Raw genomic sequence first — 461,373 nt, 5'->3', positions numbered from 1 at the left:
GGCGGCGGTGCGAGCACGCAGCTCACGGACGCCGGCCAACTCGGCGGCGGCGTCGGGGACGACGCGCTTGGCGGCATCGGTCGGAGTGGCCGCGCGGAGATCGGCCACGAAGTCGCTGAGCGGGTTGTCGGGTTCGTGGCCGATCGCGCTCACAACAGGGGTGGTCGCGGCCACGATGGCGCGGCACAGCGCCTCGTCGGAGAACGGCAGCAGGTCCTCGACGCTGCCGCCGCCACGCGCGAGCACGATTACGTCGACGGCCGGATCGCGATCCAGCTCGGCCAGTGCGGCGAGCATCTGCGGTACCGCGGTCGGACCTTGCACCGCGGTATTGCGAATCTCGAAACGCACTGCGGGCCAACGATTTCGCGCGACAGTCAGGACGTCGCGCTCGGCGGCGCTCGCGCGCCCTGTGATCAGGCCGATCGTCGCGGGCAGGAACGGAATCGGACGCTTGAGCCGGGGATCGAACAGACCCTCGGCGGCCAGCAGCGCCTTGAGCCGCTCGACGCGGGCCAGCAACTCGCCGATGCCGATGGGGCGAATCTCGATTATGCGCAACGAGATCGTGCCGCGACCGGTGAAGAACGAGAGCTTGCCGTAGACCACCACCCTGCTGCCCTCCTGCAGCGGGACCGCGGAATTGCGGAGGAGATCCGGGTCGCACGTCACGGAAAGAGACATGTCGGCAGACGGGTCGCGCAGCACCAAGAACGCGGTGCGCGTGCCGGGGCGCATATTGATCTGGGTGATCTGCCCCTCGACCCAGATGCTGCCGAGCCGGTCGATCCATTGGGCAACCTTGATGGCCACCGAACGCACCGGCCACGGTTGTTCGGCGGAATTGGCCCGCGTCCCTGCCCCAGTCTGTGGGCCGTCCTGGGCCGTCCGGTCAGGCATACGCGGAATCTGTCATAGGGAGCCGTCCTGATATGAAGAACCGTCCTGTAGTCATGCGGTCAGGCGTACACGCATGTCATGGGGAGCCGTCCTGTTTCGAGTGGTCGGGTATACGCGAAGGGGCAGGCATACACGCATGTCATGCGGTCAGGGGGCATACGCCGAGGAGACTGCCCGGAGCTTATCTCGGCCAACACGGTGGAGGAGGGTGTTTCGGTTCGGTCACTGGGCCTGCACAGTGGCGATTCGATTCGTCAGCATGGTCACGAATGGCGCCCTGGCGCCAGTGCGCTGTTCGTACTCCAGCAACGCGGTGAGGTCCTCGACCGTCAGCATGCGCAGGCGGGCGCGCAGCTGGGCCAGCGTCATCGTGGCGTAGCCGTAGCGGATGGCGACATCCGGCTCGACGACCCCGGCAGCGGCGGGGGCGGTTTCCGGCTCAGCGGTTTCCGGCTCGGAGGTTTCCGGCTCGGCGGTCTCTGGCTCGAAGATCGACGCCGAGGAGGTGTGTCCGTTGGTCTCGGTGGCACGGGAGACGGTTTCCGCGGGGAACGGTTCGGGTGCGCCGAATGGGGACGGCGCGGGCTCGTCGGCGGCGTACAGGTCGAAACGGCTGGTGCGAGTGGGCCCTGGGTTCGGGTCATCGGTGAGGTCCTCATCGAAAGTGGCCCACTCCGGCTGCTCCACCGGGTTGTTGGACAACCGGTCGAAAACCGCGTCGCCCTTCAGCGCCAGGCTGGTCACGAACTGCTGGACGTGCATCGTCGTCTGCAGCATCTGACTGATGGCCGTGATCGGGAAATTCATTGCCGCCGTGGGTAGCCTGCGGGATTCCTCGAGGGCGTATACGGCGGCACCGGCGGCGACCCGGGCCAGAAACGGTGGTCGGAACATGGTTCTAGCCTGCCCGAAATGGTGTGTTATTCAAAGGATGGGGCGCGCGCGGTTCGCGTATTCGTCTATCCAGGCGCGACGGATCGGCCGGCATTGCGAGATGTGGCCTGCGGAGGCGGAGAACGAACGTCGATCCCGGCACGAGTCGCCATCGGGTCCTGCGCCGCCGGACTTCGCTCGCGACCGCCTTCCGCCCCATTTCGCAGCCCTTGACCGGTCGATACCGCACGACGAGCGGTGATTGTGACGGACAACTCCCGGACGTGGCGGGGATGGGGCCCGCACGTATCCTGTGGGCATGTCCTCGGCCATTTCCTTGAACGTCGGAATCGCCCGCTCGGCAGGCGCCGGAAACGCCGATGCCGACGGCGGTAAGCGAGTGCTGCTCGCCGAGCCACGCGGGTACTGCGCCGGTGTCGATCGTGCGGTCGAAACCGTCGAAAAGACGCTGGAGAAGCATGGCGCGCCGATCTATGTGCGCAAGGAGATCGTGCACAACCGGCACGTGGTGGAAACGCTGCGCGAGCGCGGCGTCGTCTTCGTCGACGAGACCGACGAGGTGCCCGAGGGTGCGGTGGTCGTGTTTTCCGCGCACGGTGTCTCGCCCGCGGTGCACGAATCCGCCGCCGCGCGCAATCTGCACACCATCGACGCGACCTGCCCGCTGGTGACGAAGGTGCACCAGGAGGCGAAGCGGTTCGCCCGCGACGACTACGACATCCTGCTGATCGGCCACGAGGGCCATGAGGAGGTCGAGGGCACCGCCGGTGAGGCACCCGACCATGTGCAGCTGGTCGATGGCCCCGACGCGGTCGACAGGGTCAGTGTGCGCGACGAGTCGAAAGTGATCTGGCTCTCGCAGACCACCCTGAGCGTGGACGAGACGATGGAGACGGTGCAGCGGCTGCGCGACCGGTTCCCCGGCCTGCAAGACCCGCCGAGCGACGACATCTGCTACGCCACGCAGAACCGCCAGGTCGCGGTGAAGGCGATGGCGCCGGAATGCGATCTCGTGATCGTGGTCGGCTCCCGCAACTCCTCGAACTCGGTGCGCTTGGTCGAGGTCGCGCTCGGTGCCGGCGCCAAGGCGGCCCACCTGGTGGACTTCGCCCGCGAGGTCGACCAGGCCTGGCTCGACGGCGTGCGCACGATCGGCATCACCTCCGGCGCGTCGGTCCCGGAAATCCTGGTCCGCGGCGTCCTGGACATGCTGGCCGAGCACGGTTACAGCGATGTTCAGCCGGTCACCACCGCGAACGAGACCCTGGTCTTCGCGCTGCCCCGAGAATTGCGCACCGCGCGCCGCTGAGCGAATCGCATCCGGCGACGCCGCGGAAGGGATCCGATGACGAGCTTCACGAGCGGCTGAGGCAGCGGGCTGAGAGTTTTTCCCCAGACGCGACGACGAGGCAGCTGCCGCTATAGGTTTTCCGGTCTGCGCCGCTCGGTGCGGCTCGAATCGCGTTCGCGGTAGCGGACATTGGGCTGGGGATGCGGGGGCACATCGCGGCGGCGGCCCGCGGCCCGCGGCGGTTCGCCCTCCGCGCGGGGCATGGCCGCCGTCGGGCGGGAGATGCCGCGGGCGGGGGTTCGGCCCTCCCGTGGACGGGACGGCGCGACCCGGGGCGGGGCGTCGGCGACCTGTGTTGCGGGGCGGCGGGCCGGGCGGGGAGCTTCCTCGTCCAAGCCGGGCGCGTCGGCATCATCTTTCGGGCGGCGTGTCCTGCGGCGTTCCGCGAGCGAGCCGGAGGGGCGGCCGGGCCGTGGCCGCTTGGCCGCGGGCCTGCCCCGGCTCTCGCCACGACGCGACGCCGGTGACCGGGCCTCCGCCTCCTCGCGGCGGTGCATCATGATTCGGCCGCCGCTGATCAGCAGAACGATGACGGTGGCCAGCACCATGGTCGGAAACCGGTTCACCAGTGGAATCGCAAGGTTCAGCAAGATGTCCTTCAGGGAGGTCGAGCCTCGCCCGGAGAGTTGCTGGTAGGCCAGCGGCACCGCGACGAACAGCAGCAGCGGCGGCAACACCATCGTGCTGAACAACCCGCGGTAGCGCACGGCAGCGACGGCGGCCACACACCCGACGATGTACAGCGCGGTGAACGAGCCGGTCAATTCGCCGCCGTCGCCGCCGGCATCGATCAGAAATCCCACAAACGTGCAGGCAACCGCGATCAGGACCACCGCGCCGACCGGGAGGCCCGGCACCGACGGCAGGATCGAACGTTGCGGCGCGGGCACCCGGGATCGCACACGTTGGGAAGCAGCCACGATATGCACACTAACCGCCGCAGTGATCAGCGGCGTGACGGCAGGGCCGTTGCCCGGCTACTCGTCGGTGTCGGCGAAGCCCACCGGACGTGGCCAGGAACCCGCCCGTGGGATCGTGGGCACCTTCTGTCCAGCTATTTTCAGGTCGTGCAGTGTGCGTACGGTGACCATAACCCGCGACTCCACGGGAGCGACGATGTCGTTGAAAGCACGCCATGCCCAGCTGCGCGCCGACCCGGCCCAGGCGCCTGCCGGTCATGCCGTTCATTGGCAGAGCTCGCGGCCCAGGTGCCGCATCGTCTTCATGCCCGTGAAGAACATTCCTGACGCCAGCCGAACACGACCGTGCGCAGCAACGCGATCGGGGTGGGGCGAGGATCACGTTCCGGCCGAACAGATACTCCAGCAACCCCGAGTCGGTGGTCAGCGCCGCATCCAGGAAACGGATCGCCGGCACGAACGGCACGAACTCCGGCGCCGGATCGAAAACTGCCCAGTACGCCTTCTCGGCCAGCGATGTGCGCCCAATATGTTGGGACGTGCCTGGTGAGCAGCTCCCCCGCGGGTCCGGGGTCGTCGGGTCGCGCTGGCGTCCAGATAGGCGGCTGCCTCGAGCCTTCGCTCGGCCCGGTGCATAAGCGGTTGCCTCGCTGTTGTTCGGCCCGGTGCATAAGCGGCTGCCTCGAGCCTTCGCTCGGCTCGGTGCGTAAGCGGTTGCCTCGCTGTTGTTCGGCCCGGCGCATAGGCGGCTGCCTCGAGCCTTCGCTCGGCTCGGCGCATGTCGAACTCGCTGGCCTGGACACGCCATAACACGCCGTGCGGCGGCACGGCAAATCCGCTGAGGCGGCGCGGCAATTGGAGTCTGTCGGTGGGTTGGCCTACGGTTTCGCGGCATGCGGATGCTGCACACCTCGGACTGGCATATCGGGCGCACGTTCCACGGCGTGGATCTGCTTGCCGACCAGGCCCGTTCACTGGCCGCGATCGCGGAGCTGGTGGTCGAGGAGTCGGTCGAGGTCGTCGTGCTGCCGGGGGACGTGTATGACCGGTCCATCCCCAGCGCCGACGCGATCGCGGTGTGCAACCGGGGATTCGAGGCCATCCGCGCGGCCGGGGCACATATCGTCGCGACGTCGGGCAACCACGATTCGCCCGCGCGGCTCGGGGCGGGCGCGAGTTTCGCCGCGGCGGGTGGGCTGCATCTGCGCACCACCGTTGCCGATGCCGACCGACCGGTTCTGCTCGAGGACGAGCACGGACCGGTGGCGTTCTATGGCATCCCCTACCTGGAGCCGGAGATTACCCGCACCGAACTCGATGTGCCGCAGGCGCATTCGCATGCCGAGGTCCTCTACGCCGCGATGGGCCGGATCCGCGCGGACATCGCCGGCCGCGACAACGTGCGGACGGTCGTGCTTGCGCACGCCTTCGTCGTCGGCGGGGAGGCCACGGGATCGGAACGGTCGATCTCGGTGGGCGGAGTCGAAACGGTGCCGCTGACCGCCTTCGAGGGCATCGACTACGTGGCGCTGGGCCACCTGCATTCGCCGCAGGCGCTGTCGGAGTCGGTGCGCTACTCAGGCTCGCCGCTGCCGTATTCCTTCGCGGAGAACTCGCATAGCAAGGCGGTGTGGATCGCCGAACTGGACAAGACCGGATTGCACTCGGTCCGGCGCCGGGATCTGCCGGTGGTACGTGGACTGAGCAAAATCACCGGCACCCTCGACGAGTTGCTGACCGACGCGGACTACACCACTGCCGAGCAGCACTACGTCTCGGCGGTGCTCACCGACATCGCCCGTCCCGTCGACGCCATGCGCAAGCTGCGGGAACGATTCCCGTTCGCGGTACACGTGGAATGGATGCGGCCCGATGGCAACCCGGAATTGCGCTACCGTGAGCGGGTGCACGGCCGCCGCGACACCGAAGTCGCCCACAGCTTCCTCACAGACGTCCGCGGCGCCCCGAGCGGTGGCGAAATGGCATGGCTGGAACGCGCGCTCTCCGCCGCCGTCGCGGAACGGGAGCCGGAAGCGGCAGTCGCCGCCACGAGCGGGGAATTGTCCGCATGACCGTGCCGTATCCGGGTATCGGCATGGGCGCGGCGGCATGAGGCTGCACAAGCTGGAGATGACCGCTTTCGGCCCGTTCGCCGAGGCCACGGTCGTCGACTTCGACGTGCTCGGCGCCGACGGGCTGTTTTTGCTACACGGCCAGACCGGCGCGGGCAAAACGACCGTGCTGGACGCGATCGCCTTCGCGCTCTACGGCCGAGTTCCGGGTGCGCGCGGCGAGAGCAAGCGGCTGCACTCCGATCACGCGCCGGAGCAGACGCCGCCGCAGGTCGTGCTCGAGGCGACACTTGGCGGGCGGCGGCTGCGCGTGACCCGCATCCCCGAATTCGAGCGGCCCAAACGGCGCGGCACCGGCATGCGCACCGAACCCCCCAAGGCGACGCTGACCTGGTTGGACGGCCGCGGCGAAAACCTCTCCCGAATCGGCGATATCGGTGACGAAATCCTTCGCCTGCTCGGCATGAGCGCCGACCAGTTCTTCCAGGTGGTGTTGCTGCCACAGGGCGATTTCGCCCGATTTCTGCGGGCGGAGAACGAAGACCGGGAGAAGCTGCTCGAAAAGCTCTTCGACACCCGGCGTTTCGGTACCGCCGAGCAGTGGCTGGCGGATAAACGCCGTGCCGCGGAAGTCGAATTGGAATCGCGTAAGCAGGGTATCGATCGGCTGATCACCCAGATCGGTATGGCGGCCGGGGCCGCAGTGGCGGAGTCGGTCGACACGCTGGAAGCCGTCGGGTGGTCGCAGGATCTGCTGTCCACCGCGCGCGCCGATCTGACCACGTCCGCCAGGGAAACCGAACACTGCCACCAGGATTCGGCACGGACGCGCGCGAGAGCCGAGGAACAGCGCCGGCTGCACGAGCTGCACCGCCGCATGGCCGCGGCCCGTCGGCAGCTCGACGACTACGCTGCGAGAGCCGACCAGCGCGCCGCCTTGCGAACAGAACTCGAGCTCGCGCGCCGCGCCGAACCGGTCGCCGCCGCGATCGGCGATGCGCGCTCGTCGGTGCTGGCGTTGCGCCGCAAGGATGGCGAAAACCGCAGCGCAGCAGAGAAATTGGCGGTCCGACTGCTCGAGCCGGCGGGCGGCGATCTCGGTGGCACCGAGCTGGTCCGATTCGCAGGTACCGCGAGCGAGGGTGCGCCGGAGGTACGGGAGGACGCCGACCTCGACGTGGCCATCCGGCGTTGGAGCGGGCAGATCGGCGCGTTGGACGAAGTGCGCACCGATGCCGCGACCGCCACCCGTCTCAGTGGCGAGCTGAACGCGCTGCGCGACGAGGACGCGGCGCTGGCCACGAGGATCACGAAGCTCACCGAGCTGCGCGACGTGCTTCCGGCCGCGCTCGCCACCGCCGAGGACAGGCTGCGCGAGGCGGCCGAAGCGGTCGCGGCGCTGCCGGGGTTCACCGCGGAAACCGAACGACTGCAGACCGCCGCGACGGCCGCCGTCGAACTGGCCACTCGCCGAACGGCACTCGACCACGCCAGGGTCGAGTTGGAGACCGCCCGCACGGCCCACCTCGATGCCAAGGAGCTTGTGCTCGACCTGCGCGAGCGCAGGCTGACCGGCATGGCCGCCGAACTTGCCGGCGAGTTGGTCGACGGCCGACCGTGCGCGGTCTGCGGGTCAGCCGACCATCCCGTGCCGGCCCAGCCCACCGGCACCGCGGTGTCCAAGCCCGAAGAGGACGCCGCCGTGGCGGCCGAGCGCTCGGCGGAAGACACCCGAGACCGGGTGCTTGCCCACATCACCGGGCTCGAACGGGAAATCGAAGCGCTCATCGCGCGCGGCGGCGACACCGACCGCGTCGAGCTCGCCGCCGCGCTGCGCGCCGCCACCGACCGCTACGAGGACACCGCCGAGCTGGCGGCGCGCACCGACGACCGCGCTGCCGAACTGGCGAGGCTGCGCGGCGAAGAAGCTCGCCTGCACAACGAGCTGCGCGAGGCCACCGCCCGCCGCAGCGCCGTCGCCGCCACCATCGCCTCCGCCGACGTGCGCCTCGCCGAACTCATCGACCGCCTGCGCACAGCGGCGGGCTCCGACGAGACCATCGACCGCCGTCGTGCCAGGTTCAGTGCCCTCGTCGCGGACGCCACCGCTCTGCGCGATGCCCGGGTAGCGGCGGCGGCGGCCCGTGATCAGGTGTCGATTATCGCCAACCGGGTCGAGAATCTTGCCTGCGCAGCAGGTTTCGTACCAGAAGTGCCGATCGGTGATCTGGGGCCCGGCAGCGGCGGCTGCGCGGCAGCGGCACATCGTTCGGCCGCCGCGGACGCGACGGCGGGCAATGTGCTCCGGTCCGGCGAAGCCTTTGCCTTGTCCGCGGAATCGTCCGCCGCTGACAGCGATGCCGCGGCGGCCGACGTCGGCACTGCTTCCGCCGCCGACGGCGCTGCCGCGCCCGACGCCGCTGCTGACGCCGAAGTCGACTCGGTACGCGATACCCGCGAGGTTTCGGTCCGCGCCGCGACCAGTGCTCCGCGCAATGACGTCGCGGTGCTGACCGCCTACGCGAAGGTGGTCACCGCTGCCTCCCGTACCCCAGAGCGGCAGGCCGAGCTCGAGGCGGAACTCGTGGCAGCCGACCGTGCCCGTGCCCATGCGGAAGCGGTTCTGGCGGAGCCGGAGATCGAGGCGGCGGCGGCGCTGGAGCCTGGCGACCTTGCTGAACTCGACGCACAGGTCGCTGCCGCGCAGGACAGGTTGAACGCCGCGGTCGCTACCCACGCCGAAGCGAGCAAGCGGGTGAGCCTGCTCGAGGATCTCGGCGGCCAGCTCTGGGCCGCCGTCGACCGAATCGCCCCTGCACAGCAGGCCTATGCGGAACTGGCCGGTCTCGCGGAGGTCGTCGCAGGGCGGGGCGAGAACAATCGGCGCATGTCGCTGCGCTCCTATGTCCTTGCCGCCCGCCTGGAAGAGGTGGCGCAGGCCGGGTCGCTGCGGCTGCGCAGAATGTCCGGTGGCCGCTATGAATTCGTCCACTCCGACAAAGCGGGGCCGCGCGGTCGTCGAGGCGGGCTCGGGCTCGACATCCGCGACGACTACACCGGCGTCGTCCGACCGGCCAAGACACTCTCCGGCGGTGAAACATTCATGGCCTCGCTGTCGTTGGCGCTCGGCCTGGCCGACACCGTCGCGGCCGAATCCGGCGGCCTCGTACTGGACACCCTCTTCATCGACGAGGGGTTCGGCGGTCTCGACGCGGACACCCTCGATGCCGTGATGGGTGTGCTCGACGAACTCCGTGCCGGTGGGCGGGTAGTCGGTGTGGTCAGCCACGTGGACGAGATGCGCCAGCGCATCCCCAGCCGCCTACACGTCCTGCGCGGCCGCACCGGCTCCCACCTGGAAGCTACCGTTACCTGACGAGCGAGCGGCTTGTCGGCGATCGTCCGGATGGGTCACTGCGGATATGGTGACGAGATTCTCCAGGCCCGCGAAATCCTTCGGGTTGACAGTGAAAAGAGGCAGACGATTGGTCGATGCGATCGCCGCGATCAGCAGATCAATGCGGCGAGGCTTGGGACTACGCCCGGCGGCCAGCACGGCAGCGACAATGTGCCCGTAGCGGCGTGCGGCCCAGGTATCAAAGGGGAGCGGCTCGAACAGCGCCTCGGCGTTCTGCAGCCGTTCGATGCGTCGGGCACGTTCCCCGGAATCATCGGTGTAGTGCGGTCCTGCCGCGAGTTCGGCCATCGTCACCGAGCTGATCAGTATCTCGGGAGGCAGTTCGCCCGAGTCGAGATCATCGAGAAGAATCACGACATTGGTGTCGACCAAGCCGCGCTCCGGGGAGAGCGTCACTCGCCGTCCTCCACCGCGAATTCGCCTCGGCGGTGCGCGCGATCGTAAGGATCGTAGAGCGCATCATCGACGTACCGGTCGGCATCGTCGCGGCAAGTCTTCCCAACGGACGACAATCCGGCGAAGGCGGCGAATACTTCGTCGCGTGGCACTGCTGTCCGCCGCCTCGCATTACGGTGCGGAATCAGATCCGCGATCGGCGTTCCGTCGACGGTAATGGTGTACGAGCGCCCGGCCCCGACCTCGCGCAGCACGCGGCTCGCGTGATTGCGGAGTTCGCGTTGCGGGATCTCGGGGAGTTCGGCAGGAGCGGTCATGTTTCCAGGCTAGCCACAGGGCGAGGGCTGGGCTACGCAATTACTACGGACTGCTACAGGCGTCGTAGCATGCTTGGCTGCCCGGCGGCCGAACATTCGATCTTCGTGCGGATCGGTGGCGCCCGACAGTGGATGCGCACTGGCGGATCGTGCATCCTCACGCCTCGTGGCTCAGCAGCCAGCGCTTCACGTCGAGGCCCCAGCGGAACCCGCCGAGTGCTCCGCCGATGCGGAGGACCCGGTGGCAGGGCACGAACAGCGCGGCGGCATTGCGGGCACACGCATTGGCCGCCGCGCGGGTGGCCTCGGGGCGGCCGGCGCGGGCGGCGAATTCGGTGTAGGTGAGCGGGCTACCCGGCTGGGCCGTGCGCAGCACGGCCCAGGCGTGCACCAGGAACTGTCCGGATTGCTGGCGAACGGGAATCGAATCGATCGCTGTGAGGTCGCCTTCGTGGTATGCGGTGACCGCGCTGGTCACCTCGCCCAGTGACTCCCGTTGCCGCAGCGCGGCCGGGCGCAGCGTGGGATGGACCAGGCCGCGTAGGTTCTCCGCGTCGGCGGTCCATCCGGAGGCGAGAACGGCTCCGTCCGCATCCACGAGTGTGGTGAACGGTCCGATCGGGGTGGCGACGACGGCGAAGTCGGCGGTGCGGTTGCGCGTTTCGTCAATGCTGGAGCGAATTGTGGTGGGGGCGTTCATGTTTCGACACTGCCTTTCGTCGTGGCGCGCGGGGAAGTTCTCGGTTGTGTGGCCCGTTCCGCCAACGCTGCCTTCCATAGGTGCATTGATAGATACGACCTCCACGGCGCCCAGCGTGCGGTGTCCTTCAGGTCGATGCCGAGCAGGTTCGCGCCCTGGCGGACAACCAGGTCGGTGCCGAGGAGGACGTCCGGCTCGGCGAGCAGGCGCATGGTCACATAGTCGGCCGTCCACGGCCCCACGCCATCCAGCGCGAGCAGTTCGCGGCGCAGATCGACGGCGGTGCGACCTTGGTGCAGCACCAGTTCACCCGAGGCGAGCGCCTCCGCCGCGGCGACGATCGACCGGACCCGCCGCGCAGGACCGGTCAACACCTCGGCGCCGCGTTCGGCGATCACATCCGGGGCTGGGAACAGCAGGGGGAGCGGCCCGTCCACTCGCTCGCCGAGCGTTTCCACCAGCCGGGCGGTGTGCGTGGCGGCAGCGGACACCGAGATCTGCTGTCCGATCATGGTGCGGAGCAACAGCTCGGCTGCGTCGAGGCAGCCGGGCACCCGAATGCCCGGCGTGAACGAGGGCCGCCGCGTGCCGGAACGGCTGACCTCGGGCATCGCCTCGGCATCCGGTGGCGAACCCGCACCCGCGTCCGGCAGCTGCTCGGTGTGGTTGTCCGACAGCCGTTGGGCAGACGGCCCGGGCTGAGCGGGCCCGACGCCGAGCGCCTCGTCGATGCCGATCGGATCGGCGTCCAGATCCAGCAGATGCCGCAACCGCGCCACCGTCGGTGCCAGGTCGCGCATGTCATGCAGGGACAACTCTGCACGCACGTGGTCGCGCTGGAAGCTCAGCCGTGTTGTGGCGTGCCCGTGCGGGGTGCGCAGGTTTCTGGTGTAGGCGCGGTTCTCCCACAGCTCCACACCGGGGGCGGCGTGCGCCGAGAAGAACCACTCCAGCCAGGCGCGGTCCAGCGGCTCCCGGTAGGGCAGCCGCAGGGTGAGCGATCCGTTGGTGGCGGGCGCCTGGCGTGCCGCGGACCCGTTTCTCGCGCGTTGAGCCTCGGTCCGCATAGTGGTCGGGCTGACCGCGAACACCTCGCGCACCGTGTCGTTGAACTGGCGGATGGAGGCGAACCCGGCAGCGAACGCGATGTCCGACATGGGCATCGCCGTGGTCTGGATCAGCAGCCGCGCGGTGTGCGCACGGTGCGCACGGGCCAGCGCCAACGGTCCGGCGCCCAACTCGGTGGTCAGCACGCGGGTGAGCTGCCGCTGCGAATAGCCCAGCGTGGCGGCCAGCGCGGGCACCCCGCCGCGTTCGATGACGCCGTCGCCGATCAACCGCATCGCCCGCGCGGCCAGATCCGCCCTGGTGTTCCACAACGGCGAGCCGGGCGCTGCGTCCGGCAGACAGCGGCGGCAAGCGCGGTAGCCCGCCTGCTGCGCCGCGGCGGCGGTCGGCAGGAACGACACGTTGGCGCGCTTCGGCGTAATAGCCGGACACGAAGGACGGCAATAGATTCCGGTGGTGCGCACCGCGGTGAAGAATTGCCCGTCGAAGCGGGAGTCTCTGGTCGACACCGCCCGATAGCAGCGCTCGAAATCCAATGCCGTGATCGTCACGCCAACCACAATGTCAGCTACGGCCGACCTGTGCTCGCGGAAATCGGCCACCATCCCGCGCTGAGGTCCGTGCTTCGCACGACCGCCGTGACATCGCACAACGATCAAGCGGCCAAGTGCTGTGTGAACTACCAACTCGACATGCGGCGGCGCGCACTGAAAAATCAGTGCCCTCGGTCGGACTCAGCAGCAGCGATTGGTGGGATTGTTGTCCGCGTCGGCATGGCGCTGCCGCCAGTACTCCCGTTCGGTCGGAATCTCGCAACCTGGATGATTGCGCCGCAGATGATCGACATACCGCTGGTAATCCTGCCCGCCCAGGATCGAGTTGAACCACCAGACGCCGGCGCGAGCGCCGCCGACGCAGGCATGTGCCGCGGCGCGCAGCCGCGTGCCGGCCGGTCGCGTGGACCGGCCGGCACGCGGCGACATGGCGCCGCTCATCGCGCGTGCGCGTGCGCCGCGCCGGGCGCGCGAACCTTTCCGGCCGCGATCAGCTCGTCCCACTGCTTCTGGACTTCCTTCTCCGCCGAGGTGGCGACGAAACCGCTGGGCGCGAAGATCTTCGACGGCTCCTCCGGAGTTTCGGTGGTCGTGGTCCGGCCGGAGCGCCAGGCGCGGAACGCCACCACCGCGCCGACGACCGCGACGATCAGCACCAGCGCCGCGAACAGAACCGACAGCGTGCCTTGGATGAAGGTGTTGCGCACGATCGCGTTCATATCGTCCTGGGTCTTCGCCGTCAGGCACAACTTCCCGGCGTCCTGCGCCGTCTGGCAGATGCTGTGCTGCTTCCAGTATCCGAGTTTCGGATCGTCGGAGAAAATCTTCTGCCAGGACGCGCTCATGGTCACCGCGAGGTCCCAGACCAGCGGAATGGCCGGAATCCATGCCCACTTGGCCAGGCCCTTCTTTACCACGATCACCAGAACCACGGTCAGCGCCATCGCCGCGAGCAGCTGGTTGGCGATGCCGAACAGTGGGAACAGCGTGTTGATGCCGCCCAGCGGGTCGGTGACGCCCATCAGCAGGATCGAACCCCACGCCGCGACCACGACGGCCGAGCACAGCCACGCGCCGACCCGCCAGGACGGGTCACGGAACTTCTTCGCCGCACCGCCGAAGTTGCCCAGCGCGTCCGACAGCATGAAGCGGGCGACGCGAGTTCCCGCGTCGATCGTGGTGAGGATGAACAGCGCCTCGAACATGATCGCGAAGTGGTACCAGAACGACTTCATGCTCGTGCCACCGAGGAACTGGTGAAACACCTCGGAGATGCCGATGGCCAGCGTCGGCGCGCCGCCCGTGCGGGAGATGATGCTTGTCTCGCCGACATCGCTCGCGGCTTGGCTCAGTTCGGCCGGTGTCGCGGGTGGACCGCTCAGCCCCAGGCTGTTGGTGTAGGCCGCGGCCTTCTCCGCCGTGCCGCCGGTGAGTCCGAGCGGTGCGTTCATCGCGAAATACAGGTGCTGGTCGATGATCGAGGCGGTGATGATGGCCATGACCGCGACGAACGACTCCATCAGCATGCCGCCGTAGCCGATCATCTTCGCGTGCGATTCCTTCTCCAGCAGCTTCGGCGTGGTGCCGGAGGAGACCAGCGCGTGGAAACCGCTCAGCGCGCCGCAGGCGATGGTGATGAACAGGAACGGGAACAGTGAGCCCGCGAAGGCGGGGCCGGTGCCGGATGCCGCGAAATCCGAGACGGCGGGCGCCTTCAGCACCGGAAGCGTGACCAGGATGCCGACCGCGAGCAGGATAATGGTGCCGACCTTCATAAAGGTGGACAGATAGTCACGCGGCGCGAGCAGCAGCCACACCGGAAGCACCGAGGCGACGAAGCCGTAGGCGATCAGCAGCCAGGAGATGGTGACCGGCGAGAGCGTGAACCAGTCGGTGCCCCAGTCCGTTTCCGACACCCAGCCACCGCCGAGGATGGCCAGGATCAGCAGTGCGAACCCGATGGCGGAAACTTCGCCGACCTTGCCCGGTCGCAGGAATCGTAGGTACACACCCATGAACAGCGCGATCGGAATGGTCATGCCGATCGAAAAGACGCCCCACGGGCTGTGGGCGAGCGCGTTGACCACTACCAGCGCGAGCACCGCGAGCAGGATCATCATGATCACGAGTACGCCGACGATGGCCGACCAGCCGCCGATCACGCCGAGTTCGTCGCGGGCCATCTGCCCGAGGCTGCGTCCGCGCCGCTTCATCGAGACCCACAGCACCAAGTAGTCCTGCACCGCACCGGCCAGCACAACGCCGACCACGATCCAGATCGTGCCTGGCAGGTAGCCCATCTGCGCGGCGAGGACCGGGCCGACCAGCGGGCCTGCGCCCGCGATGGCGGCGAAATGGTGCCCGTAGAGCACCCGCCGGTCCATCGGCATGTAATCCTTGCCGTTCTCCAGGATCTCGGCGGGCGTGGCCAGGTCGTCACGCGGTTTGGTGATCTTGCGTTCGATGAACCTGGCGTAGAACCGGTACGCGATGATGTAGGTGCTGACCGCGGCGATCACGATCCACACGGCGTTGACCGATTCGCCACGCGAGATGGCAAGCACCGCCCATGCGATGGCGCCGAGTACGGCGATCCCGGCGAAGATCGCTTTCTTGGCCGGAGTGATCGGTGACTTGTCGACCACGCCGACAGGCGGCAGATCGGGATCGGTCCGCAGATATTCGATTGTCGCCATCTATTTACTCTCCTGTAAAACGCGCAGGACCCTGCCGAAACATGTGACAACGTATCCGATCGGTGTCCCCCGTGTGCCGATTCCGCATCCGGGCTGACCGTCGTGAAATATTGTTCATGTGTCGGCCGTCACGCTGATGTAGCCGAAAGTATGCTGCCATGCGGTTCGAGAAGCTCCACATCCGCCCCCGAGGAGGGTTGTGTCGCGTCCTACCCCCGCTGCCCCGGTCCGTCGTCGGACGCTGCTCGGGTCGGCGCTGGCCGCGCCGCTGGCCGCCGGCGCCGGGTGCGGATCTCCCGACGACGCGCTGACTTTTTTCTTCCAGGCCAGGCCGGAGGAGGCGCGGGTGCGGCTGAAGATCATCGACGAGTTCCGGAAACGGCACCCGGACATCAGGATTCGCACCATCATGTCCGGCCCGGACCCGCTGCAGCAGATGCTCACCTACTGCGCGGGCGGTAAGTGCCCGGACGTGATGATGGCCTGGGAACTGCTGTATTCCGGCTTGGCCGAGCGTGGCGTACTGCTGGATCTGAACACGCTGCTCGACCGCGATCCGGCCTACGCCGCCGCGCTGCGGGCCGACAGCTATCCGGCGCTGTACGACACCTTCACCTACGCGGGTGGTCAGTACGCCTTGCCCGAACAATGGTCAGGGGTGTTCCTCTATTACAACCGCGAGCTGTTCGCCGACGCGGGGCTCACCCCGCCCGCCCGCTGGCGCGATGCCTGGCCGTTCGACGAATTCCTCGCTGCCGCCCGCGCGTTGACCAGTCACGAGTCCTCCGGGCGGACCAGGTGGGGCTTCGCCGACGCCTGGGTGCCGTACTTCTCGGCGGCCTGCTTCGGCAGGAACAACGGTGCCGAGTGGTTCACGCCGCCGGTGCGTCCGACCAGGACGAACCTCGGTGATCCCAAGTTCGCTGAAGGGTTCCAGTTCTACGCCGATCTCGCGGTGCGCCACCGCGTAGCACCGAAAGTGGCGGATACGCAGTCGGTTTCGGCGCCGGACCTGTTCCGGCGCGGCCGGGCGGCCATGGTTATGGGTGGGCACTGGCTGTACTCCGAATTCGCCGGGCACGACGATCTCGCCATCGACGTCACGGTGCTGCCGGTCGGCCCGCACGGCGGCCCCGGCGCGATCACCGATGTCGGCAGCACGGGCTTGTCCATCGCGGCGGACAGCCCGCATATCGAACAGGCTTGGGAGTTCGTCAAATTCGCGACCGGACCGGTGGGGCAGGCGATTATCGCTGCGTCCGGCCTGTTCGTGCCGGTGCTGAGATCCGCCATGGGCGCGCCGGGTTTCGCCGCCGCACATCGCGAGATCCGCAACCTCGAGGTGTTCACCGATGGCCCGGCCAACTCCCGCCCGCTGCCGGTGACTCCTGCGTGGGGCAAGGTCTCCGCGCTGCTGGAGCGCGGCTCCAACCGGGTCCTGCGCGGCGCCGCCACTGCAGCCTCCCTGAACGGCAGCTTCGCCTCCGACGTCGACGCGCTCCTGGCTGTGCCATGAAGAGAGCACAGTGGTCGCAAACCGTCGGCAAAGTCCTCCGCCAGGCCCCGGCCGGCGCGCCCTCCCATTTGGCCAGGCGGCGGGAACGGGCAGGTTGGGCATTTATCGCGCCCAATATGGGCGCCGTCGCCGTTTTCTTGTTGTTACCGTTGGTTTTCTCGCTCTATCTGAGTTTTCATTCGTGGGACTTGTTCAGCCCCATGCGGTTTGTCGGTGTGGACAACTATCACCGGTTGTTCGGTTCGGACCCGTTGTTTCTCATCGCGTTGCGCAACACGGCCGTTTTCACCGTGCTGACGTTGGTGCCCACCGTGGCGATCGGCCTCGGGGTCGCCACGGTTCTGAATCGGAAGTTGCGCGGTATCGGAATATTTCGGACGATCGCGTTCCTGCCGTTGGTCGCCTCCACCGTCGCGATGGCGGTGGTGTGGCGGTTCATCTTCACCGAGGACGGGCTGCTGAACCTCGCGCTCGGCTGGGTCGGGATCGACGCGGTGCCGTGGCTGATCGATCCGGACTGGGCGCTGGTCTCGCTCAGCCTGGTCACCGTGTGGAAGAGTGTCCCGTTCGCGACGGTCATCCTGCTCGCCGCCATGCAGGGCGTGCCCGAGACGCTCTACGAGGCGGCGCAAATCGACGGCGCCGGAACGCTGCGCCGGTTCACCTCGATCACCCTGCCGCTGATCCGAGGGCCGCTGTCGTTCGTCTTCATCATCACGATCATCAACTCGGTGCAGGCATTCGACCAGGCCTACGCACTGACCGGCGGTAACGGCGGGCCGGAGACGGGCACCTACCTGCTCGGGATCATGTTGTTCCAGAACGCGTTCGGCTTCTATGAGGTCGGCTACGCGTCCGCGCTGGCCTGGGTGATTTTCGCGATCCTCTTCCTGCTGACGCTGCTGCAGCTGCGGATGGCCCGGCGGGCGGAGGTCGAACAATGAACGCCTGCGAGGCGGTGCGGCGCTCGCTGCCGGTCCGGCGCGATAGCGCGCTTCTCGTCCGCAGCCGGGTAGAGCGGGCGATCATGCGGCGGATGGTGCGCGGCGCCGCGGTATACGCCACGCTCGTCGGCGTCGCGTGGTGTGCGCTCGCACCGATCCTGTGGGCGGTGTCCGGGTCACTGAAGCAGGACGGCGAGATCGCCGACGCCACGTTGCTTCCGGAGCGTCCGCGGTGGTCGAACTACGGCAAAGTATTCGACCTGCTGCCGCTGGGCCGGATGCTGCTCAACACCACGGTCTATGCGCTGTGCGTCACGGCGGGACAGGTCTTCTTCTGCTCTTTGGCTGGATATGCCTTTGCCCGCTTGCGTTTCCGGGGACGAGACGTATTGTTCCTCGCTTACCTCGCGACGCTGATGGTGCCACTGACCGTGACGGTGATTCCGCAGTTCCTGCTGATGCGCGGATTCGGCTGGGTGGATACTCCGTGGGCGATGATCGTGCCCGGCCTGTTCGGCAGCGCTTTCGGCACCTACCTGATGCGCCAGTTCTTCCGTACGCTACCGGCGGAACTGGAGGAGGCGGCCATCCTGGACGGCTGCTCCACCTGGCAGGTCTACTGGCGGGTCCTGCTGCCGCACACCCGGCCCGCTCTCATGGTGCTCGCCGTGCTCACGTGGATCACCGTGTGGAACGACTTCCTCTGGCCGCTGGTCATGATCCAGCGCAACGATATCGCCACCGCCACACTGGGTCTGGTCCGGCTGCAAGGCCAGTACCATACCCAGTGGCCCATCCTCATGGCCGCCGCGGTCGTCATCCTGCTTCCGCTGCTAGTGATCTATGCGATCGGCCAGCGCGCGTTCATTCGCGGCATCGCCATGTCGGGACTCGGCGGTCGTTAGGAACCCCAGTAGGTGCCGAAGCTCCAGAGGTTGCCCTCCGGGTCACGAACGGTGAAGCCGCGCGAGCCGTAGTCCTCGTCGCGCAGGCCGCGGACCAGCTCGGCGCCCGCGGCGGTGGCCCGGGAGAACAGGGCGTCGGGGTCCTCGCAGACGATGTAGACCGAGTCGTGGCCGGGCGGGCGGGTGCCGAACGCGCTGTCGTCCTTGCCCGCCGAGCCGAACATGATGCCGCCGCCCAGGGGCCAGCGCAGTTCACCGTGTTCGACGATCGATGGGTCGTCCGCACTGGCGTAGAGCGCGGTCTGCTGGAAGCCGAACGCCTCGACGAGGAAGGTGGCCATGGCGTGGGCGTCGCGGAAGATCAGGGTTGGCCAGACGGCGGTTCGGGTGCTGGTTTCAGTAGTCATGTCGCTCATCGTCATCCCGCGGACCCCTCGGAGTCTTGGACGGATGGAATCTCCTCGGCCAGCCATCTCGTCGGGCTGGTCCCGGCCAATTCGGCGAAGTCGCGATCGAGATGAGCCTGGTCGTAGTAGCCGCAGGCAGCGGCAACCTGTGCGATGGTGACGAACGACGGCGGGTGCTCGAGCATCCGCCGCGTCCGCTCGAACCGGGTGATCCTGGCCGCCAGCTTCGGGCTCAGGCCGAATTCCCGGCTGAAGCGGCGGGTGAGATGCTGCCTGCTCCACCCGATCTCCTCGGCCAGCGGGCCGACCGAGATGCCGCCGCGGGAACGGACCATGGTGCGCCATGCCCACGTCAGCTCGGGGCCGACGGTGCGGTCCGGGTCGGCGAGTGCCGAGAGGACCCGGTCGCACGCCGCGAAGCGTTCCGGCCACGTCGGCGCATGCTGCACACGCTCCCAGAGTTCCAGACCCGCGGGCCCGGCCAGGTCGGCGAATTCGATCGACGTGTCCCACAACGCCGCCGCGGGCATGCCGAACAGAGTGCGGCAGCCCAGCGGTGTCAGCTCAACGGCCACGCCTTCCTGGTGTCCGTTGTGCGCGATGAGCGCAGTGCTCGCCTGTAGACCGCTCACCACGCAGCGGTAGTCCTGCGGGGACTGACGCGGATCGGTCTGCTCGACGACATCGATGGTGGGACCGACGGCGACGATGAAAGTCATGTGCCGCGAGGGCAACCCGCGATGCACCGCCGCGGCGAACCCGAACATGCGGTAGCCGACGTAGCGGTCGATGAACGCCGCCAGCATTGGTGCCGGACGCGCCGTCACCACTTCTGTGGTCGGCTCCATACCGGTCACGCTACGCCGCACCTCGCCTACCGCAAGATGAACTCGGCGAAGGTCTCCGATGCGACGGCGATGAGTTCGCGCCGTCGGCGTGCTTGCGGATCGCCGCCTCATCGGTGGCCGGATCGAGCAGGTAGGTGGCGAAGTCGTCGCGGGTGATGTCGATGACGCACACCACGTGGGCAGGTTCTGCGCGGGTGCCGGCCAACGGTGAGATCGAGCACTCCCGCACGTAATGGGGCGTGGCTGCGCGCTGTGATCCGGTTACCGTTGCGCCTTCTAACGATTTCTGGAGGTGCGATGCGGCGGGTGCAATACGAGCGCAGCGGTAGTCCCGAAGTGCTCGAACTCGTCTCGGTCGAGCTGCCGACGCCCGGGCCGGGGGAACTCCTGGTACGCGTCGACGCGGTCGGGGTGACCTTGCCGGTGGTGCGGAAGGTGCGCGAGCAGCGCGAACCGATCGCGTTGGGTGGCGAGATCGCCGGTGAGGTGGTCGCGGTCGGCGAGGGCGTCGACGGGTACGCGCCTGGATATCGGGTCACCGGCTTGGTGTTCGGGCACGGCTACGCCGACTATGCGCTGCTTTCGGCGGCCATGGCCTCGCCGATTCCGGACGGAGCTTCGGCGGTCGACGCTGTCGCGCTGGTACGTAGTGGCCTGGTCGCGCTCGGTGCGCTCGACGCCGCGTCCCCGAAGGAGGGGGAGTCGGCACTCATCACCGCCGCCGCGAGCGGAGTCGGACACCTCGCGGTCCAGTTGGCGCGGGTGCGCGGCGCCGCACGGGTAGTCGGTGCGGTGTCGAATCTCGCCAAGGCGGAGTTCGTGCAGAACCTCGGCGCCGACGAGGTGGTCGAGTACAGCCAGGAGTCCTGGGGCGCTCCGACCGACTACGTGTTGGACGCCGTCGGCGGTGACCTGCTCACACCGGCTATCGCGGCCATGGCTCCCGGTGGACGTCTGGTCGCCTACAGCTCCGGTGGCGGAACCATCCAGGCATACGACCTGCTCGTCGGCGCCAAATCGGTGATCGGCTTCCAGATGGCCCGCATCGCTCGGGGGCGGCCCGATGTGTATGAGCAGTGGCGTCAGGAGCTGTGGCAGTACTACGCGTCGAGCCAGTTGCGCCCCGCCGTGCACGCAGAGTTCGCGTTGGAAGACGCGGCCGAGGCGCACGCCGTTATCGAGGGGCGGCGCAACCTCGGCAAGGTTGTTCTGATCCCCGGATAGCGTCGTTTCGTCGGCGGCTCGCGGGCCGGAGCTCTCATGGGCGTGGTCCGTCGGGTTGGTCCGGCGAATGTTGGTCGGCGGGTTCGCGTCGGATTGGTACGGAGTGGTGGGGGTGTCGCAGCCTGTCGAGTTCGTGTGCCTGTCGTGTCGGGTTGACGCCGCAGATGGTCAGTTGGTGCTGTGTCGCTTCGCATCGGCAGGTGATCGCTTCGGGTGGGCGCAGGGTGGAGCGGTCCGTGTGCCGCGTAGACTCTGTTCCTCGTGAGTCTCACCCTCGGAATCGTCGGCCTGCCCAACGTCGGAAAGTCGACGCTGTTCAACGCGTTGACCAAGAACGACGTGCTCGCCGCGAACTACCCGTTCGCGACCATCGAGCCGAACGTCGGCGTGGTCCCGCTGCCCGATCCGCGGCTGAACCGACTGGCCGAGATCTTCGGTTCCGAGCGTATCGTGCCCGCCACCGTGTCGTTCGTCGATATCGCGGGCATTGTGAAGGGTGCTTCCGAGGGTGCGGGACTCGGTAACAAGTTCCTTGCCAACATCCGTGAGGCCGACGCCATCTGTCAGGTGGTGCGAGTCTTCGCCGATGATGACGTGGTGCACGTCGACGGCCGTGTCGACCCGGCCGCCGACATCGAAGTGATCGAGACCGAGCTCATCCTCGCCGACCTGCAGACCTTGGAGAAGGCGGTCGTGCGGCTGGAGAAGGAAGCCAGGGTCAAGAAGGAACGCAAGCCCGTCGCCGACGCTGCCAAGGCGGCGCAGGAGATCCTCGACAGCGGCACCACCTTGTTCGCGGCGAGCGATAAGGTGGATACCGAACTCCTGAAAGAACTTTCGCTGCTCACCACCAAGCCGTTCCTTTACGTCTTCAACGCCGATGAGTCGGTGCTCACCGACGAGGCGAAGGTCGCGGCGCTGACAGCTTCTGTGGCTCCGGCTGATTCGGTGTTTCTCGATGCGAAGGTGGAAGCCGAACTGCTCGAGTTGGACGAGGAGTCGGCTATCGAACTGCTGGAGTCCATCGGCCAAGCCGAGCCTGGTCTGCATGCTCTGGCCCGTGCGGGTTTCCACACCCTCGGCTTGCAGACCTACCTCACCGCGGGCCCGAAAGAGTCGCGCGCCTGGACAATTCACCAGGGTGACACCGCACCCAAGGCGGCTGGCGTCATTCACACCGATTTCGAACGCGGATTCATCAAGGCCGAAGTCGTGGCATTCGACGATTTGGTCGCGGCCGGGTCCATGGCTGCCGCCAAGGCTGCGGGCAAGGTGCGGATGGAAGGCAAGGACTACGTCATGGCGGATGGCGACGTGGTCGAGTTTCGCTTCAACGTGTAGTCGCGTTTCGGTTCGAGCTTGCTGGTTCGGGCGCGTCGCTGCCACTGGACCATGCCCCCGCTCTCTCTGTGGCGGCCTCGAACGCGTGCTGCAGTCGTTCGGACGCAAGGGGGCGTTCGGGGGCAGGTCGCGGAATGCCGAGGTGAATCTCGCGGAGCTCGTCCATGAGGTCGTCGACTAGGTCGGGGGACTCGGCCAGGATGCGAGCGCGCACGCTCAATGCGTGTGACGTGGCTCGATGATGCATGCCCCAGGTCCCGAGGGCCACCATCACCGGAACCGTCTGAATCCCTGCCTCGGTGAGTGAATACGCCGCCCGCTGCCCCCGCGTCGCATCGTCACGAGACAGCAGGCCCTCCTCGACCAGATTTCGGAGGCGGTTGGCGAGGATGTTCGACGCGATGCCTTCGTCGTTGCGCGTCAGGAGCTCGCGGAAGTGTCGGCGACCGCCGAAAACGATGTCGCGAAGCACGATGAGGCTCCAGGCGTCGCCCAGCACCTCGACCGCCGCATTGATCGCGCACCCTGATCGGGGTTGTTCTCTCACCATCCGACCTCCAAAGTGATTGCAGATAGAAATCACTCTACGCTAGGATGCGAGTGATTTCATTTTGCAACCACCTGTCTTGGAGCCATTATGTCCCGTACGCGAGTCCACAACCTCTTCGTCTCCTCGGACGGGTATGCCGCCGGTGATCACGTGACGCTCGAAGCGCCGATCGGCGGAGCGGGGGCGCTCTTCGGCAAGTTCGACGGACGTGTCATCCACGGCATTCACGGAATCGACGAACCGGTGACCGTGGACCGCGCCATGTTCAGCATGTGGGGCCAGGGTGTCGGGGCGGAGATCATGGGTCGTCGCAAGTTCGGCCCGCAGGCGGGCGAATGGCCGGACGACGGCTGGACGGGATGGTGGGGAGATGCGCCGCCCTTCCGCACCCCGGTCTTCGTTCTGACCCATTTCCCGCACGAAGCACTCGAGTTCGACAACGGCACCAGTTTCCACTTCGTGGATGCCTCGCCGCAGGAGGCGCTTCGCTTGGCGCAAGATGCAGCCGCCGGGTTGGACGTCCGGATCGGCGGCGGGCCGTCCACCGTGAGTGAGTTCCTCCAGGCCGATCTCATTGATTTTCTGCACGTGTCGATCATTCCGATCGTGCTCGGTGCTGGTGTTCGGATCTGGGATCACCTCACTGGCTTGGAAGAGCGATTCAGTGTTGAGTCCATCAGCACATCCAGCGGTCTGACGCATCAGCTGTGGAACAGAAACCGCAGCGAGTGAGAGCGCGGTGGCTCGGGTCGGTGGCTTTGGTTCCCACGCTCGAGCCGGAGTCCCGGTACGGCTGGGGCGGCCCCGTGACGCCGCCCGATATATAATCATGGCAGTCACCAGCGTCGACCTGGATCCGCAGCTCATCGAGCGTGCCCGAGCGCTCACGGGCGAGCGATCGAACCGAGCCGTCCTCGTCGAGTTCTGCTTCAACGTCTAGCTCACAATCTACGTTGATGCCTGCCAGATCATCAAGCTCAGACGTTTCAGAAGCCGGATGATATCGCTATGGTTGGAGTGAGAAGAATGTGGTCTGCGGCATTCGGCACTGCCGCAAACTCAAAAAAAGACGGCTCTAAGTGTCGTCGTTCAGCGTAGAAACATGATCGTCCACAGGTGTGATGTCGATCCAACGGATACGAGTCTCGTATTATCATTGAATTCGGGCGACGCAATAGTTGGGATCGACTCGATAGAAGGTGTCGTTACCGGTTTCGAAAGGATCTTGTGAGCTATATAGAGGGGATAGATTAACGGAGGTCAGTAAGAACATGCGGGCCGGGAAGGGGCCTCTGGCAAGGAACGAGCGTTTCGGACGAAGCTTGCGGAGCGAGATGTGAACTTCGATGAGATGCGGAGGACTTGTGCCTTCCTTACTCCTCGGCAAGCGTTGTGCCGGTCGGTCTTCGATGCAGTGCACGCACGGCAGTGGCCGTAGGTCGATCTGGTCGAGTTCCATTTCGACGGACCTCAACACTGAAGGTATGAGGCCCGATGTATTCCGGACCGTGCCTTGGCTTTGTCGCGATTCTCCAGTTTCGCACCAGGGGTGCCCTGCGATGCCTGTGCGAGGCTTGTACAAACGAGCCGAAAATCTTACTCGCCAACGGGTTCGGCATCAGCGGGAAACGGCGGTCATTCCCGATCAGAATAATGGTGCCGGTCGATATCCCGGGCTACCTGTGCATGTCGGGCGCGGACGCTCGTAACAGTCCCTTCCATGAGCCTGTGGCTGGACGGTACCTCGACCAGGGGATCGGACCGGCTGCTGCGACGTCGGAACCTGAGTGGGAGGTCAGACCGTGCGGATGACGGGGGCAGGCTTGATGTCCTGGGCGTCGATGAGGGCCCGGATGTCGTCCGGGTCGGAGGTCCAGATGATGCCGCCGAGACGGGCCGCCATGGTGACGACGGTGGCGTCGACGATATCTGCGGTGCCTGCCTTGCCGCAAAGAATGCCTGCCGCTTTGGCGGTTTCGAGATCGACGGGCACGACGTGGCACCCGGCAAGAAACTTGCCGAGCCTGACCTGGCGACGAGAATCCCGCCATGCCTGGCCGACGACGACGGAGGGGACATGGATGTCGCGCCCGTCCTCGAGAGCCAGGCTGTGGCGAGCCCACATGCGCCGGTCGTCGTTGTCGATGGCGATCAATGTCCCGGCGTCGTACAGGTAGGGGATGTTCACGCGGCCGAGGTCCCGGAGCTGCTGAGATACTCGGCGTCGGCGTCGGCCAGGTCGACGCGGGCGGCGGCGAGTTCCTCCGGCGTGAACGCGCCGTGCTCTGCCTGCCACTCCTGCACCACGGCCCGGCCGGCTCGCCACCGCAGCTCCCGTTCGGCTGCCCCGGCGACAAGTCGGGAGAGCGGGATGCCTTCCTCCTCGGCGGCTCCGGCCAGCGCTTCGACCAGCGATTCATCTAGGGTGATAGTAACCTTCTTGGTGGCCATACAATCACCATAGCGCAGTATGGCCTCGCTGCCCATTTATCGGCATCGGGAGGTCGGCCCAGTCGCACTGAAGTCAGTCGTTGCCGGGCTTGCCGAATTCTTCGATCAGCACGGGGTACTGCTCTCCACCGTGTCCGGCCGCGATCGCGCGGTCGGCCATCGCCTTGATCAGCCTGGGCAATTCGGCGTTGATCGCCAATGCCTCGCTCTCCTCGATCAGGTGTTCCATTGCCCGTGCGTCGGTCTCCAGGGCTGACACCTCTGCTGGAAAGGAGCCGTGGTCGATCTGTTCGGCATATCCGGGCAGCCATTCGGCCACCCCGGCGGCGATCCGCTGAGCGAACGGCGCATACGTCGCGGCGTCGACGCCGGCGGTCCTGAGCAGGGCGGTGCCCTGGAGCCAGGCGTTGAGAACACTCCACATCATGGCCAGCCCGGCCACGTCGTACAGGGACGCCAGCCCGTGGTCCGCACCGAGGTAGGTGACGGTGCCGAGCGATGTGAGAGCTTCCTTGTGCACCTCGAAATCCGATTGCGGCCCGCTGTGCAGAATCACGGCCTCGTCGGTTCCGATCGCCGAGGGAATTGCCATGATGGCGCCGTCCAGATAGCGGGCTCCGCGCTGTTCGGCCCATCGGGCGGCCTCCCGTGCCTGGGGCGAATTGCCCGAGGTCAGGTTGATCAATTGCATACCGTCCAGCCCGATTTCGTTCGCGCCGAAGAGCTCTCGCATGGCCTGGTAGTCGGTGACGCAGATGATCGCCGGCGATCCTGCTGCGAGCGCGTCGCCGACCGTCGGCGCGAGCCGTGCACCCTCTGCCACCAAACGGGCGGCCTTGGAAGTCGTACGGTTCCACACGGTGGTGGGATGCCCGGCTTTCAGGAACGCGCGAGCGAGTGCTCGGCCCATCAGTCCGAGGCCGATGACTGTCACGGGTGTATCGGTTTTGTTCATGGCAGTATCGTCAACGTTGATACCGGTGTGAAGGTCAAGTGAGGTTTCGATGCGGATCGGAGAACTGGGTCGTCGGACGGGCGTCAACACCCATCAACTGCGCTACTACGAGGCTCAAGGCCTGCTGGTGGCCGACCGCCGGGCCAATGGCTACCGCGACTATGACGACAACGCCGTGTTGCGGGTGAAGCAGATCCGGCACTTGCTCGGTGCTGGGCTTTCCTCCGAGGACATCGCGTACTTGCTGCCCTGCGCGGTAGGAGAAGCGCCGAAGCTGCCCGGGTGTCCAGAGTTGCTGACGGCTATGCGATCCCGGCTACGGCGATTGGACGACCAGATCGACAGGCTCGCGCAATCGCGCGACGCTCTCGCCGACTACATCGATGCGGCCGAGCGGAGGGGCAGCGAAAGCTATCCGCCCTTCGATGATTCTGATCTGGCGACCGTCCCCGCTTGACCTCTCGGGGTGCTGGCCGAGCCGTGCCAACTATCGCTCACTCCGACGTCGGGACCTGATCTACCGCCGACGAGGCCAGTGGGACGCGATGCTGCCCAAGGGGACTGCTTGTGGTTGTGGCGGCCCCGCGGGCAGCGAGGATCACCCGTGTAGGTGCACAGCGGATACGTCCACACCTAGTCCGTTCTCTCCCGGCGGCGAGCCCGCCAACGGCGAGTTGTCGAGGTATCGGATCTCGTAGACCCGTTCGGTGAACCTCCAGCCCTCGGCTGTTCGCCGGTAGCGATCGTGGTAGATCGCGTAGTTCAAATGTGAACTACCGTTTCGCAACCGGCCGAACTCACAGATGTGGGCGCGGCCGGAGGCGGTGTCGCCGTCGATTTCGATCACGCCGGGATGGGTGTGCTGAACGAAGTAGTCCCAGGCGTCTTGCATTCGCCGCATTCCGGTCTGGAATTCGGCGCGGCCGGCGAGTTCGATACCCGCGTCGGGGATGCGTAGCACCCCATCGTCGGCGAACAGTGCCGCCAGGCGGTCGAAGTCGCGCATCATCACCGCATCGGTGAATTCACCGCCGAGCGCTTCGATCTCGATACGGTCGGCGAGTGACCGAAAGTCGTGTGTTGTCAGCATGATCGGCTCCTCAGGAATTGATGAGAGTGGTTTCGGCGCCGGCCCGCCGTAACGGCGCGAGCGCGGCGCTCCATGCGAGGACCTGATCCAGCAGCGTGTTCAGAGCTGTGGTGTGGTGGTCGCCCGGTGTGAAGACGGTGTAGTTCTCGAAATCGGTGAGGACCGAGATCGCGACCTGGTGGCTCACATCGGCCATGCGCAGCGCGCTGCAGACCAGTCGCAGATGCTCCACCGCCCGGACGCCGCCACCCGCGCCGTAGGAGACGAATCCGACCGCCTTGTCGGCCCACTGCGCGAACAAGTGGTCGATGGCGTTCTTCAACACTCCGGGGGCCGAGTGGTTGTACTCAGGGGTCACCATCACGAACCCGTCGAACGGGGCGATCCGCTCGGCCCAGGCGCGGGTGTGCTCATGTACGGAGGGGCCGAACATCGGCGCCACCGGCTCGTCCAGATGCGGTAGCGGGTGGTCGCGCAGGTCGATCAGTTCGAACTCGGCGTCGCCGCGCCGCGATGCCGTGTCCAGAACCCACCGGGCGACCTGCGGACCGTTGCGGTTAGGCCGGGTGCTGCCGAGAATGATGCCGATTCTGATCATGTCCGGAACTCCTGCTCTGCTGAAAGTGTCACGACCTTCCGACGACGCAGACGGCTGGAATGTCAGGCGGTCTCACAATTCGGGTCGCTGTTTCGTCAATTAGGTGAGGGCCGCATCGACCGAAGGAGCCGACACCATGACCGATCCGAACCTGCGCTCGGTGATCAGCGAACGCCGTCAGCTGATCAATCTCGCCTACCGGCTGCTCGGCTCGCTGGCCGAGGCCGAGGACGTGGTGCAGGAGACCTACGCGCGCTGGTACGCGTTGTCCGAGCGGCAGCGGCAGGATGTGGCGGCGCCCGGCGCTTGGCTGACGACGGTCGCCGGCCGCATCTGCCTCGATCTGCTCGGTTCGGCGCGAGCCAGGCGGGAGCGGTACGTGGGCGAATGGATTCCGGAGCCGGTACCCGACCGTTCCGAATGGCTCGGTGGTCCCGCCCCCTGCGACCCCGCCGACCAGGTCACCCTCGACGAGTCGATCAGTATGGCCTTCCTCGTCGTGCTGGATTCCATGACGCCGGCCGAGCGGGTGGCGTTTGTCCTGCACGACGTCTTCCGCTACTCCTTCGCCGAGGTCGCCGACATCGTTGGGCGCACCCCCGCGGCCTGCCGCCAGCTCGCCTTCTGCGCCCGCCGCCGCATCCGTACGTCGCAGGGCCCGTCGAGCACCCAGCGTGCCGAGGTGGTCAGGGACTTCAAAAGAGCCTGGGAGACGAGGGATATCGAGACCCTGATCAATTTGCTCGATCCGCAGGCGACCGCGACTGCCGACAGCGGCGGCCTGGCCCCGGCTTTCCGCCACCCGATTACCGGCGGCGAGCAGATCGCCCGCGCCTGGATCGAAATCGCCGCCCTGGGCCCCGAGGTGACGCTGCTCGAGCGCACGGTGAACGGCCAACCCGGCCTGGTGGCGCAGCTCGCCGACACCATCGTGTCGGTCTACGCCTTCGACATCGCCGACGGCAGGATCACTCGCCTCTGGGCGATCCGCAATCCGGAGAAACTACGGCCATGGAAAGCGGGCTGAACTGCGGTGATCACGCGACGGCGAGGAACGACGATAATGTTTCGTCGGACCACAGCCGAGTGTGGAGGTCGGCCTGCTACCACACGGCCCGGGCGACTGGCGCCGCCTCGCACTTCGATCCCGCTACGACCGCGAGCCGCCACCGGCGAAGTCATCGGATCCATCAGTGGAGAAGCCGATCCACTGAATTCGGCGAGATCGAGCACAGACCGGCAGGGTGGAGTCTGCCTTGAACGAAATGCAGTGGGATGCTTGCCGTTCCGTGTGTGTCTGTGCGTGCCGCTAGTCTGCTGGCATGGTCGGACCGGACTCGGCGCTGCGCCGACTGATGCGTGAGACTGGGAAGCTGCTGCAGCCGTACGGCTTTCACGGCTCGGAGGCAATGTGGGTGCGAGTCATGCCGGGGGGTGTGGCGGCGGTCGGCCGCACCCGGACACTGCGCACCTGGACTGGCGGGCAGCAGGTACTCGGATTCGGCCTGTGCCTGAGCGCTACACCGACTGCCTGGTGGGAATTTCGGAACTGGTGCAACGCGCAGCGGGGTCTTCCGCTCACGCCGCTCGAGCAGGCGACCGGCCCAGGCCTGATCAGCGACCACGGCATGCCGGATGATCTGACCGAGTTGTGGTCCCTGCGGCTCGATCCGACACAACCGGGCCGGCACGTGCTGCAGACAGACGTCGATGCCATCCGCGCCGAGCTGCCCCGGCGCGTGCACGCCTACGCGCGCCGGGCGCTGCGGCTGTTGGAACCGGACCGGTACCTCGACGAACTGTTGGCCGACCCGGAACCGCGGATCGCGACCTGGGAGGCGATCGTCGTCCTGCTCGCCGACCGCGGACCAGGACCGCAACTGGACGACGCATTCATCCAACTCCGGGCGTGCCTCTCGGACCGGGACGAGTCGGCCTACGCGGAGAACATCATCGCGTACGCACGAGCCCGTACCGGCCTGGTTTGAGCAGGTACGGGCACGTGCCGTTCAGCCGCAGTGCACTTTGAATACCTGCCACTCGTCGTCACCGATGAGGCCGCCCCAGTCGATGCATTCGCCCTTTGCCTCGACCTTCACCGGACCCGCGAACTCGGTGTATTTGGCGTCGTCGACGACTACGGCGCGACGATCCCCTGACCGCCGGAGCCCGGCGCCCATCCGCACGGGTTTCCCCGGCTGGTCCCGGACGGTGACAACGCAATTGTTCTTACCGTTAAAGGTCAGAAAGGCGGTGCCACCGACGAGGTCGTGCGAATCGATCACGTCATATCCCTTACCGCACTGACCACCGTAGGTTGCCGCGGATGCCGTCGCGGGGAGGAATACCGCCATCCCGGCAGTGATTCCGACTACGCTCGCACACACGGCAATTGTCTTCTTGGCGTTGATCACGTAGAAACCTCTTCTTCTTGACGTGCAGTCTCGCGTACGCGGGTAGCGCAAGATCTCCGAACGGCGCTCGACGCTATTGACACACCGTCGAGGGCTTACCAGAAGAAACGCTGTGCACCACATGATGGTTCACTCTGTTTCGAAATTTCCCGTTCCCCCGTGGAAGTCTCGGACGACCGCAACCGACTCGCACCGCCCGAGAGTGATTCCATCTGCGTCAGTAGTTTGTCGTCGCGATCTGCGATCCCAGCAGGGATGCTGTCACCATCGGCCGTGCGGGCCGACCGACGATCTGTCTCGGCGCGGGTCTGACCAAGGAGAGGTTGGGCAGGGCTGGAGGAGTGGGCAGGCGCGGAAGCCCGATACTTTTCGGGCAATGGCGCTACAGCCGCACCAGCCGATGACTAGTAGCGAAGTAGTCACTCGCGCCCGAACGCGGTATCGCCGGCGAGCATCGCTTGACCTCAATGCTTGTTGAGGTTATAGCGTTGCGCTCGGAAAGGAGCTCACTGTGACGATATTGGTAACGGGCGCAACGGGAAACACCGGACGGCAGGTGGTGGCCGAGCTGCTGCGGAGGGGTCGAGCAGTGCGTGCGCTGACCCGCGATCCACAGCGCGCCGCGAATTTACTGCCTGCGGGTGTGGAATTGGTGGCGGGCACCCACACCGAGCCGGGCACACTCGACGCCGCGCTGGACGGTGTCACCGGGCTGCACATCACCGTGACCGCCGGAGTGGCCGAGACCGGACCCGAGTTGGTCCGCCGGGCGGTGTCCGCCGGCGTCGAGCGCATCACCATCCTGTGGGGCGGGTACGTCGGCGCCGCGGAAACCGCGGTCGCGGACTCGGGTGTGGCCTGGACGAGGCTCGAGCCGCAGGAGTTCATGTCCAACGCACTCACCTGGGTCGACTCGATCCGAGCAGAGGCCGTGGTGCGTGAGCCTTTCGACTTCCCCAGTGCGATTGTGCACGAGGCCGATATCGGCGCGGTGGCCGCGACCGCCTTGATCGAAGACGGGCACGCGGGCCGGGCGTACAACCTCAACGGACCTCAGGCGCTGACCACGAGTGAGCGCGTCGCGATGGTCGCCGACGCGCTAGACCGGGACCTCGCGTTCGAACAGATCGGCAATGAGCAGGCGATCGAGCGGTTACAGCAGAAAGGGGTGTCGCGGGCCGACGCCGAGTACGTCGTCGGCTGGTACGCCGATCCGCCGGAGTCGGCGCGGACTCCGGATGGCACCGTCGAGCGGATACTCGGTCGGCCCGCCCGCACTTTCGCGGAATGGGTGACGGAACACAAAGATCGTTTCTGAGCGCCGAGCGATCTGCTTGCTCGGCTCGGAGAGAAACCCCTAGCCCAGCACATGCGTACCACTTGTGATCGGTCGCGCCGCCGTGGGAACTACCTTCCGGCAGAGAAGGTTTCCAGCGGGCCGCAACGAACATCGAACCTGTCACGGACGGTGTCCAGGGTGCGGCGATGATGGTCGCGGTGTATCCGGTGCCGCCCAAGCGCGTGCCGCGCAATGTTCGCCGCCTGGCGCGGCAGCGGGTACCGGCGGTCTTGGTCGAGTCCGAAGTCCAGGAGTACCCGAGCTGGCACACCGTCGGCGATGAGGCCCGCGTTGTAGTGGGAGAGCGATATCGCCGTAGGGTGGAATGCCGTAGTCGACTTCTTCGCCAGATCCACCATGTCGAGTTCGTATAGCGGGATTTCGCCTACCTGGATGGTGAGCGTCGCCGACCGCGTATGTATCGACAGGACGGCGCCACCAGGGGAAAGATACGGCTCGTAGGGGTGGTGGTCGTGCAGGATGTAGCCGGTGCAGTTCACGATCCAACTGCCCGGCGCGATCGGCTTCGTTGCGCCGCTGCGGAATACCAGCTCGGTCGCACCGTTGCGGTCGACGGCATCCACCACGTAGTCCATCACCACCTGATTCAGGCCGGCGGCAATCCTGTCGTTCTCGAATTCGGACAGGACGGCAAACCTGAAGTTGCTTGCGTGGGGCGTCAGCCATCAGTCACCAGAATCATTGCAGGACAGGTCATCCGAAAATCTACGGCCCGAGTGCATCCGTTTTCGACTCGGGCAACAACACCGATGTCATCGCGCCGGATCAGCGGCCGGCGTGCTCTTCCCCGACGCCGCTGTTCTAATTGAGCGGCATCCTCGTTGCGGCCGAGGTGGCTCGTCGCGCTCGACGGAGGGACATCGACGGCCGGATGTCGTTCTGGCTCGCTAAATCTGGAACACTCCATCATCGGAAAGGTTCTTGCTGATGATCCGTCGTTTCACGACCCTCTCGTCCGCCGCGGCGCCGCCAGTGGACGATTTGGTGGCCGGCGCGCTGCCGGACCGGGTGCAGATTGCGCATGAGCGGTTGGCGCACCAGGACGATCCGGCTCTGCTGGAAGCATTGTCGGAGCGTGAGCTCGCCGCCTCCCGCGAGTTGGCCGAGCTCGTGCGTGACCACGAACGTTACGAGCACCGTGCACGTATCCAGGCGGCCGCCGATGCCGCGGAGCGGGTACGCCGCACGGCGGCCGCCTTGGCCGAACGCGAAGCCGCGGACCTGCTGCGCGCCGCGGAGGCGATCGGGGAGCAGCGACGCAGCAGCAGCCCGCACGCGAAAGTGGCCCGTCTGCACCAGCGCAAGCCGCGTGTGCTCGGGCTGCTCGCCGGTGTCGTGGCGTTCTCGATGCTGTTCTCCGCGGTCACCGTGCAGCAGAACATCGCGCCGACCGGCGGCATAGCCAACCCGATGTGGTGGTTGTCCTACGGCTTGGAAGCCTTGATCAGCGCGGTACTTGTCGCGCTGATGCTGTCCACCGGCGATACCGCCGAGTGGGGTGTGATCGACAGACTGTGGCAGATCTACACCGTCGAGGGCGTTCTGCTGACAGCGAGCATCGCGCTGAATACCTTCCCCTACATCAAGGTAGGCGACGTGACCGGTATCGGGATCCACGCGATCGCGCCGATCATGATCGGCGTCGCGCTCGTCACCCACCGGCTCGTCGCCGAGCGGTACGGACGTGCGATCGAGCAGGCGACTGCTGCCGTGCCCGACCATGAAGACCTCCAGGCCCGGCTCGCGGCGCTCACCCAGGTCGGCGGCGCCGGGAACCAGATCCTGCCGAGCATCCTCACCGCGCAGCCCACGACCGCTGGCCGCGCTTCGGAGCACTCCGCTGGTGCTACAGAGCAACCGGCCGACGCTGAGAAGGTCTCCGCGGAGCAGGCTCTCCCGGTGTGGCATCGTGCCGATACCGTCGAGCGCGAACGGAGCACTCCAGCTGCCACCGCGCAGCGCGCCACCGCCGGGACGCAGATCGCGGCGTCCACCGCGGATCCCGCTGCCGCGATGTCCGAGCAGATGATCACTGAACTGGTGCTGGCCACAACGCCGACCCCAGCGGCCGAGCCGACCTTCGGAGGGACCCCGAGCGGCCGGGAAGAGTCTGCCGAGGCCGATGCGGGTGAGGCTCACCTGGATGCGAGGCTGGAGGCGGCGTTGCGGCAGACGCTCGCCCATATACAGATCAGCGGGCAGTCGCCGCCTGTGCCGCCGGCGGAGCGCTCCGATTCTGTCGAGCACGAGTGGAGCGCCCCTGCTTCCTCAGCGGCGGAAGACAAACATGTCACGCGTGCGGAGACAGCCGAGGTACACCCCGAATCGATCGCGCGCGCCACGCGTGAGCCGATCTCCGCGCGCGCGGACGACGACCCCGCACTGATCGCGCGCGAAACCGATCGCGCGCCGCGCGCCGTCCAGAATGCACCGATCGCGGCCGAAGACACGTCACCGATCGCCCGCGAAACCGGAGACACCACCCCTGCCGCGACGGCACCACACGCCGACGAGCCGGAATCAGCGCAAGTGACCGCGCATCCGATCGCCGATCACAAACCGTCTGAGCGAGGAACCGATCGCGCGCGGATCGCCGCGCACGACTTGGACTACATCGGCGACGATCAGGTACCGATCACGGATGACGAGCCTGCCGCGCCCTCCGCGGTCTCTCCCGTCTGGCTCACCAACCGCTCGGCGATCGCGCGCGGAAGCGCTGTGCGCCGCGTGTGAACGAGACAGCCGTGAGGAGTTCGTTCGCGCACTGTAGGCGGGAGCCCGAACTCGACGAACCGAGTTGGCGCTCCGAGACTGATGCTTGCGTCGTTCGCGCCGAATCAGACCGCCGGCCCGGTGGCCGGCTGCGCTTGGAGTCAGCACTCGAAGCGTCTGCGACAGCCCGCGCGCATTCGGCCGCGCGTAGACTCCTTTGGTGAAACAACTAACGATCGGCGTCGTAGCAACCTCTCGCAAAGAGGACGAGCACCGGCTGGCGATCCACCCGGCGCACTTCAACCGGATCGCCCCGGGGCTTCGCGGCGGTGTTTTCCTCGAAAACGGCTACGGGGACCGATTCGGCTACTCCGATGAGCGGCTGGCGCCGCTGATTGCCGGACACCGTACGCGCGAGGAGTTGTTCGCCGAGTGCGACGTGCTGCTGTTGCCGAAGCCGCTGGCTGAGGACCTCGAGAACCTGCGCCCCGGGCAGGTCGTGTGGGGGTGGCCGCACTGCGTACAGGACGCGCGGATGACCCAGCTGGCAGTCGATCGCGGCCTGACCCTGATCGCCTGGGAGGCGATGAACCACTGGACCAAGGAGGGCAACTTCAGCCTCCACGTCTTCCACAAGAACAACGAGCTGGCCGGCTACTGCTCGGTCCTGCACGCCCTGCAGCTGCGGGGGTCCACCGGGGACTACGGTCGACGGTTGCGAGCGGCCGTTATCAGCTTCGGTTCCACCGCCCGCGGCGCTGTCCGCGCGCTCTCGGCGCTCGGGATCAGTGACGTGACGGTACTGACGCAGCGCAGCGTCTCGGCGGTTGCCTCGCCGTTCGCGTCGGTGCGGATGCGGCAGTTCGAGCGCGACCCACGGAACCCGAGCCGAACCCTTGCCCTGAAGGCACCCGAACCGGGGCCGCTGGCGGAGATGCTGGCCCAATACGACGTGGTCGTCAACTGCATTCTGCAGGACACCGAGGAGCCGCTGCTGTTCGTGCTGGACGAGGATCTACACCTGTTCCCGCGCGGAACACTGTTCGTCGATGTCTCCTGTGACGAGGGAATGGGCTTCGAGTGGGCTCGTCCGACGTCGTTCGCGGACCCGATGTTCACCGTCGGCGATGACCTGTACTACTACGGCGTCGACCACAGCCCCTCATACCTGTGGAACTCCGCCACTTGGGAGAATTCCGAGGCGCTGCTGGATTACCTGCCGATCGTGATGGCCGGCCCCGACGCCTGGGACGGCAGTGCGACGGTCCGGCGCGCGATCGAGATCCGTGCGGGCCACGTCCAAAACCCACGGATCCTTTCGTTCCAGGGCCGTGCCGCGGCCTACCCGTACGCAGTCGTCTGATCGGACGCGTAGGACTGCGGTCACCCGGCGCGCCGACCGCCATCATGGCGTGCTTCTACCGCCAACGCCTTCGTAGTACTCATGGTTTTCGACGTGGGCGAAGTCCGACGGCAGTGCGAACTTGTATTCGGCTTCAGGTCAGTCGGTTGACGGATTGCCGGGCAGCGCCGGGTTTGCCTGCAGTGCGGGTAGAACGTAACGCCGCACATAGCGCAGGACTGCCGCGGTGTCGTCGGGATCGATCGTCTCGCCCGGCACCGTGCCCACGCTGATCAGGAACCGAGCCACCCACTCGGAGACCTCGGCGAGGTCATGGCCGGGGTGGATCTCACCGCGGGCCGCCGCGGTTTCGACGTAGGGTCGCCAGAAGGCGGCGAGATCAGGCACGAGGCCGGAGACACCGGCGCCCGCGCACGCCGCGAATTCCTCCGGTTCGGAGATGCGGAGCCGCATCAGCAGTGCGCCGGGGTCGTCGTAGGCGCCGCGCCCGATGCGGACCCCTGCGGCGACTTGCTCGGCGAACGTGCCGATGGTGTCCAGTTCGGCCCTCGCGTCGTTCCAGAATGTGTCGGTCAGCCGCACGATCGCCGCACCCAGCAGTGACACCTTGTCCGGGAAGTGCCGGTACAGCCATGCGCGCGAGACGCCCGCCTCCTCGGCGACCTCGATGACGGTGGTGGCGCGGATTCCCTTGTTTGCCAGTAGCTTCTGGGCGGCGTCGAGTAGTCGATCCACCACTGTGGCTGTTGGTGCCTCGGTCACGCGCCTCGCTTTCGGTAGAGCGTCGGAACCACCGGGTTTTGCGAAAACCGTAGCAAAGAGTGGACAGATCTGAGAATCTGACTACTGGTAGACAGAATGTGCAATCTGTCTACACCCGGCGTGAAGGGATTGAGGATGTATCAACCGCGGACAGCGGTCATCGGGGCCGGCATCAGCGGTTTGACCGCGGGCAAGATGCTCAACGACTACGGCGTGCCATATGTGTGCTTCGAATCGTCCGACCGAATCGGCGGTAACTGGGCATTCGGTAACCCGAATGGGCGCAGCAGCGCCTACCGTTCGCTGCACATCGACACCTCCAAGCATCAGTTGTCTTTCCGCGACTTCCCGATGCCAGAGGACTATCCGGACTTCCCGCACCATACGCAGATAAAGCAGTACCTCGACGACTATTGCGCGGCGTTCGATCTCACGAGGGCCATCGAATTCCAGAACAGTGTCGAGCACGCCCGCCGTCTTTCCGGCGGCGGGTGGGAACTCGAGACCGAGCGCGGCGAGGTCCGGCACTTCGACCTGCTGGTGGTTGCCAACGGCCACCACTGGGATCCGCGCTATCCCGACTTCCCGGGTGAGTTCACCGGCGAGACGCTCCACGCGCACCACTACATCGATCCTCGGACTCCGCTGGACTTCACCGACCAGCGAATCCTCGTGGTGGGACTCGGTAACAGCGCCGCCGATATCGCGGTCGAACTCTCGTCGAAGGCGCTCGGTACCAAGCTGACGCTATCGACCAGGTCCGGCGCCTGGATCGTACCGAAGTACATCGCGGGTCGCCCGGCCGACAAGTATTACCGCACAAGTCCCTACATTCCGTTCTCCTGGCAGCGCAAGATCGCGCAATGGGGTCAACCATTCACCGCGGGCCGGCCGGAGATGTACGGGCTACCCACGCCCAACCACAAGTTTTTCGAGGCGCATCCGACGCAATCGGTGGAACTGCCGCTACGGCTCGGCTCGGGCGACGTGGTCCCCAAGCCCGATATTGTCCGGCTGGACGGAAAAACCGTGCACTTCGCAGACGGGACCTCCGACGACTTCGACGTCATCATCTACGCCACCGGATACAACATCAGCTTCCCGTTCTTCGATCCCGACTTCGTCAGCGCCCCGAACAACCGAATCGACTTGTATAAGCGGATGTTCGCACCCGGTATCGATGATCTGGTCTTCGCCGGCTTCGCTCAGGCGACGCCGACCCTGTTCCCGTTCGTGGAATGTCAGGCCCGCCTCATCGGCGCCTACGCCGTAGGCCGGTACCGGTTGCCGTCACCGGACGAAATGCACCGCGTCATAGTCGCAGACCAGCAGCGCTACACCGGGCACATGCTGGATCGGCCCCGGCACACGCAACAGGTCGACTACTTCCTCTATGAACACGACATGCGGGTGCGTGAGATACCGGCCGGGGCCCGCCGTGCCCGCACCCAAGGTCCACCGCGGTGGGCGCGGGTGGCTGAAGCGCTCGACGTGCCGACGGGGGTTCGGAAGTGAACACGAGTTATCAGCAGGTGAGCTTCGATTCGAACGGAGTCGTCTGTGACGCGTGGAGTTTCATTTCAGACCAGGCGAGCCTTTTCGATCGGGCCACGGGCCGACCGGTGGTGGTCATGGCCCACGGTTTCGGCGGCACAAAGGATTCCGGGCTCGAGGCCTTCGCGCAGCGCTTCTCCGATGCCGGACTGGCCGTCTTCGCCTTCGACTACCGTGGCTTCGGCACCTCGGCGGGGGAGCCGCGGCAGAAGGTGTCGATGTCCGGACAGATCGAGGACTATCGTGCCGCCGTCGCAGCGGCCGCGCGGCAGCCGGGAGTCGACCCGAATCGCATCGTGCTATGGGGTATTTCCCAATCCGGCGGGCACGCCATGATGGTCGCCACCGACCGCGTGGATGTGTGCGCGGTCATCGCCGTTGTCCCGCTCGTCAACGGTTTGGCGGCTGGGCGATACGCGCTGACGCAGGTCGGTGTGGGTGCGGTCGCGAGGTCGACGGTCGCGAGTGTGCGCAGTGCGCTTGCCGGTCGTGCCGGTCGACCTCGGACCACGATGCCGCTGGTCGGTCTGCCGGGTGAACGGGCCGCGCTGACGGCCGACGGTTACTACGAGAGCTACCTCTCGCTGGCCGGTCCGTCCTGGCGCAACGAGGTCGATGCCTCCGTCGGCGTCGAACTCGGCAGTTACCGCGCCGACCGGTGGGTGGACCGTATCGGCGCACCGGTACTGGTCCAGATCGCCGACTTCGATCGCGCGGCGCCACCGCGGGCGGCGGCAAAGGCGGCGTTCAAGGCGCGCGCCGAAGTCCGTCATTATCCGTGCGACCACTTCGATGTTTTCGACGGTAAAGAATTCTTCGAACCGGCCGTGGAGCACCAACTGCATTTCCTGCGGAGAAAACTGCTCGGCGGTGCGGCGGTAAAGGACACGGTTCGAGTGGACGGGGAGTCGGCATGACCGCCCATGTCCGGTGGTCCGTGTATGGGTGCGGCGGGCATCGCTCTGGCCGCCGTGCACAGCCTGGTAGCCGTGGGCTGCGAGTGATCCTCGCCGACATCGACGCGGTCGCGGATAGGCAGTAACAGATCACGCGCCTGTCGGTGAACTCGCTCGAGCGCTGGAGCGGGATCAACCCGGCGCTGGGAAGGTGCGGATCGGCCATCTCCACGGTGATCAGCGCAAACGAGGTGAAGATCGGGCCGTCGGCAGGTCATCGGTCGCGGCACCGAGTATGGCGAGAAAGGTCTGATTTGTCCGTGGCGCAATGATTTTCGATATTCTGACTGCACCGGTTCCTGGGACGAGAGGGAGCTCATGACGATTCCCGTTGGTGCACCCGGCTGGTACGAGGCGTGGTCACCTGAGCAACGTCGAGCGACCCTCTCCCTCGCGCAGTCCAAGCTGCGATGGTTGGTGTTCTGGTTCGGTGCGGCGTTGGTCGGGGTGGTGCTGGCCGTCGGCTTGGCCACTACCGACAACCCGATGATGCCCGATCCGTCGTTACTCGCTCCGCCTGCGCCCATGGTGATCGCGCTTGTCTCTTTGGGTTTCGACATCGTCGCACTGCTACTGAATTGGTCGGGCTGGCGTCGGGTGTGCGCGGTGTTCGCGGGTAGCGTGCCGGCGGCCACACTGCAAGGGATACGAGCACGGACGGCGCTGCCGGTTCTGCTCGCACAACTTGTTGGCATGTTCGCGGGGGTATGGGTGGCCATGTACCCCTGGTTGACGTTCACCGAGGAAGGGACCGAGTCGAACACACCCGCGGTGGTGGCATCCGCCGCGGTGGTGGCAATTCTCCTTCTGGCCTGCGGCTTGGCGCCGTCATGGTTGCGGGTCGAGCTCTACCGGGTGCGGTCGACCGCCTGAGTCCGCTACACCAGCCCCATGTCAGCGCAGATCCGGTGGGCGCGGCCAGGGGTTGTCCTCGATGTGCTCGACTGACTGGTTGAATCGCGCTATGAGCCTGCTCAATTGATCGATGTCCGCGTCGGCCCAGTCGGCCACAACCGAGCCGATGCCCTGGCGGCTCTGTACTCGATCGGCGGCCAGCAGTTCCAGACCCTTGGCGCTGGCGCGGATCTTGCGGGCGATGCCGCCGTCGGGGTCGGGCACTCGGTCGACCAGTCCTTGTTTGAGCATTGCCCCGACCTGGCGGTTGATCGTGGAGATGTCGAGCTGAAACGCCTCGGACAGCTCGCGCAGGCTCAGCGGGGCGTCGAGCTCGAGCCGGGTCAGGATCAGATAGGCCGAGCGGTCCAGCTGGAAGCCGGGGCGGCGCAGCAGGGCGGCGGGGAAGTGTCTGGCCAGCAGCGACAGCTCGAAGGCGAGGCGAGTGAGCGGTGTGCTGTCGGCGGGACCGGAATCGGACATGTCGACACTATGTCGCGTGCCTCACGTCGATATCAAATTGTGCACGATACATGCCATATGTGCCGTACACATGTGAGTGTTGTCGCCTACGCGTCCTCGACCGTGTCTGGGTTCGGCGACCGGCGTCGTCCCACGCCGGCCCTGTTCACGTTCCACTAGCTGGTCCCTGAGGGCTCACGTCCTGCGTGGCCGCCACTACCGTCGGTGCTGCTTCCGCTATGGCGCGTCGGCGACCGCGTCGGTGTACCGGTGGGCAAGGGTGCGGATGTGGGCGACGAGTTCCGGCGGACTGTCCACGCGGAAGTCCATCATCAGCATGGATAGGTAGATGGCGACGGTTTCCAGTGCGTCCGCGCCGGTGTAGAGGACGCAGGTGTCGGCATCCGCTGCTTCGACGACACCGACCGCGGGATTGATGCGGGCGATCACGGTCTCGGCCGGAGCCAGCACGGTGACCCGCGCCTGCACCCGCCAGCCGGCGGTGGCGATGTGGCGCATGACGAAGGCGACCAGATCGTCGTTCGGAAGCGAGCGTGCGGCGAAGCGGCGGGAGCCCTGCGCGGCCTGGGGAATCCGAGCGACGGGAATCGCACGCCAGGAATGGCTTTCGAGGCTGTAGGCGACCAGGTACCAGCGGCGCTGCCAGTTGATGAGGCGATAAGGCTCAACCTCCGATACGGGCTGGCTCGCGGCGGCCTCCTCGATGCGGACAGTGGCGCCGTCGCGGATGGCGTCCGCCAGGGCGGTGAGCACCCCGGCGGGCACCGGGGCGTCGGGTTCGCGGGAACCGGTGGTCGCCGGGCCGATCGCCGTGGCGTCGCGTAGAGCGGTCACCTTGCGCTGCAAGCGTTTCGGCAGAATTTTGTCCAGTTTGGCCAGTGCTCTGGTGGCGTGGTCCGCAATGTCCGCGATGCCGGTGGAACCATCCTCGGCCAACCCGACCGCTACCGCGACGGCCACTGCTTCGTCGTCGTCCAGCAGCAGGGGTGGCATGGTCGTGCCGCGGCCGAGCCGGTAGCCGCCGATCGCGCCGCGCTCCGCCTGCACCGGGTAGCCCAGCTCGCGCAGCCGCTGGATGTCATAGCGCAGTGTGCGGTCGGTGACGCCGAGTCGAGCGGCAAGGTCGCGTCCGGTGTGCGCGCGATCCTGGAGCAGCGCGAGCAAACGAAGGACACGTGTGGTGGATGCTGCCACTTTGCCTCCAAAATTAGGAACGAAATTAGCCTAATTGGCCCATAGGCTCGTGTCAGCCCAAGGAAACAACGCGAAAGGCCCTGATATGAACGCCACAGCCACCACCGCCGTCGCCACACTGCGGCCCGTCTGGCGGGACGTCCTCGCCTCCTCCTACCGCGCGCTCGAAACAGTCGTCGCGGGTGTCGGAGACGATCAGTGGCAGCTGCCCACCCCGTGCTCGGAATGGGATGTGACGCAGGTTGTTCAGCACGCCGCGGGCGATCAGCTCGCGTACGCCGAATGCCTCGGCATAGGCGATGGTCCGGCCGACAACCCGTTCGCGCCGTCGGGTGACGTCGACGGCTCTCCGTCGGACCTCGTGCGCGAAGCGATCGAACAGGTCTCCGCCGCCTGGGCAACGGTCGCCGACGACTCCGAAACCGTGCCGACTCCGCTGCCGCACGGCGCGCTCGCCACGCCGGTCGCCGCCGTCATGTGTGCGCTGGATGCCGCCGTGCACGCCTGGGATATCGCGATCGCCACGCGCCAGCCCTCGCCCCTGACCGACGACCTCGCCGCCCACTTGCTCACCGCGGCCCGCACCGTCCACCCAGCCCCCGGCAGCGGTGAGCAAGCCGAAATGGTCGAGCCCCTGCGCCAATGGGGCGCCTACGCCCCGATCGTCGAAGGCCCGGCCGACGACACAGCCATCGCCGCGCTCCTGCGTTACTTGGGCCGCGACCCCCTCGCCTGATCGTGACGCTGGGCCGCGACTCGAGCGCTTGACCGCGTCGCCTTGGTCGCGGCCTGCGGGACCGTGCTGTCCGGATTGGGACCTGGGTGTGGGACCGTGCTGTACGGGTTTGCGATTCGCACGTTGTACCGCGCTGCTGAGCCACGAACCCGCGCGGGGGCCGCGTCCCCCTGGCGACGATTCCGCGGGCCTGGTCGCCGTACCTGAGGACGCGTCGACTCAGCGCGCGGTGACGAATCCTTGGGTGATCATCCAGTCCCGCGCCACCTCGGCGGGCTCGCGTCCGTCGACGTCTACCTGCCGGTTGAGTTCGGTGATGGCTTCGTTGGTGAGGCGCCGGGAGATCGGCGCCATGACGGTGGCTACCTCCGGATGCGCGTCGGCGAACGCCTTGCGTATCACCAGTGCCGCGTTGTACTTCGGAAAGAAGCCGCGATCATCTTGCAGCAGAATGAGATTCAAAGCGAGAATCCGGCCGTCGGTGGCGGCGACGGAACCGAAGTGGCACTGCTTGCCGTCGGCGGTGGCCTGGTACACCACAGCGTCCTGGACGATCTGCTTGCGCACCTTGCCGGGGTCGATCGCGTACTCGCGGGTCAGGCCGGGGAAACCGTCCTGCCGGACGTTGAATTCGGTGCCCACACAGAGGGCGGCCGCGGCGGGGTCGGAGTCGACCAGCCTGACGTAGTCCGACAGCGTGCGCACCCCGGTCTCCTGCGCGGTCCGGGAACTCATGGCCAGCGCGTAGGTATTGTTCATCGGCGCCATACCCGCCCACACCATGCCGTGCGCGGCGAGGTCGGCGTCGCGGACCGCCTCGAACTGGCCGACCTCGTCGGGTATCGGCTCCTCGTTGCCGAGGTAGTTGACCCAGCCGGTGCCGGTGTAGTCGTAGACGACGTCGATCTGCCCGTGCAGCTGGGCGTCCCGCATGCTGTTGGAACCTTGGATGTTCGTCAGGTCGCGCACGTCCGCGCCCGCCGCCGACAGGGCGAACTCGATGAGATATCCGAGGATGTTCTGCTCGGTGAAGTCCTTGGAACCGACGATGACGCGCACGCCCGCGAGTTCGGGCACCGGCTGGATACTGCCCGGGCCGACCCGCAGCGGCACCGCACCGCCGGATTGCAGCCCGCAGGCGCCGACCAGTGCCAGACCGAACGCGAGCACGAAGGTGCGCCAGGCCCGGCTCATCTCAGCCCCCTCGGTCCGAGAAACTCTTCGGCGAGCGCGCCGAGCCAGTCGACCAGCAGCGCCAGCGATACCGCGAGCACCGCCCCGACCACCAGGGTGACGTTGTCGCGCAGCTTGTAGCCGGTATCGATCAGGATGCCGAGACCACCCGCGCTCACCAGGAACGACAGCGTCGCGGTGCCGACCGCGAGCACCAGCGAGGTGCGCAATCCGGCCAGGATGTAGGGCACGGCGAGCGGGAATTCGATGCGGCGCAGCACCGTGGCCGCCGACATCCCCTGCCCGCGCCCCGCATCGATCAGGGTCCGGTCCACCTGGTGGTAGCCCAGGATCGTGTTGCGCAGCACCGGAAGCAGTGAATAGAACGCGATCGGCGCGACACCGATCCAGAAGCCGGTCGTACGGGTGGCGAGGTAACACAGCACGATCAGGCCGATGGCGGGCGCGGCCGCACCGATATTGGCGATGCCGACGAAAAGTGGTGCGAGACGGCGAAATCCCGGCCTCGTGAGCAGGGTGCCGAGTGGAACCGCCACCGCGATGACGATCAGCATCACGGTCGCGGTGATCGACACGTGCTGCCACGTGGCGGTCGCGACATCGGCGCCGTTGAGGCTGGCCTGCTGGGTAGTGGTGAGGTCGCGGGCGAACGCCCACACCAGCACGCCCGCGGTGAGCACAAGAACGAGTACGGGTTGGACGAACAACCGGATGCGCTCGGCCCGGCGCTGGGTGGCGGGTGACGTCGTGGCGGCGGTGGACGTCATGGTCTGCCGTCCGTTGCGACGCGGTCCGCTCCGTGTTCCGCGCGCAGGGCCGACAGGTGTGCGACGAGGGTGTCGATCGTGATCAGCCCGACGTACTCGCCGCGTGTTCCGGTCACCACCGCGGTCGCGGTCTGTTCGGCGAGCAGCGCTTCGAGAGCATCCTGCAGGGTTGACTGCGGCGACAACGTCGCGCCGATCGGCGATCCGATGTCGCGCAACGAGTTCGCGTGTGCCAGCTGCTGGGACGACACCCAGCGCCGTGGGCGGTGGTGGCCGTCGAGCACCAGAGCCCACGGCCAGTCCCGGTTGGCGAGCGTGCTGCGCAGATCGTCGACAGGGTCTTGCTCGGCGGCGGTAGGGCACTGGCCGAGTTCGACATCTCGGACGCGGGTCAGCGTGAGCTGCTTGAGCGAGGCGTCCGCGCCGACGAAACCGGCGACCGTCTCGCCGGCGGGGTCGGCCAGGATCGCGGCAGGCGTGTCGTACTGCAGAATCCGGGACTGGTTGCCCAGCACCGCTATTCGATCGCCGAGCTTGACCGCCTCGGTGAAATCGTGTGTCACGAACACGATGGTCTTGCCCAGTTCACCTTGGAGGCGCAGCAACTCGTCCTGCAGCAGGCCTCGGGTGATCGGGTCGACAGCGCCGAACGGCTCGTCCATCAGCAGCACCGGCGGATCGGCCGCCAGCGCCCGTGCTACCCCGACACGCTGCTGTTGGCCCCCGGACAGCTGGCGCGGGTAGCGTCCGCGGTAGGTATCCGGGTCGAGGCCGACCAGCTCGAGCATTTCGTCGACCCGTGCCCCGATCCGCTGGCGGTCCCAGCCGATCAGACCGGGAACGGTCGCCACGTTCTTCGCCACGGTCAAGTGCGGGAAGAGCCCGGCTTGCTGGATCGAATAGCCGATGCCACGCCGCAGCCGGTCGGGATTCATCGAGGATGCGTCGCGTCCGCCGATCGTTATGGTGCCCGAGGTGGGCTCGATCAGCCGGTTGATCATCCGCATGGTGGTCGTCTTGCCGCAGCCGGAAGGCCCGACCAGGACCACGATCTCACCCGCCGGAATGGTCAGCGAGACGCGGTCGACGGCTGGGTCGCATTGGCCAGGATAGTGTTTGGTGACCGAGTCGAGCACGATCTCGACGCCGGACACAGCCGATGCGGCGACGCCGGTGTGGGTTTCGGTGTCAGTCACGGATTCCCCTCGAGGTGGTGAGCCGTCCGACCAGGACGTAGATCCCGTCTAGAACGAGTGCCAGCAAGACGATGAGGATCGTTCCGACCAAGGCCTGAGGCATCGCGTTCGGGCTGCCGAGCCGTGCGAGACCGGAGAAGATCAGGTTGCCGAGACCGGGGCCCTTGGCGTACGCGGCGATCGCGAGGATGCCCATGATCATCTGCGTGCTCACCCGCATGCCGGCCAGGATCGCGGGCCAGGCGAGCGGCAGTTCGATGCTGATGAGCATGCGGAGCCGATTCATCCCGACGCCGCGTGCCGCGTCGGTGACGGCGGGGTCCACCGAGGCCAGTCCGAGGATGGTGTTGCGCATGATCGGAAGCAACGCGTAGACCACGAGTGCGGTGATGGTCGGCGCGACGCCGAGGCCGAGGAACGGGATCAGCAGGCCGAGTAGCGCGAACGACGGAACGGTGAGAACCGCGCTGGCCACCGCGGTCGCTATCGAGGAACCGAGCGGGCTGCGGTAGACCAGAATTCCGATCAGCACCGACACGGCCGTAGCCAGCAGGACCGATTGCACCACCGCCGAGACATGCAGATAGGAGTCGACGAGCAGCTGGTGTCGTCGGTGCACCACGAATGTCCACAGCGTGTCCAGGGCCGGACCTTTCCCTCGCCTGGTTTCCTCGGAGACTATCGCGATTTCCGCGCGGCCGGACGGGATCCCAGCTCGCAGTGGTTGCCCCGCAAGACGGTGATCGAAACCACTCGGTCTGGCGCGGAACCATCGACTCCGTTCTATCGTCGAACTCCATAAGGCCCGAAAGTCGGCGATATGAGAACGAATTCGAGGAAGCGATGTCTCGAGAGCAGCTCGGCCCGCGCCGAATACGTCGGTGGATCTTGCTCGGCCTGGTGCTGTTCGCGCTCGCCGCCTCCGGGATCGCAGGCGTCCGCTGGTGGGAGGACCGATCGAACCGCCAGGCCATTGTCGGCGAGCGCCGCACCGAGTTCCCGGCCCTCGATCGCGCGGCGCTCGATCCGAAACAGGCCAGGATCGTCGCGGTGGCCGAGCGCGAGTTCGGCAGTCCGGGCGCGGGCACGAAATACGCCGAGGGGATCGACGAGGCGTGGTGCGCCGACTTCGTCAGCTGGGTGCTGCGCGAGGCGGGCACTCCGCTGGTCAATCCCCATTCGGGCTCATGGCGGATCCCGGGTGTGTACACGCTGCAGGAGTACTACGAAGGCGCAGACCGGTTCGCCCCGATCGGGTCCGGCTACCACCCGCGCACCGGTGACGTGCTGCTGTACCGGCAATCCAGTCCGTTCGGCCAGCACACGAACATCGTGCTGCGTGCTGATGGCGGCGAGGTGACCACAATAGGCGGCAACGAATTCGGCGACGTCCGCATCCACCGATTCACCCTGGCCGATGTGCCCGGTGTGGTGGGGTTCGGGCGACTGTGACAATTGTTGCTCCGCAAAGGCGGATCCCCCCGGTACGCACGTGAAATCGCCTGGCGGATAGTCCTACGATGTGTTCGGCAGCGCCGTCGCCGATCCCCGCCCTGCTTCCCCCTCATCGGCAGGACGGGGATTTCGGCCTCAGGGCGTCCCGAATTCGACGCCATGTCAGGCGCAACCGGATGTGTCGGTCCGCAGCCCGCGCCGGGCCGAGTGAAGGCGAGGCAGCCGCATTTCGGGTGCAGCCGGGCGAAGTCCGCCCGTAGCCCGCGCCGGGCCGAGCGAAGGCGAGGCAGCCGCATTTCGGGTGCAGCCGGGCGAAGTCCGCCCGTAGCCCGCGCCGGGCCGAGCGAAGGCGAGGCAGCCGCATATCTGTCGCGTACCGTGTCGGTTGTCCATCGAGAGGTGAGGGGTTTCGGAACTACTGATGCAGCCGACCGACGAATCGAGTAGTGAGCCGGCCTGGATCGACTATGCCGAGTTCGGCGAGCGTTTCGTCAGGCATGCCGTGGCCGCCGCCCGAATCGAGGCCGCGGTGTCCGGCATGACAGGCCGTGGCATGACGATCGGTCCGGTCTCGATCGGTCCGGCCGGACTCGCCGGTTTCGTCGCCGAGGGCAAGGTGGGCACACCGGTCGTCCTGCACAGTGGACCGCATCTGACGTTCGAGGTCACCATTCCGGTGTCGCTCGTGGTGAAGGTGCTGCTCGGCGGCAAGAAGCTGCGGCTGGAGGCCAGGGTCGAGATCGATCTGACGCTGCACGCCCACACCGCCGATCCGCTGCTCATCGTCATCGACATTCCGCCGATCACCCAGCGCGATATCAGCTTTGTGCTGCGCGCGCAGGCGGTGGAGTCGGCCTGGGAGTGGCTGCTCGACCCGATCGCGGGCGTGGTGCAGCGCGAGGTCGCGTCCCGGGTGAACGCCATGCTCGCCGATCCGCAGACTCGTCGCGGCTTGGTGTTCGACGTCGAAGCCATGGTCGACGGAACCCGTTCGCAGCATCGGGACAAGGCCGAATTCGACTGGATCGGCTACGCCGAGTTCGGCGACCGGTTCTTCTCGCGCGTCGTGAGGCGGGACCGCGTGTTCGAGGTGGTGGAGCGGCTGGCGGGGCGGTCCATCGAGGTCGGTCCGTTGTCGACCGGGCCGCGCAACGCCGCGACGGTGACGGTCCGCGGATCCGTCCGGATGCCGCGGCTGGTGGACAGATCGGCGAAACCGGTGGCGTTCGACCTGACGCTTCCGGTGTGTCTGGACATCACCGTCGACGTACTGAAGGCCAACCACTACCGCGCCGATGTCGAGGTGCCGTTGGTGCTGACCGCGCGGGCCGCCGACCCGCTGCTGCTCGTGATCGACGTGCCGCCGCCGGACCTCGGCGACATCCGGATGGATTTCACGGCGCATGGCATACGCGCGGCGACCCTCGGTGCGCTCGCGGGTATCAAGAAGCAGATCGTGGCGCAGGTGGCCAGGGTGGTCGGCAACGAACTCGCCGATCCTAGTGGCCGGACCATCGACGTCGCCGCGCGCATCGACGGTGTGGCCTAGCAGTTGTGGCGAATGTGAACTGTGTGTCCTGTGGGTCTAGCGGTTCCAATGTGAATATGGTGAAATGAGTCCACGTTCGAGGCTCCCGGCGCGCATTGGATAGGGGAAGGTGCGCCGGGCACGCTGCCATCCATGTCGGGTTGCGCGAAGGAGTCCACGATGCGTTCCAATTCGGTGTCCCGGCGTGAGCTTTTCGCTTTCGCGGCCGCGGCGGCCGCGGTCGGCGTGACCGCGGCGGCAATCCCGGCTTCCGCCACCAGAACCTCGCTCGGCACCCTGATCGATTACGCGGGCGGGGTTCCCTCCGCCGCGGCGATCAAGGACGCCGGCCACCTCGGTGTGCTCCGCTACGTCTCCGATCGCAGGCCTGGCGCCGAGTGGATGGCGGGCAAGCCGCTGCACGCCAGGGAGGTCGAGCAGTTGAACGCGGCGGGCCTGAAGATCGTCTCCTGCTACCAGTTCGGCAAGGGGCCGACCGCGGACTGGCGCGGCGGACTGGAGGCGGGGAAGAGGCACGCGGCGCGCGGGCTCGAACTGCACCGTGCGGCGGGCGGCCCGGACGACGCGCCGATCTACGCCTCCATCGATGACAACCCGTCGCCGGTCGACTTCGCCACCATGATCGCGCCATACCTACTGGGTTGGCAGTCGGTGCTCGGCCGGGAGAACACCGGCGTCTACGCGAACGCGCCGACCATCGAGCTTGCCACCGCGGCGGGTCTGTGTTCTTGGTACTGGCAGCATGACTGGGGCACGCCGACGGGTTTCGTGCACCCTGCGGCGCACCTGCACCAGTTCGAAATCGACGAACGATCCATCGACGGGGTAGCCATCGACCTGAACAACGTGCTCGCCGCCGAGTACGGACAGTGGTGAGCGGCCCGGCCGACTGAGCGGCTGGGCCGGGTGGTCGATCGGTCAGGTCTGGCAGTGGCTCGCCGGTGTCACGCGCAGGTCGGGCTCGTCGTCCGGAACAACCCGCAGCGTCGGACGGCTGTCCGGCGCTTCGTGGTCACCGAGCCACGAGAACAGCGACCACCGGGACAGGCCGGAGAACGCCGAACCGAGGCTGGTGAACGAAAACGACGAGATAGCCGACCCGAGCGACCCGACAGAACCGATCGACAGGATCGAGCCGACGCTGCCGACGGACAGGATCGAGTAGGCCGAGCCGATCGACAGGATCGAACCCTCCGAGCGGATCGACAATATCGAGCGGTGCGAACGCCTGCTCCGGATCGAGTGACCCGGCCGTGTCGAACGATCGATGGTCGCCATAGTTAGCGGTCTACCACAGTCTGGAAGACTCATGCGACATCGCGGCAGGTCCTTTCGAGAGTGTCACGGAGCCCGCAAGCCACCGAAAATACGGAGGACCGCAGTCGGCGAACCCTCTGTTGTTCGTGAGAGAAGGCGAGGCCAGGAATTCCCCCGTTCGCCGCGCCACAGGCGCGTCCGACAAAGCGCTCACCTGCTAGCCGCAACCACTCGGCCCGACTCCCGTTTCCGAGCGCAGCGAGACCGACCATTGCCCGTTCGCGGCCCGGCTCGCGTCCGAGCGGCCGCCGCGTCCGCGACGAAGTCGCTAGCGGCGGTCGCTCGGACGCGAGCCAGAAGGGGGCCGCGAACACGCCGCGCCCGCGCGGCAGAAAACACAGAAATTACACGACGAAGAAACCGAGCGTCGGCAGGAACGAGCAGGTCCGCGGGTCGGCGTCGTCGGCCTTGGTGGTCAGTGAGCCGCCGATGACCGCGACGACGCGGCCCGAGCCGGTGTCGGCGATCGCGGACAGCGTGGCCGGGCCGCCCGGGTTGATCCTGGCCTCGTCGGTCAGCGGCAGGGCGCCGCCCTGGCGGGTGTCCAGGTTCAGCCACTGCACCGTCATGGGCGGGTTCTGTACCGGCGTCGGCGACTTGGTGCCGAGCGCAGTGAACACGAATCCGGTCTGACCGGCCTTCGGTCCCGGTGGCGGCAGGGTGGCCGGGCCGGGCACGGCCAGCGCGGTGCCGACCGAGTCGGCGGTCGGACCGATGCAGCCCTTGCCAATGGTGGGGTACAGGAACTGCGCGATCGTCGGACCGTCCTGTGGTACCTCGGGGCCGCCGCCGCCGCTGCCGTCGAGGAAGGTGATGATCCGCTCGAGCGTCGACTTGATCTGCGGCGGCAGATTCAGCGTGGCGAGCAGCCTGCGCGCCTGGTCGAGAATCGCCGACTGCGGGCCGGCGATATCGGCGGGACCGGCGATGGACCCCACGATGGCGGGGGCGAGTGCGGCCAGCACATCCACTGGAACGCCCTCGGGGACCATCGGAACGCTGTTCGTAGTCGCCGCGGATGCGGGCGCGGGGGCCGCGACTGCCGTCGTCGGCGCGGCGAGCGTGGCACTCGCCGCGATGGCGAGTGCGGACAATGCGATCCGCGATCCTCGGGTGCGAAGCACTGGTCTAGCCGTCCTTACCTCGGGTACATCTGGGTCCGATTGCTAAAAGCCATCGTTTCGGGGTCACTCTAGGGACATCACGGCTGTGTGTACAGCTGGGCGCCGGAAAGGTGCTGTGGACGATCAGTGTTAGCAGAACGTAGCGCGCCGAGGTGTTGCTGGTGTGAAAGTTGATGCAAATGTTATCAATGGCTCGCGGGTGGAATGGATGATGTGCGCTGCGGTTAATCTAATCCTGCCGTCCGCCCTGTCGCCGGACCCCCGGAACTCCGGGCGTGCCGAACCGACGTACCGCACCCTAGCCGAAAGCCAGCGCTTTGAATCGTCACCTTCGATGGGCTGTGTCGGTGCTCGGACTTTCCGTGCTGGCGCGGTTGCTCTGGATGTTGCTGTCCGAGAATGGAATGAACCTCGTCGACCTGCACGTCTACGTCGGTGGGTCGGCCGCGCTGCTGACCGATCACCTCTACGACTTCACCTATGCGGAGAAGACCCCGGACTTCCCACTGCCGTTCACCTACCCGCCGTTCGCGGCGCTGGTGTTCTTTCCGCTGCACTATCTGCCGTTCACCGTGGTGGCGGTGGCGTGGCTGCTGGCCATCGCCGCAGCGCTGTATGCGGTGGTGCACATCAGTTTCGAGCTGATGCTGGGCACGGAGGCGTTGCGCGCGCCGCGGTGGCAGGCCGCGACGGTCGCCTGGACCGCGGTGGGGATGTGGCTGGAACCGGTGCGGACCACGATCGACTACGGCCAGGTCAACGTGTTCCTGGTACTCGGCGGAATGCTCGCGGTGCGCAGTTCGCGATGGTGGGTCTCCGGCGGGCTGGTCGGCATCGTCGCCGGGATCAAGCTGACACCCGCGATCACCGGGCTGTATTTCGTCGCACGGCGGCGCTGGACGACCGTCCTCGCGTCGGCGCTCGTTTTCGGTGCGACGGTGGGACTGAGCTTCTTGATCGCGCCCAACGAAGCGCGGCAGTACTTCGGCACGCTACTCGGGGACGCCGACCGGATCGGGCCGGTGGGTTCGGTGTGGAACCAGTCACTGCGCGGCGCACTGAGCCGGATCCTCGGTGACGACGTCGAATCCGGACCGTGGTGGATCGCGGCGGTGGTGGTGGTCGCGGTCCTGGCTTTTCTGGCATGGCGTGCGCTCGGAACCGACGACCGGCTCGGCACGCTGATCGTGGTGCAGCTGTTCGGGCTGATGGTCTCGCCCATCTCGTGGTCGCACCACTGGGTGTGGCTACTGCCGATGGTGCTGTGGCTGGTCTACGGGCCGCTGCGTACCGCGCCAGGCGCGCGGATCATGGCGGGGTACTGGTTGGTGACCATGCTCGTCGGCGTGCCGTGGGTGCTGTCGTTCTTCCAGGATTCGATCTGGACGATCTCCCGCCCTGGCGCGCTCGCCTGGCTGGGCGCCGTCGACGTGCTCGGTGTCGTGGTGTTCTATCTGTGGGTGATTCGGTCGGGGCGCCAGCGTGTGCGGTCAGGCCCGGAGGAGCGGGCGCGCGTGACTGCGGAGGGCGCCACACGCGGCGTATAGACATAGCTGAATGCGGTCAGCCGACATGAGCTTCAGGGGCCGCGAACCGGGTTCGCAGCTCAAACGTAACTTCCAGGCTCAACCCCCGTTTTCGAGCGCAGCGAGACCGACCATTACCCGTTCGCGGCGCAGTAGGGGCGGCCGAACAACACGGCTCAGCCGGATTGCGCCGTAAGGCGATCTATCTCGCGAGCCAGCGCGACGTCCAGGGCGGTGAGCCCGCCGGCCGAGTGGGTGGACAGCGTGAACGTGACCTTGCGCCAACGGATATCGATGTCCGGGTGATGGTTCGCCTCCTCGGCGACCTCGGCGACCTGCCGCACCAGTTCGATGCCCGCCGGAAAAGTGGACGCCTCGACGGTGCGGGTCAGGCTGTCTCCCGATCGAGCCCAGCCCGTCAGCTCGGTGAGCGCGTCGGCGATTTCGATGTCGGAGAGCAGTGTCTGCTGCGCCATATCTCCTTACTACCCGCTTCCGGCCGCATCGGAAAGGGCGGCGGGATGTGGTCAGGCGGCGCGGGCCTGCTTGAGTGCCTTCTTCAGATCTTTACCGCAGATACCAGCGGCTTCGCACTTTTTCATACGCATGATGACGACCGGGCACTTCAAGCAGCGCGTCTTCTTGCGACAGCACTTCTTCTTCGGTTTCAGACTCGAAACCTTCTTGGCTTTGACCTTGCCCACGGCGGTTAGCTTACCCTAAGTACAAAGCCTGAAACGTTGCGGCAACCGGGCTGCCGGTAGGGTGGAGCTGGCCGCAATGCCCGGTGAGTTTCGATTCTCCACCTGTTTGCAGGGGTCGGCCGGCACCAACACCTAACAGCAGGAGGATTCAGCGTGTCGTCTGCGCGCGATTTTCGCAACGTCGCCATCGTGGCCCACGTCGACCACGGCAAGACGACCCTGGTCGACGCCATGTTGCGCCAGTCGGGCGCCTTCGCCGAGCGGGCCGAGCCCGTCGATCGTGTGATGGACTCCGGCGACCTGGAACGCGAGAAGGGCATCACCATTCTCGCCAAGAACACGGCGGTACACCGCCACCACCCGGACGGCTCGGTCACCGTGATCAACGTGATCGACACCCCGGGCCACGCCGACTTCGGTGGTGAGGTGGAGCGCGGCCTGTCCATGGTCGACGGCGTCGTGCTCCTCGTCGACGCGTCCGAAGGCCCGCTGCCGCAGACCCGGTTCGTCTTGCGTAAGGCACTGGCCGCGTCGTTGCCGGTGATCCTGGTCGTGAACAAGACCGACCGTCCCGATGCCCGCATCGAGGAGGTCGTCGAAGAAAGCCATGACCTGCTCCTCGACTTGGCCTCCGATCTGGACGACGCCGCCGCCGAGGCCGCCGAGCTCGCGCTCGACCTGCCGGTGCTGTACGCGTCCGGCCGCGAGGGCAAGGCGTCCAAGGAGCGCCCGGAGAACGGCAACGCGCCGGACGCGGAGAACCTCGACGCGCTGTTCGAGGTGCTGCTGGAGAACATCCCGGCGCCGAAGGGCGATCCGGCCGCGCCGCTGCAGGCGCACGTCACCAACCTGGACGCCTCCGCGTTCCTCGGCCGCCTCGCGCTGGTCCGCATTCACAACGGCGAGCTGCGCAAAGGCCAGAATGTCGCCTGGATGCACGCAGACGGCGTCAAGCAGGTGAAGATCACCGAGCTGCTGCAGACCATCGGCGTCGAGCGACAGCCGGGCGAGATCGCGGTGGCAGGCGACATCGTCGCCATCGCGGGCATCCCCGACATCATGATCGGTGACACCCTCGCGGACATCGACGAGCCCGTCGCACTGCCGCGCATCACGGTCGACGAGCCCGCCATCTCGGTCACCATCGGCACCAACACCTCGCCGTTGGTCGGCAGGGTGCAGGGCCACAAGCTGACCGCACGCATGGTGAAGGCGCGGCTGGACCAGGAACTGGTCGGCAACGTGTCGCTGCGCGTGCTCGACATCGGACGACCGGATGCCTGGGAGGTGCAGGGCCGTGGCGAGCTGGCGCTGGCCATCCTGGTCGAGACCATGCGCCGCGAGGGCTTCGAGCTGACTGTCGGCAAGCCGCAGGTGGTCACCAAGCAGGTTGATGGCAAGGTGCACGAGCCGTACGAAGAGCTGACCATCGACTGCCCCGACGAGTACCTCGGCGCTATCACCCAGCTGCTCGCCGCCCGCAAGGGCAAGATGGTGCAGATGAGCAACCACGCCGCGGGCTGGGTGCGGATGGAGTTCATCGTCCCCTCGCGCGGTCTGATCGGCTTTCGCACCGACTTCCTCACCGAGACCCGAGGCACGGGCATCGCCAACGCGGTCTCGCACGGCTACGCGCCGTGGGCCGGTGAGATCCGGGCCAGGCACACCGGCTCGCTGGTTTCCGACCGCGCGGGCTCGGTGACCCCGTTCGCGATGATCCAGCTGTCCGACCGCGGCCAGTTCTTCGTCGAGCCGGGCGCGGACACCTACGAGGGCATGGTCGTCGGGATCAACCCGCGTGCCGAGGATCTCGACATCAACGTCACCCGCGAGAAGAAGCTGACCAACATGCGAAGCTCCACTGCCGACGTGATGGAGACCCTGGCCAAGCCGCTGCAGCTGGATCTGGAGGGCGCGATGGAGTTCTGCGCCGCCGACGAATGTGTGGAGGTCACCCCGGAGGTGATCCGGGTGCGCAAGGTGATTCTCGGTCAGAACGAGCGTGCGCGGGAAACGTCTCGGCGCAAGGCGAGAGATCGCGCGGCGCTGTAATTTTTTGTCGCAGAAGGGAATCCGGCGTCACTGTGCGGCGCCGGATTTTTTCTGCCCGGATCACGGATGGTGGCCGCGCGGGGATCACCAGGATCGGAGGTTGGTGAGACCTGGTCTCGGGCGGTCTCGAATCGATCGTATGGGTTGGCGGGTCGGAATTCGTTGCGGCCCGAGAATTCCTCTCGTACGTTATCGAAAAGGTGCTGGACAGAGCGATCCGGTATCAGAGATCGGAACATCAGTGATGGATAGTCCCGTTCATGGCATACGAATACGGACGCGTTCGGTTGGTGAGGCAATTCAGGAGGGGGTCTGGATGCTCCGGAGCGCGGGCATGATTCTGAAATATGCTGCGCAATAGCTTTAGGTGGACGTAGTCGAGCTCTCTGTGCGCGGCCAAAATTTGTTTTCACGAAGAGTTATCGGACGCTCTCATCCGTGAGTATCATTGGGAAATCGAGTTCCTGAGAGCGACTACAGCGTGTGCGCTGTCTTCGGGATGAAGGATCGCCGTTTGTATTGTGCGATCCCTGTGGTGTGGTGCCATGCTGCGGCCAGGAAATACTGTGCTCATACAGGGGATTTGATTGCGGCAAGGGCCGCGGTGATGATCACGGAGGGGTCGACCTGCGCGAGTGTGCACACTTTCTTGCCGGGCCGGTAAATCAGGACGCTCTCCGCCCGAGTCTGAATGCCATCGTGCGGCGATGTTCGGGCGCGCGCCGTTCCATCATTGCGCCGTTGCCCCTGCGATTGGTGGGGCGTCGATATCGCATAAGGCACTGGATCTGTGAGCCGAAAGTTTGCCCGAGTATTAAATGTGCAATAGTTTCCGGGCGGAACGACCTCTTCGGTGCGTTCCGCAGGACATATATGGGAGGCGGTATCGCGGTTGATCGGCTGCGATGCCGTGATTCTGCGCGCGGACTCGAACGTGCGGTAGAGTTCCCGAGCGTGAAAGTGGGCGCAGGAAAACGCACAGCGTGGCGCACGTTGTTGCCGACCGTGGCAGTGCTGATGCTGATCAGCAGCTGCGCGGCGAACCCGCCGCCGCCCATCGAGAGCACCGACAGCCCGAAGACCACGCCGGTGAAACCCGCGGAGACGACGGTGGTCGTCGCGCTGGACACCATCGGAACGGCCTTCAATCCGCATCTGCGGTCCGACCAGTCGGCCGCCACCTCCGCGATCGCCTCGCTGGTGCTGCCGAGTCCGTTCCGGCCGGTCCCGAGCCCGACCACGCCGGGGACGACGGCGTGGGTGCCGGACTCGTCTTTGCTGGTTTCCGCCGATGTCACCGCGCAGGAACCTTTCACGATCACCTATCGGCTGCGCAACGAAGCGTCCTGGTCCGACGGGGCGCCGATCGCGGCCGAGGACTTCCGATATCTGTGGCAGGAGATGATCTCGGAACCGGGGGTCGTCGATCCGGCGGCCTATCGGCTCATCTCGGATGTGAACTCGTCGGCTGGTGGCAAGACGGTGACCGTCGTGATGTCGCAGCCCTATCCCGGCTGGCGGGAGCTGTTTACGGATCTGCTGCCCTCGCATCTGTTGAAGGACGCTCCGGGCGGGTTCGCCCGTGGGATGAACGGCCAGGTGAGCGGTGTTCGAGTATCCGGAGGACCGTTCGGGATCCGATCGGCCGACCCAGGACGGGACGAGATGTTGCTGGAACGCAACGACCGCTTCTGGGGTACCCCGGCCATGCCCGGCCAGATTCTGCTGCGCCGCGGCGGCACGACCGCTCAGCTGGCGGGTTCGCTCCGCACCGGCGATGTCCAGATGGCGCTTGTCCACGGCGCCGTGGCGACCCAAGCTCAACTCGGTGCGATTCCCTCGGTGCGGACCGCCATCATGCCGCAGTCGCGGGTGCTGCAACTGGTGCTCAACGGACGCAGAGGCGAACTCGGTGATCCGCGGGTTCGGTCCGGGGTGCTCGCGTTGCTGGACCCAGCGTTGCTGGCGGCGGTCGGTGCGCAGACCGGTAACTGGGTGGAACCGGCGCGCGCCCAAGTGCTCGCACCGTCCGACCCCGGCTATGTCCCGACCGCTCCGCCGAGGCCGTCCGCGGACGAGGCTTTCGCTTTGCTCGCCGCCGCGGGTTTCGGTCGCGCGCCGGAGCCACCGCCGGTGACGTCGCCGACCTCGCCCGCGCCGCAGCCGAGAACGATCGGCAAGGACGGTAAGCCGCTCGCCGTGCGGATCGGCGCGGCCGACAAGGACGCCACCGCGCTCGCCGTGGCCAACACCGCCGCCGACCAATTGCGTAGCGCCGGAATCGACGCGACGGTGCGCAGCGTCGCCGCCGACGAGCTGTACGGCAAGGAATTGATCGACGGCACGGTCGACGCGATCGTCGGCTGGGAGGTGGCCGGTTCCGATCCGGCGACCGTCCTGGCGTCCCGCTACGGCTGTCCACCGCCCGCGCTGCCGGAACTCACCGGAATCGCGCAGGCCATCGCCGAGGCCGCCGCGCGCGCGCCCAGCAACCTCTCCGGTGTATGCGATCCGACCCTGCAGCCCGCGTTCGACGAAGCGCTGCGCGGTGTCGAGGTGGGCCGGGTGCTCGCCGATGCCGAACCCAAGCTGTGGGCCATGGCCACGGTGCTGCCGATCGTGCAGGACAACGCCGTCGCGGTGTCCGGGCCACGGGTGGACGGCGCCTCGCTCAGCGGCGCCATCCAGGTCGGCATCTTCGGCGACGCCTCCATGTGGCGCAGAATTCCGTGACCGCCGCGGCGACGGGCGGACTGCTGCTGGTGCATGCCCACCCCGACGACGAATCCATCACCACCGGAGGCACGATCGCGCACTATCGCCGACTTGGTGTGCCGGTCACCGTGGTGACCTGCACCCTCGGTGAAGAGGGCGAGGTGATCGGCGACGAGTGGGCGCAACTGGTCGCCGATCACGCCGACCAACTCGGCGGATATCGGATCCAGGAGCTGACCCATGCGCTGTCCGCCCTGGGCGCGGCGCCTCCACTGTTCCTCGGCGGTGCAGGGCGCTGGCGCGATTCCGGCATGGCGGGCACCCCCGCGGCGAACAAACCGAGGGTGTTTGTGCGGTCCGGCGACGAGGCGGTGTCGGCCCTCACGGAGCTGGTGCTGGAAGTGCGGCCGCGTGTGGTGGTCGGTTACGACCCGAACGGCGGCTATGGCCATCCCGACCACATACGGGCCCATGAGATCACCACGGCCGCCGTGCACGCCGCTGCGGCCGCGGGCTGGAACACCCCGAAGTTCTACTGGACCGTCACCGACGCCGACATGCTGCGCGTGCACACCGGCGCCCTGGCCAAGCGCACCGTCGACGGGTTGCCCGGCGGGCTGCCGCCGGGCTGGCGGCTGCCCGCGGACGGGGAACTCGCGAGCGTGCCGAGCCACACCGTGACCACGACGATCGACGTCTCCGACGCGCTCGCAGCCAAGCGCGCCGCGCTGCGGGCGCACGCCACCCAGGTCACCGTCGCGCCGTCCGGGCGCGAGTTCGCACTGTCCAACAATGTCGCTCAGCCGGTACTGCCGGAAGAGCACTTCATCCTCGTGCACGGCCGGCGTGGTCCGGTCGGGCCCGACGGCCGTGAGCACGATCTGTTCGCGGGCTTGGACTGACCCAATCACGCCGAGTGAGCAGCGTGCGTTTCAGCTTGTCCGGACAATTCGCGCAGTAACCCCCGCTTTCCGAAGTACCGCCGACCTGCGCGGATTCACACGCTCCGGGTTGCTGTCGCGACGGATCCGCGCGACGGGTACCGTTCCCGTGATCTCGCGATATCGATGTGGAAGGTTCAACTTCATGACAGCGGTCGGCGACAAGGCTCACCTCAGCATCGAGGACCACGGATACCACAAGAGTCTCAAGCCGCGGCAGCTACAGATGATCGCGATCGGCGGCGCCATCGGCACCGGCTTGTTCCTCGGCGCGGGTGGACGGCTCGCCAATGCCGGACCAGGACTGTTCCTGGTCTACGGAGTGTGCGGATTATTCGCCTTCCTCATTCTGCGGGCGCTCGGTGAGCTGGTGTTGCACCGGCCCTCGTCCGGCTCGTTCGTCTCCTACGCACGCGAATTCTTCGGCGAGAAGGCCGCGTTCGTGGCTGGCTGGATGTACTTCTTGAATTGGTCGATGACCGGTATCGCCGACACCACCGCGATCGCGCAGTACTTCCACTACTGGTCCGGGTTCGGCCACATCCCGCAGTGGGTGCTCGCGCTGATCGCGCTGGTCCTCGTGCTCGGCGTCAACCTGATCTCGGTGAAGTGGTTCGGCGAGATGGAGTTCTGGGCCGCGCTGGTGAAGGTGTTCGCGCTCAGCGCGTTCCTGATCGTCGGCACGGTCTTCCTGCTCGGCCGGTTCACCGTGCAGGGCGACTCGACCGGCCCCAGTGTGATCACCGACCACGGCGGCCTGCTACCGACCGGCATCATGCCGCTGGTCGTGGTGGTCTCCGGTGTCGTGTTCGCCTATGCCGCCGTCGAACTGGTCGGGACCGCGGCGGGTGAGACGGAGAACCCGGCCAAGATCATGCCCCGTGCCATCAACTCGGTGATCGCCCGGATCGCGGTCTTCTACGTCGGCTCGCTGGTGCTGCTCGCGCTGCTGCTGCCGTACACGAAGTACACCGCCAAGGAGAGCCCGTTCGTCACCTTCTTCACCATGCTCGGCGTGCCTGGTATCGGCAGCGTGATGAATCTCGTCGTCTTGACCGCCGCGTTCTCCAGTCTGAACGCCGGCCTGTACTCGACCGGACGCATCCTGCGCTCGATGTCGATGAACGGCAGCGCGCCGAAGTTCACCGGCGTGATGGGCCGTAACGGGGTTCCCTATGGCGGCATCCTGCTCACCAGTCTGATCGCGTTGGTCGGCATCGCACTCAACGGCGTCGTCCCGGACAGTGCGTTCGAGATCGTGCTCAACATGGCCTCGCTGGGCATCGTCGCCTCCTGGGCCACCATCGTGCTGTGCCAGCTGCAGCTCTGGCGCTGGTCCACGCAGGGACGCATCGAGCGGCCCGCGTTCCGGATGTTCGGCGCGCCCTACACCGGCCTGCTCACCCTGCTGTTCTTGTTCCTCGTCGTCGTGCTCACCGGATTGGACTATCCGGTGGGGACCTGGACAGTCGCGAGCCTCGCGCTGATCATCCCGGCGCTGATCGTCGGCTGGTTCGCTACCCGTAAACGGGTGCTGGCAATTGCTGAGCAGCGCACGGGATACACCGGCGAGTTCCCGGTCGTCGCGAACATCCCAGTGGACGGAGAGAACTGATCGTGCGCGTGGAAACGCCGGAATAGACTCGGGCCTATGTACAACTGGCAGCTCCAGGACGCGATCGTGGCGTTCGTCGACAGCATGAAGCCGCACTGGCCGGCGCAGCACGACCTGTACATGACAGTGCTGTACGGCTTCGTCGACATGCAAAGCCACCTGCTGACCCTCCTCGGCTATCCGCCGGCACCGTGACAACGAAGGTCGACGATTACGCGGGCGATAGCGCCGCCGTGGAATCCGGTGCGGGTCGAATCCTGGACGCGCTGGCACCGGTGGTCCTCGTTCTCCTGGTCCTGAACGGCCTGATCACCCTGTTTCTCGAGGTCTTGTACCTGCCGACGTATCTCGGAGCGATCGCCTTTCCGCTCTCCGGCGTCCTAGCCGGGGGGGTCAACCTCCTGCTCGTCCTGGGGGCACGTTCGGTTTCCCCTCGCACCGCGGCCATGTTCCTTCCGCTGCTCGCATGGACGCTCGGCTTCCTGATCTGCGCGAGCACCGGCCCGGGTGGCGACATCATGCTCGGCAGTGATTGGCGCACCGTGCTTCTGCTGTTCTGCGGGCTGGTGCCGCCCCTGGCGTACATCTACTTCCGGATCAACTCCGGTCTGTTCCGTAGGAGCTGAGCAGCGGGTTCCTGGAATTCAGGCGAGCTCCACCCCACCGGAGGGCTACGCCGGCGTGGGTGCGCGGGCGTAGGGCGGCGGTCACCACCGGTCCCCGCGTGGAGTGTGCGGGAGGCGATGGCGGCGATACCAGGTTGCCCTGGTGGTCGGCGGTGCTCATGGCCCGGATACCGAGCCGTCCCGGTGGGTCAGCGCGTGCCGAGCTGTCCCGGCGCGACGGCTTCGATGAGTTCCCATGCCGCGTCGAACGGAATATCGACCACCGAATAGCGCTTCTTGCCCGCGGCGGTCGCCGCGACCACCGTGGCGAGTCCGGCACGCCGCTGGAAGAAGGTCTGCCGTACGGTCCAGCCGATCACACCGGGCGCCTCCAAACAGTCCCGCTCTCGATCGAGCGATCCGGAGCGGGTGATCAACCAGGTGGGGGTGGTCGCAGTGGCGGGCAGCACGGTGTGCCCGAGACCGCGGTAGCGGTCCTCCGCCAGCGCGATGGCGATCGGAATGGGCAGGCCGGGTACCAGCCACCACCACGGCGAATAGTCGATTCCCGCAAGGGAAGAGCCGATCAGCACCACCGCCGCTACGACGACCGGAAGGAGCGCGCGGGTATATCGGCGGCGCCGGGCCGCAGGGCCGTGCGACGTCAGCGGCGCGCTACCGGGTGCGCTGTACGATTGTGCGTCGCGGGTGGTGATAGGGCGTTGTGCGGGGGTGCTCAGTGCCGCCTCGAAGAGCGCTTCCGTGCCGACTGCCGGGTTGTTCGGTACCGCATCCGATTGCGTTTCTCGGCCGGTTGTCGGGCCGTTGGGTGCCTTGTCTGATCGCGTTTCTCGGCCGGTTGCCGGGACGTTCGGCGCCGCATCCGACCGTGCCCCCGCGTCGGTGCCCGGACACGACGCGGGCGAGCCGAACTGCCGTGTACCGCTTGCCGCTACTTTCGATGTAGTCGAAAATCCGTTGTCCCGCAGCGCTTTCGGCGCGAGCAGGTGGCTCAGGGTGTGCTCGATGGCGCCGCGCGGGGCCTGGGGCAGGATCTTCTGACGCGGGTTCTCGCCGGTCATGATCGCCTCCAGCTGGGCGGCCGCGGCCAAGCGCAGCAGCAGCGGCTCCTTCACTGTCGCACCGCGCAGCCGGGCCAGGTCGAGCGTGATTTGCCGGGTGGTGAACAGACCGTGGCGTAGTTGCATGGTCTTCCCGTTGTCGGTGACGCGGAGTCCGAAATAGGTGGCCAGGTAGTGCGCGCAGGACGAGACGCTGACCACGATGACGACAGTGAGCAACAGTGCGGCACCGGCAATCGCCAGCACGACGGCGCTGCCGTTCTCGACGTTCCGCACCGCGTCCGACCGGAACACTATTTCGCCGAGCCCGTACTGGAACGCTACGCCCACGATCGGCGCGATGATCGCGAATCCGGTCAGCGACAGCGGCGCGTACCGCACCCACCCCGGCTTCCAGTGTCCGATCTCGTGCGCAGGGGTCCTTGCTGTCGCGAAACCGCCGTCCGCGTTCTCCGGCAGTTCGGTTCGTTCCTCGTCCTGCACCGCCGGCCCCGCGGTGTGCGCGAGCAAGGCCGTGCGCAGCTGCGGCACCACCCGGGCGTTCAGTGCGTCGAGCTTGAACTTCTCCCCCGAATCCGCCTGCTGACCGGTCCCGATCGCCAGCACGGCCAGCCCGAGCACCCGGTGCAGCAGATCCGCCTCGATGTCCACCGACCGGATCCGCGACCTCGGCACGGATAGCTTCTTGCGCTGCACCAACCCGGTCCGCAGCTCGACGTGGGTCGGTCCGACCCGATACGTCGTGGTGAACCAGCGGGTGAGCGCGAATCCCACGATCAGTGTTATCGGGATGATGCTCCACACGTGATTGCCGCTGCTGGTGCCGAGGATCACCGAGCCGATCAGCACCGGGATGAACTTCACCACCTCGGTGATCGGATGGACCAGCAGCATCCGTTTGTCCAGCCGCAGCCATGGCTGGTCGGTCCGCGCGGTTTCGGTCACGACCGTGCCTCGCAGCCACTCGGCTCCGTCGTGCGCGACCGCGCACCGTGTCCTCGGTTCGCTCGCTGACGCTCACTCACGTCGCATCCCCGCGGTGCTGGGCGGCGATCCGGGTCAGGCGCGTCACGGTCTCCTCGGCCAGGGCGAGGTCGAGGGCGCTGATCTGCACGGCGCCGGCGGAGGAGGCCGTGGTCACGGTGACCGTCGCCAGCCCGAGCAGGCGTTCCAGCGGGCCGCGTTCGGTGTCGACGGTCTGCACCCGGGAAATCGGCGCAACCCGGTTCTCCTGGGTGAGCCAGCCGACCCGGGTGTACACCGCATCGTCGGTGACCTCCCAGCGGTGCACCGCGTACCGCCACCACGGCACCACGGCGACGTTCAGCGCGGCCGGCACAAAGGTCACCAGCAAGATCCCGAGTTGCCAACCCCGATGCCCGGAGTCGACCAAGGCCCAGATGATCTGCGCCGCGAACGGGACCGCCCAAGCCAGCGCGGCCTGCACTGTCCACAGGAGCTTCGCCTTCGGGCTGGGGCGCCAGGCCGGATCGGCCATGATTGTGCGCGGCTGCGGCATAACTGCCATGGTTGCACGACCACGCGCCGGTTGGCGCCCGCAAACATCGACAGGTCAGCGTGACGCTGTGCGTCCGCGGGAACAGCCTCTCGGCGAGGGAGCGGCGCCCGTCGTCGCCGATGTCTGTTCCGCTGTACGGCAAAGGATTCGCCTGACAGGTGGGCTCGTCGCAGGGATTGATCACCCCGGACGGCACCAACGACCGACTCCACAGTCGTGGAACGGTCCGTGGAGCAGTGCTCGCCGGGTCCGAGTCGAGGGCTGGCGCGCCGCGCGCTTCGAACACCCGGTGCGGGTCCTCGGAATAGCCGTCGGTGCCGCACAGTTGTCAACGCTCAACGGTGCCGCGCGTCCCGCTCGGGTTCCGTTGTGAGCGGATCCGTCGACCAAGTGGATCGTCGACTTCGCGTCACTCACAAGCACTGGAGGGAGACAGTTCCGGATGTGTAGCGCATGATCGAGGGCGTGACCGACCTACCGAACCCGAGCGTCCCATCCGCACCGCCCAGTACGTCGGCCATGCGCCGGGCGCTGCGCCGGGCCCGCGACGGTGTCACATTGAACGTGGACGAGGCAGCGGTGCTGCTGCACGCGACCGCCGATGACCTGCTGGACCTGTGCCGCAGCGCCGCGCGGGTGCGTGATGCCGGGCTGGCGTCGGCGGGTCGTCCGAAGACGATCAGCTATTCGCGCAACGTCTTCATCCCGCTGACCCGCCTCTGCCGCGACAAGTGTCACTACTGCACTTTCGTCACCGTGCCCGGCAAGCTGCGTGCCGAGGGCAAGGGCATGTTCCTCGAGCCCGAGGAGGTTCTCGATATCGCACGCCGAGGCGCGGCCCTGGGTTGCAAGGAGGCGCTGTTCACGCTCGGTGACCGGCCCGAGGATCGCTGGCCGGAAGCCGCGCAGTGGCTGGATGAGCGCGGGTACGACTCGACGCTGGACTACCTGCGCGCCGTGTCGATCATGGTGCTGGAGGAGACCGGCCTGCTGCCGCACCTGAACCCGGGCGTGATGTCGTGGGAGGAGATCTCGCGGCTCAAGCCGGTGGCGCAGTCGATGGGCATGATGCTGGAGACCACCGCCACCCGGCTGTTCACCGAGAAGGGCAACTGCCATTACGGCAGCCCGGACAAGGATCCCGCGGTGCGGCTGCGCGCCATCACCGATGCGGGTCGGCTTTCCGTGCCCTACACCACCGGCATCCTCGTCGGCATCGGCGAGACGATGGCGGAGCGGGCCGAGTCCATCATGGCGATCCGTAAGCAGCACAAGGCTTTCGGGCACATCCAGGAAGTCATCATCCAGAACTTCCGTGCCAAGGACGACACCGTGATGCGGGATGTGCCGGACGCCGGCATCGACGAGTTCTTGGCCACCGTCGCCGTCACTCGAATCCTGCTGGGTCCGGACGTGCCGGTGCAGGCGCCGCCGAATCTGGTGTCGCACGCCGAGTGCCGTGCGCTGATCGATGCGGGCATCGATGACTGGGGTGGCGTGTCGCCCGTGACGCCGGACCACGTGAACCCGGAGCGGCCGTGGCCGAATCTGGACACGCTGCGGGAGATCACCGAGGCAGCGGGCTATCAGCTGGTCGAGCGGACCTCCGCGCATCCGAAGTATGTGCGCGCGGGCAACCCATGGGTCGATCCACGCATCGGCGCACACGTCGCGGCTCTGACCGATCCGACGACCGGGCTGGCGAACCCGGCCGCGACGCCGGTGGGCCTGCCCTGGCAGGAGCCGGACGAGTCCTGGGAATCCGCCGGACGCGTCGACCTGAACACCTCGATCGACACCGAGGGACGCAACACCGAAAGCCGCAGCGATTCCGCGCTCGGTCCCCGCGGTGTGAGCGACGGGCCCGGAGGCGGGAGCCTGCGTAACCACGAAGGGCCCGCGAACACCGCTGATCAACACAGCGGTGTGAGCGACGGGCCCGGAGGCGGCAGCCTGCATAACCACGAAGAGATCCGTGCAGGCCGCCGATCGGACACGGACATCGTCGGCGCTTTCGGTGACTGGGACACGATCCGCGAGCAGGCGCGTGATCTCGCGGCCGCGACGCCGCAGCGGCTGGACGCCGACGTGCTCGCCGCGCTGCGTGCGGCAGAGCGGGATCCGGCGGGACTGACCGACGCCGAGTATTTGGCTTTGGCCACGGCCGAGGGCCGTGAACTCGACGCGGTGGCCGCGCTGGCAGATCAGCTGCGCCGCGACACCGTGGGTGACGAGGTCACCTACGTGGTGAACCGGAATATCAACTTCACCAACATCTGCTACACCGGCTGCCGGTTCTGCGCGTTCGCCCAGCGCAAGGGCGATGCGGACGCATTCACCCTCAGCGTGGACGATGTCGCCGATCGAGCATGGGAGGCGCACGTCGACGGCGCCACCGAGGTATGCATGCAGGGTGGCATCGACCCGGATCTGCCGGTCACCGGGTATGCCGATCTGGTGCGGGCGGTCAAACGGCGGGTGCCGTCGATGCATGTGCACGCGTTCAGCCCGATGGAAATCGTGAACGGCGCTTCCCGCGGCGGGCAAAGCATCCGAGACTGGTTGGTCGCGCTGAAGGAGGCCGGCCTGGACACCATCCCCGGTACCGCCGCGGAGATCCTGGACGACGAGGTTCGCTGGGTGCTCACCAAGGGCAAACTGCCCTCCTCGGCCTGGATCGAGGTGATCACCACCGCCCACCAGGTGGGTCTGCGTTCCAGCTCCACGATGATGTACGGCCACGTGGACAATCCGAAGCACTGGGTCGGCCACCTGCGTGTACTGCGCGGAATCCAGGACGAGACCGGCGGGTTCACCGAGTTCGTGCTGCTGCCGTTCGTGCACCAGAGTGCGCCGCTATACCTGGCGGGCGCCGCGCGGCCGGGGCCGACGAACCGGGACAATCGGGCCGCGCACGCACTCTCGCGGATCATGCTGCATGGTCGAATCCCCAATATCCAGACCAGCTGGGTCAAACTCGGCACCACCGGCACCAGGGTCATGCTCAACAGCGGCGCCAATGATCTCGGCGGTACGTTGATGGAGGAAACCATCTCCAGAATGGCCGGCTCACAGCATGGGTCCGCCAAGACCGTCGCCGACCTGGTCGAGATCGCCTCGGGTATCGGGCGTCCGGCCCGCGAGCGGACCACCACCTACGGTGTGCCGAAGCACAAGATGTCGGCGCTACCATTGACGGTGGGATAATGCCGACGGGCCGTGCTCCGTCGTGATTGCGTTGCTCGGCCACCCGGTCATCGCGCCGGTCACCCGGCCCTGGACCTACGGTTGCTGGCACGCCGTCGTATGGGGTGGCCCCATCAACGCGGGCCGCCCGGGATTCCGAACGCAACAAGTGGTTTCGTGAGCACATGGGTAACTCACCGGGTACGCCCAGAACTGAGGCGGTACCGAACACGGGACCTGAACGAAAATCCCGTGTCGTCCCACTGGTACGGCCTGAAGATCCGGAGAGGCGGGGGCACATGGGTAACTCACCGGGAACGCCCGGAACTCGAACGGCGCTCAACGCAGGACCTGAACGCAAATCCCGCGCTACCCAACTGGTACCGCCTGAAGACCCGGAGAGGCGGAACAGGCTGCCGCTATTAGGGCAGACTTACCAGTAGTAGCGTGGGGTGCCGGGATAGGGTTTCGCCGGGCGGACTATCCCGCAGGGCGAGGACAGACTAGGAGAGCGGCAGTGCCGTACATCATCGCTGAACCGTGCGTTGACGTGAAGGACAAGGCATGCATCGAGGAATGCCCCGTGGATTGCATCTACGAGGGTGGTCGCATGCTGTACATCCATCCCGACGAGTGCGTGGACTGTGGTGCATGTGAGCCGGTGTGCCCGGTGGAGGCGATCTTCTACGAAGACGACACCCCGGACCAGTGGAGCGGATACGTGAACGCCAACGTCGACTTCTTCGACGAGCTGGGCTCGCCGGGCGGCGCGACGAAGGTCGGCAAGGTCGATTACGATCCACCGTTCATCAAGGAACTGCCTCCGATGGCGAGTGAATGAGATCTGACGTGTCACCGCGTGGCCGGGTCAGCAGTCTGCTGCCCGATTTTCCCTGGGACACCATCGCTTCGGTGAAGGCGAAGGCGGCGGCCCATCCCGACGGGATCGTCGATCTGTCCGTCGGTACCCCCGTCGACCCTGTCGACCCGGTGATTCGGACGGCATTGAGTTCGGTCGCCGAGGTGCCCGGGTATCCGACCACGCACGGCACACCCGAACTCCGCACGGCCGCGGTCGACGCGCTGAAGCGGCGTTACGGGATCACCGGTCTCGACCCGGCGGCGGTGCTGCCCGCGATCGGCACCAAGGAGCTGATCGCGGGAATGCCCCGCCTGCTCGGTTTCGGCGTGGGTGACCTGGTGGTCATCCCCGAGGTCGCCTACCCCACCTACGAGGTGGGCGCGCTGCTGGCGGGCGCGCTGGTGCTGCGTGCCGACGGACTGACCCGGCTCGGACCGCAGACGCCCGCGCTGATCTTCGTAAACTCCCCGTCCAACCCGACCGGCCGCGTGCTCGGCGTCGACCACTTGCGCAAAGTAGTGGCCTTCGCCCGTGAGCGCGGAGCGATCGTGGCGTCCGACGAGTGCTACCTGGGCCTGTCCTGGGAGGGCCGTGCCGTATCGCTCCTGGACCCCGAGGTGTCCGAGGGTGACCACACCAACCTGCTCGCGGTGCATTCGCTGTCCAAGACCTCCAATCTCGCCAGCTACCGCGCCGGTTTCGTGGCGGGGGATCCCGCCCTCGTCGCCGAGCTGCTCGAGGTGCGCAAACACGCGGGCATGATGGTGCCGTTCCCGATCCAGGCGGCGATGACGGCCGCGCTCAGCGACGACGCGCACGAGGCGCGGCAGCGTGAGCGGTATCGGGCACGTCGTGACGTATTGCGGAAGGCACTTGTGGAGGCGGGTTTCCGGATCGATCACTCGGAGGCGGGCCTGTATCTGTGGTCGACCCGCGGCGAACCGTGCCGGACCACATTGGATTGGCTGGCCGACCGCGGCATCCTCGCCGCGCCGGGCGACTTCTACGGCCCCAGCTCAGGTGCGCACGTGCGGATCGCGCTGACCGCGACCGACGAGCGCGTCGCCACGGCTGCCGAACGGCTCAGCGCGGGCTGAAAGGCCTGGTACGCGAACCGCCACTGACGCAACGCACGCGCTGCGTCGGGCGAGCTAGCCTGAAGTGTATGGACGCTGTCACGGTTGTCCCCACGCCCGGCAACGAGCCGGTGCACTCCTACGCGCCGAGGAGCCCCGAGCGGGAGCTACTGCTCGGCAAACTTGCCGAGTTGTACGCCGAACCCGTCGACGTGCCGCTGGTGATCGGCGGCAAGCACCGGCCGGGGATCGGCGAACGGCACGACATCGTCGCGCCGCATCGCCGCAGGCACGTGCTGGGGACCTACACCGACACCACTCACTCGGAAGCACATGGAGCCATCGATGCCGCGATGGCGGCCGCGCCTGGTTGGCGGGCGATGCCCTTCGAGGAACGCGCCGCGGTCCTGTTGCGCGCGGCCGACCTGCTGGCCGGGCCGTGGCGGGAGACCGTCGCCGCGGCCACCATGCTCGGCCAGTCGAAATCGGTTCAGCAGGCCGAGATCGACGCGCCCTGTGAGCTGGTCGACTTCTGGCGGTTCAATGTCGCTTTCGCGCGCGGAATCCTGGAGCAGCAGCCACAGTCCAGCGCCGGGGTGTGGAACCGCATGGACTATCGGCCGCTCGAGGGGTTCGTCTACGCCATCACGCCGTTCAACTTCACCGCGATCGCAGGGAACCTGCCGACCGCACCCGCGCTGATGGGTAACACCGTGGTGTGGAAACCTTCGCCCACACAGACGTTGTCGGCCTTCTACACGATGCGGTTGCTGGAGGCGGCGGGCCTGCCTCCGGGTGTGATCAACATGGTGACCGGCGACGGCGTGCAGCTGTCCGAGGTGGCGCTGGCCGATCCCCGGCTGGCAGGCATCCACTTCACCGGTTCCACGAAGACATTCCAGTACCTGTGGCAGCAGGTCGGCGCGAATATCCGCCGCTACCATGGCTATCCGCGCCTGGTCGGGGAGACCGGCGGCAAGGACTTCATCGTCGCCCACTCCTCCGCCGAGCCGGATGCGTTGCGCACCGCCTTGATTCGCGGGGCTTACGAGTACCAGGGCCAGAAATGTTCGGCGGCCTCGCGCGCCTACATCGCCCGTTCGGTGTGGCGCGAGATCGGCGACGACTTCCTGCACCAGACCGACCAGCTGAGCTACGGCGACGTCGCGGATCTGTCCAATTTCGGCGGGGCCCTGATCGATCGGCGCGCGTTCGACAAGAGTGCGGCGGCGATCCGGCGGGCGAGGGAAGCGGGCATCACCATCCCGATCGGCGGCACCTACGACGACAGCGAAGGCTGGTTCGTCCGGCCGACCGTGTTGGTGGTGGACAATCCGCACGACGAGTCGTTCGCCACCGAGTACTTCGGACCCATCCTCGCGGTGTACGTCTACGACGACGCCGAACCCGGCTCCTACAGCGCGATTCTCGCCGAGGTCGAGTCGGCGGCGCCGTACGCGCTGACCGGCGCGGTGTTCGCGCAGGACCGCTACGCGATCGAACAGGCCGACGCCGCACTGCGATTCGCGGCGGGCAATTTCTACGTCAACGACAAGCCGACCGGCGCGGTGGTGGGTCAGCAGCCGTTCGGCGGTGCGCGCGCCTCCGGCACCGACGACAAGGCCGGCTCGCCGCTGAACCTGCTGCGCTGGGTCGCGCCGCGCACGATCAAGGAAACCTTCGTTCCGCCGGTGGACTACCGCTACCCGCATATGGGGGCATGATGCGCGGCGCGTCGGCGGACGGGAAGGTGGTGCGGTGAATCCGCTGCGGCCCATGATCCTGGCCGCGTCGTCATCGCCGCGGATGAAACGGCTGCTCACCAGGTTCCCGATCACCGCGGAGATCGTGCGCCGCTTCGTTGCGGGTGAGACGAGGAGCGAGCTTCTCGGTGTCGCTGCCGGATTGCTGGCCGGTGGCCGGATGGTCAGCGTGGACTTTCTCGGCGAGAACACCACCGACCGGGCACAGGCGGAGGCCACGGTCGCCGAATACCGTGCGCTGATCCGAGATCTGGCCGCGCTGGACCGGCCTGCGCTGCCCGGCATCATGGCTACACCTGTGGAGGTCTCGGTGAAGCTGTCGGCGCTCGGTCAGGCGCTCCCCGCCGACGGACCCGCCGTCGCGACCGAAAACCTGCGCGTCCTGTCTACCGAGGCCGAGCGTGCAGGGGTGTGGGTGACCGTCGACGCGGAGGACCGCTCGACCACCGACGCCACATTGGCGGCGGTGCGCGAACTGCGTGCCGAGTTCCCCTGGCTCGGCGCGGTGCTCCAGTCCTATCTGCACCGCACCGAGGCGGACTGCCGCGGGTTCACGCGCGCAGGATCGCGAATCCGACTGTGCAAGGGTGCTTATCGGGAGCCGCGGGAGGTGGCGTTCCAGCGTGCGGGCGAGGTGACGGAATCCTTCCTGCGCTGTCTGGATATCCTGATGCGGGGGGAAGGCTATCCGATGGTGGCCTCGCACGATCCGATATCGATCGCCGCTACCGAGCGGATGGTCGCCGAATATCGCCGTGGCCCAAGCCGATTCGAGTATCAGATGTTGTACGGGATACGGAACGGCGAGCAGCTGCGGCTGGCGTGCGAGGGCCGGGCGGTGCGGGTCTACGTGCCCTACGGCCGCCAGTGGTACGGCTATCTGACCCGACGGCTGGCGGAACGGCCCGCGAATCTCACATTCTTCCTGCGCGCTGTGACTCATAATTCGTGACAGCACCGGAAAGTGGGCAGGGCAGATGCCCTGCCCACCTACCCTCTGGTGTAACGTATCCGACTTTTCTACACCAGTGGTCTACCCAGGCGAAGACGCCTTCTCAGGTCGAAAAGATACGCGTTCAGCGGGAACATCCGTGCTTGTTTGGGCAAACAGGTGTGTATCGCAGTGATGGCCCGCAGCACTCGATCGAATCGGTGCTGGTCGCGTTCAGTCCAGGACATGGCCATCTCGTCGCGCAAGTGTTGTGGGAGAAGGCCGGTAACGAAGAAGCGCTGCAGCCTCGCGAAGGCGAACCGGACCGGGCGCGGCACCATCTTCAGATCGATCAGATCGTCGAAGTAGTCCCGGAGCTCGGGCTCGATGCTGCGCTGTGCCAGGTGTTCGTCCCAATACCGCTGGAACTCCGCACGATTCGCGGGCCACATCTCGGGCCGCATCTGCAGTGTTGTCCCGAACCGCGCGCCGTAGCGGTAGAAGGCGTCGGCGGTGGCGGGGTCCATCGGGCCGTGCATTCGGGTGTAGAGGTCTTCGATGCCCCAGTACAGGCAGGCGGCGACCCATAGTTGCAAGTTCGGGTCGAAGGCGTTGTATTGCACCGGGCTCGCCGGAGTGGAGTGCACCGGGCGGTGCGACACGTTGACCGCGTCGCGGTAGGCGGCGCGTTCCTCGTCCGAACCCATCAGTGCGACCGCGATGTAGGTCAGCGTGGTGCGCAGCCGCTTGATCGGGTGCAGGGTGACCTTGCCGCTGTCGACGGTGCTCTCCAGGACGCCGCGTCCGACCGGCCGCAAGCTCAGCTGCATGATCACATTGGCGGTGCCGCCGAGGAAAGGGGCGATTCCGTCCACATACTCTCGAGCGGTTTCCGGGGTGAGGGTCTGACTCGAGTCCGGCTCGTTCTCGGACGCGGGCAGCGGGGCGGTCATCGTCGACCTCGTCTTTCTGTGTCCGCCCGCTCGCCGCGGAGTGGACGGTGAGAAGATTGCTACGCCACTCTCTCATTGCTTCTAGGGGGTGTCAACCGCGATGATGGTATGCGATGCTGGCAATATCATCGTTTCGCCGATGCGGATAGGGTGGAGGCATGGCGAGGCTGACCAGACTGCTGCCGCTGGTCCGCGGCGCGGCTCCGGAGGACCGCAACCAGGCGCGGGTGCTGGACGCGGCGTTGCTGGCATTTCTGGATTTCGGTATCAAGCGCACCAGCATGGTCGAGGTCGCGCGCCGCTGCGGGTTGTCGCTGGCCACGCTGTACCGGCGTTTCGCGAGCAAGTCCGATCTGATCAAGGCCGTCGGGCTGCGACAGACCCGCGAGTTCATCGGGGAGGTCGATGCCGCGCTGCAACGGCAGCTCGATCGGGACGCCGGCGCGGAGGATCAAATCGTCGAGCTGTTCGCCGCGTTCATCACCGGCCTGCGCGGCAACCAGCTGATCCACCGGCTACTGGCGACCGAGCCGGAACTCGTGTTGCCCTACTTGACCACCGAGGGCGCCCCGGTCATCGAACTCGGCCGGGACTATCTCGCCGAGTTCATCACGCGGCTGCAGCAGGAAGGCAAACTGCCGGAATACGATCCGGAGCCCTTGGCGGAAATGATCGCCCGAACGGCGCTTTCCCTGGCGTTGACGCCGCAGACCGTGATCCCACTCGGTGACGACGCGGCCATCCGGCAGTTCGCTCGGGACCATGTGGTGGTGTCATTCCGGGTGCGGTAGCGGTCCCGAGGGGCGGACTGCCGCGTGAACCGCTCAGCGTAAGGACATCAGACCAGCGGCGATCGCCGGAAGTGCGGCGAGGACGTCGGCGGTCTGCTCGGCAGCGGTGCCGCGAGTGTGCGCGGTGACCGCGAAACCTGGACCGTAGGACGCTGACGCGACCTCGGACGCACCGAAATCGGACCAGCCCCATTTCGTCCCGAGCACCAAAGGCAATTGCGCGGTGCCCCAATCCTGTCCGGTGCCGCGGGCGGTCGATCCCGCGGAGGCCATCCAATCGAAGATCGGCGACCCTGGATCGGTGCGCAGTTTGCTCGCGAGAAAATCGGACACATCCGCTGCGCTTGTCGTCCCGGCGCCCCAGTCCGCGCCGGGACGGGTCTCGGTGAGGCCGTATTCGTTCGCGACGGCGCCGACGGCCTCCGGATACTTGGCCGCCATCAGGCTCGCCGCGCCGTCGTCGGAATAGCGGATCATCCGTTCGGCGAGATCGCGGTCGCTCGCCGAGCCGTCGCCGTGCCGCAACGCGTAGTCGGCCAGATAGAGCTTGATCAGCGACAGGGCCGAGCGCTGCTCGTGTTCGTTCGCGCTGCCCCATCCGATGCCGACGACGGTGCGTATGGAGATTGCCGTGCGGGGCGGTGCGGCGGCTTCGCTGGGCTCCGCGTTCGCGACCGGCGCGACCAATGCGAGGCAAGTGCCTACCGCCAAGAGCGTGATCGCCGTCATTCGATAGCCCATAGTTCTCTCCTGGCTCGTTTTGGTGCGGCATCAGTTGGTGTTCTTCGAGATAACACTGGTGCAGGCATCATAGTGCGGTACGGCACGTGGATGCTGAATGATTGCCGGTAGGTCGCGCGCTCCTCGTCGCTGCCGAGCATCGCCACGGAAAGGTGGGTGAGTGTGGTCCGCAGCCGTTTGATCGGGTGCAGCATGACCTTGCCGCCGGCGACCGTGCTCTCCACTACGCCGTAGCCGACCGGTGGGGCGCTGAGCTGCATGATGACGTTCGCGGTGCCACCGAGGAAACCGGCGATGCCATCGGGTGTCAACCGTCACAGCCGTAGGTCGCGCGCGGCGCTCGGCCGGATGTCGTGACAGTGCGCGGGGTCGGCGCAGTAGCGTGGTCGAATGTCGTTCGGTCCGCCCCTGCTGCTCAGTTCCCTTGATCCGCTCGCCGTCGCAGGCGGAGCGGACATTCCGAATGCCGTGACGATCGACGGTGCGGCACTGTCGCGCAGCGACCTGCTCGGCGCGGCGACCTCGGTGGCCGAGCGTGTCGCCAGGGCGGAGCGCGTCGCGGTGCTGGCCGAGCCGACCGTCACCACCGTGCTCGCGGTGGTCGGCTGCCTGATCGCGGGCGTGACGGTGGTACCAGTGCCGCCGGACTCGGGCACCGCCGAGCTGGCGCACATTCTCGCCGACTCAGGCGCGCAGGCCTGGCTCGGAAAGGCGCCGGAGAACACCGCGCTGCCCGTGGTCCCGGTGCGGCGGCATGCCAGGTCCTGGCACACATACCCCGAACCCGATCCCGCGACATCGGCTTTCGTGCTCTACACCTCGGGAACCACCGGCCTTCCCAAGGGGGTCGTGCTCAATCGCGGCGCCGTGGCGGCGGGTCTGGACGCGCTCGCCGACGCCTGGGCATGGACCGCGAAAGACGTTCTGGTGCATGGTCTTCCGTTGTTCCACGTGCACGGGTTGATTCTCGGTGTGCTCGGCCCGCTGCGCGTGGGCAGCCCGCTGGTGCACACCGGCAAACCGACCCCGGCCGCGTACGCCTCGGCCAAGGGCTCGCTCTACTTCGGCGTGCCCACCGTATGGTCGCGAATGGTCGACGACCCGGACGCGGCAAAGCAATTGGCCGGCGCCAGGCTGTTGATCTCCGGCAGCGCGCCGCTGCCGGTGCCGGTCTTCGAAAAGCTGCGCGAACTCACCGGGCATGCGCCGATCGAGCGCTACGGCATGAGTGAAACCATGATCACCCTGTCCACCCGGGCCGACGGCGAGCGCAGGCCCGGCTGGGTCGGCACGCCGGTGCGCGGCGTGCGGACCCGGCTCAGAGACGAGGACGGCGCCACGGTGCCGCACGACGGCCAGAGTATCGGCGGCCTCCAAGTGAGCGGCCGTATGCTGTTCGACGGCTATTTGAACCGGCCGGAGGTGACCGCCGAGAGTTGGACCAACGACGGCTGGTTCAAAACCGGTGACGTCGCCGCCATCGATCCGGACGGCTTCCATCGCATTGTCGGCCGGGAATCGGTGGACCTCATCAAGTCCGGCGGCTATCGCGTCGGGGCGGGCGAGGTGGAAACCGTGCTGCTCGGGCACCCCGCGGTCGCGGAGGTCGCGGTGGTAGGGCTGCCCGACGATGATCTCGGCCAGCGCATCACCGCCTTCGTCGTGCTGCGCGACAGCGCAACAGAGCGCGCACTGATCGACCATGTCGCCGAGCAGCTTTCGGTGCACAAGCGCCCGCGCGAGATTCGGGTGGTGGACACGCTGCCGCGCAACGCGATGGGCAAGGTGCAGAAGAAGCTGCTCGGCTGAGCGCGCACCGCGGGGTTGACCTCGAGTTAGGTAGAGGTTCTACGGTCGCGGGTATGACATCGACCTTCACGCCCGAACAGATCGACTACCTGCGCACCCAGCGCCTCGGCCGCCTGGCCACTGTCCGGCCCGACGGCACGCCGCAGAACAACCCGGTCGGTTTTCACTACAACGCCGAGTTCGGCACCATCGATATCGCCGGCTGGAACATGGGCGCCTCGTATAAATTCCGCAATCTCGCCACCAACGACCATGTCGCCTTCGTCGTCGACGACGTCGCCTCGATCCAACCCTGGCGCGTCCGCTGCCTCGAAATCCGCGGCAGCGCCGAAGCGCTGACCGACATAGACCCCTACATCTCCGGCGTCTCCCGCCAAATGATCCGCATCCACCCCCACCGCATCATCGCCTTCGGCCTCGCCGCCGACGCCGCCTAGTGGGCACAGTCGGACGAAGCTGTCTCAAGCCCCGCGCCGGCCGGGTGAAGGCGAGGCAGCCGCCCCGAATCACCCGGCGCCGTCGCGCGGTTGGTGCGGATCTGGGCTCGAGAACCGTCCCGCGCGGATCGATCCGCAATCCCAACGCACCAACTGATTTCGCAAGCACATGGGTAACTCCATGTACTCACATCGGCTTAGCTTACGGCTGGTGCTGTTGTCAAGAACAAACAGGGTTGGGTGCGCTTGACGCCGTGAACCCCTGACCTGTGGATATGCCGTGCGTTCGCCTCTTCGTGTACCGATAGTGATCGGTAGCGTTGGGGTCCGCGAACGTGGTTGGGCGACGTCAGCCATTAAATGGCAGGTTTGATGACAAGCTACAACGGTTGGGCAGCAACCACACCGCGCGCCGGTCGGAGGACTGGGACTATCTCGTGGCCACCCTGTCGCAGGCACGCCTCCGGAGGCGCGCCCTGGACGGGCTGGAGCCCATGTGCCCTCACGCGGGTTTGGGAGGGTTGAGGCTGGCGAGTCCAGCGATCACCTTGGCCAGAGTTGCCGCGTCTCGCTTGTACGTGGAACTCGGCGCCAACTCGATGGGCGGACCGGTGAAGGGGTCACGCTTGGGCAGCAGCGATTGCTCGTGGGGAATGTTCATAGGATCGTCCTGCTGGGGGTGCGGCGGTTGTTGGCGGTGAGGACATACATCGCAACCGTCTTGGCTGGGCACAGCCAGGGCGGGCACGCGACGTGTATCTGCTGGACCCGATGGGCATCAGCGACTGACATCGGTTCATCCGGCGCGGAGTGGTCGAGTGGCGCAAGCTCGGCCAGCTGAAAGTTCCGGCGACGGCGGCGGACGACGCGAAGACAGCTGGGCTCCAGATTGTGGGGGGAAACGGGCAGGATGCTGGCAAGCAGCGCGACGGTGCCGCCCGCGAGCGCGAGGATGCAGATAGATGCCCAGAACATCTCATTTTCCTTCCGTCGGATCATCGGTGATCGTCAAGAGGCCGCAGTCGGCCAGGTCCTGAATGGCGTGGTAGAGGTCAAACAGCGGCAGCAGGTCCATGGGTTCGGTGTCGGCTCGATGTGGGTCGGGCAGGTTTGTCGGATCCATCCCGTCATTCCCCTGTCCGGTGACGGCCGGAGGGGATAGAGGCGTTCATTCGGCGGTAGCCGGTGCGGTGCCCTTCTGGTATGCGCGCGTCGCGGCGGCCGAGGCTGGCCGCCTCCCAGACGGTGGCCACGGCACGGACGTGTTCCGGGGTGCTGCGGGGCAATATCCGCAGCTGGCTACTGCGCTTGTAGCGCGTTGGTTGGGTCGTCATTGGGACTCCGGGTGCGATATGCGTCGGGCGCATAGTCATTTGGTGGTGATTGGCCTACGGTCGGCCTCGCGCTCAGGTCGGGCGCATCGAGAGAACGGGGTTGGAGATGGCTGTGGCCAGCGTCGAGCGGCACAAACTGATCGGGGACGTGCACCTGCTGCTCACCGACGAACAGGGACGGATCTTGTTCGGTCGGCGCGCCAATACGGGTTTCGCAGACGGTGCCTACCACCCGCCGTCGGGGCATCTCGAGGCCGATGAGTCCGTGGTCGACGCGCTGGTGCGGGAAGCGGCCGAGGAGATCGGTGTCGAGATCGCGCCGGGTGATGTCGAGTTCGTGCACGTCATGCACAACTCCTCATCTGGTGGCCGGGTGGCGTTCTTCTTCCGGGTCGCTCGATGGCAGGGTGTGCCGGACAACCGTGAGCCGGACAAGTGCGACTCGTTGGAGTGGTTCGCGGTCGACGCGTTGCCGGACGAGATGATTCCGTACTGCCGAGAAGCGTTGGATCGCATCGCTTCCGGGGACACCATCTCGCTGTACGGCTGGTAGTGGTCACGGTGGGGGCGCCGCCTCTCACGGTTGTCTCGACGACTCCACCGTTCCCGGCCTTGCTCAGATGAGGTTCCATTCACCGAGCAAGGCAGTCAGCTCCTCGAGGCGTTGCGGCGACATACGCTTCTTCGCGGCGTCTTCGAGGGATTCTTGGGTCGCGCCGTACTGCCACCACGACTGGCCGGTCTTGGCGTCCATCACGAGGAACCGGTCGTTGATCGCAGGACCTCGCAGCACCAGAGACACGGTTCCCGGTTCCGCGACGACGGCGTGAATGGCGCTGTGGTGCAGCGCGTAGCTGGCGCCGACTTGTTCGTGGCGGACATGCACGGCGCGCAACATCGAGACGTCGATGCTGGTGTTGAGCTTGGCCTCACCGTAGATGCGGTGGCGGTATTCACCGCGCAGGATGTTGCTGGCGTAGGTCCACCGGTGGTTGTGAGGACGGTCGATATAGTCGGGTCCGAAGATGTGTAGCCGCAACCGGATTCCGGATTCCGGATCGTCGTGCAGCACGATCTTGTCGAGGATGTCGTAGTGCTCGCACAGCGGAGTGAGGTCGGGATTGTGCGGCAGCGCATTCAGTGCCCGGCGCAGCAGATACTTGTTTCCTGCCAGGTGGTCGAAGGCCTTTCGGGTGGCCGAGTCGACGGCTTCGACGTCATTCCAATCCAGGGTGCGAAGGGGCTCGACAATTGTACCCATGGTGTGCATGGGGGTCTCCTACTCAGGCTTGGCGCTGGACTTCCACAGTCGACAGACGGGCACGATGTCGGGGTAGGCAGAGCAGGACGATTCCCCCATGACGACCTTCTCGGCGGGGCACCCACCCAGGCAGGCCGTGGCCTTGCAGCCGCTGCATGCGCTGTTGGTCAGAGGCAGGGTGAACAGGTCGAACTCATTGCCGGATGTCTCTCTGTTGATGAGGACCTGGCCGTCCTGCATCTTCGCGAAGTACATATCTGTGTCGAAGAGGTAGGAACAGATGTAGGCGCGGCCATCCGGGAACACCGAGATCCGGTCCAGCGTCCGGCCGATGCATCCCTGGTATCCCTCGTCGGCGTATCGACCCATCTGGTCGATTCGGGCGTAGGTGGGCTGGAACCAGACCCGCGACTTGTACTCGGGCGCGACTTGTTCGAGCCGTGCGCAGAAGTCGACCCACTCGGGCGGCGTCATCGCCATGTCGGCGTTGCCGTGTCCGGTGCCGATCGTGGAGAAGACGTGGAACTTCACCAGGCTGGCGCCGATCTCATCGGCAATTTCGAGCAGCCTCAGGACGTCGCCCTCGTTGGCCTTGTTGACCGTGCAGATGATGCGTGTGTCGAATCCGCGCGCGCACAGCTCGGCGCTGGTTTCCATCGCCTGGTCGAAGGTGCCCTCCCCGCGCACGGTGTCGTGGGTCGTCGCGCTACCGCCGTCCATGCTGACCTGCACGTAGGCGAAGTCGTCCGGGGTAAGCTTGGCGAACTTTCTTCTGCGCGATCTTCTGTGCATTGGTGGTGGTGATGACGTGTTGGTAGCCGATGGCCCGAGAGGCCTTGATCGCGTCGACGTACCACGGGTGCAGGGTCGCTTCTCCGCCGAGAATGGTGAGCTTGTCGCTGCCGAGCTGCCGCCAGGTGGTCAAGGTGTCCACGATCTGCTGTGGAGTCATCTTCAATGCCCGCTCGAGACGTTCACCCATGTAGCAGTGATCGCATCGGAGCTGGCACGCTTCGGTTATGTAGAGGTAGAGGTTCCGGAAACGCCCGTAGGCGACCTTGTCGATGCGGTTCGGTTCCGGCTGGGTGGTGTTGCGGGGCATCCGGGCGTGCCCGTAGCTGTTCTTGCCGTAGGTTTCGGGGCGGAAGGGCCGCGCGATCGGGAATGGCAGCGGCGTGGTGCTCGAGGTGGTCACGCGGTGGTGCTCCTAGCGATCAGCAGTGGTTCGACGCGATTCGCGATCGTGGGGGCCGCAGCTGCGGCGTCGAGGGTTGTGGTGGCGATGCCTGCCTTGGTGAATGCGGCGCGCACGTGATTGACGGTGTCGTGGTGGCGTTGGCTGCGGGCGGCGAACAGAGTCGGTGAGTCGCCGCGGCGAGGGTGCAGCAGGGCGTTGCAGTTCGCGCAGATCCATCCGCCGATCTTGGAGGCGGCCGCCGGGATGCGCGGGTCGGCGGCAGGGTCGTGCTCGCATCTGTGGCAGACGCGGCGGGCCTGCGCTCGCTTGCGCCGAACCTTGGGATCGAGAACGAGTTCGACCGGTTCGATAGCGCACCGGGGTGTGAGGGATTCGATGATGCCCAGGAGCGTGTGAACCTGCTCTGCGGTACCGGGGTAGTTGTCCATCAACACCGTGTGGATCTGAGGATCTTCGACCACCGTCTCCATGTAGGCGCGAACAGCAGGGGCCACAACGGATTCATCGATCCAGCCGAGATCTCGCGGACCGTTGCTCGCGGTGGCCATGACGACTTCTGGTGGCACATGTTCCCGGAGGCGGAACACGTGCCGATCTGGATCCCTGCCGAGTGTGAGGGTCAATGTGGTCTTGCCGGACGCCGGTGGCCCGAGGATCGGCACCACGAGGGATAGCGCCATGTCGCCCCTTCCGGAGATTTCGTAACGGACACCACGACGATCGCTGGGCAAGGCACCAAAGGGCTATACAGGCAACGAATATCGGACATCTGCGGATATACGCCGGTCGTATATCCGCTGGGTATCCCAGGTGGTACCGTCTGGCAAATCGTTGGGGACGGCGAGATCGCTGGAGCGGGGCGGATGACGCGGACGAGCGAAGGTGAGCGGAACTGCACGGCGTGCGGTAACCGTTTGAGTCGATACAACACCGGCAAGACATGCAGCAGCTGCGCAAGAACAGCTCCCGCCACCGGGGCACCCGTAATGCCAGCGGAGTTTTGGGCCAGCGATCATATGCGCGATGCCCTCGCATCCTGGCACATGGGCCGGGTGATCTATGCCTGGCGCACGCACCCGATGCACGAGGCCACGATCACCCAGCTCGATGTCGCGAACTGGCTTGACATTTCGCAGGCCACGCTGAGTCGCATCGAAACCGGCGACGCACCCGAGATCATGTCCAAGCTGATCAGGTGGGCAACCATTCTGCATATCCCGGAGGAGCTGCTGTGGTTCAGGCTTCCGAAGAGGGATACCGTGGACGACGTGGACCGCCAAGGATTCCTGCGCGTGGCCGCCGCCACCGCCGCCACCGCCGTGGTCTCGCCGGGCAGCATGATGCGTTTGCTGGACGAGACCAGAGCCACGCCCATGCCTTCACGAGTGGGCGCGGTCGAAATAGCTCAAATCCGGGAAGCCGCACAGCTATTCGCGAAATGGGACGCCGTTTACGGAGGCGAACTGGTCCGCGACGTCGTCAAAACACAGCTACGCATCGCGCAGGGGTACCTGGGCGCCGAATGCTCCTCAGGTGAGCGCGCCGACCTCTTTTCTGCCGTTGGATCCCTCGCTCACACCGCAGCGTTCATGGCCTTCGACGCCTGCGCACACAGCGATGCCACGGAGATGTTCACGCTCGCCCACGACTGCGCCGAGCAGGCCGGCGCGGTGCATCTGCACGCGAAAGTCCTCTTCTCGATGGCTCGCCACGCTATCTGGATCGGCAACAACTACGACGGCCTCTCCCATGTCCAGAAGGCCTTCGACCTGGCTCCTCACCTGACCGCAACCGAGCGGGCGATGCTCTACACCACCGAGGCCCGTGTCCGAGCCAAGCTCGGTGAGGTCCAGGCCGTTCTCACCGCAGTTGGACACGCCGACGAGCAGTTCAGCAACGCCTCGCCTGCCAACGATCCGGTATGGATGCACTACTACGACCGAGCCCAACACGCAGGCGATACAGGGCACGCGTTGTTCGATATCGCGGTGAAGGGCAGTTTCGCTGGCGAGGCACGGGACCGCCTGTCTACCGCAGTGCGTGGTCACTCCGATCAGGCTGCACGATCGCGCACGATGTCGTCTATCAAGCTCGCCTCATTGGTGATGGCCACGGGAGATCCTGACGAAGCGTGCTCGATCGGGTCAGCCGCGCTGACCCGTGCCAACGCACTGAGGTCGCGCCGCGCAGCCGAAGACGTCAGCGAATTGCGCCGATACGCTCGCCGGGCCGGTGTCGACGTCATGGCAGCGTCGTCGTGAGCGATGCGGATATCGCGCAGATCGCGCAGAAAGCCTGTGCAGCAGCGGGAATTGCCGCACCTCACCTGGTCCCGATCAAGGTGGCCGAGAACGGTATCTATCGACTGCCTGAGCATCAACTGGTGGTCCGTGTGGCCCGCGCCGGGCAATCAGCCGCAGCGCGTCGTGAACTCGAGGTGGCCGGATGGCTCCAGGACAACGCCGTCGCGGCTGTTCGGCCTGCGGGCACCGGATCGGATCTCGTTGTCATCGACGAGCGCCCGGTCACCTTTTGGCGCGAATTGGGCCCGCACCGGCCAGGCACCGAACGAGAAATCGCTACAGCGCTGCGAGCCCTTCACTCGCTGCCAGCACCCGGTTTCTTGAACGAAGTGAAGCCTTTTGTGCGCCTGACCGAGCGGATTGACGCCGCCGCCACCATTTCGCCGGACGACCGGCAGTGGCTGCGGGACCGCCTATCCGAGCTGCACGCGGAGTGGGCAGGCTTGGATCCAGGTCGGCCCTGGGGGCCGATCCACGGCGATGCATGGGAGGGCAATGTCGTCACCACCGTCGACCTGGGTGTGACGACGTTCCTGGACCTGGAGCGCGCCTCGATCGGGCCGCCGGAATGGGACCTGACCTCGACCGCGATCAAACACAGTTCATTCGGTTGGATTTCCACCTCGCGCTATGAGGCATTCTGGCGCGAATATGGCTACGACGTGACCACGTGGTCGGGCTTCTCACTATTGCGCGGAATCCGCGAGTTGCGCATGACGTGCATGGCGGCCCAAGCCGCTGGATCGAACCCTGCGCATACGGCGCAGGCCCAGCACCGTGTCGATTGCCTGCGAGGTCGAGTCGGGCCCCGGCCGTGGAGTGGCTGGGAGCCGATCCCGTGACCTACTCCGCTGATCTGCGACCTGTGAGGGTGCGGGAGATGGTTTCGACCGGCGTCCGGTCGGTCTGGCACAACTGGGCTGGCTGAGTGAGGTCCCGAGTTTGGCAATCCGACAGCCCCTCGAAATTGTTCGCCAGGCTGTAAAATCGATAGAGCGCATTAAGGTGATCCGCATTTCGCATCATTATCGATTAGTGTGCAGGTAGGGGTTTCACCGCTTCTGAGAATGGTGGGGTTACATCCACCGTGGTGGTTCGGAAACTTTCCCGGGAATTCCGAAGCAGCCCGGTCGTCTGCGCAGGAGAATTCGACCTATTCTCGGGGTTGTAGATTCTGGCTGCCTGGGTGGCTCGATGACAGTCGATCCGTGGGTCGTTCGGTGGTGAGGTTCCGTGCGTGACTCGGTGCGAGGATCAAAACCACCCACCCCAACACCCGGAATGCGCAGGTAGCAGGCCATATATCCGGTTGGATAGGAGCGGGGATTGTCTATACACAATGATGTATAGACATGCTCGTCCGGTGCCTGACCGGCACATTCGGCAACGTCCTGCGCTGCGCCTATTGCTCACGACTTCCGTACTGATTCGCCATTCCTTCCCTCTTACTGTCATTTCTTCTGCTCTGCCGGTCATTGTTGGACCGCGCTGTCGCAGGCACCGGGAAGGGTTCGCGCGAATCGCATCTTCATATTGCACTGTCGGACTCGTGCTTGTCCGGAAAAATTCCGGGAAATTCGTGCGCTTTTCGGGTTGTGAGCTCGTTCGAGGTCGAGCTAGCGTCGAGCCGTTCCCGGAATTCGCCGGGGAATTCGCATCAAATCCGAATGGCGGCCCCGCTGCACGTGTGCCGGAAACGGCGCACAAATTCGGAACGGATTTTCAGGAGCCGCAATGTCCACCACATCCACCACCGCTACCGCTGCCGCCGCTGGTCGCCTGCCGAACGGGGAATTGCGGCGGTTGGTAGCCGCCGCGCTGGCCGCCGAGCCGGTCCGCGAACAGTCGCCCCGGGAGATCGCCGCAGGGCTCGGTCGGTCGTCCGGTGCGGTCGGCAACGCCCTCGAGGCGTTGGTCAAGAGCGGGCACGCCGACCTCACCTCGGCGGCCCCGCGTCGCTACCGGGTCACCGCCACCACTGCCACCGCCGCCGCCCGGCCGCTACTGCCCCCGCCCCGGCGGCCCCTGCCCCCCGCAAGGCGAAACCGGCCCGCCCGACCAAGAACACCACCCCCGCCCCGGCCGCCTCCCCGGCGGTCCCGGCCCGCACCGGCAATGTGGTGGCCCGCCCCAACGGGCAGGACTACCACACGCAACCTCAAATCCATGAGCCGCCGGTGGCGGCGGCTGGCCGCCGCCCTGGGCCTGCCGGACGGGGTGACACCGCACAGTCTGCGTAAACACGTCGGTACCGAAGCGGTCGAGGCCAGACTCGACGCCACCAAAGTCGCCGACCAACTAGGCAACACCGCACGCGTCCTGCGCAACGCCTACGTCCGACGGCACCAACCACACGCCGACGTCACCGAACTGATCGGGAACCGACTCGCATCAGCGCTGGACGAAGTAGCCCGCCGCCGGGCCAGCTGAGACCACGCCGCGCCGTGCCCGGCGCGGCATTACGCAGAAGGGGCTGGCACCACCGTGAACAACGGTGGTGCCAGCCCCTTCGCCTCGGCCCATATCCGACTTCTCTCGCCACGCTGCGGCATGGAACCGCGCACACCCCGCCCGGGGCCGCCGGGGGAACCGGACCGCCCGGGACGGCGGCTGGCGTGCCGGACGGTGGCATCATGGCGGTAGAATGCCGGATCGTCGGTGAAACCGGATCGGGTACCGGGCGGGGTAGTTTGTGCCCGGTACGGTACGTGAACGGATTTCTTGACGACTAAGTGTCAACCGGACACCGGTAGGCCGATAGGTTAGGTGCCATGACCAGCGGGGGCACAACCAGTGAGCACATGGGTAACTCACCGGGAACGCCCAAAACACGAGCGGCACCCAACGCAGGACCTGAACGAAAATCCCGTGCCACCCAACTGGTACGGCCTGAATACCCGGAGAGGCGGAACAGCGCTCAGTCGTTGGCGTGCAAATCGGCGTTGAGTTCGATGCCGGTGCCCTTGCGGGGAACGACCTCGACCGCGCCGGTGGTGGAGTTGCGGCGGAACAGCAGGTTGGCGCGGCCGCTGAGTTCGGCGGCTTTGACCAAGGTGCCGTCGGGGGTGGTGACCTTGGTGCCCGAGGTCAGGTAGAGGCCGGCCTCCACGACGCAGTCGTCGCCGAGTGGGATGCCGAGGCCGGAGTTGGCGCCGAGCAGCGACCGCTCGCCGATCGAGACCACCGTCGTGCCGCCGCCGGACAGCGTGCCCATGATGGACGCGCCGCCGCCGATGTCGGAGCCGTCGCCGACCACGACACCCGCGGACACGCGGCCCTCGACCATGGACGAGCCGAGAGTGCCCGCGTTGAAGTTGACGAAGCCCTCGTGCATGACCGTGGTGCCCGAGGCCAGGTGCGCACCGAGGCGAACCCGGCCGGCGTCGCCGATGCGCACACCCGAGGGAATCACGTAGTCGACCATGCGCGGGAACTTGTCGATGCTGTACACCGTGACGGGGCCGCGGGCGCGCAGCTTGGTTCGGGTGATCTCGAACCCCTCCACCGCGGCGGGCCCGTGGTTGGTCCATACGACATTGCTCAGCAACCCGAACTGGCCCTCCAGGCTCACTTCGTGTGGCTTGACCAAACGGTGCGACAGCAGGTGCAGGCGCAGGTAGACGTCGTGCGCGTCGACCGGGGCGGCGGACAGGTCGGCGATCGTCGTGCGCACAGCGACCACGTCGACCCCGCGCGCCTCGTCGAACCCGAGCAGTGCCGCGTACTCGACGGGCGCCTCGTCCAGCCGCTTGGTGCCGGTCTCGGCGAACTCGCCCAGCCGCGGGTTCGGGTACCACGTGTCCAGTACGGTCCCGTCCGCGGTCACGTTGGCGATACCGACTGCTGCTGCTCCCTCGATGCTCACGTCACAAGAGATTACTGTGCTTGTTTTGCCGCGCCTTCGAGCGGTGTGCTCGCGGCCCTCTATGCCGCAAACCGGTAGCTGCGATACCAGTCAGTGACCTTGCTTGCACCGTCCTCCGCGCCGCGTCTCATGGGAACCAGTGCGGTCGGTAGGCGGCGCGTGGGTGGGTTTGGCAGCTATTGCCGGGCACCATCGGCAGGTATCCGGTGGCATAGGCGGCGGAGATCTCCTCCTCGGTAAGCGGGCGGTCGTCAACAGCGCGGAACTGCCATTTTCCGTTCTCGGAGCGGATCCAGCTGTCGGCGTCGATCTCGTAGACGCGCTGCACGGTGCCGTTGACACCGACGACGGCGTACCGGGCTCGAGCGCGCACTTCCTTGCCGATCAGCCACCACCCTCGGTCACCGTCGTATTGGTCGGGGACCCCGACCTCGCCGAAGGATCGGCCTGAGTCGTCGAATTCGTAGCTACTGTCGGGTCGGAAGATGACGACCGCGGCCTTCATCCAACCTCTCGCCCGTCGGCCCCAGCGCTTCTGCACCCCTTGGCGGGTGATGCCCATCGCGGACGCCACGTCTGCTATCTGGGCGCCGCATATCATGGCGGCGTCGCCGGTATCACTGATGATTCCGTCGATGTAAGTGGAGACGGCTTTTTGCACGGTTAGGCACTTCAGGTAAAAGGTTCTCTTCTCATCTCCCGTGAGGTTTCCGCTGTGGAGTCGCTCGGTGAAGTCGCTGGGGTCGTTCGGATCGACGAGCCGGATGGCCCAGTCCTGGAGAAGAAGGTTCACTGCATCCCCCAAACCGTCGTTGTCGTCGAAGAACAATTCGGAGTCGAGTTGATCCTTTGGCAGCCAGTGACCGCCCAGCACCCGAACCCGTCCCGCCGCCGCTGCGTCCATCGCCGCCCGCCTCAGTGGCGTCACTTCGGTGTCAGTCAGATCGGTCATCAACCGCCCCTTTCCGCCGTTCGGCTCCGACGCTTTCGCTACCGCTGCTGGACTGCGGAGTCACTCCGTACGGGTACGGTGTGGCAACATCGCGACCGACGTACTGCGGATGATGGTCAACTTGTCTGCGGTAGCTTGCCAGCGCCGGATTTATTGTGACGACTTCGTTATCGACCCTGGTGACGCCGTCGGCACGGCAAGGTCGTCCGGGGACACCGTTCTCCCCCGGGGCTTCGTTTCCCTGCACGACAACTAGCGTGGCGTGGAAGCAGGCACCCCACATCGGTAACCAATAGGTAGCGCGTGTGCGAACCCCGCCCCGGCGCGGCGGCTCGCACCGATCACGGCGCGGGTGCCATAGGCCGAGGCGCCGCGAACGAGTATCTCGCCAGTGATCCCGGCCGCCCGCGCGGTAGCGATTGCTTGGGCGACCATGCGGCCAACCCCCTTTAATCGAGCCGGTCTTGCCGGCACGCAACCGTCTTCCGGCGATCACCGGCGCTGCGTGCTCGGTACTGATGACCGCCGCCAGCAGCGTCGATGCTGTCCGCGCCCGTCCCCGCGATCTGCGTCGCGAGCTTCGGCGTCGGGTTCGCCGAGCCGGACCTGATCTGCGGAACGGCGATCGACACGTGATCCAGGCGGCGGCGATGGTGCTGGTCGGACGGACCTATTCGGTGGCGGTGCGGTCGGCGGACCGTGCGACGGATGCGCGGAGCGAACCCTGCTGGATGCGTCGACCTGAAGTTAGTTCGATGCGGTGGGGTGCGCGGGTGCGGGTGCGGGCGGTCGTAGGGTGAAGGGCGTGACCATCGACCTGCATGCCGACCCGATCACGCTGACCGCCGCGCTCGTCGACATCCCGAGCGTCTCCCAGGGTGAGGCGGCGATAACCGACAGGATCGAGCGGGCACTGCGGGAGCAGACGACCGGGTTCGAGGTGCTGCGGCACGGGAACGTGGTGCTGGCCCGGACGAATCGCGGATTGCCGACCCGGGTGATCCTGGCCGGGCACCTGGACACCGTTCCCATCGCCGACAACGTGCCGGGTCACTTCGCCGTCGGTCCGGCGGGCGAGCGAGTGCTCTACGGGTGCGGCTCGGTCGACATGAAATCCGGCAACGCGGTGTTCCTGCACCTAGCCGCGACCGTCGCCGAGCCGATGCACGATCTGACGTTGATTTTCTATGACTGCGAGGAGATCGCCGCGGAGTTCAACGGGCTGGGCCACATCGAACGCGACCACCCCAGCTGGCTGGCCGGTGATCTCGCGGTGCTCGGCGAACCGTCCGGCGGCTGGATCGAGGCGGGTTGCCAAGGAACGCTGCGGGTTCGGTTGAGCACATCCGGCGTCCGCGCGCACTCGGCGCGAGCGTGGCTCGGCGACAACGCGATTCACCGGCTTGCCCCGATTCTGCAGCGGCTGGCGGATTACCGGGCGCGTGAGGTCGACATCGACGGCTGTGTCTATCGCGAGGGGCTGTCCGGCGTCCGCGTCTCCGGTGGCGTTGCGGGCAATGTGGTACCGGACCTGGCCGAGATCGACGTCAACTTCCGCTTCGCCCCGGACCGCACGGTGGACCAGGCCGTCGATCACGTCCGCGAGGTCTTCGCCGGCCTCGACATCTCCTTCGAGGTATTCGACTTCGCGCCCGGCGCGCTCCCCGGACTGACCGCCCCCGCCGCCAAGGACCTCGTCGCCTCGGTGCACCGCCACGGCGGCGGCGGTGTGCGTGCCAAGTTCGGCTGGACCGACGTCTCCCGTTTCGCCGCCCGCGGCATCCCCGCTGTCAACTTCGGTCCCGGCGACCCCAACCTCGCCCACAAGCGCGACGAGCATGTCCCGGTCGACCAGATCACCAACGTCACCGCGATACTGCGCAACTATCTCACCGGCGCCGCGCGCTGACACCCGGTGGCCGCTGCGCGGTGGCTGCCTGCTACCGCTCAGGCGGAACTACGGGGTGCCGGATTCGCCACCGCATCCTCGCTGCGACACCACCTCCGCATGGCGATCGGCGTCTCGCCCGCCCTCTACTGGCGCACGTTTCACCGAGCAAAGGCACCCATCCACAACATTTGACAATTGCTCCCGGGGGTACGGCCGCCTTGCGGCCCCAGTTGTGGTCGGATAGCGGACGGTGGATCGTGGCGGCGACCGTACTCGGTTCGGCGGTGATATCCTGAACGCCATCGTTCTGAATATTGCTGCGCCGCATATTGGTTCGGCACTTGGTGCCGATGTAGTGGGTCGCGGTGTTGTCGTGGGCCACCCGTCCCTCAGTGGGAGTGCCTCCAGCCAGGCTCGTCCCAGAATCGATGCTGGCCCGAGTGGATCCAGAGGAGGTAGGGCATGCCCTACGAGCGAATCAAGGCCGATTGTGCAGCGATAGAGCGCGCCGCGAAGGAGGTGGGAGATCTTGGCGAAGGAGTCTGGAAAGCGGTCTCTCACGTGGAGGAGAAACAGAAGAACTACTTGGACGACTGCTTCGGGGACTGCAAATCCTCGCAACAGTTCCTCAACGGTCCGGATGGCTTCCGCGCCGGAGCGAAGATCTTGCATGAGATCGGCATGTCCCTTGTCGACTTTCTACGCGGAGGCGAGGGGCTCTCGAGCGGACTGGACGCTACGGCAAAGGTCTTCCGCGCCGCAGAAGACTTGTCCGCGGCGGAAATCGAGCATTCGGTCGGCGGCAAGGCGTAAGCGCAGAATACTGAAGACCACCACGCTGGATCGGGCTGCTCTGCGGTCGTAGGGCGAGCGGGGGATCGGATGACGAACGAGGCATCGATGGCCCGGCTGGCGGATCTGCTGGATACCGTCCAGGCCGGCATGAAATCGATCGAGAAAATGCAGCAGCATCGGGCCCTGTTGACCGGCGTCCGCACTGCGGCGAACAACCGTGTCAAGGTCACGGTCAACGCCGATGGCGCCGTGATCGAAACCAGGCTCACCGGCGACATCCACAAACTGGCCTATGACCGCATCGGGGATGCCGTCACATCCGCCGCGCAGGACGCTATCGCGGAAATGCGGCGCAAAACGACAGAACTGATCCGGCCGCTGCAGAAGCGCAAGCCCTTGGTGCCGAAACTCTCCGAACTGGTTCCGGGTGCCCCGGATGTTTTCGACCTCTTCGGGGGTACTCCCGGGTGCACTGAGGGTCATTCAGAACAAGCGCGTGTCGGACATCTCCGCAGGTCCGATCGTCGGCCGTCGTTGCGATATGCCGTGCCTGAAATAAGCATCACTGTCGTCGAGTAGCGGTGCTCTGTTTTAGTGGGGGTTCGTAGTGATTACATTGGAGATTCCGGGATGGTTGGCCGGGATTGCAGCGGTGTTGAATTTCGATTTCCTTGGTGAGGAACATATCGATGTTCGTGAAGGTGTATTGGCGGATGAGATCGGGAATTCTTATCTGGATAGCGCGGGTATGTTGCGGGAGTTGGTGCCGTGGCTGCGGGAGCTTCGGGATGAGGTTCCGGAATTTATCGAGGGTGCGGGTGAAGTCGCGCTTCAGGATAATTTAGATCTTTTGTTGAGTGGTGAGTATTCGCTGGATGTGCTGGCGGATGCGATGGAGCAGATGGGTAATTCCGTTCGGGATAGTGCGGCGAGTTTCCAGAGGGCGAAGATCATGCAGTTGATTTTTGCTGCGATGACTTTGCACACGATCTATACAGTTGTGGCGTCGTTGATGGCATCGCCGGGTGGGCAGGCGTTGGTTCCTGTGGTGGTGCCTGCCATCCAGGCGGTTGGCCGGGAGTTGGTGCGGGGCGCGTCGGTGAAGTTGACGGCGAATTTGGCGGCCGATGCCGCCCGGGCGTGGCTGAAGAATGTGCTGATGCCGTTGGTGAATAAGATCGCGGTGCCGCTTCCGGTGTTGGGGAAGATTCTCGGTAATACGATGATGAAAGGCGCGATTCTCGGGGGCAGTTTGCAGGTCGGGGTGCATGGCCTCCAGGAGGGGGCCGGCCAGATCGACGGTTGGAATACGTCGGAGATAGTGAACTCCGCGTTTGCGTACGCGCTCGCTTTCCCGGCGGGGCATAGGGCTGCGGTGGGGATGAGTCGGGTGGTGGCGGGGTGGTCGGGTCCGTGGTGGGTCCGGAAGATGACAGTGGGGGCGGTATCGGGGCTGGCAGGGGAAGCGGGGGGCTGGGCAGGGGGTATTGCGGCGCAGGTCATCTCAGGTGCGCCACGGATCGATACGACGGTCAGTTCGGCGAGTTTTCTGGCGGGTGTGAGCGAGGGGGTGCTCGAAGGGTCTCGTAGGGATAAGGGTGTGTCGATGTCGACGCAGGGATACCCGGAGTTGCCGTGGGTGGATCCGACTGCGCCGGCGAGGCCGGATCACGGGACGCCGGCGGAGGCGAAGGCCCTGAGCGGTCAGTTGATGCGTGCTCCGGATACCAGTTATGCGCAGGGTGCGAGTGAGGTTGTGCATCGCAAGGAGCAGGCGACTGTGGCGTCCAAAGTTGTGGGTGAGGTGGCGAAGGCGGGCAAGCCGGTGGTTGCGGTCCCAGTGGAATCTTTGCGCAAGCAATGGGATACGCCGATTTTGCAGGAGAACTGGCCGGCCGCGGCGGGTAGTGCCGCCTTGTCCGCGGGGGGTGGTGCATCGGCGGCACCGGAGGCGGGTGGGTCCGGTTCGTCGGGTGGTGCGGGGCGGTCCGCCGGTGGGGTCGGTGCCGGGCCTGCGGGTGGAGCGGATGCGGGGCGTGCCGGCGGCGGTCCAGCCGGTGGTCAGTCCGTCGGCGAGCCCGGCGTGGTGAATGTTGTTGCCAGAGGATCGGACATTCCGGTCGTGGTGGGCGACGGAGCGGGTTCCTCGGTGGGCGGCACCGGGCCGGGCGCTGTGGGGGGCACAGAGGTGGGGAATGGCGGTGGCAGCGATGAGGCGCCTGTGCCTGCGTCGCGCCCGGCGCCAGTTGTCTCGGTCGAGAACCCCGTGGTTGTCACGCCGTTGGCCGGGACGCTGGTTCCCCCGGTGGGCCCGGCGCCTGTGGGGCGTGCGGACACGGCCGGCATCGGGGATCTGGGAGCACTGGACTTCGACCCACACGGTGTCGCAATAGGTTCGGCACCGACCAGCCCGGTCCGGCCGCAGCCTACCTCCAGGCCGGTGGCGGGTGCCGGCCGCAGGCAGCAACCGGACGGTACCGGCCGAGATGACACGCGCACGGGTCGGGAAAGTTTCGGCGATGGTGGTACCGGTGCGACCGCTTGGTCCGAGAGCCCGGACAAACCCTTCACTATCCCGGCGTTCGGTACCGGGTGGATTCATGGGGGCGACGGGGCAGCGGCGCCGCCAGGTCTGACCGGTCCCGGCCCGGCCGGTGGCGTTTCCGGTAAGGCGGGCGGCCGAGGTGTTGATGGGCGTGTGCCCGTTGCCGACATCGCTGATGTGGTGGTGCACGGTGGCGATGGCGAGGCGTTGTCGCAGAACTTGCCGGCAGACCGGCCGAAAGTGCGCGGCACGGTGCCCGCCGGTGAAGGCGGCGGGAAGTACGAGCGCCCGGATGTGCCGTGGCCGCATGAGCAGAACCTGTGCGGTCCATTGACGATGCAGGACATCGGCGCTGTGACGGGCAGGGACGATCTCGGCGGGTTCACCGCTGGGTCCAGCGGGATGCTGGTCAGCCGCATCGAGGGGGTGATGGGCGGGCGCAAACAGGTTTTCACGGATATCGGCGAGGCCGTCGCCCGGCTGCGGGAGTGGGGCGCACGGCGCGATGCGGAGAACCCGGGCAGCGGCCGGGACGTGGGCATGCTGGTGTTCGATCCGACGTACACCAGAGAGGGCGGGGAACAAGGGGATCTCGGCCACACGTACTGGCTGGTCCGCCGGGTGGAGGCGGACGGGGCCGTGTGGATCGAGCTGCGCGACAAGGGCAAGGGGGTGTTCCGACCCAATTTTGTGCCCGCGCCGGAGTCGGCCGGTCGTGCGGTGTTCGGCATGTTCCTCGACCCCAACGGCGGGCGGGTGGAAGTCGCCGACGCATACGGCGTCGTGCGGACCAGCGACCGCGACTTCTCTGTCGGGGTGTCCGGCAAGGATCGGTCGGCGGGACGAGGGCCCGACGATGTAGACCCCGCGCGGTCGGACCCTACCGCTGAGGACGGATTTCTGGACTTGCCCATCGAGGAGCAGATACACCGAAACGGTCGCGGCCGATTCGAAATATCTCCGGAAGAGGCCCAGGAGCTGTATGAGCTGGTCGGGAATCGGGAACCGGATTTCGCTGGGACCGGTAATCGGGTGCACCTGGTCGACACAAACTCAGGCCCAGCTGTGGTCAGAACCAGTAAAAAACAACCGACGGTGGTTTTCTTGAAGAAATGGATGCCCGAGAACGCGGCCATAGAATACGCACGTGAGTGCGACGTGAGAACACCTAAGATTCTCTACGCTGGGGCGGACCCGACTACTGGCGGGGAGTTCACAATCATGCAATATATTTCCGGTGAAACGCGGGGTTTCGATGATCCCGAGCTGATGAATTGGTTACCAGATCTTCTGGATCAGGTGACGTCGATGTCCTCGCACCCCGTACCGGCAGGAATGGAACTGGACGTTCCAGGGTGGCAGCAGCAGATGATCCAGTATGCCGACGACGCGTATCACAACCTGCCACAGAATCATCTGTCGAAGCTCGATGAACTCGGGATCGGGCCGTTATCGGAGTATGTTCAGCCAGACCATAGTCGTTCGGGTGAACCGGTCGTCTTCGCCCACAACGACCTTTATCCACCCAACCTTCAGCTCGATGACCAAGGGAAACTGTGGATTTTTGATTGGGAATATGCCGGACCCGGTGATCCGCTCTATAATGCAGCGTTCTTCCTCGAGCGTGTGATATGGCAGGATGAAGCAACCCGTGCTCGGGCCACTGCGATGTGGATCGAGCGGATGTCTTTGAATCCTGCTGTTGATACCGAAGTAGCCCTTCGCATGTACGGCAGTTTCGAAGACTGGAGAGGAACGGTGATGAATGCTGAGACAATGCTGCATAGCTTTGCCGAGAACCCAAGCCTCTTCGAGGAGTGGGTCGACTGGTACCACACGCGATTGTCTCGACATTCCGAACCTTGGCCTGATATTTCACGGGATGAATTGCGCGCACTGTTCCGCAGATGGGCTGAGTTAGCCTGAATTTTTTGAGTCGCGGATTCGAAGCCATGCCCGTGCCTCATTGCTCGAGCGGTGGCAGCCTGATATTTTCAGTTGGGTTTTCGCGGGCGAATATTGCGCTCGGCCTGATTGTTCGTGAAGCCGCCCCTGAGACCTCGGGTGAAGTGCAATACCCGGTCCGCGCGAGCGGTCAACCTGTTCAACAACAGGTTGCGAGTTTGGACTGTTTGGGTCCTTCGCGGCGGGGATTGTCAGCCGCGACAGCAGGGCGTGTCGCCAGCGGTGTAGCAGCGGGTCGAGGACCTCGGCCGCACTCCTCGTCTGGTCCAACGCGCGGGCCTGGTGGGCGGCGGTATTGAGCTCATACAACATATCCGACGCGGCCTTGGGTCAGGCGTTGGTCGGGTCGGCGTCGGTGGCGGCGATCAGCTCCCGCGCGATGTGCGCACCGCACAGCGCATGGACCGCGCCAGCGTAGTCCATGCCGTCGTACACCGACAGCGGTCATGCACGCACACAACGCCAAAGCCTGGCAGGGGCCGCGCGGTCGACCCGAATCTCGCGCTGGAGGCGATGTGCTCGTCTTACATCGTGCTGGTGCTCGCCAGCAGATGCGACATCCGCCCGGAGCCCGGGGTGCGCCCCTGAGTGGCCCCGGCTGCGGTCTAGTACCGGACGGAGGATCGTGGCAGCGACCGTACTCGGTTCGGCGTTGATATCCTGGACGCCGCGGCTGTGAATAATAGGTTCGACTCTCGGTGTCGGTGTCGGTGTCGGTGGAGTGGGTCGGGGCGCTACTGTGGCGTGGCCGTGGGCCGTCCTTCCCTTCGGTGGGAGTGCCTCCAGGAGGGTTGGTGCCAGAATCAATGCTGGCCGAGTGAATTCAGAGGAGGTAGGGCATGCCCGCGGAACACTTCAAGGCCGATTACGCAGGGATAGAGCGCGCCGCGCAGAAGGTGCGGGATCTGGGCGAAGGCATCGAGAAAGCGGTCTCTCGGGTGGAGGCGGCGCACAAAAAGTACTTGGACTACTGCTTCGGGGACAGCAAATCCTCGCAACAGTTCCTCAACGGTCCGGATGGCTACCTTGCCGGAGCGAAAGTCTTGGAGGACACGGGCAGGTCCCTTGTCGACTTTCTACTCGGAGGCGAGGGGCTCTCGAGCGGGCTGGACGCTACGGCAAAGGTAGCCCGCGCCACAGAGGATTTCTCTGCGGGGGAAATCGGGCATTCGGTCCGCGGCAAGGCGTAAGCGCAGATACTGAAGACAACCACGCTGGATCGGACTGCTCTCCGGTCGTAGCGGCGAGCGGGGGATGGATTGACGAACGACGCATCGATGGCCCGGCTGGCTGACCTGTTGGATACCGTCCAGGCCGGCATGAAATCGATCGATAAAATGCAGCAGCAGCGTGTCCTGTTGACCGGGGTCGGCACCGCGGCGAACAACCGCGTCAAGGTAACGGTCAACGCAGATGGCGCCGTGATCGAAACCAAACTCACCGGCGACATCCACAAACTGACCTACGACCAGATCGGAAATGCTGTCACGGCCGCCGCGCAGGACGCTATCGCGGAAATGCGGCGCAAAACAGCGGAACTGATGCAGCCGCTGCAGGAGCACAACCCCCTGGTGCCGAAACTCTCGGAACTAACTCCAGGTGCCCCGGATATTTTCGACCTGATTCCTAAACCGCCCGAGGCATCGCTCGCGCCGCCCGATTCACCGGACTGGAAGGCCGCGGACGCTGCCGAGTTCACCGATGTCGAGCAACAACGCTCCGTTTCGCGGTCTCGAGTAGCGGATCTGTCCGGTTCGCAAGCTCAGGTGGTTGCGGACGCTGCCGAGTTCACCGACGTCGAACAGCGACCCGACGTTTCGCGGTCGCGGGTGGCCGACTGATCAGGGTGTAGCGGGGTGTCACTGACGAGGAAGTCGCGAGCATCGTGGCGTCTGGCAGGTGGCGGTGACAGTACTTCGACGACACAGGCCTGCGGCACGCCTTGGAACCTGGTAAGAGAACCGATCAAGGGCGGGACGGCTCACTCGACCAGGTGTACTCACACACGAATTCATCACGGTTGACAGCCTTGCCGCACCCACCAGTGCCGACCATTACCTGATCTCGACCGATCTAGACGTCTCGGAGCGTATCTGAGAACTCGGGTGTGTTTTGAGGTTATTCGGTTCCGATCCTTATCTTCGGGGTCGTGTCCGGCTGTGGTGCGGCGCGTTCGACCGGCCGCTGTGAGATTGGGCAATGTGTTCACACGTTACGGCGGGCAAGCGCATCATCGAGCGAAACGACGTTGCGTGCGGCGAACTTGCGGCGGGCGCGAAGTTCGGCCCGGGTCCGCGGCCGGTACTTCGGTACTCGACCGCAGCCGCACGGTTCGAAACCCTCGTAACGCAGTCCGGCGCCGACCACAGCAGCCACTACCGACCAAGCTCGGGTGTCACGGCGAGGCGGCGCCGCGAAATCATGTCCGGCACACCGCATTGGTGTAGCGCACCGCGGACAGCGGTGCGCTACACCAGCATCGAGGGGGTGACGCTTGAACGACACCCGGCACGCCGCGCACACGTAGTGCAATTTGTAGTGCACGAAAGCGTAGGTACACATCAAGCGACGATATCCCAGACTGTTCCGACCCTGCCATCGCTTTCCGCCAGCGCTGGGCGGGCCCCGTTGGCCGACCTTGGGCGCTACTCGAGCCACTTCCGCCGCCGGGCAATCACGCCCGCTGTGGCGGACGGCCGCGGCGGCTGATCTGCGAGGCGGTCTTCTGCCTGGTGCGCTGCGGAATCGCGTCGACGCAGCTGCCGCATGATTTCCCGCCCGCAAATCCGTGTATGAAATCTATCGGCGGTGGACGGAAGCCGATGTGTGGCAACGAATTCACGATGTGTTGCGTGGTGTGAGGGTGGCTGCTGCCACCTATTGGCTACGGATGCTCGAACGCTACCTATCCACCAATACTGGTAATCCCTGTCTTCGGTCGGCGAGGTCTGACCGCTTTCGTGGGTTTGCGCTGTGAGCTGTGATGAGGAACTGAGGCGATGGTCGGTATGACTCCTGGCGTCGTCGCTGTCTACGACACAGGTTCGGGAAAGTCGCAGCGCGGCGCGGGATTCCGGTGGACCTCATGTCGGGGAGTGACTCGCACTGTCGCCGATCCATGGGTATATCCGCTGGCGTGGTGGTGGTATCGCGGCGGCCACGGATGTTCCGGTGCGGTGTATGGGAGGGGACCACTCGATGGTGCGGTCGCCGATGCTGTCGACCATCGCGGTAGGCGGGGTGTCATTGTGCGTGTCGAGTTCTTGCTGGATCTGGTTGTCCGGTCCGCTGGTTGCGGTGGTCGTGGACACCGCCGGATTCACTGGCATCGGGTGGCAGCGCTCCGTTTCGCGGTCGAGAGCGGTCGGCGCATCTCGATGACGATGGTGGTCACGGGGGCACTGGCGAGCACATCGCGGGTAGGCCATGGTGTTCGACGGGTGTTGAATGGATGTGATATCAGCCCATTACCCGCGGGCTTCTTCTGCCGGGCGATGATGCCGTATCGGGGTGTGGATATGACCGGGGCCGGGGTCGGGGGGTTGCGGTGATCACCTTGGAGATTCCGGGATGGTTGGCCGGGATGGCGGCGGTACTGAATTTCGACTGGACCGGTGCGGAACATATCGATGTTCGGGAAGGTGAATTAGCCGACGGAATCGGAAATTCTTGGCTCGATAGCGCGGGGATGCTACGGGAATTGGTGTCACTGCTACGGGAAATCCGAGACGAGGTCCCCGAATTCCTCGAAGGGGAGAGCGGGGCCGCGGTCCAAGAGAATCTAGACCTGTTGCTGCGCGGCGATTATTCACTGGATGTGCTGGCGGACGCGATGGAACAGATGGGGAACTCGGTCCGGGACAGTGCGGCGAGTTTCCAGAGCGCGAAGATCTTGCAGCTGCTTTTCGCCGCGATGACCTTGTACACGATCTATAAACTTGTGGCGTTGTTGATGGCGACACCGGGCGGGGCGGCGTTGATCCCCGTGATGGTACCTGCCGTTCATGCGATCGGCCGGGAGTCGGTGCGGGCCGCGTCGGTGAAGTTGACGGCGAATTTGGCGGCCGATGCCGCGCGGGCATGGCTGAAGAATGTGCTGATGCCGCTGCTGAAGAAGATCGCGGTACCGCTTCCGATGGTGGGGAAGATTCTCGGTAATACGATGATGAAAGGCGCCGCGTTCGGGGGCAGCCTCCAGCTCGGGACGCAGGGCCTGCAGAAGGCGACTGGTCAAAGAGACCGTTGGAACACCTCGGAAATGGTGAGCTTCACGCTCTCCTACGCGTTAGCCTTCCCGGCGGGGCACTGGGCCGCCAAGGGGATCAGTCCGGTGGTGGCGGGGTGGTCGGGTCCGTGGTGGGTACGGATGATGGCGGTCGGGGCAGGCTCAGGGGTAGCGGGAGAAGCGGGAGGTTGGGCGGGGGGCATCGCAGCGCAGCTGGCCTCGGGTGCACCACGGCTCGATACAACAGGGTTCGGTTTGGCCAGTGTCCTGGCGGGCGTGGGCGAGGGGTCACTCGAAGCGGTCACCGAGGGCAAGCGCGCGTCGATGTCCGGGCATCCGCAACTACCGCGGGTCCAGCCGACCGCGCCGGCATTGAAACCCGATCACAACACCCCCGCAGCGGCGCAAGCCCTGAGCGGCCAGTTGAGGCGTACTCCGAATGATCCGGATATCGGTTATGCGCAGGGTGCGGGTGCGGGGCCGGAGGTTGCGTATCGCAAGGAGCAGGCGACCGCGGCGGCCAGGATTGCGGACGAGGCGCCGAAGGCAGGCAAGCCGGGGGATCCTCCGGCCCCACGGGAATCGTTGGGCAAGAGATGGGTTTCGACGCCGAACCCGCAGGAGAACCGGTCGGCCGCGGCGAGCAGTGCCGCCCTGTCCACCGGGAGTGGTGGTGTATCGACAGCGACGGACGCGGGTGGGTCCGGTTCGTCGGTCGGTGCGAATCGAGCTGCTGGTGGGGTCGGTGCCGGGACTGGGCGTGGAGAAGACACGGTGCATTCCGACGGCGGCGGTCGAACCGTCGGCCCGTCCATCGGCGGGCCCGGTGCAGCGGTGAATATTGCTGCCGGACCACACCGCCCGGTCGAAGTGGGCCACGGTCCGGCTTCCTCGACCGGCGAGCCGGATACTGCAGCGGGCAAACAGGCCGGCGATGGCAGCGAAGAGACGTCTGCACCCGCACCGAGCCCGGAGATTGTCCCGGTGGGGAACCCCGCCCGCGATGCGGTAGGTACGCCGGTCGCCGGGACACCGGCCCTCCCGATGGCGCATGCCGCCGTCGAGGTTGAAGGCACAGTCGTCCCCGGGCACCGCGGCGAACCAGACTCCGCCCCAAACAATGCCGCAACAGCTCCGGCACCAACCAGCCCGCTCTGGTCGATGCCCGCCTCCAAGACGGGTAACAGCCACCGGCAGCGTCTACACGACGACAGCCGAGATGACACACACACAAGTCCACACGACAGCCCGGACAAACTCTTCACTATCCCCGAGTTCGACACCGGGTCGATTCTTGGCGGCGACGGGGCAGCAGCGCCGGACCTGACCGGCTCTGACCTGTCCGGTGCCGTGGTATCCGGCGTGCAGAGCGGTCGAACTATTGATAGGCACACCACGAAACCACCGAAAGACCAGGGCGATGGCCTGACTGCGCCGGAACAACCGTCGGCCCAGCGACATCAGTCCCCCGGCATGGATGGCGGTGGCCGACCGGATGGGCTTCTGGAGGGTGCCGGGCTGTGGGACGAGCTGGGAAGGCTGGGCGACGTCGGTGACATGCTGCGCGAGGAGGCCGTCGTCGTGGGCGACGCCGCCGTGGAAGCTGCGCTGGGTCAGCGACCGCCCGGACAGGACGAGATCATCGAATTGTCGGTGCCTGTGAGTATGTATCGGCGGATTGCGGCGCAGTCGGAGTGGACGCCGGTGCCGAGTACCGGCGACGAGCACCCGCATCGGCTGGTCGAAGGACGTTCCACCCGCCGGTGGCCGAGACGTGTCGAACGCCGCCCGGTGCTCGGGCACGGCCGGTTTCGGGTTTCGGTGGGGTGGCAAGACCTGGTGAAGCACAAAGACCTGCGGCGCCGGGCATGGCGGACGTCACACGGGTTGCGCGTCGCCGGACTGCCCGACTACCGCTGGAAACGCGAGCGAGACCTGCCGGTCGATGTCGAATCCGCCCAGTGGGTGAAGGATTTCCTGCTCAGCAGGACGTGCGCGCCGCTGCCGGTGGAGGTGCTGTCTCGGGAGATCACCGAGGTCACCGGAATTCTGCGTACACACTTGTCCGCGGAAGCTATCCTCTCCCCCGACGTCCAGCGGGCCATCCGGCTCATCGCGGAGGGCTTGTACATCAACCGGACGTTGTACGGGGACTCTGATATCGGGCGTGTGAATCAGATTTACGGTTCGTTCGAATTGTCCGAGTATCAGGTCGGCGCTTTCTATCACAACGGTTTCGGCGTCGCCGAGGACCTGCACAGAATTCTGGACAACGGCATCCAGCAGAAGGCAGATATCGGCGACATTCTGTTGGCGATGACCGCCGACGCGTGGAGCGACATTGTCTACGGTGGCGGACGTCGAAGCAACAACCCGGAGGGATACGACGAAAAGGCGGCGGCTGAGCTGCTTTTCGAGCGTGCTCAACTGCACGGGTACGACCTGTCTACGGCGGCAGTTCTGGGATTCGCGGTGAACGCTACCGCATTCGACGAAACCACCGGCCGACAGGCGATCGAGTCTCCCGACGAGTTGTTGTGGCGGTGGCTCTCCGACGAGTCCATGCACCCTTTGGCTCTCCGCATCGGTCGCTGGGTGGCAGGGGCGGACCTGCAGACTTTGTCGGAGCCGGATGCCCTGGTCGGCACCATTGCGCTGGCGGCCGAGGACCTGATGTCACGACGCTACAACGAGGAGCGGGTATTCGGCCGTGTCCTGGCCCGAGTGGGGATTCGGGTCAGCGTCATGGGCCGATTGGGAAAACGAATCAGCCAACTCGAGGAAATGTTGCGGCTGGCCGACAAGTATCGCCACCTTCGACCGGGCGGTATCGGCGCCGACGGCCCGACGGTCAGGCAGGCGTTTATCGCACGGCTGCGAGGCAACGCCGGGTTCCTCGACCCGGACACGGGTTATCGCTATCCCGACGGCTGGGTTCTGGGCAATCGCGATATGCGCCGTGACCACGCCGCGAAGATACGTGAGATCGCCGACAAGCTCGACAACGATCCGGACTACACGCTGGTGAATGCCCTCGAGGAGGCGCAGGAGCATGCCAAACGGATGGGGGAGAAGTACGGCGGTTTCCGCGTGCAGCGGGTGGTGCGGCCCGGGGCGCAGCCGTGGAATCCGATGGCGCCAGGGCGCGATGATGGTTCCGGTCCCGAGGCGGGCGGGATTGTTGGTGGTGACGGTTCGGATGTTTGGCGGGAATCGGGTGTTGCTCCTGGCGGGACGCGAGCGGTCGAGTGTTTGGTGAAGGGACTCGAGCGTGTGCGCGCGAACACCGGCAACACCGGCGCGGTGGGTGATCTGAGGCCGGGGGAGATCGGTGCGCGGGGTGTGTTTCCGTTGGCGGCGCAGCGCGCCAGCAAAGGCGAGTTCTGTGAGGTGGGGGCCTGGGGGTTGTTGGAACAGCGGCTGCTGAGGATGGAGCCGGGGGCGACATTCTTGGTGGTCCGGCAGTTGGTGGATGCTGATTCGCACGAATTCGGCTTGTCCGACAGGGGGCCGGGTTCGCACGTTGTCGTGTTGTCGCACAGCAAGGAGTACCGGGGGAAACTGGAGTTCTTCGATCCGGACTTCGACCTGCCGTGGGTGTATAATGTCGGGCAGCGCCCTGCGGATTTGGATCTGTCAGAAGACGGGGACAAGGTCGCGGTTCTCTACGACCACCAGGGAGTGGTTCACAAACTGCCGGGTCGACCCGTTCTACCGATGTTCCCGGTCGGCCAGTCCATGGACACGAACGACGACCAGGTGCGGTTTCCGCTGGATGAGGCTACGGGGGCCGGTGCGTCGGCTGCGGTGGTTGATGGTCCTCTTGTCAGGACTGCTCCGAGAGACGGATCACCACCCGGCGCCAGCACTGCACCAATTCCGGCGATTCACGACGGCCGTGTGACTGTTACGGATGAACTGGCGGAGGTGGAGGGCCGCCGCGACGAGTTGCTGTCGAAGCTGGGTATGCGCGGTGTGCCGGGCGAGGCGCCCACGGTGCCGGTGCGTGCGGCGATTGCCACTGCGCGCGAGCAGCTGGAGGCCATGCGGGCGGAGTTTGCGATCAGGATCGGTGACGTCCCTGTCGAGGATCTGGACAAGATCACCCTGTCCGAGCTGGGAGGGCTGCGGGCGATCGATGATCGGGACAGGATCAGGTCGCGGCTGGCCGAATTGACTCAGCTGGAACAGATACTGGACCGGCACCAGCAGCTGATGGCGGAGCTCGGCGTACCGGAGCCGGCACTTCTCGTGTCGGTGCCCGTGTACGGGACGGTGCGTGGGGTGGAGAACATCCGCCCGGATGTCGAGTTGCTCGACTTGCGCATCAAGGCTCTGACCTTCGAAATGAGCGAGCTGGACCGGGAGTTGGGTGTCGGTGACGTGCTGTGGCTGCGCCCGGATTCCCCATGGCTGGTCGAGTTGCGCCGCCGTGCCGAGGCGGATCGGCGTGCGTTGGCCGACGAGTTGTCGGTGGACCCGGCGACGCTGGCCGGTATCGGTCCGGAGATCCTCCCGGATGGTGCTAAGCGATGGTTGCGGAGCGATAGCCTACGGAACACATCGCTGGCCGGTGTATTGCTGGCGCTGGCGCAGCGGCGCACGGCGATCGAGCGCCGCTTGCGGTTTGTTGAGCTTGTCGCCGAACGGCATCACGCGAGGGCGGTGTTCGACCGGGAGATGTCTCGGCGCGCCATGGCCGACGAGCAGGTCGTGGCGCAGGTCCTGCGGCGGAGCGGCTTGACATCCCAACGATGGGAGCGGGTGAGCGAGCATGTGTTGCATCTGCGGACCGCCGAGACGGAACGCGATGTGCTGGTGGTGTTTACGACTGCGCACCGCCCTGATGCGGTACTCGACGCTTTGGGCGACAACCCGTCGTATGCGAGTGTTTTGGGCCCGAATCCGCCGTACCAGGTGGTGTTCGCCCGGCCCAAGCTGGACACCAGCAGGCCACGCCGGTCGGGCGAGGATGTCGGTATCGAGATCGATGAGGTCCAGACGCTCGAGCCGCGGTACCAGGAGCCGGACCACACCCAGATTCGTGCCGTTCTGCTGGAGGCGTATCTGGATCACCGCGCTGAGGGGAAGCTGTCCGGTGTTGGGTTCGACAACTGGATCGCACCGTTGGGGCGGGTCGACGCCCGGACTACCCTCGCCGTTCTGGCCGGTCGGGTCGGTGCAGGGCCTCATGATCCGTACAGCGCTCAGAAAGTGGCTCGCAAACTGGTCAGCGGGGAGATCAATGGTCGGTACCTGGTCTACGAACCCCCGAGCGGCGGGCTGCGCGGCGGGCATAGTGTCCGCATCGAGATCGCCGGGTTCCCGATCGATATCGTGATGAACCGCGACAGGGACGGTGTCTATCGAGTCGTGTACCGCAGCTTTGGGGACGGGAACGGTCCCAGCCAGGTGCTGGCGGCCCGATTCGGAAACTTGCGGACCACCAGCGAGCGCAAACTGGCGGGCGCCGTCAAATCCGCGCTGCGTGATCCGGATGTGGAAATCGCTGTGGCACAACCGGATACCGTCGAATCCGGGGTGGACAAGCAGCCACGGTCAACGGAAGAGGTCCGCCCGGACCCGGCCTGGAAGGTGTGGGAACCGGGCGCCGGTCGAGGCGCCTGGCCGGCGGCTGTCGCCACCCGGCTGCATCATCCCGAAGCGCGGTTGGCCGCCGGGGTGCTGGCCGCCCGCGATGTCATCGCCGCGGAAGGAGGGTTCCGGCTCGGTGAAGGCGTCACGCTCGTGCTGGGCAAGGTGCCACGAATCGTGGTCGCTGCCCCGGTGGCGGATCTGGAGTCGGTGTTACGGCGTGCGACCGCGGCGACGAGCAGCCAACTGGCCGAGGCCGGTATCACGGTGATCTACCACCATGTTTCGGTCGACGACCAAGGCCGGGTCACCGTCGGTCACCTGCCGCGATCACCGAAATCCGAATGGTCGAAAGAACCCGCGGTCTACTACAGCTGGGAGTACTGGCATTTGGGTGCTGCTGCCTGGAATGCCGCAACAGAGGCTGGTCTGGCGCATCTGGACACCCGACCGGTCGTGACTGACCCGGTATTCACCACCGCCGACGGCGACACCGACTGGAGGCCGCCACTGGCGCAGGTCGCGCAGCACGTGCAGGCCGCGACCAGCGAACTGCTCGCTGCCTTCGAGGAATCGCCCACGGCGGTGGCGGCACAATCGAAGACGCAGGCGCCTGCTGCCGGGACTGCGGCGCGGCGTGAGGGTGACGATGAGGACGACCCGGTCTTCCGTCAGATACGGAGCCGAGTATTCGGCCCAGGGGCGGACCCTGCTGCGCGGGCAGCATGGCTCCGCGAGCTCGTGGAACTGACGGACCTGGGCTACGGCGAATTGGCGGACTACTTTTTCGAGCGCGTCGTGGAACTGCCGGAATTCGGGGATCACGACAATCCGCTCGGGGCGCGATCGAACAAGCCGTATGCCGGTCTTTCTCCGAGGATCACAGGGCGGCCGGATGTCAGCGGGCCGCAGCCCTCGAAGTTCGCCGCCCTGGTCACGGTCTTGGGAGCACTGGACTTGACCCGCGACGATTCCGTGTGCGACATCGGCGCGGCCCTCGGTAAGGCCTGCCTGTTCTTCGCGGCGTTCACCCCGGTCAATCGGGTTGTCGGGATCGAGATAGAGCCCGAATACGCGCTTGATGCCGCTGCGCGCGCAAGCAAGCTGGGCTTGGACGTGGAAATCGTGAACGCGGACGCGCTCGATGCGGCGCTTCCTGACTGCACAGTTTTCTACCTTTACAGCCCGGTCCGCTGGAAAGCGAAGGGAGAAGCAGTGGGCATGCTTGTGGATCGACTCGCGGAATTGGGTGCTCGAAAGCATATCCGTGTTGTTGTCACGGGTATGCCCACGCAGCTGCTCCTGTTGGAAAAGACCGGTGTATTTTCGGCGGAGCCGGTCGGGGACTCGGCCGATTGGATCGTGTTCACGAGCCAACCAGCCGTACGCGAGCTCGACCAGTCGGGGGACAGCGGCCATGATGTCGCGGATGCGGTGACCGCTGATGGCCGCGATGAGCCCCCGCTGCCGGGCGTGAACGTCAACATGTCGGCGAATGGTCATGCCGATCGCGAGACGCCGCCTAGGAACGACTCGGATCCCGCGCTTGTCCGACGTGGCGGGTCGGTTTTGTCGGGGCCCCCATCCGGTGACGGCAGTCCCGACGACGGTGTCGACGCGGTGAATTCCGCGACAGAGGGTTCTGTCGATCCGATCGGCCAGCTGGATCAGCAGGCCACGGCGATGGAGGAGGCGCAGGCCGCGTCGAAAGGTGAGCTGGATCGATTGGCCGAGATGCGGGGTGGGGATCCGCAGTCCTTGCACCTGGGCTCGGCGGAATTGAATACTCTGAAGCGCGAGTTCGAAATCAAGACCGCAGAGCTGACTCGGCTGTTCCGGAAGGGGTGGCCGCCACGGCCGCAGCTGTCTCGGGTGATCGATAGTCTGCAAAACGGATTGCGGGCTCTGGGCCATGCGGGCTGGCAGGATTTCACGCAAAGGCTGAGAACAGGTGGGCTTGTCGACTTCGAGAGTCGCGCGATCGTTCGTGGGGTTAATTTCGAGGTCTTGGTCTCGACATTGCAGCTCGACCACAGGCGTACTGGTCGTGCTCATTACCATTACCCAGACTTGGCCAAACTGTTCGGGGTGACGGAGCAGAACCTGCAGCCGGGCGGTGAGGTCGTCGCGGGTGGGGATCCATTGGCCGAGTGGCGGCTGCTGGGTGCGACCGCGGGATCCAGTGATATCGGGAAACTGGTCAATGCGGTAACGGCTTACCTCGAGATCGGCCGGATGCTCGAGCTTCCTTTCGAGCTCGAGCGGATGGGGATGGAGATCGGTCGGCTTCGTGCGGAGCAAGCCCGACTCGAGTTGGCCGGTCTCGAACGGCAGCGTGCGGCGTCGGTCGAGGGGATCGACACGGACGATGATCTGGACTCGCGGATCAGTCGACTCGAACTGGCTCACGCCAAGGCCCGCTACCACCAGCAAGGATGCCGGTTGCGGTTGGTCGCCGCGGAGTTCGGTATCGATGCACGGCCTTCCAACGCATGGCGAATGGTGCAGCAAATCGAGGCTGTGCGAGCCGACTCGCGGTATTCGCGGAGTGACGTCGAGAAGTTGGTCAGTGCTTTCGAGGACTATAAAGATGCGGCTGCGACCCTCGACCCACGTGTTCGTGAATCGATGGCCATATCATCGCTGGAGCGGGCCGATTCCGGTGCTTCAGAGAACGAAGCAAGGCAGCTACAGCGACAGTCGAACGCCATCGAGCCTGTCGCGGACGTGGATGCGATGGTTCGCCGGCTCGACGAGCTGACTCGGGTCCGGAACCTGCGGGACAGATGGGCCGAACTGTGCGGCGTGAAGCCGACGGAGTTGAATTCGAGGCTCGAGTCGTTACGTCGTGAGTTCGCTGCGCTGACAGAGCAACTGGCCGGTACCTCCCCCACGGGTAAACCCACCGTTGGATCGGTGCAGCGAGCCAAGGATGAGTGGGATACCGAATGGGGGCGACCGACGGGCGGAACGAGAAAGGATTGGGACCGGGCTTCTGAGATCTACCAGAAGCGACACGATGCGGTGCGCTACCGAAATCTGCACTTCCTACTCCAGTACGCCGACGAGTGCATCCGCTTAGGTGCACAGCTGGGCCAGATTCCTCCTGTGCACGATCAGATGGTCGCGGAGCTAGAAGGGAATTCAGCGGAACGCCAACGCGGGCGCCCTGACTGGGTGTCGGTAGGTGATCCGCAGGTATATGAACCGACCCAGGCGACCAACGCCGAGTTGCATAAGTGGGGCCGGCGGATCACCGAAGCCGCGACCAAGCGCAGTCGGGTGTTCGACAATATCGTCGAGCGGGCTCGCCTGCTCGGAGTGGAGGATCCGGACAACCTGAGCCCGCGTGAGCTGAAGACGGCTGTTGCTCGCCTGATCGCCGAGTACCAGGACCGGGCCCACACATTCCGGGATCAGCCGCCGCTGTCCAACCAGAAAGAGAGGGCGGAAGCCGAAGCCTTCCACGTCGAAAATCTCGGCAATGACATTCTGGAGTGCTTCAAATTATTCGATTACGCGTACGCCGCCGAACGCACCGTGCGCGCCGAGGCGGCAACGGCGATCGCGCATGAGTTGATCCAGCGGGACGTAATCGAGGCGCAGGGGGGACGACAACTGGCCCCTGGTGTGGCGGTAGTGGAGGCCGACGGCGAACCGCCGCAGGTGTTCGTGGTGGGACCGGTGTCGGGCCTGGATCGAGTACTGGAAAAGGTGGCGCCAGAGATCCGCGAAGAGCTGACACGCCGCAACGCCCGATTCCACTACCGCCATGTCGTCATCGACGCGCACGGCGGGTCGTTCGTCCACGCTGTTCGGCCGACCCACCACCACGTGGAGCCGGGCCCGCACATCGTGCCCGAGTCACAGACCTCGCACATCGCGGAGGCCGGTGGCGAGCAGGCGGGGAATGCGGCGCACGTCATCGAGCGGGAGCCCGCCGAGGGCTCGGTCCATCGTTCCCTTCCGGGGGTGGTGTTGTCGCCGGAAGGGCTTCGTGAGTACGAGGACGTGGTGCGGCTTGTGGGCAATGCCGCCGAACAGTTGCGGGTGTGGCGACAGAAGCGCGATGCCCTCGCCGACCGGCTCGGTGTGTCGAATCCGGGCCGGCTGGGCTTGGGTGCCGATCCCGAAGCCCGCCAACAGGCATTCGTGGAGCTGTGGGAGCCGGTGACGGTCCGTCGGGAAGCTGTGGCCGGCGAACTCGGTATAGACCCGATGGAGTTGGAATCGGTCTGCATGTCGGACGCTGATGCCTCGGTCCGAGCCGAAATTCTTCAGCGGGAGTCCGACATTCGGGAGTTCTTCGATCTCGTCGAGCAGCATGAACAGGTGGCAACCGCCATGTCGGATGCCCGGAGTGCGCGAGACGCGGTGCTCACGAGCCGCGTCGTCGCGGCGGAGCTCGACAGCAGGGGCGACGGGCAGCAGTGGAACAACGGCGTCGGGTATTTCCCGGATCCGGCGGGCGGTGCGGGCGGCGTGCTGGTGGTCGCCGTGCCGAAGGGCGAGCATATGACGACTCTGCTCGCTTTGGCGGAGGATAATCCGCAGTTCGCGGATGCGTTGTCAGCGCACGCGGCGACGCTTCTGCTGTCGTACGGGTCGAGCGTTCCGGATGCTAGCCGTGTGATGTTCATGGTGTCGCACGCGGCGGCAGAAGGATCGACCGATTTCCATGCTGCGGTCGTAACGCTACGGGAGCGCGACGGGCATCGGCTTGCGGGAACGGTGCGACTGCGTATCCCACATGGCGACAACGCAGGTTCCGACGAGGGTGCGCAGTTGCGTGTGGTGTTGTGCGGCGGACCCACTCGAGTCCAGGACCTGAACCTTGTGATCGAGGGGCTGGCCGGCCACTTGTCAAAAATCTCGGCCGCTGAGATGCAGGCTGGCGTCGCCCAGGTTGTGCAGGCAGGGAAAGCCTCCGTGGGCGGAATCGAGACCGGGCGACTGGAAATCGCTATATCCGGACCAGCGGGACGACGGGAAGTCGGCATATCGGTATTCCGCTACAACGAACCCGATATGGACGATTCACCGATCGCCCATGTGGTCATCCGCGAGCGGACCGATGTTTCGGCGTCGGTTGCCGTCCTATCCCACAACGACAGTCCCCTGGATGACGAGGCTGCCGAATGGCTCACGCGCGCACTTGATCTGGTGAATGGTGAGGTCGAGCCCGATGGTCGTGTGTTGGAGCGGACGTCGGCGCAGGTCGCGGCGGCCCAGCTCGAGTTGATGAAGCTGGGCCGCGAGCAACTGGTGAGTGTATCGGCGGTCAACTGGTGGTCTGACGAAGCGCTGGTGCTCTCTGCCCGCGCTCAGGTGGAGGCTGTCGAGCAGTGGTATCAGGAGCTGAAGAGCAGCGAAACGAGCACCGCCGCAAGCGGGTTGGTGTTCGATTACGCCCGCATGTTGGGCAATCTGCCGGGCATTCCGACGCCGGTGCGCAATGCGATCAATCAGTGGCAACTACATCAGGATGTGAGTCGATGGGGGGATGCGCCAGGTCGAGGGTTCGTAGACGCGATAGGTCTTGTTCAGGAGGCGGAGGCGCGTTGTCCGCTCGGTACGCAGGTCAGTGTGTTGTCTTATCGAGTGAGTCACGAAGCCGAGCCGCGGGTGACCGAGCTGACGATAGTCATCGGAGACTTCGACGCTGCCCATTGTGAGGTGCATGTCCTGCAGGGGAGATCGTGTCCCGATCTGCTCGAGTATGCCCGCCGGACACTTGTACCACGCGCGATTGACGGGTACGAGGAGATGCAGCGCGGGCAGGAGTCGGGGGCGGTGGTGCTGTGAATCGGTGCGGAGGTTCCACCGCAGCACGAGGGCAGGAAGCTGCGCGGCGCCGAGGCCGCCAGATTGTTCGGGCGAGGCCTGTTGGGCGAGTTGGTCGGCTGGCAGGTTCTGCGGGAAGGGACGATTCATCTGGTCCCGTATGGCTGGGCAGGGCATGCAGTGGGCTACGCGGCCGAACACGGCGGCCTACCGGGCGTGACAGCGGTGACGTTCATGGGAACGACGGCAGGCCCGGCAACCGATCGGGGCGGTTTGGCCGGCCTGCACCTGTCGGTCGCATCCAAGCAAGGCGTGCCTCGATCGGTATCGCCCAAGCCCACCGGTGTCGATCCGAGGAAACTAGGGGCAGACAAGATCGACGGCGACCCACAACAGTTGGCGCGGATCACCGTAGGTGAACTGCCGCCTGCTGGGCAGAAACGTGGTGGTCCGGAGGCTTTGCCTGCGTCATCCGGGACGGACGAGGGATTACGGCAGGGGTCGTCGATCGATGATCGACCGATGGAGCCCGATGATGGGGTTGCCGACTATCGATCACCTGATGAGCCTCGACCCAATTCTGTTGTCCGGTCAGATGGGATTGTGTCCGAGAGCCGGGTCGAAAGCTCAACCCCCGCCGGTGCCGCTACGCCGGTTCCCGCGGTGGGTGTCGGTGCGGTACAGCGGCCGGATGCTGGTGCGGTGGATGACGGTGAGCGGACCGATGCCTCCCCCGAACGTGACCCAGACGTGCCACGTGGTCGGATGGATCCGAATTCCACTGCGAAGAGCACACATTCGAGTGAGTCGGCGGTGAACTCCTTCGCCCGCGACACGAATCACGAGGCGGCACTGCAGGTACTCGAAGATCGCGGTGCAGTCAGCGATGTCTACCGGAAGACCTATGAGGATCTGATCGCCGAACGGGCCGAGGTGGCGGCGGAGTTGGCGAGGATTGCTGGGAACAGGGACGCCGATCTGGAGACCTTGAAGTCGGAGGGATACGAACGGAAGCGGGGAGCTTCACTTCGAGGTTTGCAAGAACAAGGGGTAATCAACGGAGACCGAGGTGACACGGACCTGCGGGCGGCAAAAATTCGTTACCGCGAGGTTGCCGCTATGGTCGGTCGGCTCGAGGAATTCGGTGCGGTGTCGAAGGATGCGACGCCGTGGCGGCATGGGTTGTTGGAGAGGCATGCCCGCGCGGTGTTGTACCGGGGGGAAGCGCTGCGAGTACTGCGGGAGGCTGCCGAGGCGGCGGGCGCCGACTTGGTGGCGCTGCAGTCGGCGGCCCGGGCAGAGACCGAGTTGGAAATGCTGAAGGGACGGATTCCGGATCGCGCCTATCAAGAGCTGTTCTCGGCGCTGAGCGAATTCTCCCGCAGGTATTTTTTCCTTTTTTTGGAGAAGGAAATCGCCGCACATGACGCCGTGGTGGAAAGCCGCGTTGCCACCGTGGATCCGAGTGAATCCGGCGCCGTGCGACGAATTCAGAGCTTGTCGGCAGACCGGCCGGCAGCGACCGTGGCGTTCAATTGGGGTGAAGGGCGGGCGGTGGAGGCGGCCGCGTTGGCGTTGGGGGACAAGCTGCGGGAGTGGGGCTGGCGTGACCAGGATCGGATCGCCGCGGCGATGGAGGTGGTGCGTAACGCCGGACTCGACGCGCTGCGATTCGTAACAGACTTCCCCGCACCGGAGGAGTTGGGACAGTACATGAATTCGGAGGCGCGCTACAGAACATTCGAGAGTGCTCGCCCGGGACGGAGTCCGGAATATGTCACCGTCCGCGACTTGGTGTCATCGCCACGGGTGCAATTGACGCTGCGATTGTCGGAGGATGCCGATGTCCGATCGCTGCATGTGTCCGTCGAATGCAATCAACTCCGCCCATTGGGGCCGCTGCTCTATGAATCATTCGCCAAAACTGTGGAACTTGTGCCGCAGCACAGTGCCAACGCGGTGGGTGCGGAGGTCTACCGGTCGCTGCAGGCTGCCGCGCGGTCGGGGGTGGAGCCGCACGGGGAGTCTGGGCGCATTTCGAAGAGCCGCGCGTCGTGGACGAATCGATGTGGCGTCCCGTCGACGGCGGCCAGGAGGTGGAGCCACCGGACCATCTGACACGGGATTTCGAGGCCAAGAAACGGATAGTCGAGAAACTGTACGACGATCATCATGTCCGGTTGCTCGGATGGGACGAAGAGGATGTCCACGTGGACGCGCTGGCTTCCGCCGATCGCACATTGCGGGACCTGATCGCGGAATACGGTGGCAGGCACAACCTTCGAGAAGTGCGCTTCGTCGATGAGAATTCAATGAAAGAACGGTACGGGGAACAATTCACGGCAGTGGCGTATTTCTGCGGGTTACGTTATGGCGCGAAGAACGAGAGCTACTACGCGGTCATCGCGATCGATCGAAGAACGGTTGTCAGCCATGAATGGTCGGCGGATATATTGCAGGATTCGCACGCGGACGGCGTGTGGAGTCGATCGCCAGGGGATTCGATCTCCTCGGTCCTGCGCCACAAATTCGTCCATGTAGTGGATCAATACCGCCGTATCATAGTCGGCGACAGCATGCGAGAGGCGTTGAAAAAGGCCTTCAATGTTTATCGCAGCCGCGGGTTGATGCCGTCGGACACCGGATTCGACACTTGGTCGCGGCGACTTCCACTCGATGCCTTCGTCGACGGCGACCCGGCAGAGGGGTGGGAAAACAAGAAGGTGCTGGCGGAGGGGAGCAAGGCCGGGGCGGTGGACGTGTCGCTGCCGTTGACTGATCCGGCGCGGGTGGTGCACGCGTTGTCGCATCGACTCGACGCGGAAGAGTTCGCGAAAACCATGGCGGCTTGGGAGGAGGCGCACCGGGTCGATCGGCCGGGGGTGTCGGCTGCCGGCGAGAGCCGAGATTGGCTGCGGCGGCTGTTCGCGAAAGTGCGCGGCCCGGCGCCCGCCGCCGTGGGTGACGGGACCTACCAGCGCCCGGATGTGCCGTGGCCGCATGAGCACAACCTGTGCGGTTTGTTGACGATGCGGGACATCGGCGCTGTGACAGGCAGGGACGATCTCGACGGGTTCACCACCGGACCCAAGGGAGTGCTGGTCAGCCGCATCGAGAAAAAGATGGGCGGCCCCAAACAAGTTTTCACGGATATCGGCGAGGCCGTCGCCCAGCTGCGGGAATGGGGCGCACGGCGCGACGCGGAAAATCCGGGCAGCGGCCGGAACGTGGGCCTGCTTGTGTTCGATCCGACGTACACGGGACAGGGCGGGGATCTCGGCCACACGTACTGGCTGGTCCGTCGGGTGGGCGCGGCAGGAACCGTGCGGATCGAGCAGCGCGACCCGGGCAAGGGCGTGCTTCAACCCAATTTTGTGCCCCCCCGGGGGTCGGCCGGTCATCCGATGTTCGGCACGTTTCTCGACTCCAACGGTGAGCGGGTGGAAGTCGCCGACGCCGACGGCGTCGTGCGGACCAGCGACCGCGACTTCTCTGTTGGCGCGTCCGGCAAGGATCGGCCGACGGAGCCCGACGATGCGGACCGCGTGCGGTCCGGACCCGAGACGGGCGTCGCTGTTGAGCATCCTGGAGATTTCGTTGTCACCCTCCCGAACGGGTGCAGGTTGCAGTGTCGCGTCGAAGGTCCGGAAGACGGGGCGCCGATATTCCAACTTCACGGATCGCCCGGCAGTCGCGTAGACACTGCCCCAGCGGAGCTGCTCGATCGACTGAAGGTGCGTCTGATCACGTATGACAGACCGGGTTATGGCGGCTCGGACCCGCAGGAGGGTCTCGATGTTGCCTCAGGCGCAACGCACATCCGAGCGATCGCCGACCATCTCGGCATCGATAGGTTCGCCGTCGTCGGCCGATCAGGCGGGTCCGCCTATGCGGCGGCAGCGGCTGCTGGATTGCCTGATCGGGTTACGCGGGTCGCGCTTCTCGTCCCCAACGCGCCTGCTGTCCTGATGGGGGACAAGTACGACGTGGGCACTACTCAGCAAGCCGACAAGGGTAAGCGGCTCGACGAGGTGAGAGCGAATCGACGCGAAGACTTCTACAAAAATCCTACCGATCCGATGACGATTATCGGTATTCCTCGTGATCAACTCGGCGAGATAGACAGGGAGATTGTCGAAAAATATTCGGAGGACCTCTGTCGAAATTACGCTGAAGGTCTGAGGGAGGGTACTGCGGGCTGGGACGGGGATATGAATAGAAAGAATAGGGACTGGGGGTTTGAATTCAGTGACATAAACTGTGAAGTTATCGTCTGGACTGCCAGCGGGGACGGGTTTACGCCGCCAGCGTATGCTGAGAGGATCGCCGGGCAGTTTTCGCCTGGACAAGGGCGACTCTATATGGTTCCAGGCGAAGAAGTCGGCCATTTAGGTGGGATGGATATCAAGCCCGGCGTGTATGCGTGGCTTTCCCGTCAGGATAATTTGACGCGTTTCCCTTCCAGCCCGCCCCCCGGCCCTCCCGGGACACCTATTCTCACCACGCTCGACCAGTGGACAGAGCTCGCCGATTCCCGTGATACCGGTAGCCGATCCGGCCTGGCGGCGCACCAAACCGGGACTGTGGCGCGGCGTGAGGGTGAGGACGACCCGGTCTTCCTCCGGATACGGGGTCAAGTGTTCGGCCCAGAGGCGGACCCTGCTGCGCGGGCAGCCTGGTTGCGCGAGCTCATGGAAATGAATCATCGGGGTGAGGAGACTGTGCGGCAATGGCTGGCAGAGTTGGGAGTCGACCCTGCCGACATCGCTGAAGAACTCGACACGCCGGTACCGCATCCGCATGCCTACAACCTCATCGAGAACTGGGCGCACAATGTTCGTCGCTTTCTCGTCGTGGATCCCGAGCAGATGGACGAACTCATCGGCGCGCAGGGCGGAACGTGGCGTGCGGTAGAAAGCGGAGAGTCGGATCTGACCATCGGTCAGGTGCGCACTTTGCTGCGACGCATTCCCGGTGCCCGTGAGCTCTATTCGTCCCTCAGTGACCGCTTCTTCCCAGATCTCGAGACGTCTCCACACATGGTCGGCTCGAGTTTGCAGGCGATCAGGGAACGTGCGGGCCTCCAGCAGGAGCAGGTCGCGGTGCGGCTGGGTGTACAGCCCGCGACGATTGGTAGGCGCGAAGCAATGCCTCAACTCCTGTCTTCGCGGGAGGAGTGGGACGCGCATCTGCGGGCGTTGGCGTCTCTGCTGCCTTCGCGACACGCATGGAAGGCGCGTATATCGGCGTCGAGTTCGTTGGTTAGAGTCGACGAAGGCGTTCCCCTCGGAGCCTGTCTTGCGACCTTCCGCTTCGATGCCGAACTCAGCCTGCAGCATATTGCCGAAAAGACGAATATGGCGCCGGCGACGATCAATAGGATCGAGACCGGAGTACTAGAGCCTTCCCAGGAAATGGTAGAGGCGTATCTTCTTGCGTTGACTCCTCGTGTACCACGGTATCCCGAGGGATACCGGAATATCGGAGAGTATCTCGAGTACCTCCGGCAGGAATCCGGTGCCACGCTCGAGCAGGCGGCCGCGGTCGCCGGGATGACCAGTGCCATGATGCGCGGCCACGAGTTGGGAAGCGTTATACCGTCCACAGCAACAGTGGGTGCTTATCTCGATGCGTACTCGGACGGCAGTGTGAGCGTCGCCGAGTGCGTCGAATCGTTTCCTGATCTGCAGATCGCAACATCCCGCCCTACCACCGAAAGCAACAGCGAGAGCTCGGATCGTCCGACCGGCGCGGCCACGGAGGATGAGCGTCACACGGAGGACCTCCGTCCTGCGTCAAAGACACCGTCGTCGCCGCCCGTGTCGTCGGCTGTGGTGCCGGACATCGGCTCAGCAGCTGAGCATCATGTTCGGCTCCACACAACGGCTCGAGTCTCCGACACCGACGATCTCGTGCGGGCCGTCGTCGCCGATGCCGACAAGTTGCGTCTCGCTCACAGGCTTGTGGGACGAATACTTCACCGGTATGACGACGTGGTCGAGGTGACGCCCGACGGTGACCGGAGTCGTGTGCGGGCGTTTGCCTTCCGTGAATTCGAGCGGGCTCCCGACAGGACAGTGGTAGGCGGCCGGCGACCGTCGGTAACCGAGGCTGTCATCCAACTCAGTAGGCCGACCCCCGACGGCGACTGGACCGCCGAGGTTGTCGAGGTCTCGTCCCGACGAGACCCGGCACTGCGGAAGCTGGCGCGCTTGCCGGAAGCGTCACCCAATGCTGACGTCGCCCAGCAGAAGATCCGACGTGTCGCACCCACCGTAGCCGGGACATTTCGCCCCTTGGGCTTGGGGGTCACGGAAATCTCCGTTGTCACGGAAGTCTCCGTCGATGGCCGGATCTCCGGCGACTCCCTTATTGTGGGGTTCGATGACGGCTCCTCCGCCCGGTTCGCCGTCCGTGTCAATCCGGTCAGCCCTCGTCTCGCGGTGACCTCTATGGATGGTCGGCTTACCGAGTCTGTGCCGATCTGGGCGCCCCGAGCCGCTGCGCCGCACACGGTCGAGGTCGCCGTCACGAGGGCGCTGGGAGTTGCACTGGGTCGGGTCGTGAGCCGGGATCGCGGATACCCGGAGATATCGCCGTCGGACCCGCGGTATATCCGAGACACGGAGGGCAAGCTGGTAGCCACCAAGGCGGCTCGCTTGGACGCAATGGAGTTGCTTCAGGCCGAGCAGCTACTGGCGATGAAGACTCTGCCGGGTTGGCAGCGGCGGCATCTGTTCGAACTCCGTCGTGAGGTCCTCGACCGGCTTCAGATCGCCACCGGCCCGTCCCACGCGTGGCGCGAACGTCGCGACGCGCTGTATGAGATGGAACCGGTCCTCGAGCATGTGATGCGGTGGCACGGGAGCAGGCTGAAGAGGCGGAAACCGCTCATACTGGACTCCCGCGGTCCCGGGCTCGCCGTACAGACTTCGCTGGCCTTCGTCGCCAGCGCGTCGAACCTTCCGGCTGCCGTGCTCACCGATGATGAAGGTCAACAGGTGCGCTATTACGGCGGCGCGGTCACCGGCTCCTGGGGCAAGGCCGTCAACCGTTTTTTTGTCGACCGGAAGCTTGCGCAGGAGTCGGCGGACACCGCTCCTCCATATCTGGTTTATCGCGACCGCTCCGGCGAGTATCTCTTCGCCCATATCAGTGGGGCGGTAGTGGATGTGGGGGTCCGAGTGGGAGCCGACATCGTCCTCAGCGGCGTCGGCGCCCCGACCAATCCGGCGCTGCTCACCGAGATCGCCATAAGGCGACTTGTGGGAGGTGTTGGGAACGGGATAAGCGCTGCCCTCACCCAGCCCGAGTTCAACGCCCCCGTGGATTTGGCTTCTCAGGCTCTGGCAGTAGCCAGGCGTGGCGAGGCGGTCGATGAATTCGTTAAGTTACAGAAAAGATCCTTGCTGCTGCACCGGGGTCTGCTCGAGCTCCTCGATGCGGAGACCGTGGCGTTTGCTGATGAGGAGTTGGCGGACGTCGCGGAACTCCTCCGCGTCTATCAGACCGCATCCCGCATGGTGGGAGACCTGAACGATCGCCTCGGGCTGGACCCTGCCGCGCTACGCACCAAGGCAGCACCACTGCGTGCGCCCAGTACGTCGCGACTCCTCGTGACCCAAGTATCACCAGCGGCGATCGCGACGGCGGTGGCCGGAGGGGCCGCAGCATTGGCCGGCCAAGGCAATCTGGCCGCGTTGGGGCTGCGACCAGTGTCCGACCGGGTTTTCGAGGCCCTGCTCCGGGCTCATAACGAGCGGGAAAAGGCCCGGGAACGAATCGGTCGGGCGCGGGGCAATAATGCCTACCTCACTAAGAGAGCAGACGATGCAACCCTGGAAGCTCGATCTCGACTCGGTGAACTGCTTGATGTTGAGCCGAATCTACCGGACCCACTACCCGCCGCGAAACGAAAGCTCGCCAGCCCCCTCCCGGGTTTGAAGAGCGGGGCGGCCACTTCGATACTATCGTCGCCTTTTTCCGCCGTAGGTTACCTGGTTCCAGGCCTGGAGCCTTTGGCGTTCGGTCTGCTGCTCTCCGGCGTTGCCTCTCCCATCTCAAACCAGCTGTACATACATGCCCAAAACATCTACGAGCACTTCGGGTCGGTCAAATCCGAAAAGATCGACGAAAAAATAGCCCTGAAGAAAAGCCCGACCAGTCTGGCCGAGTTCGAGTCCGAAGTGAAAAAGCTCCTCGCCGATACGTTGGAGCTGGGTCGACGCATCCTCGAAGCCTTCGATGAAACGGGGCTTCCGGTCATGCGTGGGGACGTGTCACCCGTTTCAGTGTTCAGGGAGCTGCACAAGGTGCGGGAGGAAAAATTAGCGATTCTGCGGGAGCTGCTCAATCGCATTGAGTCCGAGCTGAATGCGCTGGAGTCGAACTCGACATTTGTGCCGCCCGCGCTCAATCTCCTTGCGGCAGAGCTGAATGCGCTGGAGTCGAACTCGATAATTGTGTTGGAGCGGTTCAAGCTGATTGCGGCCGAAAGAAATACGCCGGAACTGTTCGACTCCTTCATCGCATCGATCACTCCAGGGCTCGAAAAAACCGAGCCCGAGGTACGCGCACGGAAGGTCGCGGACGCGTTCCTCCACTGGCATGAATCCGATGTCAAGGCGATCGCCAAGCTTGAGATGGTGGATCGCTATATCGCCGAGCATGTGTCGCCCGAGCTGCAATTGACAGCGTTGTTTCCGGATAGCGACCAACGAACGCCACTCAACTTCGAGTACGTCGAGTTTGCGCGAACAGTGGTGGGTCTGCCGTTCGTGAGCGCTACACCGGATGCGAAGCAGATCGAGGACGTCACTGGCCGATTCGCCGCCGTGGCAGTCCTCGCTGCCGCGCGTAACGGGGTGTACGAGCCCGATCCCGCGAAAACCGGAATGCTCCGGCTCGAGGTCGGGGCAATGGGGAAGCTGCTGAGTGCCGCGGCGAAGCTGATCGAACGGGATATCGAGCGGCTCGCGCACGACTCGAATCTGGAGGACCTCTTAACCGACACGCGTCCTCCGGGCAATGCGACCGTGATGGACCGCGGGAACCGCGTGGTGAAACGGCAACTCCTCATCGCGAGGCAGTTGCTGCGTACTGCGCTGGGGGAACCCCGGTTCCGCGAACAATACATCGATCGCATCTCTCAATGGCTAGCCGAGACCCAGAAGCCAATTGTTGAGGATGCCAAGGGCGCGCGCGAAACTGCTGGCCACTGGGCCATGATGCCATGGCGTAGGCACGGCGGGCCTCGATGGGAGGTTCCGCCCTCGATAACGTCCGACTCGGCCCACGACGTCCGGGCACCGCAGCCGTCGAGCGAGACAGCACAAAGTGACAGTGGTCGTGTCCACACAACCCTGCCGCGTGCCGTTGCCCCCGCCGAGCAATATCCCGCGCCGCCACCGCATCGGGAGGTGGCGGATGCGGTGACCACCGGTCCGGACGCGGCGAGGCAGCTGTCGTCTGTGCGGCCGGATACCGGTGGTGTTCCGGAGCCGGAATCGGTTCCGGTGGTCGGCGACGGTAGAACTGGCGGCGAAAGCAGTGCTGGCGCATCGGCCGCTCGAGTCGAGTCGAGCCCGCCAAGCGGTGACCTGCCCGAGCTGGCCGCAGCCCGTGGTTTCGGTACAAGCAGTGCCACCGACCTCCGGCGGCCTCTACGTATCGGGACCTGGAATGTCGCCGGACTTCAGACGATCCGGTCGCACGGCATGTGGGATTACAACCCGCGGGACATCGAGTACTTCGCCGAAGTGCTCAAAAGTGTGCACCCGATGCCCGATGTCCTCCTTTTTCAGGAAGGGCAGGTAGGTCGCGTTTTCTACGAGGGGCAGCCAGGTCTGGCCAAATCGGACCTACGAGATCTGGCCAAGGCACTCGGCTACCCGTACATACACGAGACCGTAATATCCAGGTCACATATGTCGGGTGACAATGACTTGTCTATGGCGATCATGAGCATGTTGCCGTTCGAGCAAACATGGGCGCGAAGGATTCCGGATCCCGACCTTATCCTCACATTGAGTGGCAAGCCGGTAAAACCGCTTCCCCGGTATATGCAGGGCGCCAAGATTTCCGGTATCACCGTCGTCAATGCGTTTCCGATACCGCTCGGTGTCCTCGGACACAGTTACGAGGCGGGCGGAGGCATGCGGCACGCCGCGGAGGTCGCGCAGACGCTGAAACTGATGATCGAAGGGCCTGCCGCGATCGGCGGTGATATCAATACCCCCCGCCCTGATGTGGTGTACAAAGAGCACTTCGACGACATGGGCCTGAGGCCAGTGTTGGAACCTGATACGAAGACTGTGCCCGGGTGGGACGGTTCACCTGACCAGGTGTACTTCACACGCGAATTCATCACGGTAGACAGCCTTGTCGTACCCACTAATACAGACCATCACCTGGTGTTGGCCGATCTCGCCGTCGCAGACCAGGGTGTGCTGGAATCCCTCAGCCGAGCACGACAGCTGACCGCCGGTCCCTCCCGTGATGCGCGAAGTGGCCGCAATCGGCTGGCGGCTGATGAAGTGCGTCTACTGGACCGTAGCCAATGGGAGGTGAACAGGGATTGGATGAAGAAGTCCGTCGGGCAGGATCCGCTCGACTTCAGCTCCACCCCGGAGTGGGTGGCAAGCCGGACCGAGCAGGACTTCCGAAACGACTTCGATGACCTGGAGACTTTCGTCGCGTTCCACGAAGGCCAGCCCATCGGGCGAGTTCGGCTGGTCTATAAAGAAGATCCGCAGGTGCTGGAGCAGGTACTGCAGTTGGTAGCGGTGCGGGTCGATCCAGTGGCTCGTGGCACGGGCACTGGAGATCGAATGATACATACGGCCTTGAAGTTCGCCCGTGACCGTGGCTATCGCGCCGTCAATCTCTGGGTACGCGAGAACAACGAGCACGCCATAAACCTATATCTGCGGACAGGATTCCGGCCCACCGGCAAGTCACAAGCCCACAGGGTGGTAGGCACCCTACGAGACATCGAGATGCAGTACGACCTCCACCTGGGCGCTGAATTCGACGCCGCCCGCTGGCCCATAGCAGCTGGTTTCGGCAGTACCAGTGCCGCCGATTTCCCGCGGCTGAGTGATGAAATCGGTCAGGGAACTCGGCGAATTGAAGGCCTCGACGACCACGCTCGAAGATTGGTGGAGACGAATCGCTTTCAGCACCACGAGTTTTCACAACAACAGATTTATGACCTCAGGTACCAGCAGGGTGATTACGACAATCGCTCTGCGGTGCATGTTTTGACTAGTGAGATGTCGGCCGTCCGCGGAGCGGTGGAGCGCGCGATGAAATCAAATCCGCATGCCGATGTCATCTCGTTGTTCGACTTCGGCTATGGGACAGGGAGAGTCACCAAGGATTTCGCATTGAGCCATCCAACCTTACCCGGTGATCGAAAGGATCTGCTAGTCCTCGCATACGATGTTTCGGGGGTCGGATTGGCCAATTCGGCGTCCATGTTAAGGGATCTTCACGGGTTCCAAGGATCATTTTCGTTGAGAAAGGCGCAAACCTACGGCTACGTCATGGGGGACCTGAGTCGGATCATCAACGGTGTGAACACTAGATTTCGTTTTATTCACGGGCACGAAAGCGATCCACTAGAATCGGTCCAACGGCTGATAATTGACGCCAACGATGGAAAAAAAGTAACCGTCACCTCCTCGTGGTACGGCTCCGTGAGCCATACCCCCGGAGTCCTGGCACGATCACGCCTCTTCGAGACCCTTGGTTCTCTCACCCATCCCCGGGGGGAAATGGTCATATCGGTTTCGTCCACCGGAGACTTGGTCGAAGACAGACAGTACTGGCTGGATAAACTGATGAACGGTGATGTCGCCGGCTACCCAATCGAGGTACCAGGAGACACGATTTATGAAACTGAGATATCCGGTCTGGTCAACTTCTACCACGTGTTCGACACCGACTTGGACGAAAGCATGAAGCTCACGCTCACCGACCGGAATCAACATTATTGGATAGAAGGGATAAGGTTTCCAGATCCGGAATTCGAGACTGTTGAGGCCGAACAGGAAAACTATCGAAAAGTGGTTGAATTCAACAACCAGAAGGCAGGAGAGCTGTGGACACCTGCCGATTATGCCCGGCTTCACACAGTGGCAGGCTTCCGGAGCGGAAGCGTACAGGGTCGCGCGGAACCGGTGGGATCCGAAGAGATGCGTTCGGGTTCGATGAGCCCGGAGGTCGGCGGGCAGTGACTCGGCTCACCGATGTCGAGCAGGCTGCGGAAAGGTAAGCTCTCGAGCTACCGGCTGGTCCTGCGCTGATCTTCTTGCTGGGCGAGTGGGATGCATTCACCGCCAGCGTGCATCGATGGCGAGTTCAACCGCCCGGCATAGCGCGCGCCCGCGGAACTGGCCCGGTATACAAGTAGCCCCGGTCAGAACACATGGAACCGGGTGCAACGAGGCTGGGGAGCCGTCAAATCCGGAGTGTCGATCGCGACATCCATCGGTGCGTAGATAATATACGCATCTGTGTATGATGGTGATCATGCTGTATGAGGTGCCGGAGCTGGAGGACGTCGACCAAGACGTCCTCGTGCAGCTGGACGCCATCCGGCAGGACCTGCGGCATCAGGTCGCCGAGCCGCGGCGGTGGACCGGTCTGCTGCGGCGCAGTCTTATTGCGGCCGCGATTCGCGGGTCCAATTCCATCGAGGGATATCAGGTCACCCAGGATGACGCCGAGGCGGCGCTGCAGGGGGCGGAGCCGATGGATGCCGATCCGGACACCTGGGCCGAAATCATCGGTTATCGCGATGCGCTGACCTATGTGCAGCAGCTCGGTTCGAACGAGCAGTTTCAGTGGCAGCACATGCTTTTCAGCGCGCTGCACTTCATGTTGCTACGGCACCGGATGCTGATCGGCCCGGGCCGGTACCGTCCCGGCGGGATTTATGTCACCGACTCCACGACAGGTACGGCCGTGTATCGGGGTCCCGATGCCGATGCGGTGCCGGACCTCATGCGGGAGCTGTGCGACTGGCTCGACAACGGAGACCTCGACGCCCACTTCTACATACGTGCCGCGATGGCGCATCTGAATCTCGTCAGTATCCACCCCTGGCGAGACGGCAACGGGCGGATGTCACGGTGTGTCCACACGTTGGTACTGGCCCGCAGTGGAGTACTCGCGCCGGAGTTCTCCTCCATCGAGGAGTGGCTCGGCGCGGGGCGTAACACCTATGACTATTACGATGCACTGAAAACGGTGCAGCACGGTGAGTTCCGTCCGCACGGCGACACACTGTCGTGGGTGCGGTTCTGTCTGCGAGCGCATCACCTGCAGACGCAGCTGGTGCAGCGCAGACTCGATGATGCCGCCCGTCTGTGGCTCGTGGTGGACGAACTCGCGTCGGCAATGGGTTTGCCCGAACGGACGGTGACTGTGCTGTTCGAAGCCGCGAAAGGTGGGCGAGTGCGCCGCACCGGCTACCAGCGCGACGAACGGCTGAGCCTAGACCAGGCGGCGCGTGACCTGCGCGAGCTGTTGCGAGCCGGATTGGTGGAGCAGCGCGGCGAAACCCGTGGACGGTATTACGTCGCGTCGGAGATGTTGCGGCAGCGCACCGAACAGGTCCGGCCGACAGTCGACCCACTGCGCGATCCCTATCATCGGTAATGAACGCTCCGCCGCTAGCCTAGGCCCACGACCTCCGGGCAACCGCAGCCGTCGAGCGGGACAGCAGAAAATGACAGTGGCCGTGTCCACACGACCCTGCCGCGTGCCGTCACCCCCCACCGGTCGTGCGCCTGACCGGCGCCCGGTGCCGCAACCGGGGGTCGGTGGAGCTGTCAGGGAGGGCGGCTGGATGTCGGCGTACGGTGCCGGCACGCAAGGTCACGCGATTGTGGACGGGTGTGCATGGTTGGTCGTTGCAGCCCTGTGGTTTCGGGTGGTCGGTTCTGACAGGAGTGGCTACCACCTATTGGCTACCGATGCTCGAACCCCACCTATCCACCAATACTGATAGTCCCTGTCTGCGGTCGGCGAGCGCCAGCCGCTTTCGTGGGTTTGCGTTGTGAGCTGTGATGAGGAACTGAGGCGATGGTCGGTATGACTCCTGGCGTCGTCGCCGCCTACGACGCAGGTCCGTGGGAGTCGCAGCGCATTGCCGGGTCCCGGTGGACCTCATGTCGGGGAGAGATTCTCACTGTCGCGGATTCATGGGGATATCCGCTGGTGTTGTGGTGGTACCGCGGTGGCGACGGATTTCTGGGTGCGGTGTATGGGATGGGATCACTCGGTGGTTCGGTCGCCGGTGCTGTCGGCTATCGCGGTAGGCGGGGTGTCATTGTGCGTGTCGAGTTCTTGCTGGATCCGTTTGTCCGGTTCGCCGGTTCGGGTGGTTGTGGATACCGCCGGGTTCACTGCCGTCGGGCAGCAGCGCTCGGTTCCGCGGTCGGGGTCGGGGGGTTGCGGTGATCACCTTGGAGATTCCGGGATGGTTGGCCGGGATGGCGGCGGTACTGAATTTCGACTGGACCGGTGCGGAACATATCGATGTTCGGGAAGGTGAATTAGCCGACGGAATCGGAAATTCTTGGCTCGATAGCGCGGGGATGCTACGGGAATTGGTGTCACTGCTACGGGAAATCCGAGACGAGGTCCCCGAATTCCTCGAAGGGGAGAGCGGTGCCGCGGTCCAAGAGAATCTAGACCTGTTGCTGCGCGGCGATTATTCACTGGATGTGCTGGCGGACGCGATGGAACAGATGGGGAACTCGGTCCGGGACAGTGCGGCGAGTTTCCAGAGCGCGAAGATCTTGCAGCTGCTTTTCGCCGCGATGACCTTGTACACGATCTATAAACTTGTGGCGTTGTTGATGGCGACACCGGGCGGGGCGGCGTTGATCCCCGTGATGGTACCTGCCGTTCATGCGATCGGCCGGGAGTCGGTGCGGGCCGCGTCGGTGAAGTTGACGGCGAATTTGGCGGCCGATGCCGCGCGGGCATGGCTGAAGAATGTGCTGATGCCGCTGCTGAAGAAGATCGCGGTACCGCTTCCGATGGTGGGGAAGATTCTCGGTAATACGATGATGAAAGGCGCCGCGTTCGGGGGCAGCCTCCAGCTCGGGACGCAGGGCCTGCAGAAGGCGACTGGTCAAAGAGACCGTTGGAACACCTCGGAAATGGTGAGCTTCACGCTCTCCTACGCGTTAGCCTTCCCGGCGGGGCACTGGGCCGCCAAGGGGATCAGTCCGGTGGTGGCGGGGTGGTCGGGTCCGTGGTGGGTACGGATGATGGCGGTCGGGGCAGGCTCAGGGGTAGCGGGAGAAGCGGGAGGTTGGGCGGGGGGCATCGCGGCACAGCTGGCCTCGGGTGCACCACGGCTCGATACAACAGGGTTCGGTTTGGCCAGTGTCCTGGCGGGCGTGGGCGAGGGGTCACTCGAAGCGGTCACCGAGGGCAAGCGCGCATCGATGCCCGGGCATCCGCAACTACCGCGGGTCCAGCCGACCGCGCCGGCATTGAAACCCGATCACCCGACTCCGGAGCAGGCGAAGGCCCTGTATCGCCAGTTGTTGAGTGACGCGCGTTCCGATCATGTGCGAAGCGCGGGTGCGGCTGTGGGGCGGGAAAGTATTGCGTCTCGTCAGGCATTCGCGTCGGAAGCGACCGCGGCGTACAACAGGGTGGAAGCGGCGGCGAAGGCGGGCAAGCCGGTAAATCTAGCCGAACTGAACTCCTTGCGTGAGCGATGGGTTTCTACGCCGGCACCGCAGGAGAACCGGCCGGCCGCAGCGAGCAGTACCCCCCCGTCCACCACAAGTAGTGGCGCATCGACAGCGACGGACGCGGGTGGGTCCGGTTCGTCCAGCGGAGCGGGTCGAGCCGCCGGTGGGGTCGCTGCTGGGCTCGGGAGCGGCGCGGGCGCAGTGCGCGCCGACCTCAGCCAAACCGACAGCCAGCCCACCGGCCTGCTCAGTGCGGCAGTGAACAGTGCCGGACGACCGGGCAGCTCGATCGAAGTGGGTGACGGGTCGGGTTTCTCGGCGGGCGAGGCCGGGGCAGGCGCTGCGGCGGGCAAGCAGGTGCCGAATGCCGATGCCATCGACGAGGCGCCTGCGCCTGCGTCGCACCCCGCGCCGACCATCCCGCTCGACCCCGCCCCCGATGCGGTTGTCACACCGCTGGGCGCGACACCGAATCCCCCGGCCGCCCTCGCCGCCGTGGAGGGTGAAGCCACGGCCGGCCCCGGGGATCGGGGCGAACCACACTCCCCCCCACCCAGTGCCGCAACAGGTTCGAACCCGACCAAACCGGTCCGGTCCGTGCCATCACCCACCTCCAAACCGATGGCGGGTGATGACCAAAGGCCGCGCCCTGGCGATGACCGCCGAGGTGACACACACACGGGTCCGGAAGGTTTCGGTGACGGTACCGCTCCGTCCGACAACGACCCGGACAAACCCTTCACCATCCCGCCGTTCGAACCCCAACTGATTCATGGCGGGGCGGCGGCGGTGCCGAGTACCGGTCCCGGACTCGCCGGTGGCGTGGTTTCCGGCGAGATGGGCGGGCGAGGTGTCGATGGGCCTGTCCCCGTCGCCGACATGGTGGATCAGGGCGCGCACAGCAGCGATGACGCGCAATTGTCGCTGCTGGTCGGCAACGGTGCGAAGGACTGCGCCCTGTACGCATTGCAGATCGTCCGGAAAATCACCAGGAACATCGCGATCGTGCCGCAGCGGGTGGCTGGTGACGCGGCCATGATGCAGGGGGTGGGGTCGGCGGACCTCGCGAAAGCGGCGAGGGCGGATTCCCGTCGGCAAAAATCGCTGACCGCGGCGGTCCACCGCGTGCACACCGAGGGCGGGACGATGTTGGTGGGCATGGAGTTTCCGCGTTTGAAACATCCGGACGCTGTGGGAACACACGTGGTCGTGGTCGCCGAAATGGCCGAAGACAACCCGTTCGATATCGCGCCCGGCACCGTGGTGCTCTTCCAACGGTCCGACGGCAAGGAAACCCGCACGGAAGGCTACGACAACGTCCTGGCTTGGGCACGCGAACACGACACCGCCGTATCCGACGTCTACGGCACCTTCTGGGGCACCGACAACCAAGCCGAACACCCTCTGGCACCCGGACAGGAACCCGCAACCACCGCCGGCATCGACCGCTTCACCTCCCGCGCCGCCGGCTACCCCCCAAACAACCCACCGGATCCCAACAAAGACGAGCCACACTTCACCGAGCCAGAAGCGGCGCCGGCGGCCTTGGACCGGGTGACGGACGGATCGCCGCAAAAGCCTATGCCGGTTCCATCACCGGTGGTCGAGCAACTCGCGGAATTGGAGGGTCTCCGAGATCGACTGCTGTGGCACCTGGGGCTTGACGAATCGTGGGGTCCGGTCCCGCAGTGGGTGCCGGTACGGGAGGCGATCGCGCTGTCGCGTGACAGGTTGGCGGCCGACCGGAAGGCGTTGGCGATCGAAATCGGGGTCCCCGTCGAGGACCTGGACTCTGCCACGTTGTCCGGGTACGAGCTGCGCGGGCGCGACAATCGAGCTGGATACCACAGTAAGTTCGAGCAAGTGGCGCAGTTGGAACGAGTGCTCGACCGGCACGAGTCGTTGCTGGCGCAGGTCGGGGCACCGCCGCGGGAACTCATGGTGCCGTGGTACAGGTCCGCCGACGGGGCCGAGAACGCCCAGCCGAACGTGCTCTTGGTGAAGCAGCGGATCGACAACCTGACCTACGAATTGCAAAGGCTGGCCGGTGAATTGGACGTCATCGACTATCTGACGCTGCGTCCGGATTCGCCGGAGGTGGTCGAGGTGCGCCGCCGTGCCGAGTCGGATTGGGCGGCGTTGGCGGCCGAAGTGCGGGTTGATCCGGCGGTGTTGTCGGATATCGACCTGAAACCGTTCTCGGGCTACGGCGATATACGGAACACCAACTTGGCCCGGGAGCTGGATAGGCTGGCGCGGCGGCGTGCGAAGATTCAGCAGCATCTACGGTTCGTCGACGTGGTCGCCGAATACCACCACGCGCGGACGGTGTTCGACACCGAAGTGTCCTGGCGTGCCCTGTCCGACGAGCAGATCGTGGCGGCTGTTCGCGGGCAGACCGGAGTGGATCCCATGCAGGCCGACCGGGTGAACGAGCATGTGCTGCATGTCGCGACCGCGGGGTCGGAACCCGATGTGCTGCTGGTCTTTACGACCGATTATCGCCCCGAAGCGACACTCGACGCCTTGGTCGAACAGCACCCGAAGTTCGCGGCCGTCCTAGGACCGAATCCGCCGTTCCGGGTGCTGTTCGCCCGGCTCCGAGTGGACGAGCGCAATGGAGCGACTACGGACGCCGGGATCGAGCTCGACGGCCGCATCGAGGAGGTCGAGCCGTGGTATCAGGAGCCGACCAATGCGCAGATCCGCTCTGTGTTCCTGCAGGAGTATCTGCTGCTTCGCAGTAAGGGACAGGTATCGGTCGGGTTCGACAAGTGGATCAAACCGTTGGGGCGAATCAGTGCCAAAACCACCCTCACCGACTTGGCCGCGCGGCTGGACCGCAGGGCGTCGGGCCCCAGCGATCCATTCGGACCTCAGGACGTGGCGCGGCGGTTGGTGGGCGGTGCGATCAACGGTCGTGACCTGCGGTCGCGAAACGCCCCGCCGCGCGGCAAGAAGACCGGTTGGCGAACTGTCCGAACCCGGATCGCCGGGTTCCCGATCGAGATTGGGGTCGACCGGGATGAGCAGGGCGGTTGTCGGGTCGCATACCAACAATTTCTCTCGGCCGAGGGCACCAGCCAGGTTGTGGCGGCTCAGTTCGAGGGCCTGCAGGCCGCCGACGAGAAGAAGCTGGCGAAAACCATCAAGGCGGCACTCCGTAACCCCGGTGTGGACATTGCTACCGCACAGTCCGACACCACCCAAGCCGAGCACGATCAGGTCCAGCACGCGGATGAAGGGAACCGGTGGGCTTGGCGTGACCTACCCGCGGCCGTCGCCACCCGGCTGCACCATCCCGAAGCTCGCCTGGTCGCGGGGGTATTGGCCGGTCGCGATGTTCTCGCCGCCGAGGGCGCGTTCCCGCTCGGTGAAGGCGTCGGAATCGTGCTCGCCCGCCCGTTGCGAATAGTCGTCGCCGCACCGGTGCGGGAGCTGGAGGCGCTGCTGTGGCTCACGACCGGTATGTCGGGCCGGGAGCTGAGCCGCAACGGGATCACCGTGACCTACCACTTCATATCGGTCGACGGCTCCGGACAGGAAACCGTGCACCAGGTGCCGTGGTCGCCGACTTCCGCGAGTGCGCGGCCGGATGTGCCGGTGAAGTATTACGACTTGGGATTCCAGCACCTGTCCACCGCTGCCTGGCATGCCGCGGTCGAGGCCGACCTGGCGCCGCTCGATACTCGAGCGCCGGAACCGCCCGCGGTCGTGACCACCGCCGACGGCGACAGCGGATGGATCTCTCCGCTGGCGCAGCGGGCGAATGAGCACAACCAGTGCGGGGATCTGGTGAAGGCGCAGATGGAAGCCAGCGCGGCGCCAATGGTGAAGTACGGACAGCTGAAGAAGGCCGGATTGGCTGGGCACCCGCTGAGGGTTTTCCGGGATGCCCTGGGGGCGCGGATGGTCCCGATCCCGACCGACCCGCTCGAGCCCGACGATCGGTATGCAGCGGCCAGAAACTGGCTGGCTGGTCATCCCGATGGCGAACAACTGGTGATCGTTCAGCTCTACGCCGAGCATGAGCACGAGATCATCGACGGACAGCGAGTGGGCGCACACGTGCTCAGGTTGATGAACGTCGAAGGCGAGCCCATGGTTCTCGACCCGGGCCGTAACCTCTACCATCCTTATCCGCCGAAGGAAGACCGTGTCGTGGTCGGCGCCCTGATGGCGAAGTTCGACATGTTCGTTCAGCCGCTGGATCTATTGACCCCGGATGCGATGGCAAACGACTGGCTGCCGGACGTGAATGTCGGTATGTCCGCAGACGACGAGCGGCAGCGCGATGAGCGCCCAAGCGACGAACAGCCGGAACAGCGGTTCGATCTCGACAGCGGCTCCACGGAAGGCAACGAAGAACTGCTGCCGCAACACCTCGGGTGGGCGCGTGCGGACGCGGTGGTCGAGCTCGACCGTCGTGGTGTGATCGGTGAGGCGCCGGGGGCCGATGCCGACCTGGGCAACCGCGATATGCGCCGTGACCATGCCGCGACCGCCGACAAGTTCGACAACGATCCGGACTACACGCTGGTGAATGCCCTGGCGTCGGAGGTCGGCGGGGTCTCATCGGCTCAGTTGCGGGAGCGTGTCGGCCGGATCGATGTGTTGGCGGCGGCGCTGGGTGAGGCGTATGCGCAGCGGCAGCGGGCCGAAGCGAATCTCACCGCACGTATTGCCGAGTGTCGGGATTTGGACGAGCGGGTCGTGCGCCCTGGATCGGAAGAGCTGAACGGCATACCTCGGTTGCGCGACGCGGTCCGGGACGATCTCGGGTCGCTGCTTGGCCTGCTGGGTTTGTCCCAGCGTGTCGAGGATCTGCGAGTGGACCCGGCGTGGCAGGGCGGCGGGGCGATCGAGGCCGACGATCGGTTGCGGGAGCTCGATGCGGTGGTCGTCGCCATCGAGGACTTCGAATACCGCCGAGATCTGCTCCAGAGGCTCCAGGAGAAAGTCCAGGAGCTCGAGCAGCAGGCGACAGCCATCCGCATGGCCCGGTCGGAGCTCACCGAGGCGCGGACACAGCTCGACTCGACTCGAGAGCTGGTGGACCAGCTGCGCATCGACCAGAACAACTTCGACAAGGACCTGCAGAAGGTGGTCCGAGAATTCGTGGAGCGTGCCGGGTTCGAATTGGGTAGCGAGCTGGATAGGGCGCGGCGTGCGGCCGACAGTATTTCCCGGAGTCCGCTTCCCGAAATGACTCAGTCGCTTGATCGTCTCTCGATGTCCGACGATGATCTCGACGAATTGCTGCATGGAGACTCGTCGACCCGAACCGAATGGTGGCGGAAACTCGACGCGGAGCGTCATGAGTTGGCGCAGATGATCGACGTACCTGTCGAGGGTCTGACCATCTACGAGCAAATGCGCTGGATGGTAGAAGACTTCGACCGTCTCGAGCGAGGAGACCTGTCGGCCGAGACGATCGCGACTTATGAGGATTTTGCGGCACGGTTTCGCGTGATGAACGCGGTGAACGACGTCGACCGCCACAACTTGCGTGCGCGCCATATCGATGAGCTGGACGCGGCATTGCGAGACATCCGCTCATGGCTGGACCGGGCCGGCGCACAAGGCGTTCCCGGCGACATGCTGGCCAGTCGTTTCCACCGACTGGCCGCGCAGGCCCATCGACTCGACCAGCTGGCCGGTAAGCGGGACCCCCTGCCGGAACGGGACCACAAAATGCTCGATCAGCTGTGCGAGAAGCATGGCTTCCGGTTGTGGCGATTGCGTCCGGGCTGGGACGAACAGGAACGGTTGAACCGCGAACTGGCTACCGCGCGTGATCGGGTGACAACCGCGCTCGGGCTCGATCCGGCGACCATCGACGATAAGGAGCTGAGGAAACTCGCGAGGCGTCAGGACCAACCGTCGGGTCAGCCGAGTCTTCTGGATGAACAGGGGAAGATCAATCCGTACCGTATCGACACGATACCGCCCAATTTGTGGGATTCGCTGAAAGCGAAGCTGGCGCCGAGCCTGGTGCAGGATTATGTGGAACTTCGCCGGATAGCCGTGAATGCCGCGAAGGTCGAGGAGTCTCGTCGGCTGGACGTCGAGTTGGACACTGGTCTGGCCGACGCGGTGCGGGGCTTGGCCGGTATCCGGTCCACCGATGGCAGCGACTCGCGCGATGTGGCGCGCGCATTCACGCGGGGTGACAGTCTGGCCGAACTGCGCAAAACATCCGTCGAGGCATCTGCGGACGCCATCCGTGACTTTTCCGAGAGGGAAAGGCCGTTCGAGTTCCGGTCGGTATGGAATGTTCTTCCAGGATCCGACGGGCAGGCGCATCTGGACGATGCGCTTCAGCGCGCACGTGAACACCTTGCCGAGATATGGAAGTGCCTTCCGGCGGCGGTGACCGCCGAGCGGGCCGAGCAGCGACTCACGGAAATCGACCGTCATTCTCCGGATGATCCGATAGAGCACAGCGCCATCGTCAAGTTCCAAAACCTCGCGTCGGTGGTTGAGAACGCGCGCCGGTTCCATCGGTACGACGCGTGGGCTCGGGCCATCGACACGCTGTATGAGGCGATCAGCAAGGCTCGGTGGAGCGAGGCCGAGTACGCGGTGCGGGGGTCGGCCGATTCCCCAGAAGCGCTCGAGCAGTGGTCCGGTCAGCTGATCAAATGGGCGAAGCAGCTCGATGGTGTGGCCGCGGCGCGAGCGGAGGCTGTGGCGGGACGGAGGGCAACCGAGGATCAGGTCATGGTTCTGGCCCGGGCTGTCGGTGTGCTGCATGAGGTTTACACCTTGCCCGGCACGTTACGCGGTGACCTACTGCGTCGGATGCGGCAGGACGCCTGGGATGTGTTGGTCAGAAAGGTCGATGAGGTAGCTGTCGAGCCGGGCGAGGTCGGTGGTGGAACGTCGAGCCCGGACCAGGTGTGGCGGGTGGTCGACCGGTTGCGGGAGAGTTCGTCGCCGGGTAGGGAAGTGGTACTCGAGCAGGCCCGTCGGGTTCGGGAACTCGATGAGATAGTCGAAGCCGCGGTGGCATCCGACGCGCACGCTGCTGAACTCGAATCACGGAACGCCGAGCTGGATCGGTTGTTGGGTGAGGTGGCGGCGCGGATTGCCGTTCGGGGCGAGTGGGAGAACGCTGCCGCGGGGTCGGATGTTGATGGTTCCGGCCCCGAGTCGGGCGGGATTGTTGGTGGTGACGGTTCGGATGTTTGGCGGGGGTCGGGTGTAGCCCCTGGTGGGACGCGAGCGGTCGAGTGTTTGGTGAAGGGGCTCGAGCGTGTGCGCGCGAACACCGGCAACACCGGCGCGGTGGGTGATCTGGGCCCGGGGGAGATCGGTGCGCGGGGTGTGTTTCCGTTGGCGGCGCAGCGAGCCAGCAGAGGCGAGTTCTGTGAGGTGGGTGCCTGGGGGTTGTTGGAACAGCGGCTGTTGAGGATGGAGCCGGGGGCGACGTTCTTGGTGGTGCGGCAGTTGGTGGATGCTGATTCGCACGAATTCGGCTTGTCCGACAGGGGGCCGGGTTCGCACGTTGTCGTGTTGTCGCACAGCAAGGAGCACCGGGGGAAACTGGAGTTCTTCGATCCGGACTCCAACCTGCCGTGGGTGTACGAGTTCGGGCAGCGCCCTGCGGACTTGGATCTGTCGGAGGACGGGGACAAGGTCGCGGTTCTCTACGACCACCAGGGAGTGGTTCAACGACTGCCGGGTCGACCCGTTCTACCGATGTTCCCGGTGGCTGGCACAGATGGTGCGCCTGAGCGCAACAGCGGTGTCTCCGAACCCGGTGCTGAACCTGACGCCACGGAACCCAGCCTGGCCGACCTGTGGCAGCACACCGATGCACTGCAAGAGGAACTCGACGGCAAACTGAAGAAGCTACTCGGCTCGCTCGATGAGTGGATGGCGACGCGCAAGACGACGTTGGACGAAGTCTACGCCGCCCTAGCGGGACTGTATGGCGAGACCGGGCGGGCGCGTGCACCCGGTTGGATGGACCCTGAAGCACAGGAATTGAACCGCAGGGTAGAGGAGCTGAGGCGGGAGCTGGCGGGACTGCTCGAGGCACCGGAGTTGGGGGGTGTCCGGGATGGGGTTGTGTCCGAGAGTGGGGCCGAAAGCTCAACTTTCAGCGGGGCCACTACGCCGGTTCCGGCGTTTGGTGCCGGCAGCGCGACCGCTATGGACCAACTGGTGGAGGTAGAGGGCCGCCGCGACGAGCTGCTGTCGAAGCTGGGTATGCGCGGTGCGCCAGGCAAGGCGCCCACGGTGCCGGTGCGTGAGGCGATTGCCACCGCGCGCGAGCAGCTGGAGGCTGTGCGGGCGGAGTTGGCGATCAGAGTGGGTGACGTCCGCGTCGAGGATCTGGACAAGGTGACCCTGTCCAGGTTGGAGGGGCTGCGGTTGATCGATAACCGGGACAGCATCCGGTCGCGGCTCGCCGAATTGACTCGGCTGGAACAGATACTGGACCGGCAGCGGCAGCTGATGGCGGAGCTCGGCGTACCGCAGTCGGCGCTTCTCGTGTCGGTGCCCGCGTACGGGACGGTGCGTGGAGTGGAGAACATCCGCCCGGATGTCGAGTTGCTCGACTTGCGCATCGAGGATCTGAACGTCGCATTGTCTCGGCTGGGCCGGGAATTGGGTGCTGGTGACGTGTTGTCGTTGCGCCCGGATTCCCCGGGGCTGGTCGAATTGCGCCGCCGTGCCGAGGCGGATCGGCGTGCGTTGGCCGACGAGTTGTCGGTGGACCCGGTGACGCTGGCCGATATCGACCCTAAGCAATGGTTGCGGCGCGATAGCCTACGGAACACCTGGCTGGCCGGTGTGTTGCTGGGGTGGGCGGAGCGGCGCACGGCGATCGAGCGCCGCCTGCGGTTCGTCGAGCTTGTCGCCGAACGTCATCACGCGAGGGCGGTGTTCGACCGGGAGATGTCGCGGCGCGCCATGGCCGACGAGCAGGTCGTGGCGCAGGTCCTGCGGCGGAGCGGCTTGACACCCCAACGACCGGAGCGGGTGAGCGAGCATGTGTTGCATCTGCGGACCGCCGAGACGGAACCAGATGTGCTGGTGGTGTTTACGACTGCGCACCGCCCTGATGCGGCACTCGACGCTCTCGCCGAGAACCCGGGGTACGCGAGCGTCTTGGGCCCGAATCCGCCTTACCGGGTAGTGTTCGCCCGGCTCGAGCTGGACACCAGCAGTCCGAGCCGGTCAGATGCGGATGTCGGTATCGAGATCGACAAGGTCGAGACGCTCGAGCCGGGGTATCGAGAGCCGGACAATACCCAGATTCGTGCCGTATTGCTCGAGGCGTATCTGGATCACCGCGCCGAAGGGAAGCTGCGCGGTGTGGATTTCGGCACCTGGATCAGACCGTTGGGACGGGTCGACGCCCGAACCACTCTCGCCGTACTGGCCGGTCGGGTCGGCGACGGGCCCTATGACCCGTACAGCGCCCAGGAAGTGGCCCGCAAACTGGTCAGCAGGGAGATCAACGGTCGATACCTGGTCTACGAACCCCCGAGTGGCGGGCTGCGCGGCGGGCGCAGCATCCGCATCGAGATCGCCGGGTTCCCGATCGATATCGTGATGAACCGCGACAGGGACGGTGTCTATCGGGTCGTGTACCGCAGCTTTGGGGACGGGAACGGTCCCAGCCAGGTGCTGGCGGCCCGATTCGGAAACTTGCGGACCACCATCAGCGAGCGCGAACTGGCAGGCGCCGTCGAAGTCGCGCTGCGTGATCCGGATGTGGAAATCGCTGTGGCGCAACCGGGCACCCTCGAATCCGAGGTGGGTCAGCAGCCGCAGTCGATAGGTGAGGCCCGCCCAGATCCGGCTTGGAAGGCGTGGGAACCGGGCGCGGGTCGAGGCGCCTGGCCAGCGGCTGTCGCCACCCGGCTGCATCATCCCGAAGCGCGGTTGGCCGCCGGGGTGTTGGCCGCTCGCGATGTCATCGCCGGGGAACGGGGGGTCCGGCTCGGTGAAGGCGTCACGTTAGTGCTGGGCAAGGTGCCACGAATCGTGGTCGCTGCCCCGGTGGCGGGTCTGGGGTCGGTGTTGCGGCAGGCGACCGGGGCGACGAGCAGTCAACTGGCCGAGGCCGGTATCACGGTGATCTACCACCATGTTTCGGTCGACGACCAAGGCCAGGTCACCGTCCGCCAACTGCCGCGATCACCGAAACCTGCGTGGCTGGAAGAACGCGCGGTCTACTACAGCCGGAAATACTCGCAATTGGGTACTGCTGCCTGGAATGCCGCAACAGAGGCCGGTCTGGCGCATCTGGACACCCGACCGGTCATGGCTGACCCGGTATTCACCACCGCCGACGGCGACACCGACTGGAGCCCGCCACTGGCGCAGGCGTATCTGCGCAACCAGTGCGCGGTGCTGGTCTTGGCGCAGATGCAAGCCGCCGGATACGCCGGGGTGAGGTTAGAGGACCTCGGCGAGGTCGGACCGGCCGGAGTGGAACCGAAGGTGTTCCGGAAAGCCTTGGGCGCGAGGCTGGTTCCAATCCAACGCGATCCGGCCGACCCGGATGACCCGCATGCGGCGATCAAACAGCGGCTGCTGGAGGCAGGTGACGGTGCTCAGGCGGCGATCCTCCACGAGTATGCCGAGCATCAGCACAAGGTGATCGACGGGAAACGGGTGGGGGCGCACGTCTTCCGGTTGGTGAATGTCGACGGCGAGGTCATGGTGTTCGATCCGGGCCGCAACCGCTACCACCCGTATCCACCTGTCACCGACCGGGTCGTGGTCCGCAGCTGGGTGGCGGAGTTCGACAAGTTCCGTCGGGCGATCGAACCGTTGACCGCCGAGATGGAGAACGACCCGCTGCCGAGCGTGAACATCGGAATGTCGGCGAATGCCCCGGACTTCCTCGCCTTGCGAAGCGATGACGGCGCTGACGCGAGCATCGCCAACCTGATTCAGCTCGAAAACCTGTATCACGTTCCTGGCCAGTCTTCGACTCGGCCGACGCCAGCGGTTCCGGAACTGGACGACCTTCCACCGCCGAATGGTATGTACCGCGGTGAGAATGATCGACTGTTGCATCGGCCAGGAGACCGGGATAACACTTACCGTACTCGCGACGGGAAGTTGCATCATATCACTGACCCGGAGAACACGTTCCGCGACGAGGGCTTCGGCCTGCATAATGCTAAAGGCCATTTTATTCGTGACCACCTATCGGAGGATGGTCTCACCTACAGGGCTCAACTCGGACCTGAAATACCGTATCAGGTGAAGGACCCAGACATACAGAACAAGATCGATGCCCTGAGCGTTGAACGGAACAAGCAGCAGATCAACCGTGACCGCGCTGCAGATGTGGTTAAAGGTCATATGTCAGAGTTCGGGATCGAAAATATCCATGAGCTCAAAGCCGGTGAACTCAAGAATGTTATTCAGGATTTGCGTGAAGAGATTCGCGAGGACCCATCGCTCAGCGATGTCGACAAGCAAGCCAAGCTCGATCGTCTACGCGAAATGGGCGAATATGCGCGAAAATACAACCTCCTCGGCGTGGAGATGGTCGCCACCTCCAAGGAGATGGCGGAACTCGGAGGTAACGCATATGCCGTAGATCCCGTGGATCGCCCCGGCGCCTTGCTGCTGACTCCGTTCGACGGTGCTTTCGACGGCAGGGACACCTTTGATACCGCGTCGTACGTCCCAGCCACGGAGAACACGCCCCCGACACTGCTTCTTGTCGAGAACAAGGGCGTCGGTTCCCAACTGGGCAGCGCGATGACCGAGACCGGAAGGGCGCAACAAGGTTCACCGGAATATGCGCAACGCACCGCTGCCATCGACCAGAATCTCGCGTATCGCCTGCGCGAGACACTCGACCAGATGCATGAGCGCGGAATCGATCCGGAGAGCGCCGAAGGTCAAAAGCTGATAAAGGCGAAAGAGGAATTGCTGCGCGCATATCACGGCGGTACGCTTCGTTTCGAGTATCATCGGGTCCATGCCGACATAAATGGAAATCTCTCAGTAACAAAGTTCAGCCTGGAACGCGATGGAGTTCTCGTACAGATCAACAACCTCGGTGGAGTCGAACGGGCCCGCACTCCTCGCGACGTACTCGTCTCCGAACGTGAACAGATACTCGCTCGAGAAATTGACGAGCAACGGGCGCGAGTTCTGGAATGGCTGAACCCGCCTGGGCGTGAATTCGTCAGATCTGTACTAGAATTCATCGACGCCAATCTATTGTCCGATGTCCAGGCTGCTCTGGAGCGCTTGCACCTCGACGGGGCGATGGAGCGAGCAAGGCGGGCTGTCGAGCAGGACGCTCCGCTTGGACAGGCGAGCAAGGAAATTGCGCTGGCACGAGAACATCTGGCTGCCGCGCAGCGGCTGGAACTCGACAGCCGCTTCGCGACAGCCCATGAGCTCGATCTGGAGTACCAGGAAACGACGGTCGAAAAGATGCTTGCCCTCGATATCGCGGAAAGAGATCGTTCGATCAGAGCTGAGCTGGATATCGCCGAGCGCCACCTTGTCGAGCGGGCAACCCGGCAAGCATTGGAATACCGGGAAATCCGGCTGAGAGATCGTGCGCGATTCGTGCAGCACCACATGGAGCAAGTGCGGGCGCTCGACAAATTGGTCGCGCAAGGAAAGAATCCGGACCTGACGCAGGTGCAGAAAGACTTCGATGCAGTACAGGATGTCATCCGGAACGAGCAGGAAATTGAAGCCCGCGCAGTACAGGAATTGGGTCTGAACCCTCAGCATGAACGGCTTGTGCTTCAAGCCATCGAGGCCGAACGGGCGCGCACCCTCGGGATAGCGGAAAGCGCGTTCGGAAAAGAAATAGCACGGCAAGCGCACGCGGAAGTGCTCGATGCGGTGACGGTCGCTCCGGACGCGGCCGATGCCGCCTCCTTTGAGGCAAGACCCTCGTCTGCCGTGGGTGCGGGCCGTCTTCGCACTGTGGCGCGGACAGAGGGTGAGGCCGACCCGACCTTCCCCGATGATCATGAGGGAATACACCGAAGCCCGCAGCCAGGGCCGGATAGCGGGCCGTCAGGTTTACCCCCCGAGAACCTGACGGAGAGTGCTGTGATGCCGGTTCCCGCGCACCACGCCGCATACCCCGCCCAGGGGCCGATCGATATACGTCTCTCCTATGGGAGTGATACCGCGGTGCTGTCGGTCCGACCTGGAACGGCAGTGGATCTGGGGCCCTCCTCGAAGACGATGCCCGATCGGATCTCGGAGATTCTGTCCGCGAACCACGCCGGTATCGGAATCGACTCGAACGGGCGGGTGTGGATCCGCGACAATGGAGCGGCGGGTCGAGTCTGGGTGAATGAAGACCTCCTCGATACGACGCAGCAGGCGAGGCTACGCAGCGGCGACGAGATCTGGCTCGGCCATCACAAAGTCGTTGTTGATTTCGACGAGGCGTCGATCCCGTACATCGACGACACGATGGCCTATGTGGCGACCGATACCACTTCGCACTCCGATCCGTACGCGCCGACCAAATTCAGGATGGTCCATGCCGTCATGAAGCGCTTCATTCGGTGGCTTGACTCGGAGCCGAATCCACTGGAGATGCGATTTCACCTCGGCGGTGAAAGCGACGAGATCTCCGTGCCGTTCATAACCGGAAAATCGCACATCCTTGGAAAGGAGGGCGGCCCGCTTGCCGGCCTTCTGGCGGGGCATCCTGCTGTGTCCGCGGCCCACGTCAGCGTCGGCGTGTACCCCTCGGGTCGAGCGTGGATCCGCGACAACCACTCGGCGAGCCGCACGTTCGTCAACGGCGCCGAAATCGAGCCGCGCCGAAAGGTTTCCCTGCGCGACGGCGACACAATCGGCATCGGGGACCTCGACGTCACGGTGAACTTTGCCGAACCGACAACACCCGACTTCATCACTCTGCTCGACCGTAGCCCGGTGGCACTACAACACCGCGACTACCTCGCGCTGCTCCCACCACACGTGTTCGACAAAGTCATGGATTTCATCGAGCAATCGCCCGAGGGCGGCGTATTCATCGGCGGCCATCGAAGCGTGATGACGATGCCCGGAGGCGAAACCATTCACAATTTTACCGATGAAGACCTAGGCGGAGTCTTTTTCCCAGAGAATCGGCGCATACTTATCAACGCAAGAGGGCCGGAGGACGGGCCTACCGGGCTGCACGAGTGGGCACACGCAGCTAATTGGGCGTACCAGGATAAACAGGGGGTCCCGCTCAGCGACCAGAGCGAGTGGAAAGAGATACACGCACTCCTCATGAAAGAGGTGGGCAACGAATCAAGCTGGTGGAACTACCTCGATGATCGAAAAGAATGCCTCGTTGAAGGCTACGCCTGCATGCTTCACGGCGACCGCTACCTACTCCGAATGGTCTGCGGCCGCACGGATCTCGCTCAGCTGCTGAGAGAATACTATGAAAGAACATTCTCTGCCGACCCGCCCGTTGGTGACCCACTCGGGACGCCTATTCCCACCACACTCGACCAGCCGAGAGCCCTCGCTGAGCCCGCCGATTCCGGTGCCGCGGGTAGCCGATCTGTGTCCGATGAGGATCGGCAGACGGGACGAGGGTCGGAACGCCTGCTGGCTTCCCCGCTCGACCCTCAAAACGTCGTCAACCGTTATGGTCTTCCGGAAACCCAGCGCCGCTATCTGGTGGACGATTACATCAAGATGTGGGAGCGCCAGCACGGCCGGGAGATGACTCCTGAGGAACAGAAAGTCCTATTTCAAGGGTGTATCGGCGTCACAAAGATCGGTATCGGCCAGACGGAACTCAATTCATTACCGCCGATGAATCTCGCCTTCGCTGATCCGGATTCGCATCGGGTGATTCAGTATGCTGAGAATGTGTTGGCGCCTGGGGAAGTGGCCAACGCAGAGGTGAGGTTCTGGCGGAAACGACTCAATGAAGCGAAGAACATCGTGAGGGAACGCGGCATGAACTGGTCGTACGAGTACAGCGATGGAAACATAAGTAGCGCTTCTGAGCGTATCCAGTATCTCGAGGACAACCTGGAGCGAGCACGTGCGGAAGCGAGGGAAATATGGTCTGATCTCGCCAAGGGGCACATCAAGGGAATGCTGGACGCTCGGCGTGAGGCGAGGATCGAGGGCGACCGGCGCACCTTTGAAAAAGTTCAAAATTATGTGCAGAAATTCAAGGACATCCTGGCAACCAGGCCGGCGGATGTCGGCGAATTCATGCGCCTGGTGAAAGCGGACCCCGAACTCTCCCAGTTACGAGGCGTGGATTATCACCTACCGACCGGCGACCCATCGGAATGGAAGCCGATAATCTTCTCGAAACACTTTTGGTCCGGCCAGGAACTGGTACTCGACAGCAAAGGGTATCCCGTCGTTACCGAGGGGGGAAAGGTCGTAACACGGGCCACGCAGACTCCCGATCCCACCCGATTCGCACCGGACCTGACGACAGGTCAAGTCAACATGTCAGGGGATCACAACTGGGGCAAACCTGGGTATGCGAATTTCGATTACGGAATATACGACGAACAGACGGGGAGCTGGTGGCATGCCAATCATGCAGATTACAGAGTTTATTCAGTTGGCGGAGACCCGCTCGATCCGATGAAAGTGTATCAGAGCACTCCGGAAAGGTTTTTCTCCAGTTACTCCGATTTCGACAGCGCGGTAATTTGTATCGGATTCGTCAAGAATACCGAATGAGCGGCGAAGCATCGGCGGGATACCTGCCGCGCATGCCCGGTACGTTAGTTAGGATTTGATCATGGATCTGGCCGATTACGTCGACGACACTGCCACACTGTTCGGGATCGCCGAGAACGCCGCCGCTGGTGCCGTTCTTCGATGCGGTGCGGCCTCTCACGTTTATATCGATGGTCTTTCCAAATGGGACGACAGCGAACAGTATGCCGCCTTCGAGCTCACCGGTAACCTCGTCGAGGAAGGCGGTGACGCCGACCTCCAGACAGATGAAGACACTGTCATACATGGTATAGGCAGGCGGTACGTCATGAAGAACGCCACGTGGGAATGGATCTCCTAGCGGCTTGCGGCAGCCCGCGTAACCGATCGACGGGCAGACCGGACCTCTCACTCGCCGTCGCCTACGGCGTCAGGGTCGCGCAGCGGTCGGAGGACGCAGACTCCGCGAGTCGGAGCCGGAGCCGGACCGGATACAACAACTCGGGCTCGAATACGGGTGTGACCAGTGAAACGAGTAGTGCGCCTGATAACGGCGAGCGACAGAGCGGGATTAGGGTGGTTGTATGGCGCAATGGCGGGAATCGACCGATGCCGAGATCGTCGACCTGGCATCACGTTTGCAGTCTGTCGACTGGTCGTGGCGCATTGCGGACGTGCCTGAGCTGGCGGCAGCGTTCGGCTGGCAGGTCTTGACGGCACATCCGAACTCGGTCACGCTCGACAACGGATTCGGAATGGATAGCGGCGAGGTGATCGGCCGCGACGGACGAGCCGAAAGCATCGAACTGGCACTGACCAGCGTTGCGTCCAACGATGTCGACGGCCGCGCGCAGGCGCGCGATGCGCTCGCCCGAATGGCGGCGGTGCTCACGGGCGCGTTGGGCGAGCCAACCAGCCGCAAGCCTGGAAGGTCACCCGAAATCCGTTGGGTCGGTGCAGAAGCAACCCTACGACTGGTCGGTTTGTCGAGATCCGTGCAGCTATGTCTGACCGCCAACTCGTACCTGGCCAAGGAGGACCAAGCGATCGAGCTCGAGGAGCGAGGACTGGTATGACCGACTGGACGAGGTTCGCCGAGGGGCTCGCAGAGGAGCTGGCAATGCTGCCCGACGGGGCTCTCGTGGTCATCAAGGAGTCAGGCAAGCCGGACAACGAATACCGGTATGTTCAGTTCCGGCAGACAGCTGACTTGCTGGAGGCACAGCTCACTGGCGACACCTATCTCGACGCTGCCGCCAGGCCTGGCCATGCGGGGCAGCGGCGCCTCATCGACGCCGGCTGGCAGTACCCCGACAGCCCGCACAACGAGAATTGGTGGATCGAACTTTCCTGGCCGCTGTCCACCGCTGTCGATCGTCACCTTTCCGACATGGTTGTCATCGGACTGCGAGACTGTTTCCGCATACCGGATCCGGACACCTTGATCTACGACGCATGGAACCAAACCAAGGGCAACCGCCGGCTGCATATGCCGCTGCTGGGCCTGAATTGGGAGCACGTGCAATGAGCAGGACAGTGGCGAAACGGCAGCTGGCCCTGATCCTGCACGGCCGATCGAGCCAGGACCAGCCGACCAGCTCTGTGTGAACCTCGCACTGACTGCAGTCGGCACGGCAGACGATCCAGTCGGCAGCGAGTTCACGTGCGCGCCGATGCCGCGCAGCCCGGTTTGTTAAGCGAGCCGGCACGGGCTGGTCCGGGCGGCCGAGCTTGGGTGTCTGAACTGGTGCAGCAATTAGCGTGTTGGTCTCGTCGCCGGTGGATGGGACGCGGCTCTTGTTTTGGCGGGATCAACACTCGATTCGACGTCGGAAGTGCGATCTTTCACGAGTTGTCGTCGAACGGGCAGTGTGCCTCGAGTGTGGACCGATCGCGGTGCGAGGTATCCGCGTGCCCTCTTGGCTCAGCCCGGACATGCGCGCATTTCCCGGCGCGCACCCCGTACAGAAACGGCAGGCTTGCCAGTCATTCAGCCATCGCTTTCGGCGCCGGTTCCCTTCTGTCGGCGGGTCTGGAACTAGAGCGAATACGCTCGCTGGAGCGCAGGTACCGGGTCGGCGCTTCGCGCAGGTGATTTCGGACGCGTGACCATAGTGCTCTTCAGGGCTATCTCGATGCGTTGCCGCCGGAAAGCTTGCCACGCATTGCGTTCAGGCTCGCATCCCGAGAGAGGCGCATCCATGGCGATGCGGAGCGGTCAATCGCTTTGCCGTGGGAGGCCGGTAGGAGCGAGCCTTCGGAAGTTCACACTCAACTTCGCCGTCCTACGGGACACCTATTGGCTACCGATGCGCGGCCCTTCCTGTCCGCCCATACTGGTCGTCGTCCCTATCTGTGGTGGGTGAGGCCTGACCGATTTCGTGGATTGCGCTGTGAGCTGAGACAAGGAACTAGGGCGATGGTCTACATGACTCCTGGTGTGGCCGTTCTGTACGGCGCGGGCTTGTGGGATCACAGCGGGTCGCCGAGTTCCGGTGGCCCCTGTGCCGGCAAGTGACTCGCACGATTGCAGATTTGTGGGATGTCCGCTGGCTGGCCGGTGGTGACCGGCTACTGATCGATCCTGAGAACAGACTGACTGATCCGCTGCGTGAAACCCACGGATCCTGCGCTCGACCCATCGAGGCGACCGTTTCGATCGCGAAGGAGACCCAGCACCTGCGGATCCTCGGCGACGAATTGGAATCTGGCATGAAGGTGACCGCGCTTTTCGTGACACTTGCCGACGGGGAGCCGGGCAATCGCAGACCCGGCGAGGGATGAACACCGAGAGAGACAAGATAGTCAGGAGTAGGACCGATGGGTGAACTCGACGATCTGCGGAAGCGCTGGTCAACTCTGGCGGGACAGGCGTCGTCCGGCGAGCTCGAATTCGACGAGAACCAGGCCCAGGTGTGTCGCCAGGCGTGCGAAACCGCACTTTCCGGCCTGAAAGCGATCCAGGGCTATATTTCCGCTCCGCCGGCCGACGGCCAGCCGCTGGATAGCCTTCCCACATTCGGCAACCTTGCTTCCGGCATCAGCATGGCAGGCGCGTTCAATCGCAGGGCGACACATCTCAGCAATATACTGGGGTCACATTTCGCCATCGTGGCCGACATGGCAGAGACATTCGCGCTGGCGGAAAAACTATACACCAACGCCGAATTGGAGTCCCGTACGAACTTCGCCAACGTCGTCCCGGCAAAGCTTTCGGGCAAGCCGAAAAGAATCGCCCAGATGTCCCTCAGGAGGCACAACACAAGGTCTCTGGTGCCCAAATACATCGGCGTCGGCAACGGCGATATCCCATCCCCCGAAGCCGGCCAATCGCTCAGCTACGCGGCCCTGTACCACCTCGGCCGCAGCATCAGACCCCAGCCGATCGCCGATGCCGGCAGCGCGTGGCTCTACCTGGCTGAACAACTGAAGGGCGTGTTCTCGGGCCTCACGGACAAGATCGTCGCATCGGAGAAATCGTGGTCGGGAGTCGGTGGAGACGCTGCCCGCAAGGCCGCTCGGGATTATCAGGCGGCGACAGAGCCCCTGGTCGACAATATGACAAAGATCGGCAACAATCTCCAATACGCTTCGAGTTGGCTGTACGGCGCGAAAAATAGCATGCCGCAGACCGGGCCGGAGATCCCGGACAACGCCGTCCTGGCGGGGCCTATCTCCGGGCTCGGGGAGGTTTCCAATTCGGCTTCGACAGAAGACCCTCTTCCGCGCTATCGAGATAACTACGATTTCCACTATCGGGACGGTTTTAACGAATCGATGGTCAACATCCCTGTGCTGCCAGTGCCCGATCCGGTCACCGACAGCACAGGTGACGCCGCGCCGGAGAGAACCGCTGACCCATCCGGCGTCAGCAGCGGTTATCCCGGCGGGGTCGGAGGCCCTGGGCTCAGCAGTGGTTATCCCGGCGGGGTCGGAGGCCCTGGACTCACCGCCGCCGGTGTGGACACTTCCGGTCTTACTGGTGCGCTGCCAACTGCCGGTGGCAGTCCCGCTCCGGTCTCCGGCATCGGCGAACCGTCGGCCCAGCTGCCCACCTCGCCATCGGGTTCGGATCTCGGCCAATTGTCCAATATTGCCCAGCAGGCTATGTCGGGTGCCCAAACCGCCGCTCAGGCTGCTCAGGCGGCAGGTCACCCGGCCGTACCACCTATGGGCAGCATGAATGCGCCCAATGCGGCTGCGGATGCGGCCAAAGCGAGTCGGCTAGCCGGTCTGAAGGGGGGAGGGCCGGGCGGTCCCGCAGCGGCGCTTGCCAAGGAAGCGGCCTTGGCGAGGGATGCGGCGCAGTCGAAGCTGTTTCCGCGGGCGGGCCTTCCCGGAACGGCTGCCGGCATGCCGATCGGACGTACGGGTATGGCTCCGATGGCCGGGGCGCCGGGCACACCAGGTTCGGCGGGGGCGCCGCAGGGTGCGGGCAACAAGGACCAGGGCAAGGAACACAAGCGCCCCGACTTCCTCGACTCGGCAGAGCATCTGGAGGAAGCGATCGGCGAGCCGATGGCCGTCAAACCTGTTCTGGACCAATGAGCCGTACCTGGAGTTTCACAGATCTCGAGTTCGTCGTTCTCTGGGAGAGACTCGAGGAGGATTTTCTCCCGCATCCGCTCATGTTCACCAGCCGCATTCGGCTGCACGATGACCTTGCCCGGGAAAAGGCGCAGATCTGGGATCGGTTGCGCTCGACGGTGGACGGCTCGCTCGGGGACGCGCTCGCTGCTATTGCCCGTCCGGACGTCCGCCTGGCAGTGCAGGGCCGCAACGGCAAAGACCTCGACGACCCGGCAGGCAGTATTCGTATCCTCGCGACCAGAAGCGGCGACAGCGGGTATGTCGTGAAGCAACGTCCCGGCGAAACCATCCGGCACAGCGCCGGATTCACGATCACCGAATGCAGTGCGGTGCGTCTCGCCGACGCGGTCGTTGCCGAGCTTCCCGATATAGGGCCGGGCAAGCTCGCCGACATCACGTTGGTTCCCGAACGTTCGGCCGACGACATGGATTACTCGTACGGTAGATCCAGGGTGGAGCAGGCTACCTTCGAGAATTCGGTCGGACAGCGGTCGCAACGGTTTCTCGAGTCTTCGTTGTCTGTCATCGGAGCGATCGAGATCATTCAGGGCCGATCGCGATTCGGACCCCGTGGTGTCACACGGCATGTGCTCCAGTGGCGGGATGTGGAAGGCGACGGTCGCTACGTGATAGCCGTGCAGAATCCATTGGCCGCGGTGGCAGCGGACCGAAAACGTCTGACCGCCATGATCAATACCAAGATCGCCGAAGTAGTCCGCGTCATCAAGGACGAAGGCGGCGTTTGACACCGACCGGGCTGGGTCGGGCGTCTCGCCCGACATGTGGGTTCGAAGAGCGATGCAATCGAACCCGGGTCCGATCGTGCTGCGGGAACGAGCTTCTTCGCATACCTCAGGAAATAACTGGACAAGGGCCTGAGATCCCGTTGTCGTGGCTATTGCCCTGGGGGCAGTTGGCGGATCTCGGCGGCCAGGGGTCCCGGTAGTTTTCGCGGAAAAAACAACGAAGTTCGCTTGACCTGTGCATTCGGCACTCATGCACGGTCGAGGCTGGTGTTCCGTAAGACCTTCGTCCAGCGGAACACCGGCATCGAGCCCTCCGCTGCTGGTACGGGTGTTCCGGTGAGGTGTTCCGAAACTTGTTCCAGTGAACCCCCGTCATGCGGAACCGTGCCGATCTCGCATCAGATGCGAGCGATGGGACGGCATGATCGACCATTGCCCTTGCCGACGTATTCGGGTCGAGTCCGTAAGCTATTGCAAGACATCTGATTACAGAATGTGCGCCCGCATATTCGGCAAAACTCTCGCCATCGCTGCTGGTCAAGCCATTGTCGTTGTTTTTCGCGCCGTTTCTACCGGGACCCCCGTCGGGCGATCGAGTCGCGAAACTATCTGCGGTAGCGTCGGCGCGACTCAGGCGATTCAGGCTCTCGTGTACAGATGGGCTGCTGCCGGTACTTCTTTGCGCCGATGTTCCTCGAGCCCCGGGAAGTGGCTACCTCCATCAGCGGACGAGCGCATGCCGGGGGATTTGAGGAGCAGGGCAGCGAGCCCGAGTATGCTCACCTGATCCCGAAACGCTACGGCCTGAGGGGGTTCCGAGGTCCGTGTGGTTCGTTTCTGTTGTGTCCTGCTCTGTCTTGGGAGGTCGTCGTGCGTGTCGGTCGATTGGTTTCGGTTATTGCCGCGGTGATGCTCGCCGCGCTCGTCACCGGCGGGGGCCCTGCCGCCGGACAGAGCGATTACGCGCAGACCGGGCTCACCCTGCACAACAACTACCGGGCCAAGCACGGTTCCCCCGCCATGACCTTGACCCAGAACCTGAACAACCAGGCCCAGAAATGCGCGCAGTACTACGCCCAAAAGCGCGTGATCGATCACAGCTGCCCCTACAAGAACGGGGCCGGGGAGAACCTCGTCGGAGGAGAGGGCAGCTGGGACGCTGTCTCCTTTGTCAAGACGGGCACGAAGCTGTGGTACAACGAGATCAAGGACTACGACTTCAACAACCCCGGGTTCGGCATGTCAACGGGTCATTTCACGCAGTTGGTGTGGAAGGCCAGCACCCGACTCGGTATCGGGTACGCCTCGGAGGGCGGCTGGACTGCCGTCGTCGGTCTCTACAACCCAGCCGGCAACGTAGAGGGGCAGTTCCCCCAGAACGTGGCACGCCCGCGCTGAGCCGGGCCTGTCCACGGCGATCCTCTCGGCCGTAGCGTGACTTTTCTCGTGGATGTTCCTCGACCCCGAGGTACGAGCGCAACGGTTGCCGTGTACGCGGCGGCGTCAGCTAGTAGTGCTTTGTTAGGTGGTGCGAGATGTGTTGTGGTTGAACGGTGTTGGGTGAGGAGATGGAGTTGGTTCGTCCGGTGATCGAGGAGTTCGCGGCGGAGATGTTCGCCGGGTTCGCCCGTCGGGATCAGCGAGCAAAGGGACAGTTGTATCTGCGGGGCCTACTCTGCGACGGTAAGCGCAAGTCGATGCAGCCCATGGCGGCACGGCTGGGGGTGGATCATCAGCAGTTGCAGCAGTTCGTGACGACCTCGACGTGGGACCACAGCCAGGTGAGGGCGCGGCTGACCAGGTGGGCGGCACGGTTCGTCGATCCCGACGCATTGGTGGTCGATGACACCGGTTTCCCGAAGGACGGCACATCCTCACCCGGGGTGGCGCGGATGTATTGCGGGGCGCTGGGCAAGCGCGGGAACTGTCAGATCGGGGTGAGCGTGCACGCGGTCACCGACTGGTCCTCGGCCGCGCTGGATTGGCGGCTGTATCTGCCCCGTTCCTGGGACGACCACACCGCCACCGACCCCGCCGAAGCCCAGCGGATCGCGGCGCTGCGAGCACGCTGCGCGATCCCCGGCCACGCCCGGTTCCGGGAGAAATGGCGACTGGCCCTGGACATGCTCGACGAAGTCGCCGCCTGGGGCATGCCCGCACGCCCGGTGATCGCTGATGCCGCCTACGGCGACAGCACCGCCTTCCGCGCCGGGCTCACCGACCGAGGACTGGCCTATGTGCTGGCCGTCTCGGCCTCGACCAGCGTCCATCCCGCCACCGCCCGACCGGTGGCACCGACCTACTCCGGGTTCGGACGGCCCAGAACCCGCACCGACTACCCCGACAAACCCATGACCGCGAAGACGATGATCACCACCGCCGGCCGCGCGGCAGGACGGTTCGTCACCTGGCGGCGCGGCAGCCGCAAGACCCCAGGAAATCCCGGCGCGGTGATGCGGTCACGGTTCCTCGCACTGCGGGTGCGCCCGGCCAACCGCAACATCACCCGCGCACCCGACGGCAGCCTGCCCGAATGCTGGCTGCTGGCCGAATGGCCCACCGGAGCCCCGGAACCCACCGACTACTGGCTGGCCACCCTGCCACCGAGCATCCCGCTACGAGATCTCGTGCAGCTGGCGAAAATCCGTTGGCGCATCGAGCACGATTACCGCGAACTCAAAGACGGCCTGGGTCTGGACCACTTCGAAGGCCGATCCTGGACCGGCTGGCACCGTCACGTCACCCTCGCCTCCATCGCCCAAGCCATCTGCACCACACTGCGCCACACCCCAAAAGCCCCTGCGCAGGCCTGACCCTCTACGCCGTCCTGCGCCGACTCCAACACCTACTCGCCACCTGGACCGGACACTGCCACACCTGCCACCAACCCCTACCCACCCGAAAACAACCACCTCACACCTAACAAAGCACTACTAGGCGGTGTCTCGAAGTAGGTGTCGAGGTCATAGCCATTGGTCGGTGGCGGCGATCTGGATGATGGCGAGGTAGCGGGTGGCGAATTTCTCGTAGCGGGTGGCGACGGCGCGGTGTTGTTTGAGCCGGTTGATGCCGCCTTCGATGGTGTTGCGGTGCCGGTAGATCTCACGATCGAACGCCGGTGGTCGTCCGCCCCGGCGGCCGCGATTGCGGCGGTGTCCTGCTTGATCTGCCGGGACCGGGATCGTGGCGGGAATGCCACGCTCGCGCAGGTAGGCGCGGTTGGCGGCCGAGGAATACGCTTTGTCCGCCAACACCCGGTCCGGACGCACGCGTGCCCGTCCACGTCCCAGGCGAGGGACCCGGATGCCGTCGAGGACCGCGGCGAACTGGGGGCTGTCGCCGGCTTGACCGGCGGTGAGCAGCAGTGACAACGGACGCAGGCCGTGTTCGCAGGCCAGATCAAGTTTGGTTCCGGCATGTGGGGTCCAGTGGCGCGAAAAGTCGCGCTAAGCCTGCCCGGTTCTGCTGATTTGGTGTGGTTACTGAGCGTCGTTGTGGCGCTGGTGGTTTCATGAGCGGCTGTGCGTGATGAGGGTGTGGTGCCGGGGTACGGCCAATACGGGGTGCTGACGCGGGCCGAGCTGGAACGGTTTTTCCATCTCGACGAGCAGGACCGGGAGCTGATTGCCGAGCGCCGCCGCGACAGCAATCGACTGGGGTTCGCCGTCCAGCTTGTGACGGTCCGCTATTGGACCCGCTGGAGGTGCCGGTGTAGCGAGGTCGTGTCGGACATTCAGCAAGACCGCCGTCGTCGTCATCACCGCGAAGTCCGCCGGGCGTAAGGTTTTCGGCCTCGCCACCGCAGGCGTCCGTCTCGCTTGACCTCTTGCGCGTCAGTCCGGCAGCCAGTGCAGCTCGTGCGCCAGGGTTTTGGCGACGGCACGGATGCGGCGGTGTAGTGGCGACTGCTCGCGTGGGAGGACCAGGTGGAACGTCAGGCTGGGCGCGCCCCGCAGCGGTCGCCAGGTGAGACCGGCCGGTTGTGCCGTGGCCGCGGTTTCTCCGGCCGGGGCGAGGGTGACCCTGTCGTGTAGGTCGCGCTGAGACATGTCGAAAGAGACTGCGGGCGTGTGGAATCGGGGGTGTGGTCGGGTGTCGCGGAACAGTGCGGACAGCTGATCGTGGATCACGGGGTTGGCCGCGCGGCCCGGGAGTCGCAGTGGATACGCGGCCGCGTCGGCGATCTCGATCTCCGGGTGTTCGACCAGCGGATGGTGCTGCGCCAGCTGGACCCCGATGCGCTCACGCCGCAGCAGGAACCGGCGCACGCCACGGCCCGGCTGTTCACCGCGGGTGATCCCGGCATCGATGCGGCCGTCGGCGACCGCGGGGGAGATCTCCGGTGTCGCCATCGGGACCGCGCCGACCTCGAGTCCGCTGTTGCCGCGAATGAGCCTGTCCACCAGGGCCGGTGCCGTCCCGGCCCCCGCGCTGAGGCTGTATCCGATGCGCAGCGTGCCCAGTTCACCGGCCCCCGCATTCCGGGCGGTGTCCCATGCCCGGTCCAGCGCCGCCAGCGCGGGCGGCGCGGACTCCGCCAAAGCCGCACCGGCCGTGGTCAATACGACGCTACGCGTGTTGCGGACCAGCAGGGCCGTACCGAGTTCCGCCTCCAATCGGCGCATCCGGGCGCTGAGTGCGGGCTGTGCGATACCGATCCGTGCGGCCGCGCGGGTGAAGTTCAACTCCTGCGCCAGCACCAGAAAGTACCGCAGGCTTACCGTATCCGGCGCCACATGCCCTCCCTGCCGATTGATAACGATCCGTTCTGAGCCTATCGCGTACCGGTCTTTCCCTCGACCGCACATCAAGCCCTAACCTGCGCATATGACGATTCAACTGACCGCAGTACCGGTCGCCGGGATCGATCGATCTGAGTGTCAATTCGAAGTCGGACGTGTCCGGCCGAACACAGGAGGTTTCCATGGCTAAGGGCTACTGGGTCAGTGTCTACCCCGCCATTTCCGACCCTGAGAGGCTGACTGCCTACGACAAGCTGGCCGGTCCGGCTGTCCAGGCTGGGGGCGGGCGCACCCTGTCCCTCCTCCCGTCCCGTGGCGGTCGAGTCGTCGCCCACGAGGCCGGAATCACGCAACGCGTCGTTCTGATCGAGTTCGACACCTTTGAACAGGCCGTCGCGGCATACGAGAGCGAGGCATACCAGAAGGCGCTGGTGGCCCTCCCCGACGGCGTCGAGCGCGACTTCCGCATCATCGAAGGCATCGACTGACCGGCGGGCCCAGCCATCGCTGAGCATCTGTCACCTGATACGCACACGGCGCTGAACGACGACTCACGAGACGAGTTCGAAGCGATGCCCCGCGTCCCAGTTCGCCGTCGACGTCCTCGACGGCTGACCCCTGTCGAGCGGATCGAAGAAGCGACGCGACGTCCGGGCCAGCTGGACGGTCTCGCTGACCTCGTCGACGAAACTCACCCTCACCCGAAGCGAACCGCTTCTCACACGACAGATCGGTCCAGCGAACACAAGGCTTCAGGGGCGCATCCTGCATCCATCTGCCGAGTGCCCCGTCGGGGGTACTCAGAGTACTGATATACAGTTTGAAGAACCGCAGGTCAAGACATCTTTCGAGGGGTTTCGATCTGCGGTTCTTCTGTTGTTGAAGTAGCCCAGGGGCGCGTCTGGCTGCGCTAGGATGGCGCACTGCTCACCGGCCCGCTCACCGACATCCACGACCCGAACGGCATGGGCGCCACGTTCTTCGCCGTCCTGGCTGCCGCAGCCCAGATCGAACGCAACTACATCCGCGAGAAGACTCTCGAAGGCCAAGCCACCGCCGCGGCGAAAGCAACCACGGCGGACGCCCCAAGGTCATCGACGAAGACATGCTGACGTTCGCGCAGGCGCTTAAGGACAAGGGCGTCCCCGTGTCCGAGATCGCCAAGAAGATCACGATCAAGACCGGCAAGAACGCCGGGCGACATCCCTCTGTCGCCTCGCTGTGCTGCGCCTTCGCCGACGCCGAACCGGACAAGCACGGGTAACCGGCGGGAACGCCTGCCGTCAACGGCGTCCATGACGTCGGTCAATGCTTAACGCCAACCACTGTTCCATTGCTCCCCGAGGCCGTCGTCATGATCAATCACGACCCCTGAGCCGGGAATCACCAGCCGAAACGCTGAGCGCGACTTTCCGCGCCACTGGACCCCATGTGCCGTCCTGGGGTGTGCCCGGGTGGATTACTAGGAGACGAACTGCGCGCTGTTCTCGGTCAGGAATTGCTCGAGAGTCATCGGTGTGCGGCCGATAAGATCCTGCACGGCCATAGGGTTCGCGGTGCGGTGACTGTTCGCCCCCGCGTGAGCCAGTCCGGCGCCGATCGTGGAGATGTGTTGTGCCATGGCCAGGTTGATGGTGGAATGACCGCGAGTAGCGGCGTGTTCGAGTGCTGCCTGCCACTGTTGTTGTGAGATGTGTTGGTAGCGGATCTCGCGATCGACGATCTTGCTGATTATTGCGGCGATCGTGGCATGACTGTGCAGCTCGGCCGCGGGCGGGAAAGAGATCGGAGACTCCGCGAATCGCTCAGGATGGAGCAAGGCTGTGACGCCGATGTCGGCCGCGTCCTGGCCGCTGATCCACGGCGCCGGCGCGTCTGCGAAGCTGTTGGCGAAGCAGTCGTTTGCCCGAATCGATTCTGAGTGCAGGGTCACGATGTTCTCGTAGAACAGGCCGGCGACGCGCAGAACCGTGGGATGCAGGCCCGCCCAGGCCAAGATCTCCTCGGCGCTCCATTGGGCGCGGCCCAGTCCGCTCGGGCTGTCGGCGGCCGACACGCCCATCGACATCACCACCATGTGCGGGGTGATGCCCACCTGCCGTATCGCTGATGCGAGATTCGCCGCAGCAGGGACGATACCGGCCGCAACCGGGTAGGTGAAGTACACCGATTCCACATCCTCGACGGCCGGGATGAGCGTGCGCCGATCGTGTAGATCGCCGACGAGGGTCTTGGCGCCCAGCTGACGCAACTGCGTTGCCCGGTCGTCGTCGCTGCGTACCAGGACTCGAACCGCTCGGTTGTGGTTGATGAGCTGTTCGACGACCCTTGCGCCGGTGCGTCCGTGGCGGCCCGTAGCGCCGATTACCAACACTGTCGGTTGGGATGTATTCGAAGACACGTGCTCTCGTCCTTTTCGTCGTGGAAGAACTCTGATGCGCCTGCGCGGTCACCGCGCCGCAAGACAGGACCCTACCGAGTTACTATCATCATGCAAGTTACTATGGAGTCGGTATCGGCGGGCCGAACCGCACGGCGGTGCATCGTCTGCTCGGCGGGGTGCGCCGCGTGGGCCGAGGCTAGGTTCGACGAGGAAAGGCGTAGGAGGTAGAAGGTGCGTCGCAGCAGTTTCGCGTCGATGGAATGCCCGATCGCCGGGGCGCTCGACCATGTGGGCGAATGGTGGAGTTTGCTGATCATGCGTGATGCCCTCGACGGGTTCACGCGGTTCGACGAGTTCGAGGCCAATCTGGGGATCGCACCGAATATGCTGACCCGGCGGCTGCGGGCGTTGAGTGATGACGGACTGCTCGAACGCGTTCAGTATTCGACCAAACCAGCCCGCTACGAGTACATCGTCACAGAAAAGGGGCGTGACCTGCGCCCGGTCATCATTGCGTTGTACCTGTGGGGGATCAAGAACACAGCGGACGAGGCCCGCAACGTCGTCCTGGTCGATCAGGTCACCGGATCAGAGATCGTCCCCGAGTTCGTCGATCACCACAGTGGCCGACCGCTGTCCTCGATGAGGGCCGAGTTCGTCGCCGGTCCGGATGCGTCCGAGGAAATGCGCCGCAGGCTCAACCCGGACAGTCGGCGTACCCGGCGGGACCGTCACAAGGCCCAGCGCTCGACCACCTGATCCCGCGCCCGATGGATGCGCCGATCTACGTTGCGGGGCGATCTGTGCCGGTGCGCTCCAGCGCTGAATCAGCACAACACCAAACTGCGGGTACTGGCCGCGCAGCTGGTCACCGACCTGGCGTTGCTGCCACCGTGCCCACCGGATGTGGTCAGCAGGTCCGACCATGTCCTGCTCACCACCCACCAGCGGATACCCCCCCGACCAACAGTGAACAAGACCCGCCCCAGACGCGCCCTTCGGCGATCTGATGGATGGTCGCTGCTCCTGTCGGCGACTACCCGCATCTCTTACGAGCGGTCGATTTCGGTCAGAGCAGTGGCAACGGCTTCGATGGTTCTGTCGACGTCGAGTTCGGTTGTGCGGTGGCTGACCACCGAGATACGCATGGCACGTTGGCCATTGAACGTGGTGGCACCGAACCAGGCAGTCCCGTTGTGCTGGACGCGGTCGACGACACGATCGGTGCGGTCGGCGCCGTCGCGGTCGATGAAGCGGACGAGGCCCTGATTGAGCTGCGGTTCGTGCACGATTTCGACGCCGGGAAGCGTGCCGATAGCGGCAGTCAGCCGACGGGCGTGTGTGCAGCAGTCGTCGATGATCTTTGCGATGCCGGAGCGTCCGAGAGAACGTATTGCGGCATAGACAGCGAACCCGCGGCCTCGGCGCGACCATTCGGGGTTGTAGTCGATCTGGTCCCGCGGCGGCGTGTCGGCCTCGGGATCGGCGGCGTGGATGAGGTAACTGGCTGTGATGGACAAAGCGGCTCTGTGGTGAGCGGGGTGGGCAGTGAAAACCAATCCGCAGTCGAACGGAACATTGAGCCACTTGTGGGCGTCGGTCACCCAGGAATCAGCGTTCTCGATGCCTGCGACCAAGTGCCGATGGCGTCGGCTTGCCGCTGCCCACAGACCATAGGCGCCATCGACGTGCACCCAGGCGCCGTAATCATGGGCAATTCGGCAAGCCTCGTCGAAGTCGTCGAACGAGCCGGTATTGATTTCCCCGGCCTGTAGGCACACGATCGTCGGTCCATCGACGGCCTTCAGATACCCGGCCAAAACGTTCACATCGAGGCGACCATCGGCACTGGCTGCGACTGTGGTGATCGCTTCTGTGCCAACACCCAGCAGACGAACGGCGCGATCGATCGAACCGTGCTGCTGGCCGCCGGTGATGATCCGCAGTGCCGGTGCACCCGCGAGCCCTCGGCGCTCGACATCCCAGTCCCGCTCGGCGAGCAACTTGTTGCGGGCGGCGGCCAGCGCCGTGACGTGACCCATCTGCGATCCCGTGACCAGCGCGAACGAGGCTTGCTCAGGCAATCCGAGCAAGTCTTTCAACCACACTCCGCAGACCTCCTCGACCACCGCCTCCGCAGGTGCACACGAGTACAGCGCGGCATTCTGATCCCACGCCGAGGTCAACCAGTCCGCAGCCAAAGCGGCGGGCACCGAGCCACCGATCACCCAACCGAAGAAACGTCCCCCCGAACTACCCAGCAACCCGGGATCTGCGTCTCGCACCAACTCACCTATCACCTGAGAAGGCTCGGTCGGCTCATCAGTCAACTCGTACCACAGCCTTCCACGCAGTTCCGCGACGCCGGCATTGACCGGTACCGGCCGCGTATCCAACCCATCGAGGAAATCGGCAGCGAACCCAGCTGTATCCCGCAACAACTCTCGCAACGTAGTCACCGATGCAGTGTGCATCGCGAAACCAAGAACATCTCGCGGAAAATGGCCCTCGCAGGACTGGATCTACACGGCATCACACACCTCCGGTGGGGCGCCGACCGCGACGTCTGTTACCGGCCCATCGCTGGGCCCAGGCCCTCGAATCCACTGAGACCGTGCACAAACGGGCCCGACCCCACACCCCCATCGACGGGAGGACGAACGCAATAAGCGGCGCTTTGGCCAGAGTGGGCCTACCTCCGCGAACGGGACGCTGTCGGTGCGCATTTGGGGTATCGCCTGGTCGGCATGGGTATCTGGGGTACGGTCGATCAGAACACCGTCAGGCAGCTCGACGGGATCGAGGTCGAGCGCATCTTCATCGACAAGGCCTCCGGCAAGGACACCACACACCCGCAGCTGGAGGAGCTGATCGGGTTCGTCCGCGACGGCGACACCGTGATCGTGCATTCCATGGATCGCCTGGCCCGCAATCTCGATGATCTGCGGCAGTTGGTGCGCACCCCTGACCGGCGACAATTCGCTGGCCAGGACGTGGCAGCGTCGAGCCGCAAGTACGCGTAGACGGTTTCGCGGCTGACGCCGAACTCCTTGGCCAGCGCCGCTTTCGACTCCCCGCCGGCCGCCCGGACACGCAACTGGGCGGCCTGCTCGGCGGTGAGCGTTGGTTTGCGGCCGGTGTAGGCGCCGCGGGCCTTCGCCGCCGCGATGCCCTCACGCTTCGTGTTGCGAATGCCGGTGGAGCCGTCGGGGATCAGTCAGTGTCTGTTCAATCGGTGCGCCGATCTGACGTCACCATGCGTCGCACTCCGGAAGCGAGACTTCGCAGAATTCACCCGTATCGGGTGAGTTGGGTCTGGGTCAGCTGCTCATACGCTCACTGTGCGAACGAGAAGAGTTTTGGAGCCGCCGCGCTGGTCACTGTTCTCGGTGATCTGACCGGTCGGCTCGGATATCAGGCAGCGTGAGCTTCGGCGATCCGATCGGGCTCGCGTGGACCCGACTACCTGCGCGGTCAGCGCATCGACTGTTGGAGGGCACATGACCAGAATGGAAATGCCGGTCAAGCAAATGACCGTGTCTATGTCCGAGGCCAAAGAGCCTGTTGAGCGGAGCTTGGGCTCGTACACGCTGCACAACGACACCGATTCCCACGCCTCGATCTACATCAGCGACGGGCGGCAGGGCTATCCGAAGCACCTCATCACGTTGGCTCCTGGTGCTACCAGCGACTCCTTCGATGACGGCTCCTGGGCAGCCCTGTTGTGGATAGAGAGCGGCTACCATCAGCAGATCCAGTGGCATCCTGACAGCTTTATGTTCACCGGCTACTACCAGGCCGCGCTGACCCTGCGGCCGAACCAGAACAACGTGAGTTCCTTCGCCTGATCCGAGAGTTTCGAGGCGGACTGGTGTTCCGGCGGGAGGTGCCGCCCGCGCCCGCCGGAACGCTGTTCGCTCCGACACTCGGGGTGGTTCCTCCGGCGGCGGCCTGGGATGTCGAGAACCGATCGGTTGATGGACACAGCTGCGACGACCTGGTCGTCCTTCGGACGATGCAATTGAGATCCGGTTGGGCAACCCATCCAAATGGGCGTTTCCCGCCAGCGCCGAAGATTCGAGGCAACGATCGTTTAAGAGACCCTTCGTGGCGGCTGGTCACCGCGGCAGCCTCTCGCCTTGCGGCGGGCTGGACACCGCGATGGCACTGAGGACTGGACCGCGTCAGGCATCGGGCACCAAAACCAATGCGACACCGTGCATTTCGCTGTGAGCGGAAGAACTGTAGGGCAGCTGCCTCTCCGGAAGGAATCACCAGCACACCGATAGGAGATGAGAATGACTCAGCAAAGCAGCGAGATCACCGAAGTCGAGCGCGCAGCACAGAATGAAGCGAAAGCGATCCTCACGAACATTCTGTCGTCCCTGTTCTCACCGCCGGTGCCGGAGGGGGCAGAGGGTGGCTACGACGGTCCGTTTCCCAACAACCCCGCAGTGAAAGGCCACCCGGAGGTCCAAGCGGCCCTGATGGACATGGTCCGCAAGGGCACCATGTGGAAACTCGTCGGCCTCTGCTGGGGCCATGCCAACGACCGGGATGGGGGCCTTCTGGCGGCTCTGCGGCAATTGGGCTACAAGGTCTGACCAGCGGGACCCACACTGGTCCTGGTTCGCTCGGCACTACCGCAGCGTCCACGAATACGAACCGCGCTTGTCCGTTGATTTCGACGGCAGTGGCGGCTTGTTGGGGTCGCCGCAGCATCGGCCGAATTCTGGACGGATATGGGGCCTACGCACGGGATGCCCGGAAGTCGGTCGTGAAACACGTTTGGTTCACCGGCGCTTTGTGCTGGATGAACTCTTCCAGCTGCTGCTGAACCCATTCGACGCTGATGCATCGATCCGGTGCTGAGCCGAGGTAGTTGCCTCTTTTGCCGAGATTTGAACCCATGTCTGGCGCGAAATGCGACGATAACGACTGTTGTCCATGGCCGTGACAAAGTCCCCGCTGGTGGCTGGTTGTAGGTCGCCGCTGGCGGCCAGGTAGAAGTCCCCATTCCTCTTGCTCGTCGTGTCATGCCCGGAGCTCATGGCCTGGGCGGTGACGGTGATAGCGCCAACTGTCATTCCGTCACTGCCCAGGGAGTTCCATTGAAGTCTGCGAGGGAGCGAATGGACATCATTTCCGCCTATCGAGAGGTCGGAACCTATCGGGGGGCCGCCGAGCTGTGCGGCACCACGCACAAGACGGTGAAACGGGTCGTCGAGCGTGTCGAGGCCGGCGGCCGGCCGCCGGAGCGGGCACCGCGGTCCCGAAATTACGACTCGGTGCAGGATCTGGTCGCCGAACGGGTCGCCAAGTCGAAGGGCCGGATCTCGGCCAAGCGGCTGTTACCGGCCGCTCGCGCTGCCGGTTACGAGGGGTCGCCACGGAATTTCCGGCGCCTGGTGTCGGAGCAGAAAGCGTTGTGGCGCAAGGATAATCATCGGGGTCGTCGTCCGGCGGTGTGGTCGGCGGGTGAGTATCTGGTGATCGATTGGGCCGAGGCCGCGCCTGGGTTGCAGCTGTTTTGTGCGGTGCTGGCGTTCTCGCGGTGGCGGTTCACCGCGTTCGCCACCGACCAGAAACAGTCGACCACCCTGGCCATGCTCGCCGAAGCGTTCACCGCGATCGGCGGCGTCCCCGCCCGGGTGCTCGCCGACCGGATGGGCTGCCTGAAGGGCGGGGTGGTCGCGAACGTGGTCGTCCCGACACCCGAATACGTTCGGTTCGCAACACATTACGGTTTTCGTCCCGACTGGTGTCACGGCAGCGATCCGCAGTCCAAGGGCATCGTGGAGAACCTGTGTGGCTATGCCCAGCGGGATCTGGCGGTCCCGCTGCTGACCGAGGCCGCGATGACCGGGACGGCCGTGAGCCTGCGCGAGGCCAACGCGGCGGCGAGGACCTGGTGCGCGGAGGTGAACTCGCTGGTGCATTCGGAGATCTGTGCCGTCCCCGACGAACGCCTGGTCGTCGAGCGGGAGTTGTTGCGGGGATTGCCGTCGCTGCGGCTCGAGGTCGGTGCACCGGCGGTGACGCGCACGGTCGACCGGCTCTCGTGTGTGCGTTACGGGTCGGCCCGCTACTCGGTGCCGACCCGCCTGATCGGTGAGAAAGTGCAGATCGTCCTCGACTGCGGCGCGCTGCTGGTGCTCGAACCGGCGACCGGGGTGATCGTGGCCGAGCACGAACTCGTCGCTCCCGGTGACGCGTCGATCCTCGATGACCACTACGACGGGCCCCGGCCCGCGCCCAACCGCGGGCCGCGTCCGAAAACCACTGCAGAACAGCAGTTCTGCGCCCTCGGGCCGGACGCGGAAGCGTTCCTGGTCGGCGCGGCCGCGATCGGCAACACCCGCCTCGGCGCCGAGTTGGAGATCCTGCTCGCGCTCGGCGCCGCCCACGGCGAAGCCGCGCTGGTCGCGGCGTTGCGGCGGGCGGTCGCGTTCGGGCGGTTCCGCGCCGCCGACGTCCGCTCCATCCTCGCCGCTGGCACCGGCACCCCGCAGCCGCGGGGGGCCGGTGACGCGCTGGTGCTGGACCTGCCCACCGCACCGATCCGGTCCCTGGATGCCTACAAGATCACTCGTGACGGGAGCGCCTCGTGACCACAGCTCGATCGAAAATCGTCGCTCCCAAGCCGATTCCGGAACTCGCCGCCGATCTCGACGCTGGGCTGCGGCGGTTGAAGCTGGCCACGGTCCGGCGCACCGCGCCGGAGGTGCTGGCGGTCGCGAAAACCCAGCGCTGGACACCGGAAGAGGTGCTGCGGACTCTGATCGAGGCCGAGTTGGCTGCCCGCGACGCCTCCAACGCGGCCAACCGGCTCAAGGCCGCCGCGTTCCCGGTGACCAAGACTCTCGACAGCTTCGACGTGTCGGCGTCGTCGATCCCGCAAGCCACCTTCGACTACCTGTCGAGTCTGGAATGGGTTCGCGCGCAACACAATCTCGCGATTATCGGTCCACCGGGGACAGGCAAGAGCCACACCCTGATCGGGCTCGGCCACGCTGCGGTCACCGCCGGCCACAAGGTCCGCTACTTCACCGCCGCCGATGTAGTCGACACCCTCTACCGCGGCCTGGCAGACAACACCGTCGGCCGAATCATCGACACCCTGCTGCGCGCGGACCTCGTGATCCTCGACGAGATCGGGTTCGCGCCACTGGACGACACCGGCACCCAGCTGCTGTTCCGGCTGGTCGCAGCCGCCTACGAACGCCGCTCGCTGGCCGTCGCGTCGCACTGGCCGTTCGAGCAATGGGGCCGGTTCCTGCCCGAACACACCACCGCCGCCAGCATCCTCGACCGGCTCCTGCACCACGCCACCGTCGTCATCACCGACGGCGACTCCTACCGCATGAAACACCGCAACAAACGAGGTGACCGCCCCTGAACTAACCACCCCACCCCCAGCAAAGGGGTGGGGACTTCAACCCCGGCCACCAGCGGCGACCTGAAAGTGGCCATTGACAACTGTCACAACTCCATTCGCTCGATGTCCAACGCCGAACACAAAGGACAGTCCCCGAGGTCGCCCGGCCTCGGAAGCAGTCCGCACACCGACCGGCCAGCGGCAGCGCTACGGCCCGCGGTGATCAACCGTTCGAGACGAAGGAGATCACATGCCCGACCAGTACGCGCCTCTCGACGAAACCGGCAGGGCTCCCGAGCCGGTGACTCCCGACCTCTCCGCGGCGGCCGAGACCTACGAATCGGGCGCCGCTTCCAACGGATACCTCCAATTCCGCCATCGCAACGTCAAGCGCCCGCTCAAAGGTGGACAGCGGTTTCTGCTGTACTGGAACCCCCAGGGCAACAGCTGGTTCTATCCCATGGGCGTGGAGAGCCACTTGGATTTCAGCCCTAAGGATGAGGTGGCCAGAGCCGATGTGCTGGAGTTCATGTTCGATCCGGGTAGCGACAAGTGGGATCAAAACCTCACCGCAGGCGACATCAAGGGCTCGATCCTGTTCTGCGGGAGACGAAGAGACGAATGGCGGAATCCGGCACAGCGCTTAGACAATGTCTCATGTGGTTGATTTCGCGAGTTTCTTATAGCAGGTCAGTGTCGCGGCGAGGGTGAGGAAGGCGAGGAAGTGGGTGGCCTTGTGGTCGTAGCGGATGTTGAGGCGGTGGTAGCCGGTCAACCAGGAGATCGTGCGCTCGATCACCCACCGGTGGCGTCCGAGGCGCTGGGAGGATTCGATGCCTTTGCGGGCGATGCGGACGCCGATGCCGCGGTCTCGCACCCATTGCCGGAGTTCGGCCGTGTCGTATGCCTTGTCGGCGTGCAGCTTACCGGGTTTGCGTCGGCGCGGACCGCGCCGCGACCGGATGGCTGGGACCGCTTTAACCAGCGGCCGCAGCGCTTCGGCGTCGTTGGTGTTGGCCGCCGAAACACCCACCGACAGAGGGATTCCCGCGCGGTCGGACAGGACGTGAAGCTTCGAGCCGGGCTTGCCGCGATCGACTGGGCTCGGACCGGTCAAAGGTCCCCCTTTTTCGCCCGAACACTCGCTGCGTCGATCACCGCCCGCGACCAGTCGATCAAGCCTCGGCTGCCCAGCTCGTCCAGGACGGCGTTGTGTAAACGCCGCCACAGTCCGGCCTCGGTCCACACGCTGAACCGGCGGTGCGCCGTGGGCACCGTAACCCCGAACGACGGCGGCAGCATCCGCCACGCACAACCACTGACCAGCACGAACACCACCGCCGTGAACACTGCACGCTCGTCGGCCGGGGCGGTGCCACCACCCTGCGGACGCGCAGTGAACTCCGGAAGCAACGGCTCTACCAAAGCCCACAACTCGTCCGGAACAAGACGTTTCGACAACTCATCGACCACGAGTCGAACATCATGCAGCACAGCCGATTCCGGCACAACACAAACCAATCACAACCACGTAAGACACAGTCTTAGGGCAGAACTTCTACATCAGCCGGGGCAGCGGCGACCCTATGCGTGTCGTCGAACGCTGCAACGTCTACGACGACCAGATCCGATTCGCGTTGCGGATGGACATCGCCCACCGCGGTGACGCCTGGATCTCCGACCAGCACACCACCGGAAGCGTTCGAATGCAGGACAAGGTCGAGCGCAGGGCCTACATGGTGGCTGTCCACTACGGCGATGGCTGGGACCCGTTCGGATCGGAAACCACATTCAGGAAACGCAGCTGGAGCGACCTGGTCGACGGATAAGACGCCCGGACCACCTCCCCACCACCCCACTTCGCCGTCTCGTTTTGAAGGTGTTCGGTCCCGGCCCGAACCGGTTGTCTCGACCACCCTTGATTCGGCCAGTGGGGTCCAAGTCCGTCAGATCTGGCGGAAAGCCTTACCGCACACAATTTCCGGAGTCGTCGCACTCCGGTAAGAGTCGTTTCCCCAGGTCGGCATTAAGGGTTACCGCACGTAGTCGGAACCTATGCGCGGTCACCGCTTAGCGCCGGTTTTCGCAGAAATGGGCTGGCCACCGGGAAACCTGCTGTTCAGAACGTTGCTCCCAGCCGATCTTCTCGCCGCGGATCAGCGCGCCGATCTCCTCATCGGCCACCGCCGGGTCGGTGACGATTTCCAGGAGGTCATCGAGCAGGGCTTGGCGATCCTCCCCGGACTTGCCGCGCTCGGCCAGCTCTTGCTGCATCTTGCGTTCGGCGGCACCGAATTTCGCCGAGATCGCCTGATCGAACAACGCCACGACCTCGTCGAGCACGTCGGTGCCGGACTGGGCGAGCACGGTGAGCAGGATCGGATACCGGCCGGCGCTGCGGGTCGCGGCGTTCGAGGGCTTGCGGGGTCAGCCGGCGGCCCATGCCCGCCAGCAACCGGCGCCGCTCAGCGGGCAGCACCGACATATCCAGGCGATCAGCACCCAGGCCGCGCAGAAACGCCAGCTTGTCGACCTCGGCGCGCACCGCGGCCGCCGAGGCCTCCACCGGCCCGGTCGACAGCCACCGCAACCGCGAGATCCCCAGCGAGGCATCGGTCACCAGCAGCGCGTCCAGCTCCCCGCAGCGGGGCGGTGTGAACTCGTGGGCCAAGCGGGCATAGGTCTCGCGCTGGGCCTGTTCTCTGGAGTGCGCGACGCGCCGGACCAGGGTGTCGGGGCTGGGCCGGATCACCCGCGCCGAGATCAGGTACTCGCGTGCCAACCGGAACAGCAGGGTCGGGGAATCGTGCTCCATCGCCCGCGCGAGCAGGAATTCGTCGAGTTCCTTGAACTCCATCGTCACCGCCGAGCGCCAGCCCGGGTATCGCGCGACCAGCCGCACGTGCTCGGTGCGGGTCTGGGCGCGGCGGCCGTAGGAACCGATCTCGGTGCTGTCGATCTTCAGCTGCTCGGCCAGCCGTGCCACCGCCACCGGCGGGGCGGTCACCACGCGATCAGGCACGAACGCCAGCCTTGGCAGCGTGCACAACGCGATCGCGATACCCAGCCGATCGGCCGGACCGCGGCCGCGCCCAGGATCGCTGAACGCGGCATCGGCCGGGCTCAGCGTGAAGTACCGGAACAACTCCTCGCGGCTGATCTCCGGGAATCCCCGCAGACGTTCGAGTTCTTCGTCTGCGAACACCCGCGTCGCCACGAACTCTCACCTCCAGCGCCGATCAACAACATCGGCAAGCCAAGCACCAACCAGTCCGACCCGCACCCCGAACGTGGAAACTGCCTACCAGCAAGGCATTAGGCCATATCCGTTGTTTTTTGCGCGGTTACTACCGGGACCCCGGCCAGCGGCATGACCCGTCTATTTCGGCAGCGCTGAATGTATCCGGTAGGTGTTACACCGCTGAACTTCCGAAAGTCGCGGTTGAGATGCGATTGGTCCGCGTAACCACACTCGGCCGCGATCTCGTGCAGTGGAATCCTGGATTGCTTGACGAGAAGATCGCGGGCGCGGTCGAAACGAATGATCCGTGCTGCTGTTTTCGGAGTAAGGCCGATTTGTCGGGTGAACTTTGTTATGAGGTGTTTATGACTCCATCCCACCTCGTCCGCAATCCAGGAAATCGGTGCCATCCCCCCGGAGCTCGTCAGCAGCATCCATGCTCGGCGAATTTCTGGGAGTACGTGTGGAAGTGATTGGAAACTGTTGAGCAGAAAGTTGTCGAGGAGTTCGAATCGGCCACTCCACGTCGGCTCGTCACGGATTCGACCCACCAGCTCGCGGCCACCTGGCCCTAGGGCATCACCGAGGTCGGTGATAGGTTCGTGCAGTTTGATATCGCGAGTGCCGCGCAACCTGTAAGCCGCAAGGGGGTCCAGCCACAGTTCCAGATACGATGCGGCGAAGGAGCTGTCGAGTGTCACCGGCGAATCCCTCGGCCTGATAACGAATTCAGCCGGGTAACAAGCCGTTCCCTTCAGGTTCACAACGATCAGCACCGCGGTGGTGGCCGCGAAAACAATTCCTACACCTTTATCTGGATGCCCCTGGTGGACCGCGTAGTCTCGCACCATCATCGGCGCTAGTTTTCGATGTGGAGACGCGGTAATTTGAGGTGATCGGAACTCTTCTGGCCGGCCACGGAATAGTCGCGGTGCTCGATGGGGTGCAACATACTTTTCGGCAACGTTATCAGGATCGGTTGCCAACACGAAATACTCCTTTGAGTCGGTTCTTGTACCGAGTACTATGATTCAGAACCCCCACTCTCCGATCCTGGATTGACGGGAAGCGGCAGATGCTCGCCGACAGATTCTTATCGAGTCGCAAGAACGGCAGTGAGCTGTGACCATTTAGCCATGGCTCCTCGCGGGCGTATAGGACTATTTTCACCAAAGTTGGGGCAGTGGTATACCCCACTCCAGAATTCTTTGTAGAATGCGAATTCAAGCGCGTAACGGTACGCCAGTGGAATTGGAGTGTTGTGGCGGCGAGTTCTCGACTCGGGTTCGGCCGCACTTGGACTATACGGTGCGTGTCGGCCCGGTGGATGATGGCGGGAAGCCATCATAGCCACACCCCCAACGGTACGGGCAGCAGTCCCTTCCGGCGCTCTTGCGGGTGATTCTCCGGAGCCTGTACAAGCCCCTGGGCTGCACTGGTCGGACTGTGTTTCACCCCCGGTCGCCACTGCAGCGCCGAGGGTTCCCGGTGCGGCTGCTCATCGGAGCAGCTCCCGCTCATCATGTCCACTCTCTCAGGCTGGCTCAGTCATCGAGTCTGCGCATCGGTGTGGAATAGGTAGGGCCTTCGGTGTCGAGGTTGAACGGTGCGGGGTGGCCGGGTTCTTTCGCCGGTCGGGTAAGGTCGAGGCCTGGCGAGCAGGGCGGCTGGAGGCCGATCTGAGTGGGCGCCTGTTCCGCCGATCCGGTCTTCGATTGGTGGCTCGCATTCCTACCTGCGCATCCAGCCGACCTTTCCCGTCCGAGCAGGTTTATTCAAGGGTGATTGCTCGGCGGCTCCCGGTCGCGGAAGCGTACTCGATGGCGTCGAGCAGGTGATGCTGGCGCAGCCCGATGGCGAAGTCCGGCTGTGCCGCCCGGCCTTCGGTGATGGCGCTGGCGGTCTCGCGGTAGATACCGGCCACGTGTGCGGTAGGCCCCGACGGCAGGGTCGCCGGTGCCGTGCGGTACACGTCGGGCACCGTGAGCCTGCTGATATGTCCATCCACGGTCCGTAAGCGGATATTCCAGTCGGCCCAGTGCAGGTACATCCCAGTCTGTACCGGTGTCACTGTGATCGTGCCTTCCGAACCTCGGATGTGGAGGTAGAACCCATCGGGCTGATCGTCGTGGCCGCCGTGGAGGGTTAGTGCGACCAGCCCGCCGTCGGCCAGTCGACCCGCCAGAGCCAGCTGACCAGCCTGCGAGTTGGCAATGCGCTGCCCGGTTTCGAGCACGGTGATGGTCTCGTGCAGGTTGGTGAGTTCCGCGGATACCTCGACCAGCCCTCCGGCAAGGTGTTCCACTGTTGCCAGCACGTGGCCGGCCATGATGGTGAGCAGGCCGCTACCCTTGGTCGGGTCGATGGTCCATGCGAGGTTTTGCGGAATGCTGCTGCCGCCGAAGGGGTCCCCGGCTGCGATGATCGTGACGGAGGCGATTCCGCCGATCCGGCCTGCCGCGAGCAAATCTTTGACGTAGTTGACCGACGGCGAGTAGTAACCCTGTAGCACGACGGTGTTGACGACGCCGGCTGTCTGCGCAGCGGCTGTCAGCTCCGTCGCTTCGGCGGTGCCGGCACCCAGAGGCCATTCACATACGACGTGCTTACCGGCGGCGAGGGCTGCGCGAACAATATCCGCCTGTCCGGATGATTTGACTGCGGCGACGACGAGATCCACCTCGGTGTGTGCGACGAGTTCGTCGCTGTTGGTGAAGGCCAGTCGAGCTCCGGTGGCGGCGGCGGCCGCTGCGGCCGACTCGGCCCGAGTGGTCGCCACCGCTGTGATCACGAATTCCCGCAATTGGGCGAGAGCGGGTAGATGGGTCGCGGCGGCCCAACTCCCTGCGGGATTCGCGCCGACGATACCGACGCGGATCGGATCCGGAACAAGACCGGGCATAGCGGGCCTCCTAGATATGTACCATTCGGTAAGAAACTATCGGGCTCGCGCCGACCAGGTCAAGGAGTAAAGTACCGATAGGTAAAAAACTGGGAGGTCAACCATGCCGGGAGGTCGGCCACGGGCCTTCGACATCGATGCCGCACTGGATCGCGCGCTGGCTGTGTTCTGGCGACACGGATACGAAGGCGCCGCACTGTCGGAACTGACAGCGGCGATGGGAATCAACCGGCCGAGCATGTATGCCACCTTCGGCAACAAGGCGGAACTGTTCGGCATTGTGCTGGACCGGTATATCGCCGGCCCAGGCAGCTACGCTGCCGAAGCGCTACGGCTCTCATCCGCCAGGGAAGTCGCGGCAGCTCTGCTGTACGGCGCGATCGAACTGACCACCAGCAGCAGTGCACCCGGCTGCCTGTCCGTGCGAAGTGTGCAAGTCTGTGGTCCGGACGCCGAACCGAGCCGCGCACAGGCGCTCGCCCGACGGCTCGCCGCCGAGGCTGCCCTGCGCCTGCGACTCGATCAGGCACACGCCGACGGCGACCTACCCCACGACAGCGACCCCGGCGACTTGGCCCGATTCCTCATGACCGTCTCCGACGGCATCGCCGTCCAGGCAGTCGCTGGCACGTCGCCCGATCAACTCCGCAGGATCGTGGAGATCGCGTTGCAGGCGTGGCCTCCACCAACACGTCAGCCGTCCGGCGGCTAGCCTCCGAGCGATTCGGGGAGTACCTGACCACCGTCCACGACCAGCGTCTGCCCGGTGATATACCCAGCCTGATCGGAGGCGAGAAACAACGCGGCTTGTCCGATCTCGTCGATGGTGGCCAACCGGCCGAGGGGAATCGTGCGGGCCATCTCGTCGACATACGCTTGACCGAGCTCTTCGACACCTTCCGTCAACACATTGCCGGGCAGCACGGCGTTGATGGTGATACCGTCGGCGGCCAACTCCAGCGCAGCCGAACGCACGAACCCGAGCTGCCCGGCTTTGCTGGCCGCGTAGTGCGACCAGCCGGGATATCCGGTAATCGCACCGGTGATCGACGACGTGACCACGACTCGGCCGCGGCCACTGCGTTTGAGGGCGTCCAGGCACGCGACGACGGTAAGGATGGTTCCGCGCAGGTTGACGTTCAGCACCGCATCGATGTCTTCGGCGGTGAGTTCGACCAGGGGCCGCCCGGGAAAGATCCCGGCATTGCAGCACAGCACATCGATACCACCGAGGATCTGCTCGGCGTCCCGCGCACTACGCCGAATGTCGTCCGGATCGGCAACGTCGGCGACAATGCCGGTGACGGTGCCGCCGGTGGCATCTCGGATACCTGTCTCGGTGGTTTCGAGCGCCTCGCGGTGCCGACCCGTAATGACGACATGCGCGCCCGCTCGCGCGAATTCGGTGGCAATTCCTTTACCGATACCTTTGCTGGCGCCGGTGACAAGGACACGACGGCCGTGCATAGCGGTCATGAGATTCTCCCTCGAGCGGGTGTGGTGATGAGGTGGCGCTCGGCCGATGCCGTGAATCGAGGACCGTGGTTACGGGCGAGTGTTTCCGCCGTTGGCGGTGACGGCCCGTTCGAGCAGCGCCGGATCGGCCAGCCTGTCGGGGTGTTCGAGCATGAACGTCACGTCCCGGAACACCTGCGCGACCTGCTGATCGGTCACGCTGGCGGCCATGATTTGCTCGAGCGCCCACCGCCGGCGCCGCACTTCCTCAGGTACCTCGGCACCGTTGAGCGCATCGAGCCGGGCCGCGTCGCTTCCGGCCGACACCTGCCAGGCCGCGTCCACCACGACCTGTTGCAGTTCGAAGAACTCTCGCGCGGGCGAGTTCAGGTCCGGCTCTGCGCGCAGGTACTCGGACAAGCAAGAACTGTGCAACGCCGCCGACGACATACCCTGCCCGAATGCCGGATTGAACGAGGCCACGGCATCACCCACGCTCACCAGGCGGGCCGGCAGGTTCAGCGGTCCGGCGAAATCCCTTCGGCGGCTGTCCCCCTGGTGGTAGGTGACGATTTCGCGCACGAGCGTCCCGCCGACCGCCTCCGGGAAGGGGGGCGGCATGTGAGCGCACAACTCGCGGAACTCTTCGACGGTCCGCGGCGGTTTGACCGGGTGGTGCGCCATCAGCATCACAATCCAGCGCCCGCTCTCGACCGCGCTCGTCACCGACAGCGCGATGCCCCGCGGCCCGCGTTCCGGTGAGTGCTGCACCAGCGTGGTGGCCCAGGAGAGCTCGTCGTCGCGCTCGCGTTCGAACAATGCTGTGGCGTAGTTGATTCCACTGTGCAACCGTTGCAGCCGTGGGCGGTCGAACCCGGCCTGCTCGAGCCAGTCGGAAAGCTTGCTGCTACGCCCCATGGCGTCGACGACGAAGTCGGTGGTGAGCAGGTTTTCGGCTCCGTCGACCAGGTACCGTACGCCGGAGACCACGCCGTCCCGGCAGTCCAGCCCGACCGCCCGCCCCCGCTCGACCACGACGTTGGGCAGCGCCAGCACCCGTGTACGTATCCGGGATTCCAGAAACGGCCGGGTCGCCAGCATCAGCGGTTCGTGCCGGGTCTGCAGGGCTGGGCGGTCGTCGAAGTGCAGGCGGGCCCTCTCCGGCTCGGCGGGCACCGCGCCCAGCGCATATGCCTCAGCGGCAAAGCCGGGTAGCAGGCGCTCGATCCGCACTAATCCGGCGGGTAGCAGCACATGCACCTGCTGGTCTTGCGGGACACCGGTGCGAATCCGGTGTCCCGCACCGACATCGTCCCGCTCGATCACGACCACCCGCCGCGCATAGTCGGCAAGCACACGCGCGGCAAGGAGGCCGGCGATACTGCCGCCGAGGACGCATACGGCACCGAATCGGGACTCGGGTGCTTCGGGCGGTTTCGCCCACAGCAGGCGCTCGAAGATATTGCGCGCAGAATCACTCACACGGTCGCCCTTTGCGCGCAGCAGCAGTGATGCGCGGCGAGGACCCACCACTTTCGATGGCTCGCATTTACCCTGCCCGTCCCCAACTCAGCCGCCGATCGACCAAGTGATTAGATCCCATCTGTCGCGGACCTCGACGCGGACGCAGCTAGCACCCAGATCGCTGCTACGCCAGCCGGCCGCCTCCCGCTCGCAGGCCGCCCCGCTTGCCACCGATCCGCCGTATTGGTTGTCGTAGAAAGACCCCTTCCAATCCGCGGCTGCGGTGCCGGTGGCCGCACCGAGCGCGATGCCCGTCGCCGCCGTCAAACATGCAAGGGTTCCAAGTAATTTTTTCACAACGGGATCTTTTCATTTTTGGAAACCGCGTCCTAGAACAGAATTTACCGTCATCCTTGCGCCGCCGGCGTCCTACCGGCAAGCAGTCCCGCCGACGCTTACCTCGGGGTAACCACGCACTTCGAAGTAGGTGCTTGTTCGTCATCGAACGAGTGTGCGAGCGTGATCGGGTTCGTCAACCGCCGAGCTGGTCGACGAGCGAGAGTGACGATCAAGTCGGGTCCAGATACCTAGGGAATGGAGTGGCGTATGACAGGCAACGATCGAATGCCGGTTACGGTCATCGGTTTGGGGCTGATGGGGAGGGCATTGGCTGCCGCGTTCTTGAAGGCGGGACACCCGACGACGGTATGGAACCGATCACCGGACAAGGCCGATGAGCTTGTCGGTCAGGGGGCGGTCCTCGCTGCCACGGCTGCCGAGGCGGTGACCGCCAGTGATCTGGTTGTTATCTGCCTGACAACCTACGAGGTGGTGCACACTATCCTCGATCCGCTCAGCGGCATCTTGTCGGGCCGAGTGATCGCAAATCTGACCTCCGGATCCTCGGAACAGGCGCGTGCGACCGCGGTATGGGCCGAGGAGCGGGGCGCCGAATACCTCGACGGGGCAATCATGACCGTGCCCGCGGGCATCGGGCGCGCGGACGCGGTGCTGTTCTACAGCGGATCGGAGACAGCCTTCATAACCCATGAGCCGTCACTGAGACTGCTGGGCGGCCACACCACATATGTGGGCGCGGATCCCGGCCTTGCGGTGCTGTATGACGTTGCCCTGCTCGGGGTTATGTGGGGAACATTGAACAGCTTCATCCACGGCGCTGCGCTGCTGAAATCCGCCAACATCGATACCATGGCTTTTCTGCCGTGGGCTACCGGATGGGTCGATGCTGTCAAGACCTTCGCCGCCGACTACGCGGCTCAGATCGATGCCGGTGACGGTGCGTACCCAGCGAACGACGCCAAGTTGTCCACCCATTTCGCGTCGATGGAGCATCTACTGCATGAGAGTCGAGCGCAGGGAATCAACACCGAGCTACCCGCTTTTGTCCATGACCTGGCGGAGCGGGTCATCGCCAAGGGGTACGCCGACAACAGTTACGCAGCCATGATCGAGTTGTTCGCCGATCCGAGGCCGTAATCAATGACGGGCACTTCACGCTGGGGATGAGCATGAAAGACCGGGGCCCTGACGAGTCAGCCGTCGCGGCGACCCGGATAGCAGTGCCGACCACGAACGGTTCGTCGCTGTCTACGTGTGTCCCCGGATATCCCACCCAGGCGGATCGCCTTCGGGGAGACAACCGCCTGCCTATGACTTCGGGGCTTCGCGTCGGCTTGCCCATCGGGCAGCTTCATTCCGCACTGCGGCAGTTCGACTTTCGGGAACCAGCTCCGCGATTTCGCGTCGGGATCCGAGCGCGAGTTTATGCAGGATGGCGGCAAGTTGGGCTTCGACGGTGCGCAGCGATGTTCCGCGACGCTCAGCGATTGCCGCGTTCGTCCATCCCGCGGCGGCGAGTGTCGCGACGTCCTGTTCGGCCTGGGTCAGTTCGCTCCAGGGCGAGCGTCTTCGGGTTTCGAGGGGCTTTGCGGTAGGTGGCTCGGAGCGGGGGATTTGCAGTCTGCCGAGCGCCAGCTGCTGCACTTCGTCCAGCTCGGGACGCAACTGGGCGCCGCGCTCCTGCGCGCTCGTGAATGCGTCGGCACCGAGCAGATCGCGAGCACGGGCGATCGCCTCTGCGGTCCGTTCGGTGAATTCAGGTGGTGTTTGGATGTTGCTCCCGTATCGGGCCCGCAGCGTGTCCAATCCGCCTGCGAGGTAAGCGATCTCAGTGGCCGGTCCGGCCAGTGTGTGACGGTCGGCGTCGTCGGTGACGGTCGCGGCCAACGCCAATATGCGCAGCTGCACCGCCCACATGCTGCCCCATTCATCTGTGGAGACGTAGTAGGCCAACGAGTCTCGAACCAGGTCCAGCGCAGGGGCGTCATCTCCGCGTCTCATGTGGATTACCGCCCGGGTGAGTCCGGCCCACGCCGTGGCCCATGGTGACCCGGCCGTGGTGGCGTGATCCAGGAAGGATTCGGTCAGGTGGTCGGCGGAGTCCGCACCGAGCATTGCCGCCGCGCCCGCAGCGGACATCTCGCAGTACCCGGATAAGCCGCGGTCACCGTTGTGACCGGCCTTCGCGGCGGCGCGGGTAAGCACGGTGACCGCCCGGCCATCGTATCGGACCAGCCACAGCTCCAGGCCCCATGCCAGTTCGACCGCGGCGGGCAATCCGATGTCGGTCTCCATGGTGTCGCGCCAGTGTCGCTTGTTATCGGGTTCGACCGAGCTGGCGGCGACGCAGTTCTCGAGCATCCTTTCGGCGTCGTCCTGGGCACCCTGGCGCAACAGGACCACCACCAGCAACGCCATCGCGGTAAGGCGCGATTCGGTGGGGCGGTCCATCACCGTATCGGTGGCAGCCAGCATGCGTTCGGTCCACAGCCGGACGTCTCGGAATGAACTGATGAACGGGACAGGCAGTGCCAGCAAGCCGATGCAGATCTGCAGGCCCAGTGCGGAGCGTGCCGGGTCTTCCACACTGGTCCGGAGTGCGGTGAGTACGTTTTCCCACGATGCACGGATCCAACTCATGAGTTCCTGCTCCCGCGGACCGAACCAGTGGGTCGCGGTGTCGACGACTTTGTCGCGGTAGTAACTCAGGTGCCGCTCGGCGACCAGTGTCGACTCGTCCGGGCTACGTCTGGTGCGCTCTTCGTGTTGCTGCCGCGCGAACACCTGGAGGGACTCGAGCAAAGAATAGCGCGCGGTCGTCCGCGTGAAATGTACGGACACCAACGAACGATTGGCAAGCCGATCGAGGATGTCCTGGATACGGTGCGGCGCCAGCCGGCCCGGATCGGCACAGACGGCCTGGATCGCTTCCAGATCGATTCCGACGTCGCAGGTGGCGTGGTTGGCATCGTCGTCGGAATTGACGGGACATCCCGGCGCGAAGACCGACATTCGCTCGAACAGCAGCCGTTCGTCGTCCGGACACAGATCGTATGACCAGGTGATGGCGTCGCCGATGCCACGGTGGCGGGGCCCATCGCCCATCCTGGTGCCGTGCGACCACCGCAACCGCTGGTCGTCGTCTGTGCCATTCAACTCCTGCAGGAGTACTGCGATAGGGCGGCGCAGCAGCCGGGCGGCCGCCAGCTTGATGAACAATGGGTTGTTGTGCAGATGGCGGCAAATGCTCTGCGCGGTAGCGATATCACCGGCATCGGTGATGCGTCGCCCGGCAGCTTCGGCGCGTTCGAGAAACAGCGCCGCCGCTTCGCGGTGTTGCAGCGGCGGAACATTCACCAGGTACTCGTCGGCCCATCCGATGGCTTCGCGGCTGGTGGCCAGAACCGTCAACCCCGGTGCCGCGTCGAGCAGGTCGGTGATCACCTCGGCAACGGCATCCAGTACGTGTTCGCAGTTGTCCAGCACCAGCACCGTCGGCCACACCCGGCCCGTCGAATCGCTACGGGTGAGGGCGTCCACAATCGCATACCAGGAGGACCGTTCCGGGCAGTTGAAGTCGACCACCGCGTGGGCGATCGTCTCCTCGATCGCAGACCGGTCACAGCCCCTCGCCAGGCGCGCGAGCCGGGCCCACCGCACCGGAACTCGGCGGGCCCGGTGATAACGCCGCGCCACCTCCGCGGCGAGTCGGGTCTTTCCGATCCCGCCCGCGCCGACCAACGTGATCAGCCGCGCCTGGCCGGGCAGCAGCGTGAAGACTGTGTCCAGCTCCCTGTCACGACCGATGAACCCGCCCGCATCCGCGGTCGACTCCACCTCGGGAGCAAGCTGTGTCATCTATTCTCCAGTAGTTCGACAGGCTCAGGAACTCAACGACTGTCGAGCGCCCGAAGGTTCAATATTCAAGTAGATAGTCGATGATCCTGGTCGGGTTCGACAAGGCAACGAGGTGACCACCGGGGACGACGCCGGCTTCGAGTCCGAGCCGCTCCCGTGCGACGCGTTGCTGCAGGGCGACCGGAAAGAAGCGGTCATCAGCACCGGCCAGGACATGAATCGGCACCTGCGGCCACGCGTCGAAAGGACACGGCTCGCCGAAGACCCGATCGGACTCGGGGCGTTGATACGGCTCCCCTTCGAGCGCGATCTCCCGCCCGACGTCGTGGAGAAAGTATGTCTCCAAGTCGAATTCGCGGCTGTAGCCGTTCGCGTCGGCGGCGGCGTTACGGGCGTCGAGTGATCCGACGTTGTCCCACCACTGTCCCGCCGTTTCACCGGGCATGGGAATCATCGCGTTGACGAATACCAGCGCCGACGGGGTGATCTGTTCGCACACGGGGCCCGCAGTGAACGCACCGAGCGACTGGGCCACGATCACGTCGCCGTCTACCGCGTGCTCGAGCACGATATCGCGGTATTCCGCGAGCCCCGAGCGCTCATCGTCACCAGGTAAATCGACAGGGATTGCGCAGTGGCCGGCGCCGGTCAAACCGGCCGCCACGCGGCTCCAGTACCACCCGGCCCCGCCGGCACCCGGGATCAAGACAAATCTGCGCGCCTTCGTGGTCATATCGAAGTAGACGACGCATGGCCGCGAAAATCATCGCAGCGTGATCGAGCACTACGCCGCGTCCGTCGGCCATCCGGACGAAGATGTGGGGGCAGCGCCGCTTGCGCCGCGGCAGTGTGAGCCTCCGCCAGGCCGGCAGTAGTAGTCACCACGAGCGCGGAAAGCCATAGGAGAGCAAGGCGGGGTGCGTGCATCAAGGCCCTTTCGAAATCGAAATCACTGTCGCGATAGGAAGCGACTTTCGGTCTCGTAATCCGAGTTCGGTGAAATCCATAAGTAGACGCTGGTTCCACGATCACCCTCGCCGATCGGACTTAAGGAATTCTTAAGGAATGCTTAGGTAGGTAAGCGTGGTCGACCGGTCACCGCTCCCGCAGAGCATTTTCCGGCATCAGCGCATCGAGACCGCCCCGAGGAGAGAATGCGGTCTGCCGTCAAAATCAACCGCCGAGCTTGCGGAGATCACCTCAGTGAATATGACCGATATTTGTTGATCGAGTTCAAGTGGTCGTCGCAACGCTGTCTTGTCGAGTGAGCGTAGGCTCCAGTTTTCCGTCAGCCGAAATCATGAATCTACATATGGGCGAGGAAGACCACCCGATCCGTGCGCACAGGAGTGGGGTTCACCTGTGTACTCGCGCGAGGTTCGATCAATAATCGTCCATGCCACGTCGCCGACCGGGCATTCGGCGCAGCCACGGATATGGGCCATCACTTGCGGTCGCGTACGGTCTGTGATCGAGATCGACACACACGGCTTCCGTGTGAGGTTGCGAGTCTTGCGTGACCTGGGCGAAGTCATGAAGGCGATACCGATCACCCTCCAGCCGACAACCACCGGAACGCCGACGGCGGCCCAGGACCGATGAGTTTGGGCGCTCTCCCGGATCTGTATCGGTGAATGGTATCGACCTGGAGGAGTTCGACGTGAGCAGAACAGTTGTGGTGCAGTACCGGACACGGGACGAGGCGATTGCGGAGAATCAGCGGCTGGTCGAGGCGGTGTTCGCACAACTGCATCGAGAGCGGCCCACCGGACTGGAGTACACCGCCTTCCAGCTCGACGACGGGGCGGAGTTCGTGCACACCGCGACCACCACCGACGCGGAGGTTCTGCCGGGCCTCCGCTCGTTCGCGCAGTTCCAGCGCGATATCGGAGGGCGGGTGCTGGGCGAGCCGGAGGTCTGCGAGGCCGCAGTGATCGGTTCCTACCGTCCGGTCGCGGTGGGCGTCGCGGTCGCGGTCGCGTTCGTCGAGGCGTTCGGCAAGCGGGACATGTCCGCGGTGGCGGGCCTGCTGCACGAGGATGTCGTGTTCGAGAGCCCGCGCACCCGGCTCACGGGCGCCGCGGCGGTTTTGGCCGCGCTCACCGAGTTCGCCGACGTCGTTACCGGGGTCGACATCATCGACGCCTTCGGCGACGAGGGGCGCGCGCTGGTCTACTACGACATGCACACCGGCCCGTTCGGGACGCTGCGCACGGTGGACCACGTCGTCCTGCGGAACGGCCGGGTCGCCTCGGATACCGTGGTGTTCGACTCCCGTCAGGTCACTCCGTGACGCAGGCGCAGGAGCTTTTCGAGATCGCCGCCAACCAGTACCGGGGCGAACTGTTCGGGTACTGCTACCGCATGCTCGGCTCACCACACGACGCCGAGGACGCGGTCCAGGAGACATATCTGCGGGCCTGGCGCGGCTACGACGGGTTCCAGGGCCGTGCAGCGCTACGCACATGGCTGTACCGGATCGCCACCCGAGCCTGTTTGCACGCGATGCAACGCCGGACACGGCGGGCGCTGCCCTCCGGGCTGGGTGGTCCGACCGCCGACCCGACCGGCCCGTTGGCGCCGCGGCGCGCCGAAACCACGTGGGTCGAACCGGTTTCCGATGCCGAACTCGATCCGGCGACCCTCGTCGAAGCTCGCCACACCATCCGGTTGGCCTTCATCGCCGCACTACAGCACCTACCCGGGCGGCAGCGGGCGGTGCTGGTCCTGCGCGATGTACTGATGTTTCGCGCCGACGAGGTCGCCGACCTCCTGGATACCACGACCGCCGCCGTCAACAGCGCGTTGCAGCGCGCCCGCGCCCAGCTGGCCAAGACCGCACCCCTCGGCTACAACCTCACCGAACCGGCGGACCCGCTGCGCCGCGCGCTGCTCGAGCGCTATGCCACCGCCTTCGAAAACGCCGATATCACTGAGCTGGTGCAGATTCTGGCCGAGGACGCGGTGCTGGAAATGCCGCCGGTGCCGACCTGGTTCCGCGGACGCGACCACATCGCGCGGTTCCTGCGTACCCGGCTCACCCAGCCCGGCGCGCTGCGCCTGGTGCCGATCACCGCCAACGGCCAAGCGGCTTATGGCCTTTACGTGCGCGGACATGGCGGCGTCCACCGCGCCCACGCGCTGCAACTGCTGACCATCGCCCCGGCAGGGGTGGCCCGGATCGACATGATCCACGATCCGACGCTGTTTCCTCGCTTCGGACTGCCCCATCTCACACCTGGCAAACACTCGGTCGACTAGGAAAGTAGAACGACAATGCGACTTCTAACAGGTGCCACCGGACACGCTGGCTCGATCGTGCTGCGCGAGTTCGCCCGCCAACAGATCCCGGTCCGAGTACTCGTCCGTGATCCCGGCACAGCGGCATGGATCCGCGACCTGCCGACAGTCGAGGTAGTGCACGGTGACATGCTCGTACCGGAATCCCTCACCGACGCGTTCGACGATGTCGACCGTGTACTGATGATCTCCTCACCCCGCGACAATATGGTGCAGACCCAATGTCGCTTCATCGACGCCGCCCAGGCGGCCGGCGTCGGCCATATCGTCAAGTTCGGTGGCAAGGAATCCGGAACTACCTTCGACGCCAACGCCTTCCGCGGCACCCGCTGGCACCTCGAGATCGAGAAGTACCTGGAGAACTCCGGTGTGGCATGGACGCACCTGCGGCCCAGCCAGTTCATGCAGTTCTACCTTCCCGGCACGCTCACCGGCGTGGACCCGCACCGGCAGGCGCTGGTCATGCCGATCAGCGAAAGCCGATTGTCCCCGGTCGACATCGCGGACATCGCGCAGGTGGCGGTGGCGATGATGCAGGCCGAGGGCATCGAGGGCAAGGCCTACGACATGACCGGACCGGAAGCGCTCACCATGACCGAAATCACCGACCGGATCAGCGAGGCCACCGGCCGCACGTTCCGCTACGAATCGGTGACGCCGGAGCGCAAGCGCGCCCTACATGCAGCCGAAGGCCTGCCGCCCGAGGTGCTCGACCTACTCGACGAGATCTACCGCGGTCGGCTCGCTTCCCCGGATTCCCGGGTCGATCTCGGTGCGCACCGAGAATTCGGTGTCGAGCCGACGACCTTCGCCGAGTTCGCCCGGCGGTATGCGGCGGACTTCACCGTCGCGAACGGCAACGGTACCCACGGCTGAGGTATCCGGTTGTCACCCTCGGTGACAACCTCCCACCACCGCCCTGCCGCTGAAGATGAGCCACCCTCGTCACCACCAGCTGCTGCGGAACCGGGCGGATGAAAGCCGTTGTGGCCAGGACGCTGCACCTGCTCGGACCTGCCGTCCGGGTGTCTACCGCGTCGGGAGTGAGCGCGGAAGCCCGAACCAGGGCAACACTGCGTTGTCGAATCGGGTCATGGCGCGGATTCGGTCGCCGGCGAGGGTGAGAACGTACAGGCCGGTTCCATGGCTGATGCCGTTGGGGGCGCGCAGGTACGCGCCGAACGCCGGCTGGCCGTTGGCTCGCGTGGATACGAGGTCGAACCTGCGGCCTGCGCGGAAGATGCTGGCGCAGAAGCGGGCAGCCAGATCTCGGCCCTCGTACTCGAAGGGTACCGGCGGCATCGAGATGAAGACGTCGTCGGTCAGAAGATCGACCAGCGCGTCGAGATCGGCGGACTCCCACGCGCGAACGAACTTCGCCACCATCGCGTCCTCGGAGTTCGAGTCAGCGGCGGGCGGCGGTTCGCGGTTGGTCATCGGCGGTCGGTGGCGTTGCAGGGTGGCGCGGGCTCGTTTGAGGGCGCTGTTGACCGAGTCGACGGTCGAGTCCAGCATGTGGGCCACCTCTCTGGCGTGAAATCCGAGCACGTCACGCAGGACGAGGACGGCAACCTGGCGCGGCGGCAGCACCTGCACAGCGGTGATGAACGCCAGGGAGATCGATTCGGCCTGCTCGTAGCGGGCCTCCGGCCCGAGTGGTGCGTCGATTGCGCCCTCGAGCAGGGTGTCGGGATAGGGCTGCAGCCAGACGACCTCGCCGAGCCGGGTCGGCTCGGGCGGTTCGACATCGGGCACGTTCCACTCCTTGGCCTGGCGTCGGGTTGCCGAGCGACGCGCGTTGAGGCAGCGGTTGGTGGCGATCCGGTAAAGCCAGGTGCGCACCGAGGCGCGCTCCTCGAACCCGCCGAGACCTTGCCAGGCGGCCAGCATCGTGTCCTGCAGGGCATCCTCGGCGTCCTGGAATGATCCGAGCATCCGGTAGCAGTGCACCCGCAACTCTGCGCGGTACGGCTCGGTCAATGCTCGGAACGCGTCGCCGTCCCCGGCCCGTGCCTTCGACATCAAGTCGGCGGTCACCATCCTCATGTCACCTTCTCCCGCACCTCATGGCACTTCCACTGGGTATGGACACTTGCCGAGGGATGAACTGGGCGGCCGGGGCGCGACCAGTTTCCCGATGTTGCGGTTTCTACATCAGTAGTCCCCACAACACCGACATGGGAGCACCGACATGGGAACGATCGTTGTCTTCGAGAACGTCTCGCTCGATGGAGCCACGCAGGACCCGACCGGCGAGGAGGGTTTCAGCCGCGACGACTGGCGTGCCGGTCTCGCCCCGACCGACCGCGAAGAATGGGCAAAGCTCGTCCTCGACGACGCGCTGGCAGCCCAGGCCCTGCTGCTGGGCCGACGCAGCTACGAATTCTTCGCCGCACGGTATCCACACCGCACCGGCGAGTTGGCGGACAGGATGAACAGCCTGCCCAAGTACGTCGTCTCCGCCACCCTCGCCGATCCCGGCTGGAATAACTCGACCGTGCTGAAAGGCGAAATAGGGGATGAGGTTTCGAAGCTGAAGCACACGGTCAACGGCGAGATCCGCGTCTACGCCAGCTCCCAGCTGGTGCAGACGCTGATCGAGCATGATCTTGTCGACGAGCTGCGGTTGGCGATTTTCCCGCTCATGATGGGGGCAGGCAATCGCCTCTTCGACCAGACCGGCAACCCACAACCCCTACGTCCGAAGCCTCTGCGCCTTGTCGATACTCGCACCGTCGGTGAAAGCCTCGCCGTCATCACCTACCAGTGCATCCGTCAGGCCGAATGAATGGCATCGGTGGGGACGCGCCCGCGTCGGCGGACAAATCCCCACCGTGTATCCGAGGCTTGGTCTCGGCGCGGGTGAATAGCACGAGTGCTTCGGATGGAGGAACTGGTCAGGGCTCGAGCACGTAGCGACCGCGCACCCCGCCTTCGGCCACGGCCCGATGGGCGTCGGCGACTCGGGCCAGCGGCACGACCGCGTGCACCCGGGCCGGCAGTTCGCCGGACATGGTGCGGGCGAGCAGGTCGCCCAATCGAGGGCCGTCGGGGTGTGTTTCCACGACGGCCATGGTGATTCCGCGCTCCGTGGACGGCTTGGCATTCGGCCGGACGCCGACGAACGCCCCGCCGTCGCGGACCAAGGCGAGGCCCCGCTCCTGCAATACCGCACCGTCGGCGACCGCGTCCCAGCCCGGCTCGGCGTGTGTGGTGAAGCCGGCGCCGAGGCTGCGGACGAACTCCTCGTCCTCGGCTCTGGCCAGGCCGGTCACCTGCCAGCCGCGGTCGGGGGCGAGCGAGGCGACGTACCCCCGACCGCGCCGGCCGCCCCGGTCACCAGCAGCCGGTTGCGGTCGGTGGGCGCGTCGCCGAGCAGGTCGACGATCTGGGCCGCGGCCAGCCCGTTGAGCGGCACCGTCGACGCCGCGACCAAGTCCAGCCCGTCGGGCACGACGGCGAGGTCGGCGGCAGGCACGACCAGCTGCTCGGCGTAGCTGCCGAAGTCGCGGTCGAAGCCACCCACAAATCCGGCGACCCGGGTGCCGACGGGCAACCCAGACCCTGCGCTCGCTCGAGCGTGACGGCCTGCTCACCCGCACCGTGACGCCGACCGTGCCGGTCACGGTCACTTACGAGCTGACCGAACTCGGTCTCTCGCTCACCACGTGATGGGTGGCATCAAGGACTGGGCCGAGGCACATATGGACGAAGTACTCGCCAACCGCGAGAAGCACGACACCCACGTCGCCTGAATGCCGGCCATCAGAGCAGCGCCGCCGGCGCCGAATGCGGCACTCTGAGCGCCGGTGGAGGAGGAGTCTTCTGGGACTCGCCCGCAGCTGGATGTAGAACGTGTTTTGCCGGTCATACGGTGACTTCGGTGGTCCGGTCGTCGAGCAGGGCCAGCAGTTGTTCGGTTGAACCACCGGCCACGGCGGGGATGCCTGCGCGACTTCCCAAAACTGGGGAGCTGAATAAAGTTGCCAATGCGTGCTATGTGGATGGGTATGACGCTCACGGGATGAGTCGCCTAAACCAATGAAAGCCGATATAGAACAATTTTCACCTACCGTCATGGCTCTGGTGAAGATTGTTCTATATCTCGAGCTCGAGTTAGGGCTGAATAGTCTCAGCGCGATGTAGTGACTTGTGCTGAAGTTATCAACGCGTTCGGGGTGCGCGTGGTCCCACGCCAGTCGGGATTCGGCGTGGGAGTTCGCTTGTAGTTCTCTGGGAGGAGAGATCATTCCAAGGTGTATTCAGATTTAGTGTCCCGTGTGGTTCTGCAGGCAGTAGTTATGTGATGATTGTGCAGGAAAGACGAATGCCTAGTGAAGAGCTGGAAGAGTTTCGACCGCCACGGGTGATCGGGAATCCGCACGGGCGACTGGCTCCGATGGTGGTGCGAGACTATTCCGGCTACGACGGGAATCCGGAACCTGAGAAGAATATCGTGTTCTCCGCCACCACATCGGTTCTGGTGGCCGTGCATGTGGACGAAACGGATTTCTGCCCGCACGGGTTCATTATGGGCCCGCGAGACGCACCCATATCGCTCAGCGATTCCCGCATTCCGGCGCATTTGGAAGTGTGGCTCGACCCACTCTCGGCCCATACATTGCTTGGTACCTCCGCGGTCGAACTGAGCGGGCAGCTGGTCGACCTCGGCGATGTCCTCGGGCCCGCGGGGCGGGAGCTTGCGGGCCGGATCCGTGACGAGCGGACTTGGTGCGAACGCTTCGACATCCTCGACCGTTTCCTACTGGAACGCGCCGAAAGTGGCCGCTCCCCACTACGGGAGGTCCGCCGAGCCTGGACGCTGCTGAAGAGTTCCGGAGGCCTCATGCCGATCGCGCATATCGCCGAGGAGGTGGGATGGAGCCACAAACACCTCATCACCAGATTCACCAACCATGTCGGACTCCCACCCAAGACCGCGGCACGGATCACCCGTTTCGACCGAGCCCGATGCCAACTCCTCGACGAGAAACCACGACTACCACTACAAGAAATCGCCACAGACCGCGGCTACGCCGACCAATCACACCTCAACCGCGACTTCCGCGAGTTCACCGGAGTAACACCGACACAATACCTCGCAATCTCCCGGACCACTTCACCCACACCATCATTCACCTGCCAGATCCCACAGAACTGAACCTGAGTAGGGACGTGATCCACAGGATCACCGGACCATGCCGACCAGTTCGAATTGCAGCCGCTGGGCCAGCGCCGACCAGGCCGCCCACCGCCGCAGGAAGGGCTCGACCGGTGGGCTACCGCAACCGTGCTGTGGCAACGAGGTTCGACCAACTCGTCGTCCGCTTCATCGCGACCGCACAGATCGTTGCCATCAACGTCTGGCTACGGAGCTTCTGAACACGGCCTGATGTCGGACGCGGACGACGAGTTTGCCGGTGGCGCGGTCGTGCTCCATGTCGTCGTGGGCCTGCGTCACCTGCTCCAAGCCGTCGTAGACCCGGTAGGAAGGCGAGCTCGCCGCCCGCGACCGCATCGAGGATCTTTTGGAAGGCTTCCCGAGGCAGGTCGGCGGCGTCGCCGAAGTAGCCCGCCAGGCGTACACCCCTGGGCAGGTACTCGTTGGGAGAGAAGTCCCGCACCGTCCACTGGTTGGACAGGCTGCCGCTGAAGCAGGCCGTGCCGTGCACGCGCACCGCGCGCAATGTGTCTGGCAGGGTCGGCGTGCCGACGAGATCAAGGGCGGCGTCGACGCCGTCCGGGTACAGCTCGCGCACGGCGGGCGCGACCTCGCCGGTGTCGAGCAGCGGATGGTCGATACCGTGCTCCTTCAGCGAAGCGAGACGGGTGGCCCGCTGCCGGCCGGCGCCGCGTCGACGGTGCCGGTCGCCTCGATGCCCGGCACCCGGGGAAAACTGACGCCCACGCTCACACCCAGCCGAAGCTTCAACTCCGAGCGGTTGAGGCCGAACGCCTCGACGCGGATGCGCACCCAACCGTCTCTCTCGGGCGGGAGAGGCAGAGTGGTCAGCCGTAAGTTCTCGATGGGGCCGGGGGCGGAGAGCCGGACGGCGCGCATAGTAGTCGGCGAGGACGTCATGGCCTGCCTTCTTCCCGGGTAGGAGGGTCGGTCAGCGGTGATCAACATGCAGCCGCTACTGCTTCATTCCCGACTCGCTCCGGGGTTTTCGCCTGTTGAGAATCACCCCCGACCATGCCCCTTGCCGGCCACGCCTACTCCACCCGACGCATCTGGATAGCTACGAAGCTTTTACGTAAGACACGGTCTGACGGGAATCGGAACCCGATCGGGGCGACGCGGAAGATTGCCTTCTCGGACAGGTTGGTCAGTCGCCGACACACTTCACGCCGACAGGCGCCAGCATCCGCAGGACGGGAAGTCGGAAGGCGCGCATTGCGATTTTGCTGCGCCAGACTCCATTTCCGGCAGCTCGCATACGATGTCCACTGAGCCAGCTGGCCAGTCCAACAATCAGGAAGGCGACATCGGTCCATAGGCCACCGGTATAGAGCACCATCAGCAGCAGCGAATCGATAACCATCAAGACGCCGAGCACACGCGCGAGGTCCGGAAACACCTTGATCATCGGTATCCACCGTTCGTGTAGACGGTGCCGATGCGACTGACACTGTCGGCCTCGGATCGCACCTTCAGCAGAATCGTCGGAAGGGTCCAAAGGACAACAATAGCGACGATTCCGGAGCACGCTACCAGGCCGAGCTTGGAGGGCGACAGCCTATCCTTTGCGGCGACATAGATAAATGTCAAGATTGTCAGGAGGATGATCAACGCGACGCCGATGTTGCGAATAATAAATATCGCTCCGTACAGAAAATCGTTGAGGTATAACATTTTTTCCTCTCGCGGATCGGGCATCGATCACCCGCCGGCGAATGTCGGAAACGCGATCGAAATGTCTACGGTTCGTACGCAGCGGCGATCTTCGAGCCGAACCCGTCTTCCGCATACACCGCGGGCTACATCAAGGCGCGTGCTACGCCGCTGATTCGAACTGTGCCTCGTATGCCGGACATGCTCCTCTTTTATCGGCTGAAACCGATCCGCGTTGACCTATATATATTCAGCCGCATCCAGCATGCAACGTATAGAACGTTTTTCACTAACCTTGGGATAGGACAATTTTCACCACAGCCAGGTGGATACATTCGTGAACGCCGGATCGGCGCGAGCGTGTCGTGGAGGACGTCGCCACCCCGCGGACGACCCGATCGCCCACCCGCACACCGAACGCGTCGATCCCATCAGATCATCGCCCCGGCGGAGACGACCTCGATACGCGGCGACAACGGTATCGACAGACTCGTCGAATCCCACGACAGGCACACCCGCGTCACCGCCCGCGGTGCCTCCTCGAGCTGCTCCGGCGTCTCACGCCGCTGATGTGCATACCGAGTCGGCTGATCGAGGTTCGCACCGATGCGCCGGACCTGAATGGCGGACTACTTCTCGCCTCGCCCCCGGCGTCCGCGCCGCCGGACGGTAGCGTGGAACGCATGTCCACCGACGCCGCCGACCGTGAGGTCGCCAACAAGCCGAAGTCGACAGCGAAGTTCCGCGGACCGATAATGTTCCGCCGCGAACGCAAGGACGGTCTCGGTACCGCCGACCGGAATCTGCTGGACCAGCGCGGCGACACCGACTGGGTACACACCGACCCGTGGCGCGTGCTGCGCATCCAAGCCGAGTTCGTCGAGGGTTTCGGCGCGCTGGCCGAGGTGCCGCGCGCGGTGACCGTTTTCGGTTCCGCGCGCACCTCCGTCGACCATCCCGAGTACCAGGCGGGCCGGGCGATCGGCGCGGCGCTGGCTCGGGCGGGCTTCGCGGTGATCACCGGCGGCGGGCCCGGCGCGATGGAGGCGGCCAACCGTGGCGCCTGCGAGGCCGGTGGCTACTCGATCGGCCTCGGCATCGAGCTGCCGTTCGAGCAGGGCCTCAATGAGTGGGTCGATCTGGGCATCAACTTCCGCTACTTCTTCGTCCGCAAGACGATGTTCGTGAAGTATTCCCAAGCGTTCGTCTGCCTGCCCGGTGGTTTCGGGACCCTCGACGAGTTGTTCGAGGCGCTCACGCTGGTGCAGACCCGCAAGATCACCCGCTTCCCGATCATCCTGTTCGGCAGCAGGTACTGGTCCGGGCTGGTCGACTGGCTGCGCGATTCGCTCGGCGGCTCCGGCAAGATCTCTCCGGGTGAGCTCGGCCTGCTGCACGTCACCGACAGCGTCGAAGACGTGGTCGGGATCATCCAGGCCAACGCGGAGGCAGGCGCCGCCGAGGACGCGATCGGCACGGAGGACCAGTGGTGAGCGAGCGTAGCGAGCGAATCATGGCACAGCGCGCATCGCGCATGCCGGAGCCGAGCGCCAGCGAGGCGCAGGCATGAGCGAACAGCCCTTCGCCGTCTGCGTGTACTGCTCGGCGAGCACCATGCACCCCGATTACCTCACGCTGGCCGCCCGGGTCGGTACCGAAATTGCCCGGCGCGGTTGGCAATTGGTTTCCGGTGGTGGTCACGTCTCGATGATGGGAGCGGTTGCGACCGCGGCTCGCGCCGGCGGCGCGAACACCGTCGGTGTGATCCCGAAACACCTGGTGCACCGGGAGGTCGCCGACGTCGACGCCGACGAGCTGGTGGTCACCGACACCATGCGCCAGCGCAAACAGGTCATGGAGGATCGCGCCGACGCGTTCCTGACGCTGCCGGGTGGCATCGGCACTCTCGAGGAGTTCTTCGAGACCTGGACCGGTGGCTATCTGGGGCAGCATGAGAAGCCCGTTGTCGTGCTGGATCCCAATGGATTCTTCGCAGGGTTGTTCTCCTGGCTGGACGAGCTGTACGACCGGAAGTTCGTGCCCCGAACAGCCTTGTCCCGGATCACCGTGGTGACCGATCTCCCGTCCGCGTTCGAGGCACTGGAGGCACCGCGTACCGCCTGATCCGGTGAGCCGACGACGTGAGCACCGACGCCCGCGCGACGGTGAGTTCGGCTAGTACGGCCTGAGTTCGCGGAGAGGCGGGGGAGCGAGTCCCGTGCCACCGACCAGTACGGCCTGGAGCCCCGGAGAGGCGGACTAGCTACAGTCGTGGACATGTTCAGCTCCACCGCGGCGCCGCTTCCCACCCTGTGCGGCAGGCCGGTGGCGACGGATCGTGCCCTGGTGATGGCTATCGTGAATCGCACGCCGGACTCCTTTTACGACCAGGGTGCGACCTTCACCGACGCGGCGGCCTTGGACGCCGTGGCGCGCGCGGTAGACGAGGGCGCCGACCTGGTCGACATCGGTGGCGTGAAGGCAGGGCCGGGTGCCATCGTCGACGCGACCGAGGAGGCCGCGCGGGTGGTCCCATTCGTTGCCGCCATTCGTGCGAAGTACCCGCAGCTACTGATCAGCGTCGACACCTGGCGCGCGGACGTGGCGTTGGCCGCTGTCGGTGCGGGCGCAGACCTGATCAACGACACGTGGGCGGGCGCCGACCCGGACTTGGTGCTCGTCGCCGCCGAGCACGGCGCCGGGGTGGTGTGTAGCCACACCGGCGGTGCGGTGCCGCGGACCAGGCCGCACCGGGTTCGCTACGCGGACGCCGTGGGCGAAGTCGCCGATACCGTGGTGCGTGCCGCCGAGAACGCGCACGCGGCGGGGGTGTGTGAGGACTCGATACTGATCGATCCGACGCATGACTTCGGCAAAAACACCTATCACGGTCTCGAGTTGTTGCGCGGAGTCGACGTTCTTGTAAATACCGGATGGCCAGTCTTGATGGCGCTGAGCAACAAGGATTTCATCGGGGAGACTTTAGGTGTCGATCTTTCCGAACGGCTGGAGGGCACATTGGCAGCAACAGCATGGTCGGCGGCCGCAGGCGCCCGAGTCTTCCGAGTGCACGAAGTCGCCGCGACCCGGCGGGTCGTGGACATGATCGCCTCGATCCAGGGCATCCGGCCCCCCGCACGAACCTTGCGAGGTCTGGTATGAAAATCCAACACCGTGAGCCCGCCTGGGCGACGACCAATACCTGGGACATCCCGGACTGGACGGTGGACGAGCTCGTCGCCGCCAAAGCGGGCCGCACTGTGTCGGTGGTGCTGCCCGCACTGAACGAAGAACGCACCGTGGCCGAGGTGGTGGCGAGCATCCGGCCGCTGCTCGGCACGCTGGTCGACGAACTGATCGTGCTCGACTCCGGCTCGACGGACGCGACGGCGCAGCGCGCCCGCGCAGCGGGGGCCGAGGTGATCAGCCGCGAGCAGGCGGTACCCGAGCTGGAGCCGGTCGGGGGCAAGGGCGAGGTGCTGTGGCGCTCGCTAGCTGTGACCAGCGGCGACCTGGTTGCCTTTGTCGACTCCGATCTCATCGATCCGGATCCGGCTTTCGTGCCGAAACTGCTCGGCCCGCTGCTCACGGTCGACGACGTGCAGCTGGCCAAGGCTTACTACCGCAGGCCACTGCGGCAAGGCGGCGCGGTGGACGCGCACGGCGGCGGCCGCGTCACCGAGCTGGTCGCGCGTCCGCTGCTCGCGGCGCTGCGGCCCGAGTTGTCGCAGGTGCTGCAGCCGCTGGGCGGTGAATACGCGGGCACCCGCGATCTGCTCACCTCGGTGCCGTTCGCCCCTGGCTACGGCGTGGAGATCGGGCTGCTGCTCGACACCTATGACCGGCTCGGCATGTCCGCGATCGGGCAGGTCAACCTGGGCGTCCGGACGCATCGCAACCGGCCGCTGGCCGACCTGGGTGTGATGAGCCGCCAAATCCTGGGCACCGCGCTCGGTCGCAGCGGCGTGCAGGACTCCGGCGCGGCGCTCACCCAGTTCCCGCTCATCGGCGATGAATTCACCGCGCACAGTATCGAGGTGTCGCTGACCGACCGTCCGCCGATGAACACGCTGCGACCCGCGCGGGCGGCCGCCTGAACCTCGAGTGTTTCGGGGCACGAGCCGCGCGGAGGTGTCGGGCGGCCGCGTAGCGGTGAGGTGCGCTGCCCACCGGTACCGGTCGGGTAGCCGCGGTGCGTGTCGAATCTACTTCGGCGGTGAGGCTTTCGGTGCCGATGTGATGAGCGGCGAGTCGCTGGGGCAGGCTCCGGCTCAGCGGTGGATGGGGCCCTCCGTGTCGTCCAGTGGGCGGGCGGAGGCGCCGCCGCGCTCCGCCAGGATCTGGGCAGCGATGGAGATCGCGGTCTCGTCCGGTGTCCGCGCGTTGAGATCCAGCCCCACCGGGCTTTTCAGCCGGGCCAGCTGCTCGTCGGCGACACCGGCGGCCCGGAGACGTTCGACGCGCTCGGTGTGGGTGCGGCGGGACCCGAGAGCGCCGACGAAGCCGAGCTCCACGCACTCGAGTGCTGCGACCACGGTCGGCACGTCGAACTTGGCGTCGTGGGTGAGAACACAGACCACGGTGCGACCGTCGATCCGTCCCGCCTCGTTCTCCGCGCGCAGATAGCGGTGCGGCCAGTCCACGACCACCTCGTGGGCGGAGGGGAATCGGGCCGCGGTGGCGAAGGTTTCGCGCGCGTCGACCACAGTCACCCGGTAACCGAGCTGGCGGCCGGTGCGGCTCAGTGCGCGAACGAAGTCGTTGGCGCCCGCCAGGATCATACGGGCCGGTGCCGCGAAGACCTGCACGAAAGTCCGGGGGCGCGGCGAGCTGTCTGCCTCGCACTCGTCGGCGCCCACGACGCCGCTGCGGCCGGCGACCAGCAGCGCCCGCGCGTCGCGGTCCACGCCGTGCCACGGATCGGCACCGCCGGGCAGCAGCAGCTTCCATTCCGGCCGGGCGTCCATCGTGGTGGCGACCCCGACCGGGGAACCATCGCCGATCCGCTGCCGCAGGGAGGAAAGGAGCGAAAGCCGATCGGGGCGGATCCGCTCGACGAAAACCTCGATCTCGCCGCCACAGGTCAATCCGACGGCGAAACCATCGCCATCGGAGTAGCCGAACCTGTCGGTCACCGCGTGGCCGGTCGCCAATACCTCGCGCGCCGACGCTACGACCGCGGCCTCGACGCAACCGCCCGACAACGAGCCGTGAACCTCGCCGGATTCGGTGACGATCATCGCAGCTCCCGGCTCGCGCGGGCCGGGCCCGGTCGTGTCCACCACGCGGGCCAGCGCGACCGGACCATGCGGCAGCAGGGTGATCAATTGCCCGAGTATCGCGCGCACAGGAACCGGTCCTCTCCCGAGCGGATCCGGCCGTGCATCGGGCCGGAGACGAGCGGCGGATTTCCGCCGATATCTCCACCCTAATGGGGCCGTCGCCGGGAAGTTCGCCTGTGGCCTGCGCCGGGTCGAGCGAAGCAGCCGCCTACCCGGAGGCTATTCGGCGCGACGGCGCTGCTCGGGAAGCGGCTCGGCCACCGCGGGCCCGACCTGCGGCTCGTCGTCGGCGGCGTTCGCGGGCGGCGCTACGGCCGCCTCCTTCGCGAGGCGGCCCCGCAGCTCGGCGACGGTCAGCTGCCGGTGCGACGCCGTCGGCCGCAGCAGCACGGCGACGACCAGGGTGAGCAGCCCGGTCGCCAGCCCGGCGATACCGACGAGCACGAGCGAGTTCACCGTTGCCTCCTCGAAGAGGGCATCACGCGGTCGTCTCGCGGAGCTGAAGGTAGGGCAGGACGTCACCGGTCTCGAAGTACGCTGTGAAGATCTCGGCCGCCTGCTCGGCGGTGAACAACTCGTCCGGATAGATCAGCGGAGCGGGTACACCGACCGGCACTGGGACGTCGATGCTCGGTGCGCCGATCCGGTCGCCGGGCAGACCGACGGCGAACAGGCGCGGCGCGGCGCCGACGGTGCTGCGCAATTCGATGGCAAGTGCCCCGGCCGAGCCGGTGCACTGCAGGTAGTTCCGCCCAGGCGCGGAGCTGATCACTGGGCTGATGTCGGCGGGCCGCATGGCCGCGGCGAGCCGGGTCATGTTCACCGAGTAGCGGTGGTAGCCGTCGAGCCTGCGCAGCGGGCGCAGGAAGCTGTCGACCGTCTCGCCGGGGCCGAGGAAGACCTTCAGCCGGTCGCTGTAGGTGACCCGGTGGGTGATCAGCGCCGGGTCGGCGGTACGCAGCGCGGCACCGGGATCGAGCTGGTCGCGCCGCAGCGGGGAAAGTGTGGACACCGAACTCTCAGATATCGAACCTCGAACACGCATCAGAGCCCGCCCATCGAAATAGTTATCTTTCGGCAATTTAAGCATCGGCGCAGGAGGCACCCTACCCGAGGGCGTTATCACGTGTCGCATACCCTTGGAACCCTGCGTGTCACAAGCTCTTCGAGATAAGGTTTGCGCAGGTGGATGGCATTCGTTGGCCGTGGCCGGACTGGCTATTCCTCGGACCGGCAGTTGAACCCTGCGCTCCGGGTGGGCCTCGGGCGGTTGGTAGGGACGATCCAAGCAGGGCGGACCGACGATGATCGCCGCGGTCCTGAAGTTCTCAGCCGCTCTTCGGCATTCGGCACGTTACCGCCGAATCACGGCGAGACCCCGCGCAACTCGTCGTTGCGGGCCAGTGATGCCCTCTGGCTCGAGTGATCGCGGTTCGCCGTGGGTCAGCGGCGCACACCTTTTGCGGGAAACCGGGTTTCGGCGTCATGGCGATACACCGGCGTGAGCAAATCGGCCTCCAACGGCTCGCCGGTGGCCCGGTCGAACCGGCAGGCGACCAGCACCGAGAACAGGTGTGTGCTCGCACGCTCGTGCAGGGTTGCCAGACGGGTGGCGAGTAGCCGTATGGCGCCGAGTGATCCGGGCGGATGCATGCCGTCGATCATCAACACGCTGCCACGCCCATCGGGTCTGGGCAGCCTGGCCAGATAGGCGATGTCGTGCGGTTCCGGCCCGCCGGGCCGGTACACCCGGCGTGCCGCCCGGTCTTCGATGCCACGGCGGGTGTCGCCCGCCCTGGCCACCGCGCGCCGCAGCCGCGGATCGGCGGTGATCAGCTGGCGCAGGCTGGGGGAGAGTTCCGGGCCACCCAACACGATCAACCCGTTGCGCTTCAGGTCGATCAGGCGGCCGGGTAGGAAGTGTTCGATCGCGGCGGTGAAGCCGAGTTCGCGGAGTAGTTCGACAAGACGGTGCGGCGCAGCCGGGTCCGGCGCACCGACTACCCGCCCGGCCCGCACCTCCGGGACCAGAACGGTGAGCGAACCGTGCCCGAAGAACAGCCCCTCCGGCGATGGTCCCTGCGTACTCACCTGATGGATCCGGGCGCGAGAAAGCCCCGCCGCCGCACCGATTCTGGCGAACGTCCAGCCATCGGCATGGAGCTCCCTGATCACGGCACGGCGAATCCTGGTCAGTTCGTTGATGGTCTGCTGGGCCGCCGCCACCCCGTCGGTGGCCGCCTTCAGTCGTTCGACCCTGTCCTCGATCGCGAACACGCGCGCCACGTCATCGGCCGACATGTGCGAAGTCTAGACAGCTGAACTGGTCATGGTGTCTAGACTTCTTGACAGATCAGGTGGCGTCCGTGTCGATCGGCGGACGTTCGTTGCGCTCCAACGGCTTATCGACCTCAGGCATCGGATAGTTGGGCATTCCGCTGTTCGTGCTGTACAGGTCCTTTTTGTCGAGCAGCGTGCCTTCCCAATCCTTGAACAGCGAATCGTCGCCGTTGAGAAGGTGTTTGGTCACCATCCCGCGCGGAGTCATACCGCGCAGTTCGTTCAGGTCGGCCAGCGGCTTGCGTAGATCCTCGAACTCGGGACCGAGCTCCTGCTTCAGCTGTGAGGTCGCACCGCTGGCATAGTCGCGCACCTGGCGCAGGCTGCGAGTGGTCCACCGCACCGCACCGGGCAGGCGCTCCGGTCCGAGAATCACTAGGGCGGCGACGAGCAGAATGACCATCTCGCTCCAGCCGATGTTGCTGAACACGTAATCAGGCTACCCGGGAGTCCTACCAGCGGGTCAGTCGGATTCCAGCGTGACCGGCACGTCCACCTGCCGGCCATCGCGGATCAAGACCACGTTCACCGTCTCTCCGATCTTGCGCGACTGCACCGCGACGACCAGCTCCTCGGGGCCGGTCACCTCGCGATCGCCGATCTTCACAATGACGTCGCCCTCGACGATCCCTGCCTTCGCCGCAGGGCTGCCGGGTGCTACATCGGCCACTTCCGCGCCGCTCGTCGTCTCATTCGCCACCTGTTTGGTGCGCGGGCTGATGCCCAGTCTCGGATGATGAATCACACCATCGCGGATCAGAGTCTGGGCGACTTGGGTCATCATGTCCACCGGGATGGCGAAGCCGAGACCGACCGAGCCACCGGTCTCGCTGCGAATGGCGGAGTTGATACCGATGACTCGGCCCTCCATGTCCACCAGTGCGCCACCGGAGTTACCCGGGTTGATCGACGCGTCCGTCTGCACGGCGTCGATCACGGCGTTCGTGTCGCTGCCCTCGCCCTGCAACTTCACCGGGCGGTGCAGCGCGCTGACGATGCCGGAGGTGACCGTCTTGCTCAGTCCGAGGGGCGAGCCGATAGCCAAGACATCGTCGCCGACCTGGACGTCGCCGGACTTACCGAGCTTGGCGACAGTGAGATTCTTCACATCGACCTTCAGCACCGCGAGGTCGGTCTTCGGGTCGCGGCCGACGGTCTGAGCGGGCACCCGGGTGCCGTCGGAGAACTGGACCTGGATCGTGGCGCGATTGCTCTTGTCCTGCGCGGCCATCGAGATGACGTGGTTGTTCGTGACGACGTAGCCTCCGCCGTCGATCACCACTCCGGACCCGGTGGCGCCATTGTCGCCGACGGTGACCCGGATCGAAACGACCGAGGGCAACACGGCGTTCGCGACCTGCGCGATCAGTCCGTGCGGACGGTCGGCATCGCTGTTCTGCTCCAAGGCGACCTTGCGCGAGGTGAGCGTGGAGGCCGTCTCCGCGGTCAGCCTGCCGACCAGACCGCCGAGCAGGCCGATCACGAGCGCGACGAGTGCGAGCAGAGCCAGCGCCTTGGGTGCGACCCGGGACCCGAACAGCACCTGGCGTGCGGTGAGCTTCTCGGCCTGGGGCAGCGGCTGTGGTGTGGGCGTCGGCACCGCGGGCGCGCCGAGGCGCACGGCGGCATCGGGATCACGCCACGGATCCGGCGGCCCCGCGACTGTGGCTGTGCCGTCGGCGGCGTCGGGATCGCGCTGCAGCAGCTCGCTGGAACCTTCGGGGCGGCCGAACGCCTCCGCGAGCACCGCGTCCGGGGGGCGGTTGTGCAGTTCCGGACCCACCTGCGGTGCCGCACCCGCGGTGCGGATCGGCAGCGGATCGGCGAACGAACCGGATAGGCCGGACGGCCTGCGGAAGGCGCGTGCGGTGTGCGTGTCGACATGGGGCCGGTAGACCGGGCGCGGACCGAGCACGGGCGCGTCCGATGGACGGAGATTCCCGCGGTTGGCCGCCGAATCCGAGGTGTCGGCCGATCCGGAATTCGTAGATTCGGTGGTCACTCGGGAAACTCTACTTCCGCCACCATGTTGTCCACCGGGTCGCGGTGAACGAATCGGTCAGAAAGCCGAAAACCGCCTCGTTGCGTGGGGTCCCGTCGGAACCCGAGGCGGGGGTCCGCCCGTTGCTCGCGCCACCCGGCAGTTCGGCGAGGGGAATCCTGGTCAGACTGTCGTGCAGCCCGGTGGGTATCGCGACATGGCCCGCATGGCGCAACGCGATGCGCGCCTGTTGCTGTGCGTCGACTTCCGCCGCACATTCGGGGCACAGAGACAGATGCTGGGCGGCACGCAGATAGGCGTTCATCCGCAACTCGCCGTCCACATAGGCCGCGATCGCCTCGCTCGCCAGATGCTCGGTGGGGCTGAAACGAGGCGGACGACGACCGGACGTACTGGAGTCGCCACTCATTCGGTGCTCACCCTTTCAACCGACATCATCCGATTTGTTGGGCAATGCCGGCTTCCGACGATCACCCGATGTTGTTCGCTTCAGCGGCGAACCGCTGCTCACTTCCATTATGCGCAAGGTAGTCACGCAGTGCCTGGCGCCCACGGTGAATCCGACTGCGCACGGTGCCCAGTTTCACGCCGAGCGTAGCGCCGATCTCCTCGTAGGACAGCCCTTCGATGTCACACAGCACGACAGCGGCGCGGAACTCGGGTGCCAGCGAATCCAGCGCGGATTGCAGGTCGGGATCCAGCCGGGCATCGTGGTATGCCTGCTCGGGGCCCGGGCCCTCAGCGGGCACGCGGTCGTAGTCCTCGGGCAGCGCTTCCATCCTGATCCGGTTGCGTCTGCGAACCATGTCCAGGAACAGGTTGGTGGTGATGCGGTGCAGCCAGCCCTCGAAGGTGCCCGGCTGGTAGTTCGACAGCGAGCGAAACACCCGGATGAACGTCTCCTGGGTGAGGTCGTCGGCGTCCTGGGCGTCGCCGGAGAGGCGGTAGGCTAGGCGGTAGACCCGATCGGCATGCTCGCGGACCAGCTCGTCCCAGGACGGCATGGCCGACCGGTCACCGGTGGCATCGAAGGCAGCAGTACCGCTCAGCTCGACGGACTCGACGGACTCGACGGACTCCTCGGAGGCCTCGGCTTCGATCGGCAGGATCTGCTCGGGCAGGGTGGCGTACTGGTGCGCCGCATCGACCATGTGGATGGAGCTACCTCCTACTAGGGACCGCAAACGTCGGAACTCGCGGTGGCCCGGATCTGCGGACCGTCGCGTACGGATACAACCGACGACCTGTATGTCGTTGTTCCCGCGTCCCGTGTTAGACACGGTCGGTGGTCTTGCGTTGCCCATACTCTCTCCTGTCCTGATATGGCCGGGGTATGGAGATCCTGAGGGACACCTGAGAAAATTGGCCGCGAGAATGGCGGGCGGCGCGTGTTGAACGGAACGCCGAGACCAGCCGCCCGGCGTTAGCCTCATACCCGTGGCATCGAATCTGGAGCGAAATCTCGCCTACGTGGAGCAATCCGTCGTGGAAGACGAGATCCTCGTCAGTGCGCGCGAACGGGCCACCGAACTCGGCGTGGCACCCGTGCCGCCTTCGGTGGGGGCGCTGCTGAGTATCTACGCACAGTTGCTCGGCGCACGTGCCGTAGTCGAGGTGGGCACCGGCGCGGGCATCAGCGGGCTGTGGCTGCTCGACGGTATGCGCGAGGACGGAACGCTGACCACCATCGATTCCGAGCCGGAGCACCAGCGCGCGGCCAGGGAGGCGTTCCGCGCCGCCGAGATCCCGCCCGCACGGACCCGGCTGATCAACGGACGCGCGCTCGATGTGCTGCCGCGCCTGGCCGACGGCGCCTACGATCTGGTCTTCATCGACGCGGCGCCGCTGGAGCATCCGGAGTATGTCGCCCAAGCGGTGCGGCTGCTGCGTGACGGCGGGGCCATCGTGCTGCACAATGCGCTGCTCGGCGGACGGGTTCCAGACACAGCGCAGCGCGATCCGGCAACACAAGCCGTGCGCGCGGCCACCCGCGCCATCGCAGAGCACCCCGAACTCACCAGCGTGCTGATCCCGGTCGGGGACGGATTGCTCTGCGCCTCACGTGGTTAGCGATTTTCGCCATGTTCGATACGAGCTGATTTCAAAGCCGAATCGCGGGTACCCGCTGGGAAACAAGTCAGCGAGGTTGTCAAGATGCGTGAACTCGATGCCGTCGAGGTTGTTTACATGGGTGATGTCGTCGTGGAGCGACGATCGAGTTGGCTGCGGCCGACCGTAATTGCCTTCCTGTTCGTAATCCTGGGTGCTGTTCTGGTGCTACTCGTGGTCAGCAATGCCGATTTCGACAGTGGACCTCCGAAAGTTACTCCGACACAGGGGCCATGCGAGCCATTCTGCACGCAGACTGTCGCGCCGCCGGGACCGTAAGTCGCCCTCGAACGCCCGCCTCCGAGACCGGGTGCCCACGCGGGTTCGAAGGGCAGATCCCGTCGCTTCTGCACTTTTTCATCAGGCCGTGATCGGCCAACCCATCGAATACCCCGACACGCGCCGGCTGTCCGGCGCATTCTTCAGGAAGCATGCGAACGGGGTACTAGCGGGTTGATCCTCCGAGCGAGGCATCCGGAAGAAGGTGCAGTGCGGTGATGTTCCTCTGGGACGACGACGAGCGCCGCCCACGCCCGATCCACTGGGGTCGGACGATGGTAGCCCTCGCCGGAGTGCTTCTGTTGGCGGTGCTGGCGGTATATCTGGTCAGCACAGCCGATTTCGGCACCTCGAAGACGACCGTGCCGCGCACGCCGGGCCCATGCGCACCGTTCTGCACCGGATCCCCCACTCCGGAGCCGGGGGCACCCTGATACAGCTCGCCACGCAACTACTGATTTCGTAAGAACATGGGTAACTCGTCGGGCACGCCCAGAACTCGAGCGGTACCCATCGTAGGACCTGAACGCAAATCCCGTGTCACCTGACTGGTACGGCCTGAAGACCCGGAGAGGCGGGCCAGCGGACCAGCCCTAGACCCACACGCCCTTGCCCACCGTGACCACGCCGCCGTTGCTCACGGCGAACCGGCTGCGGTCGCGCTCCAGGTCCACCCCGATGATCTCGCCCTCACTGACCACCACGTTCTTGTCCAGAATGGCGTGCCGCACCACCGCGCCGCGCCCGATGCGGACACCGGGCATGAGCACGCAGCCCTCCACGGTGGCACCGTCGTCGACCATGACATTGAAACTGAGCACCGAGTTGCGCACGGTGGCCGCGGACAGGATGCTGCCCGCGGCGACGATGCACTCCTGTGCCAACCCGCCCTGGGCGAATTTGGCCGGCGGCCAGTTCTCGGCCGCGCCGCGGATCGGCCAGTGCCGGTTGTAGAGGTTGAACACCGGGTGCACCGAGACCAGATCCATGTGCGCGTCGTAGAACGCGTCGATCGTTCCGACATCGCGCCAGTAGCCGCGGTCGCGTTCGGTGGCGCCGGGCACGTCGTTGTGGGCGAAGTCGTAGACGCCCGCCTGGCCGGCGGCGACCAGCGACGGGATGATGTCGCCGCCCATGTCGTGGTCGGAGTCGGAGTTGTCCGCGTCCGCCTTGATCGAATCCACAAGCACCTTGGTGGTGAAGACGTAATTGCCCATGGACGCGAATGTGACGTTCGGGTCGTCCGGGGTTCCCGGCGGGTGCGCAGGCTTCTCCAGGAACTGGGTGATCCGGCCCGAGTCGTCGGTATCGATGCAGCCGAACGCGCTCGCCTCGCTGCGTGGCACCCGGATGCCGGCCACGGTCACGCCCGCCCCGGAGTCGATGTGGTGGTGCACCATCTGCTCCGGATCCATCCGATAGACGTGATCGGCGCCGAACACCACGATGTAGTCCGGGTCCTCGTCGTAGATCAGGTTCAGCGACTGCATGATCGCATCCGCGCTACCGGTGTACCAGCGTGGCCCGAGCCGCTGCTGCGCAGGAACCGGGGTGATGTATTCGCCCGCGAAGCCGGATAGCCGCCAGGTTTGCGAGATGTGCCGGTCCAGCGAGTGCGACTTGTACTGGGTGAGCACGCACAGCCGCAGAAAGCCCGCGTTGACCAGATTGCTGAGCACGAAGTCGATGAGGCGGTAGGCGCCGCCGAACGGGACCGCTGGCTTGGCGCGGTCCGCCGTGAGTGGAAAGAGTCGCTTGCCCTCGCCACCGGCGAGCACGATCCCGAGTACGTGCGGCTGGCTCCTCACACCTGCCAAACTACCGGGTAAAGCGCCCGGGAGTGGCCTCCGCCGAACCGAACGTCTACTTTGAACCGGTGAGTTTCGGCACTTACGGTGGGCACTCGGCGGTGGATTCCGGCGAGCCGGACCGGCTTCGGGTCGCAATGCTGACCCGCGAGTATCCGCCCGAGGTGTACGGCGGAGCCGGGGTACACGTAACGCAGTTGACCGCGCGTTTGCGCGAGCTGTGCGAAGTGACCGTGCACTGCATGGGCGTCGCGCGCACTGACGCCGTAGTACACCAACCGGATCCGACGCTGCACGCCGCCAACACCGCGTTGCAGATGATGTCCGCGCAGCTGCGGATGGCCGATGCCGCGGGCGAGGTCGACGTCGTGCACTCGCACACCTGGTACACCGGCCTGGCGGGGCACCTGGCCGCGACGCTCTACGGGATCCCGCACGTCTTGACCGCGCATTCGCTGGAGCCGCGCAGGCCATGGAAGGCCGAGCAGCTCGGCGGCGGCTACCGGCTCTCGTCGTGGTCGGAGCGCACCGCCGTCGAACACGCCGACGCCCTCATCGCGGTGAGCGAGGGCATGCGCCGTGACGTGCTCGACGCCTACCCGGCCGTCGACCCGGATCGGGTACACGTTGTGCACAACGGCATCGACGGGAGCATCTGGCATCCGGAGCAGGGGGCCGCGGGCACATCGTCGGTACTCGACACGCTCGGTGTGCGCACCGACCGGCCCATCGTGGCGTTCGTCGGCCGCATCACGCGGCAGAAGGGCGTCGGCCATCTGCTGGCCGCCGCCCGGGACTTCGACCGCGACATCCAGCTCGTGCTGTGCGCGGGCGCCCCCGACACGCCGGAGTTGGCGCAGGAGGTCGCCGCCGCGGTGGACGAGTTGCGGCGGCGGCGTGGCAACGTGTACTGGGTTCGCGAGATGCTGCCGACCGAGCAGATCCGCCAGATCCTAGCGGCCGCGGCCGTGTTCGTATGCCCGTCGGTTTACGAGCCGCTCGGCATCGTGAACCTGGAGGCGATGGCTTGCGCGACCGCGGTGGTCGCCTCCGACGTCGGCGGCATTCCCGAGGTGGTCGAGGACGGCCGCAACGGACGGCTGGTGCATTACGACCCGGGCGCTGCCGAGGACTATGAGCGTGACCTGGCCGCCGCCGTCAACGAGGTCGCCTGCGATCCCGGGCTGGCCGCCGAGTTCGGCGCCGCGGGCCGCGCGCGGGCGGTCTCCGAGTTCGACTGGGGGCAGGTTGCGGCGCGCACCATCGAGGTCTACGACAAGATCCGAAGGGTGTGACTCCGCGCCGGGAGCGGCGCGGTCACGACACCGGGCGGTAGGTGCCCACGGCAACCGACGCGGTCACCTCGACGGTATCCGGCAGATTCGCCAGGCGCGCGTCCGCGGCGGCCGCGTGATGCGCGGATGGTCCCATACCCACCACGTTCGCGACCTCGCCCCGGCCGAGTTTCATCGGATACTCGACAAGCGCGCTCTCGACCGCCTCGAAGTGACCCGACAGCGCGGCCTCGAGCCTGCGATCCTTGTCCGGGTCCACGCGCACCATGTCCAGCGGCTCGATCAACTCGCCCAGGTGGCGTTCGGTGGGTGTGGCGACGACGAAACGGCCGTCGTCGCCGAGCACCCGGGCTACCTCGCCGGGATTGCGTGGGGCGAAGACGGAGAGGACTCGGTCGAGCACGCCGTCGCGGATCGGCAACCCGCGCCATGCGTCTGCCAGCACCGCCGCGGCGCGCGGGTGGGCGCGGGCGCACCGCCGGACGGCGGGCTTGGCCACGTCCAGCGCGATGCCGACAGCCGGAGGGGCGGCGTCGAGCACACCGGCGAGGTAGTAGCCCGTGCCGGCGCCGACTTCCAGCACCGCACCGTCGGGTCGTCGGGTCGCCGTGACGGCGCGAGCCACCACATCGACGATCGGCGCGAAGTGCCCCCCGCTCTGGAAAGCGGCGCGCGCGTCCAGCATGACCGCGGTGTCACCGGTCATTTTGGTCGACGCGCCGGTCAGGAGGCTGACATAGCCCTGCCGTGCGACGTCGAAGCTGTGCCCTCGCCGGCACCGCAGCGCCCGATCGCGCGATTCGAGCACGAGCGCCGAGGCATCCTCGTGCGACCGCTGCGAACGCACGCATTCGGGACAGGCCAGTAGACCGGCCACCGCGGCGAGAGCCGGGTGTTCAGCTGGTGACACTCAGCTGGTGACGCTCTTCAGTTCGTCACCCAGCGCCGCTGCCTCGTCCGGCGTGAGTTCGACGACCAGCCGCCCGCCACCCTCGAGTGGAACCCGCATGACAATTCCACGCCCTTCCTTGGTTGCCTCGAGGGGACCGTCCCCGGTGCGGGGCTTCATGGCCGCCATCCTCTGCTCCCTCCAGATCTGCGCGGTCTGCTGCGCACTTTCTTGGAACTCCAGTTGTCACCAACTAGTGAGCTCGCCGGCATTTGGCGAGCTACACCCGTCCCATTCTTCCCTATCGCGGATGTGGACGGATACCTGAGTTCAAAAAGTGACCGGTCGGCCCGGGTCCGGCAGGTCACTGCCCACCCAGCAATCGGCCAGGTGATCGTCGACCATTCCAGTCGCCTGCATCATCGCGTAAGCGGTGGTAGGTCCGACGAATCGGAACCCGCGCCGTTTCAATTCTTTTGCCAGAGCTAAGGATTCGGTGGTGCTGGTGGGCACGTCCGCACCGGTGCGCGGCCGCGGTCGCGGCGGCGGCGCGAATGACCAGAGCAGTTCGTCCAGTCCGATGTCGAGCGTGCGGGCGACCCTGGCGTTCGCGATGGCGGCCTCGATCTTGAGCCGATTGCGGACGATACCCGCGTCGGCCAGCAGCCTGGCGACGTCGGCGTCGCCGAACTCCGCGACGCGCTCGATCGAGAACCCGGCGAACGCCGCGCGGAACGCGGGCCGTTTCCGCAGGATGGTGATCCAGGACAGTCCCGACTGAAACGCCTCCAGACACAGCCGCTCGAACAGGGCGTCGTCGCCGTGCAGCGGCATGCCCCACTCGTAGTCGTGGTAATCCCGGTACAGCTCGGACTCCAGCGGCCACGCGCACCGAATTCGGCCGTCGTCGGCGGGTGCGCTCATTTCGACTCCGGCGCGACCGGTGTCTGCCATCCGATGGCCTGCGCCTCGGCCACTTGGCGCTGGAGTTCGTCGATCCTGGCGGCCAGCCTGGCCAGCGCCCAGTCCACCTCTGCGGCCTTGTACCCCCGCACCACCTGCTGGAAGCGCAGCGCGCGCACGTCCGCTCCGGTGATTCCCCCGGCGGGCAGCAGCGTGGCCGTCGTCCCCTCCGGCAACGGCCCCAACTCCTCGGACCGCCCGAAGACCGCACTGGCAAGCAGGAACAGCACCGCGGCGACCAAGCCGACGATCAGCACGTACAGCAGTATCGTGAGCATGCTGTAATTTTTCCAGCGCCTGCGGCGCTGGGTGTTCGCGGCCCCCTATTGGCTCGCGTCCGAGCGACCGCCGCTGGCGACTCCGTAGCGGACGCGTCGGCCGCTCGGACGCGAGCCGGGCCGCGAACGGGCAATGGAAGGTCTCGCTTCGCTCGGAAGCGGGAGTGGGCCGATGTGTTGCGTTAAGGGTGGGCGCGGTGGCGAGTTGTTCGGCCTGTCGCTGTGTGCTGCGTAGGCCCCTTATCCCTCGCGAACACGCAATGTTCGGTCCAGCTTTGCTCAGGAGCGGGTGGGCCGATGTGGTTGCGTGGGGTGGTAGCTGGTGGTTGTCGGTAGCCGTGGACGGATGGCCGCCAGGGAGCCGTCAAGAGGCTGCGAACAGGCAGCGCCGAAGGTCAAGAACGGGTGGTATCGATGCCGAGCGACATGCCCGCGAGGCCGCGGCGGCGGACGGCGAGTTTGTCGGCGACATCCTGCAGCGCCTTCGCGGCTGGGTTGTCGGGATCGCGCAGCACGATCGGGGTGCCCTCGTCGCCCGACTCACGCAGTGCCTGTTCGATCGGGATCTGACCGAGCAGCGGCACGTTCGCGCCGACGGCGCGGGTCAGCCGGTCGGCGACGGCTTGGCCACCGCCGGAGCCGTACAGGTCCATCCGGGTCCCGTCCGGCAGGTCCAGCCAGGACATGTTCTCCACCACGCCCGCGATCCGCTGACGGGTTTGCAGAGCGATTGCTCCCGCGCGCTCGGCCACCTCAGCGGCGGCCGGCTGCGGAGTGGTGACGACCAGGATCTCCGCGTTCGGGATCAGCTGCGCGATGGAGATGGCGACGTCCCCGGTGCCTGGCGGCAGGTCGAGCAGCAGGATGTCCAGGTCACCCCAGAACACGTCGGCGAGGAACTGTTGCAGCGCTCGGTGCAACATCGGCCCGCGCCACACCACAGGGGTGTTGCCCTTGGTGAACTGCGCGATCGAGATCATCTTCACGTCGTGCGCGACCGGCGGCATGATCATCCGCTCGACCTGGGTCGGCCTGGCGTCGGTGCCGAGCATGCGCGGGATCGAGTGCCCGTAGATATCGGCGTCCAGCACGCCCACCGAGAGGCCGCGCGCGGCCATGGCGGCGGCGAGGTTCACCGTGACACTGGATTTTCCGACGCCGCCCTTGCCTGACGCGACCGCGTAGACACGGGTCAGCGAGCCAGGCTGGGCGAACGGGATAACCGGGTCGGCCGAGTCGCCGCGCAACTGCTTGCGCAGCTCGGTGCGCTGCTCGTCGCTCATTACGTCGAGTTCGACGGTCACCGCACCGGCACCCGGCACGTCGGCGATGGCTCTGGTAACTCGCTGCGTGATCTCGGTGCGCAGCGGGCAGCCCGCCGTCGTCAGGTAGATCTCCACGTGGACATTGCTGTCGGCGCCGATCGCGACGCTTTTCACCATGCCCAGCTCGGTGATCGGCCTGCGGATCTCCGGGTCGTCGACCTTCGCGAGTGCGCCCCGCACATCCGATTCCGTAACCAATGGCATGGCAGGAATTTTAGGCGTGTCAAATTCTGGGCAGGTCTCCGGGCCGGGGTGCGACCCCGGTGCCGTAGGAGGTTTCCCAGGCCATGACGTTCGCGACGTAGGCCATGGAGTGGTTGTACCGCAGGATCGCGCGCGACTGTTGGGCCAGGTCGCGCATGTTCAATCCGCCTTCACACAGGTATTTTCCCGCGGTCAGGGCGGCGTCGAAAAGATTCTGCGGATCGGCGATGCCGTCGCCGTTGCCGTCGGCGGCGTAGCGCTTCCAGGTTTGCGGCAGAAACTGCATCGGGCCGATCGCGCGGTCGTATCCGGCCAGGCCGTCCAGCGCGCCGTCGTCGGAGTCGCGGACGACGTGGTTGCCGGTCAGCGATCCGTCCAGCACCGGGCCGTAGACCGGGGTCAGCGGATTGCCGTCGGTGTCGGCCTTGCCGCCGAACGCGTGCGTCGACTCGACCCGGCCGATGCCCGCCAGCAGCGACCACGGCATCCCACACACCGGATTCTCCGCGGCCAGAACACGTTCGGCGTTCTGATAGGCCGCGACAGCCACGCCGGGAACACCGACCGGCCCGGCCGGCAATGCGGCGAGTTGCCTTCCGTTCGGCAGCGCAACGGTTTTCACCACCGGCGCCACGGTGGGCGCGGGCTTCGCCATTGCGTGAGCGACGAATTCACCCGTCGCGACGGGTTCCGCGATGATCCGGGGTCTGGCGCCCTGCACGTCCTGATCGGCTCCCGGTGCCTGAACCACAGACGCGGACGCGGTCACGCTGCCCACATCGGACGCGGCCGTGACGGCCACGAGTCCAGCGGGAACCAATCCGGTCAATGCGATAACGGAACTCCGTCTGGCAGTGGCAGGCGGCTGTTTTCGATGACGTCCCACGGTGCGGTGACCCTCCAATGGCTCGTCGTGAGCCCTTCGCGACGGACGAAGGAAGGTTACCGCATTCGAGATTGTTTTGTTACTGCTTCGTGATCCGCTGTGCGTTTAGGTCACATTTGGGGTGTGGGTAGGGGGATGACGATGCCGAAGGGGAGGGTGATGCCGGGTGGTGGGGTGGGTGTGGGTGGGGTGGATTCTGCGGGTTCGTCGGGGCCGGGTTCGGGTTGGTGTGTTTCGGCCGGTTCGGCGGGGGTGTCTCGGCGGGGTCCTTCGGCCGGTGCTGCGTCGGGTTGTCTGTCGGGTGGGGTGCTGGGTTGGGTGCAGGTGGCGGCCTGGGGGTCGCGGGGATCCTGCACCCGGGGGTTCTGAAACTGAATCTGGCGGTCGTAGGGTTCGCCGGTGCCTGCGCCGTAGCTGCGGCCCGGCGGGATGGGGGGCAGCGGCGGGACGGGAACGGGTATGTCGGGGCGCGGCATCGGCGCGGGCACTACCCGCGCCACACAGGGATCTACCGGTACGGGCGGGGCTGGACAGAAGATGCCACACGGGATCGGCGGCAGCCCCGGGATCGTGATCATCACCTCGGCCGGAGCGGGGACCACCGGGGCCGGCACCTGCACCCCGGACTGCTCGGCGGAATTCGGGGCCGGGGTCGGGGGCATATCCGGCAGCGGCCCGAGGGCACCGGGCTCGACCAGCTCCGGTGACACCACCACCTGGGTGGGAGAACCCCCCGTGCGGTAGGCCGCCGACCAACTCAGCACATTCCCCGCATACGCCATCGAATTGTTGTACCGCAGCACCGCCCGCAACTCTTGGACCGGATCACGCAAATTCAATCCATCCGAACACAAATATTTCGCCGCACCCAACGCCGCGTCGAACACATTGTTCGGATCAGCCACCCCATCGGCGTTCCCGTCAGCGGCATACGTTTTCCACGTACCCGGCAGAAATTGCATCGGACCGATCGCCCGCACAAACCCACTCTCCACCGACCCGATCACCTCGTTGCCCGGCAGATGACCATCCAACGCCGGGCCGAAGATCGGACGCACCGTCGTCCCCGCCGCGTCCGTACGCCCACCCCCCGCGTGTCCCGACTCGATCCGCCCGATCCCCGCCAGCAAACTCCACGACACCCCACAGCCGGGCATCGAGGACTCCAACGCCAATTCCGCATTCCGATACGCCGCCAACACAATCTCCGGAATCCCCAACGCACCCCCCATCCCCGGCAACGAAATATCCCGCAACGGAACCACACCCGCGTACGGAGCCTCCCCCCGCGGAATCAACGCCCGAAGCCTGCGCGGCGCCTCCCCGGTCACCGGCAACAACCCCGGCGTCCCGGACAACCCCTCCTTCAGCACATCCCGCCCACCCACCCCACTGGCCGACGACGCCGACAACACCCGCGCCGACCGCGCCACCGACGACGACTCCGCCGCCGAACCACTCACCACCACACCAGCAACAACCAAGGCCGAGACGGTTATCGGAGCAGAAATACGCATTCGGCCACACCATCCTCGACGTCGCGGGGAGCGGTTGTCCGGGACATCCCGGCCGGGCCGCTCAGGACAACGCTGTCCAGGTTACCCACCGGTCAGATGATTGTTCGGTATTTTCGGTCAATCATCGGCGCCGGGCGGTGAAACCGGAACCGCGGACTGCTTTCGGCCGGAGGATTTCTTTCGAGCGGACTTTTCCGCGTGCGTCTCCTGGTCCCGAGATTCGGCGGCCTCGATCCGGTCCAAAATCTCCTTCATCTCTTCCAATTCACGGCGCAAGTAGTCGCGCGTGGCCACTTCGCCGACCGCGAGGCGTAATGCCGCGAGTTCGCGGGCGAGAAACTCGGTGTCCGCCTTGGTCTGTGCGGCCCGCATCCGGTCCTCCTCCAGCGCGACCCGGTCGCGGTTGTCCTGCCGGTTCTGCGCGAGCAGGATCAGCGGCGCGGCGTAGGCGGCCTGGGTGGAGAACGCCAGATTCAACAGGATGAACGGGTACGGGTCCCACCGCAGCGCGACCACGAAGACGTTGAGGGCGATCCAGACCATCACGGCGATCGTCTGGATCGCCAGATAGCGCCCGGTGCCGAGGAACCGCGCCACCCGCTCGCTGCTGCGGGCTACTGCCTCGGCGTCCCAGTCCAATCGGAACCGGGTTTCCATGGGCGTCTCCAAGCGCTGGCGCGCGCTGCTGTAGCCGAGCCCCCGTGCCGGGTCCTTGTCACTCATGCCCAGGCACTCCTTCGTGTATCTCTTCTTCGTCGCGCCAGTTGTCGGGTAGCAGGTGGTCGAGCACGTCGTCGACGCTGACCGCCCCCAGCAGGTGGTTCTCCTCGTCCACCACCGGCCCGCAGACCAGGTTGTAGGTCGCGAAGTAGCGGGTCACGGCGGCCAGTGGGACGTCGGGGCGCAGCGGCGCGAGGTCGGCGTCGAGGATGCCGCCGACCAGATGGGCAGGCGGTTCCCGAAGTAGCTGCTGGATGTGCACCGATCCGAGGTAACGGCCGGTCGGCGTCGCGGTGGGCGGACGGACTACGAAGACCATCGAGGCCAGCGCGGGAGTCAGATCGGGATTGCGCACCCGTGCCAGTGCCTCGGCCACCGTGGTGGCCGGTGTCAGGATGACCGGCTTCGGGGTCATCAGGCCGCCCGCGCTGTAGGGCGAGTGCTCGAGCAATCTGCGGACCGGCTCGGATTCCTCCGGGTCCATCAGAGCGAGCAGCGATTCGGCCTCGCTCTCGGGCAGCTCGCCGAGCAGGTCGGCGGCGTCGTCGGGGTCCATCGCCTCCAGCACGTCGGCCGCCCTGCGCACCTCGAGATGGCTGAGCAGTTCGACCTGCTCGTCGTCGGGCAACTCCTGCACGACGTCGGCGAGGCGTTCGTCGTCGAGCGCGACGGACACCTCGACGCGCCGCTTCTCCGGCAGCTCGCGCAGCAGATGTGCGACGTCGGCCGCGCGCAACCCCTCGAACTGTTCCAGCAGCTGGGTGACGTCCTGTCCCGGCCTGCCGATTTCGTACGGGGTCAGGCCGGACACCATGGTCCAGTCGACCACGTGCACGGTGCGGCGGCGCCCCAGCCTGCGGTGGCCGCGCACCGCGACCCTGGTGACCAGCCAGTCTCTGGTGCGAATCTGCTCGATGCCGAGATCGACCACGTGCACGTCCACGCCGTCCAGGTCCGGCAGATCCGGGTCGTGCACCCGCACCGTGGAATCCACGATCTGCGCCAGCGCGAGCATTTCGCCGGGGCGCTGGGTGAACCGGCGCAGGCTCACCGTTCCGGTGTTCAGCGTGACGACGCCGGGCTCGATCGCGGTGACCCGCAGGATCGGCACGAAAATGCGCCGCCGGGTGGGCAATTCGACGACGAGGCCGTGCACCCGGGGTTGTTGACGGTCATACCGGATGGCCACGACGACGTCGCGGATCCGGCCGATAGACTCGCCGTCCGGTCCCAACACCACCAGGCCGGCCAGCCTGGCGACGTACACCCTGGTAGCTGCCATGCTGCCAGGCTAGAGGTTCGCGGGCGGGCGCTCGCACCGCGCCACCATCGACGGGAGTGATCCATGAAGCCGCGCCGTTCGGTGCTCGCCTGCCCCGGCAGCAACAAGAAGATGATCGACAAGGCCAAACGGCTGCCCGTCGACGAGGTGTTTCTCGATCTGGAGGACGCGGTCGCACCAGCCGCCAAGGCCGAGGCGCGCGCGAACATCGTGGCGGCGCTGAACGATTCCGGGTGGGGAACGCAGCTGCGGGTGGTCCGGGTGAACGACTGGAGCACCGCCTGGACCTACACCGACGTGATCTCCGTGGTCGAGGGCGCGGGCGCGGTGCTGGACGCGATCCTGCTGCCCAAGGTGACCGACGCGGGTCAGGTGCGCGCCCTCGACCTGCTGCTGACCCAGCTGGAGAAGACCTGCGGCCTCGAGGTCGGGCGCATCGGCATCGAGCCACAAATCGAGAACGCGCTCGGCCTGCGCAACATCGACGAGATCGCCACCGCAAGCCCCCGAATGCAGACCCTGGTGTTCGGCCCGGCCGACTTCATGGCCAGCATCAACATGCGCACCCTCGTGGTCGGCGAACAGCCGGAGGGCTACGACATCGGCGATGCCTACCATCACATCCTGATGACCATTCTGCTTGCCGCCCGCGCGCACGGACTGCAGGCGATCGACGGCCCGTACCTGCAGATCCGCGACGTGGAGGGCTTCCGGCGGGCGGCCGCGCGCACCGCTGCGCTCGGCTTCGACGGCAAGTGGGTGCTGCATCCCGGCCAGATCGAGGCGGCGAACGAAATCTTCAGTCCGCGCCAGGCGGACTACGATCGCGCCGAGCTGATTCTGGACGCGTACGCCTTCCACACCTCGGTGGTGGGGGGCGCGCGGGGCGCGGTGATGCTCGGCGACGAGATGATCGATGAGGCGAGCGCCAAGATGGCGCAGGTGATCGCGCAGCAGGGCCGCGCCGCCGGAATGACGCGCACCACGCGATTCACGCCACCGGAGCAGCGGTCGAAATAGCAGAATAGAGAGATGACGAATCCCATGGGGAACTCGAACCGTGCTCGGCAGGGCCTGCCGACGCCGCCCACCGGCTGGCCGGTCGGCTCCTACCCGACCTACGCCGAGGCGCAGAAAGCGGTGGATTACCTGGCCGACAACCAGTTCCCGGTGCAGGACGTGACCATCGTCGGCGTCGATCTGATGCAGGTGGAGCGGGTCCTCTACCGGCTGACTTGGGGCAAGGTCATCGGCGGCGGCGTGGTGTCGGGTGCCTGGCTCGGCCTGTTCCTCGGTCTTCTGCTGAGTCTGTTCACCACGAGTGGCGCGCTGGGTCCGCTGCTCGTCGGCCTGATCGGCGGCATCATCTTCGGCGTCATCTCGACCTCGATTCCGTACGCGGCGACCAGAGGACAGCGCGATTTCGCGTCCACCATGCAGTTGGTCGCGGGCCGCTACGACGTGCTGTGCGACCCGAAGTCGGCCGAGCAGGCGCGTGACCTGCTCGCTCGGTTGGCTATCTGACACGTGGAAGTGACGGAGGCGGTCCGCACCGGGTTGCTGGGCCATTTCGGGGTGGATCCGGCGAGCATCGACTCGGCGTCGGTGACGTTTCTCGGCTTGGAACCGATCGAGATCCTGCGCATCGTCGAGGGCGATGTGGTGCACTACGCCACACTGGGCGGGTCCCGGCATCCGATGGGCGATCCCACGGCGCTGCATGCGGATCCGGTGCGTGGGGCGCGAGCCGAACTGGTGTTGACCATGCGGTCCGGAGTGGGCGCGAGCGCGGGACTGGCCAAGTCGCTGGGTGTGCTCGCCGCCGCGCCCGCGGTGGAAGGCGTTGTGCTGCAGGCGGATGCGCTGATGGACCTGGGTGAGCCGATGTGGCGGAACGCGCCGTTCACCGCGGTCCTGCTCGGCGGCAGTGACATCCCCGACGTAGTCCTGCCCGAACCGGCCGAGCCGGTGCGGTACTTCGCGGTGACGCCGGTGACCGCTACCGAGGCGGCGTGGGTGCGGGTACGCGGCGCGCAGGCACTGCGGGACGCGTGGCGGGAGGCGGGCATCGACGTGCGCGATCCGGAACGGGGCGCCGCGAGCCTGTGAGCAGGCGTCGGGCTACAGCCACTTGTTGCGGCGAAAGGTGACGAGCAGGCCCGTGCATATGGTGACGATGAGCAGCCACACCGCCGGATAACCCCAGACTTGGTGCAACTCCCACATGTGATCGAAGTTCATGCCGTAGATACCCGCGATCATCGTCGGCACGGCCGCGATCGCGACCCACGCCGAGATCTTGCGCATATCGGTGTTCTGTTGCACACCGATCTTGGCCAGCGCCGCGCTGATCAGCGCACTGAGCGCCTCATCGAAGTCGTTGATGCGCTCCGCGACGGTGGTGTGGCGCTCGGCGACGTCACGCAGATAGCGCCGCACCTCCTTGGACACCGGCAGATCCGGTTTGTGGCTGAGCAGTTGCAACGGCGCGGCGAGTGGATTAACCGCGCGCCGCAGCTCCACGACCTCGCGCTTGAGCTGATAGATCGATTCGACGGTGACCTGGCTGTGCGGGGTGAAGACTTCCTCTTCCATCGCGTCGATGTCGTTCTCGACCGATTGGGCCACCTCGATGTAGGAGTCGACCACCCGATCGGCGATCGCGTGCAATACGGCGCCGGGACCGAGCGACAACTGGGCCGGGTCCTCCTCCAACGCCCTGCGCACCTCGGCGAGCCCCGAGTGCTCCCCGTGTCGCACCGCGACAACGAAGTCGGCGCCGGTGAACACGACGATCTCGCCGGTCTCCACGATCTCGCTGACGCTGTCCATGTCATGCTCGACGTAGCTCACGGTGCGCAACACCAGCAGCAGCAGGTCGTCGTAGCGCTCCAATTTCGGCCGCTGGTGGGTTTTCACCGCGTTCTCCACGGCCAGATGGTGCAGTCCGAAGGCTGTGGCGATGTCGGCCATTTGCGTCCGATCCGGATCGTGCAAACCGACCCAGACATATCCGGTTCCCTTGCCGCGGACTTCTGCCAACGCCTCCTCGTGGCTGAACCGGCCGGGCAGCCGTTTGCCGTCCACATACACCGCGCAGTCCACGATCGCACGCGCCGTCGGTACCGGAGGCACTCCCGGCGACGTCGGCGTACGGCCGTATCCGCGAAATGACAGCGGGGAAAAGGAGGGCACGGTGACGATGCTACGTCGCCTGCGTGTGTGGGCACGGATCCGCGAACTGTAAGACTGGGAACGTGCGCATCGACCTGCATACCCATTCGACGGCGTCCGACGGTACCGACACTCCGGCCGAATTGGTACGGAAGGCGGCCGCCGCGGGCTTGGACGTCGTCGCGATTACCGACCACGACACTACGGCCGGATGGGCGGAGGCAGTCGACGCGCTACCGAAGGGGATGACGCTGGTCCGCGGCATGGAGATGTCCTGCGTCGGGCTCGGCGCGGACGGCTGGCCGGTTCCCGTGCATTTGCTCGCCTACCTGTTCGATCCGGCCGATCGTTGTTTCGCCGACGAACGTGAGCGGCTGCGCGCCGAACGGGTGGAGCGCCTGCGTGCCATGGCGGAGCGGATGGCGGCCGACGGATTGCCGATCGACCCCGATGCCGTGCTCGCCTCGGCCGGGCCGTCCGCGGGCCGTCCGCATCTGGCGCGCGCACTGGTGGCGGCGGGCGTGGTGCCGAGCGTGGACGCCGCGTTCACCGAGCTGCTCGCCCCACACGGTCGCTATTACGCGGAGAAGGCCGACACGCCCCTGCGTCGCGCGGTCGAGATGATCGCCACCGCCGGTGGGGTGAGCGTGCTCGCGCACACCAGGGCGCGCAAGCGGGGCAGGTTGCTCGCGCTCTCGGACATCCGCGAGCTGGCCACCCTGGGGCTGGGCGGTCTGGAGATCGATCATCCCGACCACTCGGCGGCCGATCGTGCGCTGCTGACCGACTTGGCCGCCGAACTCGGTCTGCTCACCACCGGTTCATCGGACTACCACGGCGCGAACAAGACCATCCGGCTCGGTGAATTCACCACCGACGCCGCCCAATTCGAGAAGTTGGTCGGCAAGGCGACCGGGGTGCCGGTGATCGCCTCGTGAGAGTGGTGCGTGGGCTCAGCGGAATCGTTGCCGCCGGCACCTTCGTACTCATGCTCGTCGTTGTCGGCGCCTCGGTGATCGCGGACCGGCGCGGGTTCCCAGGACCCGGCGGGGAGTCGGTCGCCTGGCATGCCGTGATCGCCGCGATAGTCGTTGCGGCGCAGATGTATTCGGATAGGCACCGGGGTTTCGCGGCCCTTTCCGGATCCGCGCTTGTTTTCGTCATGGCAGGCGTATTGCTTTGGACACAATGGTGGAGCTGAGATCGCGGTATTGGTTGCGGCCAGGTGAATCGTGGCCGAGCATTTCTCTGTATGAGTGAACTCGAGACGGACGTACTGGTTCTCGGTGGTGGCCCCGCCGGGACCTGGGCGGCCGTCTCGGCGGCCGCCGCTGGGGCCGGTGTCGTCCTCGCCGACAAAGCGCGATGCGGCTCGAGTGGGCCGACGGCGTTCGGCACCACTTCGCTGTGGAATATTCCGCCGGGCCTGCGCGGGACGAGGCGGTGCAACGGGGGTACGCGCACGGTGGCGGGCTCAGGGATCCGGAGTGGATGCATCGCGTACGCCGCGCTCGACGACATCCCGGATGCCCTGCGCAACCGGCTGATACGGCAACAAGTGGTCGATCGCACCGGGCGAGTTCCGCTGCAAGCCGTGTTGGAGGGCACCGTGCGCGGAACCGGGGGACTGCGGATGACCGGACCGGATTGCGCCACTACGGTCGCCGGACTGTACGCCGCCGGTGACGTCACCAGCCGGGAGCCGATCACTGGCGCCATCAGCGGGTTCGGCGGGCAGGGCGGTGCGTGGGCCGTCGCCTCCGGCGTGTGGGCGGGCGCGGCGGCTGCGAAGTTCGCGCGTACCGCGGAGCGGCGCGCGCCTGCTCGGGAGATGCCGGGCGCCGGGCTCAATGCCGTGGCGCGGATCGACCCTGAGGCCGTGGTCGGGTTGGTGCAGGAGCACACCCTGCCGCTGCGCCGCAGCTACTGGCGCAGCGCGGGCAGCCTGCGCGACAGCATCGGCGAACTGGACGCGATGTGGCCCGGTGCGGAATTCGATCTCGGCGGTAGCGGTGTGGACCGGCTGCACGCCAGGGCAGGCCGCCGCACTGCTCGCGGTGGCGCGGTACACCAAAGACAGCGCGCTGATGCGGACCGAGAGCCGCGGCATGCACCGCCGCATGGTGCGACAGCTCACTGGGCAAGTGGCTGTGCGGTGCGAGTTTCCGCGCACCCAGGGCAATTCCGAGGCCTTTACCGTGGGGTGATGGCGCGCGACACGGCCCAGGGCATACCAGGTTTGGCAACTTCCCTGTCGGGCTGGCAGAATGTGCGGATTCCTTACTTATGCCACCGCCGGGTAAGGGAGCTACGGAGATCTCCGCCTCGCGACACACCGTCGCGACGCGAGGTTCACGCCGCATGTTCTGTCCGGACCACCCGTCCGGTTCTTGCTCCGCGCAGCAGTGCCGTGACACGTCATCGAGATATCGGCGAGCCGTGTTCGTTTTGCTCGCAGCCGCCTCGAAACGTCCCGGTCAGCGCATTCGATGAGCGCAGTGAATCCACTTATACCTATTACCCGGTGGTAACCGTCCCCCGGTTTAGCCCGACCCGAGCAGGAGTGAAATCGTGTCACCTGTGACTGACGCACCGAATGCCACCGCAAACCTTTCCGAAATCACACACGACGAAATTTTCGCGGGTCATCTCGGCGGCAAACTTTCGGTCGAACTCAGCGCGCCCTTGGAGACCCAGCGCGACCTCTCGATCGCCTACACGCCGGGTGTCGCCCAGGTCAGCCGCGCGATCGCGCAGGAAGAGGCGCTGGCCAAGCGCTACACCTGGACGGATCGACTGGTGGTCGTGGTCAGCGACGGCACCGCCGTGCTCGGCCTCGGGGACATCGGCCCGCGCGCCTCGCTGCCGGTGATGGAGGGCAAGGCCGCGCTGTTCAAGAAGTTCGCCGGCCTGAACTCGATCCCGATCGTGCTGGACACCAAGGACGTCGACGAGATCGTCGAGACGCTGATCCGCCTGCGTCCGAGTTTCGGCGCGGTGAACCTGGAGGACATTTCCGCGCCGCGCTGCTTCGAGATCGAGAAGCGAGTCATCGAAGCGCTGGACTGCCCGGTCATGCACGACGACCAGCACGGCACCGCGATCGTGGTGCTCGCAGCCCTCAACGGCGCCGCCAAGGTGCAGGGCCGCGACATCCAGGGCCTGAAGGTCGTGGTGTCCGGCGCGGGCGCGGCGGGGGTCGCGTGCACGAACATCCTGCTTGCCGCAGGCGTCCTGGACGTCACCGTGCTGGACTCGAAGGGCATCGTCAGCAAGGACCGCGGTGACCTCAACGAGGTGAAGGCCGAGCTGGCCACCCGCACCAACCCACGGGGGCGCACCGGAAGCGCCGCCGAAGCGCTGGCGGGCGCCGACGTGTTCCTCGGCCTGTCCGCCGGCCTGATCGCCGAGGAGCTCATCGCTTCGATGGCGCCGGAGTCGATCGTGTTCGCCATGTCCAACCCGGACCCGGAGATCCACCCCGAGGTGGCGCGCAAGTACGCCTCGATCGTGGCCACCGGCCGCAGCGACTTCCCGAATCAGATCAACAACGTGCTGGCGTTCCCCGGCGTTTTCAAGGGCGCGTTGGACGCGGGTGCTCGCCGGATCACCGAGGGCATGAAGATCGCCGCCGCCAACGCCATCCTCGGCGTCGTCGCCGACGAACTGGGCCCTGAGAAGATCGTCCCCAGCCCGCTGGACCCCCGGGTCGCCCCGGCCGTCGCCGAGGCCGTCGCCGCGGCTGCCCATGCCGAGGGCGTCGCGGCTGCCCATGTCGAGGGCGTCGCCTGACCGGCTTCTCCGCGTATCGACCGAGGCGTCCCGCTCGATTCGAGCGGGACGCCTCGGTCGTTCGTATCGAATCCGATGCGTTGCGGCCGGCGGGAGTCAGTCCGCAGTCCGCAAATCGACCGCGGGAGCGACGGCCAGACGCGGTGGCCGGCGCAAGCGGCCGGTCCCCGGTGCGCCGGCCCACACCGTGAACGCGAGCAAGCCGTCGAGCAGCATCGCGAGCACCGCCACCAGGAGGGCGCCGACCAGAACGCGGTCGTAGCGGTAGAGACTGATGCCGTCGAAGATGTAGCGTCCGAGCCCGCCGAGGTTGACGTAGGCAGCGATGGTCGCGGTGGCGACCACCTGGAGGGTGGCGCCACGCAGGCCGGTGAGCAGGATGGGCAGGGCGTTGGGCACTTCCACGCGGAACAGGATCTGGCGTTCGGTCATGCCCATGGCGCGCGAGGCGTCCACGACATCGTCCGGGACATTGGCGATCCCGGCGTAGGCGCCGGCCAGCAGCGGCGGTACGCCGACCGTGATAAGTGCCAGCAGGGGCGGGATGAGGCCGAGGCCGAGCAGCAGCACCAGGAAGGTCAGCAGGCCGAGTGTCGGCAGGGCGCGCATGGCGTTGGCGAAGCCGACCAGCACCGCCGCTCCCCGCCTGGTGTGGCCGATGACCAAGCCGAGCGGGAGCGCGATCACCGCGGAGATGGCGATGGTCAGGAAGCTGTACCAGAGGTGCTGAGCGATCCTGCTGCCGATGCCCGCTGGGCCGTTCCAGTTCGCACCGTCGGTGAGGTAGTGCCAGGCGTCGAGGAAAAGGTTCATGCGGCAGCGGCTTTCGCGTTCGAGGTCCTGGCATCGGCGCGCATCCACGGTGTCGACCAGCGTCCGAGCGCATACACCACCCGATCGGCGATCAATGCGAGCGCCAGCGTCACGATGATGCCCGCGATGATCTCGTCCGGATAGTCGCGCTGATACCCCTGGGTGAACAGCTTGCCGAGCCCACCGACGCCGATCAGCGCGCCGACCGACACCATGGCGATGTTGGTGACCACCACCACCCGCAGGCTGGACACGAACACCGGGACGGCCAGTGGCATGTCGACGGTGAGTGTGCGCCGCAGCGAGCCGAAGCCGACCGCGTCGGCCGCGTCGAGCACGGTGGCGGGCACCGAATCCAGGGCGGCGGGGACGGCGATCACCAGCAGCGCCGTCGAGTAGATGGTGAGCGCGATGATCACATTCAGCGGATCGATGGCCGAAATTCCCACCAGCGGAGGGATGATCACGAACAGCGCCAACGAGGGGATGGTGTAGGCCAGGCTCGCCACGGTCACCGTGACCCGCCGCAACACCGACACGCGGCGCACCAGTGCGCCGACCGGAATCGCGATCACCAACCCCAGCATCAGCGGCACCAGCGCGAGATACAGATGGGTTCCGGTGAAACCCATGATCTCCGAGAAGTTGTCGACGAGGTACTTCATGCCGTCCTCCGGATCTCGGGCATCCGACCGCCGCTCACCGCGCTTCCTGTTCGAAGAAGTGTCGGTTGCGTTCGGCGTCCTCGTCCGCGCGCTGGTTCGCCAACTGCCGCACCACCTCGGTGGCCAATACGCCGCCGCGGACTGCCCCCGCATCGTCCACCGCGACCCCGATTCCGGATGGGGAGGAGATCGCGGCGTCCAGCGCTTGGCGCAGGTCGCCGGCAGGGGTGAACAGCGAGCCGCCCGCGGACATGCTGTCGGCGAGCGAACGTCCGGAGCGCAGCGCCTCGACGCCGGTCACGTCCACCCAGCCGATCGGCTTGCCGGTCGCGTCGACCACCAGCACCCAATCCCCACGGTCCAGCCGTAGCGTGCTCACCTCCTCGGCCACCGCCGTCCGGATCTCCTGCAGCGGCACGTCGTTGGCGATGCGGAAGGACAAGCCCCGATACCCGCGGTCGCGACCGACGAAATCGGCGACGAAATCGGTGGCGGGCTGGGCGAGCAGATGCCGCGGCGGGTCGTGTTGCTGCAACACTCCGCCGCGGCCGAACACCGCTACCCGGTCGCCGAGGGTGATCGCCTCGTCGATGTCGTGTGTCACGAACACGATGGTCTTGTGCAATTCGGCTTGCAGTCTTTGCATTTCGACTTGCAATTCGGCACGCACCACCGGGTCGACCGCGCTGAACGGCTCGTCCATCAGCAGAACCGGCGGGTCGGCGGCCAGGGCGCGCGCCACGCCGACGCGTTGTTGCTGACCGCCGGACAGCTGCGCCGGATACCGCCCGGCCAGTGACCGGTCCAGGCCGACCCGGTCCAGCACCTCGAGGGCCGCGGACCGGGCCGCGCGTCGCGAGTCGCCGCGTAGCACCGGAACGGTGGCCACGTTGTCGAGGACCGTGCGGTGCGGCAGCAGCCCGCCGCTTTGGATCACGTACCCGATACCGAGGCGTAGCCGGACCGGATCGACCGTCGAAATATCTTGTTCGGCCACGGTGATCGTGCCCGAGCTGGGGGTGATCATCCGGTTGATCATCCGCATGGAGGTGGTCTTGCCGCAGCCGGATGGACCGACGAACACGGTGAACGAACCCGATTCGATGCGCAGATCGAGGTCGGTGACGGCATGCGTGCCATCCGGATAGGTCTTGCTGATACCGGAGAACTCGATATCGGACAACGCTGCTTCTCCTATCCGTTCGGCCTGTTCAGCCCCTGGGCAGCCACCCAGGCCACGGCCGCGGCCTTGGGCTCGGTCTTGCTGGTGCCCGAGACCGCGTCGTTCAGCTTGATCAGCTCGGCGGTGGTCAGCGCGGCCGACGCCGCATTGAGTGCGGCGAGCGCCTTGTCCGACTTCTTGGCCACGTTGACCAGCGGGACGATGTTCTGCGCCGGGAAGTTGTGCTTCGGATCCGCCAAGACCACCAGGTCGTTCTGCGCGATGGCGGGCGAGGTGGTGAAGATATTGGCGGCGGTCACCTGGCCGTCCACCAGTGCGCGCACCGTGGCGGGCCCGCCGCCGTCGGCGATCGGCACGAAGTTGTTCGCGGCGATGTCGAGACCGTAGTTCTTCTTCAGACCGGGCAGACCGACCGGGCGCTCCTGGAATTCGGCGGGCGCGCCGAACTTCACCTCGGCCGAATGCGCGGCCAGGTCCGCGATCGTGCGCAAGTTCCAGCGTTGGGCGGTGGCGCGGGTGACAACGACCGCGTCGGAGTCCTCGCCAGGGGCAGGGGTGCCGATGGCCAGGTCGGAGCCGATCGCCTTGCCGAGCGCGCTGTCCACGTCGGCGGCGGTGGTCGCCGTCGCGTTCTCGTCCAGGTACTGGAGCAGGTTGCCGGTGTACTCGGGGACCACCGAGATGGCGCACTGCCGCAGCGCCGGGATATATGCCTCCCGGCTGCCGATGTTGAGCTTGGTGTCCACGGTGAATCCGTTCACCCGCAACACCTCCGCGTACACGTTGGCGATGGTCTCGGACTCCGGGAAGTTCGCTGAGCCGACGATCAGGCCTTCGCCTTCGCAGCTGCCCTTGGCCCCGAGCGGATCGGAATTGCCACAGGAGGACAGGATCATCGCGACGGCGAGGGCCGCGGCGGCAGCAAGGACGCGCGAGGCGCGCAACACGATGCGCAGCGCGGAGCGCCCGTGCCTGGCGGCATCGGTGGTGCGGGTGGATTTCACGGGAGTCCTTCCGGCATGGCGGGCGGTGCGCGGTCTGGAGGCCGTGCGTCCACCGGTACATTCAGGGTGTCCATACTGCCCGCTTCCGGGTGTTCCTGTTGGCTGAGACGGTCCGTCGGAGAGTTGGTGTCGCCGTATGATGTTGGCCACGTCGGTGCGGATGGTCGCGCAATTTCTGGTGGTCGTGGCCGTCGCGCTGGTCGTATCCTGCGGGAACGACGATTCGGGGCCGCTGATCACGGTCGGCGCGGGCGATTCGGTGGAGTCCGCGGTGCTCGCCGAAATCTATGCGGGCGCGCTGGCGCGAACGGGCGCGCGGACCGCGGTCGAATCGCGTCTGGGTGGTCGCTCGGATCACCTGGCCGCGCTCGACGCGGGCCGGGTCGATGTGGTGGGGGAGCACACCGGCGCGTTGCTCGCCCATCTCGACGAGCATGCGGCCGATCGCCTGCCCGCGAAGGTGGCGAGCGCGCTGAGTGCCGCGCTGCCCGAGGGACTGCTGGTGTCCGACATCGCAGACGGTGCCGATCTGCGGCCACGGGTGCTATTGACCGAGCAGGCCGCCGCGCGTGACAACGTGCGATCCGTCGACGATCTGGCACCGCGCTGCGGTGAGCTGACCGTCGGCGTGGCGTCCGCCCCCGGACTGCTGCCGCTTCCGGCCGGACTCGATCGGGTCATCGGATGCGACTTCGCGGCGACCGCGGCGTTTCCGGATTCGGCCGCGCTGCGAAGGGCGTTGCTGGACGGGCAGATTCAAGTCGGTTTGCTGACCGGTCCACCCGAACTCGCTCCCGGCGCCACCGGCGGGCTCGCCGCTCTGTCCGACGACGACTACGCATTGCGCGCCGAGAATGTGCTGCCGCTGTTCCGCAAGGGACTGCTCGACCAGCGGCAGATCAAGAAGCTGAATTATGTCGCGGGCGAGCTGAGGACGGAGGACCTGGCCGTCATGATCCGTCGGGTCCGGGACGATGGTGCCGCGCCGGGCGAGGTCGCACGCGCCTGGTTGGACGAGCACGCGCTGTAGGTCCCGGGTGTCCCCAGGAGCATGATCCGCTGTTCTCCGGGGGCCTTCGATGGGCCGTCGAGCGGGCCGCTGGCGCACGACGGTCGCCAACCGTTGTGGCGACGAGCCTGCTGATGACGCCACCGACCATGGCGGTGATCACCAGGACATTTCCGCGGGATCGGCGCGGCGCGGACATGGGCCTGTGGGATGGCGTCGCGAGCCTGGCCACGCTGGTCGGCCCGATCCTCTGCGGATTCCGCACCGAATCCAGCCTCCCCCTCGACCGGATAATGCCATGAGCTCGAACTCACTACTCGGTCAATCGAGCCATGGCAAACCCTGATAACAGCGCGGCAACCTCCGGCAGTATTGCGTCATCGAATCGGGCCGATGGAGAGTGGTTTCCTGGTGCACGATCGGGATCCGCGTCCGGCGGACAAGCGCCGAACAGTAGCATTGCACCGGGCACGGCATCCAATACCAAGGAGAAGTCCTCCGATGCGTTGATCGGGTGCGGCGCTGTGGCATAACGTCGCTCTCCCAGTAGTTCTCGGACCACATCAGCGGCGAACTCGACTTCACCGGAGTCGTTGACTGTTGCCGAGAACTCTGGTTCGAACCGAATGTCGATATCGACATCATGCGCCATAGCCAGACCTTTGAGACAGCGGGTGAATATCTCTCGTAATCTGGGCTCTGAATCAGAGGAGAACGTGCGGACGGTCGCTTCGAATGATGCGACCTCTGGGATGATGTTGTGACGAGTACCCGCATGTAACGTGCCGACCGTAAGTATGACTGGATCGAACACGTTGAAATTCCGGGTAACCGCAGTCTGCAGTGCACCGATCATCTCGGCAATCGCGGTGATCGGGTCCCTCGTCTTGTCCGGCATCGCACCGTGTCCACCCGGGCCGGAGACCGTAACCTCGAGCGTATATGCAGCGGCCAGCACTACTCCGGGACGGCTGACCACCAGACCGTTGGGAGACTGGCTAGCCGAGACGTGAATAGCATAGGCATGGTCGGCCCGTCGTCCCGCGGCATCGAGCACTCCTTCTCGGATCATTGTCTCGGCGCCGTTCCACCCTTCTTCGCCGGGTTGAAACATGAATACCACGTCGCCGGAGAGCCGGTTTCTCTGTGCGGCCAGTAGGCGCGCGGCGCCTACCAACGCGGTGGTATGCAGATCGTGGCCACAGGCGTGCATCGCGCCGTTCGTCGCAGCGAAGTCTTCACCAGACTGCTCGCGAATTGGTAGCGCATCCATGTCACCGCGCAACAGGACTGTGCTTCGCTCGCCATCAGACGGAGACTCGGCTGTTCCGCGAAGTACTGCCGTGATCGAGGTACTCTCGATCCCGGTCGATATTTCCAGAGGAACGCTATCCAGAGCTTTGAGAACTTTCTCTCTGGTATTCGGTAAAGAGAGGCCGACCTCCGGGTCGCGGTGTATTTCTCGGCGTAGATGCCGAAGTTCGGGACCCATTTCACGAGCGTCGTCCAATAGGTTCATATGTATCTCCTGGTGTCCCTCTTGCGCTATCGTGTGAGCGTTTCGTTACCAGGGATCTTTACACCCGAAGGTGGTCGAGTCCAGGGGGCGATCCCAGGGTCGGCAGGTGAGCGGTAATTCGACGGGCCGGTCGAAATCGTGGGTGTGGTGTCGCGGCGCGGCGGCGATATCAGTGTGCCCGACAGCCGCAGCAGGCCGATGGCGATGTCGCCGAGGGAGCCATACCGTGCGGGAGTGGAACGGTGCGGATTCGCCAGCGGCCCTCATCGAAGGAAACCATGCGGATCCAGTGCGGCTGATCCTCGATCTTCCAATGCCCTGCAACCATCCGGCGACCTGTACGGGGGTGTGTCGGCGACAATGCGGCTGGTGGCGGTGTAGACGGTTTCACGGATCCGTTTGCCGGGCTTGCGCCGCGGACGAGTGCGGGTCAGCCGCAGCACCTGTGCCGCACCGGGAACCCGAGGCCCTCGGAGATGTCCGTCGCCGTCAGCGTACGGGGTGTCCGCCGGCCGTGACCGTGTTCGGCCGAGATCACCAGCAGCGAAATGTCCTTCCAGGACGAAGCTTTGACGCGCTGATGGAAGTTGTGTCGATCAGTCTGGACGGTGCGGATGTAGTGGTCACCGCCGTCGGTGATCATCCGGGTGGTGTCGCGCTGGCAGTATATGGAATCGGGGTGATCACCGCGCGGGTGATGTACAAACATGTCGAAAGCACCTGCAGGCAACATATTTCGCTGGTCCACGCCGACGGCGATCTGTGGGAGCGCGACCGGCATGCTGGCACAGCCCGGCTGTCGGATGCATCAGGTTCCGTGGTGTCACGTGTGCCGAGCATGGTCTTGCCGTCGAATCCGATCGTCCATCCGCTGCCGGATAATGCTGGTGCGCAGCCACATCCACACATCACCTACCTTGTCGAGGGTGTTGCGGCACCTGGTGTAGCAGCCTGCGGATCGTCGCATCCGACGGCGTTCGGCCAGCCGGACCCAGCTGCACCATGACGCCGACAGGCGCGTCAGGAGCCCACTGGGTGATCGCGGCGAACGACCGCGCGCCGGTCGCGTCGCCGTCGGGCATCACGGCTGGCGCGGTGCCCGGCCTGATTGTGGATTCCGCGCCGCTCGGGTGGATCGCCGAGCGTCTTCAACACCTCCAGCAACCACACAGGAATCAGCGACTCGCTGAAGGATCGTTGTCCGTCTCTCCCTGGGCATGGCCCGGCTCGGTATCGGCGAGGAGGTCGAGAGACGATGACAACGCAGGCACGGCAAGGACTTTCGGAACGGACCGGCACGGTAACCAAGATCGCTACCGCAAGCGGCCGACCCCGCCCGATGGGGTGGACCGAAATCGCAGGTAAAGCCCTCATTTCGCCACTCTGCCGCCATCCTGGGGCTCCCCGGCCTCGGGGCTGATCAAGTGCAGTCGAGCACTTCCTGGATGTTCTCGTGGACGGCCGAAGACCGAGTCCCAGGTCCTGGCAAGTGGTTCAAAAAAGTAAAAGTTGTAGGGGGGCGACAGTCGCGATACCCTGTAGACCCCCATCACGATAACGTGTGATATGTGAACGAAGCTGCCACGTAGCAACATTCACCTGGGGTGGTTTGCTAGGACGGAGGACAAGATCATGGATGCTGTGCCAGCTGAGGCGGTTGAGCGCACGGAGCTTCCCACGTGGGAGTACGGGTGGGGAGTGACCGACGGCCCCGGGGTACCGGAAGGCCTGTTCGTCGAGAACTCGGTCAGCCACGACTGATCGGTCAGATCAATAGCTACTGTGTCGAATAGGTGTTGTTAGTGGACACCTCGAGCGCGGAGACGGGTCGTCAGGAGCGCGGGTGGATTTCTCTGCTGCGCGCTCCGGAGACCCGCCCGTTGCCACGCTGTTGGTGGTACGACGCCTCCACGTTGGTGATCGTCGATGCCGCCCTCGCCGAGGAGGTACTGCGCGCTCCTCGGGGCACCTACATTCTTCCGAGCAGGTTTTACGTCGACACGGCTGATGGCTCCGGCGGCGCGCGGACATCGGCCGAGCTGCCGCCCGGCCGAGCTACCGTGCAATCGTGGATGACGCCGGCGTGGACGGCTGCCTCTGTGCGCAAGCTCGCCCCGGCGATGCTGGCCGCGGCCGATGAGGCCCTCGACGCTCATCCACCGGCGGCAACTGGTTGGCCTGCCCTGGAGGGCGCGCTGGAACTCAGCTCCCGGCTGGCTGCATTGCTCTGCCTGGGACCTGACGCCGATCTGGTGACTGGTCTGCACACCACCATGCGCGCGGCCGCTCCCGGTGTCGTGCGTGGCGTCGGCCAACCCAATGACTCCGATGCGAAGGCCCGTTTTGCACAGGCCGCGGCCGGGATCGGGTCCCGCGTTCAGCGTGCCGTCGACCGGCGACGCGGCGGTGTCGACGTCGACAGTCCCGATCTATTGTCGACTCTGCTGGCCGCCGCCCACAAACGTGGCCAAACCGATCTGCGCAGCGTGGTCTTCGCAGTGGCACATGCCTTGTGGCGAGTGGAGACCGGGCCCGGCCTCGTCACCGCGTGGATGCTGCACGAACTAGCAAAACACCCTGACCATCAGAGTCGGCTCCGCCAGGAAGCCTTCGCTGTTCTCGGTAGAACCGGGACGCCCGAAGTGCTCAACCCGGCCGAGCTGATTTCCACCGGCCACGCCATGGACGAGACTCTGCGTCTCTACCCGACCGCATGGATCCAAGGGTGGGTCGCGTGCCGGGCGGTCGACATCGGTGACCAACACCTGGAACCGGGGATGCAGGTTCGCATCGCCGTGTACCCCATCCAACGGGACCCTGCCAATTACCTCGACCCCGAAGCTTTCCGGCCGGAGCGCTGGGCCGACCCGGACCTGGCTGGACCCGCTAATGCATTCCTGCCGTTCTCACTGGGCACCAGTTACTGCAAGGGAACTCATTGGGTACACGCGGTCGCCACCTTGTCCACCGCGGCTATCCTGCGCCGCTACCAACTGGCTCCCACTCCAGGCGCTGAGGTCATCGAGCAGTTCACCTCTCACCTGCAACCGGTCGGGCTGTTCCTGGATACCAACCAGTTACCGACCAACAATTAAGGGCTGCCATCCACATGCCCGTTACCGGCGGGCGTTGATTCCTCCGCTCGCTCTTCGTTGCCATCGCGGCATCATCATCGGTCCGCCTCGGACGGAAGGACGACATGGAAGATCTACGGGACTACATCGAGCAGCTCGAACGGCGACAGCAGCTGCTCCGGATCACCGCTGAGGTCGACTGGAACCAAGAGCTCGGTGCCATCACGCGGCTGGCTTGTGAACGACGGGCGCCTGCACCGCTTTTCGAGAATATCAAGGGATATCCGGGGCACCGCGTGCTTGGGGTGGCAATGGGGCCGGACTCGTCATCGTTGTTCGGTCGGGTGGCGACTGCACTCGAACGTCCCATAGATACTCACCCGCTGGAGCTGATCGAGTCGATTCGGACGAAGCTGAGCAGGCCAGTCGAGCCGGTTGTCGTCGACCGCGGTTCCGCCCCCTGCAAAGAGACAATCCACCGGGGGGATGACGCCAACCTGCTGGATCTGCCAGTGCCGTGGATCAAATCGATCGACGGCGGACGCTATCTTGGGACGTCTTGCATCGTTGTGACCAAGGATCCGGACACCGGTTGGACGAACTGGGGCACATATCGATGCATGCTGCACGACGAGCGCAGCTTCGGCATCCTGCTGCTGCCGAGCGAGCAACACGGCGGCGGGATTCTGGAAAGGTACAAGTCTGCCGGCAAGCCCATGCCCATCGCTGTTGTGATCGGCGCGGATCCGCACTCCAGCCTGGCAGCGATGACGCCTTTCGAGAAAGGGGTGAGTGAGTCCGCTATGGCGGGCGCGCTGAAAGGATCCCCGGTTTCCCTCGTCGAGTGTGAAACAAGTGATCTTCTGGTCCCGGCGACCGCGGAGTTCGTCATCGAGGCGGAAGTGCATCCCGGCGATCTCGCCATGGAAGGACCTTTCGGCGAGTACACCGGTCACGCCGCGCACAGCGGTCTGAGTCCGGTCGCCAGAGTCTCGTGCATCACCCACCGAGCAAATCCGATCTTCACGATGGCTAATCCGAGCAAGCCGTACGACGACAACGGAACGCCGATGTCACTGATGGTCAGCGCCTTGATCAAGAGCCGGCTGGAAGCCGCCGGTGTACCGGGTGCATCCGTCTTCCTGCCGTCTCCACCGATTGTCACCGTAGTTTCAGCCAAGGCACGTCCTGGTCTCGCAAAGCGTGTCTTCGCCTCGGTGTTCTCGGGTTACCGGATGTTCTCCTCGGGTTTGGTCCTGGTGGACGAGGACGTCGACATCACTGACATGGACCAAGTGTGGTGGGCGATCGCGACCCGGTTGCACCCGGACCGTTTCGAAGTGGTCCGGAGGCTTCCCGTGACGAACCCGCTCTTGCCACACCTGACGCCAGAAGAGCGAAGCATGTGGGAGAACAGTGCGTGGATCATGGATGCAACCTTCCCCACCAGCTGGACTTCGGAGTACCGGCACAAACACACCCGGGTAGTCGACTTCGCGGACGGCTGGACCGAAGACATTCAGCGACTCGTTCTCGATCGCTGGGCTGAATACGGTTACGGGCAGCGGTGATGCGCGAGCAGCGACTGATCGTCGCGATGACCGGGGCAACGGGAGCCATCATCGGGATCCGTCTGCTCGAGGCGCTGCGGGCCCTCGAGGTCGAGGTGCATCTGGTACTCAGCGAGTGGGCGAAGCGCACGATCCGGATCGAGACCGACTACTCCGTACCAGATGTGCTGGCTCTCGCCCACCGGCACTACCAGCATTCGAACCAAGCAGCACCGATATCGAGCGGTTCGTTCCGAACCGACGGGATGATCATCGCTCCCTGCAGTATGAATACGCTGGCCGCGATCGCTCATGGTCTGTCGGAGAACTTGATCGCGCGGGCAGCCGATGTGACGATCAAGGAACGGCGGAGGCTCGTGATCGTGCCCCGGGAAACCCCGCTCAGCTCCATCCACCTGCGAAACATGCTTTCCCTCAGTGATGCGGGAGTGTCGGTGGTGCCACCCGTTCCGGCCTTCTACAACCTCCCACAGTCGGTAGATGACCTTGTCATGCACATCGTCGCGCGGGTTCTCGACCAGTTCGGCATCGACAACGAGCTCACTTCTCGCTGGGGCGCACCGAACGCGGTGGCCAATGGGGGCCCTCGCCCCGTGGTGTCCGGGGTCGAGGAACCGGCGGACACCGGTCGATGATCAGCTCAGCCGACCTGGATCGTGACTGCGGGATAGCCGGTGGCGCCGTCGGGGACCACGTCGCGGCGCTCGGCGGTCTGGGTTTCGCCGGTGCCGTCGGTGGCGCGGGCGCGGATGGTGTGCTGGCCGGCGGTGGCATCCCAGTCGAAGACCCACTGTCGCCAGGTGTCGACGGATTGTTCGCCGGCTAGGCGGGCCTGCTGCCACCCGCCGTTGTCGATCTGCACCTCCACGCCGCGGATGCCGCGATGCTGTGCCCAAGCGACACCGGCGATGGGGCGGCGGCCCGGCTCGATGCGACCGCGGACGCGCGGGGTGTCGATGCGGGTGCCGGTCTTGATCGGGCCGAGGGCCGACCAGCCGCGGCGGGTCCAGTAGGCGGTGGCGCGGTCGAAGCGGGTGACTTCCAGTTCGGTCACCCATTTGGTGGCCGAGACGTAGCCGTAGAGACCCGGGACGACCAGGCGGGCGGGGTAGCCGTGTCGCACCGGAAGTGGTTCGCCGTTCATGCCGACGGCAAGCAGAGCATCGCGTCCGTCGGTGAGCACCGACAGCGGAGTACCCGCGGTCCAGCCGTCGGTGCTGTGCGAGAGCACCATGTCGGCGTCCGCGTGCGGTCCCGCCTCGGCGAGCAACCGGTCCAGGCGGTAGCCGAGCCAGCGGGCGTTGCCGATCAGGTCGCCGCCGACCGGGTTCGACACACAGGCCAGGGTGACCAGACGTTCCTCCACCGGCCGATCGGCCAGATCCGCCCAGGTGAGCTCGAGTTCGCGGTCCACCATGCCGTGGATGCGCAGTGACCAGGAATCCTTGGACACCTGGGGCACGATCAGCGCGGTGTCGATCCGGTAGAAGTCATCGTTCGCGGTCAGGTACGGCGTCAGCCCGGGAACACGCAGGTCCACGCCAGGCGCGAGAGGCTGCGCGGGAGCGCTCGGCTCCGGCAGCCGCACCGTGGCGCGCTCACCGGACACATCTCGCCGCCGGGCACCTAGGAGCCGCCCGCCGAACCCGGTCACCACGGCCGAACCGCCCGCCACCAGCAGACCTTGCAAAACCTGCCGCCGCTCCGGGGCGGCGCCCCGCTGCGCCGGGTCGACCGCCGTCGCGGATGACGCGGCCGGCACCGGCGCAGCGCCGACGGGCGTGGCTTCGTCGTTCGGCTTGCCGGATTCGCTTCCCCCGTCCTGTATTCCGCGTTCTCGCCGCTCGAACGCAGAAGACTTTTCGGCCTCGGACTTGCTCTCGATCCGGTGGGTCAGCACCCGCAGCGTATAGATACCGACGGCGACACCGACGACCGTCGGTAGCGCACTGGCGATGCTGGTGCGGGCCACCGCCGCGCCTGCGGCGATTACTCCGACGGCGGTGAGCAACAGAGAGCCCACGGCACGGGTCGGGCGTTCGACCGCCCCCGCCAGCCCGGCGACGACCAGGGCAACAACGCCCATGATCAGGTACAGCACTGACTTGTCGTTGGTCCCGAAGGTATCGATAGCCCACTCGCGTAGGCCGTCGGGCGTGTGATCGATCACGACGGAGCCGAGGGCGTTGAGCGGGGCGCTCCCGGCCCCCGAGAACGCCGCGAGCAGTTCGGCGACGCCGAGCGTCAGCCCCGCCGAGACGGTCCCGGCCACCACCCGCAGTCGCAGATCGGCCATGAGCTCGAGCCTACTGCCGGTCGCGGCGAGGTGTCCGGCTCCACCCGACGCGGTCGCCGAGGTCCGGAAAGGAGGAAGGCGCTGCCCGCGCAACATGCGGACAGTGCCTCGCTGGGTCAGCCGTAGAGGTTCGCCACGTCCTCAGCGTGTTGCTTCATGACGATCGCACGCTTGAGCGACATCTTCGGGGTGAGCTCGCCGGTCTCCTGGGTCCAGTCGATCGGCAGGATGCGGATCTTCTTGATCTGCTCGGCGTGCGAGACTTTCTTGTTCGTCTCGGCCACCGCGGCGTTGATCTCGGCGACCAGGTCTTGGTTCTCGATGAGTTTCTCGATGGGGGTGTCGGCGGGCAGGTTGTTGCGCTCCTTCCAGCCGGACAGAGTCTCCGGGTCGAGGGTGATCAGCGCACCGATGAACGGCTGGCCGTCCCCGACCACCATCACCTGGCTGATCAGCGGGTGGGCCCGCAGCGAGTCCTCGAGCAGTGCCGGGGAGACATTCTTGCCACCGGCGGTGACGATGATCTCCTTTTTGCGGCCGGTGATCGTAATGAAGCCGTCCGCATCGATGGCACCCAGGTCACCGGTCTTGAACCAGCCGTCCTCGAACGCTTCCTCGGTTGCCTCGGCATTGCCCCAGTAGCCATTGAACACCACCGGGCCGCGAAGCAGCAGCTCGCCGTCTTCGGCGATCTTGGCGGCGTGGCCCTCCAACGGGCGTCCGACCGTGCCGATCCGGTTGTAATCCGGAGTGTTCGCGGCGACGGCCGCGGTGGTCTCGGTGAGGCCGTAGCCCTCGAAGATATTCAAGCCGGCGCCGCGGAAGAAATGGCCGAGGCGCGCGCCGAGCGGGCCCCCGCCGGACATAGTCGCCTCGCACTGGCCGCCGAGCACGGCCCGCAGCTTGCTGTAGACCAGCTTGTCGAACAGGGCGTGCTTCAGCCTGAGCACGAGACCGGGGCCGCCGTTGTCGATCGACTCGCTCCACGCGATGGCGGTGTCCGCGGCCGCGTCGAAGATCTTGCCCTTGCCGCCGTCGTGCGCCTTCTGCCTGGCGCTGTTGAACACCTTCTCGAAGACGCGCGGCACCGAGACGATGAAGTGCGGCCGGTAACTGCCGAACTGCTCGACCAGGGTGGACCAGTCGGCGGTGTGCGCGACGATCACCTTGGCGTCGAACGCGGCCAATGCCAGGCCGCGCGCGAAGACGTGCGCCAGCGGAAGGAACTCGAGGGTCTTCTTACCCTCGGCGATGTACTTGCCCAGCGCGATCCGGCCGGCTACGGACTCGGCGTAGAGGTTGGCGTGCGAGAGCATCACGCCCTTGGGCCTGCCGGTGGTGCCGGAGGTGTAGATCAGGGTGGCCGGCGACGCGGCGTTGACCTGAGCGCGGCGATCGTGCACCGCTTGGTCGTCCAGCTCGGCGCCTCGCTTGGTCAGGTCGTCGAGCGCGTCCTTGTCGATCTGCAGGATCTCCTGCAGGTCGGGAAGCGACCCGGTTTCGATCTCGTCGATGACCTTGCGGTGCTTGTCGTTGTCCAGGATGAGCAACTTGGTCGCGGAGTCCTGCAGGATCCACTTGGCCTGCTCGGCAGCGGAGCTGTCGTAGATAGCGACAGTGCACCCGCCCGCGGCCCAGATGGCGAAGTCGAGCACGGCCCACTCGTACCGGGTCGGGGCCATAATGGCGACGCGCTCGCCGAGTTCGATGCCGGAGGCGATCAAGCCCTTCGCCACGCCGGTAACGGTTTTCGCGAATTCCGCGGCCGTCACGTCCCGCCAGCCGCCGCTGCCGTTCGGTACGTTGAACAGCACCGCGTTCGGTGTCTGTTCGCCGAAGCGGAAGACATTATCGGAATTGTTCGCGTCGTCCGGAATGGTGAATGAAGCCGGGACTTCGAACTCTCGCATCAGTGCCCTTCCACGTGTGTTTACTCGCCAGTAATCTACGACACCCGGGCTGGGGCCGTGGTGACAACCACCGAAAAACGGATCCGTACCCGATAGTGGAGAATGGATACGCTCTATATTCATCCTAGGTCGCGCAGGTCCGCTGGCTGGATCGCTTCGCGAAGGAACTCGGCGAGTTCGCGCAACGCGGCGGCAGCGGGCGCCACCAGCGCGGCCTGCAACTGCGCGACGTGCCAGAGGCCCGCGCTCTCGGTGAAGCGGACTTGTACGCCCGCCGCCCGCAGCGCGGCGACCAGGTCGACGCACTGCCCGTGCAGCAGCTCGCTGACGTCGACCTGCACATAGGTCGGCGGCAGGCCGCGCAGCTCACCGGTCAGCGGAGCGTAGCCGGGATCGGTCGGGTTTCCGGCACCCAGATATGCGGCCGCGCACGCCCGCGACCACGGTGTGTTGATCACCAGATCGCGCTCGCGGTCGGGGATCAGGTTGGGATCTCCCCACGGCGCGATCAGGCCGAGCGCGGCGGGAGTGTGCCCGTGCCGCGCGATCAGACGCTGCGCCAGCGCCAGCGAGAGTCCGCCGCCCGCGGAGTCACCGGAGACGGTGATCTGATCCGGGCGGTAGCCCGCGCTCGACACCAGCTCGAGGAATGCCGCCTCGGCGTCGTCCAGCGCGGCGGGGAACGGGTACTCCGGCGCCAGCCGGTAGTCGAGGACGTAGACCGGGCAGCCGGTGTCGCGCGCGAGCCGGGCTGCCAGCGAACGGTGTGTCGCGAGGGAACCGACCACGTACCCGCCGCCGTGCAGGTAGAGCACGGCGCCCCGCGAGGAAAAGTCTCCGCCGGTGATCCGCTCCGCCGGCCTGCCGCCGAGACGCATCGTTCGCACGACGCTGCCCCCGGGCACCGGCTGCGCCCGCGAACTCACGTCGAGCAGTAGGCGTTGCATCGGAAACGACAACCCCTTGTTGAGCGTGACCCGGAAGATCGGATTCAGTACTGCCCGCGCCACGGGCAGCGGAAGGTTGATGTCCCGCATGTTGTTCCTCGAATCCGGATCAGGGCAGGAAGCGGCGCTCGACGCCGGCCGCGATGCGCTGGTAGCCCGACGCGGTGACCCGCACGAAGACGTCGAGCAGCTTGGCCTCCCAGCCGATCAGCACGCGGCCCTGCCCCTTGCGCACGCCTTCGGTGATGGCCTGCGCGGCCATCTCCGCGGTGTGAATGGCCAACTTCTTGTCGAACATCGCCGCGGCCGACGTGCTGTCGATGCCTTCGGCGTAGCTGGCGTTACGCGCCACTGCCGTCTTGATGCCGCCGGGGTGCACACAGGTCACCTTGACCGGGTACCGGGCGACCAGCATTTCCTGGCGCAGCGACTCGGTAAAGCCGCGCACCGCGAACTTGGCCGCGTTGTATGCGCTCTGGCCGGGAATCGCGATCAGGCCGAACAGGCTGGACACATTGACGATGTGGCCGTCGCCGGATTCGATGACCATCGGCAGGAACGCCTTGGTGCCGTTGACGACACCCCAGAAGTCGACGTCCATGACGCGCTCGAAGTCCTTGAATTTCGAACGGATCACCTCGCCGTGGTGGGCGATGCCCGCGTTGTTGTAGACCTGGTGCACCGTGCCGAAGTGCGCCTTCACCGTGTCGGCGTAGTGCAGCACCGCTTCGCGCTCGACCACGTTCAGCCGGTCGGATTCGACTTCGGCGCCGAGCTGTTCGCAACGGCGCGTTGTCTCGGCGAGCCCCTCGGTGTCGATATCGGACAGGGCCAGTTTGGCGCCGCGCGCGGCGAGATTCTCGGCCAGCGCGCGACCGATACCGGAGCCCGCTCCGGTGATCACACAGACTTTGTTCTTGAAGTAAGCGTCATTGCTCACTGTGCTACCGCTTTCAGGTCGGCTCGGGAGAGGGATACGTCGTAAGCGGCCACGTCGAATCTCTTGGTCCGCCTGCGGAATTCGAAAGTGAAGTCAGGCCACAGTGTGGTGTTGTTGCCGTGCTTGTCCAGGTACCAGCTGGAGCAGCCGCCGGTCACCCAGACGCTGCCGGACAGCTTCTGCTGCAGGTCCTTGTTGTAAGCATCCTGCATATCGCGGCGGACCTCAACGGTCCGAAGTCCCATTCGGTCGATGGTGGCCAGCGCGTCGGCGACGTAGTTGATCTGCGATTCGATCATGTACACCATCGATGTGTGCCCGAGGCCGACGTTCGGGCCGAGTAGGAAGAACATATTGGGGAAGTTGGCGATCGTGCTGCCCTTATAGCCCTGCTGGCCGATCTCGTCGAAGACCTCCGACAGGGTGCGACCATCGCGGCCTGCGATCGTGTTGTAGGTCGGCGAGTCGGTGACGTGGAAGCCGGTCGCGACGATCAGGGCGTCGATCTCCCGCGCGGTGCCGTCCTTGGTGACGATCGAGTTCTTGCGGACCTCGGCGATGCCGTCGGTGATCACGTCCACGTTGGGCCGGGCCAGCGTCGGATAGTAGTCGTTGGAAATCAGCATGCGCTTGCAGCCGATCCGGAAGTTCGGGGTGACTTTGGCGCGTAGCTCGGGATCGCGGATCTCCCGCCGCAGCTTCGCCTTCGCGAGCAGCTCGAACACCTGCATCAACGCGGGAAACTTGGCGAGGCCGACCACCTGGGTCTCGCGCGCGGCGTAGATCGCCGCACGGGATAGACGCTGTAGGCCGGGCACGTACCTGAAGGCCAGCCGCTCGGCCTTGGTGTACGAGCGGTCCAGGCGCGGCAGCAGCCAGGGCGCGGTGCGCTGGTAGACGTCCAGCCGGCCGACCTTCGGGGCGATGGCTGGCACAATCTGGATGGCCGAGGCGCCGGTGCCGATGATGGCGACCCGCTTGCCGGTGAGGTCGGCGTCGTGGTTCCACCGCGCGGAGTGGAAGATTTCGCCCTCGAACCCGTTGATGCCCTTGATGTCCGGCAGCGCGGGCTCGCACAGTGCGCCGACCGCGGACACCACGGTGTCCGCGGTGAAGCTGCCCTGGCTGGATTCGATCTCCCACACCGCGGAGTCGTTGTTCCAGCGGGCACGGGTCACGTCGCAGTCGAAGATGTGCTTATCGCGCACGCCGTAGCGGGTGGACACGTTCTCGATGTACTGCTGGATCTCGCTTTGACAGGAGAACGACCGCGTCCAGTCCGGGTTGAGTTCGAAGGAGTACGAATACAGGTGCGAGGGGACGTCGCAGGCCGCGCCGGGGTAGGTGTTGTCGCGCCAGGTACCGCCGACATCGCTGCCGCGTTCCAGCACAAGGTAATCATCGCGACCCTGCTGGGCCAGTCGGATGGCCAGACCCAGACCCGCGAACCCGCTGCCGATGATGATCGTCTTGGCGTGGCGGGTGGGCCGGTCGGCGACTATTTTGTCTGTAACCTTGCGACTCATGTATCTGAGGATACGGTTCAGCTGAGTGGCAGTCAACAGTATTGACTAGCGTTCAGTAAGCGTCGGTAGCATAGTCCGGTGAGCAGGAGGAGTTCCGGGGAAGCCGCCAAACGGGTCCGCATGAGTCCGGACGAACGCCGCGAGCAGCTGATTGCCTTGGGCGCCAGGATGCTCGGCGATCGAGCCATCGAAGACATCTCCGTCAGCGAGATCGCCGAAAAGGCAGGCATCTCCCGCGGTCTGCTCTTCCACTACTTCCCGACCAAGCAGGACTTTCAGCTGGCGATCGTGCGGCATGCCAATGCCGAACTGCTCGAGCGCGTCACCCCGGACCGCAGTCTGGGCGTCTTCGAGATGTTGCGCGACTCGATCGAGCGTTATGTCGAATACGTCAGTGAGAACCGCACCTCGTACCTCGCGCTGCTGCGCGGCCCCACCAGCGTCAGCCCCGACCTTGCCCCGCTGGCCGACCAGACCCGCGACGCCATCATCGGCATCATCCTTACCGAGGCTTCCATCCCTGTCGACGACGCCGGCCGGCCCCGCCTCACGCTCGCCATGCGCGGCTGGATCGCCTTCGTCGAGGAAACCACCCTCACCTGGTTGCACACCGAACCTGTCCCGCGCGACGACCTCATCGATCTACTCGTCGAATCCCTCATCGCCATAGCCTTTTCCGTCGACCCGGCGCTGGCGGCCGCGCTGCGTGGCTGACCGCCGGCCCTTTTGTCGGCGGACGACGTGCGGTAATTCGCCGAAGTGCTTACGGCGTTGTGCGGGTCGGTGCCTATCGAGTAGGTCGACGTGGAACACCCGATCACCGCGATGCGGTGATCGTTCACGTGTAGCCAGCTCTACCGCTACACGCCGTCGGAATTCTCTGGTCGCGCAGACATTCCTGACCGTGAGCGTGACGCGCACGCTGTCACGGTCCCCTGCCCCCATACCGGACATGGTCTGCCCTAGTGCTGCCAATACCCTGCTCTTACAGTGGCTTTCGATTCATCGGCGGACTTCGCACCGAATATCGTGGAGTGGTCGATTGTGTGAAACGCGATGGAGGTGGCCGGTGATGTTGGTCATCAACGAACGAACGACGACGCCGCGATCCGAGCAGCGTGTGCTCGACTGGATGCGGACCTGGACCGGGCAGTACGTCATTGTGGGACTGGCGATCTCGGGGTGCTACCTACCAGACCACAATGGCAAGGGAGAGGCGCAGAAAGCCGATCTGGTCGTGATCACGCCTAGGGCTGTGGTCGTGGTCGAGGTGAAGGGGACCACGCCGGAAGCCATGACAGGCGTTCTCTCGGTGCAGGCCAACGGGCGCTGGCGGCTGTCCGGCTTCGAGGGTGACCCGATCCACGTGCGCGACCACGACAGCAGCCCGTTCGACCAGGTATCGAGCAATGTCTTCAACCTAGAGGAACTGGTGCGCAAGCACGACACCGACGCCTTCGTCGACGGCTTGATCGTCGTGGTGCCGCCCAGAGATTCGAACATCACGCTGAACATCGAAACGCGCAGGCGAGGTTGCGGGGTGGTGCTCGGATCCAGTCCTCGCGAGCTGCGCGCCTGGTTCCACCGCACCGCGAGCCGAAAGCTCGTCTGGACCGCCGAGCGCGTGCACGCCCTGCTCGGCGACTTGAACCTAGCCGATCAGGTGACTCTCGAAGACCTGGTAGCGGACGGCTTTCCCCTGGAGCGGAAGCTGCGTGCCGGGAAAGCGTTGGCGACGCTCGAGAGCGCAACGCGCGAGCCTCGTCCGGTCGATGACACGCCTTCACCCGAAATCTCGAACGCCTCCGGTGTGCCTGCGAATGGGGACGTCCCGCCAGCCCATTCCACAGTCGAGCAGTCGGACACGGCGCCGATTGCGCCGCAGCTCAACGAATCCAGCGGGATACAGCAGGCCGAGACCGATGATATGACAGACGAAGACGATCAGGCGGTATCAGCGTGGCAGAGTCCGCCGCTCGCCGCGGCACACTTGCGGGCGCGATCCGACGTCTCGGAATCGGACGTCTCGGAACCTGCGGTGTCGGAGCCCGTGGCGTCGGGCGCGACAGTCCAAGCCGGTCTGGAAAGCCGAGAGTGGGCAGCCCGCCCACCGTCGGCTCTTACGGATCAGCAGCCGCTCGGTACCGCGGACGTGCCAGAAGACGGTCCGGTGGCGTCGGCGCCGGAGTCGCATTACTCGGAGGGGCTATCCACTGTAGGGCCCGCGCGGACGCAACCCGCAGAGCCGCAACCTTGTGCACCCGAACCCTATGCGCCGAAACCCTTCGTAACTGGATCAGTAGCGCCGAAATCTATCGCGCCGAAGCCCTCCGCACCAGAACACTCGGTATCGAATCCCCTTTCGTCGGACCCGGCACTCGATCCCGCTGCACAGTCAGCGTCCCCGTTGTCGTCACCCTTCACAGACCGGTGGTCGTCCTGGATCGAATCCGACGCCGACCGGCCACTACGCCCTCACCCGGCATCCTTGCGCTCGCGCCCAACACCGCCACCAGTGCCACATCGGCTGCCGCCGCGATCCACGTCGATTACCGAAGCGCGGCCACTGCGGCGGCCGACCACCCCGGCCATCGTCGAGCGTCGACCACGCATCGCGGATCGCCGGCGAATCACCCCACTGCTCCTGAGTATTACCGGCCGCGCAAGCGGACAACCACGGCCGATCCGCCATCGGCCGCAGCAGATCGCGGCCGCGGTGTTGATCGCGGTCATCATCGGCGCCATCTGGCTGTTGGCCGCCGCCTGCTCGACCCCACACGATGACGCCGTAGAGCAGAGACCATCGCCCGTGTCGACCACCGAGGTCGTCGGACCACCTCCGACCGTCGCGGAAACACCGGCACCACTGAATTTGCTGCCGCTGTGCCTCCCGTTCCGATCCGATTGCTGACGTAGCTGCCGATGCGTTGCGCTGGACCTCTTCACCAGCACGTGTAGAAAGGACGAACGCCGGGTCGAATCGCTCTAGGAAGAGAGCGATTCGACCCGGCGTCAGGTCTGGAAACTACGCGGTCGGTTCGAACGCTTCCGCGACGATCTCGGCCTGCTCCACCGCATGTACCTTGCTCGAACCCGAGGACGGGGCCGACATGGCACGGCGGGAGATGCGGCGCAGTTTGCCGAGGCGGTCGGGGAGGACCTCCGGGAGGTTGAGGCCGAAGAAGGGCCAAGCACCCTGGTTGGCCGGTTCCTCCTGCACCCAGGCGATGTCGGTGGCGTTGGGGTAGCGGTCGAGCGACTCGTTCAGGCGGAAGGTGGGCAGCGGGTAGAGCTGCTCGATCCGCACGACCGCGACGTCCTCGCGCTTCTGCTTCGTCTTCTCCGCGGCCAGCTCGTAGTAGAGTTTGCCGCTGGTCAGCAGGACCCGCTTCACCTTGCCTCGGTCGCCGATGCCCTGCTCGTAGGCAGGTTCGTCGAACACCGAGCGGAACTTGCTCTCGGTGAAGTCTTTCAGATCCGACACCACGGCCTTGTTGCGCAGCATCGACTTCGGGGTGAAGACGATCAGCGGACGGCGGATGCCATCCAGCGCGTGGCGGCGCAGCAAGTGGAAGTAGTTCGCCGGGGTGGACGGCACCGCGACGGTCATCGAACCTTCCGCGCACAGCTGCAGGAAGCGCTCGATGCGGCCGGAGGTGTGGTCCGGGCCCTGGCCTTCGTGACCGTGCGGCAGCAGGAGCACGACATCCGACAGCTGGCCCCATTTGGCTTCACCAGAGGAGATGAACTCATCGATGATCGACTGGGCTCCGTTGACGAAGTCACCGAACTGCGCTTCCCACAACACGAGCGCGTTGGGGTTGCCCAGCGAGTAGCCGTATTCGAAACCGACGGCGGCGTATTCGCTCAGCGCCGAGTCGTGCACCGCGAACCAGCCCGGGTTCTCGCTGCCGATGTTGTGCAGCGGGGTGTACTCCTCGGCCGTCTTGCGGTCGATGATCACCGAGTGCCGCTGAGTGAACGTGCCACGCCGGGAGTCCTGGCCGGTCAGACGGACCGCATGACCCTCATCGATCAATGTGCCGAAGGCGAGCAGCTCGGCGAAGGCCCAGTCGACCTTGCCCTCGTAGGCCATCTCGCGGCGCTTCTCCAACACCGGCTTGACGCGTGGGTGCACATTGAAGCCCTCGGGCACATGGAGGAACGCGTCACCGATGCGCTGCAGGATCGTCTTGTCCACGGCCGTCACGACGGTCGCGGGCACCGGCTGGTCGTCTTCGACCGATTCGCTCGGCTCCGGTGTGTACTTCTCCAGCTCGCGGACCTCGTTGAACACCCGCTCCAGCTGGCCCTGGTAGTCGCGCAGGGCGTCCTCAGCCTCTTTGAGCGAGATGTCACCACGGCCGATCAGGCTCTCGGTGTACGCCTTGCGGACGCTGCGCTTGGTGTCGATGACGTCGTACATGTAAGGCTGCGTCATCGACGGGTCGTCACCCTCGTTGTGTCCGCGGCGCCGGTAGCAGATCATGTCGATCACGACGTCCTTGCGGAACTTCTGCTTGAAGTCCACCGCCAAGCGGGCCACCCAGTCACAGGCTTCCGGGTCGTCACCGTTCACGTGGAAGATCGGCGCACCGATGAACTTCGCGATGTCCGTGGAATATTCGGTGGAGCGGCTGTTCTCCGGCGCGGTGGTGAAGCCGATCTGGTTGTTGACCACGATGTGAATGGTGCCGCCGACCCGGTAGCCACGCAGACCCGACAGGTTCAGCGTCTCGGCGACCACGCCCTGACCCGCGAACGCGGCGTCACCGTGCAGCATCAGCGGTACGACCGAGTAGCCCTGCGGCCCGTCGCCCTTGTCCAACAAGTCCTGCTTGGCACGGACCAGGCCCTCCAGGACCGGGTCGACCGCCTCCAGGTGCGAGGGGTTGGCGGTCAGCGAGACCGCGATCTCGTTGTCGCCGAACATCTGCAGGTAGGTGCCGTGCGCACCGAGGTGGTACTTCACGTCGCCCGAGCCGTGCGCACCGGCCGGGTTCATGTTGCCTTCGAACTCGGTGAAAATCTTCGAGTACGGCTTGCCGACGATGTTGGCGAGCACGTTCAGCCTGCCACGGTGCGGCATGCCGATGACGACCTCGTCGAGCGAATGCTCGGCGCACTGGTCGATCACCGCGTCCATCATCGGGATGACCGTCTCGGCGCCCTCCAGCGAAAAGCGCTTCTGCCCGACGTACTTGGTCTGCAGGAAGGTTTCGAAGGCTTCCGCCGCGTTCAGCCGGTTCAGGATGTACTTCTGTTGCGCGACAGTCGGCTTGACGTGCTTCTGCTCGACCCGTTCCTGGATCCACTGCAGCTGCTCGGAATCGAGAATGTGGGTGTACTCCACACCGATGTGGCGACAGTATGCGTCACGCAGGATGGAGAGCACCTCGCGCAGCTTCATCTGCTCTTGACCGTGGAAGCCGGCGACGTTGAACGTGCGGTCCAAGTCCCACAGGGTCAAGCCGTGCTGGGTGACATCGAGATCCGGGTGGCTGCGGAACTTGTCCTTGACCAGACGCAGTGGATCGGTGTCGGCCATCAGGTGGCCGCGGTTGCGGTAGGCCGCGATCATCTCCAGCACGCGCGAGCTCTTGTCGACGCCCCGCTCGCGGATGTCCTTGCGCCAGCGGACCGGCTCGTAGGGCACACCGAGGCCGTGGAAGATCTCGTCGTAGAACTCGTCGGAAATCAGCAGCTGGTGGATGGTTCGCAGGAAGTCACCTGACTCCGCACCCTGGATGATGCGGTGGTCGTAGGTGGAGGTGAGCGTCATCAGCTTGCCGACGCCGAATTCCGCGATTCGCTCGTCGCTCATGCCCTGGAACTCGGCCGGGTACTCCATGGCGCCCGCGCCGATGATCGCGCCCTGGCCGTTCATCAGGCGGGGCACCGAGTGGACGGTGCCGATGGTGCCCGGGTTGGTCAGCGAGATGGTGACACCGGAGAAGTCCTCGGCGGTCAGCTTGCCGTCGCGGGCACGACGCACGATGTCTTCGTAGGCGGTGTGGAACTGCCCGAAGGTCATTGTCTCGCAGCCCTTGATGGCGGCGACGACGAGCGAGCGGCTGCCGTCCTTGCCGGGCAGGTCGATGGCGAGACCGAGGTTGGTGTGGGCAGGGGTGACCGAGTTCGGCTTGCCGTCGATCTCGGCGTAGTGCCGGTTCATGTTCGGGAAGGCCCTGACGGCCTGGACGATGGCGTAACCCAGCAGATGGGTGAAGGAGATCTTGCCGCCCCGGGTGCGGGCGAGGTGATTGTTGATGACCAGACGGTTGTCGATCATCAGCTTGGCGGGGATGGCGCGCACGCTGGTCGCGGTGGGGATGGCCAGCGAGGCTGCCATGTTCTTCGCCACGGCCGCGGCGGCGCCACGCAACACCTTGGCCTCGTCGGTGGCGGTGTCGGCCTGCTTCGGGCCGGAGGTCGGCGTCGCGTTCGAGGTGGGCGCCGGGGTGGTGTGCGGGGTGCGCGCGGTGACCTTGGCGGGCGCGGCGGCCTTCGCGGGCGCGGCAGGCTTCGGGGCCGCGGAGGTGGGCGTCTTCGGAGCCGCGGGGGCAGCGGCAGCCGGAGCTGCTGAAGGCGCGGCCGCCGGAGCCGGGGCGGCAGCCTGCGCGGGTGCGGCGGCGGTCTGGCTGTTACCAGAATCACCACTCACCTCAGGCGTGTAGTCGGCCAGGAACTCGTGCCAGCTCTCGTCGACCGAGGATGGATCCTGTTTGAACTTCTGATACATCTCGTCGACTAGCCACTGGTTCTGTCCGAACTGGGAAGTTGAGCTGCTCACAGCAGGTGTTCGCCTCATTTCGTTCTTCGCGCTGCGACGTTTGTGACGTGCCCGGCACAGGGATCAGCGGATACGCGCCGATACGCCCTGTCTGAGGATAGGCCCAGCAGCAAATCGGCGGATCTACTGACCACCACCCGACACCCCCGACCTCATAGGTGACGACTCGTCGATACCCGAGAATATTCCCCCGGTCTCGCGGGCCGCTGCCCAGAGCCGGGCATAGGGCCCCCCGGCGGCGAGCAGTGCGGCGTGCGGACCGAATTCTACGATTCGGCCGTGGTCGACGACAGCGATCCGATCAGCGCGTGCGGCCGTGCCGAGCCGGTGCGCGACGATTACCGTAGTGCGGTCCCGGCTCACCGATCGGCTCGCTGCCAGCACCGATGCCTCGGCGTCCGGATCGAGCGTCGCGGTGGCTTCGTCGAGCAGCAGCAAGTCCGGCGCGACCAGTTCGGCCCGGGCGAGCGCGATCAGCTGGCGCTGGCCCGCCGACAGGCCGCGGCCTCGCTCTCCGACCGGCTGACCAATACCGAGCGGGAGAGCGGCGATCATGGCGGTCGCGCCCACCGCGGCAGCGGCCGCGGCGACCTCCTCGGCGGTGGCGGACGGTTTTCCGAATGCGATGTTGCTCGCCACATCGCCGGTGAACAGGTGAGCTTCCTGCGGGACGATGCCGAGGCGGGAGCGGTATTCGGCGAGGCGGTAGTCGCGGATGTCGACGCCGTCGACCCGGATCGCCCCTGACCTGCTCGAACCACTGTTCTGCTCGGTCGTTCCGGGAATGTTCCGCTCGGCCGCGGCGGCACCGTTCCGCGCATCGGCACCGTCGCCGCTCTGCTCGGCCTTGCTCAGCGCACCAGACTCCGGATGACCGCCCGTGCCGTTCGTCACATCCTCGGGCAGGTCGTACAGACGCGCGAGCAACTTGACGACGGTCGACTTGCCCGCGCCGGTCGGTCCGACCAGCGCCAGTGTGGAACCCGCCGGGATCCGCAGCGAGACGCCGTCCAGAGCCGGAACCAGGCTGCCCGCGTACCGGAATCGGACATCGTCGAAGGCGACATCACCGCGCAGCCCCCGGTCGATCGGCACCGGCTCGGCTCGGTCGGCGGCGATCGAAGAGGGCGTGCGCAGGAGATCCCCTATGCGGCGCAGGCCCACCTTGGCCTGCTGATACCCGTCGAACACCTGTGATAGCTGCAGGATCGGCACGAACAGCAGCTGCAGATACAGCACGAACGCGACCAGCGTTCCCGCGCTGGTCATACCGTGGGCGACCTCGCGCGCACCGACGAACACCACCGCGGCCAACGCCAGATCCGCCCACCCCACCACGAACGCGAAATACAGCGCGATCGCCCGCTGCGCGCGCAACCGGCTGTCGCGGTAGCGCTGGGAGTACTCGGCGAAGCGGCGGGCGGCACGTGGCTCATGCCGGTTTGCCTGCACCGCGCGCAATCCGGTGACGTTCTCTTGGAAATCGGCGTTGACCGCCGACACGTGCTCCCGCGACACCATGTATGCGGTGGACGACACCCGCCGGAACAGCGCCGTCGCGATCACCAGGGCAGGCAGCATCACCAGTACAACGAGGGCCAGCGAGACATCGATGGCGAGCAGCGCGACCGCGATGCCGGCCAGCGTCAGCACGCCGACCAGGGCGGTGGCCACCCCGGTCTGCAGAAACGTCGACATTGCGTCGACGTCGGTGGTCATCCTGGTCATGATCCGGCCGGAGAGTTCGCGTTCGTAGTAGTCCAGGCCGAGTCGTTGCAGATGCGCGAAACTGCGCACTCGCAGCGCGAAGAGCACCCGCTCCCCGGTGCGCGCGGTCAGCACCGTGGTCGCCGCGCCGACCGCCCAGCCCACGGCGGCGAGCACCGCGCCGAGCAGGGCCACGCGGACCAGCACCTCCGCGTGGTCGCCGACCACGCCGTTGTCGATCGCGTAGCGCACCAGCGGCGGGAAAGCGATGCCGATCACCGCGTCCGCCGTGAGCAGTGCCATCACCATCAGCACCAGCCAGCGGACCGGGCGCAGCATGCGGGTCAGCCGGAACCCTGGATCCGGCTCGCGCAACCGTTGTGCGTCCAGGCCCGGCTGCTCGGTGGCGGGTGGCAGGTGTTCGATCGTGCGGCGCAGCTCGGGCGTCTCACTGAGATCCGCTGTCGCGCCCGCGAAGCGGCCGCCGCCCGAATGCGGGGGCGGCGTCTGCCCGGCCCGCACCGTGGTCGTGGCGGCGTCCGGCGCCGAGGCGATGTGCCCTGCGGGCGCGGGTAGCCGAATGATGCGATCGGCGTGGGCGAGGGTCGATTCCCGGTGCGCCAGGATCAGCGTGGTTCGTCCCCCGCGGTCGGACAGCGCGTCGAAGATCGCGGCCTCGGTGACCGCGTCCACCGCCGAGGTGGCGTCGTCGAGCACGAGGATGCGCGGGCGCGCCAGCAGCGCCCTGGCCACCGCGATCCGCTGTCGCTGTCCGCCGGAGAGCGTGAGCCCGCGCTCGCCGACTACGGTGTCGTATCCGTCGGGCAACTCGGCGATGAAGTCGTCGGCGGCGGCCTGGATCGCCGCCTGCCGGATCTCCTCGTCGGTCGCCTCCGGTCGCCCGAGCGCGATGTTGGCGGCGATGGTGTCGGAGAACAGGAACGGATCGTCGAAGACGACGCCGATCGCCGCGCGCAGGTCGGCGGCGCGAACGTCGGCGATGTCGACCCCGACGACGTCGGCTGCGCGGGTCGCGTCGGCGTGCGGATCGGTGTGCGCGGCGGAGGCGCCTGCTCCGTTGGTCCGAGGTGAGTCGGTGCGCTCGGAGAACAGCTGGATGCTGCCGGAATCCGGCGCGTAGAACCTGGGGAGGAGCAGGGCTAGCGTGGACTTGCCCGAACCCGCCGGGCCGATGATCGCCACCGTCTCGCCGGGCCGCACGCGCAGGTCCATCTCACGGAGCACAGGCTGCTGGGGGTCGAAACCGAAAGTGAGCGTCTCGATGTCGATCCCGAGCGGCCCGTCCGGCAGCGCGACCGGACGTTCGGGGTCCGCGATGACGGGCGCGGTATCGATCACCTGGAAGACCCGCTCGGCCGCGGCCCTGGTCAGCTGGGCCATGACGATCACCGACGAGAGGATGCGCGCGGTACCGGTCATGGTGGCGACGTAGGCGGCGAACGCGACGAAGGTGCCGATGCCGATCAGGCCGTGCAGCGCGAGCAGGCCACCGAGCACGATCACCGCGACCATGCCGACCTGCGGAATCGCCGCGATGCTCGGCGCGAACCGTGCATCGATCCGCGCGGCGCGCATGCGCTCCGCGAACAGCGTGCGGCCCAGCCGCTCCAGCAGACCGACCATCCGCGCTTCCTGCCCGAAGCCCTTGACCACACGCACGCCGGTGACCGTCTCCTCGACGTGCTGGGCCAGATCGGCGGCGCGCTGCTGCGCCGACCAAGTAGCCGCGTGCAGCCGTGGTCGCACCCGGTAGACCACCAGACCGATCGCGGGAACCACCAGCAGCGCAACGGCCGCCAGCGGCGGGGAGAGCCAGAGCATGACCGCGGCGGCGAGCACGAACTCCAGCAAAGCCATGCCCGACAGCGGCGCCATCGCCATCAGTCCCTGCACCAGCTGGAGATCCGTGATCGAGCGCGATACCACCTGCCCGGTGCGGATCGTGTCCTGCCCGATGCCGTCCAGTCGCTGTAACGACCCGAGGATGTCCAGCCGCAGCGTGTGCTGCACGTCCAGTGCCATCCGCCCGGCCAGCAGCCGCCGACCGAACCCCGCCGCGGACCGGCCGATCCCCAGCAGCACGATCAGTCCCGCGACCGCGCCGATCGCCGACGTGTCACCGATGACTGCCGCGTCGACCGCCCGTTTGATCAGCAGCGGGCCCGCGGTCTCGGTCACCGCGCCGACGAGCAACGCCGCCGCGAGCCCGGCGAGCACCGTGCCGTGCGGCCTGCACTCAGCCCACAGCCTGCGTATCCATCCCGGTCTGTCGCCCCCGTCCACGTCGCCTGCTCGCCCCTTTGGTTGTACCGCGCTACACAGCGACGGTACCGCCACCCGCCGACACGTCGTTGCTCCCTGAGACCCTTCAGACCCTTCGAGTCAGAGATCGCGAGTACGCAAGCTCCACCAGGTCGCGGCGCCGAAGCTGATGGTCCACAGCAGCAGGACCACGACGGCGGCCGGGGCGGGGGCGAGGAAATCACTGTCGGGGTAGGAGCCGACGGCCACGGTGCTGACGGTGGCGGAAAGCGGCAGCAGGGTCACGCCGCCGGCCATACCGATGCCCCGCGCGATCAGCCACAACAGTGGTTCCGCGACGGCGATCCAGCCCAGCAGCAGCCCGACCGCGGCGGCGGACGACCGCAGCAAGAGGCCGACACTCGCCCCGATCAGCGACCAGCAGACCGCGGCAAGCAGCCCGCCGCCGAGCGCGGCGAACAACTCGGCGGTGAAACCGAACTTGCCCCGGCCGAAGACGAGCAGACCGGCGAGGGTGACCAGCTCGACCGCGAACGCGGTCGCCAGCGCGACGCACCCGGTGACCAGGAACTTGGCGGCGGCGAGCCGGTCGCGGTCGGCGGCGAACAGCGTGGTCACCGCCATGGTGTGGTGCCGGTACTCCGTGCCGCTGCTCACCGCGCCGAAGATCGCGCCCGCCAGCACGACCACCGCGAGACCCACGTAGAGCCCGATCGTCGCGGCCCCGGTGGCGGGCTCGCCCTTCGGGGCCGCAGGTCCGGCAAGGCTCGCGGACACGATGCCCGCGAGCAGCGCGATCGCGAGGATCGCGCCGACGACCACCCGGCCCTGCGGCAGGGTGAGGACCTTGCGGACCTCGGAGTTGACGGTCGGCACCAGGTCCGCAGGCAGGAGGGTGATCATCGTGGGATTCCGTAGGGCATCGGCGACGGTTGCTGAGTGCCGATTCCGGCGGGCACGGCGAGGCCCGGGTACTGCGGCGCGGGTGCGGCGGTGGATTTGGTCAGCGACGCGAGAACCCGGTCGGGGTGGATCGGGTCGGGGACGATGCTGTCCAACCGCACCTGCGCCGCCGCGGCTGCCGCCCTGATCTGCGCTTCCGTCGCCTCGGCCACGGCGAGTCGCCCGTCCGTCCGGATCACCGCGTCGGTAAAGCCTTGTGCGGCAAGCATGGTCGCCAGCGCGATCGGTGTGGACGCCGCGACGACCAGCCGGTCCGGATGTCCGCGCCGCAGCCGTGCGGGGCTGCCCTGGTACACCACCGTGCCCTCTTTCAGGACGATCAGGGTGTCGGCGCTGGGCAGCACCGCTGCGAGACTTTCGCTGGACAGCAGCGCACTGCCGCCTTGCCGAGCGTGCCCGCGCAGAAAGTCCTGCAACCAACCACGTTCCGCGGCGTCGAGTCCGTCCATCGGGTCGTCGAGCACCAGCAGCGGGGGATCGGGGAGCAACGCGGTCGCCAGCGCCAGCCTGGTCTGCTGCCCGGCCGACAGGCCGCTGATCTTGGTGTTTGCTTCCTCGTCCAGCCCGACGATCTCCAGCACCTCGGGGACCCGTGCGTCCGCGACATCGACCGCGGCGGCGTAGCTCCACAGATGGTCCCGCGCCGTCCTTGCCGGATGCAGACCGCGTGGCGTGAGCACGCCGCCGACCATGCGGGAGGATCCGGCCGCGTCCTGCCTGGTCGACCTGGGGCCACCGACGACGGCGGTCCCGGAGGTGGGGGCGAGCAGGCCGAGCAGCAGCCGCAGGACGGTGGTCTTGCCCGCGCCTCGCGGACCGACCAGCGCCGCCGTGGTGCCGGATGACACGGTGAAGCTCACGTTCTCCACGGCGGGTGTCAGGTCGTACCACTTCGTCAACGCCTGGACCGAGAACGCGAGCGGACGCGCCCCGCTCATTTCGGCGTCTTCGGGGGTTTCGGCTGCCCCGGGTCGATCGCGGTGAGTGGATCGGCGTCGACGACGAGATGCCGGTCGGCGGGCCACACTACGGGCGGGGGACCGAATGCCTTGCGCGCGTTGGTGATCGTGGACTTGCCCAGCGCGCGGTTACCCGCGCCTCCGATCAGCGCGCCGATACCCGCGGGCAGTACTTTGCCCGCCATGAGCGCCGCACGTTTGGTGATGAACCGGACGATGAACCGCTTCACCAGCGAATCGTTCATGCTCGACAGACCGGGAATCCGGTTGGCGAACACCGTGCCCCAGTTCTTCGCCGAGGTGCCGACGCTCTTCTGCACGATCTCCATGCCGCTCTCGCCGAGTACGACGGCGAGCACCAGCGCCCTGCGCTGTTCCCGGTCCTCCGGTGAGATGCCGTGCACCGCCGCCACCGCGAGGGTGAACACCGCCGACGCCTCCATGAAGAACGTGGTCTCGGCGCTGACCGCCGCGATCGCGGCGACGGTGCCGACACCGGGCACCGCGGCCGTCGCACCGACCGCGCTACCGCTGCCGGTGACCGCGAGCAGGTACTGCTTCTCCAACCGCTCGATGATTCGTGCGGGGGTTTCGTCGGGATGGGAGCGCCGGATTCGGTCGACGTACTTGGCGACCGCGGGTGCCTGCAGGCGGGACCCGGTATCGAGCAGCTGAACCACCGTCTTCTCGAACGCGCCTTTGACCATCGGCGGCATCCTCCTCTTCCCGTCTGCTTGGTGAACTGTAGGGCACCGGCGGCCGTCAGCTCGTCATGACAACGAACTACCCAGCCGGATCGGTTCCACTACGCCGGACGGTGCAGCGCGGGCACGCGGTCGGCCAACGGAGGAGGAGGCGGCGGGGTCCCCTCTCCGAACGGCCTGCCGCCGAGGGCTTCCCTGCCGTGCGGGGTCAGCCAGTTCGCCGGCTCGGGCCCCTTCGGGACGATCCCGGTCGGGTTGATGTCCCGGTGCACCACGTAGTAGTGCGTCTTGATCTGCCCGAAATCGATGGTGTCGCCGAAACCAGGGGTCTGGTACAGGTCACGCGCGTACGCCCACAGCACCGGCATCTCGGCGAGCTTCGACCGGTTGCACTTGAAGTGCCCGTGATACACCGGGTCGAACCGCACCAGCGTGGTGAACAGCCGAACATCAGCCTCGGTGATCGTGTCGCCGACCAGATATCGTTGCGCCGCAAGGCGTTCGGAGAGCTGGTCCAGCCGATAGAAGAGCCGGTCGTATGCTTCGTCGTAGGCGTCCTGCGACCCGGCGAAACCGCAGCGGTAGACGCCGTTGTTGACATCGCGGAACACTGCGCGATTCACCTCATCGATCTCGGTGCGCAACGCCTCGGGGTACAACTGCGGCGCACCGGGCCGGTGGTAGGCAGTCCACTCGATGGAGAAGTCGAGAGTGATCCGCGCGTAGTCATTGGTGACGACTCGGCCGGTCGGCACGTCCACGATCGCAGGCACTGTGATGCCGCGCGGATAGTCAGGGAACCGCGCCAGGTACGCGTCACGCAGCCGGGGGATGCCGAGCACCGGGTCGACACCGCCGGGATCCAGATCGAAGGTCCAGCTGAGCTTGTCGTGGGTGGGCCCACACAGGCCGAGCGAGAGCACGTCCTCCAGTCCGAGCAGCCGGCGCACGATCAGCGTGCGATTGGCCCACGGGCAGGCCCGGGCGGCGACCAGGCGGTAGCGGCCCGGCTCCACCGGGTAGCCGTCTCGGCCGTCGGCCGTGATCCTGGTGGTGATGTAGTTGGTGTCCCGCTTGAACTCGCCCGGCTCGACGTAGGAACCGTTTTCACTGGCCGACTTGGTCACCTGGACAGTCTCGCAGATCGACGTCTTGGTGGGCGCTGTCGGACGTAGCCCGTCCCCAGTCGCGCGGGGCCGGAGCGAAGGCGGAGGTACGCCTAGGCTGACCGGATGAGTGAAACGAAGGCCACTCGGCTGGAGCGCGAGATCACTGACGGCGGGGCGGAGGTGGCGACCCTCACCCTCGCCCATCCGCCGCTCAACCTGTTCGATCGGTCCATGCTGGACGCGCTGATCGCCGATATCGGCGAGCTGTCGGGCCGCCCGCCGCGCGCGGTGCTGCTGCGCGCCGAAGGCAAGGTGGTGTCCGGCGGCGTCGACGTGCACGTGTTCGACGGGCTGACCATCGAGCAGAGCGCCGAGCTGTGGCGCACGTTGTTCGCGCAGATCATCCACCCGTTGGAGGCGCTGCCGTGTCCGGTGGTGTTCGCCGCGCACGGCTTGACCCTGACCGCCGCCTTCGAGATCGCGCTCGCCTGCGACATCCTGCTCGCCGCGCCGAAGGCTAAGTTCGGGCTGGTGGAGACCGTGGTCGGGCTGACACCGTCGATGGGCGGCCCGCAGCGCCTCGCCGAGCGCGCGGGTTCGGGCCGGGCCCGCGAATTCGTGATGACCGGCGATCTCTACGACGCTGCCACCATGGCGGACTGGGGCGTGGTGAATGCCGTGCACGACGACGTCGACGCGGCGGCGAAGGAACTGACCCACCGTCTGGCCCACGGCCCGACAAAGGCGCACGCCGCGACCAAGAAGATCATCGAGGCGTGGCGTTCCGGTGGTGTGGCGCATGCGGATTCGGTGACACCGGAGGCGTCCGGCGCGCTGTTCGCCACCGACGACCTGAAGGGTGCGGTGCGCAGCTTCCTCGAGGTGGGTCCAGGGATGGCCGGCTACTCCGGCCGGTGACAGGTCGGACACGTTCGTCTGCTATCCCAGCGAGATTGTGACATGCATCATATAGTCGCAGTGCCTGCTGACTCGAGGCACGCGGAGGACGAATGTCGCAGTTGCTGATCGAATACCCCCTGACCCGCCCGCATGTCTGGGACAACCCACTGGCCCGCGGCGCGGACGGGGTGTTGCGCTACGGAAACCTCACGCCCGCGCTGACCGAACTGCTGGATCTTCAGGTCCACGCGTTCTCGACCCGCGAGGCGGTGGTCGAGGTCGGCGGGCCACGCCTGACCTACCGGGAACTGTGGCACTCCGCCTCGCGGATCGCCGGTGGGCTGCAAGAGCATGGCATCGGCTACGGCGACCGCGTCGCCATCCACATGCCCTCCGGTGCGCGCTGGGTGCAGGCCTTTCTCGGCGCATTGCTCAGCGGCGCGGTGCCGGTGCTGGTGCACGACGGTCTGCCTGAGGCAGTCGCCGAGCGCGTGATCGCCGACAGCCGCGCCGATTTCGTGCTCGGGCGGGCGCGCGCGGGGGCCGAACTGCCCGACGGGGCCGCGTACATCGATGACGGCGCCGCACTGGGGGATTTGGCGCTGCTGTGCTACACCAGCGGAACCACCACCTCCAAGGGCGTGGAACTGACCAACGAAAACCTGCTTTCGGCCGTGCGGTCGATGGTCGCCGCACTGGATCTGCCGACCGACGGCCTGCGCAACCTGGTGCTGCTTCCGTTGGCGCACGCCAGCGGCTGTGTCGATCAACTGCTGCCGACCTTCGCGGTCGGCGGCACCGTCGTGCTCGCCCGGGACACCCGCGCGCTCGCGGAAGCCATCGCGGTCGAACGGATCGACATGGTCTCGGCGACGCCGCGGATTTTCGCGGGCCTACTACCGGAACTGGCCGAGTTGCGCGCCGAGGGGTTGTGTACCGAGGGCATCGCCCGGATCAGCAAAGCCGGTCACCGCGGCGAGCGCGCCGCCGCAGCCGCTACGCCCGCCGACCTGACCGCCGAACTGCGTGGCATGTTCCCCACCGCCCGACAATGGTCGGTCTGGGGCGCGACCGAGACCAGCGGCATCGGGCTCGCCGTGGACGACGCCGAACAGGCGGAGGACCCCTCCGGCGCCGACGCGGTGCTCGGATTCCCGTTCGGTGGTACGGAATTGGCGCTGTGGGGGCCGCGCGCGACGGCAGGCCGCGGTGAACTGCTGTGCCGTGGACCGAATGTCACGCCGCGCTACTGGAACGATCCGACCACCACCGCGGCGCGGTTCACCGGAACCTGGTTCCACACCGGTGACCAGGTGACCATCGACGCAGACGGCTTGGTCCGCAGGGGAGCGGCGCTCGCCGAATGATTCGGGCTCACTCCAGCATTCGCGCGCGCAGCCGGGCGCGCAGCTCGGGCGTCAGCCCGACGGCGGCGAGGTAACCGTCGGAGTTGCCGTGCAGGTCGCGCATCGCGCCGCTTGCGGTGTCGAGGTATTCCTCACGCACGCCGAGTAGATCCACCGACACTTCTTCACCGCCGAGCAGTTTCGTCGTCATCAGGGAGCGCAGCGCGGGGATGGCTCCGTTGCTGAGCAGGAAGTCGGCGAGCACGTCGGCCTCGGTGACGCCGACCGCGCGCAGGAGTGTGGCGATCGCCCAGCCGGTGCGGTCCTTGCCCGCCGCGCAGTGTACGAGCACGGCGCCGTCGCCGCGCACGATGGATTCGGCGATGGCGAGGATCGCGGCGTTCGCCTCGGGCAGCGCGGGGAACATCCGATAGACCTCGAGCATGTACGTGAACGCGGTCTGCGCGGTGGCCTCGTGTGGGGGCGCCTCGGCCATTCTGGAGTCGAACGGTGTGACGGTCAGCCGGACGTCCTCGGGTAGCCGATCCGCGCCGATATGCTCGATCTCGCGCTGTCCGCGCAGGTCGTGCACGTCGCTGACGCTCAGGTCGTGCAGCGCCGTGTGGCCTGCGGCGTCGAGGCCGCTCAGCTGAGCCGAACGCAGCAGCACGCCGGGGCGGACCTTCGCGCCGTCGACGGTGCGCAGTCCGCCGGTGTCTCGGAAGTTGAACGTGCCGGAGAGAAAGTACTGGTCGGCGGGCGGCGAGAGAGTCACCGGTCCAGGCTATCGGCCTTCCGGTAGGAAAAGGCGTCGTTACCGGATCGAGCGCCATACGAACGGGTGCCCGATTTGAGTGGTTCGGGTGTGGGATCGATCACACGATTCGGGTGCGCGGAGGCCGGTACCGTAGAGTACTACACCGTCTGTCGTACGGCAGAGGGGCCGAGATCGACCGTCATGGCGCGATTTTCGGAGAGCCTCGTCGCGTCCCGGCGGTATCGCGTTTGGGTAACAAAACATTCTTTGAGTCTGAAATACCCACTGAAGCCGTTCTCAAAACCCGAAAAACCACTACCATTGACGAACGTTGGACCGGGCAGCCTGGGGGTTCCCGAGATGGCCCGCCTGTTCAGCGAGTCGCGCCGACGAAGGTGCGCGAAATTTTTTCGCCGAGGGAGTCGTCGTTGAGCACACGTGGAGAAGTAGTGGCAGAGGCGGGGTTGCGGCCGACCATCTGCGCGGCGGTCGACGAGGCCGCGGCCACGCTGGATCACACGGGGGTCCGCGCACTGCGGGTGCTGCTGCACTCCGGGATCAGCGCGTACTGGCCGTTGATCACGGCTGCTCCGACCAAGCATCTCCGGGCATATGAGGCGACAGTGCAGACGCTGTGCACTCGCTGGGGGGTGCGGACAAGCTGCGCCGCGGACCCGATCGCGTCGGCGGCCTATCAGGAGATGGACACCGAGGTCGCGGCATTCCTCGAGCTGTGCGCGGAGCGATCGGGAACACAGTGGCTCGAACCGGTCGGGGCGATCGCCGCATACGTCGTATCGCTGGTCCGGGGTGCCGTTTTGCGCTGGCTGGCCGATGGCAACGACGAAACCATGCTGGTGGTGCTGGATGATCTGGTCAGCGTGTTGACTACAAAGGCCATCGAGATCTAGTAAATACTGGACGTCTGACCAGTTCGGTGGTTGAGTATTTCTGGTGACCGAAACGTCGCCGATCGTAGCCCTGCACGCGGCCACCGCCGAGCTGGATCCGCCGCTGGCCGTCCTGGACCTGGTTGTCCTGCGCGCGAATGCCGCCGATCTGGTGCGCCGCGCCGCAGGCATACCGGTGCGTGTGGCCAGCAAATCCGTGCGCTGCCGCACCGTGCTCGAAGAAGTGCTCGGCGCGGATCTCACCGCCGCGGGCGGCTTCGCGGGCATCATGTCCTACTCCCTACGCGAAGCCATCTGGCTGGTACATCGCGGAGCCCGCGACGTCCTGCTCGGCTACCCGAGTGTGGACCGCGCGGCGCTGGCCGAACTGGCCGCCGACGACACACTGCTGCGTTCCATCACGCTGATGATCGACGACGTCGCCCAACTCGACCTGATCCGCGCCGCCGTCGGCACCGACCGGGTGCGCCCACGGGTCTGCCTGGACGTCGATGCCTCGTTGCGGATCGGCCCGATCCATCTCGGTGTACGCCGCTCCCCGGTGCGGACACCCGAACAGGCCGTCGCATTGGCGAGCGAGGCGCTGCGCCGTGGGTTCGACGTAGTCGGCGTGATGACCTATGAGGCGCAGATCGCCGGGCTGCCCGACACCACTGTCGCGGTGCGCCTGGTGAAGCGGGCGTCCGCGGCGGAGATCGCCAAGCGCCGCGCGAAGGTGCTCGACGCGGTCCGCTCGGTGACCGGCAAGCTGGAGATCGTGAACAGCGGCGGCACCGGGTCGATCGAGGTCAGCGTCGCCGACCCGGACGTCACCGAGGTGACCGCGGGTTCCGGCTTGTACGTGCCGACACTCTTCGACCACTACCGATCGTTCACCCCGAGGCCTGCACTGTATTTCGCCACCTCTGTGTTGCGGCGACCGACGCCGACCATAGCCACCGTCTTCGCGGGCGGCTACCCAGCCTCCGGCCCGACCGGGCCGTCGCGGGTGCCGAAACCAGTGTGGCCCAGCAGGTTGAAGCTGCTCGGCACCGAAGGCGCGGGAGAGGTGCAGACCCCGCTGTCAGGGGCCGCGGAGCTGCGCATCGGCGATCGGGTGTGGTTTCGGCACGCGAAGGCCGGTGAACTCTGCGAACGGTTCGACATCGTGCACCTGGTGGAGGCCGACGGCTCCCGCAGCTCCGTGCCGACCTACCGCGGCGAGGGCGCCTGCTTCGGCTGACCCAGCTCAGCCCAGCCGCAAGAACCCGGCCAGGTCGGCCAGGTCGTCGGGTGCGGCGGGCAGGTATTCGGTGAGCAATGGCGACCGAATGATGATCGCCTTCCACATCGCGCGGCACAGCGCGGCGTGGAGCAGATTGCGTGACAACAGGAACGGCATGCCGTAAGGGGCGTCGGCAGGGCTGGACGTGGTCATCGAGAGCAGCACCACGGCCGCTTCCCTGCCTCGGAACCGGTCCGGTGTCCCCACCAGCACGTCCTCGATCTTCGCGCGGGCCAGCATGGTCTTCATCCGCCCGACCTGCGCGGCGTACGGAGCCACCACGAAGATGTCGTGCGGATGCAGTCGGCGGGTCGTCGCACCGATCGTCCACGACATGCCCAGCAGCGTGCGGACCCGGCGCACCACCTCGCGGGCCTCGGCCACCGATTCGGTGGAGTTGCCGTGATGGTCCACCAGGACGGTGCACACGCCGGGTTCCTCGCCGTCGAGCTGCCGCGCGAGCGTGACGGTTTCGTTGGACCGCAGGCGGCCGTCGTAGTACAGCCGGGAGAGCGGCTCGCACACCGCGGGATGCATCCGCCAGGTCCGGTCCAGAAAGTAGCCGCGCTGTGCGGGCAAGGTCTGGCGGCCCTCGGCCAACCAGCCGAGCACCGACTCGCCGACCGGGGCCGGATGGGCGCTGCGGGCGGCCGATGGCATGGGATCGCCGAGCAGCAGCAGGTTTCGCGCGCTTGCCGCGACGGCCACGGTGTCGGCCAACGACAGGCGGCCCGCGTCGGCGACCACGAGCAGGTCGAGGCTCGCGCGCGGCACCACGTCCGCGTTCGCGAAATCGGCTGGGATGCCGCCGAGAACACAGCCGCTGATGGCGTTGTCCAGGAAGCGCGGATAGCGATCGGCGTCGATCACGGCCCACTCCGGGGCGACCGCCGCGACATCCTTCTTGGCGACCAGCTCCGGGAGCACGCCGATCCGCACGATCGCGTCGAGCAGATTCTCCACGGTCGAATGTGCCTGCGCGACAATGCCGATCCGCCATTTGTGGCGGGTGACCAGGTGCTCCAGCACCCGGGCAGCTGTCGAAGTCTTGCCGGTGCCGGACGGTCCCTGTACCGCGAGATAGGAACGGTCGAGCTCGCGAACGGCGGCGGTGATAGCCGCGGCGTAGTCGCCGTGCACCGCGGGCAGCCCGGCGTCCCCGCGCAGCCGGGGCGGGCGACGCACGAGAATGTCGAAGATCGCCTCTCGCGGCGCGTCCGGCAACGTCATGAGCAACTGCTGAGCAGCGAATTCGACCGCCATCTCGGCGTTCTCATCCCAGGCTGGCAGGCCGGGCGCGATCGCGGTCGGCAGCTCGTCGTAAGGTTCGCAGCCGTCGGGCAGTAGTTCCTCCAATCGGACGGTGTCGTCGAACTCGGCGTCCACCGAGCAGCCGAGCACCGTCGCAGTCGCGGTGGCGCGCCGACCGACGGCAGTGACCATGCCCGCGGCGACCGGTTGATCGTAGAAGGTGTAGACGGCGGTGCCGGGAGTCAGCGCGCTCGGCCCTGCCGCGCCGCTCCAGCTCCTTGCGATCCGGCCGGTCAGCGTCAGATACCGCCGCATGGCCGGCCGGTCCGGGCGGCGATGCCACTTGGTGTCGACCGTGCCCCAGTCGGCGACCAGAACGCCAGGCGCGTCGGCCCATTCGTCCACGGGATGGCTGAGCCGGTCGGCGTGCGCCCACCACAGCGGCTGCCGTTCGCGCCGGTGGTAGCCGAGCGCCGCGGCCATCATGGTGGAGGTGTGCAGCGGATCGCCGAAGCCTGCGGCATATTCCGCGAGCGCGGCCTCCAGAGACGACGGACGGGACGGGGGCACGGACTCCGACTCGTCGGGGCCTGCGACCGTGCACCACGAGCTGGCCTGCTCCAGCGTCACCGCCTGCGGGTCGATGCGCTGCTCGGCGGCGCGGTCCAGTAACCAGTCGCGCAGCCGAAGTACGGTCAGGCAATCACGTTCGGCGGCGGGCGAATGCGCCGCACCGGCGAGTAGCCGCCGCAGTCTGCGCAGCCGGTAGGACCGCTCGCCGATGATCATGGCGTTGCGGACGATCGGGTACAGGTCGACGAAGACGCCGTCGCACAGCAGCTCATCCACGATCTCCTCACCGACGCCGTGCCGCCCGGTGCAGTGCAGCAGTGCCGTACGGACCGCCGAGGTGTAGTGGTACACGTGCAGGTCCGGATACATCCGCCGCCGCCGCACGAGATAGTCGAGCACCTGCTCGATCGCGCGGCGCTGTCCGGCTGTCTCGCTGTCCGGCCCGCCCGCCGCACCGAACGGGCCGCGGAACGACAGGTGCACGGTGCCTGGCCCGCCCACCTCCACGGTAAGCGGAAGTCGCCCGCCGCCCTCGATAGTGAGCGAGAGATCGCCGGGGGACGGCGGCGGCAGCGCGCCGAGCGCGATCGCGTCCACCAGGCTGTGCGTCGGCCGGCCCGAGACCTCATGCCGCAGTTGGATTTCCGCCTGGCGGCGCAGTGCGGACAAAGTGCGCGGCGGCACGCCTGGCACCGAGATATCGCCGGCGACCAGCCGATCGATGGTGCTCACGCCTGCTTCGCGCAGACGGGTGCGCGTCGCCGACGGCATGCCCGCCACGAGCAGCAGGTCGCGCGCGGCGGAGAGAGCGGCGGTGCAGGTCCGGCAGCGGCCACAGGCGAGATAGCGAGGGTCGCCCCACTGCACCGGTAGCAGCTCACTGAGCTTCTCGCCCAGAATGCGTTCTACCCGGCGCCTGCGCGCGCGATACACGGGAAGCAGCTCGCTCAACGTGTGGGCGCTGCTCCCCTCGGCAAGGTGCAGCCGGATCAGCGGCGCGGCCAGCGCGCCGGAGCGGTCGAGGGCGTCGGCGCACGCGGCGAGCTCCACCGCGGCGCCGACCCGGTCCGTCCCGGTGGGCGCGGTGCCGTGCACGGTGTAGCGGACCCGATGGTCCGCGCGGACGAGGAAGTCGCAGGAGTAGTCGAATCGGCCGTCGAAGAAGGTCGCGCCGTGGATCACGGGCACGCCTGCGCGTAGCGCCGCGACGGTCTGAGCGTGCGCGGCCGTCAGCGCATCGATCCGCTCGGCGGGTTCGCCGGGGTGGTCGGGTGGACGGTCGATCTCCACCATCGCGCCGACGAACCGCGCGCGGTAGTCGGCGAGGCGGCGTTCCAGGGGATCGTCGAATATGTTCGGCGGCTCGGGCGCCCGTTCGGCGCCATCGGATTCGGCCTGGATGGTGCCCAGTTCGGTGTCGAGGGCGCGTAGCAGCGCGAATTCGCAACGCGCCGCGCGCACGAGATCGACGGCGGTGCAGACAACACGATCACCGAACAGGAACAACCGCCGCCCTCCTGTGTCTTCGCGGGACACCCGCTGCCGGTGTGCGCCTCATTACGCACCGACGGCAACACTGTAGCTAGCGCGTCTGACCTCGGCGTACCCTCCCCGGTTCAGGAGCGTGGCTTACGCCGCTCCGTTCGCTTGACGCCGTCGCGCTCCCGTCGCGGACCGCGGGTGAACGAGCGTTGCTGCGGCGGACCCTGGTCGAGCTGCAGCTGGATCAACACGCCACCGATCCTGGTGCGCCGCAATGCTTCCAGCGTTTCGGCCGGCAGCTGCGCGGGCAGCTCTACCAGGCTGTGGTCGGGACGGATGCTGATATGCCCGAAGTCGCTGCGGCGCAGGCCGCCCTCGTTGGCGATGGCGCCGACGATCGCGCCGGGCACGACGCGATGCCGTTTGCCGACGCTGATCCGGTAGGTCGCCAGCTCTGTTCCGGTGGCGCGGTGTACACCGCCGCCCTGTCGGTCGTCCTCGAAATGCCGTGCGGGCCGCTCGCGCGGAGTCCGGTCGCGCTGCGGGCGCTCGACCGGCTCGGGCTCGGGTTCCATGAAGAAGTTGTCGCCGTCGTAGGAGCCGACGGCCAGCGCCGCCGCGATGTCGGCCAGCGGGATGTTGTGCTCGCGCTCGTAGTCCTCGATCAGCTTGCGGAACAGCGGCAGGTTCGCCGAGGCGAGATTCTCGGTGATGGTGTCACCGAACTTGGTGACGCGCTGTGCGTTGACGTCTTCCACACTGGGCAGCTGCATTTCGGCCAGCGGGTGCCTGGTGGCCCGCTCGATCGACTTGAGTAGGTGCCGCTCGCGCGGTGCGACGAACAGCAATGCCTCGCCGCTGCGCCCGGCCCGCCCGGTGCGGCCGATGCGGTGCACGTAAGACTCGGTGTCGTGCGGGATGTCGTAGTTGACCACGTGTGAGATGCGGTCCACGTCCAGTCCACGCGCGGCGACGTCGGTGGCGACGAGGATATCCAGCGCACCGGACTTGAGCTGGCCGATGGTGCGCTCGCGCTGGTTCTGCGCGATGTCTCCGTTGATCGCGGCGGCGGAAAAGCCCCTGGCGCGCAGTTTTTCGGCCAGCTCCTCGGTGGCCTGCTTGGTCCGAACGAAGATGATCATCGCCTCGAACGACTCGACCTCGAGGATCCGGGTGAGCGCGTCCAGCTTGCGCTGATGCGAGACCTGCACCCAGCGCTGCGTGATATTGGTCGCCGTCGAGGTCTTCGACTTGACCGTGATCTCGACCGGGTCGTGCAGATACTGCTTGGAGATCTTGCGGATCGCGGCGGGCATGGTCGCGGAAAACAGCGCCACCTGCTTGTCCGACGGCGTGTCCGCGAGGATGCGCTCGACATCCTCCTGGAAGCCCATCTTCAGCATCTCGTCGGCCTCGTCGAGCACCAGGTACTGCAGCTGCGACAGGTCGAGCGTGCCCTTCTCCAGATGATCGATCACGCGGCCTGGCGTGCCGACCACGACGTGCGCGCCGCGGCGTAGGCCGGACAGCTGGACGCCGTAGCTCTGGCCGCCGTAGATCGGCAGTACGTGCAGGCCTGGGATGTGCGCGGCGTAGCGGCCGAATGCCTCGGCGACCTGGATCGCGAGCTCGCGGGTCGGGGCCAGCACGAGGGCGCGAGGATGCCTGCCGACGACTTCCAGGCCCATCAGGATCGGAATGGCGAAGGCGGCAGTCTTGCCGGTACCGGTCTGCGCGAGACCGACGACGTCCGCGCCGGAGAGCAATGGGGGAATCGTCGCGGCCTGGATCGGCGAGGGCGACTCGTAACCGACATCGGCGATGGCCGCGAGGATGCGGTCATCGATACCGAGATCGGCGAAAGACGGGCCGTCGGTGTCCCTGTCGTTGTCGCCAGGAACGCTGTCGACCTGATTGGTACTCATTGACCAGGAGTTTACTGCCTCGTGCTGGTCGACAAGGCCAGGGCCCCAATACGGTGAGACCTATGCGACTGGACAACTCGCGCGGACATCGCGACCCGACGCCGAACCAGCTGGACGTGGCGGTCGTCCAGTTCGCCCCGTCGACCGACCCATCAGCCAACCTCGCCGCACTACGCGAGCACGTGCGCACGGCCCGCGACCGCGGCGCGCGGGTGGTCGTCGCGCCGGAGTACTCGATGTATGCCGTCACCCGGCTTGACGAGCGCGTCGTTGCCGTCGCCGAACCGCTGACCGGGCCGTTCGTCACCGGCCTCGGCGGCATCGCGCGCGATTCCGGAGTGTTCCTGGTCGCCGGAATGGTGGAGGAGGTCGCTCCCGGCGGCGATCGGATCCGCAACACACTCGTGGTGCTCGGACCCGACGGAACCCTCGTCGCGCGCTATCGGAAAGTGCACCTTTATGACGCCTTCGGACACCTCGAATCCGACGTGGTCGAGCCCGGCGCGATCGAGACGCCGGTCACCTTCACCGTCGCAGATGTGACATTCGGCATGCAGACCTGCTTCGATCTGCGCTTCCCCGAAGGCGTTCGCCGGGTCGCGGCGGCGGGTGCGCACGTGCTGCTGCTGCCGGCGCAGTGGATTCCCGGCCCGGCCAAGGTCGACCAATGGACCACGCTGGTGCGGGCGCGCGCCATCGAGAACACCGTGTATGTGGCCGCCGCCGATCAGGCCGTGCCGCGCGGCGCGGGTGCCTCGATGATCGTCGACCCGACCGGCGTTGTGCTCACCGAACTCGGCGATGAGCCGGGTGTCCTTACCGCCGGAATCGACCTTGCGCATCTGGGCAAGGTCCGCACCGTCAACCCCAGCCTCGCCTTGCGCCGATTCGCGATCACCGAGCGCGGACCGGAGTAGCGTCCGGGTGGATGGTCTACTCCGATCGGGCATCGGCCGGTCGCACGCTCGGTGCGCTTCTGGAACACCTGCGGGCGTCGAACCCGCTGGTGCTCGGTCTGCCGCGCGGCGGCGTCCCGGTGGCCGCCGCGGTGCGTGAGGTGATCGGCGGTGATCTCGACATCCTCTTGGTCCGCAAGCTCGGAGTGCCCTGGCAGCCGGAGCTGGCGATGGGCGCCGTCGGCGAGTACGGCGTGCGGGTGCTGAATCCGGATGTGCTGTCGCACACCGCGGTCTCGCCCCGGCGACTTGCCTCGATCGAGAACGCGGAGCGCGCTGAACTGGAGCGGCGCAGGCTGGTGCTGCGTGGCGACGCGCCACCGGTTGCGCTGGACGGGCGCACGGTGGTGATCGTGGATGACGGGATGGCGACCGGGGCCACCGTCGTGGCCGCCTGCCGTGTGGCGCGTCTGCACCAGCCCGCGCGGATCGTGGCCGCGATCCCGGTCTCCTCCGAGGAGGCGTTGCAGCGCGTCACCGCCGAGGCCGACGAGGTGGTCTGCCCGTGGGTGCCGCGCTCGCTCGGCGGTGTCGGCGCCGCCTACCGTGACTTCCATCAGCTCGCGGACGACGAGGTCACCGCGCTGCTGTGCTGAGCGGGGCTCAGCTCTCGGCGATGCGTTCGCGGCTGCGCCAGCTCCACGTAGCGTCAGCGTTCGCCGCGCGTCGTGGTCTCTACCGGCCGCACATCGCGGTGGATCAGCGCTCTGCGTACGACGTGATGGTGCGCGTGGCCGCGGTGACCATGGGGCGCAGGTGGGCGGCGAACCCTTCCGCTGTCACGGCGACGATGTCGACGTCGGTGCCGGTGCGGACCGCGTATCGCCCGTCTCCGACCACGTCGATCCAGCACAGTACGCCGAACGGGCGCGGCTCGCCCGCACCGCTGCGGGCGGAGACGACGATCTGGCCGATGCCCTCGCGCGGCTGCTTCAGCAGCTTGCGGATTCTGGCCGATGGCGACGGTCCGGCGACGGGGACGGTGACCAGGCCGCGGCTGTCCTCGCCGACCTGGGCACGGAGGGCGGTCAGGCGCGGAAGTGTGCCGGGAGTGTTCTCCGGCAGTGTCGAAACTACACGCGCGGCAAGGCTTTTCGGGCTGCCGACGAACAACCGCACCGCATCGCCGCGGTCCGGGGTCGCGCTTGGACGCTGCGCCGCGACCACCGCGATGTTCCCGCATGCGGCGCCGAGAATCCGGACCGGCCGCGCCGGCGAACTGGGTGCCTGCCCGCCTTCTGCCTCCGGTGTGGGGGGTGGCGCCAGTGGACCACCATCCCAGCGCGGACCCGGTTCGTGCGGGATCGGCACCGGATCCCGCTGCTGACCGAACACCTCGATGCGCAGGTCCGGCTGAGCGAGGATGCGCAGCGCCGCTTCCAGATCCGCGTCCAGCACGCGATCGCACCAGCCGCTGAGCGCGGGTAGTTGCGCGGCGCGCTCGCCGGTGTCGCGCGCGGACAGGCGGATGGCCAGCGGGTAGGGGATCCGATCGCCGTCAGTGCGCGACCAGGCCAGCGCGAACTGGTCCGGGGTCAGCGTCCAGTTCACTCGTACTCGGTCCATTCACCGAGCACGGGCGGTGTCGTCGGATCGAGCGACCCGATCAGTTCGCCGCCGTCGTCGGAGGGCTCGAGGTAAGTCGGGAGGTCGTCGAGGTCGAACTCGTCGTCCTCGTCGTCGACGTGCACGGTTCGTGCGCCCACCGCGTTCGCGGCGACGCTCGAGCCTGGTCTGGGGGTGTCGGTGGTGGCCAGCGCGCCGCCCATCAGACCGCCGACAGCCCCCGCTCCGAGACCGGTGACCGTGTCGTTGCCCGCGTTGTCCGTGCGTCGCTCCTCGCGTTTGCGCTCCTCCGCCGGAGCTGGGTTGCTCGTGCCCGGGGTGGTCGATACGACGATCGGCGCTGGAGTCGCGGCCGTCGTCGTCGTCGGCGCGGGTGTGCTCGTGGCGGGAGCGGTGCGGAGCCGGGTACCTGCCGGGATCACCGACTGTGGAGCCTCGGCGGCGGCAGACGCGACGCGGGGTGCGTTCGTCGGCGTGTCGGCCTGGACGACGGTGTCGGTCGGAGTGGCTCCGGCGGTCGTTGTCGCGGGTGCGGCGGCAGGCGTCTGGTCGGTGGGCGCCCCGTCCGCGCTCGAGTCCGCCGATCTGGTTCCCTGTGCGGGCATGTGGAGCGAAGAAAACTGTGCGTCGAGTGCTTTCGGGCTGGTGCTGGTCACCTCGGCCGCCGACGCACCGGTCGGCGCGCCGGGCGCCACGTCGTCCGCCTCGTCGGCGAACGCGGGGACATCGGTGCCCGTCTGGATGAACACTCCCGCATAGATGTCGTTCATCGCACGCACGACGTCCTGGCGTGCGTGCTCACCCTCCTTCTGTCCGTCGATGTTGCTGGTCGCCTGGGTCGGATCCAGGAGGGCCGCGGCAAGATCCGGCGTGACTCCGGACGGCTCCGACACCGCGGCCCGCAGCGCCTCCGCCGCGTCGCTCGCCTGACCGAGGCGCTGCGAGACCACCGCGAGCACATCGGCGAGGTCCTGGCCGCTCTGCTCGAACACGCGCACCACGGCGACCGCGCTCTCGGCCGCGCCGCCGCGCCAGCCGTCGGCGATGGCGGCGCGAATCTCGGTGTGCGCCTGGAAGATCGCGTCCGCCAGGCCGGCGGCGGAATCGGCCCACGCCTGCTCGCCGCCGGCGAGCACCGCGGGGTTCAGCAGCTGGACTTCGGCGTGGATCTCGGCGTGGGTGAGGTTGTCGAAGATTTCGACGTTCGGCGCGTAGGCGGGGTCGGTGCGCCGGTGCGTGGCCCGCTCGGCGGCGCGCGGCATCTTACGCATGCGTGGCTCCCGTCACGTCGATCCGATCGACCGCCGCGGCGAGGGCGTGGTCGGCACCCTGGTAGGCGGCCGCCGCCGCACGGAAGGTCTGTGCGAGTTCCCTGGCCCCCGTGGCGTATTCCCGCAGCCGGGCGATCGCGCCGTCGGCTTTGCGCTCGAAACCGGCGCGCAGGGCGTCACCGGAGGCGAACCCGCCGAAGCCGGGTAGCGAGGTCGCCGCGTTCAGCACTCGGATCTGCGCTTCGACCTGGTCGGCGAGCTGCTCGTACCGGCGCGCGCACCGTTCGTGTGCGCCGTCCGCCACGAGGAGACCGTCGATCCACAATGTCCCCTCGTCGACCGCCCGATTCAGCGCGGCGACGTCGACACCGGGCGCCGTGACCTCGGCGGGTGGCACTCCGCCGAACCCGTTCTCGTTCGATGGCATGTGCGCCGTCCCCCTTCCTCACCCGAAGCGTGTTCGGTTCACGGATGTCGCGCCGACCCCACGACGACACCCTGCATCCAGTCCGCGATATCAGCAGCGACCCGCGCGTGCACCGGCTCGTGCAGCAGGTCGTGCCCGGCGTCGGTGTACTCCCGCAAATGTACCGATTCGTGGCGGCTAGTCCAGACCCTGATCGCATCGATCGGCGCGCGCCGATCTTCGACACCGTGCACCGCCAACACCGGAAGCCGGCGTGGCAGCGGCGTTCCCGGCGCGCCGGGCGTACCGCCGCCGAGTGCGCGCTTCGGCACGCCGGACAGCACCAGCCCCGCTAGCGTGTTCGTGGGCAGGGCAGGTCGCAGCGGGTAGGCCCGCTCGAGGACGGCCGAATCCGGTGTCGCCTCCGTTGAATCCGGCACCGCGGCGCCGAGCATGCCCAGTGCGGTGACCGCGCCGAGTGAGTGGCCCATCAGGATCAGCGGCGTGTGCGGCTGTGCGGCGCGGGCTAGCTCGACCAGATGCAGCGCGTCGGCTACCAGCTCGACGAGGGTGCCCGGCCGGTCTGCGTCGCCCTCGCTCAGCCCGTGCCCCGAGGTGTCCAACGCCCACATCTGGATGTTGGCAGGTTGCAGGGTGCGGGCGAGACGGTGATAGTGGCCGCTGTGCTGGCCCATTCCAGGCAGCAGAACGACGGTGAGTACCGGGTTTTCGGTCGGCCACCACCGATAGTGCATCCGGCCGCGGGCGCCGTCGAAGAATGGCATTCGTCGATCTTGCCAAAGATCCCGCTGGTCATGGGACGCCACGTGTACTCGGAGAAGCTCGCTACACTGCGCGGCGACCTTCCCCTATCGCCGAGCTGAGGTGCCCGTTGAGAACCTCCCGCCGTCCAGGCGCCTTGCTCCTACCCGCCGCCGTGCTCGCGCTGACCTTCACGTCACCGCCGAGCGCGACCGCCGACCCAGCCGCCTCGATGATCGCCTCCTGCGCGCCCGCCGCGTCCGCGACCGCGGTGCCCGCCGGGCTGCCGTTGCTCGACTGGTCGGAGAACGTGGGGTACGACGCGCAGGGCAACTTGTGGGTTTCTCGTCTTTACCGCAACGAGGTTCAACGCTACGACTCGGCGGGTACGCTTACCGCGACCGTCCCGGTCGAATTTCCAGGAGCGGTCCGGCTCGGTCCGGACGGACTCCTCTACGTCGTCTATGGCGACACTCCCACCAGCGTTGTTCGGCCCGGCGGTGTAGTCCGCTTCGTCCCCTCGGACGCCGTGCCGAAACCCGAGGTGTTCGTCGCCGGGTTCACCATGCCGAACGGCGCCGCGTTCGACCCGAGCGGCAACCTCTACGTCGCGACCATGTCCGGCGTGGTTCGGGTCCGTTCCGACGCCGGCGTCGACATCGCGTGGGGCGAGTCGGTGGCCGGGCTCGCCGCCAACGGCGTTGCCGAGTACGACGGCGTGCTGTACGTGACCACCAACGGCGGCCCGCTCGGCCGGATCGTCCGCGTCCCGATCGCCGCGCCCGCCGATCGCAGCACTGTCGCCGATCTGTCCTCGCCGTTGCCCGGTCTGCCGGATTTCGCCGACGACCTCCTGGTCGACCCGGCCGGCATCCTCTACGTGACGACTCTCGCGGGCCAACTTGTCCGGGTCGATCCGACGAGCGGTGCCGCGTGCGTGGTCCTCAGCGGCCAGCCGATGACCGCGGTCGTCGCCGTACCTGGACACCCGGACGAATTGCTCGCGGGCACTGAAAGTGGCGCTCTCCTGCGCATCCGCCTGTCCCGCTGATGAACCGCCCACCTCGTCGTCACTCGCGCCCGCCGCCGGCGCAGAGGTCATACGCCGTGTGCTGACACCCAGTGGATCGACCGTCCACTGACCGACAACGCTATGCGCGACATGTACCGGCGCTGATGCCCAGCGCACAGATGACGGGGTGGTCGAAGCCGAATCGCCGGATCACGTACCTATAGAGCTGCCGCGCACCGGTTCCTCGGTGCGCGGCACTCCGAGACGTGCGCGGCTTTCCTCAGCTGTTCAGCTGGTTGTTCTGAGGACCTGGGTCCGGTCACGATCGGCGCCCGCCGGACTCAACCTGCGCACTCGGTGGCGAGCGCTGGTGATCGGCTCGATTCGGTCATCGAGTTCGTGTGGTGGCGGTGTTCGGCGGCGTGTTTGTGGCGACCGCGTGTTTGATGCGGAGTGCGACCGCGCGCAATCGCTCGATCAGCTCCGGTGGTTCGTGTACCCGGAAGTCCACCCCGAGGCCGATCAATCTGTGCGCCAACCAGTCCGGTGAATCATCCCGCACGGTATCGATTCGGCAGGAGTGCGCATCGATCGCGACGACTTCATCCTCGCTGTCGCCCAGGCGCCCCGCGATCTGCTCGGCAGGGGCGTCGATGGTCAGTCGCAGTCGGAATGCCGGTGTGCCCCAGTCGGTCCGTTGGCCGACGACATAGGCGGCGGCGTCGGCGGCGGGCAGGGCGCGCGGGGTGAAGCGGGCAGCGGTGGGCTGTGGCTGGTCGATCCGGTCGACACGGTAGGCCCGCCAGTTGTCGCGGTCGATGTCATAGCCGACCAGGTACCAGCGCCGCAGGACGGGCACCAGGCCCACCGGCTCAGCGTTGCGCCTGCTTTCGGTGCCGGACCCGTCGCGGTAGGCGAAGCGCACACGCTCGCAGTTGGTTACGGTCGCGGCGAGCGTGGTGAGTACCTCCGGGTCCACGGTGGGCCCGTTGTCGGTCGGTGCGCTCAGTGCGGTGCCGAATACCCGCACCTTGCGACGCAACTTCACAGGTAGCACCTGCTCCAGCTTCGCAAGTGCCCGCACCGACGCTTCTTCGATCCCGACCACGGCGGACCCGGCGGCGGCGCGTAGCCCGACCGCGATGGCGACCGCCTCGTCGTTCTCGACCAGCAGCGGCGGCAGAGCCGACCCGGCCTTCAGTCGGTAGCCGCCCGTCGCGCCCATCGTCGCCGTGACCGGATACCCGAGCTCGCGCAACCGGTCGATATCGCGGCGCACCGTGCGGTCGGTGACGCCGAGGCGTTCGGCAAGCTCGCTGCCCGGCCATTCGCGCGGAGTCTGCAGCAGCGACAGCAAGCTCAGCAGACGAGCGGGGACGTCGTTCATGATTCCGAGAATTCCAGATAAATAGGACACGGGCTGTCCTACATCGTCCTTACCGTGGTTTTGGATCGCAAACCTACCGGCAAGGAGTCCCACTGGTGACCAGCAACTCCGCTGACATCCGCCCGTTTCGCATCCAGATCCCGCAAGCCGATCTGGACGACCTGCACGACCGGCTCGCCCGCACCCGCTGGTCGGCGCAGTTGCCCGGCGAAGGCTGGGATCGCGGCATCCCGGTCGACTACCTGAAGGAGCTGGCCGAGTACTGGCGGACGGAGTTCGATTGGCGCGCAGAGGAAGCGGCGCTCAACGAGTTTCCCCAGTTCACGACGCGGATCGATGGTCTCGACCTGCATTTCCTGCACGTGCGCTCGCCGGAGCCGGACGCGACGCCGCTGATTCTGACCCACGGCTGGCCGAACTCGTTCGTCGAATTCACCAAGACCATCGGCCTGCTGGCCGATCCCCGGGCCCACGGCGTCGACCCCGCGCAGGCGTTCCACGTCGTGGTGCCGTCGGTCCCCGGGTTCGCCTTTTCCGAGGGCCCGCACGAACTCGGGATGACGCCACGCAAGGTGGCGCAGATGTGGCTGGTGCTGATGGACCGACTCGGGTACCCCCGTTTCGGCGCGCAGGGCGGGGATCTCGGCGCCTACGTCGCACCGGAACTGGCGATCGCGGCGCCGGACCGCGTGATCGGCGTGCACCTCGACGGCGGTGTCGGGATGCCGACCGAGGCCGACGTGCCCACCATGACGCCGGACGAACGCGTCGAGTGGGACCTCATGCAGAAGTGGATGACCGGTGTGAACCACCACGTACTGCTGCACGCCGCACCGCAGACCTTCGCGCACGCCTGGACCGACTCGCCGGTGGGTCTGCTCGCCTGGCTGATGCACAAGTTCACCGAGTTCACCCCTTTGGCCGACCGCGCCGAGGACGCGATAGACCGCGACCACCTGCTGACCAATGTCAGTCTGTACTGGTTTACCAATACCGTGGCCTCGTCGTCCTGGCCGATGTACAACGGTCTCGGTGATGGTGGGTTCGCGTGGCCGAAGGGTCAGAAGCTGGTTCCCACCGGCACCTACGGCGGTGGCTCCGCGCTGATGCGCCGACTGGCCGAGCGGGACAACACCATCGTGCACTGGCCGGAGGGCAACACCGGCAATCACTTCGTCGCGATGGAACTTCCGGCCGCGCACGTTGCCGATATCCGAGCGTTCTTCGCTGTTCTTCGGTGAGTACGCGCGAGCGGCACCGCCCGCGGTGATCCCGGAGCGTGCCGAGACGTCGTCAGCGAGCGGGTTCGGCCTGCTCCTCGGCCCCGGCAGGCGCACTCGGTGCGGTTTCGGGTGCGGGCGCGGGACCGACCTCGGTGCCGTTGGGGCCCGGTGTGATCAGGCCCGGTGTGCGAGGCGGCGGCGCGGCGGGGACGCCGACCGGCTTGTCCGGGACCACGAAAAGGCCCACCGTCGGCGTCATCACACAGTGTGCGAACGGGTAGTCGATGATGCCCCACATCGAGGCGATGACAGTGCCTGGACCACTGTTGACCGTCCTGGACAGTGACGGCTGGCGGTACTCGGTCAGGTCGTCGAGCGGGGCGATGCCGCTGGCGCCGGTGTTCACGTTCACCCACGCGACGACGAGGCCCGAGGCCAGCGGCGCGCCGGAGTGCGAGGGGGTGGCGCTGAACCGCAGCGTGCCCGCCGCGACGTTCAGGTCCGGCGTGGTGCCCGGCCCGTCGGTGGTCGCGGCGGCGATGATCGTGGTGATGGGGCCGTTGCTGCCGCAGCCGAAGGTCGGCGCAGCGTAGGCGAACGGTGTGAATACGCTCGAGACGTGGCGCAGCTCCGCGACGTCGACCAGGGTGGTGTACCGCGTGAGCGCGTCGACGCCCGCCTGCGCGGCGGGGTCGGGCGGGGCGATCTCGGTGAGGTGGCCGAGCCCCGAGTCCAGCGGTGTCCGTGTTTCGTCAGCGGCGGCCGTGCCGGAGAAGGTCAGAACCGCCCCGATGCCGAGAGCTGTCGCAGCCGTGATGGCGCGTGCGATGGTTCTGCCGTTCACTAGCTCTCCTCGATACCGAACCTTTCGGGGTCCTCGACCCATGACCAGCAACGTACCAGCTCGTCGGTTCTGTCGCCCGAGGGTAGCGGGGCGTCGGTAGCCGACGGCAGAAGCGGGTCCATCACGCGGCACGAATACGCGGGACCTACCGATGTGATCCAGTCGCCGATGTGGGATTACCGAAGGGTAGGTTGGAGCGGGAAGTACGAGACACGCTGGGAGATGCGTATGAAACTATCCTTGTCCCCCGAAGACGTCGCCTTCCGCGACGAACTGCGTAATTTCTATCGGACCGAGATTCCGGCCGACATCCGCGAGCGCGTCCGGAACGGCCATGAGCTGTCCCGCGACGACATCGTCACCGCGAACAAGATCCTCAACGACCACGGCCTGGCAGTGCCGAACTGGCCCGTCGAGTGGGGCGGCAAGGACTGGACGCCGATGCAGCGGCATATCTGGCAGGACGAGATGCAGCTCGCCTCGGTGCCCGAGCCGCTGACGTTCAACGCGCAGATGGTCGGCCCGGTGATCGCCCAGTTCGGTTCGCAGGAGTTGAAGGAGCGGTTCCTCCCTGCCACCGCCGCGTTGGACATCTGGTGGTGCCAAGGCTTCTCCGAGCCCGACGCCGGTTCCGACCTGGCCGCACTGCGGACCACCGCGGTCCGCGACGGCGACTCTTACATCGTCAACGGTCAGAAGATCTGGACCACGCTGGCCCAGTACGCGGACTGGATCTTCTGTCTGGTCCGCACCGACCCGAACGCGCCGAAGAAGCAGGCGGGCATCTCGTTCCTGCTGTTCGACGTGAAGTCGCCCGGCGTCACCATCCGCCCGATCAAGCTGATCGACGGCGGGTACGAGGTGAACGAGGTCTTCTTCGAAAACGTCCGGGTACCCGCCGATCAGCTGGTCGGCGAGGAAAATATGGGCTGGACCTACGCCAAGTTCCTCCTCGGCAACGAGCGCACCGGCATCACCGGCGTCGGCCGTACCAAGGTCAAGATCGGCGTCGCGAAACAGTACGCGGCGCAGATCAGATCGGGCAGCGGCACGCTCCTGGAGGACCCGGTGTTCGCGGCGCGGGTCGCCGAGCTGGAGAACGAACTGCTCGCGTTGGAGCTCACCCAGCTGCGTGTGGTCTCCAACTCCTCGGACGGCAAGCCGAATCCGGCTTCGTCGGTGCTCAAGCTGCGCGGCTCCGAGCTGCAGCAGGCGGCCACCGAGCTGCTGGCCGACATCGCGGGACCGGATGCCATTCCGGTGAACGCGGACGACATCGCCTCGCCCGGCTGGGCGCAGCGCAGCGGCCCCGCTTACCTGAACTACCGCAAGACAACCATCTACGGAGGCTCCAGCGAGGTGCAGCGCACCATCATCGCCTCCACGATCCTCGGATTGTGAGGCGACACCATGGATTTCGATCTCACCGATGAGCAGGTCATGCTCCGGGACACGGTCCGCGACCTGCTCGCGCACAGCTACGACGCCGAGTCGCGGCTGAAGGTTACCGATTCCGAGCTCGGCTGGAGCCGCGACGTATGGCGCCAGCTCGCCGATCTCGGCGTGCTCGGGCTGAGCTTCAGCGAGGAGGACGGCGGTGTCGGCGCTGGTCCGGTGGAAACGATGGTGGTGCTGGAAGAGGTCGGCCGCAGGCTCGTGCCGGAGCCGATCCTGGACGCGGTGCTCGTGCCCGGCGGGCTCGTCGCCAGGGCGGGCAGCGCTGAACAGCGGCAGCGGATCCTGCCGGAGGTCGCCGCGGGCACGAAGCTGCTCGCCTTCGCACACGCCGAGCCGGGTGTGCGCTGGCCGTCCACCGAGCTGGCGACCACCGCTGCGGCGGCCGTGCCGATGGCGTCGTCCGCGGGGTCCGTCGCTACCGCCGCGGGGGGTTCTTACGAGCTGACCGGCGTCAAGAACCCGGTCCCGCACGGCGGTAGCGCCGACGAGCTCGTGGTCAGCGCCGCGCTGCCGGCTGGCGGGATCGGGCTGTTCTTGGTCGCGTCGGACGCCACCGGCGTGGTCCGCAAGCCCTACCGCACGGTGGACGGTCAGCGCGGTGCGCAGGTGGAGCTGGACAAGGCGCCCGCCGAACGTCTCGGCGGCGCGGACGCCACGGAGACGGTCGCGTCGGTGCTGGGGCACGCGCAAGCCAGCCTGTGCGCGGAATCGGTCGGCGCGATGGCGGAGGCGCTCCGGCTGACCACCGAATACCTCCGGCAGCGCAAGCAGTTCGGTGTCACGCTGTCGAAGTTCCAGACGCTCACCCAGCGCGCGGCCAACATGTACGTTTCGCTGGAGCTGGCGCGCAGCATGAGCCTGTATGCCACGGCATCGCTGGTGGACGGAGTCTACGACCCCGTGATCGCGTCCCGTGCGCGCTTGCAGGTCGGCCGCGCGGCGCGGCACATCGGGCAGGAAGCGATTCAGATGCACGGTGGTATCGGCGTCACCGCCGAATATCCGGTCGGCCACTATGTGGCCCGGTTGACCGCGATCGAGCGCACGCTGGGTGGCGGGCTCGAGCATCTGCGAGTGCTCAGCGCTCGGGTCGGCGACTACGAGCTGGCCGAACTGTAGGGCCGACGCGGTGGTGTGTGCGCGCCGCGCGCGCCACCGCGGGTCACTCGTTCGCGGCCGGCTCGTTCGGCGTCATCACGGGCGGCTCGACCGCGGCCGGTCGTGTGCTGATCGGCGGCCTCGAGTCCTCGGGTGCCGCGCCGTCGTGCAGTATCCGCGGCGAGGACTCGGCAGAGGTGGTGGTGGTGCTGCTGAAGCCCGAGAACGGCGTGGCTGGGCGTTGCTGGTACGGCGCGATCTTCCAGGTCGGCGAGGGCGGGATGATCACTCTCGGCGTCGTCGAGCCGGTGGAGCCCTCGTGGGCCGCGGGCTCGACGTACTCACCAGCCTTCAGCGGCGGCGGTGGGACATAGGTGTCGTGCCTGCCTACGCCGCATGCGCCGATGAGAACGAGTCCGATGGAAACTGCTCCCGCGGCGATCGCCGGACCGGCGATCTTGGCCCTGCTGTTCTCCATCGGTAACAACTCCTCGTGGGTATCGAGTGGCCTCACCTTACTCGAGGCCGGTCGGCCAGGCGAGGCAAGTGGTCACTGGAAAGGCGCCGGGCGGCGCGTTAAAACAGTCCTGATTCAGATATCGAATTGATCTCGTCGGCGTGTCGCGGGCACGTGTCGCTATCATCCGACGTGCCGGAGTCGTAGCGTGTGTGAGCAAAGTTACGCGTGAGACGCCTGTATCAGGATGAGAGACACGTTGTGTGAGAACGTGAAAGCGGTTCTCTGACCGGCGTCATCGAGGAGTAGATGATGGGAGCTTACTCGACAACATCGCGGCGCAGGTCTTCCCGCGCCACGGAGGATGCGGTGTCGGCAACTGCACAGCATCTGGAGTCGAACCAGCCGGCGCACGCGCTGTCCACGATTGTGTCGCGGACCCTTGCCTGGTTGATCTTTGTCGGCGGTATCGCCGGGGCGGTCCTCGGTATCGCCGGCTTGCACGTCGAAATCACCGTTGCCGGTCTCATTCTCGCGTGCACCGCGGGACTGGTCCTGCTCAAACTCCGCACGGGTGGCAGCGAAGCCGACTGAAACGACCGGTCGGTCGCGCGCTGTGCCCGAGAAACCGGCGCGCACAACACTTCAGGCACTTACCGTTGTCCGCATGAAGGTCCAGATCACCACGGACGTCGACGAATTCCGCTCGCGCGCGGAGTCGTTTCTGCACCGTGATCCGCTGCGACACACTGTGATCACAACGACCATCGCGAATCGCGTCGCGGGCATCGACTCCGCTGCCGAGCCCTCGCGGTTCCTGTCCGTGCACGCCGAGGACGCCTCCGTGGTGGGTGCAGCCATGCGCGTGGCCGGTCGTGAACTGTATCTCGGCGAGCTACCTCCGGACAGCGTGGCCGAGGTGGTCGAGGCGCTGGCTGAGGTGGTCCCCGAAAGCGGGGGCGTCGAGGGCGTCGTCGGCGAGGCCACCGCCTTCGCCCAACACTGGTGTAAGTTGCTCGGCACGGGTTTTCACGAGGCCTACACCGTCCGGCTGCACCGTCTGGGCGGGTTGCGCGTCCCCGACGCTTCCGGAATCCCGCGCCCCGCAGTCGCATCCGACATCCCGCTGTGCGTGGACTGGCTCGCGGCCATGCGCGCTGAGTCCGGGATGCCGCCACCCGGACTGAACGAGGCCGCGATCCGGCGCCGCGTGGCGGCGGGCCGCTGGTGGCTGTGGGAACGGGCCGGCGAGTCGGTGAGCCTTGCCGCCCATCAGGTTCCCGTGCACGGCTGGTCGCGGATCGGACCGGTCTACACCCCACCCGACGCGCGCGGCCACGGCTACGCCAGCGCCGTGACCGCGCACGTGGCGCAGCTCCTGAGAGGCGACGGCCTAGACGTCTGCTTGTTCGCCGACACCGCCAACACCACGGCCAACCGGATCTACCGAACCATCGGTTTCCACCCGACCCACGACTTCGTGCACTACGTCTTCGACTAGCCAGGTGCCGGGCTCGTCCGGTTGGCGCGCAGCGCGGCGGTGAACCACGCGAACACCGGCGCGAGGCTCGGTGGTGCGGGCCAGCCGTTGACGGCCGCGAGCAGCTGCCAGTAGTGCTCCACCCGCGGATCGTTCGCCACTTCGAGCCGCTCCAGCATCCAGCCGCGCAGCGCGTCGTCATCGCTCTTGGCGAAGGTCGCGGCGTATTGGGCGGCGAGGTCGGTGACCACCGCGGTCGCCGCGGGAGAATCGGGTGCGATGCCCTCGTCGAGAGCCGCGCCGACCCGCCCACGCACGGCCTCGGTCAGATCGTGGTGTAGTCCGGTCTTGTCGCCGTCGGCGCGCTCGCGGGCCTGGTACTCGGCCATCCGCCGGCTCGCCGCGCGAAAGTCGGAGTCGCTGGTCAGTTCCGCGAGCTGGACCCACGCGGCGACTTGCTCCGGCGTCGGGTCGTCCGGCAGTTCCGGCAGCGACGAGCGGATCAGCTCGGCCATCTCCGGATTGGCGTCCACGCCGCCGAAGGTGGCGTCGACGAAATCCTCGATGAGACGGCGGCGTTCCTCGGCCGACAGGGTGACGAGCTTGTGCATGAGATCCAACTCCTCAGGGGTTGAGCCCGGCCCGGCCACCGCGCGCAGCACCGCCCGCCGCAGGCGCAGGATCCGGATCTGGGTATCGAGGGCATCGGCGTGGGCTGCGGCAACCTCGGCCACCGAGAGCTCGTGTGCGAGCACACGGCGGACGGTGGCCAGGTCGAGGCCGAGATCGCGTAGCGTCCGCACCAGATCCAGCTGCGCGAGCGCGCGGACGTCGTACAGGCGGTAGCCGGTCGGGCTGTATTCGGTGGGCAGGACGATCCCCTTGTCGGCGTAGAACCGGATCGTCTTGACGCTGAGACCGGTTCGCTCGGCCACGGCTCCGATGGTGAAGCGGGTGTCGTCCATGTCCCTACCTTGGGGTCTCCCCCAGGGGGACACGCAAGCGCTCAGGTCCACCGGGACAGTCACGGATGCCGGGACAGGGCCACCGATCCCATCCTCACCGAGTAGGCGCTCGAATGTATCCGGCGAGACCGCACCGGGTGCATGGCATGTATCAGTGCAGCGGCGCCGAGCGCCACCATCGCAACAGCTCGTCGATGGTGGTGGAGCTGAAGCCGTCGGTGTACATCAGGAACTGGGTCCGATCCGGGTCGCCGGTGAACGCGGTGACCATCTTGGCGCCGTCGTCCACATACTTGTAGTTGGTGTAGGACTTTCCGGCGTTGCTGTCGGTCGATTTGGTGGCCTGCGCGGGCAGCCCCTTCAGCACGTTCTGCACGGCGGCGGGTGTCTTGTAGGCGTAGATGCGGTAGTACGGGTCCTTGTTGTTGCCGCCCTTGAAGCAGCGCCACTGCGCGGCCCAGTCGCCGAAGTCCGGTTCGCCCTTGGACGGTGACGGCGGCGAGCTAGCCGAGGCCAGCCAGCATTCGGCGCCGTTGTATCCAGCCTCTTCGGTCTTGGTCGCGGGCACCATCCTGGGGAACTCCGCGCTGATCGACTCCGCGGTCGCGCCGACGCTGTTCGGCTGCACTGTCGAGGTGGTCGTACTGCTGCCGTTGTTCGAGCTCGAGTTGGTGACCACGCCGATGATGCCGAGCACCATCAGGATCAGCACGACGGCGCCCACCGAGACGCCGACGATCAAACCGGTGTTCTTCTTGCGCGGCGGTCCGGCCGACAGATGCGTGGGCACGCCGCGCGGCGGAGCGGGCGGCGCGGTGAACGCGGAGAACCCGGACTGCCGGGTATAGGGGTTGGCGGGCGTCGGCTGCGGCGCGGGGCCGGTGCGCGGCGGCTGGTTCACCATCGTCGCCGGCGGCGGCGTCGGCGACGATGTGGATACGGCAAGCTGATTGGGTCCGCTGGTCTGTGGGCCGGGGCTGTGCGCCATCGGGAAAGGCATGCCGGCGACCGGGATATGCGGTCCGCTGATTGGCCCCGGGCCGGTCGTCGGGCGCGGTCCGCCGGTGACCGGACGGGGACCACCCACCACCGGCATCGAGGGCACGCTCGGAGTGGTCAGCGTGTGCTTGGCGGCTGCGGCGAACTCCGCGCAGCTGGCGTATCTGTCGTCGGGGCGCTTGGCCATCGCCCTGGCCAGCACGCCGTCCAGCGCGTAGGACAGGCCGGGGCGGACGCTGCTCAGCGCGGGCGGCGCGCCTTGCAGATGCCCCTGGATCACCGTCGCGGGGTTCGTCGCCTTGAACGGGCCGGTGCCGGTGAGCAGCCAGAACAGCGAGCAGGCCAGCGAGTACTGGTCGGACCGGTGGTCGAGCGAGGCGCCGGTGAGTTGTTCGGGCGAGGCGTAGGCGAGAGTCGCGGTGAAGGTACCGGTCTGGGTGAGATGACCGGTGTCGTCGCGCAGCCGCGCGATGCCGAAGTCCGTGAGATACACCCTCTCACCGCGGCCCGCGCCGGAGCGGGCGAGCAGGATGTTCGCGGGTTTCACATCCCGGTGCAGCACGCCGCTGCCGTGCGCGTAGTCCAGCGCGTCCGCGGTCGCTTCGACGATCTGCACCGCGCGTTCGGGCGGCAGCGACTTCGTCTCCACCGAGGCGGCGTCGATGCCGTCGATGTACTGCATCGAGATCCACAGCTGCTCATCATCGAGCCCGCGGTCGTAGACCGTGACAATGTTCGGGTGATCGAGCTGGGCGACCAGATCCGCCTCCCGTTCGAACCGCGCCCGCACCTCCTTGTCGAAGAACATCTCCCGGTTCAGCAGCTTCAGCGCCGTCATCCGCGGCAGCCGCGGATGTTTCGCCAGGTATACCGAACCCATGCCACCACGACCCAGTTGCCGCTCGATGACATAGCCGGCGAAAATGTCACCGCTGGCCAGCATGACCGCTCCACTTCCCGCCGCCCGCCGGGACCCACCGGCGAACAGGCGTACAGCATAAGAACACGCGATCCGGGACGGGCCCGACCACGGAAAACATCGAAACCATAGCAGCTATTACGCAGCTCCCGGTCGCCCGTCGAACGGGGGTGGCGAGGGCGACAGGCCTACCGGCGGAGGCTGCGGGTCTGTGGACAGACTTCATCCAACTGCTCCTATTAGGCTGACCATTATGCGCATTGGAGCACATGTCCGGCTCGACAGCGATCCGATCGGCTTCGGTGAAAAACTGGGCGCCGACGTCATCCAGCTGTTCGTCGTCGATCCCCGGGGCTGGGACAAACCCACCCCCCATCCGCGCACCGAGGAGATCCGCGCGAGTCCGATCGACGTGGTGGTGCACTCCTCCTACCAGATCAACGTGGCGAGCCTGAACAACCGGCTGCGCATGCCCTCGCGCAACGCGGTCGCGCAGCAGGCGAAGGCTGCCGCGGAGCTCGGCGCGCTCGGCCTCGTGGTGCACGGCGGGCACGTGCGCTCCGACGCCGAGCTGGAGACCGGAGTGGACAACTGGCGCAAGCTGTTCGAACGCCAGCAAGACAAGGGTGGCTTCGCGGTGCCGATCCTGATCGAGAACACCGCGGGCGGCAGTCACGCCTTGGCGCGGCACTTCGATTCGATCGCCCGGCTGTGGGACGCCGTCGGCGACTACGGCGCCGGCTTCTGCCTGGACACCTGCCACGCCTGGGCGGGCGGTGAGGAACTGGTCGGCGTCGTCGACCGAATCAAGGCGATCACCGGGCGGATCGACCTGGTGCACCTGAACTCCTCGCGAGACGCGTTCAACTCCGGTGCCGACCAGCACGCCAACTTCGCCGACGGCACCATCGATCCGCAGCTGCTCGCCGAGGTGTGCAAGACGGCGGACGCCCCGGTGATTCTGGAGACCCCCGCCGAAGGCGTCGCGGACGATCTGGCCTACCTGCGCGAACACTGCGTTTGATCTGCGGCGCTGCGAACGGTGCTCGCCATCGGGTGACCAGCCGCGCAAGCTGACCCGCATCACCCTGGCGGGCGGTATCCCCGTCGGGGTGGACGGCGCCGCGAGCACCGTCATCGTCGGCGGCGCCGAGCACTACTCGATCGTTGAGGACACGTAGCTGCTCGCGTCGTAGTCGGCACCGCATGGTTGTCGCGGTGGGGGAGCCAACTGCAGTAGTCGCGGGGCCGGGCGGGTACCGAACGAGGCGGGGAATCGCGAAGCCGGGCGATGTCGCGCTGCCGGGTGGCGGGCGCGCCCGGGTGACGGTGTGGGTTTCCGGCTCGGTCGCGGTAAGGCCGGGCTTGCCGACCGGGCCAGGGGCATCGCCCACCGTTGCCGAGCCGTGAGGTCGCGCCTAGGCCGTTCGTGGCATGGTCCACACTTGTGATCATGAGTATTCGGCCGCTGGACGGGGTGCGCGTCCTGGAACTCGGCAACTACATCGCCGCGCCGACCGCCGGGCGAATCCTCGGCGACTTCGGTGCCGAGGTGATCAAGGTGGAACGGCCGAAAGCCGGTGATGAGCTGCGCAACTGGCGGCTCTACGGCGGCGACACCTCGATGCTCTATCGGACCATCAACCGCAACAAGAAGTCCATCACGCTGGATCTGCGCAGCGAGGTGGGGCGCCGCATCGTGCTCGACCTGATCCGGCGGTGTGATGTGCTGCTGGAAAACTTTCGGCCCGGCATGCTGGAGAAGTGGGGCCTGGGGCCTGCGGTGCTGAACGAGGCGAATCCGGACCTCGTGATCACCAGAATCTCCGCCTACGGGCAGACCGGGCCGCTGTCCGCGCGTCCCGGGTTCGCCGCCGTGGCGGAGGCGGTCGGCGGCCTGCGCGAGCTGGTGGGCGACCCGGATCGTCCTCCGGTGCGCACCGGGGTCTCGATCGGCGATTCCATCGCGGGCATCTACGCCGCCTTCGGCACCGTGATGATGCTGTTCCAGCGCGAACGCCGCGCCGCGCAAGAGGCGACGATCCCCCTGCCAGAGCGTGTGGTCGACGTGGCGCTCAACGAGGCGATCCTGTCCGTGATGGAGTCGCTGGTGCCGGACTACCTCGCCTACGGCATCCAGCGTGAACGCGTCGGCGGCCGGATGGAGGGCATCGCGCCGAGCAACGCCTACCCGTGTGGTGACGGAACCAGCATCATCATCGGCGGCAACGGCGATGCCATTTTCCGGCGCTATATGGCGGTCATCGAGCGCCCGGACCTGGCCGCCGACCAGGAGCTCCAGGACAACGCGGGCCGCTGGCGTCACCGTGAGCGGCTCGACGCGGCGATCGGCGAGTGGACGATCCGGCACACCCGCGCCGAGGCGCTGAAACTGCTGGAGGCGGCGGCTATTCCGTGCGGCCCGATCTATACCGCCGCCGACATCGTGGGTGACGAGCAGTACCGGGCGCGCAACATGATCCAGCCGTTCGCGGTGGATGTCGGTGCGCCGGAACCGAAGACGGTCGGCTTCCCCGGCATCGTCCCGGTGATCGGTGAACAGTCCCTGCCCATCCGCAATGTCGGGCCTGATCTGGGAGAGCACACCCGAGAGGTCCTGTCGGGATTGCTCGGCATGAGCGAAGCCGAGATCGATGCGTTGGAGGTGTGATGAGACACAGTCACCCAGCGCTCATCGAGCCCGACCGGGTGCGGGTGTCCCGCGAGACACAGGAGGCGCAATGAGTACGCAACGACAAGACCGTCGGCGACCCCAGGGTCGCGGCGCACGGGAACTGCGTTCACCGGGCAGCAGCAGGCCCGCGGTGCAGCCGAATTCGACTGGGGCGAGCGAGAAACCGTGGGGTGGCGTGATGTGTGGACGCCGCAAGGCGAGCGGGCAGTGATGACCGCGCCGGTGCTGCGCGACGTGACGCTGCGTGACGGACTGCAGCTCACCGGCAAACTGCTGTCGGTGGAACGGAAGGTGGACGTCGTGCGCCGCCTGCTCGCGCTCGGGGTGCCCGCGTTGGAAATCGGCTCTATGGCGCGGCCGGACTTGGTCGCGCCGATGGCGAACACGATGGAGCTCGTCGCCGAGCTGACTCCAGAAGAGTTGGAACGCTGTTGGGTATGGGTGGCGACACCGAGGCACGTCGAGAAGGCGGCCGCGGCGGGGGTGCGCAACTTTCAGTACTGCTTTTCGGTGTCGGACGCGCACAACAGGGCGAACATCGGGCGCGACACGGAGGACAGTGTCGCCGTGCTGCCGGACGCGGTGCGATTGGCCAGGGCGGTGGACGGGTCGATTCAGCTGTGTCTGGCAACGGCTTTCACTTGTCCGTTCGACGGGCCGACCGATCCGGAGCGGGTGCTTGCCATCGCCCGCGACCCGCGTACCGAGGGTACGGAAGATATCGTCATCGCCGACACGCTCGGACAGGCGTATCCGGGACAGGTCGCGGCGCTGGTCGCGGCGGTGCGAGACCGAACCCCGCAGCGGCGCATCGTCTTCCACGGCCACGACACCTGGGGGATGGGCGTGGCCAACACCCTGGCCGCCGTCGCCGCGGGCGCGGACATGGTCGACGGGGCGCTCGGCGGCCTCGGCGGCTGCCCCTTCGCGCCGGGTGCGAGTGGCAACACTTCTTCCGAGGACATCCTCTTCGCGACGCGACCGGAGTGGTTCGACCCCGCGACGCTGGCCGCGCTGGTCGCGCTGTCGGAGGAGTTGCTCGTCGAACTCGGCGAACCCAACCGTTCCCGTGCCGTGGAGGGCGCGCGGTCGAAGGCGTCGGCCTTCGAGTGGGTCGTCGAGCGGGCTCTCACCTAGCCGGATCGGTGGCCACCCCACACAACCACACGGCTCCCGCTTCCGAGCTGAGCGAGACCAAGCATGGCCGCGAACACCCAGCGGCGCAGACGTTGCAGCACAAACACAGCCCGGAATATCGACAGACGGCAAACCCCCGATGCGCGGATTGCAACCTACGTAACCACATCAGCCTGACTCCCATTTCCGAGCGAAGCGAGACCAAGCATGGCCCGTTCGCGAGCCATAAGGGGGCCGCGAACACGCCGCGGCGCAGCCGCGGCAAATAGACACAAGCACTTCCCTGATGGCACATGGGCGCGAACCCGGTAAGACTGGACGGCATGACTTCGCAAGCCATGCACGCCGACGCCGCCGAGGCGGTGGCTCAGACCGATGTCGCCGCCCGCGCAATCGAACTGACCAAGGTCTACGGTTCGGGAGATACCCAGGTCAGGGCATTGGACGGAGTGTCGACCGAGTTCGCGAAGGGGGAGTTCACCGCGATCATGGGCCCGTCCGGTTCGGGTAAGTCGACCCTGATGCATTGCTTGGCCGGACTCGACAGCCCCAGCTCTGGGGCCGTGCGTATCGGGGACACCGACCTCACCACCTTGTCCGACAAGCAGATGACGCGGCTGCGCAGGGACCGGATCGGGTTCGTTTTCCAGGCTTTCAACCTGGTCCCGACGCTCACGGCGTTGGAGAACATCACGCTGCCGCTGGACATCGCGGGGCGTAAGCCGGACCAGGACTGGCTGGACACCGTCCTGAAACGGCTCGGGCTGACTGATCGGCTCACCCACCGTCCCAGCGAACTGTCCGGCGGGCAGCAGCAGCGGGTGGCGTGCGCGCGGGCACTCGCGGGCAAACCGGAGATCATCTTCGGCGACGAGCCGACCGGCAACCTGGACTCACGTGCCTCTGAGGAGGTGCTGTCGATCCTCCGCGCCGCGGTGGACGAGTTCGGGCAGACGGTTGTCATCGTCACGCACGAGCCGCACGCGGCCGGGTTCGCCGATCGAGTGATCTTCCTCGCCGACGGACGCATCGTGGACGAGATGCGCGATCCGACCGCGGACACCGTGCTCGACCGGATGAAGGCGTTGGAGCAGGCGTGATAGTGATGGCCGGTAGTCCGATGCGCAAGGTGGCGCTGCGCAATCTCGCCGCGCATAAAGTCCGCTTGGCCCTGACCCTGTTGTCGGTGGTGCTCGGCACCGCCTTCATCGCAGGCTCGTTCGTGTTCACCGACACGCTGCAGCGCACCTTCGACGGGATCTTCGCCAGCCAGGCCAAGGGCGTCGATGTTCGGGTGAGCCCGAAAGAGCGTCAGGCGCAAGGCATTCCGAACAATGTGGTGGACGAGCTCGCGAAGTACCCCGGTGTCCGCACGGTAGCGCCCAGTGTGAACGGCCCCGTGGTGCTGCTCGATCCCGCGGGCAAGAAGGCGGTGCAGACCGGCGGAGCGCCCAGCATCGGCCAGTCGTACCTGCCACCGGAGAAGGCGGTCGCGGAGCCGGACAAGTTCGTGCAGGGCGTCCCGCCCGCCCGGCCCGGTGAGATCGCGCTGAACACCGGTGGGGCCGAGCGGGCCGGGCTGAAAATCGGTGATCGGACCAAGATCCTTATTCCGTCGCTGCCCGACCCCATCGAGGTGACCCTGACCGGCATCTACGAAGTTAGTTCGGATACCGGCGGTTTCATCGCCGTGCTGTTCGACGACGCGCAGGCGCGCAAGTTGTTCACCGACGGCCTGCACGTCGCCTACGTGGACCTGGCGGCGTCCGGGATACCTGGCGACGAGCTGCGCGACAATCTGGCCGAGGCGCTGCCGAACTACAAGGTGCAGAACGGCGAACAGGTCCGCGCGGACCTGAAAAAGGAAGTCTCCAACGCACTCAACTTCATCAACTACTTCCTGCTCGCGTTCGGCGCGATCGCGCTGATCGTCGGCACGTTCATCATCTACAACACCTTCTCGATGATCGTCGCGCAGCGACTGCGTGAGCTGGCACTGTTGCGCGCGGTCGGCGCGAGCCGTCAGCAGGTCGGCAGGTCGGTGGTGGCCGAGGCATTCGTCATCGGGCTGATCGGCAGTGCGATCGGTCTCGCGGGTGGCGTCGGATTGGCGTTCGGGTTGTCGGCGCTGCTGAACGCCTTCGACCTCGGTCTGCCGACCGGGTCGATGGCCGTGCTGCCGCGCACCATTCTGGTCGGCTTGCTCGTCGGTCTCGCGGTGACGATGGTCAGCGCCTACGCGCCCGCGCGCCGGGCGTCGAGGATTCCGCCCGTGCAGGCCATGCGCGAGGAGTTCGCATCGGCCGGTGAATCGCTGCGACCGCGGACCGCGATCGGTGCTGTGCTGGCCGTGCTCGGTGCCGGATTCGTCGTGGTGGGTGCGCAATCCGCAGGGGGCACCGCGGCCGCGACCGTCGGAGTCGGCGCGCTCGGCCTGATCTTCGCGGTGTTGCTCGCCGCACCCGCGCTGTCGCGGCCGGTGGTGTCCGTGCTCGGTGCGCTGGTTCGACCGTTCGGGCCGATCGGGCGGATGGCGCGTAACAACGCGGCGCGCAACCCCCGCCGCACCGCCGCGACGGCTTTCGCGCTCACCCTCGGGCTGATGCTGGTGTCGGCGATCGGGATGCTCGGCGCGTCGGCGAAGGCCAGCGTCGGCGTTCTGGTGGACAAGGGCGTGCGGGCCGATTACGTGCTGGCGGGTCCGCAGCTGCTCGGAGTGCCGTTCGGCGCCGCCGACGCGGTCCGCACGTCAGTGCCCGGTGTGGCCGAGGTGGTCGGGGTGCGCGGCGTCGGGTTCAAGATCGATGACGAACAGATCATGGGCACCTCGGCGGACGGACCGCTGGACCGGGTGCTGAGCTACGACATCGTGCGCGGCAGCAACACCGTCGGTGGCCACGACGTGCTGGTGTCGGAGGACGAGGCCGACGATCGTGGTTGGCAGGTCGGCAGGCAAGTCACCGTGACCGGCTTCGACGGCAAGAAGATTCCGCTGACGGTGGTCGGCGTGTACAAGAAGACACCGTTGCTCGGCCCGATGGTGATGTCGAAGACCGTGTTCGAGGAACTGGTGCCGCTCAACTTCCGGACCAACTACCTGGTGCTGATCAAGGCGAAGCCGGGCGCGAACCTCACCGAGATGCGCACCGACCTGGAGAAGGCGACCGAGCAGTACGTCGTAGTGCAGGTGCAGGACCGCGAAGAGTTCAAAGGCGCGCAGGGCCGGCAGATCAACACGCTACTGGCCATCCTCTACGGGCTGCTCGCTCTGGCGGTGGTGATCGCGATCCTCGGCATCGTGAATACACTCGCGCTGTCGGTGGTAGAGCGGCGACGCGAGATCGGCATGTTGCGCGCCGTCGGCATGCAGCGCGCCCAGGTGCGCAGGACGATCTACCTGGAATCCATGCTGATCGCGATATTCGGCGCCGTCGTCGGCATGGCGCTGGGCCTCGGGCTGGGCGTGGGATTCCTGCGGACGCTGCGCGATTTCGGGCTCGACCAGATCTCCATTCCGTGGGCGCAGCTGGTGCTCGTCCTGATCAGCTCGGCGATCGTCGGTGTGCTCGCCGCACTCTGGCCTGCGGTGCGTGCGGCGAGCACGCCACCACTCGCGGCCATCACCGACCTCTGAAAACCCGTGCGGCGATATCGCTGTGCGCCCAACGGCCTCGGCCAGTAGCCTGTGCCGGTGGGGACGATGGACAATGCACCGAGCAGGGCGGCGCGACCGGGCATTGCACTGGCAGCGGTCACTGCCGTACTGTTCGTAACCTTCCTGGACACCACGGTCGTCAGTGTCGCGCTCGGCGATATCCGGCACGAGCTGAGTACCGACGTGACGTTGCTGCAGTGGGTGGTCAATGCCTACACCGTGGTCTTCGCCGGCCTCATGCTGGCAGGCGGATCACTCGGCGACCGCTGGGGTCGCAAGCGGGTTATGATCGTCGGCTTGGTGATCTTCTGTGCCGGATCGGTGATTGCGGCGCTGGCGGCCAGTGTGTCGGTGCTCATCGCCGGTCGCGCGATCATGGGCTTGGGAGCAGCCGCCTCCGAACCAGGCACCCTGTCGGTACTGCGACACATCTTCCCGGATGAGCGGGCTCGCGCCAGGGCGCTCGGCGTATGGGCGGCGGTGTCCGGGCTGGCGCTGGCGGCCGGACCGGTACTGGGCGGAGTGCTGGTTCACGCGTACGGGTGGCGCTCGATCTTCTGGTTCAACCTGGTGATCGGGGCGGTGGCGCTCGCTGCCGCGCTGTGGTCCGTCCCGGAAAGCGCCGACCCCCGCCAGGGGCCCATCGACTGGGCCGGAGCCCTGCTCGGCGCCGCCTTTCTCGGGTCGGTGATCTACGCCGCGACCACCGGCGAGGATCGGGGCTACACCGCGCCTTCGGTGATCGCGCTGTTCGTGCTGGGTGGTATCGCGTTCGTCGGTTTCGTCGCCGTCGAAGCACGGGCCCGCGCTCCCATGCTCGACTTTCGATATCTGCGCCTGCCGGCGGTGCGCGGTGCGCTGGTGGTCGCCTTCGCCGTCTACTTCGGCATCTTCTCGATCTTCTTCTTCACCGCACTGTATCTGCAAGTGATGCAGTCTTATTCGGGCGCACGCACGGCCACGGTCTTCGCGCCGATGGCCATCGCGATCATCCTCGGATCGCTGGCCGCGGGCTTCTGGGTGGGGCGTCGTGGAGCGCGCACTCCCATGATCATCGGTTGCGCGGTCGGTGCCGGCGGGATCCTGCTGACCCGCCATGCTCTCGCCGGCCCACTGCACGACCTTCCGCTGGCAGGTGGGATGGCGGTGGCGGGGTTCGGATTCGGGATCGCTGTGGTGCCGTTGACGTCGGCCGTGCTTTCCGGGGTGCCGGCGGAGCACTCGGGCATGGCCGCCGCGGTGACCAACACGATGCGCCAGGTCGGTTCGGCGTTCGGTGTCGCTGTGCTCGGGGCACTGGTGAATTCGTTCCTCACGTCGGATTTGAAGGCGCGGATGAACGAACTGGGTTTGCCCACCGCGCTGCAGCCCAGCGCGATCGACGCCGTCGAACGTGGCCGCATACCCGAGGGCGTGGACATCACCCCGTATCTCCAATATCTGTCGAAGGTGTCCGACGTGCTCAAAACCGGAAAGGCGGCATTCCACCACGGACTCGATGTGGCATTGCTGGTTTCGGCGGTATTGATCCTGGCCGCGGCGGCATTCACAGCGCTCGATGCGGCATTCCACCGAGCAGACATCACATAATCGGCGAATGCGGACATTCCGCGGGCTGCCAACCAAGAGTGGCCAGCTCGAACCTCAGTGCCACTGCGGATCGGGTACGTAGCAATCGGCACGATGGTGTGTGCGGCCGACTACTCGACCACTGTCGCGAGATGGGCTGTCGCGCCCGCCCTTCGATCCTCCCGGCCGCTCGGCTGAGCCTCACCGTTCGGCAGCAGCGCCAGGAAGTTGCGCACGAGAGCCCGATCGTCATCGACCCGGTGCGCCACGTAAACCGTTGTTGTGGCGTCGGTTTCGGCGAGCGGGACGATGCGCACCGACTGCGGCGCGGTGAACGTCGCGCTGCGTGGCGCGATGGTGACGCCCAGCCCCTCACTCACGAGGTAGAGGATGGTGGTCCAGTTGTTGCCCTCCTGCACGATGCGGGGCCGGCAGCCGGCCTCCACCAAGGGCCGCAGGTTCTTGTCGTGGGCATGGGCGCCGGCGGCCCGAGGAAAGAACACCAACGGGTCGTCGGCGAGTTCGGGGCCGGTGAGGACGGCGTGGTCCGCCTGCGGGTGGTCGACCGGCAGTACCGCCATGAACGGCTCAGTGACCAGCGGGAACACGACGATGCCTGGTTCATCGTCGGGATCCCGCACGATTGCCATGTCGAGCGCGCCATGACTGAGCTGAGCCACCATGTGGCTGGTGTAACCCTCGATGAGTTCAATGTGGACCAGCGGATAGCGGTCCCGGAACTGCCGGACGCTCCGCAGCGGTTTCAGCGGCAGCACCGACGGGACGAAGCCCAGATACAGCCGACCCTGACTGCCCTGACCGATGCCCGCGACCTCGTCGAGGTCGCGGGCCGCGTGACCGAGGATCGCCGCGGCCCGCTCGCGCAGGACTTTCCCGGCGGGTGTGAGGGCGACGCTGCGCGAGGTGCGGTCGAACAGGCGAGTTCCCAGCAACATCTCCAGGCGCTGAATTTGCTGGGTCAGCGCGGGTTGAGCAATGTGCAGCCGGGTAGCCGCCCGGCCGAAATGCAATTCCTCGGCGACTGCCAGGAAGTAGCGCAGGTGCCGTAGCTCCACCCCATTAGCCATAAGTTCAGCCTATCAATTGGACCTATCAAGTATTGGACGTGATGGTTCGATGCCGGGCATGCTGACGACGTGGTACAGCAGACCGAACGCACAGCCGCCGGGTGGACCGACACCATCGTCATCGAGCCGATGTCGGGCCCGGTCGACGCCCAGGCGTTCAAGAAGCTCAACGAGGACTGGATTGTCGAGCTGTTCTCGCTCGAGCCCGCCGACTCCGCCAAACTGGACGACCCGGAGCGTGAGATCGTCGCCAAGGGCGGGCAGGTGCTGATCGCCCGCGACGGCGCGGACATCGTCGGATGTGTGGCGCTGATGCCGGAGGGCGACGGCGTGTTCGAGCTGACGAAGATGGCCGTGGCGCGGGACCGCCGTGGCCGTGGCCTCGGCCGGCTCATCCTGCGGGCGGCCATCGACTATGCCCGTCGCCGCGGCGTGAGAGCGCTGTTCCTCGGAAGCAGCACCAAACTGCCCAACGCGGTGCATCTGTACGAATCGATCGGTTTCGTGCACGTGCCGAGCGAGCAGATCGGGCCGATGCCGTACCAGCGCGCGGACGTGTTCATGCGGTACGAGCTGACCGCTACCGCTGAATCAACACGTCAAGGCTAGTTCGAGGAGGGTGCCCGAAGCGGATCATGGCGAGGTAGAGGGAAGTAGACGTGGGTGCTTCTGGTATCGGTGGGATGGGGGCGTCGGTGCCTGGAAGCCGCCGATCTTCTGCTCGAGCAGTTCGGCCAGCCGCAGCGGGGTGCGGTCCTCGAACATCGGACCGATGAGCTGCACTCCCACCGGCAGCCCCTCGGGGGATCGGCCCGCGGGTATGGCGGTGGCGGGCAGGCCGGGCATGGTGGCCAGACCGGCCCAGACGAGCTGGTCGCCGAACGGGTACGCGACGCCGTCGATGTCGATCCGGCGTTCCTCTGGTTGGGGGTTGTGGTCGTGCGGGAAGGCGGGAGTCGGCGTGATCGGACACACCACGGCATCGAACTCGGCGAACAGCTGCCGCCAGCCGTGGCGGTGGAGTTCGCGACGGTTGTTCGCCTCGATCCAGTCGCGGTGGCTGAACACGCCGCCACGCAACCGCGCCGCGTCGAGACCTTGGTCGTCCGCGTTCAGTCCGGCGGCGTGGGTCCGTAGCTGCTCGTATCTGTCCGCGGGATAGCTTGCGGCGAGGTTCGAAAGCAGTAGCTGTGTGTAGAGCGTCGCGGCTTCGGTCAGATCGGGCAGCAGCGGACTGTGCCGTTCGACGCGGGCGCCGGCGACGACGAGCGCGTCGGCGACTCGGTTCACGGCAGTCCGCACGGCGGACCCGGTCGGAATGAGCGGGTGCTCGTCGAGGACCAGGACACGGAAGTCGCAGAGCCGCTCGTGGCGCGCGGCCGGCAGAGTCAAGTCGAACGCGACGCCGAGTGTCAGCGGGTCCGGTCCAGCCATCACCTCCAGCAGCAGCGTGAGGTCGCGGGCGGTGCGCGCCATCGGACCGACGACGGCGAGGTCGCGGTCGGATGGCAGTGCCGGCGCGGGCGGCGGGACATGACCGCGGCCGGCCACCAGCCCGTACGTCGGCTTGTGTGCGTAGATGCCGCAAAAATGCGCGGGGGTGCGCAGCGAACCGCCGATGTCGGAGCCGATGGACAGTGCACCGAATCCGGACGCCAGGGCCGCCGCTGATCCGCCTGAGGATCCGCCCGATGTGCGGCCGTGATCCCATGGGTTGTTGGTGGTGCCGTAGATCTCGTTGAAGCTCTGCAGATCTCCCAGCATGAACGGCACGTTGGTCTTACCGAGCACCACCGCGCCGGCGGCCTTCAACCGCGATACCTGTACCGCGTCCTCGGCCGGCACATAGTCCCGGTGCATCGGCATGCCCCAGGTCGTGGGTAGCCCGGCGATGTTGTAGGACTCCTTGACCGTCACCGGAATACCGAGCAACGGCCGGTCCTGGTCGTGGGCGAGCGCCTGGTCGGCACGGCGCGCGGCGGCCCGCGCACGGTCGAAGTCCGGCACACAGACCGCGTTGATCACCTTGTCTTCTCGCTCGATCCGGGCGATCGCCTCGTCGGTCAGCTCCACCGAGGACACCTCATCGGCACGCAAGGCAGCCGCGAGCTCTTCGGCCGACCGAAAACTCCACTCCATCAATCCGACCCTACCGGCCTGCCGCGGGCGCTCATCCCAACACGAGTCGCCGCGATCATCTCCGAAAGCACTTCAAACACACGTCGCCTGCCCCGTTGTCCGCATCCGGGTGTCCGGACGCGGGCAACGCCTATCGCGAATCCTCTTCTTGTGCAAAATAATCCGGTTCCGTGCGGTCGGGTGTCAGCCCCGTCACATTCTGCTGAAGTTGTCGGTTCGGTGATGCTAACTTAAACGGAGGCTATCACTCCGCTTAATTCTCGGTACGGCCTGGTTCAACGGGGAAGGAGGCCGCGCGATGGTCGCAGTGGGGCTGGGCGGCCCTGGCGTCGAACTGGAGTTCACGCCTGGCGGAGTCGTCGAACGGGCGCGGGCGGCAGTGCATGGCCGCGGCGGCGAGGCGATTCGGCAACTCGCCATGATCACGGCCCTGTACCTCGGCTATCGGGCAGGCCGCATGGTCACCGCCGACGACACGGGGCGTGCCATGGACAACGCGCACGACCTGCTGGGCTTCGAGGACCGGCTCGGCCTGCCGGAGGAGACGACGATCCAGGCGATCTTCGTCCATCATGATCTCTTCGCCGTTCTGGCCAACTTCTATTACGCCACAGCACATTTCACCGCGGCCGTCGCTGTCCTGCTGTGGCTGTGGGTGTTCCGGCCGGAGCACTACCGTTGGACCAGGAACCTTATGGTGGCTCTGACCGGAACGGCGCTCGTGGTGCACATGCTGGTCCCGCTGGCGCCGCCACGGATGCTCCCAGACCAAGGCTTCGTCGACCTGGCCGTGGTGCACGGCCAATCCGTCTACGGTGCGGCCGATTCCGGCGGACTGTCCAATCAGTTCGCCGCCATGCCCTCACTGCACGTCGGCTGGGCACTGCTGCTCGCGTTCGCGGTGGTCGCCGCGAACCGCAGCCGCTGGCGCTGGCTCGCCCTTGCCCACCCCGCCCTGACCACGCTCGTCGTCGTTGGCACGGCCAACCACTACTGGCTCGACATCAGTGTCGCCGGGGTGTTGCTGGCCCTGTCCGCCGTCCTGCACCCGCTCGTAGTGCCCGCGTCGTGGGGAGTCATGGGCGCTGCTTCCAGGAAGGACCTCTCGAACAGTCGTCAGTAGTCCCGGTGCGGCGAGCCGGTCATGGCAGGATATTGCGCCGTTCGGCTGGCCGTCATACTCGCCGCGCGGCGCTCACCCGAAGGGTGTTCTATTCACCAGTACGATCACGGGGCCCATCTTGTTTGCCAGTTCGGACAAGGAGTCGCCGTGGATCCGCTTGCCATCCTGAATACGCTGCTCTCGCTTGCCGTCCAGATCTTGTCGCTGGTCCAGGGGGACAGCAGCTACTCCGCAGGCAGCTGAGCGAGTCGCCTCGGCGCTGCCCCGGCGGCGTCGAGGCGACCCGGTGCGTCGTTCGGAGGTAGCCCGGTCCGGTGGTGGGCTAGCGATGGGCGGCATTGGTGCTGGCCCAGGCTTGGATGTCGCCGCGGTCGAGGGCCAAGGCCAGGAGGGTGGGAAATTTGTCAGGGCTGCAGGCGAAGGCGGGAATGTCGAGGGCCGCGAGGGCAGCGGCATTGTCGTGGTCGAAGGCTGGGGCACCGTCGTCGGAGAGGGCGAGCAGGACGACGATCTGGACGCCGGACTCTTTCATCGCGTTCACACGGCGGAGCATGTCGTCGCGTATGCCGCCCTCGTACAGATCGGAGATGAGCACGAACAGCGTGTCGGCGGGCCGGGTGACGAGGGACTGACAGTAGGCGAGGGCCCGGTTGATGTCGGTGCCGCCGCCGAGCTGGGTGCCGAACAGCACCTCGACCGGGTCGTCGAGTTTATCGGTGAGATCGACGATTTCGGTGTCGAAGACCACCAGCGAGGTCCGCAGCGACCGCATGGAGGCGAGCACCGCGCCGAACACCGACGCGTACACGACGCTGGTGGCCATCGACCCGGATTGATCGATGGCGAGCACCACGTCGCGACGCACCGCCTGCGCCTTGCGGCCGTAGCCGACCAAGCGTTCCGGCACCACGGTGCGGTGCTCGGGTAGATACGTCGCGAGGTTCTTGCGAATGGTGCGGTCCCAGTCGATATCCCGCAGGCGTGGGCGTGTGACACGGGCCGCGCGGTTCAGCGCACCGGAGACCGCGGCGACGGTCTGCGCCGCGATGCGCTGCTCGATCTCGCGGACCACTTTTTCCACCACCATGCGCGCGGTCACCTTGGTGGTCTCGGGCATCACCCCGTTGAGGCTCAGTAATGTGCCGACCAGGTGCACGTCCGGTTCCACCGCCTCGAGCAACTCCGGCTCCAACAGAAGCTGGGTGAGGTTCAGCCGCTGCACGGCGTCGCGCTGCATCACCTCGACGACAGCGCCGGGGAAGTAGCCGCGAATGTCGCCCAGCCAGCGGGCGACGCGCGGCGCCGAGCCTTGCAGCCCACCGGTGCGCTTGCCCGGCGACTGGTCGTCGTCGGTGTTGTACAGCGCCGACAACGCCCGGTCCATGGCCGCGTCCTCGGCGGAACCGAGCCCGCCGAGCCCTTCCTCGGCCGCCGCGCCGAGCACCAAACGCCAACGCCGCGCCTGTGTGTCGTCGGCGGTCATACTGTCACCCCCAGGATCTCCGCGGCGGTGCGCACCGCGATCGTTCCGCGCTCCACGTCCAATTCCGCCGTGGTCCCCGCTGCCGTGGTGACAGAGCCGCCGTCGCGCACCGCCTGCCCGATCGCGCGGCGCTCGCCGGATTCGAACGCGCCGAAGGTCCGGCGCAGCAGCGGCAGCGTTTCGACGAACGCATCGTCGCCGAGTTCGCGTAGCCAGTCATCGATGAGCCGCAATAACTCGCGATCGTGCACGAGCAGCAAGCCGCGGCCGCCGAGGAACCCGTCGATCCACGCCGCCTTGGCCGCGGCCGTGACTCCGACCGACAGGGCCGCGGCGAGCCGGCGCGCGGACTCGGCGTCGCCGATGCGCCCGGCGTCGGCGAGTAGCCGGACGGCCCGCCCGACCAAGGCGCCGTGCACGTCGTCGCGGTCGGCGACACGGCCGAGCGCGGCCAGCCACTCGCCGGTCGCCCAGCTGTCGTCCCTGGTGTGGATGGCGGTGTGTGCCATGTCGAGCAGGGTGCGCAGTTCGGCGGCGGCGTCGGTGTCCAACCCTGTCACCGCTGCGGGCAGGCCCGCGCAGATGCGGACGAGCAGTCCATCGGCGACGTGCCCGAGGGCCTTGGTGTCGGTGCCCCGCACGTCGCCGTAGCGCACTGTTCTGATCAGGCCGGGCAGGGCGGCGAGCAGGTGGGTGACGTCGTGGTCGAGCGCGGCGGCGGATTCCAGCCGGACGATCAGCCCCTCGGTGGCGCCGCCGAGATCGGCGAGCAGGGCCACCTCCAGCGCGGCGGTCAACTCGCCGACGGTGCTCTCCGCCCGGCTCGCGGTGTCGAGGATCTTCGCCTCGGCGGCGGTGCGGATGGTGGTGCCCCAGCGGGAGGCCTCGATGATCGAGATCGTGTACTCGGGCCGCCATTCCAGCGTCCAGGTCTCCCGGAAGGTGCCAGTGCCGCGCACCTCGCTCGTGGTGAGCGTTCCCCACCCGATCTCGAGCACGCGCAGCCGGTGCAGGAGTCGCGACCGTTCGACCTCACGCTGCTTGCGCAGGTCCAAGTCTATGGTGCGGGCATGCGGTTCCTGCTTCAAGCGCAGCGACCGGATCTTCGCGCGTAGGTCCGCGTCCAGCGGCACGGTCGGTGTGCCCTCGGGAACGCTGCCGAGCGCCTCGCCGACGACGAGCTCGCCGACCACCAGACGCAGCATCGTCTCGTCGCCCGCGCACATCACCGACCTGGTCGCCTCAGTGACCTCCGACAGCCCCGCGAGCGGGCGGCCGCGCAGCGCGGCCAGAGTGTCGGCGAGCCGGACGGATTCGATGATGTGCGCACTGGAAACGGGCAGATCATGGGCGCGCAGCACACCGGCGACCTTCGTCAGCCACCGGACGATCGGCTGCTGGGTCTCGGTGAACAGGTGGTGGTACCAGCCCGGCGAGGTGACGCCCGCACCGTATCCTGAGGTCGTGGACAGCCGCGAATGCGTCCACGGCACCCAGGTGAGCCGGGCTTTGGTCTTCGGAAGCCCTTTCAACAGACGGGTATCAGGCGCGGCGGGGCCGAGCTTGCCCGTGAGTGCGGGCGCGTGCCATGCGCCGCACACGACCGCCAGCCGGACGGACCCGTCCTTCAGCGCTTTGCGCATGGTCTGCCGCATATAGGCCTCACGCCGCAAGGTGTGCGCGTCGATGGTGATCGGATCGGGCGGAACCGGTTGGCTGAGGTCGGCGTCGGAGAGCGCTTCGGCAACCGAATTCGCCCCCGGCACACCGGCATTCGTGGATCCGCCGGGTACTCCGTCGTGAGCTGGTACGCCAGGCGGTCGTTTGTTGTGCGCCGGCTCGTCGTGCGCTTCGATGTGCGCCGCATCGGTGTTCGCCGGTGCGTGCTCGATGGTGCCCGGCACCGGCTGCTGCTCGCGCGCGGTCTGCTCGGCGGATTCCCGTAGCGCGCCCATCGCCTCGGTGATGGGGTCGAACGCGTCGGCATCGGGAACGGATTCGACCACCGCGTCCCACCAGCGCTCGGCGTCGTCGTAGCCGCCCGCCTCGGCCAAGGCGCTCAGCGGATCGAATCGGTCGCCGGGCTCGTCCTGCGCCGCGAGGACGACCGTCGCGGGCAGATCGCAGAACCGGACGGGCACGGAGTTCCGCACGGCGTACCGCAGCGCCTGCCACTCGGGGGAGAACACCGCGTACGGCCAGAACGCGGCCTTGGCCGGTGCCTCCGGGACATAGGCCAGCAGCGCGACCGGCGGCGCCATCCCTTCAGCCGCGACGTAGCCCACCAACGGGTCGGCGTCGGCGGGACCTTCGATGAGGATCATGTCGGGACGAAATGCCTCCAGGGCCAGCCGCACTGAGCGCGCCGAGCCGGGACCATGGTGGCGAATGCCGAACACCCTGGTCAGCTGCGTGGTTTCGGTGTGGGAGGTCAACCGGTGACCTCGCGGCAGGCGCGGTAGAAGTCCGACCAATCCGGCCGCTCGCGGACCACGGCCTCCAGGTACTCCGTCCAGACCACCGCATCGGCCACCGGGTCCTTGATCACCGAGCCGAGCACGGCGCCTGCGATGTCGGAGGCGCGCAGCACCCCGTCGCCGAAGTGGGCCGACAGCGCGATCCCGTTGGTGATCACCGAGATCGCCTCGGCGGTGGACAGCGTTCCCGACGGCGACTTGAGCTTGGTCCGCCCGTCGGCGGTGCTGCCGGAGCGCAGCTCACGGAAGACCCGCACCACCCGCCGCACCTCCTCAGCCGCGGCGGGCACCGTGGGCAGTTCCAGGGCGGACCCGAGCTGCTCGACCCGCCTGCTGACGATGGCCACCTCCTCGTCCTCGCTGGCGGGCAGCGGAAGCACCACCGTGTTGAACCGACGGCGCAGCGCGGAGGACAGATCGTTGACGCCCCGGTCGCGGTTGTTCGCGGTGGCGATTACGTTGAACCCCTTGCTCGCCTGCACCTCGATGCCGAGTTCCGGTACCGGGAGCGTCTTCTCCGACAGCACGGTGATCAGCGCGTCCTGTACGTCCGAGGGGATGCGGGTGAGCTCCTCGATCCTGGCGATCGCACCGGCGCGCATCGCGGTCAGCACCGGCGAGGGCACCAATGCGCCTTCGCTCGGCCCTTCGGCGAGCAGTCGCGCGTAGTTCCAGCCGTACCGGATCGCTTCCTCGGCCGTGCCCGACGTCCCCTGCACGAGCAGCGTCGACGCACCGCTGATGGCCGCCGAAAGATGTTCCGAGACCCAGGTTTTGGCAGTTCCCGGTACGCCGAGCAGGAGTAGTGCCCGATCGGTTGCCAGCGTCGCGACCGCCACCTCCACCAGCCTGCGCGGCCCGACGTACTTCGGGGTGATCACGGTCCCGTCGTCGAGAGTTCCGCCGAGCAGGTAGGTGACCACCGCCCAAGGCGACAACCGCCAGGACGGCGGCCGGGGCCGTCCGTCGGCGGCGGCGAGGGTGCGCAGCTCGTCGGCGTACGCCTGTTCCGCATGTGGGCGCAGGAGGTTCGGCGTCGGGTCGATTGTGGTCACTGCAACTCCTCGAGCATGATCGAGCGGTGGTTGAGGTCGTGGGCGAGCTGGTCGAAGGCGCGCTCCCAAGGGGGATCGTCACATCGACGGGCCACCGCGGCGACGGCGGCCACGGCGGCGACCGGAAGATGGACAGCGGCTGTGGCCAGCAGCGACCGGTGCGCGTTCGGGGAGGCGCCGTGCGCGTCCGGGCGGCGGGCCGCTGCCCGTGCCCGCTCGAACAGCAACAGGATCAGGTGTTGTGCCAGCGCTCCCGGCCATGGGTGGCCCATCGCGGGCAGCAGTGCCTCGATCTCGGAGAGCCAGGAGCCGTCCAGCCGCAACAGATGCGCGGTCCGGTCGGGCAGCGGGAGTAGCGCGAACAGCTCACGTCGGCGAAGCATAGCCAGATCTGTCGGTACGCCCGCCTCGAACAATGCGCGCGCCCAGGACGAATCATGTTGTGCTAGTGCGGCATCCACCCAGCCATCGAAGATCGGCTGCCGGAACCGGTCCTCGATCGTGGTGCGCACCGCCTGCTCCGGCGTGTCCAGCAGGCTCGACCAGTGCGCCAGCGGTGTCGCCGCGACTACCTGCCGCAAGCGGGCGGCCTGAAAGTCGGGCGCACCGTTCCAACGGTAGGCGAATTCGACCATGCGGTCGGTGACTCCGTCGCGCTGGGTGGGTGCGTCCAGCGCATCGGGCACAGCGGGGACCAGCTTCGTGTGCCGCATCCGGTGCTCGGCGCGGATCCACGAGCTCGCCCGGTTTCGCATGCGCTGCGCGAACGCGGAATCAGGCAGTAGTGCGAGCAATCCCGCCGCGGTGCGGCGCACATCGGCGCGCCGATCGTCCAGCGCCGTCTCCAGCAGCGGTTCGTCATCCGGCCCGATGCCCTCGGCGAGCACGGCCAGTAGCTCCGCCTTCGGCGCACCGGATTCCTTCGGCCATGCCGCGGCGAGCTGCTTTCCGGCCGCGGCGGCATCGCGACGACGGAGCTCGGCAAGCCAGTCGCGCCGCTCGGCCGGCTGCCCGAACTGCCAGGTCTCCGCGGCACGCTCGAACGCGGTCGGCTGCTGCCGTGTCAGGTTCCGCCACTCCGGGTGCTGCGCGGCCAGCCAGCTGCCGCGGACACCGGCCAGGCGCAGCAGCGGCTCGCGCAGCGCGGCGTTGATCTTCGCGTGCTCCAGCAGTCGCACGCTCAGCGCGTCGGGGGCTCGATAGTCGTGCGGCGCCGCTGCATCGAACCATTCCGGGAGGAAGGCGGAGCGCTCCTGCACCATGCGCGCCAGTCGTGCCGCCGCCGGTCGCGGCAGCAGGCGGCGGCCGTCGTCCGCCGCGGGTTCGGGCGCGGTCGCGGTCGCGGGCATGACCGCGCCGCGCGCGAAAATATCCTGCAACGCAGCGGATTCCAGCAACCGCAGCGCCGGGTCGGTCGGCAACCGGACCGCGGCGCGCGCCACCGGCGGCGCCAGCCGGTCGAGATCCGGTGTCCGGCGTGCGGTGCCCAGCAGTGCGACGGAAGTCAAATCCGCGCTCGAAGCCGGCACGGCAGGGGAATTCGACGGGCGGCCGACGGGGTCCGTCGGAGCCAGGTCGATGACCTCGCCCGCCGCGAACACCGAGATCGGAACCAGCCCGTCGGTGCTCCATTCGGCGGCCACCGTCACCGGGTGGCCGCCGGAGACGGCCAGCAGTCGCCACGGTTGCTCGGCTGAAGCGATCGGCAGCGCCGTGCCGTCGGATTCGGTGAGATACCAGCCCTGTTCGTTCAACGCGGGAATAACATCGACGAGCAGCATCGGCCAAGAGCGCAGCCACGGATCAGCGCCGAGCGCTGCGGCGTGGTCGGCCAGCGCGGCCGCGACGGTGTTCGGCCGGCCCGCGTCGGGGGGCAGCGTGGTGAAGGGCTCGGCGGGGCCGTGCCGTTCGCCCCAGAGAGCCCGCAGCGGCGCGGTCCCCGGGTAGTAGTGCAGCTCGACGTCGGCGAGCTGACCGAGCGCGGGAATGTCGGCGGGGAAGCTCGGGGAGCCGAAGGAGTGGTCGACGATCAGTGCCCAGCGCCTGGTCGCCCGCCCGTACAGCCAAGTGCGCCTGCTGTACAGACGCTCCTCCTCGGAGACCCACACGCCGAACACCATCCATCGGTCCCGCACCGCGGGTTCGCCGCGCACCGCCTCAGCCGGATTCGGGTAGCCGATGTGAGTGCGGATACTGGCGCTCAGCGCGGGCGTCACGTCGTCGAGTTGCCGGTGCGCGGCGACCAGGAGGTGCATCCGCGCATACTCGCGAAGCACGCGATCTGGCCAGTCGGTCCTGGTGACCACCGTGGTCGGCAGTCGGCGCAAGGCCAAAGCGAGGCCAGGCGCCTGCGCGTCGACCATTCTGGCGGCGATGGCCTCGAAGGCCCGGAACGAGCGGTCCGTCTGCGCAAGGCCGGTGCGCACCTGGTCACCGAGCCAGATGTCGAGTTCTTCCAGTCCCGCGGTCACCCGCACCCTGCGCTGCTCGGCGGTGGCAGGGTTCGGCGTGCGGGCGCCGCGCCCTGTGGTGGACGCCGACCGCGCGGTGCGGCCGCCGATCCAGGCCGCTGCGTAGTCCGCGGTCTCCGGGACCGCGGGAACCTCGCCCGCCGCCCAGACCAGCAACAGCGACAGCGCGTGCTTGCAGGGGAATTTGCGGCTCGGACAGGAGCAGTTGTACGCGGGGCCGGACAGATCGACAACCGTCTGGTACGGCATCGCGCCGCTGCCTCGGCACCGCCCCCACAGCGCGACGCCGTGCTGCCCGGCGCCACGCCAACGGTCCGCGAGCTTTCGCGCCGCGGACAGCGAACTCGCGTCCGGTGCGAGCGCCCTGACCTGGTCTTCGGTCCAGGGCGTTGTCATCGGACGGCTCCAGCTCGGTGGTGGTGCCTCATCACCTTTCCTCATTCCTCGGTTGACCGGATTTCTACCGCAGCGCACCGACACGTGCCGGCGCCGACGGTGCTTCTGGCACGGAAATTCTTGTCGCCGTGCCACATTCGTCAGCGGAGCTCATATTGCGCCGATCGATGTGCTCTGGCATTCTGTGCTGTTCGGCTCGACCGAGCCACCCGGAACGGGTGTTGACACCATCGAGCTGCCCGCCGGGGTTGGCGAGGGGTGGACATCGAGACATAGCCGAGCCGTTTCGATGACCATATCCATCCCCGCGGGCAGATTCGCACGGGCACGGTGAGTATCTGCCGAGGCATCGCTCGGTCGTGCACTCCTTGCGAATGCGGCGCGATCGGGTACCGTTTCGCACAGCTTCGACGAAGGCGCCGTGCACGAGGTCGGAGGACGTGTGGCGGCTCGGTGGTGGAGGGGGTTTTCGCATGCGCCTGGATCCCGACGCCATCCGGGTCAACGGTCCGGCGGACGCGGCGCCCCGGCTGTCCGCGGTGGTGACCAGGCGCCTCGCCGAGGATCCCGCGGTGCCGCCGTCTGTGACACGGACCGTGCTGCGTGCGCTGGGCGGCGCCGAGTCGGGTGATCCGGCAAGGGCATTCGGCCACTCCGGCATCTTCCTGCGCTCCATCCGGGTGCGCGGTTTCCGCGGCATCGGGCCGGAGACGACGCTGCACCTGCCGCCCGGGCCCGGTCTCACCCTGGTGGTCGGCCGCAACGGCAGCGGGAAATCCAGTTTCGCCGAGGCCGCCGAACTGGCCCTGACCGGCGGAAATCGCCGGTGGGACGGCCGGTCGGCCGCTTGGCGCGAGGGCTGGCGCAATCTGCACGACGGCGACGCGACGCGCATCGAGCTGTCGCTGCTCACCGCGGGCGTTACGCCAAGGAGTGCACGGCCGAGCGAAGCCTCGGCAGACACAAGGAGTGCTCGGCCGAGCGAAGCCTCGGCAGACACAAGGAGTGCACGGCCGAGCGAAGCCTCGGCAGACACAAGGAGTGCACGGCCGAGCGAAGCCTCGGCAGACACAAGGAGTGCACGGCCGAGCGAAGCCTCGGCAGACACACAGTTGACCATCGCCAAGGAGTGGACTCCCGCCGCGGATCTGGCCGACGCCCACTGGACCCAGCAGTATCCGCCCGCCCCGCCAACGGAATTCGACGTGGATCGGTGGGCGGCCCAGCTGGAGCTCTACCGCCCCTTCCTGTCCTACAGCGAACTGGGTGCCCTGGTCGACGGCAAGCCGAGCGATCTGTTCGACGCTCTACACCAGCTGCTCGGTCTCGACGAACTCACCATGGCGCAGGAGCGAATCCGCATGCGTCGGCTGGAACTGGAACGCGCCGTGCGTGATTCGCGCCAGGAACGACTGGAGCTGCTCGAGGTGCTCGCGTCGGTGGCAGACGACCGGGCGGTTCGGGTGGCGGGTCTGCTGCGCCCTGCCCAGCCGGATCTCGCAGCGATCGGGCGCGAGGTGATCGGCGCCGTCGACGACCCGGCCGGGCCGGACGGGCTCCGGGCGATCGTGCGGCTCGCGCTGCCGACCGACACCGAAGTGGAGGAGGTGGCCGCTCGCTTGGAGCGCCGCGGCGAGGCGCTTGCCAAGGGCGCCACCGCTGACGCCGAGGCCGATCTGCGGGTCGTCGAGCTGTTGCGCAGGGCGCGCGATCACCGAGCGGCGAGCGGGACGTGTCCTTGCCCGGTCTGCGGAAGCGGCGCACTCGACGATGCCTGGGCCCGCGACGCCGTGGCCGCCATCGACCAGCTCACCGCACGTGTCGACACGCTCACCACCGCGCGCGCCGAATTGGTCAGCGCCGTACAGGCGGCGCGGGCGCTGCCGGATCTCGTTCCGGCGGAATTGGAATTCGATCCGCGCAAGCCGCCGTCGGTGGACACCTCCGCGGTACGCGGCGCCTGGTCCGACTGGGCCGCATTGACTACCGCCGAATACACCCCCGACCTCGCCGACCGGCTGCGCGGCGCGCACACGCGGCTGGTCGACGAACTCGATCTGCTGCAGCAGGGCACCCGCAAGGAACTCGACCGCCTCGACGAGGTGTGGACGCCACTGGTACCGCGGATCGCGACTTGGCTGCAGGGGGCGCGCGAGGTCGCCGGACGTGCCGCCGAACTGCGTACGGTGAAGAAGGCCGAGGACTGGTTGAAGTCGGCGACCGCGGGCCTGCGAGGCGAGCGCATGACGCCGCTGGAGACGACGGCGCGCTGGGTGTGGCAGAAGCTGCGCCAGCAGAGCAGTGTCGAACTGGGCGCGATTCGCCTGCAGGGCAACGCGGGAACCGCGCGCAGGGTGCTGCTGGATGTCACGGTGGACGAGGTGGACGGCGCCGCGCTCGGCGTGATGAGCCAGGGTGAGCTGCACGCGTTGGGGCTTTCGTTGTTTCTGCCGCGGGCCACGGTCGAGGAGAGCCCGTTCCGCTTCGTCATGATCGATGACCCGGTGCAGGCGATGGACCCGGCGAAGGTGGACGGCCTGGCGCAGGTGCTCGCCATGGTGGCATGGACCCGCCAGGTGGTGGTCTTCACCCACGACGAGCGACTCGCCGAGGCGGTGCGGCGGATGGAGCTCGACGCGACCGTGCTCGAAGTGCAGCGCCGCGACCGTTCGGTGGTCGAGGTGCGGGTGTCGAGCGATCCGATCCGCCGCTACCTCGACGATGCCCGTGCGCTGGTGCGCACCCCGCAACTGCCCGCCGCGATCGCCGACGAACTTGTGGCCACCTGCTGTCGTTCCGCGGTCGAGGCGGCCAGCCTGGCGAGGGCACGGCGCACCCTGCTCGCCGCGGGCATGAACCATCACGAGGTCGAACGCCACATCGACGCGGCACAGTCGACCAGGGCCAAGGTCGCGCTCGCGGTGTTCGGTGTGGGCAGCAAGGTCGACGACTTGAACAAGAACCTGGTCGCGTGCGAAGGACAGTGGGTGGTGGACGCGCTGCGCGACGCGACGGCGGGTGCGCATGTGCCGATCGGGCGCACGATGCGCGAGTTGATCGGCGAGACCGAGAAATTCGTCGCGTGGCTGGCCCGGTGAGGCGCCGGTGAGCGGGCGGCGTCCGCCCACCGGCGCGCGCCGCGGACCTCGGCGCGGGCCGAAGAAGGGCTCGCGGCGGCCGCGCGCGAATCGCCCGTCGGTGGCCGAGCGGCTGGACACCGTGGATCGGCTGCTCGCCGGTTCGGTGACCGACGCGGGCGGGCTGTGGTCCCGGGCGACCGCATGGATTTTGCGGATCGCTCTGGAGCAGTCCGTCGACGAACTGTGGATGCGACTGGCGCCCGCGCTGATTCGCTGTCCGATGCGGGCACAGCTGATCGCGTTGCGGGCCTTCGCGGGACCGGAGGTGGCGGCGCGGGTCGCGGCGCTGTGGGCGGCACTGTCACGGGCCGCGCACCACCACGACTACGAACTCGCGCCGAGCGTTACCGATCTACGGCGCTGGCGGGAGCAGACGGTCGCCCTCGCCGCGAAGCTGGCGGCCGTCGACGCGCACCGGAGCTAGCCTGGGCGGTGCCCGATACGGCGGCTAGGACACCGGCTGTCGTGGTCCGCTGATGATGTGGTCGATGATCCCGTAGTCCTTCGCCTCCGCCGGCGTGAACCACCGGTCTCGGTCCCAATCGGTCAGGATCTGCTGATCGGTCTGGCCGGTGTGTTCGGCGACCAGCCCGGCGAGTTGGCGCTTCATGAGTGCCTGCTGCTCGGCGAGAATGAGGATGTCGGCCGCGGAGCCGCCGAGCCCGGCGGAGGGTTGGTGCATGAGGATCCGGGTGTGCGCCAGCGCGTGGCGTTTGCCCGCGGTGCCGCAGGTGAGCAGAACCTGCGCCATCGAACCGGCCAAACCCATGGCGTAGGTGGCGATGTCGCAGCCCACGTAGGTCATCGTGTCGTAGATGGCCATGCCCGCGTCGACCGAGCCGCCGGGAGAGTTGATGTAGAAACTGATCTCGCGGTCCGGGTCTTCGGCGGCGAGTAACAGCAACTGTGCGCACAACCGGTTGGCGATGTCGTCATCGACCTGCTGGCCGAGAAAGATGACGCGTTCGCGCAGGAGTCGTTCGTGTACCGAATCGTCGAAGGTGAATCCGCTGGTAGCCATGGACCGAGCGTAGGAGTTTGCTGAGCGTACCGGAATGGACGTTCACCGTCAGCGAATTACGCTGTGAGCGAACGGAATTCGGTTCTCTTTTTCAGGTTTGCCTGGGTATGGGCGAGCCCGGGGGAGCTGCGTTGTTCGTCCGGCGGCAAGATCGGTGGCATGAGTGAGCTCAGGTGCCCGTGTGGGCAGGGCGGGACATTCGACGACTGCTGCGGCCCGGTGCTGCGCGGGGAACGCGCGGCGGCGACGGCGGCGGCGCTGATGCGGTCGCGCTACACCGCGTTCGCGGTGGCGGACGTGGATTACCTGCTGCGGTCCTGGCATCCGCGCACCCGTCCGCCGGAAGTGGTGCTCGATCCGGCGCAGCGCTGGCTGTTCCTGGAGATTCGCGCGACCGAACGCGGTGGCCTGTTCGATGACACCGGCACCGTGGAGTTCGTCGCGCACTACCGGGACGCGGACGGTCGCGGCGCATTGCACGAGGTGAGCAGATTCGCCCGGTTCGAGGGCGCGTGGGTCTACCTGGACGGCACGCACAAGGCCTGACCGGTAGCGTCAGCGGGCATGGCACGCGTCGCGATCGAGTACTGCACCCAATGCCGCTGGCTGCTGCGCGCGAGCTGGATGGCGCAGGAGCTGCTGAGCACTTTCGCTACCGAGCTGGGCGAGGTCGCGCTCATTCCTGGGTCGGGCGGCGTCTTCCGGATCACTGTCGACGGTGAGCAGATCTGGGAGCGCAAAGCCGACGGTGGGTTCCCCGATATCGCGGTGCTCAAGCAGCGGGTGCGCGACCGGGTCGCCCCTGGGCGCGACCTCGGCCACGCCGACCGGCGCGACTGAAACCCGGGCCGGCCCAAGCGGAGTCAGCCGCAGCAGCCGCCACCGCAGCAGCCGCCACCCGCTGGACGCGGCGCGGGGCTCGGCGCAGTCGCGCTGCCGCCGCCCCTGGTGACCGTGGCGAAGGTGGTCAGCAGTTTGACCGTGTCGTCGTGCCCGCCGGGGCAGGTCGCGGGCGCCGACGACTCCGCCATCGGACGGGTCATCTCGAAGGTGTCGCCGCAGCTGCGGCACCGATAGCTGTAACTCGGCATTCGCCCAGTGTAGGACCGCGCCGCCGGGCGGTTCGGATCGGCCTGCGGTACCGGCCAGGCCCTGGTTCGTCGTTCCGGACACCGGTAACCCATCCATCGAGCTTGTCGACTTCGAAAAGGCGGGCTTGCTGGGAGCGCACCGCTGTTCTAGCCTTGAAGGCAATGAAGTCATTGACGCCAATAGCGTCAATTGAGAAGGGCGAGTGCACATGGCCAGACTGACCGTCCGGGATCTCCCCGACGAGGTACGCGAGGCACTGCGCGTACGCGCGGCCCAGCACGGCCGCAGCACCGAGGCGGAGGTCCGGGCGATCCTCATCGAGACCGTCACGCCCGCGGCGCAGGTCAAGCTCGGGACGTTGCTGGTCGAGATCGGCAGGGAGGTCGAACTCACTGACGACGAGGTCGCCGTGCTCTCCGCCCGCGACCGCAGTCCTGCCGTCCCCCTGGAGTTCGAGTGATCGTTCTCGACACCAACGTCATCTCCGAACCGCTGCGTAAGGCACCTGACTCCCAGGTGGTCGCCTGGATCGACGCCCAGCCCCTGCACGCCCTGTACCTTTCGGCCATCACCGTGGCCGAATTGCGGTTCGGCATTGCTGCCATGCCCGCGGGCAGGCGGCGAGATACGTTGCGCGACAGGGTCGAAACCCGCGTGCTGCCCTTGTTCGCCGGGCGCGTGCTCGTCTTCGACATGACCGCCTCCGCCGCCTACGCCGAACTCATGGCCACCGCCCGCGCTACCGGGGCCGCGATCGGTACCTCCGACGGCTACATCGCGGCGACGGCGGCCGCCGCGAAGATGGCCGTGGCCACCCGCGACACCACACCGTTCCGGGCTGCTGGAGTGCCCGTCATCGACCCGTGGGCCTGAAACCGGGGCGCTGCGCGTTCTGGACATCGAGTACCTATCCGGCTCGAGGCGTAGAACGGCCACGGGTCCGGATTGGGTTCCAGGTTTCGGTAGTAACGGAAATGGAGCGGCGGGCCCGGTTGTTGCACCTTGGGCAGTTATCAGAACGATTGCGGCCTGACCTCGCTACGTGACCGATTCGACACGATGGCTCCAGGACTGGCCTGAACAGCGGACGAATGTGATCCGACGCAGCAATGTCTCGGCATCGAAACGTTGTCGTACTGATCTTCGACGTACTCTCGAGAAAGAAGTATGAGGAGGTCTGAGATGAGCGCTCAGTTCTTCGAGACGGCGCCCGGTCCCGATGACCTTGCCGAGCCGATCGTCCACACGTCGTACGGTGATGTGCGCGGCATGCGCCAAGGATCGGTTCTGGTCTGGCGCAGTATCCCCTACGCGGCCGCCCCGACCGGAACCGCCCGATTCGCGCCGCCGCAGCCGCCACCGTCCTGGGCGGGCGTGCGCGACTGCACCGCCTACGGCCAGATCGCACCGCAGACGATGGGCAACATGGTGCCGGTCGATTCGCATCTGAAGATGGGCGAGGACTGTCTCTGGCTGAACGTTTGGTCGCCACAGCACGACATCGGCGCCCCGGGGGGCGGCGCGGAAACCGGTGAGTCTCGACCGGTCATGGTCTGGCTGCACGGCGGTGCGTACTGCCTCGGCACCGCAGCGCAGGAGATCTACGACGGGCGCAAGCTAGCCGCTACCGGCGACGTCGTGGTGGTCGGGGTGAACTACCGGCTCGGCGCGCTCGGCTTCCTCGATCTGTCCTCGCTCGGCGACGACTTCGTGCCCAACCTCGGCCTGCACGACCAGATCGCCGCGCTGGAGTGGGTGCGCGACAACATCGCCGCGTTCGGCGGCGATCCCGGCAATGTCACCTTGTTCGGCGAGTCTTCCGGCGCCGGCTGCGTCACCGCGCTGCTGACCTCGCCGCGCGCCACCGGCCTGTTCCACAAGGCGATCGCGCAGAGCCCGCCCGCGACGACGGTGTTCGGGCAGGAGCGGGCGGCGACGGTGGCGTGGCGCTTCCTCGAGCTGATGGAGCTGCCGGCGTCTCGTGCCAAGGAACTGTTGGAATGCCCCCTCGACCGGATCGTCGCGGCGGCGGGCGTGCTGCTCGACGAGATCCCGCTGAAGGAGCCGGGCAGGCTGGCCGCCGCGCCGGTGGTCGACGGCGACCTGCTGTCGACCTACCCGATCGACCGGTTCCAGCACGGCCGCTCGCACCGGGTGCCGCTGATCATCGGCACCAACAAGGACGAGGCGTCGCTGTTCCGGGTGTTCCGTTCGCCGATCATGCCGGTGACCCCGGACGCGGTAAACGCGATGCTTCGTGACGTCGCGGCCAACCACCCGGAGATGTCGCCGGAGCGGATCGCCGAAATCACGTCGGCCTACCCGGATCTCACCAAGACCCGCGGCGCGATGGCCATGTCCACCGACGCTGCCTTCCGGATGCCCGCGCACTGGGTGGCCGACGCGCATGCCCAGCACTCACCGACCTGGATGTACCGCTTCGACTATGCGACCCCGATGTTACGGGCGGCCCGGGTCGGCGCGGGGCACGCCACCGAATTGCCTTATGTGTTCGGCAATTTCGGTACCTTCAACCACGACCCGACCTTCTGGCTCGGCGGACGCAAGGTGGCGATGGAAGTGTCCGGTCGCATAATGCGCCGCTGGCTCGCCTTCGCGGCACACGGCGTTCCGGCCGCGCTCGACGGTTCCAAGCACTGGCCCCCCTACCGCCTGGCCGCCCGAACCACCCTGGTCATCGACACCGCGGACCGAGTGGTGGACGACCCCGACCGCGAATTGCACAGCGCTTGGGGCGAACAGGCGGTGGGGTTCAGTTAGGACGCCGCCGCGACGTCGTCCGTTCTGTCAGCAGCGGATATCACGGCTGGGATAGAGCTGCTCGTTCGGTAGTCCGGGGAGGTCTCGATCGTTGTCGTGGATGATCTCGACCGCATCGTGGTAACCCGGTTCTCCACTCCTGGATGAATATGAATGCTGCTGTGACACAAGCGATGTAGTCGAATCGAATTCCGTGCGGGAAAACGCTGAGATGTACATCCCCCCACGAAGTCGATCGGAAGAGACGCCTGAGGCACTTACTCGCCGCGGCGCTGAACGCAGCCATGTATCGCTGAGGATGGTGACCAGCACCGGAGCATGTGGCGAACCGGTGGTATCAGCCCGGATAGACGTAATGGCGGGGCCCGAAGTTGCCGGTTTTGCTGGAACCGGCATATGGCATGTCGAGTGGGGTCGTGTTGAGCTTGTGTGGGTTGCCGTCGCGGTCTGCTTGCCAGCAATCCTGCTGGACGCCATGGAAGCTGGTGCACACGATGCGGGTGCTCGTGCCGAAGGGCGAGGTCAGCCGGTGCCGGTCGGAAAGCGGATTCCAGTAGTCGGGGTCGCTCGGGACGGCGAAATTCTCGGTCTCATAAACCTCGAACGCGCCGCCGCCGTTCGAAGGCCAGTCGTCGGCGGCGGCGGTACCCGCACCGAACAGAAGCGCAGCGCCGGTCACCGCGGTGATCCGCGCAAGACGTTCGGTGTTGATGTTCATCCGTGTCCTTATCTTCCGCCGCGTCCTGGTCTCTGTGGCAGCCCCGGAAATACGGGCTGGTATCGGCCATGGAGAGGCGATCATCGGGCATAGTGGCGATTATGACCGTCATGTCCTGAAGTGCTGCTGATCAAGATCTTTCAACATCTGAACCGCGAAACGCAATCCGAGAGTTGTGGAAGGCTGGCGCCGACCACCAGCTTGAAATGATCGCGAATGCGGCCGTTGAGCTGAACCGAGTTGGGAAATGATCCGGCTCTCGAGGTCGGTGGTGTTCTCTAGATCAGCGTCTGACCTCGCCGCTGGTCCGTGGCCAGAATCCTGGAGTACCTACTCGACTGCCCACACGGTCGGCATGGCCGAGATACGAAACGTCCTTTTCACCGGCGCGGCATATGTCACCGCGCGGGCAGCGGCCCGCACAGAACGGGTGGCGGACAGGGCCACTCGGCGTTTCGGTGGCTAGTGCGGTGACCACACAGGTTCGTCGGGTTGGTCGGGTTGGTCGGCCGACGATTCGATACCGGGCGGCGTACTATCCGGCGATGCGCTACAAGCGGTTCCTTCCGAAACCGCCTGCCTGTAGCGGTCGGCCAGCGCGCGGATCGCCGCGACGAGCTCGGGTGGCTCGGTGACTTCGAAGTCCGCGTCGAGCATGCCGAGGTAGCTGGCCAGCATCTGCGGTGTGTTCGAGCCGACCTCGGCCACGCAGGCATTGTCGCCCAAGGGTTCCACCGTGATGCCTGGCGGTAGCCGGTTGCGTACGTGCTCGGCTGGTGCGCGCACCGTCACCTGGGTCCGGCACTTCCAGGTGGCGGTGGCCAGGCCGGTGGCGATGTAGCCGACGAGGTCGCCGCTGGGATTCTCGCGCGAAGTGAACCGCGGCCCGTTCGGCGTCCGCAACCGCATCCGGTCCACCCGGAACGTGCGCCAGTCGGACTGCGCGACGTCCCATCCGACGAGGTACCAGCGGCCCCGGTTGTGCGCGAGCCGGTGCGGCTCGATCTCGCGGCGACTGGAGGATTCGTCGTGGCTGACGTAGTCGAACCGGAGCCGCTCGTGATAGCGGGAGGCTGCCGCGATCGCGGTGAGCGTATCGGCGTCCACGGTGGGACCGACGTGCGGAAGCGGGACGAGGTATGCATGCAAGCCGTTGACACGCCGGCGAAGCCGCGACGGCAGCATCTGTTCGAGCTTGGCCAGGGCACGCAGGGCGGCCTCCTCGATGCCGGTGATCGCGCCTTGTGCGGCACCGACCCGCAGCCCGACCGCGACGGCGACCGCTTCGTCGTCGTCGAGCAGCAATGGCGGCAGCTCCGCGCCGGCCCCGAGCCGGTAGCCGCCGGCGACGCCCCTGATCCCGTGCACCGGATAGCCGAGACCGCGCAGGCGTTCCACATCGTTGCGCACGGTGCGCGCGGTGACGCCGAGGCGCTCAGCAAGCTCCGGCCCGGTCCAGTCCCGTGGCGTCTGTAGTAGGGAGAGCAGCCGCAGCAGTCGTTGTGCCCTGTCCAACATGTTTTCAAGTCTGCCCGGATACAGGAACAGAATGTTCCTGTATCGCTCCTACCGTTCTCGGCATGAACAACAACACCGACATCCGCCCGTTCCGCGTCGACATCCCGCAGGCCGAGTTGGACGACCTACGCGATCGCCTTACCCGCGCCCGCTGGCCCCGGCAGATCTCCGGAACTGGTTGGGAACGCGGCGTTCCTGTGGACTACCTAAAGGAGTTGACCGACTACTGGGCGAACAGTTTCGACTGGCGGGCCCAGGAGAAAACGCTGAACGAGCATCCACAGTTCGTGACGACGATCGACCGCCAGGACATCCACTTCCTGCACGTCCGCTCGCCCGAGCCGGATGCGCTGCCGCTGCTCCTGTGCCATGGCTGGCCAGGCTCGTTCGTGGACTTCCTGGACGTGATCGGACCGCTCACCGATCCCCGCGCGCACGGCGGTGATCCGGCGGACGCGTTCCATGTCGTGATCCCGTCGCTCCCCGGCTTCGGGTTCTCCAACCCGGTACGGGAACCGGGCTGGGGCAACCTGTTCCGGGTGGCCGCGGCATTCGGAGAGCTGATGAGTCGGCTCGGCTACCAGCGGTTCGCCGCGCAGGGCGGTGACGTCGGCGGCGGGGTGGCCATGTTGCTGCCCACGGCCGCCCCCGGCCGCGTGGTCGCCACCCACCTCAATGGTCCAGCGCCGTATCCGTTCGGTCCGCCCCTCGAGCTGGACGGCTTGTCTGACACCGACCGAGCGCGCGCCGAGCGGTTCAACGCCGCCTGCGAGGATGGTCTCGGCTATCTGCACCTGCAGTCCACCCGGCCGCAGACCCTCGCCTACTCCCTGACCGATTCGCCGATCGGACAGTTGGCGTGGATCGTGGAGAAGATCAAGGAGTGGACCGATCCGGCCGCCGAGCTGCCCGAGGACGCGGTGGACCGCGACCAATTGCTCACCAACGTGAGCGTCTACTGGTTTACCGGTTCCGGCGCGTCCTCGGCCAACACTGTCTACGAGGGTATGCGCGTCTACCGCGCGATCGCCGACGGCCAGGCCGGCGACGATCAGGCCGGCTGGCCGTCCGTGTCGGCACCGCCGCAGGCGATCGCGGTGTTCGCGGCGGATATGACGATCCGAGCCCTCGCCGACCCAGCGAGCACCGTCGACCACTGGTCGGAGTTCGACCGGGGCGGCCACTTCCCTGCGATGGAGGTGCCCGACCTACTCGTCGGCGACCTGCGCGAGTTCTTCCGCATCGCGCGGTGATCCTGGCGGCGGGTGGTCCGCGCAGCGCGCTGACCACCCAGGTTCACCTGTTCGATAGAACACGCGGCTTTTGGTCGTGGTAGGCCCCGGCGTGCTAGCGTTCGCTGCGGATGCGGACGGGTTCTCGGCGTTTCTGGCGAGTACTTCTACACGTCTGTCGAGAAGCGGATACCGCCGTCGGGAATCACGACACCAGGCCAGACTCGGGCGCCGCGCAGCAGCTCGCAGCGTGCGCCGATGTTGGCGCCGTCGCCGATGACGCCGTCGCGGACGAGCGCGCGCGGGCCGATGCGCGCGCCGAAGCCGATGATGGTGCGTTCGACCGTGGCGCCCGCTTCGATCACGGCGCCGTCGAAGACGACCGCGCCGTCCAGTCGCGCGCCCGCGCCGATCTCGGCGCCGCGACCGACGACCGTGCCGCCGATGAGCAACGCTCCTGGCGCGACGCCCGCACCCGGATGGACCAGCGATTCGCCGCGCTGACCAGGTAGGGCGGGGGAGGGTGCGATACCGCGCACCAGGTCCGCGGAGCCGCGGACGAAGTCCTCGGGGGTGCCCATGTCGCGCCAATAGGAGGCGTCGACGTGGCCCTGGACGCGGGCGCCCTCGGCGAGCAGCGACGGGAATACCTCGCGTTCCACCGAGACCGGGCGCCCGGCCGGGATCTTCTCGATGTACTCGCGGCGGAAGACGTAGCACCCTGCGTTGATCTGGTCGGTCGGCGGATCCTGGGTCTTCTCCAGGAAGGCGGTGACCCGGCCGTTCTCGTCGGTCGGCACGCACCCGAACGCGCGCGGATCGCTCACCCGGACCAGGTGCAGCGTCACGTCCGCGTTGGTCGACTCATGCGTGTCCAGCACCGCGCCGAGGTCGGTGCCGCCGAGCACGTCACCGTTGAACACCATCACGTTGTCCGCCCGCAGCTTGGAGAGCACGTTCCGGATGCCGCCGCCGGTGCCGAGCGGCTCGGTCTCGGTGACGTACTCGAGTTCCAGCCCGAGATCGGCCCCGTCGCCGAAGTGCTCCTCGAACACCTCCGCCTTGAACGAGGTGCCCAGTACGACGTGCGTGATCCCGGCCTCCGCGATGCGGGCGAGCAGATGGGTCAGGAACGGCAGCCCGGCAGTCGGCAGCATCGGCTTGGGTGCCGAAAGGGTCAGCGGACGCAGCCGCGTCCCCTGGCCGCCGACCAGGATCACGGCGTCGGTGCCTGCATTTCCTGCCATCAAGCTTCCCCTGTTCACAGTGGGTCGTTATCCGCTCAGCCAGCGCCTCGCCGGCGCTCGGCTCCGTCATGCGCGATGCGCGGCGCTGCGGTGCTTATTCGCTCGCTGCGCTCTCTTATGCGTCGGTTACCCGGCGCTCTGCGCCTGTTGGCGCAGGGCAGATCGAACCGCAATCCGTGAGCGGACCGCAAGTCCGGTCCGCAACGCCAGCCGCAAGGGCGCCTGCCACCAGTGCGGATGCCGGTCGGCCTGGAAACGGTAGGCGCTGGCGTGGTGCGCGGGGAGCATCACCTCGGGATGGCGGCCCGCCGCGTGGCCCTTGGCGTGGGTGACCTCGGCGTCCGGCACGAACACGTTATGCCAGCCCGCCTTGCCCATGCGGTCGCCGAAGTCGACGTCTTCCATGTACATGAAGTAGCGCGAGTCGAAGCCGTCGATCGAGTCGAAGGCCGCGCGCCGCACCAGCAGGCACGACCCGGACAGCCAGCCAACGGCCCGCTCGGAGATCTCCTCGTTTTCCTGCCGGTACCGGCGGCTCCACGGATTGGACTTCCACACCGTGCCGAGGATCGCGTGCCCGGCGCCGTCGAGTAGCCCGGGCACCCGGCGGGCGGATGGGTACACACTGCCGTCCGGCTCCCGCACCATCGGGCCGAGCGCGCCCGCTCGCGGCCAGCGCTTGGCGGCGGCAAGAAGCTTGTCGATGGAGTCGGTGCTCCAGCGGATATCCGGATTGGCGATCACGATGAACTCGATGTCCGGATCGATCTCCGCGACCGCTCGGTTGATCGCGCCGCCGTAGCCGATGTTTCCGCCGGTGCGCAACAGCCGCACGTGTGAATTGGCCTCGGTGACCAGCTCCGGCACGCCGTCCACCGACCCGTTGTCGGCGAGGATCACCTGTGGTTTCTCGGTGGTCGCCGCGGCTAGGGTAGTGATGAAGTGCTCGAGGTGCTCACCCGGCGAATAGGTCACCGTGACGACGGCGATGCCCGCGGGGGTGACGGAATCAGAAGCTGCTGTGTCTTCGGTTCGCTCGCTGCGCTCACTCACAGTTGCCAACCCTAGTCGGACACCCGCACCAGCGCGTCCCCCAGTGCCGTCCGCCAATCGCGCAGCGGGGTCAGCCCGGCCTCGTTCCAGGAACGAGGCGACAGCACCGAATATGCCGGGCGCCGTGCCGGTCTCGGATATGCCGACGAGTCGCACGGGCGGACGCGCCCGGGGTCGGCGCCGATCCCGGCGAACACCGCGCGAGCGAGTTCGAACCAACTGGCCTGCCCCGCGTTGGTGGCGTGCAGCACATGTGGCGCGTCCGGTCGTCCCGCCAGTTCCAGCAGGGCCGTGGCCAAATCGCCGGCGTAGGTTGGCGAGCCGAGTTGGTCCTCGACCACGTCGACGGTGTCACGTTCCTGTTCGAGACGAAGCATCGTCGCGACGAAATCGCCGCCGCGCCCGGCATATACCCACGCGGTGCGCACCACGTGCGCGTCAGGGCATCGCGCGAGCAGCGCCTGTTCGCCCGCAAGCTTGGACTTGCCGTAGACGGTTGCGGGCCCGGTCGGATCGGTGGTGTCGTACGGCCGATCGTGGGTACCTGGAAAGACGTAGTCGGTGGACAGGTGGATCAGGCGGGCGCCGACGTCGGCGCAGGCGGCGGCCAGCACGGCGGGTCCCGTCTCGTTCCCCGCGTACGCCGCCTCGATGTCGGTTTCGGCGCGGTCGACGGCGGTGTAGGCGGCGCAGTTCACCACCACGTCACCCGGTGCGAGCACCGCGCGTACCGCGGAGGGATCGGTGATGTCCAGTTCGGCGCGTCCGTAGCCGCGGGCAGCCGGAGCGAGACGCAGCAGTTCCCGGCCTACCTGGCCGCGCGCCCCGGTGACGACGAGGTGTGCGGATACGGCGGAGTCGGGCGCGGTAGGGGCGGTCACGGCGCAAGTCTGGCACGCCGTCATACCGGTGGTTGAGGTCCTTCCCGGTAACCGTTCGTTAGCCTTGGAGCATCGGGTGCTTCCCGGACCGGGCGGGGCGGGGTGGGAACCGGGGTGCCGGGGCAATTGCGCAAGCGACGCGAGGACACCAACTTTCGGCGAGGAGGATGCAGAGTTGTCGCAGCGGAGGGGCACATCGATCCCGTCGCGGTCGACCGGGGCAGGCGCGCAGTCGTTGGGGCCACTACGTCTCGTCGTCGCGGTCACCTCCGTGCTTGTGCTCGTGCTCACCGGTTTCGCCTGGCGCAGCGTCGACTCGCTGGTCGCCGGCATCCAGCGCATCGGCGACCTCGGTCTCGGCGGTGGCCGCGACGGCGCGGTGGACATCCTGCTGGTCGGTGTGGACAGTCGCGCCGACGCGCACGGCAACCCGCTGTCGGACGGAGAGCGTGCCATGCTGCACGCCGGCGACGAGGTCGGCACCAACACCGACACCATCGTGCTGCTGCGCGTGCCGAACGACGGCCGCTCCGCGACCGCCATCTCCCTTCCGCGCGACTCCTACGTCGACATTCCCGGTATCGGCATGGGCAAGATCAACTCGGCCTACGGGGTGACCAAGGCGACGCAGCAGACCAAGCTGCTCGACCAGAGCGTCTCCGAGGCCGACGCGGAGCAGCGGTCCACGAAGGCGGGCAGACAGGCGCTGATCAAAACCGTGGCCAACCTGACCGGCATCACCGTCGACCACTACGCCGAGGTGAGTCTGCTCGGCTTCGTGCTGCTCACCGATGCCGTCGGCGGCGTCGAGGTGTGCCTGAACCAGCCGGTCGACGAATGGATGTCCGGCGCCGACTTCCCAGCGGGCCGCCAGCGCCTGGACGGGCCGCAGGCGCTGAGCTTCGTGCGCCAGCGACACGATCTGTTGCGCGGCGACCTCGACCGCATCGTGCGCCAACAGGTGTTCATGGCACAGCTGGTGCGGCAGGTGCTCAGCGCGAAGACGCTGGGGAATCCGGGCAGGCTGAAGCAGCTCAGCGACGCGGTGGGGCGGACGGTCGTGCTGGACGACGCGTGGGATGTCGTCGCGTTCCTGCAGCAGCTCGAGGATCTGTCCGGCGGGCAGGTGAAGTTCGAGACCATCCCGGTCAAGGATCTCAACGGCGAGTCCAGCAGTGGCGAGTCGGTGGTGAAGGTGGATCCCAAGGCGGTCAAGTCCTACATCGCCGGGCTGGTCGCCGACGGTGAATCCGCGCAGAACTCCGGCCTCGGGATCGATCCGGCGACGGTGACCGTCAGCGTCTACAACGCCGGCGGCGTCGGCGGGCTCGCGGCTCAGGTGGCGCAGGCTCTGAACGCCAAGGGTTTTCGCGAAGGTGTGGTGACCAACTACACCGGTCGGAGTGTCACGGGCAGCCGGGTGCTCGCCGCCGATGCCTCGGACCCGAAGGCCGAGGCGGTGGCGAAGGCACTGGGTGGGCTGTCGGTCGTCGCCGATTCGACACTGTCGGCGGGTTCGGTGAGCGTCGTGCTGGCGAGCGACTATTCTGGTCCCGGCTCGGCGGCCAGCAGTGTGTTCGACTTCTCCGGAACGTCGACCTCCGCCACGCCCGTGCCGCCCGCCCCACCGATCGACGCAGGCCAGAACGGACCGAAATGCGTGAATTGAACCATGCGTGACATCGACCAGGCCCACACCCTCACCGAAGCGGTACTCGATCCGATCCTCACCCGCGAACCCGCGGGCCCGCGGGTCACCTACTACGACGACGCCACCGGCGCGCGGATCGAGCTGTCCGGTCTGACGCTGGCGAACTGGGCGGCCAAGACCGCCAATCTGATTCGCGACGAGTTCGGCCTGAGTCCCGGCGCCCGGGTCGCCGTGCTGCTGCCCGCGCACTGGCAGACCGCCGCGGTGCTGCTCGGTTGCTGGTGGGCGGGTACCGAGGTGGTGCTGTGCCCGGACGAGGACGCCGACCTGGCCCTGGTGACCCCCGACCGTCTGGACGATGCCGATGGCGTCGGCGAGGTCGCCGCGCTGTCGCTCGACGCGATGGGCGCCCCGGTACGCGACTTACCCATCGGGATCACCGATTTCGCCACCGCGGTGCGTGTGCACGGCGACCAGTTCCTGCCCCGCGGGGCCGGTGTCGCGCTGGACGGTATGCCGGTTGCGGAGGTACTCGCCGAGGCGAGGAAATCGGCCATGCGGCAAGGCTTCTCCGAGGGCGACCGGGTCCTGTCGAGCACACCGTGGGAGACCCCGGCGGAGCTGATCGACGGGTACGTCGCGGTGCTCGCCGCGGGCGCCTCGCTGGTGCAGGTGGTCAATCCCGATCCGGAGCTGCGTGACCGGCGGATCGCGTCGGAACGGGTTACCGCGCAGCGGGGGTGAGCAGGACCCGGCATCGCGAACGAGCGCTTGCCGGCTCCTACCGCGGTATAGGCCGGAATCCGACCAGGGGACGTTCCACAACTCGGCCGGATTCCGTACTGTGGAGTCGATCGCACAACGACGGGGGTTGAGGAACATGAAGCCGCACTATTGGTTTCGGTGGTTGTCGGTGCAGGGCGCGCCTCGTCTCGTCCTGCGCGCGCAAGCCCGCCGCGGTGACCCGTTCGCCGAGCTGGTCGGCGGCCCCACCGGCTGCTCCGACCCGTACCCGCTGATCGAGCAGCTGCGTGGCAAGGGCAAGTTCATCCGCACTTCGATCTCGTGGGCGACCTTCGACCACGAGCTGTGTCGTGCGATCCTGCGCGACAACCGATTCGGCGTGCGCACCACCGAGAGCTTCAACATCCCCAAGCCGATGCAGAAGCTCGCCGAGCGCTTCCCGCTGCCACCGAATCCGGTCGAACCGCCGTCGATGCTGGTGATCGATCCGCCGGAGCACAGCCTGATGCGCAAGCCGGTCGCGTCGGCGTTCACGCCGCGCGCTATCCGCAGGCTGCGCGACCGGGTCGAGTCCGTCACCACGGAATTGCTGGGCGCGTTGCCCTCGGGCGGATCGACCGATCTGATCGAGTCGTTCGCCGCGCAGGTGCCGATCGCGATCATCTCCGAGATGCTCGGCTTTCCCGACGAGGACAAGGCGATGTTCCTCGACTGGGGCGATCGGATGACACCGCTGCTGGACCTCGGCATCTCGTGGCGGGCGCACCGCAGGGCGCTGCGGTCCATGGAGGTGATGAACGACTACCTCGACCGGCATATCGAGCGATTGCGCCGCGAGCCTGGTGAAGACATCCTCAGCAGCTTGGTCACCGCGGGCGAGCTGGACGACAACGCGCTGAAGGCGTCCGCGAGCCTGCTCATGGGCGCGGGTTTCGAGACGACGGTGAACCTCATCGGAAACGGCGTCGTGCAGCTGCTCTCCCATCCCGATCAGCTGGAGCGGCTGCGCACCGAGCCGGAGTTGTGGCCGAACGCCGTCGAGGAGATCCTGCGGATCGACTCGCCGGTGCAGACGACGGCACGGACCGCGTTGACCGACATGGAGATCGAGGGCGTGCGGGTACGCAAGGGCAACACGGTGGTGCTGTCGCTGGCGGGCGCCAACCGCGACGCCGCGGTCTTCTCCGATCCCGAGCGGTTCGACGTCGGGCGTGAGAACGCCAAGGACCACCTCTCGTTCAGCAGCGGCGTGCACGTCTGTCTCGGCGCCAGCCTCGCCAGGATGGAAGGCGTCTACGCGCTACAGGCCCTGTTCGACCGGTTTCCCGACCTCCGGCTGGATGGCACCCCACAACGCCGCGAGCTGTTTACGCTGCACGGCTACGAGCGGATGCCGGTCCGGCTCGGACGCCGGGCGACGGCGCCGGAACCGACCGTGGTCTGACCGGAGCGCCCGATCAGCCGGTGGACGCGCTCTTCCAGACGTAGCGGGTCTTCGGGCGACCCGCCCTCCCGTAGTCCGAGCGCCGGACGACCAGGCCGTCGTCGGCCAGTTTCTCCAGGTATCGCCACGCGGTGATGCGAGAGACCCCGATCGAGGTCGCGGTGTCGGCGGCCGTCATGCCTTGGGTCTCGGCGGCGCGCACGGCGCGCGAGATCTCGTCCAGCGTCTGGGGCGCGACGCCCTTCGGGGTGGCGGCGCGCTGGTCGGACGTGCGTAGTGCGCTCAGCGCCCGGTCGATGTCGTGCTGGGAGATAGCGGACTCGCCTGCGGGGAGCGCGGTGCGGAATTCCCGGTAGCGGTCCAGCTTGTCGCGGAACGCGGCGAAGGTGAACGGCTTCAGCAGATACAGCACGACGCCGTGCGATACGGCGGTGCGCACCAGGGCGAGGTCGCGCGCGGAGGTGATGGCGATGACGTCCGGGCGCGGCGCGAGGCCGGTCAGCGCGGCGGCGACATCGAGGCCGCTCGCGTCCGGCAGGCCGATGTCCATGAGCACCAAATCGACCGGCGTGCCCTCGGCGGCGGCATCGGCCGCCGCGCGCATCGCCTCGCGTCCGGTATGGGCGATGCCGACGGGGGTGAACCCGGTGATGCGCTCCACGTAGGCGCGGTGCGCCTCGGCGATGAGCGGCTCGTCCTCGACGATCAGCACTCGGATCATCGTGCCGTGTCCTTTCTCGCATGAGCGGGGCCCTGCGTGGTCACGCTCCGCTGCCGCCTCCGGGCCTGACCGCTCATGCTGTGTCCTTTCGTGGAATCGTCACGGTCACCGCGCTTTCGGGATCCCGTTCGGTGCGAATGGTTCCCCCGTAGCGGGCCACTAGACGGTGGACCAGTGCGAGGCCGAGCCCGTGATGGTCGGCTTTGGTCGAATAGCCGCGCTGCGAGGCGCGCGCGAACTTTTCCGCCGACATGCCGGGACCACTGTCGGCCACCCGGACGAAGAGCGCCGAACTGCGATGCGATGTATCGGCGTCGGCGTCGGCGTCCTGATATCGCATGGTGACCTCCACCCATCCGGACGCACTGCCGGCCGCGGCGTCGATCGCGTTGTCGATGAGATTGCCGACCAGCGTGACGGTTTCCTGCGGGGACAACGGGTCCACCGAGTCGAGCGCGGTGTCCTCGGTGATGGTCAGCTCGATGCCCCGCTCGGTCGCCTGGTTCACCTTGCCGAGCAGCAGTGCCGCGAGTGCGGGGGCGCCCACCGCGGCGAGCAGCCGGTCGATCAGTGCCTGAGACAGTTCGAGTTCCGAGGTGGCGAACTCCACGGCTTCGCGGTGGCGGCCCAGCTCCACCATGGTGACGACGGTGTGCAGCCGGTTGGCGGACTCGTGCGCCTGCGCCTGCAGCGACTCCGCGAAACCGCGCACGGTATCGAGTTCGCCCATCACCGCCCGCAATTCGGTGTGGTCGCGGATCGTCATCACAGTGCCGATCGCCCGGCCCCCCCACGTCACGATGTCCTGGTTGACCAGCAGGATCCGATCGGAGGTTACGTGCATCTCGTCCCGAACGACCCCCCAGCTCATCCGCTGCAACGACAGCGGAAGGTCGCTGCGCCGGATCTTGCCGGAGGGCAGGTCGAGCAGCCTGCGCGCCTCGTCGTTGACCACCTCCGCATGCTCGCCGGACGGCCCGAACACCACAAGACCCTCGTGGACGGAGTGCAGAACCGCGTCGTGGTGCTCGTACATCACGCGTAGTTCGTCGGGCGCGAGGCCGTGGGTCTGCCGCCGCAGTCGGCGGCTCAGCAGGAACGAGCCCGCCCCCGATACCACGAGACCCGCGCTCGCCACGCCGAGAATCAGCGGCACCTGGGTGGCGACCTGGTCGCCGATCTTCGAACGGGTAACCCCGGCGGAGACCAGGCCGACGACGCGCCCGTCGTCGTAGACGGGAGTGACCGCACGGATGGAGGGGCCGAGGGTGCCGGTGAAGGTCTCGGTGAACGTCTCGCCGGCCAGCGCGCGATCGATGTTGCCGCTGAAAGGCAGCCCGATGTTCGCGGGGTTGGTGTGCGTGTAGCGGGTCCGATCCGGCGCCATGACCACGATGAAGTCCATGCCGGTCTCGCGCCGGATCTCCTCGGTGACCGGCTGCAGCGGCGTCGTCGGATCGGTGGTGTGGAGGGCGGCGACGGTGGACGGCGCCTCCGCGAGGGTCACCGCGACGGCGACGACCTCACGGGTGGTGATGACATCGCTGTCGTGCCTGGCGTCCAAGACCGCGAGCACCGCGCCGATGGCGATCATCATCGCGAGTACGACCAGCTGGAGGGCGAATGCCTGACCGGCCAGGGACAGCCGACCGCGTCTCACAAGCTCTTCCTTCGCTGAACGTAATGCACCAAACAGTGACCCGGATCACCCCGGCCAGTCATCATTCTGCCTGGGGTGCATGAGACACCTCACTTCGGTACCACTCGAAGGGAAACCCAACGCGATGAGCGACCCCATTACAACGCGGCACGACCGCACCCATTGGCTATATCTGGCCGTCATCGTGGCGGTGATCGGGGGCATCCTTGTCGGCTGGCTGGCGCCCGATGTCGGGCAGTCGTTCGCTCCGCTGGGGACCATCTTCGTCAACCTGATCAAGATGATGATCGCCCCCGTCATCTTCTGCACCATCGTGCTCGGTATCGGCTCGGTGCGCGCGGCCGCCACCGTCGGCAAGGTCGGCGGCCTGGCCATCGGGTACTTCCTGATCATGTCGACCATCGCCCTCGGTATCGGCATCGTGGTCGGCAATCTGCTGCAGCCCGGTACCGGCCTGAACCTCACCAAGGTCAAAGCCGGTCACGATCTGGCCGACAAGGCGCATAGTGCGGGCGGTACCTGGGACTTCATCCAGGGCATCGTCCCGACCACGCTGTTGTCCTCGCTCACCGCGGGCAACGTGCTTCAGGCGCTGTTCGTCGCGCTGCTGGTCGGTTTCGCGGTCCAAGCCATGGGCCGAACGGGTGAGCCGGTCCTGCGTGCGGTGGCGATCATCCAGAAGCTCGTGTTCCGGATCTTGGCGATGATCCTGTGGCTCGCGCCGATCGGCGCGTTCGGCGCGATCGCGAACGTGGTCGGCACGACCGGGCTCGACGCGGTCGTGAAGCTGGCCACGCTGATGGCCGCGTTCTACCTCACCTGCCTGGTGTTCGTCTTCGGTGTGCTCGGCATGCTGCTGTGGGCGGTGTCGCGGGTGTCCATCCTCAAACTGGTCCGCTATCTGGCGCGGGAGTACCTGCTGATCGTCGCGACCTCGTCGTCGGAGTCGGCGCTGCCGCGCCTGATCGCGAAGATGGACCACTTGGGGGTGGAGCGCACCACGGTGGGTGTGGTGGTGCCGACCGGGTACTCGTTCAACCTGGACGGGACCGCCATCTACTTGACCATGGCGTCGATCTTCATCGCGGACGCGATGGGCAAACCGCTCTCCCTCGGCGAGCAGGTCGGCCTGCTGCTGTTCATGATCATCGCGTCCAAGGGCGCGGCGGGTGTCACGGGCGCGGGTCTCGCGACGCTGGCCGGCGGGTTGCAGAGTCATCGACCCGAACTGCTCGACGGTGTCGGTCTGATTGTCGGCATCGACCGCTTCATGTCCGAAGCGCGCGCGTTGACCAACTTCTCCGGCAACGCGGTCGCCACGGTGCTGATCGGCACCTGGACCAAGACCATCAACGTGGACCAAGTGAAGGACGTGCTCGATCGCAAGCTGCCCTTCGACGAGCGGACCATGGTCGACGATGACCACGGGACGCCACCGCCGCCGCGGCAACCCGAAACCAAGAATCTGGTTTCGGCTTAGCCGCACGGTGACGACGAAGGCCCCGCAGGATCTGCGGGGCCTTCGTCGCGTCCCGGTCGCCCGTCGAGGTGGTCGTAGGCCGGTAGCGTGGGGACATGGCTGATGTGGTGGTGGTCGGCTCCGGGCCGAACGGGCTCGCTGCCGCGGTAATCCTGGCCAGGGCCGGTCTTGCGGTGGAGGTGTACGAAGCCGAGGCGACGGCCGGGGGCGGATCGCGCACAGCCGAGCTGACCGTGCCCGGATACCGGCACGACGTGTGCGCCGGCGCGCATCCGATGGCGTTGGCCTCGCCCTTCTTCCGCGCATTCGATCTCGAGGCGCACGGTGTCGAGCTGCTCGCGCCGGAGGTGTCCTACGCGCATCCGCTCGACGGTGGTATGGCCGGACTGGCCTGGCGGGATCTGGAGCAGACCGTCGATGGCCTCGGACGGGACGGCGCGGCCTGGCGTTCCCTGTTCGCGCCGCTGGTACGGCACTGGTCGGACGTGGTCGATTTCGCCATGTCGGATCTGCGCCGGATGCCGCCGGGGCTCGGCACCGCGTTCCGGTTCGGGCTACGAACCCTGGAGCAAGGCACGCCGTTGTGGGACATCAGGTTTCGTGACCAAGCCGCGCCCGCCCTGCTCACCGGCATCGCCACGCACGCGATCATCCCGCCGCGCGCCATCACCGCCGCGGGCGCCGGACTGCTGCTCGGCACCCTGGCCCACGCCGGGGGCTGGGTGGTTCCGCGCGGAGGTAGCCAGGCGATCCCCGATGCTCTGATCGCCGAACTCGAACGCCTCGGCGGACGGATATACACCGGGCACCGGGTCGACTCGCTGGAGGAGTTCTCCGACGCCCGCGCGATCATGCTCGACCTTGCCCCCGCCGAACTGCTGCGCATCTCAGGGAACCGGCTGCCCGCGCGATATGCCGAGCGGCTGAGGCGTTTCCGCTACGGTGGCGCGGCGTGCAAAATCGACTTCGCGCTGTCCGGTCCGGTGCCGTGGCGGGCCGATGGCTGCGAACTGGCCGGAACGGTGCACGTCATCGGCACTCGCGCCGAGGCCATGGCGGCTGAACACGCGGTCGCCGCAGGGCAACACGCCGAGCGGCCCTATGTGCTGTCCATCCAACCCGGTGTCGTCGATTCGACCAGGGCGCCAGCGGGCGGCCACACCTTCTATACTTACGCGCACGTGCCGAACGGCTCCACCCGCGACGTCAGCGACGCCGTGATCGCCCAGGTCGAGCGTTTCGCACCAGGTTTCCGCGACCTGATCGTGGCCCAGAACGTCCGCACCGCGGCCGAGATGCCCGCGCACAACGCCAACTACGTCGGCGGCGACATCTCCGCGGGGGCGATGACGCTGCGCCAGTTCGCCTTCCGCCCCGCCGTGCGCTGGAACCCTTACACCACACCCATTCCCGGCGTCTACCTGTGCTCGTCAGCGACCCCGCCCGGCCCGGGCGTGCACGGTATGAACGGCCTGCACGCCGCCCGCCACGCTCTGCGCGGGCGCTTCGCCATCCACACGGACCCCCTGGACCTCCTCCGCACCCGCACCCCGCAGCTTCGCTGATCCTTCGCACGCCTGACCAGCTCGTTCCGCAACGCCTGCGCCGTTTCGGTTACCGGGGCGGTGCGCGAGATCTATCCCTTGGCGAGTTCGGTGCGGTAGAGGTCGGGTTCGAGGTAGATGACGCGGGCGGCGGGAACGGCGGCGCGCACGCGGGATTCGGCGTCGTCGATCGCGGTGGCGATGGCGGCGACATCGAGGCCGGGAACCACGCCGATCTTCGCGGCCACCAGCAGCTCGTCGGGGCCGAGGTACTGGGTCTTGAGGTGGATCAACCGGTCGATGCGGGTGCCGTCGATGAGGTTCTCGCGGATCAGCCGGTCCTCGTCGGGCGTCGCGCCCTCGCCGATCAGCAGGCTCTGCATCTCCACGATGAGCACGATCGCGATCACGCCGAGCAGCCCACCGATGGCCAGGGTGCCGACGCCGTCCCAGACCGCATCGTCGGTGAGCATGGTCAGGCCGACGCCCGCGAACGCGAGAAGCAGACCGACCAGCGCGCCGGTGTCCTCGAGCAGAACAACCGGAAGTTCGGGGCTGCGCGAATTGCGGATGAACCGCCACCAGCTCGCATCACCCTTGAGCGGCTCGGATTCCCGTATCGCGGTCATGAAGCTGTAGGACTCCAGCCCGATCGCGATCACCAAGATAACGATCGCCACGAGCGGCGAACTCAGCTCCTCCGGATGCTGGATCTTGTGGATGCCCTCGTAGATCGCGTATCCGGAGCCGAGCGTGAACAGCACCAGCGCCACGATGAACGAATAGAAGTAGCGATTGCGCGCGTACCCGAACGGGTGCAGGGCGTCGGCCTCACGCTCGGCGCGGCGCTGACCGAGCAGCAGAAGTCCCTGGTTGCCGGTGTCGGCCACGGAGTGCACGGCCTCGGCGAGCATCGAGCCGGAGCCGGTGATCGCCGCACCGACGAACTTCGCCACGGCGATCCCCGCGTTCGCCGTCAACGCAGCGATAATCGCTTTCTTGCCACCACCAGCCGACATGGAAGCATGTCCTCTCTGTTTTCGACCTATCCGCGAACAGCCTAATGGCGCAGTCGGACGTAGGCCGTCGTCAGCCCGCGCATGGCCGCAGCGCATGCGGAGGTACGCCTAAGCCAGCCGGACCGGATAATTCGGATCGGTCAATTGGTTCCGCCCACACACGCGCAGAACAGCTGGGCATTGCCGTTCACCGCCTGGGCGCGGATGTCGGTGTCGGTCGCGGAGATCCACGCGGCGGCGCCACGCTCGAGCTCGAGCAGGGAGCCGTTCTGGAACAGTCGCACCGCGCCCGCCGTGCACAGCACGATGCCCGGACCCGCCGCGGTCAGCGGTACCCGCGCGGAGCCTGCGACGAGGTCGAAGCGCCGCAGCGCGAACTCCGGTGCGGGCGTCCGGTAGCGCACCGACCCGTCGCCTGCCGGTTCCGGCAGCACGACGGGCAGGTCGATCGGCTCGAAGTCCAGCACCCGTAATAGTTCCGGCACGTCTACGTGCTTGGGCGTGAGACCGCCGCGCAGTACATTGTCGGAGTTGGCCATGATCTCCACGCCGAGCCCACGAAGGTAGGCGTGTAAGTTCCCGGCCGCGAGGAACAGACCCTGACCCGGTTCCAATGTCAACCGGTTCAGCAGCAGTGCAGCGAGCACGCCCGCGTCGCCGGGGTAGGCCTCGGCGAGTTCGAGCGCGGTGCGGGCCTCGGGGACGAATGCGCGCTTGCCCTTACCGGACAGGTAGCGCACGCAGCCGTCCAGCACAGCGGGCAGCAGTGTGGCGAGCACATGATGCGGCAGCGTGATCCACGTGGTGAACAGGGTGCGCAGACCCGCCGAATCCGGTTGTGCGGCAAGCAGGTCGGCGTAGGAGTCGAGCCCGTCTACGCGCAGCGCGCGCAACAGCTCGACCGTGCGGTCCGGGTTACGGAATCCGGCCAGCGCCTCGAACCGGTCCAGCGCGACGACCAGTTCGGGCTTGTGGTTCTCGTCGCGGTAGTTGCGCATCGGCGAGTCCAACGGCACCCGCGCGCGGTTCTCCCGTTCGAATCCGGTCACGGCCTGCGCCATGCTTGGGTGCGCCTGCAGCGACAGCGGCTCCTCGGCGGCAAGGACCTTCAACAGGAACGGTAGCTTCCCGCCGAATTCCGGTGCGGCGATCCCCAATTCTCGATCCGGATCGGCTGCGACGAGCTCGAGCAGCGAGATGGTGTGGTCACCGATCCGCACCTGCGCGGGGTCGGCGGGATGGGCGCCGAACCAGAGTTCGGCCTCCGGGTGCGCGGAAGGAACCGGCCGTCCGCACAGCTGAGCGAGCGCGGTGCGCGATCCCCAAGCATACGAGCGCAGCGCACCGACGAGTTCGTGCACTAGTAGCTTCCCCCGTACTGCCCCTGGCTGTCGGCCGCGGCGGGGCGAGACCCGATCAGCCCTAGGTAGGCGGCGGCCATTTCCAGTCGCAACGCGAGCACGGCGAGCTGTTCGAGTTCGGTGCCGTGCCCGGATGCCGACTCCTCGGAAGGGCCCTGCGCGGGCGCGGATGGATCAGTCAGGTCGGTGCGCAGCAGATCGACGTCGGCAGTGACCAGATCGGCGTCCACCGGGCTCGACGCTGCGCCGCCGAACACCGCGATACGGCGGCGCGCGGCCGCCTGATCGCGATCGGTGCTGAGCATGAACACTCGGATGCGCTCCACCGGCGCGGGCCCGTCGAGCTCCTCGTCATGGAACAGCGGATCGAAGTTGGGCGCGGATCCCCCTGCCGCCTCGGCCATTCGGCCCTTCGCCGCGACGGCCTCGGCGAGATCCACCGCCGCGCACACCCGGCCGGCGGACTGCAGCAGCACCTCGGCGCCGTGCTCGGCGAGTTCGGCCGCGGCCGGCGAGTCGCCCGCGAGCACGATGCCGCGCTGCTGCATTCGTGCGGCCAGCGTCTTGGCCGGGTTGTGGAAGATCTCGTTTTGTGGGCCGTCGCACAGCGCCTCCGCGTCGAGGACGTCGGCCAGCTCTGTGAGATCGGGGACGGCGGCACCGGCACGGAGCGGGTCGACCGCACGCAGTACCGCGATTCCGGCGGCCAGGAAGCGCAGCAGGCGGTTGTGATCGAGCACCTGCACCCTCGGTTCCAGCAACGCGGCCCGACCGGCCGCGGCGGCGCGCAGCGGGCCCTCGTGTGGCGCGGCGACGACCACCTCGGCACCGCGGCGCAACGCCCGGTCGACGGCGTCGATCAGACGCGGATCGCCCGCATCATCCCCGGAGACGAGCACGACGTCCAGCGGTCCGACCCAGGGTGGTAGGGCGGTCGCGGGCACAACGGGTAGGCCTGTGCGATCGCCCAGAGCGGCGACCAGCAGGCTCGCGGCACGCGCCGCGCGCCCGGAACCGGCAACCAGCACTACGCTGCGTGGTCTCAGGTCAGCAAGGCGGGCCAGCACATCCTCACCTACTGCCGCCGCGGTGGCGCGCACCTGGGCGCCGCCCGAGGCGGCCGAGCGCAGGGCGCCTTCGGTATCGGCCGCCTCGAGTGAAGCGGCATCGTCGAGGTCGAGCACCGGTGTTCCAGCGATCATCGGGCGTCCCACCTCCCCTCATCGCGCTGTGTCGTTTCCGCCCCCGCGCCCACCCGGTTCAGCTGCCACACCGAGACCGAGTCGGGCGAATCCAAGGCCTGTGATTCCACTATTCCAGTCAGGAGCGGACGATGCTCAGGATCTCGGTTACGAGTACGTCTACTTCCTCCGCCGATCGGGCCTCGACGTTGAGCCGGAGCAACGGCTCGGTGTTCGACGCGCGCAGGTTGAACCAGGCGTCGTCGGCCAGCTGCACGGTCACCCCGTCCAGCCGGTCCACCGAGTGCGCCCGGTCCGCGAAAGCCTCCACTACGGCCATCGTCCGCTCCTTCGAATCGGCCACGGTGGAATTGATCTCTCCGGAGGTCGCATACGTTGCGTACGACGACATCAGGTTCGACACCGGCCGGTCCTTCTCGCCGAGTGCGGCGAGGACGTGCAGGGCCGCGAGCATGCCGGAGTCCGCGCCCCAGAAGTCGCGGAAGTAGTAGTGCGCGGAGTGCTCGCCGCCGAACACGGCACCGGTGGCGGCCATTTGCTGCTTGATGAACGAATGACCGACCCTGGTGCGCACCGGCGTTCCGCCCAGCTCGTGTACCAGTTCCGGCACCGCGCGTGAGGTGATCAGGTTGTGGATGATCACCGCGCCCGGCTCCTTGGCCAGCTCTCGCTCGGCGACCAGGGCGGTGATCGACGACGGCGATACCGAGTCGCCGTTCTCGTCCACTACGAAGCAGCGGTCGGCGTCGCCGTCGAAGGCGAGGCCGATGTCCGCGCCGGATGTGCGGACCAGCTTCTGCAAGTCCACCAGGTTCGCCGGATCCAGCGGGTTGGCTTCGTGGTTCGGGAAGCTGCCGTCCAGCTCGAAGTACAGTGGCACGACGGTCACCCGCGGTAGCGTGCCGAGCACTTGGGGCACGGTGTGGCCGCCCATGCCATTGCCCGCGTCCACCGCGATGGTGAGGGGACGGATGTCGCCGAGATCGACGAGGCCGCGCAAGAAGTTCGCGTAGTCGGCGAGCAGGTCGAGTTCGGTCGCGGCGCCGCGCGCTCCTTCGTAGCTGGGCACGCCCTCGATCAGCTCGTCTTTGATGGTGGCGAGGCCGGTGTCCTGCCCGACCGGGAGGGCCTTGGCCCGGCACAGCTTGATGCCGTTGTAGCGGGCCGGATTGTGGCTGGCGGTGAACATGGCCCCGGGACAGTCCAGGTGGCCGGAGGCGAAATACAGCTGGTCGGTCGATGCGAGGCCGATGTGCACGACGTCCAGCCCCTGGCCGAGCACACCGTCGGCGAAGGCGGTCGACAGCTCAGGTGAGGAGTCCCGCATGTCGTGTCCGATGACGACCTGGATCGCGCCCTCCACGCGCATCGACCGGGCGAACGAGGCCCCGACATCCCTGACGAATTCCGCATCGATCTGTTCACCGACCACGCCGCGAACGTCGTAAGCCTTGATCACCGCGTTCACGAATTCGGCAGAGCGGGGGACTGTCATGCCCAACACCCTAGTGGTTGCCACCGGTCGGTCCGACACCGTCCTGGTCCGGGTCAGGACGGCGGATCAGGGAGGACACGCAGATGGCCGCGGCGACCGGTGCGTGTGGTGCGCGGCGGAGGGGGAGCGTAGTCGTGGTAGCCGCGCTGGTCGGGTTCCGGCGGGCGGCGGCGCAGTCCGGCCTCGCGGACCGCTTCGGCGAGCGCGGTGAGGTCATCGTCGTCCGGGGTGCTCGAGGAGAATCCGCCTTCGTGCCGAACCAGTTCCCAGCCCTTCGGGGCGGTGATCCGTGAGCCGTGTGTTTCGCAGAGATCCCAGGAGTGCGGTTCGGCGACTGTCGCGAGTGGTCCGACCACCGCTGTCGAATCCGAGTACACATAGGTGAGCGTCGCGACGGCCGGGTTCTTGCAGCCTGGTCGGCAGCAACGACGCATGGGGATCACGCCGATGAGAGTAACGCTCCTGGCGCGTCGATGGGGACAGACACGCTTGACGAATCTCAGTCTGCTATCAGCAGAATGCGGGCGGCACGACGTTCCGCAAGAGGCGCGTGTGGCGCGTCCGACGGTGTGTCTTCTGCAAGGGAGATTCCGGGTATCCAGCCCACGTACCTGTGGTATCGGTTCCACTCGCCCCACAACGGCATTCGAGGAGCTGACCCGTCTGGATGGGTGCGGATCACTCGGCTTCTGGATCGATCACGTCCGGGTCGACGCCGAGGTAGGTCGCGACTTGCTGGACCAGGACCTCGCGCAGCAGGTCGACCAGGTCGTCGGGATCGCTGGCCCGCAGCTCGAGCGGCTTGCGGAACAGCACGACCCGCGCCCGGGTCGCCGCGCCGTGCCGGTCGACACCGGCCGGGATGAGCCGGGACAGCGGGACCGGTCCGTCCGCGACGACCTCGTCCGGCCAGGTAACCGAATCGGGATGCAGCGGACGGATTTTCGGCACATCGTCGACGGCGATGTCGAGTTTGGTGAGCCGGTCGTGCCAGCGGGTGTCCAGTGGGGCGAACGCCTCCAGCACCAGCCGGTCGAACTTTTGGCCGCGGGTCCGCCAGGCCGGCACCGTGGGTGGCAGCATCGGCCCGCGCACTCCTCGGCCACGTCGGATCACCGACCGGGCGGTCGGCGGTCGACGCTTACGGGAACGTGCCATGACACAAAATCTAGGCCAGTCGATTCCGGCCGCGCTCATCGAGGCGGCGTGACGGTCTCGTCGTGTCGATGAGCGCGCGTCGGCGAGGGGGGTGGCGGTACTGCCGTGCATCGATGGCCGGGTGCGGGATCGGCTGTCCTCGCGTGTTCCCGGAGTCGCCCTGGTGGAGGTGGGCAACTCCGGGCCTCGCGTACGTCTCAGCTGATGCCGCGCTTGAGGCGGCGCCGCTCCCGCTCGGAGAGCCCGCCCCAGATGCCGAAGCGCTCATCGTGCGCGAGTGCGTACTCCAGGCACTCGTCACGTACTTCGCAGCCCATGCAGATCCGTTTCGCCTCACGGGTCGAGCCGCCCTTCTCGGGGAAGAACGCCTCCGGATCGGTCTGCGCGCACAGGGCACGCTCCTGCCACTGCTCTTCGATGGATTCGAACATCTCGTCGAAGCCGGTCACGACCAGGCTGAGCCGGGGTGCCGAGACTCCGTCACCCCCCTCTTCGTCCTTCCAGCCGTTGTCTGCGCAGACGCCACGTGCTGCGCCTGCTGTGGAATCGGTCGGCGAGACCATCTCGTTGGCCATCGCTCCGCCTCCTCACTGTGTGTTAGCGCAGAATGATTCGTTCCGTCGGACCAACACGCACGCCGACGGCCATACCCCGCGACGTTGTCCCGCGGACGTCCCCGAGCCTGTCATTCACCCGAACATCTGTTCGAAAAGTCGTTCGCGCCTTGGGCTCTCGCGCGAACCCGGAATGACATGACTGTGATTAGACACGCCGGACGTGTCGATGGTCAAGCCGCCGACGCTATTCCGTTACTATCCGCAGCCGCATTCCGAATTGATCTTGTCACGTACGTTAGCAAATAGATAGCAAATTTACCGCGAGTCGTCGCCATCGGGTTACCGCATAGGCTGTGCGGATGTGACTGGACAACAAGTGGACGCCGTACCCGGGAGCGGGCCCCGGATCGCCGTCCTGGTCGGCGGTGTCGGTGGGGCGCGTTTTCTCCAGGGCGTCCGCGAACTGCTGCCCGAGGCTGATGTTTCCGCGATCGTGAACGTCGGTGACGACATCTGGATGCATGGTCTACGGATCTGCCCCGACCTCGATACCTGCATGTACACCCTAGGCGGAGGCATTGATATCGAGCGCGGCTGGGGCCGCGTCGGCGAGACCTGGCACGCCAAGGAGGAACTTGCGAAATATCATGCCCAACCCGACTGGTTCGGCTTGGGGGACCGTGATATCGCCACGCACCTGATCCGAACCGAAATGTTGCGCGCCGGATACCCACTCTCCGCGGTCACCGAGGCGCTGTGCAACCGCTGGCGACCCGGCGTGAAACTCCTCCCGGCAACCGATGATCGCTGCGAAACGCATGTCGTTGTGACCGACCCGGACAATCCTGGCGAACGGCGCGCGATCCATTTCCAAGAGTGGTGGGTCCGCTACCGGGCGAACATCGACACCCATGGATTCGCCACAATTGGCGCCGATGACGCCAAACCAGCGCCAAATGTGACAGAGATCATAACGTCCGCCGATGCGGTGCTCCTCGCTCCGTCGAACCCGGTCGTGAGCATCGGAGCCATCCTCGCCGTGCCGGGTATTCGGGGTGCCCTGCGCACGACCGAGGCCAAGGTGATCGGCGTGTCCGGTGTGATCGACGGAAAGCCGTTGCGCGGTATGGCCGACGAGTGCCTGTCGGTGATCGGGGTGGACACCACGGCCGAGGCGATCGGTCGTTACTACGGCGCCCGATCGGCCACCGGAATCCTGGACGGCTGGCTGATCCACACCACCGATACCGCCGACGTGCCCGGTGTCGAGGTGCGAAGCGTGCCTTTGCTGATGACCGACCCGCCGGCCACCGCCGAAATGGTGCGTCAGGCACTGGATCTCGCGGGAGTGAAGCCATGACGACATCCACCGACCACGCGGCAGTAGAGCTGCGCATCCTGCCCGTCACCGGCCTTCCGGAGTTCCGGCCCGGTGACGACCTGGCCGAACACCTTGCTCGGTGTGCACCATGGCTGGCCGACGGCGACGTGCTCGTGGTCACCAGCAAGATCGTCGCGAAGGTCGAGGGCCGGGTCGTGGAGGCGCCGATGGACCCCGAAGAACGGGACAGCGCCCGGCGCAGCCTCATCGAGCAAGAGGCGGTGCGGGTGCTCGCGCGCAAGGGCCGCACCTTGATCACCGAGAACAAGCTCGGCATCGTGCAGGCGGCCTCCGGGGTCGACGGCTCGAATGTCGAGCAGGGCGAACTCGTCCTGCTCCCCACCGATCCGGACGGCAGCGCCAAGGCGCTGCGGACGGCGCTGGCCGAGCGACTGGGCGTGACGGTCGCGGTGGTTGTCACCGACACCATGGGCCGTGCCTGGCGCAATGGCCAGACCGACGCGGCGATCGGCGCCGCGGGGCTTCGGGTGCTGCACGACTACGCGGGTGCTGTAGACGGCCAGGGCAATGAGCTGAACGTCACCCAGGTCGCGGTGGCCGACGAGCTGGCCGCCGCCGCGGACCTGGTGAAGGGCAAGCTCGGCGGCGTTCCTGTCGCCGTGGTGCGCGGGTTTCCGGTCACCGACGACGGGTCCGGCGCCGCCGACCTGCTGCGCAGCGGTACCGACGACCTGTTCTGGCTCGGCACCGCGGAGGCGATCGAGCAGGGGCGGCGGGAGGCGATCCTGCTGCGTCGCTCGATCCGCCAGTTCGCCGACACCCCGGTGGATCCCGAACGCATCCGTGCGGCGGTGTCTGTCGCACTGACCGCGCCTGCCCCGCACCACACCCGCCCGGTGCGGTTCGTCTGGCTGCGCAAACCTTCTTTGCGTGCCCAGTTGCTGGAGGCGATGGCCGAGAAGTGGCGCGCCGATCTCACCGCCGACGGCCTCGCGCCGGAACGCGTCGAGCGCCGCATCGCCCGCGGTCGCATCCTGTTCGACGCACCCGAGGTGATCATCCCGTTCTGCGTGCCCGACGGCGCGCACGACTATCCGGACGAGCGGCGTCGCGCCAACGAGCGCACCATGTTCACGGTCGCGGTGGGCGCCGCGGTGCAGGGCCTGCTCGTCGCCTTGGCCACCGAGGGTATCGGCAGCTGCTGGATCGGGTCGACCATCTTCGCCCCGGAGGTCACCCGTGACATCCTCGGCTTGGCCGACGACTGGAACCCTCTGGGCGCCATAGCCGTCGGTCATCCGCAGGAGGAGCTGGCCCCGCGGCCAGTGCGCGGTGCCGGCCACGGCCTGGTCGAGCTGTGAGTCTGCGAGCGCAGCTCGGCGTGAACGATCGAACAACGGGCACGGCCGGGCGTCGCTCGGTCATGAGGGGGACAAGCGCCGGCCAGGTGGAGTCATGACCGCTGCCTCACTCCATGTCTCGGCCACCGAGATGCTTGAATCCTGGTGTCCCACAGCAAGTTCCGACCGATCGCTGCGCGAGGCGATGCTGGCTTTCCTCGGCTCTGCTCCACGCGGCTGCCTACGCGAACACGCACCCGGCCATATCACCGCTTCGGCCGTGGTCTTCTCCCGCGGCGAGCGAGAGGTGTTGCTCACCCTGCATCCGCGGGTGGGCCGGTGGATTCAGCTCGGTGGCCACTGTGAGGAAAGCGACGCCACGGTCGCCGACGCCGCACTGCGCGAAGCGACCGAGGAGTCGGGCATCTCGGGCCTGCGGCTGGAGCCCGAGCTGTACGGCGCGCAGGCGCATCCGATCACCTGTTCGCTCGGTGTGCCGACCAGGCACCTGGACCTGCTGTTCCGGATCGCCGCGCCCGCCGGCGCGGTACCGGTGCGCAGCAGTGAGTCCACCGATCTGCGCTGGTGGCCGGTGGACGCACTGCCCGCCGACGCCGACGTCATGCTGCGTTGACGCGCAACCCGTTCACTGCCACAGACATCCACCCCGCACAGTGCCGATGGGCGCTTGCGGGGTGGAGCGTCTTACGGGGTGTCTCACCTGACGCCCGCACCGCAACGGGCGGAGCTGGTCGTCAGCTGCCTGCGTCTCGTCCGAGCTCCCATGAGCAGCGGACGGGGATTATTCCACTACTTTACAAAATGTCTGATTTGTATAGACAAGCGACAAATGATGCGATACCGTCCATTTTGGAAGTAACGCACGTCACACCTGATGTGCCGCTTTGAATGGAGACAACGATGTCGACGGACGCCGAACTGTCCGCACAGCCGGTCGAGTTGCCGGCTTGGCGTGACCGTAAGCGATATATGTGGCTGTGGGGGTTGTTCGCACCGACCGGCCTGTTCACGATCGGCCTCCCGCTCGTCTGGGCGTTGAACGAACTCGGCTGGCACCGCCTGGCTCAGGTGCCGTTCTGGCTCGGGCCGATCCTGGTCTACGTGCTGATCCCGTTGGCCGATATCTTCTTCGGCCCGGACGGCGACAACCCGCCCGACGAGGTGATGGAGTACCTGGAGAACGACAAGTACTACCGCTACCTCACCTACCTGTACCTGCCGTTCCAATACGCGGCGTTACTCATGGCGGCCTACCTGATCACCGCGGACAACCTGAGCTGGCTCGGAATCGATGGCGGGCTGCGCATGGTGGACAAGATCGGCCTGGCAATCACGGTCGGCATGATCGGCGGTATCGGCATCAATACCGCGCACGAACTCGGCCACAAGAAGGTGAGCCTGGAGCGGTGGCTGTCGCGCATCGCGCTGGCCCAGTCGTTCTACGGGCATTTCTATATCGAGCACAACCGCGGTCACCACGTGCGTGTCGCGACGCCGGAGGATCCGGCGAGTTCCCGTGTCGGCGAGACCTTCTGGGCGTTCTTGCCACGCACCGTGTGGGGCAGCCTGAAGTCGTCCTGGCATCTGGAGAAGGTTCGTTTGGAGCGGCTGGGCAAGAAGCCGTGGAGTCCGCGGAACGAGGTTGTCAGCGCCTGGCTGATGTCGGCCGCACTGTACGCGGTGCTGCTGGCGGTGTTCGGTATCGAGCTGTTTCCATACCTGGTTCTGCAAGCTGTCGTCGGCTTCAGCTTGCTGGAGGCGGTCAACTACCTCGAGCACTACGGCCTGGTTCGTCAGCGGACGGCCGGCGGACGCTACGAGCGGCCCGGTCCGGTGCACAGCTGGAACAGCGACCACCTCGTCACCAACATCTTCCTCTACCACTTGCAGCGGCACAGCGATCACCACGCCTATCCGACCCGGCGCTACCAGACGCTGCGCAGTTGGGATGGCGCACCGAACCTGCCCAGCGGTTACGCCAGCATGATCTTGCTCGCCTACTTCCCTCCGCTGTGGCGCCGCGTCATGGACAAGCGGGTGCTCGCGCACTACGGCGGCGACATCACGCGCGCCAACATCCATCCGGGCAAGCGCGACCAGGTGCTCGCGCGCTACGGCGCGGATGCCCCGACCGGCGGCGTACAGGTGGTCGGGGCATGAGTAAGCGCAGCAGGCGAGCGACGGGCGCGGCCGCCATGGCGATTATGAGGGGGCCGAGCGCTGGCGAGGTGGAGTTATGACCGCTTATCGCTGCCCCGTCTGCGACTATGTCTTCGACGAGGCGAAAGGGGCGCCGCACGAGGGTTTCCCGGCGGGCACGCCGTGGGAGGCGGTGCCGGACGATTGGTGCTGTCCCGATTGCGGCGTGCGGGAGAAGATCGACTTCGAGCAGACAGGGGCTAGGAAATGAGTACAGCATCGCCGAGCGATTCGATGAGGGGTGGCGGCCGGGAGACGGGTGGGCCCGAATACAAACTCTATCAATGCATCCAGTGCGGCTTCGAATACGACGAGGCCAAGGGTTGGCCGGACGACGGGATCGTGCCGGGAACCCGCTGGGACGACATTCCGGACGACTGGACCTGCCCCGATTGCGGAGCCGCCAAAGCCGACTTCTTCATGGTCGAGATCGAGCGGTCGTGAGGTTTTGACTGCGGCAAGCGCCCGTGACAGTGTCGCGGGTATGCCGCGCAACGGAACCAGGATTCCCTACCAGGAGGCCGCACGGGAGCTCCTGCGTACGTCGGTCCTGGACGCGATGCGCGAGCTGCTCACCGAGCGTGACTGGTCCAAGATCACGCTCGGTGATGTCGCGACCAGGGCAGGAGTGAGCAGGCAGACGCTCTACAACGAGTTCGGCTCGCGCAACGGCCTCACCCAAGCGTATGCGTTGCGCTTGGCCGACGATCTGGTCGACCACGTCGACGCGGCGATCACCGGCAATGTCGGTGATGCCCGCGCCGCGTTCCGCGAGGGGATGGGCAACTTCTTCCTCGACGCGGCTGCCGACCCACTGGTGCGGTCGCTGCTCGCGGGCGAGGTGAAGCTGGACCTGCTGCGGCTGATCACCCTCGATGCCGGGCCGCTGCTCGACCACGCGACGGAGCGGCTTTCGCTCGCGTTCCAGCACAGTTGGGTGGCGGCGACGGCCACCGAATCGGACGTTATCGCGCACGCGCTGGTCCGCATCGCGCTGAGCTACATTCCCACCCCGCCCGGCCCGGGACGAGACGCCCCCGAGGAGATGAGCGCGCTTCTCACCCCATACGTCGAGGCGATCCTGGCGGCACGGGTACAGAGCTGAGCCGATCGGCACGGCAACCGGGTCGCGATCGAGGACGGTGATTCTCATCACATGTGAACCTCCACAAGAACCGTCTGCCAGGCAGGTAATCTCTGCCACGTTTCAACCGTCCAGCCACATGTAACAGACGTAAAGTCTGCAACTATCTTCATGCGTCGTCGAAGTCAGGGTCTTATTAAGCGGGGCAAACGTGCAAACGGTTGGCAAACCGGCGGGGTCGGTCGATCCCAAACGCCATCTGTGGGTTCTCGGCTTGATCGCGCCATCATCCGCATTGCTGCCATCGCAACTCGTGCTTCACACGGGCGCGGTGGTCTTCTGGTGGATCGGGCCGATCATTGTGCTGGTCGTGATCCCAGTGCTGGACTGGCTGATCGGCGAGGACGGCAGCAACCCGCGGGACGAGGACTACGAGTTGCTGTCGAACGACCGGTACTACCGGTGGTGTACCTACCTGTTCTTGCCGATCCAACTGATCGGGTTGGCGGTCGCGTGTTACATGTGGGCCGGTGACGAGTTGGACGTGGTCGACAAGCTCGGGCTGGCCGCCACCCTCGGCCTCGTCAGTGGCATCGGCATCAACGCCGCCCACGAACTCGGGCACCGGGTCGAGCACCTGGAGCGTTGGCTGGCCAAGATTGCCCTGGCTCAGTCCGGATACGGGCATTTCTTCGTCGAGCACAACCGCGGGCACCACGCGCGGGTGGCGACTCCGGAGGATCCGGCCAGCGGCCGACTCGGTGAGTCGCTGTGGGAGTTCCTGCCGCGCAGCGTGTCCGGTAGCTTCCGTTCGGCGATCGGTCTGGAGCGCGAGCGCCTGGCCCGCAAGGGCAAGGGCTGGTGGAACGCGGATAACCACATCCTGCAGGCGTGGTCGATGACCCTGGTGCTGTTCGGCGGCCTGATCGCGGCGTTCGGCCCGCGGGTGCTGCCCTACCTCGCGTTGCAGGCCGTGATCGGCATCGCCTTGCTGGAGACGGTGAACTACGTCGAGCATTACGGCCTGCTGCGGTCCCGGCGACCGAACGGGCTCTACGCCCGCTGCTCGCCGCGAGACAGCTGGAACAGCGACCACCTGGTCACCAACATCTTCCTGTTCCACCTGCAGCGCCACAGCGACCACCACGCCAACCCCGGCCGCCGCTACCAGACGCTGCGCAGCTCCCAGCAAGCCCCGCAACTGCCGGCGGGGTACGCCACCATGATCGTGCTCGCCGCCATACCGCCGCTGTGGCGCCGGATCATGGACGGGCGCGTTCTGGACCACTACGGCGGCGATATCACACTGGCGAACATTCACCCGCGCAAGCGCCGCCGCATCCTGTCGGCACACGGGGTGACCGCCTAGCCCGTATCCGGCGGCCAGCGACTAGCCTTGCCTCGGTACTTGCCGAATCAGGAGAGGCTGATGACCACCTCAGAACTTCCCGCACGAACATCTTTGACCGCCGATGTCCGCAATGGCATCGACTACAAGGTGGCGGACTTGTCGCTGGCCGAATTCGGTCGCAAGGAGATCCGCCTCGCCGAACACGAGATGCCCGGTCTGATGGCGCTGCGCCGTGAGTATGCCGACGTGCGGCCGCTGCAGGGCGCGCGCATCTCCGGCTCGCTGCACATGACCGTGCAGACAGCGGTGCTGATCGAGACACTGACCAGCCTCGGGGCCGAGGTTCGTTGGGCCTCGTGCAACATCTTCTCCACCCAGGACCATGCGGCGGCGGCGGTCGTCGTCGGACCGCACGGCACTGTCGACGAGCCCAAGGGCACCCCGGTGTTCGCCTGGAAGGGCGAGACCCTGGAGGAGTACTGGTGGGCCGCCGAGCAGATGCTCACGTGGCCGGACCAGCCCGCCAACATGATCCTCGACGACGGCGGTGACGCCACCATGCTCGTGCTACGCGGCGCGCAGTTCGAGAAGGCGGGCGTGGTTCCGCCGGAGGACGAGGACCACTCGGCCGAATACAAGGTATTCCTGAACCTGCTGCGTGAGCGCTTCGAGACCGACAAGGGCAAGTGGAGCGCGATCGCCGACTCGGTCCAGGGCGTCACCGAGGAGACCACCACCGGCGTGTTGCGGCTCTACCAGTTCGCGGCGGCGGGCGAACTGGTGTTCCCGGCGATCAACGTCAACGACTCGGTCACCAAGAGCAAGTTCGACAACAAGTACGGCACTCGCCACTCGCTGATCGACGGCATCAACCGCGGTACGGACGTGCTCATCGGTGGCAAGAAGATTTTGATCTGTGGCTACGGCGATGTCGGTAAGGGCTGCGCGGAATCACTTGCCGGACAGGGCGCCCGAGTGCAGGTCACCGAGATCGACCCGATCAACGCGCTGCAGGCGCTGATGGACGGCTACGACGTGGTGACCGTGGAGAAGGCGATCGGCGAGGCCGACATCGTCATCACCGCGACCGGTAACAAGGACATCATCACCCTCGAGCACATGAAGGCGATGAAGGACCAGGCCATCCTCGGCAACATCGGCCACTTCGACAACGAGATCGACATGGCAGCGCTGGAACGTTCCGGCGCAACGAGGTTGACGATCAAGCCACAGGTCGACCTGTGGACGTTCCAGTCGGGCAGGTCGATCCTGGTGTTGTCCGAGGGGCGTCTGCTGAACCTGGGCAACGCGACCGGACATCCGTCGTTCGTGATGTCGAACAGCTTCTCCAACCAGGTGATCGCGCAGATCGAGTTGTGGACCAAGCCGGAGGAGTATGACAACGAGGTCTACCGCCTTCCGAAGTACTTGGACGAGAAGGTCGCTCGCATCCACGTCGAGGCGCTGGGCGGCGAGCTGACGAAGCTTTCCAAGGATCAGGCCGAGTACATCGGCGTGGATGTGGAAGGCCCGTACAAGCCGGAGCACTACCGCTACTGAGCGATAGGCGCGGGGTGGCCCGTCGACCGTCCGGTCGGCGGGCGCCGCGTGGTCGATCCCGAGCCGCGTCCGGCCATGTCGACCCGGTATCAGCCCTGTTCAGTCGGTGTCGGCGGTAAACAGGCGGCGGGGTATCGTGCCTACCTATGGGAGTGCTGATAGCCGTCGAGGGCCTCGATGGCGCGGGTAAGCGCACGCTGATCGACCGGGTCGTCGCCGATCTGCGCGAGCGTGGCCTGCGGGTGCAGGCGTTGGCCTTCCCGCGATACCACCGTTCGGTCCACGCCGACCTGGCCGCCGAGGCGCTGCGCGGCGCGCACGGCGATCTCGCGGACTCGGTCCGCGGCATGGCGTTGCTGTTCGCGCTGGACCGCGCGGACGCCCACGACGAGTTGTCGAAGCTGTTGGCCGACAACGACGTTGTGATTCTGGACCGCTATGTCGCCTCCAACGCCGCGTATTCCGCTGCCCGGCTCGGGCAGTCGGCCGACGACGAAATCGTCGACTGGGTTGGCGAATTGGAGTTCGTCAGGTTCGACCTTCCCGCGCCCGAGCTGCAGGTGTTGCTGGATGTGCCGACCGAGGTCGCGGCCGAGCGTGCCCGCAGGCGAGGCGAACTCGACGCCGCCCGTGCGCTGGACGCCTACGAACGCGACCGCGGTCTGCAGCACCGAACTGGTGCGGTGTACTGTGAGCTGGCCGAACGCGACTGGCACGGGCCATGGTGGACATACCGATCCGACGACGACCCGGCTACGCTCACCGCGCGGATCACCGAAATCATTGGTCGATAAGGTTGGTTGTGCCGTGGGTTCACACCAGTGTTGGCGTGGCGGCCCGATCCTGGCCTGGGAGATGACAACATAGTAGTTATGAAGCCGAAGATTCTGGTCGTCGACGACGATATGGCACTCGCTGAGATGCTCACGATCGTCTTGCGCGGGGAAGGGTTCGACCCGCATGTGGTCGGCGACGGCACACAGGCCCTTGCGGCGGTTCGAGAGATCCGCCCGGATCTGGTGCTGCTGGACCTGATGTTGCCCGGCATGAATGGCATCGATGTGTGCCGCGTGCTGCGGGCCGATTCCGGGGTTCCGATCGTGATGCTCACGGCCAAGACCGACACGGTCGACGTAGTACTCGGTCTGGAGTCGGGCGCCGATGACTACATTGTCAAGCCGTTCAAGCCGAAGGAACTCGTCGCCCGGGTGCGGGCCCGTCTGCGCCGCACCGAGGAGGAGCCCGCCGAGCTGCTGTCGATAGCGGATATCGTGATCGATGTGCCCGCGCACAAGGTCAGCCGCGGCGGCGCGCAGATCTCGCTCACGCCGCTGGAGTTCGACCTGCTCGTCGCGCTTGCCCGCAAGCCGCGTCAGGTGTTCACCCGTGAGGTCCTGCTCGAGCAGGTTTGGGGTTACCGGCACGCCGCCGACACCCGTCTGGTGAATGTCCACGTGCAGCGGCTACGCGCCAAGGTCGAGAAGGATCCCGAAAATCCGGAGATCGTGCTGACCGTCCGTGGAGTCGGCTACAAGGCCGGACCACCGTGATCCGGCCTGCGTTCAGGGCCCGGAGGCGGTAGCTTGCGTGACCACGAAGGGTCCCGCCGAGGCCGGAATTCAGAAACCGATGGCGTAATCGCACGTCTTCGGATTTCGATGGCACCGGTGGTGGCTTGGTTCCAAGCGGTCGGCAGCGCCCTCGGTCACCTCTGGCGCCGCTCGCTGCAGTTGCGCGTCATCGTGTCGACTCTGACCCTGTCACTGATCGTCATCACGATCCTCGGCGTGGTGTTGACCAGTCAGATCACCGACCGCCTGCTGGATGCCAAGATCAATGCGGCGGTCGAGGAAATGGATCGGGCGCGCAACACGGTGCAGAGCCAGCTGGTCGGCGTGCACGACATCGGCACCCAGCAGCAGCGCTTGCAGGATGCGCGCAACGCGCTGTCCAACCGCGGCGACGCAGGCCAATCGACCGGTGCCGCAGGCACTTTCGATTCGGCGCTGACCATCATCGGTGGCATGCCGCAGCAGCAGATCTCCACCGGCCCGATCCAAGAGGTGCCCGACGAGCTGCGCCGGTTCGTGCAGCGCAACCAGGTCAGCTACCAGTTCGCCACGGTCGACGACCCGGACGGTTACCGCGGTCGTGCGCTGATTATCGGCAGTCCGAGCGCCGACATCCCGACGCTGGAGATCTACCTGATCTTTCCGCTGGCCAACGAGGAGCGCAGCCTCGCGCTGATGCGCGGCACCATGCTCGTCGGCGGCATCGTGCTGCTGGTGCTGTTGGCCGCGATCACCGCGCTGGTGACCAGGCAGGTGGTATTGCCGATCCGCTCCGCGGCCAGGATCGCGGGTCGTTTCGCCGACGGCAGGCTCAAGGAACGCATGCTGGTGCGCGGCGAGGACGATATGGCGCGGCTGGCCCAGGCGTTCAACGAGATGGCCGAAAGCCTGTCCAACCAGATCACGCAGCTCGAGGAGTTCGGCAACCTGCAGCGCCGGTTCACCTCCGACGTCAGCCACGAGCTGCGCACGCCGCTCACCACGGTGCGCATGGCTGCCGATCTGATCCACGGCAGCAGTGACGACCTCGATCCCGCCCTTGCCCGCAGCGCCGAGTTGCTGGTAAACGAGCTGGACCGGTTCGAGGGCCTGCTCAACGATCTGCTCGAGATCAGCCGCCACGACGCGGGCGTCGCCGAACTCCAGGTCGAATCGCTCGACGTGCGGATGTGCGCGCGGGCCGCGATCGCCACCGTGCGGCACCTGGCCAAGGACGCCGGTGTCGAGGTGATCACCGATATGCCGGAAGAGCCGCTGGTCGCCGAGGTCGACCCGCGGCGGGTGGAGAGGGTGTTGCGCAATCTGCTGGCCAACGCGATCGACCACAGCGAGGGCAAGCCGGTGCTGATCCGGATGCGCGGCGACGCCGACGCCAACGCGGTCGCAGTCGTCGTACGGGATCAGGGCATCGGCCTGCGACCCGGCGAAGAGAAGCTGGTCTTCAACCGGTTCTGGCGCTCGGACCCGTCCCGGATGCGCCGTTCCGGTGGTACCGGCCTCGGCCTGTCGATCAGCGTGGAGGACGCGAACCTGCACGAGGGCAAGCTCGAGGCGTGGGGCGAGGTCGGCGTCGGCGCCACCTTCCGACTCACGCTGCCGCTGGTGCGCGGGAAGAAACTCGGCGTGAGTCCGCTGCCGCTGGAACCTGTCCGCAAATCGATGCGCGTGGTCGAGCCGGCGCCGCCCGCCGATCCCGTTGCCGCGAATCCGGACGCCACGAGCGAGAGCGCATCAGCGTCCGCGGCTACCGCCTCCGACACAGCACCTGCGTCTGTATCCGATGACGCGCCTGCCTCTGGTGGAGCTTCGGCATCGGATGGTGCTACTTCGTCTGTGCCTGGTGGCGGGGGTGGCGCTGGCGCCGGGCCCACGTCCGATAATGCGCCCGCTTCTGGTGCGGCGCCCGTGTCCGGAGCCGGGCCGGTGTCCGGTGGCACATCCGAGTCCGGAGACGGGCCTGCTTCTGGTGGGGCGTCGGCGTCGGCGGCTGGGGGTGCGCCGGCTTCCGGTGGTATCCCTGCGTGCGGCGACGGGAATACCCTGTCCGGTGACACGCCTGCGTCGGAAGCCGGGACGGTGTCCGGGGTCTCGTCGGTGTCGAGTGCCGGGGCTGTGTCCGGTGGGTCGCCCGCATTCGGTGACCGGCCCGCGCCCGGTTCGAACGGATTGCAGGCGCCCGAGTCGGCGCAGGCCGGGGGCGGGGCGGAGCGCAAGTCCGGGGACGTACAGTCATGAGCATGCGTGCCGGATCTGCGCGTAGGCAGCGGTTGTCCACGCTGGTCGCGGTCGTGGTCGCGATCCTATTGCCGCTGACCGGATGCGCCAGTCTGCCCGAGTCCTCGGCGCCGCAGGCTCTGGGCACGATCGACCGGGAGCCCACGTCCGAGGGGCCGCCGCCGCCCATCGCCAACCGCGATCCGGATCTGCTGCTGCGTGACTTTCTGCAGGCCACTGCCGATCCGGCCAATCGCCACCTGGCCGCGCGACAGTACATGACCCCCGCGGCGTCGACCCAGTGGGACGACGCCGCGAGCACCGTGATCGTGGAGAAGCCGGACACACTGCGTGAATCGCGCTCCGGCGATAAGGCGACGTACCGGATCCGCGCGCGCAAGGTCGGCGAGCTGGCCACGGACGGCGCGTACCGCGCCAGTGACGACCTCGTCGAGAACAAGATCGAGCTGACCAAGGTCGATGGCGAGTGGCGCATCGACGAGCTGCCCGACGGCGTCGTGATGGATTCCACCGCGTTCGCCAGGTCCTATCGGCGTTACGTGCTGTACTTCGTCGACCCCGCCGGTACCACCGTTGTCCCGGATCTGCGCTGGATCTCGGTGGCCAAGGTTCAGCTGACCCAGAAGCTGCTCAGCCTGCTGATCGAGGGTACCCAACCCGCGCTCGCCCCGGTCCTGCGCAACGAGCTGGCCGGGCCGGTCGGCCTCCGCGGTCCGATCACCAAGGCGAACGGCGACCCGGACGGGGTCGGCATCGGGCTCGGCGGCGTCAAGATCGACTTCGCCGGCGCCTCCGCCCTGAACCCGCGCGATCGCGAGTTGCTCGCCGCCCAGGTGATTCTGACGTTGTCCGGCGCCGACATCCTCGGCCCCTATGTCCTGCTCGCCGACGGCAAACCGCTGGACGACCGGTTCGCCGCGAACGGATGGACCGTCGCTGACGTGCAGCAGCTCAATCCCGCGACATCCGCACGTAACCAGGTCGGTCTGCACGCGCTGCGCGGCGGCGGACTGGTGCAGTTTCAGGACAACGGCGGCATCACGCCGACACCGGGGTACTTCGGCGCGGTGAACAACCTGCAGTCGGCGGCGCTGTCCCAAGATGGTCAGCTGGTGGCAGCGGTGGCCGAGACCGGAAGATCCGAGCAGCCCCGCGCTCTGATGGTCGGCACCTACGGCGGCAACGCCTTTCCGGTGGCCACGGGCTCGACCATCACCCGACCTTCGTGGACCTCCGACGGCAGCGCGGCGTGGGCGGTGGTCGACGGCGAGCGGGTGATCCGCGCGATCAACGACCGAGCCACCTCGACGGTCTCGGTGCAGGAGGTCGACACCTCGGCGCTGGCCACGGTGTCCTCCGGTTTCGCGCCGAGGTCGCCGATCACCGACTTGCAGATCGCGCGCACCGGCGTCCGAGCGGCGCTGATCGCCGACGGCAAAGTCTATGTGGCAGTGGTGGAACGGCGTCCAGACGGCCACTACGCCCTTACCGCGCCACTGCCCGTCGCGATCACCCTGAGCACCCGCGCTGTGTCGCTCAGCTGGCTCACCATGGACACGATCATCATCGCTCGCGAGGGCAACGTCGATCCGGTGAACACCGTGTCGGTGGACGGTTCCCAGCCGATGCCACAGACCAGCCGGAACCTGACGCCACCAGTGCGAGAGGTCAGCGCGTCGCCGGAACACCAGTACGTCGCGGACTCACGTGCGGTGCTCGAGCTGACCAGCAACCCGGACGGCGGTGAGCCGTACTGGCGCGAGGTGCCCGGTCTCGGCGCGAATGCGGTTCCGGTCCTGCCTGGCTGAGATTTCGCCCTGCTCGGTCCCCCCGACTCGCCGTGATTCGTTGGTCGCGGTGCGGGCCGCATGATCATCGAGGTCGTCGAGGCATTGACGTGACCGCGGAGTCGTCGAGGACGGCAAGCCGTCGGCGGGCGGAAACGCCATGGCGGTCGGTCGTTCGGGGAGCGCTGATCGGCAGCTGTCCGATCGCTCGCACGGCAGTGTGCGCGGAGTTAGCGCACTCCGGTATCGATCAAGTCCTCCGCGTAGCCGCGTGGCGTGTGCACGATACCGACCGAACGCCGCACCGGAATCGACAAGGGCGCGACCGCGGCGATGGCGATCGTTCTGACGGTAGCTGGCACCCACGGTTCTGGAACTGCGGCTGGATCGTCGTAATCACCTTCAGACCATCGTATTCCGCAGCCGCAGCCGCAGCCGCAGCCGCAGCCGCAGCCGCAGCCGCAGCCGCAGCCGCAGCCGCAGCCGCAGCCGCAGCCGCAGCCGCAGCCGCAGCCGCAGCCGCAGCCGCAGCCGCAGCCGCAGCCGCAGCCGCAGCCGCAGCCGCAGCCGCAGCCGTCGTTCGGCGAAGGTGTCGGTGCCCTGGCGCAGAATCGGGCGATGGGGACGCTGCTGGATCTGATTCTGCCGACGGCCTGCGGTGGGTGCGGGCTGGCCGGGACGGCGTGGTGTGCCGGCTGTGAGGCCGCCTTGGACTCGCCGCCGGTGCGGGTGCGACCACGCACGGATCCGGGTGTCCCGTGCTGGGCGCTCGGTCCCTACCGTGGGCCCGGCAGGCGCGCGGTGCTCGCGGCCAAGGAGCAGCGTCGCCGGGATCTCGCGGAGCCGCTCGGCGCCGCGCTCGCGGGCGGACTCGCGCGGCTGCGGTCGTGGGATCGGCCGCTGGCACTGGTGCCCGCGCCAAGCAAAGCATCGGCGGCACGGCGCCGAGGCGGAGATCCGATGCTGCGCACGGCGCACGCAGCCGCGAGGTGGCTGCCCGATAGCCGGGTGGTATCAGTGTTGCGAGTGTGGCGCGGGGTGCGTGATTCGGTCGGCTTGACGCCCGGTGAGCGGGTACACAATCTCCGTGGGCGGGTGACCACTGTACCCGCCTGCGCCCCCGAGTGGGGGATGCCGAAAAACGCCGAGGTGGTGGTAGTCGACGACGTGCTGACAACCGGTGCGACGGCTCGGGAATCGGTCCGCGCGCTCGCGCGGGTCGGACTGCCGATTCGTGGGGTTTTGGTTATCTGTGCCGCTTGACGCCGGGAAATTTGCGTGAAGACTGGCGGTCTGCCCGATGTCGTACTAGCGTCGCGATCACACACCCGAACCGGGAGTTTGGAGGTGTCGCCTCGGACAACTTGTGCCGAGCGATTCTCGATCGGCACTGCTCAATCCCGCCGCATGAATCGGTCTGTGCGGCCATATCCGGGAGGTACGCGTGACGACTTCTTCACGACCTTCAGTGAAAGACGCTGCTCCTTCGGTGCTGGATTCCGGCGCCCAAGATGCGACAGGGCAACCCGTAGCGGAAAGCCCACGGGCTCCGCTCGCCGATATCGTGGTGAAAGGCCGCAATGTCGAGGTGCCTGATCATTTTCGAATCTACGTCGCGGAAAAACTCTCCCGCCTCGAGCGCTTCGACCCGTCGATCTTCCTCTTCGACGTGGAGCTGTTCCATGAACGCAACCGTCGGCAGCGCAAGAGCTGCCAGCGCGTCGAAATCACTTCGCGCGGTAAAGGTCCCGTTGTCCGGGCCGAGGCCCGCGCGGATAGCTTCTACGCCGCCTTCGAGTCGGTGACCGCGAAGCTGGAGAGCCGATTGCGTCGTACCAAGGATCGGCGCCGGGTGCACTACGGGGACAAGACCCCGGTCTCTGTCGCCCAGGCCACGGCCGACCTGGTGGATGAGTCCCTGTTCGAGCGGCCGAGCGGGGCGAGTACCGCGCATGCTCATCCCGAAGGCGAAAGCCGCCGCATCGACGAGGCAGAGAACACGGATTACGCTACGGGTCCGGGTCACATCGTGCGTACGAAGGTGCACCCGGCGACTCCGATGACCGTCGACGACGCCCTCTACGAGATGGAGCTCGTCGGCCACGACTTCTTCCTCTTCCACGACAAGGAGACCGACCGGCCGTCGGTCGTCTACCGTCGGCACGCCTTCGACTACGGCCTCATCCGGCTCGCCTGATCGAGTCCGTCCGCTTCTCCGGGCGCCCAGCTCGAGGGTTGGGTGCCCGGAGATTTTTTATGAAAGCCTCTCTCTTCCTTGGTCGTTATCGCGCCCCGATGATGTCGCTGTCCTGCTCGGCGATCCATAGCCCCTATCCGTGCCGCAGTTGGTGCCGCGAGCAGCGCGGTGTCGATAGGCAGCAGGCTGATCGTCCGTTCTCGATACGGTGCGACATCATCGAGGTAGCTCGATCGATCCGAGGGTGGGTATCGGTAGGTCTCGCGTCACATTCCGGAACTGGGGCCGCCATGGCAGGTGCTGGGTCTCCTGCACTGAGTTCGGTGGCTCAGTAACTCGGCGGCGCGGCGCCGTCCGTGCGCTGGATGGCTCTTCTGCCGCCGCGACAGCTCCGAAGGGCGATGCATAGTTGTTCTCTTGGCCGAGGATGTCGGCCACGGCGTCGTTCCGGGACGAGCAGGGGCGTTCGTCGGGGCGGTCACTCGATGGCGGGCGGCGGACTCGGAGGCGGGGATCGCCGCTGGTTGCGATTCACCGTCGGCGAAGGGGGTCGACGGTGAACTTACCTTGGAGTAAGTTTGGTGGTTCGCGCTCTTCGAAAGGAAATCGCATGGCCACCAACGCCGCTCGCCGTGCTGTGATTGTGTCCGGTGCACGCACGCCATTCGTGCGTGCGTTCACCGGATACACCCGAATGGACTCCATCGCGCTGGCGGATGCCGCGGTCCGGGGGGTGTTGGAACGGACCGGGCTGCCCGGCGCGCAGGTGGAGTCGATCGTCTGGGGCGGGGTCATCCTGCCGAGCGTGGCGCCGAATATCGCGCGCGAGATCGCGCTGGACCTGCGGCTCGACCCGGGCTGCGAGGGCTACACGGTGACCAGGGCTTGCGCCTCCGGCCTCCAGGCGGTGACCTCCGCCGCGGCCGCGATCGAGCGTGGCGAATACGACATCATGATCGCGGGCGGCAGCGATTCCACCTCGAACGCTGAGGTCAAGCTACCGCAGAAGGTCGTGCACGCGGCGGCGCCGTTAGCGCTCGGCAAGCCGAAGCCGAAGGACTATCTCTCCGCGGTCGCGCGGCTTGCGCCGTTCACCGATCTGCTGCCGCGCCGGCCCAGGATCGCCGAGCGCACCACCGGCGAGGTGATGGGGGAGTCCGCTGAGAAAATGGCACGCATCCATGGTGTGAGCCGGGCCGATCAGGACGAGTTCGCCGCCCGCTCGCACCATCACGCGGCTGCGGCCATCGAGTCGGGGCGGTTCGACGACGAGGTACTGCGAGTACGCACCCCCGAGGGGGTCGAGATCGCGCGCGACGGCCTCGTGCGTGGTAACACAACCGTCGAGAAATTGGCCGGACTGAAGCCGGTGTTCGCGGCCGACGGCACTGTCACGGCGGGCAACGCCAGCCCGCTGACCGACGGTGCCGCCGCAGTGTTGCTGATGAGCGAGGAGAAGGCGCACGCCCTCGGCTATCGGCCGCTGGCCACCTTCCGCTCCTGGAGCTACGTGAGCGTCGACCCGACCGACCAGGTGCTGATCGGTCCCGCGATCTCCATGCCGCGCGCGCTGGAGAAGGCCGGAATGTCTTTGGGCGATATCGATGTCATAGACATCCACGAGGCCTTCGCCGCGCAGACGCTGTCCGTATTGAGCGCCCTCGCCAGCGATGAGTGGGCCAAGACCCGGCTGGATCGCGACACCGCCGTCGGTGCGGTGGACATCGACAAGCTGAACGTGCACGGCGGTTCGGTCGCCCTCGGGCACCCGTTCGGCGCCACGGGGGCGCGCATGGTGACCACCATGGCCAACGAGCTGGCCCGCACCGGCAAGAGTACGGCGCTGCTCGGCATATGCGCCGCAGGCGGTATCGGCGCTTCAGCGGTGCTCGAGCGAATGTGACCCGACGTGGGTCAGGGCCACGGTGGCGTCCGGATGATCGAACTTCCGTGGGACGGGATGAGTGCGTGAGCGCGCTGCCTGTGGCTAGCGCCCCTGCTCAGGGCGGCCCGGGGCTGTGCCGAGTCGACGGTCGCGGCCCTCGTCAGCGATGATTCGCAGGCAGGTCTGGTGTTTGGTCTCGCCGGGGACGCCCTCCCGCCGCAGGCGCAACATCGCCTGAGCCAGATCGATGCCCAGCTCGCTCGAAAGCCGAACGGCAGCGACATTGGCCATTGCACAAACCTCCTGAACGAAGAACGCTGCGGCCGAAGCAGTTTCGCCCAAAGCGTACCCACTCTGCGGACAATTGAACCATGAACGACTCACTTGGCTCGCATCCGCATCCTCGACCGCGTCGAGCTGGTGCCACTCCGGTAACTCGGCCTTCGGACGAGCTGAACTTTCTCGAAGGGGTTGCTCGAAACTCAGCCACGGTAGGTCTCCTGGTGCACGGCGTCCGGCAGTGGCCGTCCGGCGCGCCAGCCGAATCGTTCCAGGTCGGGGACCTGCTGGAACTCGTGGACTGGACCTACGCACAGCCAGGCGACGGGGTGGATGCCGTGGGGGAGACCCACCAGCTCGGCGAGGAATTCGGGATCGTAGAACGACACCCAGCCGACGCCGACACCTTCGGCGGTGGCGGCCAACCAGAGGTTCTGGATCGCGAGAACCGCCGAGTAGATCCCGGTTTCGGGCACGGTGGCCCGGCCGAGCACCTGCGGTCCGCCCCGGTCGTGGTCGTAGCTGACCACGATGCCGGTGCCGCTCTCGGTAATGCCTTCGATCTTGATCGGCTCGAAGGTCGCGGCGCGCTCCGGTGGCAGCGCGTCCCGGAACTCGCCGCGCTTGCCCGCCACGTGGTCGGCGAAATTCCGCAATGTCGCCGGATTGCGGACGACGACGAAGTCCCATGGCTGCGAGTTGCCCACGCTCGGCGCCCGGTGCGCCGCACCGAGCATCCGCCACAGCGTGGCATCGTCTACGAGCTCCCCGGTGAACTCGGCGCGCACATCGCGGCGCCGCTGGATGGCTTCGTAGACGCTCAGATCCTCAGCACACACGGGCCCTAGTCAACCAGCTGTGTCTTTTGCCGCGCGGGCGCGGCGTGTTCGCGGCCCCCTTGTGGCTCGCGTCCGAGCAATGCTCTGTCTCGCTGAGCTCGGAAGCGGAGGTCGAGCTGCTTCGGTTGCGAAGGCCAGCAACTGAGTTGAGCGCGCGCACCCGTAACGTGAGCGGGCACAGTCGGCGGTTGATGCTTGTGTGCTGGCAAACCGATCAGACCGCGTGGCGCCTGATCCGGCGTCGTCCGTTGGCGATCGCGGTGCGCAGACCGCGGCGCTTTCCGGTGATCGGGTCGATGGTGGACTCTGCCTTACCACCGAACTTGCGCTCCGAGGCTGTCTCGGGTGCGTCATCGACGGTGGCGCGCAGGTATTTGTTCGGCAACGCCAGCTTGAGGATCGTCCGCCACGCCTTGAAGTACTGCACCGGCAGCGAACCGGTGGTGTAGGGCAGGTCGTACTTCTCGGCTAGCTCGCGCACCCGCACGGCGATGTCGGCGTACCGGTTGCTCGGCAGGTCCGGGAACAGGTGGTGTTCGATCTGATGGCTGAGGTTGCCGGTCATGAAATGGGTGACCGGCCCGCCGGAGATGTTGGCGCTGCCCAGCATCTGACGCAGGTACCACTGGCCGTGGGTCTCGCCGTCGATGTCGGCCTTGGTGAACTTCTCCGCTCCGTCCGGGAAATGGCCACAGAAGATCACTGCGTTGGACCACACGTTGCGGATCGCGTTGGCGGCCAGATTGGCGGTCAGCGTGGAGAAGAACGCGGGACCGGTGAGCGCGGGGAAGATCACGTAGTCCTTGAGGACCTGCTTACCCATTTTGGTGAGCGCCTCGCCGCGCTTGCGCTCGAACTCGGCCCGTTCCGGGGTGCCCGGCTTGAATCGGCCCGCGGCCAGCTTGCCCAGCTCCAGGTGCTGGATGGCCACGCCGTACTCGAAGAACAGCTGCAGCACCAGGTTGTAGAGCGGGTTGCCCAGGTTGAACGGCTTCCACCGCTGATCGCGGGTCACCCGCAGCAGGCCGTAGCCGATGTCGTCGTCCATGCCGAGCACGTTGGTGTACTTGTGGTGCAGGTAGTTGTGCGTGTGCTTCCAATGCTTGGACGCACCCGTGTTATCCCATTCCCACGAGCTGGAGTGGATCTCCGGATCGTTCATCCAGTCCCACTGCCCGTGCATGACGTTGTGCCCGATCTCCATGTTCTCGATGATCTTGGAGGTGCCGAGGAGGGCAACGCCGGCCAACCATGCGGGCGGCAGGAAGCTGCCGAACAGCACAACGCGGCCGCTGATCTCGAGCGCGCGCTGGAGCCGGATGACGTTGCGGATGTACTTCGCGTCGCGCTCGCCCCGAGAGGCCTCGATTTCTCGCCGGATCGCGTCGAACTCCGCGCCGAGTGTTTCCACATCGGCCTCGGTCAGGTGCGCGTATTCCTTGACATCCGAGATGGCCATGCCGGTTACTATACCGTAGGTTACGAGACCGTAGGTTGTGAGGGACTCGTCACAACTGGATCGGGCATGCTCTTGCGATCAGCGAACCGATATGTCAACGCCGCCTGCGACCGAGGCGAAAAGGCTTGCCCCAGATAGCCTTCCTGCGCAGCGACGCCTGCTCCTGACGGGCGCGCTCCTGCAGCGCGAGTGTGGCCTCGCGCAGCATCTCCTGCTCGTGCTTGGCCTTCACTCGCAAGGCAGCCTTGGCCTCGCGCAGCATTTCCTTCTCCTGCCGCGCCTTCTCCTTGAGCACGACCTTCGCCTCATGCAGCGCCGAGCGCAGACCGCGCCGCTTGCCGGTTTCCGGATCGATGCGCAGCCAGTGCGTGGACTCCGCACCCGGCAGCGTCAGATCCCACCCGGTGCCGATCGACGGCAGGGTGACGCCCGCGAACTTGCGTTCCGAGGACGTCTCGGGGGCGTTGTCGGCGGTCGCTTTCAAGAACCGGTCCGGCAGCGCGAGCTTGTGGATGGTACGGAACGCGAGCAGATACTGCTTGCCGAGCGAACCAGTGGTGTAAGGAAGGTCGTATTTGTCGCACAGCTCGCGCACCCGCACCGCGATCTCCGGGTACCGGTTACTCGGCAGATCGGGGAACAGGTGATGCTCGATCTGGTAGCAGAGATTGCCGCTCATGAACGCCATAGCGGGCCCGGCCTTGAAGTTGGCGCTGCCCAGCATCTGGCGCAGATACCACTCAGCGCTGGTCTCGTTCTCGAGTTGTTCGATGGTGAACTTCTCCGCGCCGTCGGGGAAGTGGCCGCAGAAGATCACCGCGTACGCCCACAGGTTGCGCACCAGGTTCGCCATCGCGTTCGCCTTCAGGGTCTGCTTGAAGGCCGGTCCGGTAAGGGCGGGGTAGATCAGGAAGTCCTTGGCCACCTGCCGGGAGATCTTCCGGGCGATGTCCTTGTTCGGCTGCGACATGAGCTCGCCGGGCTGGGTGCCGGCCAACTCTTTCTCGATGCTCAAGTCGTGCAGCGCGATGCCCCACTCGAAGGTGGTTGCCAGCAGTAGATTCGCCAGAGGCTGCATCAGGTGAATCGGCTTCCACTGCTCGTCGCGGGTCATCCGCATGATGCCGAAGCCGAGGTCCTCGTCCTTGCCGAGGACGTTGGTGTAAGTGTGGTGGGAGTAGTTGTGCGCGCGGCGCCACTGCGACGAGGGGCCGGTCATGTCCCACTCCCAGGAGCTGGAATGGATCTCCGGGTCGTTCATCCAGTCCCACTGCCCGTGGCTGACGTTGTGCCCGAGCTCCATGTTCTCGATGATCTTGGCGACCGAGAGCAGCGCGGTGCCTGCCAGCCAGGCCCAGCGGTTGCGACTTCCGAACAGCACGGCCCGGCCCGCCACTTCGAGAACGCGCTGCGCCGCGATCGAGCGTCGGATGTACCTCGCGTCGCGTGCACCGCGGGACAACTCCACCGAGCGCCGGATCGAATCGAGCTCCTGCCCCAGTGCCTCGATGTCGGCCGCTGTCAGGTGGGCGAACGTCTTGATATCGGTGATGGCCACCGGGGGTCCTTTCCCTACTCGAACTAGATCGAGGGTACCTGCCGGACTACACGTCCAGGGTGCAGTCGCCTGCGGCGGCCGAGATGCAGGTCTGCACCTTGTCGCCCTCGCGGCGCTCGTCTCCGTTGCGTAGATCGCGTACGTAACCGGAACTCACGGTGACGACACAGGTCTGGCAGATCCCCATGCGGCAGCCGAACGGCATCCGTACGCCGACGGACTCGCCCGCCTCCAGCAGGCTGGTCGCGCCATCCACCTCGGTGGTGCGCCCGGACTTGCCGAAAGTGACCGTGCCGCCCTCGCCGACCGCGGAGCGCTCGATCTCGAATCGCTCCACGTGCAGCCGGTCGGATCGGCCGGCGTCGCGCCAGTGGCTGTCGATCTCGTCGAGCATCGCCGCGGGGCCGCACGCCCAGGTGTGCCGCTCCCGCCAGTCGGGAAACTTCGTGTCGAGGTCGGCGAGTGCGAACTTGCCGTGCTCGCCGGTCAGATGCAGGTGCGAGCGGAAACTGGGATTCCGATCGTGCAGCGCGCGCAGTTCCGCGCCGAACATCACGTCGTCGGCAGTGCGCGCGGAATGCAGGTGCAGCACGTCGGTGACCAGTTCGCGGCGGTCCATCGCGCGCAGCATCGACATGACCGGGGTGATGCCGCTGCCCGCGGTGAGGAAGAGAACCTTCTCCGGCGGCGGATAGGGCAGCACGAAGCCGCCCTGCGGCGCGGCGAGCCGGACGACGGTGCCGACCGGAACACCGCTGACCAGGTGGCTGGACAGGAAGCCTTCCGGCATCGCCTTCACGGCGATCGAGATCAGTCGCTTGCCGCCGTGTCCCGGCTCGTTCCAGTTCGGCGGGCAGGTCAGCGAGTACGAGCGCCAGTGCCAGCGGCCGTCGACCAGGATGCCGATGCCGATGTACTGACCGGGATCGTATTTGAAGTCGAAGCCCCACCCCGGTTTGATCACCAGTGTCGCGGAGTCCGCGGTTTCCTTGCGCACCTCGACGATGCGCCCGCGCAGCTCGCGCGCCGACCACAGCGGGTTGGCCAAGTGCAGGTAGTCGTCCGGCAGCAGTGGGGTAGTCACCCGCGCCACGGCGCCGCGCAGGACGTTCAGCCTGCCGCCGCGCTCGGCGACACTCGCGGCCGGCGCCTCCAGCCACTCGCGGACGCCCCGCACCGAGAATCCCCCTCTTTTCGAACCCATCGCTGCCGTTCGTCTCCTTGTCGTCGGATGCGCCGATCGGACGCGCCTCACCTGCCAGGTTACGGCATCGTAGGTTCGGGCGGTGGGCAAGCCCGGGCGGAACGGGTGTCGTATGGACGCCCTGCGGCTCGGACGATGCGTGATTCAGAGCAGTTCGAGCAGGAATGGCAGCTCCTGCGCGGCGTACCAAGCCAGCTGGTGGTCCTCGGCGTCGCCGAGCACGAACTCGGCGTCGGTGTCGCCGAGATCGGCCGCATCGATCACGTCGACCGCCTTGGCCACCTCTGGCTCGGCGTCCGCCAAGTCGACGTGCACGGAGGCGATCTGCTGATAGCCGATCGGCCCCGCCAGGCGCACGACCGCGTCGTCGAGATCGGGCCGCAGCTTCGTGCCGGTCACGTCGGCGGCGATCACCGCGCGCCGGTAGACCGGGCTGCCGGAGGTGACCGGAGCGGCGGCGGCGTCCGGCGCTGCGTTTGCTGCGTTTGTTGCGTGTTCGTCGGACTCGGCGATCTGCTCGCGCTCGGCAGCGAGCAGGCGCAGCGACGCGCGGGCAGCCTCTCCGATGGCCACCTCGCCGAGCTCCTCGTCGTCACCGGAGGCGTATGCCTCACGCAGCGCGGGGGTGACGGCGAACGCGGTGCCGCCGATAGGTGCCAGCTCCCCGTTCGCGACCAGCTCGCGCAGCATCGGCACCGTCGCCGGGATGTAGACCCGTAGCTTCTTCTGGTCAGACGCAGGCACCGAGCATCTCCTCCATGGAATCGCGGACCGACGCGGCGAGCACGCCGATGTCGGCCATCGCGTCGCGGTCGGCGTTGAGTCCGAAGAAAACGCGTCCGTCGTAGGACGTGATCCCGATGCTCGACGCCTGGTTGCGCAGCAGTGGCGCCACCGGGTACATCTCCAGCATCCGCGCGCCGCCGATGAACATCGGCGTCTGCGGACCCGGCGCGTTGGTGATCACCAAGTTGAACGTGTGCTCTGCGAACGTACTCGCTGCCCGCACGCTCATCGCATGCAGGCTGGCCGGAGCGAACCCGGCCAGATGAACGAGGGTGCGCGCGCGGACGCCACGCTGGTTTCTGCCGTTGAGTTCGGTGGCGTGCGCGATGTGCGACAGGCGCATCACCGGATTCGGCTCGCCGACCGGAAGATCGATCAGGAACGACGACACCTCGCCCGCCGGTTTGAGCCGATTCCCGCCGTTCCCTTCGACATACACCGACATGGGTACGACCGCCCGCAGCGTGGTCGACTCGGTGAGTGCCTCACCGCGCGACAGCAGCCAGTTGCGCAGCGCGCCGGTGACCACCGCGAGGATCGCGTCGTTGGTGGAGCAGTCGAAGCGGGTGCGAATCGTGCGGTAGTCCGCCAGGTCGGTGCGCACCACGTCGAAGCGACGGCTGCGCGAGGTAGGGCCGTTCAGCGGGCTGTCCGGGGCACCAGTCGCCGCGGCACGCACCGCCGACACCACCGAGTCCACCGCCTTGCCCGCCGTGCCGATCACCGCGAAGGCGCTCGCGCTCGCGTCGCGGGCGACATCCAGCGCCTTGCGTGGCTGCGCCGCGAGATCGGCCAGCGCGCCGACCAGCAGTTCGACGTCGCTGGGTTCGCGCGGCGCGATCCAGGCGTCGTCGGCCAGCTCGCGCGTCGCGGGCCCGGCATCGAGGATCACGTGGCCGATCTCCAGCGCGGTATCTCCGTCAACCAGTGCCGAGTGCGACTTGGTGAAGAGCGCACAACGGCCCTCGGACAGACCTTCGATCAGATACATCTCCCACAGCGGTCTGCTCTGATCCAGGGGATGGGAGGCGAGCCGAGCGACCAGTTCGTACAGCTGCTGATCGGTGCCAGGAGCAGGCAGCGCCGACCGTCGGATGTGGTAGGTGATGTCGAATCGGCTGTCCTCGACCCAGACCGGCCGCCCGAGCGACAGCGGGACCTCCCGCACCCTGCGCCGGTATCTCGGCACCAGCGGGAGCCTGCCATCGACCAGGTCGACCAGCCGGTCGTAGTTCAAGATCGGCGTGCCGGCTCCGGCGCCGGAGTCGGTGTTCAGGACGATCGCGAGGGAGCCGATGTGGATGGGATTGCTGCTCGACTCGAGCCGATAGAACGACGCGTCCTGCGGCGTCAGTCTCGTGATCACGCTGCCCGGTGCTCCTTTTCCCGATGCCGTACCTGCCTATTGTGCTGCCGCGACAACGGTTGCCTCGTCCCGTTGTGGCATATCCGGTGAAATCGGTGCGCCCTCAACCCTCCGGGTGGTAGGGAACTCGATTCGATCACAGCAGGGGCTGGGATGCACGGTCGGCGGGGCGTTCGGTTGCACAGCGTGTCGGACCGTCGCGTAGTCGACCGAGAGATAGGCCATCCTGTCAGCGACTCCGGCACGGCAGTCCACGTGGAAATGGGCGCGCTGCGCGGACGTCTTGTGTCGTCGGGCATTTCGTGAAACGACCTCGGTGTCAAGGGATTCGCCGATAGTTCGCTGCTCTGGCGACCGCGGCGATACCGGCACACTCGGTGATCGAGTGTTCACCGGGTAACCCGCGTGGAGCGTGCTCGCCGGGGGAATCGGCCCGTCAGCCGCGCGTACTGTGGGTGGCGACGTGCGTGTCAGGGGCCCTGACGACATGGGAGGCGGCACGTCGCTGCTCGTCGGCGCCTACCATGGATGCCGCATTACCATGGAGCATGCCGCGGATTCCGCGCCACCGCGTGGGCCCGCACCGGCCCGGGGGCCGACGACACGATAGACACACCGACCAGAGGACTGACGAGACCCGTGCCTGCGCTGACACTGACGAGGTTGCTACGGATTGGTGAGGGTCGCATTGTCAAGCGGCTCTCGCATTTCGCGGACCAGGTGCTCGACCTCGAGTCGGACTACGAGTTGCTCACCGACGCCGAGCTGCGTGGCAAGACGGACGAGTTCCGCGAGCGCTACGCCGAGATGGTCGACGAGGGTGAGAGCGATCCGCTCGGCCAGCTGATGGCCGAGGCGTTCGCGGTCGCGCGGGAGGCGTCCTGGCGGGTGCTCAGTCAGAAGCACTACAAGGTGCAGGTCATGGGTGGCGCCGCGCTGCACACCGGCAACATCTCCGAGATGAAGACCGGTGAAGGCAAGACCCTCACCTGTGTGCTGCCCGCCTACCTGAACGCGATCAGCGGCGACGGCGTGCACGTCGTCACGGTGAACGACTATCTGGCCAAGCGTGACGCCGAGTGGATGGGCCGCGTGCACCGCTTCCTCGGTCTCGAGGTCGGCGTGATCCTGTCCGGCATGACCCCCGCCCAGCGGCGGGCGGCCTACAACGCCGACATCACCTACGGCACCAACAACGAGTTCGGCTTCGACTACCTGCGCGACAACATGACCCACTCGCTGGACGACCTGGTGCAGCGCGGGCACAACTTTGCCATCGTCGACGAGGTCGACTCCATCCTGATCGACGAGGCGCGCACCCCGCTGATCATCTCCGGTCCGGCCGACGCCTCCTCGAAGTGGTATGCCGAGTTCGCGCGCATCGCGCCACTGCTGAAGAAGGACCTGCACTACGAGGTCGACATCAAAAAGCGCACGATCGGTGTGCATGAGGCGGGCGTCGAATTCGTCGAGGACCAGCTCGGCATCGACAACCTGTACGAGGCCGCCAACTCGCCGCTGGTGAGCTACCTGAACAACGCCATCAAGGCCAAGGAGCTCTACGCCCGCGACAAGGACTACATCGTCCGCGACGGCGAGGTGATCATCGTCGACGAGTTCACCGGCCGCATCCTGGTCGGGCGCCGCTACAACGAGGGCATGCACCAGGCGATCGAAGCCAAGGAACAGGTCGAGATCCAGCCGGAGAACCAGACGCTGGCCACTATCACGCTGCAGAACTACTTCCGCCTCTACGACAAGTTGTCCGGCATGACCGGTACCGCCGAGACCGAGGCCGCCGAGTTGCACCAGATCTACTCCCTCGGCGTGGTCCCGATCCCGACGAACAAGCCGATGGTCCGTGCCGACCAGTCGGACCTGATCTACAAGACCGAAGAGGCCAAGTTCTCCGCCGTGGTCGACGACGTCACGGAGCGGCACGAGAACGGCCAGCCGGTGCTGATCGGTACCACCAGCGTCGAGCGCTCGGAGTACCTGTCCAAACAGTTCACCAAGCGCGGCATCCCGCACAACGTGCTGAACGCGAAATTTCACGAGAAGGAAGCCGAGATCATCGCCGAGGCCGGACGGCCGGGTGCGGTGACCGTGGCGACGAACATGGCTGGTCGTGGTACCGACGTCGTGCTCGGTGGCAACCCGGACATCATCACCGACATCCTGCTTCGCAAGCAGGGTCTCGACCCGGTCGAGACGCCCGAGGAGTACGAGCGGGCCTGGCTGCCGACCCTGGATCAAGTCAAGGCGCAGACCGCCGAGGACGCCGATGCGGTGCGTGCGGCGGGTGGCCTGTATGTGCTCGGCACCGAGAGGCACGAGTCGCGCCGCATCGACAACCAGCTGCGCGGTCGCTCCGGCCGTCAGGGCGACCCCGGCGAGTCCCGCTTCTACCTGTCGCTGGGCGACGAGCTGATGCGCCGCTTCAACGGCGCCGCGCTGGAAGCGATCATGACCCGGCTGAATCTGCCCGACGACGTGCCGATCGAGGCCAAGATGGTCTCCAAGGCGATCAAGAGCGCACAGACCCAGGTCGAGCAGCAGAACTTCGAGATCCGCAAGAACGTCCTCAAGTACGACGAGGTGATGAACCAGCAGCGCACCGTCATCTACGGCGAGCGCAACCGGATCCTGCGCGGCGAGGACATGGAGGGTCAGGTCCAGAGCATGATCACGGACGTGACCACCGCGTACGTGGACGGCGCCACCGCCGACGGGTATGTCGAGGACTGGGATCTGGGCAAGTTGTGGACGGCGCTCGGGACGCTGTATCCGGTGGGCGTGGACTACAAGGACCTGACCGGCGAAACCGAGATCGGCGAAGCGGGCGAGCTGTCCCGCGAGGAACTGCTCGAGGCGCTGCTGGACGACGCGCACGATGCCTATGAGCGCCGCGAAGCCGAGATCGACGGACTCGCGGGTGCGGGCAGCATGCGCAATCTCGAACGTCAGGTGCTGCTTTCGGTACTCGACCGCAAGTGGCGTGAGCACCTCTACGAGATGGACTACCTCAAGGAGGGCATCGGTCTGCGCGCCATGGCGCAGCGCGACCCGCTGGTCGAGTACCAGCGCGAGGGCTTCGATATGTTCGCCGCGATGCTCGAAGGCCTGAAGGAAGAGTCGGTCGGCTTCCTGTTCAACCTCCAGGTCGAGGTGCAGCAGCCGCAGCCGGAGGGCGTCGCGGTCGACCCGGGCCTGCGTTCGCCGGTCGGTGCCATGACCGCGCCGCGTCCCCTGCCCACCGAGGAGGCACGTGTCGCCAACGGCAACGGTGTCCCGGCCGCCTTGCGTGCCAAGGGTATCGATGAGAGCGGCCCGCGCGGCTTCAGCTACTCGGGTCCGGACGAGGGCGGTCGCGCCGCGGTGCACAGCGATGCCGAGGAGTACGGCGCGGACGGCACCCAGCCCACCCGCCGCGAGCGTCGTGAAGCCGCCCGCACCGATGCGAAGGGCAGGCGCGGACCGAAGTCGCGTCGTCGGCACTGATCAGCTGAGTCAGGAAGGCGCCCAGGGTTTCCTGGGCGCCTTCGTGCTGTCGTGTGAGTTTTCGTGCTGGCCGTTTCTGCCCGTGACGGCAAACGCTGTTCAGCGCGCCGGTAAGCCAGCGACCGAGGCTCGACGGCGATGTCGTATTGACGTAATCATTGCGTCAATATAGTCTGGCGGCCATGCTGTTCCCCACGCCCTCGCTGACGACAGCGGATGAAGCGGTGTTGGTCGAGGTCGACCGCATGCGGGATGAGCTGCGTCATCAGCTGCTGGCTACGGCGAAGTGGACCGGCGGCTTGCGGAAATTCCTTACCGCAGATGCTGTGGCCGCGTCCAACTCCATCGAAGGCTTCAAGGTCTCCACCGTGGACGTAGAAGACCTGATCGCCGGTGAACGCGATGTCGACGTCTCCGAAGAGGATCGGGAGGAGACGCTCGCGTATGAGCGGATGATGACCTATATCCAGACCTTGCATGACGCGGCGGATTTCGCTTACAGCAAGGGCTTCCTCAACTCCTTGCATTGGATGTTGCAGGGACACCGACATACTGCCCGCAAGCCCGCCGGCCAGTGGCGGCGCGGGCCGGTCTACGTCACCGACGCCCGTGATCCGAGCATCGCCGCCTACATCGCGCCGGAGGCCGATGCCGTGCCCGCGCTGATGGCGGAGTTGATCCAGTGGCTCGAGCACGACGACGGCTCTCATACCTTGGTCCGCGCCGCGATGGCCCACCTGCATCTGGTGTCGATTCACCCGTGGGCCGACGGTAACGGCCGAATGTCGCGGTCGCTGCAGACTTTGATGATCGCCCGCGAAGGTGTACTCGCCCCGGAGTTCTCGTCGATCGAGGCATGGCTGGGCCGCCCAGGCAACACGTGGGAGTACTACCAGGTGCTCGGCAGGCGCGGCCGCGAATACCGGCCCGACCAGGACGTCGCCGAATGGCTTCGGTTCAACCTGACCGCCTACCACCAGCAGGCCCAAACCGTGCACGCTCGTTTCCGGCGCTCAGGCCAGGTATGGGATGCCTTGACCGATTTTACGAATCGACAAGGTCTTGATCAAAGACTGGTCACCGCCCTGCACGACGTCGCGATGTCCGGCCGGGTCCGTCGCACCCGCTACGAACAGAACGAGGGCCTGAGCCTGCAGCAAGCCCAGCGCGATTTACGCGACCTCGTCCGCGCCCGAACCCTGGCGCCCGTTGGGCGCACGCGTGCCCGTTACTACGTGGCGGGACCGCACTTTCCCGAGACGGCGTTGGACCTCGCGCACACCCCGGCGGCTCTGGAGGACCCGTACGACGAGCGGCGCTGATCGGCTCAGGGCCCTGGGACATGCTCGCTCGGGCACCTCCGCCCGCTCGGTGAGCATGCCCGCGACGTCTCGACCCGGTCAGGACCAGCTTTCATTGGAGTTGAGGGCGGTCAGCAACATACGGATGGCGGCAACCCGCCGTCCCTTGCCGGGGAGGTTGTCGAGGGCACATTCGGGGTCGGCCGGTGGGCCGAGGTGGTTGCAGCCGCGAGGGCAATCCTCGATGGCGGCGGCGAGGTCGTCGAAGGCGGCGATGACGTCGTCGGGGGTGATGTGGGCCAGACCGAAGGAGCGGATACCGGGGGTGTCGATGACCCAGCCGCCGTCGGGAAGGGAGATAGCTACCGACTGGGTGGAAGTGTGTTTGCCCTTACCGACGCCGGAAACCACGCCAACCGCCCGATCTGCTTCCGGCACAAGGCGATTCACCAAGGTCGACTTGCCGACACCGGAGTGGCCGATCAAGGCGGTGAGCCTGCCGTCGAGCAGTTCGAGCACCGGCGAGAGCGGGTCGTCGACACCGCCGTAGATGATGATGAGATCCAGATCGTCGAAGGACGAGGCGAATTCGGAGTCGGCGGCCAAGTCGTGCTTGGTCAGGCACAGGATCGGCTGCAGCCCACCAGCGTACGCCGCGACCATCGCGCGCTCGACGAAACCGGTTCGCGGTGGTGGGTCGGCCAGGGCGACCACGATGAACAGCTGCTCGGCGTTGCCGACCACGATCCGCTCGAACGGATCCGTGTCGTCGGCGGTGCGGCGCAATACTGTTCGGCGGTCGGCGACCCGCACGATACGGGCAAGGGTGTCCGGCTTTCCGGACAGGTCGCCGACCACATCCACCTGGTCACCGACCACGATGGGAGTGCGCCCGAGTTCCCTGGCTCGCATGGCGACGATCAGTCGATCCGGATCGCCACCGAGTACACACCCCCAGCGGCCGCGGTCGACGGAGACCACCATGGCGGCTTCGGCATTGCTGTGCTGCGGCCGAGTCTTGGTGCGGGGGCGGGAACTGCGCCCCGGCCGGATCCGGACGTCGGATTCGTCGTAGCTGGCGGTGGAGCGTCCTGCCCGGCTCAGCGCACTCCTCCTTGACCGGATAGCGCGGGGTCGAGCATCCGCTCCCACAGCGAGACGAAGTTCGGTAGCGTCTTGGCGGTAGTCCCGATGTCCTCGATCTCTACGCCGGGCAGCCGAAGACCGAGAATTGCTCCCGCCGTCGCCATCCGGTGATCGGCGTAGGAATGCCACTTGCCGCCGTGCAACTCCGCCGGCACGATCTCCAGTCCGTCCTCGGTTTCGGTGACCCTACCGCCGAGCCGGTTGATCTCGGTGGACAATGCGGCCAGCCGGTCGGTCTCGTGTCCGCGCAGGTGCGCGATTCCGCGCAGCCGGGACGGGGAATCGGCCAGTGCGGCCAGCGCCGCGACGGTCGGAGTCAGCTCGCCCACGTCGTGCAGGTCGATGTCGATGCCCGCGAGCCGGTCGGGGCCGTGCACGGTCAGGACGCCGTCGAAGATTCGCGCCTCGGCGCCCATCCGAACCAGAATCTCGCGGATCACGTCGCCCGGCTGAGTGGTCAACCGCGGCCAGTGCGGGATGCTGACCTCACCGCCGGTGACCGCGGCCGCGGCAAGGAACGGGGTCGCGTTGGACAGATCCGGCTCTACCTCCCAATTCACCGCCCGGATCGGTCCATGCTCGACGGTCCAGGTCTGCGCCTTGCGGTTGTCCGCGGGCGCCTGCACCCGCACGTCGGCGCGGCGCAGCATCTCCACGGTCATCTCGATGTGCGGCATCGAGGGCAGCGCCTTGCCGTCGTGGTGCACGACGAGCCCCTCCTCGAAGCGGGCAGCCGAAAGCAACAGGCCCGAGACGAACTGAGACGACCCGGACGCATCGATGGTCACCGTGCCACCCCGCAGCGCGCCGGTTCCGTGCACCGTGAACGGAAGCGCGTCGCCGTCGATGTCGGTGCCCAGACTGCGCAACGCGTCGAGGATCGTGCGAAGCGGGCGGATCCTGGCCTGCTCGTCGCCGTAGAGCGCGACATCGCCGGACGCCAGCGCCGCGACCGGTGGGAGGAAGCGCATCACGGTGCCCGCGAGCCCGCAGTCGACCGTGCCGCCGCCCAGCGCGGCCGGGGTGACCGACAGTGTGTCGCCGTCCCCCTCTATACGCGTGCCGAGTGCGCACAGCGCGGCGATCATCAGGTTCGTGTCCCGGCTGCGCAGCGCGCCTGTGATCGTCGAGGGGCCGTCGGCCAAGGCGGCCAGGATGAGGGCCCGGTTGGTGATCGATTTAGATCCGGGCAGGGTCACGGTCGCGTGCACGGGGACATCGACATGGGGCGCTGGCCAGAAAGTCACTCGTCCATCATCGCACTGTGTGGTTTTTGCAGCGCCTGCGGCGCTGCTTGTTCGAGGCCCTTTGATGGGGGTCGAGGGAGTGATCCGATCGATCCGGTGCTAAGGAGTTGCGACCAGTGCCATCCAAGCCGGAGTGGTTATCGCCGCTCTGTACACATGGGTATGGTGACGCCGCGGTGTGAAGTCCAGCTGGCGTATCGGGGTGCCGGTAAGAAACGTGTCATCTGGTCCGGCTGGTCACCGACGAGAGTCCACCGATCGAGCGTGACCGGTAGGGGCCGCGGCACCTGCCGACGCCGGTAGCTCTTCCGCATATCTACATTTCCGGCTCGAGGGGTTGTTCTCGGAGTCCCTCGGAAGAGGCTTCGCCCGCGGACTGGATTCCACCTAGCTTGGTCGGATTGACCTGGAAGCGAATGTTTTCGATGCGGCCGTGGACGATGTCGTAGGTGAGCGCGCCGACCCGGTAGTCTCCGATCACACCGATAATGCTGAGTTCGCCATTGACAATGGCGGATTCGAGGCGGATGTCGGCGGAGACCGGCTTGGCCATGACGCCCAGCATCCAGCGACCCACATGGTCGGAGCCGTGCAGCGGGCGGCGGGCCGCAGTGACGATGCCGCCGCCGTCGTTCCACAGGGTCACGTCGGGGGCGAGCAGTTCCATGAGGGCGTTGAGGTCGCCGCCGTGGCAGGCGGCCATGAACTTCTCGGTGATCTCCCTGCGGGATTCGTCGTCGGCGTCGAAGCGCAGGCGGCGGGCCTGCACGTGATTGCGTGCACGGTGCGAGATCTGACGGACGGTCGCCTCGGGGCGATCCAGGAAGCCGCCGATTTCGGCGTAGGTGTAACCGAACACCTCGCGCAGTACGAAGACAGCGCGCTCGGTGGGATTGAGGGTTTCGAGGACGACCAGCATGGCGGTCGACACAGTGTCGGCCATCTCGGTCTCCTCGGCGGTGTCGGGTGCGGTGAGCAGCGGTTCGGGAAGCCATGGGCCGACATAGGTTTCGCGGGTGGCCCGGGCGGAGGTGAGGCGGTTGAGCGAGAGGTTGGTGATGGTGCGGACCAGGTAGGACTTGGGGTGCTCGACCGAAGCCTGGTCTGCTGCGTTCCATTTCAGCCAGGCCTCCTGCAGGATGTCCTCGGTGTCGGCGACGCTGCCGAGCATCTGGTAGGCGGTGCCGAAGAGCAGGCGGCGGTGTTCGACGAAGGGGTCGATCGGTGCGTCGGTCCGCTCGGCGGCGGGGGGCTGCCTATCGGTGTTGTGGTCCTGCATAGGACTCATATCTACTGGTCGCGGTGATCAGGGTCTACGGGGAGGCCGGATTCGTCATCCGGCCTCCGCCCCGGGGGATCATGCGGTTTCGCGGGTGGCGCGGCCGCCCTCGGACAGCTGCACCTGCGCCTTCATGTACTTGCTCATCTTGAAGGCCAGCGGCGGGGTGCTGCTCACCGACTGCTTATAGGCGACTGCGGCCTTGCCCTGGAGGTACCAGCGGTTCGGGGTGTCATCGGCATTGGTGAACTGGATGACCGCGTCCTTGCGGCCCAGGCTCACCGGCTGGTGGAAGTAGCCGTAGCGGAATGGCTTCACGGTCTTGCCGCGCAGCAGCCGGGCCAGGGTGTCGGCGGTGTAGGCGGCGGTGGGCAAACCACTCTGGCAGGTACCGTGGACCTGGCCCCAGTTCTGCTGAACCAGCGCAGCGTCACCGATGGCGTGGATCTCCGGGTGTGACACCGAGCGCAGGGTGGGGTCGGTGACGATGAGGCCTTTCGGGTCCGTGGCTATTCCGGCCTGAGCGGCCAGTGGTGAGACCTTGACGCCGGTGGTCAACAGGGTCAGCTCCGAGGCGATCAGTTCACCGGTGTCCAGTCGCACGGCATCAGGCAGCACCTTGGTGACCTTCACGCCGACCCTGCGGACCACACCGAGCCGGTCGAGGACTCGGTTCAGGTAGGCGCGGGCCTTGTCCCCCAGCATCGAGCCGGGTTCGGCATGGCTGACGAGCGTGACGGTCAGGCCCGGGTGTGCCTCGGCGATCTCGGCGGCGGCTTCGATGCCGGTAAGTCCGCCGCCGCAGACGGAGACGCCGCCACCGGCCAGGGCCACTTCGGTCAGGCGCTGCGAAAAGCGGTGCGCCAGGCGGGGATCGTCGAGCGTCCAGGCGTGCTCGTTCGCCCCGGGCACGGTGCTCGTGTCGGTGCTGCTGCCGAGCGCGTAGACGAGGTTGTCGTAGTGCAGGATCGCGCCGTCGTCGAGGGTGATCAGGCGGGCCTCGGCGTCGATGGCGGTGGCGGCGGCCTGGTGGAAGTCGACACCCGAACCGGTCAGCAGGGCGGGAATATTGTGGTTGGCCAATTCCTGGCCGGCGGCGACCTGGTGCATGCGCAGCCGCTCGGTGAAGCGGACCGAGGGGTTCACCAAAGTGATGCGCACATCCAGTTTGCGGGTGTTGCGAGCCAGCCGGATGGCGGCCAGCATGCCGGTGTAGCCGGCACCGAGGACGACGATTTCTCGGGTGGTGGTTTCGGTGTTCATCGCTTGCTCCGTGGGGCTCGTTCTGCGTGGTCGGCTATGGGACAAGACAACCCGTCCGAACGTGACAACTCGTTATTGTGACCTACGTCACTATGATCCAGCTGGGCGGCAATGGGTCGAAACTTCAGGGGGCCCGGGCGCTCCGTCCTGCGAGACCAGCAGCGCCCGCAACCGGAACTGGCACCCCGCCATCGCTGCTAGGTGCGGGCGGCGGCGTAGCGGCTAGCGGAAGCGACCAGCGGCGGTCAACTTCGAGCCATGTCGGTTGGTGCCGTGAGGTTGAGGTGTTCGAGAACTCCAGGGCACGATTGGGGGAGATCGCGTTTCGCCTGTTGGGTTCGGCGAGACGCCCGAGGCGTGGCTGACGAAGGTTCTCACCAGTTGTGTTGGAAGACTGGCTCTCACGTTGCTGAAGCGCAGCAACGCTCTGGCTGTGTCATCGCAGGCCGGCGACCGACGGCCAGAACACGTTGTCTGATCGCGCCCCACTCATGGAGCTGGTAGTTGCACTTGCGGGAGTCCGGCATGGATCTGTGTAGACGATCGGGTGAGTGGAGCGGTCGGGCACCCGACGTGGCGTCGAGTACCCGAACCACTTGTGCAGCTTCGCTTTCCCTACTTGTGCCGTCCGTGCAGGAGCGGGACCAGCTTGCGGAGCAGCTTCATGGTGGAGTTGGTGCGGGAATAGCTGAGCAGCGCCATACCGGGGATGGCGAAGCGCTGCAGCGCGATCGAGTGCGGGCGGACGAATTCGCGCAGGCCGGGCTCGCCGTGGATACGGCCGATGCCGGAGTCGCCGACTCCGCCGAAGGGCAGGCCGGGGATGGCGGCGAAGGCGAGCACCGAATTCACCGAGGTGGCGCCTACGCGCAGCCTGCGTGCGATGTCCAGGCCGTTCTCCTTCGAGTACACCGCGGCGGCCAGGCCGTATTTGGAGTTGTTGGCAAGCTCGACCGCCTCGTCCACGCTGTCCACGGTGCGGATGGTGACGGTGGGGCCGAAGGTCTCCTCGCACACAGCCTCAGAGCTCTCGTCCACATCCACGAGCACGACCGGCTCGATGAATGGGGCGTTGACCGACTCCGTCCCGCCGAGCACCGCGGTGCCGCCGTTCTTCAGCGCGTCCTCGATGTGGCGGCGCACGATATCTACCTGGCTCGGCATGGTCATCGGACCGTAGGCGGCTTTGTCATCGGAGCCGGGCTTGATGTCGGTCAGGATGCGCTTGACCTCGGCGACGAATTCCTCGCGCACCGAGCGGTCTACGTACACCCGCTCCACACCCGCGCAGGTCTGGCCGCTGTTGGCGGTAGCGCCCCAGGCAACAGCGTCGGCGGCGGCCTTGATGTCGGCGTCGGCCGCGACGATCACAGCGTCCTTGCCGCCGCATTCCAGCAGGATGGGGGTGAGGTTCTCCGCCGCGGCGGCCATGATCCGCTTACCGGTGGCCGTGGAGCCGGTGAAGGCGATCTTGTCGACGCCCGAGCGGACCAGCGCCGCGCCGGTGGCGCCGTAACCGTTGATCGTGACGAACACGCCCTCGGGCAGTTCGGGGTTCGCCTCGGCGAACGCGTCGGCGAGGAAATTGCCGATGCTCGTCGAGAATTCACTCGGCTTGAACACCACGGTGTTGCCCGCGGCCAAGGCGTACGCGATGGAGCCGTTCGGGGTGTAGACCGGGTAGTTCCACGGACCGATCACGCCGATTACGCCGAGTGGGCGCTGCTCGAGCCGGGCGGCGAAGTTCGACATCAGCGCGCCGGGGTAGATCTTTTTGGGGGAGAGAACCTTCTTGGCGTGCTTGGCCGCCCATGAGATGTGCTCGAGTGCGAGCATCAGCTCCAGAAAGGCGTCGTCGAGCGGCTTGCCGTTCTCGGCGTGAATCAGCTCGCAGAACTTCTCCGAGTTCTGCGCCAACCTGCTCGACCAGCGCAGCAGGTAGCCACGCCGCTCGTCGAAACTCAGCGCGCCCCAGGTGGCCGCCGCCGCTCGGGCCTTCGTGACCGCCGCGGCCACCGCGGCGTCGTCGGCGATGACGTGCGTGCCGATCACCTCGCCGGTCGCCGGATCGACCGACGTGAGTGCCGTACGGTGATCGGCCGGTTCGGTGTCGGTGGATGTCACAGTGGGTCTCCTCTTGCCGTCTGCGGTGGCTGGGTTGGTGCGTACGCCCGAATGAAGGGGCATAGCGACCAACTCTGTGAGAGAATGTTATGTCAAAACTCTCAACTAGTCATCAACTACTGATCGATTGTCCCCGAGACTGTCGGCGGCGGGTGGGAGTATCGGGATATGTGCGGACGATATGCGACCACCACCGACCCCGGCAGGCTCGCGGTCGAGCTGGATGCGATCGACGAGACCGAGACCAATGGCGCTCCAGCCGCGTTCACCAACTACAACGTCGCCCCGACCACCCAGGTCCTGACCGTCGTCGAGCGGCACCAACAAGGGCGCGAGGACGACAGTCCGACGCTGCGTATCCGGCGCATGCGCTGGGGATTGATCCCGGTTTGGACCAAGGCCGCTGAGCGCGGCGTCCCGGTGAAGGGCAAGCCGCTGTTCAATGCCCGCGCCGACAAGGCCGCCACCACGCCGGCCTTCCGTGATGCGGTGAAGTATCGGCGCTGCCTGGTGCCGATGGACGGCTGGTACGAGTGGGTGATCGCCCCGAACGCCGAGCCGGGCGCGAAGGGCAAGGTCGCCAAGCATCCGTACTACATGGCGAATGCCGACGGATCCCGCCTCTACATGGCGGGCCTGTGGTCGGTGTGGCGCGATCGTTCCCAGTCGGAGAGCGAACCGCTGCTGTCGTGCACCATCCTGACCACCGACGCGATCGGCGACCTGACCCGCATCCACGACCGGATGCCGCTGCCCATGCCGAAGGAGCATTGGGACGCCTGGCTGGATCCGGATCATCCTGCGCCGGCCGGCCTGCTGGACACCCCGAGCGAAGAGGTGGTCGCGGGGATCGTGCCGCGGTCGGTACCCGCGCTGGTCAACAGCGTGCGCAACAATGGGCCGGAACTGCTTGCCCGAGTGCAGGATCAGGCCGAGGGCGGGCAGATCAGCCTGCTCTGATCCACCGGACCGGGAAGACACGAAACCGGGCAGCCGAACTGCCCGGTTCGGATCAGCCGATCAGAGCGAGCACTTCACGCTCGGGGTCATGATATTCAGCCCGCACTTGATAACCCCGGCGAAAAGATCGATGATCTTGCTGGTCACGCTCCCGCCGAGCTTCTCGGCTTTCTCGGACCTATCATCCTTCTTCAGCTTTCCCCCACCGGAGGGGGCGTCATCGCTGCCTAGACCGTCGAAGGGGAAGTCGCTGACCTGCATGATCGAAGGGGTGTTCGGCGCGGCGGTGGACTCCGAGGCAAAGAACGTTACCGAACCGAGAGCCAAGACGAAAGCTCCGAACAACGCGACGATCATGGTGCGCAAATGCTGCGCGGACATTCGCATCACATCCTCGAGTCGAATGAACCTGGCCCATTCAGTAACGCACAGATCACAGCGAATCGGGCCGAATTACACCGACGCCACCGGCGCTGTCACCGCTGAAGTCAGCCGGACCAGATCGGCGGGCGCCAGCTCGATCTCCAGTCCACGCCGCCCCGCGCTGCACAGCACCCGGTTCCAGGACAACGCGGACGCGTCGACCACGGTGGGCAGCGGCTTGCGCTGGCCGAGCGGGGAAATGCCGCCGAGCACGTACCCGGTCGTCTTCTCCGCCCGCGTCTTGTCGGCCATGCTCGCCTTCGATGCCCCGAGCGCCGCGGCGGCGGCCTTGAGCGACAATGTGTTCGGCACCGGAAGCACGGCCACCGCGAGCGAGCCGGTAGTCAGCTCGATGACCAGGGTCTTGAAGATCTGCTCGGCCGCGAGCCCGAGCTCAGCGGTCAGCGCGTCGACCGCCTCGGTGCCGTAGGAGTCGGCACGCGGATCGTGCTTGTAGGTGTGCACACGGTGGGCCACCCCCGCCTGGGCCAGGGTACGGATCGCCGGGGTCGAGGCTCCTGCCATGGCCGAAACTCTAGCGGCGCGACCCCGCAGGGGCGGCAACGGCTCTTGGTGCCGGACAGTGGCTACGGGAACACCGCGCGGGCCGCGCATGTTGTAGGCGATACATAGCGCTCGGAGGGATTTCAGCCCTCTGTCGCACGTGACAAGGCCCTGTGAAGACGTGAAGGAGATGTCGGTGCCACTGCTGCTCGACGACCGTCCGGGATGGACCGAGGCGTTACCGACACGAGCCGGATTCTCGCTCGACGTGCCGTTGCCGGTAGATTTGGCAAGTACGGCGATCGAAGGGACAGGTGTGACGAGCGACGATGACGTGGTGGCCGACGGTGTCGCCGCGGTCGACGATGCCGAGCTGGCTCAGCGCTTCGAGCGGGACGCGCTCCCGCTGCTCGACCAGCTCTACGGCGCCGCGCTGCGCATGACCAGAAATCCGGCCGACGCCGAAGACTTGGTGCAGGAGACCTACGTCAAGGCGTTTCAGGGATTCAAGTCCTTCAGGGAAGGCACCAACCTCCGTGCCTGGCTGTATCGAATCCTGACCAACACCTACATCAACTCCTACCGCAAGAAACAGCGTCAGCCCGCGCAGTACCCGACCGACGAGATCACCGACTGGCAGCTGGCCGCGACCGCCGAGCACACCTCGCAGGGGCTGCGCTCGGCCGAGGTCGAGGCGCTGGACGCGCTGCCGGACGACGATATCAAGGCGGCACTGCAGGAACTCCCGGAAGAATTCCGGATGGCGGTGTACTACGCCGACGTCGAAGGCTTCCCGTACAAGGAAATCGCCGACATCATGGGTACTCCCATCGGTACGGTGATGTCTCGGCTGCACCGCGGCCGCAAGCAACTCAAGGGTTTGCTCGCCGATGTGGCGCGCGAGCGCGGATTCAACCGTTCGGGGGAACGCCAGGAGGTCAAGCAGTGAGCGAGCGTAGCGAGCGAGCCGCAAACGCAGCTACCGCGGTAGTCACGACGGAACCGAGCGCCGGCGAGGTGGAGTCGTGAGTAACGAGCGGGACCCCGACATGGAGCTCGACTGCACGGCGGTACTCGCCGACGTGTGGTTGATGCTGGACGGCGAATGCGACGACGCCGCCAGAGCCCGGTTGCAGCACCACATGGACCATTGCGGCCCTTGTATCGAGGCCTACGGCATCGAGGAGAAGATCAAGGGTCTGCTCAGCCGAAAGTGCGGCGGCGACCGCGCGCCGGATTCCCTGCGCGAGCGACTGACCATCGAGATCCGTAAATCGACCACCTTCATCGAGAGCACTGTCGAGACGTCGGAGTAGCCGAGCCGGACATGCCGAGCGGCACGCCTTCCCAGCGGGAAGTGCGTGCCGCTTCATGCTTTTCGGCTGAGCGTTTCGCTCAGGCGTTCGGCCGCTTGCCGTGGTTGGCAGCGTTGCCCTTCCGGCTGCGCTTCTTACGTCCGCGCTTACCCATGAGTAGTCTCCCTTCTGGTTGAAGCACATTGTTTCATGTGTGGTTGGCTGTAGTTTCAGCGGATACAGGCCAACGAGTGAATGGGGTGTCATGGCTGAGGAAGTACTCGCCGAGCTGGTGTCGGTCGTCTACCAGGTGGTCGTCGAGGAAGGCGCCAACGTGCAGGAGGGCGACACCCTGGTGATCCTCGAGTCGATGAAGATGGAGATCCCGGTGGTCGCGGAGTCCAGCGGCACGGTGACCTCGATCGGCGTCAAGGAGGGCGACGCGATCAAGGCGGGCCACCTGATCGCTGTCATCTCCTGACCTATCGCGGCGGTAGACCTTCATGGCGACTCTGAGCGAGCTCCTGGCCGAGCACACCGACCTACCCGGCGTCGCCGTCGACCATCTGCAGCGGGTGGTGGGCGATTGGCAGCTGCTCGCCGATCTGTCCTTCGCCGACCTCCTGCTCTGGGTCGGAGCGGGCCCGGTATCGGCGGGGGCCGACATCGTGTGCGTTGCCCAGTGCCGCCCTACCACGGCGCCCACCGTGCATCAGGAGGACATGGTCGGCACGCTGGCGCTGAAAGCCGATCATCCTCAAGTGTTCGAGGCGCTGGTAACCGGCAAGGTCGTGCGCGCGGACAGTGATGCGGACAGTGATGTCGAGACCTCCGGTGTCTACCATCCGCGCCCGGTGCACGCCGTGCGCGAGGCCATTCCCGTGCGCTGCGGCGACGACGTGATCGCGGTGCTCAGCCGGGACACCGACCTGCAACGCTCCCGGGTCCGCAGCACGCTGGAGATCGCCTACGTTGCCTGCGCGGACGACCTGTGCCAGATGATCGCCGACGGCACCTTCCCCACCACCGAGGACCGCGCGGCCACCCATTCCAGCCCGCGCGCCGGGGATGGTTTCATCCGGCTCGACACCGAGGGCATCGTCGTTTACGCCAGCCCGAACGCGTTGTCGGCATACCACCGGATGGGTTTGCAGGCCGATCTCGCGGGACAGGATCTCGCCGTCACCACCCGCTCGTTGATCACCGACCCGTTCGACGCGCAGGAGGTGGTCGGCGACATCCAGGCTGCCCTGGCCGGGCGGACCGGACGGCGCATGGAGGTCGAGGCGCGTGGCGCGACCGTGCTGCTGCGCACGTTGGTGCTGCGCCCGCACGGTGAACTGGCAGGCGCCGCCGTACTGGTTCGCGACGTCACCGAGGTCAAGCGCCGCGACCGCGCGCTGCTCAGCAAGGACGCCACCATCCGGGAGATCCACCACCGGGTGAAGAACAACCTGCAGACCGTCGCCGCGCTGCTCCGCCTGCAGGCTCGCCGCACCGAGAACGAGGAGGCGCAGGTGGCGCTCACCGAGTCGGTGCGCAGGGTCACCTCGATCGCATCGGTGCACGAGATGCTGTCGATGTCGGTGGACGAAGAGGTGGACCTGGACGAGGTCGTCGACCGGCTGCTGCCGATCATGGCCGACGTCGCCACTGTGCACACCGCCCGGATCAAGGTGCGCCGGGCCGGTTCGCTCGGTGTGTTCTCCGCAGAGCGCGCGACCCCGTTGGTGATGGTGCTGACCGAACTGGTGCAGAACGCCATCGAGCATGCCTTCGACTCCGGGGAGAACGGCACCGTCACCATCCGTTCCGAACGCTCGGCCCGCTGGCTCGACGTGATCATCAGCGACGACGGCCGCGGTCTTCCCTCCAATTTCAGCCTGGAGTCCTCCGACCGCCTGGGCCTCCAGATCGTCCGCACCCTCGTGACCGCCGAACTGGGCGGCTCCATCGGCCTGCACCCCGGCGCCGACATCGGCACCGACGCGGTACTGCGCGTCCCTCTGGGCCGCCGCTCCGCGCGATAATTTGCTGTGCTTGTTTTGCAGCGCCTGCGGCGCTGCGTGTTCGCGGCCCCCTTGTGGCTCGCGTCCGAGCGACCGCCGCTGGCGACTTCGTCGCGGACGCGTCGGCCGCTCGGACGCGAGCCGGGCCGCGAACGGGAATGCTAGGTCTCGCTGCGCTCGGAACCGGGGGTTGGGCCGGTGTGGTTGCGTCGCGCCGTAATCGCAGCATCCAGTGATTGCGGCTGTGTCTTGTGGCGTGGCGAACACCCGGCGCCGAACAAGCACAGCCGCGAATACAACACAGCCCGGCACCTTTGCGGGTGCCGGGCTGAAGATGCGTTACCGGGCCGGGCTGAATGGCCCGGTAATGCGGGTCGTCTGGCTAGACGACAGTGCGAGTGCGGGTGCGCGCGTTCCGGCGTTTGAGTGCCCGGCGCTCGTCCTCGCTCATACCACCCCACACACCGGCATCCTGTCCGGACTTCAGGGCCCAGGATAGGCAGTCGGCGGTGACGGGGCAGCGAGCGCAGACCAGCTTGGCATCGGCAATCTGTGCGAGCGCCGGACCACTGTTACCCACCGGGAAGAACAGCTCGGGGTCCTCATCGCGACAGATGGCCTTGTGGCGCCAGTCCATTCCTCTGCTCCTTTGCTGGGCGCCGCAAAGGGCGCCTATGGTTTCTGGTTCGTTCACTTGTGCGACTCGAATGTTTCCGCACGGTTGCTTGTGAATGCTTTCACGAACACCGTAGATGTCAATAGGCATGCGGTGCACCGTGGGGAAGCTCACGCTTTCAAAGTCCCCCTACGGGGAACCTGCCCGGTCCTTTGTACTCGCTCTACCGGGTTTTTGCAGCACAACCGCGATGTTTTTCGCGGCGTTTCGCACTCAGTCCGGCTGAGGCGCGATCACCCCGAGGACGTTGGGTACCGACGTGAACTCCACCACGTTGCGCTTTCCGATGAAGTCGCCGTCGATTTGCAAACCGATGGGTTCCTTGGTCTCAATTCTTACGGAGGGAACGTCGTCTTCACGAAACAAGTTGCGGGACTTGGGGTTTCCATCGGCGGCAAGAAGTTGACGCGCGAGCAGGAGGGTGGGGAGCACGGCCATCGAGCGGACGGCAAACAGACCGAGTCCGCTCTCGAACCGGGTGCCCGGATTGGTGTGCACCGGGGTGGTGTTCAGGTAGGTCCACGGTGTGGTGTTCGTAACAAAGGCGTAGTGCACACCGGGCACCGCCACATGACCCGGTATTTCGATCCGAATTGTCGGTTCCTTGCGTCTGGCTCGGAAGAATTGCCGCACAGTTGTTCGAACATAGCGTGCGGGTGTGACCGGGTGACCGTCGGCGCGGCTTGCGTCGATCGCCTCGCACACGTCGGCGTCCAAGCCGACGCCGGCGCTGAAGCAGAACCAGCGGTCATCGGCCATTCCGAGCCCGATTCTGCGGTCCTTGTCCAGCGTCAGCAGGTCGATGAGCTGGTTGGTCGCGGTGACCGGATCGTGCGAGATGCCCAGCGCTCTGGCGAAGACGTTCGCCGAGCCGCCGGGGATCACGCCGAGGCGGGGCAGCCAGGCCTGGCCGTCGTTCAGTTCGGGTAGCGGCAGGAAACCGTTGACGGTCTCGTTGACGGTGCCATCGCCACCGTGCACCACGATCAGGTCCATCTCATTGGTAGCGGCCCACTGCGCCAGTTCGGCGGCATGGCCGCGATGCTGGGTGTGTGCGACGGTCAGCTGGGTGCGGCTCTCCAGCGCGTGCGCCAGCAGGTCCCGCGTTGCCGGCGTAGTCGAGGTGGCATTCGGGTTCACGATCAGGAGCGTCCGCACGTTCGCAGCCTAGTTCGCTCCGGACCCGTGCCGGGAAGCGGCAAACGCAACCTGGGGGGCTCGCGCCCCTCGGCCGACGCCACGGCGGTGTCCCGTTCGTCTGGGTCGTAGGCTTGCCGCGTGAGCGAGCGCAGCGAGCGAACCACAAGCACGGCCGAGCATCGCTCGGTCATGGCGGAGCCGAGCTCTGGCGAGGTATCCCGATGAGCGAGCGTCAGCGAGTGAGCCGTGGAAACAGTGCTCTGTCGTGCAGGACCGAGCCGAGTGCCAGCGAGGTGCCCCGATGAGCGACAACGGTTCAGCCGATGTGCCGACGACGGTGCGTTCGGCTGGTGGTGTGGTGACCCTCGAAGGGGTGGCCGCCGTGGTCGTGTCGATCGTGCTCGTCGTGCGCGGGCTGCTCGGCCACGACCAGAGCGCGACGAGCGGGTACGGAACGGCCGCCTGGTTCGGCATCCTAGGCGGCGCCGTGCTGGCCGCGGGCATCGGACTGCTACTCGGGAAGCGCCGGGTACGCGCGATGGCCGTCACCGCCCAGTTGCTGCTGCTTCCGGTCATCTGGTCACTGCTCACCGATTCGCACCAGCCGGTCTACGGCGCGCTGCTCGGGATCGTCGCGGTCTCCGCGCTCGTGCTGCTGTTCGCGCCGCCGTCGACCCGCTGGATGGCGCAGGACTACGGGGTCGAGCCGGAGTAGCCGGAGTAGTTCGAGGCAGCCGCTCGGGAAGCGGGCTGACGGGCGGTGCGCAGCGCCGCACGGCAGAGGTGGTCGGCGTGTCTGGTGGTTTCGGGCAGTCGGTAGCGCGGGGTCAGGGCGAGCACCTGCGCACACGCCATGTCGAGATCGATGCGGTGGCCGACGGACACAAACACGGGTTTCACGCCGGTCCGGGTGCGCAGCGCGCGTCCGACCACCTCTCCGTCGATGGTGATGTCGGTGGCAGCGCCGCGCTCCCGGCCGGGCTCGGCGTACTCGCCCCATGCGGTTTTCGCGACGCCGATCGTCGGCACTTCGGTGAGCAGTCCGAGGTGGCAGGCCAAGCCGAAACGGCGCGGGTGCGCCAGCCCCTGTCCGTCGCAGACCAGCAGATCAGGTGCGGTATCGAGCTTTTCGAGGGCGGCGAGGGTGGTCGGGATCTCGCGGAAGGCGAGCAGGCCGGGCACGTAGGGGAAGGTGGCGACGCCGTGCGCCACGGTAGAGGTGACGGGCCTCAGAGTGGTGGCGTCCAGGACGACTGCCGCGGCGACGGCGCCGGTGTCGTCGTAGGCGGAGTCGAGCCCGGCTACCATGTGGAACCGCAGGCCCGGCGCGGTGCGCTGATCGACCCGCGGCCGTAGGTCGTCCTGGATCACCATGGCCTCCTCGGCCGTCGTCGGCCAGGAAACGCGGTCGACGTGCGCGAGCCACGACATGGCCGGTGCCGTTTACCGCGCCTCGGCGGCCAGCGTGCCGAGGGCGGCGCCCCCGAGCCGGTAGCCGACCCACTCGTCCTGCACCACGGCGCCGATCGACTCGTAGAAGTTGATCGAGGGCTGGTTCCAGGTCAGCACCGACCACGCGACGCGACTGTAGCCGTTGTCCACGGCCTCCTTCGCCAGTGCCGCCAGCAGCGCCTTACCGTAACCCTTGCCTCGGGCCTCCGGCTTGACATACAGGTCCTCCAGGTAGATGCCGTGCACCCCGTCCCAGGTGGAGAAGTTGAGGAACCAGATGGCGCAGCCGACCAGGCCGGTGTCGTCCGCCACCACGTGGGCGAAGACTTTCGGTTCCGGCCCGAACAGCGCGGTGTCCAGCTGCTCGGTGGTGACCGTGCACTCGTGCTGTGACTTCTCGTATTCGGCCAGGTCGTGGACGAGGCCCACGAGCGAGGGCACGTCGGAGGGGACGGCGCGTCGCAGGACAGCCGCGCCGAGGTCGGCGGCGGGGTCGGTGGCGGGGGGGCCGGATCGGGTCACAGTGATGCTCCGTGGGATAGCAGGTTGTGCGCATGGATGGTTCGCGCGTCGTGTTCGTAGCCGAGCACGGTCAGCGCACCGGTTGACATGGCGAAGCGGCGGCCCTCCCGGATGTCGAATTCGGCCCACCGGGCGATCAACGCCCGGGAGAAGTGGCCGTGCCCCACCAGCACGATATCCCGATCCGGCAGCACCGGTGCCACGCAGGCGAGCATCCGGTCCGCCCGGGCACGCACCTCGTCGGCGGTCTCGCCGTCGGGGACTGCTCCTGTCCAGATGGTCCAGTCGGGTATGGACTCGCAAATCTGCGGGGTGGTCAATCCCTCATAGGCGCCGTAGTCCCATTCGGCCAGGTCGGCGTCGACCACGATGTCGGTGAACCCGGCCAGCGTCGCGGTGTGCACCGCGCGTTGCCGCGGGCTGGTGAGTACCAGCGGGGCCCGCAGGTCCAGCGCGGTCAGCAGGGTGCCCGCTGCCCTGGCCTGGTTCTCGCCGCGTTCGGTGAGCGGCAGATCGGTGCGGCCGGTGTGCCGCCGCTGAGTGGACCAGCTGGTCTCGCCGTGCCGGAGTAGCACAACGCGGGCGTCGTCGAGTGCGGACATGAATCCATCATGGGCCACGCCACACCGCTCGAGTCGGCTCGTCCGACGCGCTGCCTTCAGGCCCGTATCGCGGCCCGGATGTCAGCCGGATTCGGCCGGTGTCAACACCACCAGAGGCAGCGCCCGCGCCACCCTGGCCTGGTAGTCGGCGAGGAGCGGGTTGTTTTCGAGCGCCCAGCGTGCGAACTCTTTGTACTCGTCCCCCTCGAGGGCTCGTGCGGTGGCAGCGAATCTGTCCGTGCCGATATCGATCGTGACCTTCGGATCGGCTTTGACGTTGTGGTACCAAGCTGGATATTTGTCCTCTATGAACGAGCTGACGTACATGATGTCGCCGCGCCGCAGCAAGCCGAGCGGCACGACGTGTTCCTTGCCGCTCTTGGCTCCGGTCGTGGTCAGCAGAAGCAGCTCGCCGCCCGCGTAGGCGCCGCCCACTTTGCCGCCGTTGTCGCGGAACTCCTTGATGACGCCGTCGTTCCAGTGCCTGATGTCCTCGTCGGAATACTCCTGATTCCATGGGGCCGCAGGATCGTCGTAGGTGGTGATACCGGGCTCGGAGTTCGCTGCGGAAGAACTGTTTTCGCTCATCCCGGCAGTATGGCGTGACCCACCGACAACCTGCCGGAGCGTACGTCGCCACGGTGCCTCAGCCGAGGGCGTAGAGGGTGTCGCCGCGCTTCTCCAGCACGGTGCCACCGAGCACGGCGAGGGAGATCGGGGAGTTGTCGTATCCGGGACGGTCGACGGGTACGCGGGTCAGTTCAGCGCCGGAGCTGGGGTCGAGGATTGCGATGCCGCCGGCGACCGGCACGAGCAAGCGGCCCGCCATGGCGGCGGGGCTGCCGAGGGCCCGGGGGGCGGTCCACAGCGGGTCGAATGTGCTGCCGTTCAAGGCGATCACGCTGTTGCCGGTGAACACCAGGTATGCCGAGCCGATCCGCGTCGTCGTGCTCGTTTCGCTCAGCGGCGCCGAAAGATCATGCAGCACAACCGGATTACCGTTCCCGTCGTACACCGCAAGGCGCGGCGGCAGCTTTTCCGTGCCCGCGGACGCGCCCGGGAGGTACAGCACGATTCGGCTGTCGGACACCGCGATCACCCGCGCGTCGGGAGACTCGGCGCCGAGACCGGTCAAGACGTGCGAGCCGTACTCTTCAGGCACCGTGTTGTCCTTCGGCGCCGGGTTGAGCACGGTCAGCCGGTTGGCGGGGTCGGTCGGGCAGCGTTCCAGGACACCCAACCGGGAGGGGCTGGAACTCGCCGACAGCAGCGCGCAGCCTTTGCGCGGTTGGGTTTTCACGTTCACCGGCGCGTCGACGAAGCCGTACTCGAGGGTGCGCACCAGATCCGAGCGCCACACCTCCAACCGCTCCGGGCCCTGAGCGACCACATACGTGCCGTCGACCGACAGGCGCACATTCGGGTCCATGTAGCTGCTGCGCGCGGTTCGCCGGGCGCCGTTGTCTCCGGCGAGCAAGGTGGACTGACTGCAGCCACGGTGGTCGCGGTACACCGCGACCACCATCCCGAACTGGCCCTCGATCCCACACAGCGGCATGTCGCGCTGGTACTTCCACAGCTGGCTGCCCGTACGCGGATCGCGGCCGGTGACGGTGCCGTCGGCACCGGTCACCGCGACGCCGCCGGACGCGAGCGCCCGCGCACTCGCGTTGTCCGGCGCACGCCACAGTTCGCGCAGCGAGGTCGGCAGCTGATCGGCCGCGACCGGCGTCGGCACGGTGGTGGCCGCGGTCACCGATTCGGTGCCGGGCGAGTCACCGTGCGCCCACACCACGATCCCCGCGACCACCACGAGAACCGCGATCGTCAGTGCGGAGATGATGTCGGCGCGCGTCCGCCGCTCGGGTGCGAGCACGAGTGCGAGACTAGCGGATCAGACCGACGCGGCCGCCGTGGTCTCGGCCGTGCTCGTGGCGCCCTCGGTCGCCTCGCCCTCGGCGGCCTTGCGCCGCCTTCGCCTGCGGCGTGCGGGTTTGTCCGCCGACTCGGCGTCGCCCTCGCCGCTGTCGGGCGGGGTGTCGGCCTCGGTGCCCTCCGCCGCATTGTCCGAGGAGCCGTTGTCCATGGCGCCTTCGGCGGGCTTACGGCGCCTGCGCCTGCGGCGTGCGGGTTTGTCGGCCGACTCGGCGTCGGGGGACGTTTCCGCCACCGGTCCGGCTTCGTCGCCGGTGGTCGCGTCGCCGGCGCCGTTCGGTTCGGCGCTGTCGATCGGCTGACCGGCGCGGGTGCGCCTGCGGTTGCGCTTGCGCGGTGCACGGTCGGGGCGCTCCACCACGACCCCGTCCGGGTCGCGTTCCGGCTTGGGCTTGCGGATCATGCCGCTCACACCCTCCGGAATACCGAGGTCCGAGTACAGGTGCGGCGAGCGCGAATACGTCTCGACCGGATCGGGGATACCGAGGCCGAGTGCGGTGTTGATCGCGGACCAGCGGTTCAGCTCGTCCCAGTCGATCAGCGTCACCGCGACGCCGGTGCGGCCGGCCCGGCCGGTGCGGCCGATCCGGTGCACGTAGGTCTTCTCGTCCTCCGGGCACTGGTAGTTGACGACGTGCGTGACGTCGTCGATGTCGATGCCTCGAGCGGCGACGTCGGTCGCGACCAGCACGTCGATGGCGCCCTTGCGGAATTTGGTCAGCGCCTTCTCACGGGCGATCTGACCGAGATCGCCGTGCACCGCGCCGACCGCGAAACCGCGCTCGGCCAGCTCGTCGGCCACCTTCTGCGCGGTGCGTTTGGTGCGTGTGAAGACCATCGTGGCGCCCCGGCTCTCGGCTTGCAGCACGCGGGCGACCAACTCGCTCTTGTCCAGCGCATGTGCGCGGTAGACGAACTGCGCGGTGCGGTCGTGCACGGCGGAGTCGTGCGGCTCCTCGGCCCGGATGTGCGTCGGGCGAGTCAGGAAGGTGCGTGCCAGCGTGATGATAGGGCCGGGCATGGTCGCCGAGAACAGCATGGTCTGGCGCTTGTCCGGGACCATGCCGAGAATGCGCTCGATGTCGGGAAGGAACCCGAGGTCGAGCATCTCGTCGGCCTCGTCGAGCACGAGCACGCCGATCTTGCCGAGAATCAGGTGTTGCTGGTCGGCGAGGTCCAGCAGTCGGCCCGGGGTGCCGACCACCACGTCGACGCCTGAGCGCAGTGCCGCGATCTGCGCTTCGTAGGGTCGGCCGCCGTAGATGGACGCGACACGCAGCGGGCCCTGGTGATTGCTCAGGTATTTGCCCGCGTTGTCCAGATCCTGCGTGACCTGGATGCAGAGCTCCCTGGTCGGCACGATGATGAGCGCTCGCGGCGTGCCGTCCAGGGGGGTGGTGCCGGATTGGGCGGTCGCGATCCGGTGCAGCAGCGGCACACCGAATCCGAAGGTTTTTCCCATGCCGGTGCGGGCCTGACCGATGAGATCCTCACCGCCGAGCGCCAGTGGGAGGGTCAGTTCTTGAATGGCGAAAGTACGTTCGATGCCGATCTCGCCGAGCGCGCGGACGATTTCCTCGCGAACTCCTAATTCGGCGAAAGTCGGGGCGGTATGCGTTGCGTCCAGTTCGGCCGTCAACAGGGTGTCCGCCAGTCCGGGTTCCTGATCGACTGTGATCTTGCTCAGGGTTCGTGCCTTCCTCGTAATCGCGTCACACGCGCACGAGGTGGGGCGGGCCGGGCGGCCCGCGACAACCACGTCTCCGCCTGCGATACTCACCCGGCCACGCTCTGGATGTCGGCGCCGGCCATAAAAACGGCGGCTACCTGGAAAGACATCGGCGCGGCGCACTGGTGACGCGGATCTGGTGCGCGCACATTTTCCTGTCCAACAAAAACCTCGCACTCGAAACCGGTCGGCGGTCGTAGCGGCGTCCCCACGATGTGCGGGCGCGGCGTCCGGCAACTCTGTCGAGCGAAACTTTCCGTTGTCCGCAGTGATTGTAGCGTGATATTGTGCGCGATTCGAATTGCCGCCACGGCGCGCTGTCCGATTTTCCGAAAACCGAAGTGCGCTTTCGTCGCGTCAGCCGTCGATGTACGCTGCGCCACATGGCAATTCATCCGGCGCGGCAAATTGGACGACCATCGAATCGCTGACCGGTGTCGGCTATTTCGGTGCCGGTGTCAAGGAGGCAGGCGTCGGGCCCGGGCGCGCGGTCGCCGGCAGACATACTTCGCGTTCCGTGCTGGGCGCCCGGCAGCGCTGAACACTTCGCCCGTCCTGCTGGTCGGCGGGCCCGCCGATGTGATCACGCCCGCCGCCGCCGTCGAGGCGGGTATCAGCGCCCTTGCCGGCGCGGCCACGGTCCGTTACGAGACGGTACCGGGCAGTCACCTCGGCATCCTGGCCGGACCGACCGCCCGCGACACGACATGGAGTTACCTCGAGAAGTTTCTGACGGAGGCCGCATGATCCGCGCGGAGTATTAGGCTGAGGCGTATGGGAGCACAGTCACCTGCCGCGCTAGGTGTTACGTCGACCGACCCAGCAAACCTCTCCATCCCCGCGAGCCATCCCGGAGTGACCGATCTGTTCGCGGTCCTCGCCTACGGTGAGATCTCCGCGTTCTATCGGCTGGCCGAGGAGGCCAAGTTGTCGCCGACGCTGCGGGGCAAGGTGGCGGCGGCGACGATGGCCGCCGCCGAGATGGAGCACTTCAAGACACTCCAGGCCGCGCTCGCTGAGCGCGGCGCCGACATCTTCGACGCCATGGTGCCGTTCGTGCGGGCGCTGGACGATTATCATGCCTCCACCGATCCCTCGACCTGGCTCGAGTCGATGGTGAAGTTCTACGTCGGCGACGGCATCGCCGCCGACTTCTACACCGAGATCGCGGGCGCGCTCACTCCCGACGTCGCCGCGGTGGTCCGCGATGTGCTCGCCGAGACAAGGCATTCGGAGTTCGTAGTCGAAGAGGTGCGTCGCGCGGTCGTCCACAATCGCTCCGAGCGTGACCGTCTCACCCTGTGGGGCAGACGCCTGCTCGGTGAGGCGATCACCCAGGCCCAGTATGTGATGGCCCAGCGCGACGAACTCACCGATCTGGTCCTCATCGCCACCGGCGACCTCAACGGCATCGCCGAGCTCTTCGAGCGGATGCAGGCCAGCCACGCCGAACGGATGGCAGTGCTCGGCATCTGATTCGCTGTGCATTCTGCTGCTGCCGTTGGATCTACGCCATGGTCTGGTCGGCAGGCGTCCCCTGCGGCGCGCAGGCGCCTACTCGTTTACCGCACGGTTGGGGACCAGCCGCAGCCCGGGCGCGTGTGTGCTGGCGCGGTCGGCGAGCCAGACGATGAGGCTCTGGTCGCGCTCGGCCTCCAAAGTCTCGAACGGCACGTCGACCGGCCCATGGACGGGATGGTCGAGGTGCAGCGTGCGGGAGATGTGGGCGCCGACCCGGTGTGGCTTCCAGCGCTGCGCGAAGTCTGGGTGGCGGCGCAGCGCATCGATCGTCTCCAGTAGTGAATCGTCGCCCGGCCAGCGGAGTTTCGCACGGGAGAGCGTGGCGGAGAAGATGTCGGCGGCCTCATCCCAGTTGCGGAAGACGCGCCGCGCCGCCGGATGCATGAAGGTGTACCAGGCAAGGTTGGGCTGTTCGTCATGGTCCAGCAGGCCGAGCGGGGCCACGAAGTCGACCCATGCCTGATTCCAGCCGAGCACGTTCAGCCGACGACCGACCACGAACGCGGGCGTGGGATGCAGGGCGCGCAGGATGGTCTCGATCGTCTCCGCTACCTGCTCCTCAGCGGATTCGCTTCCAGGACAGCGTGATTCATTGCCCGAGGCCAGGGCGAGCATGCTGAAGTGGTGGCGGTCGCCGCTGCGCAGCAGCAACGCGTCGGCCAACGCGTCGATGACCGCGACCGACGGGTTGGTGTCGCGACCCTGCTCCAGCCGGGCCAGATAGTCGGCGCTGACTCCCGCGCGGACAGCGACCTCTTCGCGGCGCAGGCCGGGTGTTCTGCGCCGTCCGCCCTCGGGCAACCCGACATCCGACGGCCGCAGTTCGGCGCGCCGGGCGATGAGGAATTCCGCGAATCCGTTCCTAGCCATGTGCCCCATCGTGCCTTTTCCTGGGATTGTTAGCCGCGCCCTGGCAAGTCCAGGATAACGGCGGTCTGGTTAACGGACCGCGGTCCGGCAATCGTCGGGAGTATGACAACCTCCTCGGAAGCCCGCACGGCCACTCAGACACTGAAAACTGGTTCGTGGGCGTTGGACACCGCGCACTCCTCGGTCGCCTTCACCATTCGTCACCTCGGCATCTCCAAGGTGCGGGGTGGATTCACCCGGTTCGAGACCGAATTCGTGGTCGACGAGTCCGGCGCCGCCACCATCGGCGCGACCATCGACCTCGACTCGTTCGACACCGGGAATCCGGATCGGGACGCGCACATTCGCACCGCCGACTTCCTCGATGTCGCCAACCGTCCCACACTCACCTTCCGCGCCGCCCGACCGGTGGCCGTCGCGGAGACCTTCGAGGTCGAGGGCGAGGCAACGCTCGGCGCGATCACCAAGCCGGTCACCCTCGAGGTCGAGTGGGGCGGGGTGCAGGACTTCGGGCCGACCGGCGACCGGCACGCGGGTTTCTCCGCGACCGGCACCATCAAGCGCACCGATTTCGGTGTCGGTGGCCCGATGCCCGGCATGCTCAGCGACACCGTGAAGATCGAGCTCGATATTCAGCTCATCGAGCCGAAGTAAGTTCTGCGGACGGCCTGCCGGGACGGTGTTCGCGAAAGGCGAACACCGTCCGGCCCGACCGGACAAAATGATCTTCGAACATCAGACGTTACGACTGATTTCGCAGGTACATGGGTAACTCGTCGGGTACACCCAGAACTGGAGCGGCCCAAACGCAGGACCTGAACGCGAATCCTGCGCCACCTGACTAGTACGGCCTGAATACTCGGAGAGGCGGACTGGCACTAGCCTGGGATCGACAACACAGGACTCTTAGGTTCGGAGGTTGGCCGTGGAGGTCAAGATCGGTATTTCGGATAGCCCGCGTGAGCTGGTGATCAACAGCGCGCAGACCCCGGAAGAGGTCGAGGCGGTGGTGTCCGGTGCGCTGAGCGGTGAAGGCGGCGTCGTGTCGCTCACCGACGAGAAGGGCCGGAAGTTCCTGATCCAGGCCTCGAAGGTCGCCTACGTCGAGATCGGTACCGCTACAGGCGGCCGCGTCGGTTTTGCCGCCGTCTGAGACCGGTCTCCGGCCCATACGTAAGGAGCCCCTGTTCCCGATCGGTGGGGAACAGGGGCTCCTTCGTCGCTGCGCTCGCTCAGCCGATCGGGTGCAGCGGCACGTGCTTGAGGCCGCCCCAGGCGAGCGAGACGGTGGTGTCGACCGCCTCCTCCTTCGGGATCGGCCGATCGGCCTCCAGCCAGTAGCGCGCCGTGAACTGGCTCGCGCCGACCAGACCGACGGCGAGGATGCGCGCACGGTACGGGTCCAGACCGGAGTCGTGCGCCACCAGGTCGAACACCGCGTCCACGCAGGCCTCGGTGGCCTGCTCGACCCGGCGCTGCACCTGCGGCTCGCTGGTCAGGTCGGACTCGAAGACCAGCCGGAAACCCTGCATCTCGTTGTCCACGAAGTCGAAGTAGGCCTGCACCGCTGCGCGCACGCGCTGGCGGTTGTCGGTGGTCGACCGCAGCGCCTGCCGCACGCTGGACACCAGCATGTCCACATAGTTCTGCAGCACCGCGAGGTACAGCTCCAGCTTGCTGCTGAAATGCTGGTACAGCACCGGTTTGCTCACGCCCGCGCACTGCGAGATCTCGTCCATGCCCGCGGCGTGGTAGCCACGCTGCACGAAGACTTCGCTTGCCGCCGCAAGTAGTTGTAGACGTCGCTCGTCGCGCGGAAGCCGGGTACCGCGTTTGGCGGGTGCCGCCGCCCCGGACGACGATCGGCGGGACGTCATCCGGTCCACGAGGTCAGTCATGTCGGCTCTCCCAGTCGATTCCCCGGCAAAAGGGATGTGCACCGGGTTATCCCATGAACGATACCCGGTAGTTGCCCGCCCGCAGCTCGGGGTCGGGCAACTCGTGCCACCCGGTGAGAATTGTCGCATCGAGGCGGCTGGCGCACTTCCCCGTCCGTGGGGACTCGTCCGCTGTGAGACTCTGGTCTATGTGTCCGACCGACCGGAAAGACCGTCCGGCGGGAGGCGCGGTGCCCGCCGCCCCGCTGGCTCCGGCGCGTCCGGTTCCGTAGTGTCGGGCCTCATGGCGAGAACCGGGCCAGACGCGCGATCGGGTGAAGCGGCTCGACCCGACGCCGCGGCAAGGTCCGGGGCCGATGGTGGATCACCAGGCCGGGGCGGTGGGTCCGGCAACCGGAAGCGCTCAGCTCGAACCACCGAAACCCTTGGGCAGCAGGCCGATTCGAACCCACCGCAGCGCGATCGCGACGGCATCGAGATCTACGATCCGCTCGGCCTGTTCAACACAGACGACCGATCACACCAACCGCTGCGTGCCCGCTGGGATCCCACCGCACCCGACGAGGGCAGAGCGCGGGGTCGCCCCGAGCGGGATGCGAAGAAGCAAAGCGCACTCGGCAGATTCGTCTCCACCTATGGCTGGCGGGCGTACGCCCTCCCGGTGCTTTTCGTGATCACCGTTCTTGTGGTCGCGGACGCGATACGCAGCACCGACACCGCGGAAGGCGCGGGCGGGGCTCCCGGACTCGGACAGCTCAGCCCGCACACCGCGACCGCGGGCGTTATCGGCGCCCCGCCGGGAGACGGACACTTTCCCACCGATCTGCCGACCGGGGCGCTGCCCGAGGGTGGTGCGTTCGCCGTGACCGGCACGGGCAGCTGGCGCGTGGTGCCGGGCAGCACCACCCAGATCGGCACCGGAACGAACGTCTTCCGCTACACCGTCGAGATCGAGGACGGCGTGGACGCCTCCGGTTTCGGCGGCGACGAGTCGTTCGCCAAAATGGTGGACTCCACCCTCGCCAATCCGAAGAGCTGGGCGCACGACCGCAAGTTCGCGTTCCGTCGGGTCGATCAGGGCGCCGCGGACTTCCGCATCTCGCTCACCTCGCGCGAATCCAGCCGCAAGGAATGCGGTTTCGACATTCCGATCGACACGTCGTGCTACAACGCCGACAGCCGCCGCGTGGTGCTCTCCGAGGTCCGCTGGGTCCGTGGGGCGCTGGCCTTCGAAGGCGACATCGGCTCGTATCGGCAGTACCAGATCAACCATGAGGTCGGCCACGCCATCGGCTACCACCACCATCAGCCGTGCGAGACCGACGGCGGACTGGCGCCGGTGATGATGCAGCAGACCTTCGGCACGTACAACAACGACATCGCCACCCTCGACCCCGACGGCGTCGTCCCGATGGACGGCAAGCGCTGCCGCTTCAACCCGTGGCCCTACCCGCGCGGGTAGGTGGTCGAATGTGCCGCGAGCGGTAGCGCTCGCAGAACACCGTCGACCTCTCCGCGCCGGGTAGGGCGGCTACCGCTGCAGGGTGGTGATGCGGGACGATGTGCGGGGAAGAACGGTTCGGTCGGCGGTGTTGCACAGGGGAGCAGCCCGTAAAGGGGCCAACTGCCGCTGCGATCGGCCAACGCGATTCGAGGAGTCCTGGACGTGTCATCACCAAAGTCTCTGCCGCCACTTGTCGAGCCGGCTGCGGAGCTGACCAGGGACGAAGTCGCCCGCTACAGTCGTCACCTGATCATCCCGGATCTGGGCGTGGACGGGCAGAAGCGGCTGAAGAACGCCAAGGTGCTGGTGATCGGCGCCGGTGGGCTGGGCTCGCCCGCCCTGCTGTACCTGGCCGCCGCGGGTGTCGGCACCCTGGGCATCGTCGAGTTCGACGAGGTGGACGCCTCCAACCTGCAGCGTCAGATCATCCATGGTGAATCCGACATCGGTCGCGCGAAGGCCGACAGCGCGCGCGATTCCATTCTGGAGATCAATTCCGGCATCGAGGTCCGGCTGCACAAGATCCGCCTGGAGCCGGACAACGCGGTCGAGCTGTTCGGCGAGTACGACCTGATCGTCGACGGCACCGACAACTTCGCCACCCGCTACCTGGTCAACGACGCCGCGGTGCTGGCGGGCAAACCTTATGTGTGGGGCTCGATCTACCGCTTCGAGGGCCAGGTCTCGGTGTTCTGGGAGGACGCGCCGGACGGCCGCGGCATCAACTACCGCGACCTGTACCCGGAGGCGCCACCGCCCGGCATGGTGCCGTCCTGCGCCGAGGGCGGCGTGCTCGGCGTGCTGTGCGCGTCGATCGGCTCGGTGATGGTCACCGAGGCGATCAAACTGATCACCGGCATCGGCGAGCCGCTGCTGGGCAGGCTGATGGTGTACGACGCACTGGACATGAACTACCGGACGATCAAGCTGCGCCGCGATCCGGAGCGTCAGCCGATCACCGAGCTGATCGACTATGAGGCGTTCTGCGGCGTGGTGTCCGAGGAGGGCCAGGTGGCCGCCGCCGGGTCCACGATCACCGCGCGTGAGCTCGAGGAGCTGATCGACGCGGGCAAGGAGATCGAGCTGATCGACGTGCGCGAGCCGGTCGAGTGGGACATCGTGCACATCGAGGGCGCCAAGCTGATCCCGAAGGACCGCATCCTGTCCGGTGAGGCGCTGTCCGAGCTGCCGCAGAACCGTCCGATCGTGTTGCACTGCAAAACCGGTATCCGCTCCGCCGAGGCGCTGGCCGCCCTCAAGCGCGCGGGCTTCTCCGACGCCACGCATCTGCAGGGCGGCATCATCGCCTGGGCCAACCAGGTCGACAAGTCGCTGCCGGTGTACTGAGCAGTGTTCGGCCGCGCGAAGCCGCGGCCGAACAACACATACGCGAACGCACAACGCGCAAGCACTGCCAATCGAAAACAGCGCAGCCAATCGAATACCGCGTGTGCCTCCGACGCAAACCGCATCGGCCAGCTCCCGGTTCCGAGCGCAGCGAGACCGAGCATTGCTCGTTCGCGGCCCGGCTCGCGTCCGAGTGGCCGCCGCGTTCGCGACGAAGTCGCCAGCGGCGGTCGCTCGGACGCGAGCCATAAGGGGGCCGCGAACACGGCGCGCCGAAGGCGCGCCAAAACCAACACAGCGTACGGTACGGCCGTGACTTCTGTGGAACCACCCGAGCACGTGCGTGCCACGTTCGGTCTGCGCGAAGTGACCCCGGTTGCGCTCGGTGACTGGGACGGTGGCTGGCGCTTAGGGGACGTGGTGCTCAGTCCGGTCGCGGATCACGCGCGCGCGGCGTGGTCGGCGAAGGTGCGCGAGACGCTGAAGGTGGACGGGCTGCGGGTGGCCCGTCCGGTGCGCGCGACCGACGGCCGCTACGTCGTGTCGGGCTGGCGGGCGGATACCTACCTGGAGGGCACCCCCGAACCGCGCCACGACGAGGTGGTGTTGTTGTCACTGCGACTGCACCAGGCCACGGCGACGCTGGAGCGGCCGCGTTTTCTCGTGCAGCCGCCGGTCGCGCCGTGGGTGGATGTGGATGTGTTCGTCGCCGCGGACCGCGCCGCCTGGGAGGCGGTGCCGCTGCGCAGCCTCCGCGCGGGCGGTGCGCTGCTGTCCACCTCTCCGGACGGCCAACGCAGCATGGAGCTGATCGGTCAGCTTGCCACGCTGCGCAAGCCGGTGCGGGCGCCCGCGCAAGTGGTGCACGGCGACCTGTTCGGTACCGTGCTGTTCGCGGGCTCCCACATGCCCGGCCTCACCGACATCACGCCGTATTGGCGGCCCGCACCGTGGGCGGCGGGCGTGATCGTGGTCGATGCGCTGGCCTGGGGCGGCGCGGACGAAGGGTTGCTCGAGCGCTGGGCGGATCTGCCGGAGTGGTCGCAGATGTTGTTGCGGGCGGTCATGTTCCGGCTCGCGGTACACGCACTGCACCCGCGCTCGACGCCTGAGGCGTTTCCTGGTCTCGCGCGCACCGCCGACATGGTGCGCCTCATGCTCTGAATTCGGAATACCTGCTGTACGGAATGGTTGTGCGCGCAGCGCGATATCGAATCGCGCGGAGCCCGACGCCGCGCCTGCCACCCGTGATAAGTTTTGCGCAGTATCGCCGCCGTGGGTCTCTGCTGGGCTGGAGGCCAGCGCGGCCCGCGACGAGGGGTGAGGACGGCGGCAGGTGAGAATTCAACCGAGGCAACAGATTCTGGATCTGTGGCGATCCGTGCTGGCCCGATCCTGGAACGGCGCCGAGTGGCGCTGGGATGGTCGCGAGCCCGCCAACTCGATCAGTGATTCCGAGCAGTTGCTGTGCCTGCTCTATCCTGCGACCGAGATCGAAAGCCTCGCAGTGGATCGTCCGGACAGCATGGCCGACGACGTTAGTTCGGTGCTCTCGCCGTTCGGCGGCCAGACGAAGATCGGCACCGTCATAGTCACGTTGCTGGAGGAGTACATCCTCCGCAACACCCAACGCTTGGGACCGGACTTCGAACCGGATAGTGCCGGCGAACCGGACGGCGAGCCCATCTTCGCCGCGGGCAGCTACCTGCGCTCGGGCGACGAGCGGGAACCCACTGCGGCGCAGCGGGGTATCGAGGTCGTCGACTCCTACTCCATGTCGCTGACACTGTGTCTCGCCGGGCTGCGCTTCCTCCGGGTCTACGAGGGCTGGGTGCGCGCGGAGGCCCGCGGCAGCCTCGCCGAACGGATCGAGAAGCTCGCCGCCAGGCTCAGCACCCGCCTCACCGCCGCGATGACCGGGCTGGTGCGCAGTTTCGTCGTCACGACCGTCGAGCCCAAATCCGATGCCGGACAAGTGATGCTGGGAATGCTCAATCAGAGCGACCTACCCGAGAAAACGGTCGCCGAGGGCATCACGCGCAGCCTGGAGCGGGTCCGGGCGCGGCTGCGCAATGACATCACGCTCGGCCAGACGCCGGACACCGAGCTCGACGACGAGGATCTGCTGTTCGAATGCGGCTGGAGCTGGGGACTGGTCCGCGAGGCCGCGCCGGTCGGCTTCGTGGACAGCGACATTGCCAGAAAACCCGGTGTCGCCGATCCGCGCCCCTACCTGTATTTCACTGTCATCGCGCTCGACGGCATCAACGACCTGATCTCCCAGCGCACCAGGGAACTGGACTTGCTCGACGAACAGCAGTATCGGCTGGCCGAGGCACTGCGCATCCGCTGGGACCTGACTCAGCGCTACTGGTCGACGGTCGCCCGATTCGGTTCCGGTTCGTGGCCGCTGGAGGATATCCCGTGGCGCACCTCCGACGGCGAGGAATCGGACTACTTCAGTCTCATCGTGTCCGCTGTACTGATCCAGGACCTGATCGCCCGAACCGCCTCCGACGACGACTTGACCAGAGCGGTATCGATTTTCGATGAACTGGCCAGGCGTGGCCGGATCATCCGCAGAACCACGCGTGACGATCCCGCGGTGGAGCTGCACGCGCCCGGCGTGCGATTGTCCTTGCGCGGCAGTGAAACCGTGGACAACGGGCCGCTGTTGCACTGGGAGGTCTCCGACTTCGCCGCAGTGCTGTTGAAGCGCACGTTGCAGGCCGCTCGTCTCTCCGGCGACATCACGGCCCGCGACCGGCTGATGGATCTGGCCAAATCGACGATGGATCATCTGGAAGCGCGAATGATCAGCTCCGGCAAGGCGTCCGGGCTCTGGGACGATCCCGCCGGCGTCTTCGGCAACGGGACGCAGCGGGAGACCGATCCGTCCTGGTACATGACAGAACGCGTGATCGAATGCCTGGTCACCGCGGACCGGACGTTCCGCGAGCCCCCGCTGACCTCCCGCGCGATGGTGGTGCGCGCGGTCGAACTGCTCAACGAGGCCGAGCACTTGCTCAACCAGGAAATGCTCGGCGTCAGTATCGAGGACTTCTCGGAGAATCGGATCACCCTGGACCGGGTGGAAGAGCACCTGGAGCAAGCCAGGCAACTGGTGGTTCGCAGACAGGCGGGCACCGCGTTCGTGCTCGCCGCCGACGCGCTACGTGAACTGCACAAACTGGCCTATGCCCGCATGGACGCGACAAGGAGCACGTAATCGCATGATCGTGTTCGCGACCTCCGACAAGGGCGGCACCGGGCGTTCGGTGACCAGCTGCAACCTCGCCTACCGTCTGTGCCTCAGTGGGATGAGCGTGGTCTATCTCGATTTCGACTTCGGTTCGCCGACCGCGGGCGCCCTGTTCGAAATCGGTTCGGTGGAGCGGGGAACTCCCGAGGGGGACGGACTGCACGAGTATCTGCTCGGGAAGAACGGCATCGCCCGGCAGATCGACGTGCGCGCCAAGACCGATCGCAGTGGCCTGCGCAAGATGCGGACCAGGACTGGACGGCTCGTACTGCTTCCTGGTGACGAAGGCGGCGCCGAGTTCGACAGTATCAACGACGAGGTGGTCAAGCGCTGCACGGAACTCCTCGTCGGCCTCGAACAGGAATTCAAGGTCTGTTTCGTGGACCTGAGCGCGGGCCGCTCGCTGGCGATGGAGCTGGTGCTGCGGGCCACAGCGGCGCCGCAGCTGGCCTCGAAGACGGTGCGGTGGCTGGTCTTCCACCGCTGGACCCGCCAGCACATCCTGGCGGCGAGCGGGTTGGTGCACGGTCCGCATGGATTGCTGGAGACCGGCGGCCAGTGGAAACACGACCCGCAGAAGCTGCTCGCAAACATTCGCTACGTGCGTACCGCGGTGCCACAATTGAACGAGATGACCGGTGGTCCCGGTGCGGCTCAGGTCAAGTGGTTACAAGAACAGAACGGAGCGTTGGTCACGCTGGCCGGGAAGAATCGGCTCGGCGCGACATCGCTGCTCGGCAAGACACCGGTGGAGCCTGTGCTGCAATGGCGCGAGCAGATCATTCTCGACGCCGATGTGGCCAACAGCATCGCCAACGAGGAGACCGCCGCCGCCTTCAACCAGCTTGCCGGTCGCCTCGTGCACGCGGCCACCTGGGAATAGATCCGAACTCGCCGCTGCTTCCGAAAGCGCCATCCTAGAAGGGTTTCGATCCCCGTGGACTACGTAGCAGGCTATAGCGAAGCGACCGAGCGTACCCGGATCGCCCAGGTTCCGTTGTCCCACCTGTCCATCGAGGTGGGGCATTTCTACATGAACGATCTCAACAACGGCGAGGAGCGCATCCGCGCACAGTTCCGCAAGGTCGCTCCGTTGGTCACGGCTTTCACCGCGGCCGCGAAGGCCGAGTTCGGGCCGCGGGCGCGGGTGAGCACCTGCTTCCTGATCGATGACTATTTTCGGCACGACACCGACCCGAGCGAGATCCTCGGCCAGTTGCTCGGCGCCGCCGCGCACTGCGGGGTGACCATCGACTATTTGGCACGCGAGGCAGGCTGCTGGGAGACGCCGTCCGGCTCGACCGGTGAGCGCCGCATCCAATTGGCCGAAATGGTCGCCGCGCGTATCGTGGCCGAGCCGCCGGAGGGCTCGACCGGGCGTCGTCCGCCCACCGCGGAGTCCGGCTGGCTGTGCAACGGGCGCCGTGCTTCCGACGACGAGCCGGGCCAGGCCATGCATCGCCTGCCGTACGAGCCGCCTGAGGAGTTCGGCAGGCGCGAGCATTCGATCTTCCTCGACGTGCAGATGTGGACCAAGCAGACCAAGAAGGTGAACGGGCGGGCGGAGGTTCACACCAAATGGTCATGCCCCTTCCTGGCCTCGATCTGGCAGCTGCTTCGGCTCGGGATGCTGCGCTACGACGGCGAACCCGTCGTGGATCCGCAGCTGTGGCGGCCGGAGGACGGCTGGCCGCAGCATTGGTGGGAGATGCCCGCTGTGGTGAAACTCAACCCGCAGGCCAAACCCTTCGCCGCCTACCGCTCGCTGTCGCTGCTGCCGCAGCGGTACCTGGGTATCGAACACGCGGTGCGGGTAATCCTCGATCACATCGATCTCGAGGAAGAAGTGGTCGATCAGGTCATCGCGCGGGGCACCGACGAGGACGTCCCGATCATGGTGCCGCGCAAGGTGACCGAGCGGATCAGCCACCTGCTGCTGGATGGATCTTGATATGGGCGAAGCATCGGACTTCGGTTCCGACCCCGATCGGCCCTCGCACGGCAGACGGCTGCGTCGGCGGCCGGCAATGCCCCGGGGCCGCCGGTCGGCCCGGCAGCCAGCCCTGGCCGGAAGGACTCCGCGCGCAGTCCCCGAAAAGTCCCCGACGCCAGCAGCTGCCGGTACCCGGCCGCTGATCCTGCTCGGTGAGGTCCGCACCTGTCTGGTGCCGGATTCGACGGCGCTGAGCCGCGACATGCTGGAGGAACTGCTCGCGCTGATTCCCGGCGAAAAGATGCCGTGGCGCGAGCGGCCGACGACGCTGGCCACTTCGCCGACCATCGCGGTCGGGGTCGATTGTCAGCTGGCCACCCGGCCGCGCGGCGGCGTCCGAGCGGTCGGGACGGTGGCCACCAACGCGGTGGTTGTCGGTGGACGGGTGCTGCAGAGTTCGGCGCACACCACGGTCGTTCCCGCCGAGACACGTCAGCGGCAGACCTGGGCGCACTATCTGACCCGAGTCGGGGTGATGGAGGTGATCTCGAAGGTCACCGACTCGACCGGCGGTGAGCTGGCCGACTGTTTCCTCGCCCCGGGCGAGCAGCCCGACGGCACCTTGGATCTGGCCTCGATCAGTCAGCGGCTGCTCGCCAGGATCCGGATGGACATGGGGCTCGATCAGCATGCGCCGATGCAGACGCGGACGGCGCGCCTGCGCTGGGCCGCGCGAATCGCCGACGTGCCGCAGCCGATCCTGAGGTTCCAGTTGCAGGACGAACTGGTGCGCACCGTGCTGGTGACGGTGCACGACGAGTCGGAACTCGCGGTAGCGCGCCGTTTCTGCGAGGATCTCGCGTTGCACGACTGGCTGCTGACGGTCGCCCGCGCGGTAGTCGAGGAGGCCGATCTCCACCCGCCGTCCAGCACGGAATCGGCCGAAATCATCGCGCCGCTGCTCACGCATCTGGCACACCTCTGGATGCCTGGTGCGCACACGCCTGGGGTGCTGCGCGGCCTATGGGAACAAGTGGAGCGCAACCCTGGCTTCACCCGGGAATGGCAGGCGCAGGTGGGTCAGCTGCGCGACCGGATGTCGGCGGCGACCCTTGCTGCCATGCGCCCCTCCAAGATAAACACACCGGATTGAGCTCAGGTCCGGTCACAGCCGGAACCATCGGCGGACGAGTAGCGCGAAAAACACGGAGGTGGAGACGATCCCGGCGTACGACTCGATGAGGAGCAAGACGTGCCCGGCCCGGCTGACCTTTTCGATATCGCCGAGGCCGAGCGGATTGAGGAAGTTGATCAGGCACATGTGCAGCGACGTGGTGATCGGAATGGGCGTGCTCAGCCACAGCGCGACGGTGAACACGAGCAGTAGTGCGGCGATCCAGACGAGCAGCCGGAACGGCCGGTAGCCGTAGCCACACATCAGGTCCGAGGCCCAGCCGGCGCTCCGGCGCCAGGCCGGATAGATCGCCGTCCTGCGCGCTCTGGCCAGCGCGAGGCCGCAGCGGTCCTGCGCGTCGATGTCTTCATTGAGTGCGTGCAGACCCGAGGCGCGCAGAAAAGCCATGGCCGCGTGCCCGGGGAGAAACGTCTTGGCCTTCTGACCGGGCAACTCGGCCGAGAGGAGGCGATGGCCGAGCTGCTCGTAGGTGTCGGCCAGCCGCATGTTCTGGGTGCGGCTGAGGCGTAGCGGGCCGCGTAGCTCGACCTCCGCGGCCAGCAGCGCCATCAGCAGTTCGATGTGCGCCCGCTGCAGGACCTCATCCATTGCGGTGGTGGTGTCGTCGGCCGCCGCGTAGATGTCGGAGAAGAGCAGGCTGTCGCCACGATGCTTGATCTTCGAATGATCGAAGGCGGTGACCACCTTTTCGACGTGATTGTTGAACGAATCCAGGAGCGGCTTCTCGTCCGGCCGTCTGGTCCTGGCAGTCAACTCGTCCAGGTAGTCCGCGACTTCCTGGGCGTATCCCGTGGCGTGCTGATCGATCCAGATGTCGGGTGAATTCCCGAACTGCACGTGGGTGACCGGATCTTCGAATTCGGTAATGGGTGTTCCTCCCCCCGGGCCTGCGCAACAAAGCGCCGTGATACCCACCATAGCAACGGAATTCGTCGACTACTCCGAGCTCGGACCGCGCTTGTGCCAGACGTCCGAGGTCGGATCGGTGATCGACCGTGTGCCGGGACGGTTCTGGATTCGGCGAACCAGAACGTCGCGCGGCTCGCCGGCGCCGAAGTAGCGCTCTTCGTGTCCGGCCCAGACGAATCCGGAATTCTTGTACAGGTTCGACGCCGATCGATCGGTGGGCCGGACGGTGAGGAACACCTCGTCCACTCGGGCCACCCGGCAGCGGGCCAGCGCGCCGTCCAGCAGCGCCCGTCCGTAGCCGCGGCCACGGCATTGTGGCGCGACCGCGAGGCCGATCACCCAGGCGCACTGCGGCGAGCCGAGCGCCACCATCGCATAGCCGCAGACCGTGCCGTCGAGATCACCGACCACCCACTGCGTTCCGTGCAGATCGAAGAGCTGGCGCAACGCGAAGTATGGGTAGGCCAGGTCCGCGAACTCCGTCTGCTCGAGTGTGGCGATATCCGCGAGATCGTCCAGCAGCGCAGACCGGAACACTGGTGTCCCAAGTCTTTTCGCGATGTTCACATCCTCACCTCTCCACCCCGGCGTGAGTCCGGCTTCCAGAGTAGAGCGCTCGTGTGGTTCCGGGGTGGAGACGGCCGAAGCCATACATGCAGAGGCGTGCGGGTGGCCATCAGCGGGCGGACCGGCTGGCCGGCTGGAACCTGAAGGAGATGGCTTCCACGAGCGGTGTGCGCTGGGTCTTCTGCACGGCCGCGACCCGCCACCGGCAGTCGTCGCGGACGATGGTGTAGGTCGCGCGTTCAGAATTCGAGTTCGGACCAGGAAATGGCGATCGGCCGCCACGGACATCCTGGTACGGGGTTTCGAGACACCGGTGGATGAGGAAGTCGGGAGTCAGAAAGTCGGACTTGCCGCTACGGCCGAGGAAAATATTCGTCTCCGTCGTGACGCGCCAGCAATGCTGCGTGTGCTCCGACATGTCGTTCCTGGCGCAGCGGCGCAAGGCGTTCCACATCAGATTCTGCGCGAACGCCACCTCGGCATCCCGCGCCCCGCGACCGGCAAGGCCACCGCCACCGAACGCCTGGCCACCGCTTACGAATCCACACTTGCCCAGCAACACTCCTAACCGCGGATCCGACGCCACAGGTAAGAAGGCGTCAGTTCAGTATCCTCATGGCGTCCGTAGCCGGGCTATGGTGGCGTGATTGCCGTCCGGGTCCAGCGTTATCGCCGCCGCCCAAACGTGCGCCGCGACGGCACGCTGATCGAACAGGGCGATCCAGGTGTCGGTGGACTTGCGTGTGTCGTTGACCCAGGTGGGTGTCGGCCCCAGATCCGGTAGGTGTGCGTAGGTCAGTGCGGTGTACGAGCGACCGCGGGCATCGAAAATCGTTGCCGCGCACATCTCGTCGGCCCCGGCGCGTTCGTTCAGCCTGCCCGCCCTTGCCGCCTGTATCGCGTCCTCGGGCACACCGTCGGATCCGCTGAACATCTCGCCGACCGTCCGGTACGCCAACCCGAACCCCCACAGGCGGCCGGGGAGTCTCCGCATCAGCCATTCGGCCGAATCCAGGATCGGTGAGCGCTCGGCGTCGGGATCGAGCACTATCGCGGTGTGGGCCATCTCTTGTGTGACGAGGTTGTCCGCACCGGCGAAGCCCCAGAAATGAATGGTGTCGAAATTCGGGTCGGCCGTATCGGTGTTGCGTTCGGCCATCATGGCCCTGAGTATCGCGTCGATCGTGGCACGGGGCGGGTATCGGATAGTGGACCATGTCGGCGTCGGCGTTTGCAGTGCTTTCGAATTGTGCCGCAGTCGATTACGTCGCTTGGACATTTCCCCTCTTTCGGGTAGGCAACCCGCATCAGTTCGCTGGTGCGGTCAGGCGATTCGGCCGCCGCGTGCGGCGGGTGGAGTAGGACGGGGTAGGTCTGCGGTTCTGACGAGTGGCACACCACGGAGGGGCCTACTCGCGTTATGGCGCAGTCACGTGCCACTCGTCGGGCGGCGGGCGCCGCTTGGGGGCAGCAACGCCTCCCAGAATTGGGCGCGTACCGCGTCCCACAGCCGGAAGTGGCGCGGGAACCACTCCCGCACCTGAGCGAGATCCGGTAACGCACGTTCGTCGAATGCGACGAATCCGCACTGCCCCAACGGAATCGGGACAGTGTCGCCGTTATTGCGCAGTCGGTAGGCGGACGTGGGGTCGGCGTCGTCGCGAAAGAACAGGATTTCGATGCGATGCCCCACCAGTCGCCACCCCGCGTGTGTGTTTCCGATCGTGGTCCGACGCAACCGTTTTCACCCCCAGAACGGTTCCGGTGGTGTGGCCGAATCCGACAGCCGTTTCAGCACCTCTTGCCACGTGTGCGCGACCGGGCTCCGGTCGGCGCGGCCGGGCTCATCCGGCGGCGGGAACTGCACGCCGCGCGCGGCGGCGCGTTCGCGCGGGCTCACCGTCTGCGGCGTGAGCCGTCCCGCCGATCCCAGCGTGCGATACGCCGCCGCATTCCACACACACCGCTCGGCCCGCCAGACCCGATGCACCCGCATCTGCTCATGTGCCAGCCACACATCGGTGTGGCCGCAGACCTCGGGCGGGGTGAGCAGAGCATCCTGGTTCATCGCTCCACCACCTTCGCAACGGTGTGAGTTGGTGAGGTGACCCGTGCCCACGTGCCCGGCGGGCACACCGTCTCCAGGTCGAAGTCCTCGCAGACCCGTCCGGGCTGGTCATCGACTTGGGCCAGGTCGAAGACCACGATCGCGGCCACGCCCAACCCGGCCGCCACAGCCAGCACGAACCCGATCGGATCGGCGTTGTCGCCAGGGGGAGTGACGGTGTACACGTACTGATAGCCCAATGAGCGGGCGTGCCGCTGGACGGCGACCGCGTGCCGGGGCGCATGGAGGCCCGACACGTCGGCCCGCACAAACCCCACGGCCTTCGGTTGGGCGCGGGTATCGGGCGAAATCGGTTCTGCCAATTGCGTTTGCGAACGTTCGAAGTTCTCTTTCGTGTCGTCGGACATGCCCTTATGCTGCGGAGTGTGCTGATGAAGGCGGACTCGAAATCGCCGGAGCACGGCAATCCATGCGTACGCCCTGAGAGTTTCCCGAGTTCGGTGCACGACGACTCTCGCCGTGGGAAAACGCAGGTCGCATCGTGAGAACAAGGGGAGGACACAGCGGAGTGGTGGGTACGAAGTCAGACCTCAGCAGGACGACGCTGCCGCGTCGCCAGCTGGGCCGGGCGCTGCGCGACGCGCGCCAGGCCAGCGGCCACACCCTCGAACAAGTAGCCGAAGTTCTGGAGATCAGCCGGTCCACACTCAGTCGGCTCGAACTCGGCCAGAACGAGAAGGTCAAGGTTCGGGATGTCGAATTCATCTGCCAGTACTATGGACTTTCGGAAGACCGGACAGAGTATCTGACGTCGCTTGTAGTACAGGCCAGTACGAAGGTGTGGTGGCAGGACTACCGGCACCTGATTCGACCGGGATTCAACACGTATCTCCAATTGGAAGTTGCGGCAACCGAATTGCACTTCTTCCAATCGCTTGTCATACCTGGGCTTTTGCAAACTGCCGACTACGCACGTATCACTGAAGAAGCTTTCCTGCCAACCGATACGCCAGCGGAGATCGACCGTCGGGTTTCCTTGCGAATGCAACGCGCGGCAATGCTTACTCGTAGACACAGACCACTTCGAGTCGAGTTCGTGTTGCACGAAACGGTTCTGTGCGCCCTCGTCGGGTCTGGTCGGATCATGTCCCTGCAACTTCGCCATCTTGCCGACATTGGTATGCGAGACAACGTTTCGATTCGAATCGTTCCGTTCAGGGCTGGTCTCCCGACCGGCGGCGCAGTGCCGCCGTACATCATCATAGACTTCCCGCACAATGAGCCGTCCGTTGTCTACACCGAAGGCGCGATAGGGACAATTATTTTCGAGGAGGACGACGACGTGAAGCGTTTCCGGTCGATTCACGAAAAGATCCGGTGCGCTGCATTGGAAGAACAACCATCCAGGGACCTGCTTCGAAATATAGCAAGGAGATATGAACAGTGACTATCGACCTATCCGGCGCCCGGTGGTTCAAGTCGAGCCGCAGCCAAGGTGGCGAGGCGTGTGTCGAGATCGCGTGGCTCGATGCTGGTCAAGTGGGGGTTCGTGATTCGAAGAATCCGTCCGGTCCGGCATTGGTGTTCGCGCCGGCCGAGTGGGATTTTTTCGCCGCTGGTGTAAAGGGCGGAGAGTTCCATAGGCCAGTCGTCTAATCGCAGGCGATTGGTCTCGGAAGTAGCGAAGGAGTATGGCGGATGAGCATCGACCTATCCGCCCGAGCCACGTGACGTGCCGTTACCGGAAACCCTCATTGAGGTGCCCGTCCTTCCATGCGCCACGGTCGCAGTATGACGGCTGAGTCGCGGCCAAGTCAGATCGGCGAGTTGTCTGCTAGAGTTGCCGCAATCTGAGCCGTCACGGGTCGAGAGGGTGGGGATGGTTCGCCGAATCACGTTGATGCTGCTTGGTTTCCTACTTGTGTTGGGTTCCGTTGGGTGTGGGGACACCATGAGCGGGTCAGCCACAACAAGCACGACTGCGGTCAAGGCCCTGTTCAATCCGTGCACCGGGATTCCCGATGATGCGTTGCAGGCTGCGGGGGTTGATCCAGGAACCGAGGAGGCCGGTATTGCGGGGGTTCACCAATCCGGCTGGGAGATCTGTAACTGGGATGGACCCAAGTACTTCATCACGGTTTTTTCCACCGGTCGCACGGTTACGGAGTTCGAGCATAAGCCTGGAAACGTAAATTTTGAGGATGTGACGGTCGCAGGCCGTCGAGGTCGGCAGTTCAGGGTCGAGGGCGCATCGAAGTATCTCGATTGTGATGTCCTATTTCCCGCGTCCCAGGGGGTCGTGCAATTGAAGATTCTAAACCGGGCTGGGATGGATGGCCTCGAGGACCCGTGCACAGTCCTGTATCGCGTTGGCGTGTCTATTGTGCCTGCACTACCGCAATGATCAGGGAGGGATCATATGAGTGAGGACAATGCGACCCTGTGGGGTCGGCTTGCCAGCCGGGCTCGGAGCGAGGAGCTGTACCTCGATGACGAGAACGCTGCATACCAGTGCGCGAAGGCATGTGACGATCGGATCGCCGATCTGCAAGCAATACGCAGATTTACTGCTGTTACCCAGAATGTCTCAGGTTTCGGTGATTTCAAGATGGCGGATAACCTGATCAAGAAATTCCTGAAACAGGCTACCGGCGAGGATCATTCGATCGACCAGGTAATCAACGAACACATCGAAACCGTGAAGAACATGCGTGAGGTCATGGCGATCTCGTTCAAGCGCATCACCGGTCGCGACATCGAGAACGCGGCACAGATCGCGAATACCACCGAGCAGGTGAGCTAATGGGTAATCCGTTCAGTAACCCGGCGGTCGAGGACCTGAGTTTGACAGTGCTGCGGAATGTCACGGACTGGATCTTCCACGTGCAGCCCGATGCCGATCCGTACGCTGTGCAGGACACATACAACCGGCAGCGGGACGACGTGCGCAGCAGGGCTGCCGGGCTCGGCTTCCAGGGAGAATTCCGGCCGAGGGAAGTTCTCGATGCGGACGAGTTCGAAAGGCACGACGTCAGGACGCTGCGCAGTAAGGTCGATCAGATCGATCTGCAGGCGGTCAGCGACCTGGTGTCCGCGTGGAACACCATCGCCGATCGGCATCAGACTTCACTGGATACTTTCACCACGGCGATGGCTCGGGCCACCGATGAGAGTGTGTGGCGTGGCGAAGCGCGCGACGCGGCGGCGAGCGGCGTCCGTGACTACGCCGATCAAGGCGCGCAGGTCACGAATGCGGCCCGGCTGACCAGCAGCAAGTTGGCCGAATTGCAGACCGGGTTGGAACCGACCAAACAACTGGTCCCGCACGCACCGGAACATCGCAGCGGAGTGGATAACGCGATCGGCCTTCTGGCCGGGCGCAGCTGGCGCAACGATGATGTCGCCGAGCACAATTCGAAGACCGAGGCATTGCGGGTGCTGCGGACCGTGTACGCCCCGGTCGTGATGGAGTCCGATACCAATGTGCCTGTGATACCCCGTCCGGCGCCCGCCACGAATCCGGGCGGGAATCCGGCCGGTGCCGACAATGGAAGCAACACCGGTGACACGAATACCGGTAGCGGAAATCCATCGGGCACACCATCCCCCGGCTCGAATCCTCTCGGCACAGACTCCTCTGACGACTCGACCACTCCTTCGAGTACCCAGCCCACGGACGTCGGGACACCACAGTCGACCAGCTCCGATCCCGCGTCTACGACACCGGCTTCGACCACCCCCGCCTCAACCACCACGTCCAGCACCGCTGGCAACCCGCATCTCGGCACGCCGGGCAGCCCCGGAAGTCCCACCGGGCCGGGTGCTCCGGTGCCAAGCCCGGGTCGTTCGATTCCGGGCACACCGAACAACTCCAGCGCGACCGCGGCCGCCGCGCGGTCAGGAACCGCTCCTGGCCGCCCCGGCATGGGCGGCATGCCGGGCGGAACGGGACCTGGTGCGCGCGGCGGCAAGTCCGATGACGAATCCAGCAAGGGCATTCCGGACTACCTGGTCACTCAGGAACACGGAGATGAGCTCACCGGGCTGGATAACATGCCCAAGGCGGTGCCGCCGGTCATCGGCGAATAACCCGGCACGATAGGGACATTTCCATGCCCGAAGTGCGGAGATTACCGTTCATCTCGTTCGAATTACGAACCCTATGGGAGTCCGCTGGCCGCGACGTGCTGCCCTGTCCGTCGCAGTCCACGACAGCCAGTCCATTGAAACTGCCCACAGTCGGGGCCGGCTCGATCGGCATCTCGTGTAGATCGGAAAGGAGTATGTATGGCCTCGAATCACTACCTCTATGGCGACGATCCGGATGACATGGATAACTATTCGGCTCAGAATGGTGAATCCGACGAAGCCGCATTCACGCCGCCACAGAAATCAACTCTAGTTGAGGTGGAAGTCGGTGACGATCGCTTACCGATAAATATAAAACTGAGCCGTCGGTGGAAGGAGGCATTCGAGCCATCGCAATACGGCAAGTCGATCATGGACGCCTATCAATATGCCCTCTACGAGCTGGCAGTTCTTCTTGTCGAGTCCGGTAAGCGACCACCTTCGACTCAACCATCCTTACGTGAGGTCGTGCCCCTGCTGTTGCAGAAGCGCACCTACGAAGAATTCCGTAGGACATGGAATAGCCTGTTCGTGGATACTGAGTACACTGTCCGCGGCACCGGATACAACCAGTATGACGAGCCTGGTCTAACAGTCACCGCAACGCGGTCGGCACTTCTTTCGATCACCATCGACACGAGCTGGGCCATGACAGTGGACGGGACAGTCATCGCGCAAGACATCCTGGAATGCTGCGCTCAGGTTCGAGCGAAGAAGCCGAAACTGGTTCGGGACATCTACCTGGACCAAGAGACCGACCAAGAACTGACGGATCGCCTGGTCCGGCACGAACAACAATTAATACGGAATGAAATCTGATGGCCGATCTAAAAGTAGAACTCCAGCTTCTCGAGAACGCGTCAAAGGCGTGGATCAATGATGTTGCCCCGGGATTGCGAAATGCGGCAACATCGATTGATGAGCTGAAATATTCGGCGATACAGTTCGGTCTCTTCGCTGGTGCGTGGAGCTCGTATTCCCTGGCGGCTGCATACATTCAGGAGCGTCTCAGGGAAGGAGCTGCTGCGGCTGAGCAAGTTGGAAACGCCCTACACACCGTAGCGAGCACCTACGAACAACAACAAACAGAACAAGAGCAGAGCACTAACAAGCTCGCCGGAGAAATGGACTTCACAATATAATGGGCGAAACCACCACCAAAGAGGAACTTGATGGAATCGTCGAAGACTTCAAGGCGAAGGTTGATGAAGTCAAAAAGCAACCGGCCAAGCTGAATGACAAGTTCGACAATCTTAAATGGGTGTGGCCGCAAGCCTATTTGATGTATACCGACGTCAGGGATGAGGCGCAGGAAAATCTGAAGACACTGCTGGAGAAACTAGAAGAAGCCACCGAAGGGATAGCCGCTCCATTCTTATTCATGGACTACGCAGCCAAGTGGCAGCAGGTAGGAAACAGCGTCTCTCAAGTCAATAATCGTCAAAACGATTCCAGAGTAAACATGGAAGGCCACTGGGACGGAACTGCGTATACAAAGTTCAAAGAATCACGGACCTATCAGGCGACCGCTATGACCAACATAGCGGAAATGTGCCAAAAAGTTCATGCGGAATTACTTACGCTAGCAGCTGAAGGGCGAAATTTCTACAAGCAAATCATCGATAAATTGGCGACACTGCTTGCCCAGCTGGGAATTGCCTTGGGGGAGATCGCATCCGTTGCCGGAGGCCCCCTGGGGGATAGACAAGTTCAACGACTCCATAGTCACTACCGTTGAACTTGTCGCCGGCGCTATCACAAGCTTCTTCGAACTTCAATCGAAGGTGTTTATATCATCGAATGAACTCAAGAACATAGTCAACCATCCACCCGGATTCCCTACTGGTGCGGACGGCAAGGATCACTGGCCCGATTCGGTTGCTGATGGATTCGATGATAAAGTGGAATGGAAATTGGCTGAGTGACCGCGGGCTCCGCATTCAATTTTGTTTACATCTATCCCGAAAGAGAGACTGTCAAGTGCGCCAAGAAAGCCGCGTGACGCCGGTATTTCCTTTCGCTCGATATTCTTTGCTGAGAATTGCCTCGATCGCCGTGGTTACTGCCGCCTCGGGTGCACTCATCGGCTGCAGTTCGGACAGTAACCCGAGCGTGACGACAATGCCGATTCCTAAGCCGCCGGTTGGCGCAGTCGAGTGCGTCGCTGTGCAGGACGTGGTGTCGCACGATCAGGACGAGAAGAAATTGACGGCGATAATATCTGAGCTGCAATTGCCGGCTGGCACGTGTTTTTTTGCAGTGGACATGAACGACATTCATGATCAGCCCGGGAAAATTTACGTCCATGTCGACCTCACCGTTCCCGGCTCAACCGGTCCTGATGATCTTCGCGCGGCCGCTACCGATATCGCTCATGCGCTGAAAGGCACCGAAGTCGCACAGCGCACAGCCGAACTGTCCGTCACCAATTGGGGTTTTAGCCGTCCGCCGTATCGAGCCTTCCTCAGCGACAAGAACTTCCAAAACCATCCGTGGGACGGCACTCCCTCTCGGCAGTCCGAGCTGGCGATATGGGAGGTCGACCCGTGCGCAGGATGCACGCGATGAGGGAGGTTCGTGGGCGAGGGAGACAAGCAGGTCGTCTGCCAGAGCGGGCGCATCCAGAGCAGTCGGTGACAACCCTGCGCGATAAAGATATCCCCCATGTCTGAAGTGCAGAGCTGGCGGTTCACCGCGCTCGAATTCCGGACCCTGTGGGAATCCACCGGCCGGGACGTGTTGCCTTATCCATTGCAGCACCAGCACACTACGGAGTTCCGGTCGGAGAGTATGCGGTTGCGGCAGGCGGCGGCGCAGTCCCTGCGCCCGCACATCGGCGACGATCTGCTGCGCGCGGTCGAAGTGCTGCTGGCACCGGAGGCCCGGGTGGAGCTCGCCGGGTTCGTCGGAGCCCGCCGGGACCGCAAGCTGCGTGCGCATGCGGGGGTGTATCACCAGCACGGCGCGGTCGCGGTGCAGGAACCGGGTCTGGACCATGAGCACGGCGGTGATGTGGTGTTGACGTTGCTGTCCCAGGGTGCGGTGGCGCGGGCGGTGGTCGATGTGTTCCCCGGCCGCGTCGCAGGACGGGGTAAGCAACTGCAGCTTTCGGCCGAGGAGCTCGGGCAGCCACGGCCGCCGGTCCGCGATACCTGGCGGCCGACACCGCGGGAGGAGTTCGAGCAGTTCTTCACCCGCGCGATGACCTTGATCGGCCATGTCGGTGTGTACGCGATGGGCAGCGTGGACAATCGGCATACTCACGGCCGTAAGGATTTCCAGGTCAATGACGTCGAAGAAGACGGCCGTTACGTCACCTTCGGCACGCACACATTGACGATCAAACCCACCACCGCCGAACGAATCACCGCCACCTTGCAGCAGATGATCACCCGAACGGTCACAGAAGTGCGCGACGGTGTCCACCTGCCGTACTGACCACCGTGCGGTCAGGCGGCTGATTGACGGGACCCCGTCGATCGGTCCACCCGGACCGAACCACAGGGGTCAGGTCATGATCAGGCACCGATAACCCGATCTTCACTCAGAAGCGCTCCGCGGCGGTTCGGGGAAAGCCGGGCGACTCGACGTCGATCTGGATTGCGCCTCCGATGTCCGTGACGATGAATCGGTAGTAATCGGGGGTGCGCAGGCGCCGCGACGGCCCGTCGGCGGGGTCGTCGACCCGCCATCCGAGGTGGCGGCACATGCCGGTGATGAGCCCGAGATATTGCGCGGTCTCATGCCCCGCTGGGCCGACGAGCAGACACCTCAGCCTGAGACTCAGCACCGGGTACTCGGTCCCGATGCCGTCGTCGCACGGCGCCACGGTTCCACGGCCGGTCGGGTAGTCGAGCGACACAGGGCCCGGCAGATAGCGCAGGAGCTCGTCGAGGCATTCGTCAACTCGGTGACGTGCCACGGCTTCGGTGAGCTTCGGGACGACACCGACCGCTCGTGCCACTGGAGAGACGCTCGCCGCTGCGGCCCGAAGTGCGGCGGGAGCTATCGAGAGCGCCTGGCTGCTCGAGGCAGACGCGGTGGCCTGCTGCTCAGCCATGAAGTCGATGTCGGTGTCGGTGTCGAATCCGGTGCTCAGGAATTCGTCGAAGCAGAGGCCGAACTCCTCGGCATGCGAAATATTGCCGTCGGCTTCGCGCCCCATCGTGCCGGACGGAAAGTCCGGCGACACACAGCAGTTGAAGATGCCACTGGCCTTGGCAAGGAGCATCACCCGGTCGCTCGGCACGTCGGCCTCGGCGTCCCAGTTGCGCACGCGGTAGTCGCACTCGGGAATGTCCTCGTACACCTCCATGTCACGGGGCCGGAGCGGTCCGTACGATCCGTCCGGCGCGGTGAACCCGGTATGGATCGTGTTGAGGAAGAACTGCAATGGCTCCGGAATGCAGCCCCAGTGCGGCGGATTGTGGGCGCCGAATGTCTCCGGGTGCCAGCCGATACGCAGCAGGAAAGGCCGATAACGCCGCCGGATGGCGTAGTACAGCACCCAGTCGCCGCGCAGCAGTCCCACCCGCACGTCGACAACGTCCCGCTGGAAAGCTGCGGCGAACCGCGGCACTACCAGCAGGAAATCAAGATTCCACAGCGCTAGCGCCAGCTCGCACCGGATGTGGGCATGAGGCGAAGACGCGATCGGGCGCCATGCCGGTGGGACGCGCTCTACTACCGAAGAACCCGGCTCGACCAGCGTGGTCGAGCCGATCGCCCTGTCTGCGATCAAGTTCGCGAATTCGTCGTTCTCCATGATGGTCGTCATTTTCCATGATGTGGATACCGGAGAACACCTGGCGATCGTGCTACGCACTGATTTTCCAGGTGCCGTAGGTCCTCAGGAAGGCTGCCACTGCCCTGCCACCTACGGGTTACCGATGCCAGGGCTGCTGGTAGTCGGCCATGCTCGTCTCGATTGACCGCTCCAGTCACCGAATCGGCACGATCCGCGAGCAGATCGGTGACGATCTGTCGGAACGTTGTGAGGATGAGACGAAATGGTGTTCCACGCGCTGTGCGGGTGGTGGGTGGGCTTGCAGTTGCGGATGGCGTCCCTCAGGGGCGCGGGCCGCAACCGATGAGTGTGAACCTGCCGTTGGCGTACGGCTACATCCGGCTGGATCTTGCTGGACGCGAGTTGACCACGTGCGAGCAGCGGATGCAGGCCTCCGCTCGCGAACGTGGCTACCAACTCGCGGCCGTCTTCCGAGAACGGGAGCCGCTAGCCGCGACATTGCCGCAAGCATTCATAGATCTGATAGATGAGTGTCGCCGCGCAGAGGCACACATGGTGTTCACGGTATGTGGGCACCTGACCGGGATGGCGACCCCGCGTACGTGCCTGCTCGATGTGATGGCCGCTCGCGGCCTCGCACACGTATGTGAGTTACCGGCGTGACGGCGCACCGAGCAGATCCGCCGGTTCTCCCGCTGGGCCCGCTACCGCCACCGGCCGGAATACCAGAATGGGAGATTAGAGGTCGCGGAAATAGGCGCTGTTCTGAGCCCTGTTGGTGAGGCAGGCACAGGCTTTGATGATCATGAAGTTGCCGGGCCGTTCTACTGACGGGGCCGGATGATGATCGCCGCGCGCCTATACCAGAAATTGGCGGTGTTTCCTTCATTGCCCATGTAACCCTCGATTTCCGACGCGAACGGCTCCAGCGTCGACTTCGATGCGCCCGTACACAACTCCTCATCCCAAACCTGCCGCGCAACGGGCTCACCAGCCGCCCCTGACCGGTCGATCAGCCACGTCAATGTGATGGTCGACCAGCGCAGCTCGCCGAGATCTTCCGATCCCGGGACCAAAGGAAGGCTCGAGCGCACCGGAAGGCTCGCGGGGTCATCGGGCACAGGCTCCACCATGTCCCCGTCTTCATCGAACTCCATGTCAGCGCTTTCGACGCATTTCCACCCGTCCTCAACGCGCTCCCAACGCTGACGATAGATCAACATCCACGAGGTGTAATCCTCCTCGTAGGAGTCCTCGACCTCCGCGAGCGCCAGCGACGTGTCGTATCCCGCGATGTCGGCCGCCGCGAGCATCATCCCAGCACGGGCAGCATCGCCGCCCTTGAGCTGATGCCACCCGAATCCGTGCTGGGAATACTGATGATCCAGCAGGTAGACGAGTTGACGAGGTGGGCGTTTCGGCTCGCGGTGCGAACGCCACGTCGGCAATTCCACCGGTGTGGTGAAATGCGCGCGTAACTGCTCGGCCAGTAACGCGACCGACGGATGCATGGCGAAAGCGGCGGCGTCGGGGCCGGTACGCCCCTTCGCCACCAGGTTGTAGGTCAGCGTGATCCGGAAACCGTCGGTGACCGGCAGCACCTCATGCTCGCAGTCGCCATAGAACGCGACGAAGGACAGCTCCTCCGGCGAACCCTGGTCGGTGACCTTCATCCCCTGCTGCTCGATCACCAGCTCCCCGCCGGTGAACGCCGAAGGCAGAGTCACCACCAACGTGCCGATCATGCCGTCGGCCTTCTCCGAATCCTGATGGCGCTGAAAGAATTGTCCCGCCTCATACACCAGCATCGAATGCAGCTCCGCCGACAACTCGCAGTCCGGCACCAGACCTAGCTCGGCCCGCAGTATGTCCAGCATGGGCAGCAATGTCTCGCGCCACTGCCGCTCGTCGACCGTTACCCGGTCCCGCGGAACCTCCCATGTGTCGCGCACATTCGCGTCCAATAGGGTCTGCTCGCGCAGACCATACCGCGCTGGCCGCGCGACCTCGCACAGTCGCCGCGCCTGAGCCGACGTCACCGGCAACCGGATCGGCCCCACCCCATCTACCTCGATCACCAGGTTCTCCGCCGAGCCCGTCCGACGCGCAGCAAATGAACCCGCCCCCGGCACCGAACCCATGAGCTCGCCGATCACCCGTAAAGTCTCGTCCGTCATGCACTTCTCCCATATTCGACAACGTTCGCGGGCATCCTCTCAGGGCCCACCGACGATCCAGCCCCCGATGCCGCACATTCGGAACATCGGGGACTGTGAATCGGCCGGACCCGGGCCGGTCTACGCCGTCCTCGTAGGAATGGTCGATCCAGGCATCTACGTCGATCGACGGCGGCGGAAAGGAGCGCAGCAACAGGTGCTCTACGTCAGAGCGGAGGTGTGATCTGACGTGACTTGACACTGTGAGTACCCGTCGAGCCAGCCGAGCGCACGGTAGTCCCCACGCCACGTGAATATCGCTGATCCTCGCTCTTGCGCATCACCTATCGGGAAACCGGCTGTTGCCCTTCCCTGTGTCGTTGCACTGACCACATAGTTTGCTCCGCACCACACAGCGAGTGCGGCTGTGGTCGGCCCGATCAGGTGCATCTCGTCCGATGCGCTTTCCAGCATTGTGTTGGTCGCGCGATCGCGCAGCAGCGCTGCGTATTCCGGCTGGTCCAGCCGGCATGCTTCTGGTCTGCCGGTTTCCGACCAGTCCGGATTGGTGAGCGCGCGCGCCCTGGCTGCCTGCCAGAGGGCTGGTACTACGTCGTCGAGGTGTGCGGGGGTGGCCATCTGTTCACACATCCACAGCAGACGACCGGCACCCCGAGGTGGCTGGCACCGCCGCCATCGGATCCGTCTGCTCAGATCAGCGGCAACGATCGCCACCCACGGGTGCACGGTACCCAGAAATCCCTGGCAGCCCAACCAATGAAGGTAGCGGGGCGCTTCCTCGAGTATCGGATACATCGTGGCGTAAGGAATTCCGCTGATGGTGCGGGCGGCTTGATGGAACTCGGTCGGAGAGTTGGCAACAGTCAGCATTGCTGCGCTCGCCAGGTCACCCGGGCGGTAGGCGAAAGCGCCCTCAGTCGAGCGCGCCAGATTGTTGTCGCTGAGATGCGTGACCACTCCGCGGGCGAGCTTCAATCTGACAGCGAGCGGCTTGAGGTCCTCACTTATTCCCGCCTGAGCGAGTTTCGGTACATGGGAGGCGACTGTCTGGACCAACAGGTCCTCAGCCGCTTGTGCGGATTCCGGCACGCCGAACTCGGACAGAGTCGAACGCAGCTGGTGACACACTTGCGGCGACACCATCAGCCGCGCCGTCAGCAGGCCCAGTTCGGAGGGCATCAGCTCGCCGTCGGACGTTTGTGTCTCTGTGAGAAACTCGCCATCGATCAAGAACCGGACGGCATGTCGAAGCGGGGTCATATCCCGGCTGCCCTGGTGGTAGGCCAGCGTTTGCACCCACCAGTGCTCGGCCTCTGCCACAGAACGGATTCGGCCTTGGGTAGCTTCGGCCAGAAGATGTTCCGGCAGGCTCGACTGGATCTGCGAGTCGACCCTGAATCCCGCGAGCAGTTTGCGTTGCCAGGTCGCGCGTTCGGTCTCGTCGACGAGAAGGAACGCCCATCCCTCGCGCTCACCGGCACCGACACGCCCCGCGCGGCCGAACATTTGTTGCACCGTCGCGACGTCTATGGCTTTGAGCCCGACCTCCGTATCTTGCACGACCACCGCACGAGCAGGCATGTTCACTCCGGCAGCCACAGTCGAGGTGGCCACAAGGACATTCAATTCGCGTGCACGGAAACCTTTTTCGGCCTCCCGCTTGTGTTCCCAACCCTTGTAGTGCAGGCCGACACCGGCTGCCGCGCAGACCTTGTGCACCACGTCGGTGTCGTCGGGGTCGACGCCGAAGACGTTGGCGCCTCGACTGGCCGCGATGATCAACGCGGTGCGGCGGACGTTGCGCTTACTGCCGCAGAATACGAGCACGCTACCGCGGTCAGCCGCCACCATGTGAGTGATGGCAGTGGTCAGCCGTGCCTTGGCGGCTTCGACCAAACTCCAGTCGGCACTGTTGGGAACGGTAGGTAGTTGCCATGTCAGCTGAGTGGGGCGCCAGGCTACCCGAACCGTCCGTGCGTGCATCCATGCCGCGAGTTGGTCGGCGTTGGCGACGGTGGCTGACAGTCCGATAATCCGGATCAATGAGTCCGTACCGCGCACGCGAGCCAGAATCGCCTCCAGGAACGGTCCTCTGGTCGCGTCGCCCAGCAGATGGATCTCGTCCACAACCAGACAGCCGACCTCGGCCAACGCCTCCTTGAGCGAGGAGGTCCGGCAGATGGCCTCGAACTTCTCGGTAGTTGTCACCCAGAGGTCCGCGTCTCGAATACGTTGCGCGTCAACCCGATACTCACCAGAAAGCCGTTCGACACGCAGTCCGCGTCGGCGCCAGCTGTCGAGTTCATCGTTCAACTCATCGGTGAGCGAACGCTGTGGTACCAGCCAGGCGGCCTTCCTCCGTTGCTCCAAGACTGTGCGTAGGACCGCGACCATGCCCATGACGGTTTTGCCGGCTCCGGTCGGCGCTACCACCATCAGGTGCTCATCGCTGCCGATAATGTGCGGAATCGCTTCGGCCTGTGCGGGATTGACCAGCGGATGGGGAAGGAATCGAACCCATTCGGGCGGCACGATGTGCTCTATCGGAAGTGGACGGACTACCGCGCCATCGGCAGCCGCATGGCTGTGCCACATCAGCTCGAACGCATCGCGTGCGGCTTCCGCCGCGGCCCCTGTGATGGGGGGACGCTTCTGTGCGGACATCCGTGCCGGACCGGACGGTGCGACAGCCACGGTGAGGTGACCCTGTTCGTTCAGCGTGCTGACGGATTCTTGCTCCAGCAGGTAACCGACCTCACGGAAAGGCACTCGGGCGGCGAGAAGCTGACGTTTCAAGTCGGCGAAGCGCCCATCCGAGGGGAGTAGCACCCGAACGTCGGTGCCGGGTGGATATACCGGAAGCGCGGTTGATGGATCTGCGATCTTCAACCAGAGAAGTACTGGCGTATTGCCTGTTGCCGCGGGACTGTCACCATCGTTGTCCATCGACTTGACCGCGACCTCCGTGGACTGAAACATGCCGACACTCACCATTGCCGGTGACTCGACGTGACGAGACTGAACGACGCCGCCACGATAGCCGACCGCGGCGACGACAACCGATCACCCTTCGAAAGGTCAACTTCCGGCAGGGGTTTCGTCGGGATCAGACACGGAGAACGCGGGTGCGCGCGGCTCTTCTGTGCTGGGCGCCTGCGACGACGGACGTCGGGTCACGTCAGGCGAATGACGCGTACTCGACGTACTTAAAGTACTTGACGTATTGACAGGCGTCCAGGATGCTGGATGTAGTCGATGGAGGTGCCATGTCTGCCGTGCATTACGAGAGCTACACCGAAGCCCGCGCACACCTGAAAGATTTGCTGGATGCTGCGGGACAGGGGAGAGTCGCCACTGTTCGTCGTGATACCGAATACGCGGCGGTGGTCGATGCGGAGCGCCTACGTTATGCCCTGACCAAGCTGTGTGCCGCCGGTGCCGAGGTAGTGGCGGAGAACGAGGGCTGGTCGGTGTTTCTGCCGGGACTTCCGATCGCCGCAGACGGCGCCACCTTCGACGAAGCGGTGGACGAGGTGATCCTTGCGCTCCGTGAGTACGCCGACGACTGGCAAGGCCGATTGCGCACGGCTCCGAACCACCGGGAGAACTGGGGTCTTGTGCAGTTGATCGGCCTCAGCGACGACGCGCAGTTGCGCGACTGGTTGCTCGGAGCCGCCTGATGACATGGCCGGAACCCACGCGGGATCGGCATGAGCAGTTCTGCAAGGCGGAGGGTTGGCAACAGGTGCGTGATGCGCGTGGCCGTACCGGAACCCACCACGTGACATACGAATTCGGACTTCCGGACGGAAGGATACTGCGCACACGTATCTCCCATCCGGTCGATCGCACAGGCTACGGCGCTGCCCTCTGGTCGCATATTCTTCGGGACCAACTCGATGTCACCGAGGAAACGTTCTGGCAGTGCGTGCTCGAGCACGTGGTGCCGAATCGGGGCATCCCGGAGCCACCGCGCGAGTCGCTGCCAGCGGATGTCGTGCACCTGCTGATCCATCGAGTGGGAATCGGCGCGGACGTGATCGCGGCAATGAGCAAGGATCAGGCGATTGCTCGCCTTCAGCGCTTCTGGACCGAAGGTAGTTGAACTGTAACCGGACTCAGCACGGCAATGCCGACGCGCGGTCAGGGAGCCGGATCCGGCACCGACGACCAGATCGCGATATCGATGTCCGCGCCGACCCGATGATGGGGGGAGAAGCGCCCGCGGCACGGAAACCGCGATCCGGCCTGGCGCATGACGAAACCGAACGTCCGTCGTCGTCCCGGTGCAGGCCGGGACCCGTTGCCGGACCCGGGTTACACCCGGGCGACGGCGGACGTTCGGTCTCTGTGCGGTGGGCGCGTGCCTGCCGGAAGGTCTCGGCGGCCATTGCGCTCCCTGCCCCGCGCTATATGGATCGCGGGACACGCCGCGGCGGTTACACCTTCGCGTAGGCGAGCGAGGGGACTCGCTGGATGGCGAACGTGGACCGCAGGTAGAACCACCACGTGACGCCGGCCATCACCAGGAAGGCTCCGGCGTAGGCCCAGAACGCGGGTGCCATGCTGTGGTAGTTCGTGTTGGACAGGCGCAGCGCCTGCTGCAACAGCCAGCCGCCGGAGGCGCCGACCGCTCCGATGACGCCGATCGCGGCACCCGCCTGGCGCTTGGCCGAGGCGGCGGATTCGGTCAGGTCGAGACCGTGCTCGGCGGCGTACTTCTTGGACTCCGCGCTGAAGATGGTCGGGATCATCCGGTAGGTCGAGCCGTTGCCGACGCCGGTCAGCACGAAGAGCAACAGGAACGCGATCAGGTACAGCGGGAAGCTCTTCATTTGCAGGGCGGCCATGATCAGCGCGACCGATACCGCCATGCCGCCGAACACGTACAACGTGATCTTGGCGCCGCCGACCTTGTCGGACACCCAGCCGCCGAACGGACGGCTGAACGAGCCGACCAGCGCGCCGAGGAAGGCGAGGTTGCCGAGCGTGGTGATCCAGCCGATCTTGGCCAGGTCCGGGAAGTTGGCTTTGATCAGCGTCGGGAAGGCGAAGGAGAAGCCGATGAACGAGCCGAAGGTGCCGATGTACAGGATCGCCATCACCCAGGTGTGCCGGTTGGTGAGCGCGAGCCGGTAGGACTTGCCGTCGGACTTGGCGGTGCTGATGCTGTCCATATAACGCAGCGCCCCGAATGCGGCCGCGAGGATGAACGGCACCCAGACCAGCACCGAGAGCGTGATGCCGAAGCGATAGCCAGCGGGGTCCTTGGCCAGGATATGTGTGCCGAGGGTTATTACCAGCGGCAGCACCAGCTGGGTCTGCGCGACGCCGAGGTTGCCGCCCGCGGCGTTTATGCCGAGCGCCGAGCCCTTCTTTCCCTCTGGGAAGAAGAAGTTGATGTTGGCCATAGAGGAGGAGAAGTTTCCGCCACCGACACCGGCCAGCGCCGCGAGCACCATGAACACCCACATCGGTGTGCCGGGCTGGTTGACGAAGTAGGCCAGTCCGAGGGTCGGCACGAGCAGCATCGCCGCGCTGAACACGGTGAACGCTCGGCCGCCGAACCTGGGAATGGCGAACGTGTACGGGATCCGCAGCGCCGCGCCCACCAGGGTCGGCGTCGAGGTCAGCAGCAGCGCGTTGCTCACCGCGGTCGGGTTGCCGCTGCCGAGTCCGGCGAGAAAGCCGAAGCCCGCGGCGCCCATGCTGGTGACCACGGTGCCCCAGATGACCCAGATGCTGAAGCCGAGGTTTTCGGCGAACACCGAGAAGAGCAGATTCTTGCGGGCGGTCTTCGCGCCTCCGGATTCCCAGAATTCGGTGTTGTCCGGGTCCCAGTGGTCGAGCCAGCGTCCGCGTTTGCGGTACTCGAAAGTCGTTGTCGGCGACTGCTGGCCGGTGGCAGCTACTACGGCGGTCATCGGCTTCCTCTCGATTCGGCTCGACCGGCCCTCATCGCGGCGAAAGCGCCGCCGGCGGCTGTCGAGTGCCTAGCTACGGTCGAGACAAAGGTATGAGCCGGTTGTTGCGTCCCGGTGGCGCTCCGTGACGTTCCAGGCAAATCGGACTCACATCGGGAATATTCCGATGGTGACCACTTGGTTACCTGGTGTCCTCGCGAGCCTGGTTTTCGCCGTTATCGCGCGTCCGGATACTCCGCGATCAAGGAGTTGAGAAAGCACCTCGCCGCCGAGGCGGATCGCTCGGGATCGCCATCGATCACGGCGTGCACCAATTCGGCGTGCTCCTCCGGATAGGAGTCGCTGGACTTCAAAGTCCGTGCACGAATTACTTGCTCGATGATAGGCAGCAGCGAATCGTAGAATTCGAGGTACACCGTGTTGTGGCTCGCGACGACGATCGCGCGGTGCAGTTCGACATCCGCGGCGATCGCGGTGGTCGGGTCGTCCTCCCACACCTTGTCGCGTTCGCCGAGTAGGCGAAGCAGGTTCGCGATGTCGGTGTCGTCGCGGCGGCGCGCCGCCAGCCCGGCGGCGGTGGTGTCCAGTGCCAGGCGGAGCTCCAGGATGTCGCGTTCCTCGGCGTCGGCGAAGTATTTTCCCAGAGTGCCACCGAGATCGGAGGCTGCGATCACATAGGTGCCCGAGCCTTGCCGACGTTCCAGCATGCCCGCGTGCACGAGGGCCTGGACGGCTTCGCGCACGGTGTTTCGGCCGGTGCCGGTGAGCTCGGTGAGCTCTGGTTCGGTGGGAATTCGGGAGCCGATCGGCCAACGGCCGGAACGAATTTCGGCACGCAGCTGCTCGGTCACCTGAGCGATGAGGCTGGTTCGCCGGACGGGTTGCACTCCGACAGGGTACCGCCCGTCACAAACCATTGCCCGTCATCATCCGGTCATCCTATGATTTCTCGGTGACTACGACCCTTCCGGAAACTCAGGTTCGTCAGGAATCCGTCTTGGTCGAGCGCCGTCGACGCGCACTGACGGAGGGCCGCCTGCTGGTCCTCGCCGCCATTGTGATGTCGGCGCTCACCCTACGGGTCGCCGTCACCGCGTTCAGCCCGCTGGCCGAGCGGATCGGCGCAGAGATCGGTTACGGCACCGCTGTGGTCGGCGTTTTCGGCATGATCCCGACCGCCATGTTCGCGCTGTCCGGACTGCTGACCCCGGTTATGGCTCGCCGTCTCGGACTGGAACGCACCGCGTTGACCGCCATGCTGATGGCGGGCGCGGGCATGCTGATCCGGGTGCTGGTGTCCGGCACCGGAGAGCTACTCGTGTTCTCCGCGCTCGCGCTCGCGGGGATGGGTATCGGCAATGTGGTGATCCCGCCGCTGCTGAAGCGGTACTTTCCGGATCGCCTCGCCGTGACCAGCTCGCTGTACATCATGATGGTGCAGCTGGGCACCGTCGTGCCCGCGTTCACGGCGGTGCCACTCGCCGACGCGCACGGGTGGCGGGTCTCGATCGGAGTGTGGTCGCTGCTCGGTTTCGCGGCGGCGGTGCCGTGGATCGGGGTGCTGCGCGACCGCCGCGGCCGAGACCGCGCGGACACGACGGCGGCGCCCGCACCGCGGACCGGACGCGTCTGGCGCTCGCCGATCGCCTGGGGCATGTCCGGCATGTTCGGCATGACCTCGCTGACCACGTACGCCATCTTCGCCTGGCTGCCGAAAATCCTGAGCGAGGCGGGCGCTGATGCCGGATTCGGCGGCGCGATGGTCGGGCTGTTCGCCGTGGTCGGTCTGGTCGCGGCGCTCACCGCGCCGACAGTGGTCGCCCGGTTCCGCAATCCGTTCCTCGTCGTGGTGGCCTGCGCGGTGTTGTACTTCGCCGCGTTCGCGGGGCTGCTGATCGCGCCGATGGGCGCGACCATCCTGTGGGTCGTGCTGCTCGGTCTCGGTCCGAGCACCTTCCCGATGGCGCTGACCCTGATCAACCTGCGCACGCGCACGGCAGTCGGATCGGCCGCGCTGTCCGGCTTCACCCAGGGCGTCGGTTACGCCGTGGCCTGCGTCGGTCCGCTGCTGTTCGGCATCCTGCACACGGCGACCGGCGGCTGGCTCGCACCGTTCGCGCTGCTCGGTGTCGCGGTGCTTGTCTTGCTGGCGGGTGCCTGGCAGGCATGCAAACCGCGAATGCTCGAAGACACCTGGTGATATTCGACGGTGAGATTGCGGCGCACCGCGATCTCACCGTTCGAGTTGCGTGGGTGTGCGGACCGGGGCATGCTGTGCGCGTCACATCTCACCGGCTGCCGAATTCGGAATCGGCCCCTTTGTCGACACACGGAAATCGTTGTGTCACATGCCGGAAACATTTACCGGAACTCACCCCTGTTCTCGGATAATCGTGAGCAACCGTTGATTTGACGGTCATTTCGCGCAGCATTTCGGCAATACCCGTTTTCTACCGTGGGGCCAACCGATTTTGGGAGGCCCTGTTGAGCACGCTGACGCGCAACCGCTGGGGAGCGCTGGGACAGACGACGATCCAGCGCCCGCACATCGAGCATTGGGATGCCGAGGATGTCGCGGCCTGGGAAGCGGGCGGCAAGGACATCGCCAAGCGGAACCTGATCTGGTCGGTCATCGCCGAGCACGTGGGATTCTCGGTCTGGTCGATCTGGTCAGTGATGGTGCTGTTCATGCCGGCCGACAAGTTCGGCATCGACGCCGCGGGCAAATTCTTCCTGGTCGCGATGCCGACGCTGGTCGGCGCGTTTCTGCGGATTCCCTACACCGTCGCGACCGCGCGGTTCGGCGGGCGCAACTGGACGGTCTTCAGCGCCGTCCTGCTGCTGATCCCGACGTTGCTCACGCTGTACTTCGTCAACCAGCCCGGTACCCCGTACGGGACGTTCCTCGTGGTCGCGGCGTTCGCGGGCTTCGGCGGCGGCAACTTCGCCTCCTCGATGACCAACATCAACGCCTTCTACCCGCAGCGGTTGAAGGGCTGGGCGCTCGGCCTGAACGCCGGCGGCGGCAATATCGGCGTTCCGGTGATCCAGCTGATCGGTCTACTGGTCATCGCGACCCTCGGCAACGGCTACGCCTCGCTGATCTGCGCGGTCTACCTGGTGCTCGTCGCGCTCGCCGGTCTCGGCGCCGCGCTGTACATGGACAACCTGCCCAATCAGAAGGCCGATCTGTCCTACATGCTCACCGCGCTGAAGGTGCCCCAGTCCTGGGCGATCGCGTTCCTCTACATCGGCACGTTCGGCTCGTTCATCGGCTACAGCTTCGCCTTCGGTCAGGTGCTGCAGATCAGCTTCAAGGCCGGCGGCGACACCGTCGTGCAGGCCACACTGCACGCCGCGCAGATCGCGTTCGTCGGTCCGCTGCTCGGTTCACTGGCCCGGCCCTACGGCGGAAAGTGGGCCGACCGAATCGGCGGCAGCCGGGTCACCTTGTACGTGTTCGGCGCCATGATGGCGGCCGCGGTGCTGGTCGCGACGGCGAGCACTATGGCGGACCGTAACGGCGGCGTGGCGAGCGGCCCGGTGATGACCACCCTCGTCGTCGGATTCATCGTGCTGTTCGCGCTGTCAGGTATCGGCAACGGATCGGTCACCAAGATCATTCCGTCGGTGTTCGATGCGAAGTCCAAGAGCCTGGACGGCACCACCGCCGCACGGGCCGCGTGGTCGCAGAACACCTCCGGTGCGCTCATCGGATTCGTCGGCGCCATCGGCGCGCTCGGTGGCGTCGCCATCAACCTCGTGCTGCGCTCCTCGTACGCCTCCACTACCTCGGCGACCACGGCGTTCTGGGTGTTCACGGCCTTCTACGTGGCCTGCGCGCTGGTGGTCTGGGCGATCTTCCTGCGTCGTCCCGGTGTGCGCGCCGTCCCTGCGGACCCCGATGTCGTGGTGCGGGCCGAGGCGTTCGTGCTCGACGCCGAAGCCGCCCGCTCGTCCCAGTCCGCCGGCTCGTCGACCCGCGCCTGACCTTCGATCCAGTCCAGGAGGACCAACAGATGAACCCCACAGTCGATCGCAAGACCGCGGTGGTCGTCGGCCACGGCATGGTCGGGCACCGGTTCGTCGAGGCGCTGCGTTCGCGTGACACCGAAGGCCGGTGGCAGGTCGTCATCCTCAGCGAGGAGCCGCTGCCCGCTTACGACCGGGTCGGTCTGTCGTCCTACGTAGGCGCCTGGGACGCGAGCGCGCTGGCGCTGCTCGGCAACGAGTACGCCGGTGACGACCTGGTCGAGCTGCGGCTCGGCCAGTGCGCCGAGTCGATCGACCGCGAGGCGCGCAAGGTGACCACGTCGGCCGGTGACACTCTCGCCTACGACGCGCTTGTGCTGGCCACCGGCTCCTACCCGTTTGTGCCGCCGGTGCCGGGCCACGACCACCCCCGGTGCTTCGTCTACCGGACCATCGAGGACTTGGACGGCATCCGCGCGGCCGCGGAAGCCGCCGGACCCGGCGCGTCGGGCGTGGTGGTCGGCGGTGGACTACTCGGCCTGGAAGCCGCGAACGCGCTGCGACTGCTCGGGCTCACCCCGCATGTGGTCGAGTTCAACGCCAGACTGATGCCCGCCCAGGTAGATGAGGGGGGCGGCGCCATCCTGGAGCGGCTGGTCACCGATCTCGGCCTGCACGTGCACACCGGTGTCGGCACCTCCTCGATCGAGTCGGGCGACCAGGGTGTGCAGGTCACGCTGTCGGACGAGTCGGTGATCGAGGCCGGGCTGGTGGTGTTCTCCGCCGGTGTCCGCCCGCGCGACCAGATCGCCCGCGACGCGGGCCTCGAAGTCGGCCCCCGCGGTGGCATCGTCACCGACCTCGGGCTGCAGACCTCCGACCCGAACATTTGGGCCATCGGCGAATGCGCCGCCGTGGAGGGCGTGTGCTACGGGCTGGTCGCGCCCGGATACAGCACCGCCGAGATCGTCGCGGACCGGCTGCTCGGCGGCGCGGGCGAATTCCCCGGCGCGGACATGTCGACCAAGCTCAAGCTGCTCGGCGTCGACGTGGCAAGCTTCGGCGACGCCCACGGCACCACAGCGGGTGCGCTCTCGGTGGTGCTGCACGACGCGGCCAAGGGCACCTACGCCAAACTCGTCGTCTCCGACGACGCGAAGATCCTGCTCGGCGGCATCTTGGTCGGCGACGCCTCCGCCTACTCGGCGCTGCGGCCGCTCGTCGGCCGTCCGCTGCCCGCCGAACCGGCCGCGCTGATCTCACCCGCCGGCGCGGAGCTCGGTGCGGACGCGCTGCCGGACGACGCGCAGATCTGCTCCTGCAACAACGTGACGAAGGGCGCGATCTGCGGGGCGATCGCGGACGGCGCTTGCGACATTCCCGGCATCAAGAAGTGCACTACCGCCGGAACCTCCTGCGGCGGTTGCGTTCCCATGATCAAGAAGCTGCTCGAGCAGTCCGGCGTGGAGATGTCCAAGGCGCTGTGCGAGCACTTCGAGCAGTCGCGTGCCGAGCTCTTCCAGATCGTCCAGGTCACCGGCATCCGCACCTTCTCGGCCCTGATCGCCAAGTACGGCAAGGGAACCGGCTGCGACATCTGCAAGCCGACCGTCGCCTCCATCCTCGCCTCCACCTCGAGCGGCCACATCCTCGACGGTGAGCAGGCCGCGCTGCAGGACACCAACGACCACTTCCTGGCCAACCTGCAGAAGAACGGCACCTATTCGGTGGTGCCCCGGATGCCGGGCGGCGAGGTCACCGCCGAGCAGCTGATCACCATCGGTGAGGTGGCCAAGGAGTTCGGCCTGTATGTCAAGGTCACCGGCGGCCAGCGCATCGACCTGTTCGGCGCGCGCGTGGAGCAGCTGCCGCTGATCTGGAAGCGACTGGTCGACGTGGGCATGGAATCCGGCCACGCCTACGGCAAGTCGCTACGCACCGTGAAAAGCTGCGTCGGCTCCACCTGGTGCCGCTACGGCCAGCAGGACTCGGTCGGCATGGCCGTGCTGTTGGAGAAGCGCTACCGTGGCCTGCGCTCGCCGCACAAGCTGAAGCTGGCGGTCTCCGGCTGTGCGCGCGAATGCGCCGAGGCACGCGGCAAAGATGTCGGTGTGATCGCCACCGAGAACGGCTGGAACCTGTACGTCGGCGGCAACGGCGGCCTCACCCCGAAGCACGCGGTGCTGCTCGCGGGCGACCTCGACGACGAGACGCTGATCAGGTACATCGACCGCTACCTGATGTTCTATATCCGCACCGCCGATCGTCTGCAGCGCACCGCGCCGTGGCAGGAGGCGCTCGAAGGCGGTATCGAATACCTCCAGCAGGTGATCTGCGAGGACAGCCTCGGCATCGCCGAGGATCTGGAGGTGGCGATGGCCCAGCATGTCGCGGGCTACCGCGACGAGTGGGCCGCTGTGCTGGAAGACGAAGAGAAGCTGTCTCGCTTCGTCTCGTTCGTCAATGCCCCGGAGGAGGCCGATCCGACGATTTCCTTCGACGAAACCGGGGAGCGGAAGGTTCCCGTCCTGCTCGGACTTCCGGAAGTGCCTATCGCCACGCCGGGGAAATGACCGCTTAACCGCACGGAAACAGAACGTCGGTACGAATGAGTAAGGCGTTTGGAGGATGACACCGATGACCGTGATCGATACCCCTGGCATCGCCGCAGCAACCACCACTGGGTGGACGCACGCATGCCGGCTCGACTACTTGATTCCCGGCCGCGGCGTTGCGGTGTTGCTGAAAGGTGGCCAACAGGCTGCGCTGTTCCTGCAGAGCGACGGCATGCTCTATGCCGTCGGCAATATCGACCCGATCGGGCGGGCCGCGGTCATGTCGCGCGGTATCGTCGGGGATCGCGGCGGCGTGCCCGTCGTGGCCTCGCCCTTGTTGAAGCAGGCGTTCTCCCTGGTCGACGGGCGCTGCCTGGACGACGAATCGGCGATGCTGCCGGTGTACGCGGTGCGCGTGGACGACGGCATCGTTTCGATTTCCAACGAGCCGGTGCCATCCGGGCTCGTCTCCTCGGATGGATGACGGCATGACAACACTTGACACCGGCGCCGGCCTGGCCGGGTTCACGGTCGGCATCACGGCCGCCAGAAGGGCCGAAGAATTCGCCACGCTGCTCGAACGGCGAGGGGCGGCCACCGTTTCCGCACCGGCCATCCGGATCATTCCGCTGGCCGACGACACCGAGCTGGAGCGAGTCACCCGGCAGCTTGTCGCCGATCCACCCCAGATCACCGTGGCCACCACCGGCATCGGTTTCCGCGGGTGGATGGAGGCGGCCGAAGGCTGGGGACTGGCCGAGGATCTGCGCGGCACGCTCGGTGTCACCCGGATGCTCGCGCGCGGCCCGAAGGCGAAGGGTGCCATCCGTGCCGCTGAACTGCGCGAAGAATGGTCGCCCGTCTCGGAGTCTTCCGCGGAGGTGCTCGACCACCTGCTCGCCGAGGGCGTGGAGGGCGTCCGAATCGCGGTGCAGCTGCACGGCGCGACCACCGAGTGGGAGCCGGTGCCCGACTTCTGTGAGGTATTGCGTTGCGCCGGCGCGGATGTCGTGCCGGTCCCGGTGTATCGCTGGGTGCCGCCGGACAACCGGGGGCCGATGGATCAGCTGATCGAGTCCATCGTTACTTCCAGCCTGGACTGCGTCACCTTCACCAGCGCGCCCGCGGTCGCGTCGATGTTGATGCGCGCCAAGGAGACCGGGCTGCTCGAAGGTCTGTTGTACGCGCTGCGCGGCCGGGTGCTGCCCGCATGCGTCGGCCCGATCACGGCGGCGCCGCTGGAAGAGCTCGGGGTGCCCACCTCGATGCCGGGCCGCGCTCGGCTCGGTGCGCTTGCCCGCCACGTCGCCGAGGAACTGCCGCGGCGCGCCAACCGAATCCACGCCGCGGGTCACAACATCAGCGTGCGGGGCGGCTGCGTGGTGGTCGACGGTCGGGTGCGCCAGCTCGCGCCCGCGCCGATGGCTTTGATGCGCTCGTTGGCCAGGCAGCCCGGACGGGTGGTCTCCCGCGAGGACCTCCTCGCCGCGCTGCCCGGCGGCGGCGACGACACGCACGCGGTGGAGACCGCCATCGCCCGTCTCCGTGCCGGGCTCGGCGCACCGAAAGCGATTCAGACCGTGGTCAAACGCGGATACCGGCTCGCGCTGGACCCCGCGGAGTGCATCGACAACAACTCACGGCCCCAGGCGACAGGAGGCCCGCAGGTGCCCGGTGTCGGAATTCCGACCCGGGCACCGCGGTACATCCAGGCTGCGGGGAGCTGGTGACCTCGCCCGCCCTGGTGCTGGTGGCCCACGGGACCCGAAGCACCAAGGGTGTGCAGATGATCGCGGCGCTCGCCGAAGCCGTGTCGAAGGAACTCGGTGCCGGGATTTCGGGGCCCGGCACCGAGGCCGGCGAAGCACCATGGGTGCGCACGGCTTTCGTCGACGTGCTCGGCCCTTCGCCGTCGGAGGTGCTGCGCGACCTGGTGACGCCGGCTGAGGAAGCCGTTCCCACGGTGCTTGTTCCGGCGTTCTTGGCTTCCGGATACCACGTCTACCAGGACGTGCCACGCGAAGTGGCAGAGAGTGCCCATCCCGCGGTGGTGGTGACGCCGGCCATGGGACCTGATCCAGCGTTGGCGCGGATCATGACGATGCGCCTGCGCGCCGCGGGCTGGCAGCGCGGTGACGCGGTGGTCTTCGCTGCGGCGGGCTCCTCGGATGCCCGTGCCCGGCAGGACGTTCGGCGTGCGGCCGCGTTGCTGGCCGAACGCCTCGGCGTACCGGTCCGCATCGGCTACGTCGCGACCGATGCGCCCCGCATACCGGAGGCGGTCGCCGACCTGCGTGCCGCGGGCGCGCGACGGGTGTTCATCGCCTCGTACCTGCTGGCACACGGCCTGTTCCAGCAGCGTCTGCACGAAGCGAGCGCCGATGGCGTCGCCGAACCCATCGGCGTGCACCCGGCCGTCGTCCGGCTCATCGCCGACCGCTACCGGGCCGCCGCCCGCGAGATCGTCCGGGCGCGCGCTCGCTGAGTTCGCGAATCCGTCCTTCTCGGCAGATGGTCACGTGAGCGCGGCGGTGTCCGCGGCGCGCGCCGGCGGAGTCCAGGAAGCGCGGGTGTTCAGCGTCGACGCGTCGCTGCTGCTGGTGCTCCGGTAGGCATCGCCGATCGCGGCGAGTTCGTGTTCGGACAGCACGTCGTCGATCCGGGCGAATCCGTGCGGGGCCCGCCGCGCCACCATGCGCAAGATGCGCTCAGGTCCCAATTCCCGGTTGGCCAGCACGATCGCGTTGACCGTCTCCCGCCGCGCACGCTCGTAGCCGGCCAGCGCGGCCGGCGTGTCCAGTGCGGTCGCTAGGTGATATGCCAGCACGCGCGCGTCCAGGATCGCCTGTGATCCGCCGTTCGACCCGATCGGATACATCGGATGTGCCGCGTCGCCGGCCAAGGTGACCCGGTCGGTACCCCAGTAGGCCAGGGGATCCCGGTCCACCATTGGATATTCCAAGATCGAATCGGCGCCCCGGATCAGCTCCGGCACATCCAGCCAGTCGAACTGCCAGTCGGCGAAGTGCGGCAGCACGTCGTCGAGCCGACCCCGCGCCGTCCAGTCCGCGGCGAACCCCTCATCGGGCCGACGGACTTCCGCCACCCAATTGATGGTCGCCAGACCGTCGACAGTCGGCGAAATCGGGTACGCAACGAACTTCGCCGCCGTATTGCACCCCGCCATGATCATGGTCCGTCCATTGAGGAACGGTTGGCGTATCGCGGTACCCCGCCACATCCGGATGCCTGAGCCGATCGGCGGGCCCTCGCCGGGATGTAGGTGAGCGCGAACCGCCGAGTGCAGCCCGTCCGCGCCGATCAGCGCGTCGCCATCCCACGACCCCAGCTCGCCGGTACGGCGGTCGAGCAAGTGCACTCGCACTCCGTCCCCGGTGTCGGCGAAGCGGCTGAGTGCCACTCCGGTCCGGACCGCGTCGACGCCGAGCCGCTCGGTCACCGCACGCAAAAGCATCAGCTGCAATTCGCCGCGGTGAATGGAGTACTGCGGCCACCGGTAACCCGCTGCGATTCCCCGCGGCTCACACCAGATCTGATTGCCGAACCGGTCGTAATGAATCATCTCGGCGGTGGGCACGCCGAGTGCGGCCAATTCGTCGCCGAAACCGAGTTCGGTCAATTCACGCACGGCATGCGGCAGCAGGTTGATGCCGACACCCGCGGTGGTGAGTTCCCGCGCCTTGTCCACCACCACGCATTCGACGCCGGCGGCGTGCAGGCTGAGCGCGGTGGTCAGCCCCGCGATCCCGGCGCCGGCGATCAGCACGCCCGCGTCGGTCCCGTTGATCACAGGAGCACCTCTGGTAGGTATCGCTCGCGCACGAACGCGACCGGGCTGCCACCTACGTCCAGTCGGGCGGTGATGTCGAACAGTGGGTTGTCGGGCTGGTCGTCGGATCCGCGTACCACGCTGAGTGTGTGCCGCTTGGGATGCAATGGAGCAAGTAGTAATCCCAATGGCACGTCGCCGTCTCGGAGTGCGAGGGCTGTACGGTATGGCACACGGCCGAGTACGACGATGGCCGTCGCCTCCGAAAGCACGCGATTGCGGTTGTCCAGCAAGCGTATTTTCCGCCGCTGCACCGGTTCCGGCCGCCAAAGATCGAGGTCGGCGAACTCGGTGGCGGAAAGCCGGTCATCGTGCCGGTCTACGACCTCCAGCAGCACCGGGCCGCCGGTCCAGGCCGCGAGGGTCCGGGTTGCGCTATCGCTGTCCCGCAGCAGCCTGATCAGCCGTTCGGAATCCGGGCGGATCGCCCGTTCGGTCACCGCGACATGATCGGCAGGAACAGACTCTGCCGAGCCGTCAAACGACATGAGCGCTCCACGGGGAAATCATTGGTAGCTGAATGGGCAGGAACGCTGCGCCCCCCGGCCAGGATCAGCACCGCTCGAAAGGCATTGTAACCATTGAACTTTGCGACTTGCGCTTCGAGCGGTGTGGCGGCTTGATCGTGGATCCGGCTACTGGTGTGCTTGCAAGTTTCCGATTCTGCGCCGACCGTGGAGCAGTTGCTCGTGGCATCGGCCCGCGGGGCCGGTCGATTCTCGAGATGAAAGCCCAGATGAAGGCCGAATCGTCGAGCTAGAACGGTCGTGGGGCCACAACTCGACTGACATGTCCACGCCGCTGTCAGAGGATCGATTGCGGCGCAGGTTTTCTCGGTCACCGGCATGCACGACACGGTGATTGTGGTGCATGTCACCCGCTTCCGTGCCGATGGGGTGACCGCGCTGATCCGGTACGGGCGGCATTTGCCGGCGTGGGTGACGTATCCGGTGGTGTATCAGCATGTCCCGACGCGCGTGGAGTTGATCATCGACGTGGCCGGCGCGAAAGTGTGTCCACGGGTGGATCATTTCGCTGATCCGGGTCCGAATCGACCAGTGGGTTCGGCATCCGAACATTTTTCGGTCGGTACTATCGGATCGCGAAGTTGCACTCGGCCATGCCCGCCTGTCACATCACCGCAGCACCTCTGGCAGGTATCGCTCGCGCACGAACGCGACCGGGCTGCCACCTACGTCCAGTCGGGCGGTGATGTCGAACAGTGGGTTGTCGGGCTGGTCGTCGGATCCGCGTACCACGCTGAGTGTGTGTCGCTTGGGATGCAATGGAGCAAGTAGTAATCCCAATGGCACGTCGCCGTCTCGGAGTGCGAGGGCTGTACGGTATGGCACACGGCCGAGTACGACGATGGCCGTCGCCTCCGAAAGCACGCGATTGCGGTTGTCCAGCAAGCGTATTTTCCGCCGCTGCACCGGTTCCGGCCGCCAAAGATCGAGGTCGGCGAACTCGGTGGCGGAAAGCCGGTCATCGTGCCGGTCTACGACCTCCAGCAGCACCGGGCCGCCGGTCCAGGCCGCGAGGGTCCGGGTTGCGCTATCGCTGTCCCGCAGCAGCCTGATCAGCCGTTCGGAATCCGGGCGGATCGCCCGTTCGGTCACCGCGACATGATCGGCAGGAACAGACTCTGCCGAGCCGTCAAACGACATGAGCGCTCTCCGTGCTGAGCCGGTTGCAGTTCGGTGCGTCATCACGCCGGTAACTCACATACGTGTGCGAGGCCGCGAGCGGCCATCACATCGAGCAGGCACGTACGCGGGGTCGCCATCCCGGTCAGGTGCCCACATACCGTGAACACCATGTGTGCCTCTGCGCGGCGACACTCATCTATCAGATCTATGGATGCTTGCGGCAATGTCGCGGCTAGCGGCTCCCGTTCTCGGAAGACGGCCGCGAGTTGGTAGCCACGTTCGCGAGCGGAGGCCTGCATCCGCTGCTCGCACGTGGTCGACCCATGTCCGGCGAGATCCAGCCGGGTGTAGCCATGTGCCGACGACAGATTCACACTCATCGGTTGCCGCCCCTGCTCCGAATGGACACCGTCTGCAACCCCGAACCCACCAATACCCCGCGCAGCGTGTAGAACACCATTCGTCTCAACCTCGCAATGTTCTGGCAGATCGTCACCGGTCGGCTCGCGGACCGTGCCGATTCGGTGACTGGAGCGGTCAATCGAGACGAGCATGGCCGACTACCAGCAGTCCTGGCATCGGTAGGCCGTAGGTAGGAGGGCAGTGGCAGCCTTCCTGCGCGGGGGACGCCAGTCGCATACGGTCGCGAAGACGATCGAACAGCAAGGATGTGGCGCGCGGTGATGGCGTCGGCGCAACGACAGTCGGTGTGCCACCGAACCGTTGATCATCGGGCGCGGAGCTTTGGGCGCACCAGGTAGCTGCTTGTGACCAGTGGGGCGCGGCATGGACGGTGCATAGTGCAATGCGGTCATCGGGGCAGATCATCACCGATCGCGGCCGGAAGCAATGACCGGGGCCGAACTCGAAGAGCTGGCCACCGAGACCGCACAGCTCGCCGGAGGGCCGCAACCTTGCGAGCGGAGCCCGGTCGCCGTCACGGTTGGCGTCGGCGAACCGCCGTTCGAGACACAGGATATTCCGACTGCGGGGCAGCGGGGGAACGTGTGAACGACGCACGGTAGCTGCTCGGCGGCACACCGACGTGGCGGATCATGTGTTGGCGTAGCGATTCCGCCGAGCCGATGCCGCTGTGCCGTGCCACCTGATCCATCGGCAGCGAGGTGGATTCCAGCAGCTCTCGTGCACGCTGGAGGCGTTGGTGCAGTAGCCATTTCTGCGGACTGAGACCGGTCTCCTCATGGAAACGGCGGGTCAGCGTGCGGACGCTGGTCCGAGCATGAGTGGCCAGGTCCTCCAGCGACAGTGGCGTGTCCAGCCGTTCCATCGCCCAGTTGCGGGTGGCCGCCAGGGTCAGTCCGTTCTCCGGGGGTAGTGGGGCGTCCACGAACTGGGCCTGCCCGCCGGGCCGCACCGGGGTCACGACGGCGGCGCGGGCGGCCGCGTTCGCCACCGTCGCACCGTAGTCGGTGCGAATCAGGTGCAGGCACAAATCGATACCGGCTGCTGCGCCCGCGGCGGTCGTGACCGGGCCGTCCTCGATGAACAGCGCGTCGGTGCGCACCGATACGTCCGGGAACATCGCGGCCAACTCGTCAGCCAGGGCCCAGTGCGTGGTTGCGGTGCGGCCGGACAGCAAGCCGGCCTGAGCCAAGACGAAGGCGCCGCTGCAGATCGAGGTGACGCGCTTGCCGTCGTCGAAGGCGCTGCGTAACGCGGCCAGCGTGGTGTCGTCGGCGCTGCCGCGGCTTCCGGTGCTCGGCACGACGACGGTATCCGCCTCCTCCATGGCGTCGAGTCCGTGTGACACCACGACGTCGAATCCGCCGATCCCCGCGGACAGCACGCCGGGCACGGCGGTGCAGACCATGATGCGGTAGCCGGGTGCGTCGCCCACCACTGCCGCGCCGAGTAGCGACGCGGGCATGGCCAGGTCGAATGCCTTTACCGGGGGTACCGCGACGACGGCGACAGTGCGCATGGCCTGATCCTTGGGATAGTTGGCAATTCGGCCACTAGCCTACCCGGCGGCTCGGCGGCAGGCTGAACGCACGCGATCGGCAAGCGGGCGATGTAGCCAGCGGTCGCGCGGATATTATTGTGCTAGAAGGGAATTCACATGCGTTTGCATGTCATCGTCGGCCGGGGCGGCACCGCATCGGCCACCGCGACGCTGCTGGTCGAGTCCGGTGACCGGGTGCGGATGGTCAGCCGCAGCGGTGCGGGACCCGAGCACCCGAACATCGAGCGGGTCGCGCTGGACGGGCTGAACACGGCGGCGCTGACCGCGCTCGCCGAGCACGCCGCCACCGTGTTCAACATGGCCATGCCCGCCTATCACACCTGGCCCGAACAGGTTCCGCCGTTGTTCGAGTCCATTCGCACGGCCGCGGAACAATCCGGCGCGAATTTGGTGATGCTGGGCAACCTGTACGGCTACGGTCCCGCCGACGCTCCGCTGACCGAGCAGTCACCGCTGGCGGCCACCGGCCCGAAGGGGATGGTGCGGGCCAGGATGTGGCGGGAGGCCGAGGAGGCGCACCTGGCCGGGCGGCTGCGCGCCACCGAAGTGCGGGCGGGGCAGCTCATCGGCCCCGGCGCGTTCTCGTTGTTCACGCTGCTCGCCCAGCCCAAGATCCGGGCCGGGCAGCTCGTGCTGCTGCCCCAGGCTCTCGACCTGCCACACGCCTACACCGCGATCGGCGACGCCGCCGCGGCCCTGGTGGCGGTGGCCCGCGACGAGCGCGCGTGGGGTCGGGCCTGGCACGCACCGACCATCACCGCGACGGCGCGTGCGCTGGCCGAGCGGTTCGCCGAGGCCACAGGTGCGCCCGCGCCGCGATTGGCGGTGATGACCGATCGCGAGCTGACGATGCTCGGGCTCGCCGACCCGTTCTGGGCCGAATTGTTCGAGACCTATCACATGTCGCATGCGACGTTCACCGTCGACGACACGGACATCCGGGAGACGTTCGGCCTGAAGGCGTCCGATCCGGACGAGGTGTTCGGGGAGGTGGCGCGCACGTCCTGATACCTGGCCGTTGTTCGCCGCCGCGCTGGGCGTTCAGCCGCGAATCTGTCATACCGGGAGCGGACAATCCCGGTATGGCATACGACGAGGAACTGGCCGAGCGGATCCGCGAACTGATCGTGCCCGGTCCCGAGTTCACCGAGCAGAAGATGTTCGGCGGCCTGGCATTCCTGATCAGTGGGAACATGGCGGTGGCGGCCAGCGGCAAAGGGGGCTTGATGGTCCGTGTCGACCCGGACGAGGGAGAGCGGCTGGTCGGCGACTCGGTCGAGCCCATGGTCATGGGGGGTCGCGAGATGGTCGGCTGGCTCCGGGTCGCCCCGGAGGCGGCCGACGACGACGAGGTGCTGCGGGAGTGGGTCGAGCGCGGCGTCGCCTACGCTCGGACCCTCCCGCCCAAGAGGAAGTAGCCCGGATCAGGGCCGGACCTGGCGGCGGAAGGTCACCCGGTCGAACTCGCGGCCGTACTCGTCCACCGCGACCACGTCCATCTCGCTGGCGAAGATGCCGGGGCGGACATCGACACGCAGGAACGAGTAGTTCCGGAACCGAACTCGTGACCATGGTGCGGCCTCCTCTTGCTTGCCGCCGCCGGGCGTCCAGACGTAACTGTTCGGCACCGTGGTGTCCGGTAGCTCGTTGCCGCGGAAGGACTCTTGCGAATCCGGCTGGAAGTCGTAGCGGGGACGCCCGCCCCCGCCGACGGTGTAGTAGACGGTGCCGTCGGTCTCCGGATAGACGATCGCGTTGTCGCCCGCGACCTTCGTCGCGCTGCCGCCGCGGATCGGATCGGTGCGCTCGTAGACGTGGTTGTGACCTTGCAGCACCAAGTCGACCTGGTAGCGGTCGAACAGCTCGACCCAGGCGTCGCGCACACCGCCGTCGCTGGCGTGCGCTTCGGTGGTCGAGTACGCGCAGTGATGGAAGAAGCAGACGATGAAATCGATGTCGCGGTCGGCGCGGTAGGCGGCTAGCGCGCGCTGCGCCCAACTGGTCTGCGCGCCATCGGAGTAGCCGGAGTTGGCACGGATCTCATAGGAGACGTCGTTGGCGTCCAGCGAGAGCACCGCGACGTTGCCGTAGGTGAACGAGTACGCCGAGGGACAGCCCGCCGGGCCGTTGCCGGGAAAGTCGAGCCGCGCCAGATGTCCTCCGTAGCCGAGTGCTCCGTAGGTCGCCTCCATGTCGTGGTTGCCGGTGGTGAACAGCCACGGCGTCTGCGCGGCGCTGACCTCGATGGCGCCGAAGTAGACATCCCATACGTAGGGGTTGTACTTGTCGAACCCGCTCGCCGGTCGCGCTCCGTGCGCGACGAATTGACCCGGCTTCCCCGCGCCGGAGGGGTCGGCGTAGGCGATGTCGCCGGCCAGGATGTGGAAATCCGGTCGGGCCGCGGCGATCTGGCGCAGCACATTGCTCGCATGCGGTGCGGCCGGATCGTTGTCGGCCTTGTAGTACTTGTCGTCGTAGTCGCCAGGCGCGACGCCGTCCGGCAGCGCCGGAGTACCGTCGGTGCCCTGGTCACCCATCATGGTGAAGCGGAACGGCAGGACCCCCGCTCGTCCGGTCGGCATCGCGGGCGCGGCGGTGCGGATGTCGCCGACGAACCCGTCGGAGGTCCGCCAGCGGTAGAAGTGCGGTACCCGGCCGGGTAGGCCGTCCACCGGAGCGTGGACATAGAACTGTTCCGTGGCGAGGACCCCGCCGTCGGCGGTGGGCACCTGGGTGAGCAGATCGCGCACTTCGGCCTCGACCGTCGCGCCCAGCGCCGGCGTGGGGCCGTGGTCGAGATACACCGTGGCGCCCGCCGGGCGCCGCGACAGCTGGCCCGCGAAGCGCAGCTGGCTCGCGGCATCGGACCCGTATCCGACGTGTCGTCCGCCCACCGCGAGTTGGGCTTCCTCGGCATAGGCACGCCGGCCGAACGGCGAGACGCCGACCGTGGCGACGGCCGCGGCCGCCGCGGCGCCACGCAGGATATTGCGCCGGGACACCGGATGGCGGCGCAGGTAGGCGCGGTGCCATTCGTGTTGTTCCGGCATGGTCATATCGGCGGCGAGACGGCCAGGAATTCCGGTATCCGGAATGTCGCCTGCTGGATTCAGCGGAGTGGACGGCATACCGCTGATGTTGTACGGACCGGGCAGTCTGGGCAACTCGGCATCGCACCGTGTGCGGGAACAATGGATGAACGGTGTCCGCACACGTTTACGATCGCGGGCACGATCCGGACAATTCGCACAAATAGAGCGAATTGGCAGGTGCTGGGTCAATTTCTCGCTCGCATAACGGGTCCGGTGCGGCGCCGCCGTGGCTAGGCTGCCGTGATGGCGACCTTCACCCGTACCGCGTTCGCGGCGGTCGTGCTCGTCGGCGCACTGGCGGGGGTGGCGACCGCGCACGCGACGCCCGGCACCGACATCACCGCGGTCACCCTCGGTCAGGCGCAGATTCCCGCCGGACTGCTGCCCTTTGTCGCGGGCACCGATGTCGTGGTCCGTGAAATCACCATCGGCCCCGGCGGTTCCACCGGCTGGCACTACCACGACGGCCCCGTCTTCGGCTTCGTCCGCGCGGGCACGCTCACCCATCCTGGGCCCGATTGCGACGCTCCCATCTACCGTATGGGCGATTTCATCTACGAGCCCGCCGGCGAATGGAACATCCACATCGGCCGCAACCTCGGCACCGAACCACTGATTCTCGACGTGGTCTACGCCCCGCCCATCGGCAAGCCGCTGTTCGTGGATGCCCCGGCGCCGTCCTGCGCTTAGTCGACGTCGCGCCCGACCCGCCGCCGTCGGAGCGCGGCTCGAGGAAGAGGTCGGTCGGTGCCCTACGGGCTGCGGCCCGGTGCCAGTAGGGAGCGGGTTCAGCGCTGCTTCGCCTTCGGCGGCCAGTTCGCGCATGCCGGTCTTGGTCGCAGCTCGGATAGTCCGCGGTGCAACCAGTCCTCGATGATGCGAAATGCCCTAGATCGGCGATATCATTGTGGACGTATCGGATGCATCACGATGGAGGCGATTTAGATGCGCACAACGATCGACCTCACTGACGATTGGGCCGAGGCGGCGAAGGTGCTCGGCACCACTGGCAAGACGGAGACGGTCAACCGAGCGTTGCAACACGTGTTGGCCGAGCGTCGGCGGGCGCAAGCTGTCGAAACCCTGCGGTCGGTGCGGCTGGATCTGGATTCGGACACGATGCGCGGGGCATGGGAGTGACCGAACAGCCGGTGTTCCTGGCCGACAAGAGCGCTCACGCCCAGCGCTACACCTCTGATGAGGCCGCCCGCCGGCTTGATGAGGAGATCGCGGCCGGGCGACTCGCGGTGTGCGAGATCATCGTCCTCGAGTTGCTGTACTCGGCACGGAACAGTTCCGACTATCTGCGCGTGGACACGGCGCTCGAGGCGCTGCCGTGGATCGCGACTGACAACGCCGCCATGCGGCGCGCTCTCGACATTCAGCGCCAGCTCGCGCAGCGCGGTCAGCACCGCAGGCCGCTGCCTGACCTGATCATCGCGGCGACCGCGGAACTGGCCGGCCTCACCGTGCTGCACTACGACCACGATTTCGACATCATCGCCGACCTGACCGGTCAGCCCACCGAGTGGATAGTGCCTCGCGGCACCGGCGGCTGAACCAGCCTCCGAGACGGCATCGGACGTAGACGAAGGAGACCATCATGCCGGTCGAGCAGACCGCGGCACCGGAGAGTACTGCACTGCGGGTGGCACTGTGGCGGGCTTTGCACGTCCAGGTCGACCCACCCCCGCACGTGCTCGACGACGAGGTCGGCTTGCGGCTTGCGGCTCCCGGGTACGACTGGCGCGAACGTCCCGACATGGACCTGCGGACCACCAGCCGTTCGAGGGCCACGGTCGTCGCCCGTGCCCGCTTCATCGAAGATCTCGTCGTGCGGCAGGCGGCCCGCGGCGTCGACCAGTACGTCATCCTCGGGGCAGGTTTGGACACCTTCGCCCAGCGGCGACCGGAAGTCGCCGCGCAATTGACGGTTTTCGAGGTCGATCAGCCCGGACCGCAGGAATGGAAGCGCCAACGCCTGCTCGAGCTCGGCTACGGACTCCCGGAGTGGCTGCGACTGGTGCCGGTGGACTTCGAGACCGGATGGTGGGACCGATTGGTCGAGGCGGGGTTCGATCCGGAACGACCCGCGGTGGTGGTCTCCACCGGCGTCTCCATGTATCTGACGAAAGACGCGACCGCCGGGACCCTACGCCACCTCGCCGCGCTGGCACCGGGCACCACGCTGGCCATGACGTTCATCGTGCCATTCGAGCTCGTCGAACCGGACGAGCGGCCCCAACGCGAGCGGACCGAGGACGCCGCGCGCGCAGCGGGCACGCCGTTCATCAGCTTCTTCACCCCGTCGGAGATCGCTGCCTCGGCCCGGCAAGCTGGTTTCGCCGCCACCGAGCACGTGTCGGCGGCCGCCCTCACCCGGCGCTACTTCGCCGACCGCGCCGATGGCCTGCGCCCCTCGTCTTCGGAGGAGCTGCTCGTGGCGACCACCTAGGGTTGTCGACAGTGGACTTCCGAGTGTCGGTGCGGAACGGTTGGCGGATGGGGCTGGAAAATATCTCGAAAAAGTTCGAGAGTTATGTCGAATGGGTGTGGGTGGCTCCGACCAAGGGGTGACAGCAGGTCGTACACGACAAGGAGCACATCATGTCGGTCAATACTTTCTTCTGGTTCGAGAATGGTGCCGAGGAAGCCGCCAACTTCTACGCCTCGGTGATTCCGAATTCGCGGGTGGTCGATATCTCGCGCAACTCCGATGACTCGGCGTTCATCGTCTCGCTCGACCTGGACGGCCAGGCGATCACGATCATGAACGGCGGGCCGGACCATCCGCTCACCGACGCGGCGTCGTTGCAGGTCGTCGTGGACACCCAGGACGAGGTCGATCGCTTGTGGGATGCCCTCACCGAAGGGGGTCTGCCGGGGCCTTGCGGTTGGCTCACCGACCGCTACGGCTTGTTCTGGCAGGTGGTGCCCTCCGCGCTGCTGGAGCTGATGAGCGGTGACGATCCCGCCAAGACCATGGCCGTCGGCACCGCCCTGCGCTCGATGTCCAAGCTCGACGTCAAGGTCCTCCGGGACGCTTACGACAACGCCTGACATGCCGGAAGACCCGCCCTCCGTTCGGGTGGGTCTTCCAGTGGGCGACAGCGTCGTCGATGACAGCGTTCCGCCGTCACCTCGTCGACGAACGCGGACTTGTCCAGCCGTGCCCGACTCCGACGCCACCCATATTCGAAGCGTCTCAGTATTTCGCCATCAGGTAGGAGCCGACGATGATCATGGCGCACGCGGCGACTCGTCGGGAATTGATGCGACGCCGTGGGAATCCCATCACTCCGTAGTGGTCCATCGCTGCCGCGAGAAACATCTGACCGGCGATGATCAAGGCATTGAACGTGCCGACTCCGACGCTGGAAGCGACGGTGATCATCGCGAAGATCGCCGCGCCACCGGTGAGGCCGCCGACGGGCGCCCATGTGGGCATAGCCGCGAGGTCGGCGCGGGTCGGCCACTCCCGACGGCGCGAAATGATAAGCCAGACAACGAGAATCACGCCGACGCCGGTGAGGGCGACGGCATAGGAGATCACCCCGCACAGCCACACGTTCTTCAGTGCCAGCTTCAGTGTGTTCTGGCACCCGGCCTCCACGGACCGCAACGCGCCGCCGACCAGCATGAACACGAAGATCAGGACCATCGCCCAGCGCGGCAGCGTCATGCGTGTCTCGGTTGTGGTGGTCGTCGTCATCGGGTAACCCTTTCGGCCGGCTCAGCGGTGCGGGGGGCGGGTTCTTGCTTTGTCGAGTCGCTGGCCATCAGGTAAACCGCTGCCGTGATCAAACCGGCGGCCAACAGGCGGGGCGGAGTCATCTCTCTGGCGGCGAATCCCATCAGGCCTAGGTCATCCATCACCAGCGCGACCAGCATTTCGCTCACGATGACGACCGCGTTGAAGGTCGCCACGCCGACGTACTTGGCGACGGTGATCATGCCGACCACCGCCACGCCGCCGATCAGGCCGCCGAACGGTGCCCACCACGGCATGTGCCGCACATCGTCGAGGGTCGGTAGCGGCGAGTCCGAGACCAACCGCGACACCGCCAGGAAAATCAAAAACCCGGCCAGTGCAACGGCATACGAGAACACCGCGCACAGCCACGTGTTCCGCACATAGATCTTCTGTGTGTTCTGGCACCCGACCTCGATGGACCGCAGCCCACCGGACACGAGGATGAACAGAAATACAAGCCCAAGGCTGACGACGGCCACGACGAGACACGTCCTTCGGTTCAGGGGGTAAACGCCATCACGAACCAGCGATGCGGCTCGACCGGACCCTCTGGAGGAGGAACCATATCTCCGTCTGCTAGCGACACCACTTGTCGCGACCTGTGCAACGTACCGTTAAATAACGGCACCGTCAATAGCGGCAGATAATTCCGTACTGGGTTCGTCGTCGGCGAATCCCGTTGCCGGGCAGTGCTTCACCTATTCGTCAACGCCAGCGCTCCGGTGTCACCGGCGCATCCCAGGCACGGGCGTAGCGGCGCTTGTCCGGCGCGTCGAACTCCTTGCTGCGGTAGACCACATAGGGCCGTACCAGATAGCCGACTGGGGCGCTGAACATGTGCACCAACCGGGTATAGGGCCAGAAGCCGATCAACGTGAGAACGATCAGGCCGTGCGCCTGGAAGGTCCAGGGGGTGTCCACCATGAGCTCGGGTTCGGGGGCGAGCGTGAACAGGCTGCGGAACCAGGGGGAGACCGTCTCGCGGTAGTTGTAGGTGCCCCAGAACAGGTTGCTGCCCCAGGTGTTCAGCAGGCCGGTGATCAGCGCCGCGGCCAGCAGGACGTACATCAGGCGGTCGTTGCCGGTGGTGGCCTTGCGGACGGCGGGAACGGTGATTCGCCGGTAGACCAGGATGGCGACGCCCGAGAGCACGGCGAGGCCGGCCACCGAGCCCGCCGAGACGGCGATCAGGTGGTAAGCGTGCTCGGAGATGCCGACCGCGGCGGTCCACGACTCCGGGATCAGCACGCCGAGCACGTGTCCACCGATCACGCCGAGCATGCCGAAGTGGAACAGCGGGCTACCCAGGCGCAGCAGGCGGCCTTCGTAGATCTGTGAGGAGCGGGTGGTCCAGCCGAACTGATCGTTGCGGTAGCGCCACAGATGGCCGAGTACGAACGAGGTGAACGCGATATACGGCAGGATCAGCCACAGCGCGGTCGGCAGATGCGGCGTTGCGTTCATCGTCGGCCTTCCGATCCGTCGAACAGGGCGGGGTCCATCGCGAAGGGTTCCAACCCGACCTCTTCCTCGGGCGGGCCCTGCGCGGCGAGTTCGGCGATGCGCCGCCGGTCGGCGGTGGTCGGCGGCGGCAATGTCGCCCCGACCGCGGTGAGCACCCCAGCGTATGGAGAGCCGTTGTCGGACAGCGAAAGCCGCAGCAGCTCCAGAACGGGAACGTGCTCGCCGAGCAGCCGCTCACCGCCGATCGGGTCGACGGTGGCGGCGAACTCCAGCAGCACCGGCAGATGGTCGGGCAGCTCTTCGTCGCCGAGTTCGACACCGGCGTGCCGGTAGGCGTGCTTGAACCGCAGCAGCGCCATTCCGCGCTTGCGGGTGTCGCCGTAGGCGTAGAAGGTCAGGTGCAGGCTGGCGCGGCGGCGCATGTCGAAGGTCTCGACGTAGGAGGCCGCCAGCTCCAACGGCGCGGTCACCCGAAGGTAATCGAGGCACCCTCTCAAGTGCTCGCGAATCACATCCGGCAATCCGGTCGCGGCAGTGGTCAACTGGTCGATCATGGCCAGCGTCTGCTCGGTCGGGTAGTCCAGCAGCAGTGCGGCGATCCGCCACACCAGCTGGCGGTCGCGCTGGGCGAGTTGCACCGCGGATTCGGGGCGGCGGCGCAACTTCAGCAAGCTCATCGCCCGGCTCCGCTCGGCGCCGAGGTCGGGTCTCCAGCTACGGCATCATTGCGGTCCGTGCCCGTGGTGTGCCTTCCGTCGGTGTCACCGCCGGCGGAGCCGTTGGCGTGTGCCTTGCTGGTCTTGCCGCGCGCGGAGTCGTCGACGTGCGCTCCGTTATTCGTGCCATTCGCGGCGCCATTGGTCGGCACCAGGCCTTCGGTGCTCTTGCCGTCCCAATTCAGAAGGTTTACCCGCGACGACTTCTCCTGCGGCGCCGCACCGTTGGTGTCGGTGAGGTGGAACTTGTCCACCATCTGGTCGAATGCCGTCATGCCTGGACCGCCGTCGGTATCCAGACTGCACCCGGTGGCGAGCGAATCCAATTCGTGCGCACGAGCTCCCGCGCCGGTGGGGATGATGTAGCGGTGCTCGTACTTGGCGATGGCCAGCAGTCGGTACATTGCCTCGATCTCTTCGGGTTCGAGGCGCACCGACGGCGCGATGGCGGGATCGGGCTCCTCGCCGAGATTCACCGACCGCATGAACGAGCGCATCGCCGCCAGGCGCTGCAGCGCAGCGCGCACCGGCCCGACATCGCCTGCGGTGAACAGTTCGGCCAGGTATTCCACCGGGATGCGCAGCGCGTCGATGGCGCCGAACAGGTTCGACACGTTCTCGCCGTCGTGCCCGGTCCCGGCGAGCACGTCGACCACCGGTGACAGCGGCGGTACATACCAGACCATCGGCATGGTGCGGTACTCCGGGTGCAGCGGCAGCGCGATCTGGTAGTCCACGATCAGCTTGTAGACCGGCGAATCCTGGGCCGCCTGAATCCACTCCGGGGAGATCCCGGCGCGTTCGGCCTGGGCGACCACCCGCGGGTCGTGCGGGTTGAGGAACACCCCGAGCTGCGCCGGATACAGGTCCTTGTCCTCGGTGACCGACGCGGCCTCCGATACGGCGTCAGCGTCGTAAAGCAGCACACCGATGTAGCGGAGCCGCCCGACACAGGTCTCCGAGCACACCGTCGGTATGCCGACTTCCACACGCGGATAGCAGAAAGTGCACTTCTCCGCCTTGCCAGTTTTGTGGTTGAAGTAGATCTTCTTGTACGGGCAGCCCGACACGCACTGCCGCCAGCCGCGGCACTTGTCCTGGTCCACCAGGACGATGCCGTCTTCGGCGCGCTTGTAGATCGCGCCGGACGGGCACGACGCCGCACACGACGGGTTGAGGCAATGCTCGCAGATGCGTGGCAGGTAGAACATGAAGGTCTCTTCGAACTCCAGCTTCACCTGGTCGGACAGCTTCGCCAGCAGTGGATCCTTACCGACCTGCTCGGGACCGGAGCCCAGGTCGTCGTCCCAGTTCGCGCCCCAGGTGATACTCGTATCCGCCCCGGTGATCAGCGATTTGGGGCGGGCGACGGGTGTGGTGTCCATCGGCGGCGAGGACAGCAGGTTGTCATAGTCGTAGCTCCACGGCTCGTAATAGTCGTCCACCGTGGGCAGGTCCGGATTGGCGAATATATTGAGCAGCCGCTTGATCCGAGAGCCGGACTTCAGAGTGAGCTTGCCGCGCTTGTTCAGCGTCCAGCCGCCCTTCCACTTCTCCTGATCCTGGTACCGGCGCGGATATCCCTGTCCGGGGCGAGTTTCCACATTGTTGAACCAGACGTACTCGGTTCCGCCGCGGTTGGTCCACGCCTGCTTGCAGGTGACGCTGCAAGTGTGGCAGCCGATACACTTGTCCAGGTTCATCACCATGGCCAGCTGTGCCATGACTCGCATGTCAGTACTCCACTTTCTGCGAGCGTTCACGGACGCAGTGTGGTGGCCTCGTCGGGCTCATGTCAGTACTCCACTTTCTGCGAGCGTTCACGGACGCAGTGTGGTGGCCTCGTCGGGCTCATGTCAGTACTCCACTTTCTGCGAGCGTTTGCGGATCGTGGTGACCTCGTCGCGCTGATTTCCGGTGGGGCCGTGGTAGTTCAGCGCGAAGGATTGCTGCGCGTAGCCGCCGATGAGATGCGAGGGTTTGATCATGATGCGGGTGAGCGCGTTGTGGATGCCGCCGCGTTTGCCGCGGCCCTTGGTGTCCTCGCCGATGCCTTCGATGCGCGGCACGTCCACCGCCCGGTCTTGGGCGTGGTACATGAACACTGTGCCCTCCGGCATCCGATGGCTGACGATGGCGCGGGCCACCACGATGCCGTTGCGGTTGATCGCCTCGATCCAATCGTTGTCGGCGACACCGATCTTCGCGGCATCCCGGTCGGACATCCAGATCGTCTGTCCGCCGCGGGAGAGCGTCAGCATGTGCAGGTTGTCCTGGTAGGCGGAGTGGATCGACCATTTCGAGTGCGGTGTCAGGTAGCGCACGGTGACGCCCCGGTCGTCGACCGCGCCGATGGACGGCTCGCGGAACAACGCCGTCATGTCCAGCGGAGGGCGGAAGATCGGCAGCTGTTCGCCGAGTTCGATCATCCAGTCGTGGTCGAGGTAGAAGTGCTGCCGCCCGGTCAGTGTGTGCCACGGCTTGAGGCGTTCGGTGTTGATGGTGAACGGCGAGTACCTGCGCCCGCCGGTTTCGCTGCCCGACCACTCCGGCGAGGTGATCACCGGCACTGGGCGAGCTTGGGTGTCGGCGAACGAGATTCGCTTGCCCTCGTGCTCGGCCGCCAAGTCGGCCAGCTCGGTGCCGGTGCGGCGCTCCAGCGCGTGGAAGCCCTCCACAGCGAGTCGGCCGTTGGTGGTACCCGAGAGCGCGAGAATGGTCTCGGCCGCGTGCGTGTCTCTGGCCAGTGACGGACGCCCTTGCGCCACACCGGAAACCACGGTGCCGTTCATTCCGGCGAGGTACTCGACCTCTTGATCGGGATAGGTGGTGACACCCTTTGTGGTGACGCCGAGCGTATCGATCAGCGGCCCGAGCGCGGCCATCTTCTCGGCCAGCTTCGGGTAGTCGCGTTCGACGACCACCAGTTTCGGCATGGTTTTGCCCGGGATCGGTTCGCACTCACCGGTTTTCCAGTCCAGTACCCGGCCACCCGCCTGCGCGGTCGCGTCCGGCGTATCGTGCTGCAGCGGCACGGCCACCAGGTCCTTACGCGTGCCCAGGTGCTTTTCGGCCATCCAGGAGAAGCCACGCGCGATCCGATGGAAGGCGTCGAAGTCGGTCTTCGCCTCCCAAGGCGGCGAGATCGCCGGGGAGAAGGCGTGCACGAACGGGTGCATGTCGGTCGAGGAGAGGTCATGTTTCTCGTACCAGGTGGCCGCGGGTAGCACGATGTCGGAGAACAGCGTGGTGCTGGTCATTCGGAAGTCCAGTGACAGCAGCAGATCCAGCTTTCCGGTGGCGGCGGTCTCGCGCCAGGTCAGCTCCTGCGGCCGTACACCGGTGGCGTCGGTGACCTGCAGGTTGGAATCGGCGCCGAGCAGGTGGCGCTGGAAGTACTCGTTACCCTTGCCGGAGGAGCCGAGCAGGTTTGCCCGCCACACGGTTAGGCAGCGCGGGAAGTTCTCCGGCGCGTCCGGGTCCTCGCAGGCGAACCGCAGATCTCCGGACTTCAGCCCGTCCACCACGTGTTCCGGCGCCGTCTTGCCCGCGGCCTCGGCCTCATCCACGAGGTCGAGGGGATTGCGGTCGAAGGTCGGGTAGCTCGGCATCCAGCCGAGCCGGGTCGCCAGGGCGATGTTGTCGGCTGCGGTGCGACCGGCGAACGTCCCCGCGCCCAGCGGTGAGGCGAACGACTCCGCGGTGAACGGGTCGTAGCGCCACTGATCATTGGTCAGATACCAGAACACCGTGCCTTGCATCTGCCGCGGCGGACGCTGCCAGTCCAACCCGAAGGCCAGCGTGGACCACCCGGTGACCGGTCGGCACTTCTCCTGGCCGACGTAGTGCGCCCAGCCGCCGCCGTTCACGCCTTGGCAGCCGGTCAGCAGGGTAAGGGTGAAGAACGCGCGGTAGATCTGGTCGGAATGGAACCAGTGGTTGGTGCCCGCGCCCATCAGGATCATCGACCGGCCGCCGGAGCGATCAGCGTTGTCGGCGAACTCCCGCGCGATGCGCTCGGCCTGCGCGGCGGGCACGCCGGTGATGGTCTCCTGCCAGGCCGGGGTGTAGGGCTCGGCTGGATCGTCGTAGCCGGCCGGCCAGGAGCCCGGCACACCGTCGCGGCTGACACCGTACTGGGCGAGCAGCAGATCGAAGACCGTTGTCACCCGTTTGCCCGCGACGGTCTTCATAGGCACGCCGCGGGTGAGCACGCCGGGCGCGTCGCTGTCGAATCGGGGAATCCGCACGGCCGCAGCATCATCGGTGCGGCCGTACAGAGTCAGCAGGGGATCGACATCCCCGAGCTCGAGGTTCCAGCGTCCGGTGCCTGCCTCGCCGAATCGGTACCCGAGCGACCCGTTGGGCACCACCGGTCGCGCCTGCGCGTCCAGCAGCACCGTCTGGAACTCGACCCCTTCACCGACCTGACCGAGATCGGCGGCGGTGAGGAACTTGCCAGGCACGAACGCGCCGTCGCGCTCGTCCAGGGTGATCAGGAACGGCAGGTCGGTGTAGCGCTTGACGTAGTCGAGGAAGCGCGAGGTCTTCTTCTCGACGAAGAATTCCTTCAGCACCACGTGTCCCATCGCCATGGCCAATGCCGCATCGGTGCCCGGACGGGCGGGGACCCACTCGTCGGCGAACTTGGTGTTGTCCGCGTAGTCGGGAGAGACTACGACGACCTTCTGGCCGCGGTAGCGGGCCTCGGTCATGTAATGCGCGTCCGGTGTCCTGGTCACCGGCACGTTCGAGCCCCACATGATGAGGTAGCCCGCGTCGAACCAGTCCGCGGACTCGGGCACATCGGTCTGGTCGCCGAACACCTGCGGCGAGGCCACCGGCAGGTCGGCGTACCAGTCGTAGAACGACAGCATCGATCCGCCGAGCAGCGAGATGAACCGGGCGCCGACGGCATGGCTGACCATCGACATCGCTGGAATCGGGGAGAACCCGGCCACTCGGTCGGGTCCGTACTGCTTGATCGTGTAAACGTGTGCGGCCGCGGCGATTTCGGCTGCCTCCCACCACTCGGCGCGCACGAATCCGCCTTTGCCGCGGGCGGCCTTGTAGCTGCGCGCCTTCTCCGGGTCTTCGACGATCTCGCCCCAGGCGAGCACCGGGTCCTTCAATCGGGTCTTGGCTTCCCGGTACAGCTCGAGTAGCACGCCGCGCATGTAGGGGTAGCGCACCCGGGCCGGTGAGTAGGTGTACCAGGAGAAGGAGGCGCCACGCGGGCAGCCGCGCGGCTCGTACTCGGGTTTGTCGGCCCCGACCGACGGATAGTCGGTCTGCTGCGACTCCCAGGTGATCACGCCGTCTTTGACGTAGATCTTCCACGAGCACGATCCCGTGCAGTTCACGCCGTGCGTGGAGCGCACAACCTTGTCGTGCGACCACCGGTCCCGGTAGAACTCGTCGGCGCTGCGGCCACCGACCTTGTGCAGCGTGCGATGGTCGGAGGACACCTCGCCGCGGTGGAAGTATTTTCCCAGCCGAAGAAGCGCGTCCCCGGTGTCCGTGGCCGGGGCGGAGGGCACACGATCCTGGCTACGCGAATTAACCACGACGTCCCCTTCGAGCTGTGAAATCGGTGTGATGTTCCGACTGTAAGGAGCGGAGTACGGCGGACCAAACGACTCTCTCACAGCCCATTTACGGCGGACGTGAGTTGTGAGAATGCCGAAACGTGGTGGTCATGGTCGTGCAGCGCGTTCGAGGTGTCGGGCGCGACCCGAACAGGGGAGATGTGCTATGACCTGGTGGAAGGAGTGCCCAGCGGCTGGGTTCGCGCGAGTCTCGGTGATGCTTTGGAAACGACTGGTTCTCCGGCGCTTTACATTTGTTAACACAACCGGGCGGGCTCACGGAGATGTTCGGCGCACTCGTTTCCGGGCGCTTCGGTGTCTACTTTACGGCCGCGTTTCGGCGAACGGAAAGCAATTCGCTGCGAATTTGCGTGATATTGGGAAATTGTGTAAGTCATCGAGGTGATCTCAGCAAGGTTTGGCGGTTGATTTAGCCGACGCGATGGTATGCCCCGGTTCGGGTCGGTCGTGATGTGCTGCGGACATAAAATGCTTGTCGGGATCCGCGACCGGTCCACCGTGCTTACCTTTCGTTAAGGATTCCTTAAGGAAGATCGGCAAGGGTGATCGTGAAACCAGCGGTCCATCTTTGGATTCCACACGGACTCGGACTCTGACGCCGAACAGGCGCCCGCTTTCTACTGCGACAGTAATCTTCGATTTCGAACAGGAGCCTTGATGATCGCAACTCGCCTGTTTCGCCGCGGGCTTCCCGCGCTCGTTCTGGCCGATACCGCCGGTCTGGCGGGGGCTCCCACTATCGCGGCGCAACCCCCGCCGTGTCAGGAACCTGCGATGTCAACAGGTGAGCCCCGGTACGCCCCATGGCATCTACGGATGTCGGCCGGATTCATCGATCTTCTGGTGGTTGTGGCGCTCTTGGCGCTGGCAACGTATATCGACTGGAACATGTTGTACGACCCCATGAACACGGAGGGCTTCGCGGTGGATTTCGCGGAGAATCTCGAGATCCTGATCTACGGCGAGGCGATTGAGAACATCCCGTGGGGGACCAGTGTCAACGGGGTGGCGCCCATTTATCCGGGGGACGTGGCTCTGTGGTTGTACGTGCTCATGCTGGTCACTGTCATGATCCTGAGTGCGGTGAACACCGTAGTCGTGCAGGGACGGACGGGGCGAAGTCTCGGCAAGCTCGTGACGGGCCTGCGTGTGGTGGACCCGCGTACACACCGCCCGGTGGGTGCCGGCCGGAGTTTCCTTCGGCAGCTCGCCCACATCGCTGACACACTCCCCGGCTGTCTCGGGTTCCTGTGGCCGCTGTTCGATACGCGGCGACGCACAGTCGCGGACATGCTTGCGAACACGATCGTGGTGCGCGGTCGGGAACCGGTCGCCGCACAGACCGGGCAGCAGTCGCGGCGCGGCCTGGCGCCCTGGTTCATCACCGCGCTCTGCACGGTATCGGCGTACACGCTGATCACGATTGAGGCGTGGCTACATCGTATGTGACGTCGTCTGTCGGCGACTCGAGACATTTCCAGGACCTTTCGATCGGCCGGGGGTAGTCGGTGTTGGTGGTCCTCTGCCCATTCGGTACGGCAACGGCAGGTGCCTGGGTGGCTTGCCGGAGGATCCGATCCGGGCGGGCTGCGTCCAGTCCAAGGAGATTTTCGGAGGAGGCGAAGCCGATGCGGTCGGTACTGAGCTCAGCTGACCGTCGGCGGCGGGTACTGCGCTGGTCTCGGCTGGTTATGGACGCTGCGGCTGTCCTCGCGCTGACGGCAGTGGTCGTGCTGACGCAGGCACGGCTGTACAGCGCGGAACCGGGACCTACCGACGTGGTGGCGCAGCTGCGGTTCCTCGGGCAGGAGCTGCGCTCGGGTGCGGGTGAGCGGATGCAGCGATACTTTCCCGAAGGGTATTTCTTCTCCCATGTTCTCTATGGCCTGGCGTGGACGGAGGTTGCGCGGGCCGAGCCGTCGTACCGGCAACGCGCGCTCGAACAGTCCCGATGGGCGCTCGTGCAGCTCGAATCAACTTCCGGTACAGCGGTTTTCGATTCAAATCTGCGTCCGCGATATGGAGTGTTCTACGCGGGGTGGTCGAGCAGGTTGCGAGGCGCGGTGGTCGAACTGGCCGGGCCCGCCGCTCCGGAGGCAGCGCGGCTCGGCGCGGACTGTGCCGAGCTTGCGGCGTCGTTCGAGGCGGACGGGCCGTTCCTGCCTGCGTATCCGAGGCAGGCGTGGCCGGTGGACAGCGTGGTGGCGGTGGCCGCGCTGCGGATGCACGATCGAGTGCTCGAGCCGCGGTTCGGGGCGGTGGTCGAGCACTGGACGGCGGCGGCGCGGGCACGACTCGACCCGGCCACCGGGTTGCTTCCACACCGTGTACTGCCGGTGGTGGAGGGAGCGCGGGGATCCTCCCAGTCGCTCATCCAACGCTTCCTGCCGGAAGTCGACAAGGACTGGGCAGGTGAGCAGTACCGGCTGTTCCGTTCGACATTCGCAGCCCGACCGCTCGGGCTGCCCGCCGTGCGGGAGTATCCGCACGGGGGCGACGGGGAGGGGGATGTCGACTCCGGCCCGCTGCTGTTCGGGGCGAGCTTGTCCGCGTCGGTAGTGGCGCTCGGTGCCGCGCGCGTCCACGGCGACCGCTCGCTGGCCGGTCCGCTCACCGGTCTGGGTGAGGCACTCGGGGTGCCCGTGTCCGTAGGTTCGGGCAAGCGGTACGGATTCGGGATGTTTCCGGTCGGCGATGCCTTTCTGGCCTGGTCTTACGCTGCTCCGCAGGCACCGGACGGCACGTTCGGCGCAGTGGTGGGGTGGTGGTGGCGGTTGCCGTGGCATGCGCTCGGGCTTGCCGTGCTCGGGTTGCTGTGGTTGCCGGTGCTGCACCGCCATCGGCGATGGGATCGAACCCGAAGGGGCCGCCGGGCAATTGGCCCGGGTGTTGGGGAACAAACCGGGGAACAGGACGACACGAAACCCTACTGAACAGCTGACAGGCGCGAGCGCGAATAGCCGCTGATCCGGCGGCGACCTGCACAATCGGGTTGCCTCGAAGCGCTGCCGGAATCCGGTCACGGTGAGGGGAGCACGGCGAAGTGATCCGTCTCGACGGGGGTCGGCCGTTGCTGTCCCCGAAAAGTCCCAGCAGATCCCCTGCTGGCTCCCAGCTGGAGTTCAGCTGCGGACGCGACCGTGGGCGGCGTTCGCTGACGTTCGAGCAGAAGGAAATGATGAGGTCGGTTGCTGGGTTCGGCCGATTGCCCGCCGGCATCGGCCTGGGGCTCGCGGTACTAATGTTCGGATGCGGTGTTGCCCAAGCCGATACGGTGGTGCCGTTGCCCGACGGTAAACAGGATTTCACGACGGCGACGGGTGTGCAGATCGAGCTGAGCCGCACAGGGGAGAGCGCGGTGGTCTCCCCGTCGCTCGCGTACAACGGTCTGTCGCGCACTGCGAGCATGTCAGGCACCGTGTACGCCACGGTCGCCGGCGCGACCGGCGGCACTCTCGTCTCCGGGTATTTGATCGGATGCCAGGCCGATCTGTCCGGTGGAGTGACTGTGGGCGGTGACGTGTACGTGGCCCCGGGTTCGGTTTCACCGGAACTGGCACCCAGCATCAACCTGGTGCCGGGAGGTGTCGCGCAGGTGAAGTTCGACACCAAGCAGATCGATCCTCGAGCCGGTGCCGTCGGCTTCGAGTATCACGATCGAGGTGTCCAGGTCGATGGGTGCGCTGGATATGCGCAGGCTCGTGCATTCACCACACTGACCGTGACCGATCAGCGTGGTTCGGCCGAGGTGACGCTGTACGGCGATCCGTTCAGCATCGGATGAGTTCCCCACGTTCCAATGTCGCAAGGAGATCGGTGATAGTTCGATCGGGAGAGAGGAAACGTGCCGTGCGAGGTCCGCTGTGCACTGCAATGGTGGCGTGTGCCTGCGTGCCCGTCATACTGGTCGGGACCGGTTCGGCGAATGCCGACACACAGGTGGTGCTGCCTGACGGGCACGGCCAGTTCACCACTCGCGATGGGGTGGCCGTCCAGGTCGACCGCAGTGGGGAGCATGTGACGGTCTCTCCGTCGATAGCGTCGAGTCCGCTCTCCCGCAACGTGTGGGTTTCCGGCGTCACCTCGGTGAGTGTCGATGCGCCAGCCGGTGTTACGGTCACCGGGGGCCGCATCCAGACCGGCTATCTGGTCGGCTGCCAGGTCGATCTGGGTTCTGGCGTGCACGACAACGCCAGTGGTGACGCTGCCGACCAGCCGAAAAGCCAGGGACCGGACACATCCGGCGGTGGTGCGCAGGTCGATGGGGGTGGAAACCCATCCAACTCGGGCGGTGCCGGCGGCGGTGGTGGAGGTGGGGGCGGTGGCCTGACAGTGGGAAGCTACGACCTGGGCGCGAGCGCCAACAGCTCGGGGATCACGCCATATGCCGACCCTGATATGTCGCTGCAGCTGAAACCGGGCAAGGTCGCCACCAAGCAGATCGAGACCTACAACTTCAGCGGTAGCTCAGGAACCACGCAGTACGTGGACCACACATTGTCGATCGACGGCTGCGCGGGCTACGCCGAGGCGCGTTCGTATCTGACAATCGTCGTGCAGGACAATGTCATGGACGCTTCGCAAACCCTCTGGGGGCAGCCCTTCAGCATCGGGTAGTCCGCGTTTCGGGCGGGTGCGTGCTAGTTGGCGGGGTCGACGTCGGCGAACGTGTCGACCCAACGGTGTGGGGGCCGTGGGGGATTGGGCTCGCCAGGGCGGGCCAGGCCGACGACCCGCCAGCTCGCGGCGACGGCCGCGTCGAGCTCGTCCGGGTGGTCGGACAGGAACAGGATGCGTCCACCTGGGATGCCGATGGCGTCCGCGATCTTCCCGTAGGAGGACGATTCGCGTTTGCCGCCTGCCGTCGTCAGATCGAAGTATCCGCTGATCAGCTCGGCGAGGCTGCCGCCTCGCGCGAAGGCGAACCAATCCTGTTGGTTGCGAATAGATCCTGAGGAGTAGACGTACAGTGCGAAGCCCGCGGCGCGCCACGCGGTGAGCGCGGGCCGGACATCGGGGAAGAACTCGCCGTGCAGCGCACCGGCGCGGAAGCCTTCCGCACAGATCAGGCCTTGGGCGGTCTTGAGCGGCTCGGCCTTGACGTCCGAGTCGAGCCAGGTGCGCAGGATCTCGGCGATCTCGGCAGGATCGGCGTCCGTCCGCCGGGTCAGTTCCCTGGTCGCGGCGAGCACGGGCTCCGCTGCCGCAGCGGTGTTTTCGGCCAGCCAATTCGGAAGCCGTTCGCGGGTATAGGCATACAGGTCTTCGCGGACCGAACGGGTGGGGCTGGTGGTGCCCTCGATGTCGACGACGACGGCGCTGATCACGATGCGGTGAGCAGCTCATCGAGGGTGGGAAAGCCCGCGCTGATCTTGTCGCCGGTGAAATCGCCGACCCAGCCGTCCTCCTTCTCGAAGAAGCGGATGGCGATGAAGTCCGGGCGCGCGCCCATGTCGAACCAGTGCAGCGTTCCGGCGGGCACCGAGAGCAGGTCGCCGCCATCGCACACCACGGCAAGCACCTCGTCGTCCAAGTGCAGGTAGAAGCAGCCGCGGCCGGCGGCGAAGAAACGCACCTCGTCCTCGGCGTGCCGGTGCTCATCGAGGAACTTCTCCCGCGCACCCCTGGCGACTTGGGGCCACTGTGGGTCGGCGTCGTCGGGATGGATGCGGGCGATGTCGATGTGCCGGTAGCGCCCCGACTGGTTCAGCTCCGTGACTTCGGCCGCGTACTGGGCGAGCACATCGTCCGAGGAGCGGGACGCGGCGTTCTCGACCACCGGCCAACGGCCGAAAGTGATGCCATGCCTGGCCAATTCGGTGCCGATCAGCTCGTCGTCGGTGGTCCGTAAGCGAACGTCGGCCGCGTTGCCGGCGGCCATCACCTGGAGCAGGGTCATGTCGATCCAATCTCGAGAATATCGTCACGCGAGCCGAACGCGGCTGGGCTACCGGTCCGCGACACCAGCTCGCACAGCGCCTCCAGGCATTCGGCGCGATCACGCGCCTGGGAAAGATTATCGCCCCACGTGGTGATCCCGTGGCCCGCGATGAACAGGACCGGGGGAGTATCGGGGTGGTCGAGAAGATAGCGCTCGATGTCCGTGCCGATGCGCGGCACGTCCGGCCAGTTCGGGAACACAGGGATGTCGATGGTGGCCGGATCGCTGCCCCCGAGCCCCTTGATGAGCTCGTAATCGGTGATCCGAATCGTGGTCACCATGTCGCGAACGGCCGACCGAGTGGCCAGCGCCGTGGCGTACGGCGGGTGGATGTGCACCACGGCTCGAGCCGGGCCGGTCCGATAGACGGCGGTGTGAATCGTGGTCTCCGCCGAGGGTTTACGACCATGGCCGGACACCGCCGTCGAGTCCGCGACGCGGACGGTGACCATGTCGTGCTCGGTCAGTTCGCCCTTGGACAGACCGCTTCCGGTGACGACGGCGGTTTCACCGGTGCGCACGGAGATGTTGCCCGCTGTGCCGGGCATCCAGCCGCGCCGATACAGCTCGCGTGCGATGTCCGCGATCGCCGTGCCGTGCGACGGGTCCGAGCGATGCACCACGCCGCGCTCGGTGACCACCGCCGTCACCAGGTTGCCCGGCGTCACGTCGAAGGCCGGATTGAAGACCTCGGTGTTCGCGGGAGCTGTTGCCACGCCGCCGAATCCGGTCACTTCGGCCGACGCTCGCTCCTCGACCACGATTTCGCGGCCGGTGGTCATATGCGGATCGCGGGTCGACTCCGGGGCGACCACCAGGAACGGGATGCCGTGGTGGCGGGCCGCCAGCGCCAGGGAGTACGTGCCGATCTTGTTGGCGACGTCGCCGTTCACGGTCACGCGGTCGGCGCCGACCAGCACACAATCGACCTGCCCGGTGGCCATCGCCCAGGCGGCGGCGGAGTCGACGGTCAGCCGGTGCGGGATGCCGGCCTCGGCCAGTTCCCAGGTGGTCAGGCGGGCGCCCTGCAGCAGCGGACGGGTCTCGCCGACCAGGACCTGCTCGAGCGCGCCGCGCTCGGACAGCACCCGCAGCGTGCCGATGGCGGTGCCGAATGCGCTGGTGGCGAGTCTGCCGGTGTTGCAGTGGGTCAGTACCCGCAGCGGCCGGTCGGGGCAGAGTTCCCGCACCAGGTCCGCGGCGTTGGTCGCGGCGGCCCGGTTCACTCTGCCGTCTTCGGCCAGCATGTCGAGCGTTTCGGCGAGCACGGCGTCCGCGCCCTTCCCCACCTCGGCCCGTACCCGCTCGACAGCCCAGGCGAGGTTGACCGCGGTGGGCCGGGCCGCCGCGATCCGATTCGCCTCGGCGTGCACCGCCTGCTCGTCGACCACTCCGTCGGCGGTGTGCGCCGCCGTGGCGATGACCACGCCGAACGCGCCCGCGATACCGATCGCGGGCGCGCCGCGAATGGCAAGAACTTTGATGGCGTCGATGACCTGGTCGACCGTGTGCAACCGCAGCTCGCGCGCCTCGTGCGGCAGTCCGCGCTGGTCGATGGTGACGAGCGCACCGTTGTCCCAGATCAGAGAACTGTCGTCCATCAGGCGCATCCTTCATCGCGTCGAGCAGTGTCGTGCCTGGTCAACGGTATCGGACGCTGGTCGCCGGCCGACATTCGCGTCAGGCGGCTCCGGCCGCCTCGGCACGCAGCTTCGCGGCTCGTTCGCGCGGGTCGTAGTTCGGGTCGACCCCCTCGATCAGCAGCAGGTCACCTTCGATGTGGTCGGTGCGCAGCGGCAGGATCGCCTGATAGGCGGGCGAGCGGTACCACTCGCGGGCTTCGGTCATGCTGGGGAAGTCGATCAGCACCATGCTGCCCGGCCAACTGCCCTCCACGACCTCGGTCGGCGGTCCGTGGATGACGAAGCGGCCGCCGAACGGATCGAGGGTGGCCTGGATGCGCTCCAGGTACTCGAGGATATCGGCGTGCGGCGTGCGATCGCGCAGATGGGCGAAGCCATAGGCAGACATTGTCGGCTCCTTCGTTCGGTGCGGCCGCCGGAATGCGGCGCCGAGCCGAACGTAGGCCGCCTCGCTGAGCTGGGCAATTACCTCGCGGGTAAGCCTCGTGCGGAGGCCGGTCGGCGGGTCGCGCAGGGTGTCAGGACGACCGCCGCCGCCGGTCCCGGAGGAGGGGAACCGGCGGCGCGGTGTGGGGCAGATCAGTTAGTAGCGGCGGTCCTGCTCGCCGCGCCGGTCGGGCGTCTCCGACTGGCGCTGGTTGCCGGACCGGCGGCCTTCGGGATTCGCGCTCTCGGGCATGTCCTGCTCCTGGCGCTGTTGTTGCTGCTGCCTCTGCATCTGCTTCGGCATTTTCTTAGGCGCTTTCTTAGACTTTTCAGCCATCTCCACTCGGTCCTTTCCGGGTGATTGATATTCGCCTAACCACAAACACGATAGCCATCAGATATCGCTTCCGGAAGGGGGTCGGAAAAATATGGGCTTTAGCGGCCATAACGTGACATTTTCGCAGGTAGAGAGTCTGTTGCAAGTGGGTTTCGATAAGGAATTCGGTCGTCTGGGCGGCGAATGGGCTATTTCCTTCGATCGTGTCCTGTGGTGTGTCCGGAATCTGGATTCCGTCAAGTCGGGTACATGTTCGGGGCGCCTTGCGCAAGAAGTGCGCGATCGCGCTGATCCTCCCGAACGCTCATGTCGGGACTCGAAACAGGCTGCTGCCACGACGACGCGAACGTCAGCGCGAGTTCCACCTACACGGTGCACCGGTGATCTTCCGTCGATGCTTAGAAAGCCGAGCGCCACAAAATCTTTCGAGAGACGCCGACTGTGCCGGGCGCGCCGCTTCGACCTCAGCCACGCAGGGGCAGAAATTCGACGATCGCGTCGTCGGCGGCATCGACGGGAACGATGACGAGGCCGTCGCGGTCGACCAGCCCACCGAGGTGGGTGGTGCGGATGGTCGGGTCGCCGAGCCAGCCGCCCCCGGCGGCGGCGCGGGCGGGGACGATGCGCGGAACCGAGCCTGCGATCGCGCCCGCGTTGCGCAGCGGACCGCGCAGCGGACGGGCCGGGGATGCGCCGGTCCGGCCCGCGACGATCGCGGGAGCCACGGCCATAAGCGTCGCGACGGCTGCGAACGGGTTACCGGGAAGGCCGAGAACGGTGGTGCCCGAGGAGAGTTGGGCGACGACAGTGGACCCACCGGGGCGCAGGCGCAGGCGCCGCACCAGAATCCGGGCCTCGGCACGGGTCACCGCGGCCCGCAGTTGGTCGGCGGCGCCGCCGCCGGTCGCGCCGACGATCACCAGCAGGTCGCAATCCACTGCGGCGGCGAGGACTTCGTCGAAACCGTGCGGGGTGTCGCGCAGGTGCACGCGGTCGGCGGTGCGGATGCCATACCAGGACAGCAGGTCCGGCAGGATCGGCCCGATCGAGTCCCGTGTCTGGCCCCGCTGCAGCGGACCCTCGCTGCGGATCTCGTCGCCGGTCATGGTGATGCGCGCGCGCACCGGACCGCGCACCGGCGCCGCGGTGACCTCGACGCTCGCTGCCGCGGAGACCAGCGCCGCGGTGACCGGAGTCCCCTCGGGCGCAACGAGATCGCCGAGTTCGCGGTCTTCGCCGCGGCGGCGGATGTCGTCGCGGAGGGGAGTGCCCGGCAGCCGATAAAGAATGTCGTCGGCGACGCGGACGAACTCATCGCGGAGCACACCGGTGGTGCCGTCCGGTACGTGCGCGCCGGTGGCGATCCGCAGCGCCTCGCCGGACAGCAGCCCGACCGGACGCCGTCCGCCTGCGAAGCCGACATCGCGCCGCAGGCGCCACGGCCCGTCGCCAGACACCGCGTAGCCGTCCATCGCGGACACATCGAAGCGAGGCAGCGGCCCGGCCGCCATCAGCGGGCCCGCGAGGGCGGCGCCGCGCACCGACCGTAGGTCGGCCTCGTAGGCGGTGAGCCGGGTGAGTGCGCCGCGCAGGATGTTTCGCGCCTCGTCGAGATCCATGGGTAGCTGCTGGCGCGGCGTTTCGACCGCGGCCCTGGCCTGCCGCACCTGCTCCTCGGTGTCACAGTCGGCGACCCCGGGCAGTGCGATGATCGCCGAGTCGTCCGGAACCAACGCCTTCATCGGCTGATTGATCAGCGAGTCCAGCCGGTCCAATGCGGCCACCAGCGCGGACCTCCGCCACACGCCGATCAGGTACTGCGGACGTCCTGACTCGTCGGCCGCGAACACCGCGTCCGCGCCGGATTCCGTGGCGTGCCTCGCGAGTTCGACGACCGTCTGTCCCGACAGGAACGGCAGATCGGCTGCGAGCACCACCACCAGCGGCGCGGCCGACCCGAGGGCGCGCAGTCCCGCGCCGATCGCCGACACCGGCCCAGACCCCGGTGGCACTTCCCTGACCTGCCTGATCTGGGGGGACAGCTCGGGACGGTGCGGTCCGACCACCACGGTGTGCGTGCAGGAGGCTACGGCGGCCAGCGCCGCCTCGAGCATGGAGCGGCCGCCGATGATGATCGCGGGTTTGTCCACGCCGCCCATCCGGCTGGCCCGGCCGCCCGCGAGCACGATCGCGTCGGCGGCCGTCACACGCCACGACCTCGAGCTAGGTGCACCATGGCGGACATGCTAATTCGTCGTTACCGGAAAGCCCGGCAGTGGACGGCGTGGATCACGTGGTCGACCAGTCGCGGGCGAGTCGCCGCAGGCGGAACTCGTTGGTCTCCGGATCGGCGAGCGCAAGGTAGTCCGCAGCGCCGGAATCCGCGGCGGTCGGCTCGCGCGGAGTCGCACCGGCGGCGCGGAGCCGGGCCACCTCCGCGGGCTGGTCATCGGCGGGAAACGAGGTGAGATCCAGGTGCAGCCTGGTTCGACCGGACCTGTGATCAGGTGTGCGCACGAACTCCAGCCAGGAGCCGAGGCCGGTCGCCGAACGCAGCCCGGCCACCCGCGCATCGTGGTGCGTGACCGGCCAGCCGGAGGCGGCCGACCAGAATTCGGCGAGCCGCACCGGGTCGCGCGTGTCGACCACGATGGCCGCCACGGCGCCCGTGTCCACGTACTCCTCCCTCGGCTCCAGCACGCAGAACTCGTTGCCCTCGGGATCGGCGAGCACTACCCATGGCACCGCGCCCTGGCCGATGTCGACGGGGTGCGCACCGAGCGCCAGTGCCCGGTCCACCTGGGTGCGCTGATGATCGATCGAGCGGCTGGCCAGATCGAGGTGCATGCGGTTCTTGCCGCTCTTCGCCCGCGCGGCAGGCAGGAAGGCGAGGGCGATGTCGACGCCGTCGGGATCGGGTGCCGCGACGTCCACTTCGTCGGGGCGGTCGAGGGTTACAGCCCAGCCGAGCAGCGCGGCCCAGAAGTCCGCGACGAACCGCGGCTGGTCGGTGTCGAACACGACACATGCCAGGCGGGTGGACATGAAATCAACCGTACTGGGCGCGTGCCCGGCCCGGAGGTCTTTCGAATCAGCGCGCGGCAAGGAACGGAAAGCGTGCGGCGCGCAGATCCACTCGCCCGTCTCGGATCGGCACGCCCTCCTCGGCGAGCAGTCCCAGCTGGCGGCCGGCCAAGTGTGCGGCGGGCTTGCCGCCCGCGCCGATCACCCGGTGCCAGGGCAGGTCGGCGGCGTCGGTGCGCATGATCCAGCCCACCGTGCGTGCGGTGGATAGCCCCACCGCCGCGGCGATGTCGCCGTAGGTGGCCACCCGGCCCGCCGGGATCGAAGCAACCAGGGCGCGCACCTGCTCGACCTGGGCATCGGTGGTGGGCATCCGATCAGAGTACTGAGCGCACGAGTTCGCCGGTCTCGGCCGGATGTGCCTGGGCGACCATGTGATCGCAATTCCATTCGTGCACGGCCAGGTTCTCGCCCATGCGCGCGGTGAGCGCCGCACGGAACTCCGGCGTGACGAAGGACGGGTCGACCTTCATCGCCTGCACCAGCACCGTCGGCAGGTCGGCGGGCGGCAACACCCAGTGGCGTGCCAGCTCGCCCCAGTAGGAGTTGATCGCGGGCAGGCTCATCCGCCACCCGAAACGTCCGTCCGCGGTGGGCAGCAGATGCTCGGTGAGTTCGGCCTCCAGCAGGCGTGGCTCCACGTCGCCCCAGCCGGTGTCCAGCTTGTCCTGACGGGCCTCCTCGACGCTGTCGTAGTCGGCCGAGACCAGTGTGGACAGCGCGATCTCGTTGAGCAACTCCGGTGCCAGTGCGATGGCCGGGTCGAGCAGCACCAGCGAGCGCACCAGGTCCGGATGCCGATGGGCGAGATGCAGCGCACACGCGCCGCCGAACGAGTGCGCGACCACCACCACCGGTCCGTCGGCCTCCGCGGCGAGCAGCTCGACCAGGTCCGCGACGATGGTCTCGAAGTTCCACGGCGGCAGCGGCGTCGAGTGACCGTGTCCGCGCAGGTCGGGGGCGAGAATACGGACATCGGGCAGGTGCCGGGTGGCCAGGTCTTCCCAGCGTTTGCCATGGCCGGTCACGCCGTGCAGGGCGAGCACCACCGGTCGGGTCGTCGGACCGAACCGGTGGACATTCAATACAGACACCGGTCCATTTTGACCTGCGCGGGAATCGGGCGCAGGGCGAGTCGCGCGGAGCGGCGTGCCGGCGTGTCGGTCGTGTCTGTTGCAATAGCCCGCGTGGTGCGATCGGATGGCGCGGTGCGACTTGTTCGCCGGAAAGTGGTGGCGCCCCGGCCGCGGGCATGGGATGCCGACGTTCGCGCGCTGGTGGACGCCTCGGCCGAGGCTGGGCCGACCCGTTCGGGTTGGCGGCCCTGGCAGGTGCTCGGCGGACCGGGCACGGGCAAGACGGCCCTGCTCGTCGACGTCGCCGCCGCGCGCATCGCGGCCGGGGCCGACCCCGAATCGGTGCTGGTGCTCGCCCATTCGAAACAGGCGGCGAGCGCCGCACGCGATGCCGTGACGGCGCGGTTGTCCGGGCCGGAACCCGGCGCCGAGGGCGGAGTGCCCGGCGCTACCCGTGAGCCGCTGGTTCGCACGCTGCACTCGTATGCCTTCTCGGTCCTGCGCAGGCACGCCACGGCGCACGGCAACCCGCCGCCACGGTTGCTGACCGGTGCCGAGCAGGACGCGGTGCTGCGCGAGATGCTGCGTGGTGACCTGGCCGACATTGCCGAGGGCGCGCCCGGACTGTGGCCGGAGCGGTTGCGTCCCGCGCTCGCGCTCGGTGGGTTCGCCGAGCAGTTGCGTGACCTCATGCTCCGGGCCACCGAGCGCGGTATCGGGCCGGAGGATCTGGTGCGGCTCGGGCGCGAGCATGCCAAGCCGGAATGGGTGGCGGCGGGCAGGTTCGCCATCCGCTACGAGCAGACCATGCTGCTGCGCTGGTCGGTCGGCGTGGAGGCGCCGGAGGCGACGGCGCCCGCGCTGGATGCCGCCGAACTGGTCGGCGCGGCGCTGGACGCGCTGGCCGCCGACCCGAATCTGCTTGCCGCGGAACGCGCCAGGATCAGGTACCTGCTGGTCGACGACGCACAGCACCTCGACCCGCAAGCGGCGATCCTGGTCAAGGTGATCGGGCACAGCGCGCGGACCACGGTGATCGCGGGCGATCCCGATCAGGCCGTCTTCGCCTTCCGTGGCGCCGACGCTCGCTTCCTCGCCGACCTGGACGCACCGGACGGCCAGCGCATCGTCCTACGAGACAACCATCGTTTCAGCGGCCAGGTGCGGCTCGCGGTCGCGCGCATCGCGGCACGCCTGCCCGGCGCGGCACCGCAGCGCCTTCCTGTCCCGCGTCACGCGATCGAACCGGACGACGATGGCACCGAGGTGCGGGTCCGCGTGCTCGCCACCCCCGCGAAGGAGGCCGCACTCATCGCCGACCATCTGCGCCGCGCGCACCTCACCGCCGGGGTGCCGTGGTCGCGGATGGCGGTGATCGTCCGTTCGGTGCCGCTGTCGCTGGCGCCGCTGCGGCGCGCGCTGCTCGCGGCGGGTGTGCCGGTGCAGCAGCCCGCGCTCGATACGCCGCTGGCGCGCAGGCGCGGCGCGGCCTGGATGTTGCTGTCGCTGCGCGCGGTGCTGGCCGGGGAGGCGACGCGCAGGCACGGCGCGGAACCGGATTTCGAGCTGGAGGACGCACTCGATTTGCTGGCCGGGCCGCTCGGCGGCGCCGACCAGATCGCATTGCGCCGATTGCGACGTGGCGTCCGGCGCGCGGTGCTGGAGTTGGAACGCAACAGGTCCAAGGACACACCGATCTCTGACGGGGCTCGATCCACGAGCGACGAACAGCCGCCGGATCGCAGCGGCGAGATCGACCGCCCCTCCGCGCAGGTACTGCGCGACCTGCTGATCGGGTCCGGCGACCTGGCGATCTTGGACAGGCTCACGGAGGTCGAGGCGGCGCCGCTGCGCCGGGTGCTCGACGCGCTGGACCGGGCGCGTAAGGCGCGCAGGAGCGGCGCGGGCCTGGAGGACGTGCTGTGGGCGCTGTGGACCGGTTCCCGGCTGGAGCGGCGCTGGGTGGCGCAATCCGAGCGCGGCGGCGCGGTCGGCATGCAGGCCGACCGCGATCTGGACGCGGCAGTCGGACTGTTCGACGCAGCCGCCGCCTATGTCGACCGGTTGCCGCGGGCAAGTATCGAAGGTTTCGTCGATTACCTGCTCCAACAGGAGATCCCGAACGACGCCGCACCGCGCACCGCCCCAGGTGCGGCGGTGGCACTGCTGAGCGCGCACGCCGCCGCGGGCCGGGAATGGGATGTGGTCGCGGTCGCGGCGGTGCAGGAAGGGATCTGGCCCAACCCGCGGTCGCGCGGCACCCTCCTGCACACCGAGGACCTGGTCGACCTCACCGCGGGCGTGATCGATGCGGGGGAGCGGGTGAGCCGCGCGGCTCCGATCCTCGCCGAGGAGCGCAGGTTGCTGCTAGTCGCGTGTAGCCGCGCCCGCCGGTCTCTGCTCGTGACCGCCGTGGAGTCGGTGTCCGGCGAACGGGATCTGGTGCCGTCGCGGTTCCTCACCGAGTTGCTCGGGCACGACGACGCCAGCGAGCCCGGCGCGCTTCCGGTCGTCGATCCCGGCCGCGCCCTGGTGATGCACTCGCTGGTGGCCGAATTGCGCGGCGTGGTCTGCGATCCCCAGGCCGACCCGCAGCGCAGGCGGCGCGCCGCGCACCAGCTGGCGCGGCTCGCGGACGCGGGCGTGCGTGGCACCCACCCCGACGACTGGTACGGCATCGCGGAACTGAGCTCGCAGCGGCCGCTGTGGGCCGAAGACGAAGGCGCGGTGGGCCTTTCGCCCTCCACCGTCGAGCTGCTGCGGACTTGCCCGCTGCGCTGGGCGCTGGAACGCCACGGCGGCACCGACGGCGACAATCCGCATGCCGTGAAGGGCAACCTGGTGCACACGCTGGTGCAGGCGCTCGCGGGCAAAGTGCCCGAGGCGCAGGTGCGCGCGGCGCTGGACCACGCATGGCGGGCGGTGGATCCCGGTTCGGGCTGGCACTCCCGGCAGGAGCTGCGCCGCACCGAGGCAATGCTGGAGACGTTCATGGCGTGGGTAAGCAACACCCGCGGCGAACTCACCCAGGCCGGTGTCGAGGTTCCGGTCGACTGCGTGCTGCCTGCCCGGACCGAAGACGAACGCGCCGTGCGGATCCGGGGCCGCATCGACCGGCTGGAGCGAGATGCGTTGGGGCGCTTCGTGATCGTGGATGTGAAGACCGGAAAGTCGCCGATCACCAAGCAGGCCGCCGTCGATCATGCCCAGTTGGCGACCTATCAGGTGGCGGCGGCAACGGGAGCTCTCGACACGCCGGCCGAATCCGAAGCCACGGGCGGACCCGAACCGATCGGCGAGCCCGGCGGAGCCCGCTTGGTGTACGTCGCCAAACCGAGCAGCAAGGAGGGCGCGGCTCAGCGTATGCAGCCCGCGCTGGATGCCGAGGCGCTCGACAAGTGGCGCACGACGATTCACGAAGCCGCAGCGGCCACCCAGGGTCCGAGCTATGTCGCCATGCGCAACGACGGCTGCCGCCACTGCGCGGTGGCCGGCAGCTGCCCCGTGCAGGATCGCGGAAGGCAGGTGACCGACGAGTGAGCGAGCGAACCATGGGCACGGCCGAGTTCTCGATCATGCCGGAGCTGAGCGTCAGCGAGGCGCGGGCATGAGTGAGCCGGGCGCCGCACCCTCGAACCCGGCGCTGCGTATCGTCGGCGAGGCGTGGCCGTGACCGACCGGGTGACACCGCACCGGCTGGCGGAAGCGCTCGGCTTGCCCCCGCCGACCGATGAGCAGGCCGCCGTGATCGCGGCTCCGCCGGGCCCGACCCTGGTGGTCGCGGGCGCGGGCGCGGGCAAGACCGAGACGATGGCCGCACGCGTGGTGTGGATGGTCGCGAACCGGCTCGTGCTGCCCGACGAGGTACTCGGACTGACCTTCACGCGTAAGGCCGCGCAGCAGTTGACCGCCCGCATTCGTACCCGGCTCGCCCGGCTCGCCGGTGCACCGCTGCTGCGCGAACTCGACGCGACCGGACAGTTGCGAGCCCAGCTGGCCGGAGCGGAACCGGAGATCAGCACCTATCACTCGTATGCGGGCAGGCTGCTCACCGAGCACGGGCTGCTGCTTCCGGTGGAACCCTCCGCGACGCTGCTCACCGAGACCCAGCTCTGGCAGCTGGCTCACCAGGTCGTCCGCGGTTGGGATGGCGATCTGGACACCGATCGCACGCCGGTGTCGGTCACCGAGGCGGTGCTCGCGTTGTCCGGTCAGCTGGCCGAGCACTTGGTGGAGGCCGAGGAGTTGGCCGAGGCGCACACCGAACTGGCGAAGCTGGTGCACACGCTGCCCGCGGGTCCACGCCAGCGCGGCGGGCCCAGTCAGGCACTATTGAATATTCTGCAGGTGCAGCGCGAACGAGTCGCCCTGCTTCCGCTGGTGCAGCAGCTCGCCGATGCGCTGCGCCGCCGCGGAGCACTGGATTTCGGCGCGCAGATGTCGCTCGCGGCGCGGCTGGCCGCCGAGTATCCCGAAGTCGCCGCCGCGGAGCGTGCCCGTTTTCGGCTGGTCCTGCTCGACGAATATCAGGACACCGGCCATGCCCAGCGGGTGCTGCTGGCCGCGCTGTTCGGCGGAGCCCCGGAGTCGGCGACGGACCACGAGCCCGGGTCCGCGTCACCGGAGTCCATGCCCGAGCACGGGCCCACCCGCCCTGGCCGACACGACCGGTACACGGACCCGCCGTCGCAGCACGCCGTAGCGCACCCGCATTCGTCGACGGGGGACGCGTCGTCGCCGCGCGCCGGTGCAGACCACCCGCACCCGGACCCCCTGATGCGAGAGGTGCAGTCACCACACGCTGGTGCACACGACCTGCACTTCGATCCACCGACGCGGGCCTGGCCATCGCCGCGTGCCGGTGCACACGACCGAATCTCTGGTTCGTCTGGAGGCGGCGAGTCGCGCACGGGACAGCGTCTCGCGGTGACCGCCGTCGGCGACCCGATGCAGTCGATCTACGGCTGGCGCGGCGCGTCAGCGGCGAACCTGCCCCGCTTCGCCACCGACTTCCCCCGCGCGCCCGGTGTTCCCGCCCCGACGCTGCCGCTGCTGACCAGCTGGCGCAACCCGCCCGAGGCGCTGGCGCTGGCGAACCTGGTCGCGGAACCATTGCGCCGCACAGCGATCGAGGCAGGCGGTGTGACCGTCGACGCGTTGCGCGCCAAACCCGACGCGGGACCGGGTGTCGTGGCCTTGGCGCTGACCGGAACTGTCGCCGAGGAACGTGAGTGGGTGGCCGAGCGGATTGCCGTGGAATGGTCGGCCCGGCGTACGGCGGGACAGGAGCCGCCGACGTCGGCGGTGCTGGTGCGCCGCAATGCCGATGCCGCACCGCTCGCGGAAGCGCTCCGCGAGCAAGGACTTCCGGTGGAGATCGTCGGACTCGGCGGTCTGCTGGCAACGCCGGAGGTCGCCGACATCGTCGCGACCCTGCGTTTAGTCGCCGAACCCGGCGCGGGCAGCGCCGCCATGCGCGTGCTGACCGGCGCTCGCTGGCGCATCGGCGTCGCCGACATCGCGGCACTCGCCCGCCGAGCCCGAGACTTGTCGATCAGGCGCCCCGCGCAGGAGAACACGGCCGAGATCGCCGACAGCGTCGCACTCGACGCCGCGCTTCGTGAGGTGGCTCCGGAACCCGCGGAACAAGCGGGCCTTGCGGACGCGATCGCCGATCCCGGTCCGGCGGAGCAGTATTCGGCGGCCGGTTTCGCCCGACTCGAAGCGCTGGGGCGTGAGTTGGCCGCGCTGCGCGAGCGTAGCGGGCAGCCGTTGGCGGAATTGGTCGCGGATGTCGAACGCACCATCGGTGTGGGTGTGGAGACTCAGGCGCGCCGAGCGATGGCGGGTACCGGCGCGGGGCGCGAGCACCTGGACGCGTTCGCCGAGGTGGTTGCCGGATACGCCGCCGACACCGGAGCCTCACTGGGTGGGCTGCTCGCGTTCCTCACCGCCGCGGAGGAGGTCGAGAACGGGCTGCAGCCGGGAGAAGTGGAGGTCGCCCGGGATCGGGTGCAGGTGCTGACCGTACACGCTGCCAAGGGCCTGGAATGGGCGGTCGTCGCGGTTCCGCATGTGGTGGACGGCGTGTTCCCGTCGAAAGGAGGTTCCGGCACGTGGCTCGGCGCGCTCGCCGAGCTGCCTACTACGCTGCGTGGCGACCGCAAACAGGACGACGCGGCCGAGGGCGTCCCGGTTCTCGATCTGACCGACCTCTACGACCGCGCCGACCTCGAACGGGCGATCAAAGCGCATAAGGAGGCGCTGGAGCGCCGCCGGATCGACGAGGAGCGCCGACTGTTCTATGTCGCGCTCACCAGAACTGAACGTGTCCTCCTCGTTTCGGCCCACCATTGGGCCGAAACCGGAACCTCGCCGAAGGGGCCTTCGGACTTTCTTCTGGAGCTGAAGCGCGCGGGCGAAGCCCCCGACAGTCCGGCGAACGGCGCCCTGGCGATCGACCGCTGGGACGACCCGCCCGCCGCCGACGCCGTCAACCCTTTCACGGACAACCCCGCCACCGCGCACTGGCCGCGCGATCCGCTGGGCGTCCGGCGTGACCCCATCGAGCAGGGCGCCGCGCTGGTTCGCACGGCCCTTGCCGAGCTTCGGGCCCGCCCGGCTTCCGCGACGCAAGCCACAGCACACGAACCAGACGCGCACAGCACCGCCACGGCCCGCCGCGCCGAGGAACTCACCCTCGATTTCGACCTCGTTCCGACGTCGACCATTGACGACATAGCGGCAGACCAGGAAGATCACGGTCGCATCGGCGGCCCCGAGCATTACCCGCCCGACGACGAGTTCCCCCCGGACCCGATGGACGAGTTCGCCGACGTTCCCCATTTCGACTCCGCAAGGGAATACACCGACCCGCACGCGGATCTCGAGCACGATTACGGCGAGGCCGTGCCGCCGGACCCGGTCGAGGAGTACCTGTCGGCCGACGATCATGCCTTCGATCCGCGCTTCGTGCTCCCGCCCGATGACCCGGACGACCCCGAGGGCTGGGCCGCCGACGTCGACGCCCTGCTCGCCGAACATCAGGCGGCCGCTGCCGCCGCCGAAACGGTCGAGCTTCCCGGCCAGATCGCGGCGACAGCACTGGTCGAACTGCGCGCCGACCCGGCGAAACTCGCCGCGCGCCTTCGCCGCCCGCTGCCTTATCCGCCGAATCCGTTGGCGCGCCGCGGCACCGCGTTCCACGCCTGGGTGCAGCGGTGGTTCGGTGCCAGCCGTCTGCTCGGCCTGGACGAACTGCCCAGCGCGGCCGACGGCGGCGCGGCCGACGCGGGCCTGGATGCCGAGCTGACCGCGATGCAGGACGTGTTCCTCGACTCGCCATGGGCGAATCGCAGCCCGATCGAGGTCGAGGTCCCGTTCGAAACTTCGATCGCGGGCACCGTGATCCGCGGGCGGATCGACGCGGTGTTCGCCGAACCGGGCGGCGGCTGGGTCGTGGTCGACTGGAAGACCGGCGCCGAGCCGACCGCCGCCGAGGAACCCGCGGTCGCCATGCAGCTTGCCGTCTACCGCCTGGCCTGGGCTCGGCTGATGGCCGCGCGGGAGGGCCGGTCCGAGCAGGAGATGCTGGATCGGATCGGTGCCGCGTTCCACTACGTGCGCACCGGGCGCACCATCGCGCCCGCGACGCTGGCCGGTCCGGACGAACTGGCCGAGCTGATCAGGAGCATCGCCCGTGTTTGATTGCAGCGCCTACGGCGCTGCGTGTTCGCGGCCCCTGAGCCGGGCCGCGAACGGGCGATCCTCGGTCTCGCTCCGCTCGAAACCGAGGCTGGGCCCAGCGTTCTGCATTTCGTGTGGCCCGAGCCAGAAGGGGGCCGCGAACACGCAGT

Annotated in this window: 395 protein-coding genes and 8 pseudogenes (1 of these 403 cut by a window edge); 206 read left to right on the top strand and 197 right to left on the bottom strand. The window is 66.4% G+C overall.

What is annotated here, in order from left to right:
* Together xseA and OH799_RS19250 are read right to left on the bottom strand one after the other, a co-directional pair.
* Positions 1 to 900, bottom strand: the 5' portion of a protein-coding gene (gene xseA, locus OH799_RS19255) for an exodeoxyribonuclease VII large subunit (RefSeq protein ID WP_406265862.1). The gene continues 402 nt to the left of window position 1, outside the view; only the first 900 of its 1,302 coding nucleotides appear in the window; its start codon is at positions 898 to 900; its stop codon lies off the left edge, out of view.
* A 222-nt stretch (positions 901 to 1,122) separates the two neighbouring features.
* The gene (locus OH799_RS19250) at positions 1,123 to 1,794 is read right to left on the bottom strand and encodes a lipid droplet-associated protein (RefSeq protein WP_406265858.1); all 672 of its coding nucleotides are present in this window, start codon (positions 1,792 to 1,794) and stop codon (positions 1,123 to 1,125) included.
* A gap of 298 nt (positions 1,795 to 2,092) precedes the next feature.
* Between OH799_RS19250 and OH799_RS19245 the strand changes: the two genes are divergently transcribed.
* Positions 2,093 to 3,103 carry a 4-hydroxy-3-methylbut-2-enyl diphosphate reductase gene (locus OH799_RS19245; protein WP_406265855.1) on the top strand — a complete coding sequence of 337 codons (1,011 nt, stop codon included), beginning with the start codon at positions 2,093 to 2,095 and terminating at the stop codon, positions 3,101 to 3,103.
* 110 nt (positions 3,104 to 3,213) lie between these two features.
* Here the strand turns inward: OH799_RS19245 and OH799_RS19240 are convergent, their stop codons facing one another.
* Both OH799_RS19240 and OH799_RS19235 read right to left on the bottom strand, forming a co-directional pair.
* Complete coding sequence (locus OH799_RS19240) at positions 3,214 to 4,065, bottom strand: DUF6542 domain-containing protein (protein WP_406265852.1); 852 nt, start codon at positions 4,063 to 4,065, stop codon at positions 3,214 to 3,216.
* Positions 4,066 to 4,122: 57 nt separating this feature from the next.
* Positions 4,123 to 4,251 carry a hypothetical protein gene (locus tag OH799_RS19235; RefSeq protein WP_406265849.1) on the bottom strand — a complete coding sequence of 43 codons (129 nt, stop codon included), beginning with the start codon at positions 4,249 to 4,251 and terminating at the stop codon, positions 4,123 to 4,125.
* Between the two features lie 707 nt (positions 4,252 to 4,958).
* On the opposite strand from OH799_RS19235, the gene OH799_RS19230 reads away from it, so the two are divergent.
* Together OH799_RS19230 and OH799_RS19225 are read left to right on the top strand one after the other, a co-directional pair.
* Positions 4,959 to 6,137 (top strand): exonuclease SbcCD subunit D, encoded by a 1,179-nt coding sequence (locus OH799_RS19230; protein WP_406265846.1) that lies wholly within the window; start codon positions 4,959 to 4,961, stop codon positions 6,135 to 6,137.
* Between the two features lie 37 nt (positions 6,138 to 6,174).
* Positions 6,175 to 9,513 carry an AAA family ATPase gene (locus tag OH799_RS19225; RefSeq protein WP_406265844.1) on the top strand — a complete coding sequence of 1,113 codons (3,339 nt, stop codon included), beginning with the start codon at positions 6,175 to 6,177 and terminating at the stop codon, positions 9,511 to 9,513.
* On the opposite strand, the gene OH799_RS19220 is transcribed toward OH799_RS19225, so the two are convergent.
* The 6 genes from OH799_RS19220 to OH799_RS19195 form a co-directional block, all read right to left on the bottom strand.
* The gene (locus OH799_RS19220) at positions 9,460 to 9,951 is read right to left on the bottom strand and encodes a type II toxin-antitoxin system VapC family toxin (RefSeq protein WP_406265841.1); all 492 of its coding nucleotides are present in this window, start codon (positions 9,949 to 9,951) and stop codon (positions 9,460 to 9,462) included. The genes OH799_RS19225 and OH799_RS19220 overlap by 54 nt on opposite strands.
* Positions 9,948 to 10,268: a type II toxin-antitoxin system Phd/YefM family antitoxin gene (locus OH799_RS19215; protein ID WP_406265839.1), complete on the bottom strand. Its 321-nt coding sequence runs from the start codon at positions 10,266 to 10,268 to the stop codon at positions 9,948 to 9,950. The genes OH799_RS19220 and OH799_RS19215 overlap by 4 nt, the downstream gene beginning before the upstream one ends.
* 157 nt (positions 10,269 to 10,425) lie before the next feature.
* Entirely contained in the window at positions 10,426 to 10,968 is a 543-nt protein-coding gene (locus OH799_RS19210) for a methylated-DNA--[protein]-cysteine S-methyltransferase (protein WP_406265836.1), read from the bottom strand.
* Entirely contained in the window at positions 10,965 to 12,641 is a 1,677-nt protein-coding gene (locus tag OH799_RS19205; protein ID WP_406265833.1) for a DNA-3-methyladenine glycosylase 2 family protein, read from the bottom strand. The genes OH799_RS19210 and OH799_RS19205 overlap by 4 nt, the downstream gene beginning before the upstream one ends.
* Positions 12,642 to 12,770: 129 nt before the next feature.
* Complete coding sequence (locus tag OH799_RS19200; RefSeq protein ID WP_406282283.1) at positions 12,771 to 12,974, bottom strand: YbdD/YjiX family protein; 204 nt, start codon at positions 12,972 to 12,974, stop codon at positions 12,771 to 12,773.
* Positions 12,975 to 13,027: 53 nt separating this feature from the next.
* Entirely contained in the window at positions 13,028 to 15,286 is a 2,259-nt protein-coding gene (locus OH799_RS19195) for a carbon starvation CstA family protein (protein WP_406265830.1), read from the bottom strand.
* Positions 15,287 to 15,485: 199 nt separating this feature from the next.
* On the opposite strand from OH799_RS19195, the gene OH799_RS19190 reads away from it, so the two are divergent.
* From OH799_RS19190 to OH799_RS19180, 3 genes are all read left to right on the top strand, one after another.
* Positions 15,486 to 16,802, top strand: coding sequence for an ABC transporter substrate-binding protein (locus OH799_RS19190; protein ID WP_406265827.1), 1,317 nt, complete (start codon positions 15,486 to 15,488; stop codon positions 16,800 to 16,802).
* Positions 16,803 to 16,870: 68 nt separating this feature from the next.
* Positions 16,871 to 17,746, top strand: a complete 876-nt coding sequence (locus tag OH799_RS19185) for a carbohydrate ABC transporter permease (protein ID WP_406282280.1) — start codon at positions 16,871 to 16,873, stop codon at positions 17,744 to 17,746.
* A gap of 83 nt (positions 17,747 to 17,829) precedes the next feature.
* Positions 17,830 to 18,651 (top strand): carbohydrate ABC transporter permease, encoded by an 822-nt coding sequence (locus OH799_RS19180; protein ID WP_406282277.1) that lies wholly within the window; start codon positions 17,830 to 17,832, stop codon positions 18,649 to 18,651.
* Here OH799_RS19180 and OH799_RS19175 read toward each other — a convergent pair.
* Together OH799_RS19175 and OH799_RS19170 are read right to left on the bottom strand one after the other, a co-directional pair.
* A complete protein-coding gene (locus OH799_RS19175; RefSeq protein WP_406265824.1) occupies positions 18,648 to 19,058 on the bottom strand; it encodes a VOC family protein in 411 nt (136 codons plus the stop codon). The two genes, OH799_RS19180 and OH799_RS19175, sit on opposite strands and share 4 nt — an antisense overlap.
* An 11-nt stretch (positions 19,059 to 19,069) precedes the next feature.
* The gene (locus OH799_RS19170; protein ID WP_406265821.1) at positions 19,070 to 19,906 is read right to left on the bottom strand and encodes a helix-turn-helix domain-containing protein; all 837 of its coding nucleotides are present in this window, start codon (positions 19,904 to 19,906) and stop codon (positions 19,070 to 19,072) included.
* Positions 19,907 to 20,203: 297 nt separating this feature from the next.
* Here OH799_RS19170 and OH799_RS19165 point away from each other — a divergent pair, with 297 nt between their 5' ends.
* A complete protein-coding gene (locus tag OH799_RS19165; RefSeq protein ID WP_406265818.1) occupies positions 20,204 to 21,130 on the top strand; it encodes a zinc-binding alcohol dehydrogenase family protein in 927 nt (308 codons plus the stop codon).
* Between the two features lie 261 nt (positions 21,131 to 21,391).
* Positions 21,392 to 22,471: a redox-regulated ATPase YchF gene (gene ychF / locus OH799_RS19160; RefSeq protein WP_406265815.1), complete on the top strand. Its 1,080-nt coding sequence runs from the start codon at positions 21,392 to 21,394 to the stop codon at positions 22,469 to 22,471.
* On the opposite strand, the gene OH799_RS19155 is transcribed toward ychF, so the two are convergent.
* The gene (locus OH799_RS19155) at positions 22,461 to 23,021 is read right to left on the bottom strand and encodes a winged helix-turn-helix transcriptional regulator (RefSeq protein ID WP_406265812.1); all 561 of its coding nucleotides are present in this window, start codon (positions 23,019 to 23,021) and stop codon (positions 22,461 to 22,463) included. The two genes, ychF and OH799_RS19155, sit on opposite strands and share 11 nt — an antisense overlap.
* A gap of 87 nt (positions 23,022 to 23,108) precedes the next feature.
* Here OH799_RS19155 and OH799_RS19150 point away from each other — a divergent pair, with 87 nt between their 5' ends.
* Positions 23,109 to 23,753, top strand: coding sequence for a dihydrofolate reductase family protein (locus tag OH799_RS19150; RefSeq protein ID WP_406265809.1), 645 nt, complete (start codon positions 23,109 to 23,111; stop codon positions 23,751 to 23,753).
* Positions 23,754 to 24,816: 1,063 nt separating this feature from the next.
* On the opposite strand, the gene OH799_RS19145 is transcribed toward OH799_RS19150, so the two are convergent.
* The 3 genes from OH799_RS19145 to OH799_RS19135 all read right to left on the bottom strand — a co-directional run bounded on the left by OH799_RS19145 (position 24,817) and on the right by OH799_RS19135 (position 26,427).
* Positions 24,817 to 25,176, bottom strand: a complete 360-nt coding sequence (locus tag OH799_RS19145) for a hypothetical protein (RefSeq protein ID WP_406265806.1) — start codon at positions 25,174 to 25,176, stop codon at positions 24,817 to 24,819.
* A 29-nt stretch (positions 25,177 to 25,205) separates the two neighbouring features.
* The gene (locus tag OH799_RS19140; RefSeq protein WP_406265803.1) at positions 25,206 to 25,472 is read right to left on the bottom strand and encodes a hypothetical protein; all 267 of its coding nucleotides are present in this window, start codon (positions 25,470 to 25,472) and stop codon (positions 25,206 to 25,208) included.
* 73 nt (positions 25,473 to 25,545) lie between these two features.
* Positions 25,546 to 26,427, bottom strand: a complete 882-nt coding sequence (locus OH799_RS19135) for an NAD(P)-dependent oxidoreductase (protein ID WP_406265800.1) — start codon at positions 26,425 to 26,427, stop codon at positions 25,546 to 25,548.
* A gap of 49 nt (positions 26,428 to 26,476) precedes the next feature.
* Between OH799_RS19135 and OH799_RS19130 the strand changes: the two genes are divergently transcribed.
* Positions 26,477 to 26,884, top strand: coding sequence for a MerR family transcriptional regulator (locus OH799_RS19130; RefSeq protein ID WP_406265798.1), 408 nt, complete (start codon positions 26,477 to 26,479; stop codon positions 26,882 to 26,884).
* 141 nt (positions 26,885 to 27,025) lie between these two features.
* Here the strand turns inward: OH799_RS19130 and OH799_RS19125 are convergent, their stop codons facing one another.
* The gene (locus OH799_RS19125) at positions 27,026 to 27,517 is read right to left on the bottom strand and encodes a nuclear transport factor 2 family protein (protein WP_406265795.1); all 492 of its coding nucleotides are present in this window, start codon (positions 27,515 to 27,517) and stop codon (positions 27,026 to 27,028) included.
* A 10-nt stretch (positions 27,518 to 27,527) separates the two neighbouring features.
* Positions 27,528 to 28,115, bottom strand: coding sequence for an NAD(P)H-dependent oxidoreductase (locus OH799_RS19120; protein WP_357265282.1), 588 nt, complete (start codon positions 28,113 to 28,115; stop codon positions 27,528 to 27,530).
* A gap of 136 nt (positions 28,116 to 28,251) precedes the next feature.
* Between OH799_RS19120 and sigJ the strand changes: the two genes are divergently transcribed.
* Both sigJ and OH799_RS19110 read left to right on the top strand, forming a co-directional pair.
* Complete coding sequence (gene sigJ, locus OH799_RS19115) at positions 28,252 to 29,142, top strand: RNA polymerase sigma factor SigJ (RefSeq protein ID WP_406265792.1); 891 nt, start codon at positions 28,252 to 28,254, stop codon at positions 29,140 to 29,142.
* Positions 29,143 to 29,437: 295 nt separating this feature from the next.
* Positions 29,438 to 30,103: a hypothetical protein gene (locus OH799_RS19110; protein ID WP_406265790.1), complete on the top strand. Its 666-nt coding sequence runs from the start codon at positions 29,438 to 29,440 to the stop codon at positions 30,101 to 30,103.
* 21 nt (positions 30,104 to 30,124) lie between these two features.
* Here the strand turns inward: OH799_RS19110 and OH799_RS19105 are convergent, their stop codons facing one another.
* Entirely contained in the window at positions 30,125 to 30,529 is a 405-nt protein-coding gene (locus OH799_RS19105) for a spore-associated protein A (RefSeq protein ID WP_406265787.1), read from the bottom strand.
* A gap of 511 nt (positions 30,530 to 31,040) precedes the next feature.
* Between OH799_RS19105 and OH799_RS19100 the strand changes: the two genes are divergently transcribed.
* Positions 31,041 to 31,847 (top strand): NmrA family NAD(P)-binding protein, encoded by an 807-nt coding sequence (locus OH799_RS19100; protein ID WP_406265784.1) that lies wholly within the window; start codon positions 31,041 to 31,043, stop codon positions 31,845 to 31,847.
* Between the two features lie 89 nt (positions 31,848 to 31,936).
* Here OH799_RS19100 and OH799_RS19095 read toward each other — a convergent pair whose 3' ends face one another.
* The gene (locus OH799_RS19095; protein WP_406265782.1) at positions 31,937 to 32,464 is read right to left on the bottom strand and encodes a hypothetical protein; all 528 of its coding nucleotides are present in this window, start codon (positions 32,462 to 32,464) and stop codon (positions 31,937 to 31,939) included.
* Positions 32,465 to 32,816: 352 nt separating this feature from the next.
* Between OH799_RS19095 and OH799_RS19090 the strand changes: the two genes are divergently transcribed.
* Both OH799_RS19090 and OH799_RS19085 read left to right on the top strand, forming a co-directional pair.
* Positions 32,817 to 34,622, top strand: coding sequence for a hypothetical protein (locus OH799_RS19090; RefSeq protein WP_406265779.1), 1,806 nt, complete (start codon positions 32,817 to 32,819; stop codon positions 34,620 to 34,622).
* Positions 34,623 to 34,821: 199 nt separating this feature from the next.
* Positions 34,822 to 35,964 carry a N(5)-(carboxyethyl)ornithine synthase gene (locus OH799_RS19085; protein ID WP_406265776.1) on the top strand — a complete coding sequence of 381 codons (1,143 nt, stop codon included), beginning with the start codon at positions 34,822 to 34,824 and terminating at the stop codon, positions 35,962 to 35,964.
* 138 nt (positions 35,965 to 36,102) lie between these two features.
* On the opposite strand, the gene OH799_RS19080 is transcribed toward OH799_RS19085, so the two are convergent.
* Entirely contained in the window at positions 36,103 to 36,726 is a 624-nt protein-coding gene (locus OH799_RS19080) for a TetR/AcrR family transcriptional regulator (protein ID WP_406265773.1), read from the bottom strand.
* A 135-nt stretch (positions 36,727 to 36,861) separates the two neighbouring features.
* On the opposite strand from OH799_RS19080, the gene OH799_RS19075 reads away from it, so the two are divergent.
* The 3 genes from OH799_RS19075 to OH799_RS19065 all read left to right on the top strand — a co-directional run bounded on the left by OH799_RS19075 (position 36,862) and on the right by OH799_RS19065 (position 40,109).
* Entirely contained in the window at positions 36,862 to 38,241 is a 1,380-nt protein-coding gene (locus OH799_RS19075) for a flavin-containing monooxygenase (protein ID WP_406265770.1), read from the top strand.
* Positions 38,238 to 39,197, top strand: coding sequence for an alpha/beta hydrolase (locus OH799_RS19070; RefSeq protein ID WP_406265767.1), 960 nt, complete (start codon positions 38,238 to 38,240; stop codon positions 39,195 to 39,197). Before OH799_RS19075 ends, OH799_RS19070 begins: the two co-directional genes overlap by 4 nt.
* A 357-nt stretch (positions 39,198 to 39,554) precedes the next feature.
* The gene (locus tag OH799_RS19065) at positions 39,555 to 40,109 is read left to right on the top strand and encodes a hypothetical protein (RefSeq protein WP_406265765.1); all 555 of its coding nucleotides are present in this window, start codon (positions 39,555 to 39,557) and stop codon (positions 40,107 to 40,109) included.
* A gap of 21 nt (positions 40,110 to 40,130) precedes the next feature.
* Here the strand turns inward: OH799_RS19065 and OH799_RS19060 are convergent, their stop codons facing one another.
* Both OH799_RS19060 and OH799_RS19055 read right to left on the bottom strand, forming a co-directional pair.
* Positions 40,131 to 40,613: a MarR family winged helix-turn-helix transcriptional regulator gene (locus OH799_RS19060; RefSeq protein ID WP_406265762.1), complete on the bottom strand. Its 483-nt coding sequence runs from the start codon at positions 40,611 to 40,613 to the stop codon at positions 40,131 to 40,133.
* 216 nt (positions 40,614 to 40,829) lie between these two features.
* Positions 40,830 to 41,807, bottom strand: coding sequence for a helix-turn-helix transcriptional regulator (locus OH799_RS19055; protein ID WP_406265758.1), 978 nt, complete (start codon positions 41,805 to 41,807; stop codon positions 40,830 to 40,832).
* An 85-nt stretch (positions 41,808 to 41,892) separates the two neighbouring features.
* On the opposite strand from OH799_RS19055, the gene OH799_RS19050 reads away from it, so the two are divergent.
* The gene (locus OH799_RS19050) at positions 41,893 to 42,543 is read left to right on the top strand and encodes a TIGR03086 family metal-binding protein (protein WP_357265246.1); all 651 of its coding nucleotides are present in this window, start codon (positions 41,893 to 41,895) and stop codon (positions 42,541 to 42,543) included.
* 219 nt (positions 42,544 to 42,762) lie between these two features.
* Here the strand turns inward: OH799_RS19050 and OH799_RS19045 are convergent, their stop codons facing one another.
* Genes OH799_RS19045 through OH799_RS19030 form a run of 4 tightly spaced genes read right to left on the bottom strand, consistent with a single transcriptional unit; the run spans position 42,763 to position 46,343 of the window.
* Entirely contained in the window at positions 42,763 to 43,737 is a 975-nt protein-coding gene (locus OH799_RS19045; protein WP_406265755.1) for a glycine betaine ABC transporter substrate-binding protein, read from the bottom strand.
* A complete protein-coding gene (locus OH799_RS19040) occupies positions 43,734 to 44,504 on the bottom strand; it encodes an ABC transporter permease (RefSeq protein ID WP_406265752.1) in 771 nt (256 codons plus the stop codon). The genes OH799_RS19045 and OH799_RS19040 overlap by 4 nt, the downstream gene beginning before the upstream one ends.
* Positions 44,501 to 45,700, bottom strand: a complete 1,200-nt coding sequence (locus tag OH799_RS19035; RefSeq protein ID WP_406265749.1) for an ABC transporter ATP-binding protein — start codon at positions 45,698 to 45,700, stop codon at positions 44,501 to 44,503. The genes OH799_RS19040 and OH799_RS19035 overlap by 4 nt, the downstream gene beginning before the upstream one ends.
* Positions 45,693 to 46,343, bottom strand: coding sequence for an ABC transporter permease (locus OH799_RS19030; RefSeq protein WP_406282275.1), 651 nt, complete (start codon positions 46,341 to 46,343; stop codon positions 45,693 to 45,695). The genes OH799_RS19035 and OH799_RS19030 overlap by 8 nt, the downstream gene beginning before the upstream one ends.
* A 200-nt stretch (positions 46,344 to 46,543) precedes the next feature.
* Here OH799_RS19030 and OH799_RS19025 point away from each other — a divergent pair, with 200 nt between their 5' ends.
* The 3 genes from OH799_RS19025 to OH799_RS19015 all read left to right on the top strand — a co-directional run bounded on the left by OH799_RS19025 (position 46,544) and on the right by OH799_RS19015 (position 49,580).
* Positions 46,544 to 47,152 (top strand): CHAP domain-containing protein, encoded by a 609-nt coding sequence (locus OH799_RS19025; protein ID WP_406265746.1) that lies wholly within the window; start codon positions 46,544 to 46,546, stop codon positions 47,150 to 47,152.
* A gap of 424 nt (positions 47,153 to 47,576) precedes the next feature.
* Positions 47,577 to 48,704 (top strand): hypothetical protein, encoded by a 1,128-nt coding sequence (locus OH799_RS19020; RefSeq protein ID WP_406265743.1) that lies wholly within the window; start codon positions 47,577 to 47,579, stop codon positions 48,702 to 48,704.
* A 159-nt stretch (positions 48,705 to 48,863) separates the two neighbouring features.
* Positions 48,864 to 49,580 (top strand): DUF1906 domain-containing protein, encoded by a 717-nt coding sequence (locus tag OH799_RS19015; protein ID WP_406265739.1) that lies wholly within the window; start codon positions 48,864 to 48,866, stop codon positions 49,578 to 49,580.
* A 42-nt stretch (positions 49,581 to 49,622) separates the two neighbouring features.
* On the opposite strand, the gene OH799_RS19010 is transcribed toward OH799_RS19015, so the two are convergent.
* Both OH799_RS19010 and OH799_RS19005 read right to left on the bottom strand, forming a co-directional pair.
* A complete protein-coding gene (locus OH799_RS19010; protein WP_406265736.1) occupies positions 49,623 to 49,982 on the bottom strand; it encodes a hypothetical protein in 360 nt (119 codons plus the stop codon).
* 383 nt (positions 49,983 to 50,365) lie between these two features.
* Positions 50,366 to 51,145: a hypothetical protein gene (locus OH799_RS19005; RefSeq protein ID WP_406265733.1), complete on the bottom strand. Its 780-nt coding sequence runs from the start codon at positions 51,143 to 51,145 to the stop codon at positions 50,366 to 50,368.
* Positions 51,146 to 51,462: 317 nt separating this feature from the next.
* Between OH799_RS19005 and OH799_RS19000 the strand changes: the two genes are divergently transcribed.
* Entirely contained in the window at positions 51,463 to 52,692 is a 1,230-nt protein-coding gene (locus OH799_RS19000) for a mannosyltransferase (RefSeq protein ID WP_406265730.1), read from the top strand.
* Positions 52,693 to 52,847: 155 nt separating this feature from the next.
* Here OH799_RS19000 and OH799_RS18995 read toward each other — a convergent pair whose 3' ends face one another.
* Together OH799_RS18995 and OH799_RS18990 are read right to left on the bottom strand one after the other, a co-directional pair.
* The gene (locus OH799_RS18995; RefSeq protein WP_406265727.1) at positions 52,848 to 53,147 is read right to left on the bottom strand and encodes a 4a-hydroxytetrahydrobiopterin dehydratase; all 300 of its coding nucleotides are present in this window, start codon (positions 53,145 to 53,147) and stop codon (positions 52,848 to 52,850) included.
* Between the two features lie 51 nt (positions 53,148 to 53,198).
* The gene (locus OH799_RS18990; protein ID WP_169811008.1) at positions 53,199 to 53,375 is read right to left on the bottom strand and encodes a hypothetical protein; all 177 of its coding nucleotides are present in this window, start codon (positions 53,373 to 53,375) and stop codon (positions 53,199 to 53,201) included.
* A 153-nt stretch (positions 53,376 to 53,528) separates the two neighbouring features.
* Here OH799_RS18990 and typA point away from each other — a divergent pair, with 153 nt between their 5' ends.
* From typA to OH799_RS18960, 6 genes are all read left to right on the top strand, one after another.
* A complete protein-coding gene (typA, locus tag OH799_RS18985; RefSeq protein WP_406265724.1) occupies positions 53,529 to 55,427 on the top strand; it encodes a translational GTPase TypA in 1,899 nt (632 codons plus the stop codon).
* Positions 55,428 to 56,444: 1,017 nt separating this feature from the next.
* Positions 56,445 to 58,160 (top strand): ABC transporter family substrate-binding protein, encoded by a 1,716-nt coding sequence (locus OH799_RS18980; RefSeq protein ID WP_406282272.1) that lies wholly within the window; start codon positions 56,445 to 56,447, stop codon positions 58,158 to 58,160.
* On the top strand, positions 58,142 to 59,044 hold the full coding sequence (gene mshB, locus OH799_RS18975) for an N-acetyl-1-D-myo-inositol-2-amino-2-deoxy-alpha-D-glucopyranoside deacetylase (protein ID WP_406265721.1): 903 nt from the start codon (positions 58,142 to 58,144) through the stop codon (positions 59,042 to 59,044). The genes OH799_RS18980 and mshB overlap by 19 nt, the downstream gene beginning before the upstream one ends.
* A gap of 184 nt (positions 59,045 to 59,228) precedes the next feature.
* On the top strand, positions 59,229 to 60,698 hold the full coding sequence (locus OH799_RS18970) for an amino acid permease (RefSeq protein WP_406265719.1): 1,470 nt from the start codon (positions 59,229 to 59,231) through the stop codon (positions 60,696 to 60,698).
* 36 nt (positions 60,699 to 60,734) lie between these two features.
* Positions 60,735 to 60,893 (top strand): hypothetical protein, encoded by a 159-nt coding sequence (locus OH799_RS18965; RefSeq protein WP_406265716.1) that lies wholly within the window; start codon positions 60,735 to 60,737, stop codon positions 60,891 to 60,893.
* Positions 60,890 to 61,324, top strand: a complete 435-nt coding sequence (locus OH799_RS18960; RefSeq protein WP_406265713.1) for a hypothetical protein — start codon at positions 60,890 to 60,892, stop codon at positions 61,322 to 61,324. Before OH799_RS18965 ends, OH799_RS18960 begins: the two co-directional genes overlap by 4 nt.
* Before the next feature lie 188 nt (positions 61,325 to 61,512).
* On the opposite strand, the gene OH799_RS18955 is transcribed toward OH799_RS18960, so the two are convergent.
* Both OH799_RS18955 and OH799_RS18950 read right to left on the bottom strand, forming a co-directional pair.
* Positions 61,513 to 63,279: a PH domain-containing protein gene (locus OH799_RS18955; protein WP_406282269.1), complete on the bottom strand. Its 1,767-nt coding sequence runs from the start codon at positions 63,277 to 63,279 to the stop codon at positions 61,513 to 61,515.
* 127 nt (positions 63,280 to 63,406) lie between these two features.
* Positions 63,407 to 63,904 carry a PH domain-containing protein gene (locus OH799_RS18950; protein WP_406265710.1) on the bottom strand — a complete coding sequence of 166 codons (498 nt, stop codon included), beginning with the start codon at positions 63,902 to 63,904 and terminating at the stop codon, positions 63,407 to 63,409.
* 453 nt (positions 63,905 to 64,357) lie between these two features.
* On the opposite strand from OH799_RS18950, the gene cofH reads away from it, so the two are divergent.
* From cofH to OH799_RS18925, 5 genes are all read left to right on the top strand, one after another.
* Positions 64,358 to 67,111, top strand: coding sequence for a 5-amino-6-(D-ribitylamino)uracil--L-tyrosine 4-hydroxyphenyl transferase CofH (gene cofH, locus OH799_RS18945; RefSeq protein ID WP_406265706.1), 2,754 nt, complete (start codon positions 64,358 to 64,360; stop codon positions 67,109 to 67,111).
* A 496-nt stretch (positions 67,112 to 67,607) separates the two neighbouring features.
* Positions 67,608 to 67,931, top strand: coding sequence for a ferredoxin (gene fdxA, locus OH799_RS18940; protein WP_014987978.1), 324 nt, complete (start codon positions 67,608 to 67,610; stop codon positions 67,929 to 67,931).
* Entirely contained in the window at positions 67,928 to 69,049 is a 1,122-nt protein-coding gene (gene dapC, locus OH799_RS18935; RefSeq protein ID WP_406265702.1) for a succinyldiaminopimelate transaminase, read from the top strand. Before fdxA ends, dapC begins: the two co-directional genes overlap by 4 nt.
* Positions 69,050 to 69,117: 68 nt before the next feature.
* Positions 69,118 to 70,752: an L-glutamate gamma-semialdehyde dehydrogenase gene (pruA, locus tag OH799_RS18930; protein WP_406265699.1), complete on the top strand. Its 1,635-nt coding sequence runs from the start codon at positions 69,118 to 69,120 to the stop codon at positions 70,750 to 70,752.
* Positions 70,753 to 70,804: 52 nt separating this feature from the next.
* Positions 70,805 to 71,743 (top strand): proline dehydrogenase family protein, encoded by a 939-nt coding sequence (locus OH799_RS18925; protein WP_406282267.1) that lies wholly within the window; start codon positions 70,805 to 70,807, stop codon positions 71,741 to 71,743.
* A gap of 68 nt (positions 71,744 to 71,811) precedes the next feature.
* On the opposite strand, the gene OH799_RS18920 is transcribed toward OH799_RS18925, so the two are convergent.
* Positions 71,812 to 72,675, bottom strand: coding sequence for an oxygenase MpaB family protein (locus tag OH799_RS18920; RefSeq protein ID WP_406265696.1), 864 nt, complete (start codon positions 72,673 to 72,675; stop codon positions 71,812 to 71,814).
* A gap of 158 nt (positions 72,676 to 72,833) precedes the next feature.
* Between OH799_RS18920 and OH799_RS18915 the strand changes: the two genes are divergently transcribed.
* Positions 72,834 to 73,466 carry a TetR/AcrR family transcriptional regulator gene (locus OH799_RS18915; RefSeq protein WP_357265207.1) on the top strand — a complete coding sequence of 211 codons (633 nt, stop codon included), beginning with the start codon at positions 72,834 to 72,836 and terminating at the stop codon, positions 73,464 to 73,466.
* 33 nt (positions 73,467 to 73,499) lie between these two features.
* On the opposite strand, the gene OH799_RS18910 is transcribed toward OH799_RS18915, so the two are convergent.
* Complete coding sequence (locus OH799_RS18910; protein ID WP_406265693.1) at positions 73,500 to 74,207, bottom strand: hypothetical protein; 708 nt, start codon at positions 74,205 to 74,207, stop codon at positions 73,500 to 73,502.
* Positions 74,192 to 74,518, bottom strand: coding sequence for an oxygenase MpaB family protein (locus tag OH799_RS18905; RefSeq protein ID WP_406265690.1), 327 nt, complete (start codon positions 74,516 to 74,518; stop codon positions 74,192 to 74,194). The genes OH799_RS18910 and OH799_RS18905 overlap by 16 nt, the downstream gene beginning before the upstream one ends.
* Positions 74,519 to 74,597: 79 nt before the next feature.
* On the opposite strand from OH799_RS18905, the gene OH799_RS18900 reads away from it, so the two are divergent.
* Positions 74,598 to 76,016: an acyl-CoA synthetase gene (locus OH799_RS18900; RefSeq protein WP_406265687.1), complete on the top strand. Its 1,419-nt coding sequence runs from the start codon at positions 74,598 to 74,600 to the stop codon at positions 76,014 to 76,016.
* A gap of 53 nt (positions 76,017 to 76,069) precedes the next feature.
* The gene (locus tag OH799_RS18895) at positions 76,070 to 76,453 is read left to right on the top strand and encodes a PPOX class F420-dependent oxidoreductase (protein WP_406265684.1); all 384 of its coding nucleotides are present in this window, start codon (positions 76,070 to 76,072) and stop codon (positions 76,451 to 76,453) included.
* Positions 76,454 to 76,955: 502 nt separating this feature from the next.
* On the opposite strand, the gene OH799_RS18890 is transcribed toward OH799_RS18895, so the two are convergent.
* From OH799_RS18890 to OH799_RS18880, 3 genes are all read right to left on the bottom strand, one after another.
* The gene (locus tag OH799_RS18890; RefSeq protein WP_406265681.1) at positions 76,956 to 77,114 is read right to left on the bottom strand and encodes a hypothetical protein; all 159 of its coding nucleotides are present in this window, start codon (positions 77,112 to 77,114) and stop codon (positions 76,956 to 76,958) included.
* Entirely contained in the window at positions 77,111 to 77,428 is a 318-nt protein-coding gene (locus OH799_RS18885) for a hypothetical protein (RefSeq protein ID WP_406265678.1), read from the bottom strand. The genes OH799_RS18890 and OH799_RS18885 overlap by 4 nt, the downstream gene beginning before the upstream one ends.
* A 152-nt stretch (positions 77,429 to 77,580) precedes the next feature.
* Positions 77,581 to 77,787, bottom strand: a complete 207-nt coding sequence (locus tag OH799_RS18880) for a hypothetical protein (RefSeq protein WP_406265675.1) — start codon at positions 77,785 to 77,787, stop codon at positions 77,581 to 77,583.
* Between the two features lie 106 nt (positions 77,788 to 77,893).
* Here OH799_RS18880 and OH799_RS18875 point away from each other — a divergent pair, with 106 nt between their 5' ends.
* Positions 77,894 to 78,340, top strand: coding sequence for an NUDIX domain-containing protein (locus tag OH799_RS18875; protein WP_406265672.1), 447 nt, complete (start codon positions 77,894 to 77,896; stop codon positions 78,338 to 78,340).
* Between the two features lie 63 nt (positions 78,341 to 78,403).
* Here OH799_RS18875 and OH799_RS18870 read toward each other — a convergent pair whose 3' ends face one another.
* Genes OH799_RS18870 through OH799_RS18855 form a run of 4 tightly spaced genes read right to left on the bottom strand, consistent with a single transcriptional unit; the run spans position 78,404 to position 80,926 of the window.
* Positions 78,404 to 79,048, bottom strand: coding sequence for a hypothetical protein (locus OH799_RS18870; protein WP_406265670.1), 645 nt, complete (start codon positions 79,046 to 79,048; stop codon positions 78,404 to 78,406).
* An 18-nt stretch (positions 79,049 to 79,066) separates the two neighbouring features.
* Entirely contained in the window at positions 79,067 to 79,768 is a 702-nt protein-coding gene (locus tag OH799_RS18865) for a hypothetical protein (RefSeq protein WP_406265668.1), read from the bottom strand.
* Positions 79,755 to 80,243 carry a radical SAM protein gene (locus tag OH799_RS18860; RefSeq protein ID WP_406265665.1) on the bottom strand — a complete coding sequence of 163 codons (489 nt, stop codon included), beginning with the start codon at positions 80,241 to 80,243 and terminating at the stop codon, positions 79,755 to 79,757. The genes OH799_RS18865 and OH799_RS18860 overlap by 14 nt, the downstream gene beginning before the upstream one ends.
* Positions 80,240 to 80,926, bottom strand: a complete 687-nt coding sequence (locus OH799_RS18855; RefSeq protein WP_406265662.1) for a hypothetical protein — start codon at positions 80,924 to 80,926, stop codon at positions 80,240 to 80,242. The genes OH799_RS18860 and OH799_RS18855 overlap by 4 nt, the downstream gene beginning before the upstream one ends.
* 306 nt (positions 80,927 to 81,232) lie before the next feature.
* Here OH799_RS18855 and OH799_RS18850 point away from each other — a divergent pair, with 306 nt between their 5' ends.
* The 3 genes from OH799_RS18850 (at position 81,233) to OH799_RS18840 (ending at position 84,979) form a co-directional block, all read left to right on the top strand.
* Positions 81,233 to 82,507, top strand: coding sequence for a helix-turn-helix domain-containing protein (locus OH799_RS18850; RefSeq protein ID WP_406265659.1), 1,275 nt, complete (start codon positions 81,233 to 81,235; stop codon positions 82,505 to 82,507).
* Positions 82,504 to 83,391 carry a phosphotransferase family protein gene (locus tag OH799_RS18845; RefSeq protein ID WP_406265656.1) on the top strand — a complete coding sequence of 296 codons (888 nt, stop codon included), beginning with the start codon at positions 82,504 to 82,506 and terminating at the stop codon, positions 83,389 to 83,391. Before OH799_RS18850 ends, OH799_RS18845 begins: the two co-directional genes overlap by 4 nt.
* 892 nt (positions 83,392 to 84,283) lie before the next feature.
* Complete coding sequence (locus OH799_RS18840) at positions 84,284 to 84,979, top strand: hypothetical protein (RefSeq protein ID WP_406265653.1); 696 nt, start codon at positions 84,284 to 84,286, stop codon at positions 84,977 to 84,979.
* 487 nt (positions 84,980 to 85,466) lie between these two features.
* Here OH799_RS18840 and dapD read toward each other — a convergent pair whose 3' ends face one another.
* The 3 genes and pseudogenes from dapD to OH799_RS18825 form a co-directional block, all read right to left on the bottom strand.
* Positions 85,467 to 86,414 carry a 2,3,4,5-tetrahydropyridine-2,6-dicarboxylate N-succinyltransferase gene (dapD, locus tag OH799_RS18835; RefSeq protein WP_406265651.1) on the bottom strand — a complete coding sequence of 316 codons (948 nt, stop codon included), beginning with the start codon at positions 86,412 to 86,414 and terminating at the stop codon, positions 85,467 to 85,469.
* A gap of 127 nt (positions 86,415 to 86,541) precedes the next feature.
* On the bottom strand, positions 86,542 to 87,366 hold the full coding sequence (locus tag OH799_RS18830) for a hypothetical protein (protein ID WP_406265648.1): 825 nt from the start codon (positions 87,364 to 87,366) through the stop codon (positions 86,542 to 86,544).
* A gap of 297 nt (positions 87,367 to 87,663) precedes the next feature.
* Positions 87,664 to 87,898: pseudogene (locus OH799_RS18825) on the bottom strand (IS1380 family transposase); the annotation flags it as partial.
* 273 nt (positions 87,899 to 88,171) lie between these two features.
* Here OH799_RS18825 and dapE point away from each other — a divergent pair.
* The 6 genes from dapE (at position 88,172) to OH799_RS18795 (ending at position 96,403) form a co-directional block, all read left to right on the top strand.
* Positions 88,172 to 89,275 (top strand): succinyl-diaminopimelate desuccinylase, encoded by a 1,104-nt coding sequence (gene dapE, locus OH799_RS18820; RefSeq protein WP_406265646.1) that lies wholly within the window; start codon positions 88,172 to 88,174, stop codon positions 89,273 to 89,275.
* A gap of 444 nt (positions 89,276 to 89,719) precedes the next feature.
* Entirely contained in the window at positions 89,720 to 90,070 is a 351-nt protein-coding gene (locus OH799_RS18815) for a hypothetical protein (RefSeq protein ID WP_406265644.1), read from the top strand.
* Positions 90,071 to 90,139: 69 nt separating this feature from the next.
* The gene (locus tag OH799_RS18810) at positions 90,140 to 90,631 is read left to right on the top strand and encodes a YbaB/EbfC family nucleoid-associated protein (RefSeq protein ID WP_406265641.1); all 492 of its coding nucleotides are present in this window, start codon (positions 90,140 to 90,142) and stop codon (positions 90,629 to 90,631) included.
* 2,119 nt (positions 90,632 to 92,750) lie between these two features.
* A complete protein-coding gene (locus tag OH799_RS18805; protein WP_406265638.1) occupies positions 92,751 to 94,523 on the top strand; it encodes a phosphotransferase in 1,773 nt (590 codons plus the stop codon).
* An 878-nt stretch (positions 94,524 to 95,401) separates the two neighbouring features.
* Complete coding sequence (locus OH799_RS18800; RefSeq protein ID WP_406265635.1) at positions 95,402 to 95,752, top strand: hypothetical protein; 351 nt, start codon at positions 95,402 to 95,404, stop codon at positions 95,750 to 95,752.
* A gap of 87 nt (positions 95,753 to 95,839) precedes the next feature.
* Positions 95,840 to 96,403 carry a YbaB/EbfC family nucleoid-associated protein gene (locus OH799_RS18795; protein WP_406265631.1) on the top strand — a complete coding sequence of 188 codons (564 nt, stop codon included), beginning with the start codon at positions 95,840 to 95,842 and terminating at the stop codon, positions 96,401 to 96,403.
* A 1,242-nt stretch (positions 96,404 to 97,645) separates the two neighbouring features.
* Here the strand turns inward: OH799_RS18795 and OH799_RS18790 are convergent.
* On the bottom strand, positions 97,646 to 97,891 hold the full coding sequence (locus tag OH799_RS18790) for a hypothetical protein (protein ID WP_406265628.1): 246 nt from the start codon (positions 97,889 to 97,891) through the stop codon (positions 97,646 to 97,648).
* Between the two features lie 218 nt (positions 97,892 to 98,109).
* Here OH799_RS18790 and OH799_RS18785 point away from each other — a divergent pair, with 218 nt between their 5' ends.
* The 14 genes from OH799_RS18785 (at position 98,110) to OH799_RS18720 (ending at position 149,700) form a co-directional block, all read left to right on the top strand.
* Complete coding sequence (locus OH799_RS18785; protein WP_406265625.1) at positions 98,110 to 110,187, top strand: hypothetical protein; 12,078 nt, start codon at positions 98,110 to 98,112, stop codon at positions 110,185 to 110,187.
* Between the two features lie 81 nt (positions 110,188 to 110,268).
* Entirely contained in the window at positions 110,269 to 112,284 is a 2,016-nt protein-coding gene (locus OH799_RS18780; protein ID WP_406265623.1) for a hypothetical protein, read from the top strand.
* Entirely contained in the window at positions 112,221 to 122,405 is a 10,185-nt protein-coding gene (locus tag OH799_RS18775; protein ID WP_406265620.1) for a GNAT family N-acetyltransferase, read from the top strand. Before OH799_RS18780 ends, OH799_RS18775 begins: the two co-directional genes overlap by 64 nt.
* Before the next feature lie 295 nt (positions 122,406 to 122,700).
* Positions 122,701 to 123,831 (top strand): Fic family protein, encoded by a 1,131-nt coding sequence (locus OH799_RS18770; RefSeq protein ID WP_406265617.1) that lies wholly within the window; start codon positions 122,701 to 122,703, stop codon positions 123,829 to 123,831.
* 426 nt (positions 123,832 to 124,257) lie between these two features.
* Positions 124,258 to 124,635 (top strand): hypothetical protein, encoded by a 378-nt coding sequence (locus OH799_RS18765; RefSeq protein ID WP_406265614.1) that lies wholly within the window; start codon positions 124,258 to 124,260, stop codon positions 124,633 to 124,635.
* The gene (locus tag OH799_RS18760; RefSeq protein ID WP_406265611.1) at positions 124,632 to 141,572 is read left to right on the top strand and encodes an FHA domain-containing protein; all 16,941 of its coding nucleotides are present in this window, start codon (positions 124,632 to 124,634) and stop codon (positions 141,570 to 141,572) included. Before OH799_RS18765 ends, OH799_RS18760 begins: the two co-directional genes overlap by 4 nt.
* A gap of 61 nt (positions 141,573 to 141,633) precedes the next feature.
* Complete coding sequence (locus tag OH799_RS18755) at positions 141,634 to 141,912, top strand: hypothetical protein (RefSeq protein ID WP_406265608.1); 279 nt, start codon at positions 141,634 to 141,636, stop codon at positions 141,910 to 141,912.
* A gap of 223 nt (positions 141,913 to 142,135) precedes the next feature.
* Complete coding sequence (locus OH799_RS18750; RefSeq protein WP_406265605.1) at positions 142,136 to 142,627, top strand: DUF6301 family protein; 492 nt, start codon at positions 142,136 to 142,138, stop codon at positions 142,625 to 142,627.
* Complete coding sequence (locus tag OH799_RS18745) at positions 142,624 to 143,079, top strand: TY-Chap domain-containing protein (RefSeq protein WP_406265603.1); 456 nt, start codon at positions 142,624 to 142,626, stop codon at positions 143,077 to 143,079. Before OH799_RS18750 ends, OH799_RS18745 begins: the two co-directional genes overlap by 4 nt.
* Positions 143,080 to 144,065: 986 nt before the next feature.
* Positions 144,066 to 144,335 carry a hypothetical protein gene (locus OH799_RS18740; protein WP_406265600.1) on the top strand — a complete coding sequence of 90 codons (270 nt, stop codon included), beginning with the start codon at positions 144,066 to 144,068 and terminating at the stop codon, positions 144,333 to 144,335.
* A gap of 36 nt (positions 144,336 to 144,371) precedes the next feature.
* Positions 144,372 to 146,099: a hypothetical protein gene (locus tag OH799_RS18735; protein ID WP_406265596.1), complete on the top strand. Its 1,728-nt coding sequence runs from the start codon at positions 144,372 to 144,374 to the stop codon at positions 146,097 to 146,099.
* Positions 146,096 to 146,887 carry an ESX secretion-associated protein EspG gene (locus OH799_RS18730; RefSeq protein ID WP_406265593.1) on the top strand — a complete coding sequence of 264 codons (792 nt, stop codon included), beginning with the start codon at positions 146,096 to 146,098 and terminating at the stop codon, positions 146,885 to 146,887. The genes OH799_RS18735 and OH799_RS18730 overlap by 4 nt, the downstream gene beginning before the upstream one ends.
* Before the next feature lie 870 nt (positions 146,888 to 147,757).
* Positions 147,758 to 148,285, top strand: coding sequence for a CAP family protein (locus tag OH799_RS18725; protein ID WP_406265590.1), 528 nt, complete (start codon positions 147,758 to 147,760; stop codon positions 148,283 to 148,285).
* Positions 148,286 to 148,455: 170 nt separating this feature from the next.
* Positions 148,456 to 149,700: an IS701 family transposase gene (locus tag OH799_RS18720; protein ID WP_406265588.1), complete on the top strand. Its 1,245-nt coding sequence runs from the start codon at positions 148,456 to 148,458 to the stop codon at positions 149,698 to 149,700.
* A 150-nt stretch (positions 149,701 to 149,850) separates the two neighbouring features.
* Here the strand turns inward: OH799_RS18720 and OH799_RS18715 are convergent.
* Positions 149,851 to 150,294, bottom strand: a pseudogene (locus tag OH799_RS18715) (transposase); the annotation flags it as partial.
* A gap of 114 nt (positions 150,295 to 150,408) precedes the next feature.
* Between OH799_RS18715 and OH799_RS18710 the strand changes: the two are divergent.
* Positions 150,409 to 150,576: pseudogene (locus tag OH799_RS18710) on the top strand (DUF4158 domain-containing protein); the annotation flags it as partial.
* 144 nt (positions 150,577 to 150,720) lie between these two features.
* Here OH799_RS18710 and OH799_RS18705 read toward each other — a convergent pair.
* Complete coding sequence (locus tag OH799_RS18705) at positions 150,721 to 151,623, bottom strand: LysR family transcriptional regulator (RefSeq protein WP_406265585.1); 903 nt, start codon at positions 151,621 to 151,623, stop codon at positions 150,721 to 150,723.
* A gap of 188 nt (positions 151,624 to 151,811) precedes the next feature.
* On the opposite strand from OH799_RS18705, the gene OH799_RS18700 reads away from it, so the two are divergent.
* Complete coding sequence (locus tag OH799_RS18700) at positions 151,812 to 152,117, top strand: DUF1330 domain-containing protein (RefSeq protein WP_406265582.1); 306 nt, start codon at positions 151,812 to 151,814, stop codon at positions 152,115 to 152,117.
* A 63-nt stretch (positions 152,118 to 152,180) separates the two neighbouring features.
* On the opposite strand, the gene OH799_RS18695 is transcribed toward OH799_RS18700, so the two are convergent.
* Entirely contained in the window at positions 152,181 to 152,330 is a 150-nt protein-coding gene (locus OH799_RS18695) for a hypothetical protein (protein ID WP_406265579.1), read from the bottom strand.
* A 264-nt stretch (positions 152,331 to 152,594) separates the two neighbouring features.
* Between OH799_RS18695 and OH799_RS18690 the strand changes: the two genes are divergently transcribed.
* Complete coding sequence (locus tag OH799_RS18690) at positions 152,595 to 152,741, top strand: hypothetical protein (protein ID WP_406265576.1); 147 nt, start codon at positions 152,595 to 152,597, stop codon at positions 152,739 to 152,741.
* Entirely contained in the window at positions 152,735 to 152,893 is a 159-nt protein-coding gene (locus OH799_RS18685) for a hypothetical protein (protein WP_406265572.1), read from the top strand. The genes OH799_RS18690 and OH799_RS18685 overlap by 7 nt, the downstream gene beginning before the upstream one ends.
* Positions 152,894 to 153,091: 198 nt before the next feature.
* Here OH799_RS18685 and OH799_RS18680 read toward each other — a convergent pair whose 3' ends face one another.
* Complete coding sequence (locus OH799_RS18680) at positions 153,092 to 154,030, bottom strand: NmrA family NAD(P)-binding protein (protein ID WP_406265569.1); 939 nt, start codon at positions 154,028 to 154,030, stop codon at positions 153,092 to 153,094.
* 213 nt (positions 154,031 to 154,243) lie between these two features.
* On the opposite strand from OH799_RS18680, the gene OH799_RS18675 reads away from it, so the two are divergent.
* Complete coding sequence (locus OH799_RS18675) at positions 154,244 to 154,771, top strand: winged helix-turn-helix transcriptional regulator (protein WP_406265566.1); 528 nt, start codon at positions 154,244 to 154,246, stop codon at positions 154,769 to 154,771.
* Between the two features lie 290 nt (positions 154,772 to 155,061).
* Here OH799_RS18675 and OH799_RS18670 read toward each other — a convergent pair whose 3' ends face one another.
* Entirely contained in the window at positions 155,062 to 156,471 is a 1,410-nt protein-coding gene (locus OH799_RS18670; protein WP_406265563.1) for a pyridoxal phosphate-dependent decarboxylase family protein, read from the bottom strand.
* A gap of 288 nt (positions 156,472 to 156,759) precedes the next feature.
* Here OH799_RS18670 and OH799_RS18665 point away from each other — a divergent pair.
* Positions 156,760 to 156,987: pseudogene (locus tag OH799_RS18665) on the top strand (recombinase family protein); the annotation flags it as partial.
* Positions 156,988 to 157,013: 26 nt separating this feature from the next.
* On the opposite strand, the pseudogene OH799_RS18660 reads toward OH799_RS18665, so the two are convergent.
* Positions 157,014 to 157,205 (bottom strand): annotated as a pseudogene (locus OH799_RS18660) (helix-turn-helix domain-containing protein); the annotation flags it as partial.
* A gap of 307 nt (positions 157,206 to 157,512) precedes the next feature.
* Here OH799_RS18660 and OH799_RS18655 point away from each other — a divergent pair.
* The 5 genes from OH799_RS18655 to OH799_RS18635 all read left to right on the top strand — a co-directional run bounded on the left by OH799_RS18655 (position 157,513) and on the right by OH799_RS18635 (position 162,057).
* Entirely contained in the window at positions 157,513 to 157,860 is a 348-nt protein-coding gene (locus OH799_RS18655; protein WP_406265560.1) for a hypothetical protein, read from the top strand.
* Positions 157,861 to 158,310: 450 nt separating this feature from the next.
* On the top strand, positions 158,311 to 158,616 hold the full coding sequence (locus OH799_RS18650) for a hypothetical protein (RefSeq protein ID WP_406265557.1): 306 nt from the start codon (positions 158,311 to 158,313) through the stop codon (positions 158,614 to 158,616).
* A gap of 507 nt (positions 158,617 to 159,123) precedes the next feature.
* Positions 159,124 to 160,623 (top strand): IS21 family transposase, encoded by a 1,500-nt coding sequence (istA, locus tag OH799_RS18645; RefSeq protein ID WP_406265554.1) that lies wholly within the window; start codon positions 159,124 to 159,126, stop codon positions 160,621 to 160,623.
* Positions 160,620 to 161,411: an IS21-like element helper ATPase IstB gene (istB, locus tag OH799_RS18640; protein WP_406265551.1), complete on the top strand. Its 792-nt coding sequence runs from the start codon at positions 160,620 to 160,622 to the stop codon at positions 161,409 to 161,411. Before istA ends, istB begins: the two co-directional genes overlap by 4 nt.
* Positions 161,412 to 161,640: 229 nt before the next feature.
* The gene (locus OH799_RS18635; RefSeq protein ID WP_406265547.1) at positions 161,641 to 162,057 is read left to right on the top strand and encodes a hypothetical protein; all 417 of its coding nucleotides are present in this window, start codon (positions 161,641 to 161,643) and stop codon (positions 162,055 to 162,057) included.
* On the opposite strand, the gene OH799_RS18630 is transcribed toward OH799_RS18635, so the two are convergent.
* A protein-coding gene (locus tag OH799_RS18630; protein ID WP_406281853.1) for an IS5 family transposase occupies positions 162,046 to 162,851 on the bottom strand; the annotation gives its coding sequence in 2 pieces (ribosomal slippage) (positions 162,046 to 162,507 and positions 162,510 to 162,851; 804 coding nt in all). The two genes, OH799_RS18635 and OH799_RS18630, sit on opposite strands and share 12 nt — an antisense overlap.
* 125 nt (positions 162,852 to 162,976) lie before the next feature.
* On the opposite strand from OH799_RS18630, the gene OH799_RS18625 reads away from it, so the two are divergent.
* Positions 162,977 to 163,219 (top strand): hypothetical protein, encoded by a 243-nt coding sequence (locus OH799_RS18625; RefSeq protein WP_406265544.1) that lies wholly within the window; start codon positions 162,977 to 162,979, stop codon positions 163,217 to 163,219.
* A 298-nt stretch (positions 163,220 to 163,517) separates the two neighbouring features.
* Here the strand turns inward: OH799_RS18625 and OH799_RS18620 are convergent.
* From OH799_RS18620 to OH799_RS18610, 3 genes and pseudogenes are all read right to left on the bottom strand, one after another.
* Positions 163,518 to 164,607, bottom strand: a pseudogene (locus tag OH799_RS18620) (DUF4158 domain-containing protein); the annotation flags it as partial.
* 98 nt (positions 164,608 to 164,705) lie between these two features.
* On the bottom strand, positions 164,706 to 165,620 hold the full coding sequence (locus tag OH799_RS18615; protein ID WP_406265541.1) for a helix-turn-helix domain-containing protein: 915 nt from the start codon (positions 165,618 to 165,620) through the stop codon (positions 164,706 to 164,708).
* A 782-nt stretch (positions 165,621 to 166,402) separates the two neighbouring features.
* Positions 166,403 to 167,533 carry a Gfo/Idh/MocA family protein gene (locus tag OH799_RS18610; protein ID WP_406265538.1) on the bottom strand — a complete coding sequence of 377 codons (1,131 nt, stop codon included), beginning with the start codon at positions 167,531 to 167,533 and terminating at the stop codon, positions 166,403 to 166,405.
* 103 nt (positions 167,534 to 167,636) lie between these two features.
* Here OH799_RS18610 and OH799_RS18605 point away from each other — a divergent pair, with 103 nt between their 5' ends.
* Complete coding sequence (locus tag OH799_RS18605) at positions 167,637 to 168,245, top strand: TetR/AcrR family transcriptional regulator (RefSeq protein ID WP_406265535.1); 609 nt, start codon at positions 167,637 to 167,639, stop codon at positions 168,243 to 168,245.
* On the opposite strand, the gene fabG is transcribed toward OH799_RS18605, so the two are convergent.
* From fabG to OH799_RS18590, 3 genes are all read right to left on the bottom strand, one after another.
* Positions 168,242 to 169,009 (bottom strand): 3-oxoacyl-ACP reductase FabG, encoded by a 768-nt coding sequence (fabG, locus tag OH799_RS18600; RefSeq protein ID WP_406265532.1) that lies wholly within the window; start codon positions 169,007 to 169,009, stop codon positions 168,242 to 168,244. The two genes, OH799_RS18605 and fabG, sit on opposite strands and share 4 nt — an antisense overlap.
* Before the next feature lie 69 nt (positions 169,010 to 169,078).
* Positions 169,079 to 170,470, bottom strand: coding sequence for an FAD-dependent oxidoreductase (locus tag OH799_RS18595; RefSeq protein WP_406265529.1), 1,392 nt, complete (start codon positions 170,468 to 170,470; stop codon positions 169,079 to 169,081).
* Positions 170,471 to 170,557: 87 nt separating this feature from the next.
* Positions 170,558 to 170,779 (bottom strand): hypothetical protein, encoded by a 222-nt coding sequence (locus tag OH799_RS18590; protein WP_406265526.1) that lies wholly within the window; start codon positions 170,777 to 170,779, stop codon positions 170,558 to 170,560.
* A gap of 279 nt (positions 170,780 to 171,058) precedes the next feature.
* Between OH799_RS18590 and OH799_RS18585 the strand changes: the two genes are divergently transcribed.
* Positions 171,059 to 171,949 (top strand): NAD(P)-dependent oxidoreductase, encoded by an 891-nt coding sequence (locus OH799_RS18585; protein ID WP_406265523.1) that lies wholly within the window; start codon positions 171,059 to 171,061, stop codon positions 171,947 to 171,949.
* Positions 171,950 to 172,120: 171 nt separating this feature from the next.
* Here OH799_RS18585 and OH799_RS18580 read toward each other — a convergent pair whose 3' ends face one another.
* Positions 172,121 to 174,670, bottom strand: a complete 2,550-nt coding sequence (locus OH799_RS18580; protein WP_406265520.1) for an ATP-binding protein — start codon at positions 174,668 to 174,670, stop codon at positions 172,121 to 172,123.
* 58 nt (positions 174,671 to 174,728) lie between these two features.
* Positions 174,729 to 175,403 carry an alpha/beta fold hydrolase gene (locus tag OH799_RS18575; RefSeq protein ID WP_406265517.1) on the bottom strand — a complete coding sequence of 225 codons (675 nt, stop codon included), beginning with the start codon at positions 175,401 to 175,403 and terminating at the stop codon, positions 174,729 to 174,731.
* A gap of 927 nt (positions 175,404 to 176,330) precedes the next feature.
* On the opposite strand from OH799_RS18575, the gene OH799_RS18570 reads away from it, so the two are divergent.
* Genes OH799_RS18570 through OH799_RS18560 form a run of 3 tightly spaced genes read left to right on the top strand, consistent with a single transcriptional unit; the run spans position 176,331 to position 178,846 of the window.
* The gene (locus OH799_RS18570) at positions 176,331 to 176,963 is read left to right on the top strand and encodes a nuclear transport factor 2 family protein (RefSeq protein WP_406265514.1); all 633 of its coding nucleotides are present in this window, start codon (positions 176,331 to 176,333) and stop codon (positions 176,961 to 176,963) included.
* Positions 176,960 to 177,931 (top strand): sigma-70 family RNA polymerase sigma factor, encoded by a 972-nt coding sequence (locus OH799_RS18565; protein WP_406265511.1) that lies wholly within the window; start codon positions 176,960 to 176,962, stop codon positions 177,929 to 177,931. The genes OH799_RS18570 and OH799_RS18565 overlap by 4 nt, the downstream gene beginning before the upstream one ends.
* Before the next feature lie 15 nt (positions 177,932 to 177,946).
* Complete coding sequence (locus OH799_RS18560; RefSeq protein WP_406265508.1) at positions 177,947 to 178,846, top strand: SDR family oxidoreductase; 900 nt, start codon at positions 177,947 to 177,949, stop codon at positions 178,844 to 178,846.
* 153 nt (positions 178,847 to 178,999) lie between these two features.
* Here OH799_RS18560 and OH799_RS18555 read toward each other — a convergent pair whose 3' ends face one another.
* Positions 179,000 to 180,010: a sigma-70 family RNA polymerase sigma factor gene (locus tag OH799_RS18555; protein ID WP_406282264.1), complete on the bottom strand. Its 1,011-nt coding sequence runs from the start codon at positions 180,008 to 180,010 to the stop codon at positions 179,000 to 179,002.
* Between the two features lie 151 nt (positions 180,011 to 180,161).
* Here OH799_RS18555 and OH799_RS18550 point away from each other — a divergent pair, with 151 nt between their 5' ends.
* Positions 180,162 to 180,758 (top strand): dihydrofolate reductase family protein, encoded by a 597-nt coding sequence (locus OH799_RS18550; protein ID WP_406265505.1) that lies wholly within the window; start codon positions 180,162 to 180,164, stop codon positions 180,756 to 180,758.
* Positions 180,759 to 180,867: 109 nt separating this feature from the next.
* On the opposite strand, the gene OH799_RS18545 is transcribed toward OH799_RS18550, so the two are convergent.
* Both OH799_RS18545 and OH799_RS18540 read right to left on the bottom strand, forming a co-directional pair.
* Positions 180,868 to 181,245, bottom strand: a complete 378-nt coding sequence (locus tag OH799_RS18545) for a zinc-binding dehydrogenase (protein ID WP_406265502.1) — start codon at positions 181,243 to 181,245, stop codon at positions 180,868 to 180,870.
* Positions 181,242 to 181,526, bottom strand: a complete 285-nt coding sequence (locus OH799_RS18540; RefSeq protein ID WP_406265500.1) for a hypothetical protein — start codon at positions 181,524 to 181,526, stop codon at positions 181,242 to 181,244. The genes OH799_RS18545 and OH799_RS18540 overlap by 4 nt, the downstream gene beginning before the upstream one ends.
* On the opposite strand from OH799_RS18540, the pseudogene OH799_RS18535 reads away from it, so the two are divergent.
* Positions 181,526 to 181,725: pseudogene (locus OH799_RS18535) on the top strand (winged helix-turn-helix transcriptional regulator); the annotation flags it as partial. The gene OH799_RS18540 and the pseudogene OH799_RS18535 overlap by 1 nt on opposite strands.
* A 572-nt stretch (positions 181,726 to 182,297) precedes the next feature.
* On the top strand, positions 182,298 to 183,131 hold the full coding sequence (locus OH799_RS18530) for a helix-turn-helix domain-containing protein (protein WP_406265497.1): 834 nt from the start codon (positions 182,298 to 182,300) through the stop codon (positions 183,129 to 183,131).
* Positions 183,132 to 183,249: 118 nt separating this feature from the next.
* On the opposite strand, the gene OH799_RS18525 is transcribed toward OH799_RS18530, so the two are convergent.
* The 4 genes from OH799_RS18525 to OH799_RS18510 all read right to left on the bottom strand — a co-directional run bounded on the left by OH799_RS18525 (position 183,250) and on the right by OH799_RS18510 (position 184,850).
* Positions 183,250 to 183,759: a hypothetical protein gene (locus OH799_RS18525; RefSeq protein ID WP_406282261.1), complete on the bottom strand. Its 510-nt coding sequence runs from the start codon at positions 183,757 to 183,759 to the stop codon at positions 183,250 to 183,252.
* Between the two features lie 23 nt (positions 183,760 to 183,782).
* Positions 183,783 to 184,052, bottom strand: a complete 270-nt coding sequence (locus tag OH799_RS18520) for an alcohol dehydrogenase catalytic domain-containing protein (RefSeq protein ID WP_406265494.1) — start codon at positions 184,050 to 184,052, stop codon at positions 183,783 to 183,785.
* 247 nt (positions 184,053 to 184,299) lie between these two features.
* Positions 184,300 to 184,560: a hypothetical protein gene (locus OH799_RS18515; protein WP_406265491.1), complete on the bottom strand. Its 261-nt coding sequence runs from the start codon at positions 184,558 to 184,560 to the stop codon at positions 184,300 to 184,302.
* Positions 184,557 to 184,850, bottom strand: coding sequence for a hypothetical protein (locus OH799_RS18510; protein ID WP_406265488.1), 294 nt, complete (start codon positions 184,848 to 184,850; stop codon positions 184,557 to 184,559). Before OH799_RS18510 ends, OH799_RS18515 begins: the two co-directional genes overlap by 4 nt.
* Positions 184,851 to 185,488: 638 nt before the next feature.
* Here OH799_RS18510 and OH799_RS18505 point away from each other — a divergent pair.
* The 4 genes from OH799_RS18505 (at position 185,489) to OH799_RS18490 (ending at position 188,902) form a co-directional block, all read left to right on the top strand.
* Complete coding sequence (locus tag OH799_RS18505; RefSeq protein WP_406265485.1) at positions 185,489 to 186,298, top strand: TIGR00730 family Rossman fold protein; 810 nt, start codon at positions 185,489 to 185,491, stop codon at positions 186,296 to 186,298.
* A gap of 73 nt (positions 186,299 to 186,371) precedes the next feature.
* Positions 186,372 to 186,929, top strand: a complete 558-nt coding sequence (locus tag OH799_RS18500) for a TIGR00730 family Rossman fold protein (RefSeq protein ID WP_406265482.1) — start codon at positions 186,372 to 186,374, stop codon at positions 186,927 to 186,929.
* Between the two features lie 153 nt (positions 186,930 to 187,082).
* Positions 187,083 to 187,967 carry a dihydropteroate synthase gene (gene folP / locus OH799_RS18495; RefSeq protein WP_406265479.1) on the top strand — a complete coding sequence of 295 codons (885 nt, stop codon included), beginning with the start codon at positions 187,083 to 187,085 and terminating at the stop codon, positions 187,965 to 187,967.
* Positions 187,964 to 188,902, top strand: a complete 939-nt coding sequence (locus tag OH799_RS18490; RefSeq protein ID WP_406265476.1) for a glucosyl-3-phosphoglycerate synthase — start codon at positions 187,964 to 187,966, stop codon at positions 188,900 to 188,902. Before folP ends, OH799_RS18490 begins: the two co-directional genes overlap by 4 nt.
* A 174-nt stretch (positions 188,903 to 189,076) precedes the next feature.
* Here the strand turns inward: OH799_RS18490 and OH799_RS18485 are convergent, their stop codons facing one another.
* The 8 genes from OH799_RS18485 to sigE all read right to left on the bottom strand — a co-directional run bounded on the left by OH799_RS18485 (position 189,077) and on the right by sigE (position 195,580).
* A complete protein-coding gene (locus OH799_RS18485; protein ID WP_406265473.1) occupies positions 189,077 to 190,153 on the bottom strand; it encodes an XdhC family protein in 1,077 nt (358 codons plus the stop codon).
* 153 nt (positions 190,154 to 190,306) lie between these two features.
* A complete protein-coding gene (locus OH799_RS18480) occupies positions 190,307 to 190,543 on the bottom strand; it encodes a hypothetical protein (RefSeq protein WP_406265470.1) in 237 nt (78 codons plus the stop codon).
* 22 nt (positions 190,544 to 190,565) lie between these two features.
* Positions 190,566 to 191,099 (bottom strand): hypothetical protein, encoded by a 534-nt coding sequence (locus OH799_RS18475; protein ID WP_406265467.1) that lies wholly within the window; start codon positions 191,097 to 191,099, stop codon positions 190,566 to 190,568.
* Positions 191,100 to 191,530: 431 nt separating this feature from the next.
* Positions 191,531 to 192,388, bottom strand: a complete 858-nt coding sequence (locus tag OH799_RS18470; RefSeq protein WP_406265464.1) for a hypothetical protein — start codon at positions 192,386 to 192,388, stop codon at positions 191,531 to 191,533.
* A gap of 52 nt (positions 192,389 to 192,440) precedes the next feature.
* Positions 192,441 to 192,857, bottom strand: coding sequence for a Sec-independent protein translocase protein TatB (tatB, locus tag OH799_RS18465; protein WP_357265128.1), 417 nt, complete (start codon positions 192,855 to 192,857; stop codon positions 192,441 to 192,443).
* Between the two features lie 33 nt (positions 192,858 to 192,890).
* Positions 192,891 to 194,429, bottom strand: a complete 1,539-nt coding sequence (locus OH799_RS18460) for a trypsin-like peptidase domain-containing protein (RefSeq protein WP_406265461.1) — start codon at positions 194,427 to 194,429, stop codon at positions 192,891 to 192,893.
* 10 nt (positions 194,430 to 194,439) lie between these two features.
* Entirely contained in the window at positions 194,440 to 194,838 is a 399-nt protein-coding gene (locus OH799_RS18455) for a hypothetical protein (protein WP_327109956.1), read from the bottom strand.
* A gap of 61 nt (positions 194,839 to 194,899) precedes the next feature.
* Complete coding sequence (gene sigE, locus OH799_RS18450) at positions 194,900 to 195,580, bottom strand: RNA polymerase sigma factor SigE (RefSeq protein ID WP_406265457.1); 681 nt, start codon at positions 195,578 to 195,580, stop codon at positions 194,900 to 194,902.
* A gap of 280 nt (positions 195,581 to 195,860) precedes the next feature.
* On the opposite strand from sigE, the gene OH799_RS18445 reads away from it, so the two are divergent.
* From OH799_RS18445 to OH799_RS18435, 3 genes are all read left to right on the top strand, one after another.
* Positions 195,861 to 196,499 carry an O-methyltransferase gene (locus OH799_RS18445; protein WP_357265535.1) on the top strand — a complete coding sequence of 213 codons (639 nt, stop codon included), beginning with the start codon at positions 195,861 to 195,863 and terminating at the stop codon, positions 196,497 to 196,499.
* An 84-nt stretch (positions 196,500 to 196,583) separates the two neighbouring features.
* On the top strand, positions 196,584 to 196,817 hold the full coding sequence (locus tag OH799_RS18440) for a hypothetical protein (RefSeq protein WP_357265122.1): 234 nt from the start codon (positions 196,584 to 196,586) through the stop codon (positions 196,815 to 196,817).
* Between the two features lie 215 nt (positions 196,818 to 197,032).
* Complete coding sequence (locus OH799_RS18435) at positions 197,033 to 197,251, top strand: hypothetical protein (protein ID WP_406265452.1); 219 nt, start codon at positions 197,033 to 197,035, stop codon at positions 197,249 to 197,251.
* A 159-nt stretch (positions 197,252 to 197,410) separates the two neighbouring features.
* On the opposite strand, the gene glgC is transcribed toward OH799_RS18435, so the two are convergent.
* Complete coding sequence (gene glgC / locus OH799_RS18430) at positions 197,411 to 198,625, bottom strand: glucose-1-phosphate adenylyltransferase (protein ID WP_406265449.1); 1,215 nt, start codon at positions 198,623 to 198,625, stop codon at positions 197,411 to 197,413.
* A gap of 137 nt (positions 198,626 to 198,762) precedes the next feature.
* Between glgC and glgA the strand changes: the two genes are divergently transcribed.
* Positions 198,763 to 199,920, top strand: coding sequence for a glycogen synthase (glgA, locus tag OH799_RS18425; protein ID WP_406282258.1), 1,158 nt, complete (start codon positions 198,763 to 198,765; stop codon positions 199,918 to 199,920).
* A 22-nt stretch (positions 199,921 to 199,942) separates the two neighbouring features.
* Here glgA and OH799_RS18420 read toward each other — a convergent pair whose 3' ends face one another.
* The 9 genes from OH799_RS18420 to OH799_RS18380 form a co-directional block, all read right to left on the bottom strand.
* A complete protein-coding gene (locus tag OH799_RS18420; protein ID WP_406265446.1) occupies positions 199,943 to 200,830 on the bottom strand; it encodes a putative RNA methyltransferase in 888 nt (295 codons plus the stop codon).
* Positions 200,831 to 200,998 carry a DUF3117 domain-containing protein gene (locus OH799_RS18415; RefSeq protein ID WP_011211259.1) on the bottom strand — a complete coding sequence of 56 codons (168 nt, stop codon included), beginning with the start codon at positions 200,996 to 200,998 and terminating at the stop codon, positions 200,831 to 200,833.
* Between the two features lie 141 nt (positions 200,999 to 201,139).
* Positions 201,140 to 201,733, bottom strand: coding sequence for a DNA-3-methyladenine glycosylase I (locus OH799_RS18410; protein WP_406265444.1), 594 nt, complete (start codon positions 201,731 to 201,733; stop codon positions 201,140 to 201,142).
* Positions 201,730 to 202,050 carry a DivIVA domain-containing protein gene (locus tag OH799_RS18405; protein ID WP_406265441.1) on the bottom strand — a complete coding sequence of 107 codons (321 nt, stop codon included), beginning with the start codon at positions 202,048 to 202,050 and terminating at the stop codon, positions 201,730 to 201,732. The genes OH799_RS18410 and OH799_RS18405 overlap by 4 nt, the downstream gene beginning before the upstream one ends.
* A gap of 395 nt (positions 202,051 to 202,445) precedes the next feature.
* A complete protein-coding gene (locus OH799_RS18400) occupies positions 202,446 to 203,579 on the bottom strand; it encodes an Mrp/NBP35 family ATP-binding protein (protein ID WP_406265438.1) in 1,134 nt (377 codons plus the stop codon).
* A gap of 19 nt (positions 203,580 to 203,598) precedes the next feature.
* Entirely contained in the window at positions 203,599 to 204,465 is an 867-nt protein-coding gene (locus tag OH799_RS18395; protein WP_406265435.1) for a lytic transglycosylase domain-containing protein, read from the bottom strand.
* A 110-nt stretch (positions 204,466 to 204,575) separates the two neighbouring features.
* The gene (locus OH799_RS18390) at positions 204,576 to 205,982 is read right to left on the bottom strand and encodes a lytic transglycosylase domain-containing protein (protein WP_406265432.1); all 1,407 of its coding nucleotides are present in this window, start codon (positions 205,980 to 205,982) and stop codon (positions 204,576 to 204,578) included.
* A 117-nt stretch (positions 205,983 to 206,099) separates the two neighbouring features.
* Positions 206,100 to 206,705: a DUF1003 domain-containing protein gene (locus tag OH799_RS18385; protein ID WP_406265429.1), complete on the bottom strand. Its 606-nt coding sequence runs from the start codon at positions 206,703 to 206,705 to the stop codon at positions 206,100 to 206,102.
* The gene (locus OH799_RS18380; protein WP_406265426.1) at positions 206,698 to 207,984 is read right to left on the bottom strand and encodes a magnesium transporter MgtE N-terminal domain-containing protein; all 1,287 of its coding nucleotides are present in this window, start codon (positions 207,982 to 207,984) and stop codon (positions 206,698 to 206,700) included. The genes OH799_RS18385 and OH799_RS18380 overlap by 8 nt, the downstream gene beginning before the upstream one ends.
* Positions 207,985 to 208,047: 63 nt before the next feature.
* Between OH799_RS18380 and OH799_RS18375 the strand changes: the two genes are divergently transcribed.
* From OH799_RS18375 to OH799_RS18365, 3 genes are read left to right on the top strand one after another with little or no spacing between them, the layout of a single operon-like run.
* Positions 208,048 to 209,004: an HpcH/HpaI aldolase/citrate lyase family protein gene (locus OH799_RS18375; protein ID WP_406265424.1), complete on the top strand. Its 957-nt coding sequence runs from the start codon at positions 208,048 to 208,050 to the stop codon at positions 209,002 to 209,004.
* Between the two features lie 12 nt (positions 209,005 to 209,016).
* Positions 209,017 to 209,508, top strand: a complete 492-nt coding sequence (locus tag OH799_RS18370) for a general stress protein (RefSeq protein WP_357272125.1) — start codon at positions 209,017 to 209,019, stop codon at positions 209,506 to 209,508.
* Between the two features lie 3 nt (positions 209,509 to 209,511).
* Positions 209,512 to 210,093: a suppressor of fused domain protein gene (locus tag OH799_RS18365; RefSeq protein WP_406265420.1), complete on the top strand. Its 582-nt coding sequence runs from the start codon at positions 209,512 to 209,514 to the stop codon at positions 210,091 to 210,093.
* A 12-nt stretch (positions 210,094 to 210,105) separates the two neighbouring features.
* On the opposite strand, the gene OH799_RS18360 is transcribed toward OH799_RS18365, so the two are convergent.
* The gene (locus tag OH799_RS18360; protein WP_406282256.1) at positions 210,106 to 211,188 is read right to left on the bottom strand and encodes a magnesium and cobalt transport protein CorA; all 1,083 of its coding nucleotides are present in this window, start codon (positions 211,186 to 211,188) and stop codon (positions 210,106 to 210,108) included.
* A 53-nt stretch (positions 211,189 to 211,241) separates the two neighbouring features.
* Here OH799_RS18360 and OH799_RS18355 point away from each other — a divergent pair, with 53 nt between their 5' ends.
* The 4 genes from OH799_RS18355 to OH799_RS18340 are packed head-to-tail and all read left to right on the top strand — an operon-like array spanning position 211,242 to position 214,950.
* Positions 211,242 to 212,096, top strand: a complete 855-nt coding sequence (locus OH799_RS18355) for a PHP domain-containing protein (protein WP_406265417.1) — start codon at positions 211,242 to 211,244, stop codon at positions 212,094 to 212,096.
* On the top strand, positions 212,093 to 212,359 hold the full coding sequence (locus tag OH799_RS18350; RefSeq protein ID WP_406265414.1) for a hypothetical protein: 267 nt from the start codon (positions 212,093 to 212,095) through the stop codon (positions 212,357 to 212,359). The genes OH799_RS18355 and OH799_RS18350 overlap by 4 nt, the downstream gene beginning before the upstream one ends.
* 51 nt (positions 212,360 to 212,410) lie before the next feature.
* A complete protein-coding gene (locus OH799_RS18345; RefSeq protein WP_406265412.1) occupies positions 212,411 to 213,742 on the top strand; it encodes a hypothetical protein in 1,332 nt (443 codons plus the stop codon).
* Positions 213,730 to 214,950: an NADP-dependent malic enzyme gene (locus tag OH799_RS18340; protein WP_406265409.1), complete on the top strand. Its 1,221-nt coding sequence runs from the start codon at positions 213,730 to 213,732 to the stop codon at positions 214,948 to 214,950. The genes OH799_RS18345 and OH799_RS18340 overlap by 13 nt, the downstream gene beginning before the upstream one ends.
* Before the next feature lie 96 nt (positions 214,951 to 215,046).
* Here the strand turns inward: OH799_RS18340 and OH799_RS18335 are convergent, their stop codons facing one another.
* The 4 genes from OH799_RS18335 to OH799_RS18320 are packed head-to-tail and all read right to left on the bottom strand — an operon-like array spanning position 215,047 to position 218,507.
* Complete coding sequence (locus OH799_RS18335) at positions 215,047 to 215,763, bottom strand: ABC transporter permease (RefSeq protein WP_406265407.1); 717 nt, start codon at positions 215,761 to 215,763, stop codon at positions 215,047 to 215,049.
* A complete protein-coding gene (locus tag OH799_RS18330; protein WP_406265404.1) occupies positions 215,760 to 216,428 on the bottom strand; it encodes an ABC transporter permease in 669 nt (222 codons plus the stop codon). Before OH799_RS18330 ends, OH799_RS18335 begins: the two co-directional genes overlap by 4 nt.
* A gap of 34 nt (positions 216,429 to 216,462) precedes the next feature.
* Positions 216,463 to 217,611, bottom strand: a complete 1,149-nt coding sequence (locus OH799_RS18325) for an ABC transporter ATP-binding protein (protein ID WP_406265401.1) — start codon at positions 217,609 to 217,611, stop codon at positions 216,463 to 216,465.
* Between the two features lie 11 nt (positions 217,612 to 217,622).
* Positions 217,623 to 218,507, bottom strand: a complete 885-nt coding sequence (locus OH799_RS18320) for an ABC transporter substrate-binding protein (RefSeq protein ID WP_406282253.1) — start codon at positions 218,505 to 218,507, stop codon at positions 217,623 to 217,625.
* A gap of 244 nt (positions 218,508 to 218,751) precedes the next feature.
* On the opposite strand from OH799_RS18320, the gene OH799_RS18315 reads away from it, so the two are divergent.
* A complete protein-coding gene (locus OH799_RS18315; protein WP_406265398.1) occupies positions 218,752 to 219,645 on the top strand; it encodes a glycine betaine ABC transporter substrate-binding protein in 894 nt (297 codons plus the stop codon).
* 113 nt (positions 219,646 to 219,758) lie between these two features.
* Positions 219,759 to 219,926 (top strand): hypothetical protein, encoded by a 168-nt coding sequence (locus OH799_RS18310; protein ID WP_406282921.1) that lies wholly within the window; start codon positions 219,759 to 219,761, stop codon positions 219,924 to 219,926.
* Positions 219,927 to 219,937: 11 nt separating this feature from the next.
* Here the strand turns inward: OH799_RS18310 and OH799_RS18305 are convergent, their stop codons facing one another.
* Positions 219,938 to 221,143 (bottom strand): M20 family metallopeptidase, encoded by a 1,206-nt coding sequence (locus OH799_RS18305; RefSeq protein WP_406265395.1) that lies wholly within the window; start codon positions 221,141 to 221,143, stop codon positions 219,938 to 219,940.
* 589 nt (positions 221,144 to 221,732) lie between these two features.
* Between OH799_RS18305 and OH799_RS18300 the strand changes: the two genes are divergently transcribed.
* From OH799_RS18300 to OH799_RS18280, 5 genes are all read left to right on the top strand, one after another.
* Positions 221,733 to 222,149, top strand: coding sequence for a hypothetical protein (locus OH799_RS18300; protein WP_406265392.1), 417 nt, complete (start codon positions 221,733 to 221,735; stop codon positions 222,147 to 222,149).
* 626 nt (positions 222,150 to 222,775) lie between these two features.
* The gene (locus OH799_RS18295) at positions 222,776 to 222,904 is read left to right on the top strand and encodes a hypothetical protein (protein ID WP_406265389.1); all 129 of its coding nucleotides are present in this window, start codon (positions 222,776 to 222,778) and stop codon (positions 222,902 to 222,904) included.
* 41 nt (positions 222,905 to 222,945) lie between these two features.
* Complete coding sequence (locus tag OH799_RS18290; RefSeq protein WP_406265386.1) at positions 222,946 to 224,238, top strand: cytochrome P450; 1,293 nt, start codon at positions 222,946 to 222,948, stop codon at positions 224,236 to 224,238.
* Positions 224,239 to 224,342: 104 nt separating this feature from the next.
* A complete protein-coding gene (locus OH799_RS18285; protein WP_406265385.1) occupies positions 224,343 to 225,788 on the top strand; it encodes a UbiD family decarboxylase in 1,446 nt (481 codons plus the stop codon).
* Positions 225,788 to 226,423, top strand: a complete 636-nt coding sequence (locus tag OH799_RS18280) for a UbiX family flavin prenyltransferase (protein ID WP_406265382.1) — start codon at positions 225,788 to 225,790, stop codon at positions 226,421 to 226,423. The genes OH799_RS18285 and OH799_RS18280 overlap by 1 nt, the downstream gene beginning before the upstream one ends.
* A 5-nt stretch (positions 226,424 to 226,428) precedes the next feature.
* Here OH799_RS18280 and OH799_RS18275 read toward each other — a convergent pair whose 3' ends face one another.
* From OH799_RS18275 to OH799_RS18255, 5 genes are all read right to left on the bottom strand, one after another.
* Positions 226,429 to 228,084 (bottom strand): molybdopterin-dependent oxidoreductase, encoded by a 1,656-nt coding sequence (locus OH799_RS18275; RefSeq protein ID WP_406265379.1) that lies wholly within the window; start codon positions 228,082 to 228,084, stop codon positions 226,429 to 226,431.
* Positions 228,085 to 228,200: 116 nt separating this feature from the next.
* Positions 228,201 to 229,994 (bottom strand): AMP-dependent synthetase/ligase, encoded by a 1,794-nt coding sequence (locus OH799_RS18270; RefSeq protein ID WP_406265376.1) that lies wholly within the window; start codon positions 229,992 to 229,994, stop codon positions 228,201 to 228,203.
* A gap of 119 nt (positions 229,995 to 230,113) precedes the next feature.
* Positions 230,114 to 231,031, bottom strand: coding sequence for an alpha/beta hydrolase (locus tag OH799_RS18265; RefSeq protein WP_406265373.1), 918 nt, complete (start codon positions 231,029 to 231,031; stop codon positions 230,114 to 230,116).
* A 19-nt stretch (positions 231,032 to 231,050) separates the two neighbouring features.
* Positions 231,051 to 231,881 (bottom strand): SDR family NAD(P)-dependent oxidoreductase, encoded by an 831-nt coding sequence (locus tag OH799_RS18260; RefSeq protein ID WP_406265371.1) that lies wholly within the window; start codon positions 231,879 to 231,881, stop codon positions 231,051 to 231,053.
* Positions 231,878 to 233,407, bottom strand: a complete 1,530-nt coding sequence (locus OH799_RS18255) for a flavin-containing monooxygenase (RefSeq protein WP_406265368.1) — start codon at positions 233,405 to 233,407, stop codon at positions 231,878 to 231,880. Before OH799_RS18255 ends, OH799_RS18260 begins: the two co-directional genes overlap by 4 nt.
* A gap of 120 nt (positions 233,408 to 233,527) precedes the next feature.
* Here OH799_RS18255 and OH799_RS18250 point away from each other — a divergent pair, with 120 nt between their 5' ends.
* Entirely contained in the window at positions 233,528 to 234,121 is a 594-nt protein-coding gene (locus OH799_RS18250; protein WP_406282250.1) for a TetR/AcrR family transcriptional regulator, read from the top strand.
* A 358-nt stretch (positions 234,122 to 234,479) separates the two neighbouring features.
* Positions 234,480 to 236,318, top strand: coding sequence for an NERD domain-containing protein (locus tag OH799_RS18245; protein WP_406265365.1), 1,839 nt, complete (start codon positions 234,480 to 234,482; stop codon positions 236,316 to 236,318).
* A 114-nt stretch (positions 236,319 to 236,432) separates the two neighbouring features.
* Here OH799_RS18245 and OH799_RS18240 read toward each other — a convergent pair whose 3' ends face one another.
* The 6 genes from OH799_RS18240 to OH799_RS18215 all read right to left on the bottom strand — a co-directional run bounded on the left by OH799_RS18240 (position 236,433) and on the right by OH799_RS18215 (position 247,943).
* Positions 236,433 to 240,200, bottom strand: coding sequence for a multifunctional oxoglutarate decarboxylase/oxoglutarate dehydrogenase thiamine pyrophosphate-binding subunit/dihydrolipoyllysine-residue succinyltransferase subunit (locus OH799_RS18240; RefSeq protein WP_408976397.1), 3,768 nt, complete (start codon positions 240,198 to 240,200; stop codon positions 236,433 to 236,435).
* 123 nt (positions 240,201 to 240,323) lie between these two features.
* A complete protein-coding gene (locus OH799_RS18235) occupies positions 240,324 to 244,211 on the bottom strand; it encodes an ABC transporter ATP-binding protein (protein ID WP_406265359.1) in 3,888 nt (1,295 codons plus the stop codon).
* A 99-nt stretch (positions 244,212 to 244,310) separates the two neighbouring features.
* Positions 244,311 to 245,093 (bottom strand): ABC transporter permease, encoded by a 783-nt coding sequence (locus tag OH799_RS18230; protein WP_406265356.1) that lies wholly within the window; start codon positions 245,091 to 245,093, stop codon positions 244,311 to 244,313.
* Complete coding sequence (locus OH799_RS18225; RefSeq protein WP_406265353.1) at positions 245,090 to 246,091, bottom strand: ATP-binding cassette domain-containing protein; 1,002 nt, start codon at positions 246,089 to 246,091, stop codon at positions 245,090 to 245,092. Before OH799_RS18225 ends, OH799_RS18230 begins: the two co-directional genes overlap by 4 nt.
* Positions 246,088 to 246,819, bottom strand: a complete 732-nt coding sequence (locus OH799_RS18220) for a hypothetical protein (RefSeq protein ID WP_357272174.1) — start codon at positions 246,817 to 246,819, stop codon at positions 246,088 to 246,090. The genes OH799_RS18225 and OH799_RS18220 overlap by 4 nt, the downstream gene beginning before the upstream one ends.
* Before the next feature lie 98 nt (positions 246,820 to 246,917).
* Positions 246,918 to 247,943: a glutathione S-transferase family protein gene (locus tag OH799_RS18215; RefSeq protein ID WP_406265348.1), complete on the bottom strand. Its 1,026-nt coding sequence runs from the start codon at positions 247,941 to 247,943 to the stop codon at positions 246,918 to 246,920.
* 105 nt (positions 247,944 to 248,048) lie between these two features.
* On the opposite strand from OH799_RS18215, the gene OH799_RS18210 reads away from it, so the two are divergent.
* Entirely contained in the window at positions 248,049 to 248,843 is a 795-nt protein-coding gene (locus tag OH799_RS18210) for an enoyl-CoA hydratase/isomerase family protein (protein ID WP_406265345.1), read from the top strand.
* A gap of 92 nt (positions 248,844 to 248,935) precedes the next feature.
* On the top strand, positions 248,936 to 250,192 hold the full coding sequence (locus tag OH799_RS18205; protein WP_406265343.1) for a class I adenylate-forming enzyme family protein: 1,257 nt from the start codon (positions 248,936 to 248,938) through the stop codon (positions 250,190 to 250,192).
* A 7-nt stretch (positions 250,193 to 250,199) separates the two neighbouring features.
* On the opposite strand, the gene OH799_RS18200 is transcribed toward OH799_RS18205, so the two are convergent.
* Positions 250,200 to 250,946 (bottom strand): tyrosine-protein phosphatase, encoded by a 747-nt coding sequence (locus OH799_RS18200; RefSeq protein ID WP_406265341.1) that lies wholly within the window; start codon positions 250,944 to 250,946, stop codon positions 250,200 to 250,202.
* A 410-nt stretch (positions 250,947 to 251,356) separates the two neighbouring features.
* Between OH799_RS18200 and OH799_RS18195 the strand changes: the two genes are divergently transcribed.
* The gene (locus tag OH799_RS18195; RefSeq protein ID WP_406265338.1) at positions 251,357 to 251,839 is read left to right on the top strand and encodes a TetR family transcriptional regulator; all 483 of its coding nucleotides are present in this window, start codon (positions 251,357 to 251,359) and stop codon (positions 251,837 to 251,839) included.
* Positions 251,840 to 251,882: 43 nt separating this feature from the next.
* Complete coding sequence (locus OH799_RS18190) at positions 251,883 to 253,061, top strand: amino acid deaminase/aldolase (RefSeq protein WP_406265336.1); 1,179 nt, start codon at positions 251,883 to 251,885, stop codon at positions 253,059 to 253,061.
* Between the two features lie 6 nt (positions 253,062 to 253,067).
* Here OH799_RS18190 and OH799_RS18185 read toward each other — a convergent pair whose 3' ends face one another.
* A complete protein-coding gene (locus OH799_RS18185; protein ID WP_406265333.1) occupies positions 253,068 to 256,463 on the bottom strand; it encodes an AAA domain-containing protein in 3,396 nt (1,131 codons plus the stop codon).
* Positions 256,464 to 256,543: 80 nt separating this feature from the next.
* On the bottom strand, positions 256,544 to 258,334 hold the full coding sequence (locus tag OH799_RS18180) for a DEAD/DEAH box helicase (protein ID WP_406265329.1): 1,791 nt from the start codon (positions 258,332 to 258,334) through the stop codon (positions 256,544 to 256,546).
* 62 nt (positions 258,335 to 258,396) lie between these two features.
* Here OH799_RS18180 and OH799_RS18175 point away from each other — a divergent pair, with 62 nt between their 5' ends.
* Together OH799_RS18175 and OH799_RS18170 are read left to right on the top strand one after the other, a co-directional pair.
* A complete protein-coding gene (locus OH799_RS18175) occupies positions 258,397 to 259,251 on the top strand; it encodes a carbon-nitrogen hydrolase family protein (protein ID WP_406265326.1) in 855 nt (284 codons plus the stop codon).
* An 11-nt stretch (positions 259,252 to 259,262) separates the two neighbouring features.
* A complete protein-coding gene (locus OH799_RS18170; protein WP_406265323.1) occupies positions 259,263 to 259,886 on the top strand; it encodes a phosphoribosyltransferase in 624 nt (207 codons plus the stop codon).
* Positions 259,887 to 259,989: 103 nt separating this feature from the next.
* Here OH799_RS18170 and OH799_RS18165 read toward each other — a convergent pair whose 3' ends face one another.
* From OH799_RS18165 to OH799_RS18150, 4 genes are read right to left on the bottom strand one after another with little or no spacing between them, the layout of a single operon-like run.
* Entirely contained in the window at positions 259,990 to 260,856 is an 867-nt protein-coding gene (locus tag OH799_RS18165; protein ID WP_406265321.1) for an ESX secretion-associated protein EspG, read from the bottom strand.
* Positions 260,838 to 262,127 carry a WXG100 family type VII secretion target gene (locus tag OH799_RS18160; protein ID WP_406265318.1) on the bottom strand — a complete coding sequence of 430 codons (1,290 nt, stop codon included), beginning with the start codon at positions 262,125 to 262,127 and terminating at the stop codon, positions 260,838 to 260,840. The genes OH799_RS18165 and OH799_RS18160 overlap by 19 nt, the downstream gene beginning before the upstream one ends.
* Positions 262,120 to 262,554, bottom strand: coding sequence for a hypothetical protein (locus OH799_RS18155; protein WP_406265315.1), 435 nt, complete (start codon positions 262,552 to 262,554; stop codon positions 262,120 to 262,122). Before OH799_RS18155 ends, OH799_RS18160 begins: the two co-directional genes overlap by 8 nt.
* Positions 262,555 to 262,592: 38 nt before the next feature.
* The gene (locus OH799_RS18150; protein ID WP_406265312.1) at positions 262,593 to 263,318 is read right to left on the bottom strand and encodes an alpha/beta hydrolase; all 726 of its coding nucleotides are present in this window, start codon (positions 263,316 to 263,318) and stop codon (positions 262,593 to 262,595) included.
* 107 nt (positions 263,319 to 263,425) lie between these two features.
* Here OH799_RS18150 and OH799_RS18145 point away from each other — a divergent pair, with 107 nt between their 5' ends.
* Entirely contained in the window at positions 263,426 to 264,346 is a 921-nt protein-coding gene (locus OH799_RS18145) for an SMP-30/gluconolactonase/LRE family protein (protein WP_406265309.1), read from the top strand.
* 349 nt (positions 264,347 to 264,695) lie between these two features.
* On the opposite strand, the gene OH799_RS18140 is transcribed toward OH799_RS18145, so the two are convergent.
* On the bottom strand, positions 264,696 to 265,694 hold the full coding sequence (locus OH799_RS18140; RefSeq protein WP_406265306.1) for a helix-turn-helix transcriptional regulator: 999 nt from the start codon (positions 265,692 to 265,694) through the stop codon (positions 264,696 to 264,698).
* 95 nt (positions 265,695 to 265,789) lie between these two features.
* On the opposite strand from OH799_RS18140, the gene OH799_RS18135 reads away from it, so the two are divergent.
* Positions 265,790 to 266,935: an epoxide hydrolase family protein gene (locus tag OH799_RS18135; RefSeq protein ID WP_406265303.1), complete on the top strand. Its 1,146-nt coding sequence runs from the start codon at positions 265,790 to 265,792 to the stop codon at positions 266,933 to 266,935.
* Between the two features lie 52 nt (positions 266,936 to 266,987).
* Here OH799_RS18135 and OH799_RS18130 read toward each other — a convergent pair whose 3' ends face one another.
* Positions 266,988 to 267,761: a hypothetical protein gene (locus OH799_RS18130; RefSeq protein ID WP_406265300.1), complete on the bottom strand. Its 774-nt coding sequence runs from the start codon at positions 267,759 to 267,761 to the stop codon at positions 266,988 to 266,990.
* Positions 267,762 to 267,989: 228 nt separating this feature from the next.
* Here OH799_RS18130 and OH799_RS18125 point away from each other — a divergent pair, with 228 nt between their 5' ends.
* Both OH799_RS18125 and OH799_RS18120 read left to right on the top strand, forming a co-directional pair.
* Complete coding sequence (locus OH799_RS18125; protein ID WP_406265297.1) at positions 267,990 to 269,162, top strand: acyl-CoA dehydrogenase family protein; 1,173 nt, start codon at positions 267,990 to 267,992, stop codon at positions 269,160 to 269,162.
* 9 nt (positions 269,163 to 269,171) lie between these two features.
* A complete protein-coding gene (locus tag OH799_RS18120) occupies positions 269,172 to 270,338 on the top strand; it encodes an acyl-CoA dehydrogenase family protein (protein ID WP_406265295.1) in 1,167 nt (388 codons plus the stop codon).
* A gap of 43 nt (positions 270,339 to 270,381) precedes the next feature.
* Here OH799_RS18120 and OH799_RS18115 read toward each other — a convergent pair whose 3' ends face one another.
* Positions 270,382 to 270,795 (bottom strand): hypothetical protein, encoded by a 414-nt coding sequence (locus tag OH799_RS18115; protein ID WP_406265292.1) that lies wholly within the window; start codon positions 270,793 to 270,795, stop codon positions 270,382 to 270,384.
* A gap of 348 nt (positions 270,796 to 271,143) precedes the next feature.
* Here OH799_RS18115 and OH799_RS18110 point away from each other — a divergent pair, with 348 nt between their 5' ends.
* Together OH799_RS18110 and OH799_RS18105 are read left to right on the top strand one after the other, a co-directional pair.
* On the top strand, positions 271,144 to 271,368 hold the full coding sequence (locus OH799_RS18110; protein WP_406265289.1) for a hypothetical protein: 225 nt from the start codon (positions 271,144 to 271,146) through the stop codon (positions 271,366 to 271,368).
* Positions 271,369 to 271,441: 73 nt separating this feature from the next.
* Positions 271,442 to 272,275 (top strand): GNAT family N-acetyltransferase, encoded by an 834-nt coding sequence (locus tag OH799_RS18105; RefSeq protein WP_406265286.1) that lies wholly within the window; start codon positions 271,442 to 271,444, stop codon positions 272,273 to 272,275.
* Here the strand turns inward: OH799_RS18105 and OH799_RS18100 are convergent.
* Both OH799_RS18100 and OH799_RS18095 read right to left on the bottom strand, forming a co-directional pair.
* Positions 272,272 to 273,219 carry a MerR family transcriptional regulator gene (locus tag OH799_RS18100; protein ID WP_406265284.1) on the bottom strand — a complete coding sequence of 316 codons (948 nt, stop codon included), beginning with the start codon at positions 273,217 to 273,219 and terminating at the stop codon, positions 272,272 to 272,274. The two genes, OH799_RS18105 and OH799_RS18100, sit on opposite strands and share 4 nt — an antisense overlap.
* 151 nt (positions 273,220 to 273,370) lie before the next feature.
* The gene (locus OH799_RS18095) at positions 273,371 to 275,161 is read right to left on the bottom strand and encodes a protein kinase domain-containing protein (RefSeq protein WP_406265281.1); all 1,791 of its coding nucleotides are present in this window, start codon (positions 275,159 to 275,161) and stop codon (positions 273,371 to 273,373) included.
* Between the two features lie 229 nt (positions 275,162 to 275,390).
* Between OH799_RS18095 and OH799_RS18090 the strand changes: the two genes are divergently transcribed.
* The 6 genes from OH799_RS18090 to OH799_RS18065 all read left to right on the top strand — a co-directional run bounded on the left by OH799_RS18090 (position 275,391) and on the right by OH799_RS18065 (position 284,214).
* Entirely contained in the window at positions 275,391 to 276,161 is a 771-nt protein-coding gene (locus tag OH799_RS18090; protein WP_406265278.1) for a deoxyribonuclease IV, read from the top strand.
* A 429-nt stretch (positions 276,162 to 276,590) separates the two neighbouring features.
* A complete protein-coding gene (locus OH799_RS18085) occupies positions 276,591 to 277,808 on the top strand; it encodes a CaiB/BaiF CoA transferase family protein (RefSeq protein WP_406265275.1) in 1,218 nt (405 codons plus the stop codon).
* Positions 277,809 to 278,042: 234 nt separating this feature from the next.
* Positions 278,043 to 278,969 (top strand): hydroxymethylglutaryl-CoA lyase, encoded by a 927-nt coding sequence (locus tag OH799_RS18080; RefSeq protein ID WP_406282247.1) that lies wholly within the window; start codon positions 278,043 to 278,045, stop codon positions 278,967 to 278,969.
* Positions 278,970 to 279,292: 323 nt separating this feature from the next.
* Positions 279,293 to 280,069, top strand: a complete 777-nt coding sequence (locus OH799_RS18075) for an ABC transporter ATP-binding protein (RefSeq protein WP_406265273.1) — start codon at positions 279,293 to 279,295, stop codon at positions 280,067 to 280,069.
* 5 nt (positions 280,070 to 280,074) lie between these two features.
* Positions 280,075 to 282,603 carry an ABC transporter permease gene (locus OH799_RS18070; protein ID WP_406265270.1) on the top strand — a complete coding sequence of 843 codons (2,529 nt, stop codon included), beginning with the start codon at positions 280,075 to 280,077 and terminating at the stop codon, positions 282,601 to 282,603.
* 66 nt (positions 282,604 to 282,669) lie between these two features.
* Positions 282,670 to 284,214, top strand: a complete 1,545-nt coding sequence (locus OH799_RS18065; protein WP_406282244.1) for an MFS transporter — start codon at positions 282,670 to 282,672, stop codon at positions 284,212 to 284,214.
* Between the two features lie 110 nt (positions 284,215 to 284,324).
* Here the strand turns inward: OH799_RS18065 and OH799_RS18060 are convergent, their stop codons facing one another.
* A complete protein-coding gene (locus OH799_RS18060) occupies positions 284,325 to 285,281 on the bottom strand; it encodes a LysR family transcriptional regulator (RefSeq protein WP_406265268.1) in 957 nt (318 codons plus the stop codon).
* Positions 285,282 to 285,350: 69 nt separating this feature from the next.
* Here OH799_RS18060 and OH799_RS18055 point away from each other — a divergent pair, with 69 nt between their 5' ends.
* Complete coding sequence (locus tag OH799_RS18055; RefSeq protein ID WP_406265265.1) at positions 285,351 to 285,890, top strand: GNAT family N-acetyltransferase; 540 nt, start codon at positions 285,351 to 285,353, stop codon at positions 285,888 to 285,890.
* A gap of 24 nt (positions 285,891 to 285,914) precedes the next feature.
* Here the strand turns inward: OH799_RS18055 and OH799_RS18050 are convergent, their stop codons facing one another.
* A complete protein-coding gene (locus tag OH799_RS18050; protein WP_406265263.1) occupies positions 285,915 to 287,420 on the bottom strand; it encodes an amidase in 1,506 nt (501 codons plus the stop codon).
* A 298-nt stretch (positions 287,421 to 287,718) separates the two neighbouring features.
* Here OH799_RS18050 and OH799_RS18045 point away from each other — a divergent pair, with 298 nt between their 5' ends.
* Positions 287,719 to 288,543: a phosphatase PAP2 family protein gene (locus OH799_RS18045; protein ID WP_406265260.1), complete on the top strand. Its 825-nt coding sequence runs from the start codon at positions 287,719 to 287,721 to the stop codon at positions 288,541 to 288,543.
* A gap of 322 nt (positions 288,544 to 288,865) precedes the next feature.
* On the opposite strand, the gene OH799_RS18040 is transcribed toward OH799_RS18045, so the two are convergent.
* Genes OH799_RS18040 through OH799_RS18025 form a run of 4 tightly spaced genes read right to left on the bottom strand, consistent with a single transcriptional unit; the run spans position 288,866 to position 296,425 of the window.
* Complete coding sequence (locus tag OH799_RS18040; protein ID WP_406265257.1) at positions 288,866 to 290,026, bottom strand: VWA domain-containing protein; 1,161 nt, start codon at positions 290,024 to 290,026, stop codon at positions 288,866 to 288,868.
* Positions 290,023 to 292,479: a DUF5682 family protein gene (locus OH799_RS18035; RefSeq protein WP_406282241.1), complete on the bottom strand. Its 2,457-nt coding sequence runs from the start codon at positions 292,477 to 292,479 to the stop codon at positions 290,023 to 290,025. Before OH799_RS18035 ends, OH799_RS18040 begins: the two co-directional genes overlap by 4 nt.
* Positions 292,458 to 293,558: an AAA family ATPase gene (locus tag OH799_RS18030; protein ID WP_406265254.1), complete on the bottom strand. Its 1,101-nt coding sequence runs from the start codon at positions 293,556 to 293,558 to the stop codon at positions 292,458 to 292,460. The genes OH799_RS18035 and OH799_RS18030 overlap by 22 nt, the downstream gene beginning before the upstream one ends.
* A complete protein-coding gene (locus OH799_RS18025; RefSeq protein ID WP_406265251.1) occupies positions 293,555 to 296,425 on the bottom strand; it encodes a DUF5691 domain-containing protein in 2,871 nt (956 codons plus the stop codon). The genes OH799_RS18030 and OH799_RS18025 overlap by 4 nt, the downstream gene beginning before the upstream one ends.
* A gap of 473 nt (positions 296,426 to 296,898) precedes the next feature.
* Between OH799_RS18025 and OH799_RS18020 the strand changes: the two genes are divergently transcribed.
* Positions 296,899 to 299,523, top strand: coding sequence for an AAA family ATPase (locus OH799_RS18020; protein WP_406265248.1), 2,625 nt, complete (start codon positions 296,899 to 296,901; stop codon positions 299,521 to 299,523).
* A 7-nt stretch (positions 299,524 to 299,530) separates the two neighbouring features.
* On the top strand, positions 299,531 to 299,989 hold the full coding sequence (locus OH799_RS18015; RefSeq protein WP_406265244.1) for a hypothetical protein: 459 nt from the start codon (positions 299,531 to 299,533) through the stop codon (positions 299,987 to 299,989).
* Positions 299,990 to 300,013: 24 nt separating this feature from the next.
* Here OH799_RS18015 and OH799_RS18010 read toward each other — a convergent pair whose 3' ends face one another.
* Positions 300,014 to 300,586, bottom strand: coding sequence for an ATP-dependent Clp protease proteolytic subunit (locus OH799_RS18010; protein ID WP_406265241.1), 573 nt, complete (start codon positions 300,584 to 300,586; stop codon positions 300,014 to 300,016).
* A 159-nt stretch (positions 300,587 to 300,745) separates the two neighbouring features.
* Between OH799_RS18010 and OH799_RS18005 the strand changes: the two genes are divergently transcribed.
* Both OH799_RS18005 and OH799_RS18000 read left to right on the top strand, forming a co-directional pair.
* The gene (locus OH799_RS18005) at positions 300,746 to 301,132 is read left to right on the top strand and encodes a YchJ family protein (protein WP_406265238.1); all 387 of its coding nucleotides are present in this window, start codon (positions 300,746 to 300,748) and stop codon (positions 301,130 to 301,132) included.
* A gap of 18 nt (positions 301,133 to 301,150) precedes the next feature.
* Positions 301,151 to 301,426: a SelT/SelW/SelH family protein gene (locus tag OH799_RS18000; RefSeq protein WP_406265234.1), complete on the top strand. Its 276-nt coding sequence runs from the start codon at positions 301,151 to 301,153 to the stop codon at positions 301,424 to 301,426.
* Positions 301,427 to 301,449: 23 nt separating this feature from the next.
* On the opposite strand, the gene OH799_RS17995 is transcribed toward OH799_RS18000, so the two are convergent.
* Entirely contained in the window at positions 301,450 to 301,677 is a 228-nt protein-coding gene (locus tag OH799_RS17995; protein WP_406265231.1) for a zinc ribbon domain-containing protein, read from the bottom strand.
* Between the two features lie 209 nt (positions 301,678 to 301,886).
* Here OH799_RS17995 and OH799_RS17990 point away from each other — a divergent pair, with 209 nt between their 5' ends.
* From OH799_RS17990 to OH799_RS17980, 3 genes are all read left to right on the top strand, one after another.
* Complete coding sequence (locus OH799_RS17990) at positions 301,887 to 302,138, top strand: FitA-like ribbon-helix-helix domain-containing protein (protein WP_357267083.1); 252 nt, start codon at positions 301,887 to 301,889, stop codon at positions 302,136 to 302,138.
* Positions 302,135 to 302,551 carry a type II toxin-antitoxin system VapC family toxin gene (locus tag OH799_RS17985; RefSeq protein ID WP_406265227.1) on the top strand — a complete coding sequence of 139 codons (417 nt, stop codon included), beginning with the start codon at positions 302,135 to 302,137 and terminating at the stop codon, positions 302,549 to 302,551. The genes OH799_RS17990 and OH799_RS17985 overlap by 4 nt, the downstream gene beginning before the upstream one ends.
* 309 nt (positions 302,552 to 302,860) lie before the next feature.
* Positions 302,861 to 304,459 (top strand): carboxylesterase/lipase family protein, encoded by a 1,599-nt coding sequence (locus tag OH799_RS17980; protein ID WP_406265224.1) that lies wholly within the window; start codon positions 302,861 to 302,863, stop codon positions 304,457 to 304,459.
* A 337-nt stretch (positions 304,460 to 304,796) separates the two neighbouring features.
* Here the strand turns inward: OH799_RS17980 and OH799_RS17975 are convergent, their stop codons facing one another.
* Together OH799_RS17975 and OH799_RS17970 are read right to left on the bottom strand one after the other, a co-directional pair.
* Entirely contained in the window at positions 304,797 to 305,177 is a 381-nt protein-coding gene (locus OH799_RS17975; RefSeq protein WP_406265221.1) for a hypothetical protein, read from the bottom strand.
* A 462-nt stretch (positions 305,178 to 305,639) separates the two neighbouring features.
* Complete coding sequence (locus OH799_RS17970; RefSeq protein ID WP_406265219.1) at positions 305,640 to 306,695, bottom strand: helix-turn-helix transcriptional regulator; 1,056 nt, start codon at positions 306,693 to 306,695, stop codon at positions 305,640 to 305,642.
* Between the two features lie 62 nt (positions 306,696 to 306,757).
* On the opposite strand from OH799_RS17970, the gene OH799_RS17965 reads away from it, so the two are divergent.
* On the top strand, positions 306,758 to 307,948 hold the full coding sequence (locus tag OH799_RS17965; protein ID WP_406265217.1) for an epoxide hydrolase family protein: 1,191 nt from the start codon (positions 306,758 to 306,760) through the stop codon (positions 307,946 to 307,948).
* 146 nt (positions 307,949 to 308,094) lie between these two features.
* Here the strand turns inward: OH799_RS17965 and OH799_RS17960 are convergent, their stop codons facing one another.
* From OH799_RS17960 to rfbD, 3 genes are all read right to left on the bottom strand, one after another.
* Positions 308,095 to 309,174: a sugar phosphate nucleotidyltransferase gene (locus OH799_RS17960; protein ID WP_406265214.1), complete on the bottom strand. Its 1,080-nt coding sequence runs from the start codon at positions 309,172 to 309,174 to the stop codon at positions 308,095 to 308,097.
* Positions 309,175 to 309,300: 126 nt separating this feature from the next.
* A complete protein-coding gene (locus tag OH799_RS17955; RefSeq protein ID WP_406282238.1) occupies positions 309,301 to 310,164 on the bottom strand; it encodes a glycosyltransferase family 2 protein in 864 nt (287 codons plus the stop codon).
* Positions 310,165 to 310,238: 74 nt separating this feature from the next.
* Positions 310,239 to 311,132 (bottom strand): dTDP-4-dehydrorhamnose reductase, encoded by an 894-nt coding sequence (gene rfbD / locus OH799_RS17950; protein ID WP_406265211.1) that lies wholly within the window; start codon positions 311,130 to 311,132, stop codon positions 310,239 to 310,241.
* 175 nt (positions 311,133 to 311,307) lie between these two features.
* On the opposite strand from rfbD, the gene OH799_RS17945 reads away from it, so the two are divergent.
* From OH799_RS17945 to OH799_RS17935, 3 genes are all read left to right on the top strand, one after another.
* Positions 311,308 to 312,777: an LCP family protein gene (locus tag OH799_RS17945; protein ID WP_406282235.1), complete on the top strand. Its 1,470-nt coding sequence runs from the start codon at positions 311,308 to 311,310 to the stop codon at positions 312,775 to 312,777.
* Between the two features lie 3 nt (positions 312,778 to 312,780).
* Entirely contained in the window at positions 312,781 to 313,503 is a 723-nt protein-coding gene (locus OH799_RS17940) for a TIGR03089 family protein (RefSeq protein ID WP_406265208.1), read from the top strand.
* A gap of 136 nt (positions 313,504 to 313,639) precedes the next feature.
* Positions 313,640 to 314,947: a cytochrome P450 gene (locus OH799_RS17935; protein WP_406265205.1), complete on the top strand. Its 1,308-nt coding sequence runs from the start codon at positions 313,640 to 313,642 to the stop codon at positions 314,945 to 314,947.
* 13 nt (positions 314,948 to 314,960) lie between these two features.
* Here OH799_RS17935 and OH799_RS17930 read toward each other — a convergent pair whose 3' ends face one another.
* Positions 314,961 to 315,668, bottom strand: coding sequence for a response regulator (locus OH799_RS17930; protein ID WP_357267054.1), 708 nt, complete (start codon positions 315,666 to 315,668; stop codon positions 314,961 to 314,963).
* 73 nt (positions 315,669 to 315,741) lie between these two features.
* A complete protein-coding gene (locus OH799_RS17925; protein ID WP_406282232.1) occupies positions 315,742 to 317,313 on the bottom strand; it encodes an ATP-binding protein in 1,572 nt (523 codons plus the stop codon).
* A 139-nt stretch (positions 317,314 to 317,452) separates the two neighbouring features.
* Here OH799_RS17925 and OH799_RS17920 point away from each other — a divergent pair, with 139 nt between their 5' ends.
* Together OH799_RS17920 and OH799_RS17915 are read left to right on the top strand one after the other, a co-directional pair.
* Positions 317,453 to 318,808, top strand: a complete 1,356-nt coding sequence (locus tag OH799_RS17920; protein WP_406265202.1) for a cation:dicarboxylate symporter family transporter — start codon at positions 317,453 to 317,455, stop codon at positions 318,806 to 318,808.
* A 95-nt stretch (positions 318,809 to 318,903) separates the two neighbouring features.
* Positions 318,904 to 320,373 carry a phytoene desaturase family protein gene (locus tag OH799_RS17915; protein WP_406265199.1) on the top strand — a complete coding sequence of 490 codons (1,470 nt, stop codon included), beginning with the start codon at positions 318,904 to 318,906 and terminating at the stop codon, positions 320,371 to 320,373.
* 71 nt (positions 320,374 to 320,444) lie between these two features.
* On the opposite strand, the gene OH799_RS17910 is transcribed toward OH799_RS17915, so the two are convergent.
* The 7 genes from OH799_RS17910 to OH799_RS17880 form a co-directional block, all read right to left on the bottom strand.
* Positions 320,445 to 321,371 (bottom strand): cation diffusion facilitator family transporter, encoded by a 927-nt coding sequence (locus tag OH799_RS17910; RefSeq protein ID WP_406265198.1) that lies wholly within the window; start codon positions 321,369 to 321,371, stop codon positions 320,445 to 320,447.
* A 140-nt stretch (positions 321,372 to 321,511) separates the two neighbouring features.
* Positions 321,512 to 322,732, bottom strand: coding sequence for a mannose-6-phosphate isomerase, class I (manA, locus tag OH799_RS17905; RefSeq protein WP_406265195.1), 1,221 nt, complete (start codon positions 322,730 to 322,732; stop codon positions 321,512 to 321,514).
* The gene (locus tag OH799_RS17900) at positions 322,732 to 323,934 is read right to left on the bottom strand and encodes a tobH protein (protein WP_406265193.1); all 1,203 of its coding nucleotides are present in this window, start codon (positions 323,932 to 323,934) and stop codon (positions 322,732 to 322,734) included. Before OH799_RS17900 ends, manA begins: the two co-directional genes overlap by 1 nt.
* A 118-nt stretch (positions 323,935 to 324,052) precedes the next feature.
* Positions 324,053 to 325,429: a phosphomannomutase/phosphoglucomutase gene (locus OH799_RS17895; RefSeq protein WP_406265190.1), complete on the bottom strand. Its 1,377-nt coding sequence runs from the start codon at positions 325,427 to 325,429 to the stop codon at positions 324,053 to 324,055.
* 53 nt (positions 325,430 to 325,482) lie between these two features.
* Positions 325,483 to 325,863, bottom strand: coding sequence for a DUF3499 domain-containing protein (locus OH799_RS17890; protein ID WP_406282229.1), 381 nt, complete (start codon positions 325,861 to 325,863; stop codon positions 325,483 to 325,485).
* Positions 325,864 to 326,107: 244 nt separating this feature from the next.
* Positions 326,108 to 326,587, bottom strand: a complete 480-nt coding sequence (locus OH799_RS17885; RefSeq protein ID WP_167477524.1) for a metallopeptidase family protein — start codon at positions 326,585 to 326,587, stop codon at positions 326,108 to 326,110.
* A gap of 197 nt (positions 326,588 to 326,784) precedes the next feature.
* Positions 326,785 to 327,018 (bottom strand): WhiB family transcriptional regulator, encoded by a 234-nt coding sequence (locus OH799_RS17880; protein ID WP_041561325.1) that lies wholly within the window; start codon positions 327,016 to 327,018, stop codon positions 326,785 to 326,787.
* A 487-nt stretch (positions 327,019 to 327,505) separates the two neighbouring features.
* Here OH799_RS17880 and cofD point away from each other — a divergent pair, with 487 nt between their 5' ends.
* The 13 genes and pseudogenes from cofD (at position 327,506) to lpqB (ending at position 341,655) form a co-directional block, all read left to right on the top strand.
* Positions 327,506 to 328,504, top strand: a complete 999-nt coding sequence (cofD, locus tag OH799_RS17875) for a 2-phospho-L-lactate transferase (RefSeq protein WP_406265186.1) — start codon at positions 327,506 to 327,508, stop codon at positions 328,502 to 328,504.
* Positions 328,501 to 329,847 (top strand): coenzyme F420-0:L-glutamate ligase, encoded by a 1,347-nt coding sequence (locus OH799_RS17870; protein WP_406265183.1) that lies wholly within the window; start codon positions 328,501 to 328,503, stop codon positions 329,845 to 329,847. The genes cofD and OH799_RS17870 overlap by 4 nt, the downstream gene beginning before the upstream one ends.
* Before the next feature lie 94 nt (positions 329,848 to 329,941).
* On the top strand, positions 329,942 to 330,460 hold the full coding sequence (locus OH799_RS17865) for an NUDIX hydrolase (protein ID WP_406265180.1): 519 nt from the start codon (positions 329,942 to 329,944) through the stop codon (positions 330,458 to 330,460).
* 287 nt (positions 330,461 to 330,747) lie between these two features.
* Positions 330,748 to 332,007, top strand: coding sequence for an alkane 1-monooxygenase (locus OH799_RS17860; protein WP_406265177.1), 1,260 nt, complete (start codon positions 330,748 to 330,750; stop codon positions 332,005 to 332,007).
* 76 nt (positions 332,008 to 332,083) lie between these two features.
* Positions 332,084 to 332,257 carry a rubredoxin gene (locus OH799_RS17855; protein ID WP_357267015.1) on the top strand — a complete coding sequence of 58 codons (174 nt, stop codon included), beginning with the start codon at positions 332,084 to 332,086 and terminating at the stop codon, positions 332,255 to 332,257.
* Between the two features lie 23 nt (positions 332,258 to 332,280).
* Positions 332,281 to 332,490, top strand: a complete 210-nt coding sequence (locus OH799_RS17850; protein ID WP_406282226.1) for a rubredoxin — start codon at positions 332,281 to 332,283, stop codon at positions 332,488 to 332,490.
* 40 nt (positions 332,491 to 332,530) lie between these two features.
* Entirely contained in the window at positions 332,531 to 333,151 is a 621-nt protein-coding gene (locus OH799_RS17845) for a TetR/AcrR family transcriptional regulator (RefSeq protein WP_406265174.1), read from the top strand.
* Positions 333,152 to 333,341: 190 nt separating this feature from the next.
* Positions 333,342 to 334,499, top strand: a complete 1,158-nt coding sequence (locus OH799_RS17840) for an alkane 1-monooxygenase (protein WP_406265171.1) — start codon at positions 333,342 to 333,344, stop codon at positions 334,497 to 334,499.
* Between the two features lie 60 nt (positions 334,500 to 334,559).
* Entirely contained in the window at positions 334,560 to 336,041 is a 1,482-nt protein-coding gene (ahcY, locus tag OH799_RS17835; RefSeq protein WP_406265168.1) for an adenosylhomocysteinase, read from the top strand.
* A gap of 146 nt (positions 336,042 to 336,187) precedes the next feature.
* Entirely contained in the window at positions 336,188 to 336,835 is a 648-nt protein-coding gene (locus tag OH799_RS17830) for a dTMP kinase (protein ID WP_406265165.1), read from the top strand.
* Positions 336,836 to 336,913: 78 nt separating this feature from the next.
* Positions 336,914 to 337,591, top strand: a complete 678-nt coding sequence (gene mtrA, locus OH799_RS17825; RefSeq protein WP_039800350.1) for an MtrAB system response regulator MtrA — start codon at positions 336,914 to 336,916, stop codon at positions 337,589 to 337,591.
* Between the two features lie 108 nt (positions 337,592 to 337,699).
* A pseudogene (gene mtrB / locus OH799_RS17820) lies at positions 337,700 to 339,266 on the top strand (MtrAB system histidine kinase MtrB); the annotation flags it as partial.
* A 577-nt stretch (positions 339,267 to 339,843) separates the two neighbouring features.
* Complete coding sequence (gene lpqB, locus OH799_RS17815) at positions 339,844 to 341,655, top strand: MtrAB system accessory lipoprotein LpqB (RefSeq protein WP_406265162.1); 1,812 nt, start codon at positions 339,844 to 339,846, stop codon at positions 341,653 to 341,655.
* 209 nt (positions 341,656 to 341,864) lie between these two features.
* Here the strand turns inward: lpqB and OH799_RS17810 are convergent, their stop codons facing one another.
* Positions 341,865 to 341,996, bottom strand: a complete 132-nt coding sequence (locus OH799_RS17810) for a hypothetical protein (RefSeq protein WP_406265159.1) — start codon at positions 341,994 to 341,996, stop codon at positions 341,865 to 341,867.
* Positions 341,997 to 342,252: 256 nt separating this feature from the next.
* Here OH799_RS17810 and OH799_RS17805 point away from each other — a divergent pair, with 256 nt between their 5' ends.
* The 4 genes from OH799_RS17805 to OH799_RS17790 all read left to right on the top strand — a co-directional run bounded on the left by OH799_RS17805 (position 342,253) and on the right by OH799_RS17790 (position 345,734).
* Positions 342,253 to 342,897: a ComF family protein gene (locus OH799_RS17805; RefSeq protein WP_406265156.1), complete on the top strand. Its 645-nt coding sequence runs from the start codon at positions 342,253 to 342,255 to the stop codon at positions 342,895 to 342,897.
* A 181-nt stretch (positions 342,898 to 343,078) separates the two neighbouring features.
* A complete protein-coding gene (hpf, locus tag OH799_RS17800) occupies positions 343,079 to 343,831 on the top strand; it encodes a ribosome hibernation-promoting factor, HPF/YfiA family (RefSeq protein WP_406265153.1) in 753 nt (250 codons plus the stop codon).
* A gap of 417 nt (positions 343,832 to 344,248) precedes the next feature.
* Complete coding sequence (locus OH799_RS17795; RefSeq protein ID WP_406265150.1) at positions 344,249 to 344,407, top strand: hypothetical protein; 159 nt, start codon at positions 344,249 to 344,251, stop codon at positions 344,405 to 344,407.
* A gap of 34 nt (positions 344,408 to 344,441) precedes the next feature.
* A complete protein-coding gene (locus OH799_RS17790) occupies positions 344,442 to 345,734 on the top strand; it encodes an acetyl-CoA C-acyltransferase (RefSeq protein WP_406265146.1) in 1,293 nt (430 codons plus the stop codon).
* An 84-nt stretch (positions 345,735 to 345,818) separates the two neighbouring features.
* Here the strand turns inward: OH799_RS17790 and OH799_RS17785 are convergent, their stop codons facing one another.
* The 7 genes from OH799_RS17785 to OH799_RS17755 all read right to left on the bottom strand — a co-directional run bounded on the left by OH799_RS17785 (position 345,819) and on the right by OH799_RS17755 (position 353,207).
* Positions 345,819 to 346,007: a hypothetical protein gene (locus tag OH799_RS17785; RefSeq protein WP_406265143.1), complete on the bottom strand. Its 189-nt coding sequence runs from the start codon at positions 346,005 to 346,007 to the stop codon at positions 345,819 to 345,821.
* A 191-nt stretch (positions 346,008 to 346,198) separates the two neighbouring features.
* Positions 346,199 to 346,819, bottom strand: a complete 621-nt coding sequence (gene bluB, locus OH799_RS17780; RefSeq protein ID WP_406282223.1) for a 5,6-dimethylbenzimidazole synthase — start codon at positions 346,817 to 346,819, stop codon at positions 346,199 to 346,201.
* A gap of 229 nt (positions 346,820 to 347,048) precedes the next feature.
* Positions 347,049 to 348,293 (bottom strand): fatty acid desaturase family protein, encoded by a 1,245-nt coding sequence (locus OH799_RS17775; protein WP_406265140.1) that lies wholly within the window; start codon positions 348,291 to 348,293, stop codon positions 347,049 to 347,051.
* Between the two features lie 94 nt (positions 348,294 to 348,387).
* Positions 348,388 to 349,851, bottom strand: coding sequence for a fatty acid desaturase family protein (locus tag OH799_RS17770; protein ID WP_406265137.1), 1,464 nt, complete (start codon positions 349,849 to 349,851; stop codon positions 348,388 to 348,390).
* A gap of 46 nt (positions 349,852 to 349,897) precedes the next feature.
* Positions 349,898 to 351,055 carry a ferredoxin reductase gene (locus OH799_RS17765; RefSeq protein ID WP_406265134.1) on the bottom strand — a complete coding sequence of 386 codons (1,158 nt, stop codon included), beginning with the start codon at positions 351,053 to 351,055 and terminating at the stop codon, positions 349,898 to 349,900.
* Between the two features lie 144 nt (positions 351,056 to 351,199).
* Complete coding sequence (locus OH799_RS17760; protein ID WP_406282220.1) at positions 351,200 to 351,745, bottom strand: DUF6912 family protein; 546 nt, start codon at positions 351,743 to 351,745, stop codon at positions 351,200 to 351,202.
* Between the two features lie 40 nt (positions 351,746 to 351,785).
* Entirely contained in the window at positions 351,786 to 353,207 is a 1,422-nt protein-coding gene (locus tag OH799_RS17755) for a WS/DGAT/MGAT family O-acyltransferase (protein WP_406265131.1), read from the bottom strand.
* A 639-nt stretch (positions 353,208 to 353,846) separates the two neighbouring features.
* Here OH799_RS17755 and secA point away from each other — a divergent pair.
* Together secA and OH799_RS17745 are read left to right on the top strand one after the other, a co-directional pair.
* Complete coding sequence (gene secA / locus OH799_RS17750; RefSeq protein ID WP_406265128.1) at positions 353,847 to 356,708, top strand: preprotein translocase subunit SecA; 2,862 nt, start codon at positions 353,847 to 353,849, stop codon at positions 356,706 to 356,708.
* Positions 356,709 to 356,890: 182 nt separating this feature from the next.
* Complete coding sequence (locus OH799_RS17745; protein ID WP_406265125.1) at positions 356,891 to 358,030, top strand: Fic family protein; 1,140 nt, start codon at positions 356,891 to 356,893, stop codon at positions 358,028 to 358,030.
* 78 nt (positions 358,031 to 358,108) lie between these two features.
* Here OH799_RS17745 and rsgA read toward each other — a convergent pair whose 3' ends face one another.
* The 5 genes from rsgA to OH799_RS17720 form a co-directional block, all read right to left on the bottom strand.
* Complete coding sequence (rsgA, locus tag OH799_RS17740; RefSeq protein WP_406265122.1) at positions 358,109 to 359,161, bottom strand: ribosome small subunit-dependent GTPase A; 1,053 nt, start codon at positions 359,159 to 359,161, stop codon at positions 358,109 to 358,111.
* Positions 359,110 to 360,402, bottom strand: a complete 1,293-nt coding sequence (gene aroA, locus OH799_RS17735) for a 3-phosphoshikimate 1-carboxyvinyltransferase (RefSeq protein WP_406265119.1) — start codon at positions 360,400 to 360,402, stop codon at positions 359,110 to 359,112. The genes rsgA and aroA overlap by 52 nt, the downstream gene beginning before the upstream one ends.
* Positions 360,403 to 360,718: 316 nt before the next feature.
* The gene (locus OH799_RS17730; protein WP_406265116.1) at positions 360,719 to 361,681 is read right to left on the bottom strand and encodes an RNA polymerase sigma-70 factor; all 963 of its coding nucleotides are present in this window, start codon (positions 361,679 to 361,681) and stop codon (positions 360,719 to 360,721) included.
* 78 nt (positions 361,682 to 361,759) lie between these two features.
* Positions 361,760 to 362,944, bottom strand: a complete 1,185-nt coding sequence (locus OH799_RS17725; RefSeq protein WP_406265114.1) for an NAD(P)/FAD-dependent oxidoreductase — start codon at positions 362,942 to 362,944, stop codon at positions 361,760 to 361,762.
* A 615-nt stretch (positions 362,945 to 363,559) separates the two neighbouring features.
* Positions 363,560 to 365,068 carry an aldehyde dehydrogenase family protein gene (locus OH799_RS17720; RefSeq protein ID WP_406265111.1) on the bottom strand — a complete coding sequence of 503 codons (1,509 nt, stop codon included), beginning with the start codon at positions 365,066 to 365,068 and terminating at the stop codon, positions 363,560 to 363,562.
* Positions 365,069 to 365,236: 168 nt separating this feature from the next.
* Here OH799_RS17720 and OH799_RS17715 point away from each other — a divergent pair, with 168 nt between their 5' ends.
* Complete coding sequence (locus tag OH799_RS17715) at positions 365,237 to 366,028, top strand: SOS response-associated peptidase (protein ID WP_406265108.1); 792 nt, start codon at positions 365,237 to 365,239, stop codon at positions 366,026 to 366,028.
* A gap of 60 nt (positions 366,029 to 366,088) precedes the next feature.
* Here the strand turns inward: OH799_RS17715 and OH799_RS17710 are convergent, their stop codons facing one another.
* Positions 366,089 to 366,409: a hypothetical protein gene (locus tag OH799_RS17710; protein WP_406265105.1), complete on the bottom strand. Its 321-nt coding sequence runs from the start codon at positions 366,407 to 366,409 to the stop codon at positions 366,089 to 366,091.
* Between the two features lie 72 nt (positions 366,410 to 366,481).
* The gene (gene ybaK / locus OH799_RS17705) at positions 366,482 to 366,976 is read right to left on the bottom strand and encodes a Cys-tRNA(Pro) deacylase (RefSeq protein WP_357266954.1); all 495 of its coding nucleotides are present in this window, start codon (positions 366,974 to 366,976) and stop codon (positions 366,482 to 366,484) included.
* 295 nt (positions 366,977 to 367,271) lie between these two features.
* Here ybaK and OH799_RS17700 point away from each other — a divergent pair, with 295 nt between their 5' ends.
* Positions 367,272 to 367,904, top strand: coding sequence for a sigma-70 family RNA polymerase sigma factor (locus tag OH799_RS17700; RefSeq protein ID WP_406282217.1), 633 nt, complete (start codon positions 367,272 to 367,274; stop codon positions 367,902 to 367,904).
* A gap of 100 nt (positions 367,905 to 368,004) precedes the next feature.
* Positions 368,005 to 368,271 carry a mycothiol system anti-sigma-R factor gene (gene rsrA / locus OH799_RS17695; protein WP_406282214.1) on the top strand — a complete coding sequence of 89 codons (267 nt, stop codon included), beginning with the start codon at positions 368,005 to 368,007 and terminating at the stop codon, positions 368,269 to 368,271.
* A 79-nt stretch (positions 368,272 to 368,350) separates the two neighbouring features.
* Here rsrA and OH799_RS17690 read toward each other — a convergent pair whose 3' ends face one another.
* Positions 368,351 to 368,425 carry a 50S ribosomal protein bL37 gene (locus tag OH799_RS17690; RefSeq protein ID WP_022597109.1) on the bottom strand — a complete coding sequence of 25 codons (75 nt, stop codon included), beginning with the start codon at positions 368,423 to 368,425 and terminating at the stop codon, positions 368,351 to 368,353.
* A 90-nt stretch (positions 368,426 to 368,515) separates the two neighbouring features.
* On the opposite strand from OH799_RS17690, the gene OH799_RS17685 reads away from it, so the two are divergent.
* Both OH799_RS17685 and OH799_RS17680 read left to right on the top strand, forming a co-directional pair.
* Positions 368,516 to 368,731 carry a biotin/lipoyl-binding carrier protein gene (locus OH799_RS17685; protein ID WP_406265101.1) on the top strand — a complete coding sequence of 72 codons (216 nt, stop codon included), beginning with the start codon at positions 368,516 to 368,518 and terminating at the stop codon, positions 368,729 to 368,731.
* A 22-nt stretch (positions 368,732 to 368,753) separates the two neighbouring features.
* A complete protein-coding gene (locus tag OH799_RS17680) occupies positions 368,754 to 370,280 on the top strand; it encodes a sensor histidine kinase (RefSeq protein ID WP_406265098.1) in 1,527 nt (508 codons plus the stop codon).
* 361 nt (positions 370,281 to 370,641) lie between these two features.
* Here OH799_RS17680 and OH799_RS17675 read toward each other — a convergent pair whose 3' ends face one another.
* Together OH799_RS17675 and OH799_RS17670 are read right to left on the bottom strand one after the other, a co-directional pair.
* Positions 370,642 to 370,896: a WhiB family transcriptional regulator gene (locus OH799_RS17675; protein ID WP_011211115.1), complete on the bottom strand. Its 255-nt coding sequence runs from the start codon at positions 370,894 to 370,896 to the stop codon at positions 370,642 to 370,644.
* 252 nt (positions 370,897 to 371,148) lie between these two features.
* A complete protein-coding gene (locus OH799_RS17670) occupies positions 371,149 to 372,093 on the bottom strand; it encodes a diacylglycerol/lipid kinase family protein (protein WP_406265095.1) in 945 nt (314 codons plus the stop codon).
* Between the two features lie 283 nt (positions 372,094 to 372,376).
* On the opposite strand from OH799_RS17670, the gene OH799_RS17665 reads away from it, so the two are divergent.
* The gene (locus OH799_RS17665; protein ID WP_406265092.1) at positions 372,377 to 372,790 is read left to right on the top strand and encodes a hypothetical protein; all 414 of its coding nucleotides are present in this window, start codon (positions 372,377 to 372,379) and stop codon (positions 372,788 to 372,790) included.
* Here OH799_RS17665 and OH799_RS17660 read toward each other — a convergent pair.
* The 6 genes from OH799_RS17660 to OH799_RS17635 all read right to left on the bottom strand — a co-directional run bounded on the left by OH799_RS17660 (position 372,769) and on the right by OH799_RS17635 (position 378,294).
* On the bottom strand, positions 372,769 to 373,506 hold the full coding sequence (locus OH799_RS17660) for an endonuclease V (protein WP_406265089.1): 738 nt from the start codon (positions 373,504 to 373,506) through the stop codon (positions 372,769 to 372,771). The two genes, OH799_RS17665 and OH799_RS17660, sit on opposite strands and share 22 nt — an antisense overlap.
* 12 nt (positions 373,507 to 373,518) lie before the next feature.
* On the bottom strand, positions 373,519 to 374,049 hold the full coding sequence (locus OH799_RS17655; protein ID WP_406265086.1) for a GNAT family N-acetyltransferase: 531 nt from the start codon (positions 374,047 to 374,049) through the stop codon (positions 373,519 to 373,521).
* A complete protein-coding gene (locus OH799_RS17650) occupies positions 374,046 to 374,651 on the bottom strand; it encodes an acid phosphatase (protein ID WP_406265083.1) in 606 nt (201 codons plus the stop codon). The genes OH799_RS17655 and OH799_RS17650 overlap by 4 nt, the downstream gene beginning before the upstream one ends.
* Positions 374,652 to 374,732: 81 nt before the next feature.
* A complete protein-coding gene (locus OH799_RS17645; RefSeq protein WP_406265080.1) occupies positions 374,733 to 375,239 on the bottom strand; it encodes a nitroreductase family deazaflavin-dependent oxidoreductase in 507 nt (168 codons plus the stop codon).
* 58 nt (positions 375,240 to 375,297) lie between these two features.
* Positions 375,298 to 376,527: a hypothetical protein gene (locus OH799_RS17640; protein WP_406265077.1), complete on the bottom strand. Its 1,230-nt coding sequence runs from the start codon at positions 376,525 to 376,527 to the stop codon at positions 375,298 to 375,300.
* 18 nt (positions 376,528 to 376,545) lie between these two features.
* Positions 376,546 to 378,294, bottom strand: coding sequence for a DEAD/DEAH box helicase (locus OH799_RS17635; protein ID WP_406282211.1), 1,749 nt, complete (start codon positions 378,292 to 378,294; stop codon positions 376,546 to 376,548).
* Positions 378,295 to 378,894: 600 nt separating this feature from the next.
* Here OH799_RS17635 and OH799_RS17630 point away from each other — a divergent pair.
* Positions 378,895 to 379,062, top strand: a complete 168-nt coding sequence (locus OH799_RS17630) for a hypothetical protein (RefSeq protein ID WP_406265075.1) — start codon at positions 378,895 to 378,897, stop codon at positions 379,060 to 379,062.
* Between the two features lie 27 nt (positions 379,063 to 379,089).
* Positions 379,090 to 379,791 (top strand): ferritin-like fold-containing protein, encoded by a 702-nt coding sequence (locus tag OH799_RS17625; protein WP_406265072.1) that lies wholly within the window; start codon positions 379,090 to 379,092, stop codon positions 379,789 to 379,791.
* Between the two features lie 78 nt (positions 379,792 to 379,869).
* On the opposite strand, the gene OH799_RS17620 is transcribed toward OH799_RS17625, so the two are convergent.
* Positions 379,870 to 380,706, bottom strand: a complete 837-nt coding sequence (locus OH799_RS17620) for a helix-turn-helix domain-containing protein (RefSeq protein WP_406265070.1) — start codon at positions 380,704 to 380,706, stop codon at positions 379,870 to 379,872.
* A 102-nt stretch (positions 380,707 to 380,808) separates the two neighbouring features.
* Between OH799_RS17620 and OH799_RS17615 the strand changes: the two genes are divergently transcribed.
* The gene (locus OH799_RS17615) at positions 380,809 to 381,360 is read left to right on the top strand and encodes a YceI family protein (RefSeq protein ID WP_406265067.1); all 552 of its coding nucleotides are present in this window, start codon (positions 380,809 to 380,811) and stop codon (positions 381,358 to 381,360) included.
* A 271-nt stretch (positions 381,361 to 381,631) separates the two neighbouring features.
* Positions 381,632 to 381,859, top strand: coding sequence for a DUF3107 domain-containing protein (locus OH799_RS17610; protein ID WP_357266914.1), 228 nt, complete (start codon positions 381,632 to 381,634; stop codon positions 381,857 to 381,859).
* A 79-nt stretch (positions 381,860 to 381,938) separates the two neighbouring features.
* Here the strand turns inward: OH799_RS17610 and OH799_RS17605 are convergent, their stop codons facing one another.
* Positions 381,939 to 382,604, bottom strand: a complete 666-nt coding sequence (locus OH799_RS17605; RefSeq protein ID WP_357266911.1) for a TetR/AcrR family transcriptional regulator — start codon at positions 382,602 to 382,604, stop codon at positions 381,939 to 381,941.
* A 283-nt stretch (positions 382,605 to 382,887) separates the two neighbouring features.
* On the opposite strand from OH799_RS17605, the gene OH799_RS17600 reads away from it, so the two are divergent.
* From OH799_RS17600 to OH799_RS17570, 7 genes are all read left to right on the top strand, one after another.
* On the top strand, positions 382,888 to 384,066 hold the full coding sequence (locus OH799_RS17600; protein ID WP_406265063.1) for a DUF3152 domain-containing protein: 1,179 nt from the start codon (positions 382,888 to 382,890) through the stop codon (positions 384,064 to 384,066).
* 204 nt (positions 384,067 to 384,270) lie between these two features.
* Positions 384,271 to 385,455, top strand: coding sequence for an adenylyltransferase/sulfurtransferase MoeZ (gene moeZ, locus OH799_RS17595; protein ID WP_406265060.1), 1,185 nt, complete (start codon positions 384,271 to 384,273; stop codon positions 385,453 to 385,455).
* 312 nt (positions 385,456 to 385,767) lie between these two features.
* Positions 385,768 to 386,619: a TIGR02569 family protein gene (locus OH799_RS17590; RefSeq protein ID WP_406265057.1), complete on the top strand. Its 852-nt coding sequence runs from the start codon at positions 385,768 to 385,770 to the stop codon at positions 386,617 to 386,619.
* Positions 386,620 to 386,791: 172 nt separating this feature from the next.
* Positions 386,792 to 388,684: an SCO2524 family protein gene (locus OH799_RS17585; RefSeq protein WP_406265055.1), complete on the top strand. Its 1,893-nt coding sequence runs from the start codon at positions 386,792 to 386,794 to the stop codon at positions 388,682 to 388,684.
* Positions 388,685 to 388,688: 4 nt separating this feature from the next.
* Positions 388,689 to 389,600 carry an SCO2523 family variant P-loop protein gene (locus tag OH799_RS17580; RefSeq protein ID WP_406265052.1) on the top strand — a complete coding sequence of 304 codons (912 nt, stop codon included), beginning with the start codon at positions 388,689 to 388,691 and terminating at the stop codon, positions 389,598 to 389,600.
* Positions 389,601 to 389,654: 54 nt separating this feature from the next.
* A complete protein-coding gene (locus OH799_RS17575; protein WP_406265051.1) occupies positions 389,655 to 390,668 on the top strand; it encodes an SCO2522 family protein in 1,014 nt (337 codons plus the stop codon).
* A gap of 1 nt (position 390,669) precedes the next feature.
* A complete protein-coding gene (locus OH799_RS17570; RefSeq protein WP_406265048.1) occupies positions 390,670 to 391,803 on the top strand; it encodes an SCO2521 family protein in 1,134 nt (377 codons plus the stop codon).
* Positions 391,804 to 391,815: 12 nt separating this feature from the next.
* Here the strand turns inward: OH799_RS17570 and OH799_RS17565 are convergent, their stop codons facing one another.
* The 7 genes from OH799_RS17565 to OH799_RS17535 form a co-directional block, all read right to left on the bottom strand.
* Entirely contained in the window at positions 391,816 to 392,682 is an 867-nt protein-coding gene (locus OH799_RS17565; RefSeq protein ID WP_406281672.1) for a hypothetical protein, read from the bottom strand.
* A 99-nt stretch (positions 392,683 to 392,781) separates the two neighbouring features.
* On the bottom strand, positions 392,782 to 393,321 hold the full coding sequence (locus OH799_RS17560) for a GNAT family N-acetyltransferase (RefSeq protein ID WP_406281669.1): 540 nt from the start codon (positions 393,319 to 393,321) through the stop codon (positions 392,782 to 392,784).
* 109 nt (positions 393,322 to 393,430) lie between these two features.
* A complete protein-coding gene (locus OH799_RS17555) occupies positions 393,431 to 393,907 on the bottom strand; it encodes a hypothetical protein (protein WP_406281666.1) in 477 nt (158 codons plus the stop codon).
* Positions 393,908 to 393,934: 27 nt separating this feature from the next.
* Positions 393,935 to 394,483, bottom strand: a complete 549-nt coding sequence (locus OH799_RS17550; protein WP_406281664.1) for a hypothetical protein — start codon at positions 394,481 to 394,483, stop codon at positions 393,935 to 393,937.
* A 267-nt stretch (positions 394,484 to 394,750) separates the two neighbouring features.
* Positions 394,751 to 395,014, bottom strand: coding sequence for a hypothetical protein (locus tag OH799_RS17545; RefSeq protein ID WP_406281661.1), 264 nt, complete (start codon positions 395,012 to 395,014; stop codon positions 394,751 to 394,753).
* Positions 395,015 to 395,065: 51 nt separating this feature from the next.
* Positions 395,066 to 395,389, bottom strand: coding sequence for a hypothetical protein (locus OH799_RS17540; RefSeq protein ID WP_406281658.1), 324 nt, complete (start codon positions 395,387 to 395,389; stop codon positions 395,066 to 395,068).
* A complete protein-coding gene (locus tag OH799_RS17535; RefSeq protein WP_406281655.1) occupies positions 395,386 to 395,796 on the bottom strand; it encodes a hypothetical protein in 411 nt (136 codons plus the stop codon). Before OH799_RS17535 ends, OH799_RS17540 begins: the two co-directional genes overlap by 4 nt.
* Before the next feature lie 161 nt (positions 395,797 to 395,957).
* Here OH799_RS17535 and OH799_RS17530 point away from each other — a divergent pair, with 161 nt between their 5' ends.
* The 10 genes from OH799_RS17530 to OH799_RS17485 all read left to right on the top strand — a co-directional run bounded on the left by OH799_RS17530 (position 395,958) and on the right by OH799_RS17485 (position 402,955).
* A complete protein-coding gene (locus OH799_RS17530) occupies positions 395,958 to 396,836 on the top strand; it encodes a helix-turn-helix domain-containing protein (protein WP_406281652.1) in 879 nt (292 codons plus the stop codon).
* Complete coding sequence (locus OH799_RS17525) at positions 396,833 to 397,045, top strand: DUF397 domain-containing protein (RefSeq protein ID WP_406281649.1); 213 nt, start codon at positions 396,833 to 396,835, stop codon at positions 397,043 to 397,045. The genes OH799_RS17530 and OH799_RS17525 overlap by 4 nt, the downstream gene beginning before the upstream one ends.
* Positions 397,046 to 397,268: 223 nt before the next feature.
* A complete protein-coding gene (locus OH799_RS17520; protein WP_406281646.1) occupies positions 397,269 to 397,793 on the top strand; it encodes a DUF3558 domain-containing protein in 525 nt (174 codons plus the stop codon).
* Positions 397,794 to 397,808: 15 nt separating this feature from the next.
* Positions 397,809 to 398,192, top strand: a complete 384-nt coding sequence (locus OH799_RS17515; protein WP_406281643.1) for a hypothetical protein — start codon at positions 397,809 to 397,811, stop codon at positions 398,190 to 398,192.
* Positions 398,192 to 399,478 (top strand): hypothetical protein, encoded by a 1,287-nt coding sequence (locus tag OH799_RS17510; RefSeq protein ID WP_406281640.1) that lies wholly within the window; start codon positions 398,192 to 398,194, stop codon positions 399,476 to 399,478. Before OH799_RS17515 ends, OH799_RS17510 begins: the two co-directional genes overlap by 1 nt.
* 198 nt (positions 399,479 to 399,676) lie before the next feature.
* Positions 399,677 to 400,336, top strand: a complete 660-nt coding sequence (locus tag OH799_RS17505) for a hypothetical protein (protein ID WP_406281637.1) — start codon at positions 399,677 to 399,679, stop codon at positions 400,334 to 400,336.
* Complete coding sequence (locus OH799_RS17500; RefSeq protein ID WP_357266847.1) at positions 400,336 to 400,659, top strand: hypothetical protein; 324 nt, start codon at positions 400,336 to 400,338, stop codon at positions 400,657 to 400,659. The genes OH799_RS17505 and OH799_RS17500 overlap by 1 nt, the downstream gene beginning before the upstream one ends.
* The gene (locus OH799_RS17495) at positions 400,659 to 401,255 is read left to right on the top strand and encodes a hypothetical protein (RefSeq protein WP_406281635.1); all 597 of its coding nucleotides are present in this window, start codon (positions 400,659 to 400,661) and stop codon (positions 401,253 to 401,255) included. Before OH799_RS17500 ends, OH799_RS17495 begins: the two co-directional genes overlap by 1 nt.
* A 242-nt stretch (positions 401,256 to 401,497) precedes the next feature.
* Entirely contained in the window at positions 401,498 to 402,085 is a 588-nt protein-coding gene (locus OH799_RS17490; protein ID WP_406281632.1) for a hypothetical protein, read from the top strand.
* A 96-nt stretch (positions 402,086 to 402,181) separates the two neighbouring features.
* On the top strand, positions 402,182 to 402,955 hold the full coding sequence (locus OH799_RS17485) for an ESX secretion-associated protein EspG (protein ID WP_406281629.1): 774 nt from the start codon (positions 402,182 to 402,184) through the stop codon (positions 402,953 to 402,955).
* Between the two features lie 106 nt (positions 402,956 to 403,061).
* Here the strand turns inward: OH799_RS17485 and OH799_RS17480 are convergent, their stop codons facing one another.
* Positions 403,062 to 404,294, bottom strand: a complete 1,233-nt coding sequence (locus tag OH799_RS17480; protein ID WP_406281626.1) for a hypothetical protein — start codon at positions 404,292 to 404,294, stop codon at positions 403,062 to 403,064.
* Between the two features lie 312 nt (positions 404,295 to 404,606).
* On the opposite strand from OH799_RS17480, the gene OH799_RS17475 reads away from it, so the two are divergent.
* Positions 404,607 to 404,927: a hypothetical protein gene (locus OH799_RS17475; protein WP_406281623.1), complete on the top strand. Its 321-nt coding sequence runs from the start codon at positions 404,607 to 404,609 to the stop codon at positions 404,925 to 404,927.
* Positions 404,928 to 405,088: 161 nt separating this feature from the next.
* Here OH799_RS17475 and OH799_RS17470 read toward each other — a convergent pair whose 3' ends face one another.
* Together OH799_RS17470 and OH799_RS17465 are read right to left on the bottom strand one after the other, a co-directional pair.
* Positions 405,089 to 406,441: a 2OG-Fe(II) oxygenase gene (locus tag OH799_RS17470; RefSeq protein ID WP_406281620.1), complete on the bottom strand. Its 1,353-nt coding sequence runs from the start codon at positions 406,439 to 406,441 to the stop codon at positions 405,089 to 405,091.
* A 201-nt stretch (positions 406,442 to 406,642) separates the two neighbouring features.
* Complete coding sequence (locus OH799_RS17465) at positions 406,643 to 409,420, bottom strand: DEAD/DEAH box helicase (protein ID WP_406281617.1); 2,778 nt, start codon at positions 409,418 to 409,420, stop codon at positions 406,643 to 406,645.
* Positions 409,421 to 409,707: 287 nt separating this feature from the next.
* On the opposite strand from OH799_RS17465, the gene OH799_RS17460 reads away from it, so the two are divergent.
* Complete coding sequence (locus OH799_RS17460) at positions 409,708 to 410,121, top strand: prevent-host-death protein (RefSeq protein WP_406281614.1); 414 nt, start codon at positions 409,708 to 409,710, stop codon at positions 410,119 to 410,121.
* Entirely contained in the window at positions 410,121 to 410,546 is a 426-nt protein-coding gene (locus tag OH799_RS17455; RefSeq protein ID WP_406281612.1) for a cytotoxic translational repressor of toxin-antitoxin stability system, read from the top strand. The genes OH799_RS17460 and OH799_RS17455 overlap by 1 nt, the downstream gene beginning before the upstream one ends.
* Before the next feature lie 334 nt (positions 410,547 to 410,880).
* On the opposite strand, the gene OH799_RS17450 is transcribed toward OH799_RS17455, so the two are convergent.
* Both OH799_RS17450 and OH799_RS17445 read right to left on the bottom strand, forming a co-directional pair.
* A complete protein-coding gene (locus OH799_RS17450; RefSeq protein WP_406281609.1) occupies positions 410,881 to 412,365 on the bottom strand; it encodes an MFS transporter in 1,485 nt (494 codons plus the stop codon).
* Positions 412,366 to 412,580: 215 nt separating this feature from the next.
* On the bottom strand, positions 412,581 to 413,252 hold the full coding sequence (locus OH799_RS17445; protein ID WP_406281607.1) for a FadR/GntR family transcriptional regulator: 672 nt from the start codon (positions 413,250 to 413,252) through the stop codon (positions 412,581 to 412,583).
* Positions 413,253 to 413,317: 65 nt separating this feature from the next.
* Here OH799_RS17445 and OH799_RS17440 point away from each other — a divergent pair, with 65 nt between their 5' ends.
* The 6 genes from OH799_RS17440 to OH799_RS17415 all read left to right on the top strand — a co-directional run bounded on the left by OH799_RS17440 (position 413,318) and on the right by OH799_RS17415 (position 421,377).
* Positions 413,318 to 414,565 (top strand): MFS transporter, encoded by a 1,248-nt coding sequence (locus OH799_RS17440; RefSeq protein WP_406281604.1) that lies wholly within the window; start codon positions 413,318 to 413,320, stop codon positions 414,563 to 414,565.
* Between the two features lie 332 nt (positions 414,566 to 414,897).
* The gene (locus tag OH799_RS17435; protein WP_406282208.1) at positions 414,898 to 416,355 is read left to right on the top strand and encodes a nitrate/nitrite transporter; all 1,458 of its coding nucleotides are present in this window, start codon (positions 414,898 to 414,900) and stop codon (positions 416,353 to 416,355) included.
* Positions 416,356 to 416,384: 29 nt separating this feature from the next.
* A complete protein-coding gene (gene nirB / locus OH799_RS17430; protein WP_406281601.1) occupies positions 416,385 to 418,910 on the top strand; it encodes a nitrite reductase large subunit NirB in 2,526 nt (841 codons plus the stop codon).
* 64 nt (positions 418,911 to 418,974) lie between these two features.
* Positions 418,975 to 419,376 carry a nitrite reductase small subunit NirD gene (gene nirD, locus OH799_RS17425; RefSeq protein WP_357266814.1) on the top strand — a complete coding sequence of 134 codons (402 nt, stop codon included), beginning with the start codon at positions 418,975 to 418,977 and terminating at the stop codon, positions 419,374 to 419,376.
* Positions 419,377 to 419,380: 4 nt separating this feature from the next.
* The gene (locus OH799_RS17420) at positions 419,381 to 420,622 is read left to right on the top strand and encodes a uroporphyrinogen-III synthase (RefSeq protein WP_406281597.1); all 1,242 of its coding nucleotides are present in this window, start codon (positions 419,381 to 419,383) and stop codon (positions 420,620 to 420,622) included.
* Positions 420,619 to 421,377 carry a sirohydrochlorin chelatase gene (locus OH799_RS17415; RefSeq protein WP_406281594.1) on the top strand — a complete coding sequence of 253 codons (759 nt, stop codon included), beginning with the start codon at positions 420,619 to 420,621 and terminating at the stop codon, positions 421,375 to 421,377. The genes OH799_RS17420 and OH799_RS17415 overlap by 4 nt, the downstream gene beginning before the upstream one ends.
* A 30-nt stretch (positions 421,378 to 421,407) precedes the next feature.
* Here the strand turns inward: OH799_RS17415 and OH799_RS17410 are convergent, their stop codons facing one another.
* From OH799_RS17410 to OH799_RS17390, 5 genes are all read right to left on the bottom strand, one after another.
* A complete protein-coding gene (locus OH799_RS17410) occupies positions 421,408 to 422,703 on the bottom strand; it encodes a flavin-dependent oxidoreductase (protein ID WP_406281591.1) in 1,296 nt (431 codons plus the stop codon).
* On the bottom strand, positions 422,700 to 423,230 hold the full coding sequence (locus OH799_RS17405; protein ID WP_406281588.1) for a hypothetical protein: 531 nt from the start codon (positions 423,228 to 423,230) through the stop codon (positions 422,700 to 422,702). The genes OH799_RS17410 and OH799_RS17405 overlap by 4 nt, the downstream gene beginning before the upstream one ends.
* Before the next feature lie 648 nt (positions 423,231 to 423,878).
* On the bottom strand, positions 423,879 to 424,409 hold the full coding sequence (locus OH799_RS17400; RefSeq protein WP_406281585.1) for a hypothetical protein: 531 nt from the start codon (positions 424,407 to 424,409) through the stop codon (positions 423,879 to 423,881).
* A 41-nt stretch (positions 424,410 to 424,450) separates the two neighbouring features.
* On the bottom strand, positions 424,451 to 424,771 hold the full coding sequence (locus OH799_RS17395; protein WP_406281583.1) for a hypothetical protein: 321 nt from the start codon (positions 424,769 to 424,771) through the stop codon (positions 424,451 to 424,453).
* Positions 424,772 to 425,328: 557 nt separating this feature from the next.
* Entirely contained in the window at positions 425,329 to 426,333 is a 1,005-nt protein-coding gene (locus OH799_RS17390; RefSeq protein WP_406281580.1) for a GlxA family transcriptional regulator, read from the bottom strand.
* Between the two features lie 138 nt (positions 426,334 to 426,471).
* On the opposite strand from OH799_RS17390, the gene OH799_RS17385 reads away from it, so the two are divergent.
* Together OH799_RS17385 and OH799_RS17380 are read left to right on the top strand one after the other, a co-directional pair.
* Positions 426,472 to 427,383: an NAD-dependent epimerase gene (locus OH799_RS17385; RefSeq protein ID WP_406281577.1), complete on the top strand. Its 912-nt coding sequence runs from the start codon at positions 426,472 to 426,474 to the stop codon at positions 427,381 to 427,383.
* Positions 427,384 to 427,457: 74 nt separating this feature from the next.
* The gene (locus OH799_RS17380; protein ID WP_406281574.1) at positions 427,458 to 427,793 is read left to right on the top strand and encodes a TfoX/Sxy family protein; all 336 of its coding nucleotides are present in this window, start codon (positions 427,458 to 427,460) and stop codon (positions 427,791 to 427,793) included.
* 6 nt (positions 427,794 to 427,799) lie between these two features.
* Here OH799_RS17380 and OH799_RS17375 read toward each other — a convergent pair whose 3' ends face one another.
* A complete protein-coding gene (locus tag OH799_RS17375) occupies positions 427,800 to 429,503 on the bottom strand; it encodes a metallophosphoesterase (RefSeq protein ID WP_406282205.1) in 1,704 nt (567 codons plus the stop codon).
* Between the two features lie 207 nt (positions 429,504 to 429,710).
* Here OH799_RS17375 and OH799_RS17370 point away from each other — a divergent pair, with 207 nt between their 5' ends.
* The 5 genes from OH799_RS17370 to OH799_RS17350 all read left to right on the top strand — a co-directional run bounded on the left by OH799_RS17370 (position 429,711) and on the right by OH799_RS17350 (position 432,527).
* Positions 429,711 to 430,157, top strand: a complete 447-nt coding sequence (locus OH799_RS17370; protein WP_406281572.1) for a cupin domain-containing protein — start codon at positions 429,711 to 429,713, stop codon at positions 430,155 to 430,157.
* Between the two features lie 255 nt (positions 430,158 to 430,412).
* Positions 430,413 to 430,607, top strand: a complete 195-nt coding sequence (locus tag OH799_RS17365) for a type II toxin-antitoxin system VapB family antitoxin (protein ID WP_406281569.1) — start codon at positions 430,413 to 430,415, stop codon at positions 430,605 to 430,607.
* Positions 430,598 to 431,026 (top strand): PIN domain nuclease, encoded by a 429-nt coding sequence (locus OH799_RS17360; RefSeq protein WP_406281566.1) that lies wholly within the window; start codon positions 430,598 to 430,600, stop codon positions 431,024 to 431,026. The genes OH799_RS17365 and OH799_RS17360 overlap by 10 nt, the downstream gene beginning before the upstream one ends.
* Before the next feature lie 44 nt (positions 431,027 to 431,070).
* Entirely contained in the window at positions 431,071 to 431,922 is an 852-nt protein-coding gene (locus OH799_RS17355; RefSeq protein WP_406281563.1) for a class I SAM-dependent methyltransferase, read from the top strand.
* Positions 431,923 to 432,074: 152 nt separating this feature from the next.
* Positions 432,075 to 432,527 (top strand): VOC family protein, encoded by a 453-nt coding sequence (locus OH799_RS17350; protein WP_406281560.1) that lies wholly within the window; start codon positions 432,075 to 432,077, stop codon positions 432,525 to 432,527.
* Between the two features lie 145 nt (positions 432,528 to 432,672).
* Here OH799_RS17350 and OH799_RS17345 read toward each other — a convergent pair whose 3' ends face one another.
* The 6 genes from OH799_RS17345 to OH799_RS17320 all read right to left on the bottom strand — a co-directional run bounded on the left by OH799_RS17345 (position 432,673) and on the right by OH799_RS17320 (position 440,968).
* Entirely contained in the window at positions 432,673 to 433,179 is a 507-nt protein-coding gene (locus tag OH799_RS17345) for a DMT family transporter (protein ID WP_406281557.1), read from the bottom strand.
* Positions 433,176 to 433,700, bottom strand: a complete 525-nt coding sequence (locus tag OH799_RS17340; RefSeq protein WP_406281553.1) for a DMT family transporter — start codon at positions 433,698 to 433,700, stop codon at positions 433,176 to 433,178. Before OH799_RS17340 ends, OH799_RS17345 begins: the two co-directional genes overlap by 4 nt.
* 226 nt (positions 433,701 to 433,926) lie before the next feature.
* Positions 433,927 to 434,685, bottom strand: coding sequence for a respiratory nitrate reductase subunit gamma (gene narI / locus OH799_RS17335; protein ID WP_406281550.1), 759 nt, complete (start codon positions 434,683 to 434,685; stop codon positions 433,927 to 433,929).
* Positions 434,682 to 435,362, bottom strand: a complete 681-nt coding sequence (gene narJ / locus OH799_RS17330; protein WP_406281547.1) for a nitrate reductase molybdenum cofactor assembly chaperone — start codon at positions 435,360 to 435,362, stop codon at positions 434,682 to 434,684. The genes narI and narJ overlap by 4 nt, the downstream gene beginning before the upstream one ends.
* Positions 435,359 to 437,125 (bottom strand): nitrate reductase subunit beta, encoded by a 1,767-nt coding sequence (gene narH / locus OH799_RS17325; protein WP_406282202.1) that lies wholly within the window; start codon positions 437,123 to 437,125, stop codon positions 435,359 to 435,361. The genes narJ and narH overlap by 4 nt, the downstream gene beginning before the upstream one ends.
* A gap of 132 nt (positions 437,126 to 437,257) precedes the next feature.
* Positions 437,258 to 440,968, bottom strand: coding sequence for a nitrate reductase subunit alpha (locus tag OH799_RS17320; RefSeq protein WP_406281544.1), 3,711 nt, complete (start codon positions 440,966 to 440,968; stop codon positions 437,258 to 437,260).
* A gap of 816 nt (positions 440,969 to 441,784) precedes the next feature.
* On the opposite strand from OH799_RS17320, the gene OH799_RS17315 reads away from it, so the two are divergent.
* From OH799_RS17315 to OH799_RS17300, 4 genes are all read left to right on the top strand, one after another.
* A complete protein-coding gene (locus OH799_RS17315; RefSeq protein ID WP_406281541.1) occupies positions 441,785 to 442,459 on the top strand; it encodes an RDD family protein in 675 nt (224 codons plus the stop codon).
* A 179-nt stretch (positions 442,460 to 442,638) separates the two neighbouring features.
* A complete protein-coding gene (locus tag OH799_RS17310) occupies positions 442,639 to 443,943 on the top strand; it encodes a hypothetical protein (protein WP_406281538.1) in 1,305 nt (434 codons plus the stop codon).
* Between the two features lie 242 nt (positions 443,944 to 444,185).
* Entirely contained in the window at positions 444,186 to 444,794 is a 609-nt protein-coding gene (locus tag OH799_RS17305) for an MspA family porin (protein ID WP_406281535.1), read from the top strand.
* A gap of 107 nt (positions 444,795 to 444,901) precedes the next feature.
* On the top strand, positions 444,902 to 445,627 hold the full coding sequence (locus OH799_RS17300) for an MspA family porin (protein WP_406281532.1): 726 nt from the start codon (positions 444,902 to 444,904) through the stop codon (positions 445,625 to 445,627).
* Between the two features lie 23 nt (positions 445,628 to 445,650).
* Here the strand turns inward: OH799_RS17300 and mtnC are convergent, their stop codons facing one another.
* From mtnC to OH799_RS17255, 9 genes are all read right to left on the bottom strand, one after another.
* Positions 445,651 to 446,337 carry an acireductone synthase gene (gene mtnC / locus OH799_RS17295; protein ID WP_406281529.1) on the bottom strand — a complete coding sequence of 229 codons (687 nt, stop codon included), beginning with the start codon at positions 446,335 to 446,337 and terminating at the stop codon, positions 445,651 to 445,653.
* Positions 446,334 to 446,909, bottom strand: coding sequence for a 1,2-dihydroxy-3-keto-5-methylthiopentene dioxygenase (locus OH799_RS17290; protein ID WP_406281526.1), 576 nt, complete (start codon positions 446,907 to 446,909; stop codon positions 446,334 to 446,336). Before OH799_RS17290 ends, mtnC begins: the two co-directional genes overlap by 4 nt.
* Complete coding sequence (gene mtnA / locus OH799_RS17285; protein WP_406281523.1) at positions 446,906 to 448,552, bottom strand: S-methyl-5-thioribose-1-phosphate isomerase; 1,647 nt, start codon at positions 448,550 to 448,552, stop codon at positions 446,906 to 446,908. Before mtnA ends, OH799_RS17290 begins: the two co-directional genes overlap by 4 nt.
* 79 nt (positions 448,553 to 448,631) lie before the next feature.
* Positions 448,632 to 448,982, bottom strand: coding sequence for a DUF1330 domain-containing protein (locus OH799_RS17280; protein ID WP_406281520.1), 351 nt, complete (start codon positions 448,980 to 448,982; stop codon positions 448,632 to 448,634).
* Between the two features lie 195 nt (positions 448,983 to 449,177).
* Positions 449,178 to 449,357, bottom strand: a complete 180-nt coding sequence (locus OH799_RS17275; RefSeq protein ID WP_406281518.1) for a hypothetical protein — start codon at positions 449,355 to 449,357, stop codon at positions 449,178 to 449,180.
* A 464-nt stretch (positions 449,358 to 449,821) separates the two neighbouring features.
* A complete protein-coding gene (locus tag OH799_RS17270) occupies positions 449,822 to 451,564 on the bottom strand; it encodes an NTP transferase domain-containing protein (RefSeq protein ID WP_406281516.1) in 1,743 nt (580 codons plus the stop codon).
* Positions 451,565 to 451,646: 82 nt separating this feature from the next.
* Positions 451,647 to 452,402, bottom strand: coding sequence for a VOC family protein (locus OH799_RS17265; RefSeq protein WP_406281513.1), 756 nt, complete (start codon positions 452,400 to 452,402; stop codon positions 451,647 to 451,649).
* Positions 452,403 to 452,448: 46 nt separating this feature from the next.
* On the bottom strand, positions 452,449 to 452,754 hold the full coding sequence (locus tag OH799_RS17260) for an MGMT family protein (RefSeq protein WP_406281510.1): 306 nt from the start codon (positions 452,752 to 452,754) through the stop codon (positions 452,449 to 452,451).
* 4 nt (positions 452,755 to 452,758) lie between these two features.
* Positions 452,759 to 453,535, bottom strand: a complete 777-nt coding sequence (locus OH799_RS17255) for an alpha/beta fold hydrolase (protein ID WP_406281508.1) — start codon at positions 453,533 to 453,535, stop codon at positions 452,759 to 452,761.
* 72 nt (positions 453,536 to 453,607) lie between these two features.
* Here OH799_RS17255 and OH799_RS17250 point away from each other — a divergent pair, with 72 nt between their 5' ends.
* Together OH799_RS17250 and OH799_RS17245 are read left to right on the top strand one after the other, a co-directional pair.
* Entirely contained in the window at positions 453,608 to 457,057 is a 3,450-nt protein-coding gene (locus OH799_RS17250; protein ID WP_406281505.1) for an ATP-dependent helicase, read from the top strand.
* A 129-nt stretch (positions 457,058 to 457,186) separates the two neighbouring features.
* Positions 457,187 to 461,224, top strand: coding sequence for an ATP-dependent helicase (locus OH799_RS17245; protein WP_406282199.1), 4,038 nt, complete (start codon positions 457,187 to 457,189; stop codon positions 461,222 to 461,224).
* Positions 461,225 to 461,373: the final 149 nt, after the last annotated feature.

This window comes from Nocardia sp. NBC_00881 (assembly GCF_045207455.1).
Taxonomy (GTDB): domain Bacteria; phylum Actinomycetota; class Actinomycetes; order Mycobacteriales; family Mycobacteriaceae; genus Nocardia.
Note: the sequence above shows the minus strand (reverse complement) of the source record. Positions and strands in the feature narration are given on the sequence as shown.

Coding starts and splice junctions, on each gene's coding strand:
- OH799_RS19250 (WP_406265858.1), bottom strand. CDS start 1,794: ATGTTCCGACCACCGTTTCTGGCCCGGGTCGCCGCCGGTGCCGCCGTA.
- OH799_RS19245 (WP_406265855.1), top strand. CDS start 2,093: ATGTCCTCGGCCATTTCCTTGAACGTCGGAATCGCCCGCTCGGCAGGC.
- OH799_RS19230 (WP_406265846.1), top strand. CDS start 4,959: ATGCGGATGCTGCACACCTCGGACTGGCATATCGGGCGCACGTTCCAC.
- OH799_RS19225 (WP_406265844.1), top strand. CDS start 6,175: ATGAGGCTGCACAAGCTGGAGATGACCGCTTTCGGCCCGTTCGCCGAG.
- OH799_RS19215 (WP_406265839.1), bottom strand. CDS start 10,268: ATGACCGCTCCTGCCGAACTCCCCGAGATCCCGCAACGCGAACTCCGC.
- OH799_RS19210 (WP_406265836.1), bottom strand. CDS start 10,968: ATGAACGCCCCCACCACAATTCGCTCCAGCATTGACGAAACGCGCAAC.
- OH799_RS19205 (WP_406265833.1), bottom strand. CDS start 12,641: ATGGTGGCCGATTTCCGCGAGCACAGGTCGGCCGTAGCTGACATTGTG.
- OH799_RS19195 (WP_406265830.1), bottom strand. CDS start 15,286: ATGGCGACAATCGAATATCTGCGGACCGATCCCGATCTGCCGCCTGTC.
- OH799_RS19180 (WP_406282277.1), top strand. CDS start 17,830: ATGCGGCGGATGGTGCGCGGCGCCGCGGTATACGCCACGCTCGTCGGC.
- OH799_RS19175 (WP_406265824.1), bottom strand. CDS start 19,058: ATGACTACTGAAACCAGCACCCGAACCGCCGTCTGGCCAACCCTGATC.
- OH799_RS19170 (WP_406265821.1), bottom strand. CDS start 19,906: ATGGAGCCGACCACAGAAGTGGTGACGGCGCGTCCGGCACCAATGCTG.
- OH799_RS19165 (WP_406265818.1), top strand. CDS start 20,204: ATGCGGCGGGTGCAATACGAGCGCAGCGGTAGTCCCGAAGTGCTCGAA.
- OH799_RS19155 (WP_406265812.1), bottom strand. CDS start 23,021: ATGGTGAGAGAACAACCCCGATCAGGGTGCGCGATCAATGCGGCGGTC.
- OH799_RS19150 (WP_406265809.1), top strand. CDS start 23,109: ATGTCCCGTACGCGAGTCCACAACCTCTTCGTCTCCTCGGACGGGTAT.
- OH799_RS19140 (WP_406265803.1), bottom strand. CDS start 25,472: ATGGCCACCAAGAAGGTTACTATCACCCTAGATGAATCGCTGGTCGAA.
- OH799_RS19135 (WP_406265800.1), bottom strand. CDS start 26,427: ATGAACAAAACCGATACACCCGTGACAGTCATCGGCCTCGGACTGATG.
- OH799_RS19130 (WP_406265798.1), top strand. CDS start 26,477: ATGCGGATCGGAGAACTGGGTCGTCGGACGGGCGTCAACACCCATCAA.
- OH799_RS19125 (WP_406265795.1), bottom strand. CDS start 27,517: ATGCTGACAACACACGACTTTCGGTCACTCGCCGACCGTATCGAGATC.
- OH799_RS19120 (WP_357265282.1), bottom strand. CDS start 28,115: ATGATCAGAATCGGCATCATTCTCGGCAGCACCCGGCCTAACCGCAAC.
- sigJ (WP_406265792.1), top strand. CDS start 28,252: ATGACCGATCCGAACCTGCGCTCGGTGATCAGCGAACGCCGTCAGCTG.
- OH799_RS19110 (WP_406265790.1), top strand. CDS start 29,438: ATGGTCGGACCGGACTCGGCGCTGCGCCGACTGATGCGTGAGACTGGG.
- OH799_RS19095 (WP_406265782.1), bottom strand. CDS start 32,464: ATGGACTACGTGGTGGATGCCGTCGACCGCAACGGTGCGACCGAGCTG.
- OH799_RS19090 (WP_406265779.1), top strand. CDS start 32,817: ATGATCCGTCGTTTCACGACCCTCTCGTCCGCCGCGGCGCCGCCAGTG.
- OH799_RS19075 (WP_406265770.1), top strand. CDS start 36,862: ATGTATCAACCGCGGACAGCGGTCATCGGGGCCGGCATCAGCGGTTTG.
- OH799_RS19065 (WP_406265765.1), top strand. CDS start 39,555: ATGACGATTCCCGTTGGTGCACCCGGCTGGTACGAGGCGTGGTCACCT.
- OH799_RS19060 (WP_406265762.1), bottom strand. CDS start 40,613: ATGTCCGATTCCGGTCCCGCCGACAGCACACCGCTCACTCGCCTCGCC.
- OH799_RS19050 (WP_357265246.1), top strand. CDS start 41,893: ATGAACGCCACAGCCACCACCGCCGTCGCCACACTGCGGCCCGTCTGG.
- OH799_RS19045 (WP_406265755.1), bottom strand. CDS start 43,737: ATGAGCCGGGCCTGGCGCACCTTCGTGCTCGCGTTCGGTCTGGCACTG.
- OH799_RS19040 (WP_406265752.1), bottom strand. CDS start 44,504: ATGACGTCCACCGCCGCCACGACGTCACCCGCCACCCAGCGCCGGGCC.
- OH799_RS19025 (WP_406265746.1), top strand. CDS start 46,544: ATGTCTCGAGAGCAGCTCGGCCCGCGCCGAATACGTCGGTGGATCTTG.
- OH799_RS19020 (WP_406265743.1), top strand. CDS start 47,577: ATGCAGCCGACCGACGAATCGAGTAGTGAGCCGGCCTGGATCGACTAT.
- OH799_RS19015 (WP_406265739.1), top strand. CDS start 48,864: ATGCGTTCCAATTCGGTGTCCCGGCGTGAGCTTTTCGCTTTCGCGGCC.
- OH799_RS19010 (WP_406265736.1), bottom strand. CDS start 49,982: ATGGCGACCATCGATCGTTCGACACGGCCGGGTCACTCGATCCGGAGC.
- OH799_RS18995 (WP_406265727.1), bottom strand. CDS start 53,147: ATGGCGCAGCAGACACTGCTCTCCGACATCGAAATCGCCGACGCGCTC.
- OH799_RS18980 (WP_406282272.1), top strand. CDS start 56,445: ATGCTGATCAGCAGCTGCGCGGCGAACCCGCCGCCGCCCATCGAGAGC.
- OH799_RS18970 (WP_406265719.1), top strand. CDS start 59,229: ATGACAGCGGTCGGCGACAAGGCTCACCTCAGCATCGAGGACCACGGA.
- OH799_RS18965 (WP_406265716.1), top strand. CDS start 60,735: ATGTACAACTGGCAGCTCCAGGACGCGATCGTGGCGTTCGTCGACAGC.
- OH799_RS18955 (WP_406282269.1), bottom strand. CDS start 63,279: ATGCTGCTGGTCCATCCGATCACCGAGGTGGTGAAGTTCATCCCGGTG.
- OH799_RS18950 (WP_406265710.1), bottom strand. CDS start 63,904: ATGCCGCAGCCGCGCACAATCATGGCCGATCCGGCCTGGCGCCCCAGC.
- cofH (WP_406265706.1), top strand. CDS start 64,358: ATGATCGAGGGCGTGACCGACCTACCGAACCCGAGCGTCCCATCCGCA.
- dapC (WP_406265702.1), top strand. CDS start 67,928: ATGAGATCTGACGTGTCACCGCGTGGCCGGGTCAGCAGTCTGCTGCCC.
- pruA (WP_406265699.1), top strand. CDS start 69,118: ATGGACGCTGTCACGGTTGTCCCCACGCCCGGCAACGAGCCGGTGCAC.
- OH799_RS18925 (WP_406282267.1), top strand. CDS start 70,805: ATGATCCTGGCCGCGTCGTCATCGCCGCGGATGAAACGGCTGCTCACC.
- OH799_RS18920 (WP_406265696.1), bottom strand. CDS start 72,675: ATGACCGCCCCGCTGCCCGCGTCCGAGAACGAGCCGGACTCGAGTCAG.
- OH799_RS18915 (WP_357265207.1), top strand. CDS start 72,834: ATGGCGAGGCTGACCAGACTGCTGCCGCTGGTCCGCGGCGCGGCTCCG.
- OH799_RS18910 (WP_406265693.1), bottom strand. CDS start 74,207: ATGGGCTATCGAATGACGGCGATCACGCTCTTGGCGGTAGGCACTTGC.
- OH799_RS18900 (WP_406265687.1), top strand. CDS start 74,598: ATGTCGTTCGGTCCGCCCCTGCTGCTCAGTTCCCTTGATCCGCTCGCC.
- OH799_RS18895 (WP_406265684.1), top strand. CDS start 76,070: ATGACATCGACCTTCACGCCCGAACAGATCGACTACCTGCGCACCCAG.
- OH799_RS18890 (WP_406265681.1), bottom strand. CDS start 77,114: ATGAACATTCCCCACGAGCAATCGCTGCTGCCCAAGCGTGACCCCTTC.
- OH799_RS18885 (WP_406265678.1), bottom strand. CDS start 77,428: ATGTTCTGGGCATCTATCTGCATCCTCGCGCTCGCGGGCGGCACCGTC.
- OH799_RS18880 (WP_406265675.1), bottom strand. CDS start 77,787: ATGACGACCCAACCAACGCGCTACAAGCGCAGTAGCCAGCTGCGGATA.
- OH799_RS18875 (WP_406265672.1), top strand. CDS start 77,894: ATGGCTGTGGCCAGCGTCGAGCGGCACAAACTGATCGGGGACGTGCAC.
- OH799_RS18870 (WP_406265670.1), bottom strand. CDS start 79,048: ATGGGTACAATTGTCGAGCCCCTTCGCACCCTGGATTGGAATGACGTC.
- OH799_RS18865 (WP_406265668.1), bottom strand. CDS start 79,768: ATGGACGGCGGTAGCGCGACGACCCACGACACCGTGCGCGGGGAGGGC.
- OH799_RS18855 (WP_406265662.1), bottom strand. CDS start 80,926: ATGGCGCTATCCCTCGTGGTGCCGATCCTCGGGCCACCGGCGTCCGGC.
- OH799_RS18850 (WP_406265659.1), top strand. CDS start 81,233: ATGCCAGCGGAGTTTTGGGCCAGCGATCATATGCGCGATGCCCTCGCA.
- OH799_RS18840 (WP_406265653.1), top strand. CDS start 84,284: ATGTCCACCACATCCACCACCGCTACCGCTGCCGCCGCTGGTCGCCTG.
- OH799_RS18830 (WP_406265648.1), bottom strand. CDS start 87,366: ATGACCGATCTGACTGACACCGAAGTGACGCCACTGAGGCGGGCGGCG.
- OH799_RS18815 (WP_406265644.1), top strand. CDS start 89,720: ATGCCCTACGAGCGAATCAAGGCCGATTGTGCAGCGATAGAGCGCGCC.
- OH799_RS18810 (WP_406265641.1), top strand. CDS start 90,140: ATGACGAACGAGGCATCGATGGCCCGGCTGGCGGATCTGCTGGATACC.
- OH799_RS18800 (WP_406265635.1), top strand. CDS start 95,402: ATGCCCGCGGAACACTTCAAGGCCGATTACGCAGGGATAGAGCGCGCC.
- OH799_RS18795 (WP_406265631.1), top strand. CDS start 95,840: ATGGCCCGGCTGGCTGACCTGTTGGATACCGTCCAGGCCGGCATGAAA.
- OH799_RS18790 (WP_406265628.1), bottom strand. CDS start 97,891: ATGCCAGTGAATCCGGCGGTGTCCACGACCACCGCAACCAGCGGACCG.
- OH799_RS18770 (WP_406265617.1), top strand. CDS start 122,701: ATGCTGTATGAGGTGCCGGAGCTGGAGGACGTCGACCAAGACGTCCTC.
- OH799_RS18765 (WP_406265614.1), top strand. CDS start 124,258: ATGGTCGGTATGACTCCTGGCGTCGTCGCCGCCTACGACGCAGGTCCG.
- OH799_RS18755 (WP_406265608.1), top strand. CDS start 141,634: ATGGATCTGGCCGATTACGTCGACGACACTGCCACACTGTTCGGGATC.
- OH799_RS18750 (WP_406265605.1), top strand. CDS start 142,136: ATGGCGCAATGGCGGGAATCGACCGATGCCGAGATCGTCGACCTGGCA.
- OH799_RS18745 (WP_406265603.1), top strand. CDS start 142,624: ATGACCGACTGGACGAGGTTCGCCGAGGGGCTCGCAGAGGAGCTGGCA.
- OH799_RS18735 (WP_406265596.1), top strand. CDS start 144,372: ATGGGTGAACTCGACGATCTGCGGAAGCGCTGGTCAACTCTGGCGGGA.
- OH799_RS18730 (WP_406265593.1), top strand. CDS start 146,096: ATGAGCCGTACCTGGAGTTTCACAGATCTCGAGTTCGTCGTTCTCTGG.
- OH799_RS18720 (WP_406265588.1), top strand. CDS start 148,456: ATGGAGTTGGTTCGTCCGGTGATCGAGGAGTTCGCGGCGGAGATGTTC.
- OH799_RS18700 (WP_406265582.1), top strand. CDS start 151,812: ATGGCTAAGGGCTACTGGGTCAGTGTCTACCCCGCCATTTCCGACCCT.
- OH799_RS18690 (WP_406265576.1), top strand. CDS start 152,595: ATGGGCGCCACGTTCTTCGCCGTCCTGGCTGCCGCAGCCCAGATCGAA.
- OH799_RS18685 (WP_406265572.1), top strand. CDS start 152,735: ATGCTGACGTTCGCGCAGGCGCTTAAGGACAAGGGCGTCCCCGTGTCC.
- OH799_RS18655 (WP_406265560.1), top strand. CDS start 157,513: ATGACCAGAATGGAAATGCCGGTCAAGCAAATGACCGTGTCTATGTCC.
- OH799_RS18650 (WP_406265557.1), top strand. CDS start 158,311: ATGACTCAGCAAAGCAGCGAGATCACCGAAGTCGAGCGCGCAGCACAG.
- OH799_RS18635 (WP_406265547.1), top strand. CDS start 161,641: ATGCCCGACCAGTACGCGCCTCTCGACGAAACCGGCAGGGCTCCCGAG.
- OH799_RS18625 (WP_406265544.1), top strand. CDS start 162,977: ATGCGTGTCGTCGAACGCTGCAACGTCTACGACGACCAGATCCGATTC.
- OH799_RS18610 (WP_406265538.1), bottom strand. CDS start 167,533: ATGCCCGGTCTTGTTCCGGATCCGATCCGCGTCGGTATCGTCGGCGCG.
- OH799_RS18605 (WP_406265535.1), top strand. CDS start 167,637: ATGCCGGGAGGTCGGCCACGGGCCTTCGACATCGATGCCGCACTGGAT.
- fabG (WP_406265532.1), bottom strand. CDS start 169,009: ATGACCGCTATGCACGGCCGTCGTGTCCTTGTCACCGGCGCCAGCAAA.
- OH799_RS18585 (WP_406265523.1), top strand. CDS start 171,059: ATGACAGGCAACGATCGAATGCCGGTTACGGTCATCGGTTTGGGGCTG.
- OH799_RS18580 (WP_406265520.1), bottom strand. CDS start 174,670: ATGACACAGCTTGCTCCCGAGGTGGAGTCGACCGCGGATGCGGGCGGG.
- OH799_RS18575 (WP_406265517.1), bottom strand. CDS start 175,403: ATGACCACGAAGGCGCGCAGATTTGTCTTGATCCCGGGTGCCGGCGGG.
- OH799_RS18560 (WP_406265508.1), top strand. CDS start 177,947: ATGCGACTTCTAACAGGTGCCACCGGACACGCTGGCTCGATCGTGCTG.
- OH799_RS18555 (WP_406282264.1), bottom strand. CDS start 180,010: ATGGTGACCGCCGACTTGATGTCGAAGGCACGGGCCGGGGACGGCGAC.
- OH799_RS18550 (WP_406265505.1), top strand. CDS start 180,162: ATGGGAACGATCGTTGTCTTCGAGAACGTCTCGCTCGATGGAGCCACG.
- OH799_RS18530 (WP_406265497.1), top strand. CDS start 182,298: ATGCCTAGTGAAGAGCTGGAAGAGTTTCGACCGCCACGGGTGATCGGG.
- OH799_RS18520 (WP_406265494.1), bottom strand. CDS start 184,052: ATGACGTCCTCGCCGACTACTATGCGCGCCGTCCGGCTCTCCGCCCCC.
- OH799_RS18515 (WP_406265491.1), bottom strand. CDS start 184,560: ATGATCAAGGTGTTTCCGGACCTCGCGCGTGTGCTCGGCGTCTTGATG.
- OH799_RS18510 (WP_406265488.1), bottom strand. CDS start 184,850: ATGCCCGATCCGCGAGAGGAAAAAATGTTATACCTCAACGATTTTCTG.
- OH799_RS18505 (WP_406265485.1), top strand. CDS start 185,489: ATGTCCACCGACGCCGCCGACCGTGAGGTCGCCAACAAGCCGAAGTCG.
- OH799_RS18500 (WP_406265482.1), top strand. CDS start 186,372: ATGAGCGAACAGCCCTTCGCCGTCTGCGTGTACTGCTCGGCGAGCACC.
- folP (WP_406265479.1), top strand. CDS start 187,083: ATGTTCAGCTCCACCGCGGCGCCGCTTCCCACCCTGTGCGGCAGGCCG.
- OH799_RS18490 (WP_406265476.1), top strand. CDS start 187,964: ATGAAAATCCAACACCGTGAGCCCGCCTGGGCGACGACCAATACCTGG.
- OH799_RS18470 (WP_406265464.1), bottom strand. CDS start 192,388: ATGTCGGCCGATGACGTGGCGCGCGTGTTCGCGATCGAGGACAGGGTC.
- OH799_RS18455 (WP_327109956.1), bottom strand. CDS start 194,838: ATGAGTGGCGACTCCAGTACGTCCGGTCGTCGTCCGCCTCGTTTCAGC.
- sigE (WP_406265457.1), bottom strand. CDS start 195,580: ATGGTCGATGCGGCGCACCAGTACGCCACCCTGCCCGAGCAGATCCTG.
- OH799_RS18440 (WP_357265122.1), top strand. CDS start 196,584: ATGCGTGAACTCGATGCCGTCGAGGTTGTTTACATGGGTGATGTCGTC.
- glgA (WP_406282258.1), top strand. CDS start 198,763: ATGCTGACCCGCGAGTATCCGCCCGAGGTGTACGGCGGAGCCGGGGTA.
- OH799_RS18415 (WP_011211259.1), bottom strand. CDS start 200,998: ATGGCGGCCATGAAGCCCCGCACCGGGGACGGTCCCCTCGAGGCAACC.
- OH799_RS18410 (WP_406265444.1), bottom strand. CDS start 201,733: ATGAGCGCACCCGCCGACGACGGCCGAATTCGGTGCGCGTGGCCGCTG.
- OH799_RS18405 (WP_406265441.1), bottom strand. CDS start 202,050: ATGCTCACGATACTGCTGTACGTGCTGATCGTCGGCTTGGTCGCCGCG.
- OH799_RS18400 (WP_406265438.1), bottom strand. CDS start 203,579: ATGCCATTGGTTACGGAATCGGATGTGCGGGGCGCACTCGCGAAGGTC.
- OH799_RS18390 (WP_406265432.1), bottom strand. CDS start 205,982: ATGCGTATTTCTGCTCCGATAACCGTCTCGGCCTTGGTTGTTGCTGGT.
- OH799_RS18385 (WP_406265429.1), bottom strand. CDS start 206,705: ATGAGTGACAAGGACCCGGCACGGGGGCTCGGCTACAGCAGCGCGCGC.
- OH799_RS18380 (WP_406265426.1), bottom strand. CDS start 207,984: ATGGCAGCTACCAGGGTGTACGTCGCCAGGCTGGCCGGCCTGGTGGTG.
- OH799_RS18375 (WP_406265424.1), top strand. CDS start 208,048: ATGAAGCCGCGCCGTTCGGTGCTCGCCTGCCCCGGCAGCAACAAGAAG.
- OH799_RS18370 (WP_357272125.1), top strand. CDS start 209,017: ATGACGAATCCCATGGGGAACTCGAACCGTGCTCGGCAGGGCCTGCCG.
- OH799_RS18345 (WP_406265412.1), top strand. CDS start 212,411: ATGAGTGAACTCGAGACGGACGTACTGGTTCTCGGTGGTGGCCCCGCC.
- OH799_RS18335 (WP_406265407.1), bottom strand. CDS start 215,763: ATGAACCTTTTCCTCGACGCCTGGCACTACCTCACCGACGGTGCGAAC.
- OH799_RS18330 (WP_406265404.1), bottom strand. CDS start 216,428: ATGAAGTACCTCGTCGACAACTTCTCGGAGATCATGGGTTTCACCGGA.
- OH799_RS18320 (WP_406282253.1), bottom strand. CDS start 218,507: ATGATCCTGTCCTCCTGTGGCAATTCCGATCCGCTCGGGGCCAAGGGC.
- OH799_RS18315 (WP_406265398.1), top strand. CDS start 218,752: ATGATGTTGGCCACGTCGGTGCGGATGGTCGCGCAATTTCTGGTGGTC.
- OH799_RS18310 (WP_406282921.1), top strand. CDS start 219,759: ATGACGCCACCGACCATGGCGGTGATCACCAGGACATTTCCGCGGGAT.
- OH799_RS18305 (WP_406265395.1), bottom strand. CDS start 221,143: ATGAACCTATTGGACGACGCTCGTGAAATGGGTCCCGAACTTCGGCAT.
- OH799_RS18295 (WP_406265389.1), top strand. CDS start 222,776: ATGGATGCTGTGCCAGCTGAGGCGGTTGAGCGCACGGAGCTTCCCACG.
- OH799_RS18285 (WP_406265385.1), top strand. CDS start 224,343: ATGGAAGATCTACGGGACTACATCGAGCAGCTCGAACGGCGACAGCAG.
- OH799_RS18280 (WP_406265382.1), top strand. CDS start 225,788: ATGCGCGAGCAGCGACTGATCGTCGCGATGACCGGGGCAACGGGAGCC.
- OH799_RS18275 (WP_406265379.1), bottom strand. CDS start 228,084: ATGGCCGATCTGCGACTGCGGGTGGTGGCCGGGACCGTCTCGGCGGGG.
- OH799_RS18270 (WP_406265376.1), bottom strand. CDS start 229,994: ATGCGAGAGTTCGAAGTCCCGGCTTCATTCACCATTCCGGACGACGCG.
- OH799_RS18265 (WP_406265373.1), bottom strand. CDS start 231,031: ATGCGGGACATCAACCTTCCGCTGCCCGTGGCGCGGGCAGTACTGAAT.
- OH799_RS18255 (WP_406265368.1), bottom strand. CDS start 233,407: ATGAGTCGCAAGGTTACAGACAAAATAGTCGCCGACCGGCCCACCCGC.
- OH799_RS18250 (WP_406282250.1), top strand. CDS start 233,528: ATGAGTCCGGACGAACGCCGCGAGCAGCTGATTGCCTTGGGCGCCAGG.
- OH799_RS18245 (WP_406265365.1), top strand. CDS start 234,480: ATGTTGGTCATCAACGAACGAACGACGACGCCGCGATCCGAGCAGCGT.
- OH799_RS18230 (WP_406265356.1), bottom strand. CDS start 245,093: ATGATCACCCTCCTGCCTGCGGACCTGGTGCCGACCGTCAACTCCGAG.
- OH799_RS18225 (WP_406265353.1), bottom strand. CDS start 246,091: ATGAGCGGGGCGCGTCCGCTCGCGTTCTCGGTCCAGGCGTTGACGAAG.
- OH799_RS18220 (WP_357272174.1), bottom strand. CDS start 246,819: ATGGTCAAAGGCGCGTTCGAGAAGACGGTGGTTCAGCTGCTCGATACC.
- OH799_RS18210 (WP_406265345.1), top strand. CDS start 248,049: ATGAGTGAAACGAAGGCCACTCGGCTGGAGCGCGAGATCACTGACGGC.
- OH799_RS18205 (WP_406265343.1), top strand. CDS start 248,936: ATGTCGCAGTTGCTGATCGAATACCCCCTGACCCGCCCGCATGTCTGG.
- OH799_RS18180 (WP_406265329.1), bottom strand. CDS start 258,334: ATGAGTACCAATCAGGTCGACAGCGTTCCTGGCGACAACGACAGGGAC.
- OH799_RS18175 (WP_406265326.1), top strand. CDS start 258,397: ATGCGACTGGACAACTCGCGCGGACATCGCGACCCGACGCCGAACCAG.
- OH799_RS18170 (WP_406265323.1), top strand. CDS start 259,263: ATGGTCTACTCCGATCGGGCATCGGCCGGTCGCACGCTCGGTGCGCTT.
- OH799_RS18165 (WP_406265321.1), bottom strand. CDS start 260,856: ATGGACCGAGTACGAGTGAACTGGACGCTGACCCCGGACCAGTTCGCG.
- OH799_RS18160 (WP_406265318.1), bottom strand. CDS start 262,127: ATGCGTAAGATGCCGCGCGCCGCCGAGCGGGCCACGCACCGGCGCACC.
- OH799_RS18155 (WP_406265315.1), bottom strand. CDS start 262,554: ATGCCATCGAACGAGAACGGGTTCGGCGGAGTGCCACCCGCCGAGGTC.
- OH799_RS18150 (WP_406265312.1), bottom strand. CDS start 263,318: ATGCCATTCTTCGACGGCGCCCGCGGCCGGATGCACTATCGGTGGTGG.
- OH799_RS18140 (WP_406265306.1), bottom strand. CDS start 265,694: ATGAACGACGTCCCCGCTCGTCTGCTGAGCTTGCTGTCGCTGCTGCAG.
- OH799_RS18125 (WP_406265297.1), top strand. CDS start 267,990: ATGAAACTATCCTTGTCCCCCGAAGACGTCGCCTTCCGCGACGAACTG.
- OH799_RS18120 (WP_406265295.1), top strand. CDS start 269,172: ATGGATTTCGATCTCACCGATGAGCAGGTCATGCTCCGGGACACGGTC.
- OH799_RS18115 (WP_406265292.1), bottom strand. CDS start 270,795: ATGGAGAACAGCAGGGCCAAGATCGCCGGTCCGGCGATCGCCGCGGGA.
- OH799_RS18105 (WP_406265286.1), top strand. CDS start 271,442: ATGAAGGTCCAGATCACCACGGACGTCGACGAATTCCGCTCGCGCGCG.
- OH799_RS18100 (WP_406265284.1), bottom strand. CDS start 273,219: ATGGACGACACCCGCTTCACCATCGGAGCCGTGGCCGAGCGAACCGGT.
- OH799_RS18095 (WP_406265281.1), bottom strand. CDS start 275,161: ATGCTGGCCAGCGGTGACATTTTCGCCGGCTATGTCATCGAGCGGCAA.
- OH799_RS18090 (WP_406265278.1), top strand. CDS start 275,391: ATGCGCATTGGAGCACATGTCCGGCTCGACAGCGATCCGATCGGCTTC.
- OH799_RS18085 (WP_406265275.1), top strand. CDS start 276,591: ATGAGTATTCGGCCGCTGGACGGGGTGCGCGTCCTGGAACTCGGCAAC.
- OH799_RS18080 (WP_406282247.1), top strand. CDS start 278,043: ATGACCGCGCCGGTGCTGCGCGACGTGACGCTGCGTGACGGACTGCAG.
- OH799_RS18075 (WP_406265273.1), top strand. CDS start 279,293: ATGACTTCGCAAGCCATGCACGCCGACGCCGCCGAGGCGGTGGCTCAG.
- OH799_RS18070 (WP_406265270.1), top strand. CDS start 280,075: ATGGCCGGTAGTCCGATGCGCAAGGTGGCGCTGCGCAATCTCGCCGCG.
- OH799_RS18065 (WP_406282244.1), top strand. CDS start 282,670: ATGGACAATGCACCGAGCAGGGCGGCGCGACCGGGCATTGCACTGGCA.
- OH799_RS18060 (WP_406265268.1), bottom strand. CDS start 285,281: ATGGCTAATGGGGTGGAGCTACGGCACCTGCGCTACTTCCTGGCAGTC.
- OH799_RS18050 (WP_406265263.1), bottom strand. CDS start 287,420: ATGGAGTGGAGTTTTCGGTCGGCCGAAGAGCTCGCGGCTGCCTTGCGT.
- OH799_RS18045 (WP_406265260.1), top strand. CDS start 287,719: ATGGTCGCAGTGGGGCTGGGCGGCCCTGGCGTCGAACTGGAGTTCACG.
- OH799_RS18040 (WP_406265257.1), bottom strand. CDS start 290,026: ATGACCGCCGACGACACACAGGCGCGGCGTTGGCGTTTGGTGCTCGGC.
- OH799_RS18025 (WP_406265251.1), bottom strand. CDS start 296,425: ATGACAACGCCCTGGACCGAAGACCAGGTCAGGGCGCTCGCACCGGAC.
- OH799_RS18020 (WP_406265248.1), top strand. CDS start 296,899: ATGCGCCTGGATCCCGACGCCATCCGGGTCAACGGTCCGGCGGACGCG.
- OH799_RS18010 (WP_406265241.1), bottom strand. CDS start 300,586: ATGGCTACCAGCGGATTCACCTTCGACGATTCGGTACACGAACGACTC.
- OH799_RS18005 (WP_406265238.1), top strand. CDS start 300,746: ATGAGTGAGCTCAGGTGCCCGTGTGGGCAGGGCGGGACATTCGACGAC.
- OH799_RS18000 (WP_406265234.1), top strand. CDS start 301,151: ATGGCACGCGTCGCGATCGAGTACTGCACCCAATGCCGCTGGCTGCTG.
- OH799_RS17995 (WP_406265231.1), bottom strand. CDS start 301,677: ATGCCGAGTTACAGCTATCGGTGCCGCAGCTGCGGCGACACCTTCGAG.
- OH799_RS17990 (WP_357267083.1), top strand. CDS start 301,887: ATGGCCAGACTGACCGTCCGGGATCTCCCCGACGAGGTACGCGAGGCA.
- OH799_RS17980 (WP_406265224.1), top strand. CDS start 302,861: ATGAGCGCTCAGTTCTTCGAGACGGCGCCCGGTCCCGATGACCTTGCC.
- OH799_RS17975 (WP_406265221.1), bottom strand. CDS start 305,177: ATGAACATCAACACCGAACGTCTTGCGCGGATCACCGCGGTGACCGGC.
- OH799_RS17970 (WP_406265219.1), bottom strand. CDS start 306,695: ATGTTGGACAGGGCACAACGACTGCTGCGGCTGCTCTCCCTACTACAG.
- OH799_RS17965 (WP_406265217.1), top strand. CDS start 306,758: ATGAACAACAACACCGACATCCGCCCGTTCCGCGTCGACATCCCGCAG.
- OH799_RS17960 (WP_406265214.1), bottom strand. CDS start 309,174: ATGGCAGGAAATGCAGGCACCGACGCCGTGATCCTGGTCGGCGGCCAG.
- rfbD (WP_406265211.1), bottom strand. CDS start 311,132: ATGACGGCGTGCCAGACTTGCGCCGTGACCGCCCCTACCGCGCCCGAC.
- OH799_RS17940 (WP_406265208.1), top strand. CDS start 312,781: ATGCGTGACATCGACCAGGCCCACACCCTCACCGAAGCGGTACTCGAT.
- OH799_RS17935 (WP_406265205.1), top strand. CDS start 313,640: ATGAAGCCGCACTATTGGTTTCGGTGGTTGTCGGTGCAGGGCGCGCCT.
- OH799_RS17930 (WP_357267054.1), bottom strand. CDS start 315,668: ATGATCCGAGTGCTGATCGTCGAGGACGAGCCGCTCATCGCCGAGGCG.
- OH799_RS17920 (WP_406265202.1), top strand. CDS start 317,453: ATGAGCGACCCCATTACAACGCGGCACGACCGCACCCATTGGCTATAT.
- OH799_RS17915 (WP_406265199.1), top strand. CDS start 318,904: ATGGCTGATGTGGTGGTGGTCGGCTCCGGGCCGAACGGGCTCGCTGCC.
- OH799_RS17910 (WP_406265198.1), bottom strand. CDS start 321,371: ATGTCGGCTGGTGGTGGCAAGAAAGCGATTATCGCTGCGTTGACGGCG.
- OH799_RS17900 (WP_406265193.1), bottom strand. CDS start 323,934: ATGATCGCTGGAACACCGGTGCTCGACCTCGACGATGCCGCTTCACTC.
- OH799_RS17895 (WP_406265190.1), bottom strand. CDS start 325,429: ATGACAGTCCCCCGCTCTGCCGAATTCGTGAACGCGGTGATCAAGGCT.
- OH799_RS17890 (WP_406282229.1), bottom strand. CDS start 325,863: ATGCGTCGTTGCTGCCGACCAGGCTGCAAGAACCCGGCCGTCGCGACG.
- OH799_RS17885 (WP_167477524.1), bottom strand. CDS start 326,587: ATGGCACGTTCCCGTAAGCGTCGACCGCCGACCGCCCGGTCGGTGATC.
- OH799_RS17880 (WP_041561325.1), bottom strand. CDS start 327,018: ATGTTCGAATCCATCGAAGAGCAGTGGCAGGAGCGTGCCCTGTGCGCG.
- OH799_RS17870 (WP_406265183.1), top strand. CDS start 328,501: ATGACGACATCCACCGACCACGCGGCAGTAGAGCTGCGCATCCTGCCC.
- OH799_RS17865 (WP_406265180.1), top strand. CDS start 329,942: ATGACCGCTGCCTCACTCCATGTCTCGGCCACCGAGATGCTTGAATCC.
- OH799_RS17860 (WP_406265177.1), top strand. CDS start 330,748: ATGTCGACGGACGCCGAACTGTCCGCACAGCCGGTCGAGTTGCCGGCT.
- OH799_RS17855 (WP_357267015.1), top strand. CDS start 332,084: ATGACCGCTTATCGCTGCCCCGTCTGCGACTATGTCTTCGACGAGGCG.
- OH799_RS17850 (WP_406282226.1), top strand. CDS start 332,281: ATGAGGGGTGGCGGCCGGGAGACGGGTGGGCCCGAATACAAACTCTAT.
- OH799_RS17845 (WP_406265174.1), top strand. CDS start 332,531: ATGCCGCGCAACGGAACCAGGATTCCCTACCAGGAGGCCGCACGGGAG.
- ahcY (WP_406265168.1), top strand. CDS start 334,560: ATGACCACCTCAGAACTTCCCGCACGAACATCTTTGACCGCCGATGTC.
- OH799_RS17830 (WP_406265165.1), top strand. CDS start 336,188: ATGGGAGTGCTGATAGCCGTCGAGGGCCTCGATGGCGCGGGTAAGCGC.
- mtrA (WP_039800350.1), top strand. CDS start 336,914: ATGAAGCCGAAGATTCTGGTCGTCGACGACGATATGGCACTCGCTGAG.
- lpqB (WP_406265162.1), top strand. CDS start 339,844: ATGAGCATGCGTGCCGGATCTGCGCGTAGGCAGCGGTTGTCCACGCTG.
- OH799_RS17805 (WP_406265156.1), top strand. CDS start 342,253: ATGGGGACGCTGCTGGATCTGATTCTGCCGACGGCCTGCGGTGGGTGC.
- OH799_RS17790 (WP_406265146.1), top strand. CDS start 344,442: ATGGCCACCAACGCCGCTCGCCGTGCTGTGATTGTGTCCGGTGCACGC.
- OH799_RS17785 (WP_406265143.1), bottom strand. CDS start 346,007: ATGGCCAATGTCGCTGCCGTTCGGCTTTCGAGCGAGCTGGGCATCGAT.
- OH799_RS17775 (WP_406265140.1), bottom strand. CDS start 348,293: ATGGCCATCTCGGATGTCAAGGAATACGCGCACCTGACCGAGGCCGAT.
- OH799_RS17765 (WP_406265134.1), bottom strand. CDS start 351,055: ATGGGTTCGAAAAGAGGGGGATTCTCGGTGCGGGGCGTCCGCGAGTGG.
- OH799_RS17760 (WP_406282220.1), bottom strand. CDS start 351,745: ATGCTGCGCGAGCTGGTCGCGAACGGGGAGCTGGCACCTATCGGCGGC.
- OH799_RS17745 (WP_406265125.1), top strand. CDS start 356,891: ATGCTGTTCCCCACGCCCTCGCTGACGACAGCGGATGAAGCGGTGTTG.
- OH799_RS17730 (WP_406265116.1), bottom strand. CDS start 361,681: ATGCAGGACCACAACACCGATAGGCAGCCCCCCGCCGCCGAGCGGACC.
- OH799_RS17725 (WP_406265114.1), bottom strand. CDS start 362,944: ATGAACACCGAAACCACCACCCGAGAAATCGTCGTCCTCGGTGCCGGC.
- OH799_RS17715 (WP_406265108.1), top strand. CDS start 365,237: ATGTGCGGACGATATGCGACCACCACCGACCCCGGCAGGCTCGCGGTC.
- OH799_RS17710 (WP_406265105.1), bottom strand. CDS start 366,409: ATGTCCGCGCAGCATTTGCGCACCATGATCGTCGCGTTGTTCGGAGCT.
- ybaK (WP_357266954.1), bottom strand. CDS start 366,976: ATGGCAGGAGCCTCGACCCCGGCGATCCGTACCCTGGCCCAGGCGGGG.
- rsrA (WP_406282214.1), top strand. CDS start 368,005: ATGGAGCTCGACTGCACGGCGGTACTCGCCGACGTGTGGTTGATGCTG.
- OH799_RS17685 (WP_406265101.1), top strand. CDS start 368,516: ATGGCTGAGGAAGTACTCGCCGAGCTGGTGTCGGTCGTCTACCAGGTG.
- OH799_RS17680 (WP_406265098.1), top strand. CDS start 368,754: ATGGCGACTCTGAGCGAGCTCCTGGCCGAGCACACCGACCTACCCGGC.
- OH799_RS17675 (WP_011211115.1), bottom strand. CDS start 370,896: ATGGACTGGCGCCACAAGGCCATCTGTCGCGATGAGGACCCCGAGCTG.
- OH799_RS17665 (WP_406265092.1), top strand. CDS start 372,377: ATGAGCGACAACGGTTCAGCCGATGTGCCGACGACGGTGCGTTCGGCT.
- OH799_RS17660 (WP_406265089.1), bottom strand. CDS start 373,506: ATGTCGTGGCTCGCGCACGTCGACCGCGTTTCCTGGCCGACGACGGCC.
- OH799_RS17650 (WP_406265083.1), bottom strand. CDS start 374,651: ATGTCCGCACTCGACGACGCCCGCGTTGTGCTACTCCGGCACGGCGAG.
- OH799_RS17645 (WP_406265080.1), bottom strand. CDS start 375,239: ATGAGCGAAAACAGTTCTTCCGCAGCGAACTCCGAGCCCGGTATCACC.
- OH799_RS17625 (WP_406265072.1), top strand. CDS start 379,090: ATGGGAGCACAGTCACCTGCCGCGCTAGGTGTTACGTCGACCGACCCA.
- OH799_RS17620 (WP_406265070.1), bottom strand. CDS start 380,706: ATGGCTAGGAACGGATTCGCGGAATTCCTCATCGCCCGGCGCGCCGAA.
- OH799_RS17615 (WP_406265067.1), top strand. CDS start 380,809: ATGACAACCTCCTCGGAAGCCCGCACGGCCACTCAGACACTGAAAACT.
- OH799_RS17605 (WP_357266911.1), bottom strand. CDS start 382,604: ATGACTGACCTCGTGGACCGGATGACGTCCCGCCGATCGTCGTCCGGG.
- OH799_RS17600 (WP_406265063.1), top strand. CDS start 382,888: ATGGCGAGAACCGGGCCAGACGCGCGATCGGGTGAAGCGGCTCGACCC.
- OH799_RS17580 (WP_406265052.1), top strand. CDS start 388,689: ATGATCGTGTTCGCGACCTCCGACAAGGGCGGCACCGGGCGTTCGGTG.
- OH799_RS17570 (WP_406265048.1), top strand. CDS start 390,670: ATGGGCGAAGCATCGGACTTCGGTTCCGACCCCGATCGGCCCTCGCAC.
- OH799_RS17550 (WP_406281664.1), bottom strand. CDS start 394,483: ATGATGGCCGAACGCAACACCGATACGGCCGACCCGAATTTCGACACC.
- OH799_RS17540 (WP_406281658.1), bottom strand. CDS start 395,389: ATGAACCAGGATGCTCTGCTCACCCCGCCCGAGGTCTGCGGCCACACC.
- OH799_RS17535 (WP_406281655.1), bottom strand. CDS start 395,796: ATGTCCGACGACACGAAAGAGAACTTCGAACGTTCGCAAACGCAATTG.
- OH799_RS17520 (WP_406281646.1), top strand. CDS start 397,269: ATGGTTCGCCGAATCACGTTGATGCTGCTTGGTTTCCTACTTGTGTTG.
- OH799_RS17515 (WP_406281643.1), top strand. CDS start 397,809: ATGAGTGAGGACAATGCGACCCTGTGGGGTCGGCTTGCCAGCCGGGCT.
- OH799_RS17510 (WP_406281640.1), top strand. CDS start 398,192: ATGGGTAATCCGTTCAGTAACCCGGCGGTCGAGGACCTGAGTTTGACA.
- OH799_RS17505 (WP_406281637.1), top strand. CDS start 399,677: ATGGCCTCGAATCACTACCTCTATGGCGACGATCCGGATGACATGGAT.
- OH799_RS17500 (WP_357266847.1), top strand. CDS start 400,336: ATGGCCGATCTAAAAGTAGAACTCCAGCTTCTCGAGAACGCGTCAAAG.
- OH799_RS17495 (WP_406281635.1), top strand. CDS start 400,659: ATGGGCGAAACCACCACCAAAGAGGAACTTGATGGAATCGTCGAAGAC.
- OH799_RS17485 (WP_406281629.1), top strand. CDS start 402,182: ATGTCTGAAGTGCAGAGCTGGCGGTTCACCGCGCTCGAATTCCGGACC.
- OH799_RS17480 (WP_406281626.1), bottom strand. CDS start 404,294: ATGACGACCATCATGGAGAACGACGAATTCGCGAACTTGATCGCAGAC.
- OH799_RS17475 (WP_406281623.1), top strand. CDS start 404,607: ATGAGTGTGAACCTGCCGTTGGCGTACGGCTACATCCGGCTGGATCTT.
- OH799_RS17470 (WP_406281620.1), bottom strand. CDS start 406,441: ATGACGGACGAGACTTTACGGGTGATCGGCGAGCTCATGGGTTCGGTG.
- OH799_RS17465 (WP_406281617.1), bottom strand. CDS start 409,420: ATGTTTCAGTCCACGGAGGTCGCGGTCAAGTCGATGGACAACGATGGT.
- OH799_RS17460 (WP_406281614.1), top strand. CDS start 409,708: ATGTCTGCCGTGCATTACGAGAGCTACACCGAAGCCCGCGCACACCTG.
- OH799_RS17455 (WP_406281612.1), top strand. CDS start 410,121: ATGACATGGCCGGAACCCACGCGGGATCGGCATGAGCAGTTCTGCAAG.
- OH799_RS17450 (WP_406281609.1), bottom strand. CDS start 412,365: ATGACCGCCGTAGTAGCTGCCACCGGCCAGCAGTCGCCGACAACGACT.
- nirB (WP_406281601.1), top strand. CDS start 416,385: ATGAACCCCACAGTCGATCGCAAGACCGCGGTGGTCGTCGGCCACGGC.
- nirD (WP_357266814.1), top strand. CDS start 418,975: ATGACCGTGATCGATACCCCTGGCATCGCCGCAGCAACCACCACTGGG.
- OH799_RS17420 (WP_406281597.1), top strand. CDS start 419,381: ATGACAACACTTGACACCGGCGCCGGCCTGGCCGGGTTCACGGTCGGC.
- OH799_RS17405 (WP_406281588.1), bottom strand. CDS start 423,230: ATGTCGTTTGACGGCTCGGCAGAGTCTGTTCCTGCCGATCATGTCGCG.
- OH799_RS17400 (WP_406281585.1), bottom strand. CDS start 424,409: ATGTCGTTTGACGGCTCGGCAGAGTCTGTTCCTGCCGATCATGTCGCG.
- OH799_RS17395 (WP_406281583.1), bottom strand. CDS start 424,771: ATGAGTGTGAATCTGTCGTCGGCACATGGCTACACCCGGCTGGATCTC.
- OH799_RS17390 (WP_406281580.1), bottom strand. CDS start 426,333: ATGCGCACTGTCGCCGTCGTCGCGGTACCCCCGGTAAAGGCATTCGAC.
- OH799_RS17385 (WP_406281577.1), top strand. CDS start 426,472: ATGCGTTTGCATGTCATCGTCGGCCGGGGCGGCACCGCATCGGCCACC.
- OH799_RS17380 (WP_406281574.1), top strand. CDS start 427,458: ATGGCATACGACGAGGAACTGGCCGAGCGGATCCGCGAACTGATCGTG.
- OH799_RS17375 (WP_406282205.1), bottom strand. CDS start 429,503: ATGCCGTCCACTCCGCTGAATCCAGCAGGCGACATTCCGGATACCGGA.
- OH799_RS17370 (WP_406281572.1), top strand. CDS start 429,711: ATGGCGACCTTCACCCGTACCGCGTTCGCGGCGGTCGTGCTCGTCGGC.
- OH799_RS17365 (WP_406281569.1), top strand. CDS start 430,413: ATGCGCACAACGATCGACCTCACTGACGATTGGGCCGAGGCGGCGAAG.
- OH799_RS17360 (WP_406281566.1), top strand. CDS start 430,598: ATGGGAGTGACCGAACAGCCGGTGTTCCTGGCCGACAAGAGCGCTCAC.
- OH799_RS17355 (WP_406281563.1), top strand. CDS start 431,071: ATGCCGGTCGAGCAGACCGCGGCACCGGAGAGTACTGCACTGCGGGTG.
- OH799_RS17350 (WP_406281560.1), top strand. CDS start 432,075: ATGTCGGTCAATACTTTCTTCTGGTTCGAGAATGGTGCCGAGGAAGCC.
- OH799_RS17345 (WP_406281557.1), bottom strand. CDS start 433,179: ATGACGACGACCACCACAACCGAGACACGCATGACGCTGCCGCGCTGG.
- narI (WP_406281550.1), bottom strand. CDS start 434,685: ATGAACGCAACGCCGCATCTGCCGACCGCGCTGTGGCTGATCCTGCCG.
- narJ (WP_406281547.1), bottom strand. CDS start 435,362: ATGAGCTTGCTGAAGTTGCGCCGCCGCCCCGAATCCGCGGTGCAACTC.
- narH (WP_406282202.1), bottom strand. CDS start 437,125: ATGGCACAGCTGGCCATGGTGATGAACCTGGACAAGTGTATCGGCTGC.
- OH799_RS17315 (WP_406281541.1), top strand. CDS start 441,785: ATGTCAACAGGTGAGCCCCGGTACGCCCCATGGCATCTACGGATGTCG.
- OH799_RS17310 (WP_406281538.1), top strand. CDS start 442,639: ATGCGGTCGGTACTGAGCTCAGCTGACCGTCGGCGGCGGGTACTGCGC.
- OH799_RS17305 (WP_406281535.1), top strand. CDS start 444,186: ATGATGAGGTCGGTTGCTGGGTTCGGCCGATTGCCCGCCGGCATCGGC.
- OH799_RS17290 (WP_406281526.1), bottom strand. CDS start 446,909: ATGACCCTGCTCCAGGTGATGGCCGCCGGCAACGCGGCCGACGTTCGC.
- mtnA (WP_406281523.1), bottom strand. CDS start 448,552: ATGGACGACAGTTCTCTGATCTGGGACAACGGTGCGCTCGTCACCATC.
- OH799_RS17280 (WP_406281520.1), bottom strand. CDS start 448,982: ATGTCTGCCTATGGCTTCGCCCATCTGCGCGATCGCACGCCGCACGCC.
- OH799_RS17275 (WP_406281518.1), bottom strand. CDS start 449,357: ATGGCTGAAAAGTCTAAGAAAGCGCCTAAGAAAATGCCGAAGCAGATG.
- OH799_RS17265 (WP_406281513.1), bottom strand. CDS start 452,402: ATGTCCACCCGCCTGGCATGTGTCGTGTTCGACACCGACCAGCCGCGG.
- OH799_RS17260 (WP_406281510.1), bottom strand. CDS start 452,754: ATGCCCACCACCGATGCCCAGGTCGAGCAGGTGCGCGCCCTGGTTGCT.